Genomic DNA, 443,689 nt, shown 5'->3' on the forward strand with positions numbered 1-443,689 from the left:
GGAAATAGGTCTTCATTTAATTTACCAAAAAACAGACTAAATGAACAACTAAAACAAAAATGCCACGAAAAATTCGTGGCATATACTTGACGAAGTCTTTTTTCAACAGCGTGAAAAAAGACAACTTTTGAAAGTTGTCTTTTTTCTTATTTATTTATTTCGAATTCATATTTCGCAATTTTTTTTTGAATTTTTGTTAAGTTATCTTCAGTTTCTTTAATTTGCTCTTTAACATTTTCTTCTTGCTGTTTCATAAGCTCTAAACGTTGATTCAAGGTTTCTTCACCACACATAGTCCAGTCGACAAATTGCTTTATTTTTTTGATTGGCATACCTGTGTTTTTTAAGCATAAGATCATTTCGATAAATTTAAGTGAATCTTCATCGAAAATTCTGTCGCCACTTTCAGTTCTTTTTAAAAAGGGTAGCAATCCTTGTTTGTCATAATATCTTAATTGAGAAATTGTTAAACTATTCAACTTTGCTACTTGTCCAATTGTATATTCCATATATCCTCATCCTTACCAAGGCATAATTCCTTTTGCATTTAGAATTTTACCATTGTAGTTTAAATCACTTATTGCATAGTCTGTAATAATTTTAGCACCTTCTGCAGTTGTTTTACCTCCAGGTGAATTTCCATTTAGATCAGTCGTTGTAAAACCTGGTGTAACACCAAAAATTTCAGGTCCATTACTTCCGAATTCTTTCCCAAATGTGAGTGTTAGTGAATTATTAGCAGTTTTTGAAGAATTATAACCAAGTATATTGATTGATGCAGTTTCTCCACAATCAAATAATGTTTGTGATGCCATATCTGTCGTAACGTTAATAATTTTTCCACGTTCAGACTTTTTAACCAGTGGTAAAAAAGTTTGAATCATTTGGAACGTTCCAAAGAAATTCACTTCAAATGCTTGTCGTAAAGTTTCAAGTTTGATTTCACTTGGCAAAATATGAAAATCTGGGGCAATTCCAGCATTATTGATTAATAGATCTAAATGATTAGTCACTTCCGAAATTTTATTTAAAGCATCCTGAATAGATTTTGTGCTAGAAACATCCACCTGAATAAATGTAACATTTGATAAACCTAAAGCCTGCATAGCTTTAGTCCCGAGATCTTCATTTCGAGCACCTAAAAATACATGGTAATTTTCTTCCGCCAACTGACGAACTACTTCTAATCCAATCCCTTTATTAGCACCTGTTACAAAAGCAAATTTTGTCATTTTTAAAACCCTCCGATTTATTATTTTGTTGCTTACAAGTCAGAGATTACAGCCTAAACCTTAGTTTAGGTCAAGGGTTTTAATATTAATTTTTTAAATTATGGTGACATTAGTCTTAAAGATTTAAATAAAAAAGCATGAAACTAAATGATTTCATGCTAAAAATATAATAAAACCATCATTTTAAACTTTGATCAGCTACTACTAAAACATCTAAATGTCGCAACTCCCTTAACAGTTTTTGAACAATCGAACCCGTTTTGATTTCTTCCCATCTAGTACGAGCTGACTGGCCCATAATAACATGAGTTGTTTTTTTTTCCCGAATGTTTTTTACTAATTCGATAAAAACATGCCGGCGATCAGTTGTCTCATATAATTCAAATGAACCACCTAATCGTTTTGTTAACTCTTTTATTTTTTTTAATGATTGCTCTTCATCTTCAGAAAATTTACCATGTTCTTTAACATAAGCTACATACAATTTAGCTTTTAATCGATAAGCAATTCGAAAACCTCTCCGTATAAGTCTTTCACTATTAGGTTTTAAATTTATACAAACAAAAATGACTTCCTCTTGTCTCCAAGGTCCTCTAAGTGTTAAATCTCTTTCCCATGCTTCAAGGCGTTCATCTACATCATCAGCTACTTCTCTGAGTGCTAATTCCCTTAAAGCAATTAAATTACCCGTTTTAAAAAAATTGTTTAGTGATTGTTCTATCTTTATTGGAGCGTAAATTCTTCCTTCTCTCATTCTTTCCCTTAGTGCTTTTGGAGAAATATCAATTAATTCAATTTCATTTGCATCTCTAAGAATATTGTCTGGTACTGTTTCTCTAACTCTAACCCCAGTTATTTGTTCGACACTATCATTTAGAGTTTCAACATGTTGTATATTCATTGTAGAAATGACTGAAATTCCAGCTTCTAAGATTGCCTCAACATCCATATATCTCTTATTAAATTTACTACCAGGTATATTCGTATGTGCTAATTCATCAATTAACACTACCTCTGGGTTTCTTTGAATAATTGCCTCAGTATCCATTTCTTCTAGTGTGGTTTCTTTGTAAGGAATGACTTTTCTCGGAATAATGTCTAAGTCTCCTACTTTTTCCAATGTTTCTTTTCGTCCGTGAGTTTCAAGTAACCCAATTACAATATCAATACCTTTTTTCTTTAACTCATTCCCCTCTCTTAACATCGTATATGTTTTTCCAACACCAGGAGCAGCTCCAATATAAACTTTTAAAGTACCACGTTTTATTTTATTAATTTCCTGGGCAAGCTCTTGCGGACTTAAACGACGGTATGGGTCTACTACTTCTTTATTTACTTGCATTGTAGGAATGACTCTTTCTCCATGTATTTCAGCTCGATCTGCAACAATAAATACATCTATGTTTTTCGTTTTTCTTAAAATTTTATTAACGATCGAACCATTGACAATCTCTTCCCAACGTGTTCTCTTTGATTGACCTAATACAATACTTGTTATATTATTCCGAATTGAATATTCAACAATTTCACTTGCAATTGAATTGCTCGTAAGTGGTAATTCTTCAAAATTCCCTCCAACTTTTTCAACAAGTTTTATAATGGAGCGTTTAAATGTTAATTCATCACTAGTAAATTTTTTATTAGGTGGTTGGAAACATACTACATGTAAATCTCCACCCAATCTTTTGGAAATTTGTTGTCCTCTTCTAACTAAAATAGAACCATTCCAATGATATTGCACTGTGACTAAAATTTTCTCTGATGCTCCAGAAGCTCCAACGATACCGTGCTTTTCACGATATTCGTCAAGTTCGTAATTTACTTCACCTGCTATAAAACGCAACGCAAGTTCACGAAGTACTGCTAAATTGCTCTTATGTAATAATTGATATCGTTTTTTGTTTTCTTCATTATTAGATTCTTCTTTTGATCTTTGTAAAATGACTTCTGGTGTAACATCTAATAACTTTACATCATCAGCCAAAGCTAAAGTATCTTCTGGAACAAATAAATTGCCCTTAACTTTACCACCAGTCAATTTATCTGCTTCATCATAAACTTCTTTTATCTCATAAATATTCATAGTTGTAATAACGCTTATATTTTTTGATATTAAATAGTTGATATCTTCTAACCGAGTAGGAAACGTAGCATCATGTCTATTTTGATGAGCTAAAGAATCAACAAGTACTACCTCTGGATTTCTAGCTATGATGGCATCTAAATCAATATCCTGTTTTAAAGAGCCACTTTCTTCCCAAGTAATTGAAGGAATTTTCTCTAAAGTACCAATTTGTTCAATCGTTTTCTGACGATTTGTTTCACTGATTAGCCCAATTACAACATCAATACCACGTTCTTTTAAAACATTACCTTCTTGGAGCATATGATACGTTTTTCCAGCACCACTTGCAGCACCGATAATAATTTTTAATCTGCCTTTTTTGATTTTCTGAATGGATTCTAATAATTCCTCAGGTGTTTTCCTACGAAACTGTGTGTCGCTCAAGATTTTCCCTCCATTCTCTATACATAAGGAAAAAGGAGAGACCATCCTCCCCTTTTATCTTAACTTCTGTAATTCTAGGTTTAATTCTAATATATTCACACGTGACTCCCCAAATATTCCTAATTGACGACCTGTTGTATGTCGATCAATTAACGATACTAATTTATCCTCTGATATACCTGTTGCCTTAGCTACCCTAGGTACCTGAGCTTTCACTGCTTCCGGTGATAAATCTGGGTCAAATCCAGATCCAGATGTCGTTACTAAATCTGCAGGTATTTTCTTACCTAGTTTACTATTTTCATTTTTAAATTCATTTATTTTCTCTTTCGTTGCTTTAACATATTCTTTTGACGCTACTGCCGCGTTCGTTGCAGCTGAAGCAGTAGGATTGTAGCTAGCAGCAGATGCTCTAGAATGAAACCATTCAGGCCCTTTAAATTCTTGAGCTAGTAATTTAGAACCCATAACTTTTCCATTCGTTTCAATTAAACTACCATCTGCTTGTTTCGGGAAAATAACCTGTGCAACCCCTGTTGTAGCTAATGGATATCCCAATCCGCAAATTAATAACAATACAATAGATGCTCTTATTGCAATCATAACTGATTTCACATTAAATCCTCCATTTCCAATCTATTAAACAAAATGCAATGTGGAAACAACCATATCGATAATTTTAATTCCAATGAACGGTGCAATTACTCCACCAAGTCCGTAGATTAATAAGTTTTTAGATAATAGTTTATTTGCATCCATAGGCTTATACTTCGCACCCTTCATCGCAACAGGAATGAGGAGAGGTATAATGATTGCATTAAAAATTAATGCAGATAGGATTGCAGACTTCGGTGAATTCAATCCCATAATATTAAGATAATCTAATTGCGGAATTGCCATAATAAATAAAGCTGGAATAATCGCGAAATATTTCGCAATATCGTTTGCGATTGAAAATGTTGTTAATGAACCACGAGTGATTAATAACTGTTTACCAATTGAAATGACAGATAGTAGTTTAGTAGGATCGGAATCTAGGTCAATCATGTTTGCTGCCTCTTTTGCAGCCATTGTTCCTGAGTTCATTGCTAAACCAACATCAGCTTGAGCTAGTGCAGGAGCATCATTTGTTCCATCGCCTGTCATCGCAACTAGCTTACCTTCATTTTGTTCTTTTTTAATTGCAGCAATTTTGTCTTCAGGCTTAGCTTCTGCAATAAATTCATCAACACCAGCTTCCCTTGCGATTGTTGCAGCTGTTAGAGGATTATCTCCTGTACACATTACCGTTTTGATCCCCATCGCTCTTAATTCATCAAATCGCTCTTTTAATCCTGGTTTAACTGTATCTTTTAAATAAATAACACCGTAAATTTGATTATTAATTGCAACAGCAAGTGGTGTTCCTCCTGCCTTTGCAACTATATTTGCTTTTTCATCAAGTTCGTTCGGGATCATTCCACCTTTAGTAGCTACATATTTTTTAACTGCATCTACCGCCCCTTTTCGAATTTCGGTTCCATCTTTTAAATTTAAACCTGACATTCTAGTTTCAGCAGTAAATTCGATAATTTCAGCATCCTTATATTCATTTTCATCCCAGCTTAGACCATTTTTATGTGCCAGTTCAACTACTGAACGTCCTTCTGGTGTTTCATCCTTTACGGAGGATTTTAAGGAAGCTAAAATTACTTCTTTTTCTGTTACACTACCAACTGGGATAAATTCACTAGCCATTCGGTTACCGAACGTAATTGTTCCAGTCTTATCTAAAATCATCGTATCAATATCTCCAGCAGCTTCAACAGCCTTACCAGACATCGCTAAAACATTAAATTGTGTTACACGATTCATCCCCGCAATTCCGATTGCAGAAAGTAATCCCCCAATTGTAGTCGGGATCAAACAAACGAGTAAAGCAATCAATGTTGCAACGTCAATTGAGACATTTAAATAATTCGCAATTGGAACAAGTGTCATTATAACGATTAAAAAAACTAAAGTTAACACTGCTAGTAAAGTAGTTAACGCAACTTCATTCGGTGTCTTTTGACGAGCTGCTCCTTCAACTAATGAAATCATTCGATCAATAAATGATTCACCAGGATCAGTCAAAATTTTCACAATAATATAATCTGAAACAACAGTAGTTCCTCCTGTAACAGATGAAAAATCTCCTCCTGCTTCTTTTATAACAGGTGCTGATTCACCAGTAATAGCTGATTCATCAATCGATGCAAGACCTTCAATAATTTCTCCATCTGAAGGAATAATTTCTCCTGTATCAACTCGAACGATATCTCCTTTTCTTAATGAAGTTGACGGTACTTCTATATAAGAACCATCTTTTTGTCTTAACTTCGCATTTGTTTCTGACTTCGTTTTTCTTAATGTATCGGCTTGCGCTTTTCCTCGTCCTTCTGCAAGTGCTTCTGCAAAGTTTGCGAAAAGTACTGTAAATAAAAGAATTAAAAATACCGCAATATTGTAAGGTCTTCCAACTGTGCTAATTCCAAAAACATCTGGTTTAATCGAAAGTACTAATGTAATAAAAGTACCTACTTCTACGATAAACATGACTGGATTTTTTATCATTACTAGTGGGTTCAATTTTTTAAACGAATCGATTACTGCTTGAGTTTTTATTTCTTTTGAAATAGGCTTATTTTCTTTAGCCATATGATCAATCTCCTCTTTCCTTATTATTGCTACTATTTAAACATTCCTAAGTGTTCTGCGATTGGTCCTAGTGCAAGTACCGGGAAAAATGTTAATGCACAAACGATTAAGATAATCGCAATTAAAATAACTGTAAATAATGGTGTATCTGTTCGGAATGTTCCAGACGTTGCTGCAACTATTTTCTTAGTAGAAAACGATCCAGCAATTGCTAACATAGCAATAATTGAAATATATCGACCAAATAACATTACTAATCCAATTACAATATTATAAAAATCAGTATTTGCTGTTAATCCTCCAAATGCTGATCCATTATTAGCAGCACCAGAAGTAATTCCATACAGTACTTCTGATAAACCATGGAACCCAGGATTTAAAATAGAAGAAATTGGCCCTTTTAATGCTAATGCTAATGCAGTTGGAACTAAGATAATTAAAGGGTGAGTTAAAATAGCAATAGAAGCTAGTTTAATTTCTTTTGCTTCAATTTTCTTTCCTAAAAATTCTGGTGTTCTTCCTACCATTAGCCCACATATAAAGACAGTTAAGATTACATATAATAAACCGTTTAATAAACCTACGCCCTTTCCTCCGAAAACATTGTTTAACATCATTTCAGCAAGAGGAATCATACCACCTATTGGCGTTAATGAATCATGCATGTTGTTAACTGAACCTGTTGTAGCAGCTGTCGTAACAGCTGTGAATAGAGCCGATTCAGATATGCCGAATCGAACTTCTTTACCTTCCATATTTCCATGTATACCAAGTGCTTGTAATGCTGGAGTACCATTATACTCTGCAACAAATACTGCAGTAAGAAGCGCTATAAACAATACACCCATTGCAGCAAATACTGCCCAACCTTGCCTTTTGTTTTTAACCATTACACCAAATGCATAAACTAATGAAGTTGGTAAAAGCATCATACATACTATGTGAACTAAGTTTGATAAAGGCGTAGGATTTTCAAATGGATGTGCAGCATTTGTACCAAAAAATCCTCCACCATTTGTACCAATATGTTTAATTGATTCCAGTGCAGCCACAGGTCCTCTAGTAATAACCTGTTTAACTCCTTCAATTGTTGTCGCATCTACAGCACCTTTTAACGTTTGTGGCACACCTTGGAATACTAAAAATAAAGCAACAATAAATGATAAAGGTAAAAATACACGAGTGATTGAACGAACTAAATCGACATAAAAGTTCCCTAAATTATCTTTACGTCCTACTAATCCCCTAATGAATGCAATAGCAACTGCAAAGCCGGTAGCAGCCGAAGTAAACATTGGAAATGTAATAGCCATCATTTGAGAGAAATACGATAGTGAATTTTCACCACTATACGCTTGCCAATTTGTATTTGTTATAAATGAAGCTGCCGTATTGAATGCCAAAGCTGATGGCATATTACCTATATGATCAGGGTTAAAAGGCAAATATTTTTGAAATCTAAAAATTGCGTATAAAATGATCAACATCACAAAATTACTTAGCAACATTGCTAAAACATATTTTTTCCAACCCATTTTCTCGTCTTCGCGTACACCTATTAAGCGATAGATTAATCGTTCAAAAGGTCCAAAAAAGCGATCTAGCCCTGTTTTTTCATTGTCATATACTTTAACAAGGTAGCTACCTACTGGCTTTACTAATAGAATAATAATTAGCAATGTAACGACTACCTGTAATATTCCCATGGACATTTAAAAATTCCTCCCAATTGTTTAACTAAATTACTAAAATTTCTCTGGTTTAATCAGAACAAAAACTAAATATAGAATAAGAACAATTCCAATAATTGCTGGAATAAGCATCTATATATCCCCCTTACGCTTTTTCACAAAAAATTGTAAACCCCCAAAAGACAACAAAAACGGTAACAAGTAGACCAATCATCGTTAAGTCATTAATCATTCAAATACTCCCCTCTCAATTGATCGATCCTTTTTGACACAAATTTCAACCTGTTTCTGAACAATAAAAAAGACCAATGGACACTAATCTTCCAGCAATTTCACTAAATTTAGTAGATATAAACATAGTTTTTAAATTAAATATGTCTACATCTACTAACGATTTAATTAATTGAAATTTGGAAGAAAAGTATTCATTGGTCTACCTAACACCCAGCTAGCGTATTGCTCTCTTTGTGTTCTGTCTCCCTGATCTTTTCTATATATAATCCAGAATTTTCCATATAAAAACAAAATAAAAAGACCCTCACAATGATTTGCTCAGGTAAATTATTGCAAAAAGGCAATAAAAAACCCGCTCAAATTAGGCGGTCTACTGACCTCCCTCGCTTTAGCCTACGAAGTTAGCTGTCGGGTAGGATGGCGAAAGAGTATCTCATCCCTTCTACATTCATGTAAAATTAACCCCAAAAAATTGGTTCCTCCGCTTACGAATGATTCGTAATTAAGCCGATATTTATTTTGCTGATTTGATTATACGGCGATGCTTTTTACATGTAAAGAGTTTTTTTTCAACAAAAATTTTTAGTTAAATTTTACCCCTTTACAATTTTATTTAACTCTGTATTATAAACATATCAACAAAATATATTTGCTGTAATCGCTAAATCGTAAATACCGAGCGGGGGAACCATTTGTGCATTGCACATGGGGTGAATCCATTGTGGTAGGGCTACTTTTCAAGCCCGAATCCGTCAGCTAACCTCGCCAGCGTTTGAAGAGAGCAAAACTTAGCGTGTTATTAATATTTCAATATACTTTCCATTGAAATGTAAATAGCTACGAGAAGATTGCTCTTCTTGTGGCTATTTTTTTGTTTTAATTAACAGTATGGGAGAGATATTAATGATATCATCGAAAAAAAAGCTTGAAATCGAATTAAGTGAGGCTTTTATAAAATTCCAAAGAGAACTAATTGGTAGAGGTCCTCAAGAAGCAAAAACTTATATAGTTGAAGATATGATCATCCTTCGATTTAAAGGCGTGTTGACAACTGAAGAGAAACATTTAGTTTCCCATAGCACAGGAAAAAGTCTTGTAAAAAAAATGCGCCAAGTTCTTAGAGAAATGTACAGTAAAGAATATGAAGAAATAGTTGAAAAACATACTGGATGTAAGGTTCTATCTAGTCATAGTGATACAAGTACAAATACTGGTGAACGAATTGAAGTTTTTATAATGGATCAAAATATTAATAAGTTAATAGAAGCTAAAAATTAAAAAATTCAGTATTAATATTAACTCAAAATAAGGAGAATGAAAAATGAATATCGCGTTTTTCTTCACCCCCAAAAATGACCTAGTTTATATGAATAATAATTCCACAATGCGTCAGGCGCTTGAAAAAATGGAACATCATCGCTATACGGCTATACCTTTAGTTGACGATAATGGCAAATATGTTGGCACAATTACTGAAGGTGATTTATTATGGAAATTAAAAAACACTACGAGCTTATCATTTACTAATACTGAAGAGATTAGTTTAAAAGAAATCTCTCTGCACAATGTATATGAGCCTGTTTCTATAAATGCACAAATAGAAGATTTATTTACAAGAGCAATAGATCAGAATTTCATTCCAGTTATTGATGATAATGAGGTTTTTATTGGAATGGTTAAGAGAAAAGAAATAATTGAGTATTGTAGAAGGCAATTATTAAATGATAAAAATAGAGCAACTACATAGAATTTGTAGTTCTCTTTTAAATTTTTATGGCGCTCTTCATTGTTGCTATTAATAGTTGATTAAGATTACTCTAAAAATAAGAATTGAAACGTAAGGTGCTCGAGACCCCTGTGGCAGATGCGGGAACTGAGATCCCATGGATAGGAAGCATCCTAGAGTGGAAATCAACAATAGTTTATAGCAGCAAAGATTAAATAACAGTGCCTTATTAACTTATATAAAAATCCTCATTAGACGGCATGAACCTTTGTATGACTGTCTCAATGTTTGGATTGGGTTTAAATGATCTATAAAAATTAAGTAATTTACCAAAGTGCAAAAGCTTATTGAATACGATTATTAAATTGAAAAGAGCTATAAACCGCAAATACTGGCGGCTTATAGCTCTTTTTCCATCCGAATTGTCACTCAATAATTTAATCTTCAAGGATTTTGTTATCAAGTTAAATTACTCCATCAATAAACAATTCACATTTAAAATAACTAACTTTATAACTAATCTAACAATTTGTCTAATCGTAATAGGATAATATGGTCTATTCAGTAATATTAATTAGTAAAGATATAAAATTGAGATTTCAATAAAACTAGACTATTGAAAGTTGGTGACAATAAAGTGAATGATAAAACTGCAAATGTAACTCATTCTACTTCTCTTTCAAAGGAAGAGCTTCTTGAATTAGACCAAAAATATGTATGGCATCATATGTCGCCTCACAATCCAAATCCAATGGTTTTAGTATCTGGAAAAAATAGTACAGTCACTGATATTGATGGTAAAAATTATTTAGACGGTATGTCTGGTTTATGGTGTGTGAACGTAGGTTACGGTCGGGAGGAAATCGGTAAAGCTGCCTCTGAACAAATGCAAGCAATTCCCTATGTTCCAATGTCTCAAGGCAATGTACCTTCCATTCTGTTAGCTGAAAAGTTAAATGAATGGTTAGGTGGAGACTATCATATTTTTTATTCTAATTCTGGATCTGATGCTAATGAAGTAGCTTTTAAGATTGCTAGGCAATACCATCAACAAAATGGTGAACCTTTGCGTTATAAATTTATCTCAAGATATCGCGCATATCATGGTAATTCGATGGGTGCTTTAAGTGCTACTGGTCAAGCTAACCGAAAAGTTAAATATGAACCTCTTAGTTCAGGTTTCCAGCATGTAGCACCGCCTTATTGCTATCGATGCCCTTTTGGTAAAACGTATGGAGATTGCGGTATCCAATGTGCAACTGCAATTGAAGATGTTATTAATTACGAAGGTGCTGAAACGATTGCGGGGATTATAATGGAGCCTGTTATTACAGGTGGAGGAGTTATTGTACCACCTACCGAATACTTATCAAAAGTTCGAAAAATTTGTGATAAATTTGGTATTTTGTTAATTGTTGATGAAGTAATTTGTGGTTTTGGCCGCTCTGGAAAACAGTTTGGACATCAAAACTTCGGTATAAAACCAGATATCGTCACAATGGCTAAAGGTATGACAAGCGCTTATTCTCCTCTTTCAGCAACTGCAGTAAGTAGCGATCTATATGAAGTATTTAAACAATCAGGGCCAGATAATCATTTTCGTCATGTTAATACGTTCGGAGGAAATCCAGCTTCATGTGCAGTTGCACTTAAAAACTTGGAAATTATTGAAAGAGAAAATTTAATAGAACGTGCTGCTTATTTAGGTAAAGAGCTCCGTAAAAAATTAGATAGTTTACTAGCTTATAAAAATGTTGGAGACATCCGAAGTTTTGGTTTTATTGCAGGAATTGAGCTTGTTGAAGATAAAAAAAGTAAAAAACCTGCAAGTCCAGAATTAGTTTTAAAAATAATAACAGAATGTAAGGCGCAAGGATTAATAATCGGTCGAAATGGGGATACGGTTCCAGGCTATAATAATATCCTTACACTTTCTCCTCCATTTACAACAACTGATGAAGAGCTAGATTTTATTGTAAATACTTTAAACAAAGCATTCTCAAAACTATAATCGTACGGGGTGATATTCTTGTCTACACAAACTAATATAAAGGTTTTAAAGAATTTTATTAATGGTGAATGGATTAAAGCTTCATCAAATGCCAGGACAATTCCCGTTCCAAATCCTGCTACTGAAGAAATATTAGCATTTGTACCTCTCTCAACTAAATCAGATTTAGAAACCGCTGTGAAAGCAGCTAAAAAAGCTTTTATTACATGGAGTAAAACACCTGTTCCAAAAAGAGCAAGAATATTATTTTCATATCAACAATTACTAATAAAGCATTGGGAAGAACTTGCTAATTTAATAACGATTGAGAATGGTAAAAGCTATAATGAGGCATACGGAGAAGTTCAACGTGGAATTGAATGTGTAGAATTTGCTGCCGGTGCACCAACATTAATGATGGGTAAACAATTACCTGATATTGCGACAAATATTGAATCGGCGATGTATCGATACCCTGTTGGAGTTGTTGGGGGAATAACGCCTTTTAATTTCCCAATGATGGTACCTTGTTGGATGTTCCCATTAGCTATTGCGTGTGGAAACACGTTTATCTTAAAGCCATCAGAACGTACTCCACTTCTTGCAAATCGTTTAGCAGAACTCTTTACCGAAGCAGGTCTTCCAAAAGGTGTATTCAATATTGTTCATGGAGCACATGAAATTGTAAACGAATTACTTCAAAACAATGATGTTCCTGCCATTTCATTTGTAGGCTCTCAACCAGTGGCAGAATATGTTTATAAAACTGCCTCCGCAAATGGTAAGCGCGTTCAAGCTCTAGCTGGTGCTAAAAATCATAGTATCGTTTTACAAGATGCAAACTTAGATGAATCGGTCAAGCAAATCATTACAGCAGCATACGGTTCAGCAGGTGAACGATGTATGGCATGCTCAGTAGTCGTAGCAGTTGGCGATATTGCCGATCCTTTAATCGAAAAATTAAAAATAGAAGCGGGTAGCATTACGATTGGAAATGGTTTAGATGAAAATGTATTCCTAGGCCCTGTCATTCGCAAGGAACATCGTGAACGGACGGAACAATATATTGAATGTGGAATACAAGAAGGTGCGACCTTATTACGAGATGGACGAAATGATTTAATTAAAAAAGAAAAAGGCTACTTTATTGGACCCACAATCTTTGATAACGTGAACCCATCTATGAAAATTTGGAAAGAAGAAATTTTCGCACCAGTTCTATCAATCGTTAGAGTCGAAACATTAGAAGAAGCGATTGAGCTAACGAACAAGTCAGATTTTGGTAATGGAGCCTGTATCTTTACAGACAGTGCATCAAGTATTCGATATTTTAGGGAGAACATTGAAGTCGGAATGCTTGGAGTAAATATTGGCGTGCCAGCACCAATGGCTTTCTTCCCATTCTCTGGTTGGAAAAACTCTTTCTATGGTGACCTACATGCAAATGGTGCAGATGGTGTCGAGTTCTATACAAGGAAAAAAATGATTACGAGTAGATTTGAGTAAATATAATTGGGCTTTTCCATTAGTTTAGGTTACTGAACAATGGGAAGCCTTATTAAATAGAAAAAATCGCATATTCCGTTAGTAAATACGGATTAGATGCGATTTTTCATTCATTCATTACTGGTTTGCCAGTATATCATCATTTAATATGGGACGTTCTGTTTTGCTCGTTCATTGCAAATTCGTTTAAAACCGAAGCAAGATTGCATCATTTTTATTTGCGATTCGGTCAATTTATTTGCAATTCGACCAATTTAACTGCGAATCACTGATCTTCACAATTAAATCCCAAACTGCTTAATAATCAACGATCCAAAATACTTCCGTGTATCAGCATTCATTATATGAAGAGTGATAAACTTCTCCTCTTCATCTGGATTTTCAAAGTCAACATAAGCACCGTCAAGCGTTTCTCTAACATTTTTAATCTTGTAGCCTTTCTTCATAAGGGAATCTATTTGATTTCTCTCGATTAGAAACTCCTTGTATGTTGACATTAGCTACTCATTCCCTTCTTACTAATCTTCTATTAAACTAGATTCACCATACTTCTTCCTCTTTAAGTACTGTCCACTACCTGCATTACCAACAAATTGCTTATCTTTTATGACAAACTCTCCACGAACTAGGACACTCACTGCCTCTCCGGATACTTCCATCCCTTCAAAAGCGTTATAGTCGACTGCCATATGGTGCGTTTCGGAGGAGATTGTTCGTTTACAATTCGGATCAAAAATAACTAAATCCGCATCTGATCCAACTGCAATTGTTCCTTTTTGAGGGTACAATCCAAATAGCTTAGCACTTCTTGTAGAAGCAATGTCAACAAATTGATTTAATGATATTCTGCCTTTTTTTACACCTTCTGAGAACAATATACTTACTCGATCTTCAATCATAGGTCCACCGTTTGGAATTTTTGAAAAATCGTCACGGCCTAGATCCTTTTGTCCCTTAAAGTCAAAAGAACATTGATCGGATCCTAATGTTTGCAGATTTCCATTTTTTAGTGCATTCCATAACACATCTTGGTTCCATTTTTCGCGAAGTGGTGGAGACCAAACATATTTTGCTCCTTCAAAGTCAGGTTTGTCTAGCATAGACTGATCAAGTACTAAGTATTGTGGACATGTTTCACCCCATATATCAATTCCATTATTTCGAGCTTCCGTTATCTTTTCAACTGCCTCGGCACAAGTAACATGAACGACATATAATTGTGAATTTGCTAAACCAGTTAATGTAGCAGCTCTTCCTGTCGCTTCACCCTCTACTTCTGGAGGTCGTGTTAATGCATGGTAAATAGGTTCTACTTTTCCTTCAGCTAAAGCTTGATTGATTAAATAATCTACTACATCTCCATTTTCCGCATGCACCATTACTAATGCCCCATATTCTTTTGCTGCTAATAGCGTACGGTACAATGTCGCATCATCAGCTTGAAATACATTTTTATATGCCATAAATACTTTAAATGAAGTAATTCCCTCTTTTTCTATTACTTTAGGTAACTCTTTTAATACATCATCATTTATTTCACCAATCATAAGGTGAAAACTATAATCGATCACTGCTTTATTTTTCGACTTTTCATGCCATGTATCGATTGCTTTTTGAAGTGGTTCACCTTTATTCGTTAAACAAAAGTCAATAATTGTTGTTGTCCCACCAAAAGCAGCAGCAATTGTTCCTGATTCAAAATCATCTTTTGTGACAGTTCCACCAAATGGCATATCTAAATGCGTATGCGGATCTACTCCACCTGGAAATATATAATGGCCTGACGCATCAATCACTTCGACATTTTTACAAACTAAATTTAGCCCAATTGCAGTAATTTTATTTTCCTCTATTAAAATATCAGCCTTATACGTGTCCGTTGCAGTAACAATCGTTCCATTTCGAATAATTTTCTTCATTTTCTTTTCCTTCCCCTGTTTAAAATTGAATATTGATTAGATCGAGCTAATACTTTTAAAGCTTGTTGACGTTCATTCCAAGTCATCGAAGGCTCATTACTTGGAACCCCTACCATACTAATGGCACTATCGACTGGACATACAATTTTGCATAAATTGCATCCTACGCAATCTTCCTCCCGAACCTTTAAATATGACTTTCCATTTTCATCTATTGCCATATCGATACATTGGTGAGATGTATCTTCACAAGCAATATGACATTTGTTGCAGTTAATGCACTCTTCAGTATCAATCCTGGCAACTACTTGATAATTTAAATCTAAATTTCCCCAATCTGAATATTTATGAACCGCTTTACCAACTAGCTCCGTAACTGAGGAAAGACCTTTTTCGTCTAAATAATTATTTAAACCATCAATCATGTCTTCAACAATACGGAAACCATGATGCATTGCTGCTGTACAAATTTGAACTCCGGTCGCTCCCATTAATAAAAACTCTACTGCATTTTGCCAATTCGATATACCACCAATACCGGAAATTGGTACTGATATTCGCGGGTTACGCGCACATTCTGCCACCATATTTAATGCAATTGGTTTTACTGCTGGTCCACAATATCCACCATGTGCTCCTTTCCCTGCAACATGTGGAACCGTATTCCAAGAATCTAAATCAACACCCATTAAACTATTGATCGTGTTAATCATACTGACTGCGTTCGCCCCACCTCGAACTGCCGCTTCCGCCGTTACCGTAATATCTGTAATGTTTGGAGTTAGTTTTACAATGACAGGTGTTTTGGCTACTTCTTTTACCCAAAAAGTTTGTTGCTCTACCAACGCAGGAACTTGACCGGATGCAGATCCCATTCCTCTTTCTGCCATTCCATGTGGACATCCAAAGTTAAGTTCTAAACCATCAACCCCAACATCCTCTACTCTTTTTACTATTTCATGCCATTTATATTGTTGCGGTTCAACCATAAGTGATGCGATAATCGCTCGGTCTGGAAATCTTTTTTTCGTTTCATAAATTTCTTTTAAATTTACTTCAAGAGGTCGATCAGATATCAGTTCAATATTATTAAATCCTGCAACTCTTTGTCCGTTAAAGTTAATAGCTGCAAATCGTGAGGAGGTATTAATAATTGGTTCCCCTAACGTTTTCCAAACAGCCCCACCCCAACCAGCTTCAAACGCACGTTGGACCTGATAACCCGAATTTGTTGGAGGAGCAGAAGCAAGCCAAAATGGGTTAGGTGACTGTATGCCCGCAAGATTGATACGTAGATCTGCCATGAAAGAAAACCTCCTTTTAAGTGTTTAACTGTTTATGAATCGCATAAGCTACTTCTTTTCCTTGTTGTGCTGCAGTCACTACCATCGCTTCACCTTGCCCTTTACCAAAAATGACATCACCGCAAGCATATACTTTAGGATTAGACGTCTGAAAAGTTTCTTGATTGATTTTTACAACTCCTTTTGTGTGTTCTAATCCAAATTGTTCGATTAACTCTATATAGCGAGTTTGCCCAATCGCTTTTATGACCCCGTTAACTGGAATCGTGAAATTAGAATTAGGTATAAGTACAGGACGGCGGCGACCGTCTTTTCCAACTTCACCTAATTCCAAACGAACACACTCCAATGCGATTACTTTTCCGTTTTCACCAATTATCCGTATTGGTAAAGTTAGCCATCGGAATTCCACACCATCTTGCTTAGCAAAATCATATTCAAATTGATAAGCGCTCATCTCTGATTGCGTCCTACGATATAAAATTTTGACATTGCCTGCGCCTAAACGAACAGAACATGTCGCAGCATCAATTGCGGTATTGCCGGCACCTATTACAGCAATGTTTTTACCTATAAAACGATTTGATAACTCGCCTGATTTTGTCTCTTTTACAAAATCAATTGCATCGTAAACTCCGTCCAAATCCTCTCCCTCAATATCTAGCATCGGAACTTTCCCCATACCTATAGCCAGTACGACCATGTCATAGTTTGCTAATAATTCACCGGAAGAAATATCCGAACCGACTCTAGTATTCGTTTGAATTTTGACATCCAACTTTTCAATTTGTTGAACTTCCCAGCTTGATATACTCTTTGGTAACCTGAACGAAACGATTCCATAACGATTTAATCCACCAGCATGATTTTCCGCTTCAAAAATCGTTACTTCGTAGCCTAATAGGGCAAGTTCACGGGCTGCTGCTAATCCGGATGGACCACTACCAACTATTGCAACTGTTTTTCCGTTCTTCTTACCAGCCTTGAATAATACTTGATTATTTTTTATCGCCCAATCAGTTGAATAACGTTGTAAATTACCAATCATGATCGGTTTTGTAGAGTGGTTGAGTACGCATGCACCTTCACACAGTTCTTCTGTAGGACAAACTCTAGCACAGCTTGCTCCAACAGGATTAGATGTCATGATTGTTTTGGCTGATCCCTTTAAATTGCCTGAACCAATTTTTTTTATAAACGAAGGAATGTCAATCCCAGTTGGACATGCTTTAATACATGGGGCATCATAGCAATAAAGACATCGATGTGCTTCTTCAAATGCTTCTCGGTCCGATAACCCAGGATGTACTTCTTCAAAGTTCTTCGATAAATTCTCTAACGAAACTCTATTCACTAACAACACCCTCCCGTTAGGCTACAAAATTACTTTTTAAGAAAGCAGACTATACGATTGTTTCAATGATTTTCTTCTGATTCATTAGAAAAGCCGGTTTCAAGTAAGAACAATTACTTACTTTCTTTCTTAAAAAGGTAAAGCTTTTTCTAAAATTGAGGTATTTCAATATATGTTTTAATACATAAATTTAGACATGTTTATGTAAGGGGTTGTCAGAGCTAATTAATAAATATTAAAGCTTTCGATTTAGAAGTTGTAGAAAGCTCTTCTTTTTGAATAGAATTCAATTTTAGGTTGTTGTATTAGAAAAAAATAAAAGCTCAAACCCTTATAGACTTAGGTTTGAGCTTCTTTAAATTATGATTTTGTTATTTTTCTTAAAATTTATTCTTCACGAAAACATTAAATCGTTTTCTATAAAAGTAAATTAGTAAAGCAATAATTAACAGTCCTAAAATGATTTTACCGAATAAAGTGAATTCTAGCACTTGATTGACAGAATACGATTCAAATAAAACCACGGGAAACTTCCCAATAATACTTGCTAAAATAAAGCTTGACCAAGTAATCTTTCCAAATGCAGCAATTAAAGTAATCAAACTAGATGGAATAAAAGGAATAAAACGTATAAATATCAAGCTATAAAAAGCTTCTCTTCCTTCCAGGTTTATAAGTCTATTAACTAGCTTAAATTTACTTGAATTACTAATAAATCTTTTTTGTAGACCCTTCCTATACAAAAAGAATGAGATTAACGTACCGATTAACTCACCGATGAAAGAGACCATAAATCCACCGGTAAAACCAAATAATTTGATATTCATTGCAGTTAAGAACCAACTTGGTATAAAACCAACGATACTAACTAGTATATTTATTAAAATACTAAGGATAGCCGCATAATCTTTATATGTATTTAAAAAGTGCTCTACTACAGAAAGTGTCATAATTTTCCCCCATCTTTTAACCACTTAATTGTACAACATTTAATATGATAAAAAAGCTAAGCATCCAAAAATACATAAATCTTCCAAATTTAATACCTATTTACTATTTTAGACATTGAAAATTTAATCATACTAACTAATTTAAATTTAATTTTTCAAACAAAAAAAAGATGACTTCGAATACAATTCGAAATCATCTTTATGGAAATTTTTATTCTTCTTCAGTTTGTCCTTGGAAAAATATAAATAAATATTTTACTAATTCTAAAACTGAAATTAAAGTTGCTGCTAAATACGTAAGGGCAGCAGCTCCTAATACTTTATTTACACCTTTTCTGTCAGTGTCATGGATTATGCCTTCTGCTAACATTAATGTTTTCGCACGTGAACTAGCATTATATTCAACTGGTAAAGTGATTAATTGAAATGCTACTGCTACTGAAAAAAGTAAAATCCCTACTCCAATTAAAGAAAATGCTTGAAGTAAAAATCCAGCTAGTAGTAATAAGGGTGCTGCACCCGATGCAATGTTAACAACTGGAAAGATTCGATGACGAAGTGTTAAAAAACCATATGAAGTATCATGCTGAATAGCATGACCTACTTCGTGTGCTGCAACTGAAACTGACGCAATCGATCTTCCAAAGTATACTTCTTCAGATAAACGAACTGTTCTTGCCATAGGATCATAATGATCTGATAAACGGCCAGATACCACTTCTACAGGTACGTTCGATAAATTATTTTTATTTAAAATATGTCTTGCCACTTCAGCTCCGGTTAACCCTCCTGATGCAGGCACTTCAGCCCAGTGATTAAAACTAGATTTCACTTTAAATTGAGCCCAAATCGATAATCCAAAGGCAATAATAATTAGGAAATCCATAGGGTGAAAAAACATTTAAATTCTCTCCTTTTAAAGAATAAATGACAATAATGTCTGAATTAATTCTGATGTTTGTGACGTTAATTGACGGATAATATTTAGCTTTTGTTCTTCATTTAGGTTTTCTAGTAAATATTTTAATTGTGACAATTCTGTCTTCAGTTGACTCATATGAATTGTTACTTCTTCAGTTAACGGCACGATACTATCGTCTTCAACCAAAGTTTTTTTCTTATCTAAAATCTCTTTTATTTCTTGGAGTGGTAAGTGCATGGATTTACATTGTTCAATAAATTTTAAAGTTTCTAAAGAAGCTTCATCATAAAAACGATGTCCTGATTCCGAACGCTGTGGCTCAAGTAATCCTAAGTTTGTATAATAATCAATTGTGCGCTTAGACACTCCGACTTCTTTTGCTAGTTCTCCAATTTTATAAACAATCCCAATGTTCTCACCTTCCTTATATTTATATTATATGTTAATTCAATAAAAACGTACAGTGAAACGTTCTATTGTTCGAATTTAAAACTAAAAAAAACAGAAGATATCTACGTTTTAAAAAACAGAATAGTAACAAAAACAATGGGGAAAATAGGGTAAAATTACCAACTGCAGAAAAGAGGAGAATTAAATGATAGCTGACCGAAATTTGGATAAAAATGAAAAATCGCTTCGGGAATTGCTATTTAACAGTTCTGACTTTAAATCAAGTGATTTCGGGAGTAATGACCGACGTTACCGCTTATTTTATTTGGATACTATGATCGATGATAAATCGGTGCAAGAATATATCATTCGTCCTTTGCTTAACAATACAAATATCAGTATACGTGAAGCTGTTTCCATTCTCGATTACAGTGAAACTGAACTTCTTTCTGCTGCTTCGAATGCGCTCATTGAAGGAAAAACAATCGTCCAGATTGATGGCGAATCAAAACTTTATTTACTTCAAACCGAGCTAGTTAAAGAACGCTCAGTAAACATTCCAATAAATGAACGTGTTTTACGCGGATCACACACAGCGTTCAATGAAAGTCTGAATACGAATCTAAATATTATACGAAGCCTTGTTGCTACTCCAGATCTTGTCGTTAAGTATTTTCAAGTTGGGCGTAGGTCAAACACAAAGGTTGCTATACTTTATTTGCAATCACTTGCAAATGATGTAGTTTTACAGGAATTTGAACGTAGAATTTCAAATATTGATACAGATTACATTGAAGCGCCAGGATTTTTACAAGAACTAATACAAGATAAAAAATTCTCTCTATTTCCAAAAATGCTCGTATCGGAAAGACCTGACCGAGTAAAATCTTACTTGATGGATGGAAAAATTGGTTTTTTAACCGATGGTGCTCCAGAATGTGCATTCGTTCCAATTTCGTTTTGGGCATTTTTTCAAAGTCCAGATGATTACCAAGTGAGTTGGTTATTTGGAAGCGTATTAAGATTTCTCCGTATTCTCTGTTTTATTTTGGCAATTAGTTTGCCTGGAATTTATGTTGCACTTGTTACATTCGATCCTAGAGTTCTCCCATTAGAAATTGCACTAACCTTGCAAAGCTCTATGCAATATGTCTCTATGCCACCTGTATTAGAAGCAATCACAATGCTAGCCATACTCGAGGTATTAAAAGAGGCAACTGTTCGTTTACCTAATCCAATTGGTCAGACGATAGGTGTCGTCGGTGGAATTGTAATTGGAACCGTCGTTGTTCAATCCAATCTAATTTCAAATATGATGGTAATCATCACAGCACTTACCGGTATTGCTTCATTTATTATACCTACTTATGAAATGAGTAATACTGCTCGCTTATTAGCTTATCCTTTTATCGTCATAGCTGCAGTTTTTGGGCTAATCGGATTGGAAATTTCATATTTGTTGGTTTTAACACATCTATCCCGGATGAATACATTTGGCATTCCATACTTTTACAATTGGTTTAATGGCGATACGATTAAAGATACTATTTTCAGAGCACCATTTAGGAGCTTGAAAAAACGTCCAATAGAAAGCTTGGCTAAAGACAAGATCAGAATGGAAGATCCTAGGAGTGAAACTGAATGATTCAATTAAAAAAAATTTCCATTAATCAACTTATTTGTCTTGTCGTTTTGAACCAAGTGGGAGTGAGCGTTTTATCAATTCCTTATAAAATGTCTCAAATATCAGGCTATGATTCCTGGATGTCTCTAATTATTGGGGGGATTATAGCTCAAATTGGAATATTTGTTGTCTATCAACTTGGAAAAACTTATCCTGATCGACCGATACAACAGTATATTACTTCAATTACAGGAAAAACATTAGGATTGATTATAAACTTGCTTTTTGCGGTATATTGTGCTGAATCTTGTTTAATGCTCGTGGTTTCTTATACAGATGTCATTAATCGATGGTTGTTATTTGAAACACCTTGGTTCGTCCTAATTGGGCTCTTAATTTTAGTCATAGGGTATATTGCTTCATCGACACTTCGTTCGATATCGACAATTACACAGTCTATCATGTTCATCTTCCTAGTATGTTTTGGAATCATTTTAATCAGTGGTTTTGGAAACGGGGACATACGTCATTTTCTACCTATAGGTACTCATGGAATTGCTTCCATCTTAAAAGGTGCTATCCCTTCATTTTGGGCATATGCTGGATATGAACTTCTTCTGTACGTATTTCCATATGTAAAATGTAAAAAAAAGAAAAATATTTTAGTTGCTATGTCTGTAGCTAATGGGATAACGACATTTTTCTACGTTTTTATAGCTTTTATAGTGACTTACAACTTTAGTGAAAAACAATTAAATCATATCCCGGAGCCAATGATTTTTATTCTTCGTAAATTCAGATGGCCAGTAGTACAAAGTCTAGATATATTCTTTATAACAATCTGGCTATCGGTAACTTTGGTTACAGCTTATATTTACTTATTTTTGTCTGCTCGTTATTTAGCTTTTCTTGGTAAAAAAGAAAATCAAAAACATTCACTGTTAGTGTGGGTTATAGCAATCTTTTGTTTTGTGGCAGGAATATTGTTTACTGAAAGACAGCTGTTGCCCAAATTTTCTAAGTTTCATAACATTTCAACAGCAATCATTATAATGGGAGTGCCTACAATACTACTACTAATATCTTTTGTTAAAGAAAAGGTGGCGAGTAAATGAAAAAATCCATAATTTTATTACTTCTATTGCCTCTATTGACAGGATGTTGGGATCGACTTTACTTAAAAAAGCTGCAATTGGTTGATGTAAATGGTTTTGACTTAAATGAAAAAACTGGTGAAGTAGGGGCTTTTTTTCTCATTACGAAGCTTAAAAGCACAGGACAGGGTACCGGGGAGTCTATTTCAGTATTGAATGAACTGAAAGGACCGTCATTAGCAGAGGCAATTGGCCAATGGGAATTTACTAATCAGTCTCCTTTCATAGGAATTAGTACGAGAGTTTATTTAATAAGTAAAAGTTTCGCTTCAGTTGATCCTGTTTCAGAACTTGATTTTTTACTCGGGGCACCCTATTCATCTATTAACACCCCCTTAGTTGTAGTTGACGGGAATTTTTCGAAAGTATTTGAAACTGCTACAGATCCCAAAAAAGAGTTTTCGAAAGATTTAAATGAGTTTGTTGCCTCAATGGAGAAGAACAGAACGATTCCAACTGTTTCGATGATGAATTTTATACAATCCCGTGATGATCCGTTATGTGATATAGCATTACCTATGCTAAGTCAAATAAATTCAGACTTGGAACTAAATGGTGCGTTATTATACCATAATGGTAAACCTACTGGGAAAACACTTGATCGAGATCAAGTAAAACTGATGATGTTAATGGAAGGTGGAAATACAGGAAGGCAAAGATTTACGGGGAATTTTAAAAGGGATACTGAAAATAAATCTGGCAAAAATGGTGAAAAATCTTATTCTGAAACTGCGAATAAAAATAATTTCGGATTTACGGTCAAAAGAAACTTTTCAAAAATTATCGTTTCCAATAGGTCAAATAAATTACCAAAAATTGAGGTAAAAGTAAAGTTGCAAGTTAGTGCTTTTGAACTTGGTAAAGAAGGACATAAGTTAAAGCCTGATTATGTTCAAATGGAAAAAGCTCTAAGCAGGCACTTTGAAGAAATGGCATTGGCAACAATAAAGACAATGCAATCAGCAAATTCAGACGTTCTCGGTATTGGTATAGAATTAAAAGCATTCCACCCTAATGTTTGGAAGTCTTTAGATTGGAGAAAAGATTATCCAAAAATGACGATTGAGCCGAACATTGAGATTGATATACTTAATACTTAAATAGAGTGTTAAACTAATTTCACTACAAGATTAAACTTCCCCTCAACTTTTGCGGGGGCTTTTTTCTGATTAGACAATAGTGATTTGCCCAAATCTTATTTTAATTTGTTGTTATTTTTTTATGTAATGCAGCAGCCTATTTGGGTCGCTGCTTTATTTAAATTTTAGATAATCTTACTTTCTATTTAACGACAATTTAATTATGGTTTTTTACTACTTTTCCTTTATACCTAACTTGTCTTCTATCCGATTAATACGATCATGTAAAAGCTTGCCTTTTACACTTGAATTAAAATATGGATCGTCCTGCCACCAATTTAACCCGATCTCCATCGCCTTATCAATTGAAGCTACAACAAGTCGAATCTTAATTGTAAGTAATTCTACATCTGCCAAGGCGATTTTAATATCTCCTGCGATGACAATCCCTTTATCCAAAATTTTCTCTAAAATATCTAAAATATTAGTAGATTGTGCTGAATGTTGCATGTTTTCTCCTTTCTTACATTAAGTTTCCTAAAGGTCCTAAATCAATGTTTAAGTCTTTTCCTTCTAGTCCAAAAACAATCAATAATTCTTCCATTTTTTCTTCTAAATTCAATAAGGCTGTACCTAGTTTTTCAATTTGCTCATCCGTAAGTGTACCGCCCTCTACCCTTTTAATAGCTTGACGCTCGACAAGTTTCCTTAGCAATTCCAATATTGTAAGCACTAGTTGTGCTAATCCGTGTTCAACATCTTCTGGATTCAAATTAATTCTCTCAGCGGCTATTCCCCGATTCGCTGACATTCTTTATCCCCCTTTCATGGAATGATTCTACTGCTGTCACTAGTAAGCAAATATTTACATATACCAAATCAATATCTGCAATTGAAAGGATGAGATCACCTGTAATAACTACTCCTTTATCTAGGACACCATCTAAAATATCTAATAATGTGATGTTATCATTTTTACTGTTCATGTAATTCTAGAATCCAAACTAGCAAAATGATAGAATGGCCAAGGTCCAGAAATCTCAACAATAATTCCTTTATCCTCATACTTTTGTATAAATTCTTTTATTAGCAGTTCAAGTTTCTTTCTGCTATCTTTTGGAATTAGAGAAGTACTGTTGTAGATCATATCAACATTTCTTCCAGTAGCATTTCGGCTCCAATTTTCTCTTATTTTATTGGCAAAAGTTGAGTTTATAAGCATGTTTTCCAAGCTTTGAGATATTAAACGCAGTTCAGTTTGCGCTTCATTTTCGAGTAGTTGTCCTTGCTTTTTCTTCATGAAGAATTGTTTTCCAGGGGATAATACTTTCAATTCATCATGCATATTTTGAATTACTTTACTATGTCGTTCTAAATGTTTAAATAATTTTGATCTATCATAGTACATCTTTACATTCCATTCCTCTTTTTCCTTTAATTCGTTAAAAAGAGAAACGATTTTATCTTGCTCCTGCAATATTTCCTCCCTTAATTTTTCTATACTTGAATAGACCGTACAAAACTTTGAAGGAAGAAATAAATAGTTTTTAAAATAAGTCACAATTGTTTCATGATGATGGACTGCATGCTTGTGTACCCATTTTGGATTGTCCATCTTCTCTTTTAAAACAGATTCGCCAAATTCTTCTTCTCTTAAATAACAGAAAACTGCGGTTACTTTTTCAACAATTTCAAAACAAGTTTGATCATGGTCAATCCCCTTCACAGAATAAAAAGGTGAATCTGTTAGTTGGATTGTCGGTAGCAAACCATATAAATAAATGCTCAACTGCCTGCCTCCCGTTCTTTCAATTTTGCGACTTGATATCGTAAAAGTAGTTCCTCTTCTTGTTGTTCATAAATGTCCTGCGAGATTTCTCCTAATTCATACATCATTTGTAGACGGATCAATTGTTGTTCAATCGTTTTTGAGTCAAATAAAACGCGGTCAGCTTCCTCTTTTATTTTTTCACCTAATAGAATGATTGATTTAAGTGGAAAGGCTAAGGCTCTAAATATCATGATTTATCTCCTGCCGTTATGGTTAACTGAATAAAGTTATAAGCAGGCCATGGTCCAGAGTATTTGAATTCTACTTTATCCTTCCATAATTCATAGAGCTCATTAACTTTTTCATCAAAGATTTCTTCATGCCCGCGATCAATTAAAAAAGCAGCATTAAGAAGCATGGTTTCGTATATAGGAGGGTTTGATTTAGAGGCACTCGAAAGTGTAGAAAGAGGTGAATAAATCGCTTTGTATAGATTGTGGTGTAGGGCATAAAAAAAATCCTTCGTTTTTTCGCCTAGTTTTATCCTTTCGTAAAACGCTGCTTCTTTCTGCTGATTTACTTTTTCCTTAAGCTTTTGTATGTCAACATTTTGCCGTATTTCTTCTTCTAACCACTCCTTGCGTGCAATTAGTTTTAAACCTACCTCAATTTTATTGTTTATTTTCTGGAAGATTGATTGCAGTTCGTCATACAGTTTTTCTAGTAATAAATGAATCTCTTCTGAAGAGGAAAATATATTATTAAAACTCATTGGAATGACGGTAAACTGTTTCATAACAAAAGAGATTACACTTTGATGGGCGAGTACATTTGCACGAGTTGGAAGGTAGTCTTGATTGGATACATCTGCAACAATCATCATAATTTCTTTATATCGGATTGCATATAGTTTAATTTCCTTTCCTTCCCATTTTGTGAAACCAAAATCGGGATCAATATCCGTTTGGATGATACAAAATGGATAAACATATTCGCTCATTTCAATTTCCCTCCATTTGTAAACTTACGGATTTTACAATGAATTGTTTTGCTTGTGAGTACGTTTGAACTTTATCAGCTTGTTTGAGATGAAACCATAAAATATCTGTACATAAGATCTGAAACCGTTGATCATAAATTGTAATTGGAATATTATTTAGATTTGCGATCGTGGCTAGTTTAATAGTTGTACGAAGACTTTGAGATTCAATTTTTCTACAGTGATGACGGATAATTTGCACTAAATTAACAATATAAAGACTTTCTTTTTCCGATAATCCAGTTATTTGTGATAAGAAGGCACACTCCGTTTTATGATCCATTTTTTCTAACGGAATCGTAATCAATCGGTCAAATAGTGCATCTTGTGCTTCGAATATTCCAACATACTCCTGTGGATTGCTTATAAAAATAACTGAAAAGTTAGGATGCACTGGCAAAAAAGATTCTTTCCTTTTCATCCCATATAGAGGGATCACCCTTTCTTCCAAAATTGATAAAAATAGGGTATTAGTTTCTGGATGTGAACGGGTGAATTCATCATAAATCAATGTATACCCTTTTGTCGCAGCCTCTATTAATGGGCCGTTAACCCATGTTTCTTTAATGGTTTCTTCCTTTTTGTAAACGGAATGAATGTAGTTATCAATCACTTTTTTATTTGAAAATCCGTTAAAACTTCCAAGCAAATCCTTATTAGACATTTCATGATTTCCATGTATAATCAGATACGGTCGGTCTAGTTGTTTTGCAATATGAAGTGCAAGTGAGGTTTTTCCAACACCAGCTGGTCCTGTAAGGTGGACTGAAAATCCAGATTGTAAGTAAGAAAGCACCCGTTCTGTTAAGCTCTGTAAATAATGAGACGATATAAAGCTTTTTTCCATAGTTCTCTTCTCACTCATGAAGAATTGCCCCTCTAGCACGCAATGATTTTCTCTGAAATGATACAATCTCCAATTCTGGACTTAACAACACAGAATAAACTCCTATTAGTTCATCCTTAGCGTGTGCTTTCATATATTCTTTTTCTTCAATTACCTCAACAGATAGTTCCCAGCCCTTGTCAGATTTTAGGACATGAGTAATTTTATGAACTGGTCGAATATACTGCCCAAAAAAATTTTTTACTACTTCTAGTATTTTAATAATTTCCATAGTAGCCCCCCTTTTGGTAAAAAAAGACCAAAGCATAGCCTTGGCCCTACTTACTTAAGCAACTTCCTCTTCTTCTTCGTCTTTCAGCAATCCTACTGCTTCAGCATATCGTAACCAAGTATCAACACTTGCGATGACAACACGAGCTTCAATTGCTAAAAGCTCAATGCCGACAAGTGATACTCTTACAAATGCATCAATAACCACCCCTTTGTCAAGAATACGGTCGATTACTTCAGCTAGGCTGGAAGAATCTACACTTTTTTGAATGGAAGCCAACATATATCCCTCCTTTCTTATTAAAATAAGAAAGAAATGATAGAAAACGAGAAAATAGCTTTTTCTCGATCGAGATCCTATCACTTTCCCTCTATCCTATGGGACAAGCAAGTTGAGAGTGATAGACTTCATTCAAAATGAATCAATATTCCTACAATCCAATTTTTTCCAGTTGGAGCATAACGATAGTTATTAGCAATTAACGGAGAAAAAATCAACATAAATCTAGTATCAAATTTTAGTAGAAGCTTATTTTCATTAAGACTTAAAAAAGTAAAAACCATGAACAAGTACGATTGTTCATGGTTTTCAATATATCTTTATTATTAGAAAACTATCTACTTAATTATTCTTCCCAATAACGACGAGCACCAGAAAATTCCTCAATATAGCCTGGAGTGTTTAACTGAATGATTTCAACACTTCTAGCAGCATTAGGAGCCTGAATCATTAAACCATCACCGATATACATTGCAACGTGATGTACTGATCCTGTTCCGTTGTTACTTGCAAAGAATAGTAGGTCTCCAGGTTGAATTTCATTTTTGTTTACTTCCTTACCACTCATAGATTGAGGGCCTGAATCTCGTGGAATTGTTATACCATATGACTTAAATAAGCTATATGTAAATCCTGAGCAATCAAAACCAAATCCTGATACACCAGCCCATAAGTAGCGTAAACCAAGGAACTTCTTCGCCGTATTAATTAAATTTTCAGGCGTTGCCTTTGGAAACTGATTTTCATTTTGATATAATGCAACATCCTCTTTTTTAATAAATTTATTCCCATCATCTGGTGTTGCAACCATTACAACATCTCCAAAGTCTTTAACTACTGGTAAGCGTGTATTAAAGCTAATTTCCATAAACTTATCATTTAAGGCTTTTCCATCGTACAACCAAGCTGTTTGACTAGATACCATAATAAACGGGGTATCCTTATAATTTTCTAAACGATCATCCGTTGATAATTGTCTTTTTGGCATCCAACCAGGATAGCCTAAAGTATTACGTGGAGTAGGTTGTCCTTCTACGGCAACTTTCACCCAGTCTCCTGATTCCTCTAAAATGGTTACTTTTGTACCGTATACTGCTTGAGTTTCAAGATAACTTGTTAGCCAACGTCGAACTTCAGTATCTTCCATATTAGCTGACCATTGACGCGGATCAACTGGATTACTTAAAGATGGTGCATCAATATCTCTAACTTGGAATCTACCATTTGTTGTCCACTGAGTAGAAACAGACACATCGACGTAGGCTGTCTCACCCGGAGTAAGTTCTTCGTCTGATTTTGCTAAAGATTGGCTTGTCATCGTAGAAAGTAAAGTACCTGCAACACATAAACTCAAAATCAAATTTTTTGTCTTTTTCATCGTAAAACCCCTCTCCCTATATTAACGAAGACTTTTTGATAATCTTCGGTGAAGCCCTAAACCAGGTAAGGATGATAAATGAACTTCATCCCCAATAAACTCAATTCCATCAAAAACTTGATTCTTCAACCAAAGTGGAGCATCCAAATCGATTTTTTGAATATTTGGATGAGCAGTAGCTATATGTGCTGCCGCAAGTACTGAGACCGAAGTTTCCATCATACTACCAATCATGCAAGGAATATTCGCTCTCTCAGCAATATCTGCAATTTGCAGTGCTCTTCTTATTCCCCCTGTCTTCATCAACTTAATATTTAAAAGATCAACTGCATCCTCTTTAATTAGTCGTAATGCGTCTTGCGGAGAAAAAAGACTTTCATCGGCCATGATTGGTATATTGACGTTTTGCTTAACAAATTTTAGTCCATCAATATCACCTGCATGAACGGGTTGCTCAATTAACTCAATTTTAGAATTCAAATGTTCTAATTCTTTAATAATCGAAACGGCTTGTCTTGGAGTCCATCCTTGGTTGGCATCTACTCGGATCGTGATGTCAGTACCGACTTTTTCTCGGATTGCCATGATTCGTTCAATATCCGTCGACCAGTCTTTTCCGACTTTGATTTTCAAAACAGAAAAGCCGTCCTTGATTATTTGCATCGCATCATGGCACATTTCATCCACCGTTCCTACACTAACGGTCATATCGTTTTTTAAATGATTTGTCCTCCCTCCAAGATATTGATAGAGCGGAAGATTAAAATATTGACATAATGCATCATACAGTGCGATTTCCATTGCTGCCTTCGCACTTGTATTTGCCACGCAAGAGCGTTCAATTAATAGAGAGAGTTCATTAATATTTCTAATATCCCTTCCTACTAATACAGGGGTTAGAACAGTCTTTAAGATGGTTTCAATACTTTCTTTTGATTCGCCAGTAATTGCTAAAGTAGGTGCTGCAGCTCCGACTCCAACTATTCCATCCTCCAACTCGACATAAACAAAGGTGTTCTCTATTTCAGTTGCAGTCCTAAGAGCTGTTTTAAAAGGCTTTTTTAAAGGGAATACTTCTGTTTCTACTTTTATAGATTGAATAATCATAGTATCTTTCCTTTCTTTATTTTAGTTTTTATACAACCTGCCACTAGTAAAAATTTTCTAGTAAACTATTAAAAAATGAAAATGTAAAATAAAAAATCCAGCTATTAGAAAGGGGTATGCCCTGCTAATAGCTGGATTTCATCTACGAAAATAGATAAAGCAGCATTAAGATTCAATTATTTGCATGTATTTAATATGTGCATTTTTAAAGGCTACTGTCAGTGCTTTCTGCGATGAACCAAAATAACGTGTATTAATTTCGTGGGTTACCCCATCAACATTCAACATTGATTGCCCGACAAATAAGTGTTTCACAAAGGATGAAGTTAAAGATATTGTAGCTGAACAGTCTGCATCAACAATTAAATGACTTGTCCGATCGACTACCAAACCAATAAAAAATGCATTGTATTTCTGCATAATCGGATTATTGGATGAAGTCTTAGCATCACCAATAATATAAATAGTTTCTTTACTGTACAAATTATTTCCTCCCGCAAAACAGGTATTCCGTACAAAACTCCAACCGGTAAGGAAAGAATTGGCAACGGCATATGTATTCGCTTACAGTTAATATTAATATACAAAACTATTTTTGACAATATATTATGAATATTCAGTTTTATAAAAAGGATATTTAGGAATTGTGAACTATATGAAGTCGCTTACTTTTTTACTAAAGTGAATAAAACATAAAGGATAACCCATATATGTAAAAACACAATTATTAGCTGAAAGTCTTTAAACGAAATTTAAAATGCCATAAAAGGATTTTCTACTAGCTACTATATACAGCATTTCGACTTATGATAATTGGGAAAATGTTAAGTAGATTGAATCTAATTAAAAAAATCTCATTCATAGTAGAATGAGTTTTTTTTGTTAACTTATTTAAATATATGAATATAATTCATCGATTTTTGAATGTTAATTCACTTTTTTAATTCTTCCTTCAACTTCATAATTGAAAGGTTTAGACAGCGACTTAACATAATCTACAGTAGCTTGAAGATCTTCAGGTCCTATTTCTAAATTAGTAGAAAGTTCGCCAATACCGTATTTGATGTTACCATACATATAATTATTGACTACAACTGAGTACTCTTTGTTTGGATCAATTTTATTGCCATTTGGTAAAAAGATGTCTACCACCTTTTTAGTCGTTGAATCCCATGTATACTTAAATCCAGCAATATGGAAGTCTAAGCCTTTTTCTGTAATTTGATTATTTAATACAGTCTCAATGTCTTGGCCACTAAGCATAACTTTATTTAATACATTACCAAATGGTTGAATTGCAAATAAATCACCAAACGTAACTAGTCCAGCATCTAATTGCGCTCTAACTCCACCACCATTCATCATAGCGAAGTCGGCATTCATCGCAGCTTTCATTCCATCTGCAATTAAATTTCCTAGTGCAAAATCACCAATGGTTTCTGAAGAAGGATATCCCTTTGGTAAAGTTTGCATAGAATCACCAACAATTTCTGCTTTAATTGGTGCAATTAAGTCTTCATATTTTTTCATGATTGCAGAAATTGTAGGGTCTGGTGTATAGTCTTTTTGATAAACTGTTACTATTTCTGCTTCTTTATTAACAATTTCACCTGTCACTGCATCTAATTCTAAATCTACATCAGAAAATGCAGAGCCATAAGAATAAGCTTGGACGATTAATTTATTATCAACTACTTTGTCATTAAATACATGATTATGAGCAGCAAAAATAACATCGACTTCATCATCAACTTTTTCTGCAATATCAGATGCATCATATAAATCTGCTTTACCTGTTTGAAGTGTTGGGTTATGTGCTAATACCACGATTGCCTCAATACCTTGTTTTTTAAGGATATCAGTATAATGGTTAATCGCTTCAACCTCATCTCGAATTTCAAGCGTTTCATTTCCTTTTCGAACGATCATTGTAGGTGTTTCTTGCGTTACCACTCCAATGAACCCAATCTTTTTACCACCAACTTCTTTGATTGTATAAGGTTGTGTGATTAATTGCCCTGTTGCAGTATCATATGCATTGGCAGCAATAATTGGAAAGTTCATTCCATCATATCCTTTTGTCCCCTTAGGATGTTCACCACCGTTAATCATTCGCTTTAATTCAGAAATACCTTCATCAAATTCGTGGTTTCCTAGTGTACCAACATCAAAACCCATCGCTTCCATTACTTCAACAGTTGGTTCGTCTTGGAATAAGGCTGAAATTAAAGGACTACCACCAATCATATCACCTGCGTGAACAAGTAATGTATTTGGATTTGTAGCTTCACGTTGTTTCATTGCAGCTGCAGTGTATTCCATGCTTCCAGCAAATACTTCTTGACCATTAAGAGTAACTTTTGTATCTGTATCAAGCTGCCCATGAAGATCATTTAAACCTAATAATTGAACTTTAACGTTCTCTTTTGGTGCAGATCCTAAATCATACTTGAAAATACTGAATCCAGCACTATCAGTACGATTTGTGAACGTGATTTTATTATTTTCTTTTATAAATTCTTCAGCTCTAGGCGAAGTAGTAAATGTAACATTTACATTTCCGTTAATTGGTGCAATCGACCAGTTATTGTCTGCTGTTGGTGTGATTGTTTTTAATTCAGAAATATAATCCATTAAGATTTGACGATTTTCATCAGCTGAATCTACTACAAGTTCACTACCTTTAACACCTGGGAAGTTTCCGCCTCCACCAGCTCGATAGTTATTTGTAACAACGATAAAGTCTTGATTTAAATCTAAAGGTTGTCCGTTATAAGTCAAGTTCATTACACGACTTGATGAACCATTAACTAAATTCCCATTTATATCATATTTAGCCGGCTTTGTTACATCAATTTGATAGTTAACACCGTCAATTACATCAAAATTATAAACTGGGAATGATGGATTTAATAAAGCTTGTTCTTCTGATTTATTTGGATCGATTTGATTAAATTTACCTGCAGACATTTCAATCCATTCTTTTACAGTTGAACCTTTTACTTTAATCGCTTTTAACGTATTGTCATAAAGGTATAAATCTCCTGCACTACGAATAGTTAGGTCACCTTTTATAATTTCAGTATATTCAGCTACTCCATTGCGTCCTGCTTTAAACGGTGCACCTACTGATAAAATAGGTAAGTTTTTATATTCTGGTTTGTTTTCGCTTACATATTTTTCTACGTACCATTTTTGTGCATTCGTTACAACTTGAATTGAAGGATCATCCTTGATTAATGAAAAATAACTATGAATATCATCGGTTGTAGATCCAATTGGTGTATTTACATATTTAACAGTTGCATCATGGTTTGGTGTAACTGCTTTTACTATTTCTGCATCCGGGGCTACTGTACTTTCTGTTTTTGTTTTACCAGTGGAAGGATCTTTCACATCAACCCATACTTCTCTAGTAGAAGACTGAGAGTTTACTACAGACCATTTTCCTTTTTCTTTTTTAAGCGTAAGGTCGATTAAGCCTAATGAGCCACCGCCGTATCCTGCTTGAACTGCTGGAACACCATTGATCGTACCTTTTGCATTATCAACACCTGGTAATGGTTTTTTATCTGCTCCTAAAAATAAAGCATCAAGTGTTGCTTCTGATTTTGCTGGAAACACTTTATGTGTATGAGAAAAAGTAATGGCATCAATACCAGGTACTTCGCTCAACGAATAAATAACATCTTCAGTATTTTCTTTATTTGCATTAAAGCCTGAATGAGTCATCGCAACAATTACGTCTGCTCCATCTTTTCTCATTTCAGGTATGAATTTTTTAGCTGTTTCTACTATATTTTTTGTGATGACTTTTCCATCAAGATTTGCTTTGTCCCACTCATTAATTTGTGGTGGTACAAAACCAACAAAGCCGATATTAATTTGTTGCTTCTTCCCTTGCTCATCAATTACTGTTTTCTTAATAATTTTATAAGGATTAAATTTGTTTTTATCATTATTAGGATTATTATCATGATCATCTGCGTAAACGTTTGCATTAATGTACGGAAAATTAGCATCATTATATGCTTCGTTTAAAAAGTCTAACCCATAATTAAATTCATGATTACCTAAAGTAGCTATATCATAACCCATTAGGTTCATTGCTTTAAATACAGGATGAACTTCTCCTTTTTTTAATGGATTGATTTTAGCTTCATAAGTACCTAATGGAGTACCTTGTATTAAATCCCCATTATCCACTAAAACATTATTTTGAACTTCTTTTCGAGCTTGCTTTACTAATGTAGCAGTCTTAGCTAATCCAACTTTCTCATATGCTGCATCCTTGTAGTAATCATAGTTTAATAAATTTGTATGGATATCTGTCGTTTCCATAATTCGAAAATTTACTAAATCCTTTTCATCTTTTTTCTTAGGTGCAAGCACATTTACAGGTTCAGCCGCTTTTGGCGTAGCATACACCGACGTACTTACAGCTGTCATACTTAGTAAAGATAAAGCTAAAGAAAATGATAACGCTTTCGAATTTATGTGATTCTTTCTCCTCATTTATATTCCCCTTATTTGTTTTATTAGGATTACATTAAAATACATCCCCGAAAATTATTATAAAATTAAAATAGGTTAAAATATATTTAATTATACTTAAACAAAGTTAATGATTTCTTAAGGAGAAAAATTATGAATTTAGATCACATAGCATATATTGTTGATGTTTCGAAAACTAAATCACTATCAATGTCAGCGAAAAACTTACATATTTCTGTTTCAGCAATCTCTCAGGCTATAAATAATTTAGAAGAAGAATTCGGATTTAAAATTTTTACTAGGTTGCGGCAAGGAACTATTCCTACACCTGAAGGCGAGAAATTAATTGAAAAGTCTCTTAATGTATTGGCCCATGCTGAAAAATTAAAGCAGTTAGCAATCAAAAAAAATGAAATACAAAAAGAAATTACAATTGCTTCAGTACCAGGCCTCATGCATTATATCGTCAATCTCATTAAATTCATTAAATCTGAAAGTCCAAACATAAAGATTAAAGTTCACGGAAAAAATTCACTAGATATTTTGAATGATGTAAAAGAAAAAAATTTACGCTTCGGTTTAATATGGATTTATGATGAGTTGTTAAAAACGAATAAAGAAATAGTCTTCGATATATTTCAGGAGGTGAAAATTAGTGTATGCGTGAGTAAAAACCACCCACTTGCTGAATGTAAACAGTTAACAATACAGGATTTAACAAACGAAACGATCGTTGTTCATGATGAGCAATATTTGAAATGGTATTATGAAGAATTTTTAAAAAACAAGACTGAATTGTTATTTACAACAAATAATATCGATAGCCTTAGAAGCGCAGTTAAAGAAAATATTGCAATAACGATTGGTACAGATTTAGTCCTTCAAAATGAACCACTAATTCAATCTGGGGAAGTTATTTCAATCGAACTAATTAATCCGTATCATCGTCCCTTTTATGTTGGATGTGTTCGAAATAAGTATCCTATTCTTTCAGTAACAGATAAAATGTATATAGATGAGCTAAAAAATGAATTTAACCGTAGGAGCAATAGTTAGTAAGCAAAATAAGTAATGAATATTGCCATATAGTAGTTCTTGACTAATTGACAACCTCATTTTTCCACAGTCTAAAAAGAACCTAATCTATTTGAATAGGTTCTTTTTTAATTTGTGATGACTATACATGAACTTGTACTTCAGAAGAAACAATGCCAATTTCAAGAGCCGCTGTTAGTCCTTCATAAGTAGCTTCTTCAATTGTACGAGGTGCTAAACAATCCCCAATTTGTCGAACGATTGGTGCCATACCTTTCACTTTTTCATAAAGCTCAAAATTAGGTACTCGTCCCATTGCAAGTACAATCGTATCCCAGTCGCTAATCATTTCAGTCTCATGAGTAAAAAGATTTCTCAATTTGACCTGATTATGATGAATACCTCCAAAATCAAAATGCGGGCGAACGTCTAACTTTAATTGATAGAATCTTTTTAAATATTCATTTACTAGATACGAATGCAATTCTTTTCCAATATGAACCTTAGCGGAAAACAAGGTAACATCGTGCTGCTTCTCTTTCAAGTATATAGCTGCCTCTATTCCAGGCCAATCACCAATTAAATCAAATACTAAGACACGCTTTCCAATTTGGATAGAGTTGCCGCCAAAAAGGTCATCAACTGTTATGATTCTCGGGTCATCGATGCCCTCTACATGTGGAAAATATGGTCTAGATCCTACTGCACATATAATTACATCGGGTTTTATCTCTGCTATTTTCTCAAGGGTAATTTTCTTTCCAAGTTGGACGTTTATCTTACTTTTAGATAGCTTTCTTATATAATTGTCTAACATCGTTTCAGCTACTTCATGTCGCATTGGAGCCTTTCTCATTTTTCTTAGCAATCCGCCAACCTCATTACTTTGTTCAACTAATATTACTTCATGTCCCTCACCATCGGCAGTTAATGCAGCATGTAATCCAGCAGGGCCTGCACCAATGACAAGCACTTTTTGTTTTACTTTTACACTTTGGACAAGCGGTAATAATTCTTTTTCTTTACCAGCCATCGGATTTTGAACGCATCCAATTGGAAGTCCTCTTGAATAGTGACCAATACAAGCTTGAATACATCCTAAACATGCATCAATTGAATGTAGATCCCCTCTCATTGCTTTATTCGGTAATTCAGGATCAACGATTAGAGCTCGGGTCATACCAACAACATCCGCTTTTCCTGAACCAACGATTCGATCTGCTTCCATTGGGTCTATGATTCGCGAACCAACAAAAACTGGAACTGCACCCGCCATCCTAATTTTAAATGAATGTGGTGCATTATAAGCATGTTTAATTGGAGAAGGTGGTACAATATGAGTCGAACCTGCATATGTACTAGAGTCACCAGATGTTACATTTATAAAATCTACCCTAACATTTTCAACTAAATGCTCGACGATTTTTACCGCGTCTGTTACCTTCGTGCCATCCATTGTCATTTCATCTGCACTCATTCGAATTCCTACGGTAAAATCTTCACCTACTTTTTCCCAGATACGTTGTACTATTTCTACTATAAAACGCATTCGGTTCTCAAAGGTACCACCGTATTCATCTGTTCGATAGTTCGTATGGCTAGACCAAAATTGAGCTGGTAAATAACCATGGGAGCAACAAACTTCTACTCCGTCGAGACCAGCTTTTTTAGCTAAAAGGGCTGAATGAGCATACCCATTTATGACATCTTTAATTTCATCAATGTTCATCGGTTTAGGCATTATACCAAATCGAAAACTTGGCTCTGAAGACGGTGCCCAAGCGGCATTACGGTAATCACTTGATACGACTTCTCTACCTCCATGAAATAGTTGACTAAAAACTTTCGTGCCATATTGATGAAGTTGTTTTGCAATTTCTGCATATGCAGGGACCACTTTTTCATCAAATCCTGCAATTGTATGTGAAGTTAGCATACCAGATGAGTGAACTGCAGCTGCTTCAAGAATAATAAGTCCAGCCCCACCCTTCGCACGTGCAATATGATAGGCAGTCATTTCAGGAGTAGGAATGCCATTTTCTACATAATTCGTTTGATGTGCTGTCGATAAAATTCTATTTTTAAGTTCAGTATTTCCAATCGTCACTTTTGAGAATAGGTGTTTAAATTCAGTCATAATTTAAGCACTTCCTTTCTCCAAAAATAAATAATTCGTTTTTACACCTTTATACATTCTCTCGAAAATTTGTAAGCATCCGATCGTTCTTTTCTACTATAAATTTAGGTTTTCTTGTAACTCTACTTACTACTAGCGTTACAGCAAAATTAATAACCATTACAACTAAACCAACGTCAATATCTTGTACGACATGAGGAAATGATGGAAACAGAGTTGCTAACGTTGTACCAGTTGTTGTGGAATAAGTAACAGCTGCAACACCAATGATGATTCCAGCAGCCGCTCCTTGAACTGTTACTGGATTCTTTTTCCAAAGACTAAAATACAATGCTGGGAACAATTGCGCCATAAAGCTGTATGCCATAATATACAGTGTCATAATTGTTTCGCCACCATTTAAGGTGAAATAAAGTGTCACTAATGCAATTATTGGAACTAGAACCCGAGTTAATTTTATAAGTTGATCATCAGTTGTATTTGGCTTCATAACCTTGTAAACATTCTTAGTTAAGATTGTAGTTGCAGATGTTAAAACCAATGAACTTGGTATAAGTGCAGCTAAAGCACCCGAGGCACCAATTACTCCTACAAACCAAGGATCAAATGAAATCTTTGCTAGTTTAAATAAAGCTAGATCCACATCTCCACCTTTTAAAGTTGGAGCTTTTAAAATAGCAGCAAATCCAACAAATAAAGAAAAGACAATAATCATTTGATAGATTGGCATAAATGCAGCATTAACGCGAAGAGCTTTTGCACTCTTTGAAGAGAAAACCCCCATAAGCATATGAGGAAACATATAGAAGGATAGTGCTAACATGATACTAGTTGTAATAAACCAAGAAACACTTAAACCTTTATCTGGAAATATCAACAAATCAGGTTTAGCAGTTTGGATTGCCTCAAACATCGGCTGAAAACCACCGTAATAATGTACAGGAAAATAAATTCCTAAGAAGATCACAACAAATAAAATTAGAAAGTCTTTAATAACAGCCGTCCAAGCTGAACCATGAATGCCCGAAACTGTTACATAAATTGTTATCGTAAGTACAGCAATCGTAATTGCAATACTCTGAGGGATTTTTCCATAAGAAGCTTCAGAAACAATAATCCCTAACCCTTTTAACTGCATCGTTAAATATGGAATGATTGAAATGATGCTAATTACTGAAACAAGAACCCCTAGTGCTGAACTATTATACTTTTTCGTATAAAAATCAGACTGTGATACAACATTATTTTCTTTTGCATACTTCCAAACAGGAGGTAACAGCCAATAAGCGATAATAAAGTAAAAGGCATTAAAAGCATATACTGCAGGCATTCCAAAAGAATAGGCACTTCCCGATGCCCCCATAAAAGTAAATGTCGTAAACATTTCTCCTGCAAGCAATAAAAAAACGAAAAGAGAACCAAAACCTCGTCCACCAATTGACCACTGTTCAAAAGTCATCTCTTTACCTTTACGTGCTTGTAAGCCTAACCAAATTGATAAAGCTAAAAAACCAAGAATGACAATTAAAGCTGAATTCACTATTGATCGCCCCCTTTATTAGCGGGATCAAGTTTATTCACAATTAATAAAAATATAGCTGTAAGAAAAACCCATAATATCGTCCAAAATAGTACAAATGGCATTCCAAGAACAAATGGCTCAACCTTATTAATAACTGAGAGTGAACCAATAGCTGGTATCGCACTTAATACATACAGTAATTTTTTCATTTGATACCCTCCCCTTTTTTGTACGACTAGATTAATAAAACAAATTAAAACGTTTTCAAAAAAAAAAATTAAAAAGAAAAGCTAAGTATATTTCATCTTTTTTTTCATTATGAATTCGAATACTTAGCTCTTTAAATCACATGCCTCGTTTTACCATTCTCAACTAACTGATTATAAGTCGATCGCTTCTTTAATCATTTCATGGAAGTGTTGCATTGCGTTCTCAGTTGGAGAAAAAATTCCATTTTCAAATGCTTGAGAATGTAAACCAGATTGCAATAATTCCACTAAATCAAAATCCTCTTCTCGCACTTGATCAACAAATTTAATCATTTCCTCTTCTTCTTTCGAAATTTCTTCATTCATAAAGAAATAACGATATACTGCCAGCGTTTGGTTGGCATCAATTGGAATCAGTTGTGTTGTCGTCATATTTCCACTTCCAGGAAATACACTTAACATCATATTTGGCCAGATCCAGTAAAAACGTGTTAAGCTATCATCTTGGTCCTTAACATTTGAACACTGGTAAGAGAATTTATCACAAGGAACAATGCTGTAATTCGATAGATCAAATGTTTTAGAGAATGATGGATGTGCGACCGGACAATGATCGCACTCTAGGAAATTATCAACTACAGCTTTCCAATTTGCTTTAATCAGACGGCGGTTTTCTTTTACTAATTGTAATGAATTCATAAAAGGGTAACGATTTAGTTCATTTATTAACTCTCCGTATTCAACAGAAAACGCTGGGGCTTTTCTACTTAAGTTTACAAAAATCATAGAGTTCTGTACTTCTAGTTGAATTGACTTCAAACAGTTATATTCTCCTAAATCAATATTTTTAAAGTTTGGAGCTCGATTGACATGTCCATCCAACTTAAAAGTCCAGCCATGATAAATACATTGTAGGATTTTTTTATTTCCTGATTCACTTTGCTCCACCCTTGTACCACGATGTGGGCAAATATTATAAAAAGCGCGTATTTTACCGTCATTAGCATGCGTGACTAAAATCGATTCACCAGCAACCTCAAAAGTGAAAAAATCACCGACGTTTTTAACTTGACTCATATGACCTATGAAGATCCAATTTTTACTAAAAATCTCTTTTCTTTCTGTATCGAATATCTCTTGGCTGACATAAGTTTTATACGGCAATGAAGTTTGTAAAGTTTGTGCTGTTTCCTTTGTAGACATAATAATGATTCCTCCTTTTTTTGGATTTCATTTGAGACGAAAATTCCATCCTTTATTTATTAACCTAGCAAGAATTATGCCAATTTTAGATTCCTCTATACAATAAGGAGATAACACTATTTATCTATTTCCAAACTAAAGTAATTAACTTATAATTTACTCAATTCAGTCAATTTTAACTCAACATACTATTTTGCGAGATTAAGAATGTTTTTAGAGGAGGTTACGTTTTGCCAAATACAACAAATGACAAACTAAAAATTGAGTTCAGTAATGAGATACTACAAAAAATATTGGACAATTCTCCTAATGAATTTTATGTACTTGATAAAGATGCCCGTATCGTGTATATAAACAAGGCTTGTGAAAGACATTATGGGATCAAACTCAAAGACGTAGTAGGAAAATCAAACGATGAATTAATTTCAAAAGAATATTGGAAACCTCTTATTCTCCCACGTTTATTTAAAGAAAAGAAAACGGTCATTATGAAACAAATAAGTTATGTTGGAAAGGAAATCATCACAACAGCCATTCCTTTACTAAATGATCAGCAGGAAATTGAGCTGATTATCACAACTTCACAAGATGCAAGCTATAAAGACTTATACATACCAGATGAGCAAGAAATAAATGAAGCGGATCAAGCTGCAATTTATAAAAATAATATCATTACGAATAACAAGGAAATGAGTAATATCGTTAAGATTTGTGAAAAAGTTGCTAAAGTAGATGCAACAGTATTAATTCAAGGAGAGTCTGGCACAGGAAAAGGAGTAATTGCAAAATATATACATCAGAAGAGCAACCGAAATAAAGCTCCTTTTTTATCTTTAAACTGTGCAACGATTCCGGAAGAGCTACTTGAATCAGAACTTTTCGGATACAAAGATGGTGCGTTTACTGGAGCAACAAAAGGTGGCAAACAAGGACTTTTAGAACTTGCAGACGGTGGAACCGTATTTTTGGATGAGATTGGAGATATCTCACCTAAGGTTCAAGCAAAGCTTCTAAAAGTCATTCAAGAGTTTGAATTTATGCCTGTTGGAGGCAAGCAATCAAAAAAAGTTAATATCCGTATCCTTTCTGCAACTAATCGAAATTTATATGAAATGGTACAAAATAAGGAATTTAGAGAAGACTTATATTATCGCCTTCATGTAGTGAATTTAAAAATACCACCACTACGAGAAAGAAAAGAAGATATCATTCCATTAACCTACCATTTTCTTTCTGAGTTTAATAGAAAACACCAAATGAATACCATCATTTGTGAAGAAGCTTTGAATACGTTTTACAACTATTCATGGCCTGGGAATATTCGACAGTTAGAAAATATGCTTGAAAGCCTTGTCGTAACAAGTGATGGCATTATAAAAGTACAGGACTTGACTGATTTATTAATTGAAAACAAAAAAGAGAGTCCGGTCAATGAAGAAATAAGTGACTGCTCGCTTCTAGCTTCTCTAGAAGAAGTTGAGAGAAACATAGTGATTAATTCCTATACAAAATATAGGAATACAAGAAAAGTAGCAGATGATTTAGACATTAGCCAGTCAAAAGCAGCTAGATTAGTTCGTAAGTACTGTAATGAATTAGACTTCTACAAATAAACGTTAAACAAAAAATAAAATACCCGGTAAATAGCCGGGTATTTTACTAAATGAGCTGATTACATTTGATCCATATATACTGTTTTGACTTGTGTATAAAAGTCGATTGCTGCCTTTCCTTGTTCGCGGGACCCAGTGCTTGAATTTTTGCAGCCGCCAAAAGGTACTTGTGGCTCTGATCCTGCTGTTTCATTGTTTACATGCACTAGACCAACTTCAATGTCTTCAACAAACCGCTGTGCAATTGTAAAATTGTTTGTACAAATTGCTGCGCTTAAACCATATTCAGTATCATTAGCCATCCCTACTGCTTCTTCATAGTTTTTCGCTTTAAAGAGCGCAATTACAGGTCCGAATATTTCTTCTCGAGCAATACGAGCATCTGAAGAGACATTTTCAAAAATTGTAGGCTGTACATAAAAACCATTTTTAAGTTCTTCATCAGCAGGAACTTCTCCACCGTATAATAGGGTTGCCTCATCCTTTCCAGCTTCAATCATAGCAAGCACACCGTCAAGTTGTGATTGAGATACAGTTGGACCGACAAATGTGTCATCATGAAGTGGATTTCCTACTTTTAATGTTTTTGTCCTTTCTACAAGTCGGTCACAGAATGCTTTATAAATTGCTTCTTCCACAATTACCCTACTCGTTGCTGTACACTTTTGACCAGTCGATCTGAAAGCACCACTCACGGCAATTTCAACTGCTTTTTCTATATTTGCATCAGCAAGTACGATAAGTGGATTTTTCCCACCTAATTCCATCTGTACTTTCTTTCCTTTGGCTGTAGCCTTCTGCTGAATCTGACTTCCAACCTTATTAGATCCTGTAAATGAAATAGCTTTAATATAAGGATGTTCTACTAATTCTGTTCCAACGACAGATCCTCTACCAAATACACAGTTTACAACCCCCGGTGGAATACCAGCTTCATCAAGTGCTTTTATAACATGATATACTGATTTTGGTGTCAAATCAGCTGGTTTAATCACTACCGTATTTCCGTAAACAAGTGCAGGAGCCATTTTCCATACAGGAATGGCAATTGGAAAATTCCAAGGCGTAATCAATCCAATTGGTCCGATTGGCGTTCGAGTCGTATATAAGAATGTGTTTGTGTTACCAGATGGAATCACTTCTCCAACTGGCTGTCTTGCTTCTCCTGCAAAATATTCAAGGATGTTAATCGCTCGCTGTGTTTCTCCAATACCTTCAGCAAGTGTTTTCCCTTCTTCTAGTGTTAAATCCCTTCCTACTTCATGGACTTTTGCTTTTAATATATCTGCTGCTTTTTGAAGGTATGAAGCTCGTTGTTGGTATGAAAGCTTCTTCCATGATAAAAAGGCTGTTTTGGCTGCAAGAATGGCTTGTCGTGCATCCTCTTCTGTACTCGAAGGAAATTCGCCTAATGACTCTCCATTATGCGGACTGTGGTTTTCCCGATATTCACCTAAAGTAGGTTGTTTCCATTGTCCATTAATATAGTTTGCAAAACGCATATCTTCTCCCCCAATTAGATTATTTTTATACTAATTAACTAATAGAGTCTATTACTACCAATCTATATTATTTGCTAAAAAGTACATTCATCTTAGACTTATCTTGACCAACCGATAATATCTTCGGATTTGTTACAACTTCGATCACAGCTGGGCGCCCTGATGATAATGCCCGCTTAAGTGCTGGTGCAAAATCAGTATTATTTTCGACCTTCTGACCGTATGCACCAAATAAACTTGCAAGCTCAGCAAAGTTTGGATTAGATAATTCTGTCCCAATTACTCGATCTGGAAAATGCTTTTCTTGATGTGTTCGAATTGTTCCATACAGATTGTTGTTCACCACAATCGAAATGACAGGAATGTTATAACGTACGGCTGTTTCGATTTCTTGAAGCGTCATCATAAAGCCCCCATCACCCGAAAAGGAAACAACTGTCTTATGCGGCTGTGCGAGCTTTGCTCCAATAGCAGCTGGTAGCCCATACCCCATCGCTCCAGATGTTGGTCCGACATATGTATTTTCATGCTCAAAGCGATAATATCGAGAAAGCCAGCCAAAAAAGTTCCCTGCATCGTTCGTAATAATCGTATCTTTTGGAAGATGAGAGACGATATCATACATAAAACCATCCAAATCTACATATTCATCCGTGTAATCTTCCTTTACCTTTGAAAAATTCATGTACTCGTTATGTAGCTTTTCTACACGCATTTCATCTGAATTTAATGGCGTAGATAAAGCAATTGTTAATGCTTCCACTAAAAAAGCTTTCGCATCAGCCGTAACTGCCAAAGAAGGAGCATAAACTTTACCGAATACTTCATCTGAAATGTCAATGTGAATTAGTTTACCTTTTCCTGAAAGCAATGAATAATCTTGCGTTCCTACTTGGGAAAATCTTGTACCTAATGCGATCACTAAGTCTGCATTGTCTATCGCTTCAAGTAAATATTTTGGTGTTCCAAATCCTAGCCAACCTGCATAACAAGGATGTGAATTTGGAAAAGCATCGAAACGACGGAATGCAGTAACGACAGGTATTTGTACTGTTTCAGCAAATTTAACTAATAAAGGAACAGCTTGTGAACGAATCACTCCCCCACCAGCTATGAGAATCGGGCGTTTGGCATTTTGAAGCATTTCTACTACTTGCTGAACGCTCTCTTTATGTGGACGAGCCGGTTGAGACTGATAGACTGGGATTTCTACCATTTCAGCTGTATCTTCTAACATGTCATGAGGTAATGCAACTAGCACAGGACCAGGACGACCTGACCGAGCAATATGAAATGCACGATGTAATAGCTCTGGAATTCGTTCTACTCGGTCAATCTCCACTGTCCATTTACACAAATGACTAAACATTCCTACAAGATTGACCTCTTGAAATGCTTCCTTATCTTTAAAAGGACGCTCTACTTGTCCAATAAGCGCAACTAGTGGGGTGGAATCTTGGCTGGCAGTATGGATCCCAATTGCCAAATTTGAAGCTCCAACACCACGAGTTGCCATACAAACACCTACTTCACCTGATGCTTTTGCGTACCCTTCCGCCATAAATGAAGCTCCACCTTCATGTCTAGCTGAAATCAAGCTAATTTCTGGATGTTCATATAACGCATCCATAACGCCTAGATAACTCTCACCAGGTACACAAAAAACTTTATTTACCCCTTCCTTTGCCATCACATTGACTACTGCTTTTCCACCGCTAATTTTCATAACAAAACACTCCCTTCTCCTATGCAATTACAATATTTTCCTTTTAAACTAGCGATCTATTTTCTACTCAAATTTTTTAAGATTTAACAGTTTCTACGTTAACCTCTTCGAATGGCCAAGCTGGAAGCATTTTTCTTAAAACTTTATCTTCTCTATAACCTAGATCATATTCAGCTTGCATAATTGTATGAACCTCTCTTGTTCCTTCATAAATGACTGGTGCTTTAGAGTTTCTTAAATAACGCTCAACTGGGAACTCATTTGAAAATCCATAAGCACCGTGTATTTGTACAGCGTCATTAGCTGCCTCGTTTGCTGCATTACAAGAAATCCATTTTGCTAGTGATGTTTCTCTAGTATTACGTTTTCCACTATTTTTTAACCAGCCAGCTTTATAGACTAGTAGACGAGAGATTTCAAGATTTGAAGACATTTTAGCGATCATTTGTTGTACTAATTGATGTTTTCCGATTTCTTTACCAAAGGTTTTTCGCTCATGACAATATTTTACGCTTGCTTCAAGTGATGCCTGAATCAATCCACAAGCACCAGCTGCAACTGTAAACCTTCCATTATCAAGCGCAGACATTGCAATTTTAAACCCTTCACCTTCGAATCCTAATAAGTTTTCAGCTGGTACTCTTACATCATCTAAAAATACCTCACCAGTATTTCCAGCTCTAATTCCCATCTTCCCCTTAATTGCTTTTGTAGAAACTCCTTCAAAAGTACGTTCTACGATAAAGCATGAAATTCCGTGGTGTTTTAAGTCATGATTAGTTTTTGCAAAAATCAAGAAATGATCAGCTACATCGCATAGAGAAATCCATGTTTTTGATCCGTTTAAAATATAACTATCTCCATCTTTTACAGCCGTTGTCGCCATTGCTACCACATCAGATCCTGCATTTGGCTCTGTTAACCCAAATGCACCAATTTTCTTACCTTGCGCTTGAGGAACAAGGTACTTTTTCTTTTGTTCTTCAGTTCCCCATTGAAGTAATGTCATACTGTTTAATCCCGTATGTACTGAAACAGCCGTACGGAAAGCTGTATCTCCACGCTCTAACTCCTCGCATATGATTGCTAAAGTATTATAGTCCATTCCAACTCCACCATATTGTTCTGGAATACATACACCCATTAGTTCTAACTCAGAAAGTCGTTTTAGAATATTTACTTCAAAATGTCCTTTTTCATCCCATTCCTTAATAAATGGTATGATTTCACGATCTACAAACGATCTAACTACCTTCCTTACACTTTTTTGCTCTTCAGTTAATGAAAAATTCATTTTAATTTCCTCCTCAAATTGTTTTATTTAATCTCATCTCATCTATTTCTAATTGTGAATAGCCTAATTTACTCATCACTTCTTCAGTGTGCTCTCCATGCAATGGTGGATGTCTTAAAACTTCGATTGGTGTTTTTGATAGTTTTAACGGTGATCCAACTAACTTGAGATCATTTATGAATGGATGATTTACTTCTATCACCATATCCCTTGATTTAGCTTGTTCAGACTGCAGGGCTTCACTTACGTTATAAATCGGTCCATTTGGAATACCATTTTTATCTAAGAGGACTTTCCACTCATTTTTACTTTTTGTTTTTATTTTATTTGAAATTATTCCCTCAATTTGTTTTCTATACTGCAAACGACCAGCGTTTGTCCTATATAATTCATCTAATAAAACCGGTTCTTCAATAAGTAACGCAAATCGATTAAACTGTTGATCATTACCGACTGCGATTACCATCTCACCATCACTTGCTGAAAAAACTTGATATGGAACAATATTAGGGTGGTAATTTCCTAATCGCTCAGGAATAGCACCACTACATAAATAATTACTAGCAACATTTACTAAAGCGGCTAACTGGGAGTCAAATAAAGAAATATCAACCTCTTGACCTTCGCCTGTACGATTTCGATGTTGTAATGCTGCCAAAATTCCTATACAAGTGAACATCCCCGTTAATACGTCGGAAATGGCTACCCCTACTTTTGTGGGCTCAGCATTTTTTTCTCCAGTTATGCTCATTAATCCAGACATCGCCTGAATAATATAATCATAACCAGGTAGTGATGAGTTAGGACCATGGCTACCAAATCCGCTAATTGATGCTAGAATAATATCCTCTTTTATCTCTTTCATTTCCTCATAAGAGAAACCTAGTTTTGCTAATGTACCAGGTTTAAAGTTTTGGACGACAACATTTGCTTCGGAAATAAGATTTTTTAAAACTTCTTTTCCCTTATCACTTTTCAAATTTAAAGTAATACCTTGCTTATTTCGATTAGCACATAAATAATATGCACTTTCTCCTTCAAGAAAAGGAGGTCCCCATCCTCTTGTTTCATCCCCACCGCTAATACTTTCAATTTTAATTACCTCAGCCCCAAGATCCCCAAGGATCATCGTACAAAAGGGACCGGCTAGCACCCTAGTTAAATCAATAATTTTGATACCATGTAATGCCCCCTGCAATTTGATCACCTCTTCGTCGATTTCTTTTGCTAATTTACTAATTTTCATTGGGCAATTTAAATGGTTACCAATGTGTATTTTTGTTGTTGCATGTATTTAGAAAATTCAAGGTATATTAGCCCTCCATTTTCGTTATACTTTTTATAATGCAAAACCCATGCCAAACTCAAAATTCTTATTATTATTAAATATAGGTTGTATTTATGGATCTAATCAGTCAAAAATAATATTAAAATTCACTCAAAACCGTCATTTTTAACTCATTAAAAAATTTGCTACTAGAGAATCTATTTATCTAATTCATAAATAAAAAATTCTTTCGAAATAGCCTATAAATGTAAAAAACCCACGAAGAAATTTGTATTCTTCGTGGATTTATAAGTATTATTGAACTATTTTAACACTCTATCAAATCTCTAACTGTTGGCTCAAATAGTTCGCAAGCAATATCTCTTTGATATCGATTTTGCTTTTTAGCTTCTGTAAATAAGTTAAATGTATTCTTTCTGCTTAATCTTTCAATATCATCTATAACTGCCTGAGGTTCAGGTTTCACTAATCCAAAAATAACAGCGTCATAAAATCTAATTGCTCCTAAGTTCGCTACAAAATCATTTACCACGTCAATACCTCTTTGTTTGATAATCTTATCACCTTCAGCAGAGATTGGAATATTTGCAGCCTCTACAATTAAACTCGCCTTTACTTTATTTGCATTTGATACATTAATGACATCCTCTAAAGCTGCCGGAATCAAGATGTCACAATCTACATCAAGCCATTGTGTGTTGCTTCTTACTACATAGTTCGGATCAAAAAACTCTCGATTCATTTCTCCATGTGCATTTTTATGGTCAATTAATTTCTGAACATCTAATCCCTCTTCACACGTAACTAGTAGATTTGCATCAGAAATGCCGACGATTTTATAGCCTAGCTGTGATAATTTCAATGCACAACTTGCTCCTACACAACCAAATCCTTGAATAACTACTTTCGCTACTTTATTTTCACCTTTAAACTTCCATGCTTCATCTGCGCAAAATGCAACGCCGTAGCCTGTTACAGCATCGTTCAGAAGAAAACAATCTATTTTAGTAGCTAGCAGATTATTAAAATCTTTTATTCCATTTTGAACACTTACATCTTCCTTCATCGATTTTGTTAAAGGTATTCCTATTTTGAATTCATCAAATACTCTTAGTACGTCCTCATACTTTGTACCTAAATCACTTCCTAAAGATACTCCTGCTTCTACATATGGCTTCATTGCAATCAAAAACCTTCTTAGTACGTCATAAGCATCTCGGGCTTTATAATCATAAGCAATTCCTGCTTTACATCCACCTGTTGTGACACTTTCTGAAGCCATATATTTATAAGCCATTGCCTCTGCCAAACGTTCTACTTCTTCCCTTGTCACTGTTGGATGCATTCTTGTCCCACCACCAGCATACCCTTTGACAAAGTTATGTACCACCAACCACCCCTTTGCATCTGTTTCACTATCATTCCACTCTACAACTAGGTAAGGTTTTTTCATACCAAGTAGCCTCCTTTTTAGATTGTATCTTGAAATAGATTATTTGTGTAAGAATCTAAAAGCTGTATGTAAATTGATCATATACTCTGCTGAGTTGGTATTTCTTCTTGTTCTTTCTTATTTCCAATCTTGCCTCTATTTTTTCCATGACGTAAAAAGTAATAAAGATAGCTTACACCCATGAAGCCTAAACCACCTATTAAGGAAGAACGTTGTGTAGGATCAAAAGCCATAAATACGATGGAAATTCCACATAAAACTAGACATAGAATAGGTATTAATGGGAATAGTGGAACTTTGTACTTTAATTCCTTAACATTTCCACCATTTTTAATAAATTGCCTTCGATAATTGTATTGCGATAAGGCAATTGCCATCCAACTGAATGTACCGGCTAGTCCAGTTACAGAAAGCAGAACTACAAACACTGTTTGTGCAGATACTACACTTGTAAGTAATGATACTAGTGCAAAAATAAGACTAAATAATACTGCATTAAACGGGACACCTCGGGAATTTACTTTACCTAAAAATGATGGTGCCATATCACTTTTGGAAAGTGACCAAAGCATTCTAGAACATACATATAATCCCGAATTACCTACAGATAACAAGGCAGTTAATATAACTAGATTCATAATATCAGCTGCATATGGTATACCTACACTATCAAATACTGCAACAAATGGACTTTCTACTACTCCTGCATGCCTCCATGGAATCAAAGCAGCTAATACTAAAATTGCTAACACATAAAAAATCAGGACACGAAAAATGATACTACGAATTGCTTTTGGTAGAGTCTTTTCTGGTGTTTCGCTTTCACCAGCTGCAATTCCGACTACTTCTGCCCCTTGAAATGCAAATACAACTGCCATCATAGTTGAAAATATAGCAGAAAACCCATGTGGGAAAAGCCCACCATCTTTTGTAAAATTAGTAAACAAAGGTGCCGAATTACCTTTATGGCCAAACCCAAATATAGTTGCTGCTCCAATTAGTATAAAAGCTATAACTGCTAATACTTTAATGCCTGCAAACCAAAATTCTGCCTCAGCATAGCCCTTTACACTAAGAATATTTAAAGCTAACAAAAGGGCTATAAACACAAGACACCAGATCCAAACAGGAACATGTGGAAACCACCTTTGCATCAATATTCCGGCTGCAGTGAATTCTAATCCAACCGTAGTTGCCCAACTTAGCCAATACATCCAGCCAATCGTAAAACCGGTACCAGGACCAATGTACTTTGTGGCATAAGTCTTAAATGAACCTGTAACTGGCATTGAAATTGATAATTCACCTAAACAAACCATTACAAGGTACATCACCAATCCACCGAACAAATAAGCAACAACGGCACCACCTGGACCAGCTTGATTAATCGTAAGGCCTGAACCTAAAAATAAACCTGTACCGATTACTCCTCCGAGTGAAATCATAAACAAATGCCGACTTTTCATGGAACGTTGTAACTGACCTTTTTCATTATTAGAATCCATAAATGTACCACCCTTATTTTAGAATATTCAGAAAAAATAAAACAAAAAAAAAGAAAAATAGTTCTACTAAATTAACATAAACCCTTGTAAACCTTTACATTTTCTAATAATCCTAAAAAAATCACTGCAGAAATTAAACAAAGTAACAATTGTGCCTCCTTAACATACTCCCTTACTTCACCTCCACTTCCTACTAATCATTAAGCAAAATTCATGCCAACAAGAAAACAAGATAAAACCAACCATTAAGCCATTCCTTAAATCTAAAACCAACTAATATATTTTAAAATCTACTCAATTCATTTATTTTAGACTCAATTACTTTTTTTAAAAAGAGGCTTTCCTCATTTAGATCATTTTATTTGCTTAAATTATAGTTCAAATGAAGAATCAAGGAATTTCGAACAATTGTCAAATTGGTTTGGGGGCTTTTCAGTAAGTATCAATATATTTTAATCAATATAAAAAAATTGTACACAAGTAAACTTCGTTGAATATTTCTTCATATGCAAAAGGAAAGCTTTTGCATAAAAATAGACTCAATTTCTACACTACTAGTCATTACAGGCATAGTGTCACAATTAGAATTTATTTCTGATACACAAGAAATTTGTAGATATTTCCCGGGAATTTGTAAAAATTTGAAATTAAATAAAATCTAATATTCAGAAGCATTCTTTAAAGCACTTATTTTTATATAAAATACTAAGACATGGGATTTAATTACAAGTTGTATCGGCCAGCTATACAAATCAAAAAAGTCGATACATCTTTACAAATGTATCGACCTTAAAGTGCTTATTAAAGTAAGCATTTTCAAAAGTTCTTAATTGAATTTTTACAAGATTAGCATAAAAAGACTTTACTAGGTTCCTATTTTCTAAATAATGAGAAAAGCCATCCCCATTTTTCTTTAGGTTTTTGTACCACAACTTCTAAACGTTTATTAAAATCATTTTGTGAACGCCATTCTTTTTTCTGTTCTTCTCGCATATTTTGTATTTCTTCTTGAAAAAAATTAATTTTTTGTTTTTCTTGTTCCAATAATGTTTCATATTGGATCTTTTGTTGTTCCGCTAATTTTTCAATTTTGACGTATGTTTTTTGGGATGAATTTCCGATATTTGCACTTATATCATGATGATCTTGTTGGAGCCTGGAAACTGCAGTTTTAAGTTCTGACATATCATTTTTTAATTGAACATTCATTTCACGTGCAGCTGCGAGTTCACTGACTAAAAACCTTAAAAATTCTTTTAATTGATTTGGGTCATGTGGTAAATTTTCATATGTATCGGATATCGCAATCTGTGTTTGATCGAAACCTTCTAATCTTTCTTTTTGTTGAAATACGAGGTCTTTTGCAGTATCTTCCAGGGACTTATCTGTATCGCGTAACGCTATAAGCACTCTAATGTCGGATTGAACAAATATACGCCGATCGCCATCTTTTAAGAACTCATATCCATTGCGCTCTAAGATTTGGCCATACTTTCGAACAGTAGGTGCTGCAATACCCAGTTCTTCTGCTACTTCCTTGGAAGAAAAAGCTCGTTCATTCGGTTGTATATCACTTCGCATAACGGACCCCCTTTTTAACAAATATGAAGGATTTTTCGGTACTTTGCAACATATATCACATTGCGATATAAATAAAACTAGTCAACTCGTCTTTTAGTTAAGGTAATTTTTAAAGAAAAATCATATTTTAGTGATTTTATCTTTAGTTATTAAAAGTGGCTCCCAATTTTTAAAAGATAGGAGCCAAGAATGAGTTCTATATCGTTTTAAAAGCTTGTTTGTAACCTTCAATTCCACCAAAATCAATAAGACCTAAATTACCGCAATTTAAACATTTAAACGGGATCGTTCCACCAAGTCCCATTGTCTGTGATAAATAAGGTTTATCTCTTACCGCTTCATATGATTTAATATTATCCGCTAATTCGCCGACACCATTTGGATAATACTTACCATAAGACTGACTGGCTCCTTTATTTCCACAAACGAGACAAATTACATTCTCCTTGATCGTGTATAATTCAATAGACTTTTTCAATTCAGTCTCTCCTTTTGTATAAGGTGGTCTAATTAATTTTAACCGAATCAACTCTTTTTCTATATAGACTATTAAAAATATATACCATTTAATCTATAATATTATAGATCTATTAAATTGATTGTGAAATTTATTTTCGTAATATACAAAAGCATCCCTTCTTCTAGGGATGCCCATTATTCAAAATTATTATGAGTTTTTTCAGATCATCATGTGTTTTAAAAATAAATAAAATTTCTCACTTCAATGCTAGTATGTAACCTAGTATTCTAAAAAGTACTAAATAGGATAAAACTCCTAATCTAAACTATACTTGCACTACATCACTTACATTATGATTAATAATTTCAACCAGTTTAAATTCCCTGTTCTCATATTCAAACTTCAAAATGCAACAATTCCCAATTCGATCTTGTTGCCCAATTGAACTTGTATGTTCCCAATACCTCATGAAATTTCTCAATGCTGCTCCGTGAGATACAGCTAATACCACGTCATTATCTTCTTCCATTATTTTTTGACATGTAGTAGCAATTCTTTGTTGCAATTCTTTTTGGTCTTCTCCTCCAAATTTAACAAAAAAGTCACCATAAGGCAGCGGTGGATTTAAATCTTCACTTTCACCTTCAAACGTTCCGAAATTCCATTCTTTTAATCCTTTTAATCTTGTATAAGGTAAATCCGTCACGATCTCTAACGTATCGCTCGCTCTTTCTGATGTGGAACAATAGGCATGGTCGAAAATAATGTTTTGTTCTTTAAAGTATTTCGCAGCAGCCTCTGCCTGTTTAATTCCTAATTCTGTTAAAGGTGAATCACACCAACCTTGAATCTTCCTTCTTTTATTAAATAATGTTTGTCCATGTCTCATTAAATAAAAAGCCTTTTTCATTTGTATCCCCCTTTTTGAATCTTAAAAGCACATTTTAAAAATCAAATCGTACGAATTCATTAGACCTTTTTTAGCCTCAAGATTTAATAGCAACTTACATTCTAATATTATCAATATATTATTTTTAATCGTTAGCATATTCCTCTTAAATAATTGCCTATTACTCTTAATTTCTCGTAAAAATTAAAATAGTGTTTAAATAAAAAAGCCCAAACCATTGATTAGGTTTGAGCAATTTCATTATAAGATAATTTCAATGTGATCTTCTTAAGATGCAGTTTTAGTGTATTTTTCTTCCAAAGTCTTCTTTAAAAGTGAAGCTAACTCGAGCATTCCGAATTTTCCAGCTTTTTCTTCGGCATCCGAGTTATAGTTTGTATTTGTATTGATATCGTAAGTAAAAATTGTCCCTTCAGCGTTTCTAATAAATTCGATACCGGCAACTTGAACACTGTTTTTAGCTAGGACTTCTTTATATTTATTTATAATTTCGTCATCAAAGCCTTCAATGATTTGGAACTTAGGCTTCTCTTCTACTTCTTCTCCTACTGGGCAGAATAAATCGCCAATTTGGCAAGCATCCGCTGGGCATAGTTCAAATCCTTCCGAAGTATCTACTTTAACAGCATACACAAAGTTCCCGCCTACAAACTCACAACGAGTGATGTAGCTTTCAGTTGATTGGATGTATTCTTGAATAAGTGTAATACCATCAACTGGTTCTTCAAAAGTCGGTCCTTCGACATAAGCTTTTAAAGCTTCGATACTATGGAATAGTTGAACACCTAAGCCTTTACCTGCTCGATTATGCTTCGTAATAAATGACTGTCCAGCAAAGCTATTAGCTGCCTTAATAATGTTTTGTTTTCCAACAGCTGCAATTGTTTTTGGAGTCTTCACTCCATACTTATTTAGCTCTAAGTATTGTAAAACCTTACTAACTTCTAGCTTCAGCGCATTCGTTCCATTTAATACCGTACGACCATGTGCTTCAAGCCAAGCTAATACTTGCCCAGTAAATTCAGCTGCAAAACGATGATCACGTGTATGAGAAGAAGCACTCATTCGGCTATAAAAGATCCCTTCTGGTGGTTCGATTGATAAATCTAACGTACCTTCGTCTAAATGCCATTCCTCATAAGGAACACCAAGCTCCTCTAACCTTTTTGTTAAATGGATTGTCCACTCACTGTTTTCATGGATTACATATACCTTACTCATTTTAATATCCCCCTTCTAGCTATTTATTAAACTACGTTTTTGTTCTACTAATGGCATAACCTGTTTTGAAAAGCGTTCCATTTCCTCTAATTGAGGTGAAAATTGTAATAATAATAAGTCTAAGCCAGCTTCTTCATATTGTAAAATTCGGTCTGCAATATGCTCAGGAGTTCCAACTAAGTTTGGTCGTAGGCCTCGATTCGAAACAGAGTAATCTTGTAATTGGATTTGTTGCTCTAATTGTGATTTTGTAGTGAAGTCTTTAAAACCAGCATAACCGCTTGAATCTTTCACAGTCGTAATTTTTTCTAGCTCAGCAAAAGCCTCTTCTTCTGTATCTCTACAAATAACATAAGCGGCCATACCAAAAGAACTTAATGGTGCATTGCCAGTTTGCTCACGGCGTACCTTCATATCTGTTACTTTCTGATTAATTTCTTCAACTGTTCCACCGTGCATCACATATGCGTCACATTTTTCAACGATCGTTTGCTTCCCTTTTTCACTTTCACCTCCTGCATACAGAATTGGGTTTGGTCTTTGAACAGGCTTTGGAGCAAGCTTCGTATCCTTTAAATCGTAAAATTTACCAGAATAATTGAACGTTTCTTCTGTCCATAAGCCCTTTAAGACATCAATAAACTCTTCTGTACGAGCATAGCGCTCATCATGCTCTGTAAAAATACCGCCATATTGACTCGCTTCTTCTGCCCACCAAGCAGAAACAACGTTTAACGTAAAACGGCCGTTACTGATTTGATCGATATTTGCGGCCATTTTTGCTGTTACTGCAGGATTATGAAAACCTGGACGAATCGCGGTCATAATTTCGATTTTTTCCGTCACCGCAGCAAGCGCCGCTGCTGTTGACCAAGCTTCAAGTGAATCATGCTCAGGTCCTTTAATATCATTTAAATATAATTCAGCTATTAAGGTAGTCGAGTATCCCCATTTTTCAGCTGATTGAATAACCTCTTTAGCATATTCAAATGTTGGTGGCATGCTTTCGTCTTCCACATTTCGTAACCAGCCTCCAAAAATCGGTAACCAAAAACCATATTTCATTTCTATTCTCTCCTTTATTTTTCAAATTGTCTAGTTTTCATATTGGTTAAGTTGGGTTTTTGTTCAAAAAATTCCTCTCTAAACCGAAGTACTTCGGTACTTTCGACTCATGTTTTAACCTCATATGCAAATTAAATAAAAAATAAAAAGCCTCTTTCATTCAGAAAGAGGCATCGAAACAATTGTTTTCGACTTATCTATCAGAATGATTTCATTCTGCAGGAAGTGGCACCGTTCCTAAAGTAAGGAGGTTGCCGGACGTCATAGGGCCTGATCCCTCAGTCACTCTCGATAAGTTTGTGTTATGTAATTTCATTAACAAAATCATAATTCCTAGTAAACAGATTGTCAATGTGGGAGTTTGAACATTTTCATTAAGATAGCGCTTTCATTGTTGTATTTATTAGAAAAAATAAAATTTTATAATTATTTGTAAAAAAAGGAATAAAATCATATCTAAGTATTCAAATTCTTGCCTTTGTATTTACTCTTGAACCCTTAATGAGTTAGCAAATTTCAGATGCTTGCCTTTTTACTTACACATGAACCCCTTATGAGTTACTAAATTTCGTATTCTCGCTTTTTTACTTACTCATAGAAGCTTTATGAGTTACTAAATATCTTATTCTCACTTTTTTACTTACTCATGAACCCCCTATGAGTTACTAAATATCTTATTCCCGCTTTTTTACATACTCATCCACCCTTTATGAGTTACTAAATATCGTATTCTCGCTTTTTTACTTACTCATGAACCCCTATGAGTTACTAAATATCTTATTCCCGCTTTTTTACTTACTTATGGATCTTTCATAAAAATCTAACTATCATATCTTCAGCTTATTAATTATACAAAAAAACCAACGAGTCGTTGGGTTACATTACTTATAAATTATTAATTTCATTAGCAGTTCGAATTCCTGATTCTATAGCCCCTTGGATCCACCCAGGATCAGAGGATGCATGTGCTCCACCAAAATGAATCCTTCCTTCAGGTGAACTAATGTATGAACCGAGTTCTTTTTGTTGATTTGGTTTATACATAACAAATGCTCCACCTGAGAATGAAAATTGCGTCCAGCTTTGCGAATAGCCTACTAAAAACTCTTTATAAACCACATCACCAAAAACGATTGAAAGATTAGCCAATGCTTTATCAATGCGCGTATTATTCTTCATATTATCCCAAATTGCAGCGTCGTCCCCCCAAGTATAACTTGCTATAATTACCCCCGTTTCTTTCCCATAATCATGACTAGGGAAATAGGCAGCCTTAATAGGTAAATCAGTTACTAATTTCCCCCCAAAAATACCAAACTTTTCCCAAAATCTCGTTCTGAACTGAATAGCAATCTTGGTTGATTCCGCGTAATGTAGTTCTCTTATAACTTTCCATTTATTATAAGAAATAGACTCATATGGAAGAATTTCTACAAAGTTTAATAAAGAAAAAGGGATTGTTGAAATAACATAATCACATTCATGTTGACCTTGCCTATTAAATACTTCATTTTCTGTATAAATGATTACCCTTGTATCTTCTTGTATAATTTTAATTACTCTTTCATTAAGCATTATATTGTCCTTTAATTGAGGTAAAAACGCTCTAACAAGGAAGTCCGTTCCACCTGTAACTTCATATAATTTTAAGTTTGGTGTTAAAAGTACGAGTACCTCTCTTAGTATTGCAGTAAATGATAATTCTGGAAAACCTTCTATACCGATCATTGAGTTAATCATATCAATTGCCCCTGAAGATAGAGAATTCCCAACAGGATTAAATCTTAAGAAGTTTTCCATAGAGTAGTGATCAAACTTATCAATAACAATTTCCCAGTTTTTTGTTGGATCCTGCCTTATAAACTCTACTATAGGACCAATTGCAGACTCGAGTAATTGTATAGCATTTTTTCCTTTTTCATTTGGAGCGACAGGATAGTTTAGTATATCCGGATTCATTTCGTAACTTTTTTCATTTGTTAATACATTATTGACGTAAATTAAATCATTTGGAGTGCTATTAATAAATTCATTTACTTTCAAATTAAATTTATTTATTAAAGCAAATGTTAAATGGTGGATTGAAGGGATACGCATAGCACCAAGTTCTGTATACTGGTAGTCAAGAAATGGCTCTCTTTTTGTATAAATCCGTCCACCAATTCTGCGATTTGCCTCGATAATCGTAACTTGGTGCCCTGCTTCTTTCAAAAGTGATGCACTAACTAATCCAGATATACCTCCACCAATAATAGTTACTCGCTTTGGTGAATCTGTTTTAGTTAATCCATTTTGAAGTAAATAAATCATTTCCTCCATTGAAAGAGCTTCTTGAGCCAAAGCATACCACCTCATCTCGAAAAAAAAAATAAACTTTCTTATAAACACTATTCGATTTCAAGAGAATGTAGAATTTAAACATATATTTTATATATAGTTTAAAATTACTGAAATTCTCTTAACTGCCAACTAACCCCAAAATTGAATTTCCCAATTCTGTCAGTTTAACTGTTTAAACTTAAAATCACAGCTTGAGCTCTTTAATGCAAGCTATCAACTCATTGAAATAAAGTGTATAAAATCCTCAAATGGTTCAATAATAATTTTTGTACCTACTTCTTTCTAAGGAGATTAGTATGAATTTATTTGAGAAAGGAAGTAAATTTATAATGGGAGTATTAAGTGGAAATCCACAAAATGAGCCTTTACATTATGGAGAAGTTTACGGTCTATGGAGTCACCTAGCGGCTACTAAAGCAGGTGTAGATACTTACCAAGTTTATATTAACCATACTGGTGATGAAGAGTTAAAAGCATTTTTAAAACAAGTAATTGAAAATTCAATGAAACCTGCAATTAAAGAAATTGAAGAAGTACTATTACATAATGATATTGCAGTCCCTCCTACTCCATCAGAACGACCAGAAGCTGATTTAGAACAAATTCCAGCTGGTGCTAGATTACAAGATGTTCAAATCGCTTACATTGTTGCGGCTGGAATTGCAGCTGGAGTATCAGCTGATGCTACTTTAATGAGCCAATCAATTCGTGAAGATGTTGGTACTATGTTTGCTAGCTTTGGTGCAAAAAAAGCAAAAGATGGTGCGGCATTGCTACAAATGATGAAAACAAAAGGTTGGTTAATTCCACCACCTCTTCACCTTGAATCAAAACAACAACAGCATTAAAAAATTGTCCACCTATAAACAGGTGGACTTTTTTTAGTTTAAGAAAAATCAGTAGCAAAACGGTTTTGGACATAAAAATTTAGTGTTGCCTTAGTGCAATTTAATGTTAGTTACCAATTTATTTGTTCGCCATTTCTAAAAAAGCCCCCGGTAGGTCCATCAGATCCAATTGTTGCTAACCAAATAATAGACTCAGCAGCTTGTTTGGGAGATGTTGGAGCAGATGGTCCCCCCATATCAGTACTTACCCATCCTGGATCGACTGCATTTATTTTGATATCACCTTTTATTTCTGCAGCTAACAATCTTGTCAGTCCATTTAGAGCAAGTTTAGATAACTTATAAGCTCCTACTTGTTGATATGCCATTTCACTCATCGCCCCATATTCTGAAGAAACATTGATAATTCTTCCATAACCTTGTTGTTCCATAATAGTAATAAAAGTACGAATCACATGATAAGCCCCGAAAAAGTTGGTTGTCATCGTTTTTTCTAGAATTGCAGGTTCCATTTTTAATAAATTTTCATCTTCATGAAAAATCACGCCAGCATTATTAATTAATACATCTAATCTTCCATATTTCTTTTGAACTGTATTGGCAGCATTGTTGATGCTTACTTGATTATTTACATCCATCTCTAAAAAGGAAACGTCTAGATTAAAATGATTCAATTTCTGAGTTACTTTATCCCCCTTTTCTTGATCTCGACTTGTTAAAATCACCTTAAAACCATTCAAAGCCAATTGTTTGACCAACTCATATCCAATACCTCGATTCCCGCCAGTTACAAGTGCGATTCTTTTTTCATGTAACATATAGCTCCTCCTTTTATTGTTATTCAATTAATTGCCATTAAAAAAGGTAATATCCTTTATAAGGAGAGTTGTTTAGTAGAGTGATATAAATAATTTGTAAATAGAATACTTACCAAACTTAGTATCAATGATAAAATTCCCACTAATATAACATATCGTGTACCCATCTCAGATATAAATACCCCACCTACTGCTGCACCAATTGTTGTTCCTATGTTACAAGCGGACAAAAATAAACCATTAGCAAAATCAGGAGCCTCGGGTGCTGATGATGAGATCCAATATTGATTGATATTACCTCCAATGCCTGCTAATATCCCCCATACTAATGTGGTAAACAAAACAGGTACGGTAAAACCACCTGTAAAGAATAAAATGATATAAACGATCCCTAATATAAATGGATAGACGACTACAGTTTTGTTCGCATTTTTCGTAAGTAATTTCCCTGCGACTATGTTACCTATAATATTTGCACTACCAAATATGAAAAGTATTAAACTGATAAATTTTGGCGACATGTTGGTAACAGTTTTTAAATACTCAACAAAAAAACTATACACTCCAAATACTGCTGAATTTAATAAAATAACCGCCACAATTGATAGCAAAGTAATCGATTTTTTTAAAATGCTTAATTGCTTGCCATAAGAAAGTCTTTCCTTTACAGGCATTGGTGGTACAAAGATTAATGTAGCAATGAATACAATTGTATTAATAATAGCAAAGAACGCCATTGCTAATTGCAAAGTAGCTGCACATGCAATAAAACTTACGATTGGTACACCAACCACCAGCCCTGCAGAAACTCCTATAAATACTTTAGAGACAGCCTTTGTAGCTTCATCTTTATTTACTGATGCAGCAGCTACTGAAAAAGCTAAAGAACAATATATGGGATGAAAAAATGCTGGAATTATACGAGCTAGTAATAAAACGTTAAAACTATTTGTAAAGATTGAAACTATATTCCCCACTAAGAAAATAATAAGAACAAGCAACATAACCTTCTTGCGAGCGATCCCCGAAAATAATAACGGCATCGTTGGACCAGCTAATGCAACTGCAAGCGCAAATAGACTCACTAACAATCCAGCTTGTGAAACACTAACATCATATTGTTCTGCAATGTCAGGCAATATCCCAATAACCCCCATTTCAGTGTTTAATATACCGAAAACACCAAATGATAGTATAAATATAAGTAAGTACTGATTACTTCTCACTCAAATCCCCCTTCAATAAAGAAACTTGTTCATAAAACTAATCACACTTGTTTAGTTAGGCGATGCCATTATTTCTTACTTTTTTTACTCTTTGTAATCAATTTTAACGTACACCTTTTATATAGCAATTACTTATATCTTATAAATAGATATGCTTGATAGGCATAGTTAGTTTATATATACTTGTATCAATATTAAGGAGGAGTGAGTGATGGAACTAAGAGTATTACGATATTTTCTTACTGTAGCAAGAGAAGGAAGTATTACGGGTGCTGCTGATTTTTTGCATATTACACAGCCTACCTTGTCAAGACAGATTAAAGATCTTGAACAAGGGTTAGGAAAAAAACTATTTATTCGTAGTAGTCACAGTATCATTCTTACAGAAGAAGGAATGATTCTACGAAAAAGAGCAGAAGAAATCGTTGACATGGTTAATAAATTAGAGGCGGAATTTAGCTCAATGGAAGAAACAATTAGTGGGGATGTTTACATCGGTGGTGGAGAAACAGAAGCCATGAAACAGATTGCGCGAGTAGTAAAAAATCTACAGTTAAGTTATCCAAGTATACGGTATCACCTTTACAGTGGTAACGAAGACGATGTGACAGAACGGCTAGACAAAGGGTTACTTGATTTTGGGATTCTAATTCAACCCGCTGATTTATCAAAATACAATTATATAAAAATCCCTGCCAAGGATGTTTGGGGCGTTGTTATGAGAAAAGACAGCCCTCTTGCCTTAAAAGATACTATTCAAGCAGGGGATTTATTAAATGTTCCCTTAATTTGTTCAAGACAAGCAATAAAAAAAACATTTTCTAAAAATGAATTTTCGGATTGGTTTAGTGAAGATTTTGATAAACTAAACGTCGTGACTACATATAACCTAGCTTATAATGCTGCGATTATGGTTGAAGAGGGCATTGGTTGTGCTATAGTACTTGATAAAATCGTGAATACATCTAGTGATAGTAACCTTTGTTTTCGACCACTAGAGCCAAAGCTTGAATCTGGTTTAAATATCGTTTGGAAAAAACATCAAGTTTTTTCGGCTGCTGCTGATCTTTTTTTAAGAGAAATTCAGGAGGAATTTTCCAATTTCACAGATAACCAACAAAATTGATTCCCCCAATAAACATATCGGGGGCTTCTGTTACTTAGTAATGAAAGTCCCTATTTTATTGCTTTTAAACATATTTTTAAGTTCCTGCTTCCAAAGCAGTCTTGTAATATGAACATTTATGCTCTATGAGTTCCATGGTTTTTTTTAATTCTTCCATCTGTGCTTCTACACTAGCTTTTCTTTCCATAAACATGTCATATCTTTGTTGTAATGTAGAGTCCCCTTCAGAACACCATTCAATGAAATTTTTAATTTCCTTAATAGGCATCCCAGTCGATTTCAGACATTCAATTACTTTTAAAGCTTCTATATCCGATTCTTTAAACACTCGAATTCCACTGGTTGTCCGTTCTACAAAAGGCATTAGGCCTTCTTTGTCATAGTATCGTAAAGCATATACGGTAAGATTCAATTCTTTTGCTACTTCGCCGATTGAATATGTCTTCAATATTTATCTTCCTTTCTTTTAGCTTTAGACCTCGAGTTAACTCTATTATGAAAAGGATTTTATCATGTTATTTTTTTGATGTCACATTTAAAGAATGCAAAAAAATATAATTTAATCACTTGACCTAGAGTTAACTAGAGGGAATATCATGATGGTGCAAGAGAAAAAAATTTATTGAATTTTCAATCCTAGTGTTTAATTTGTTCTCTTGAAAAATATTTTTTGGAGGTTTTAAAAATGATAACTGCAAAAGCACGAGCTGTAGATGGTCCTGACAAATCCTTTCGAGTTGCTGAAATCAAACGACGCGATCTTGACTTAAATGATGTTTTAATTGAAATTAAATATGCCGGAATATGCCATTCTGACATTCACACTGCACATGGAGAATGGGGTCATGTGCACTACCCACTTGTACCGGGACATGAGATTGCCGGAATAGTCACTGATGTAGGAGCAGAAGTCACAAAATACAAGGTTGGTGACAGAGTAGGAGTAGGATGCATGGTAGACTCATGTGGCGATTGTGAAAACTGTCTTAAAGGAGAAGAGCAATACTGTCTTAAAGGAAATACCCCTACCTATGCTGGTGTTGACAAATACGGCGAGCCAACTCAGGGTGGCTACTCATCACACATTGTTGTAACTGAAGATTTCGTAGTTAAAATACCAAATAACATTGAACTTGATGTTGCAGCACCATTACTTTGTGCAGGTATTACTACATATTCTCCATTAAACCATTGGGGAGCAGGACCAGGTAAAAAGGTAGCTGTTATTGGTATGGGCGGACTTGGTCATATGGCGGTCAAAATTGCAAATGCACTAGGTGCAGAGGTAACTGTTCTGTCACAAACATTGAACAAAAAAGACGATGGTTTACAATTTGGAGCTAGCCACTACTATGCTACAAACGACCAAGAAACATTTGAAAAACTTGCGGGAACTTTCGACCTCATTATTAACACAGTAAGTGCAAAGATTAATTTGGATACCTATTTAAGGTTACTTACACTGGATGGTACGCTAGTAAATGTCGGTGCTCCAGCAGAGCCGTTATCATTAAGTGTTTTTTCCCTTATAGGTCATCGTCGCTCATTTGCAGGTTCAATGATTGGAGGAATTCGTGAGACTCAAGATATGTTAGACTTCTGTGGAAAACATAACATTGTACCTAATATTGAAGTAATATCAGCCGATCAAATTGACGAAGCATATAAGCGAGTTTTAGCTTCAGATGTGAAGTATCGATTCGTCATCGACACTAGTACAATGTGAGGCGTACGTTTAATTATACTTTTTCTGAGATGTCCTAAAAGCATTGCTTTTGTGGGCATCTTTTTAATATGTTCTATCCCGTAACTATGTGGGCTTTTATAAGTAAAACTGTCTAAGCTTTCTCTTTTTTTATTTAATATCATTACAAATGTAAACCCCAAAAAGTACAGACTGAAAGGATTCCCCAACCTGTACTTCGACATATTATTTCATTCGTTTTTTATATACCTTCATCGAAATTACATAAAACAAAATCCCAATTCCCACTAACCATAAAACTGCTGTTACAATCGCACCATAGTCTGGCTGCCCAGCTAAAAGGGAACGCACACTTTCGGCAATTGGTGTCATTGGCTGATTTTCCGCAAAAGCTCGAAGCTTGCTACCCATATTATTTGTTGGTACAAAGGCAGAACTTACAAACATTAATCCCATAAGCAAATATGAGAACACGCTCGCACCTTCATACGATTTTGACATTAGCCCGCATGCTACTGCAATCCAAGTGAAAGAAAAAACGGTAAGCAGGATCATACCCACAGCTAATAACCATTCCACAAAATCAGCGTGAGGACGGAATCCCATGATAAAAGAAATGAGAATCACCGCTGCAACTGAAAATAAGTTTAATAGTAAAGTTGAGATAACATGCCCACCCAATATAGATGATTTGGCGATTGGCATAGAATGGAATCGATCGAATATTCCTCTAGTCATGTCAGTATTCACTCGAACTGCAGTATAAGAAATCCCCATTCCAATACACATAAGCAACACACCAGGAACAATAAAATTCACATAATCTATTTTATCCATTGTCATGGCACTACCGAAAATATAGACAAATGCAAGCATAAGCATAATCGGCATGAGAATTGTTGTGATAATTGTATCAATACTTCGAAGTGAATGCTTCATCACCCGACTGCTCATTGTAATTGTATCGCTGAAAAAATGGTTTCCACTCATTATTATTCCCCTTTCTTTCCGGTAACAGCGAGGAATATTTCCTCAAGGTTCGGCTGTTTTTCCACATATTCAATTTTTTTAGGTGGAAGAATTGCTTTTAATTCATCCATTGTTCCTTGAACGAGAATTTTCCCTTCATGTAAAATCGCAATGCGGTCTGCTAGTTGTTCGGCTTCTTCTAAATATTGGGTAGTGAGAAAAACGGTAATACCAGCTTTCACCATATCACGAATCACTTCCCACAAAGCTAAACGTGCTTCAGGGTCAAGTCCAACAGAAGGCTCATCAAGAAAAACAAGTTCAGGTGACCCAAGTATTGTCATCGCTAAATCTAAGCGTCGTTTCATACCACCTGAATAAGTTGCAAGAGCTCGATCACCAGCTTCGATTAAATCAAAGCGACGTAGACTCTCTTCCACAACTTCTTTCCGATTTGGCAAGTGGCGAAGTTTAGCTACTAGGTCAAGATTTTCACGCCCTGTCAAAATATCATCTACTGCAACGTTTTGTCCGGTTAGGCTGATTTTCTCACGTACTAGTTGTGGATTTGTCTGAAGGTTAACACTACAAACCTCAATTTCTCCCTCATCTGCTTTGAGTAATGTAGTTAAAATTTTAATAATAGTTGTTTTGCCAGCACCATTTGATCCTAGTAAAGCGAAAACACTACCTTTTAGAACTTCAAAATCTACACCTTTTAGAACTTCATAATCTTTGAAGGACTTTTTCAGCCCTTTCACTGAAATTGCTGTATTGCCCATTATCATTTCCCTCCCATATATGAAGTTGTAGGCGCGTGCTCACAGTGTAGTAGCGCCTGCAACTGGTTTTGTCTATATTGACTGACAATTCATCAGTTATACTTCTTACTTGTTCAAACTATAACTAAATAGCGGGTATTGGGGGTTCAACGTTTATTTTTTCTTACCCACATGATCTATAATGCTTTTGTTCAAATTATTGCGTAACTTATCATCCCATCTTTTCGCTTGATCAGTGAGTCCATTAGCAAATGCTGTCAAGTCTTCACCTGTCACTTCCAAAACGTCTTTGCCATCTGCCGCACCAGCTTCAAACAAATCAATGAGATCATATTGGATTCTCAGCATATCCATGCCACTTCCAGAAGCGAAACTCCACATATAATTACAGATTGCTTTATAGGCTTCTGAGTAGTTTTTTGGCAAAGCTTCCACACGAGCCATCATTTCTTTGTATTCTTTTTTGTCATCAAGTATTTTTTTGATAAAATTTATCATGATATTTATCCCCCTACCTTATTTTTTATTCGTCCATATTTTTACTTGCTGTTCAACTCTACTCTCAATTTCTTTTTTCAAATCTACTTGCTTTCCTAATATACTTGCAGATTCTCCATCTAGTTTTGCAAGAGCCATCAATTCGTCAGCAAATGCCGCCACGTCTTCACCGGTAACATCTAGTACATGCTTGCCTTCAGCCGAACTAGCTTCAAACAGTTCATACAAATTGATGATTTCTTCACCAAATCCATATCCAAAATTCCACATGTACTTTTGAATCTTTTTAAATACAAAAGCATAATCTTTCGGTAGGGCATTTACTTTTTTCATAAATGCTTTATATTCCTTCTTGCTTTCTAAATCGCCAATTATTAGCTCTATAAACTTTTTCACATTACCTCTCCCCTTTTAAGCTATTTATTTTTGATGAAACAAAATCCCATTTTTTCCAAAATTGCTGTAATTCCTCATGCCCAGCTTCGGTTAATGAATAAAACTTTCTAGGTGGACCCATTTCAGAACGTTTTTTCTCAATATTTACTAATTCTTTCTTTTCCAGCCTAATCAAAATCGTGTAAACTGTACCTTCTACAACCTCTGTAAAACCCAAATCATTAAGGAGACGAGTAATCTCATAGCCGTAAGTATCACCTCGACTAATGATTTCCAGTACACAACCTTCCAACGAACCTTTAAGCATTTCTGTTAAATTTTCCATAGCAAACACCTCCTTTATTAGGTGGTTAAATTAATTTTTTGGTCTATTAGTAAAGGTAAACTGTAACGTTCAGTAGCGGAAGACACAAATATTGAATAGATAAAACCACCTTTCAAGCTATTTAGTAATACAGATATTCAGTATTACTTAGTACTGGATAAAAAATTATCTAAAAAGCATATGTGATATGTTAGTTTTTACATAAACTCTTTTAAGCTATTTAGTACGACTGATATTCAGTGTTACTTAGTAATAGTATATTGTATTACTAAGTAGAGAAAGTGTGAACCATTTTATAAAAAAATTTATAATCATTTTATTGTTACAGATATTCAGTATTACTTAGTACTGAATAAAAAAAATATCTAAATAGCCTATGTGATATGTTAGTTTTTACATAAACTCTTTTCAGCTATCTAGCACGACTGATATTCAGTGTTACTTAGTAATAGTATATTGTATTACTAAGTAGAGAAAATGTGAACCTTTTTATTAAAAAAATTTTATAAACATTTTCAAATATATATTATTACAGATATTTAGTATTACTTAGTACTGGTACAGTGTATCACTTAGTAGTTATGTTGTAAAGTAGCTAAGCAAGAAATTTTTGGTTGTGAAAGACGATCAGCAACCACTTTTTTGCGAAATTTCTGTGCAGTAAGTTTCCATTAAATAATATTCATTTCTTAAATGAAAAAACCCAAACCTTTGTTACACTTAGATTTGAGCGTGCAGTAATTTAAGTGAAAAAGTGAGGTAGTACAGATTCACGTATTTCTCTTCATAAGATTATTCGTGTACACCTTTTAGCCTTATTTTTCCCCCTTATTATCATGCGGATATTTGTGTGGACTATTAATTAGTTTACGTAAATCTCCCCTATAAAAAACATCTTTTAATTCTTTAAAATTAAAAGGAATGAGTGGTGCTAGATATGGAACACCTACGGAGCGTAAACGAGACATATGTATGATTAATATTAATAATCCAATAACCAAACCAGTGAATCCGAAAAAATTTCCTATAAAAAATAAAAGAATAGCGAATAGGTTGAAGGGCACTCTGTAATGTTCCAACAGTAATCATAGTGGCTGTAAGGTAAGCTATCCCAGCAACGATAAGGCTTAGTGGGTGAACTAGCTTTGCATCTACCGCTGTTGTACCTATTGTAATTGTAGAGACTAAAGAAACAACTAGTATCATTTCCCTTGAGATTTTATATGAACCAATTCCTAATAATGCACCTATATTGTCTCCATTTGCTTCTAATTGAATCTGCCTTACAAAAAGTTCGGGTGATTCGTGTAATCCTTTTTGTATCAATTTTATATTTTTATTCAGGCCCTTAGTGAAAACTTGTAATTCGCTATTCATAAATCACCTCGAATCATTTTTAAACCAATCTTTTATAGTATCTAAATTTACTTAATTAATATTCAATTTCTCTTATTTCTTTTTTGACTTTACTACTGATAGCTAGATTGTTTAAAACATTACTTGTAAAGATAAACTAATAAACTTAAATCCAAAAAGCCCAAACTTTTTTTACAAAAGAGTTGAGCTTTTTTCATTCTTGTGTTCATTAATTGATTTGATTCGGCGAACCTTAACAAGTCTAGATTATTTACATAGCCTGATCTGTAAGGAATAATTTGATTTTCGTAGAATCCTACATATAAATCCCTCCATTTACTTGTAAAACGGCTCCATTCACATAATTTGACATTGGAGAAGAAAGATAATAGATGGATTCTGCAGCTTCTTCAATTGTCCCTGATCTCTTCTGGGGAATCATTGCTGTTAATTGTTCACGCACTTTTTTAGGGATGCCAAGTGGAATGTCGCTGATGAATTCCCCTTCTTCTTTTGATTGGGTCAACCTAGTATTCATAACCCCAAAAGCGATTGCATTGCAATTGATGTTAAACTGTCCCCATTCTTTTGCTACTGTCTTAGTTAAGCCAAAAAGACCTGCCTTAGCTGATGCATAATTTGCTTGTCCAACATTTCCTGTCAATCCAGCTATAGAAGATACATTAATGATTTTTCTGTAATGGACAATGCCTTGTTCCATCTCTTTTTTTGCTTCATTTCTCATATAAGGTGCTGCTTCTCTTATAAGTCGGAAAGGTGCAACTAAAAGAACTTCCATTATTTTTCGAAATTGTTCATCCGTCATCTTGTGTACAAGCCCGTCCCATGTAAATCCTGCATTATTGACCAAAATATCTAAACGTCCAAAAGAATTCATAGTCTTTGCTACGATCTTAGAAGGGAACTCGTTTTCCGTTATATCTCCTGAAATGCCAATGGCTTCTCCCCCTGATTCAACAATTTTAGCTCTTACCGTTTCTGCAAGACCTTCATCTAAATCAGATAAAACAACTTTTACGCCTTTTTTTGCTAATTTTTCTGCTGTCGCTCTACCAATTCCTCTTCCTGCCCCTGTAATAATGGCTACATTTCCTTCCAATTCGATCGTCCTCCTTCAATTATTTGATAAATCGACCTCAATTTGTCTCTTTATTAAAGTAGTATTTTATATTTTTCATTCATTATTAATCATTCCATGTTTGCCTTGCCCTTGTACGAAACGCTTAGCACCTTTCATGGATTCACCACTTTGTACAACAGTCATTCCTAAGGTGAACTCTAACTGCATTGCCTTCTCAAAATCTAGGTCAAATCCTTCATAAACTGCTTTTCGGTCATTTCTCATACATAATTGAGGATATTCAGCAATTTGAGCAGCAAGTTTTTCAGCTTCTTCCTTCACAGTGCCGACTTCTACGATTCGATTAGCAAGCCCCATAGAGAGTGATTCCTCTGCTCCAACTGGTCGACCAGTTAAAATCAGATCGAGAGCACGGCTCATACCGATTAAGCGAGGTAATCGTTGTGTTCCACCATCTATCAGTGGTACACCAAAACGACGACAAAAAACTCCGAATATTGCGTCTTTTTCAACCACTCTAAGATCGCACCAAATTGCTAACTCTAACTCTCCAGCGACGGCATGACCCGATACTGCAGCAATTACAGGTTTTGATAAGTTCATTCGACTTGGACCCATAGGACCATCTTTCGACATATCTATCTCCAAACTATTGCCATCTTCTAATGAGAAAGCTTTAAGATCGGCACCTGCACAAAACGTTCCTCCCTTTCCATACAATACAGCTACATGTAGATTTTCATCATTTTCAAAAGCACGAAATGCTTCGGCAAGTTGTCGTGCTGTCTCACTGTCAACTGCATTCCTAACATTAGGTCGATTAATTTGAATCGTACAAACTTTATCTTTTTTTTCTACTAATACCTTCATTAACAATTACCTCACCAATCTATATTTAAATACTTACATTTAAGTCATTTATCATCTGATCCATTCTCTCTTTAATACTCCGAATCTAAAAAATGATCCCCTAATTGAAGATCATTTTTTTGCAAATTCTTAATAATAAGGATTTAGAAGCTTAAAATAATCCCCAAACATCTAAATAATAAACACCGAAAATAAGAAAAATAAGTATTGAAGCTACTGATAAATAGACAACCAATATCCTTGAAAATTTAAACGTTTGATGATTAATATCATTTCCCTTGATAAAATAACTGATCGTTGAAATGATTAAAGCAAAAATTCCAACTATAATCGATGATAATCCAATGATCTTCGATAATACGCCTCCTATATTTGCATTAGAAGCCAGAGTTGAAAAATGAAGATTGGTGATTAAAAAGCCAACCCCCATAATGGTTATACTTGTTCTTACCCAAGCAAGATAAGTTCTTTCATTTGCTAAATGCTGTTGTATATATTTAGAATCAATTGTTTCTTTTTGCTTTTCTAATACATTATTCATATTCATACCTCTGTTTCTCTATCTTTCTGCAAAATCAGCTATAAAATAATTTAATCGGAATATCTATATGAATCTCATTAAAGATTCACTAGCTTATTATCCTTTCTTGTTGAAACTTGTTGATTTCGGTTTCCGAAAAGGAATACTAATAGCGCTACAATTACCAAAGCAATTGACATTCCATAAATTGCGATACTATATCCACCTGCTGCATTTGCACCAGAATTTTGAATAAGTTTTCCAAAAATAATCGGAGTAATAATTCCCGATGAAGTCATTATTCCAAAATACGTTCCTGTCATAACTCCTCTTCGCTGTGGGAGTATACTAACTACAATAGTTGGGCTAAGTGTGTTTATAGTAATGACAAGTGTATTTACTAAAGAAAATACGATAATAATTGAAGCAGATGCATTCATAAGTGGATACAATGAGTACAAAATTCCTGCTAGCAAAACAATAATAGCAGAAAATAAAATGCGCGATTTCCATAAACTTTTTGTTTTTTTGTATAAACGGTCTGAAATGATAGATAGTACCATTGCTAAAACAGCTCCTATTAATCCAGAAATAGCAATAACTGATGCTGACTGTTGTTCAGATAACCCTTTTACTTTTATTAAATATGAAGGATTAAACGTAAGTCCAAAGACAATGAATGTGTAAGCAATAAATGCAATTAAAGTTGTAAAGATAAAAATAGGAGATCTTAAAGCTTTCCAAACATCTTTTCTATTACTCTCTTTTATGTTTCTGATTGTACTAACTTCTTCTTCCAAAGTAACAGTTGGTTTCATTCTTCCTAACCAAAGCCAACAAATGAACCAGACAAAGCTAAAAATACCAGAAATAAAAAATGCCTGTCTCCAACCATAATTTGATATTAAAGAAACGATAATAGGAGCTGTAACAGCTATCCCAACAACATTTCCAAAATTAATAATGGATATGGCGAACCCACGTGATTCTGGCTTAAACCATTTACTTATATGACTAATTGCAGTTGCCAGAAATGCTCCTTCTCCTGCACCTAATAATATTCTACTGATAATTAGAACTGGTAAACTTGATGCAAACAAAGCCAAAGATTGTGCGATTGTCCAAACAATTGCCATAATAGCAATTGATTTACCAGTACCAATACGATCTGATAATGCACCACCTACTATACCAAATATTGAAAATAACCAATAAAAGCTACTACCTAAAATACCAAACTCTGTAGAGGTTAAATTCAAATCTTTCGTAATATGAATTCCAGCTAAACCTAATATTGATTTGTCAGCAAAATTAATAATAGCCATAATAAAAAGTGAAAATAAAATGATCCATTTCGCCCAACTTTTCATCCAAACTCCTGCCTCTCAACAAATCTATCCTTTTTCTATAATCCTTAATAAACATTCTTTTAGAAAAACACCTGCTCAATCTATTTTTTCGAATATGATTGAGCAGATGCTTATTGTAAAAATTGAGCCATTTATTATTTTTTTTGTTAATTAAGGAGTTACGATATTTATATAGCGGTCGAACTCATCTAAAAGTGATAAAAATTCATTCAATTTTGTATGGTCACCTGAAATGATTAATTTTCCTGCTCCAACTGCTTTTTCCGGAGAAAGAAGACCAAGTAAAGTTCCATAAAATGCAAATTGGTCACTTGTTAAAGAAACATCTGCATTGTCATCTAACTTATTAGCTTTGGAAAATAAAACAGAATTTTCTAAATATAAACTATATAGCTGGTTAGAGTCTGATAATGTTACATTTATCGTTATTTTTCTACCCTCTGCTTTTGGACCGTTTAATTTAACGGCTATAAATTTTAAGAACTCGTTGACTGGCATATTCTTAATAACACCTGAGACATCTAATGGGGCATTATCTTTGTTAATTCCATATCTTAGTTCAGATGCTCCAACAAGATAAATATTACGCCAATTAGCTGATTCAGCTTGATACCCTAATTGTTCAAATGAATCTGCTAATAAATTTTTAGCTTCTGAATTTTCTGGGTCGGCCATTACAACATTTTTTAATACTTGGGCAACCCAACGATATTCACCTTTTTCAAAATCAGCTTTTGCTTGTCTCAAAATATTTGCTGCTCCACCCATGTATTCTACATATTTTCGGCCGGTTTCCACTTGTGGTAATGGATCTAGATCGGAAGGATGAGCACTATAATAACCTAAATAATAATTGTAAACACCCTTTGAATTATGTTTTAAAGTTCCATAATACCCACGATTTCCCCAGTAAGTATCCAATTCTTTTGGAAGTTTAATTATTTCAGCTATCTCATCCATCGTATAACCATGATTGGCTAAGCGCACCGTCTGATCGTGCATATATTTATATAAGTCGCGTTGCAGTTTTAAATGTTTGATTGCATTATCTTTCTCCCATACAGGCCATGCATGGATCATTAGTAATGCATCGATCTCTTCATTTTCAAATAATTCGATTGTTTTATCGAGTGAATTAGCCCAATGTAATGCATCTCGCGTTTTTGCTCCTCTTACTGTATAAATTTGATGCATTAATTTATTGGCATTCTCTGATACAAATAATGCTTTGTAATCTTCTATATAAAAGTGCATTTCAGCTGGTGCTTCTGTATTTGGCGTTAATAAAAACTTAAATGTTACACCATCAACTTCCATCGATTGGATTTCATTTTCTATTTCAACATTTGGTAACTGAAAACTCATAGTACCTGATCCCATTGTTGGTCCAATACCTACTGATACAGAGCCTTTTGTACCGTCCGGTAAATCTTTCCCAAACTGATACTCTGCACGACGCGCCATAATCGTACCCAAAAGTGCATTCTCACTTAACGCTTCTTCTGTAAAATATTGAGGAACTATAATCGGAATAGTAGGATTTTCAGCATATTTAAGCACAGCTTGAATACCGCCAAAATGATCAGCATGACTTTGACTGATTATTATGGCTGTTACTGGCTTTTGTGGTCGATGCTTATAATATAATTCCATAGCGGCTTTAGCTGTTTCATTACTTCCTAAAGCATCAACTACAATAACTCCCTGTTCTCCTTCAATAAAAAAGTTAGTTACATAAGATTGTCCACGAACTTGATATACTCCTTCTACAACTTCAAACAAACCAGATATAGCCTGTAATTGTGCATTTCTCCATAAACTAGGGTTCACTGTCTCAGGAGCAGTGTCATTTAAATAGTTTAACTGTTCAATATCCCAAATGACTTGCCCAGAATCATCTTTAATAATCTTTGCTTCTAGTGGTGCAATAAATCCTCTGTTTGCATCCAAGAAGTCTTGCCTATCATCAAAATTTAAAGAATCATATACTGCCAAATTTGCCTTTTTTGTAAAAGAAGTAGCGGACATTGATTGAGTTAAAATGTTATTTGTCATAAGAACCTCCATGAAATGATATAAATTCGTTTTTATTAGAAAAATAATCTATTAAACTAATTAACTTTTACTTGTTCTACATTTAAAGCTCTTTTTAAAATCTTACCTGTACTATTCTTAGGTAATTCTTTCTTAAATTCTATTTGTTTAGGTAGCTTGTACTTTGCAAGCTTGTCCTTGCAGAAATGTAGGATGTCGTTCTCCGTTATACTTTCATCATTCGATACAACGAAAGCCTTTACGATTTCTCCGTAATCTTTATCAGTTATTCCTAATACAGCTACTTCAACTATCGCTGGATGTTGATAAATAACTTCCTCTACTTCTCTAGGATATACATTGTATCCGTTTACAATAATCATGTCCTTTATTCGATCAACAATGTAGATATATCCATCATTATCCATTTTTGCTAAGTCACCAGTATAAAACCAATCATTTTTAATGGCATTAGCTGTTGCCACAGGCATTCCAAGATAGCCAATCATGACATTTGGACCTTTTACTATTAATTCACCTATTTCACCTCTTGGAACTTCATTTCCAAATTTATCGACAACCTTATTTATTACACCTGGGATATCTACTCCGACAGACCCAATTTTTCTTATTCCTTTTATAGGATTAAATGCCGTTACAGGAGCTGTTTCTGAAAGTCCGAATCCTTCAGCAATAATCGTCTTATATTTTTCTTCAAAACGTTGAAGTAATTCAACTGGCATCGATGCTCCACCTGAAAAACATACACGCAAAGATGTGAAATGCTCAGCTGAATAGTCTTTTAATTGTAATAAAAAGTTAAACATCGTTGGAACGCCTGCAAATAATGTCACTTTCTCATTAAAAATTGTTTCAATGACTTCAATAGGATTAAATTTTTGAACAATTACGATATTAGCTCCACTCAAAATTGGTGTATTTATACAAACTGTCATGCTAAATACATGGAACATTGGAAGGGCAGCTAACATGCGATCGTATTCTTTGAACTCGACTAGCTTAGCAACTGACTCTGCATTTGATGCCATATTTCTGTGACTTAACATAGCTCCTTTTGGTCTTCCTGTTGTTCCAGACGTATATAAAATAACAGCAAGATCTTCTTCCATCACTAACGGAATTTCATTGTTTTTTGAGTTATTTACAGTCAACTGCTCCCAATTGAATTCAGCTTTTTTAGCTCCGACATAGTAAAGCAATCCTATCTGTTTTAATTCTAATTTTATAGAATCAATGATTGGTTCCATTGTAAAATTTGCGATGACAGCTTTTGCTTGGCTATTCGATAAAATATATGAAATTTCGTCTTTCGTAAAGATTGGGTTAATCGGTACTACTACACCCCCTGCACGAAGAATTCCATAATAAGCGATGACAAATTCCGGACAATTCCCTAGTGCCAAGGCTACTTTATCACCTTTTTTGATTCCATCTTGTACTAAACTCGATGCAACACATTCAACTTGTGAATATAATTCACTATACGTTATATTTTTATGTTCAAATGTAATTGCATTACGATTTGGATATTTTTCTGCACTTTTTCTTAAACTTTCATTTAAATTCCAATTCATTAAAATTTTCTCCTCCTGATGATACATACCATTGGTAGACTACACTGTAGTGATTTACTAAATTAGTGAGATTAAATGAATTTGTAATACTAATAATTAAATTCTTCCATCTATATACACAAAATTTGAATATAATTGAGGCACCATCAAAAATTTTGAAGGTGCCCAGTAACTATAAATAAAAATTATGAAATTACTAAGCCAGAACCTGCAACTTCATTTGAAACTTTTGCTATTACTTCAGGTGGAATTTTGAAGAATATTCCGCAAGGATCACTATGAACCATCGCTACTATGTATGCCATATTATCAATATTCACCTCAAAATCAGCAAATGTACTAGGAAGACCAACTTTTTCACGCAAATTACGGATGAATAAAACGACTTCTGCAAGGCACTCTTCTGGTTTTTCTGGCAAATCTTTTAGTCCTAGCGCCTGTGCAAAACCATGAATTCGTTTCAAATAATATGGTGCAAGTGATTCCATTACATTTGGTAATAACACTGCATTTGCAAGTCCATGAGGAATTCCAAATTTTGCTCCAAATACATGCGCTATATTATGAACAGGAATTGCATTAACTGAAAGACTAAAAGCAGAAATTGCCATCGAACTAGCCATTAACATATTTGATCGTGATGCAAGGTTATGGCCTTCATGAACAGCAGTAGGTAAATTGTCTACAATCATACGAATTGCTTGAAGAGCATATGCATCCGTCATTGGATTCGACTGTGGTGAGAAATAAGCCTCAATCGCATGAGTTAATGCGTCAAATCCTGTAAATGCTGTAATTTTTGGTGGTAAACCAACTGTAAGCTCAGGGTCTAAAATCGCCATATCAGGGCTAATAAATGTATTTAGGATATTCGTTTTAATTCCTACCTTTTCATTTAATACTACAGCGATTGGAGACACTTCCGCACCAGTTCCAGCTGTTGTTGCGATTGCAACGTGTGGAATTGGAATAAACTGAGCTTCTGGCCAAAATTCCATAACATTACCTACAAGAAGTGCATCACGAATATCATGAACTTTATTATGAAGCATCCATTTAATAGCTTTAACTGTGTCTAATACACTTCCGCCTCCAACCGCAATTAATGAATCTCCATTACATTCTTTAAAGAACTTAGCTCCGCGGTTTATAATTTCACCTTTTGCATCCTGTTCAATGTCCTCAAAAACTCCTACTAGCTGTACTGCACTAGGAATATCTTCAAATAGTTCCTTAATTTTGTCTGTAATTCCCGCCTGAGTAATTCCTTTATCAACATAAAGAACTGCTCTTTTACCGCCAAGTCCTTTTATCATTTCTGGTAACATTGAACGAGCTCCAGCCCCACTGTTTACAACAGTACGAACCGAAAACTGAAAAAATGATGTTATCATGGGATCACCTTCTCTTTTCTATTATTTTTTTATTATCGTAATTTTTAAATCTAGTTTTTTTATAATAAGATACCGTACCAAGGTTTTTGGCTTAATTCCGGAGTAAGTGAACAATGAACATGCTTTACTTGCGTGTACTCATCTAAAGCATAGCGGCCCAGTTCACGCCCAAAACCACTTTGTTTATATCCACCAAATGGTGCATCACTTCTTAACATGTGCCAATCATTAATCCAAACTGTTCCTGCTTTTAATTCACGAGAAATTTTTAGTGCTTTATTAACATCTTTTGACCAAATACCCGCTGCTAACCCGTAAATTGTGTCATTCGCAATTTCAACTGCTTCTTCAACCGTAGAGTAGCGAATCACACAAAGTACAGGTCCGAAAATCTCTTCTTGAGCAATTTTCATTTTATTGTCTACATCTGCGAAAATAGTAGGTTCTATGAAATAGCCATGATCATAGCCTTCACCCGTTAATCGTTTACCTCCGCAAACTAAACGAGCACCTTCTTTAATTCCAGTCTCAACATAGGATAAAACTGTATCAAGTTGTTGCAAAGAAGCCATTGGCCCCATACCGTTTGCCATATCAAGCTGGTTCCCAATTGTAATTGAAGATGCTAAATTTGCTAAGCGCTCAACAACTTCATCATAAATCGAATCATGTACTAAAAGGCGAGTGCCAGATTCGCAAAGTTGTCCAGAATGTAGACAGAATCCAAATAAGCTACCTGGAATTGTAATATCTAAATCAGCGTCTGGTAAAACGATCGAAGGTGACTTTCCACCTAATTCAAGTGTAACTCGTTTGACTGTTCCAGAAGCTAATTGCATAATGCGTCGTCCAACTTCCGTTGAACCAGTAAAAGCGATTTTATCAACATCTGGATGAGTAGCTAGCACTTCGCCAACAGTAGCTCCAGGTCCAGAAACCACATTGAAAACTCCAGCCGGAATTCCAGCTTCAGTAGCTAATTCAGCTAATTTCAAAGTAGAAAGAGGTGTATTTGAAGCTGGTTTAATAACGATCGAATTCCCCATTGCTAGGGCAGGTGCAATTTTCCACATTGCTAAAAGCATTGGAAGATTCCAAGGTGTAATCGCAGCTACAACACCAATCCCTTCACGCCATACTTGATTATTGCTAGGTCCTGGAAAAGGCAGTACTGACAGAGACTCAACAAATGGATACTCAACAGTAAATTTGGCTGTCTGCTGAAGTAAATCTACTAAATATAAAATATCTAAATTTGAAATTCGTCTTACAGTTGCTCCTGAGCTAATAGCTTCTAAGAATGCAAGTTCCTCAGAATGTTCGACAATCTTATTCCCAAAATTAACTAAGATCTGAGCTCTTTCTTGAGGTGATTTTTTAGACCATATTCCTGAATCAAAGGCTTTACGAGCAGAATCAATTGCGGCTTCAGTATCTTCCTTTCCTGCTTTAGCGACAAGAGCTATTACTTCTCCGGATGCAGGATTTTTCACACTAAACGTTTCACCACTTTTTGCTGGTGTCCATCTACCATCAATATAAAGCGGAAATTCTAATACTTTTACAGTCGTTTGCATTTAAAAACCTCCTAAAAATAGTTTTATAAATATTAGATAAATAGCATATATAGTAACACCTTTTCCTTCGAATTGGCCTTACCTCTTATTTAGAAAAAATAGAAACTGTTTTCAATAAAGAAAACGCTTGCAAATACACATGAAAATTTTTAGAATATAAAATTAGATGAAAGTTTTTTTAGAATTTTAATACAGTTTAAAAATTAAGAATTATCTGAATTAATTGTATAACGTCGCAATTACTTAGTAAAATTAAGGTTTGTAATACCTGGTTCACAATTACTTATATCTAAAATTAACAGATTCCATTAATCTCAAAACGAATTTCCAATATAGTAATTTATATAATAAGGTGGTCATCATCCTATGCACATACAAAAACTAAAGATTCTTTCTGAAGTTGCTAAAACGGGCTCTTTTTCTATAGCTGGTAAGAATCTTCATATAAGTCAATCTGGTATTAGTCAGGATATCAAAAAAATAGAAGATGAATTAGGTATAAAAATTTTCGATCGAACTCGTTATGGGGTTGTTCAATCATATGAAGGAACGATAATTGTAAAAAAAGCAAATGAAGTGTTGTTAAAATATGAAGAAATGATTGAAGAGGCTAGAAAAATTTTAGATATACATTCTGGAATTCTAAGAGTGTCTACAATACCTGCTTTTATTTCTTATTTAATGAAACCATTAATGGAATTTAAGAATTTATATTCAAATTTAACGATCGAAATTTTAGAAAATATAACTGAACTAACAGTTGAATCAGTTCAACAAAATAGAGCTGAAATCGGGCTTATTTGTATCTATGAAGATATTTTAAAAAATATTGAGCATTTAAAATTTGAAAGTATTGCTGAGGGAACATTAAAGGTTTATGTAAGTAGTGATTCTCCTTTCGCTAAAAAGAAAAAAATAACACCAGAGGAAATCATTCAGCAGACTGTAGTCCTATATAATGGAGATTATATTAAATGGTTTATTAATAATTTTCAAAGTACTTTTGGAAAATTGAATATTTTATTGACATCAAATCAAACGGAAGAATTATCACGTTTAATCTCAAATGGGATAGCAATTTGTTTTGCCCCAGATTTTGCTACTAAAAGTAACCCTTATGTTATGGAAGGTAAAATCGTTGAAATTGATATTATCAATTATGAACCCATTAATGTATCGCTTGGCATTATTCAATCGAAGAATAGAACTCTTACAAAAATTGAGGAACACTTAACTCGGTTTATTAAGTCTGAATTACAATATTATATAAATTAAGATTCGACCTAATATTCTTACTATAAATAGTTAATTCACAACCATATTGCAAATAAAATGAAAAGATGTCTCAAATGAAACTAATCATTTTAGACATCTTCTTTTTAATTACTTTGAACTACTTTACTTAACTTTTATTGTTCGTTTTACAGAATGACTCTTATTTCCGGCTTGATCCATTGCGTATAGAGTAATAGTTTTTGTACCTTTACTTTGCTTTGGTAATTTCATTTCAAAAATACCTTTACTTGATACTTTTGCTTTTGCAACAGTTTTATTCCCTATTGTTACAACAATTGTTGAATATGCCTCTGCTTTACCTTTAATTTTCCCACTATATTTGGAACTTACACTCAAGCTTAAAATCACTGGTGTATTTGGAGCAGTACGGTCTAACACCTTTGTTTTAGATGCAGCGCTCTGATTTCCTGCACGATCTTTGGCATAAACTGTTAGTATTGTGCCTGCTTTTTGTTTACTTACCTTAATACGGTATGCTCCCTTTGCATCTGCTTTTCCAGATGCAATTATCTTGTTTTGATTTTTAACAATAATAGATGCGTTTGCTTCGCTCGTACCAGATATTGATGTATCGTTGTTATCAATCTGATTAATCCTTGGAGCATTAGGTGCTGTTCGGTCTAATACCGTCACTTTTGACGTAGCACTTTTATTTCCCGCTTGATCTTTTGCAAATACGGTTAATACTGTACCAGCTTTTTGTTTACTTATTTTAATTCGATATGCCCCTTTTGAATCTGCTTTTCCTGTTGCTAGTACTTTATTTTGTACGCAAATCGTAATCGATGCGTTCGCTTCGGTACTACCTGATATTGAGGTATCATTGTCATCAACTCGATAGATCTTTGGTGCATTTGGGGCAGTACGATCTAGTACGATTACTGATTTACTTTGTAAACCTTGGACATATATTGTTAAAACTGTTCCTGCTTTTTGTGGGCTAATCTTTATGGCAAATTTACCATCAGCATTTGTTTTTCCAGTTCCTACTACAAGCTCTTTATTTTTCACCATAATATTTGCATTGGCTAGCGTAGTTCCTGAAATACTTGTGTCATTGTCATCAATTGTATTGATTGTTGATACAGGTGGTTCTTCATAATTTTGCCTTAATACTGTCAGATAAAATTCTCTCGTCGTGCTCGCATTTCCTTTCATAATAGTTGCAGTTAACGTAACAGGACGATTACCAAGCTCAAATTTAGGTCTTGTTACTGTTCCATCATTTTTAATAATCGAAGGATTACTTGAAGACCAACTAATTGTTGTGTCATTTGTCCCTTTTGTTGGTAAATTCAAGTTAAATGTTACAGCATTTTGGTCCATGTTATTTTGCTTAATCAAATTCCAAACAACCGATGATTTCGCTGCCAAAACAGCTGGTTCATCAGAAGTATCTTTACTTCGAACAAAGAAATAATATTCTTTTGCTAGACGAGCATTACCTAATTTGAAATAAGCTACTACTCTTATATACTGATTTAGCTCAGGTCTAGTCACTTTTCCATCATTCGCAATTATTTCTGGATTATCAGATTCCCAATTGATGCCTACTCCATTGTTTCCAAAGCTTGTAGGGAATGACAAGTCTTTTGTGACGTCTAGGTCTGATTTGTTTTCACCAAGCAGTGACTCGATAGTAAGAGACTGATAAGCTCGTAGAACAATTGTTTTTTCTTTATTTTCACTATCTTTTAATATTGTTAAATTAAACGTTTTATAGAGTGTTTTACTATTTCTAGTGATTTTTGCTACCAACTCTACATGGGCATCCGCTTCATCAAAAAGTGGTGTATAGACTCTACCTTGATTGGTAAGATGCTTTTGATCGTCAGAAGTCCAAGTTATTAGTGACCCATTTGTTCCTCTTGTTGGTAAAGATAAAGTTTGTGTTACATCACTTTGAGTAGTATTTCCTGACCTAATTGCATTCCAAGTTATAGATGATGAATCTTCAGCAACGGCTAATGAGTCATCTGGATTTTTAGCTTTTACTGTTACTGTAAACGTCTTAACAGCAGTAGCACCGCCTACAGTTGCTGTAGCTGTAAGTGTGATATTAGTATTTTTATCTGCTCGATATACCTTCCCATCGTTTGTGATGATGTTTGGATCACTGCTTTCCCAGCTAATTTCTGCTTGATTAGTTTTATCAAAGAAAGGTAGCACTAAATTAGACAACACATTCGTTTGCTCTACGTTATTACCTTTTATCTTGTCCCAATTCAACTGTTCCGCTGCTTTTGTTGCTAGAGGTTGATCAGCGGCTTCTGCAGCACCAAGGCGATAGACTACCACATTGAAAACTAATGGATGGTTCCCTGCAAATGGGTGACTAGGGTTCTTACCAATTGTACTTCCACCATCTATTTCAAAAAAATTTGCTCCTAGTTTTAACTCACCCGTTGGCATACTAAATGATTTTACACCAGGCTCATTGTTATATCCTTCTGGAATATTTCCTCCAGTTTCTTCGTTAAAGCCATCGTCATATGGAACACTTCTCCATTTTGAGGTTGGGTCGAATAAATTTTTATAGAAGTTATCTTCTCCCGCTACTCTTCGATTCCAATCAACCCATTCAGCGTAAAAATTCATTCCAACCGCAGTTATCGATCCTTTTACGTCATAAGTTGAATCATAAGTAAAGAATGTTGCAGTACCTGTTGAATCAATAATCGCGTTATCAAATTTCACTTTTGGTATATACGAGTTTTTAATGATAGGTACTTTGATTGTCGTCTCGTGACCTAAATAATCAATCATCGTTACCGGGAACGTACTTTCACCTTCTGGTATACTACCTGGATCATCATATCCAACAGGATTATTGAAGGCATATACATCACCTAATGGCAAATCCCACTCTGGTATAGCATTAGGGTAATAAGATGTTGCTGCTTTTCTTTGTTGATTTCCTACTAATAAAATTGGCGCTAAATCTGGATCCGCTGACCATGTTTTATTGTTACCATAAGGTGTTACAAGATAACCTTCGACCCATGGATCGTAACTTTCTACATGGTAAGTCTTATTGTATTGAAGTTTTATTTCTGAATTTCTACTTGCATCTTTGTATGGTACTACATTAATTGGTAGCTCAGTGTTTGTACCATCGTTATTAATGATTACTTTATCTGCTGTAACACTTACATTAAATGTAGTTTTACTTGCATTTCCCATATAATCGGTAGTGGTCAATTCGATGGAGTGATCACCTTTTGCTAACACAACTGGATATCGGAACGTTTGTTCAGATCTATCTAAAGTTGTTATACTTCCCATTGATTTTTTAATTCCACCATCAACGTCAACTTCTACTTTATAGCCTCTTGAATTTGCTATTTCATCTTTCACTGTCGTATTTAACATTAGAGAAACAGGATCTCCGCTCTTTTCTACAAAAGCTTTCATTTTATCCGCATTCACTGAAATAGTTGGTGCCACAGTATCTACGTATGTCTCAATGCCAATTGCTGGAATTTCTGCATCATTCCATTTTTCTCCCTCAGCTAAACATACATACTTCACAACATACTCTCCTGCAGGTAAATCTTTTGGAACGGTATATTGTCCTCTAATCGAATACTCACTGTATTCTCCATATGCTGGTTTTTCCGTCATCACTTGATTTAGATCAAGATCGATAGGCTCTCCAACAATCGTATTATTATCGTAATAATCTTTTAAAAGGACCGCCTGGATTTTTTTCACAGCACCTGTACGTCCAACTGCTTTAAAATTCAAACTAAAATTGTCACTAGGCTTTACGTTAGCAGTCCAGTACATACTTGGAACGTTATCCCCTAAAGTAGCTGAATACATATCAATCCAAACATGATTACTCGTTTTATTAACGATAACGGTATGATATTCACCAAAATTTCCAACCTTATCAATAGGCGCAATAGTGATAATATTTAGTCCTTCATTTAATCCAGGTACTTTTAATTCATATGTGCCATCTGCATTATATTTAACATCTGATTTATAAGTAGTAAATGGCTCGCTTCCATTAACGGCTAAATATACACTACCATCAACATCACCAGCATCTCCATCATCCATCGTCCAGCGCACAGTATAACTATCTGTATTCGTCACTTCCGGATGTGTTTTTTCATCATAATCAGCTGATCTTAATAAATTTAATTTCGGTGCTGAAGTATCCTTATACATAGGAATATAAACTGTCGGTTGCGGTTTTGCATTAGGTGCATCCGCTGTTGCTGTAACCGCAAAATAATACTGTCCATCAGGAACAGGTAGTCCTTGATTATATGCATACCAAACCCAGTTTTGTGAAATCTGAGAAGGTAAACCTCCTGAATATGGATCATTTTTGACATTCCAATCTTCATCTGCCAAATGAGTCACAAGATTATGCTCTTTATCGACAACATCAATTTTCAAGTTACGTGCACTTCGGAGTAAAGCAAGCGCTGGTACTGGGAAGAATTCAGGACCAAAAGCATAAAACTTGTCACCTAGAGCGATTTGAGCTGGTGTAGTTGGTTTACCGAATAACTGTTCATATCCAAAATAGAAAGGACCTGTTTGAACTGCTAATTGTGTACCAAATCCTGACTGTGTCCATACATCTGTTGTATCTGATGTATCGATGACTTTTGGTTCATCCCATTTCCCATAAAAACCATTATATGGAACGTTTAATGTCGGGTTATTTGAATCTGTCGGCGTTAAATAAATATAGCCCTCAACAAATGTGTTTTTTACTGTAGCATCTGTTAAAGATAAATTAACATTTACTCGCTTAGTTGAATTTGCTGGAATTGTTATTTCCTTTATATCAAATGATAAGTTTGCATCTTCTAAATATCGGCTACGAATGTTATCCGAATTTGTCTTAAGTTTGTCTTTTAAAACATCCGTCATGACATTTCCATTTAATTTGTAAGTTACAGGTTTATTTGAAAGATTTGAAGCAGTTAGTGTAAATGTTGTATCTTTACCTATTTCTTTCAAACTAATACTGCCTGTACCAGTTGGACCCGTAACAACCACAGGAGTTTTCACAGCAAGATCTGGGCGAATCATTCCTGCACCTTGTCTTCTAGGTTGATATTCAGTCATATAGTCACTACGGTCAATTGGATTATTACCATTGACATAATCTCTTTTTGCTGGAATCGATGTATTCATAATTACATTCTTCGTTAATCCCGCAAAAGCTCTTGTACCCGGTTTAAATCCTTTATCAATTAAAGCTTGCATGACATCAGCAACTGCACCTGCTACATATGGAGCCGCCATAGAAGTTCCATCTTCGCTTTCATAAGCATTGTGTTTATTCGTATCAGCAGTTCTAACTGATGATACAATTGCATGACCGGGAGCCATTACTTCTGGTTTTAATAATAAATCACTAGCTGTCCCCCAAGATGTGAAATCCGTTGGTTGTCCAGGGTTCGATTCAGCGAATGCAGAGCTTACTTTCTCATCATTTATTTTAAACTTGATTGACTTCTGAGTTGTTGCATCTAGTGGTCCGATAACTGGTCCACCTCCACATGTGCTAAGTGGACCAATAACAGGTCCATCACCGCCACCACATGAAAGTATATCGTCTAATGCCTTTCCATCTTCATAACTAATAAATGAAAATGGAATTGATCCAAATCCTTGAGGATCTGGAGCTGGTTGATTAGAACTTCCGTTATAAACGATTACTCCAACAGCACCTTTTTGTTTCGCATTTGCTACCTTCTCTGCAAAACTCAGTGTTCCACGCTTAATCAATACGACCTTACCAGTCACATCTAAACCATCGTAATCTGAAGGTAAACCAACACGTTCATTTCCACTACTGTCTTTTCCTAGCGAAACTAAAGAATACTCTTTGTTTTTGTCTGCTGGCCAATTCCAGTCATCAAGACCTTCCCCAGAAATATCATGATCAACTTCGTCAGTATGAAATTTATACGTATGTTTCGATACAATATTATTTGCAGCTGCAACTGTAAATGAATCTGGATAAACACCTGGATTTCCAATTTTATTTAAATCAGGAGTTTGTCCTACTTTTATTGTTTCACCTAGACCACCAGATCGATCTGAATATGCATTAGATGCATTTCCAGCTGCAACAACGACAACATGTCCCTCATCTGTTGCATTTCGAATCGCAATTCCTAATGGATCGTTAGGGTCTCTTGTATCGAAAGAAGAAGATGAGCCTAAACTCATATTAATTACATCTGCTCCTAATGCAGAAGCATGGTCGATCCCTTTTATAATATCTTCTGTTAATGCACCAGCTTGATGGTCAGAGAACACTTTTTCAGCAATAATTTGTGCTTCTGGCGCAACACCTTGAATAACAGGGCCAGATCCAGCTGCAATTCCTGCCACGTGTACACCATGTGAGCTTGTTGCATTATTTGGATTTTCCACTCGTGGGATGATATCATCATTTTGATCAGCCCAATTGTAGCCGTCTACTACTTTTAGAGAAGTTGTACCATCTGGACGTTTATATTTCCCCTTTTTAATTCTTGCTTTACTCATATCTTTCGGATTTGGGAATGCTTCATGCGTATAGTCAACACCTGTATCCACTACTGCGATGATCATCCCTTCTCCTTTATAACCAATCGGTTTTCCTAAAGAAGAACCATTCCAAAGATTTTTAATTCCTGTCAAATCATGCTGTTGATTTACAGCTGGTGTAAATGTTTGTTGTAATGTAACAGATTTTACATCTGGTAATGATTTAATGTAATCAATATCTTCAAATTTTATATTATCAATACTAAAACCTTTAAATATATTTTCAAATTCGTGCTTAAACTCTAGTTTATTACTACTCTTCATTTTACTATTAGATAATTCGCTCATGATTTTGTTTTTTGTCGTTTTAATGTCTTCTTGAACACTAATTGCAGCATTGCTCACAGACATTTTATTAACTCCAACATTCTCTGCTGCTGTCAACTCCGAAACGGTTTGACCTTTAAGCTGGACAATGACCGAAACCTTCTCATCTGGCTTATGAGCTTCCATATTCGACAATTTCGCCATATCTGCTAGTTTCTTTTTCTTATCCCTTTCAATAGCAGCCTCAATGCTTTTTTTCCCCTTCTCATTCAAGGCATCTAGATCTTTTTGAGACAAATTAGCTGAATTTAAGCTCCCTTTACCATTCGTCACAAATATTCCTGATTTCGGTTCAGATTCTTTTGCTGTGAATGGATTTTTATGGCTGTTTTCTTCAGCAAATACAAAATTCATGTTTGACATGACAAGCCCAAAGACCGCCATATACGACATTTTTTTCAACAACTTTTTTCTATACTTCATATTTCCTCCCCCGTTGAATGAACAATCTATTAGTGAAGTTCACTTGCTCATTCGAAAACAAAGTCACAAGTCTTATTATTAAGAATTTTCAAATAATTTAACTTGTCGTTTTCATTGTACTTAGGCCAATATTTACTGTAAATTGGGGTTAATTTTTGATTGATTAAGTAGATTATTATAAGAGGAGTCCCACAAACATACTTTTCCTCATTCAGATTTTGTAGTAAATTGTGGAAAATCAAAAGAAAATGCAGAATCATCGAAGTAAATAGAACATGAATTAAAAAATTTCTATTTTAAACTTGGGGGAATTCGCTAAATAAGATAGTCCAAAATCATATGTCAATTTACGATCATAATAAACTATTTTAGAATAGATTCGAATTTTGGAGTTTATATAGATCAGATATGTAAAAATGGCAGTATAACCTGTCCCAAATAAATCTCCAGCGATAATAAATACAAAATAATTGTGAAACTGTAATTGTTTCATTTAAGAAATGTGCGGAGAACACAAGACCAAAAAACGGAACAATGTTATTAAATATAGCTATTTGTATCGCTTCTACCGAATCTGAAATTTATGGGAATAATAAACTCTATCATCAATTGAAAAAAGAACTTAGAATTAAAAAAAACATAGGAAGATTTTAGTCTTCCTATGTTTTCGTTCATATTATTTATCTGTTTTTTTTTGCTTCTGTTTCAAATACTCCGCACGCATTTTTTCAAGTTGCTGCTTTTTATCAAATTTGGCAGGCGTTTGTTTTTCATGAAACTTTGTCACAGCTTTCTGACCTTTCGTATCCAATTGATATTTTCCCACTTTGTTCACCTACTTTTCTGTCCTTAAAAAGAATCTATTCAATAAATATAATATACCTTATTTACTGAAGTAAACCTTATTACTTTATATGTGTACTGCTAACTTTGCATATATCCAGTTTAAACAGAAAAGCTAGTTGCAGACTAGATTGCTGAAAAATTAAACTTGATGCTGTATATGCTGAACTTTTACCTCACCAGTAAAGTTCCATTTGATCATATCATAGAAGACATAAAGATTTTGCAAAAGTAACAATCCAAAAACTTTGAATAACGATGTGTTCAAAGGGCATTCTAACTATTGTTGCAATTTCAAATCACAATAATTAGGAGGATTTTACTTATGACACAACATCAACATTCCCATAGATCTGGTGAAACAGTAATGGAAACAGGTCACTATATTGACGCAGACGGAGAACATATTGAATTAACAGCTGGGCAAAAGTTTCCTAACTGCCCTTCTTCAGGTCAACCCACTAATTGGAAGCACGAGCAGTAATAAATGTATAAATGAAAGGCGGCTTACAATGATGTAAAGCTGTCTTTAAAGATAGACAGAAATACTTCGAAATATAAATAGGCAATAATAAAGCCCAAATAGATATGTTTTCATACAAAACACTCTACTAAAAAGTAAATATGATAATCTCTCATGTATTACTAAACATTCAATTCAAATATTTAACTAGGTATTCTGCATCTTTGCCTACACCGTAAAGAAGTCCTGACCCTCTAGTATACTGCCATGGTAATCCTAAAAAGAATAACCCTTTAACTGGGGTAACCCCTCTTTCATGAATAGGAATACATTTTTCATTCATGACATCATCTATTTCGAGCCAACTATAATTAGTTTACATTTATTGGAGTTGAGTCGAATAATGGGAGTACATGACAATGATAAATTTGTTAGCCATATTGTTTTGCTTCAAATTCATTAGTAAATGATTGTCCAGGCATAACTGGTATTAGACCATCCATACTAGGCGGATGCATACAATGAAAATGAATAGAATGTGGATGACTTCCCTTATTTGTAAAGTGGAAACGTAACAGATCACCTTGGTCCAGGAATCGTCCCATTGAACGTCCAACCTGGAAATTTAATTCCTTTTGCAATTTCAATTTCTTTATCAATTGCAACAACAGTATCACTATTCATTAAGCCCTTTTACATTGTAATAACAAAAGATAGCGCAAAAAGTATTGGTAATAAAACACTTATCTTTTTTAGAAAACTTAAAAGCAAAAACACAAGGAATATTAGAGACATTCCCATCAACATAATAACTTCATCGGTTACATCTGTAATTTGTTTATATTCATAGTTTGGTGGCGTTCATCGAAAAATCTCCTTTCCTTAGTGTCATAATACAGGCAGTAATGTTGTCCACATACTTGAGATTTTCCAAATACAAAATGGAATTCCGAAAAATAATATTATCAAATCTTCGAAAGAACTGATCATACAAGAAGATATATACATGTTCCAAAAACAAGGGAAGGAATAAAAAATCAGTGATATGAATTAGGAAAATGTCTGTGATTAGCTTATATTAATCAACTATGGAGACGACCAATACATTTTGGAACTAATTTGAAGGGAAAACAGTTTTATTTTGTTATGACCAAAAGAACTTGCATAGGAAGTATGTGCAATCCACTTAGTAATAGGTGATTTTTTGTATTTAAAAGGGCTTCCCAAAAGTCAGTTCTCCTAACTTAAGGGAAAGCCCAATTTTTATTTATGCAGCTTTATTTGTGGTGCTTCTATACTGTCACACTGATTTAATTTACTGTTTTTATAACCGTAAGTAGCGTAAATTACTAAACCTATTACTAACCAAACTACGAATCCCTTCCAAGTAAATGCTGAAAGTTGGAACATTAAATATCCACAGAATAAAATTGCTAATACTGGAACAACAGGAACCCAAGGAGTTTTAAATCCACGTTTTAAGTTTGGATGAGTTTTTCTTAAGACTAAAATACCAAGTGATACAGCTGAGAAGGCAAATAATGTACCAATATTTGTTAATTCGGCTAGTTTATTCAATGGAATTAAACCAGCAAATGCAGCAACTAATCCACCAGTTACCCATGTACTTACAACCGGTACTTGAGTTTTACCATTAACTTTTGATAATTTTTTCGGAAGTAAACCATCTCTACTGATTGAGTAGAATAAACGTGTTTGTCCAAACATCATTACGATTAAAACTGTAGTAATACCAATTATTGCACCTAGTGAAATGAAACCAGCTGCCCAATCTTGGTGGATAAATGATAAAGCAAAAGCAACAGGATCTTTAACACCAAGTTGATCGAACGGCACGATACCCGTAAGAATTAAGGAAACAACGATATATAAGATTGTGCAAATTGTTAATGCAGAAATAATACCGATTGGTAAGTTACGTTGAGGATTTTTTACTTCCTCAGCAGCAGTAGATACTGCATCAAAACCAAAGTAAGCAAAAACAACCACTGCAGCTCCAGCTGTTACACCAGAGAATCCCATTGGCATAAACGGTGTCCAGTTTCCTGGCTCAACATACCAAACACCTATAGCGATGAAAAGAATTACTACTGCTAATTTAACAATTACCATTACAGTGTTTAGTTTTGCAGATTCTTTTACACCTCTAGTAAGAACGAATGTAACTAATAATACGATAAGAACTGCTGGTAAATCTATAAAAGTTCCTTTAGAAGGATCAAATGCACTTGTTAATGCTGTTGGGAAATGAATTCCAAAACCTGATAATAAACTTTGGAAGTAACCAGACCATCCACTAGCTACAGCTGATGAAGCCAGTCCATATTCAAGTACCATATCCCAACCTAATATCCATGCCACAATTTCACCGAATGCGACATAACTATACGTATATGCGCTACCTGCCTCAGGAATCATTGATGCAAATTCAGAGTAACATAATGCAGCAAATGTACAGGCTAAACCTGCAATTATAAATGAAAGTATAAGTGCTGGACCAGCATAATCTGCTGCTGCTACACCAGTTAGAACGAAAATCCCAGTACCAATAATTGCACCTATTCCTAGCATTGTTAAGTCAAATGCACCTAAAACTTTATTAAGTGAACTGTTAGATAATCCACTCGTTACTGATTTTTTTCGAAATAAATTCATAAAAACCTCCTCTAAATTCTTGAGCTACTTTTCCAATTTTAATTATTTAGTACTTTCATAGTTGTTTGTAAAAAATAGAAAATTCGGACAACTAAAACCATAAAAATTTAATTGTTTGAATTAAACGCGATTTTTATCTTATCATACGATTTGTAACTATACAAAGCATATTTCAACAAAATAAAATATTCAGAAAATGTGTAGAAAGACTATATTCAGATCCTTTTCTAAAATTAAATAAACAAAGACAGCATTGGCTTATTATCCGTACCCTTGTTACAACTTGACTACAACACTTTTACTCTCCATGCAATTTGAAGAAACAAATTTATTGGCTAATCCACCAACTGCTTTGATTCTAAATAGAGCGATTGAATGAATTTTTTCATATTGATACGGCTTTGATTAGTGCTTTTTTCACTTTTACCTTCAAGCTCTAACATTTTCTTTCGGACTTCCGAGAAATCGAAAAATGTGGATGAATACGCTTCGAATTTTGGATTCGTGTAATCTGTTAATCCTAATGAGGCAATATGGATGAGCACATGGTAAATAGCTCTGCGAACCCGTTGTTCGGAGGCTTTCGATTCTTTTTGTATTTCCGCCTCGGTAGCCTGTTCCCCAAGCGTTTTTTTTGCATACCCATAAAATATGTCTTTTAGAGACGGAAAGATGTAGAAGGATCCAAACTTTTGTTTTTGGTCCTGCAGGAATTCTAAAATATTCATCAAGTCTTCACTACCGCTTTCTCCGATAATCCCTAAATCAGAAATCAATGAACGGCCGGCTTCGATTATGTTTTTTGTATGAGAAGAGCCGAATGGTGGCGACTGATGACCTTTTAATAAAGTTAACGATTCTTGTATGCCTCGAATTGATTTTTCCAGAATCACCCGTTCGTTAACCTTTTTTAACACTACTGAGATTTCAATGCGGTTTAACGGCTTAGTGATGTAGTATTCTGCTCCTAAACTATATACTTCCCCTATGAGCTCCTTTGCCTCTACTTGCGAAATCATCACGAATTTCCCCTTGAATTCAGAAGAAAGAACACGAATTGTTTCAATTCCATCCCTCTTTGGCATCAGTAAATCAATAAGTACTACGTCTACTTTTTTGAGCGCAAGCAAGTCATTGTCTACCAATGATCCGTCTTCTGCTTCACCCATCACTTTGCCTAAATCCTCATCCTCAATCAAGTCTATCAGCATCGCTCTAATAGCTGGATCATCGTCTATTATAAAATAATTCATTTGATTTATCCTTTCTGTATCATCGCATTAATTGGAAGCTCGATAACAAATACTGTTTCTTTATGACTTTCTTTTAGCTTAATATGTCCGCCAAGCTTGTCCACGGTTAGTTTCACATATGAAAGTCCAATTCCTGTAGAAGGATTGCCGGAAGCATCATACTTAGATGTAAACCCCTCTTTAAAAATGACTTCTTTCAACTTCGGTGCAATGCCTGGTCCATTATCACAGACATGAAATTCTACAATCCAGTCTCTTCGAATGACATACAACGATACATGTCCCTCTTGCTCAATGGCTTCCACCGCATTTGCGATCAAGTTATTTATCAAAGATAATACCCTATATACATGATATGGCGGATGTTCCCCTTCGACGTGCATAGAAAACGAAATGTGTTTATTCAATAACTCGGCATACCGTCTATTGGAAACAAGGATAATGTTACACAGTAACTCAATGCCCATGTAGTCCTCTAGCTTTTCTGTAGAAATCAACTGTGATAGTCCAGCATAAATTCGCTGATTATCTTTTTTTACTTCATGCACGAGACTTGCAATTTGCAGTGCGGTTTGGGAAAAATGCACATGAGAAACTTCCGATTTCAACCTACGATAAAAATCATAACTTATGCGGGTGATTTCTTCCGCATTTTGCATTGTTTTCTTAAGCTGTACCGATTCCTCATACAAATTCGAGATGAACAACAGCATTTGCTCGTTTTGTCTACGCTGCTCTTCCACTGCCAATTTTGATTCTCTCAGTTTAAAAATGTTAAAAAAGCCAAGTACGAAAAAACTTCGAATAAACGCGATAAAGATAATCTGTTCGATTGAGTGAAATGCAATCATTTTATCCGCTATAGAGTATCGAATCACCATTTCAACTAAACTTGCACCAATTTCTATGACCATTCCTAGTAATCCTATCATAAATGGCTTGTTATGCTGCTCATTCATCTTAGTAAAATGAAAGATGAAAGCGAACACCACGTAATAAAAGAGTACCGGAAAATGACTGTAAAATGCCTCATCAACCGGTATGTTACTGATTAGGGCCGCCAAAAAAAACCGAAATACAAACACACTTGTCCCAGTCAAAATTCCTGCAATATTCGGGTGAATGCCCCTTCCCAATAACAAAAATAAGAAAAATGCCGGTGTCCCCAGGCTAACACGGAAAGCATCATTGAACGGATAGAATTTAAACTCTCCAGCGAGCGGAACGGTTATCATCAAAAATACAACTGCTAAAATTCGTTCCTTCAGTTCGACACCTCCAAACATTAAACATTTTACTCAAACCTTTGGAAAATTGAAATAGTTGTGAGAAAATTATTTATTTTTTATTTTTTATTTGTAGGTTTTTGTATGATTCGGTATGATTTCGAGTGGAATCGCTTACATTCATATTCTTAATAACCTTGAAGGGGTGTATGGGATGAAAAAACTAAAACTCGGGTTAGCTTGGCAGATTGTAATTGGTCTCATTTTAGGTATCGCAGTTGGAGCTGCCTTTTATGGAAATCCAAGTATTGAAGGATTCCTAAAGCCGATTGGAGATATTTTTATTCGTTTAATCAAAATGATTGTTATTCCTATTGTTGTCTCAAGCTTAATTGTCGGTGTTGCCGGTGTTGGGAATATGAAAAAGCTTGGTAAACTCGGTGGTAAAACAATTTTATATTTTGAAATCATTACAACTATTGCCATTCTTGTTGGATTGCTAGCGGCAAATATCTTTCAACCCGGTAGCGGCGTTGATATGTCATCATTACAGAAAACAGATATCGGAAGCTATATACAAACAACCGAAACGACGAAAAGCCACGGTTTTGCTGAAACTTTCGTCAATATCGTTCCGCCAAATATCATTTCAGCAATGACAGAAGGAAACATGTTAGCCATTATTTTCTTTTCTGTTTTATTCGGACTAGGTGTGGCAGCGATTGGTGAAAAAGGAAAACCAGTCTTAAAGTTTTTCGAGGGTACAGCTGAAGCAATGTTCTATGTGACAAATCTAATTATGAAGTTTGCTCCATTTGGTGTATTTGCATTAATTGGTGTAACTGTATCAAAATTCGGTGTCCAATCACTGATCCCATTAAGTAAGTTAACGATTCTTGTTTATTCAACGATGATTTTCTTTGTGTTAGTTGTTTTAGGACTTGTTGCAAGATGGGCAGGCATTAACATTATTCATTTTATTAAGTTATTAAAAGATGAACTGATCCTTGCTTATTCAACGGCTAGTTCTGAGACTGTTTTACCTCGTATTATGAATAAAATGGAGAAATTTGGATGCCCTAAAGGAATCACATCGTTCGTTATCCCAACAGGATATTCTTTCAACTTAGATGGCTCTACGTTATATCAAGCATTAGCGGCCATTTTTATTGCACAAATGTATGGTATTGATTTATCGATTAGCGACCAAATCTCATTAGTACTTGTATTGATAGTAACATCTAAAGGAATTGCAGGGGTTCCGGGAGTTTCGTTTGTTGTATTGTTGGCAACGCTCGGTACAGTTGGAATTCCGGTAGAAGGATTAGCGTTTATCGCAGGTATTGACCGTCTTTTAGATATGGCGAGAACAGCAGTTAACGTCGTAGGTAACTCGCTTGCGGCAGTTGTTATTTCTAAATCAGAAGGTCAATTCGATAAACAAAAAGCGCAAGCTTATATTAAATCACTTGATTCCGGTAAGCAAACAAATGTAGCATAATCTTTCTTAACATGATAATTGAGTAGACCTAGATTCACTGACTACTAAATTGCAGGCATTGACTTCATTTCTTATGCCTTCGCTTTTTTAAAATGAGATCAAGCTCTACTTCTTGTAATCAACTAATATATATAACAATTAATCGTTGAAATTAAAAGCCTGTATCTTCAAATACCCAGTAATTTTCGATACAGGCTCTTTCTATCTATTAACATTGTTATGTTTAGACTGACAAAAAAGAGAAACTCGCAGGATAAAGAGTTTCCCTAAAAAATAGGTGATATTGGTAAAAAAGAAAAATGTAACTGTACTTTATTATATAATAATTATTATGTATTGTATTAGTTATTCGCCTTTCTTGTTGGAAGTATTTTCCACCGTTATATAACTAAAGCAATACATTAGTTACACAAGAAAAGCCTTAGTTAACCCTGAATAGGCAATTTCATATTCTGATTTCTCGTTCCAAAACCTAATGCAATCGCGGCGCCAATACAGCAAAAAAAGCAACCAGCAATCAAATACACTGATGGATCAGACTCACCGATTAAAACAGAGGCCACTCCACCAATTGCGGGGAAAAGGGCGACCATATAGCCACTTTGAGCTCCTCCAATTTTTTCTACTAGCTTCAAATAGAATAACCATGCAGCAAAAGAAGCAACCAGCGTTAAATATAGCAACGCAGATAAGTACGTAAAAGAAGTTGAAATAATAATTTCTTTCCCTTGAAACCATATTATTGCTCCCATAAATAAACTGCCCACTGTAAATCCAATTGCATTTGCATAAATGGGATCAACCTTGCGATTTGCATTTCTTGCAGAGCAGGCGTCACCAACCGCTGTTAGGAGAGTACCTAGGAAAGCGAAAATAATTCCTTTTATGTCATGGAACCCTTGAAAATTTTCCAGTGAAGGATAAATTAGAATACACACTCCCAATACACCAAGAATACCTCCAATTAGAACTCGCGAATGTAATTTTTCTTTTAAAAAAATCCGGAGAGCAATCGGAGTTAAAATCACTTTTAAAGAAAATACCAGTGTTACGATTGCTGCAGAACTCAAAATTGTAGCGTAATAAAGACACAGATAGCTTAATGCAAAGTTACATATTCCAAATGCCATTACAAACGGGATATCTTTTCTTGTTGGTCTCCCCTTTGGGCGAATGAACAAAACAAGAACTAAAAATAAAAAGGCTGTCATAACTAGTCGAAAAGTTAAGGATAATTCCAAGCTTACTGGAGTTCCTTGAATTTTTACAGCAATAAAATTTAGTCCCCATACAATCAAGCAAAACATATACATAAATTTTATCATTAATATTACCTCTTCCTACTGTTCCTCCAGTAATTGTAACAAATCAAACTAAAGTAGTTCAAAAGATTCTCGATTCAATTCTTTCAATAATTTGCTTTTTAGTTCAATTAAAAAGCGACCTTCTATTGAAGAATCGCATTGTTTTAGTTGAACAAGTACTCACATTTCCGTTAATTTATTTGCCTTCGTGCCAAGCTTTTAAGACATAATACAAAAAAATCTCCTATTATAGAGTTGTCATTCACAGACTTAGAAAATCTAATTTTTAAATTCTAGGTTGGTAGTCTTAATTTAAGTCTGTCTAAAAAATGAAAAATCCCTAAATTAAAACCTTTTTGGTTTGGTGGTTTGACAGTTTCGTTCATATCAGTTGCATAGAACGTTTAAGCATTGACTAATAACTGTCCCCATCCTTACAGGAAATTAAAAAGACCGTGCAAGACGGAATCCAAGGTCGTCTATGCAAAATGACGGATGGCTACGACGACGACATGAAGCGCCACAACCTCTTGCTACCTCTGCCCAGCTACCACCTCGAAAAATTCGGTAGGACCCATAGACCTGTTCATCATATAAATCCCAACACCACTCCCAAACATTTCCTAACATATCATATAGACCCCATGCATTCGCTTCCTTTCTTCCAACTTCATGTATTTTATCTCCAGAATTTTCATTATACCAGGCAATTTTATCAAGTTCACCGTATCTATAACCCGTCGTCCCTGCTTTACACGCATATTGCCACTCTGCTTCTGTAGGAAGTCTATAACCATCTGATTCCCAATCACAAAATATGTTTTCACCATCATTACTTATTGAATAACACTCTTTCAGTCCTGCTTTCTGTGAAAGTAGATTACAAAAAGAAATTGCATCATTCCAAGAAATATTCACAACTGGTTTTAGATCTATGACAAAAGTATTAAGTGATGTATTTGTTATAGTATTGTATATACCCATAGTTACAGGATACTGGGCAAAAAGGAATGGTTTTATTTCAGTTTTCCATTTACTTTTTATTCTATCGTCTCTTAATTCTATATTTCCCCCTGGAATTTTTACCATTTGATAGTCAATGTAACTCTTAATTTCATTTGACACTCTGTCTTCCTCCTAATGCTCATGATTTAATAAAAATCACCTCGTTAAGAACTATAAGATCAATTCAAAAAAATACGTTGGTATTTTGTAGATAAAAATCCATTAGTAAAATAAAAACGTCTGCAAATCAGCATATTCGTTATACAATAAACGCATGCGTTAGTTCAATAAGATATTTATTATCTATGTGTTATAAAGTTAATAATGCTTACCAAGTTGGGGGCTCTAATCGTTTATTACGTCATGCACCAACATAATGGATCAGTTCCACCACAATGAGGGCAACACCCTCCTGTATAAGTAATTCTAATTTGATCTGAATGAAGTACATAATAATCAGTAATAGGTTCAACGCCAGGGATCACTATCCCACCTGGAATCTCCGGTAACTTGACCTCCCGCACTGTCATGTCAGACCACTTGCCGATCCAGGAACAAATACTGCACTTTAATATCTCTTCCGAACAAATCGGAGCAATTTGGATGACAATAATACATTCTCTACTATTTGTATTACCATTAGGACAATCGTGTACTTTCACGAATCTCCACCTCTCATCAAATTTAAAACTTTTCAAGTACCTTCTTTTTATTATTCTTTTTAACAGTCAATTAGTCCTTTTTAATAAAATAGAGGATAATCAAATGATTACCCTCTAAATGTTGTAAAACCAACGCATGCGTTAGCCATCCATGAATCCTCAGATTCACAACAGTGAATGGAAGCTTATTTCGTACTCCCATGGTAGTTGAATAACTTTCAGCAATATGAACTATTTTTTGAATAACTAAATTAACCTCTTCGTTAACTTTAATTACGAATAAATAGTCCGTTTCACCTTCAATTGGTTCAATACTCGGAAGAACGCCACTTGTTCGATATCTCCTCAATGTGATAAGGTGTCGTTCTGCAGCATCCACCTATTAAACGTGCACCTGCTTGGTACCATTCTTCAGATTGAATATCCAACACGTTACATTGTTCATGACCATGCCATGTTTTTGTTTCTGGATTATAAGTTTCACCAGAGTTTGGATAAACAATAATCGGTTTTTTAGTGTTTGCCCTCAACTCTTGTATTGCACCAGTCACAACGGTTACTGGCGCACAATTGATGCCTATCGCTACAATTTGTTCACTTTTCTCAAAAACTCGTGCACACTCTACGAGTTTCATACCTTCACTTATCTCTTTCTCATTTTTTAACGAAAAAGAAAGCCACGCATATGTTTCTGGATACTCACGTAATAATGTATCTAATACTCTTGCTTCTTGCAAGGAAGGGATCGTTTCAAATGCCAATAGATCTGCACCTGCTTCAATTAACGCTGACATTCTCGAACGGTGAAAGTCTGCTAATGTTTTATCTGTCACACCATAGTTGCCTACATACTCTGAACCATCTGCAAGGTAAGCCCCGTACGGCCCAACCGATGCAACAACCAATGGTTTAGGCCTATTCGTTTGCTTATTTTCCTTCCAAAAATCATCTCTTGCCCTTCTTGCAAGTAACACCGTTTTCTTAATTAATTCCAAAGCTTCCTGTTCTTGTATTCCACGCGCGGAAAAACCACTAATAGTAGCTTGATAGCTTGCTGTTATGGCACAGTCCGCACCAGCACGAAAATAGTCCGAATGAACCTGATAAATAAGTTCCGGATTTTCTAGTAACACACGTGCCGACCAAAGGGGATCGTCCAAATTACATCCATGCGCCTCCAATTCTGTAGCTAATGCTCCGTCAAGAAGCATAATGGAATGTTGGGATAAAATAGCATCAATTGGATTGACTTTGTTCGACATAATCTACGCCCCTCTTTTTTAAATTTTTTGTTAGATAATAACTTCCATAGCAAAACAAAATAAACGGTATGCCGCAATATAAGGCAATTCTCTGTGTTGGATCGAATGCAATTCCAATACACGATGCCAGACAAAGGATAAAAGAAGCAATTGGTACTAATGGATATAGTGGTGTGCGATAAATCAAGTCCTTTTCAGAATTTCCTTCTTTCAAAAATTGTCTGCGAAATAGGAACTGGGAAGCACTAATACTCATCCAAACTACAACTACTGCTAGACCGGAAATGGAAACAAGTACGATATAGATAGTATCTGGTGCCACAATACTTGAGAGCAAAGCCAAAGCTCCACCCACCATGCTGAAAATGACGGCGTTGATTGGAACACCTTGCTTCGTCATTTTTCCAAAAATCGGAGATATCGTATTCTTATTAGCAAGCGACCAAAGCATTCTAGAAGAGGCATAAAGGCCTGAGTTTGCCGCAGATAAAATAGCTGTTAAGATAACGAAATTCATTATGTCAGCTGAATATGGCACCCCAATTCGTTCTAGAACTGCAACAAAAGGGCTCTCTAATACACCAGCATCGGAAATAGGCAATAACGCAGATAAAACAAAAATCGTTCCTACAAAAAAGATGATCAATCTCCACAGAGTAGTTCGAATGGCCTTCGGTATCATTTTTTCCGGGTTCGCGGTTTCTCCAGCTGCAATGCCTATTAATTCTGTTCCCGAAAAAGCAAAATTAACCGCAAGCATGGTCATTATAATGCCCGTAGCACCATGAGGAAATAAACCTCCACTTGTAAAATTAGAAAATAATGGTGCTGCTTTTGAATGACTCATCGGAAGCAACCCTAGCATTGCCGCTGCTCCTAAAACAATAAAAATCACAATAGCTATAACCTTTATCGATGAAAACCAAAATTCGGATTCGGCGAAAAATTTAACAGTCATGACATTTAATACAAAGATCAAAATGGCAAAAATAGCACTCCATATCCAAACATTAATCGATGGAAACCAACGCTTCATAAGTAATCCTGCGGCTGTAAATTCAGAACCTAAAGCAACAGTCCAAGTTAACCAATACAACCAGGCTACTGTATACCCTGTACCCGGTCCAATGTATTTAACTGCATAACTGTGAAATGAGCCCGTTTCAGGCATATGTACGGAAAGCTCTCCTAAACATAGCATGACTAGATAAACCACTAGCGCACCAATCAGATAGGATAGTATTGTTCCAAACGGGCCAGCTTGTTGAATAGTGTAGCCCGAGCTTAAGAATAAGCCAGTTCCAATCACCCCACCAAGTGATAGCATGACTAAATGACGTGCTTGCATGTTCCTTTGAAATTCTTGCCCATTTTTGTTCCCCATTTCTACTCTCCTTTAGTTACTATCCAGAAAAAACAAAAAACGCACTCTAAAAAAGAGTGCGCTACTGACAAATAAAAACGGAAGCTCTCATCTATCAGGTTATCACCCGCTGGAATTAGCACAGTGTCTACATAAGCAGACCTGTTGCTGAGGCTTCAAAGGGCCAGTCCCTCCACCTCTCTGGATAAGAAATATTTTTTTATAACCATATCAATCCATTCGATAATTGTCAAGATAATTTGATTTTTTTTAAAAATTATCAATTATTGATTTACTATTTTATCATTTCTTATGCAACTAAACTGCCAAATACCTAAATAATAAAGTAGGGAAATCTCTCACCACACGGGGGCATCGCATTTTCCTTCAAGACATACCCTGCACCATCACGTTATAAGCCACATTTCCTCGTTCTGACTTCTAAAGAAAATGCCATTTTAGTGGGCTTCCTCACTCTTCGAAAAGTCGCCAACTTACTCCGCCGCCGTGCTTCACACTTCTTGCATTAGGGTCTATCTTTTCGTCTACGGGTCTCTCGATTTACCGCATCTCCTTCAGACAATACCTCGCGATAATGCCCTAGATTAGACTTCTCGAGCTAGGTCAGTCTCCTCGAGTATGGATTTTCACCATCTGGAATTCATAATTTTATCCTTCATCCAGTCGTTACACCGAAGTGTCGTCTCTGTCTAAATAAAATAATTGAAGGGCGCTGACTAATCAGCACCCTATGCGACTGCCCATCGCACAAAAAGCAGCCAATGGCTGCTCTTGATCTTCAACTATCGCATTACGTTAGTTGATTAAGAACTACAAAAACAGACTGGCCATTGAATTAAAGATATAAATATTTATCCAGAGCATGGATTAAATAAAGACCAATTCTATGAATATACAAGACAAGCAATCTTTTCAATCGCTGAGTCACTCAACATTGTTTGAGTGCTTTTATTTGTAGGTAAAAGTTAAAATGATTCTATTAAGTCAGAATTAGAGAACGATAAATATTTAACAACTCATAAAGAGGTGAAAGACTTTAAAAGACTCGAAATAGCTTACGCTAATTCTTCTTTAAATGTCGATTAATATTAATTCTTTATAGATAAATTATCTCTAGCTCGGAAAGATCAAAAAGTTACAACGTTTAATGAAGAGCTAATCAAAAAAACTTATAGAAGTAAGAAAGAAAATGAAAAAAAAGGTCAATTCGATTCAAAATAAATATTATAGTGATGAGCAAAAAAAATCGCAGTAGATAAAGAAGATAATGAAAATACGATTATTACTTACATTGTTAATGCAGTTAAAGATTTTAATCGCCAGCAAAGAGCAGTCGAACGTACGATACTGTAAAGGTTTTAGACGCTTTTGCAGGTGATATAACTGTTGAATAGGTGTATGTTAAGTCGGGAAAACGTTGTTATATCAACGTCTTTATTAAAACCGGAAATTACTCGAAATGGATTTTACAACCGATTTTAAAAACGTACTAATTTCGGAATGAACACTGATTTTACAACTGAATAGTAAGTAAATCTTGATAATAGCATTAAAACTTTTTAATTTATGTAAACTTCACATGAATAGAATATGCATAATTTTTATTCTTTTTTGGAAATGTAAAATTGTACCGTTTATTAAGAAGAAATGTGGAAAAATGAGAAGTAATGAGCCTTCAGAAAGTAGTAATCCTGAATTGTGAATAAGGAAGTGACCTGCGATGATTACTAGCCCCAAAGACCGTATTACAACAATTCAAGTAGTTGTTATCATTATCAATTATATACTTGGAACGGGAATTCTAACCTTGCCACGAGCAGCTACAGAGAAAGTGAAAACACCAGATACCTGGTTAACTGTAATTTTAGGCGGGCTGATTGCGATGGTGGCAGGAGTTATTATGGTCAAATTAGGACAACGGTTTCCCGGAAAAACCTTTTATCAATACAGTCAAGAAATTGTAGGGAAATGGATGGGTAAGTTACTAAGTCTAATCCTTGTATGTTATTTTGTAATGATGGGTGGATTTCATATCTGTGCATTAGTAGAAGTAACAAGTTTATTTTTGTTGGAAGGTACCCCAACTTGGGCCATCGCGATGCCATTTATGTGGATAGGTCTCTATTTAATTATGGGCGGCATAAATCCGATTGCCCGTCTGTTTGAAATTATTCTCCCTATTACGGTCGGCATTTTTTTGGTGGTTTCTTTTATGAGTTTTAAAATATTTGAAGTGGATAATCTGCGCCCGGTACTGGGGTTGGGGATCATGCCCGTACTAAAAGGAATCAAAACAACGGCTCTCTCATATATAGGTTTTGAAAGCCTGTTGATTATAATGGCGTTTATGAAACAGCCAAACCAAGCAGTAAAAGCTGTTTTAGTTGGAATTTTCATCCCACTGATCTTTTACTTGATAACTATCGTAATGGTCATCGGTGGACTATCCGTCGATGGTGTGGTAACCAAAACTTGGCCAACGATTGATCTCATGCGAAGTTTTGAAATGCCTGGTTTGCTATTTGAACGGTTTGAGTCCTTGTTACTTGTAATATGGATTATGCAAATGTTTACTTGCTTTAACGTTAGTCATTATGCTGCTTCTTTGGGGCTTGCCCAACTCTTTAAAAAAAACATTCATCCATTTATGTTTGGCTTGCTTCCGGTTATTTATATCATTTCCATGACCCCGAAAAATACGAATGACCTATTTAAACTTGGGGATACGATGGGCAATGTTGCGTTTTTTTTATTTGGTATACAACTGCCACTACTTCTGCTTGTCTTAAAATTGAAAAAGAGGAAGTATAAAGCAAAATCATAACAAAGTATGGTTTCTTTTAGTCTTACTGTTAGTTCTTTTGCTTCTGTCTCTTATTAGGTGTTAGAACAACAACGAAATTGTTGTATTAAACTTAAGGCGAAAAGTTTTAAAGTACAATGGAATGAATTTACAGAAGATGCCTGGTACGTTTGATCGCTATTCAACTACCATGGGAGAGCGATATAATCTTCCATTCACTGTTGTGAATCACTGATTCATGGGTGGCTAACGCAATGCTTTAGTTGAATAACAGATTAGGAACTGATTGATCAGTTCCTATTTTCTTATTTAATAGGATAATTAAAGGAACAATCTAATATATTTTATAAATCTATTATTAGGAGAAAGTAATGCCAATTATTAAACATGACCAATTTATAAAAGCACCTATTGATATATGTTTCAATCTTGCAAGAATTGTTAGTGTTCACACGCAAACTACTTATAGAACAAAAGAAAAAGCTGTTGGTGGTGTGACAGAGGGATTATTAGAACAAGGGGATTTTGTTACCTGGGAGGCAATTCATTTTGGTATAAAACAAAAATTAACCGCTAAAGTGATTTTAATGGAAAAACCCAAGAAGTTTGAAAATGTTATGATCAAAGTTTCCCTCCAAGTGGAATTTTTAATAGATTCTACTTTAGAGGGAAAATTTTATTCATCCATTTTCTACCAAACTATTCTTCTTCAAATTCATCAACGTCTATATCTTCAAATTCAATTTGTTCATAGAAATGCTCATTTTTTTCACCATTAAAAACTACAATTATAGTTTTTGTATCAAATAGATTGATTCCAGTACTTAGATTATGTTTCATTGTTCTAATCCACTTAATTTTAGATATAGAACTTGTAAAAAAGTTTTATATTGTTTAATAGTGGATTCTGAAATTTGATATTTTTCACCGTTTGTTATTAAAAATTCCAATAGCTGCTCAATCGTAATAGGAAGTTCAAATTTGTTTTTCAATAAAATCACCTCTAGAATGTATTTTTCGAAATTTATTCCGCGCAATACAATCGCATTTATTTTTTAAAATTCCTTCTTAGAAAATAAATTTTTTTATGGGTAATAAAATTGAAATAATCGATTTTAGTGTAAGTAATCAATTATCCTTCGTAGAAACACTGGTTAAACTCACTAACTATGAAATAGACGTAAGAGAGAAAAACATGTTTCATTCGATGGTTAAAGTGGGAGCATTTCCCCACTTAAAAGAAGTGAGTGATTTTAGTTTTGAATTCCAACCAACAGTTAATAAACAACAAATCCTTGATTTTTTGACCTTACGTTTTATCGAAGAAAAAGAAAATATTGTATTTTTAGGTCCTAGTGGAGTTGGAAAAACACATTTAGCTACCGCAATCGGAATCGCAGCAGCTAAAAAGAGAACAAGTACGTACTTTATAAAATGTCAGGAATTACTTCAGCAATTAAAAAGAGCTAGGATTGAAAATCGATTAGAATCACGGTTAAAGCATTATACAAAATATAAACTACTTAATATTCATGAAATAGGCTATTTGCCGATTGACGCGGAAGATGCGAAGTTATTCTTTCAATTGATAGACCTACGATATGAAAAGCGAAGTACGATCCTAACAACGAATATTAATTTCAAATCGTGGGATGAAATCTTTCAAGATACCAAACTAGCCAACGCCATTTTAGATCGGGTACTACATCACGCAACAGTAGTAACAATTGTTGGTGAATCATACCGAATTAAGCAACATATTTCGAAAGAGAATGAGTGATTTTGTGCATACTTAAATAATCAAAAATGTACATGTTTAGGTTGACATTTATAGGGCATTATTACCTTTAAAAATTTGTACATTTATTGCAATTCACATCAAAAAACTGCATTTAAGCAGCTTTAATCTTCAACTAAAGCGCCAGTTAATTCAATAAGAAATTTTAAATTAAGTGGTTTAACCCTAATTTTCAATCTTAAATTCGGTACTCTGAACACCGCCATAACCTGATGCGGAACTAATTTTAATTTCATAATTTCCTTTTGGAATTTTACTTATCATTAATCGATAATCAACTTTCTGATTAGGTTCTAACACCAATAGTCTACCGTCTTTGTTATTTTCGTTTAAATCTAAGTGTTCCATTATTATTTTTCCAGAAGGTATTTCCTTGTTACCTAAATTATTAATGCCCACATTGTATTCTAACCAATTTCCAAATTCCAATGTAGCTTTCTCCTTACCCACATTAGTAATACTAAAAAGAAACTTCCTTTTCCCATCAACTTTACCTTTATCCTCTAATTGAGAAAGTATTTTTGGTTCCTCTTGATTCTTGCTACCATTTAAGTAAAAAAATAATAATCCGATAATAATAAGCAATCCAAATAATACTAATAAAAGCTTCTTCAAATTTTTCCCCCGATCAATAAGCTATTTGATATTATAATGCACTGCTCAATTCTTAATTCATATTCATTTTTTAAGAAAGTAGTTCTTGATTTTGTTTCCATACCACAACCAGCTAATAAAAATAATAGAATAGACAGGAATACTTATGTCTACATTTTCAATAAATTTTCTCTATTTTGATTCAACTATCCTTCTATTTAATCAAATAAAAAAAGCTGCATTTACGACTCGTGATCTTATGCAACTAAAGCGCCAGTTAGTTGTATTAAATAGTTTTGTACTTGTTTTTAAACGAATTTAAAAGTAAAGTTATTCGAATGGATTTTTGCTTTGATGATTGTTGTACTTAACAACCTTCAGAACATAACAAGTCAAATGTCCTTGGTAAACTTTGATATGATTATATAAAGATGAACGAAAAGTGATTGAACAGTGTACATCTGATCAACCACTTTTTTCTATTTGGTAGTTCTTTGAATAAGTGGGAGCTTATAATTCCCATCCAGCATTTTTTCCAGCATTTCCGGTTTAGCGCTATACAACCGCAAAATCAATATAAAGCCATCTGCGGGTGCTGGAAGCCAGTTTGATTCCCTGTCAAGCGGCCTTGCATGTTGAATGTACAGTTCCAGTGATCCGTCTTCATTATATTTCAGACCCTCCGTCCGGTCCGAGATCGAATAACGATTAATTTCGTTCTCGACAAGGTAGGAATCCGTACCATACATCGTAAGGGACCAAAAGCCATTCACTGCCGGTGTCTGGCCTCTCTCGAAATGGATAACATAGTCATTCGAACCGTGCAACGGTTTGCTTTCGTTGTCCAAAAAGGCAATTGGAAACAAAGACTCTTCCGAGAAATTTGACGCTAATCCAATAAGAGCGACGATGGAACGCATAAGGTAATTTCTTCCATATGCACCCAAATCATAATTTATGTTCCATCCATTAACACCCGTTCCTGTTGCTTGTACAGAGGAACTTAAGAGTATTTCTTGTGCATCTTTAACGGCGCGATTCAACCCAGCAATTATTTCTGCTTTCAATTGATCCTGTTGGAATCCTTTCTCCATATCGATTCCGATATGCTTAAATTGCTCGACCAATCCAAGTTCTTCGGTAGCCGGAGGATTCAATTTCATCGCTTGTGTCATAATGTCAAAGTATAACAGCGGATCTTTCAAGTGGGTGTCGGTGATTACTGGCAAAGAAGCATCCACTAGCGCTTGGTTCGATTCCAATGACGTGAGCTTATATTCACTTTGCAGAGCAATGACATTAGATATGTCACGCTCTCCGTGCAAAAGCGTTCGGCCAATAATCCAAACGGTGTTCGTGCGGGAATGGATCGTTATATCGACGTCAGGCACATCCGCCTTCCAATCTGGTCCAACAATCGCACATTCACCCTTTTCTGTCCCTATCGTTCTGGTGTCTATATTGGCGAACGTGTCCGCACAATTGTCCAATATCTGGAACTTGTAATATCTTCCTTGCATTTCAGGCACGCTCAGTACGATGGGTCCCACAAATCAAGCCATGCATTCGAATACAGCGTATCGTTATTTGGGAAAGGTACATCTTTGAAACCAGGCCCGATCAGCTTCTGAAAATGGAAAAATTGATTGATAGGAGCGCTGATCGAATAATTCAGATTCGTATGTAGTTGTTTAAGTTTTTCCATAACAACAAGTGGGTAACCGTAAATATAACCTTGTACTCCAATACTATAAGCAAGGTTCTCAAGGTATTGGTTTGCTTTTAAAACTACTTCCTCTGTTTGAGTATTCTCCATAAAGATGATTCCCTCCATAGCTTTTAGTGTGTTACTAAATTGAATTTACTTTAAATTTAAGTGTATTCCTTTTTTATTTGAATAGTTTTCGAATAATTGTTAGTGCGCCTTTTGAAGTATGGTACCTTACACTTAAATCGAATTTTGTTGTTTGAGTTAGGACACTTTTTTCATGAGTAAAACATTTAAATGAATGAATTCCATGGTATGATCCGTGTCCGCTTTGTCCAACTCCTCCAAAAGGTAAATGAGGCGTTGTAATGTGAAATATCGTATCATTTACACAACCTCCACCATAGGGAACATCTCCTATAATTCGTTCTTTAATAGATTTATCTTCGGTGAAAAGATAAAGAGCCAATGGTTTTGGATTTTTGTTAATTTCATTTATTACAAAATCGATCGATTTAAAAGGTAATACTGGTAAAATTGGTCCAAAAACTTCTTCTTGCATTACTGCGTGATTTAATGACACATTAGTAAGAATAGTTGGTTCAATAGCTAACGTATTTTCGTCTGTTTTTCCACCATGAAATACTTTTGGGCCTTCTAACATTTTTTTTAACCTTACGAAATTACGATTATTAACAATATGTGTATAGTCACTATAAGTTAGTGGATTTTTTGTATATAATCGCTCAATCTCTTCTTTTATAGCTCCAAGAAACTTTTCTTCAATTGATTCGTGTACATAAACATAATCTGGAGCAATACATGTTTGACCAGCATTAAAAAATTTTCCCCAAGCGATCCTACGAGCAGCAAGTTTTAAATTTGCACTTGAATCAACAATTGTTGGACTCTTCCCACCAAGTTCTAGGGTAACAGGGGTTAAATGTTCACTTGCAGATTGCATAACAATTTTTCCAACTTGAACACTTCCTGTGAAGAAGATGTGGTCAAATTTTTCATTTAATAGCGCAACACTCTCTTCAACTCCACCTTCAACACAAGCAATAAACTCGCGTGGAAAGGTTTCTTTAATAATTCTTGAAATAAGAGCAGAAGAATTTGAAGTAAGCTCTGACGGCTTTATTATTGCTGTGTTACCTCCTGAAATCGCACCAATAAGGGGTATAAATGTTAATTGAAATGGATAATTCCAAGGTGAAATAATTAAGTTTACTCCAAATGGTTCACGATAAGTTTTACAACTACTTCCAAAGTGAGTTATTGGAGTCCGTACATTTGAAGGTTTCATCCATTTTCTTAAGTGTTTTTTCACATATGAGATTTCATTTAGAATTAAAGCTATATCTCCAAAAAAACCTTCAAATACACTCTTATTCAAGTCCTTATGAACTGCTTCTAAAATAAGCTTTTCATTTTCTGAGATTACTTTATACAATTTATCTAACTGTTTCATTCTAAATTCATATGATCGTGTTTTTCCAGATCGAAAAAAGGCTTGCTGATAAGAAATTAATGAAGCGTATTGTGACGATTTGGTTAATGGATTATCTACTAATTGATGCATATTAATCTCCTTTTTATGGTTTTAATTACCTTTGTTATTTTTGTAATATTCTGACTTATGTAGACATAACAATTAATTGGCTAAAATATATAATAGATTATAGAGACATGTTAAATAATAGATTTGTTCTTCCTTTGTCAGAATATACTTTAAATTATTCACACTTTAAATTTCTTTTGTTTTCGTATAATTGATGCGATTAGTTTGATTTTTAAATGGTAAATCAGGTTTTGCAAAGATAGCAAATAATGTCCCACCTACAAATAAGATCGCAGCTGTGCATAGTATTGTATAGTTAAATCCTTTCAAAGTGGTATTTCCCCCTAGTTCAATAATGTAACCGCAGACTAACGGCCCAAAGATACCAGCCAAATTTTGAAAAGAAGTCCCAATGCTAACCATTAGTCCACGTCTCTCAGGTAATAAACTCATAATGATAATAGGACCAACACTCAATATATTGGTAGATAACCCTACTGATACACCTAATAATCCAATCACAAGCCCTGGTGATTGTACAAATGTTGTAGTAAATAGTAATCCTGCACTGATTATCTGTAAAAACGATGAAAATAATACTCGAGATGAACGTAAATTCTTCGATTTCTTAAACAGCTTATCAGACCATATAGAAGCAAAGATTGATACGACCAAGTTAATAAGCCCAATTGTTAATACTGTAAATCCCATCTTCGTTTCGGATAAGTGAATAGCTTTTACTAAATAAACAGGTAGCCATACTGAAACCCATACCACTAGCCAATAACATGCGAATAGATTGATTAGAGTAAAGATTAAAGTAGGAGAGAATAAAACTTTTCTAAACTCTGACCATTTAAGTTTCTTCTTTACATAACTTATTTCCGAATTTTCATTTGTTTTCTTCGAATTATCTTTTACAAATCTCCATACAAGAACCCAAATTAGACTCAATATCCCTAAAGATACGAAAGAAATACGCCAGCCATAAATTTTATTTACATGTACTAAAATGGGGGTCAATATCATTGCACCTATCATTCCACCTGCATTACCAATCGAAATAGCCGTCCCTCGCGACTCTTCTGGGAATACTTTACTAATATGACTAATCGCGACCGGTCCAAATGGCCCCTCAAATATTCCAAGAAGTACTCTGTAAATAAGTATAAAAGCGAAACTCTTTATAAAAAAGGTGCTAAATTGTAATAACGACCAGGCAATTAAGAGAATACCTAATAATTTTTTTGTACCAATTTTATCAGACAAAGCACCCCCGATTACACCAAATACGCTAAAGAACCAGAAAAAAACGCTGCCAAGTAAACCGTATTGAACATAGGATAGGTTAAAATCTTTAATGATATATACAGATGCGACACTTGTGGAAGTTTTATCTGCAAAGTTTATTAGGGTTGCGAGTAATAACATAATGATAATTACCAAGCGATTCAAGTAATAGTCTCTCCCTTCCAATTTTGTATTATTTCCTTGCAATTTCCTGTTCTTCTCAATAAATAATGAATTTTTGACTAGCATTACTTTTTTGATCTAATCATTTTGCAAAATAAACTCGACCTTTTGAATATTTCCGGTAAACGCAAAGTCTCCGAATTCAGCATAGCTCTTACTCACAGGTAAATATGCGTCTCGTCCAATATCAATCCCCTCGATTGAGATTAAAAGCGGTAAGGTTTTTAACAAATCAACTTCTCCAACTTGGCGGTCATCTATGAATAACAACCCTTTCCCTTGTAACAAACCCGTTTTTGAAAATTCATATCGTATATTTGATTTTCCTACTGGGACCACTAATTTAGATTCAATTTTATAGACATTTCCTACATAATTATACTCATAGTATAATTTGTTATTTTGAATATAGATTGTATATCCGCTATATTGATTTCCGTGAGCAACTAATACTCCTTCACTCCTCATACTTGGACGGTCAATTGGTATAGTAATCGTGTATGATCGATTAAAAATAGGTGGTGAAGAAAGATTATGGCTCATTTTTGGATAGTAAGTAAATTCTGTACGAGATCTTATCTTATCATCCGGTGAGACATAAACAAATAATTCAATCGTTTTATCGATCATCGGAAACGCATTATATTTCTTGGCTTCTTTCAACCAGACATCTTGTAATTCTTTGAGTTTTTCAGGGAATGCTGTTGCCAAATCATGATTTTGAGAAAAATCCCCATTAATTTTATATATGCTCCATTTATCTTCTTCATATGGAGTTCCTTTTGTATGGAAGGAGATTGCTTTCCAGCCGTCATGCCAAATTGCACGTTGTGCTCCCATTAGGAAGTATTGAGTTTCCCGACTTGTATGAGCATTGGGATTTTCAAATGTATACTGCATACTTTCACCGTGTAGCTCCATTTGCTTAACACCTTTGATTTCTGTAGGTGCACTTATACCAAGCAAGTCTAGAACAGTTGGAGTTATATCAATAACATGGTGGAACTGGTTACGAACTGATCCAATATCTTTGATTCGATTTGGAAAATGATAAATTAAAGGAACATGAATTCCTCCATCAAAAGTTGTTTGTTTATAGTACTTAAAAGGTGTATTGCTTGCTTGTGCCCACCCACGAGGATAGTTTGGATGTGTATCCGGACCACCAATTTCATCTATTCGATCTAGAAAACTTTCTGTATTCGTCGGAATTCCATTAAAATATGAACCTTGTTCTAGAATCCCATCAAATTCCCCCTCTTGACTTGCTCCATTATCAGATAGAAACACAATCAAAGTATTATCCAATTGTCCGATAGTTTCTAGAAAGTCAACGAATCTACCAATTTGTTCATCTGTGTGAGTAAGGAATCCAGCGTATGTTTCCTGGAATCTTTCGAATAATCGCTTTTCATCTGGTGTAAGAGTGCTCCATTCCTTCACACCAGAGTTCCGTTCGGCAAGCTCAGTGTTATGAGGGACAATCCCTAATGATTTTTGACGTTCAAGTCTTTCTTCCCTAATTCGATCCCAACCTTTGTTATATGTTCCTTTATACATATCGATATACTTCTGGGAGACTTGGTGTGGTGAATGCTGTGCACCAAACGCAAGATACATAAAGAACGGTTTCTCTGGGAAAATGGAAGCATGATCAGAAATAAACTTTATCCCATGATCGACAAGATCCTCAGAAAGATGGTAATCAGGTGTTTTTGGAGGCTCGACACTATGATTATCGTAAACTAAACTAGGATTGTATTGATCAGTCATCCCCTCTAAAAATCCGTAATAACGATCGAAACCTTTTCCTAATGGCCAATTTTGATATGGACCTGCTGGTGTTTCTTCATAAGTTGGTGTTAAATGCCACTTCCCTACTGCAAAAGTACTATAATCCTTTTCCTTTAAAATTTCTGCTATTGTTCCAGCTGAAGGACTAATTTTACCTCGTGTACTAGGCACATCAGGACCCAAATCAAAATTTGAAAGGAGTCCCATCCCCACAGAATGGTGATTTCTTCCAGTCAATAAACTTGCTCTAGTTGGGGAACAAAGAGGTGTAACATGAAAGTTATTATAACTCAAACCATTTTGTGCTAAACGATCGATATTAGGCGTTTTAATTTCTGAACCGTAGCAACCTAAATCGGAAAAACCCATGTCATCAAGTACAATGTATACAATATTGTTTTTCATTTTCAATGTCTCCTTTAATTATGCATAGATTCAATTTTCTACTTATGTTTACTTAACATCTTTAGCACACCGAAATCCCATATTTCCAGTAGAACTATCAGGTGTATTAGAACTACGAGCAGCTACTCGATAACGATTACAGTAAGATTCATTACATAGATAGGATCCTCCTCGAATTACTTTTGAAGTACCGTATGGTATACCTTTAGGATTATCTCTAGTGTCATTAATATGATAAGTTGCACTGAACCAATCAGAACACCATTCCCATACATTCCCTGAAACATTATATAAACCATAATTATTAGGAGGAAACGATTTAGCTGGAGCTGTACCTTTATAGCCGTCTAATACTTGATTATTATTTGGGAATTCACCTTGCCATATATTTGCAAAATGATGATTATTAGGAAGTAATTCATCTCCCCAAGCATATTTCTTTTGTTCTAAACCTCCCCGAGCAGCATACTCCCACTCTGCTTCAGTCGGTAGCCTTTTTCCTGCCCAGTTGCAATATGCTGAGGCATCGTTCCATGATACATGAACTACAGGATGATCATATCTATTATCAATTGTTGAATCCGGTCCTTCAGGGTGTTTCCAGTTCGCCCCATCCACAACCAACCACCACGGAGTCTGTTGGACAAGTTGTTTAACTTTTAATCTTGTTTCACTAGACAAAAGCAAATGAAACACAAAGGACCATCCATAAATTTCTGCCTCAGTTTTGTAACCTGTATCAGATATAAATTCTTCAAACTGAGAATTAGTTATGGCACATGCATCTATGTAGAACGGATTCACCTTTATTTTACGTATTGGTCCTTCACCATCAGCTTTGTAACCTTCCGGATCATCAGTCCCCATTAAAAATTCTCCGCCTGGAATGTAGATACTATTTTCATCAGAAATTTTATGATCGCTTTTAACAACGCTTTGTCTAGAATATTGAGAAAAGCTTGATTTTTGATTACTTGGAGAACAGCATCCAAATTTTTTTTGTAGTTCCATTCAAATCACTCTCTTTAAGAAGTATTTAGTTGCAAGTAGGTTTCCTACGTCGTCTATTTCGCGAATAATAAAAAAGAAAGATACATAAGAATCATGAAGATTAATAGAGAAAATAGAATAGAAACAAAAACTATCGATTTATTTGAAGGTATATAAATACCTTTCTCAATTTCTTTTCTCTTCTTTGAATATTGAATCGTTGATAAAATCCCTGTTATAAAACCAACTACACATGCGTAAATGCCAAGAAATATTACTAATAAATTAATATACTTATTTGAACTAATCGTAATCGTAAAATGCAATGATGTTGTTAGGAACCCCACGCCAGTGATAGATATCGCAGTCCTTATCCAGGCTAAAAATGTTCTTTCGTTAGCTAGATGTTGTTGCGCATACTTCACATTTTGTCCATTTAATCCTTGCATCTTTGTTAGAGCTTCCATAGTATTCTCCTACTCATAACGATTTAGTTGATAATCATATTCTCTTTTCTCTAACTATCCAGGCTATCATGTCGAACTACAATGGCTAGCCAGTTCAAAAATCAAACTACTTTTGTTAGTAACCAAATCCGTTAAAACTCAGTTTAGTATTTGTTGGATATTTATATTTGCCAAGAAAAGCGTGAAGATTCAACAAATAAAGTTTACAAAACCCTTATGTGCTTCCTACAAATGTACGTAAAGCTCTTCTTAAAATTTTCCCAGTGCTATTCTTAGGGAGTTCCGTCAAAATCTCAATTTCTCTAGGATGCTTATACTTCGCTAATCTTTCTTTTGCAAACTCATTAATCTCTTCAACTGATACATTTACATCGTTACAAACGATAAACGCCTTGATACTTTCTCCATATTGATCATCTGGAATTCCAATTACAGCTGCTTCAACTACTCTAGGATGCTGATACAGTACCTCTTCAACCTCTCTAGGATAAACATTATAGCCACCAACTATAATCAAATCTTTTATTCTATCAAGGATATAAAAATAGCCATCTTCGTCCATTTTTGCTAAGTCCCCAGTGTAAAACCAACCATCTTTTAAAGAAGTAGATGTCGCCTCTGGCATTTCTAAATAGCCAAGCATTACATTCGGTCCTTGAACAACTAATTCTCCAATTTCACCGTTAGGAACTTCTTTACCATTCGCATCAACCACTTTATTAATTACATTAGGTATATTTAAGCCTATGGAACCTGGTTTTCTAATACCATTTAAAGGATTAAACGCAGTTATAGGAGAAGTTTCTGATAGACCATATCCTTCTAATATTTCGACTTCATATTTCTCTTGGAAGCGATTAAGTAATTCAATAGGCAATGAAGCACCACCTGAAATGCATGCCCGAATTGATGAAAAATCTTTTGCTGTAGCATCCTGTAATTGAGACATAAAACTGTACATTGTAGGAACACCTGCAAACAAAGTAGCTTTTGCTTTTACTATCGTATCTACTACTTCAGTAGGATTAAATTTAGGAACAATTATAATGTGTGCTCCACTTTTAATTGGAGTATTGATACAAACTGTCATACAAAACACATGAAACATTGGTAATGTCGCGATAATACGATCATATTCAGTGAACTTCACAAGTTCAGCAAATGATTCAGCATTTGAAACCAAATTATGATGAGAAAGCATTGCCCCTTTTGGTTGCCCTGTTGTACCTGAAGTATACAGAATAACAGCTAGATCATTTTCATATATAGGCGGTGCAACAAATACGTTATTAGAATTTTGTATAAGCTTTTCCCAGCTATTGTCAGATTCAAGTTCTTGCGTGTAAAAAATCATTTCCAAACTATCTAATTGATTAACTACAGACGATAAGGTAGATTTTATGGCACTACTAGCGATTACTGCCTTAGCTTTACTGTTTGAAATAATGTATGAAATTTCATTAGTAGTAAAGATTGGATTAATTGGTACTACTGAGGCACCAGTACGAAGAATCCCATAATACGCAGTGATAAATTCAGGACTGTTCCCAAGTAGCAATGCAATTCGATCACCTTTTCGGATACCTTTTGTATATAATCCTGATGCAACTTTATCAACCATTGAATCTAGTTCTTTATACGTTACACTCTGATTTAAAAATGTATATGCATATCGATAAGGATACTTTTCGGCACTATTTATCAAATTATTATTTAAATTACAACTCATAACCATCGTCTCCTTCTTAGAACTAACTATCAATAGTTTTAAACTCCATCAGGAAATTCCGATTCAACAAAAGTCGCAGCTTCTACCATGTATTTTGATGCATTCGTATACTTTGCAAGCTTCATAATATTCCCTCGTTCTAATTTTGTTTTACGAGTCATTAGTGCAGTAGTGGAATCCAATTTTTTGTCTAAAATTTTCTTCCAAACTTGTACATCTCCACTAACGATGTAAGGTACTGACTCAATATCTGCTGGTTCTGCAACACGTGCTTCACGACATTCACCATGCCATAAGTCTACATAAACTAATCGATCTTCATTTAGTCCAACCGAAGGATCGGCGTTCATTTTCATGATTAATGGCCACTCCCATTTTGCACCATATTTCCTGAACATTTCACTTTTATTAAGCTCATCTTTCCACTGCTCTGCCCAATCTTGAGTAAATACTTGTAATCCCATTTTCTACTCCTCCTAATTAAAAGATTCTATTGCTAACCCTCCCTTTAATTAAGGAGGGCTTTATTATTTTTCTTATGAATAAATTAATATTTCGATAGATCCTTAAATTCTAATCCATGTACATCACAATGTTCTTTATACATTTCTAAAGCGGATACCCAGTTTAATTGAAAAAGTGGGTTACCATCAGTATCTTGGAATTCTAGTAAGCCATCTAGAATATTAAGTGCGATAACATCTTCCTTACTATGCATTACAGGTTGATGAAGTGATCCTGCTGGTTCAAAAATGACATCTCCAGCTTTGGCAATCCATTCTTCCCCTTCATAATTCCATGCGCCTTGAATTGTATAAACAATGACTGTCCCATGGTGATAATGTGGAGGTAGTACTGCGCCTTCTGAAGCTTTTATTAAAGCGAAAAATTGACCACTTATTGGATTTACTTTTAATATTTTGATTTCAGCATTTTCAACCCATGGAATCCATGGTAATTCTTCAGGATTCATGTAAACTGTTTCTAATAATGGATATGACATAAAAAATCCCTCTTTCATTTGTTAGTTTTATATTATTTTAACTTTATTTTTGTAATTTTCTGATAATAAGAAATACGATATAACCTTACTTTTATTGACGAAACGCATTCTATTAATTTTAGAGACCTATAATTAATTAGTTACACCTCCCTATTATTCATTGCCTTATAACAAATCGACTATTTTATATTTTGAACACTCGGCATCGTATATAATCCATCTAATAGAATTTGTTTAGGTTCATACAATCTCATTACAAGGACAAAGTTGCCTGTAGGTGCAGGAAGCCAATTTGATTCATGCCCTTCCGGTATTGAGTTCTGGATATATAAATCTAGTGAACCATCATTATTGTATTTAAGTCCTTCTGTACGATCACCAATTGAATAACGATTAATTGGATTGTCTACAAAGAGTTGATCTGGTCCATATAAAGATAACGACCAAAAGCCATTTACTGGTAGCATTTGTTTTTTATCGATATGAATAACATATTGGTGATCTCCACTTAGTGGTTTTCCATCACTATCAAATGTAGTACGTGAATATATCGCTTCGATTGGAAGATGAGAACCTAATCCAAATGCTGCAATTGACGCTCTATTGAGGTAGTTCGTACCGTACGTACCAATATTTTTATTAAAGACGGTCCAATGATTGCTCTCTGTACCTACATTTGATAGAGATTTCAGCATAATTTCTCTTGCATCTTTCAGTGCACGTGTTAAACCGGCCATAGTTGCAGAATCGTTACTTCCTTGAAATCCTTTATTAGGATCGATTCCAATCAGTTTAAATTGAGATAACATAGACTCATCTCTTGATGGACCTGGAAATAATTTCATCGATCGAGTCATGATATCAAAGTAGCGTGCTGGATCATTGAAGTCACTTTCTGAAATAGTCGTTTTTAAATCGATTAATGGTTTTGCTTGTTTTTTATTTAAAGGTGCCAATGTATATTTGTTTTGAATAGCATATACATTTGCTAAATCCTTTTCTTCCTTGACTAATGTACGTCCAAGCAGCCAAACCATATTAGTAGGAGATTGAATAACTTTCGTACCCTTTGCAAATTTCCCTTTCCAATTCGGTCCTACAATAACATATTTAGCTGCATTTGTATCTTTCAAACGTGTACCAATGTAACGAAATGTGTTTGTATAAGCGTCCAAAAACTGGAATGAAAAATATCTACCTGGCTCTGCTTTTGGAATACTAAAAACTACTGGTCCTTTCGATAAATCCAACCAAGCTTGTGAATACAATGTATCGTTATTCGGAGCAACAATGTCTCTATCACTTGGATCTGCTAATCTTCTCATATGAGAAAATGTGTTCAAAGGAGTTTTTTGCATAGCTATTTGCATTGTTTTAACCATGTCTACGAGAGGAAATCCATATAGATATGCCTGGATTCCAATGCTATACGCTAAATTCTCACGATACTGATCTTGAGGTGCCACGACAGGATCAATAGTTTGTGTTGCTGTTGAAGGTGTGCCGGCAAATACGCTCCCTGTAAAAATAGACAAGGTGGCTAGCACTCCTACTACATTAATTAATAGTTTTTTTCTTTTCATGAAATATAACCCCTTTCCTTAAACGTTCTTATTTTTCCATAAGATGGATAGGATCTACGTAACCATTTTCTCTCTCAATATCTAATAAAAACAATCACCCCCCTTTATGTTTGAATAATCAGATTATTCGAGTTAATGTTACTACAGCTTTAGTTAATTTAATATATAATTATAGTATCGTTAAAGACTATCTAAGTATGGTTAGAAAATATTAAACAATCAAAAAAATAGTTTGCATTTTTCAAAGTATAAACCTCAAAACAAATTCTATTACCGTAAAAAAAACAAAAAGCTCAATCATAAGACTGAGCTTCACTAATTTGAATTCATTGGCTTAATTGGACTTTTAGAATTCATACAGGGAAGAAAAAAAGAAGTATTTTGAGCATCAATATGAGGAGAATCAAGTGGAACTAGTCCATATTGAGGAGGTCCATAAGCGAAGTTTGATTCAGTTGAAATAGAAAGAGTTTACTTTAAAGTGCAGGAATAATACCAAAAAAACGTTATCCTGATATATTTTTCCTCATAAAAAACTTTATCGGTATAATCCACCTGATTAATAGATTTAATTCTCTTGCATTCCTAGTTTTAGTTTTTAGGATCTCACATGGAGTCAAAAAGTGAGCCTTGCTGCGAATCGAGCAAGGCACTTCTGTTTTTATAAATTCAACTCAAAAATTTAGACTAATACAAAATTTCGGATTAATCCTAATCCTTTTTTAAACTATTAAAATTCTTCTTGTAAATGCCTTAAAAATTTTTCGGAAGTAATGGAATATGGGGTATTACGAGAATAAATATACCAAAAAGGATTTGGATAGTATTTTTCGATTTTCAGTGGAATAGCAATTATGTCTCCTTTCAAAACAAATGGACTATATTTGGCAAGATCGGATGATAACGTTATAGCTAGTCCTTCTTTAACTGTCCTAGAAATAATATCAATATTTTTAGATAAAAAAGAGACATTTGCATGTTTAAAAAATAAATCAAAAGGGGTTTTTATATGATCAGATTCGTAAAGAATAAAATTTTCATTCTTTAGTAATTCTGGCGTTAGTACACTATAATTTGCAAGTGGAGAATCTTGACTAACAAGAACACAAAGACTTCCATCATATAATTTCTCATATACTAAGTCCTGTTCATTTTTTAATTTCTCATCAGAAATAGTTAGAAAGCCTATATCATATTTACCAGATTTAATATCAACTAAAACATCATCGGGATTATTTTCATGAATGTTAATACTGATATTTGGAAACTTTTTTTTGAAACTTAACAATTTGTCAAAAATTAAATAAGAAATACTTGGAACACAAGATATATATAATTTCGCATTGAGTTTACTTGTACGATCACTTACAATGGTTTTTAACTCTTTATATTTTACGACTATTTCTGAGGCTTTTATGAATACCTCTTTGCCTTCCTCCGTTAAAATCGTCCCCGTCTTGTGGCGTTTAAATAATTTTATTCCCCATTCTTTTTCTAATTGTGTAATTGTTTGACTAATTACAGAAGTAGAAATATGAAGATTTTTTGCAGCCTTTGTAATTGATTTTTCTTTTACAACTTCTACAAGATAGTTTAGTTTTTCAATATACATTTTTATTTTCCTTTAAAATTATGACATATTGTATTTATAATCCATTATACTAAATTCTGTCTTTGTTTGAGCTTTTTGTTTTAACTATTAATTTCGCCTTAAAAATCAAGATAATGTATATTTGAGTAGTATATACTTGGAAGAAATGTGATTAAAGTTAAGCTATGTCCAAAAGAAAAAAGCCCTGCCTTATTAGTGAAACAATATATTCAGCGACAAAGCCAATATGATAAAAATATTCTATTAACATTCGAAAAGGATCTCAAAATATAGAGATCCTTTTAATATTTAACACTTATTCATCATCATGAGGATACTTGTGTGGACTATTAGTCAATTTCTTTAAATCTCCACGATAAAATACATCTTTGAATTCTTGTGGTCGAAACGGTATGATAGGAGCTAAAAAAGGAACACCGACAGATCGTAAGCTGGCCATGTATATAAATAACAAGACGAGTCCGATTCCCATCGCAGTTAATCCTAAGAAACTACCGATGATTAAAAATAGAAATCTTAATGTGAATATAGAGTTAAATATTCCTCCAGTGGTAAATAGTAAACTCAATAGAAATGTAGCCCCTACAATAATCAAACTAAGAGAATGGATTAGGTCTGCATCTACGGCTGTCGTGCTTATAACCATTGTTCCAATCAACGAAGCTAAAATAATTAAATCGCTTTGAATTCGAAATGATGCTATACCTAATATGTATAAAACAAGTATTAGTAGGAAAACTTCGAAAAAAAATGGAAGAATTGTACTTGATTGAGTAAAATACTTTTTGGTAAATTCTGCTGAAAACCAATTCTCATGAAAATTAGAGATAGCAACATATATTCCCGGTAAACAGATAGTTAGAAAGTAACAAAAGAATAAGATCAATCTGTTAGTGAGACTACCGTTTTTTGTGTAATATTCATTCGGAAGAGCCATATACTGAACAAATAATGCAGGCACAACTACTGCTTGTGGAGTTCCATTCACCAGAACTGCAATTCGTCCTTCATATTGGTCATCGAATTTAGCTTATACCATTCATGAGAGCGATTAGCTAAATTTGAAATGTTCAACTGATAAATCGAATCATTTAAAACGGGAAATTTAGGTACTCTCTTCATAAAATAAATACCAAATAAACTTTCTAAAAAGATACCTGATCTTAAAGTAAAAGACACATCATCAGCCTCTTTCCAGTTATCATAAATTTTAACAACATACGAAAAGTCCGTATTTCTTTTAGCAAATGTGTCTCCTCTCTTTTTAAACCCATTCGAAATGAATTGCGGTCCTATTATTTCATTAATAATTTTTCTATAAGTCTTCTCCAATTGTTTCACCCCCACATCATCTTGTTTTATTTCATTACACCAAATTAGTCAGCATCCTTTTTTAAATAAATAAAAAATAATCATGTAACTAATTTAGTTAGTGACCAGCTAAGATTCCAAGTAAAACCGAAATGTTTTAATCTTAATTTAGTAAGCAATGGACAAGCACAAATTTTTATTATTCTTTGTCGATTATGATGAGTTACAGATATTTGAATATGTAAATTGAAAAAAGTGAATCTTAATAATTACACCCTACCTCCAAAAATTATTGGAGGTGCAATTATGTCACTAAAAAAGTAGGTAATTCTTGGGCTTTCCGAATCGATGCTGGTACTGATCAAAAAACTGGTAAACGTAAACAAGTTTATCGTAGTGGTTTTAACACGCGTCGTGAAGCACAAGAAGAAATGATCAAGCTTAAAAATGAAATTGCAGAAGGAAATTTCATTGAACCTACGAAAGAACTATTTAAAGACTTCATTACAAACTGGGTCAATTCGACCTACAAAAGTGAGGTTCAAATAACCAGTTTTGAAAAGGCTCAAACAATACTTCGTGTCCATATAGTTCCTTATTTTCAATCAACACCTTTAGCAAAAATCACTACTTATGACATTGATCAGTTTTATGCTGCAAAATTAAATGAAGCTTTATCAAATGCCTATGTAAAAATTATGCACAATATTTTATCTAAAGCGTTTCAGAAGGCATTGCAGTGGGAATTGATAAAAACAAATCCGGTAAAAGAATCTACACCTCCAAGAATTTCTAAGACAAAAAAACAAACTTGGACTGTTGATGAAGCAAAACTTTTTTTAGAAGTTTGCGCACGTGATAATTATTTAATCCCATTTCAATTAGCCATTTTTACTGGAATGCGTCGTGGTGAAATTTTAGCTCTTAGATGGCGTAACGTTGATCTAGTAAAAGGTGTTATTTACGTTGAAGAAAACTTAGTACGATCTAAAAATAAAGGTCTTCTTGTAAAAGAGCTAAAAACAGACCATTCACTTCGAGAAATCTTTATATCCGATAGCGTCATTAAATCATTACAAGAGCATAAAACCTCCCAGAATCAAATGAAGTCAAAAGTAAAAACCTTTAAAGATCTTGATTTAGTTGTTTGTGCAAAGAATGGAAATTACCTAGAGCCTAGAAATTTAATTCGTAAATTTAAACAACTCACTCGAGAAGCGAATATTCCTGTTATTCCTTTTCATAATTTGCGCCACACTCACGCCACAATTTTAATGAGAATGGGCGAGAATCCTAAAATTGTTAGCGAAAGATTAGGTCATTCAAGAGTTGAAACAACACTTGGTATTTACTCACATTCCAATGAAGAAATGCAGAAGAATACAGCTGATCGATTTGATAAGAAATTTGGTTTAAATTAATGTGCTCGTGAAGTTTATGTGCAGTCTTTGTGCAATGAATAATATTCATTACAATAAATGGAATTAAATGAATATATAGAAAAAGCCCAAACCCTTGTTATACTTAGGTTTGAGCTTCCTTAATTGTATGATCCCAACTGGACTTGAACCAGCGACCCCTACCCTGTCAAGGTAGTGCTCTCCCAGCTGAGCTATGGAATCGTATTATATTTGAGAGACAATTCTCTCTAATTAATTCTATTATACTGTTTTGTCTAACACTCTTCAACCAATATTTAACAAAAAATTTTGAATATAAGTCCACTAGAATGTAGTTTTCAATCTTGAAAAATGCTCATCTATTCGACTTTGCTTCTATTTCGTTAATTGTATGCATTAAATCTTTCCATCTTAAATCTTTGTCTCTTGGTATATTACTTAAAAGAATACTACCAACCACAATTGTTAAGAACAAAAGTAAAACACCCACACCAAACACAAATGTCTGAACTTTATAGTTTTTAACGATTTTAATCATTTTACTTTTCATAGGCAGATCTCCCCTATAGTTAAATATTAATATTCCTTAACCAATCATAGTGAAGGAAACACTCTCTTTACTATTAATATTTTCCTGTTTGCCTATTATGTAATCAAAAATTAGAAAAATTGTTTACTATTGAGCATTTTAATGACTTTGTAAATGTGCAAGCACTAATGATTTATCTCTACTTATTCTTTTCTATTAAAATATTCCACAAGATTATTTTAAAGAACCATAAAGGACATGCTTTTTTCTCCACTCTATGTATCTAGAACTAACATCCACACTATATCTTATTTTTGTTAGCTCTTTTTCTTTATCTCTGTATATTCTGAGCTTTTGTTTTTCTTTTGATTTGATTCGATCTCCGCCGATTTCCGTTTATTTCTTCTTTTTGAGTTTTTGTTCTCTTTTAGTGGTTTATTCCCTTTCTCCTTTTGTTCATCATTCGTACTAAATAATTCTTTTTGTTCAGAGTATAAAGATATGATTGAACCGCCAGCTTGAATCCAACTTCCACTATATTTTAGAAGTAATGCTAATTCTTCGTATTCCTTAATTAATGGGTTTGTTTCAGTTTCTTCTGCAAATTGTTGAAGTACATCAAAAATGACTCCGTCTGATAGATCACTAGGCCCGCCTTGCTCGCTAGAAATTGATTCCTCCTGTTGACTTGGAATCGTTTCATCTGGTTCTTCAATTGGTTCGTAATCTGGTAATCTACCAAAAAGCTTCTCTATTTCATTCAATATTTCTTCATTTGATACTACCGCTTCTTTGTAATCAACTCCATTAGATATTAATTCTTCACTATCATGATTTTCTGGCAATCTACCTGTATATTCTTGTACTTCATCAAATATGATTCCGTCTGAAAGTTCACTAGCCTCGGCCTCTGGAACACTGCCAGGATATTCTTGAAGTACATCAAATATGATTCCATCCGATAAATCACTTGGTTGTTCTACTTGCTCAGTTTCTTTTAAATAGTCTTTTAAATCCTCTATTTCTAGCTCTACGAAACCAGCTAATACTTGTAATGTATTACCAATCGCTTGTAAAAAATTACCCATGAAACCAGAAACATCAAATTCCTCATCACTAAATTCCTCTAAGGCTGCCAATAGTCCACCAAAAGCTTGTTGTGCATTACCAGTCATATTTAATTTTATTGCTCGGTCTGCATCTTTTTCTTCTTCTACTTTTTCTTCCTCTGCTTCTGCCTCTAATAAACTAAATAATACAGTGACATTACCTGAAGCTTGAATAATTTCACCTGCATCTTCTAAGACACTAGGTTCTCCTAAAAAAGCTTCTATTATATTACCGATCGCTTGAAAGGAATTCCCACCAAAATCTAGATGAAAACTTATATCCTCCCATCTTTTTCGGTTTTCTCCCTTTAATCCTCTCATAGGTGTACTACTAATTGCCGAACTGATTGTTCCGATCGCATTCACCCATGCCCCAATAACCTCCATTACTTGGCTCATTATAAAACACCAATCCTTGATTAGTCATTTAGGATTAGTATATTCATCTATTACGTTTAAACGTTCCAAATAGGGAAATGTAATTGAGCCCTAAATAAATTTATCCAACTTTCTTCTTAAACAATTCAATTTTTGATTTTTCTCCTACAATAAAAATTAAATCATCACTTTGAAAAACTACGTCTCCAATTTGGGATACCATTGGCTCACCCTCGCGGATGATCAGGACAACTGTTATGCCATATTTCATCGAAAAATTCATTTCTCTTAATGTTTTGCCAATCAATTTCTCAGGAATAACTGTTTCAACTCCAGCAACATTTTTTGTAATTTCGATGTATTCGATTATTCCACTCATCGCTTCCATACGTGCTGCTTTATGTCCAGCTTCCTCTTCTGGATAGATTACTAAATCCGCTCCAATACTTTCTAAAATCCCACCAACTTCACGATTATTTGCTTTACAAATAATTCTTTTTACATTTCTCTCTTTCAATCTTCTCGTTATTAAAATGGAGGCTAACGAGTCACTTCCGATCGCGACAAATACTGCATCAAATTGACTCACATTTAAGTCTTCAAGAATAGACTCCTCACGTAAATCACCAATTACAGCATATTCTGTGTACTCTTCCAATTGCTCTAATGTCATCTTTTCTTTATCGCAAACAACAACTTCGTGACCTAATCGATCAAACTCTTTTACAATTCCTCGACCAAATCTTCCAGCACCTATTACTAAGTATTGCTTTGGCATATAAAAATCTCCTCCTTACCCAACTGCTAAGTCTTTTTCAACATATTTTAATTTTTGATTATCAACTCTAAATACGAAATATATTAGCGTAAAGATCCCAATTCTTCCAATAAACATTAATAAAATTAATATTATTTTTGACAAACTATGGATATTTGTTGTAATCCCTAATGATAATCCGGTATTTGTAATTGCCGAAATAACCTCTAGTAAAATTAAATCTAATTGAAACGGTTCAAAAACTGAAATAAAGATTGTTGCAAATGTAATTAAAATAATAAAACTCATCGCAATCACAAATGCACGGTCAACTACCTCTTTCTTTACACTCGTTCTAAAAATAATTGTATCGTCTTGTGACTTAATAACTGAAAACATTTTTGCAGCTAAAACCGAGACTGTTGTTAATCGTATACCTCCTGCTGCACTCGAGGAAGCTCCACCGATATACATAAGCACTAGAATTATTAATATTGCAGGCAATGTTAGTTCTGCAATGTCAAGAGGTGCATACCCTCCATTTCGACTAGTGACCGATAAAAAAAGTGAATTTGTTAGTTGATCAAAAAAATTTAAATGTTTAAACGCATGGCCTCTTTCAAAAAGCCAAAAAACAATTGTTCCAAGAATCATAAACGAAAAATGCAGTCGCATATTAATCCTTGTAAATAAGGATTTTTTCTTGTGGTATTTATAGATGTACTCCATTATAGTCGGATATCCTAATCCTCCTATAAAGATTAACGCTGCAGTTACAATTAGGACTAAATTATTTTTTTGAAACGAAATTAAACTATTTCCAAATAAATCAAAACCTGTATTTGTAAAGCTTGCAATAGAATGGAATGCAGTAACTAGTAAAGTTTCTTTTACTGAGTCGTATTTCTCCCTAAATTGACTGTAAAAAAATAAGCCACCTATAAATTGAAAAAATAATGATGTATATAATACTGACAAACTCAATCTTCTAATTGACTTAATGCTACTTTGATTTTGGTCCTTGGATACGACTAGTAAATTTGAAATCGTCATCCGTATTCCGAGCATCATAAAACCGTAACTAATAAAAACAACGATTCCAATCGCACCAATTTCCATTTGAATCATTAATAATATTTTTCCCCACACATTAAATGTCTCAACTAAGTTTACTGTTGTTAATCCAGTTACACTAATCGCACTTGTTGAAACAAATAAACTGTCAATATAACGTATATTCGAAATTCGTGTAAATGGAAGATAGTAAAAGAATGAAAATAAAAATGTAATGATTATATAAGAAATAAATATGTAATGAAGAGGATTTTTTACTTTTTTCTTCTTTCTTTTCATAAGTAGCTCTTTTTCTCCTTTAATTTGCTGGATAAAAGTTTATGGAATAATTTTCTAATAGCTATTATCTATTCTACCTATTTTAAGTTAAAAAACAAAAAACTTTCAAATCATAAAAAAGATTTGAAAGTCGTTTTAAGAACTGTACTAAGGAAAAGCTTATTCCAGCCTCGTTCCTCATTCTCTATGCTGAAGATGAATTATCCGATTTTACTTGGATTGATGCAACTTCTTTTTGTTGTTGATATAAATACAAGAACACACTTACAATTACAATTGTCCCTCCAACTAGCTGAAATGATGATAACATTTCGTTAAGTAGGAAAACTGCTAAAATAGAAGCACCTACTGGTTCCCCGAGTATACTCATTGATATTGTCGTAGCATTTACGTAATTTAATAAATAGTTATTTATAATATGTGCTAATGAAGGAATAATGGCAGATGCAATAAATATAATCCAATCTTTTGATTGGTAGTCAAAGAAATTATCCATTGTTACGATATTATAGATTGTTAAAAATGCAGCTGAAAATGCAAATACCCAAAAACTATACACCCAATGAGATGTATTTTTTACGGTTGTTTGTCCAACCATTAAATAGAGTACTGCAGCAATTACACTCAAAAATGAAAGAATATCACCTTTAAACGCTGACATACTTAAGCCGATATCACCGAATCCTATTAGACATACACCAATAATAGCGATAATCATACATATTTTAGATTGCATAGACGTTCGCTCTTTAAATACAAAGAATCCAAGAATCATTGCAACTAATGGCTGAAGAGCCAATATTATTGTTGAGCTCGCAACAGAAGTGAAAACTAATGAACCATACCATAAAATAAAATGGACAGCTAACATTAATCCACCTAAAGCGAATGATTTATAATGCGATTTTTTTAAAGCTTTTAACTCATTCTTTCGCTTCAATACAAATGGTAGCATCCAAATACATGTAAACCAGAGGCGATACATGCTTAAAACAGATGGAGAAGCATTCGTCCATTTAGCTAATATAGCTGAAGTTGAAATCGCAATAATGGATAAAATTAATAATGACATCATTGCATTAGGTTGTTTTTTACTCATGTTTCACCTCTTTTAGTCTTATTTTGTAAGCGTTTAATACATTTTACTTTTCTAAATTTTTTGTATGAAGTAACATCTAATTATATCATCCTAGGGAAAAGAAGAGGAGACATTTTATGATTCAAACAAATGGTACTAGAGAAGAACATACATTATATAGTGAACACATCAAAAAAGAAATTACATTTACTATATACTATTCAAGCATGTACACTCCGTTAATAAAACATCACTTATTAATTGCCCAAGATGGCCAAGACTATTTTTGTTTAGGAAAAGTTCATCGAGTAATTGAAAAATTAACAAAAGAAGGATCAATTCAACCTACAATTATTGTGGGAATTCCATATTCGTCACCAGAGGAGCGTTTTAAACTATACCACCCTTCTCAAGTGGGTCAAAAAAATTATATTCGTTTTTTAGCTGAAGAATTACTTCCATATTTAGATGATCATTTACCTTTACTTGGATTAGCTCATAGCAGAACATTAATCGGCGATTCATTAGGTGGTACTGTTTCATTACAAGCCGCATTTACATATCCTAATACGTTTGGTCAAGTCATTATGCAATCTCCATTTGTGAACGATGACGTAATCGAATTTTTAAAGAAAACAAAATTAAATTCAATCCTTTCTATTGTTCAAACTGTTGGAAAACAAGAAGAAAATGTTTTCACTCCAAGTAAGCAATGGGTTAATTTTGTCGAAGGTGGTTTACAGTTAAAAGATTATTTAGCAAACTTCCCTGTAGAATTACATTATGCAGAATATGAAGGGGACCATACTTGGACAAACTGGGAAAAGCAACTTGAAGACGTATTAAAAATTAGTTTAGTAAAATAATTCGTGAAACTTAGCGATTTTCAAAAAATTTGGTATAATTAAAAATAGGTATTTTTCTTTCGTTAATTTTTTCAAATTAAAATATATAGTATCGAAAACAGGAGGTAATTTTAATGAAATGTGGCGTTGTTTTTTTCCCATCTAATTTCGTTCAAGAGAAAGCTAATGAGTATAGAAAACGTTTTGATCCAGCTTATACGTTAATCTCTCCTCATGTTACATTAAGAAGTGGATTTGAATTAAGCGAAGATCAACTTCCAAATATTATTTCACAATTAAATGAAATTGCGAGTCAAATTGAACCATTTGAAATGGAAATTAATAAAGTAAGTTCTTTTGCACCAGTTAATAATGTCATCTATTTAAAAGTTACACCTGTTGAAGCATTAAAAGAGCTTCATGAAAAAATGCACACTGGAGAATTTCCTGTAACAAAAGATTATGCATTCGTACCGCATATTACGATTGGTCAGCAATTACAAGATGCTGAATTTGCTGATATTCTTGGCCAGTTACGTATGATTCAATTTAGTTACAATGAAGTTGTAGATAACTTTAAATTAGTTTACCAATTAGAAAACGGTGCTTGGGAAGTTTATGAAACATTTAAATTAGGTGCAAAAAAATGAGCATTCGCACAATAGTAGCAGCAACAGATGAAAGTATACAAGACGCTCTTAAAGTACGAGTAGAAGTTTTTGTAGAGGAACAACAAATTTCAAAAGAATTGGAGTTTGATGGCCTTGACGAAGAATGTATACATTTTGTTTCATACGATGGAGAACAACCGATTGCTGCAGGTCGACTTAGATTAATCGAATCGACTGGAAAAGTTCAGCGAATCTGTGTTCTAAATAGCTATCGAGGAAAAAAAATAGGAAATGAAATCATGTACTTAATTCATAAAACAGCAAAGGAAAAAGACTTAAATCAATTAGTCCTACATGCACAAGAATCTGCAATTCCTTTTTATGAAAAATTAGGTTATAAAATCTCTTCCGAAATATTTTTTGAAGCTGGAATTCCTCATGCTGAAATGAAACTAAAATTGAATTAAACACATTTAAAACTATGATTCAATTGAATCATAGTTTTTTAATGGGGCTTAAAAAAACTATACATGAGGCTATGTGACGAACAACGCTCTTACGAATGAATTTACTTCTATACATATGAAAAGATACTTTTTTCCCATTAAAATTCACTTTTCGTACACAAATCTTTTTGGTAACATAGATGAGTCTGCTTTAATTTTAAGGGGGAAAATAATGAAAATTGCAAACTATCAAAATCAATCAATCTATTTACCAGAATTCCCTCGATCAAGATATGAGGAAATATATCAAGCCAGTATTCGCGGGGAAGTTAAATGTGTTAATTGCCATCAGAATTTAAGCTTCACATTAACTATTTATGATATTCCTCATTTTTATCATATAAACAAAGAACAAAATCTAGCATGTATGAATCATAACGTAGAGTTGGAGCAAGAAATTGTTGCTAGATTTGAAAATAAAAATGCTACTAACGAAAATACTAACGATCGTATTATTAAACTACCTACTAAGCGTTCAATCTCAAATACAGCTACAATCGAAAAAACAGATGAAAATCAATTTATTAACAGACTACCTTTTTACAATATTCCACCATATAAAAAAAATGAACAAAACACGGATGAATATGTGATCAATCAAATTTCATTAGATTCACAACAATGGAACGCTGTTACACATATCGGTTCACCATTACTTGTACTTGCTGGTGCTGGAAGCGGTAAAACACGAGTCATTACTACTCGAGCAATGCACTTAATGAATAGCGGAGTACTCCCGCATGAAATGATGCTCGTCACATTCACGTCAAAAGCATCTGCAGAAATGAAAGAACGCATGAAAGGTCTTGGATACCCTATTCAACAAATGGAAATTGGTACATTTCATAGTATTTTCTATAAAATGCTTTTACGATTTGATCGTGTAAAATGGGATTCAAGTCGATTAATTAAATCAGATTTTCAAAAGGAGATCATGTTAAAGCAAATTGGTCGACGTCTTGAAATTGATGAAAAGTCATTTGCATACGACCAAGCTATTCAACAAATCGGTTTATGGAAGAACTCTTGTATTTATCCACATGAGATTCGATCAAAAGATGCTTGGGAAGAACAAGTCGCTTCTCTTTATGAAGGCTATGAATCATTAAAAAAGCAAAATGGGCAATTTGATTTTGATGATATGTTACTCGGTTGCTTTGAAATGTTAAATGAAAATAATGAAATACTTTTACATTATCAAAATCGATTTAAATGTTTATTAGTGGATGAGTTTCAAGATATTAATAAAATCCAATTTAATATTCTAAAGATCCTTTTTCAACATACAGAAAATATTACGGCTGTTGGTGATGATGACCAGTCAATTTATGCGTTTAGAGGAAGTGACCCCAGGTTTATCTTAGACTTTAAAGAGCATTTCCAAGGATCTAAAATTTATCATTTAAGTGAAAATTATCGTTCCACTCATGGGATTGTTTCATTGGCGAACGAAGTCATTAAGCCTAATAAAAACCGTTTTGTAAAATCAATGCATGCTCAATATGACTACGATCAAGTCCCCTCTTTCTTCTTTCCATACGATGAAGAAGAAGAAGCAACGATGATTATTAATGATATAAAAGAAAAAATTAATAAAGGTGCAAATCCAGGACAATTTGCAATTTTATATCGCACTAATACTGCATCAAGGGCTGTTTTTGAGCGATTAATTGGAACAAGCTTACCATTTACAATCGATCAAGATGGTGACTCGTTTTATGATCGACCTATTATTCGAAAAATGATCTCTTTCCTACTATTAATTGGAGATGAGGACCATCAATCAGCATTAAAAGAAATATTACCGGTCTTTTTCCTAAAACAACAAGCATTTCAAGATGCAAAAATGAATAGTGTATTGCAAAATCTTTCTTTCTTAGAAGCATTCACTACCATTAAAAGTGCAGCACCATTTCAAATTAAAAAAATTGAAAACTTGATAAAAATATTACGTTATTTAAAACACGCTTCTCCATTAGAAGCAATTGAGCGAATTGAAGAAAGTCCAGCATTTATGGACTATATTAAAAAGCGTGGAAATGAGTCTAATAAAATCGAGCGACCTTCTGATGACTTAAGAGATTTAAAGGTTGTAAGCAAAAATTTCAAATCAATTAGAGAGTTTGTAGAACACGCATTTCATATTTCTGCTAAATTTAAAGAATATAAGCAGAAAAAAAATCAGTCATCGCAAGGTAATATTTCGCTTTTAACAGCTCACCGTTCAAAAGGATTAGAGTATGATTATGTCTATATTCTAGGTGTTGTAGATGGAGGATTTCCTCATGATTATGCTTTAGAATCTTTAAAAAATGGTAATTTAGATCAACTAGAAGAAGAACGCCGCCTTCTATATGTCGCTTGTACAAGAGCTAGAAAACTATTATACTTATCGATTCTTCAAAAAAGACGAGGGAAAAAAGCAAATTCTTCAAGATTAATTAGACGATTTATTAATAAGAAATAAGATTGATCAACTATTAAAATCAAATTTTGGACAAAATATTAAGGTGAGCAAAAATATGCTCACCTTTTTATATTTTTATGGATTAACGTCTTCTAGTTGTTCTACCGCTGCAGCCACAACCTGATTGTTTCACATAGCCGGCCGGAGCGCCTTGGTAATATGGGTTATAGTTCGCTTGATTAACTTGTTGTTGCATTTGTTGTTGTTGCATTTGGTACTGCTGTTGTTGTTGCATTTGCTGCCATTGATAAGGTGTATATTGACCTTGACCTTGATTATACATATCTTCCCTCCTAAATAAGTCTATTCATTTTAGTATATGAAAGGAATTTTTAATCGTTCTACCTAAAATTACGAATTCAGCCTATTAACAATCGTTTCTATTACGCCAGCTGCCCCTGCAATAGCTAATAAAATGATAATGAACTCTCCCACATGTGGAAAGAACACATATAGTAATAGTAAAAACGCTGTACACCATATCCCACTACACCATGTACAACTTAATAACTCACCAATAAAGTATTGGATTCCACTTCCTTTAATCTTTGTATAAGTAACTGGCATCCCATTCTCTTCAAGCGTTATTTCATCAATAAAAGGTCTTCTAAGAAAAGCTGTAATCTTATCGTAAACAACTAAACGAGTCAATCGAAAGCTTGCCAAGATTAAGATGAATAGCAACAACCAACTTATATCCATGTTAAGTACGCAGGCAAGGGATATGGATGCAATGGGTAAATCTCACTTCGTTACCCTTTATTTATGCTTCTCTAATCCCTTCCAACCCTTCTCCTCCCTTATTCATTTATATTCTCCCTATTCCCTATTTCAGATCTAAGCTCTTCTAAGCCCATTTATCTAAAAAAGCAATAATCTTCAGTAACCGTTTTTCGCCTGCTTAATATCATAGTAATGTAATATCCATCTAAAGTGATAAGGAGTGAAAAAGATGAGTTGCAAAGACCACGACAAAAAAAGAAACCACTGTGTTTGTGACGTTGTAAAATTCATAAATGATCTACAAGATTGCGCAACTAACACTTGCCCAACAGGTTGTGACGTTCCATTTTTAGGTGCTAACCCTAATGTACCACTTGCAAATACTCGCCCTTTCCTATTGTATTTAGCAAACGGTGAATTATTTAGAGTACCAGCATTTAATAATAATATGATGTCAATCATGGCACAACGTGATCGTGATGGCGGCGATCAAAACCAAAATAATAATAACAGAAACGCTCAAATCAACAATTGCCAAGATACAGTTGTTTTCCGTGTTGAAAGTGTAGATGATGATTGCTGTGCAGTGTTAAGAGCATTAGTGCCTGTTAAAACTGGTGACGGCAAAGACAACAACAAAAATAACAACAACCAAAACACTTTCTGTGAACTAGTAGACGGCGACATGTTTGTTGCTTCAAACACTTGTGTAACTGTTGACTTAGATTGCTTCTGTGCAATCCAATGCTTACGTGACGTACACGTTTCAAATCTGTAAGTTTAATGTAAACTAAAAAACTATGGGTGGTAGATCATGATCTACCACCTTTTTAACGCCCTAAATTCCAACCATTTGAATACTTACAATGCTTTGAATATCCAATTCAATGTCATTAATTTTTGAAGAAACTTTAATTGAAACCTTTCCATCGTTGTAACCCATAATATAGCCAATATATAAATCCTTATCTGTTCGAATTCGGCACTCAACCTTTGGAATATAATGGGGTTTATTTATCATAAATAACACTTTTTCTTCATTCGTCATAGCTTTAAATGGTTTTTTCATCCAAGCATTGTCTGCTTCGACTTGTTCTTCCTCTAGTTCTTCTTGTTGTTCTTCTTGTTGCTCTTCTAGTTCATCTAAATTCACAACATCTTCTAATTCTTCTTGTTCTTCTAGATCTTGTACTTCCAGTTCTTCTAGTTCTTCCACTTCGTATTTAGAAGCTACATATTCTTTATCCTTTTGTTTTTGATCATAATTATTTACTTTGACCACATAAGAGTGTTGTATATTCAACTTGGCTTCTTGAAAATCTGGCTGCGCAATATATAGTAATGGCTTTACTCCCTCTTTAGACTCTTTTCTTGCCATTGTTGTTCCTCCCTCGTAAGTGTGCTCTCATAAATTATATGAACAGACAATATTTATCATGTTACTTTTTTCTCAATCAAGTAACCTATAAGTTTGAAGTAAATAATAAATAATTGCCTATCAACACTTGACCAATTTTGTACATATTCATATAAATTGGACAAATATCCTAGTACAAACAATTGACAGGGCACATATAAATACATTGTAACCGCACAGAAAAAACAAGGAGCGATGAAAAAGTGAATAAAGAGTTATTCTCAGTATTCGTAGGTAAAGGAGTTAGAATTGGTCGAGGAGGTCATGAATCTAAAGAAGGTTTATTACTTGGTGCATATGAAACACATATTGCTCTTTTTACAGAGGCTGAAGGTGTAATTTATTACCCATATTCTCATTTAAAAAGTGTAACTTCATTTGCAAAAGGTAGATTAGCTTATGATGAAATGTACAATACGATTGAGTTATTACCAAACGAGAGTTTTGTAGATTTATTAAATTCTCAAGTTAGACAATGGGTAAAAATTAATCGCGGTGGCCACGACAAAGTTGAAGGTATTCTTCTTGATGCTAATCATGATTATGTAGAAATTTCTTTTAACGATGAACTAGTTTATATTGCTACTTATCATATCAAGAGTGTAAGTTTCGGAGAAAAATTTGAAGTTTACGAAAGAAGTAATACGACAAGCCAAACATTAAGAAGAAGAAAATAATGTTTAGAAAGGTCGTTTTATTCAAATAAAACGACCCTTTTTTTATAAAACTTTGACCCTCGATGCCATTCTAATTATGTAAAACCATTATAAAGTAATTTAAAACTATACTTAATTTTGAGTGGTAATCTATAAATAAATGGAAGTATGCTGTTATGAAATAACTGATTCAACTATAAAATTTTCAAACTTAATAATCTTTTTTCATTCATATTAGACAGGCACTATCTAGCTTGCCAATTTTTAAATGAAATGATGAATTTTATTTAGACAAACTATCATTCTATTTGATATGCCCATATTAATAAAATTGAAAATCCTTTTTCAGAAATGAACATGTCTGAATAATAATGATTTATCTTTTTAAGAAAGGAGAAAATCATGGCAAGTTTCAAAAATTTTCTCAACAAACAAGTTACAATTGAAATATCTGGTAACAGTAATGTTGATGGAATCTTAATTGAAGTTGGAAATGATTTATTAGTTGTTTTCAATGGTGAAAATTTCCTTTATATTCCACTACTTCATATTCATAATCTTAGTGAAAGTACACTCGAAGAATTCTTTGGTGTTGTTCCTTCCCTCCAAGAATTAGAACACGAAAAAGATGAGTTATCTTTACGTAAAGTATTAACTGCTGCCAAAGGGATTTTTGTAGAAATTAGTCTATCAAATAATCGTTCTTTTCATGGCTTTATTACAACGATCATGAATAATTACTTTGTGTTCTATTCACCGATCTATAAGATCATGTATATTTCCCTCCAGCATTTAAAATGGTTAACCCCGTATCTCACTGAAAAAACCCCTTATATGTTAAGTAATAATTTATTACCTGTTAATCCTTCTAATATCCCCCTAGCACGCACGTTAGACGTTCAATTAAATAAGTTGATTGGTGAATTAGTCGTAATGAACAGTGGAGAGAAATACGAATATATAGGCAAGTTGAGTTCCATTGACTCAAATTTCATAGAGTTGACCACATCTAGAGGAGAAAGCAAATTAGTAGGTCTTCGTCACTTAAAATCAATTTTTATTCCGTAAGTATTTATAAATTAAAATGCCACATTTACAATAAAAAGTGCCTATTTTATCATCTTGAGTAGGCACTTTTTTTATTTTACAGGATTAAGATATTTAAGAACAACAATAGGAGTATTATTTTGAAATTCTGAAGCTTGTTGTTCTAGCGTGGAAGGGGTATCTTAGCGGTACCTTTCATTCGTAGTTGACATTATCGCTCTTTTTTATTGATAATTTGCCGATTTTTATCAATTTATTATCCGACTAAGAAAGAATAGAGCAAATCTACAGGATCTCTATTTGAAAGTATCTACTATGGCCTTCTTATTTGCGATTCTCTGATTTTAATCGCACTCCTGTCTTTAACACCTTTGCAATCCCCTTCATTTTCCTAAAAAAAATAGAAGCTCTTATATAAGCTTCTATTTTTCCAATGCACTTCTTATCCCATTATATGGTATCCTGAATCAACATGAATGTTTTCTCCAGTAATACCTCTTGCTAAGTCACTAAATAAGAATAAAGCAGAATCTCCTACTTCTTCTTGTGTTACGTTTCTACGTAATGGAGCTTTTTCTTCGATTTCTTTTAAGATTGTATTAAAGTCGCCTACTCCTTTAGCAGAAAGCGTACGGATTGGTCCTGCAGAAATTGAGTTTACGCGAATATTATATTTCCCTAAATCGTTCGCTAAATAGCGTACAGAAGCTTCTAGAGCTGCTTTAGATACACCCATTAGGTTATAGTTTTGCATTACACGCTCTCCACCTAAGTAAGTTAACGTAACAATGCTTCCACCTTCAACCATTAATGGTTTTGCTTCACGAGCTACACCTACTAAAGAGTAAGCACTAATGTTTTGTGATAATAAGTACCCATCACGGCTTGTGTCTACAAACTCACCTTTTAAATCTTCTTTATTAGCAAAAGCGATACAGTGTGCTACACCATGAATTGCACCTACTTGCTCTTTAATTGCTGCAAAGCATTTTGCCAAATCTTCATCACTAGTTACATCACATTGTACTAGAAGATTGTTTGGATTTTCTAGTGAGTCAGATAATTCTCGAACACCTTTTTCTAATCTTTCATTTGCGTATGTAAAAATTAAATTTGCTCCAGCGCTATGTAATGATTGTGCAATTCCCCAAGCGATACTACGGAAGTTTGCAACACCCATAACAACAAAAGTTTTGCCTTGTAATGAAATCATATCATCCGTCTCCTTTATTATTAGTTATTAGTACTAGATACTAAAATAGTAGCACAAATACGATGAATTGAAAATAGTAAAGTTATATATAGCTTTATCCACAAAAAATATAAATATAATAGTTTATTTAAAAAGAGTTTATAGATTTGAATTCCTTTAAAGGCAAAAATAAATTATAATGATGATTGTCGTACATTAAAAGTCCCGATTTAAAAGCATACTAATAAAACACATTATAGAGAGGTGAGGACATGAAGGAAGACCGTACATCTCCCTTTCAAATTGATTTTAAATTACTATTTATCCTTTTTTGTATAGCCACTGTAAGTTATCTAGCAATTACTAGTGCAATGCCAAGCCTTCCTGCAAATCTAAGAAGCATCAATTTCGCTGGACAGCAAATTAAATGGTATATCATTGGTCTTGTTGGTATTGCCGTTATTATGATTATTGATTTTGATCGATATAAAAATGTTATTTGGTATATGTATGGTTTTGGACTAATCCTACTACTTGGATTAGAACTGCACGTCCCAGGTGCTAAAACGATTAAAGGTGCAACAGCATGGTACACCTTACCTGGAATCGGTAACTTCCAACCATCCGAATTAATGAAAATTTTTATGATCATCATTTTAGGAACGATCATTTCAAGACACAATGAAATGTACGCTGTTCGTGGAAAGAGAGAAGATATTTTACTTTTAGGTAAGATATTCGGTATTTCGTTACCGCCTTTACTACTGATTGCAAAAGAACCTGACTTAGGAAATACAATGGTTATGTGCGCAATTATCGCAACAATGATTTTAATTTCTGGAATACGTTGGCGCTATATTCTTGGACTAGTTTTATTAACGGTAGCCCTTGGTACTTTCATGGTTTATCTATACTTTTATCATTTTGAATTTTTCACATCGCATGTGCTTGAGGAATACCAGTTAAATCGTTTTTACGGTTGGCTAGCACCGTACGAATACCCTTCTCAAGGCTATCAGCTTACTCAGGCATTAATGGCAGCTGGTTCTGGTATGCTTACGGGTAAAGGGTTCCATAACGGTGAAGCATACTTCCCTGAACCACATACAGATTTTATTTTCACAGTAATTTGCGAGCAATACGGCTTTATAGGAGCAAGTGTAGTCATTTCATTATTCTTCTTATTAATTTATCGAATGATTCATATTGCTTTAGAAAGTAACGACAAATTTGGTAGCTATCTTTGTGCTGGTGTAGTAGGAATGTTCACTTTCCAGATTTTCCAAAATATTGGTATGACAATCGGTCTACTACCGATTACAGGGATTACTCTACCATTCGTAAGCTACGGAGGAAGTTCTCTTGCCACTAACCTTCTAGCAATTGGATTCATCCTTAATGTAAGATCTAGAACAAATAAGTATATGTTTGACTGATAGAGTAGGCATACAAAAAGATAGGGGTAAAGATCTAATAAAGATCCTTACCCCTCTTTTTATAGCATTACCGAATCTTGGAAATTTCTTTTACTCTGCTTTTTTGGGGCATACTACAATTATTACTTCTTGAAATAACAGACTAAAAGGATTGATAGAATGAAATACGATATTATAGGAGATATTCATGGCTGCTACGATGAATTTGTTGAATTAACTAAAAAACTTGGTTATTCGTGGAAGAATAATATTCCAGTTCACCCTGAAAATCGAAAGTTAGTTTTTGTTGGAGACTTAACGGATCGGGGACCTAATTCTCTGGCAGTTATCAAAGTAGTATATGAGCTTGTAATGAAGCATAAAAAAGCATATTATTCACCGGGGAATCATTGTAATAAACTTTATCGCTATTTTCTTGGCCGCAATGTAAAAATTCAACATGGACTTGAAACAACAGTTGCAGAATTAGAATCCTTAAGTGGTAAGGAGCGAAGCCATTATCAAGAATCGTTTAAAAAACTATATGAAGGCTCTCCACTCTATAATGTTTTAGACAATGGAAAATTAGTCGTTTGTCATGCTGGTATACGTGAGGATATGATTGGTAAGCATTCAAATAATGTTAAAACATTCGTTTTGTATGGAGATATTAATGGCGAAGTGCTTCCAAACGGAATGCCAGTAAGAAAGGATTGGGCAAAAGAATACAAAGGCAGAGCATTAATTGTTTATGGTCATACTCCTATTAAGGAACCACGCGAATTAAATAATACAATTAATATTGATACCGGTGCTGTTTTTGGTGGTAAACTAACAGCATTTTCGTATCCAGAACGTAAGTATACTCAAGTTCAATCTTCTATGCCTTATATTGAGGAAAAATTTAGCTTTTATGAAGAAGAACAAGAAAACAGAGTTTAGGAAAGTCAAAGTCATGATTATGGAATTTTAAAGGAAGAACAAAAAAAGTAGGTTTCTGTTTAGGAACCTACTTTTTTGCTGATAATGTAAGCGCTCACTTATCAGCTTAATATATTAGTCTCTTCCATCCCCATGGAGAAACACTACATACTAAAAATAATCTATTATTCATATATTGTCAATAAATTATACAAAATTTAGACAAATTTATCACTTGACATTCACAATTCCAATAAACCCTTTAAATCAGCAGGTAAAGCGATTTCAAAGTTTTTTTCCGTATGATCAATTGGATGAATAAATGACAATTTATAACTATGCAACGCCTGTCTTTGTAAAAAATCAGTATTACCTCCATATAAGTCATCCCCGATTAACGGATGTCCGATTGAAGACATATGAACCCGGATTTGATGTGTTCGACCAGTTTCTAATTCTAATTCAACAACTAAGTAGTCTCTATTTGCTAAAAGGACTTGATAATGTGTAATTGCTTCTTGTCCCTCTTCAGAAACAATTCTCTCAATAATACTATCACTTTTCCTAGCAATCTTTGCTCGAATTACCCCTTTTGTATCATTCATTTGTCCATGTACAATTGCTAAATATTTTCTTTGAACATCTTTTAATTCATTTTTAGAAAACAAATAATGAATATAACGATTTTTGGCAACTAACATTAATCCCGAAGTATCTTTGTCTAATCGAGTTACAATATGAATGGTAGACTGAAGCCCAATTGATTGATAATAAAATAATAACCCATTTGCAAGAGTGCCACTAGGATGCTCTCTAGAGGGAATGCTTGGTATTCCAGATGGTTTATTTATGACTAATACAGCCTCATCTTCATAAACAATTTCAAAAGGAATATCTTCTGCTATAAGATCCTCACTTGGTTTTTCGATTGGAAAATAGATTTGTACAACATCTAATTCTTTTAAAATTGTACGGACAGTTTTTTCCTCACCATTTACTGTAATTTTTCCACCTTGAAATTTTATATCAGTGAGAGCACGTTTAGAGAGCTCCTTTAATTTAAGAAACTCTCTCAGTAAAATTCCATTATGCTCTTTTTTTACTTCCCATGATAAACTAAATTGCTTCATATTCTTCACCATTTTTATTTAACAAAAGAATCAACGACACGCTTCCAAAATGGAAAAGGTCTAAAACGTGCAAAACGTACTTTTTCATGAGCTACTCGACATTGAATCGATTTAACGTCTTGATGCACTATTGTTTTATGATCTAATGTAATTTGAAAATTTGCGTTTCTTACTGGTTTAAGTAAGCAAGTATGATGTTTAGGTAAAACAAGAGGTGAACCAATTGTACGAAAAACTCGATTATTAATCGAAGCCATCTCAGCAATTTGAATCGCTTCAATTGATGGATGAATAATTGCTCCACCAAGTGCTTTATTATAAGCTGTACTACCTGAAGGTGTAGAAATACAAAGACCGTCACCTCTAAATGTCTCAAAATGCTGACCTTTTATTTCAACATCAATCACTAAAGTACCTTCAAGACCCTTAATCGTACATTCATTTAATGCTAATGTTTGCATTTCTTTTTTTCCATCCTTATAACGGATGATTACTTCCAATAAAGGATATTCAACTACTTGAAATGGAGTCTTCGCAATCGCAATAACAAGCTTTTCTACCTCACTTGGTACCCAATCAGCGTAAAACCCTAAATGCCCAGTATGAACCCCTACGAAAGATACTTTATCGAGAAGATGAGTGTAATTATGAAAAGCATGAAGTAAGGTCCCATCACCACCTACTGATATGGCGATTTCAGGCTCCTCTTCATCAAATTTAAAATTAAAACTCTCTAAATAATCTCTCATTCGTTTCGTCAGTTCATTGGACTCTTGATCGCCCTTAGACATAATTACGAATTTCATTTTCTCGCCCTTTCCTTATTGGTCGTTTTTTTTCGAAAATTCTGCTTGCGCTTCTTGAATCTCTCCTCTAATTAGAGACATTTCTTCATCTAAGAGAAACGCTGCTTCAGCTGCTCTTTGTAATCGTTCGTGAATATTTTCAGGATATTTTCCCTTGTACTTATAATTTAAAGAATGCTCTATTGTTGCCCAAAAATTCATCGCAAGTGTTCTTATTTGAATTTCAACTAAAACTTTTCGTTCACCTTCAATTGTTTGAACTGGATATTCAACAACTACATGATAAGAACGATATCCGCTATTCTTTTTATTTGTAATATAATCGCGCTCTTCTACAATTGTAAAATCTTTACGTTTGCGTAAAAGCTCCACTACATTTTTAATATCTTCTACAAATTGACACATCATTCTAAGACCGGCAATATCCTGTAATTCTGTTTCTAAATTCGCTAATGGAATTCCTTTTCTTATTGTCTTATTAACAATGCTGTGAATAGGCTTAACTCTCCCAGTTACAAACTCAATTGGGGAATGCTGATTCGTTTCCTCAAACTGTTTTCTAATCCCTTTTAACTTTACTTTTAATTCGCTTACTGCTTGTTCATAAGGTGCTAAAAAACTTTCCCATTGACCATTCATGAAAATCACCACCAACTTACTTCTCTTCTAAAAATGCGCTTTGAACTTGCTTAACAAATTCTTCTCCATAGTTAAAATTACCTTCAACGTTTTGGATTAAATATGTTAACTCCTCATTCCAATTATTTAGTGAGAGACTCTTTTCACCGACCTTTAAAAATACGCTTAAATTTTGATCATTTGCTTTTTTTAAGTCCGACCAAAACTCATAAGGAACTGTAACATATACAAATTCTTCATTTTCTTCTAATATATACAATAGTGAACTTTTGTCTGAGTCTGCTATCATTGTTCCTACCTCATGACACTGTTCCAAACTCATTTTTGTATCATCGATTATTAGATATAAACCATCTTCATTTATATTTATTCCATTTATTTCAAGCATTTTTCTCATCGTAAAACCTCAACCTTTTTAATGTATGTATTTTATTTAATTTTGACCATTTCTATTGTAACATATCAAATAGAAAATAGACGACGACTAGCACATTCAATAACAAAAATAACAATAATTAAGGAGTTAACTATGGCTAAAGAAATTGAAATTGAATTTAAGAATTTATTAACGAAAGAGGAATTTGAAAAACTTAAATCCTATTTTCAAATTAACGAATCTCAGTTCCATTCACAAACTAATTATTATTTTGAGACACCTGATTTTACAATTAAAGAACATGGTGGAGCATTAAGAATCCGCAAAAAGTCCCTAAATTCATTTACTTTAACTTTAAAAATAAAACAAGCTGTCGGACATTTAGAAATTAATCAAAAAATAAGTGAAACTGAAGCAGCAAATATGCTAAAAACATTCATTCTTCCAAATGGTGAAGTAAAAGAATATATTGAAGAAGTAAATTTAAACTTAAATGCTCTAGTATTAATAGGTGACTTAACAACAAATAGAGTAGAATTTCCTTATGAAAATGGACTCTTAGTTTTAGACCACAGTACATATTTAAATCACGAGGATTATGAGTTAGAATTCGAAGTTACGGATGAAAACATTGGTAAACAACAGTTTATCAATCTGTTAGAGAATCTTCAAATCCCACAGCGTAAAACATTAAATAAAATTAGACGCTTTTTTAATGTTAAACAAGGGAATCAGGCTAACTGAACACCATTTTTATTATAAATAAACTAATTTAATTGTTGAAATAGCACACTGCAGACAGTAACTTATAAATGCCGTAGATACCTAGAGGGTATATTTCGGCGTTTTTTTAATATAGTCGATTTTAACAATCTTTTTATAGAAAAATGGCAGATTTCTCTCAACTTTCAACAGATTAAACTAATATTACAGCCATTTTGCTAGTTTGCCATTTGAAAATATCTTTTTTTATCAAATTTTACATCATAATACTATAACCGGTATGGGTAATTATTTCTCTTATTTGCTATTCTTGAGGTTTTATTTGCGATTCCTTAATTTTATTTGCAGTTCTGACTTTTTCATTTGCGATTTCAGAATTTTATTTGCTATTCGTACTTTATTTGCAACTTATCCTTTTTTAATTGCCACACATAAACTCCTCATTTGCGGTTCTCTCATCCTTACTTGTATGGCAGACTTCATTCTCTGTTTTTAAATCAGTTTCACAACTATTTTTTGCGATCGTTTAGACTTTTGGGACAGTAATTTTTTACTATAATACTTAATAGAATTAAGAAAATATAATAGATTAATGAAAAATAGTGCATCATATTTGAAATATTAACAATCCGTTGCTACAATACGAATAGAGAACAAACGTGTTATATCTTACAAATTAATTTTCACGTCTGTTATAGTACGGACGTATGAATTGCATTAAGGGTGAAATATATGAATGACAAACAATATAAAAATGAATCAATCACGCTTCCCGAGCAGAATTGTACAAAAAAATCGATTGAATTGTATGTATTCATAGATCCACTTTGTCGAAATTGTTGGGATTTTAGTACAATTTTAAAAAAGTTTCACTTAGAATATGGTCAATATTTTTCATCTACTTATATTCCAGTTAATCGATATTACACAACTAAAAAACTATTAGAAAAACGACCTTCTCAGCTTGCATTCGTATGGGAGAAGACAGCTAGCAGATCAGATATCCTTTGCGACGATCACTTATGGATTGATAATAAAGAACTTTACCCATACTACTCTGCAATTGCATTAAAAGCAGCTGAGCTTCAAGGTAGAGTAGCTGGCGTTAACTACTTAAAAAAGTTACAAGAATATTATTTCTTGATGGATTTAGACATTACAGATCAAGATGTTCTTATCGAATGTGCTAAAGATATAAATATTGATGTAAAAGAGTTTATTGAAGATTTAAGCAGTACACACTCTATTAAAGCCTTACAATGTGATATTAAAGTTACAAAAGAAATGCATGTAACTGAAATTCCAAGTGTTGTATTTTTTAATGAAAATATTGAAGAAGAAGGTTTGAAAGTATCGGGCTTTGAAAGCTATCAGACCTATGTAAAGATATTAGAACTAATGACTAATACAAAGCTAGAAAAACGTGAACTTCCTGATTTAGCTGAATTTATTAAATTTCAACCATTTGTTACTATTAAAGAACTATGTATGATTTATGAGCAATCAACTCAAAGCATGGAGTTAGAATTAAAAAAATTAATCCTACGTAGAAAAGTTAAGAAAATTGTTCAAAAAGATCAAATTTATTATCAGTATGTTGTTTAAGCAACAAAAAAAGACCTAGCTTTCGCTAGGTCTCTTTTTTGATGTAATATTTTACATCAAGGGGATGGGAGAAATTTTCACGTTCAACAAAGGGGTATTTGTGTTTGTGAAGTAATTCACACCCTTATAATACAATTAATTTTAAAGTTTGGCAACCATTTGAGAAATATTTCACATTTTAGACACAAAATAGTAGGTCTAAAGGTATAGAAAAAGTTAAGAAAAATAAAAAACAAACACATATAGGAATAATGCTACATGTGTTTGTTAAGGTAAGTTTATTCGTTAAATAAAAGTTCTTCCATTTCATTTAACATTTCTTCAAATACTTTTAGTGCTTCTACAATTGGTTGTGAAGATGTCATATCTACTCCAGCTTTTTTCAATACTTCAATCGGATAATCCGAGCTTCCTGCCTTTAAGAAGCCCAAGTATCTTTCAACTGCTGGTTCGCCTTCTTCTAGAATTTGTTTTGAAAGTGCTGTTGCTGCACTGAATCCTGTTGCATATTGGTATACATAGTAGTTGTAGTAGAAATGCGGAATTCTACTCCATTCTAAACCAATTAGCTCATCGATTACGATCTCATCACCAAAATATTTTTGGTTAAGCTCGTAATATGTTTTTGTTAATAAATCTGGCGTTAACGCCTCACCATTTTGAGCTAATTCGTGAATCTTATGTTCAAACTCTGCAAACATCGTTTGACGGAATACAGTTCCTCTAAAAGTCTCTAAATAGTGATTTAGTAAATAAAGTCTTTGTTTAGGATCTTCAGTATTTTTTAGTAAATAATCATTTAAAATCGCTTCATTACATGTAGAAGCAACTTCAGCTACGAAAATTGAGTAATCTCCGTAAACATAAGGTTGATTTTTACGAGTGTGATAACTATGAACTGAATGACCAAATTCATGTGCTAATGTAAATAAATTATTTACATTGTCCTGCCAGTTCATTAGGATATATGGGTTAGTACCATACGCACCAGAAGAGTATGCTCCGCTTCGTTTTCCTTTGTTTTCGACAACATCTACCCAACGGCTTTCATATGCCTCTTTTAGAATTTCAACGTATTCATCACCTAATGGTTTTAATGCCTTTAATAAAATTTCTTTCGCTTCTTCATACTTAATTTCCATTTTTACTTCTTCTACTAATGGAGTAAATAAGTCATACATATGAATTTCATCAAGCTTTAACGCTTTTTTACGAATAGCGATATAACGATGTAATAAATTTAAATGCTCATTTACAGTAGAAACTAATTGATCATAAACAACTTCAGGAATTTCGTTATTACTTAATGCTGCATGACGCGCATTATTATATTTTCTAACTTTCGCTTTAAAATTATCTTTTTTTACAGCACCACTTAAAGTACTTGCAAAAGTGTTTTTATACGCATCATACGTATTATAAACCGCTTCAAAAGCATCTTTTCGAACACGTCGATCAGCACTTTCTAAAAAATGAATATAACGACCATGTGTGATTTCTACTTCTTCACCATTCTCATCTTCAATCGTCGGAAATTTTAAATCTGCATTATTTAACATTCCGAACGTGTTACTAGAAGAAGATAATACTTCAGAAGCTTGTGCCATAATTTCCTCTTCAGCTGCTGAAAGAACATGTGGTTTTTGCTTTAAAATTTCTTCTAAAGAGTGCTCGTACAATTTCAGTTCATCATTTTCTTCAATAAATTTTTTCAATGTATCTTCTGATATTGTTAATAATTCTGGCACGAAGTATGACATTGCACTCCCAGCCTTAGTGTATAGATTTTTCGCACGATCATCTAATGCTTGATATGTTGAATTTGTTGTATCTTGATCGTAACGCATATGAGAGTATGTATACAATTTACCTAATAAAAATGAAATTTCATCCTGTTTTTTTAATGCATTTAAAAGTGTTTGAGACGACTCACCTAATTTACCTTTAAACTCTGAAAACGACGGGATTAATTCAAGTACTTTTTTATACTCTGCTTCCCATTTTGCATCTGTTTCATAAATATCTTCCAACTTCCAAGTTAATTCTTCTTGAACTTCACTTCTAGTTGGTAACTTTTTAACAGCTTTTTGTTCTAGCATGTCTGATCCCCCTAAAATTATTATTAGTATTAATAACATTCCAGTCTGATATTAATAATCATTTGAATCAGTTCTTGCATTAAATAACAAATCAAATGCTGTATTAGCGCTCAGACGGTCTTCATCCAATGCTTGTTGGAATGATGATGGAATAATAGCATTAGCTATCTTCATTATTTTACCATTTTTAATACGTTTTAAGATTCTAATTTTCACTAAAAAGTCAATATACTTTTCTACACATTTCTCCAAATTCACTATTTCATTATTTTGAAATTGATTAACCCTCCATTTACCATTCTGTACTTCTATTTTTACAGACTGATTTATTTTATCTATAAAGATAAGTTGCCCAATTTCCGCTTCATGAAAAAAATTAAAATAAATATCCCCTTGCCAAAAGATACAATGTTCTTTAATTATGCAGTTACTTTCTAATGGAACCCCAATTACTGCTGGAAAATAATTAATATTTGCATTGTATAAATAGTGCTTAAAAACTTTTAAATTACCTTTAGTATGCAAATGTTGATATAGTCTAAAATCTTTTTTTAAACGGTTCCATTTAGATACAAATACATTTTTATCAATTTTATTTTGTAATGAAAATTCCTTTAGACTGAAATTATTTATTGGAAATACATTCTTTTGGCCAACATATTGGACTGGAGAAAACGCTATCAATGAGGAAAGTACTGTAAATGATTGTAATGTAGGATTATAGAAGAGAAGTGAAAAAACGTTAATTTTAACAAATGAATAAATAGATAATGAATTAATATAGAAAGAAGACCATCTTTTTTGATTTAAAAGTTTGTCATTTAAGATCCACAAAACTTTCATTCCACTGTGTTTAAAAGAATTAGTCCTCTTTTTCATTATTTCTAAAGGAATAACAGAACATTGATATTCAACACACATTTGAATCGTATTTAATTTTATAAATAAATCAGGTCTTTGATTTAATTCAGGTATAAATTTTTCAACCTCGACTTTCAAATTAAATTTTTTAAAAAATTGATATAAAGCAAACTTCCCTTTACGATGCTCAATACTCTCCTTCTTTCCATTTTCACATTCCGTCAAATCTATATGTGCAAAATGTGTTACCTTCTTTGTTCCAATTTTAAGTCTCACTTGCTTTTTACAAATCGGACAAAAGTATGGACCATTTTGCTTTAATCTTAATAATTCTTCTGTCGTTTTAACTTCAAATAAATTAATAGTATGCCTTTCTGAATTTAATGCAACAATCATCTTTACCACTACCTCCTTTCCACAATACTTCACTATCCTTTTCATTTTTTCCTCCCAAAAATTTAAAAACGATTTTTCAAATAAAAAACCTACCAAATATAGAATTTTCCATTTGGTAGGCTAATTTATGACTAAATGAAATATTATAAAATGTTCTATCAGAAAAGTAGTTCCTTACAATAGTGGTGCCATCAATCTTGATAATGATTCAAATATCCTTTTGTATATAGGTCTCTTTTTAAAATCAGTAAAAATAATTGCTTCAGAATCACGGATATCATTATTAAAATCATTAACTAAGTGATTAATACTTTCTTCTAAATATAAAAATGCGGTAACTTCGAAGTTTAAACGAAAACTTCTCATATCCATATTTGCCGTACCAACAGATGCGATTTCATCATCTACAATCAATATTTTACTGTGTAGGAATCCTTGTCTATATTCATAGATCTCAACTCCAGCTTCTAATAACTCTGGAAAATATGAACGTGAGGCATAAAATACGATCTTCTTATCAGGACGATCAGGCATTAGAATTTTTACTTTTACCCCACCATTTGCTGCAACTTTAAGAGCAGTTAAAATATCTTCATCAGGAACAAAATATGGTGAAGCAATGTAAATACTTTTTCTTGCACTTGTAATCATCGCAAAAAATAATTCTTTTATCACTTCATGCTTACGGTCTGGTCCACCAGAAACAAGTTGAATTGCTCCTTTGGAAGAATAGTTACTAACATTAATGTCAAAGTACTCTTTGTCATCAATTAACTCATTCGTCATATAATACCAGTCTTGCAAGAATATAAATTGTAGTGTTCGTACACCTTCTCCATTAAGGTATAGATGTGTGTCTCGCCACTTTCCAAAATAATGATCCTTACCTAAATACTCATCTCCAATATTTAATCCGCCAACAAATCCTACATTCGAATCTATGACGATAATTTTTCGATGGTTTCGGTAATTTATCGTATCGTTTAAAACTGGAATTTTTACTGGAGAAAATGGTAGTATTTCTACACCAGCTTTTCGTAAGTCTTTTACAAAATTTCTTGATAATTTCCAGCTACCTACAGCGTCATAGAGAAAGCGAACCTTTACACCATTCTGCGCTTTTTCAATTAAAATATCTTTTAGTTGATTACCAATCTCGTCATTTCTTACTATATAGAATTCGATATGAATATGGTGCTTTGCTTTTTTTAGTTCCTCAATTATTTTTGGGAAGGTTTCACTTCCATTTGTAAGAACTTTTGTAAAAGTATTCATCGTGACTGGTGTATTACTCTGTTTAGCTGCGATATTTATTAGATACTCTAATCTTTGATTTTGTGCTATAAATTCTTTCACTTCTACATCTTCTGATTCACTAATTAAACCATTTGCATTTTGATCATTAATTGCCTTTTTTCGATAGACCATTTTCTTTTTGTAATTTTGTCCAAAAATTAAATAAAAAACAAAACCAAATAACGGGAAAATGGCTAAAAGAATGATCCATGTTAAAGTTCTAGCAGGATTTCTATTTTCAAGAAAAATAATAATCGATACACCTATAGCCGTTATCGAGAACATAATACTTATTAATCTAAAAATAGTAGATTTCTCAAAAAAAGCAAAATTCATTAACCAAATGAATTTAATAGTTGGAGAAGCAAAATATAAAATGCATACTACAATTGATAAAAATATTAAAATCTTTAATCGAAATTGCATTAATATTCTCCTTTATAAAGAAAAGAAACCGATCCCTAAGGCATCGGCTATTACAATAATGGAAAAATTGATTTAAAATGAGGTAAAGCTGTTTTTTCATAAATCAATTTTCCGTATTCCTCTAAAACATGTATAGTTACTTTTGAACGATGACCATATTCAAGTAACATTGATGATAAGTAATCGACTTGAATTTCGTCAAGCAATTCTTCTTCAAATTTAACATAAAGATAGTAATAATCTTGGAAGGAATAAAGTGTACTTTCAAATGATTCTTGATTAACAGAATGAGATAAAGAAATAATGTCTTCAAGATTTTTAAAGGAAAGAATAAGTTCAGCTTCCTCTTCATCCATCGATTCAAAAATATCTTCTTCATCATCTTCATCTGAATCATCGTCATCATCTACAGAGATAAATGGAATTTCTAAATTCTTTTCTCCTTCACCTAAATTCACTTCTACTTTTTTGCCGTCTTTAGAAATCACAGCTTTTGTTACAACAACTTCTAAACCTTTGTCTAGTGCCTGTACCTGAATCCATAGGGGGCCACCAGCAATGAATTCCTCAGTCAAATGCGCTTCATCAATTAATTCCCAGAAAAGCTCTTCACTTCTTTCTCGATCTAACCATACTTCATCTTTAGAGAAACCTCTCTCCTCGATGTCTAAGTAGGATATGGAGAACTTAAACGTATTTTCATTAATTCTTTCTATTTCCATTTGTTTTCCCCCTCCTTTAATGAACAACAAGTAATTGCGTTAGACGAAATAGAATAAATAAAGTAAAAGAAATTTATGTTAAATATAAAATTCTGAAATAGTAAATTAGAAAAATACTCTTAAAAATTTAGCTTTATAAGTAAATTTTTATCTATCTTACCATGAAAATTTATTAAATGCGAATAGTAACTACAATTATATTTTATGATACTATTTAAAATTTTGGAAATAAAATTCACCTATTTTTTAAAAATCATCATATACCTATTAATATTAGGACAATCATTTAAAGCTTTTAATAAGAGAGGTGAATTCATGATAGATCTTCATTATATATGGTCCTTTTTAATGATTGTTATTATAGACATTGTTTTAGGTGGAGATAATGCTATTGTCATTGCATTAGCATGTAGAAAATTACCATATAAGCAACGTAACATAGCGATAATTTTCGGTAGTATTACCGCAATTGTTTTACGAATTATATTAACAATATGTGCAATTTTTGTCCTAAAAGTCCCATTCTTACATTTAATTGGCGGAATATTACTTTTGTACATAGCTTGCAAATTAATTATTCAGGAGGATGACAACCCTTCTATAAAGGAGAACTACACAGTTTTCCATGCAATTCGTACAATTGTATTTGCTGATTTAGTTATGGGGATTGATAATGTATTAGCAATAGCTGGGGCATCAAACGGAAAGCCATCATTAGTCATTTTAGGTCTTTCCATTTCAATTCCAATTATAATTTGGGGAAGTAAAATCGTTTTATGGTTCTTGGAAAGATATCCAATACTGAGTTTTGTAGGGGCTTCTGTTCTTTCTATAACAGCTAGCAAAATGTTAATAGACGAACCATTTATCAGTCAATATATAAATGGGCGGAACGATATTGAACTAATACTCGGTTCATCTTGTATAATCTTCACCATTGTTATAGGTTATTATTTCAATAATATTCGTTACCGAAAGCGAACATCCTAATTGTTTAAAAAAAGCTGTAAAAAGTATGCAATTAACTTTTTACAGCTTTTTATATAATATGAATAAGTATTTGTTCAATATGATTGAGAATCTTAATCATGAATTGTAATTTTTTTCACAATTCACAGCAAAGATTTACTCATTAACTAAACGTTGCGCTTCACGTAATTGATATGTGCGAACTGAACGCGGTAAAAATCTTCTAATTTCATCTTCATTATAACCAACTTGTAAACGTTTCTCATCAATAATAATCGGTCTTCTTAGTAAACCAGGATATTTCTGGATGATTTCATATAAGTCTTGTAATGGAAGACTTTCTAAGTCTACGTTTAATTCTTGGAAAATTTTCGATCTTGTTGATATAATTTCATCAGTACCACTTTCGGTCATACGTAAAATTTGTTTAATCTCATTAATTGATAATGGTTCTGAAAAAATATTTCTTTCTTTATAAGGAATATTATTATCTTCTAGCCACATTTTTGCTTTACGACAAGACGTACAACTTGGTGAATTATACAAAATTACCATTTTGCTCTCCCCCTAACTACTCTTTTTAAAAAAAGTAATATAGTTATGTGTATTAATTTATAAGAATTTGTTAATTATAATTAGTTTAATCTACCACTATATGTTCACATTATACAGTATTCTGGAAAATAAATATATACAAATTTGTAAAAAAATTTAAAAAAACCTATACAAAAGGTGTACAATTTTCAGAAATTTAGAAACTAAAATATAGGCTAATTTCTTTCGTGGATTTTACGGATGTGAAAGCTGATTTCCACCCCAAAACCACGCAATCCTTAGGTGGGACCTGCTTCCTTTTTTTATCCACTCTTTCAGTCTCTAACCTTCCCGTAACATTTCCTAATGTAGTCATGTACCCGTTTCGTTCCATACAACTTTAGTCCAAAAAAGTTACAATACCAAAAGCCTGATTGCTATATAAAAAGCACAAAAATATTTATTAGGAAAAAGCTTAATTATTCTTTCTATTTCAGCAAATTTTTAATACAATAATAGTAACGCTTACATTAATAGGAGGCTAATCTAATGGCAGCTTACATAACTGATCTATTGATTGTTGCAGTGTTAGTAATCGGAATTACTGCACTTAATGGTGTGTTTACAAACGCGATCGGCGAAAAAATATTTGGTAGAAGTAAAAAAAGTCAATTTGTTGATATGTCTGACCGAATGTCAGCAAACTTCAAACAGGTTGGTGGACAAGGCAAGTTCCGTAAAAAAACTTATTAATAGCAGTAAAAACAAAAAGGGCAAAGGCCCTTTCTTTTTTTGCCTTGATAAGGTTTAGTGTATAACGAATGTAGAAGTGATTACGGACACTAGTTCGTCCGCCAGTACATTACTTTGGAATATTAGATTCAGGGGCTTTGAATTAAAATTTGGTTATCATTGTACATTCTAGATTCAATTTCTTCTAAGCTTGTCCTACCGTTCTTACACCTAGCCTTATCTACATTTCTAATCATAAATCCTCCACCTTAATTTTCCCTTAACTTGCATGAATCCTTTATGAGTAACCTAATTCTTCTTTTTGCTTTTTTACATTCTCATGAACCCTTTATGAGTAACTAAATTTCGTCTTTTAGTTTTTATACTTACTCATGAACACCTCATGAGTAACCAGCTCTCTTCTTTTTGGTTTTATACTTACTCATGAACACCTCATGAGTAACCAGTTTTCTTCTTTTTACTTTTTTACTTGCTCATGAACCCTTTATGAGTTACTAAATTTCATCTTTTAGTTTTTATACCTACTCATGAACACCTCATGAGTAACTAAATTTCATCTTTTAGTTTTTATACTTACTCATGAACCCTTTATGAGTTACTAAATTTCATCTTTTGGTTTTTATACTTACTCATGGACACCTCATGAGTAACCAGCTCACGTCTTTTAGCTTTTTTACTTACTCATAAACACCTTATGAGTAACCAGTTCTCTTCTTTTTGCTTTTTACTTCCTCATGAATACCTTATGGGTGACCTATTTTCAGCTTCTTGCCTTTTTATTACCCATTTCTTATGAGCTAGCAAATTCTTCAACTCCTTGACTCAAAAAAAAAATCCTAGTGATAAGCTCACTAGGATTAATTTCTTATTTATACATTTGTTGATAATTTTTGAATTCTGCTTCAGAGCAAAGTACGAAATGTCCAGGACGAACTTCGCGTAATTGTGGTTGTTCATTTGAATAATCGTGTTGTTTTGGATCATAAACGATACGTTTACGATTGCGCTCATAAACAGGATCTGGAAGCGGAATTGCTGATAATAATGATTTTGTGTAAGGATGCATTGGGTAATCATATAATTCATTACTATCTGCAAGCTCAACAATTTTACCGTGGTACATTACACCGATACGATCACTAATGTACTTAACCATTGATAAATCATGGGCGATAAATAAATATGTTAAACCTTTTTCCTTTTGAAGCTTTCTCATTAAGTTTACAACCTGAGCTTGAATTGACACGTCAAGAGCTGAGATTGGCTCATCGGCGATAATAAAGTCTGGTTGTACAGCAAGTGCTCTTGCAATACCGATACGTTGACGTTGTCCACCTGAGAATTCATGTGGGAAACGGTTAGCGTGTTCTTTATTTAAACCTACTGTTTCAAGTAAGTCATAAACCATTTTCATTCGCTCTTCTCTGTTACGAGCTAAGCCATGAATATCAATACCTTCTGCAATGATATCTGCAACTTTCATACGCGGGTTTAATGAAGCGTATGGATCTTGGAAAATCATTTGCATACGACGGTTAAACTGCTTTAACTCTTTACGACTTTTCTTACCATGTACATCTACACCATCGAAAATTACTTGTCCATCAGTCGCATCGTATAATCGAATGATGGCACGTCCAGTTGTAGATTTACCAGAACCTGACTCACCTACTAAACCGAAAGTTTCTCCACGGAAAATGTCAAATGTGACATCATCGATTGCTTTAACAGTTGTTTTACCTGTATTAAAGTATTGTTTTAAATTTTTAACTTCAACTAATTTTTCTGCAGCTTTATTTGACATTTACTTCACCTTCCTTCATACGTTGAATACGCTTCTTAACGGCTTCAGGTGGTTCAACTTTTGGAGCATCCTCATGTAATAGCCATGTTGCAGCGTAGTGTGTTTCAGACACTTTAAACATTGGAGGTTCCATTTCATAGTCAATTTTTAAAGCATTTGGATTACGTGGTGCAAACGCATCACCTTTTGGAGGATTTAATAGATCCGGTGGTGTACCAGGAATTGCTACTAATTCTGCTCCTTGTTCATTATCTAAGTCTGGCATTGAAGCTAAAAGTCCCCAAGTGTAAGGATGTTTTGGATTGTAGAAAATATCGTCTACAGTTCCCATTTCAACTACTCTACCTGCATACATAACTGCAACTTTATCTGCAACATTCGCAACTACACCTAAATCATGTGTAATAAAGATAATTGCTGAATCAGTTTTTCTTTGAATTTCTTTCATTAACTCAAGGATTTGAGCTTGAATTGTAACATCAAGAGCTGTAGTTGGCTCGTCAGCGATTAATAATTTTGGATTACATGCTAATGCCATTGCAATAACAACACGTTGTCTCATACCGCCTGAGAATTGGTGTGGATATTGTTTAAAACGCGCTTCAGCATTTGGAATACCTACTAGATTGATTAATTCTAAAGCAATTTTCTTTGCTTCAGTTTTGCTCATTTTTTGGTGCTTTATTAGACCTTCTGTTATTTGATATCCAATCGTTAATACTGGATTTAAAGAAGTCATAGGATCTTGGAAAATCATTGAAATTTCTTTTCCACGAATATTTTGCATTTCTTTATCGCTTAATTTAGCTAAATCTTTTCCATCAAATAAGATTTCACCGCTTTTAATTTTACCAGGAGGGTTTGGAATTAACCCCATTAATGCTTTAGATGTTACTGATTTACCTGAACCAGATTCACCTACAATTGCTAATGTCTCACCTTTTTTAAGATCAAATGAAACTCCGCGTACTGCTTGAACTTCACCAGCATGAGTATAAAAGGAGACACACAGATCTTTTACTTCTAATAATTTACTCATTGTTCATTCTCCTTTCAAAATTACTTACTCATTTTTGGATCTAAAGCGTCGCGTAATCCGTCAGCAATTAAGTTGAAACTTAAGATTAATAAGCTGATTACAACCGCTGGAATAATCATCATATGAGGGAAAGTTTGTAATGATTTGAAACCATCACTTACTAAAGAACCTAATGATGCTTTTGGTGGTGCAATACCTAAACCGATGAAGCTTAAGAACGCTTCAGCAAAGATTGCACTTGGAATTGTGAACATCATCATTACAATGATTGGACCCATAATATTTGGAATTAAGTGTTTTGCAATTAATTGAGTATTTGTAGCACCTAATGTTCTTGAAGCTAAAACGAACTCTTGATTTTTTAATTTTAACATTTGACCACGAACGATTCGGGACATACCTACCCAACCAGTAATTACCATCGCTAAAGCGATTGAAAGAATACCTGGGTTTTTAAATATTAAGATGAATAGGATTACTACGATTAGATATGGAACACCCATTAAAACTTCAGCAATACGTTGCATTATAGTATCTACACGGCCACCGAAGAATCCTGAAATACCACCGAATGTTACACCGATTACCATATCAATTACAGCTGCTAATAAACCGATTAAAATTGATACTCGAGCACCAGCCCAAGTTCTTGTGAAAATATCACGACCTAAATCGTCAGTACCAAACCAATAGTTTTCTTTAATATTTTTATTTTTATAAACGTCATTCCCATATTGATCAATTCCATCAAATGGTAAGAATTTTACATTTTCTAACACACCAATTTTAGGTGGTAATTTTGATCTTTTTAAATCTTGATCTTTATAAGAGTGTCCACTCATCATTGGACCAAATAATGTGAAGATTAATAAGATGCCAAGGATAAAAAATCCTAACATTGCACCTTTGTTTTTCATAAAACGTCTTCTTGCATCTTTCCAGAAAGAATCCGAAGGTCTTGAAATTTTGTCTGCATTATTCAAATCTACGTTTGCAGGTTGGAATAAATCAGATGAAATTTTTTGAGCTGTGTTGTTGTTCATTATTTATTTACCTCCTGCTAAACGGATACGTGGATCAATTACACCGTATAAAATATCTACTACGAAAATTACGATTAATAATAATGCACTATAGAAAATAGTTGTACCCATAATTAATGAATAGTCATTTGTTTGGATTGAGTTAACGAATTGAGAACCTAGTCCAGGTACAGCAAACATATTTTCAATAACTAATGTACCAGTCATTAAGTTTACCGCCATTGGGCCTAAAATTGTAATTACTGGGATTAATGCATTTCGCAGGGCATGTTTAATAATTACGCCTACTTGAGAAATACCTTTTGCTTTTGCTGTTACGATATATTCTGAGTTCATAACTTCGATTAACTCTGTTCTTGAGAATCGAGCTACAGTTGCTGTAACGAATACTGACAATGCAATTGTCGGTAGAATCGTGTATTTAAAGCTTTCCCAATATGCTACTGGGAACCAATGTAATTTTACTGCTAAGTAATATTGTAATATTGCCCCGAATACGAAGGACGGTATCGATATACCTAAAACTGCTAGAACAGTAGAACCATAGTCATATATTGTATTATTTTTTAATGCTGCTACAATACCGAAGATTAATCCGATAAATGTTCCTAATAATAGTGCTTGTGCACCTAATTGAGCTGATGGACCAATACGAGTTTTAATCATATCAGTTACTTTACGATTATCGTATCTATATGAAACTCCTAAATCTCCTTTAGCTAAATTCTCCATGTATTTTGCATATTGTACAGGAACTGGTTTATCTAACCCAAATTTAGCGAAGATAATTTGTTTTTGATCTGGTGTTAATTTCTCTGGGTTTTTTAATGGAGAACCTGGTAACAACTTCATTAAGAAAAATGTAACAGTACAAATTAAAAATAGTGTGACAAACATGTAAATAAATCTCTGTAGCACGTAACGTCCCACAACTGCACCCCCTTATTAATTTAAAAAATATTTTATTTTTTTTATTTTTTGATAATTCTTTTGTAAAAATGAGAGCATTTGGATCTTTCCACATACTCTTTAGTACGAAATATAAGACTGTAATTTTTTCGATCGATTTTACTTCTTGTCCATATTATTCTCAAATATGGGCTAATTCATTTAATCCATTTTTTTCATTGGATGTAAAATGGTGTAAATTTTTGCTTAAGCTTTTTTTCCCAATAATGTAAGCGTATTCGTAATGACGCTTTTGGTCAATATTTTTTTACTGGAAAATTCTAAATTATTATTCTAAACTGATTATTTCTAACAATTTCTCCCTTTATAAATTGAATTGGGATCCTTATAAAAAATAGCTTATTTAGATATTTATTCATAAATTCAGTAAAAAAATGAATGCATATTTCGAATTATAAATTGCATTTTTAGTATAACAAATTTATTTATCGTAACATATCTCACAATCCATGATGTATACCCCCTAGGATGCTAATGCAATGTAGGTAAAATGCAGAAAGTTAATATACAATTCTGACTTTTTATAGTAGAATTTTCGATAAGTATCGATTATTTTCTACAAATTTTATTATACATTTTTATAAGAGTTTTACAACAATTTTGACAAATAAAATTAAATAATTTGTTTAAATAAAGAGAATTCTCTTAAAAATGTTTACAATTTAATATAAATTTTGTAAAGATTAGTTGAAAGTGATTACATTGTTATTATAGTATAGCATTATTAAGTCTACAATATATAATTCTTTCCAATAGGAGGATCACTAATCAAATGTCGAAACACTATATTATTAGCTTATTATCAGCAATCGTACTAGCAGCAATCTTTTCTATTACCCAAGGAACTTTGAACTTTTTTCTTCACTTCACGAACGCTATATTCTATATTGGTCTAACATTATTTGTTTTTGGTGCGTTCTTATTAATCGTGCAAAGTGGATTTTTTAATATCACTCGGTTTGGAATGCGTAAAGTATTCGGTACGAAAGACAAACAGATGGCAGAAATGACTGGTGATGAATCACTTACTGTTAAAAAGGATATGATCTACAGAAGATATAATTTTTCAGTTACAAAACCATTACTTATGGCTTCAATCACATTAGTTATCCTATCTTTTTTATTTAGTTTTATCATTATTTATTAAATGATGTATCAACATCTTGAAAGTTGAATATAATTAAGATATTATCTATAGAAAGTATATATAAGCTATGATGAAGAGTAGTACACAGATTTAGCATGTGAAGAGAGCTTGTGGATGGTGAAAACAAGTCATGCTCCCTGTCGAATGGACTTCTGAGCTTCGAACCGAACATTTAGTATAAGTAGGCTTCGACGTAACTCAAACGATAGATGAGGGCATGATTTCATGCATGAGTGATTCCTTATTTGGAATAACTAGAGTGGTACCGCGGTTTAATCGTCTCTATGTAATAGAGAGATTATGCCGCTTTTTTTATTTTATTTTTAGCTTTAATTAGGAGGACTTTAAGATGCAAACTATTTTTAGTGGAATTCAACCAACATCATCTGGAGGTATTACTTTAGGTAACTATTTAGGTGCCGTTAAACAATTTATTGAATTACAAAATGATTATAACTGTTATTTCTGTATTGTTGATCAACATGCAATTACAGTACCGCAAGACAGATTGGCATTACGTAAAAACATTCAAAGTCTATCTGCAATCTATGTTGCCGCTGGATTAGATCCAGAAAAATCAACTATTTTTATCCAATCAGAAGTTCCTGCACACGCACAAGCAGGATGGATGATGCAATGTGTATCATATATAGGTGAATTAGAGCGTATGACACAGTTTAAAGACAAATCTTCTGGTAAAGATGGTGTATCCGCTGCTTTATTAACGTATCCACCTTTAATGGCTGCAGATATACTTTTATACGGTACTCATTTAGTTCCAGTTGGTGATGACCAAAAGCAACATTTAGAGCTTACTCGTGACTTAGCAGAGCGTTTTAATAAGAAATATAATGATATCTTTACGATTCCTGAAGTGAGAATTAGTAAAGACGCAGCTAGAATTATGAGTTTAGCTGATCCAACTAAAAAAATGAGTAAATCTGATGAAAATCAAAAAGCTACAATTTTTGTTTTAGATGAACCTAAAGTAATCGAAAAGAAAATTAAAAGTGCTGTAACTGATTCTGAAGGCATTGTTAAGTATGATAAAGAAAATAAGCCTGGTATCTCAAATTTATTAAGCATTTACTCAGCATTTACTGGTGAAACAATTCAAGAATTAGAAAATAAATATGCTGGTAAAAATTATGGAGAATTCAAACAAGATGTTGCAGATGTAGTAGTAAACGGCTTACGTCCATTACAGGAACGATATAAAGAAATAATTACATCGACTGAATTAGATGATATTTTAGATGCCGGAGCTGCAAAAGCAAATGCCGTTGCAAATAAAATGATTAAAAAAATGGAAAATGCTATGGGATTAGGTCGCAAGAGAAAAAAATAATACTGGTTTTAAAAATTAAACTAATTAAATGGTGTCTTATAAGTTAAAGAACTTTAGCACAAAAAAACCCACAAGGAACTTTTTCTCCTTGTGGGTCTTCTTCGTTTTGAGACCCTTTAAAATAGGCCTCTTTTAATTTACTTTTTGTTCGTGTTCCATTTCCCAAAGTTTTTCAAAGAAAGGTTGACCTTTAACGATTCTTCCACATAATTGCTCATGTCGCTCTGACCAACCACTCTTTATTTCGTCATATAATTGGGACCAAATATCCTCAAATGACAAATCCTGAATTTGTTGATACGATCTTGGATTCCACTCAGTGTACCAATACCTGATCTCCGAAGGATTTTTTGATGAATGGAGCTGATCTAACGCCATAAATAATAACTGCTTTAGTTGTCTTTCTTTTCTTGTTAGTCCGCTCATAATAATTGGCGACGGTGACAGTATATGATGTTCTTTTGTTTCATCATTTACTAAATTTTGAAGATTATAGTGACTTTCTTCAATCTCGGCTGTCATATCATACACCATTTGTTCTTGTCTTGGTATTAGACGACTTTTTCGAATTGGAATATTATACCCAATTGTGTCAACCGCAATAATACCATTACCGTCAGTTACTACAAAGCAATAATCTAGTTGAATACGCTCATGATTCTTTCTTACATAAGACTTTTGGAAAACTTCAGTTAATAGACCGGAAGGAAGCTCTAATAGTTCATTTTCAATATACTGATATAACTCTGGAGTAACTTTAATGACTGGAACTTGGTCTAATAATTCAACACTATCATCTTTTCTCCATTCAAAAAAATGACAGACATTGTAACCATTTTCTTCACCTTCAAACCAATTGACCCATACATCATGTAAATACAACATTTACTACCCCTCACTTCACAACTGTATGTAACTTTCAGTATGGTCAGTGATTCACTAATTTATTCCATTTTCCACTGAATTACAAAAAGTGTTTAATAAACTGAAAGAAAAATCATCAATAAATCATTAAAATCTCATAAATTAAAGCTTAAATTGAAATATAATTTATTGCATTCTCCTTAATCTTTTTACTTGGCGTTCGTAAAAGGACATCAGTTGACCATTCTGTCTGCTCTGTACAACTTTTAACAATGTCATATCCAACACTGTAACCTAATAATTTTGGAATTCCGTTCCCACCATACAAGTATTTTGAAAAATTATCATCATTACTTGTTATTTCAAGTTTATCAGTTAAATATTTTTTATAAAATAATTCACATTGCTTGGAAGAATACTGATTTGTCCATGGCGCCTGAACTGCTTCTCCATACTTTTCTAAAACTGCAGTTTCGGCTAACCCTTCTAAAATCATTGCATCTAGTAATGTGACTTTTTTGTTTTTATATAACTTAGTCAATCTTACAATATGATGATACTCATGTAATAATACTGCTTTATGTTGTAAAATTCCTTCTAAAGGGGACAAAAATAAACAAATACAATTTTTATGTGCGATTCCACCCCTTTGGTAAGTCGTGTTTTTAAACATACTTCTCGTTCTATGACAAGGTAAAATAAATATAGGAAGGTCAGGTCCATTAAATTCTTTTTTTAGCTTCTCAAACTCATCAGAAAGACTTTTCCATATATTTTTTTTAACTAGTTGCTTCAGATCATCTTTACTATCAATTGACAGCCTTGATAAACCGTGGGAAAGAAGATATTTATATAAACTCACTTCATTATATTTCGGAAAATATGGTAAAAGTTTTTTTATTACCACTTGATTATCTTCAATAAAATCAACCCATTTATAAGTTGGCATTATCCCAAGTTAATCACCTCAATTTATATAAAGTATGAAAATTAACTTGTGAAAGTTACTTTTTTTCTAATAAAAAAAAGCTTAGGTAAAGACCTAAGCTCTTGTGTCCAAAATTTGTATAATTGAATTTAAACTTATTTAGAAAATTCTTTAAATGCTAAAGTTACATTATGTCCGCCAAATCCTAATGAATTAGAAATTGCTGCTTTTACATTAAATGGTCTAGCAACATTTGGTACATAATCTAAATCGCATTCGCTATCTGTTTCTTGGTGATTAATCGTTGGAGCAATTACTTTATTATGGATTGTTAATGCAGTAATAATCGCTTCAATACCACCTGCTGCTCCTAGCATATGACCAGTCATAGATTTTGTTGAACTAATTGGTACATTATATGCATGTTCTCCAAATACTTCTTTAATTGCCATTGTCTCAAATTTATCGTTTAACTCAGTACTTGTCCCATGCGCATTAATGTAATGGATATCTTCAACTGATAAACCAGCATCATCAAGTGCCATTCTCATTGCACGTGCGCCACCTTCTCCACCTGGAGCTGGAGCTGTAATATGGTGTGCATCACCAGTTGTTCCATATCCAACGATTTCAGCATAAATCTTCGCTCCACGAGCTAATGCGTGATCTAATTCCTCAAGGAACACGATACCAGCACCTTCACCAATGATAAAGCCATCACGAGCATTGTCAAATGGACGACATGCTTTCTCTGGGTCTGGATTTAATGATAAAGCTCTAGCAGCACAGAAACCAGCAAGACCCATATCAGTAATCGGTGCTTCTGCACCACCAGTAATCATAGCAACTGCATCGCCACGTTGAATAATTTTGAAAGCATCACCAATCGAACTTGCACCAGAAGCACAAGCTGTAACTGTACAACCATTTGGACCTTTAGCACCCGTTAGAATAGATACTTGTCCAGATGCCATATCAGGGATTAGCATTGGAATAAAGAATGGGCTTACTCGACGTGCACCTTTTGTTTGGAAAGTATTAAACTGTTCTTCATATGTTTCCATACCACCGATACCAGAACCGATCCAAACACCAACTTTTGGAGCATTTTCTTCATTGATTGTAAAGTTTGCATCTTCTAGAGCCATTTTTGAAGCTGCGATTGCATAGTGAGTAAAACGGTCCATGCGTTTTACTTCTTTTTTATCAATATATTTTTCAGGATCAAAGTCTTTTACTTCTCCCGCAACTTTAACAGGGAAATTATCAGGATTTTTTCGAGTTAGAACACCAATCCCACTCTTTCCATTCATTAAACTTTCCCATACTGTATTAATATCATTACCAATAGGTGATACTGCACCTAATCCTGTGATAACAACTCGTTTTTTCATTTCAAAAAATCTCCCTTCAATTAGATTATCTTCCGAATCGAAGTGCAATTGCACCCCAAGTTAATCCGCCGCCAAATCCAACTAATACTAATACATCGTCTTCCTTAATATTACCTTTTTTATACTCTTCAACTAATGCAATCGGAATTGAAGATGAAGAAGTATTGCCATGACGATCTATAATTACACTCATTTTTTCCTTAGGAAGCTGTAATCTTTCTCTTGCTGCTTCCATAATACGAGTATTCGCTTGGTGTGGAATTAAGAAATCCACTTCTTCTTTTGTTAATCCAGCTAATTTTAATACACTTTCACAAGAATCTCCCATTTGACGAACTGCAAATTTAAAGACTTCTCGGCCATTCATTACTAAGTGGTCTCCACCTTTATATAGATGTTTTCCACCTGTACCGTCCGCGCCTAGTTCATAAGAAAGAATACCTCTTCCTTCACTTACTGGACCGATAACTGCAGCACCTGCACCATCACCAAATAAAACTGCCGTATTTCGATCTTCCCAGTTAACAATTTTCGTTAACTTTTCAGCTCCAATTACTAGTATTTTACTGTAAGTACCAGTATTAACAAATTGAGTTGCTGTAACAACTCCATAAATAAATCCAGCACAAGCAGCACTAATATCCATTGCAGCAGCATTTTTAGCTCCAAGTCTTTCTTGAATTACACATGCAACTGATGGAAATGACATATCTGGTGTAACAGTTCCAACTAAAATTAAGTCAAGTTCTTCTGCTTTTACATTTGCATCTTTTAAAGCTTCTACCGCAGCTTCATATGCTAAATGAGAAGTGTCTTGTTCGTCACTAGCAATTCTTCTTTCCTTAATTCCAGTACGACTAACAATCCACTCATCTGAAGTATCCATCATTTGTTCTAAATCATAATTGGTTAATTTTTTTTCGGGTACGTATGAGCCAATACCTAAAATTCCAGCATTCATTAATATCCCCGCCTTACTTTTAAATTTTAATTTTTATATCTTCTTATTATTACCTGGTACTAATTTTATGAAATAATAAGTACTTTGTCTACATTTTTATCTTTTAATATCTAGACTATAAAAAAGATTATACATTTCTTAAAAGAATACCACTCAATTGAACAAACTTCAAAACCAAAGCAAATTTTCAAACGTATTGTATTCTACTACAAAAAAGGGAATAGTTCAAAACGAACTATTCCCTTTCACGCTGTTGTACTAAATAATTAAAATTCATCTCCTAAATTAAAAATTAATTAGTCTTAATTAAGAAGAAGCCGCTCATCTTATGACTGATTTATTTTTCAACATAAAAAAGGAAATAATTCAAAACGAACAATTTCCTTTTATCTTTTTCTTACTCATGTACCTTATATTAGTAAAGATGAAAATGCTGTTGAATTTGCAGTTTTTGCTTTTGTATACCGTCCTCAATTGAAGTTGTATTAATAATAACAAAAGGAGTTGCATCTATAAAATTTCTATTTTGTGCAAACTTTATTCCTTCGATCATATTTTGTAATCCAGTGAAATTCCCATGCTCTGGTAAGTACATACATTGTTTAGCCGTAATGATATATTTATGTTCTTTTAATTCCTTCTCTGAAATTATTCTAATCGCTTTACCTACATCTTCTACAAATAGAATTTCATTAGAACCATATACATTTTTAATGGATACATTTCTCTTTCCTAAGTCTTGAACAATCAATTCATGTACTAAGCCTGCGGATGGCTCCCAAGGTCCATATAAAGATGGAATTTCAATATAAGTAATATTGCAATCTATATTTTTACTTAATTCATTAACAGTTCTTTCTAAATCTGCTAATTCTTTTTTTGTAGATAATAAAAAGATAATATCCTTACTTTTAGCAATGATCTTGTTAAATAGTTTTTCTGTAAATTCAATATTATTAATTGTGCCTTTTAACTTTAGTTCGTCGTAAAAATGACAAATAAAAATAGTATCATATTGCTCATTCTCTAATAAAAATTGCTCTTCATCCAAAAAGATGACCCTTGCATTTCTTCCAATTGAGAAGATTTTTTCTTCACTAATTAAATCACTTTCATTTCCTTTTTCCATTACAACCGCTGAGACATCATTATATTCCATTAGTTGACAGACTAACTCATATCCTATAAATCCACTGGATCCTAGAACCGCACACTTTTTCATTATTAACCTCCTTCTTCTAAGGAATTAATTCAAAAAAAATATAGAGACTATAAAACATCTTGATATTTTTTTAAAAACCTTATTAAGTTTTTTCCACAATCAAATTTTTTCTCTTCTAAGGAGATCAAAATCGAAATCGGTAAATTATTTTTATGTCGCTCTTCTTCTAAAAGTCTAATATCGCTTTTCCATTTATAATGATTTCTTGTTGTTGTGTAAATTTTAATTGGTGAAATTGTTTCATAGAAAAAACATTCTCTATCTATAACCATATATATATCCGACGCTTTATATGCCTTCAAAATTTCATGAACGGTTCTCTTATAGAACAGTTTATTTTCTCTTTCTAAATCTAATTCATTTTTTATATTTAACGAAGGATTTAATAATGAAATACTTCTGACTTTTCCCTTTAAGAGGCCAAGTAATTTACAAACGACTAATGCACCAGTACCTTCCCCAATTATATGAATTGATGGATTCAAAATTTCTTTTCTCATAACTGAATGATATAAGCTTTCTGCTAAATCGACAGCGTCATCTGAACCCCAGTTTTTTCCATATAAATTTGAAGTGAATACTGTGTACCCTTCATCTGTTAAAGTCGATAATAGTTTTCTTTTATCAAAATGCTGCAATAAGCAACTATGATCATTATCTACGTAATGCGTATTCCCACCGACATAGAGTACTCCGAAGCCATTCGGTCTAATAGGTAGATGAATAACTGCATATTGATCCTCTTGTTTAAAAAATCTCTCAGTTACAGGCATTCTTATCACCTTATTATTAATGTAGTATTTTTGGGAATTATAAAATAGGTATAAAAAATTCTTAAGTTACTTTTTTTAATTAAAACTTTTTAATTATAACTTCAATTATCAAATTTCTAGGTATATAATATGATAAGAACTAACTAGATAGGAGTGATTAGAGTGCGTTTTATTATGACATTGTTCTGGAGCTTTGTTTTATGCCAAATGGGAGCTTACGTTTTAAGTTCAATGACTGGCGGAGAATATAATTTCACAACTGCTTCAATAATGGCTGTAGTATTATCTTTAGCTATTTCAGTTCTTAGCGAATCAATAATTCCTAATGAACCTGTTGCAAAACACCACTAAAATCTATATATAACATATGTTGTAGCACCCAAAAACGTTCAACTTGGTACATACATATGTCAGCAATTATGGATTTAGATAATTTATAAAATACTAAAATTTTGATTAATACATTCAATATTTTGTAGATTGTAAACGCATAAAAAAGCGCCCTCGATCAAATAATCGAAAGCGCTTTTTTTATATTTTTAGGATATTTCTTCTATGAACCCATTCTTCATGAGTTCATTATACTTTCTAAGTTTCCAATCAATTATTTAAATTTGGATTTATATGTCCATTTTCTGTTATGGTTTTGTGTATCTGGAAAAACTTCTCCAGCCTGAAGTTTAATTTGTTTTGGGCGAGTTACGTTGCTTCCTGTTTCGCCGATTTCCACATATACCCCATTATTTGGTGCTTTGTCGCCTGGTCGAAATTGATGTGCTTGACCCATAATCCATTCCTCCTTCTATTTAGGTTCTTATTGTTCCTCTAAAATTAAAGTTTTTTCTTTTAAAAAGATGGTATCATTAGTAATTATTGGCTTTTTACCCAATAATAATTTTTCTTAAAAAGATTAACATTAAAAAATAAAAGGTGATGAATATGAAAACAAAACACTTAATTGCACTAGATTTAGACGGCACCTTATTAACGGATGAAAAAACAATATCCGAACGTACTTTAAAAGTGATCTATGAGTTAAAGAACCAAGGTCACGAAGTATGCATTTCAACCGGTAGACCTTTTAGAGCTAGTAAAATGTATTATGATCAATTAAAACTTACAACTCCAATTGTAAACTTTAATGGTGCTTATGTTCATCACCCCCTAGATGATTCATGGGGAGTTTATCACGAATCATTACCTTTAGAAGTAGCAAAAGAGGTAATTAGTTCCTGTAGAGAGTATGAATTGAAAAATATGTATGCTGAAATAATGGACGATGTATATGCGGATAAACACCAAGAAGAGATAATCCCACTTTTCCACTACTTAAAAGAAGATATAATCCATGGAGATTTAGTTAAAAATCTTACTCAAGCTCCAACATGTCTTCTAATTGATAGTGAAGAGTCTCATGTTGCCAGTATTCGTGAGCACCTATCAAATGTTCACGCTGAAGTAATTGATCACCGTCGCTGGGCAGCACCTCATCATATAATCGAAATTGTTAAAGCAGGTATGAATAAGGCAATTGGACTACAAAAAGTAGCCTCTTTCTATAATATTCCTCGAAAAAACATTATAGCTTTTGGGGACGAGGACAATGATTTGGAAATGATTGAATATGCGGGTCATGGTGTAGCAATGGAAAATGCAATTCATCAATTAAAGAATATTGCTAACCATACAACATTATCTAATCAAGAAGATGGAATCGCGATTTTCTTGGAAGATTTTTTCAACTTAAAATTATAACGAATGCACAATTTCTTTGTCATTAATTTCAAACAAAACTAATAATAACCACTTATAACAATTTGCAATTTGTGCATTCTATTAAGGACTTCACCAAAAGGATTATCCACTTTTTGATATTGATCAATTATTATTGGAAATACTTAAGAAGTCAAAAAAAGCTTTCCTATTTAGGAGGGAATCATAATGGGCAAAGGTAATAAGTCTAAGCGCTTTATTCAACAAAGTTCTGATTCTGTTACAAAGTACTCTGAAAAATTCCCTTATCACTTTACATTAGCTGAAGCAGAAGAGCGAAAAGCTAATAATAGACAAAGCTTTAATGCTTAATAAAAGCATTAAAAACAAAAACAACCATCGGAGTAATCCTTTGGTTGTTTTTTATTTACGAACAATCAGTTTATACGTTAGTTCACTGAAGGAGATTCTAGTAAGAGAATGTTTGGGTAACCGGTTTAATTTCTCCATTAAGATCCTTCTCATTAACCTTTGATGCAACGATATTTGCAGTTACTTCATAATTCCCATGTGGAAGACTCTTATCAACAAAATTAACTTGCTCTTCCCAAACTTGTGCTTTGCCTTCAGGAATCGTAACATTTGTAATGACTTGTGCATATGCCATCTCTCTAGATGATTGATAAACTACTTGTCCACTCTCATCTTTAATTATAAAATCAACTGTTTGTGATGAAGAAAATGTAAAATTTGCAGGGATTTTATTATCATTGCGTAATGAATATTTCATCGTTACAACCCCATTGGCTGCTGTAACATCAAGGTTTGGTGTAAGCTTCTCAACGTCTATATCATTGCTTTGCACTACAGTTTGTTTTGTATTTTTAGTCGGCTTTATTTCCTTTTCACTATTTGCACCACAACCAGAGAGAAGTAGTGAACAAGCTAGCAAGAGAATTGATCTCTTTTTCAAAGTATCCCCACCTTTATCGTATGCTTTACTAAATTATACCAAATAACTAGAAAATTACTTTAATAATTCAGTGAAATATTAGTGATGGTAGTAGCTCACATAAATGAAGTTCATTAGAAATAAATGTATAATCTAAAAATTATAAGAAAAATTAATTAAGTATTTATATAATCATTAAAATTGAATAATAAATCTTATCAAAATACATATAAGAAAGGAGAATTACGATGACGCACACCATTTTCCATTCGTTCTTACTTATTTTAAGTGGCATTTTACTGTTAAGAATAGCAGGAAGAAAATCTATTTCGCAAATGACATTACCACAAACGATTGTTATGATTTCGATTGGTACGATTATCGTTACGCCAATTATTGAAAAAGGTTTAAGTAAAACATTAATTGCAGCTTCAGTTTTTGTGTTAACCCTAATTGTATTAGAATATTTGCAGATGAAATCGAATACTCTTGAAAAATTTTTTACGGGAAAATCAAAAATTGTAGTAGAAAATGGGAAGTTGAATATTAAAAATTTAAAAAAGTTACGATTAACTGTTGATCAATTGGAAATGCGTATTCGAAATGAAGGAATTAATAAATTTGATGACATTAAGTTTGCAACAATTGAACCAAATGGCTTATTAGGATTCGAATTAGTCGAAGATGCAAAACCATTAACGATCAGAGAGTTTAAAACACTAATGGAATCGTACGGTTTTAAACTTAATAATAATTTAAGCGAGAATACTCGAAGTTCAATTTTTAATGAATTGAAAGGAAAACAAAAACCCGAAGATCATAATTTGAAATAGTTCTTTCCAATCCATTTCTTCTTTTTTATAACCCATTACCTTCCTTAAAAAACAAGCAAATAATAAAAAAAGACTAGCAATTTTAACTTTTTGCTAGTCATTATCTATTTAAATCTTTCTAAATTCCCCTAATACATCAACGGTTTGTACTACATTCGTAAAAGCTTTCGGATCTACTCTTTTTATAATTCTTTCTAAATCGTATAATTCATAACGAGATAATACGATCATTAGGATATCTTTATCTTGCTTAGTAAATGCTCCAGTTGCATTCATTTGCGTAATTCCTCGTACAAGTTTCGCGTGAATTTCTTCTCTAAGCTCTTCACCCTTTGTAGTGACAATCATTGCCGTTAGTTTAACATGACTCGTATGAACACTATCGATAACTCGAGTAGTAACATATAAATTGATTAGAGTATAAAGAGCTTTTTCCATTCCATAAAGCTGGCCAGCTGTAATGATAATAATAGCATTAAACAAAAAGAAATATGTTCCAACCGGTTTGCCTTTTGATTTTGAAAGAACTAAGGCGATTATATCTAATCCACCTGTAGATCCACCAAATTTTAATGTCATTCCAATACCGATCGCAGCAATTAAACCACCAAAAACTGCATTAAGAAGAATATCATCAGAAAAAATTGGTTTTACAGGTAAGATTTCCAAAAATAATGTCATTATCCCTACACTAAAAAAACTAAAATACGTAAAGGAACGACCCACTTTTTTCCATGCTAAGACGATAACAGGAATATTTAATAACGCTAATAGAATTCCCGTCGTTGCTGTAAACGGCGTGTAGTCAGTAATAATATTTGAAAGCAATTGCGCTAGACCTGCAAAACCACTTGAATAAACATTAGCAGGGATTAAAAAACAATTCATTGCAAACGCATTTAAGAAACCACCGATCATTACTACAACCAGCTTAAATAAAAGCTCTTTATTTCTTTCCACCAACTTTGCTTCCTCCTCAAAAAAAATAAAACTTCTCTCTATATTAAAAAGTTGTCTCTGTAAAGAACATCATATTTGAAAACGAACACTCATACATAATTAAGTTGATATAGGTAAACCTAACATTATCATTTCTTATAAAGGAGCTTATATATGCCTACTAGTGATAATGACAAAAAAGCAAAAGATAATAACGCTATAAGAGAAAAGAAAAATGCACAAGAAACAAAAAATGCACAAGCTGGTAAGAAATCTTTTTCTAAAAGTGTCGATCATCTTTAATATTTTTCAACGTTTTAATCTACTCAAAAACATAAGAATTTCTTCATCTAATAGTTTAAGTATATTTAAATCTTTCTGAAAGACAATAAGAACTTTCTAAACTTGAAAAAGCCTTATTATTATTAAGATTCAAAAAATAAAACTGTTCAACTTTTCCATTTATTTTGGTAAAAGATGAACAGTTTTTTATGTATTTTTTACAATATATAGATTAAGACTTAATTTCCTATTTGTTTAATTCCCCTTTCTTAATTCCACTCTTAAAACTTCCTAAATTCACCAAACACGTCAATTGTTTGAACGATATTAGTAAATGCCTTTTCATCAACTGATTTAATGACTTTCGATAGATGATATAGCTCATAACGTGATAGCACCATCATTAAAATCTGCTTATCTTGATTCGTAAAAGCACCTTTTGCATTGATTGCAGTTATTCCTCGCACAAGTTTTGAATGGATTTCTTTACGCAATTCATCGCCTTTTGTCGTTACAATAAAGGCAGTTACTTTAATATGACTAGTATGAATTGCATCAATGAATCTAGAAGTAACATATAGGTTAATTAATGTATAAAGGGCTTTTTCCATTCCATAAATATAGCCTGCTGTTAATATAATTAACGCATTAAAAAGGAAGAAGTATGTGCCAACTGGTTTTCCTTTCGAACGTGATAATACTAGAGCTACTATATCTAACCCACCTGTCGAAGCACCAAACTTCAATGTATATCCAATCCCAACTGCAACAATTAATCCACCAAAGACTGCGTTAAGTAAAATATCTTTTGAGAATAGAGGCGTTACTGGAATTATTTCTAAAAATATCGTCGTGATTCCAACGCTTAAAATCGTAAAATACGTAAAGGATGGACCTATTTTTTTCCATGCTAAAATGATTACTGGGATATTTAATATTGCAAGTAAAATACCAGTAGAAGCTGAAAAAGGTGTAAAATCATTTAATAAATTAGTAAGTAACTGAGCTAAACCAGAAAAACCACTTGAATAAACACTGACAGGAATTAAAAAACAATTCATAGCAAATGCATTCATCAATGCACCAAATATTACGACAAGAACTTTTAATAACAATTCTTTTTTGTCACTCACCTACAAGCCTCCTAAACATTCATATGTTTAGTATGCCTGTAAATTGTAAAAAAATAGCAAAAAAACCATTTCAATATGAAATGGTTTCAAACTCTAATTATTGCTCTTTCTTCTCAAACAATTCTTTTGCGTATGTCCAACCGTCTTCTTGATAGATTTTGTTTTCCTTTAATAATCTACCCATCGCTCGTTTAAATGAAGCTTTACTAATATTAAATCTTACTTTAATATCCTCTGCATCACTTTTATCCCAGTAAGGCATTGCGCCACCACGGCTCATCATATATTCATAAATTTCATTTGCTTCTTGATCTAATCCTTCATGCACTCTTGGTAAAAGTGACACGTTAATACTTCCATCATCTTTTACATCAATAATGCGTCCACTTACTCTTTCACCAATTCGAGGTTCAGTTTTTCTCTGTGATTCATGGATAAAGCCTATGAATCGTTCATCAGTTAAAATATAAGAACCAACTCTTAAAGTACGATAAATAATCCCTGATACATTTTTATTAAGCATATTAGATTCAGCCGGTACAGAAAACTCTCTCATGACTGGTTCAGTAGCAATTTTAATTAATAATCTACCTTTGTTTGTTTGCTTTAACGTACAAAAAATTTCATCACCTTCTTCAGGCCAAACTTCTTGAAGAGGTGGAAGGTCACCTTTTTCTAAAAGAATATCTTTTGAAATACCGATGTTTACAAAAACACCCACTCCATCAAGTTTATCTACTACTTTTGCAAATCCATAACCTTCTGTTGTAATGAATGGCATTTCCATCGTAGCAGATAGTCTACCTTTAGAATCATGATATAAAAATACAGTTACTTCTTGATCTATTTCAATTTCACCTGATGCCTCATTTTTATGTAAAAATACTTCTTCTTGATCTTGGACAAGCATATACCCAATATCCGTTTCTCGACTGCAAACTAAAGTTACAATCTCTCCTGCTTGTAAACTCATTTTTTGTTACATCCTCTCTTAACTTTCAAACTAAAAATTATTATATCATGCTAACCTGAAAGTTTGTTACTTCGTCTATCATACACTATAATACAAGTATTAACGAATTGGAGGGATTCTATCTATGTCAAAAGAAAGTTCATTTGATATTGTATCAAAAGTAGACTTACCAGAAGTCTCTAATGCGATTCAACTTGCTACAAAAGAAATCGCAACTCGCTATGATTTTAAAGGAAGCAAAAGCTCAATTTCATTAGAAAAAGAAGAACTAGTTTTAGTTTCTGATGACGATTTTAAATTAGAGCAATTAAAAGACGTATTAATTAGTAAATTAATTAAACGTAATGTTCCTATTAAAAACCTAGACTACAGTAAGGTTGAAGGTGCATCAGGTGGTACTGTAAGACAAAGAGCTAAATTAGTCCAAGGTATTGATAAAGATAATGCAAAAAAAATCAATACAATCATTAAAAATAGCGGATTAAAAGTAAAATCACAAATTCAAGATGATCAAATCCGTGTAACTGCAAAAAGTAGAGATGATTTACAAGCAATTATCGCTGCTGTAAAAGGTGCAGATTTATCAATCGACGTTCAATTTATGAATTACCGATAAATACATACATACAAAAAGAGGATGAAATTAATCATCCTCTTTTTTTAACTTTAAAATATAATTAACCACTTACTAACGTTAATCTCTCATTCTTTACACATGTACCACGAACTACTATTTTATATGGTACGATGATGCTTTTCTCAGTACCATCTGGTTCTTCAATTTTTGAAATAATATTTTTCGCCGCTTCATTACCTAATTGATAAATATTAATATCTACAGATGTTAGTGGTGGATTTGATAATTCTGCAAAAATGGCATTATTAAAACTAATAATTGAAATATTATTCGGAACTGAAATGTTATGTTCACTTAAAACACTTATAATACCTAATGCTAGTACATCATCAGTTACAACAATTGCAGTTGGAAGCTCATTTAATTCGAGCAATTGATTCACTGCTTTCCTTCCACCGTCTCTCGTAAATGATGTAAATATAATTTCTTCTTCATTTACTGAAAGTCCGTTTAATTGCATTGAATCTTGGTAGCCACGTAAACGGTTTTGGGTTACAAGAAGACTACTTTCTCCCCCAACAAACGCAATTTGTCGATGTCCATGATCAATTAAATAATCCGTCACATCTCTAGCAGCTGCATAATTATCGTTATCAATATATGTTATATCGTCAATTGAATGATATGGCTTCCCTACTAATACAAAAGGAAAATTATTTTCGTTCAAATAATCAATAATCTTATCATTTTCCTTAGAGTAAAGTAGAATAATTCCGTCGACTCTTCTACCCCTGATTGTTTTAATTACAGTTTGCTCAATTTCATCTTCGTTGTTCCCTGTAATAAAATAAAGAGAGTAATCCTTTTGATTTGAATATGCTGTCACACCTCTAATTACTTCTGCAAAAAATGGATTATGAAATGATGTATCTAATGCTGGTGGCAAAACTAATCCAATTGATTTCGTAGATCGATTAGCCAATGACCTTGCATTTAAATTTGGATGATAATTTAGTTCATCCATTACTTTTCTAACTTTTCTTTTTGTTTTTTCACTTATTCTTGGGTTGTTTGAGATAACTCGAGACACCGTTGAAGGCGCTACATTCGCTTTCTTCGCAACATCCTTAATTGTAATAGTCATTTTTATTCCCCTTATTTACGAATGAATGTAAACGTTATCATTATTTCTTTAGATGCAGACTCTATTAAAAAGATTGCTGATTCTTGATAAAATCCACATCTTCCTTCACAAGTCGATGTCCCGTTTATTTATACTGGAATCTAGTGGATTTAATCTTATTCTAATTAACACTGCTTGATGCTTGCTTAGAATACTAAAAAGACCTTAATCAATCATTTCAAGTATTCTAAGCTCAACAAACTAGTATTTATTTTCCCTTATTACTACGTCTTCTTGCAAGCCATAAAAAGATGATAAACGCAACAAAAATAGCTGGAATAGCAATAATCACTCCAATGTTTAAGGTAGTTTTTGGCGCAACTGCATAAACATTTGAGGATTCTCTTTTAAGGACAATATCAAATCCTTTTTTATTTGGACGAACCAAATCATCATTTAATAGCCCTCTTAATTCATTAGATTTTTTAACGACATCAAAATCTAAATGAACCTTCTGATCAAGAGAAGTATTATTTATTGCAACTATAGTAGTTTCATCATTATAATGTCTCTTAATTAAAGTCATACCTTTTGAATCATTATAAAGCACATCAAAATCCCCATCAGAAAGAGAAGGTAAAGTTCTTCTTAATTCAGTCAGTTTTTTGATATATTTTGTAAAATCTTCATCAGTACGGAAATCCATTCCTTTTCGATTATCAGGTATGTTTCCGCCATTTAACGCAATTTCTGTCCCATAATAAGTCAATGGGATTCCTGGTGTTGTAAATAAATATGCAAGTGCTAACTTTAATCTTGAAGGTGGGTACTCACCTTTTGATTCAGCAATTGATACAAAGCGCTTAGTCATTTCATCGTCTAAATAGTTAATCATTAATGTCGAGCCTAGTTGCTTACTTAAACTTTCTTGAAGCTTCATTATGTCAGTTAAAGATTGATTTTGCGAAGAAAAAGTATTTGCCAAATTAGCTACTGAATCTACATTATAAATTCCATTAAAACCTAAATTTTTATATTTATTTAGATCTATTTCACTTGAAGCATTTAAATCAGCAAATAATTTGAAATTTGGATTTTTCTTTTTTATTTCTTTGTTAAATGATTCCCAAAAAGAAACAGGTACATTATTTACTTCTTGTAAATTATATCCGTCAAAATTAGCTTGATCCATCCAATACTTAGCAGTTTCGATTAAATAATTTGCTACATCATTGTTTTCTTGGTTAAAGTCAGGTAGCCCATTTGTCCATTTCTTTTCTGAACTTGTACTATTTTCGGGATTAAACCAATCTGCTTTTTTAGAAAGTTCACTATTTGGCGAAGCATTATTTGAAACAAAATCAATATAAACTTTGATATTACGTTTATGCGCTTCTTTTACTAACTTCTTAAGTTCTTCATTTGTTCCAAATCTTGGATCAATCTTTCTAAAATTAACGATTGAGAATCCATCATATGAATTTTCATCATTCTCAAAAATTGGTGAAATTGAAATAGCATTATATCCAAAATCCTTAAGATAATCTAATTTTTGAGTAATACCATTTAAATCTCCACCCTGAGACTTATTTAAATCTTTCGGTTCTACATTTTTATCATTCTTTAGATTACCATCAAAAAAACGATCAACTAAAATTCGATAAATCATTTCTTTTTTTAGATCTGTTGTATTTTTTTCTGCAAAACTAATACTTGGTAACGTACTCAAAAATAGTACAGACACTAGTATTAAAAAACCAAATCGCCTCATTTTTTCTCCCCCTGCAAGACACTCGCATGTACATAATTTTCACTCTCTACATTATTTTGCAAAATATTACAATGAAATTCAAATGTTATATTTAATTTTATAAAAATGGAAGCGATTGCACATACTATTTAATTATACTGTTACCAAATTAGATAGCAAGTTAATTCCTTCTAAACAATAATAATAAAATTTACTGATATAAAGGGTGGGATCATGCAAATTGAATCAATATATCATCAGCCATATGATCAATATGCTTTTTCAATAGATGATAAAACCTATCGTTTAAGAATTCGAACAAAAAAAAGTGATTGTACAGAAATTATTTTTTATTACGGTGATCCATTCAAATTTAATGATTCAGGTTGGCAAATTGAATCAGCACTCTCAATGTATCTTGCATTTTCCACAGAACTATTTGACTACTGGGAAGTAAATGTTAATCCTCCAAACAAACGAATGAAATATCAATTTCTTTTAAAAAATGAGCAAGATTCTCTATTTTATGGTGAAGGAGGATTTTCCAACAATTTTAACCCTAATGATCAGTCGAACTGTTTTACATTACCATTTCTTCATAGGAATAATTTAATATCGCCACCGAGTTGGATCAATGATACGATTTGGTATCAAATTTTCCCCGATCGATTCGCTAGTGGAAATAACAAAAATAATCCAACAAATTCGACTCCGTGGGGCTCTATTTTACCAACGAGTTCAAGCTATTTTGGTGGTGATTTAGAAGGTGTTATTCAAAAAATTGATTATCTAAAAAATTTAGGAATATCCGGAATTTATTTAACTCCTATTTTTGAAGCAAATTCAAATCATAAATATAATACAATCAATTATTTTAGAATAGATCCTACTTTTGGAGATGAGAAAGTCTTAAAAACATTAATCGAAAAATGCCATGAAAATAATATTCGAGTAATGCTTGACGCAGTATTTAACCATACAAGTGCATCCTTTCCCCCATTTCAGGATGCATTGCAAAACGGAAAGGAATCCGCTTTTTTTGAATGGTTTCACTTTTTTAAAGATGAACAAAATAATGCGGCATATGAAACTTTTTCTTTTGTAAAGGAAATGCCAAAACTAAATACAGAAAATAAAGAAGTACAGAACTTTTTAATCGAAATAGGTTCTTATTGGATAAAAGAATTTAATATAGATGGTTGGCGTTTAGATGTAGCTAACGAAATCGATCATTATTTTTGGAAACTATTTAATAAAAAAATGAAAGAACTAAAAAATGATTTATTTATTCTAGGTGAGATTTGGCACCATGCAATGCCATGGCTAAGAGGTGACGAATTCGATTCTGTTATGAATTATCCTCTAATGAAATCACTTTTTGCTTATTTCGGTTATCAATCTATTTCAAAGATACAATTTCAATATTCGATTAACGATTTAATAGCTAGGTATCCTTTACCTGTTATCAAAGTACTATTCAATGTATTAGGTTCACATGATACACCAAGAATACTGACACAATGTAATCAAAATGAAAAAAGAGTGATTCTATTATATGTGTTTTTATTTACTTTCTTTGGAACTCCATGTATTTACTACGGAGATGAAATTGGACTACAAGGTGGAAATGACCCTGAATGCAGAAGTTGTATGGTTTGGGACCAATCACAATATAATTTAAACATCTTTGACTCAATAAAAAAATTAATTTCTCTAAGAAAAAATTACTCTGCTTTAGAAAATGACGGTGAGTTTAATTGGGTACAAACTGACCAACATGACATTCTTATGTATGAAAGGAAGAATACTCAATTTCACTTTTTAATCATAGTAAATAACTCCAGCGAAAAACAGTCAGTTAAAGTACCAATAAATTTAAGTAGAAAAAGAATTACAAATGTATGGAATGGCGAACAGTTTGCAACAGAATCTGATTCAATTGGTGTCGATCTATTAGAAACCGATTTTTTAATTTTACAAATAGAAGATATAGACTCATTTACTTGAGTCTGTCAAACTTTCAAATACAGACTCATTTACGTGGGTCTGTATTTTTATTCATTTATTTACGCTATGTTAGGTTTTCTAACAAATTTGGTATTTGTTAGCGTTTTCATTATTTTTTATATATTTTTTTTGGTATTTTCATGAAATTTATATTGAATTTTGCATATATTCTGAATATGATAACTTATATAACATTTAATGTTATAAAAACTAACATTAAAGAAATGGGGAATGAAGATGAACGGTATTCAGGCTGCAGATAGTGTATTTCTTTTTATTTCAACTGTTTTAGTCATGATTATGACACCTGGTTTAGCACTTTTTTACGGCGGTATGGTTAAAAGTAAAAATGTTTTAAGTACTACAATGCATAGCTATTCTGCTATGGCAATAGTATCAATCCAGTGGGTGTTAATTGGTTACTCTTTAGCTTTTGGGCCGGATTTTAATCATTTGATTGGTAACTTTTCTTGGGCAGCATTAAAGGATGTTGGTTTTACTCCAAATGAAAACTACAGCGCAACAGTCCCTCATAATCTTTTCATGATGTTTCAGCTAATGTTTGCAATTTTAACTCCCGCTCTTATATCAGGTGCCTTTGCTGAGCGCATGAAATTTTCAGCTTTTCTATTATTTACTCTTTTATGGACAACATTCGTTTATGATCCATTAGCTCACTGGGTTTGGGGTGTGGATGGTTGGCTTCGTAATCTAGGTGCTTTAGACTTCGCTGGCGGAACAGTTGTCCATATTTCCTCCGGTGTTTCAGGTTTAGTTCTTGCTCTTCTTCTTGGTAAAAGAAGAGATTTCGGATCTACATCACCTCATCATTTGCCACTAACTGTATTAGGCGCAGGACTATTATGGTTTGGGTGGTTCGGATTTAATGTTGGTAGTGCGTTAACATTAAACGATGTGGCATTAACTGCTTTCATTAATACAAATACTGCAGCTGCTGCAGCTTCAGTCGCATGGGTACTTGTGGAATGGTACGTAAATAAAAAACCAACAATTTTAGGTGGCGTTAGTGGTGCCGTAGCTGGATTAGTTGCAATTACTCCTGCTTGTGGTTTCGTCACTCCTCTCTCATCAATCGTGATTGGATTTTTAGGCGGAGTCATATGCTTTTTAGCAGTAACATACTTAAAATACAAATTCGGATATGACGATGCTCTAGACGCATTCGGTTGTCATGGAATCGGTGGAACTTGGGGAGCTATTGCAACCGGATTATTTGCCACAAAATCAGTAAATAGTGCTGGTGCAAATGGCCTTTTTTACGGTGACATATCACTTCTTTGGAAACAACTACTCGCAATCGGAGCAACCTATCTCTTTGCAGGAATTATCACCTTTTTAATTGTGAAAGTTATAGGCTTTTTCATCCGCATTCGCGTCGATCAAGAGGAGGAAAACCTTGGCCTTGACTTAAGCATACATGGAGAAAAAGCATATCACGACGCAAGTATATAAGGAGGGATATAAATGACTGCAAAATTAACGAAAATAGAAATCATTACTCGGCCAGATAAGTTTGATGTTTTAAAAGATGCCCTTTCAAAAGTAGGGATCACAGGAATGACCGTAACAAACGTTTTAGGATGTGGAATGCAATCAGGCTATACAGAAGTGTATCGAGGAAAAAAACGAACTATCAACTTACACGAAAAAATCAAAGTTGAAATAGTCGTATGTGACGTACCAGTTCAAGCTGTAGTCGATGAAGCACAAAGAGTTTTAAAAACAGGAAAACCTGGGGATGGAAAAATATTTATATATCCTATTGAAAACGCGATTAAAATCCGCACCGGAGAAGAAGGAAGAGACGCATTGCAAAATGATTATTAGATTTTTTTAAACCTAGTCTATCTATATGACTAGGTTTTTTATTGTTTGTTTATTTGACACATCTATCTTGAAGAGATTTAAGTTTTTTGTAATCCAATGTAACTTATTTTAAGAAAGGTAACAGTTAAAATTTGTTAAATTACCTTTAATAAAAACTATCTATATCAACCAGACATCACTGTCAATTTCTTTTATATATGATTCAATTTTAAACTTGAGACATCAATCAAATGAATAGCTGTTAAATTTAATAGTGTTCCCGGAGAACAGAACTTCCAAAACGAATTTTAAGACTCATCTTATAAATTTTAATAAATTAAATGGAGGAATTAAAATGAACAAAACAATTACTTTATCAGTTTTAGCTGGTGCTTTATTAATTGGATCACAATGTTCAAAAGTAAGTGCAGCTACTACAAAGAAAGTCAACTATACAAAAGTAAATTATAAAGGACAAGTTACTGCAAAAACATTAAAAGTTCATTCTGGAATTGGAACAAAATATAAAGTTGTCGGTAAACTAACGAAAGGAAAGACAGTAAAAGTAACACGTAAATCGAATCAATGGGTATATATTACATCCGGAAAAACAAAAGGATGGACAAGTGTAAAATATGTAAAAAAAGTTACTATTAAAAAGCCAGTTACAAAGCCATCTACTCCAACATATAAACCTACTACTACTACTACTACAAATCAAACTACTTCAACCTCTACAGCATTATCTGTATTAGAATCAAAAGTTGTTGAATTAACAAACGTTGAACGATCAAAAGCAGGGTTAAAGCCATTCAAAGTAAACAATGAATTATCAAAACTATCACGCATCAAATCACAAGAAATGACTGATAAAAACTATTTTGACCATAATAGCCCGACTTATGGATCACCTTTTGATATGATGAAAAAATTCAATATTGCTTATAAATCTGCTGCAGAAAACATTGCAAAAGGACAAAAGACACCTGAAGAAGTAGTAAAAGCGTGGATGAATAGTGCTGGACACCGTGCAAACATTTTAAATGGCAATTTAGATCAAATTGGCGTTGGTTATGATTCACGTTCAAATGCTTGGACACAAATGTTTATTTCTCAATGAAATGATTAATATAAAACAAAGAAGTTACTATTTAAAGTAACTTCTTTGTTTTTTGTTTTTATAAAGCGATTCATTTTATATTTTTTAAGCTTTCACATTAATATTGAATTTTTTAAACCAAACATGAATTTGATATAAATGAGCTAATAACTGAGGTCCAGACATTAATTGTCCGTACCATGGAACTTGGAATGCTTTACCTTCACTTTCAACTAAACTATTTAATTGCTCTTTATCAAGGAACTCGTAAAGAGCTGAGCTTTTATCTTTTAATGCTTCTTTTAATTTTTGAACAACTAATTTTGTATATACCGGATTATGCGTCTTTGGATACGGGCTTTTTTTGCGGTATAAGATATCATCTGGTAACAGACCTTCCAGTGACTTTCTTAAGATGCCTTTTTCGCGATCTCCATACATTTTAAGCTCCCAAGGGATATTCCATACATATTCAACAAGTCGGTGATCTGCAAAAGGAACACGTACTTCAAGGCTCGCTCCCATACTCATCCGATCTTTTCGATCTAATAATTGAGCCATAAACCATTGACGATTTAAATAAAACAGTTGTCTTCTTTTAGCCTCTAATGGACTTTCACCTTCAAGGATTGGCGTTTCTTTTACCGTCTCGTTGTATCGATCTTGAACGTACTGAGTTAAATTTAGCTTCTTACTCCATTCGTCTTTTAAAAGCTTTTGCCGAAGTTCTGTTGATCTCATCCAAGGAAACGCTGGTCTATTCAAGTCATCTTCTCGATGAAACCAAGGATAACCACCAAAAATTTCATCAGCACATTCTCCTGATAACCCTACTACAAAGTTCTGTTTAATTTTTTGACAAAACCATAATAATGAAGAATCGACATCCGCCATTCCTGGAAGGTCACGACACTCTGTAGCTTCATCTAAATATTGAACCAGTTCTTCGTTTGTAATGACACATCTTTGATGATTCGTATTAAAGGTTGAAGACATTAACTCAATCCAAGGTGCATCCGAATTTGGTTGGAATACACTTGATGTGAAATATTTATCATTTTCCTCATAATCGATTGAATAAGTTGTTAATTGCCCTTTTCCTTCTTTAGCATAATGATTTGCAGCGATTGCAGTAATCGTACTAGAATCCACTCCACCTGATAAAAACGTACATAAAGGCACATCTGAAACTAATTGTCTTACGATTGCATCTTCAACATAAAAACGTACTTTTTCAATCGTTTCATCAACTGAATCCGTGTGTATATCGCTTATAACATCCCAATATTTCCATATTTTAAGCCCATTTCTTGAGAATGTCATAGCGTGACCACCACGTAGTTCTTTAATCCCATCAAAAACACCATTTCCAGGCGTACGAGATGGACCAAGTCCAAATACTTCAGAGAGCCCTTCTTCAGTTAATTCAGCCTTTACTCCAGGGTTTGCTAAAATTGCCTTAACTTCTGAAGCAAATAATAATCTTTTATAGTCTTCTTTATAAAATAGAGGTTTAACACCTAAACGATCTCTTGCAATGAATAAACTTTCCTTTTCTTCATCCCAAATTGCAAAAGCAAATATTCCATTAAATTTGTCTACACATGCTTCCTTCCATTCAATATAGCTTGTAAGTAGAACCTCAGTATCTGAGTGTCCTTGAAACGTATAACCCCTCTTTAAAAGTTCTTTTCGAATATCCTCTGTATTATACAACTCACCATTGTAGCAAAGCGTATACGTGAAGTTACCTTTCGTCTTACGCATCGGCTGTTTTCCGCCTATTGGATCAACTACAACTAATCTTTTGTGACCAAAACTACAATGATTCGACGACCAAATATTCGTATCATCTGGACCACGCTTAGACAATGTTTCAGCCATTTTTTTTGTTACAGAATTTACATTGGATAAATCCTTTTGAAAATCTGCCCACCCAGTTATACCGCACATGTTTTATTTCTCCTTTCTGGGCTATTTCCCTATAAAACTAAAGTTAATTCTATATCGTATTATTGTTTTTAAAAATAGGTGCGTTAATCCGCAAAAAAAGTTGGTAACTTATCATTATTTGTCCATACGTTTTTTTAATTTTTGCATAGTTATAAAATAGTTAAGTTATGTCAATAAATGAAAAAAGTAGCAGCTTTATTAAAATCGAAATAAACGCAGCTATTATGTTCTATAAATCCTAATACCGGTCGGAAAATAGAGTAAAATTTTTAATCCATTTAAAACAATATTCGAGTTTCAAAAAAAGGTTCGAACGAAAAAAAGATTCTATTAGATACTTTATTTTATGATTCAACAAAATGTCCGAATCACTACTTTTCACCTGAACCTATGTAAATAAACAATGAACAGCAGAACGCTTGTAACTGGAGGTTACTTAATGCAATTTAAGCACCGATCACAATTATTTCAAAAGCAACCTCGCGCTTTTACTATTGGAGCAATTGAAGAAATAAATGATGAATGGGTCTTTTTCGATGATGAAACTGATGAGGCGTTTTTACTTGAGGATCTTATCGATGAAGATTTTGAAGTTTCTATTAATGAAGAGTGGATTCCTGCTTCTTTAAAAAATGGTCATTTTCTTATTCAAAATTCCAAAAAGAAAAAATTACAAAATGGCGATATCCTTCGTATTCAACGAAAACTTTTATATAGCTTCGATTCACTCTTGAAAAATTTGAGCGATGAATCCTTTTATACTTTAGCGTACTTACTAAATACACATAGTTTTTCCCTATACGATTGCTTGTACTGTCATAATTTCCTTTCATTTCAACCTGAAGGTCTACCTACAGAAGGAGTGAATTTCATCGTATTTGATAATGGAGAACTTGTTTGTTCAGTATATCACCAATTTAAAATTTCATCTGAAGAACAAAACCATCGATTTGAACTTACGAAAGCAACAGGTAACCGCTACCTATTAACACAACTTTCATAAACAAAAAAACTGCCACAAAGAAAATTTGTGACAGTTTTTTTATTATGCAAAGAAGTGAAAACCTTGTGGTAATCTAAATCCTATATATAATAAAGCTAAAATAAATACTGTAAAAATAGTTGCAGGAACAACCATTTTACGATGTTTCTTAGAAGACACTGTGAAATATTCAAAAACACCTAACATAAGAATACCAAGTGTCATTTTTACGTTATAAAGCATCATCATATCAGACGGCATATTTTCTTTATTAGAAATATGAATAAATAAATACAATCCAGTTCCTAAAATAACGAAGTATAAAAGACGTAAAATCATATGAGCAACTTTAACATTCCAACCATTCTTGTATCCGTGCCCAACAATTAAAGCTAAAATAATAGCGATTACCCACGATGTAATATGTAAGTGAATCATTTCATTTCCTCCCAAATATATATTCTAAATAATCATAACATAAGTGCTTGAATAAGGAAAAATGTAGATGAAATGGAAATAGAAAAGATTTAAAAAAATTCACAAATTGTTCAAAATATAAACTGTGATTTTATACCTATTCGCCGTTATATACAGCATGACATACTATTCATTTTTTTTAATCATAAATTATATTAATCTAGGATTGTAATCTACTGTCGAAAATAAATTCATTATTACCTATAGCTCCTTACAATTCGACACTCCATATAGTTTATCCTACAAAAACCTTTCAATTTCCACTATCCAAAGATTGAATGAAGGTGAATATTGTAGTATTTTGTAAGTTTTACACTTCTTTTAGCGAATGTCTTTTCATATGAAAATGATTTTGTATAATAGCATTACATACATCGTGAGACCTAGACATAATTCCCTATTCTTGAACAAAGTTGGTGACTAAATTGCTGCTTCATGTTATAGAGAAAAAACGGGCCCGAATGGTATATTACGCGGGACGATATGGCTTTACGAACAAGAAAACAGTTTTATGTAGCCAGGAATTGGACAGGCTCATGAATATGATCTCGACCTTTACCTCTTCTAAAAGGAGAGCTTAATAGCTAGCCTGCAATTAGTTTTTCTAATTGCAGCTAGTATTTTTTTTGCTCTCCTTATTTCCCCTTCACTCCTTTTCTTCTATATATATAAAATTAATACTTCTTAACAATACATAGTCTACAATCACGTTTTAGGTTAAATGGCCATATAATACATAATCATAAAAAGAATAAAGGGTGTACAGTCATGCCTGCTTATGTTGGAGTAATTAATATTGTCAGTATCGGTAGTAGTGGTGTAGTAAATGTGGGTGATGCATATAATATCATACCTAAAAGTAGTGCTCAAACGTATGCCGGTGCTGGTTCGTTTAATACAGGTGATAATGTAACAGTTTATAACAATAAAAGTATTTCGAACGTATATGATCAAGATCAAGTTGATCAACCAATGGTCGGCAATATGTAAAGGAGGATGTCGTTTGAATATATATATACACCAAACAATTATTATTAATCAGCTAAAAACTGGTGGGATCGTAAACTCATCTGTTTTTCAAATTGGAACATCAGGAAATATAAATGCAAAAACGATAACAAATAATACTGGAGATTATTCAGAAGCAGCACCACCATTATCTGAACCAGGTCAAATCGTTCAAACTTCCCAAGAGACATAATTTTATTCCTGTAGCAAATTGAAAGCGAGGGAATTGTATGAATCAACTAGAGTTAAGACAGACTCAGATTGAGCAATTACTTTATGAACAGTCCCAAATAATTGAAGAATTAAAAGCTAAAATAGCTCAACTTGAGGTTACTGTTATTGAACTTTCTCAAAGACCTGAGACAAAAATTGATAAAATTGAATACAAATTTGACCAATTAAAAGTAGAAAATTTGAATGGTACGTTAACAATCGGGCTGAATCCTCTTCAAGCCCCAACATTCGATGATTTAACAGTGGAAAACCAACAAATTGATATTAAGCCTGACAATCATATGAAAGCTTTGAAATCATATATAGAAGAAAGAATTCATTTCCATTTAAAAGAAGAAGCACTAGAAACCATTCTCCAATTAGAAACAGAGCTTAGAGTTGTAGTTGATGATTATTACCGTCAAATGATGATCGATGATATTCGAAATCAAATGGATATTAGGATTCCTTACTATATTGATTTATATAAAAATAAACCTAACTTCGCAGATAATCCGCTCAGATATTCTGAAGAAGTCGTTTTACACATGTTAAGAGATATTCGAACTGCCTATAGTGCCTTTTTACAAAACTTACCGCATAATATCGGAAAGGAGAATAAAGGATGAATTTAAATGTAACAAATTGCAATTTACAAGTAGAAGAAATAAAATTTTCAGCGATTTCATCATCTTCATTATTTTTGATTGGAGATGCTCATAATATTTCACTATCCTCTATATTTGACACACCACCAGAATCTTTAATTATCGGACCATTTGTACCTTTATCTGTAAGTTAATGTTTAAAATCGATCCATGTTTTCGTTTAGCCGCTGTAGAAAAATACGATGTAAATACAGTACTATTTTCAAGCATTTTGCAGTTTGGGGATACATTTTCAATCAATGCAGAGTCAAATGCTCTCGCGCTTCAAGAAGAAGGAAATATGTTTGCTGATCCAAACAGAGATGTTTTTGAAATTTATCCACTTTATAAAAGAATTCCAAAACATCTTCCATATGTTCCTAATGTGAATTTACATCGAGTAAATCTTAACCCGACAATCCAAGTTGGTTCAATAAATTATAATGGTATAAGCTCAGCCGGCGTTTCCGTTATTGGCTCAGTTCATAGTGCTACAATGTTATCTCGTGTACATCAAATACGACATTTTCTCTCAGCACCTACAATACACTACCAAACTCCAGGCGTTAGTCATGCTCAACCTACTTTTTCTCAACTAATGCAGCCAATGATGACATCATCAATGCAACCATTTCAATCAGATGTACTTGTTCAACCAACATCACCAGTTTCGCCCGTAGTAACGCCACACACGGTAGTACCAGCTGCTCCGGTAGTTCCAGTACACACAGTAGTACCATCCGTGCCTTCAGTACCTGTAGTAACAGGGCGAAAAGAAGAGACACCAAAAACAAAATTATCCGATTAAGAAAGGAGAATCTTCATGCCAACATTTCTTGGTGCAATCGTTATCTCAAACAATGAAGGAAATATTAATACAGGAGATCTTAATAATATCTCACCAAAAACACAAACAAAATCATATTTCGGCTCAGGCTCAGGTAATACTGGGTTTCTTCCAGCAACAATAAGCGGTGCAAGTGCTACTAATACTTTAGATGCTGATTTAGTAGATCAAAATGAAGTAGCCACTCTATAATACACAAAAGAAGCGATGCTGATGCATCGCTTCTTTTCTATAACTCTACAATATGACCACCATCGAAAAAGTATAGATACTTAGCTTTAACCAATTTATCCATACCCGCTTCAATTGCCTTTGAATAAAGATCGAGTTGAACACCATATCTTCTATTTGCTTCTTGCTTCAAGTCATCGCTTGTTGCAAATGCTCCAGTTCGATCGGTTTTATAATCAATTAGTATAACCTCGTCTCCATCAATTAATAGTAAGTCAATAATCCCTTGGATTAATACAACTTCTTCTTCATCTTCCCACTCTTTATAAATTTCATTTGTTGAAACACCATAACTAAATGGTACTTCACGCAGATTCTGATTTGAGTTTTTCACTAATTGACCAAGCTCTGACTGACAAAATTCAAAAATTTCCAAGCTATTAACAGCTTCCCCTTGCTCTTGTGTAATTAATTCTTTTAAAACCATACTATTTATTTGATCTACGATTTCTTCATGAGATGAAACAAATTGATAATCTAAATTTTGCATAACAGCATGGGTAGCAGTGCCTTTTTCAGCTGAGTTCATTTTTTGTTCAGACATAAATTTTGGTCTTTCAAGTGGAAAATCTTTTGTTTTAGTCGCTGTAAAACTTTGACTATATGGATCTTCCTCTTGCATTTTTCTTTTTAATTCTGTAACAGATTGTTTTGGTCGATAAAGAGTTGATTGTTTATGATTATATTGCCAGTTTAATTGATTCTCTATTTTTTCATGAAGCTCATCATTATTTATTTTGATTGGTTCCTTTGACTGGAAAGCTTGAAATACTTCGGCTTTATTATTTTCTTCTTCCTCAACTTCTAATGATTGAATTGTAGAAGCGTCCACAATTGAATAATTCCAACGACATGGGTAAAACTGAATTTCATTTTTTGTATGCCACAAATCATCTTCAAACCTAATTGCATTACTAGAATCATGACGAATGATAGAAGGTCCAATCCAATCAAGATAACTTTTAGCACCACTAATAACATTTAATGGCAGAAGCCACTCTTTATGGTTTTCAACTTCCTTCCAACTTTCGATCATTTTTTGTGCATCATTTACTTTACCTACTAAAATAAGCTTTTCTCTTGCACGAGTTAATGCAACATAAAGAATACGTAGCTCCTCTGAAATTAACTCTTCCTGTTCCTTGCGCTTGATTGTTTCCTTCAAAAGAGTTGAATTAGTTGTACGATAAGCGGGATGTACATAATTCATACCTAGACCTAATTCCTTTTGTAAAATGAATTTTGCCCTTAAATCCTGCATATTAAATTGCTTAGATGTATTTACGACAAACACAACAGGAAACTCTAATCCTTTACTTTTATGAATTGTCATCATTTGAACGACATTTTCTTGATCACTTAAAATACGAACCTCATCTAGCTTTTCATCTCTTTCTTGCATACGATCTAAAAATCTTAAAAACTGAAATAGACTTCTATAATTTGATTCTTCTAATACTTTAGCACGATCAAAAATCGTAATTAAATTTGCTTGCCTTTGTTTACCTCCTGGTAAGCCTCCGACAAAGTCATAGTAAGTAGACTCTTTTAATACCTTCCAAATAAAGATTGAAAGTGTCTCCCTTTTAACGAGTCGTTTCCATTCCTTTATTTGTGTAAAGAAATGTACTAATTTAATTGAAAGTTGCTTATGACGGTTTTCATAATTATTTAGATAATCTTGACATGCATCGTAAAAAGAACCTTTTTTATGATTAAGTCTAATCGTCGTTAATTCCGGTTCCGTAAGTCCTACAATTGGAGAACGTAGGACAGATGCAAGTGGAATATCTTGAATCGTATTATCAATTAGCTTTAATAAATTTAAAAAGACGGCCACTTCAATTGTTTGAAATAAGTCCTTTGATTTCTCAGCATATAGCGGTATACCTAGCGCTTTGCATTCTTCAATATACAAATCTGCATTCGATAATGAACGTCCTAAAATAGCAATATCATTGTATTTTACTGGTCTCATATCTCCAGTCTTATCGGTTACTAAATATTCACTTTCAACTAAATCCTTTATTCTTCTCGCTACATACCTTGCCTCTATTTGTTCAAGTTTTTCTTCAACAAGATCATCTTCTTCTTGGTCGCTGAATTCAGGTTCATTTTCTTCTTCATCCGAATTCGTTAGTAAGATTAATTCAGCAGAGCAATCTGAGTATTCAGGATAACTCGCACCTAGCTTTAACATCGCATCTTCATCATACTCAATTCCACCAATTTCTCTTCCCATAATTTGTTGAAAAATAAAATTGGTTGCATCTAATACTTCCGCTCTACTTCTAAAGTTTTTAGATAAATCGATTCTCAAGCCAGTTCTTTCATTTTTCTCTTTTTCATATAAATTGTATTTATTTATAAATAGCTGCGGTTCTGCTAATCGAAAGCGATAAATAGATTGCTTAACGTCTCCAACCATAAAAAGATTACCAGAAGCACCGGTGCCTTTTGTGATTAATCTTAAAATCGATTCTTGAACATAGTTCGTATCTTGGTATTCATCAACTAACACTTCGCTAAACTTTTCTTGGTAAACTCTTGCAACCGATGAAGGTACTAATAAATCTTCTTCGTCCTTTTCCTTTAAAATTTCAAGTGCATAGTGTTCTAAATCATTGAAATCTAAAATGCCATTTTCTAATTTTGCTTGTTTAAATAACACGATAAAACGATTAACAAGTTCAATTAACTTTTCGACTAGAGGTTTCAATTCACTTATTTGTTTTAATTGAATGTCAATACTTCGACTAAAATACTTATCTCTTATATCATCAATCTTCTTCTTAACATCTTTACGGAAATTCGCTACTAATTCCTTTTTCTGTTGATCTCCTTCTGTCTTTTTAATAGTTGGCAATCGATTAAATACGATTTTTTGTAGACCAATATTAATTTCTTCCCATGATTTTTCTGAAGCATGGAATAAACATTCTAAATTACCATACTCCTCTTTAAACAAGTCAGCATACTTTATTGGCCCATCAGGACTTTCAATTAAATCTAATGCTTGTTTATAAGCGTTTATACAAGCATTCATATCATCTTGAATAAATTTCTTAAGCTCTTGAATAAAAGGGATTTCATCAACTGATTTATCCACTACATTATATTGATTAATGAATGCATTTAAAAACTCACTTGGGTTTGGATTAGAAATTGCATGACGATATAGCTTTAAAATTAATTTTGGTAAATCATTATCATCTCGATCACTAGTATAACGATCAACTAAATCAAAGAAGACCAAATTAGATTCATCACTGTATTCTGACTCCATCAACTCTTCCAACACTTCATCCATTAGTAATTGAATCTCAATTTCTTCTGCAGTACGGAAGTTCGGATCTAATTCAACCATATAATAATTTGATCGTATGACTTCAGTACAAAAAGAGTGAATAGTTGAGATTGAAGCTTTATTTAACAAAGAAGCTTGTTTCCTTAAATGATCAGATTCAGGATTATTTACAAGTTGTTTCTCTAGTGCAATCCCTATCCTTTCTTTCATTTCCTGGGCACTTGCTTTTGTAAAAGTAACAACAAGTAATTCATCAACATTTATTGGATTTTCATCGCGAATAATCTTTTGAATAATTCGTTCAACAAGAACAGCCGTCTTTCCAGAACCAGCGGCAGCGGCTACAAGAATATCTGAACCCTCGAAATCGATTGCTTTTTGCTGGTCGGCTGTCCATGTTGTTTTACTTGCGTTAATTTCTTCTTTACTCATCTTTATTCACCACCTCTATCATTTTTTGTAATGCTTCGCTATCTTCTAAAGGAGGTAGAATACGATATTCATTTCCTTTTACATTCGCATCAAATTGACACACTGATTGGTACGAACAATATGTGCATGGTATTTTATCCTTTTGCTGATATGGATTTGCTTCTACAAAACCGTTGTATATTTGCTGACCAGCTTCAGAAAATTTTTGCTTTATATAATTTGTCATCATTGGGTATTGTTCAGGCTTTACAGTTTTTGAATATTTCGCCATGTACTCTCCAGTTTTTTTAAGCCTGATCGGCACAATTTTTGAAGAGCTTCCGTCCTGAATTAATGCTTCATCCATTAACGTATTACTTTCACGATCTTCTAAAAGTAATCCATTCATTTTAAACTTTTTAAAGATTTCATCCTGAATTTCATCGAGTTCAATATTATTTTTAACTTTAACAATCGGATTTTGCACATGGAAATAAAGAATACCAGCCGGGTCTGCGTGTTTTCCAAGTAAGTTAGTTGAATTTGCTACAGCTATATCTAAATAAGTTAGTAATTGTAAAGCAAGTCCATAGTAAACATCTGATAATTTTAATTCCTTTTTCGTTGATTTATAATCCAAAATTCGTAAGTAATCGCCTTTTTCACTTGTAGCTTTATCAATACGGTCAATTCGGCCATTTAATACCATTCTTCTCTTCCCATCAATCGGAAGTTCATAAGAATTTAACTGTTTATCTTTACCAAACGGTACTTCTAAAGCAACAGGGACGAACTTACCAGCATGTTCTTGTTGACTTAAAATTGAGGATACTTTCGCAATAACATCCTTCATTTTTTTCTTTAAAAACATATATCGATTTGTGCTTAACAAAATCTCACGTTGAAACTTCGGAGAGATTTCATCTACTACTTTTGCTGCTAATTCATCACATTCTGAATTCGTTAAACTACTCCAGCTTTTCCCGGCATGTAAGAGATTCTCTCCAATAATTGTTAATGCACTATGGAATAATTGACCCATATCAAATGATTCAAACTTATAGACTTCACGTTCTTGTAGCTTAAGTCCATAACGTGCAAAATGTGCATATGCGCATTGATGGAAAAGCTCGATTCGTGATACTGATCCACTCAATTCTTCCCCATATAATTCTGTACTTAAATCTTCTCCAAGATCTTTTGCAACATTGTTATACATTACACTACTTATTACTTTATACAGCTTTTCTTTTGAATCTGAATTCTCTCGTAAGACATTATAAAGCGTCCACCATAAATCCATATTCGCTTCAGTCTCCCTAGTCGACCAAACTTGAAGCTGAGAAACTAAATTCGTTAACGCTGTACCATAATTTGTAATAGATATTAGCTGTTCATCTACGGAACTAAATGTTAAGTCTCCACTTTCAAATCGTTGTTGTATATTTGGAAAAATCGATTTTATCCTTTGAATAAGACTTGAAGGGGCAAGACTTTTTCCGTCATCACTTGCTAACGGATAACTAATTATTAACTCATGACTAGCCCGATTAATTCCAGTATAAATGTTAAAATTTTCTACAAATAATTGGTACTTACTTGTTGGTGCTACTTCCACACCAAATGATTGTAAAAACTCTCGAGCAGTATCGCCTAATAATCCGTCTTCATTAGCCTTCCTTGGAATAACACCTTCATTTACACCAATGATATAAGCACACTTTACATTTTGTAATCTTGAATGATCAAAATCAGCTATATTTACTTGATCTAATGATGCAGGAACATTCGCAAATTGCAGTGATTGAAAACCAGTTTGAAGTATTTCAAAAAATGTTTTACGTGACAGCTTTTCCGCTCCGATTAATTCAACGCATTCATCTAAAAGTTGAATAAACCCTTTCCAAACTTGCTCGTGATCTTTGCTTTCAATTAAATTGGATCGATTTTCAGCATCATCCCTTAAATGTTGAAGCTTCTTTGAAATATCTAGTGATTCAACAAATTCATACAATGCTACACACATTTCTCTCGCATTTTTAGCTTGCTTCAGATTGCTTTGAAATGAAAGAATTGGCTTTACTAATAAATCTCTTACTGAATTGATTAATGCTTCGAATTCTAACTCTTCATTTGTTATCCCTTTATCAATTCCATCAGTTGAGCGATACTTTCGATACTTCCACGGCTCTTCAATCGTCCACTTTTTCCCTTGCTTTCCGTACGCTATGCAATAATTTTCAAATAACTCGAGCTGTTCACGATTCTTATCACGGTTACTTTCAAATGGATAAACTAATTCCGTTTTATATGCATTGAAAACTGATTCATATCTCCAATTTTTTTGAATGATATCGAAAGTAGCTTGTAAAAACGTAAATAATGGATGTGTTAGCATTGAGCGCTTTTCTTCTATGAAAATCGGTATTTGGTAAGCGTGAAAAATAGTTGAAATCAAATGTGAATATGACTCTCCATTTCTTAAGAAAATCGCCATATCTCGATAGCGGTATCCTTGATCACGCACCTTATTAATAATATCTTTCGCAATCCCATTTATCTCAGCTCGACGATTAGTTGCTGACATAATCTTAATTCCATCTGATTCTAACGAAGGCTTTACCGGCCTATTATCAAAATTCGTTTCAAAATACTTCAAATCATTCGATTGATTTCTAAAGTTATGATGACAAATAACAGGCTGCTCTATTGTTTGCTTTATATTTAAAGCAATCTCTTTAATTTGTTGATATAAAAGTGCTGGTTTATAAAATAAATTTAATTCATGTGGTAAAAAATCATCATATGCTTGGTCGATTGTTAGAGAGAAATTTACCTCACTACAATATTTCATTAGCTCCTCTACTACATTTCGCTCTTGAGGAGCCAAGTCATAATATCCATCAATATAAATAATACTGTCTCTTATATAATCACTTTTAGGTAATTCTTGAATCAACAAATTTAAATAGTCTTCTGAATCAAGATACTTATCTTTCATATATGTATTGAAAGCATCAAACACTATTTGAATATCATTTATCTTTTGTTGGATAAAAATATGATCCTTTGATGAATTTTGCTCCATTTGTAAAAGAACAGAAGATAATTCATCTGAAGAAACTTGAAAACCTTTAAACTCAGAAATTAGACCTGTTAGTTCCTTATAAAATCCTTGTCGATCGGCAACGTGATGAAATACTTTCAATTCTTCTTTCTTTTCCTCAATAATCTTTCGAAGAATCATAGAAATCCCAATTTCACCAATATGTATCCGACTGATTCCACCTGTTTCTTGTAAAACCTTCCAAGCTAATCGAGTAAAACTAAAAACTTGGGAATTAATAATTGCTTTCTTTTCCTGCCTTCTAACTAATTCATATTCCATCTGAAACGTCATTTGATCAGGTACAATAAAGATGATATTTTTTGTTTCATTCTTTAATCTATTTGTAATTTCATTTAAAATATAATGAGTTTTTCCACTTCCAGCACGTCCTAATATAAATTGAAACGACATCAAATCTATCCTCCTTAATGTATTAGAATAATGGTTGTTGTTTAGTAAAAAAGTATTTGATTGATTTTCACTCTAGGGACTCGTTTCCCTTAATCTACAGTGTCCTCTGGCAAAATCTCCTTAATAACACTTTCTAATTGTTTAAATGTGTATTTAATAAGAAAAGCCCCCATAAGGAGCTTATTTGTTAAAATTCGTATTCAAACTTGAAAGTGGCCAATAAAGTAGGTCGACCTTCCCTACAATTTTATCAATTTTTACAAATCCAAACAAACGACTGTCATAACTTTTTGGTCGATTGTCCCCTTCAACAAAAACATATCCTGGTGGAACTTTCGTTTTACCTGTAACTTCGTTTAAATTAAAATCACCTGTAAAAGGTGTTCCTTTTATCGAACTCTTGTAATCATTTAAATAAGGTTCATTCCATTTTTTATTGTTAACATAAAGCTGATCATCTTTGTATTCAATTGAATCTCCAGATAAACCAATCACACGTTTAACATAATCTTCTTGCTTATTTGCATGAAATACAATTACGTCAAATCTTTTAATATCACCAATTTCATATCCAAATTTATTTATAACTAGTAAGTTTCCATCCTTTAAAGTTGGCATCATAGATTCTCCATCAACTACATATGTAGAAAATAAGAACGTTCTTACAATAAATGCAATTGCGATCCCAATAATGATTGCTTTTCCCCAGTCAAAGACTTCTTTTCTTAGCATAAAGTAGCTCTCTCCCTCCCTGAGTCATAATGCTTTATTGCTCATCAGATGATTGAGGCGTACCTTTGTTCTCTGTTGTTTTTTCTTTGATGTCCATACGTTTCTCAATCACTTTTCCAACAATCCATAATACGAAGATAAAAATTCCTATGTACAATGCTTTAATTGGGTTTTGAAACACTGAAGTTAAATCTTTCCCTAAATAACTAATCATCGCAATCATAGTAAACTTTCCAAGTACGATTGCAATTAGAAATTGCGATATTTTGATGCGTGACAAACCAGCTACTATATTTATTAAAAAAGATGGTGAAAATGGAAATGCAAACATAAGAAAAATTGGACCAAATCCCCTTTTTTCAATCCATTCAATCGATGATTCTACCTTTTTATGCTTACTTACAAATGAAAAAAATCGTTTCTGACCAAATTTTCTAACAACATAGAATAGTAATATGGAACCTAAGCAAGAACCGATCCATGAATATAAAAATCCTAATAAAGGACCAAATGCCGCTGCATTAGCAAATACAAAAACGACCAAAGGTAAAATTGGACAAATCGCTTCAATAAAAGGGATTGATATTCCAACTAATGGACCATAATCTTTGTACTGTTGAATAAGATGTAAAAAATGTTCTTCTGTAAAAAAAGCCTTTATGTCAAAAAAGTTCATTTAAATATGAATCTCTCCTTAAGCCATATTTCTAAATAGATATCCTTACTGTTAACATTATCACATATAACTATTTATTCAATAATAATAAATGATTCTAACTAGTATTTTTTGTAATAATTTGACTGATCTTCTTATAAATATTTGTTTACTAATTTGTTCCTAATGATGCTTAATGCAATTCTAATAAACTATTAAGTACTACGTCGATTGGAACGAAAGGATGCTCCCTTTCCGTGGGGAGAGAGGTGAGCCTTCTCGGCGCGCCTGCTAAGGTCTCACCCTTCCTTCTTTTCCCACAGGAGTCTCGCACCTTACGTTCCATTACCAAATAATTACTGCGGAGTCTAATATTAAAACCTATACCAGCAATCTCTAAACCATTTTAAATACTTTTGACATATATCAAACACATTAAGTCTTTCAACTCTTGATCTAATTAAATCATCAAATAGCTGAAGTTACATGATGTTAATGAATTTCCAAGAACACCAAACTATTTCAATTTATTTGACTTGTAAATTTAGTTCCCTGAGAATAAACTTCCATGTAATATCGGTCAATCATTAATTTTTCATTTATTATAGAAAATTTATCTCTGAATTACCCAATAATCTTTTCTTCTACAGATTTATTCGAATAATCCACATAAAAAAACTACTTCACTAAATGTTAAGTAGTCTAAAGTTAATCTTTCACTTTTATTTTTCGTGCACTGTTATTCCTTTTATATATGAAGTAATTTCGTTATCAGGGATTAATTTATAAGATTTCTGTTGGGTATTTTCAGGATTGAGCCGATCTTCATAAATAGCCCTTAAATGTGCAGTTCGGTATAGTTGATTTTCAAATGAACCACGAGATATTTCTAATGGAAGTTCAACACCATTAAAAAATTCAACAACTGATCGATTATATTTACCGCCTCTGAAATTAGCAACATGATTGTAGGAGATCCAAGAACATTCTACTTTTAAAGAAGATGAAGTGGGGAAAAAGAAAATTTGATTCATTGAGCTGATCGCTATTGGTGGTTTATGGGTGATGGAAATCATTTGTTTAGTTCCTTCACGCCTACCCCGGTAACTACTTCCGAAATAAGCACAGCTTCTTTCAATAATTTCAATCGGTTTCATTAACACATAAAAATTATCATCTGTTTCATACACCTTTGAAATCACAACTAAATCGACCGTAAATTCTGGTATGATTGCCATTGTCGACTTATTGATCTCATACTCATTTAATACTTTAACTTGTCCTTTCACATGATTCATGCTTACAACTCCTTCTGTTATTAGGATGATGTACTGTTAAAGCTTGTTGGCTTCAAAAAGGCTCTCTCAATAAAGACCAACACTTAAGTTTAACAATATCAATTAAAAAATTTTTTAACATGAAGTAAAGTAGCAACATTGATGTTAGAAAAATAATAACACAAATCATTATTTGTAAAATCATTTTTTAAAGAGTTTAACAAAAGTGTCATTGTTTACTAAATTTTAGGATAAAAACTATTAGAAAAACCACTTTCTTCATAATTGAGAAAAGTGGTTTTTTACTAATTAATTAGACGAAAATTGTTCTTCTTCGGTAGAACCTTTAAGAGCTGTTGTTGAAGAAGTTCCTCCAGTTATAATTTGAGCTACTTGATCAAAATATCCTGTTCCAACTTCGCGTTGGTGTCTTGTTGCAGTATAACCATATTGTTCGCTTGCAAATTCAGCTTGTTGAAGTTCTGAATATGCTCCCATTCCACGATCTTTATAGTTTCTAGCTAATTCAAACATGCCAAAGTTTAATGCATGGAAACCAGCAAGTGTAACAAATTGGAATTTGTATCCCATTGCAGCAATTTGTTGTTGGAATGTCTCGATTGTTTCGTCATCTAATTTCTTCTTCCAGTTAAATGAAGGCGAGCAGTTATAAGCTAGTAATTTACCTGGGAATTTTGCATGAATAGCATCTGCAAAACGTTTTGCATCTTCTAAGTTTGGCTCTGACGTCTCACACCAAACTAAATCTGCATACGGTGCATAAGCAAGGCCACGAGCAATTGCTTGATCTAACCCCGCTCTCGTACGATAGAAGCCTTCAGGTGTTCTTTCCCCAGTAATAAATTGTTGGTCAACTGGGTCAATATCACTCGTAATTAAATCTGCTGCGTCAGCATCAGTTCGTGCAACAATAAGCGTAGGAACTCCCATTACATCCGCTGCTAAACGAGCAGAGATTAAGTTACGAACCGCCGTTTGTGTTGGTAATAATACTTTCCCACCTAAATGGCCACATTTTTTCTCCGAAGACAATTGATCTTCAAAATGTACTCCTGCCGCTCCTGCTTCAATCATACTTTTCATTAATTCAAACACATTTAATTGTCCACCGAAGCCAGCCTCTGCATCTGCCATAATCGGTGCGAAGTAGTCAATTTCTTCTCCACCTTCAACAAATTGAATTTGATCTGCACGTTGGAAAGCCTGGTTAATTCGTTTTACAACTGCTGGCACAGAATTCGCAGGATATAAGCTTTGATCTGGATACATTTGACCAGAAAGATTCGCATCAGCAGCTACTTGCCAACCACTTAAATAAATAGCCTTCAAACCTGCTTTTACTTGTTGAATTGCTTGATTTCCAGTTAATGCTCCTAGTGCATTAACATAGCTTTCTTCATTTAAAAGCTTCCATAATTTTTCCGCACCTCGTTTAGCCAATGTTTGTTCAATATCGATTGATCCTCTTAATTTAATAACATCTTCAGCAGTGTATGTTCTTGTAATACCATTCCATCTAGAATCAAGTTCCCAGCTTTCTTGTAATTCAGCAATACGCTTTTCACGATTTTTCGTCATATTCATTTCCTCCTAATTTTATAAAAAGTCATATCCTTTTAAAGTTAGAAAATCAGCAAAGTCATCGTTTGTAATTAACTCATCAAATAATGCAATTGCATCCTTAAATCTTTTTGATTCAAATTGTTCTTTCCCTATTTCAAGTTGAAGCTTCATCATTTCTTCATTTTTTAATGAATCCACTAATTGTAAAGTAATGTTTGTACCATCCTCTAAAACACCTTTTTCATGACGAACCCATTGCCAAATTTGCGCACGTGAAATTTCAGCAGTCGCAGCGTCCTCCATTAAGTTGTATAGCGGTACTGCACCTCGACCACTTATCCATGCTTCAATATATTGAATCGCAACTGTTATATTTGTTCTGATACCTTGTTCCGTAATGACACCACTAGGAATCTCTAAAAGATCCGTCTCAGTTACATTCACATCCTCACGTTTTCTATGAATCTGGTTTGGTGTAGGCATAAATCGATTAAACTGTTCAAGTGCTACAGCTACTAAACCAGGGTGAGCTACCCAAGTACCATCATGTCCATCCTTTGCTTCACGCTCTTTATCTTTTCTTACCTTTTCAAACGCAACTTCATTTCGCTCTTTATCATCTTTAATCGGAATTTGAGCAGCCATTCCTCCAATTGCCGGTGCATTTCGACGATGACAAGTTTGAATAACTTTTTGAGAATATGAACGCATAAATGGTACTTCCATTGTCACAACAGATCGATCAGGTAAAATGATCGTTTTATCGTAACGCATCATTTTTATAAAACTAAATATATAATCCCATCTACCGCAATTAAATCCTGCTGAATGGTCCTTTAATTCATAAAGTATTTCATCCATTTCAAAGGAAGCAGCAATTGTTTCGATTAATACAGTTGCTTTAATTGTCCCAAGAGGTATATTCAATTCAGTTTGAGCGAATAAAAAAACATCATTCCATAATCTTGCTTCCAAATAACTTTCCATTTTTGGTAAATAAAAATAAGGTCCTGAGCCGTTTTTAATTGCTTGTTTCGCATTATGAAAGAAATAAAGTCCAAAATCTACTAAGCTACCAGACATATTTTCACCATTTACAGTGATATGTTTTTCTTCTAAATGCCAGCCTCTTGGTCGAACTAATAGTACAGCTGGTTTCTCTTTTAACTTATATGTTTTTTCATTTGAATGAAGTGAAATCGTTCGATTCACAGCATCTCTTAAATTAACCTGACCCGAAATAATATTTTCCCAAGTTGGAGAAGTAGCATCCTCAAAATCAGCCATGAAAACAAATGCATCTGAATTCAATGCATTAATAATCATTTTTCGATCAACTGGTCCTGTTATCTCTACTCTACGATCTTGTAAATCCTCTGGAATAGGTGCGATTGTCCATTCACTTTCACGAATGTGTTTTGTTTCCTCTAAAAATTGAAGCTTACCCCCATTTTGTAAAAAACACATTCTTTCTTTTCTGTTTAATAACAGCTGTTGTCTACGTTGATCAAATTTCAGATGTAATTGCTCTAAAAAACTTAATGCTTCGGTCGTAAGAATGTCAGATGAACCCTCTACATGATTACCTAGAACTTTAATTTTTGAAAGGTCAGTTGTCATATGATTCCTCCATTCAGTTATATAACAGATATTGTTTACTTATGTTATTATATAACAGAGTATTCAAAATGGATATTAAATTCTGAAAATATTTCCGAAAGAATTTTCGACAAATCTAATTAAATAACTCCCTATAAAAATCCTGAAAAAAATAAAAAGCACCCTATTTCGGATGCTTTTAGCGTGTAGATATTAGATCAAAGTACTAAGACTCAGTCGGAAATCTATTTCTCTGCTGCCTCTAAATACTTCATTCTCTCTAACATAGTCGGATGATCATATCTAAATAACTTAACAAGAAATGGAGGATTTACTTGGGAAAGACTGTTTCTTGATAACTTTTGAAAAGCTATAATTCCTGATTCCGGATCATGCGTTAACTTAACTGCATATAAATCCGCTCTTTTTTCAGCACTTCTTGAAAATGCATTTGAAATCGGATCAGAAATAAAGCCTACAATTCCACTAATGATTAAAAATAACGTTAAGATGACCGCCATTTTTTCAGCTGAATTACTGCTCCTACTCTTTGATAGTACATACTTCATTAATAAATGAATGATATACAGACCGACTAAACTACCTGCCAGCATACCAAACATTGATTTATATATATCTTTGTGTACGTAATGTGACATTTCATGAGCCATGATGAACATGATTTCATCTTCAGTTAACCCTTTAAGGGTTGTATCCCATAATACAATTCTAGCGTTTTTACCTATACCAGTGACATATGCATTGTAAGTAGTTGTCTTGGTCGACATATTTACTTCATATACCCGATGTGCAGGAATATTTGCTTCTTTCGCCAGAGTAATAATTTTCTTTTCTAAATTTTTATCTTTTAAAGGATAAAAATCATTATATAAGGGATCGATGACTACAGGCTGAATAAATGTTAAGAAAATCGTAAAGGGAATACTTAATAGCCATGCAGTTAGCCACCATTTCTTCGGTTGTTTTTTGATTAACAAATATACAACATACATTACAAAAAACATCATTCCAAAATTTATCCAAAAACTAATCATTTCATCTTTCATCCACGCATTAAATGTTTGAACAGACAATCCGTATTTCGTTGATAACTTAAATCGATAGAAATCAATTGGAAATGTAACGATATATGTAGCGACCGAGACAAAAAAGAAATATAAAAAGACTTGTATAAACTTAAATTTAGTCAACTTAGATAATGAGTCACCTAACCTTTCGATCATTCCACTTAATAATAAAAGTGATAATACAATCCAATCAATCGGTAAGGTTATAAAGTAAAGAACATTTTTTAATGTGCTATAACTAGAACTTAAATTAGCTTCCTTATGATTCATGAAAGTATGTGGATCTACAAATGTTCCTTTATATTTTGAAGGTAGGTCAGAAGTCGTAAAAACATAAAAGTATAACAGGACTAAAATGATATAAATGAGATAGCCTAGACAAACGAATTTGGTTAATTTAGATTTAGTTGCTTTTTTCATAAAATCTCCCCCCATTCTATATTATCAACTTTGTCCAATTTTTTAGAACTTCAACCTATTATATTTTTTAAATACTTTAGTTGAAATAGAAATTATTATTACTCCTAACTAGAGGTATAAAAAATAAAACCACGACTTGTATATCGTAGTTTAGGACAATCATTTATCACTTTTGATTTAATTGTTTTTCTCTTATTTTCGCTTATACATGGAGCTTAATAAAATCTAGTACTTTTTGCAAACACATAAATTCTTCATCTTTTTTTCGAGTTTTTGCTAGTTTATCGAATTGATCTTGTCCGATATGTAGGTGGAATGGATCAAACTCTTCTACATCCTCAGGTGCTTCGTCATGATGGTAATGGTTGTGAAATTTCTAATCACACCAGCACTGCTTTCCCAATCATAGAAGCATATTAAACTAATAAAAAAATCACTCTTCGCTTAAGTGTTGTATACTTCTCTTAAATTAAAAAAGTACAACCCTATTTAGGTTGTACCTCTATACTGCATGTTATTGTATAACTGAATCTTTCAATGCTCTTCTAAGTATTTTACCAGTTGCATTTTTTGGTAGCTCAGCAATGAACTCTATTGATCTTGGTACTTTATATTTTGCTAAGTGTGCCTTGCAATATTCTGTTAAGGACTCCACACTTAATGATGGATTTTTTGAAACAACATAAGCTTTTACACTTTCTCCAAAATTATCGTCTGGTAATCCGATAACTGCACATTCCACAACATCTGGATGATTATATATTACCTCTTCGACCTCACGTGGGTATACGTTATATCCGCCAACCAGAATCAATTCTTTTTTACGATCGACAATATAGAAATAACCATCTTCATCTTTTTTTGCTAGGTCACCAGTATATAACCATCCATCTCGTATCGTCATTGCCGTTTCTTCTGGCATATTATAGTAGCCCTTCATAATATTAGGTCCGCGTGCGATTAATTCACCTACTACACCTGCTGGAACTTCTTCACCAAGTTCATTAACAATTTTATTTTCTACATTGCTAATATTTGTCCCGATTGATCCTGCTTTTCTTGGGCGATCTAACGGATTAAATGTAGTAACAGGTGAGGCTTCTGACAATCCATAACCTTCAGAAATAATTACCTTAAATTTTTTCTCAAAATTCTCTAATAATGCAACTGGTAATGATGAACCACCCGAAACGCATAGTCGAATTGACTCAAAGTCTTCAGTCTTTCCTTCAGGGAATTGATATAAGAAATTATACATAGTTGGAACACCTGCGAACACGGTTGCTTTGTATGTACGAATAATATCAAATATTTCTTTCGGGCTAAATTTAGGCACTAAAATAACAGTAGCTCCATACATTAAAGGTGCATTTAAAGCTACAGTTAAACAAAATACATGGAATGCAGGTAAAGTTGCAATTACCTTTTCAGAACTCGAAAAGCTTAAGAAGTGTCCAGCATCCATAGCATTTGAATATAAATTTTTATGCGTTAACATGGCTCCCTTTGGTTTTCCTGTTGTACCAGAAGTATATAAAATGACTGCTAAATCATCATCAAGTAATTCAGGTCCTTTGAAATCTGTATTTCCAAGTCCAACTACATTTGTAAACGATTTCAATTTATTGTTCTTAAATTCATACGGATTTTCTTGCTTTGTTTCACAAATAATGAAGTGATCGATATTAGGAAGAATCGGTGAAGCTTTTTCTACTAGTGGAAGAAATAAGTCTAAGGTGATAACTGCTTTTGCGTCGCCGTTTGTTAATATGTATACTAATTCATCTGGTGCATAAAGAGGATTAACCGGTATTACAGCCGCTCCAACCTTCATAGCACCATATAGCGCTATAATAAAATGAGGAGAATTACCAACAACTAGTGCTACTTTATCTCCCTTTTCAATCCCTAACTTTGAGAGGCCACTCGCAAATTTCGTAATATAAGTCTCTAGTGTTGAGTATGAAAATGTCTGCCCTTCAAAAATAATAGCCGAATGTTCTGGATGCCTCAAAGCTGATTGTGACAGTGTTTCAACTAAATTCAAGAAAAACTACCCCCTTTGAAAATAAAAATTTAAAATATTCTAAATATATTATATTGCTAGAAAACAATTCTGACAAGTGAGAAAACTAGCACTTTTTAGACTTCTATTTATTTAACAAACAAAAAAAAGAGTAGTTCCCTACTCTTTTTTAAAATAATAAACTCATAAATTCTTCTTTCGTTACATTGCCAAAATAATGACTAAAATCAACTTCATCTAGCTTATTTTCAATCTCTTGTTGATCAAATTTATTGCCAATCAGTAGCTGTTCTATATCAGATACATCTCCTACCCCAAAGAAGTCACCATAAATTTTAACATTCTCAATGATTCCTTTGTTTACATCTAATCGAAGATCAATTGAACCAGCCGCAAATCTTTTACTTTGTTGAATATTGCATTTAGGAGATTTGCCAAAATTCCAATCCCAATTACGGTATCTACTCTCAGCAAGTTCTTTAATATTTTTTATATCCTCATCTGTCCATTCGTATCGTTCTATTTTTCCATGTTCTTTAAAAATAGATTGTAAAATTAAATCCTTAAATTCTAAGATTGTTAAATCATCTGTTAAAAATTCCTTAATGTTTGCAACCCTACTTCGGACTGATTTAATTCCTTTAGATTGAATTTTTTCTAGTTTTACATTTAATGCATTTACAACTTCATCTATATCACTATCAAACAACAATGTACCGTGGCTAAACATTCTACCTTTAGTAGAAAATTGTGCGTTACCTGAAATTTTTCTACCTTCTGCTAATATATCATTTCTTCCACTAAGTTCAGCATTTACACCGAGTTCTTTTAATGCCTCGATTACTGGCTCAGTAAACTTTCTAAAATTATGAAAGCTGTCACCATCGTCTTTAGTAATAAAACTAAAGTTAAGATTTCCTAAATCATGATATACCGCTCCACCACCAGATAATCTTCGAACAACATGGATGTTATGATCATTTACATATGAAGCATTAATCTCCTCAGCAGTATTTTGATTTTTACCAATAATGATTGATGGTTCATTAATATAAAATAAAAAATATGTATTTTCAGGATCTAGATTTTTTAGCGCATATTCTTCCATGGCTAAATTTAATGTTGGATCCGTTATTCCCCTATTATCTAAAAATAGCATGTGTATCCTCCTATAATTTTGATTTCCATTCAAACCCTGAATAAGCTAAATGAACAAGTCCATTATAATACTTCCTGGCTTCAAACATTAAATCTTTTGTATTTCCGCTATGAGGAAGGTGTGATAATAGCAATTCTTTTACATTTGCCTTACTTGCAATTGTTGCAGCATCTTTACTACTCATATGCCCTACTTTAGCTCCGTCCTGTTTTTCATACATATTACAGTCAGTTATAAGCAAATCAGCGTTAGATGAGAATGATACAAAGTCTTCAGTATAGCTTGAATCCGCTGTATAAACTACCGAGTGAGTTGCTGTTTCAATCCGCATAGCAAAACAATCTACCGGATGAACTGTCTTAGTAAAGCGAATAGTAAATGGTCCTAGGTTGAGAGGTTCATTTGGGTTATATTTATATCCCTTTGTTGCTTCTTTATATGTTAACGAATTAAATTTTTCATGATCAAAGTTATGTCCATAAATAGGTAAAGCAAACTTATCCTTTCCAGCATTTACAAGTTTGAAGTATTGGAGTACTCCTATATCTGCAATATGATCATGATGATAGTGTGACAGGATTACAGCATTTAAGCTATTAGGATCTATGTAATTTTGTAAAGTAGCTAATGCACCTGAACCACAATCAACCAATAGATTAAAATTTTTAGATTTAAATAAATAACATGAAGTTGCTTCACCTTTACCTGGATAGCCGCCCCAATAACCAATAACGGTTACTTTCATATAACAAACACACTCCTTTGTACTTATTATTTCTATGAAAATTTAAATTTATAAGCCTGTCCTTACTGTTTCCCTAAAATAGGCATTTAGATTATTTTTTAAAAATTGTACTAATACAGATTGACACAAAATATGTTGTAGTAATACAATAACTAATAAGTTAACAAAAGGAGAGGGTATCATGCTTGTAAAAATGTCTGAGTTTTTAAAACTTTTACCAAAGAAATTATGTAAACACTGTAATTCGACGATTGAGGAACAACATGATTGCTACAGTAACACTTGTTCAAACTGCTTAAAAGATAGTTTTTAAGTAAAAGTCTTTTAGGACATCAATTTGCTTAACGAAATTATTTAACATATTATTAGTACAGAGGCATAATAAAAAAAGAGCAACCTAAAAGTATCGATATACTTTTTTGGTTGCTCTATTCTTTACTAGATCGTATTTAAATGCCTTAATAATTTGGAACAGCTTGTTTTTCAGGTGAGAACAAGTATTCAATTGTATCTGAAACTGCTTTTTCGCCTTGATCAATGCAGTCTGGTAATCCGGACCCATAAAATGAGCAACCGATCACCGATACACCGGGCATTTCCTTTTGTAAATATTGTTCCATATTTTTCGTACGCTCTTTATGATTAATCGTATATTGGGGCATAGCATCTTTCCATCTTGAAACAATATAAAACTCTGGTTTTTCAGTAATATCCATTGTTTTTCTTAAATCTTCTAAAACAATTTCAACAAGTTCTTCATCCGTTTTATCGACTATTTCCTTATTGTAAGGGCGTCCAACGTAACAACGTAATAGGACTTTACCTTTTGGACAAGCATGTGCCCATTTTTTATGAGTCCATGTACACGCTGTTATATTATAATCATTGTTACGTGAAACAACAAAGCCTGTACCATTTATATCCTTCTTAATTGCATGCTCTGGAAATGCAAGAGCAACATTCGCAACTGATGTAGAAGGAACTTTTTTGAAAGGCTCAAATACAGGTATATTGTTAAATAGTTGTGGAATGAAACGATGAGGTACAGTAACGATAACTGAATCTGATTCGATCTTTTCATTATTACTAAGTACAATCTCATATTTACTTCCAATTTTATTTATATTTACTACTTGTACACCTTTTAAAACTTCCTGTTGATCTAACTCTTCTTCTATTCGTTCAACGATTGTTTGAAGACCTGTACTTACAGTCTGGAAAATTCCTTTTCTCGGACCTTTTGATTTCTTCACAGGCATCTCTTTTTTCATACCTAAAACAATACTTTGATGTTTTTGTTCAATTTGGAAGAACTGAGGAAATGTTGCCATTAAACTCATTTGGTCAATGTCGCCTGAATAAATACCCGATAAAAGGGGTTCAATTAGATTCTCTACTACTTCATTACCAAGTCTTCTCCTAAAAAATTTACCTAATGACATATCCCCTTGGACATGTGTTTTTGGTAAAAGAAAATCTAAACCTGCACGAATTTTTCCTGCTGGCGAAAATAGACCTGAAAAAATAAAAGGTTTAATTTGTGTAGGAATTCCCATGTTTGAACCTTCTGGCATACCATGTAATTTATTATGGGCTAATACATAGGATTTTCCAGCAGAGTTAAAAACGACTTGATCTTGAATACCCAAGTTTTCAGCTAATCGATATGCACTCTTTTTCCTTGCCAAAAATGAGTCTGGTCCACGCTCAATAACAAATCCATCTTTTCTAATCGTTTGGATTTTTCCTCCAAGCCTTGAAGATCCTTCAATTAATTGAATATCTATTGGAAGATTATTTTTTATTTTTTCTTGTTTTAAATAGTAGGCAGCTGTCAATCCAGTAATACCGCCACCAATAATGACAACCTTCTTATTCACATCTTTACCTCCTATTTCAAAACCATATTATTGTTCGTTTAATTTTCTTAATACAACCGTACTTAGTCCACTAATAAATAATGGATCCGTATTAGGCATCGGTGGACGAACATATGCTTTTTGAATTTCATCCGTTACTTGTTTACATTCTATATCATTATCATACAGTACTTCTAAATGCTCACTTACAAATCCTAATGGTAAATAGACGTAAGTTTCAAAATCATAATTCTCATCCAGCTCACGTGTTAAATCTTGTACATCAGGTCCTAGCCAAGGTTCTGGTGTATTACCTGCACTTTGCCAACCTAGAAAATAATGACGAATATCAGATTGCTGTACAACTAACTCGGCAGTCTGCTTAAGCTGCTCAGGGTATGGATCTCCAAAGTTAAGAATTTTTTCAGGTAGACTATGCGCTGAAAAAATAAATGCCGTCTTCACACGTTGTTCTTCATTCATTGGTTCAAGAATCGCTTCCACTTCACGAACCCAATATTGAATAAATCTCTCTTCTTTATACCAATCATCTACATGTATAATTTTTGGCCCGTCAATTTTTTCAGAATGATTTGTAGCACGTTCGTTATACGATTTTACACTAAACGTGGAATAATGTGGTGCAAGTACGATACTTACCGCCTTCGTTATTCCATCTTTCTTCATTTCGTCTACTGCATCTTCAATAAATGGTTCAATATGCTTCAGTCCAATATACATTTTGAATTCTACTTTGTCTTGGATCTTATTTAGATCCTCTTCTAAAGCTTTTGCTTGTTCAATTGTTATTTTTGCTAAAGGAGAGATTCCTCCAATTGCACGATATCGTTCTGTCAGTTCTTCAAGCGCCTCTTGAGAAGGCTTTCTACCTCTACGAATATCTGTATAATAACGCTCAATATCTGATTCTTTATATGGCGTGCCGTAAGCCATAACTAATAAACCGATTTTTTCTTTCATGTCATCACCATAGTCCTTTTATATTAAGCTTTAACCCTTGATGAATACTCATGTACAAAACTTGTTAATCGTTTAAGAGTATCAGGATTTACTTCAGGGAATACCCCATGACCTAAGTTGAAAATATGACCTGGATTTGCCATACCTTCATCTAATATTTCCTTTGCACGTTTCTCAATTACTTCCCATGGTGCTAATAAAAACGCAGGATCTAAATTACCCTGAAGTGTTTTCGTTATCCCTAAAGAGCGAGCTTCAGTAATAGAAGTTCTCCAATCTAGACCAATTACATCTACAGGTAGTTCATTCCATTCATGAATTAAGTGGCTTGCTCCAATACCAAACATAGTAGTTGGAATATGATCTTCTCTAAGTGCTGTAAAAATCTTTTCCATGCATGGTTTAATATAAATGCGATAATCATTAGCATTCAGAGCACCAACCCATGAATCAAATAATTGAATTGCACTTGCTCCTGCTTTAACTTGTGCTTTTACGTATTTAATAGTCATGTCAGCTAAATGATCCATTAAAGCAAACCATGCTTCTGGCTCAGCATACATAAATGATTTTGTTTTATTATAGTTTCTAGATGGTCTACCCTCGATCATATAGCTAGCAACTGTAAAAGGTGCACCTGCAAATCCAATTAATGGAACAGAAAGTACCTCTGTTGTTAATAATTTAATCGTCTCATAGATATAAGGTAGTTGCTCTTCTGGATGAATATCAGTTAACTTTTTTACATCTGCTAAAGAACGAATTGGATTGCTTATTACCGGTCCTACTCCTGATTGAATTTCTACGTCTACTCCAATTGCAGGAAGTGGAGACATAATATCTTTATATAAAATAGCTGCATCAACATTATATTGGTCAACTGGAAGCGCTGTTACGTAAGCGCATAATTCAGGTTGATGAGTAATTTCAAATAAAGAATATTTTTCTTTTATTTTTCGGTATTCTGGCTGAGAACGCCCTGCTTGTCTCATATACCAAACTGGTGTATGCGTTACTTCTTCTCCTCTAATCGCTTTAAGAAATGTATCGTTAAAATCTTTTTTCATCCTTCAAAGTCTCCCTTTCACTATTCCAAACTCTACTATTAAATATACTGATTGAACTATTAATTGTATAGAAAACTCGAATTTTGACACATAATGTTCACTGATTTTACAATTTTTCTCAATTAATAGGTCTATTTCACTACCAGACTTTTCCCATTAAAAATTATATCAAAATATGTCTAAAATATCGAATTAATAATCTTTGTTTAATAATACTTTTTATAAAGTAAAGTAGTTTACTAATCCATTTTACAGATATAGTTTTTACGATCATTGTTTCCTAAAAGTAAAAGAAAATAAAAAACTCCCCTTCAAATCATTTGATAAGAAGGAGAGCCTTAAAATGTCTATTCCTTATTTCTTATGTTGGGTTTGACAAGTTTAGACCTCTCACCTTCTTCTTTTGTTTGAGGATTGTACGGTACTACATAATAAGAAGGTACATTAAATACATTCACAAAGGAATCTTTGTACTCATCTAAACCTGTAACAGTATCTACTAATTTCTCTTTGCCATTTTTCACTCGATAGATTCGATATTGCTGTCTGTGGTCAGTTGGTGCATTCCAATTAATAACGACGGTGAGTAATCCAAATGGTGAGAATGATACTTTTGATTGAACATTTGAAATAGGCTCTAAATTTATTGGTGATTCTAAATCATCTATATTTTTTGGCTTTTTAAATGTTGTAGATGGTTCTCTTCCTGCTTCTCTTAAAATCTTTTTAAATAAAATGGTTGGATATGTACTTCCGTTTCTTAAAAAATGTTCTGAATCTGTTTTATCATATCCCATCCAAATTGCACCAACAACGTCTGGTGTATAGCCTACAAACCAAGCATCTTTGTTTCCATTAGTTTGGCCAGGTATATTCGTTGATCCCGTTTTACCAGCTAAATCGCCAGAAAAACTTCCTCTACTAGCCGTACCTTCATTTACAACACCTTTTAGCATTTTTGTCATATACCAAGAGGTTTGAGATGAAAACACTTTATATTCCTTAATTTTTACTTCGGCTACTAATTCATTGTTACGATCATAAATTGCATTAATAACAAAAGGCTCTAATGCATCTCCATCATGATCAAAGGAACTATATGCTTTTACTAGCTCTAATGGTGTTAACCCGATCTTAAGTCCTCCAAGTGCCATACTTAATCCTTTATCAGGAATATTCAAATCCATTTTTTCTAGATATTGTTTTGCATTATCTATTCCTATATCATTTAATAACCAAACAGCTGGCACATTTGCTGATTGAATTAATGCGTTAAACATCGAAATTGTTTTCGTATAAACTCCATTATAATTTTTTGGTTTATATTCTCCTAACGCACTCTGTTCATTTGGTAATAAAGAATACGGATTGTAGTTTCCTGTTTCAAGTGCTGGTGAATATACAAGTAAAGGCTTCATTGTTGAACCAGGCTGCCTTTTCACGTTAATTCGATTCAAGCCTTGAAAATAGTAATTCCTACCACCAATTGCCGCCTCTACACCGCCTGTTTCGGAGTTTATTAATACGAAGGCCCCTTCAGCATTTTGATCTGTTCCTGGAAAATAGTTTCCATTTTTAAAATACTTATAGGCAGTTAATTGTGTTTTTTTATGGATTGGTACGACAACTTTGTATCCACCATTTAAAAGTTGGTCATAAGAAATCCCATATTTCTCTTTTGCTTCCTTTATCACCATATCAATATATGTAGCATATCCGTTTTCAAATTTTTGTTCCGTAATATGTAATACACTTGGTTTGTTTTTAGCTTTCTGATACTCAGATTCAGTAATATAATGAGTATCTAGCATCTTATAAAGAACAAGATTCCTACGTTCTAATGATCGCTCTGGTTGTGAGACTGGATCATAATGTGATGGAGCCTTTAATAAAGCTGCTAAAGAAGCACTTTCTTCTATAGTCAAATTTTTAACATCTTTCCCAAAATAATATTTTGCAGCTCCGCCAATGCCGTATACCCCGTGACCAAAATAAACCTGATTTAAATACATTTCTAGTATTTGATCTTTTGTATACTTTCTTTCTAGATTAATTGCTATGATTACTTCCTTTGTTTTTCTCATAAATGTTTTTTCGTGCGTCAAAAACACATTCTTTGCAAGCTGTTGAGTAAGTGTACTTGCGCCTTGTACTTTACTAAATGCTTTTAAATCATTTACGATAGCCCGAAAGATTGATTGTGTATCGATTCCATGATGTTTATAGAACCGTTCATCTTCAATTGAAACTACTGCTTGTTTAGTATAATCAGGTATATCACTAATTGAAACGATTTGATGGTTTTCATTATATAGCTTTGATACAAAATTCCCCTCTAAATCTACCATTTCTGAAGATGAATGGACGACTAACTTATCTTCATCTATAACATAATTACCTAAGAAAACAATTAGTAAAAATCCTACAAAGCTAATTAATAAGACACTTAATAGTCCTATTGTTAAATAACCCCATTTTTTCAATTATTTCACCTTCATTTCTCTTACCATATAACAAATAGTATATCCATATATTCCCACGAATAAGTCATTATTTCCTATTTTTCGATGAATATTTCCTTGGAAATACATTTTTCGTCATTCCTTATTGAAGATAATTTTGAAGGATATCAATTACATTTCTTGAATAGGTTATATAGATAGTAAGTAGGAGGGTGAAATAATGTCAGATTTATTTTCTTTATTAGATTCATATTATCCGGAAATGGTATCTACTCGTAGATACCTACATGAAAATCCTGAGCTTTCGTTTAAAGAATACGAGACAGCAAAATTCATTCAAAACTTTTATAAACAATTAAATATTCCTTTCAAATCAAATGTCGGTGGAAACGGTGTTGTTGCTACAATTACTGGAAGAAACCCTGGAAAAACGATCGCTTTACGAGCAGATTTTGACGCACTACCTATTCAAGATGAGAAAAATGTTTCTTATTCCTCAAAAGTACCTGGCGTTATGCACGCATGTGGTCATGATGGTCACACTGCTACACTTCTATATTTAGCAAAAGCACTTCATGAGCAAAAAGATTCTTGGGACGGTAAAGTTGTCTTCCTTCACCAACATGCAGAAGAATATGCACCTGGTGGGGCTATTTCTATGATTGCTGATGGATGCTTAGATGGTGTTGATGAGGTTTATGGAACCCATTTGTGGGCAATTGAAGAATTAGGAACAGTTGGTTATCGAAAAGGACCAATCATGGCAGCAGCTGATCGTTTTTCAATCACAATCCAAGGTCAAGGCGGTCATGGTGCGGAACCCCATCGAACAAAAGACAGTATTGTAATTGCTAGTCAACTTGTTATGGCACTTCAACAAGTTGTTAGTCGAGAAACAAATCCAATTGACACTGTTGTCTTATCGATTGGAAGTTTCGAAGCAAAAAATGCTTTTAATGTGATCGCCGATCGAGCAACTTTAATAGGGACAGTTCGTACGTTCAAAAAGGAAACACAGGAAAAAGTAAAAGAACAAATAGCTAGAATTATTAAAGGAATTTGTCTAGCAAATGATGTTACATACGAATATAAGTACGATGATGGATATCCTCCAGTAGTAAATCATGATAAAGAAACTGATTTATTAGTTAAAGTAGCCGAATCAATTGATGAAATTAGTCAATTAAAAGAAATGGACCCTAAAATGGGTGGAGAAGATTTCGCATACTATTTACAAAAAGTACCAGGAACTTTCTTCTTCACAGGAGCTAAACCTCCTCACGTTACAGAAGCTTACCCTCATCACCATCCAAAATTTGATTTTGACGAAAAAGCTATGTTAATTGCAGCAAAAACACTAGGGTCTGTGACATTAGCTTCATTAAAACAATCACAAAAATTAGTTGAGCAAAAATAAGAAAAAGGAGAACTTTTTAGTTCTCCTTTTTGTAGTAGACAAATTAACTGTCTAGATAAGATCTTCTTTCTTCTTCATATACCTTAATCTATAAGCATTTTTAGCAGTTTCTCCTAATTGTTCAAGAAGTTGATAATTTACATAAGCTCCAACCGGTGCTCCAATAATAGGTACTAATTGTAGAAGTTTTGCTAAATCGATATGATCTCGATATTCTAGTTGTAATTGTTCCCAATTGACTTGGGGATTTTCATCTACTTTATCTTCCCATTTTTCGATAACTTGAAATACTTTTTTTCGATGGCTATCACTTGAAAAAGCAAGTTGAAAAATATACAGCATGAATTGTCGTTCAAGTTCATCTTTAGGAGAGAAACCATAAATTTTTGCTGCTTCAACTAAAAACCTAATTTTTATTCCTAGTAACAACGGAAAATCTGCAAGACCGAGTAATATTCCCCCCGCTCCTGTACCAGCACCTTCTACAGCTGAAATCTTTTTGTACTCGTTTAACTTTTTATCTAAGATTAAATCTCTTTCTCTAAGTGTCAATGCTTCATACTCTTCACCACTGCCATTAAAAATAGTAGACCCTCCCATAAATAAAACCATCATATTTCTAACAGTTTTTGTAAGTAGATCTTGTATTTGTTCTGGCAGTAATGATTGAAGCTTTAACTGAACTTTTTTTGCAGATGTTTGAAAAATATTTGAATCGGACATTACTTTTTGCTTCCATCTTGATAGTTCGTACTGAATACGAAGTTCATAAGAATCCATTTTGTCCACCCTTTACAATTTTTGTGGCTGACCTAACCTTTTATGCACATAAAATTTAATTAACCACATTGAAAATAAAGTATACACAACGATTGCAATAATAAAGTTTATAATCGACAAGCCCTTTATTAAACCAATGATACTAAAAACTAAACTACATATTATCAGTAGTATATACAAAAGTGTCGAAATAGATTTTTTATTTTCTTCATTTGTATAAGGATAAATTTTCCACAATAAATGATAGTTATACTGTTTTAAAATTGACATATTCTGTAGGGAAATTACGTAAAGAAATAAAATGCCAATCAATACTTTTCCAATTAAAGTTGGCACCAAGTAAACTACAAACCCTCCTACGAAAAGTTGTCTTAAAAACATACTTAAATAGTTACCATTTCGAATAAATGTACGAACTAGTAAATAATTCGCTGCATTTTTCATTGGAAATTTATTAATTATTGGATCTGCCCATTTTCTTCGCTTAACTTGTTGCTGAATAGATGGCACATCAGTAAACATATTCGCAAATCGATAAAAAGTCGCTAATCTTGAAGTATCAAGTTTAACATTTCGTTCCCATTGTACTCTTTTATTTTTACTACCTATTTGAATTGATAATGCATAAACAGCTAAAATTACGATCATTATTGAAAGGAAAAAACTACTCCATTTACTTAATAACCCATATATAAATAAGAAAGTACCAAGCAACCTTATACAATAATCAAATGCTCGGTTTAATACACCATTATTTGTAAGATGTAAGAATGAAACAAAAAGATTGTATCCTTTTAATAAGAAAATTATTACCATAAATACGATAAAGCTTGTAGTTTGTCCTAGTAAAAATTTCTTATAAATTGGATAAATCACTCCTAACATCATTAACATCAAATAAACTTGAACGATGTACGTAATTAAAAAAGAGCGGACAAAGTAATTTTTCATCTTTTTTTCTAAAGGTAGTAAATAATGTAAATCAGGTCCTTTAAAAAAAGTAGTTACTTGACCTGTTACAACAAGAAAACTGAAAAGAATAGAGATTAATAAAATAACCGGAAAGTCTGGAGAAATTGTTTTTAACATTTGTTGGTAATAATATGCTCCTCCTCCAAAGCCAAAAACAATCACAAATTTTATATGATCATTAAAAATATAACGACCATATCTACTCATTTCTTTAATGAAGCTCCTAAACCGTGCTAACCATAATTCTTTTATCGTACTCATATTTCTTTTTCCTTCGTTGCAAAAATATAAATTTCATCCAATGAAGCATTTGGCATATTATATTGAGTTTGTAATTCGTTTAACGTACCTTTTGCAATGATTACTCCTTCATGCAAAATAATGAATGAATCACAATAAATCTGAGCAGTCGATAAAATATGAGTAGACATTAAAATGCCTGCTCCTTTTTCTTTTTCATTGTTCAAAATTTCTAGTAAATCATTTATCGCGATTGGATCTAATCCTAAAAAAGGTTCATCTATTATGTATAACTGTGGTTGGACAATAAGGGCACAAATGATCATTACTTTTTGTTTCATCCCTTTAGAGAATGTCGAAGGAAAATATTTTCTTTTTTCATATAATCTAAATGTTTTTAATAACTCTTCACTACGTTTTTTAAAATCCTTTTCAGGAATATTATATGCCAAGGCCGTAATTTCAAGATGTTCCTGTAAAGTTAATTCATCATAAATCATTGGTGTTTCAGGAACATACGATAAGCTAGCACGATATGCAGTTGGATCTTTATCAAATGATTCACTATTAATTAATATTTCACCTTTAGATGGCTTCAAAAGTCCCAAAATATGTTTTATTGTCGTACTCTTACCGGCACCATTTAACCCGATTAACCCAACAAGCTCATTCTTATTAATCGTAAATGAGACATCTTTAATGACAGGTTGTCTAGTATATCCACCTGAGACATCTTTTACATGCAATAAAGTCATTCTTTACAAATCCTTTCAAATGTACTTTTCCTATATATTTTATTGTATCAAATAATAATCTTAACTTCCTCAATATCATATTTATGGAATACTAAAAAAAATCCTTCTTTTTTTGAATACTATTTTAGGTTAAGGGTATTATAATTCTTGAAGGGAAAGCAACACACTTTCTTAGTTCAAAATTTGAAATGAGGTGTGTGTTAAAGGAAATTTAATTTGCGTTCAAACCTAAGTCAGATAATTGTTTAAGTGAAATGAGGTATCTCCAAAGATTAACATCGTTGTCATATACAGCAATGCTAAATTTAAGGAGATGGTGCGCTTGAACATATTCTATAAAAACAAAGGTCATTAGTATACCAATTTGTAAATGAGGTGTCTCGAGCAGAACATATAATTTATTTATAGGTGTACCAATTTATTGAACATTAAAGCAAATGAGGTGTCTGTTAAAGACAATTTAACTTAATAACCTAAAATTTTTTCTAAAGATTCTTTCCCCTTCATCAAGGAGCAACTATTGGTTGCTCCTTGTTTATGTTATTGAAAAAAAATTTATCAATTAAATTGTTGGATTGAACATTGATAAGTAAGTTGTGTGATATTGATTTCCACTACAGTAACTCGCTTCCAATGAGAAGAGATTTTAACTTATTACTTCTATTATTTATATACTCAGTTTACCGAAACTTTCTTCCACTTAAATTTCCATTGAAATCCCTTCTGTTTTTCATGCCATTTAAAGTTTTTCTAGTATTAATGTGCTCTCCCCAATATTTTTTTTAAGTTTTAAGCATACTTTCTTTCATACAGGGCATCATAATTCTTGAAGGGAAAGCAACACACTTTCCAGTTCAAAATTTGAAATGAGGTGTGTGTTAAAGGTAATTTAATTTGCGTTCAAACCTATGCAAGGGTAGCTGTTGAAGTGAAATGTCTCCCAAGATAAAACATCGTTGTATAAACAGCAGTGAAAACATCAAAGGAGATGGTTAGCTTGAACATTATTACTTATAAACAAAGGTTTTAGTATACCAATTTGTAAATGAGGTGTCTCGACCAGAGCATATAAATTTATTATAAGGTGTACCAATTTATTGAACATATAAGCAAATGAGGTGTCTATCAAAGACAATTTATAATTACTCCATATTCTTTCCCCTTCATCAAGAAGCAACGTAGGTTGCTTCTTGTTTATTTTTCTCCTTAACCCTATTTCCCCTTAAACTTACGTCTATGTTAAAATAAGGAAAAAAAGTGAAAGGAAGTAGAAGAAATGACACATGACGCTAATTGTATTTTTTGCAAAATTATTGAAGGTAGCATTCCAGCTTCAAAAGTATACGAGGATGATGATGTTTTAGCTTTTTTAGATTTAAGTCAAGTTACAAAAGGACACACATTAGTCATTCCAAAGGATCATGTTGAAAACATATTCGAAATGAGTGAAGAGACAGCTAGTACATACTTCCGAAAAGTACCTCAAATTGCTAATGCAATTAAAGATACTTTTAATGTCCAAGGTATAAATATTTTAAATAATAGTGGTGAAGTTTCAGGTCAAACTGTATTTCATTATCATATGCATATTTTACCACGATACGGAAAAAATGATGGCTTTGATGTAAAATGGCAATCAAATCAAAATCAATACACAAATGAAACGCTTCAAGAGATTGCAAAATCTATCGAAAATAACATTATCAAAAAATAATAATATAAGATCATTTACAAACAAAAACAGGAGTGTGATTACCTCCTGTTTTTGTTTTTTTTATGTAAATTCCATCTTAATTCTGCATTTTATACTATATTTTTAAAGATTTATATTATATATTTACTATATTACCAATAATATTTTATCGACAATTACTCTATAGTTCAGCTAAAATTATTATATAAACATACCTTTTTCAACCCATAACACTTAATTATAATATAAAAATGTAGAATTTTATCAACGACTTTGTGAAAATTTTTAAAAATTCTAACTAAAAGTTCTTTATTTCTTCACATATTATTGGCATAATAATAAATAGATAGTTAAATAGAAAAGAAGGTGAATTGATGAAAACTGAACAAAAGTTATATACAATGAAAGAAGCTTTGATTTTTAGTCAAAGAATTGCCCAAATTTCTAAAGCATTATGGAAGTCAGTTGAAAAAGACTGGCAACAATGGATTAAACCCTATGATTTAAATATCAATGAACATCATATTTTAATGATCGCCTTCCACTTAAAGGGTGCGTCTATTTCTGAAATTGCGAAATTTGGTGTAATGCACGTATCGACCGCTTTTAACTTCTCTAAAAAGCTTGAAGAACGTGGTTTATTAGTGTTTTCTAAAAAAGTAGAAGATAAACGTAATACTTATATTGAATTAACAGAAAAAGGTAAAAATATGCTATTAGAGATTCTAGGAGAATTTGATCCTGAGACAAATTCAGTTTTCCAAGGTACTTTACCATTAAAAGAATTTTATGGTAAGTTTCCAGAAAATATGGAAATTATGGCTATTTTACGTAATATTTATGGAAAAGATTTTATGGATATATTTGAAACAACGTTAGGAAACATAGATAAAGAATTTATCGAAGAAGATAATCGTTTAATTAAGAAACCTTAATATCTTCTTTAAAGTTACAATTTTAAGTTGATTTGTCCTTGAAATTGTACAATCAAATAGAAGCGGGGTAAGATTAATTAAATCCTTCCGCTTTTTATTTCGGCCACTTTTGTTCAAAATTTCACATATATCCCTCTTTTAAACCTTCAACTCATTTCCTTTTCTTTTCAATTTCTAATTCTATACAAAGAATATGTACATCATAAACTACTTATAATTCTGGAATAAAAACTCAACCGGAGGTACAATACCTCCGGTCGAATATTTGTCTTATTTACAAATTAGATGCAAGCTGCTCCTACGATAATTAATAAGATGAACAATACAACGATTAACGCAAATCCTCCACCATGGAATCCTACGCCCATCATTCACACCTCCTTTAGCTACATATCTTATCTTATGCGTGTAGTAAAAAATGGTCTGGGCAAATGTATAAATAACCTTCATTTTCGAAGATTCATACTAACTTATAAACATGAACACCCAATAATGATTAGCAAAATAAACAGGATCACGATTAATACAAATTCACGCGATGCTTTCCCCTCCATTTTTCCACCCTCCTAAAAGTAATTCATAATAATATATAGACGAATGCCTTAATTGATTGGGCGAATGTCACGATTGACTAGCTATTATTTATTAGATTAACCTACTTTGTTGGAGTAGCTGGAAAACAAAATTAAATTTAATTAACTCCTCCTCTCTTTAACGATTAGACTCATAAATGCCTATTTTTTAATTAAAACTAGTTCAAGATTCCTTAAAATGAATTAACTTTTAATTAAAAACCATTCCAAATTATTCTTTTTTTGGATAAACTTTGTCACTTTGTAGAAAAATATGTTATATTAAGTGAAGTAATTTCCAGTAAAAGGTATGTCTAAATAAAGGAAAAATTAAGATTTAAGCTCTATACTTTAATAAGCAAAATTTTTTTTTAGGAGATGTTTAAATGAAAAAGTTAATCGTATCTGCAGTTTTAGCTACCTCAGTATTCGGACTAGCAGCATGTGGATCTGCTGGTATTAGTAACGATGTAGTTGCTACATCTAATGCAGGAGATATCACATCTAAAGATTTATATGACAAGATGAAAGATACAGCAGGCCTAGCTATGCTTAAGCAAATGGCTATCGAAGATTATTTAAAGAAGAACTACAAAGTTAGCGATAAAGATGTTGACGCTAAGTTCAATGAGTATAAAACACAAAATGGTGACCAATTTAAAGCTTTCTTAGCTCAGTACGGATTTAAAGATGAAGCAGCATTTAAAGATCGTGTTAAAATTGATTTATTAACTGAAAAAGCTGCTGAAGCTTCAGTAACGAAAGCTGAAATTGCAAAATATAAACCAGAAATTAAAGCTAGTCATATTTTAGTAAAAGATGAGGCTACAGCTAAAAAAGTTAAACAAGAATTAGATAAAGGTGCAGATTTTGCAGCAGAAGCAAAAAAATATTCTACTGACACTGGTTCAAAAGATAAAGGTGGAGATTTAGGCTATTTCGGAGAAGGTGCTATGGTACCTGAATTCGAAGCAGCTGCTTATAAATTAAAAGTTGGAGAAATTAGCCAACCAGTTAAATCTCAATTTGGATATCATATTATTAAAGTAACTGGTAAAAAGACAGTTAACGAAAAAGATGCTCGTAAAAAAATTGCTGAGTCTAAGCTAAGCCAAGAAAACTTCTCAGCGTTCTCAGATGAACTTCTTAAGAAAGCTAAATTTAAAGTAAAAGATAAAGACTTAGAAAGCCAAGAGAAAAAATCATAAAAAAGAACCTGCCTAATTGGCAGGTTTTTTAATTCGATGAAATCTCAGAGTTGATCAGTAATTGCTCTCTTCGTTCTCTTTCTTCTTTAATTCTTTGTAAGTATATTTCTCCCTCTTTTTCGATGAAAGCTTCATCTGCATCTCTTTCCTGCTTCGAGGTATAAAGCACCATAAATCCACTCACAAAAATTCCTAAGATCACGATATACATCCAAAATGGTAATAATGGCATTGATTTTCCTCCTTAGTAGACAAGCATTTGCTTCATTATATGGCTAATAAGGAGGAAGTATGATTAATTTAAAATTTTGGTTTGTAAAAACTACGATTTTCTAATGGGAAAATACGCTCTGTATATTCTCCCGGTTCAACTCTTTCAAGTGCGCGGTCTAACATATTCATTTTTGCATCAATATTATCAATATAATGTAATATTTCCGCTTCTTTAATTAAAGGTAGTTTTGGACTACCGTACTCATACTTACCATGGTGACTTAAAATAAGATGCTGTAATACAGTAACCTCTTCTCCCTCAATACCTAGTTCGATTGAGGCATTTCCAATTTCAATTGCCATAAGTGAGATATGACCTAATAAATTACCTTCGACAGTATACTTTGTTGAAACTGGACCAGATAATTCTCTTACTTTTCCTAAATCATGTAGTATGATTCCAGCATATAGTAAATCCTTATTTATTGAAGGATATAAATTCGCAATTGATTCACCTAATTTCAACATACAGAAAACATGGTATGCTAAACCAGAAACAAATTCATGGTGATTCTTAGTTGCTGCTGGAAAATCAAGAAAATCCTCTTGATTTTTTAATACTAAATACTCAGTAAGCTTTTTAAGTTTTTCATTTGTCATATTATTGATATATGAAGTAATTTTCTCATATAATTCTTCTTTAGAAACTGGTGCTCTCGCGAAAAAATCTTCTGGATTTACTTCGTCTGTATCTTTAGTTGGACGAATTTGGCGTAATTTAAGCTGAAGTTTCCCTCTATAATCGTGTAGCTCCCCTTCAACTTTTACAACTGTTCCTTCTACATACGCTTCTTCTTGCTCTGAAGAAATATCCCAAAGCTTGGCCTCAATATCTCCACTTTGATCTTGTAAAGTTAAAGATAAAAATGATTTTTGATTACTTGCTACACCTTTAGTCACAGCTTTAACAAATAAAAATGTAACAAAACGTTCGCCAACTTCATGATCATATACTTTTTTATCCATAAGTACCTCCACCTTTGTATATGCTTCCTTAGCTATACTTAAGTAAATAGCTTAAAATATTTCGGAAAATCAATTTCACAAAATAAAAAAAGGAAAATCAAATTATGTATTAGTCGTTTTACTTATCCTATTATACGTTAAAATAGTTACTTAGCCCAACAATGATCATACAAAAATTAAGACATAATCTAACAATTCTTAAAATCTGTTAAATCTTCCAAATGTCAAAATTTTAAATTATAACAGAATTTTTTTATAATTCGAATTATTACTTTACACAGCTTTTCAATCTATGTCAAAATAATAATATCGCAACTACTTTAGGAGGACTATAACATGACAACATATCGAATTACTGCTTTTGAAAAAAGTGGCCAATCAATTGTCGATGAACAATTTGAAGCTAATTCTGACTTAGAAGCAAAAAAAATTGGTACTGAAAAACTTTCTGCAATTGATGCACTTGATAAAACCCACCGTTGCATTAGTCAAACTGGTAAACTACTTTTATTTCATCCATAATTAAAAAGAAGCTGCGAAGATTGATCGCAGCTTTTTTATTTTTTATCTAAAATAGTTTAAAGTACTAATCCAAGTGTCAACGCTCCTAATCTTCTGCTTGGAGTGGAAGCACCTTTCAATGAGAATAATAGTGAAAATAAAAGAAACATTTATCCAGACAAGCGTTCAAAAAGTACAGTGATGGAACATGATTCATGTTTTAAAAATAGACTGTCGAGAATTTCTCGACAGTCTAAAGGATTCCCATTAAGTGCATCCTATTTTACATTTTATGAAGCAGGTTCAACTTTTGTAGCTTTATATCCAGACCCATCCCATATGAGATATACTTTATATTTTTGCGAGCCTTTTGTCTTTGCTGATACAGTCCCGACTGAGCCGCCTGGGTTGCTTTTGTCACTGCCTAAAAACCATACAGTCATATTGCTTGGATCTGTTCCAGTAGCAGAAGCGATTGTCTGTAGCATTGCTTGCCAGTCTTGAGAATTTCTATCATAGCTTGTAACATGCTTCGCACCAGCTTGAACGCCAGTTTGTTCGGGTGTTTCCGGTGCCGAACCATCTGACGGATCGTCATCATCAATTGTTTGAACAGTTGTTGATGTCTCTTTTACACCATTATCATCATTCTTTTTGTTGTCTTTGGCTGAAGCATAAGCACTCTTATTAGTTCCTGCCTTATTATCATTCGGCGAAAATATGGAATACGAAACAAATGCTATAAGTATCAGTACGATTCCAATTGATCCAAATAAAATGAACTTTGTTTTTTTTCTTTTCGCTCTTGACGTTGTACGTGAATTGCTTTGAATCTTTTTCAATCTAACCACTCTCCAAAACTGAGAATGTCAACATTCTACCATGTATCAGGAAAAACATATAGTCTTGTATTTTAAAATTAACCATTTCGTAAAACAACTGTTAAGTTTATTTCATTGTCAGTTACGATATAATTAACAAAGACTATTACATAATAGAAAAATAGACAATTTAATTTTATAATAATTTATCCTTAATTCTATAGAAAACATAAGATTACATAAAGAAATTAGTAGTGTGATAAAGAAATTAGTAGTGTGATAAAGAATTGCCATTCAAATATTGAATTAAATGTAATGTTATTTCTATTTCAGGCTTTTTAAATGCAGTTTTGGTTTTTTTAATTAGCTGTTTTCACTATACACTTTTGCCAATTTTATTTGCACATCTTTTTTCCTTTAGATCTATACCAAAAAAATCGACCGAGTCCAGTCGATTTCTCTATCCTTATTTACCAGTAAAAACTGGCAGTCTTTTTTGTAAAAAAGCTTGTACACCTTCCTGATGATCTGCAGTTCTTCGCATTGCACTTTGTCCTTCTTTTTCAAATACAAGTACATTTTTTAAAGATTCTAAGTTTCCGTTACTGTATATTTGTTTTGTTTGAATCATCGCACTTACTGGCTTTTGAAGTATTGACTTAACGCGTTCATTAATTTCTTTTTCAAAGTCTCCACTGATTACTTCATCAATTAATCCGATTTCTAATGCTTGTGCTGCATTTAGTTTTTTACCTTCCCAGATCAGTTGTTTAGCTTTTGCTTCACTTAGCCTTTTTTCTAAAAAGTAGTGTGCACCACCATCAGGAATTAAGCCAATTCCAATAAAGTTCATTGCCAATACTCCTGATTCGTGAGCAAGAACGAAGTCACTAGCAAGAGCAAAACTTAGTCCTATACCAGCAGCTGGTCCATGAATTGCACTAATAACGATTTTAGGTAGAGTATATAATTTAACTACTACTTCTGTAATTAAATCCATCACTGGACCAAAAGCAGACTCATCTGTATTACTCAACATTGATTTTAAATCTCCACCTGAAGAGAAACCTTTGCCATTTCCACATAGAACGACTACATCAACGTCTGAACTAGCGATTTCATCCAGCACATCTCGAAATTGTCTGAATGTATCTTCATTCATTGCATTCAATACTTCAGGTCGGTTAAATACTACAGTTGCAACTCGACCCTCTTTTCTAAATATAACATGTTCTGCCGTGTTCGAAATAGACATAAAAAAAATCCCCCTTAAATTTCATGTTTAATTTAAACATTAAACATCGAAAGGGGAATTTCCTTTATTTTTCATTAATTTGATTGATTACTTTTCGAAAATAGCTCATCTAAAATTTTGATTTTTGCATTTGTATAATGTTCATAACCATCATTATATGATTTAGGATCTTTTGCATTAGCAAAACGTGTTATTTGACGAGTTTCTGGATTTACAAACTTACTAGAAGCACCACAACCTAAACCAATGATTGTTTGCTCTTCTTCCATAATTAATATATTATACAAGCTCTCTTGTCCATCAACAGAGTATCCAATATTCTCAAGATTACCTAAAATATTTTTTTGACGATATAAATAGTATGGATGATAGTTATGATTTTTTGTCCATAACGTTGCTTCATTCATCATTTGCTGCACTTCATCTCGATTGGCAACTTTATATTTTTGTTTGTTTTGCGTCATTTCTGAAGCTCTTTTAAATGAAAGTGTATGAACAGTCAATGATTCTGGCATTAACTTTTCAGTTTCATCTAATGTATATTGGAATTCTTTTAAACCTTCACCAGGTAAACCAATAATCAAATCCATATTAATATTATTCATCCCCATTTCACGGGCTAAATGGAACTTAGTTATTGTTTCATCTACAGTGTGATGTCTTCCAATCGCTTTTAAAGTTTCTTGAATATAAGATTGTGGATTAATACTAATTCGATCAATATTCCATTTATTTAAAACATCTAATTTTTCAGGTGTAATTGTATCAGGTCTACCAGCCTCTACCGTAATTTCACGAACATGCTTCATATTTGGAAATGATTCATGCATCTTAGCATACAGTAAGTCCATTTCTTCTGCTGTAATACTTGTAGGTGTACCACCGCCATAATAAATCGTAGTAATATTGATCCCACGTTCCTTTAGAAATTCACCGACTTTTTCCATTTCATAATGTAATCCATATAAGAATGAATCGACTGCACCTTGCTTACCTTGAATAGCATAAGCAGGGAATGTGCAATAAGCACATTTAGTAGGACAATAAGGGATGCCTATATAAATACTAACTTCATTTTGCAAGTTATATAAATCTGGTATCACCTTTAATTGACGATCGACGATTGATTGCATTAATTCTATTTTTTCGTCATGAATTAAATAGTCATTTCGTAGCTCTTCGTGTGCCAATTCTTTTGACACTCCAGCTTTAAGTTTGGAATGAAGGAGCTTCGTTGGTCTAATACCAGTTAAAATTCCCCACTTTTGCAAAATTCCAGTATGCTCTTGTAGTAATGATAAAAAGACAAAGTTAACTGCTTTCTTTTTAAATTTAAATGATTCACGATCATCTTTACCATCTACATAGCTTGTATTTGCTTGGAAATGCGTACCTAGCTTACCCGCTACTTGTTTATTAACTTCATCTAGCTCAAAACTTACTTCTATATCTGCATCTATTTTTTCTAACGATACATCGCAGTCTTCAAAAAATAGTTGAGCTAATAGCTCTAACGGTCTTTGAAAACGACTATCCTCTAAGCCTTTAATATATATTTTCATTTTTAATCACCTTTTTAAGTTATCACTTAAGTATAAAATTAAAGAGTTACAAGGTCAATTATTTAAAATACACTAAGGAAAACTCAGCGTTTGGCAAGCCTTTTAGGTGAAATAGAGGCGTAGTTGCCCCGTCATCAAAAAGTACAAAAAAGCCTGGTTTTCGAAGAGGATTCTCTTGAAAGCCAGGCTTTTATTTATTTTTCGATTTTTAAATGTGTTTTTAAGAATGGTAGTGGGAATTGTTTCCTGAAATGCTCCTTAATCATATAAGGAACACCATTTTGATCATTTGATCTTGTAATCCAGTCTGCAACTTTTTTAATCTCTACAGGTGCATTTGACATAGCAACCCCTAAACCTGCATGCTCGATTAATGGTAAATCACTATAGTTATCTCCGATTACAACCATTTCGTGATATGAAATTCCTAAATGTTCACCTAATCGTTTTAAGCCTGAATATTTTGAAATTCCTTTTCGAACGATTTCAATTTTCCGATCTTCCTCACATAGGCAATCAAGATGTGGATACTTTGCATTCAATTCTTTTTTTACTTTATTTTTCTCTAACTCATCAGAGAAATAACATTCGATTTTTAAAGGAGATATTGAATTTTCCAGAATGCTATCTGAAAGTGATTCAACAAATTGGATTGGATAAAAGACTGGATCAGCATTTGATAAAACTGCTTTTGCTACTAAGTTAGATTGTAATTTTTTTCGATTTCCAATTGAAAAATGTTCATGTGACAAACGAATATTACAATCATATTTTTCTAGTTTTTTAACGATGTCATAAGCTTCTTCCTCTTCAATTCTCTTCTCATATAATGGCTTATCAAGCTTTGAAGAGATAAAGGCACCTGAGTGCGAAACCAAAAGATTATTAACCTTAAGAGCTTTTGCGATTTTTTTTGTAGCTTGGAAATTTCTACTTGTATATAAAGTTACATAAATCCCTTTATCTTGAACGTATTCAACAGCTTCTTTCGATTCTTTTGAGAGTTTTCCGTTGGATTGCAATAAAGTACCATCTATATTAATTGCAAGTAACTTATAAATCACTTAATCTCCCCCATTTCGCGAAGAAATACCTTACTAGAATATATGACATGCTTCATTTAATTAGAACAATGTAGGCTGTTATTATATCCATTCTTATACAAAAAAAGACTCCAATTCAATGAAGTCTCTCTTATGTTTAGAGTTGGATATTATTAAAGTTCAAGTAAAGATTTATAAAATTCTTCTAATGGACTCATGACAATTTTATTTACATCTTGGATAACTAAATTTAGTCTTTGTTCCACTTGCATTAAGTTTGCAATTAAAGGATTTTGAGACACTCTTGCAACAATTTCTTGTCCTTTTGCATTTTCTTCAGGTGTAACTGCTTCACCTTGATACATTTTTTGTTGCATCGCCTTTTGGAAATTTTGAAATTCCATAAATAATGGTTTCGCATTTGGATCAGCTAATACTTGTGAGTAAAGTGATTGTAAGTTTTTAAATTCTGGTTGCTCCTTAAAAGCATTTTGTAGTGAGTATGCAATATCATAAATATTTACTGCCATGTTACTACCTCCTATAAACTTTTGTATCTCCACTATAGCAAACATTCTATTATATGTCAGTCTTTCTAAAACAAATCAAACTTTCTTCCTTAAAAATTTCCAAAAGTCATTCACCAACTAGGCGAATATCACATAGTATACAACGACATTATTTTGGAAAGGAGGAGAATCATTGCAATCTTTTCCTAAAAATCAAGAAACCCAATCTTTTGCTGTAGTAACTGATTCGATCAATGAGGACTCATTAAATCCGCTCGGTTCAATAACGACACTTTGTGAGGAATTATCAGAGTTATGCGGAGACTCTGAAATTGATTTCTATGTAACTACATTTAAAAAACTACTAACGAATGAATTAAAAGGATATAAGCGTTCAGAAAATGGCTGGACTTTAATGAATGTACCTGCCCCTTCAATCATTCATAATCGAATTCATTCGAGAAGACTTGAACGAACGAAAGAGTTTAAATTACTTAATTCTTCGCTAACAAGTCAACAAATACCTTTTTTTAATGCTCGCTTCTTAAATAAGCTTGAAGTTTTTAAAGCCCTGATTGATTCTGCCTATATAAAGCCATACGTTCCGTACACCGAGGAATGCTGCTCAGTCGAACAATTAGAGAATTTTCTCCAAAAATATGAAACGGTTTTTATTAAACCAATTCATGGTAGTCAAGGAAGAAACATTTTTAAGGTTACTAAAGATAACGATTTGTATCGTTTAAAAAATAGTCAAAATTCTGAAGTAGAAGTTGAATATAAATCAATTTCTCAACTATTTCATCCAATTAAACAGCAATTAAGTAAGCGGACTTTTATCATCCAAGAAGGTTTACCTTTAATTAGTAAGGATGATCGACTTGTTGATTTTAGATTTTTATGTCATAAAAATAAATTTAATAAATGGGAAGTAACTTCAACAGTAGCAAGGATTGGTCATCCTACACAGTTTGTAAGCAATTTGGCCCGCGGGGGAGACCTACAAAAAATTGATGACTTTTTAGGTCAATATTTACCAAAGAAAGAGCGAATTCACTTTAAAAAATTATTGATCGAGTTAGCCATCGAATGCTGTATATGTATAGACTCCTCCTTTGATGGATTATTCGCTGAGTTTGGTGTGGATCTCGCTATAGACAATCAATTTAACCCTTGGGTTATCGAAATAAATTCAAAGCCATCTAAGGATTTGCAAGTTTCAGACCCAATTCAAAAAATTAGACCTTCAACAAAAGCTATTTTTTCTCTTGTTCAATCATATTTATAAGTACAAGGAGTGAAAAGAATGAGAATAGGTTATTTATCTCTTAAAGAAAGACAAGAAGGTGAATACGTTCAGCATATGGCGAAAGAAGCAAGTAAACTTGGTTACGAATTCGTTCAATTTACCCCTTTTAATATTCAACCAGCTACTGAAGAAATTATGGGTTGGAAGTATATAGCAGAAACGGAACAATGGGAGAAAACAACATTTGAAATACCGAATTATATTTATGATCGATGCTTCTATTCCCCAAGCATTAAAAGTAAGCAGGCAAAGCCAATTGTTGACTGGCTAAAAAAACGTAAAGACATCACTTTTCTAGGATATGGACTACCAGGAAAATGGGAAACTTATCAAGCTCTAGCAACTGATGAAAGTTTGAATCCATATATCCCGAAAACAAAAAAACTATTACACTTAGCTGTATTTTTTGAAGAACTTAGAAAAACGCGCAAGCTCGTCATTAAACCTATCCATGGTTCAAGAGGAATCAATATTTATTTTATTACGTTAAGTGCATATTCAATTAGTGTTTCAACACAAAAACAAAAGGAAGTAATTGAAACTGTTTACGAAACAAGAGATGAATTTTTTGAATGGCTACAACCGATTGTTGAATCAAAAGGATATGTATATCAAAATTATTTAGACCTTCAAACAAAATCACGTGAAGCATTTGATTTAAGGATCCTTTTACAAAAAAATAAGAATGGTGAGTGGCAAGCAGTTGGGAAAGGTGTTCGAATCGGTCAGCCTAATTCAATTGTTGCAAATTTAAGTGCAGGAAGTAATGCAGTAGCATTTGAGGAATGGATCACTCAATTTAATCAAAGAACTGCTTTAATATTGCAACAAGATATTGAGACTATTTGTAAACAACTACCAATCACACTTGAAAAGAATTTTCTTCCTTTATTTGAAATAGGTTTAGATTTAGGCATCGATTCAAATCAAGCCATCTGGATTTTAGATGTTAATTCAAAGCCTGGTAGAAAAGTTCTACTTCAAACTGACCCTTCTATCCAACAAAAGCTTTACTCAGCACCAATTCAGTATTGTCTACATTTACAATCTAAATCTAAAAGTGAAAGAAGTGAAATTAAATAATGAATGAAGTTTATAAAATCGTTACTCATCGACAGAGTAAGAATCTAGTATGTATACCTGAAGAGCTTACTACAACTAGAAATATTGAATATATTGCTTTCGGTCAAAAAAAACACCCTTGTCAACTAGTTACGATGAATACACTTCACAATATTATTTCGATATCAGAGCATTTAGTCGAAATGCTCTGTATACCTTTTGAAGGTTCTATTGAGCCGATCATTATCGGAAATACTTTACAGCTTGGACCACTAGTCGGAATTTTTACCGCTGGCTTTACTGAATCACTACTCCGCCCTATCGGTGATCGTAGCTTTATGTTTGCAAACTTAATAGCTGAAAATAATCAAAAAAATAGCTTTATATTTGTATTTGGTACTCACGGAATCGATTGGGAAACTGAAACAATTCAAGGTTATTTCTTTACAAATAAAAGATGGACCAAAGAGGTCGTTCCTTTTCCGACAGTTATTTATAATAGGTTACCAAATCGAAAAGTTGAAGTTCATAAATCAATTAAACGTGTACGTCAAAAACTAGAAAATGAATACAAAATTCCATGGTTTAATCCTGGATTCTTCAATAAATGGGATTTATATTTAAAATTAAAAAATGAGGAATCCGTCGCTCATTATCTCCCGAAAACAGTAAAATTTCATAACTTTGACACGATTGAAGAATTATTATCGCAATATCAATTTGTATATGTTAAACCTGAAAATGGTAGCCTCGGATCAAAAGTCATTTTAATTCGTTACCATCGAGAAGAAGGAATTTATTACTGTAGATATCGTGATTTTGAAACAAATAAGCTTCAAAAATTTTCATCACTCCAATCTTTAATTAATCATGTTTTTCGTAGCATGAAGCTACACGACTTCATTGTACAACAAGGTATTTCACTAATTCGTTACGAGCATCAGCCTGTCGATTTTCGAGTTCATACAAACAAGGACGCTTTAGGAAATTGGCATGTAACGGTTATTGCCGCAAAAGTAGCAGGAAAAGGTAGCACAACTACTCACATAAATAACGGTGGCCGAGTTAAAACTCTTGAGGAAATATTTGATCAGGAAAAAGCGGAAAGAATACATGAAAAATTATCTACAGCAGCATTAAAAATAAGTGAATCTTTAGATCGTCAAGTAGATGGTCATATTGGAGAAATTGGATTTGATATAGGTGTTGATAAGGATGAAAAAATTTGGCTTTTCGAAGCGAACTCGAAGCCTGGAAGATCAATCTTTTCAAATCCTAGTTTCCAAGAAAATGACAAACAAATCAAAAAACTTTTTTTGGAATATGCTACTCATCTTTCCAAAAAGGGTAATGAACTCGAGGTTTCAATGAAATGATCTCTGTTTTTTATCATCTTGATAAAAATACTTGGTCACATGGCCATAGTGAATCAAGATGTTCCATAGGTCATAATCGGCTTCCTATATTACCATTCCAAGACGATCGTTCAAATTCCATTCAATTTCAGGTAAAAAAAAACGGAACACATTTAGGCCCCATTATCGGTATATTAACAAACGAAGATCGGCTACCTTTTAGTGGAAATATTAAGACCTTTAAAAGAATTTGTAAGAAAGTATTAACTGAAGGCGGTATACCCATCATATTAACCCCTACCGCCCTTTCTGGTAATTCGGTTAAATGTTTTACGTATTGTTTTAAAACAAAAAAATGGCTTGAACTATTTTCCCCTTTACCAGATGTAATTTATAATCGCATCCCATCGGTACAGTACGAATATAACGATGATTATAAATATTTTCGTGAAAAAATCTCAGAACTTAATATTCCTTTTTTTAATGAATCTTATCTCTCAAAAATCCAAACAACGTCAATTTTATCTTCAAACGACTTTTTAAAAAGTTATATTCCAAAGACAATCGAATTAACTAGTGAAATAGATTTAGTTTACTATTTAAAAAAATGGAAATTTCTATATGTAAAGAAGCATAATTCTTCAAGGGGATTTGGCGTGTTTAAGCTCTCCTTGAAAAATGACAAAGAAGTCATAATCCGTAATGCATTTCATGTAGAATTAGTGAAATCAATTAGTGATTGTTGGAAATTTCTTAGTTCATTAAGCGAAGATTTTATTTGCCAACAAGGTATAGTAAGCGAATTACCAGATGGTAGAAAGTTTGATCTACGAATTCTTGCACATAAAAATGAAAATAATTATATTCTTTCTGGTATTGGTGTCAGAGTAGGTACATTTAATGGTATTACAACTCATGTACCTAGAGGTGGCAGCATTATTTCGATTGAAGAACTACCGATTGAATTAAATTATTCATTATTACAAGAAATAGTCAGACACACAGGAATAGCATTAAATATGGACGATGCACATTTTTTTGAATTCTCAATGGATATCGGAATTCAAAATAATCACTACTATATTTTTGAAATTAACTCTAAACCCATGGTCTTTGACGAAATTGCAATAAAAGAACAAGGACTTGAAAACTTAATTCGACTATTTTATGAACTTTCGAACTTTTAACAGTAGTTACTCAGCTACTGTTCTTTTTTATTTTAAATAACAATGATAAACTAATATGAAATAAAGCTTCGGAAGGTAAAGATTATGATTGATAAAATTAAGACATTATTTGGGAGTGAGTCTGTTACAGTCACCCCTGATCCGAGTACATATATGGATTATTCTTGGTTTTTAACTGAGAATCAAGAGATTTTCGGAATTATAAAATCTTCAATATCAGATGAGCAAAATAACCTACTGGAATGTCTTTTTACAAAATTAGAATCAGATGGAATTATGATGCCATCTGCACAAAGCGATTGGTTTCAATATTTATTTTTAAATAAAGGACCGAATCCTTTTTCTTTTGAAAATGAAGTTAATCTCCCTACTTCTATTCGTTTTATTCATTTTAATAGCGGCCAGTTATTCTCTATTAAAAATGAGTTTGAAGAAGCAATCAATGCGTTTTTTCATAAAGAAGTAATAGTGGTTTGGAATTCTGCAAAGGACGGCGTCATTATTGAAAAAATAATCGATCAACCATTTAACAAAGAATTTTTAGAGCATATGCAAGAAATCATTGCAGCTGACTTGTACCATGATGTTACCTTTTTTGTAGGAAAACGCTATTTACCATTAGCAAATTTAAGCCTTTATTTTGATATTGAACATCAATGTTTTAAAAAAGCTTTATCTGTAAAAAAGCAAAAAAATATACTTTGGTTTTCAAAAGAAATGCTATATTACATCCTTTCTTTTTTACCTGATGATTTACAAAAGGAATTACCTAATCTATTTTTGAATGATATGAAAATTGATGATCCAATTCTTTCAACAGTAAAAATCTTCCTTCAACAAAATTTAAACGTAACTGCTACTTCAAAAAAAGCTTTTTTACATCGAAATACTGTTCAATACCGTCTAGATAAATTTTCAGAACAAACAGGCATTGATTTAAAGCATTTTGAAGATGGGTTAGTTATATTTTTAGCAATTCATCTACTTGAGATCGGGAATGAAAATTAATAAAAGCCTTTTTGTGCAACTTGTACAAAGTAGGCTATTTTTTTTGTGAACCTTTGCCATTGTTTGAAAACGTTTAAATGTTTACAATTTAGTTAATGAAACCGATTACAAATTATTGGAGGTAATATCAATGGCAGAATTAAAATTAGATCACATTTATAAAATTTATGACAATAACGTAACAGCAGTAAAGGATTTTAATCTTCATATTGAAGACAAAGAATTTATCGTATTCGTTGGTCCTTCTGGTTGTGGTAAATCAACAACACTTCGTATGATCGCTGGTTTAGAAGATATTTCAAAAGGTGATTTCCTTATTGATGGAAAGCGTGTAAATGATGTTCAACCAAAAGATCGTGACATCGCAATGGTATTCCAAAACTACGCGCTTTACCCACATATGACTGTATATGATAACATGGCTTTCGGATTAAAATTACGTAAGTTTGACAAAGCAGAAATTGATCGTCGTGTAAAAGATGCTGCACGTATTTTAGGTCTTGAGGAATATTTAAATCGTAAACCAAAAGCTTTATCTGGTGGACAACGTCAACGTGTTGCTCTTGGTCGTGCAATTGTACGTGATGCAAAGGTATTCTTAATGGATGAGCCATTATCAAACTTAGACGCTAAATTACGTGTTGCAATGCGTTCTGAGATTTCAAAATTACATCAGCGTCTTCAAACGACAACTATTTATGTAACACACGATCAAACAGAAGCAATGACAATGGCTACACGTTTAGTTGTAATGAAAGATGGCATTATTCAACAAGTAGGTACGCCAAAGGAAGTTTATGATCGCCCAGAAAACGTATTCGTTGGTGGATTTATTGGTTCACCTGCAATGAACTTTGTTACTGGTAAAGTTGAAGATGGTCACTTTAACTTAGGAAGCAAAAAAATTTCTATACCTGAAGGAAAAATGAAAACATTACGCGATAATGGATATGTTGGAAAAGAAGTTATTTTAGGTGTACGTCCTGAAGATTTACATGACGAACCAGTATTTATCGAAGCATCTCAAGGTACAGTTCTTGATTTAAAAATTGAAGTAGCTGAGCTTTTAGGAGCAGAATCAATGCTTTATACTAACTTTGAAGGAAATACATTAGTAGCGAGATTAGATGCACGTTCAACATTTACACATGGTCAAGTAATTAAATTAGCAGTAGATATGAACAAAGTTCATTTCTTTGATAAAGAAACTGAATCTCGTATTCGATAATTCCATATTGAAAACTAAAATAACGCAGTACCATTTTAATTGGTACTGCGTTATTTTAGTTTTTCAATAATTTTAAGAAAACCTTCATTACAATCTGGACAATTAAACATATGAGTACAATACTGATTAGAATTATGTTCAGTTAATCCATCAGCTTTTGCTGAAATGTCATAATCTAAATATGGACTATATTTATCTTCGTAATCAACAGCTCTGCCTTTATCTTCACAATGATTTTCACAAATAGGACATTTTATTTTATAATGCTCAATTCCATTGCATAGTGGACAAATACCATCCATAAAAAGCTCACTCCAATTTAATTTAATTCATTAAGAAAGGATGGAGATTAATCTCCATCCCTTATTAGCCATAGTTATTATTTTGTATAACCACCTAAGCTTTGTTCAGCCATTTGAACTAAACGTTTAGTGATCTCACCACCTACAGAACCGTTAGCACGAGCTGTAGAATCAGGACCTAAAGTTACTCCAAACTCAGAAGCGATTTCATACTTCATAGAATCTAATGCTTGTTGTGCACCATTTACTACTAAGCTGTTGTTGTTTGCCATGTTGTCTCACCTCCTTATGTAAGTGTAATGATAGTATGACTCTAATCGATTAACATATGTATGTTTAGCTAATGTAAATTTTGGAAAAAATAATTTAAATTGTTTTTCAGCATTTTTCACATAAAAAAAGCACTAGATCAACATCTAGTACTAGTTTTCTACACTACTTTGTAAAATATTTTATTTTAAAGCTACTGTATTAATTGTAAAAATTGTTTTGTTCTTGCATGTTTAGGGTGCTCTAAAACATCTCTAGGATGACCTTGTTCAACAATATAACCACCGTCCATAAAAATGACTTCATCTGCTACATCTCGAGCAAATTTCATTTCATGTGTAACGACAATCATTGTCATTCCCTCTTCTGCTAACTCCTTCATTACCTTAAGAACTTCTTGTACAAGCTCTGGATCTAATGCTGAAGTTGGTTCATCAAATAAAATAACTGTTGGTTCTAAGGCTAACGCTCTAGCAATCCCCACACGCTGTTGCTGACCACCTGAAAGTTGATGTGGTAATAAATTAATTTTCTCTTCTAATCCTACTTTAGTAAGTAGGTCAATTGCTTTCTTTTTTGCAACATCTTTTTTTATTTTTTGTACAGTTACTAAGCCTTCCATTACATTTTCTAACGCTGTTAAGTGAGGAAATAAATGATGTTGTTGAAAAACCATACCTGTTTTACTTCTTAAAGAAATAATTTCTTTTTTAGTAACCTTATTAGAAAAATCTAATGTCTGTTCATCAATTGTTATTTTTCCATCAGTCGGATGCTCTAAAACATTAATACATCTTAAAAATGTAGTTTTCCCAGAACCAGAAGGGCCAATAATAGCAGTAACAGTACCTTTTTCTACATTTAAGCTAACATCTTTTAATACTTCTAATTCACCAAAACTTTTTTTAATATTTTCTAGTTTTATCATAAGTTCTTCCTCCATTACTTAGCAACATAGCGTTCAACTCGAGCTTCTAATCGACCTTGAATGACTGAAAGGAAGAAGCAAATTATCCAATAGATGAATGCAGCTTCTATATAGACAACTAAAAATTTATAGTTCGTTGCAGCTATTTCCTGGGCTGTTCTAAACATTTCAGTTACTAATATTAATGAAGCCAAAGAAGTGTCTTTTACTAAACTTATAAAAGTATTTGATAATGGCGGTAATGAAACTCTCGCCGCTTGAGGAATAATAATTCGTTTTAATGTTTGATTATATGTCATGCCGATCGAATAAGCAGCTTCCCATTGTCCCTTATCAATTGACTGGATAGATCCTCTAATAATTTCTGATGCGTATGCACCAACACTTAAAGAAAAACCAATAATAGCAGAAATATAAGGTGATATTGTTACATGTATTGAAGGTAATCCATAAAAAATAATAAATAATTGAACTAATAGAGGTGTCCCTCTAATGATTGAAACATAAAATTTGGCTAAACCATTTAAGAATTTATTACCTGACAGACGGAAAAGTGCCGTAATAAATGCTAAAACAAGACCTACAACAAATGTAATAATTGTTAATGGAATAGTACCTATTAAAGCAGTTTTAACCATTGGAAGGAAAGAATCCTTCGCAATGGTTAAATTGTCAATCCACTCTGGACTGAGTATATTATTTAAGTCCATCTTTACCGAACCATTTTTGTACTATTTCATCATACTTCCCGTCTTTTTTCATATCTTCAAGAGCTTTGTTCACTGCTTTTACTAATGAATCATCATCTTTACGGAACATAAATCCACTGTTAGATGCATCGTTTTCTAAAGCTGCGATTTTAACTTTTTTGTCGCCTGTTTCTTTTAAATAATTTTGAATTGATAATTTATCGTTAATTGTAGCATCAGCACGACCAGATTCAATTAATTGAATTGCTTGGCTAAATCCTTCTACACCAACTAATTTAGCTCCATATTTTTTAGCTAAATCACCATAGTTACTTGTTAAAGATTGAGCAGCATTTAAACCTTTAATTCCATCAAAGGAATTAATTTTTGAATCTGATTTTACAACTAATGCACCTGATGAAGTGATATATGGGTCAGAGAAATAATACTTTTTCTCACGATCTGGTCTAATACCAACTTCATTTGCTATGATGTCAAAGCGTTTTGCATCTAAACCTGCAAACATTGCATCCCATTGAGTTTCAAAATATTTTGGTTTTACACCTAAACGTTTTGCAACCTCATTTGATAAATCAACATCAAAACCTGTTAATTTACCAGATTTATCATGGAACGTGAAAGGTGCATATGTACCTTCAGTACCAATTTTTAACTCTCCGCTATCCTTTACTTGAGTTAATAGATCTTTTCCTTTTGTTGTTTCTTCTTTTTTATTTGTATTGCAGCCTGCCATAACACCTGCTGCTAAAAATAACGAACCTAATGTTAAACCAATTTTCTTAATATTCATTCTTTAATCTCCCTTAACCTTATCGGAATTGTTTGTTTTGAAATGTGTGTCTTAAATATATTGCATGTATTAAAAAATTACAACAAAAAAATCTTATATTTTTATTATTTTTCTTTTTGTCTTTTTAATTCCCTTTTTATAAATGAAAAACTTAGTTCCTAATAATTCATGTTGTTTTAAATAATCAATTAGACCACTGATTTTTTGTTTTTTAATTAATATCGATTGCAAAAAAAATTACTCCTACAGGATCAATAATTAAGGACACAAAAATAAGAAAACCCGGCTCCTAAGAACCGAGTTTACTTTGCAAATTTTGGTGATTTATTTTTACAATAACACTTTGTATTCTTCTATTTTGAACTTCTTTAATGATGAAGGTTAAATTTTTATATTGAAGAAATTCTCCATTTTTGGGAATATGTTTAAAACTTTCAAATAACCATCCACCTAATGTTAAATATCTACTATTAGGCTTTTTTATGTTAAACCGATTAAAAAAACTCGATAAGTCAATTGAGGCTTGGAATTGGTATTCACTCTCATTTATTTGGAAAAAATCATCCTCTAATTCGTCAAATTCATCTCTAATTTCTCCAACGAGTTCTTCTATAATGTCTTCAAGCGTAACGATTCCGGAAGTTCCTCCAAATTCATCCATTACAATAGCTAAATGTGCATTTTGTTTTTGAAGAATTTTTAGTACTGTAGAAATTTTCATTGTTTCTATTACAAAAATCGGCTCTCTGATCAATTCATGAATATTAACAGTTTGGTTTTGTATTAGTTGAGTTAAAAATTCTCTTTCAGAAATTACACCGATTATATGATCTATATCCTGCTCATAAACTGGAATTCTTGAGTAGCGTTCTTGTAAAAATAATTTACATATAAAATCCACAGATTCATTAATATCGATTGCCACGACATTTGTTCGAGGTGTCAAAATGTCATTTACTTTTTTTTCTTTAAAAGTGATTGTTCTTAAAAATAATTCATCTTCGTACAATTTGGATTGATCTTCATCGTCAACTTCAAATATATCATTCTGAATTAAGAGATGTTTCTCTTTTGAATCTACATTATATTGATCCTTTGATTTTCTAAAAAAAAGTCGGTTAATAAAGTTAAAAAAAATTTTTCTATTTCCCGAGGGAGCATCTGACAAGCACTTCACACCCTTATAACAAATTTTTTAATTATTAACTATCGACAATCCTTTACAAATATTTAATTTATATGTATTCAATGAAGGAAAAATTATGCAAAAAAAAAGCCTCTTACTTTAGATAAGTAGAGGGGGGAAAAATGAGGTATTGTACGAAACGATTAAAAATAAGCTGATTGAAATGGTTATATAATATAACTAGTAGAAGATATAGAACTTCTGCTCAAATCAACCTTACAACCTTATTTTATAACAAAAGGAATTGAATAGGAGTTGTAAGTTGTTAACTTTTTGTGAATTATTGTACAAAGTATTATACTCAAAAGTCTTTGGATTAATTTGTTTAAGAAACAAAAAAGAAGGTATAAAGAAATGCCTTTATCCTTCTTTTTCATCTTTTATTTATGATTTTACTGCTTCAATAAACTCATTTTTTTTTATTTCAACCAGTTTAACTTGGTGTGAATCTAATTCAACAACTTTGAATTCAAAGTCCTCAAATATGACAGATTCACCTTGTTGAATGTCGTGATTTTGAGTTAAAATCCACCCACCAATTGTGTCAACATCATCTTCCTCGACATATAGTCCGAATAAGTCATTAATTTCTGTAATTAATACTTTTCCGTCAACAATCTTATGGGATTCTGAAATATGTTGAACAGCTGGTTTTTCATCATCATCATATTCGTCGCGTATTTCCCCAACAATCTCTTCAAGAATATCTTCCATTGTTAATAATCCCGCAGTTCCACCATACTCATCATACAGTATTGCTAATGGAATACGTTTCTTTTGCATTAACAATAATAAATCATGGATTGCGATTGTTTCAATAACTTGAATAACTGGGCGAGTATAGTTAGCGAAATCGTATGATTTTTCAACTTTTCCATCAAGATATCGGATAAAAAAATCTTTAACATTTACCATACCTATAATATCATCTTTATCTTCACCAAAAACTGGATAACGTGTATATTTTTCATTTTTAATTATTTCAATTTGTTCTTCAATTGGGTCTTCTGCATATAAACCGATAATTTCAGTACGAGGGACCATAATTTCTTTTGCAAGTCGGTTATCGAACTCAAAAATATTATTTAAATATTTATATTCAGCCTGATTAATTTCTCCGCTTTCAAAGCTTTCTGATAAAATAATTCGCAATTCCTCTTCAGTATGAACTTCTTCTGATTCAGAAGCTGGCTTAACTCCAAATAATCCTGTAAAAAATCTTGCAGAACTATTTAATGCCCAAATAAATGGATAAGCTATTTTATAGAAAACAATAAGTGGAGTAGAAAGTATTAGTGTGATCGATTCAGCTTTTTGAATGGCAACCGTTTTAGGTGCTAGCTCACCAATTACAACGTGAATAAATGTCATAAATGAAAAAGCTAGAATAAACGAAATAGTTGTAGCAATAGTTCCGTTTAATCCAAGAAATTCTACGACTGGGTGTATAAGATGCTCAAACGTTGGCTCTCCTAAATAACCTAATCCTAAAGCTGTAACCGTAATACCTAATTGACAAGCTGATAAATATTCATCCAAACTCGTCGTAACCTTTTTAGCAGCTACTGCACCGCGCTTTTTTTCGGCTACTAGTTGATCAATTCTACTTGATCTAACTTTCACTATCGCAAATTCTGCTGCTACGAAAAAAGCTGTAAGTGCGATTAAAACTGCAATCATAAACAAGTTAACTATGTCCAATGACGAACTCGAGTATATTACTCGAGTATTCACCTCCTGAGAATTTCAATCTACAAAAATATAAAATTATTATTTTACTTACTTAATAGATTACCATAATTTAGTAAAACATACATATTTTATAGCTTTAATAAATTGTTAAGTTTTAAAATTAATTTAGTCATTATTTTACAAAATGCTTCAATGTTTCAAATAACGGAAATGTATGATGTGACAATGAATCTACTAAAGCATTTTTTTCACAATCATTCATATCTGATATTACTGGTACTAATTGAGCTAATTTAGCTTCAAGCTCAATAATTTGATTTGATATTTGTTGAATTTGTTCAAAAAAACAATTTTTTTTATTATAGTTAGTTTGCAGTAAATCTTTTATCTCTTCTAAGGATATTCTCATTTTTTTACAATGTTCAATAAATCTGAGAGTCTCAATTGCCTCTGTGGAATAATATCGATAGTTTGATTCTGATCGTTTTGCTTCTAGTAACCCCAATTTTGTATAATAATCAATTGTTCTTTTTGAAACTTGAGCTATTTCAGCTAACTCACCAATACGATACTCGATCCCAAGTGACAACCCTCCCCATTTTAATTAATAGTACTATTATATAATTTAGAAACTATACAGTCAAACGTTACAGTTTTACTAAATAAAGTCATGAATAAAGTATTGAAATACATATAACTGTAGGATTTTGAGTAATCTTTGTTGTTTTTAAAGAAGTGGTGCATTGATCCTCTCCAGGATGCTCGCTATTTAGAAAAGGGTTCGAACGATATTAGATGAACATAAAAATTTTAATCAAATAGTACCAATTTGGTATAACAAAAAGAGTAGCTTATTTAAATAAGGTTACTCTCTTTTTGTTGGTTTAGGGGATATTTTTTCATATGTAGATTTTAAGATCAATGTTTTTTATTGATATTTAGCAAATTTTTATCAATTTTTAATTCGATTTAGTAAGAATAAGGGGCAATTTTGCTAATTCCATTTGAAAGTATCTTCTAATGGGCAGATTTCTAAGTCATAATACCTTAACTGGTATGGGTAATATCTTATTTTAATTGCGATTCTATTAGATTTAATTGCACTTTTGCTAATTTTAATTGTGATTATCAGATTTTAATTGCAGTCCCCGGTTAATTTGTAACTTTTCATCATTCATTTGCACATTTGATCTCCTTATTTGCGATTCTATAAGACTTATTTGCGTCTCAGACTTCATCCGTGCGTCTTTCTTTAAATCGTTTTTCTAAACTTAATTGCTAAACTAAGGGTCCCCATTAAAGTTATACTGTTGGTACACCCTCTATTTTTTTTGAATTATTTCAATCTCTGAATCAAATAGGCTAAGGAAAACCTCCGTAATCTTAGGATCAAATTGAATTCCTTTATTTCTTTTTATTTCATTTAAGCAGTCTTCTAAAGACATCCCCTTACGATATAATCGGTTTGATATCATCGCATCATAGCTATCTGCTATTGCTACAATTCTAGCGGTTAAAGGAATCTGATCACCCTTTAGACCTTCTGGATAGCCTTTTCCATCGTATCGTTCATGATGGTATAAAACTATATCCAAGATGCCATTTTCATTAAAAATTGCAATATGCTTAATTATGTCATATCCAATCACAGGATGTTTTTTAATCGTATTGTATTCATCATCAGTTAATTTCTCATCCTTCAGTAAAATATGTTCTGGAATACCAATTTTACCAATGTCATGTAATAGTCCTCCTTGATGGATGACATCACAAAGACTTTTAGATAATTTCATTTTCCTTGCAATTTTATAAGCAATATTGGCAACACATTCCGAGTGATGTGCTGTGTAATTATCTCTGGAATCTAACGCCTTTGAAAGAGCTAATATTAACTCAATCGATCCAGTTTTAACTTTCTGATATTGTTTCATTAAACCGACTGATATGTACGCGATTAAGTAATATGTAATTATGTAGCTAATGATATGCCCTGCCTGGGGAACTAAATAGTATCTAGAAAGCACTATTATTGTAGAAACGAAAATGATAAACCAATTAGGACGATTATAAAAACCAAGACCAAATATTACTGTATTAAGCATGTACAAAAAGTAAAGACTATCACTTTTTTCAGAACAAATTAGATTAAATAATACACTAACCGCAAAAGAAATATAAAAAGCATAACGAAAATAAACTGGACTGTTAAACCATTTAGAAAACATTTAAACTCCCTTAAATACAATATAACCATTAAATTTTCCATTCTCTTTTGAAACTATACATATTTTCATCCCCCCTCCATCAGCAATTATTAATATACTTCAATCAATACATTCTCTTTTAATAATTAGAAAATAAATTTTTTTGTGAAATTTTTATTATTTTATTTCATCTTTTATTGACCAACGTATATCGGTGGTTTAAAGTAAGAATATTAAAAAAATATCAAGTGAGGATGATTATTATGGAACGCGTCTTTAATTTCTCCGCTGGTCCATCTGTGTTGCCTGTTCCAGTATTGGAAAAAGTACAAAAAGAACTTGTTTCTTACGGTACTTCTGGTATGTCAGTTATGGAAATGAGTCATCGTTCGGCTGAATTTGAAGGAATTATTAAGAAATGTGAAAGCTTATTACGTGAACTTTTAGAAATTCCATCAAATTATAAAGTGTTATTTTTACAAGGTGGAGCATCAACTCAGTTTTCAATGATTCCACTCAACTTATTAAGTAAGTATAAAAAATCTGCTTATATTAATACAGGAACTTGGTCAAAAAAAGCAATCTCTGAGGCAAAAAAATTTGGAGAAGTTGATGTTATTGCTTCTTCTGAGGATGAGAATTTTTCATATATTCCTAATTTAGAAGATTTAGCCTTTTTTGAACCATACGATTATTTACATATTACAACGAATAACACAATTGAAGGGACAAAATACTCGACTTACCCTAAAACAAATTCTCCTTTAGTTGCAGACTTTTCTTCAAATATTCTTTCTGAACCAATTGATGTCTCAAAATTCGGTTTAATTTATGCTGGCGCTCAAAAAAACATTGGTCCAGCAGGATTAACAATTGTCATTATTAGAGATGATCTCATTGGAAGTGTTGATAAACAATGCGCAACAATGCTCGACTACAAAACTCATGTAGAAGCTTCTTCACTTTATAATACACCTCCTACATTCAGCATTTATGTAGCGATGCTAGTTTTAGAATGGATTAAAGATTCAGGTGGTTTAAATAGTGTTTATCAAACTAATCTTTTAAAAGCTCAATTATTATATGATTTTATCGATCAATCTGACTTGTTCTCTTCACCAGTTAAGAAAGAGAACCGATCACTTATGAATATTCCATTTACATCAACTTCTGATGAATTAAATAAGCAGTTTCTTGCACAGGCAAAATCAGCTGGCTTGGTGAATCTTGAGGGTCATCGATCAGTTGGGGGAATGCGAGCTAGTATTTATAATGCAATGCCATTAGAAGGTGTTGAGAAATTAGTTCAGTTTATGAGTCAATTTGAAAAGAAAATATTAGAGGAGATTGTAAGATGATAAAAATCCAAACATTGAATAATATTTCTGAGCACGGAATTAAAGAGTTTCCTTTGGAAAACTTTTGCGTTAACAATCAATTAAATGAACCGGATGGAATTCTTTTAAGAAGCCATAGTATGCATGAAATGAACATACCAAGTAGCGTTAAAGCAATCGCAAGGGCTGGCGCTGGTGTAAATAATATTCCAATTGATGAATGTACTTCAAGAGGAATTGTTGTATTTAATACTCCAGGTGCGAATGCAAATGCAGTTAAAGAGCTAGTTCTGACAAGTTTATTCCTTTCTTCACGCCGAATTGTTGAAGGAATTGAGTGGACTCGTTCGTTATTTGGTGAAAAAAATGTTTCCAAAATTGTAGAAGCTGGAAAAAAAGAATTTGCAGGGGCAGAGATCGCAGGAAAGAAATTAGGTATTATTGGTTTAGGCGCAATTGGTGCACTTGTAGCAAATGATGCTCTTGCGTTAGATATGGAAGTATATGGTTATGATCCTTATATTTCAGTTGAAACTGCATGGCGATTATCTAGAAATGTGCAACGAATCGATAATTTGGAGCAGATTTTTTCGACGTGCGACTATATAACAATCCATGTGCCTTTAACACCTGAAACTAAAGGATTTGTGAATGAAAAGCTTTTATCAGGAATGAAAAAAGGATCAAGATTACTTAATTTTTCACGCTCTGAATTAGTAGATGATGCTGCGTTAGAATATGCACTGAATAACGGGACTGTGGGAGTTTATGTGACAGATTTCCCGAACGAAAAAGTAATTGGAATGAAAAACGTTATTCCAATTCCACATTTAGGAGCATCAACATCTGAATCAGAAGAAAACTGTGCTCGTATGGCTGCAAAACAATTAAAAAATTATTTGGAAACAGGCAATATAAAGAATTCTGTTAATTTTCCAAATGTAGAATTACCTTATATAGGGAAAAAACGAATTACGATTGCACATAAAAACATTCCGAATATGGTCGGTCAAATTACAGGTTTACTAGCAAAATATCATGTAAATATTGCTGATATGCTTAACCGAAGTAAAGGTGCTTTTGCTTATACAATGATTGATCTTGATGAAACGATCAATGGACCAGTTGAACAGTTGTTAAAAGATATTGAAGGTGTTATTTCGGTAAGAATCATCTAATCATCAGACAGCCCGCCAAACGCTCGCTTTCAATCAGTCCGATAATAAATTTTTTGAATTTTGTCTACACAATGAAACGGTAGGATAATTAGAGTCCTACCGCTTTTTTCTAATTAATTATTCAAAACAATTTTCAATAATTGTCGCAACACCTTCTCCGCCACCAATACATAGTGTTGCAAGACCGTATTGTGTCTCTCTTCTCTTCATTTCATGAATCAATGTAACTAGTATTCTAGTACCACTCGCACCAATTGGATGTCCGAGCGCAATTGAACCTCCATTCACATTGACAATATTTTCATCAAAGCCGCATTCCTTCATTACAGAAAGCGATTGCACAGCAAATGCTTCGTTTGCTTCAATCAAGCCAATTTCACTTAATTCAATCGATGATTTTTCAATTGCTTTTTTAGCTGCAAAGGCTGCTCCAATTCCCATTATACTTGGATCAACGCCTGCACTACTATTTGCATTAATTTTTACTAATGGTGTAATACCCAGTTCTCTTGCTTTACTTTCACTCATTACAACAACTGCTGCTGCGCCATCATTTATACCAGAAGCATTTGCTGCCGTAACCGTTCCATTTTTTTCGAATGCTGGTCTTAATGATGATATCTTCTCTACTGTAGCACCAAATTTTGGATACTCATCCTCTTTAAAGATGATTGGATCCTTCTTTCGCAGTGGAATTTCAATCGCAACAATTTCATCTTCAAATTTACCGGCCTTCATTGCATTCTCAGCTTTTTGTTGGCTATTTACTGAAAATTCATCTTGTTTTTCTCTAGAAATTTCATAACGAACCGCTAAGTTTTCAGCTGTGTTTCCCATGTGATAGTCATTAAACGCACACCATAGTCCGTCTGCAATCATACTATCAACAATCTTTTGATTGCCCATTCTATATCCATCTCTTGCACCTTTAAGTAAATACGGAGCTTGACTCATATTTTCCATACCGCCAGCAACTATAATTTCAGCATCTCCTGCTATAATTGCTTGAGTCGCCAAATGGACTGATTTTAATCCAGAACCACATACCTTATTTATTGTCATGGCAGAGACAGAATTTGGAAGTCCTGCCTTTAATGCTGATTGTCTAGCTGGATTTTGACCTAAACCAGCTTGTAGTACATTTCCCATTATTACTTCATCAACCTGACTTACTTGAATACCTGCTCTATTAATCGCTTCTTTAATAACTGTAGCACCTAATTCTACTGCACTTACATCTTTCAATGTACCACTAAAATTTCCGATCGCAGTTCTGACAGCACTTACAATTACAACGTTCTCACTCATTTTATTTCCCCCTTTTTATTTCTTCCTTATTACCGAACCACATGAAATCTGTTAACTTTTTATGTTATAAGCTTTACATTTTTCATAAAATGTTGACTTGCTTATTTCTAATATTTTTGCAGCTTCAATCTTATTACCTTGAGATTCAATTAGAGCTCTCCTAATTGCTTCTTTTTCAGTCTCCTCAATCATTTCTTTTAATGATTTTAAAGAATCTTGATTATTTAATTGAGAAGCATTTTTTTCGAATTCAAATGAATTTTTTTGATTGGTTGGATTTTCATATAAATAAAGAGGTAATTGCTTAGTTGTAATCACTTTACCATTTAGGACATTTATGCATCTCTCAAGTACATTTTCTAGTTCTCGAATATTTCCTGGCCAATGATGAGACTTAAGAATTTGAAAAACTTCATTTGAAATTTGAATTCCGTTTCTATGAAATTTCCTTTCGAGTTTTTTTATTAATGAATTTGCTATGAGAGGTAAATCATTTATCCTTGTTCTAAGTGGAGGAATTTCTATTTTAATTACATTTAAGCGGTAATACAAATCCTGGCGGAATTCTTTTAATACTACCATCTTTTCAAGGTTTCGATGCGTAGCGGCTATGACTCTTACATCAATGGAAATAGGAGAACTTCCACCGATTCTTTCAATCTCTCTTTCTTGAAGTACTCGCAGTAATTTACTTTGCATATGCAAAGACATATCACCAATCTCGTCTAAGAAAATTGTTCCCCGGTTCGCAATCTCAAATTTCCCTTTTTTCCCGCCTCTTTTTGCACCTGTAAAAGCACCTTCTTCATAACCAAAAAGCTCTGATTCTAGTAAATGCTCTGGAATCGAAGCACAATTTACTCGTACAAACGGAAAGTTTCTTCTTGGACTAGCATCGTGAATTGCATGTGCAAACAATTCCTTACCTGTACCGGATTCCCCAAAAAGTAAGATTGCAGAAGAACTTGCAGATACTTGCTCTGCCAAATTTTTTGAAGCGTTAAAAACTGGAGTATCACCAATTATTTGATTAAAGCTATATTTACTACTTAATTCTTTCTCAAATTTTCTTTTATAATAGTTTAATTCTTCTACTAAAGGCTCTACTTTTTTAGAATATTCAATCCATTCTTGAGCATTTCGAAACATTACAGTTCCGACAGCACCTACTAATTCATCACCTACATACAACGGATACCGATTTGCTACCATTTCCGTATTTTTTATAGGGTGGATCTCTGCTACCTCTGCCTGACCAGTTTTAGCGACTATATGCATTCTTGAATTTTCAATAACATCTTCTACAGCCATGCCAATTACTTCATCAGCAGAACGCCCAACAAATTCACAATATGATTCATTCATATACAAAATTTTACCATCACGATTTACTACAACAATCCACTCAGTTGCAAGATTAATAATCTCCTGAATCCATTCAAAAGGAAGTCTTTCTATCATACTGTTCATACCATACCTCACTCAAAGTAGTAGGGAGCTAGAAAGGAAAAGAGCAGGAACTTCCCCCTGCTCAAGGCACCCTTTCACTCTTATCCTGCCCTACTGTACTGTATATCCTGCATCTATTACATTCGCTTGACCTGTAACCCCGCCAGTATATTCACTAGCAAGAAAGACTGTATAATTTGCAATTTCTTTTACTGTTAGTAATCTTTTTTGAGGTACTAATGGATAAATTACTTCTTCAATTACATTTTCAATTGGTACATTTCTTGATTTTGCTAAGTCAGCTAACTGGTTTTGAACTAAAGGTGTATCAACATAGCCAGGACAGATTGCATTGACTGTAATCCCATCGCATGCACCTTCTAATGCAGCAACTTTTGTTAAACCAATTACGCCATGCTTCGCAGAATTATAAGCTGCTTTGCCAGCGAAGCCTATTAACCCATTAATCGAAGCCATATTAATAATCCGGCCATACTTTTGCTTTTTCATAATAGGAAAAACATGTTTAATACTGATAAAAGGTGCAGTTAACATGACCTTAACAAGTAATTCAAATTTTTCAGTAGGAAAATCTTCAATTGATGAAACGTATTGTAATCCAGCATTGTTTATTAAAATATGTAATTCCCCAAAATGATCGGTTACTTTACGAAGCGTTTCAACTACTTGTTCTTCATTTGTTACATCACATGCATAACCTATAGCATTAAACCCTAGCTCTTGTAATGAAGAAGCTGACTTTTGAACATTTTCCTCATTTAAGTCGGTTAAGACAACTGTTGCTCCTTGCTCTGCAAAGGTTTTAGCAATTTCAAAACCAATTCCACTACCTGCACCAGTTATCAGTGCCACCTTCTCAGAAAGCATTTGCTGCATTTGTTTGCCTCCTTTTAAAGATTAGTTCACGTTATTTAATAACTTCGGACTAATTGTAAATGTAGCCTCTGTTTTTTCAGTAATTTCTTGAATCGTTGCTCCACCAACGCATTCTACTAAAACCATTCCATTTTCTGTAAAATCAAAAACTGCTAATTCAGTAATTAGTCTATGAACTACGCTTTTTCCAGTTAAAGGTAAAGTACATGCTTTTTTAACTTTACTTTCACCGTATTTATTTGCATGTTCCATCACTACGACGATTTTCTTAGCACCATTTACTAAGTCCATCGCACCGCCCATACCTTTTACCATTTTCCCTGGAATCATCCAGTTAGCAAGATCACCAGTTTCAGAGACTTCCATGCCACCTAAAATAGCTAAATCGATATGGCCTCCTCTAATCATTGCAAAAGATTCAGCACTATCAAAATAAGAAGCTCCTTTAGCCGCAGTTACTGTTTCTTTACCTGCGTTGATTAAGTCAGCATCTAGTTCAGTTTCTGTCGGGTATGGTCCAATCCCTAGTAAACCATTTTCAGATTGCAGCATTACTTCAATGCCTTCTGGAAGATAGTTTGCTAATAAAGTAGGTAGACCAATTCCAAGGTTTACATACATACCATCTTGAATTTCTTTAACCGCAGTTTGAATAATTAATTGACGAATATCTTTCATGTTATTAGCCTCCTATACTCCTGTAGTCATTCTACGTTCAATTCGTTTTTCGTATGTTTCACCGTGGAATACGTGTTGTACATAAATGCTTGGCGTATGAATTGCATCAGCATCAAGTTCTCCGACTTCTACTACTTCTTCAACTTCTGCAATAGTGATTTTTCCAGCCATAGCTGCAAGTGGGTTAAAGTTACGAGCAGTTTTTCTAAAAATTAGATTCCCTTGCTTATCAGCTTTCCACGCTTTAACAAATGCAAAGTCTCCTACGATACCTTCTTCTAATAAATAAGTTCTTCCATTAAATACTTTATGTTCTTTTCCTTCTGCGATTGGTGTACCTACACCTGTTGCTGTATAGAATCCTGGGATTCCAGCACCGCCTGCACGAATACGTTCAGCTAAAGTCCCTTGAGGAACTAACTCTACTTCAAGTTCTCCACTTAAGAACTGCTTTTCAAAAATTTTATTTTCTCCAACATATGAAGAAACCATTTTTTTAATTTGTTTGTTTGCTAATAAAAGACCAAGACCCCAATCGTCTACTCCACAGTTATTACTTACGATTGTTAAATCCTTTGTCCCTTTATCTCGTAATGCTAAAATCATTTTTTCAGGAATACCGCAAAGACCAAAGCCACCGACAATAATCGTAGCTCCATCATGAATTTGTGAAACAACCTCTTCAACTGAAGTAATTACCTTATTCTTGCCCATTATTTTGCTCCCTTCAAAAGTAAGATTAGTAGTTTAACATTCTTAAACAAGTCCTGTAAGTTTAAATACTGCAATGATTAAGAATACTGCAACTGTTTTAATGATTGTTATTGCAAAAATATCTTTATATGACTGGCGATGTGTTAAACCAGTTACAGCTAATAATGTGATAACTGCACCATTATGAGGCAAAGTATCCATACCACCCGATGCCATCGAAATTACACGATGCATTACTTCCGGCGGAATATTATATTTATTAATCGCCTCGATATATTTATCAGACATTGCGCTGAGCGCAATACCCATACCACCTGATGCAGAACCTGTAATACCTGCTAGAGTTGTAGTCGTCACAGCTCCATTTACTAATGGATCCGTAAATGTATGGGAGATTCCTTTACTTACCATTCCAAATCCAGGTAAAGCAGAGATAACGCCACCAAAACCATACTCAGCACCAGTATTCATAGACGCAAGTAGTGCTCCACCAATGCTTGCATTAATACCTGTCTTTAGATTAGTACGCATATTCTTATAGCCATAAATCATTGCTGAAAGAATCCCAATAACTAATGCACATTCAACCGACCAAATACCAACAACTGCAGGAATTTGAACAACCCCAAAAGCTTCTAATCCGATTGATTTAAAGTCAAATCCATTTGGATACCATTTTGGGAATGAAACTACAAAAAATTTATTTGAAAATCCAACTAATAATAGTGGAACAAATGCTAAAATCTGTTTTAAAACCGGTGTAGGAGTATTGGTAGTTAGTGAAGGAACTTCTGTTTGAGTTTCATTAGCAGCAGCTAATTCCCCATTAAATCCTAAATAACCTTCTCCCGCTTTTTCTGCTTTTTTACGTCTTGATTCTAAATACCAAAGACCAACTGCAAGTACAAAAACAGCAGCTAAAATACCTAAAAATGGTGCTGCATAAATATCTGTTTTAAAAAATGTAGTTGGAATAACATTTTGAATTTGCGGTGTACCTGGCAATGCATCCATCGTAAATGTAAACGCACCAAGTGCGATTGTTCCTGGAATTAATCGTTTTGGAATATTACCTTCACGGAATAGGTTCGCAGCAAATGGATAAATAGCAAATACAACAACGAACAAGCTCACTCCACTGTATGTTAAAATGGCTCCCATTAATACAATCGCTAAAATAGCTCTTTTTGCTCCAACTAATTGAATAATCGTTTTTGCGATCGATTCAGCAATTCCAGACATTTCAACGACTTTACCAAAAATTGCCCCAAGTAAAAATACAGGAAAATATAGCTTAATGAAACCAACCATTTTTTCCATAAAAATATTACTAAAGAATGGAAGAATATAACTTGGTTCAGTTAAAAGTACTGCAAATAAAGCACAAATTGGTGCAAATAAAATAACAGAAAACCCACGATAAGCAACAAACATTAAAAGTCCTAATGCTAATAAAATAATTAAGATTTCCATAATAACCTCCTTGTTATCTTTACGTATTGGCACTTTTTGACAACGCTTTCATTCAAATTAAGTACTAGTCTAAATTCCACTATTTACTGTATTTCGCTCCTTTCAACAGAATGTTCTTCTGCTTTTATACAAGCAAATAGTGTGCCAAGTTATTAACGGAATAGATCCTGATTGAATTGACTTTTTTAGGACCGTGTGTTTACACAGAATATTTATTTTATAATTCTAATAATATTAAGTTAATTTATAATTTTCAATTATTTATTATCAAAATTTTTCCGAAATTTCGGAATTTCACTTCAATAAAATTCCGAAAACCTGGAAATTCCAGAAATTCGGAATTTTATTTTTTGAACATTTTATGAACTTTTTATGAACTTTTTATAATGAACAATAATGATGAATTAATTTTTTCATCCAATCATGTACTTCTAAAAATTGAAACCCTTCTTTTTTAGCTTTCTCATTACTCAGTGATTGATCGCTAAATGTATCAAATGGCGATTGATTTTCGACTGCACCATGTGAGTTAATAATAGCCTTTTTACCAGTTTCCTTTTCACAAATATCTATGATTTCTTTAAACGTAATTACTCCATTAGAGCAAGCATTAAAAGGACCACTTTTAATCGATTCATTTTCGCCTAGCCACAGTAAAAACTCAGCGGTTTCATCAGAATCGATAAATGTCATCTCTTTGTTTACATCAGAAATAATCATTTCTTCATTATTATCAATTTTATTAACATGGAAGAGCAATCGCTTAGTATAATCATCTGGCCCTAATACAATTGGGAATCTAGCTGCAAACACTGGAAAGTCTGCATCTTGAAATAAAACAGCTTCACTAAGGCGTTTCCCTTCAGCATATGAATATTTATCATCTTTGTTATACTCAATAGGATAATTGAAAGGATCAAAGTCACTTTCTACATGGTTTAATCCAGTATCATACACCGCTAAAGATGAAGTGAAAATATATTTTCTAACGTGATTAGTTAATAGTTTAATAATTTCTTTCGCTTCATTCGGCGTGTAACAAATATTATCATAGACTATGTCCCAATTATGATTACTTAACTTGGTCATGGTTTCTGGATTCCAACGGTCAATTATCAAACGACTAACTCGATCTCCGAAGTTATCTTCTGTAAGTCCCCTTGTCGCGATCGTAACATCATAACCTTTTTCTACTAATTTATGAACGAGTCGTTTTCCGAAAAATCTTGTCCCACCTAATACTAAAACCTTTTTCATTTTGAACCCTCCATAGAAAAATACCCATAATAATAATTCGCTATAAAACTACAAAATACCTTTTTATATAGGAAACTTCTTTTACCCAATTGTTTTTCGAGATGGCTTTTCGCGATTTTGACATTATTAGTCAAAAAGAGAGCCCCTTTATCAGTGGCTCTCCTTTTTATTATCTAAACTGAAATACCCATTTTTATTTACTTGTACTACACTTATTTCATTATTGATTCCAAGTCACCTACATTTAATATACTTTTAACTTTTAAAAATAGTGAAGGCGATTTCAATTTTACCGAGGAAGCCCTCACTATTTTTTATGCTGTTGTTTTGATTCTACCCTAAAATAAAGTAAACATAGCCTTGGATCAAAAAGGGAGATTATTCATTTCAAAATTTAAACACCCTTTTTGAATGGTCTTACTTTACAGTAATCTGACGTGATACTGTACCGCTCTTATTTCCAGCTTTATCGACTGCGTAAATAGTAATCGTTAGTTTACCTGCTTTTTGTTTAGGTAATTTCGCAGCAAATGTACCATTACTTGATGCATTTACATTCGCTACTACTTTAGTGCCGATAGAGATTACGATTTTAGCATTCGCTTCTGCTTTACCATTAACTTGAATCCCTGTTTTAGAACTTACAGATACACTTGTAATCACTGGTTTGTTCGGAGCTGTACGGTCTAATACTGTTGTTCTAGCTGAACCACTTTCATTTCCTGCTTGATCTTTCGCAGTTACTGAAAGAATTGTTCCTGCTTTTAGCTTACCTATTTGAATTTTGTAAGAACCGTTTGAATCTGCTTTTCCTGTACCAATCACATTCGTACCAATTTTCACAGTGATCGTTGCATTAACTTCTGTTTTACCAGTTAATGCCACATCTTTATCACTAATTGAATTTATCACAGGTACTGCAGGTGCAGTTTTGTCCAAGACAACTACATGGAAAACATTACTTTCATTTCCTGCTTGATCTTTTACAGTTACAGATAGAATTGTTCCTGCTTTTTGTTTACCTACTTGAACTAGATAATACCCGTTTGAATATGCTTTACCTGTTCCAATTACTTTATTATCATTTTTTACTATAACTGTTACCCCAGCTTCTGTACTACCTGTTATTTCTGTTTCATTATCACTAATTGAATGAATGACAATAGTAGGAGCTGTTTTGTCTAATACTGTTGTATTTGAAGCTGCACTCACATTTCCAGCTAAATCTTTTGCAGTTACAGTTAGAATTGTTCCTGCTTTTTGTTTGCCTACTTGAATTTCAAATAATCCGTTTGAATCTGCTTTTCCAGATCCGATTTCGTTATTACCATTTTTTACTGTAATTGTTGCATTTGTCTCTGTTTTACCCGTTAGTACTGTTACATTATCACCAATAGGATTAATTACAATAATAGTTGGTGCTGTTTTGTCTAATACTGTTGTATTAGAAGTTGCACTTTCATTTCCTGCTAAATCTTTAGCCGTTACAGTAAGAATTGTTCCTGCTTTTTGCTTACCTATTTGAATTTTATACATACCTTTTGAATCTGCTTTTCCAGTTCCAATTTCCGTATTACCATTTTTTACTGTAACTGTTGCGTTTGTTTCTGTTTTACCTGTTAATACTGCCTCGTTATCACCAATTGGTATAATAGTTGGTGCATTTGGAGCTGTTTTGTCTAAAACTTTAACAGTTGTTGGCGCACTCACGTTTCCTGACGCGTCAGACACCGTTACCGTTAATTCAGTGCCTCCAACAAGTGGCTTAGTTTCAATATAGAACTTGCCTGCTTTGTTCGCATCCTCTGTACCGATTACCTTTCCATCTGCTTTCACAGTAACCGTACCGTAGCCCTCTACAGTTCCAGAAATAAGCGTATCATGGTCTGTAACAGCATTCACAATCGGTACAAGAGGCGCTGTCATGTCAGTAACTAAAACCGTTATTTCCTTGCTCACATTTCCTGATGTGTCTGTTGAACTTACATAAAGAGTTGTACCTGCTTTTTGCGGAGTAATCGTAACTGAATAGTTTCCTTTTCCATCCGCTTTTGCACTTCCAAGTATACCTTCATTATTTCGAACAACTACATTTGAACCTGCTTCTGTCTTACCTGTAACAGTCTTACTGTTATCGCCCACTTTGTCAGCTACTGGTGCATCTGGTGACACGTTGTCACTCACTGTAATTGTTGTAACTGGGCTGACTTTGTTGTCATCATTCTTTGCTGTAATACTTAATACTGTTCCAACTGCTTGCTTATCAATGTTCAAGCTGAAATCGCCAGCCTCATTTGTTTTACCAGTTGCAACGACGTTTTCACCGTTCTTCACTGTGATTGTGACGTTTGGATCTGCTTTTCCTGTGATTACATTTTCGCCGTTACCTAATCCTTTTAAAACTGGTGCATTAGGTGTCGGCACAACACTAGTTGTAAGAGTTACTGCATTTGACACTCCTTCGTTTAAGCCGCCTGTAATCGATACACGGAACTGATAATTCGTGTTTTCAGCTAAGCCAGTTACCGTTATTTTGCCGTCCGTTACAGACAATGTGCCGTCTGTTGTTGCGGTTTGCCAGCTTGATCCATTATTCGTTGACTGTTGGATTTTGATCGCTGTTGCATCAACGGCTGGGTTCCAAGTAAACGTTGCTTTGTGTGCACTGCTATCTACAGTTTTGAATGTGTTTACGCTTGTTGCAATACCAAGTACGTTAAAGTAATCAGTTGCGTATTTTCCATCTACCATTTCTTTTGGTGTGATTAAGGAATCTGGGTTTGATTTATACAAGTTACTTACTAAGAAATTCATATCTTGCTTATCGACAATACCATCTTGGTTTAGATCTTCGATATTGAATTTTGTTGTATTTTGCACTCCAAATATTTTCGCAACTTGTTTCACGTCTAAGACGTCTATCACGCCGTCGCCGTTCACATCACCAGCTGCTCCGTAAGGTTGGAGGTTTCCGATGTATTTATACTCTGCAATATCGTCACCCCATGGAGATTTTTTACCAAGTGTGATAGATTGTATGCTCTTTAAGTGACCTGGTCCTTCCACAATGAACTTGATTGGATCTTTTGAAAGTGGAATGCCTTTGATATCGATGTAGCCATAACTATCAATTGTACCTTGTATTTTCGTTCCGTCCGTTAGTTGTGCATACCCTTTAGCGCCAATGCTATCCAACTTCACTGTGAAGTTATTTTTAAGCCCTTGAAGTTTCACGTACGATTGTATTTGTGAATGCTTCGGAATGATTTGGAATTGATTTAAACGGCTAAATGCTGGAATCTCTTTTGTTTCATCTGTGCCGTATTGTGTCATACTAAATGTTGTTGTGTCATCATCTGGTGTCAATTTCGATGCCATAATATCCCATGCGTCATTTGTCACTTTGAATGTCACATCTAAAAATGGACTATCGCCGTTGAATCCTTTAAAGTCTGTTCCACCTGTTAAATGTGCTCCAACATTGACGTCAGTTGCGTTATCTGTGTATAACTTATCTGGTGTTTTCACTGGTGTATCCACATTAACCTTCACGCCGTTTTGGTCTGCCCACTTTTGGAATTCTGGGTTGACTGTTACGCCTTGTAACTCAAGATATTTATGGTAGTACATTGAATTAAAAGTGCCTGACATCATATCTTTCACGTTGTTTAAGTTTAACGTCATCGTGATTGTATCGTTTAAGGAAACTTTTTGTTTGTCATAAGTTGGCACCATATACGGTGATCCTTTTTTGATAAACGCGTACTCATGGAAATCATTGATAAGCTCCACGTTATGTGCTGCATCACTTGGCATTAACGTAATTGTTGCTGGACCATTTTCGATATCGGATTTTTCAATACCGAATTTTGCATCGCCATTTGCATCAACTGGGAAATCACCATCTGGGTACCCAATACTATTGTGATAGTACCATAAAATATTCGCTGACTGCGTTATTCCAAGTGGAGCAAGTTTCGCTGTCCCTTCATCCCATAGATTTGTGTGTACCCAGAATGCATTGTATGTGTTACCATTTTGTATTTCATCAGTAAAATCTTTATCTTCTAACTCGTACACGCCAGGTTTATGGTCCTTATAGGTTAACGTCGGCAGCGTGTTATCAACTACAAACAGTTGTGATTTTTCATACGTTTTTGCAAACATGTTAGTCGTATCAGTTGCACGTATTTTTAACGTATATTGCCCTTCTGGTAATGCTGCTTTTGTGAACATATTTGCTCTTTCCAGTTTTGGATCTCCAATAAACGGATAGTATGTGCTTGGGTCAATGCTTGCAATAAGATCAGTATCGGTTGGAGCACTACTCACATTTAATGGGGAATCCGTTGCTGCACCGATTGGATTGCCGTCTTTGTCATAAATAACGATCCAGAAATACTTCATTGGACTGTTAAAACGGAACTTTAGTTGGCGACCTGAAAAGCCGTTGAAGTCCGAATAGATTACCGGTTGTCGGGTTGGGGCTGCCGGATTATCCATTTGTATATTGCTAATACCTTTTTCTACCTTGCGAATAGCCAATGGCATGCGATACGTCTCACTTGGAACATCATGGTTCACGATGTTCACATACCCTTCGTAACGACCAAATGCTGCCGTGTCTGGTACGTTGACCGTTGCTGTGAAATTCGTTGTTTCGCCAGCTTTTACCGTCACAGTTGATGAACTTGCGGAGAACGTCACGCCGTTTTCACCTGCATCATTCACCGCTGCACTTGGTTTCATGAACTCTGCTGAGATATCAAACGTTTTGTCTTTGTTGCCACGATTTGTAACTTTGACTGTACGATTGCCCGTGTTGACCTCACCGTCTTTTTTGTACACCGCACCAAATGTCAACGAACCTTTTTCATAATCTATCGTCTCACTACCACCTGAAGCATTAATCTGTACAGTTTTATCTTGTGCTTTAAACGATACATCGTTTTTCACAGCTTTTGCCACGTCAACAAGACCTGCTCCTTGCTCGTACACAGAGTAGTTGCCATTTAATTTGCCTGCACTATTTGTAATCGCTGCTTTTACATCAGCTGGTGTATAATTTGGGTGCGCTTGTAAAATCAGTGCTGCAACCCCAGCGATGTGTGGTGATGCCATCGACGTACCCGAAATACGTGCATACGCGTTACTGTAATCGACTTTTCCTGGTGAATGCACAAAGTATGGGTATGTTGAGTAAACTGACACCCCTGGTGCCACGATATCTGGTTTGATATCGTACGTAGCCGCAACTGGACCTCTTGAGCTAAAGCTTGCTAAGCGGTTTCCGTCTACAACTACTGAACCCGTACTCGTAAATGTAATCGAGTGACTTCCTGTCGCACGTAGGCGTTCACCGTCTGCTTTTGTAAAGCGGAAAGTTGGGATAAAGCCCACGTCACTTGCTAAGTAATTGTCGATGTCCCCGTCAATGTTGTTTGTGATGATTGCTGCGACTGCGCCAGCTTTTGCGGCATTTACGATTTTTTCGTTTAAGCCGATCGTCCCACGTGTAATGAGCGCTACTTTTCCGCTTAAATCAATCGGATTCCCGTTTGCATCTTTGAAATTGTCCGCTTGTCCTAAGCCAACATCAACAAATTCATACGTTTTGTTTGCTAAGTCTTCAATATGATCATTGTAACCTTTTCCAAGTAACTTGAAGTTCGTAAATGTTTCATTATCTACTTTTGCAGATGCCGTTGGAATGCTCATCGCGAAATCACTTGCCCCAACCGTAATCGCAAATGCGGATGCACCTGGCGTGCCTAAAGTTCCTTCTTTTGGACCAGAGTTACCAGCTGAAATAACGCATGTTACACCTGCAAGAGTTGCGTTGTTGATTGCTATAGCTTCTGCCGATAATGGATCGTTACTTGGTGCCCCTAGCGATAAGTTAATGACTTTCATGCCATCAGCCACCGCTTTGTCAATCCCACCTATAATTGCATCCGTGTACCCTGAACCATATGGACCAAGTACGCGATAATCGTATAAGTTCACGCCTGGCGCTACCCCTTGAGCTGGGAATTCTACGTTCGCTTTACTTTGTGCGGCAATCGTTCCGGAAACGTGTGTACCGTGGTACGTGATGTAGTGTTCGTAGGTACCGTCTGGTTCGCCTGCTTTTTTCCAATCGTCAATTGTTGTTTCCATTGGATCGGCATCGTTATCTACAAAGTCCCATCCTTTGACACTCGTTGGGTCTACTTTACTTGCATCTTCTCCTTGTTTTGCACGGTAGCCTTTATAAACCGTTGTTAAATCAGGGTGGTCGTAATCAACCCCTGTATCAATAACTCCAACGTTAATACCTTGACCCGTTGTGCCATTTTTGTGTAAGTCTTCAATTCCTGGAAGTGGAATGTAGTTTTCTTTTAAGTCACTTCCACTCACTTCGTTCGCCGAAAGTTTAGCTTCAGCTGGGTCGATTTTGACGATATCATCGTGTAACACACGATTCACGACACCTGAATCAAGTAGTCGTTCGACTAAATTTCCTGGTAATGTCATCGCCACCCCGTTTAACGCGTGAGTATATTCGCGCGTAATTTTAATAGATACATCCGATGAAGCATTTTCCTCTGAAGGCGTCATGCTTAACGCTGATACACCATTTGGTTTTGCACTCGTTTTTAACCCTTTTACAAATGTTTTAAACTCTTCATGCGATTCCTTCACAGCGCTCGTTTCAGTGCTTAGTGTTGTTTTTTCACCTTCCACTGATTTTTGCAGCACACTGATTTTTGCGGGTGCTTGTTTAAATTCAACGATGACACGCACTGGTTGAGTTGTTTTGATGTCAATTTTCGGTGAAATCTTTACGTCACTATTCGGTGACACTTTGTTTAACGCTTCGATTTGCTCAGCTGTTAAGTCTGGTGTGCTTGTGTTTTGTGCAATTGAACCCATAACTGTTTTGTCTGAGCTCGATTTTGATGTAGCTGCTAGTACGTTAAATGGAATCAACGAGCTAACTACCAGCGCACTGATCGTTGTTTTAGCTAAATTTACCTTGAAGCTTTTTTTACTCACACTTTTCTCCCCCATTTTTATAATTTTTTGACAATTTTCTTTCTTTTTTTTATTTTAACGTTAACAATCGGCGTCGTAAATTGGGGGAATTTCACCAAATTAACTATTAAAAAATCAGATAATAAATCCTATTTATAGCACTATTTACTTTAAAGCTTTTTAAAACTTTATTTTCTGTTATTTTTTATTTGGGGGAATTTTCACTTTTTTATAACAGAATTCTAGTTATCTATTAATAATTATTACAATTTTTCAACAATATTTTTACATACATTTTTTGTTTAAGTTTTAATCAAAAAAAAAAAAACAAATATAAAAGTCTTTAAAATAAAAAAAGAGATACGAATGTATCTCCTTTTCTAATGACTTTATATACTCTTAATCTCAATATAATGACTTTCAGGTCTCGCATTTAATCTAAGTGGTAAAGTCGTCGTTCCATATCCATTACTTATTATTTGAGTTATCCCCTCATACACATGCGTTTTACCTTCCTCATAAGGACCATAACCAAAAATCCTTATTTGCCCTCCATGAGTATGACCACTTAAAACAAGTGATACTCCTTGTTCCTTCTTAAGTAACTTCAAAATTCTTGGATTATGACTAACTAACAGCTTAAATGTATTTTGATTAACTCCTTGAAAGGCAAGATCGATATCCACTTTCCCAGTTTTCAAATCATCTACTCCAATTAATGTCCATTCTCTTTCGAAATGATTAATCGTAACAGATGAATTTTTCAATACAACTACATTCCATTTTTTAAATATATCCTCTAAATCCTTCTTTTCAATTTCGATATCATTATTTCCCCAAACAAAATAGACTTTCCCAAGACTACTTAGTTTTTGAATATTTTGTTCAATTCTTTTTAGTGGCACTCCTTTTTCTAAAAGATCACCACCAATTATGACAAGATCAACTTGATTAGACATTCGCTTTATAATAGAAGAATGTATTTTTCTTCTATGAATATCTGAAATAAAAAATAGTCTAATTGGCTTTTCAAGAGGAGAATTTGAAAAAGAAAATTCATGTTTTCTTACTATATTTAAATGAGCCTCTCTAAACATATAAACTAACAACAGAAACCCTAGTAATATACAAATGAAAAAATAAATCATACAGCCTCCATTTCCGGTATTAAAAGAGATACCTACTCGCTTAAGCTTTTCTAAAAAGGACTTTTGCTTCTATTATTTAATGTCCTTGATAATTCTTGCTGGATTACCTCCGTCAAACGTCGAGCATTTACTCTCTCCTCAACCAATTGATCATCCCACGCTAAATACATCTCACCATTTATCATTTTTTCCTTCTCACTAATATTAACCTCTCATTTAAAATCTATCTTTTCCTGATTTTCCCTGTCTTTTTTATGTTAAAGTATATTATAAAAATCAAGCAAAAATTGATAGGAGGTATTTCATTGGATTTAACGATTTACTTGTCATTTATAGGTGTGTCCTTATTATTAATTATAGCACCTGGACCGGATAATATTTTTGTTATGGCACAAAGCATTTCATACGGAAAAAAAGAAGGAATTGCAACGGCATTTGGCCTTTGTTATGGGGTTACAATCCATACACTTGCTGCTTCAATTGGATTATCCGCGATTTTGTATAAATCAGATGTTGCTTTTTCCATTTTAAAATACTTAGGTGCTTTTTATTTACTGTACTTAGCTTACCATGCATTCCGTTCAAGTAATGAAGTAGGCTCATTCACGAAACCCAAAAGACAAACTTTACCAGCTTTATATCGTCGAGGATTTTTAATGAATGTACTAAATCCAAAGGTTTCTCTATTCTTCCTTGCGTTTTTACCTCAATTTATAGACAAAAACGGTATGGCAGTTCCTCTACAAATGATCGTTTTAGGTTTAACTTTTATGGTACTAACTCTCATTGTATTTTCTATTATAGCTATATTTGCAGGAAGCTTAGGAGAAAAACTATTACGAAATCAGAAATCATCTAAAATTATCAATCTAGCACAAGGTACTATTTTTACAGGAATCGGATTGAAGTTATTTTTTATGGATCGATAAAAGTATAATTTAATAAATAAAAACAGAAAAATGAGTACTGACAATAGTACTCATTTTTCTATTTTTATAATATTTTCAACTCTCCTGGTTTAATCATATTTGCTTGTTTTAAGAATATGTACACAATATACGAAACGATTCCCGGTACTAATACGTATGTAACAATCATAGGAATCATGACCGTACTTCCATATGTAGCTAATAAATTCATTGGTGCAACAAGTGCACATAATCCTAAACCTGCGATTTCTTTTGGTGCTTCAATATGAAATAAAAATGCAGAAACCGGTCCAGCGACAGCACTTGCTACAGTTGTCGGTATAAGTATTTTAATATTTCTAGTTACATTTGGTAGCTGTAATTTCGGCGTTATGATTAATAAACCAAGAATACTTCCTGGATTGTTTTCTTTTGCAGAGATAACAGCTAAACCAACAAATTGTGCTGCACAACCTGCTAATGCAGCTCCGCCAGCAATTCCATCTAAATTTAATGCTATTGCTAAAGCTGCAGAGGAAGCAGGCGAAACAATTAATATTCCCCAAACTACAGCTAATACTATCGAAGCAATAATTGGCGAACCTTCAGTTGAACCTTTAATAAAATTCCCAACTGCTATTAAGATCGGAGAAATCCATTTTGATAAATATAATCCAACTAAACCTGAAATTAAGATGGCAAATAAAGGTACAACCATTAAATCTAATTTCGTTTTACCTTGAACAGCTTTTCCAATCAGAATGGCAACTAAAGCTGATAATAATGCTCCGACTGGTTCACCCATTTTTATGGTCATTGCCGTATCTACCATTACTAATGCTCCAGAACCAATAATTGCAGCAGCCATAGCGGAAAAAATGATTAACGTACTTGAACCTAATAAAACGGCTATACCTGCACCAATAGCTGGTGCCATTAATAACTTAGTTGAAAATCCAATCGTCATTAAAGCTTCAAAATGAAAAATTTTTCCAATACTCTCAAGTAAAGAGCCGATACCGATCATTACAAAAACAGCATGTGCTATACCTTCTGATGCTCTAAATACCTTACTTTTTTCTTGCTTACTCATATAATACCTACCTTTTTTTAGTAACTACTTCTAGTATTTGCATAATGAATAGAAAATTATTATAAATAGAAGCACAAAAAAGCGTCCAAAGAAATTGGACGCTTTCAATTTGAAAATTATACCATATTTGTTGTAAAGCTTAAACACTCTTCTGCTTTCATTATTTGTTTCCAAACTTCATTTGTAGAAGTTCCACCTTCACTAATTCTTGCCTCCATAACCGTTTTTGGATTTAATGTATGGTAAATATCTTCTTCAAACACATTATTAATCATCTTAAATTCCTCAAGTTTTAATTCCCCAAGAAATTTATGATTCTCGATTGCATAGAGAACAGTTTTTCCAACGATTTCATGAGCTTGACGGAATGGAATATTTTTTCGAACTAAGTAATCAGCAAGGTCAGTAGCGTTTGAATAATCATTTTTAACTGCTTCATACATACGTTTTTCGTTTACTTTCATTGTTTCGATAATTCCCGAAAGTAATTGTAGTGCTCCTACAACTGTATAAACAGTATCAAACATACCTTCTTTATCTTCTTGCATGTCCTTGTTATAAGCTAAAGGTAGTCCTTTTAAAACTGTCAATAATCCGATTAAGCTACCATAAACTCTCCCTGTTTTACCTCGAAGTAATTCTGGTACATCTGGGTTTTTTTTCTGCGGCATAATACTAGAGCCGGTACAAAAAGCATCGTCTAATTCAATAAACTGAAATTCTTGACTAGACCAAATGACAAACTCCTCTGATAGTCTAGAAATATGTGTCATAAGTAATGACGAATTAGCAAGAAACTCGACGATAAAATCACGATCACTTACTGCATCTAAACTATTATGATAGATATCACTAAAACCAAGTAATTCAGCGGTACGATGACGGTTAATTGGAAATGTAGTTCCAGCTAATGCACCTGCACCTAATGGTGAAATATCTACTCGTTTTAAACTATCTTTGAATCGGCTTTTATCACGCTCAAGCATCCAAAAATACGCCAGTAAATGATGTGCAAATGAAACAGGCTGTGCTCTTTGTAAGTGCGTATACCCAGGCATAATTGTATTTACATGCTTTTTTGCTTGCGTAACGATTTTATTTTGTACTTCTTCAATTAAAGTAATAACGGAGGACGTATTATTTTTTAAAAAAAGGTGCATATCCGTTGCTACTTGATCATTTCGACTACGACCTGTATGTAGTTTTCCACCTACAGGACCGATCTCTTCAATTAGCAAGCTTTCGATATTCATATGAATATCTTCATTTTCAGTACTAAATTCAACCTCATTTTTCTCAACTTTTTTTAATATATTATTTAGACCTTCTATTATTAATTCAGCTTCATTGATTTCAATTATGCCACATTCCCCAAGCATCGTTGCATGTGCAATACTGCCAGCTATATCTTCTTTAGCCATTATTTGATCAAATTCAATTGATGCCGTAAATTCTTCTACTAATTGGTTTGTCTCCTTCGTAAAACGTCCGCCCCAAAGTTTTGACATAACTGCCTCCTTAATCCACCCTATATTTTATTTACTTAAAACTGTATTTTTCTGTGTAACTTCACTATATACCTTAGTTGGTAATCCCCATAGTTTAATAAAGCCTACCGCTGCATTATGATCAAATAAATCACCCTTTGAATAGGTTGCAAGTTCTTCATTATATAGACTAGTGTCCGATTTTCTACCCACTACTGTATGAGTGCCTTTGAATAATTTCACACGAACAATACCACTTACTGTTTCTTGTGTTGTATTTACAAATGCATCTAAAGCACCCATTAAAGGTGAATACCACAATCCATCGTAAAGCATTTTTGAAAATTGTTGTTCAATATTTACTTTAAAATTTGTCACTTCACGAGGTAATGTAAGGAACTCTAATTCTTTATGAGCATTGATTAAAATTAGTGCTGCCGGATTTTCATAAACTTCACGTGATTTTATACCTACTAATCTATTTTCAATATGGTCGATTCTTCCAACACCGTGCTTTCCACCAATAACATTTAATTGTTCAATTAGTTGAACTAGGTCAATAGGCTGACCGTTCAAGCTAACAGGTACACCTTTTGAAAATTCAATTTCAATATATTCAGGAACATCTGGAGTATTTTCAATTGCATTTGTCCAATCAAAAGCTTCTTCCGGTGCTTCATTCCATGGATTCTCTAATACACCTGCTTCACAAGCTCTTCCCCAAATATTTGCATCAATTGAGAATGGATTATCTAGATCGACCGGAATGGGTACACCATTTTCATGTGCATATTGTATTTCCTCATCACGAGTCATACCCCATTCACGAACTGGCGCAACTACTTTTAAATTCGGATTCAAAGCCATAACTGAAACTTCGAAACGAACTTGATCATTTCCTTTTCCTGTACAACCATGTGCTACCGCAACTGCCCCTTCTTGCTGAGCTACATCGACTAATAATTTTGCAATTAAAGGTCTTGATAGAGCAGATGATAGTGGATATTTTCCTTCATATAACGCATTCGCTTTTAGAGCGGGGACAATATATTCATTTGCAAATAAGTCCTTAACATTGATCATATATGATTTAATTGCCCCTAAATTTAACGCCTTTTGACGAACAGCTTCAACATCTTTGCCTTCACCTAGATCAAGACAAAGTGCGATCACATCGTAGTTATATTTCTCCTGTAACCATTTAATACAAACTGATGTATCTAAACCACCTGAATATGCTAAAACTATTTTTTCATTTCCCATGTTATTACCCCCGATTAGATTTTTTAAATTTAATAGACTATAAGAATGAATTATAAATTACCCATTAATGCAACTAAGATTGCTTTTTGAGCGTGAAGTCGATTTTCAGCTTCATCAAATACTACCGAATGCTTACCATCAATTACCGAAGCCGTTACTTCTTCTCCTCTATGTGCAGGTAAGCAGTGCATGAATAAATAATCATCTTTTGCGTTTTCTAATAAGTGATCATTTACTTGATACGGGCTAAAATCTTTTAAGCGAATTTCAGTTTCTTCCTCTTGCCCCATACTGGTCCAAACATCCGTTATTACAACATCAGCTCTACTTACACCATCTACAGGATTATTCACTACTTCAATAACACTGCCAGTCGTTTTTGAAACATGCTTCATCGATTGAAGTACAACTTTATTTGGTTCATATCCTTTTGGACAAGCAATCGTTAAATAAACACCAAGCTTAGCCGCTCCCTCAATTAACGAATGACAGATGTTATTATTTCCATCTCCTACATAAGCAATCTTCAAACCTTTTAATCTACCTTTATGTTCAAGAATCGTTAAGAAATCAGCCATGATTTGAGCGGGGTGATGAAGATTTGTTAATCCATTAATAACTGGAATTGATGAGTGCTCAGTAAACTCGGTCAACATTTCATGTGAATTTGCTCGAATCATTACGCCATCTACATAACGAGAAAATACTTTAGACGTATCATGAACAGTTTCTCCTCTACCAAGCTGTAAATCTTTACTGCTCATAAAGATTGCATGACCACCTAATTGCATCATGGCGATTTCAAATGATAGTCTCGTTCTCGTAGAATTTTTTTCAAAAATCATCCCTAGCACTTTATTTTTTAAATAAGGATGTGCCTCTTTCGCCTTTTGCATATTTTTCATCTCTAATGATTTTTCAAGTAAGAATAATAATTCACTTGATGAAAACTCACTTATTGAAAGAAAATTTTTCCCTTTAAAATCCGACCATTTTACAGAGCTAAAATTTCCTTTTGTAACATTCCCTTTTGTCTTTTGAATATAACCATTTTTCTTTACATGGTTTTCTTTTAATACTTTACTCATAAATCCATCCCCTTTTTTTAAAAGCTCAGATTCTTATATAATGAATGATTATACACAAATATAAATAATTATACAATTGGTTTTTTAGATTTTTTTAGTAAATTTTTATTAATAATTTTAAAACGTCATCAAAACCATTTAAAACTCTTATTTAACACTATAAAACAAGCTGACGAAATCGGTTGAAATAAAAAAAGATGAATTAACCAATCATATTTCATAATTGGTTAATTCACCCATTTAAATATTTATTCATTTACCAAGAAAAGATTTTAACATCCAAAGCATCTTTTCTATTTCAGCAATCTTACCTAGGAATAAATCAGCTGTTTCTTGATCATTACTTTCTTCTGCAATAGAGATCACATCACGCGATTCTTGTACAACTTTTTCATAGTCTTTAATCAGGTCTGCTACCATTTCTTCTGCAGAAAACGTATGATTACCTTCTTTAATTGTAGCCGTTTCTAAGTATTCACGAAGTGTTGCAATTGGTTTTGCACCAATTGTTAAAATCCGCTCTCCTAAATCATCTACCATTACTTTTGCATCATCATAATACAATTCAAATTTTTCATGTAGAGTAAAGAAATTCTGTCCTTTTACATACCAATGATAGTTATGTAATTTTACATATAACACATTCCAGTTTGCAAGTTGTTGATTTAATAAACTTTCTAAATTTGCCAACTTCATTCACACTCCAATTTCTTTGATAAAATACAAAGAAATTTTTCCCAAAAAGTGTGTAATCTATTCTATTTTTCCCATGAATGTTCAATTGTAGATCGAAATAGTTCGTTTAAATCCTGCATATTAACCTTGTTTGATTCAGTAATTCCCTTAGCATACTCTTCAAAAAACTGAATTTTATTTTCAATAAAATCGTTTAGTGATTTTTTTCTAGGCTCTAAATCTAATTCTTCACCTTGTTTTTTTCGAATTAATAACTTATCTACCTCTTCTAAAAATTCCTGTTCTAACCCTTCCATCTCTAGAAGATCATCAAACAAAATTGGAGGAATTTCATTGTATTTTTGGATCCACATACAAGCTAAAATGGGTCTTAATACATAAAAATACTTTTTAATCTTAACCTCTTCTCCTTGCAAATAATCACGGTAATTCCCTTTGGCCATATGGAGATAATGGTAAATACACGCCTTTTTAGAAAGAATTTCATTACCAATTTCCCTTAATATTACTGAAATCGTTAAATCATCATGATAGACAATTGGAGACCTTAACCATTCTAATAAGGCCGGGTTGGACTTCGCAAAAAGATTGAGGGCCTTTTTTAAGTCCCAGCCACTAAAGTCAAGTAGATCATTAATAGGATATTCAATTACGTCACGTTTTTGGTCAATGCTTAAGTACCAATCTTGACGATGAACATAGACAAAACGTACATCATAATCGCTGTCTTTAGATGGAAATCCCCACGCTCTACTACCGGACTCAACTGCAAATAGTATTTTCACATCATGTTCGGATTCTATTTGTTTTAGTTTTTCTGATATTATTTCCCTCATATTGATCTCCTCACACCCTGTCATTAAATGCTATAGTATAATTAGTATATACGATAGGATGTGTGTTAAGTGGAAAACTTTATTTATGTTTTAAAACCAGTTCGATCAACTTTTTTACATGATTCAACGGAAGAAGAACGAAACATTGTATCAGATCATTTTCATTATCTAGAAATCTTAAATAAAGAAAAGACAGTATCATTAGCAGGAAGAACCGAACAAGCTGAATTTGGTATTGTCATCTTAACAACAGAAAGCTTACAGCATGCTGAGGAAATCATGCAAAATGATCCAGCTGTTAAAAAGAATGTAATGACTGCTAAGTTATATCCATTTTTAATTGCATTAAATTAAATACAAAAAGTGCATCGAAATTGACTAATTCAAGCCATTCTCGATGCACTTTATATTGTTATTTACTTAAAATTAAAGAATATATTTTCTAATTCTTTTAACGTAATAGTTTTCTTAGCTACTTCTGACTTTTCTTGATAGAAACTAATATTACTAAAACGATGTAGTAATAAATAAGTCATTAATTCTTTTTGTAAGCCTTCGTTTAATTCGTTATTCGAATAACCATAGCTCTCTAGAAAAATTTTATTTAATCCTTCAAATGGGTAAAACATAAACGCAATTGGTCCAAGTAAATCATATTTTGAGTTTCCTACAAAGCAATCAGCAAAATCAATTAATCCAGTAAATCTCCACATACCATCTACATTATTCATAATTAAATTAAATGGCGTGTATTCTCCGGTTAATAGCACAATCTGCTCATTTCCTTGAAATGTTTTATCATCTACATAGCTTGTTAATTGGTTAACAAATTCCTCATTCATTCCGTTATTTTTATGATGATTTTCTACTTGCTCTAATTGATTCGTCATAAATTGATTCCAATGATGATAATCTTCTTGTTTTGTTGAAATCGTAGCGTCATGGATTTCTCTTATTATTTTTCCTAAATCAAACGCAATTTGCTTTTTCTCATCAAGCGACAGTTCATCAAAAATATCAATTAAAAGTGTCCCTTTTAGTTCACTCATTATTAAATAATTCCAACCTTCAAATTGCCCAGTTGAGATTAATTTTGGAATATCTAAAGATAATGATTGGCTATTTAAAAATTTAAGAACTTGCTTCTCCTTTATGAACTCGTCATTCACATAAGAAGGATATAATTTAATCACAATTTGACCATCTACACTAAAAACAATATTTCCACCGTACGAAAATCGAGTAAGCTTCTCATAATCGATCTTTTCTAACTCACAAATTTTACGAACCTTACCTTCCCAAAAACAATTTTTCTCGCGCATTATTTTATATTTATCTTTTGTTATTTTATAAAGATAGGTCATACATTCTACCTCAATTATTAAAATATTTTTATTAACTTTCCTCTACGCAGAAAGATCTTGATTTAACACCGCTCTTTTTTTAATATTAAGTACAAATAAAGTTGCGACTAAACAAAAGATTCCTGCTGCAATAAAGATTGATTGATAAGCATTTAACCAGGAATAAACTAAACCTCCACCATATGCTGCCGCTCCAGCACCTAATTGATGGGCAGTATAAATCCATCCATAGATTACCCCTACCTTCTCTTTACCAAAATGATCCGTCGCTAGTTTAATAGTTGGAGGAACCGTAGCAATCCAATCCATTCCATAGAAAATGGCAAAAGCACTTAAATAAATGATTGAATTGGTAGATAAAGCGAAAGGAAGAATTAGTAATGATAATCCTCTTAAACCATAATACCAAAATAATAACCAACGATTATCAAAGCGATCGGAAATGTATCCGGATAAAGTCGTTCCAATAATATTAAATATTCCCATGAACGCTAAAATACTAGCAGCTGTAACCTCTTTATATCCATAATCGATACAAAGAGAAATAAAGTGCGTACCGATCAACCCACTAGTTGAAAAGCCACAAACAAAAAAACTTCCCGCTAATAACCAAAAAACTTTCGATTTTGCGCCTAATTTTAACCCATCAAAAGCTGCCTTCACTGGATTAACATTGTTCGCTTGTTTCTTATTACTTTTCTCAGCCCCTAAAGGTAAAATCCCAACATCTGATGGATCGTTTTTCATAAAAATCCAAAGTAAAACATAAATGAATACACCAAAAGAGAATATAGTTAAAACGGCATTTCTCCAAGAATAATTTTCAACGATATATGCCAAAAGCGGTAAGAAAACAAGCTGACCGGCTGCTGAACTAGAAGTTAAAAGACCTAGCGCTAAACCACGCTTTTTTTCAAACCATGTTGTTGCAACATACGCATTTAATACAGTCAAAAATGTTCCTGCACTTAATCCTATAATAATTCCCCAAATGATAAATAAATGCCATATTTGCGACATAATTGTTGTTAGCAAAATAGCAGTTAATAATGTTCCCATACCTACTAGCAATACTTTTCTAACACTAAACTTTTGATATAACCCCGCTATGAATGGACCAGAGAATCCAACAAGAGTAATACAAATCGCAAACGCACCTGAAATCGATGCTCTACTCCAACCGAATTCCTTTTCGAAAGGAATCATCATTACTCCAGACATCGTATTTGTTACAGCAGCAATAATGACGGATAAGAAAGTAACAATTAAAATAATCCAAGCATAATGTATTTTTCCATTCTTCAATCAAACTCCTCCTTCTTTATTTGGCCATCATTATCTTACTATCATTTAATAACATTCTTTTCAGCTGATCTACATTATTAACAATTGCATTTGCTCCTGCATTAGTTAATTCCAATTCACTTCCATAACCGTAAGTTACTCCAATTGCATCAATATTAGCGATTTTGGCACCAATTATATCGTGAAGTCGATCCCCAACCATTACCGAATCTTTCTTTGAAAGATCATTATTCATTTCAAAAATATACTCAATTATCTCGCCTTTATCGATTCTTGTGCCATCTAGTTCACTTCCAACAATTTCAATAAAGAAATGTTCGAGTTGGAAGTGGCTCAATATTTTCTTTGCGAAAATCGTTGGTTTTGAAGTCGCTACATATAATCTTTTTTTCTCTTTTTGCAAATCGCTTAAAAGTTCACGAATCCCGCCATATACATTATTTTCAATCATACCACTCTGCGAAAAATATTCGCGATAAAAACGAACTGCATTTAACATTTCCTTTTCATTAAATTGAAAAATTTCAGAAAAAGATCGCTGAATAGGTGGTCCTATAAATTTTAAAAGCTCTGATTCTAATGGAATAGGTTGATTCATTTTCTGCAATGCATGTTTTACCGAGTTCAAAATCCCTACCTTTGGATCTGTCAATGTACCATCTAAATCGAACAAGATTGTATTATAAGTCATTTTTTTCTTCCTCCAATTCTATTACACCACAAAAAAGCGTTAGCACTTTTTGCTAACGCAAATTTATTAATTTACTTTTTCCATTCATTTTTCAACATACTATAGACAGCTATATCATAATACTTATCTCTAATTTGTTGAGCTTCTCTTTGAATACCTTCTTGTTTAAAATTTAAACGTTCAGGAATTGCTCTGCTCTTCTCATTTTCAACGGCTGCTCTAATAACAACTCGATTAAGATTAAGCTCATCGTAACAATATGAAACTAATCCTTCAACAGCACGAGTCATTATTCCTTTACCTTGTACTTGTTCACATAACCAATAGCCTATTTCAGTTGTTTGATTCGACCAATCTATATAATGTAATCCCAACATACCTACTAGTTCATTTTTATAAAAAATTCCTGTTTCAAAACCATTATTATCTGCAAATTTTTGTAGCCACATAGGTATAATTGATTTTTGATAATCCTCTATCAATGGAATATTTTCAGCCCAAACCAACCATTCTTTTAATGTGTTTTGATTTTCCTTTAGCGCCTCTACTAATGTCGCTGCATATTTTGGTGTTAATAAATTGATTGATAAATCCTCACTTAATTGAACCTTAAACATGTCCATCCTCCTTTTTTACAAAGCCATTATTCCTAGATAGCTAATTACTTTTCTTCAGATTTAGGAGAAGTATTGTAACCAAATCTAATTTCTGCTTTTATATTAATCTACTTTATTTCTCTATTAACTGATCTAAATCCTCTGACTTTTAAAAATAAATTCAGTTTCATTAAATTTGTCTGTTAATTTTGCCTTCTATAATGCTATTTCAAAATGAACAACAGGTGCAAAGTCTACATAAGTAGTTTTACAATTACTTGCTTAAATCACTAGTTACATAGTATATTTTTTCACAAGGAATATTAAAAATTTCTAATTAAGTCTTAAAAATACTAATCAAACTTGAGGTAAGTTTATGCAAAACTGGATTATTGAAACAATGGATACATTTGGCTATTTAGGTATTTTTTTATTAATTGCATTAGAAAACATATTTCCTCCAATTCCTTCCGAAGTAATATTAACGTTTGGTGGGTTCATGACTACACAATCTTCACTATCTAAAATAGGTGTGATTTTCTTTTCAACTTTAGGGTCAGTAATTGGAGCAGTCATACTTTTTTGGATTGGTACTTTACTTGACGTAAAAAAGTTAGAAAAAATCGTAGATCGCTGGGGGCATTTTTTACGTTTAACTAAAAAGGATGTCCATAAAGCGGACGAATGGTTTTCAAAATACGGGGTTTGGACAGTCTTTTTCTGTAGACTAATTCCATTAATACGTAGTTTAATTTCAATACCAGCTGGAATGGCTCGAATGAATTTTTGGATCTTTTTGTTATTTACAACTTTAGGCTCATTAATATGGAATACAATTTTAGTTTTAGTTGGGGCATCAGTAGGTGCTTCTTGGGAGAATATTGTTGAGTATATGGATGTGTATTCAAGTATTATTTATGGAATTTTAGCGATTGGATTGGTAATATTTATCTTCCTTTTTATCAAAAAAAGAAAACACTCTGCTCAAGTAAGAAGAAAAAACTCAGACTAATTTCGTTAGTCTGAGTTTTTTAGCTTTATTTAAGTCTTAATACTCTCATCGAATTTAATACCGCTAATACAGTAACACCAACGTCTGAAATGACCGCTTCCCACATTGTAGCTATTCCGATTACACCTAGTAATAAGAAAAAACCTTTCACTGCTAAAGCAAAAAAGATGTTCTGCCACACAATTTGTCTTGTACGCTTAGCGATTTTAATTGCATCTACTATTTTTGAAGGTTCATCCGACATTAATACAACATCAGCAGCTTCTATTGCTGCATCTGAACCAATACCACCCATTGCAATACCGATGTCTGCTCGAGCTAGAACTGGTGCATCATTAATACCGTCCCCAACAAATGCAATTTTTTCTTTCGTCGTTTTCATTTTTTCTATTTGTTCAAGCTTTTCTACTTTTTGATGTGGAAGAAGTTCAGAATAGATACCATCTATTGCTAATTCTTTACCAATACTTTTCGCAACTGATTTAGAATCACCTGTTAACATTACAGTCTTTTTAATTCCAACTTTTTTAAGCTCAAGTATAGCTCTTTTCGCATCATCTTTAAGTTGATCTGCAATGACAATTGCTCCTATATATTGATTATTTTTAGCTAAATAAACTGTTGTTCCTACTTCTCTCGTTGGTTCATATAAAATTGAATGACTTTCCATTAGTCTTGAATTTCCTACTAAAAGTTCATCCCCATTAATGATTACACTAATTCCATGTCCTGCAATTTCAGTATAGTTAGATAGCTTTGCATCAACAATTTCTTTACCATATTTTTGACGAATTGATAAAGCAATTGGGTGATTGGAATAAAACTCACCATAAGCAGCTAATTCTAGTAGATCCTCTTTTGAATGACCACGTGTAGGGATAATCGAGCTTACTTGGAATTGCCCTTTAGTCAACGTTCCAGTTTTATCAAACACAATATATTTTAAATCATTTAATGCTTCTAAATAATTACTTCCCTTTACTAATACTCCGGATTTTGAAGCTGCTCCGATTCCCCCAAAAAATCCTAAAGGAATTGAAACAACTAAAGCACATGGACATGAAATAACTAGGAAAATTAATGCTCGATATACCCAATCATATAATGTTTCGCCAGGTATAATAATTGGTGGGATGATGGCAATAATAGCTGCTGTAATAACAACTATAGGTGTATAAACCTTCGCAAATTTAGTGATAAAATTTTCAGTAGGTGCCTTTTTATTTGTTGCATTTTGAACAAGTTCTAATATTTTCGATACTGTCGATTCATTAAATTCCTTCGTCACTTCAATTTCGAGTAAACCTTGAACATTTATAAATCCACTTAATACTTCATCGCCTTCAAATATTTCTCTTGGTAATGACTCTCCTGTTAATGCGGATGTATCGACACTTGAAATTCCACTTTTTACAATACCATCTAGTGGAACTCTTTCCCCAGGTTTAACGATTATAGTATCACCTATTTGAATCGTTTCAGGAGATACTTGTTCAGTTTTATCACCGTTTTTTAAATTAGCATAATCAGGACGTATATCCATTAATTTCGAAATCGAATTCCGTGATCGATTCACTGCAATGCTCTGGAATAATTCACCTAGCTGATAAAATAGCATTACAGCAACAGCTTCAGGATACTCGCCAATTATAAATGCACCAATAGTAGCTACTCCCATTAAAAAATTCTCATCAAATACTTGACCTCTAAAAATATTTCGAATAGCTTTTAAAACAACGTCAGCACCCGCTATTAAATAGGCAGCTATAAAAATAATCATTTGATAAAGTATTGGTACATTAAGTAATTGAGCCAAAATTAATAAAGCAGTACCAATCCCTAATTTAACAATTAGTTTTTTTGTTTCAGCATTCATTCTCTGTTGCTTCTCTTGCCCAAGTTTTGAATCCATTTTTGAAACAGGGTTAATATGCGGTTCTAATACACGAATCTTATTTTTGGCACTCTTTATAACTGATTCTTTTTGTTCCTCACCCGTTGTAATTGTCATTGTTAATGTTGCAAAATTAACTGAACATGCATCAACGCCTTCAAGTGTAGAAACTCCTTTTTCGATCTTCATTGCACAATTAGCGCAATCAAGTCCTTCTAATTTTAATTCACTATTTACTTGCCTTTGCCCCCTACTCATCAAACTCAACTCCTCTCTGGTAGAAACACCTAAATTAATCCTCTAAAATATGTTCTAGTGCTTGATTGAAAATTTGCGTAACATGATCATCTGCTAACGAATAATAAACTACTTTACCTTCTTTACGATTTTTTACTAAATGCGCTTGTTTTAATACTCTTAACTGATGTGATATAGATGATTGAGTCATTTCTAATAAATGAGCTAGGTCACAAACACACATCTCAGATTGACTCAGTGCATGTAATATTCTCGTTCTCGTTTTATCTCCAAGAACTTTAAAAAGTTCTGCAACTCCTGTCAGTGTTTCAATATTTAACATGCTTTCTTTTACTGAAAGAATTATATCCTCGTGCATAATCGTTTGTTGACAAGCTTCTTCACAAACTTCGTTAACTTTCTTCTTTTCTTCTATCATAAACTGTCCTCCTATGAATACATGAACAATCATTCATATGTTTACTATATATAAATATTATATGAGTGATTGTTCATATGTGTCAAAGAATTATTTGTAAAATTTAAAGGAATATTACATAAGATAAAGAAATGATTAGTAATGAATACAAAAGGAGAAAATTTAATGACTCTAATCGAATATCTTTTTTGGGGAATTTGCTTAGTAGCCGTAATATTTACCTTTTTAATCGAAAAAAAATTAGGTACAACTCCTCCTTATAAAACAGAGCATCAGGCATTATTTGAAGATATTACGAAGATTGATCGAGCTTTAGTACAGGAATAAGCGCATAGATAAAAAGTCAGACAGTTACTGGAATTTCTCAGTAACTGTCTGACTTTTTACTTCTTTATTTTAGACTTTTCATGCTAATAACTAACCCTGCTCTTGAGGCATTGGAGTATTTGTTGGTTTGGCATATCCTTCTTTATATTTATTATCAATGTAATTTCGAATTTCTAACGGCGTTTTTCCTTCTTGCTGTAATTTTGCTGATTCCACTGCAATCTCCATACAGTTGATGCATGAAGTTGCATGGCTATCCCACACAATTGATCCATCTTCTTTTACTTCATGAATAAAACAATCTAAGTTGCTCTTATGACCTACACTTTCACCACAACCACAATAACATGGAATATTTTTAAGTAAATTTGTATGTTGTGCTGCCACCATATAGATTTGTTGAATCTGTTGTTCTTTTTCGCCTAAAAAGTTCGGTAAAGTTTCTTTATTAATTGTTTGTTCTCTAATATCACTTGTTTGATTATGATCGACATGATTTTCATGGTTCTTCGTATTATTCGTTTCAGCTTGTTGGTTACTGCATCCTGTTAATAAAATAGAAATCGTTAAAGCTGAAAGTACATTATGAATTGTTTTTCGTTTCATCCTTTTCCTCCAGTTAATGCACATTAATCTTATTTTAATAATTATTGGAGTGAAAAACAATTGCTTGAACATCAACTACTAATAAATAACTGAATCAATCAACATTTGCAAAAAACTTGTAAATAAAAAGAAAAATCTAATCAAAAAACCAGCCCATGCAAAACGTCTATATTTTTCCCATCGTTCCTGATGTTCATTACGTTTACAGATCCACATTAAAATCCAATATCCAAGCGGTAAAATTGGTATTTCAATACGGTATTGTTCAATATTTAAATTAATACAAAAGACAAATAAACCTATAATTAATGAAATAATAGCCTTCCATACTTCTGGCTTCAATTCATTTGTTCGATAGATCCAAATAAATAAAATTCCAAGAGTTATATAATTTACTATCATAATAATGATCGTAGAAGCAAAGTGATATTCATCAAAATGGATAGTAAAGTCCATTAGATTCTCCTTTTAACTAATTTGATGATTTCTAATAATTATGACGGTCTTTACGATAATATTTAGTTAATTCACCATTTTCATCATCAATTGATTCTAAAATTAAATTAAATCCTATTTTCTCAAGGATTTTTACTGAATATATATTTTTTGCTTCAACGGTAGCTACTATAAAATTTAACTTTCTGATTCCAAAACAATAATCTTCTATTAAACTAGCAATCTCAGAGCCATAACCATTTCCCCACTCTTCTTCGGCTAATCGGTATCCTATTTCAAACTCATCCGCTTCATTTTTAATGACCGCACTCGTTCCAATCAATTCATTAGTCTCATTTTTACAAACTGCCATCACTTCAAAATTAGTGTTTTTCTCCTTATACATTTGAAGAATCTTATTTAATTCCTTTTCAGTCTCTTCCATTGATTTTGGACGATTCGTTATGTATTTCATTACGTTTGCATTAGACTGAAGTTTGTGTAAATGATCTAGGTCATCATTTTTAAGCGCTCTTAAATATAGTCTATTTGATTTAATAATCATGGTTATCTCCCATTTCTTTCTAAAAAAAGTCACCTATCAAATTAGGTGACTCAAACTACCTGCCAAACGCACGCTTTCTGTTGCTTCGCTTGCCTGAAACTCAAGTTTTTTGTAATTTGTCTACACATAGAGTCACTTATCAAATTAACAAATACATGTTTTTTTCTTAACTCCAAGCTTTCCTTTCGCTTCGACCTTTTCAATATAGTCGGTTGCTAAAGGTACTTTACAAGCCGTATCTCCTACGTCCACGTGGACTTTCCCAATCTTTTGAGCAACCATCATTGCTTCAACTGTAAGACTTGGTACAAAACTTCCTACTGCAATTACAAACCCATTCATCGTATAACGAACTCTGTTTTTTGAAGTATGTATATTATTTTCAATATAATTAAGTAATTTACGAACTTCTTCTTTATCAATCTCTTCATCTAGTGCAATTGATAGATAATGACTATAAGTACTCCATCCACAATTTTCAATTAATTCATCATCTGACTTCAACCATTCTCTAGCTAATTCAATTGCATACTGACTTTCTGCTGCAACAGCACCTACAATACTTTCGGTAATCATATACCAGTGAGCTTCTTTAGCCCAATTTTGAAGCTGTTCTTTTGTCATTATTTTTGGATTAATTGATAAACCAGCTAAATACATCGCATCAGAATTTCCTGTATGAAAAAGTGATAATGCTAATTCCTGATCCTTTTTAACATATTTTACAAGCTTTTTCATATCACCAATTTTAACTCCGAAAAAAGGTTCCTTGGCACCATGACGCAAAAAAGTTTTTTTCGTTTGCTCAGTTCCCATTTCCTCTAATGATCTCATAACTTCTTCTAATGTCATCTTATCTTCTCTCCCTTATTAAAGGTTTGTCCCGTAACATCGTTGTCTAAAATGTATCCTATCATACATCCCAAGGAAGGAAAGGTTATTATGAACTATTTTTTTCTATTCGTCATACTATTCAGTCTTACACTCTCAGCCTGTTCAAATAGTAAGATCGTACAAGAAGTTCATCTAAATAAATCATCAGTTTCAGCTGCAGGGAACAAAGAATGGTCTTACACAGGAAAAACCGGACCTAATTATTGGAGTTCAATCAATAAAGAATATGCACTATGTTCCAATGGTAAACAACAATCTCCAGTTAATATTGATCAAACTATAAAAAAATCATTACCTTTAGGAATAAACTATCATTATGATCTTTTTAAAATAGAAAGGTCGCATTACACGGTAAAATTCATTCCGGTTAATCACTCCAACTCAATTAATTTAAATGGAACAATCTATATATTACAACAATTTCATTTCCATACTCCAAGTGAACATACAATAAACGGAAAACAAAGTGATTTAGAAATTCATTTTATAAATCAAAATAAAAAAAAATCTATTATAACAATAGGAGTTCTTGTTAATAGCGGTAGATTGAATAAAGAATTCCAAAAAATCCTTAATGTAAAGCCTATTGATGAGGAGCTTGGGGGAAAAGTTGTAAAACTAAATTTGCAATCGTTTATTCCGTATACTAGTAAAAAAGTATCCTACACTGGCTCTTTTACAACTCCTCCTTGTACTGAAGGGATTAAATGGATTGTCTTTTACAAACCTATACAATTTTCAGAAGAACAAATCCATTCTTACCAAAATTACTTCGATCCAAATAGCCGTCCCGTCCAGCCATTAAATGGTAGAGATTTATTTGAATCTTGGTAATTAAACTCATCAAAAGATTCGTGGGTATGTAGGGAAGCAAGAAGTTGAAAATACCTTACTCATAACGAGTTCATGCGTAAGTATAAACACATGATGATGAAAACAACTTACTCATAACGGGTTCTCATGAGTAAGTAAAACGCATGATGTTGAAAACAACTTACTCATAACGAGTTCATGCGTAAGTATAAACACATGATGATGAAACTAACTTACTCATAACGGGTTCATGAGTAAGTATAAACACATGATGTTTGAAAACAACTTACTCATAACGGGTTCATGCGTAACTAAAAATGCTTGATGACAAAAATAACTTACTCATAACGAGTTCATGAGTTACTTAAAATGCTTGATGACAAAAATAACTTACTCATAACGAGTTCATGAGTTACTTAAAATGCTTGATGACAAAAATAACTTACTCATAACGAGTTCATGAGTTACTTAAAATGCAAGAAAATAAAAATAACAAACTCAAAACACGTAGTGGAAATCAACATGAAATTTCTTATTTACTTGAAAACTTTTTTTCAACAGCCTAAAAAAAGTTATCCTACTTAAAGGATAACTTTTTTGTATAAATCGTTATTCAACAGTTTTTTCGTCTCGATTAACTACTTCTAACTTCCCTGTATGTGGATCAATTACTAAACCATGAATTTCAACTTCTTTTGGTACAAGTGGATGGTTTTTAATAATAGAAACACTGTGGTTAACACTGTCGTATACATTCGTAAAACCAGTTAACCATTTGTCTAAATCTAGACCTGAGAAGCCTAAAATTTCTAGGTTTTCTTCTTTAATTCCTTGTTCAACCATTTTTTCTTTCATTCTTTTAGGGTTTGTATTCCCCATTCCACATTCATGGTGACCGATTACTAATACTTCTTTTGCACCAAGTTCATAAATAGAAACTAGAATACTTCTCATAACTGAACCAAACGGATGCGCAATAACTGCACCAGCCGTTTTAATCATTTTTACGTCACCGTTTCTAATATCAAGAGCCTTTGGTAAAAGCTCAACTAGACGTGTATCCATACAAGTAACAACTACAACTTCTTTGTTAGGAAATTTTGAAGCTATGTATTGCTCATATTCCTTATTCTCAACAAACTTTTTATTAAATTCTAAAATCTGATCTAACATAAAAAAATTCCCTCCAAACAAATATTAAGAGCTTTTTTCTATACCTATAATGAAGGAAAAGCTCATAATATACAACCATTTTGCACTCATTTATAGTATTATTCTAAAATTATGTTTTCATTTATACCGTTTAATTTTTATTTTTTAGTATGGTAAATATACCGTCAGACGATTAATTAATCGAAATGCTTATTTTTAAATTCCCATTAATTTCTATCAAATTTTTTTTATTTTTAAAGTTTATATTGTACACTAGATTTAGTCTTTGATGAGGAGTGAATTAAAATGAAGTTTGAACATTCTATTGCATTACATAATGGAGTTAAAATGCCTCAATTAGGTTTAGGTGTGTGGCGTGTGTCACCAGAAGATGGTGTTGATGCAGTCCGAACTGCTATCGAAGTAGGTTATCGTCATATTGATACTGCAGCTGTCTATCAAAACGAAGAACAAGTAGGTGAAGCAATCCGTCAATCTGGTGTTGCTCGAGATGAACTTTTTATTACAACAAAAGTTTGGAATGCGGATCAAGGTTATGATTCAACTTTAAAAGCTCATGAAGAAAGTCTTAAAAAATTAGGCTTGGACTATGTTGATCTTTATTTAATTCACTGGCCAGTAAAAGAAAAATATTTAGATACATATAAGGCATTAGAAAGACTTTACGATGAAAAGCTTGTGCCAGCAATTGGTGTTTCAAATTTTCATGTCCATCACTTAGAAGATATTGCAGCTCATCGCAATATTAAACCAATGGTCGATCAAGTCGAATTGCATCCAATGTTTCAACAAAACGAATTACATGAATATTGTCATAAAAACGGAATTGCATTAGAAGCATGGAGCCCATTAATGCAAGGTGGCGAAGCTTTGACAAATCCTGTAATAAAAGAGATTGCAGATCAATACGGTAAATCAACTGCCCAAGTTATCATCCGTTGGCACTTACAACGTAATGTAATCGTAATTCCTAAATCAATAACACCTTCACGAATTCAAGAAAACTTTGAAGTATTCAACTTTGAGCTTTCTGCAAATGATATGCAACAAATTGCTACACTTGATGCAAATAAGCGTGTTGGTCCAGACCCTGATAATTTTGATTTCTAAGAGGCAAGATTAACAATATAGGAATCCTTACGATTAAAAAATGGCTACCTCATTGAAAGGTAGCCATTTCCTTTTATTTAAATTCCAAGTTGTGCTTTTATTGAATCTAGTGTTTGCGTTTTGTATTTCTTTTTGGGAATAGGTGCATTTTGGTTTGATGGATTTTGTTTTAAGTAATTTTTTTCTATGAATTGGAAATCTGTCACGTTTACAGCTCCATCATTATTAATATCCGCACTTCGTTTATTTGTTCCCCAATATGTTTGTATATATAGTGCGTCATAAACATCGATTACGTCATCTCCATTAACGTCTCCTGCTGTTGCTTTGTCGCTAAAATATTGTAATGTCTGTCCCCAAATCGTACCATTCTTATCTAATCCGATTGGGATTTCACGCTTCACGGTAAAATGGCCTGGTACTTTTAATTCCCAAATAAACGGTTTAGTCGTCAATGGTAGATTAGAAATTTTGTAATCTCCATAACTTAAAAGAGAAGACGCGCCATCATATACTTTACCATTTACATCAATCACTCGAACTGTCGCACCAGAAGTCGTCCAGTTCCAATTTCGATTGTAAATGGAAGCCTCTGCACCTAATGTACCAAATACTTCAGAGAATGTTGGTTGGATCAACCATTCCATCCCAGCAGAAGTAAGGGTAATTCGATTACCTTGATCATTTGTATAAGCAATTATTGGATTTACAGGTGCACTCACTGCAAATGTTGTATTCTTCACCTTTAATTTCAGGTTAATCGCAGGAATTTTTCCACTAACAGTTTTCTCTCCATCTAAAGCAAGTTTTACTTTTGAATTATTCCCATTCGTTTCAACCGTTACTGTTGCACCAAAATCCTTCAATGCTTCATTTGCCTTTGCCTCTATAATATCGTAGTTTTGGCCAATATTATTAAGCGTCCATTCCGCTGATTTCAAATTTTGAACATTGTTTAAAACAAATGTAGCGTTAACCGTTTCTCCCATTTTCACATTTACATTATCTGTCTTTACATATCCGTAAGGTGTCCCTGCTTTGACAAAGTAGTAATTTTTCTTTTGTGTCGTGTTATTTGCTCCATCTAATCCATTTAAAGTATAAGTTAAGAGCGTACTTGATTCGTTCATTGGTACACTTAAATCGATTTTCCCATCTACTCCTACAGGAAGAACAGGATTGAAGTTACCATTAACTGAATAATTAACTTTATTAACGGATTGATCTACATTCATTCCATATTCATTCATTTTTGCAACTTCATCATCAGTCACTTTGACTTGGACAGGGATTATTTTCTGCCCAGGCTGATATTCTATTACAGGTGATTCATTACCATCAAAAGATGTTGACATTGTCGGAAGATTATTGTCTATATATAAATCATTGTAGTTAATAAATACTTTATCTCTTGCACTAGTTCCAATAATTTTAATTTTGTACGGTCCAGGTTTTATATAACTCAATGTAGGTGAAATTGGCTGAGAAGTATTACCTGTATAAGCGTGATAAGTCCCATTAAAGAAAGCACTTAGTAAATAATTTGTCCCATCGTATGATGAGCTTAAATCAATTGTTCCAATAACGCCTAAATCATTACCTGTTTTTCCATCCTGTAAAACGATATCCATTCGTTTCATCGGTGATTTAAAATTAAAAATCAAATCAATAAATTGATTCGCACTATAGCTACGCTTCACATGTAAAAACGAAGGTGACATAGATTTGTAAGACAATGTAGTTGAATTAAATCCTTCTCCAGTAGTTCGTACACTAAATGGAATTCGATATTGTTCATTCTTGTCATCATTATTTGTCACAATAATATACCCTTCATAAATACCTGCTTTAGCACTTGCTGGAACTGAAATAGAAACTGGTATTTTCTTAGCATCTAACGATTGAACTTTAATTTCTGAAGGAATACTTACACTAACACCGTTTTCGCTAGCATTTAGCGAGCCATTCACATTCGTTTGGAAGTTAACATCTACATTAAACTTCTTCAGTTTAGTTTCTAAATTTGTAAAGTTTACTTTCTTTTCTACTAAAACATCTTCATTTGCATAATGACTACCAAAGCTGAGTCCACCTGTTAGTTCCTTTACTTTAACGTTCTCACCATTTAATGGGAAAGATGTTTCATCTTGAACTTGTATTTTCATACCCGTATGGACGGCTCGATAAGGATCTACACGACCTGCACCTACATCAAACACACTATAGCTATCTGTTAAAGGCTTTGCTGTATTCATTAATATCGTTTTTATGTCGCCAGGTTCAAGTGCTGGATTTGCTTGAAGTAATAAAGCAGAAATACCAGTGACATGTGGTGCCGCCATAGACGTACCTGACATACGAGAATATGCGTATTTATAATTAGTTTGGTCGTTCTTATAAATTGAGTAAGCAGGTACGCTTGATAGAACACTGACGCCAGGAGCCGTAATTTCCGGTTTCATTTCGTAATTACTTCTAGAAGGTCCACGCGAACTAAAGCTAGCAAGTTTGTCCGCATCAGTATTAACTTCTTTCAAATCTTTAAAAGTTAGTTTAGTCTGGCCTGCTGCTAATTGTGCTTTAAAATCTAATCCTTGTTCATAGCTCATTGAAAATGCAGGAATAAAGTTTTGCTCCTCTTTTACGAATTGCGAAGGTCCTGCATTTGGAATATTACTGTAGGCAATGATTGCACGTGCTCCATGATTTTTTGCATATACGGTTTTGGACTGTGTGCCAATTACTCCTGTACTTACAAATACAACTTTTCCAGCTACGTCTTTATTTAAATAATCAGAGTCATTTCCAACCCCTAAGTCTACTACATCTAATGTTTGATTATTAAATACTTTTAAATCTGAAACAAAATCATTATAGAGAGTACTTAATTGAAAAAATGTATCTATTCCATCCAAAACACCTGAATATTTAGTAACTGGAATAGGTGCACTACTTGCTCCTACTGTTAGCGCAAGTGAAGCTGCCCCTGGTGAACCTAACGTATAAGAGTTCGGCCCACTATTTCCCGCTGAAACTGATGCCGTTACACCGTTAAGTACAGCATAATTTACTGCTGTGCTAGTTGGATACATTGGATCGTTTATGTTTGCTCCTAGAGAAAGGTTAATTACATCCATTTTATCTTCAACAGCTTTTTCAATACCAGCTAGAATATCGTCCAATTCTCCAGTTCCATAAGGTCCTAAAACACGATAAACATAAAGTTCAGCATCGGGTGCAATTCCTTTAACGGCTACACCACCAGTATTTTTGGCTCTACCTGCAATCGTTCCTGAGACATGCGTGCCATGATTTGTATAGTAAGTTGATAGATTTTGATCAGTCTCAGGACGACCAGATTTTTTCCAATCATCATATGTAGTTTCCATCGGGTCTGGGTCATTATCTACTAAGTCATATCCGCCTTTAAATGCATCCTTCAAATCAGGGTGATTATAATCAACTCCTGTATCAATTACACCGACTTTTACACCTTTGCCTGTAATACCTTCTTCATGAAGCTTATCTACACCTAAAAATGGTATACTCTCTATTCTTTTAATTGAATCTTGTTCTTCTTGCGAATCCGTTGCAGCTGGTGGATCTATTGAAAATTCAACACTTTTATAAACAGCTTGAACTGAATCTGATTTTAATAGAGATTCAACTTCATTTGCTGGTAGTTTCATTGAAACTCCATTATAAGCAGTATCAAATGAACGAGTGATCTTATATTTTGCACCGCTGCTTTTCTCTTTAGAAGCAGATAAAATTTTCGTTAGATCTTCTTCAAAACTAGTGTGATCATGTTTAACTCTACTCTTTGCTTCAGTAGAAGTTAAAGATTTTCCTTCTAATGCAGATTCGAGAATAGCAACCTTTTCAGGCTTGGATTTGAATTCGACAATAACAGATATGTCAGAACTACTCTTTAAGTCATTTTTATCAAAACCTTGTAATCCATGACTCTCCATCGTCTTTAGCCTCGTTAAAGCATCCCTTTGTTCTTGAGTCAACGAAGCTAATATTTGCTCGGATGATTTGCCATGTACAGCTGTTGCCGATGCATAGTCTTGTTGGATTGTTGGAAATAACATTCCCAATAATATTGCCGCCGCCGCGGAGCCCTTTAATACTCTACTAAACTTTTCATTTTTTGTTTTCCTCACATAATCCCTCTTTTCTAATGAATACCGATTAATCTCGTTCCCTCCTAAAACTATCAAAATACATTCAACTGACTCATTAAATTTAATTATAAAATCTTCCAATTTTCAGTCAATTGGGACATTTTTGTCTATATTTATCAAGGGCTCAGACGTTTTTAGCTTATTTTCGACATATTACTACTTAAAAATTGTGCTAATTTGTTAAGATTCTAGATTTTATAAAAAACTACACAAAAAAGACGATTCTAAAAGTCATTTCACTAACCTTTAGGACCGTCTTTTTTATTCCAAATACTATATTTAGATAATCATATTAAATATATTTCAATCCGCTCTTTCCCTCCCCCTATATTGTTTCGTTTTAACTTTATTCCTTTAATTTCTCCTGTTCGCTTAATATGTGTCCCACCGCATGAAACTTTACCAAATCCTTTGATTTCCCAATATCTTCTTTGATTTTTGAGGTCATCAAACTCACTACTTATTTCCAAATCTGCATCAATGAGTTCCTTTGCTTTTGTCTCTAAAAGTGGGAATGTGTCCGAGATTTTTCCATCCCAATAAAAATCAATTCTAGCTTTATCACTAGTAATATTTGCACCAATTTTTTCAGGATTATTATAATTTTGATACATTAGCTCCAAGATGATTTCTGCAGCAAAATGTAACTTCATAATTCGATATCGTTTCTCCCAATCAATCTCAATCACTACTTCCTGTCCTTCTTGAAGATCATGATTTTCTGGTAAATTGTATATAATATCTAACCCATCCTTCTTAGCTTCAATCACTTCATAATTCCCAATTTTCCCAGAGTCTGATTGTTGCCCTCCCGAAAAAGCATAAATAATTGTTTCGTTTAACGTGACCTCCCTGCCATCTACTTTCGTAACGATTGCAGAAGCTTTTGTAAGATAAGGATCTTCCCAAAAAAGTTTTTTTACCCCCATCGTTTTACTCCTTTTTAATTTTTGATTTTGAATTCAATTTACTATTGTTTTCCTTTCATAAAACGATTTCCCTTTTTATTTTTATAAACTACGTATTATACTAAATAAGCTCTTACTTAATTTATTTAATATGAAAGGAGTCTAAATGTTTCTTTCAATTGATTATTTAAAAAACGGTAGTCTTAAACAACAACTTGCATATGGAACATTATTTCGATTAAATATTCTGAATGAACTAAAGGATTTTAATCCTATACTGTGTGGAACGATTCCAATTGAAATTGACATAGAAGGATCTGATTTAGATATTATTACAGAGGTACATGACTTAAACTCATTTGAAAAACTATTGAAAAATAGTTATGAAAAGCAAAAACAATTTCAAATTTCACAATCACTTGTAAGAGGCATCCCAACTATTACTGCAAATTTTACTTATGAGGGATTTGAAATAGAAATTTTTGGACAACCGGTCCCACCTATTAAACAAAATGCTTATCTTCATCTAATAATTGAGCAGTTTATTTTGATACAAAATCCAACTATCAAAGATAAGATTATTAAACTAAAAAAAGAAGGCTATAAAACAGAACCAGCATTTTGTAAAATTTTAGGTTTAGATGGTGAACCATATGATGAACTAATTAAATATGGGATTAGACAAGGAGCACTATTAGTGTAAGTATAGGATGTAATAATTGAGTAAAGAAAAAGGAACAATTTCTAAATTGCCCCTCTACTGATAATTCCTTTATCTTACTTTGTTACAACTTCACTACTTTTAACTAATTCAATACGCACTTTTTTAAGCCCGTCATTTTCATCTACATATGTACTTAATTTCCAATTTGCTGCAAGAGTATGTTTAATTAGATTAATTGCTTCTTCAGATAAATGAATTCCTTGAATTGCAGTTCCCATATCTTCATAATCTTTTTCAACTACAATTCCAAATTTATATCTTAATAAAGTCATTAATGATCCTTTTGTTAGAAATTTGATTTGATAGCCTTCATTAACGATTTTATTAAAATTCTCTTCATTGTTTTTGTACAAATTTATTAATGTTTCCCAGTCAGGAAAACCATTACCATATTGATTTAAAAACTCGAAATTCTCTTCCTTCACAGCGTTTATTAACTGAATGTTCTCTACACCAGCACTACGTAGACTTTCAATCATAATTGCATTATTTATCGCGATACTAACATAGCTCATCTTTGTTCTCCCTCCAAATTACAAGAATTTTCTTTTTATTCAACTTTATCATAAATTATGGTTCTAAACTATTAAATTGATGAGGTTTAAACTAAGATGAATAGGAGAGCGAACGCTTATAATCGCAATAAATCACTAAATACGTAAAAACCACAAGATACGATTAAATATCTTGTGGTTTTACCTTCTTTTTGGGGATTATTAGATGCCCCTCTTATCTAAATTGTGTTTAATGTGATTAAGGCAGTTGTACCTTCTCCATTTTCACTCGTAATTTGTAGAGTTCCACCATAATTTTCAATTAGGTCTTTTGCAATGGATAATCCTAAACCATTACCGCCGTTAGCACGACTTCTTGCTTTATCAGCTCGATAAAATCGGTCAAATATATGATTGATATCTTCTTCTTTAATACCAATTCCGTTGTCTTTTACTTTGATTTCGATTTTGTTTACAACTTGATCAGTATTTATGTCGATAATCGTGTGTTCCTTACTGTATTTAACTGCATTATCAAACAAAATAATTAATATTTGCATTAAATGTTCCCTTGCAATATTTGCTTTATCAACAATTTGATCAGGAGTATGGAAGTGAATTTCCAAATCTTCATGTAACAGTTGATAATTATTAATGATCTCATTTAAAACTTCATTAATATTTGTTGGAGCATACTGTTCGATCTTTTCACTATTTTTCTCTAGCTTCGTCAACTGTAGAAGCTCATTCGTTAAAATAATCATTCTGTTCGTTTCATTAATACATGTATTTAATGAGTTTTCTAAAACAGTTTCGTCTTTTTTCCCCCAGCGATTAACTAATGATAAGTGACCATGAATAATTGCTAAAGGTGTTCTTAATTCATGAGAAGCATCTTCAACAAATCGCTTTTGTCTTGTAATTGATGCCTCTAACTCATCCATCATTTTGTTAAAAAGTAGACCGAGTTCGGATAACTCATCTTTTGTTTCTCCTACAAAAACTCGCTCTTTTAATTGATTATTTTTTATTTTGATCATTGTTTGGTTTAAATTTTTAATAGGATTTAATATTTTTTTAGATAAGAAATAACCGCTTAAAATACTTAAAATTAAGGAAATGGTTGTTCCTAAAATGAGAATCATGAAAGATTCTTTAATTAATTTCGAAAAGATTTCTACATTCATCGCAACTTCTAACACGCCGTCGAAATTCTTATAATGTAATGACTTACTCGTAATTAAAATTTCTTGATTGTGTAATCTATATTTTTGAATTTCCCCGAAGGCATTTTTATTAATATGAATTTTAGGCATTTTTCTAGAAACTGTAAAAATTACTTTTCCATTTTTATCTAATAGTCGGATCATTTCATTATTTTGTATAATTTTTTCAAAATACACTTTATTTTCAACTAAAGAGCTAGCATTTGGTCTCTTCGTTTTATACTCTTCATCTAAATAAGCTGACGTTTCACTTAATCTTTTTTCAATTCGATGTTGTTGCTGATTCATTACAGACATTTGAATCAAAGCAGATTGAATAAGATTACATAATGTAAATATGAAAAACATAAGTACAGCGATTGTAATTGTTATTTTCCATCTAATCGAAAGCTTATTTAACAAGGTAAGATTCACCTCTACATCCTCATTACATACCCAGTACCCCTTACAGTGTGAATATAGGTATTGTTTTTATCATCTAGTTTTGTTCTTAAGTAGCTAATATAAACATCCACTACGTTTGTTTCAATTGTAGAGCCATAGCCCCATACAGTTTCTAATAAAATTTCTCTAGTTAATACACGATTTACATTGCTCATTAATAAGTACAATAAATCGAATTCTTTTTTAGTTAAATCAATGATCGCTTCGTCTTTTTTAACAACACGAGCTGCAGAATCTAGTGACAAATCTTTAAACTTTAAGCAGTGTAAATTTGTTGAACGATCGATTCGTCTAAAGATTGCTCGCATATGAGCTAATAGTTCTTCAATAACAAATGGTTTTGAAATATAATCATCTGCACCACTATCTAAACCTGAAATTCGATCAAAAACACTATCTCTTGCTGTAATCATAATAATTGGAGTGTCTTTATGCGCTCTAATTCTTCTACAAACTTCAATTCCACTTAAATTAGGTAGCATTAAATCAAGTAAAATTAAGTCAAATTCTTGGTCGATCGCTAAATTTAAACCATCTCTACCATCATTTGAAATATGAACTTCATTTCCTTCATACTCTAATTCTAATCGTATAAAATTTGCTAATTCTTTCTCATCTTCTATAATTAATATTTTTTTCATTTATTTTATCCCTCATTTTTTTTATAATAACATCTATAAAATTATTATTTGTATTGTATAAGGATATCTGTTTAAGATGAAAATGGCTTTATGAATATTTTAAAATTCAATTAGAGTTTTATTAGAAATTTTTAATATTTCAACTTAATTATCTTGATATTACTACCTATTGTGTACATTTTCTAATAATTCCACTTAAAAACGATTAAAATTTATTTAAGAATATATTCAAAGCTCTCCAAAAAATAAGGTAATACCTTTTTTATTTCCACTTATTTTATGTAAATTTGAGTTGTTCAATAATAAAAAAAATGACTTTAGCATTTGCTAAGGTCATTTTCATGCTGTTGAAAAATAATCTTGTCAATTAACTAGTAAATTTTCGTCAATGAAGTAAGCCTTATCAAGTTAATTTCCACTTATAGATCATCATTGTATATCCGTTTTATAAAACTTCCTGCCTTATTTATAATTAGGAAACTGAATCGGAATATTTAATATATTTTCAGGCTGGCCGTCTTTTGCACTTGCAACATATAGTGTCAGTACTCCATTTGGACTTGTTGGCTGAGTATAATTAATCACTAATTTAAAGTTCCCCCATTCTGGAGCGCCCATATCAGCCATTGTGTTTCCTTCTGCTAATACATTATGTCCATCTTCTATTCGATATAGGAATGTTGCTTCAAAAACTCTAGCTTTTCCTTCAACAATTAACACATTTTTACCTGTTGAGTCATTTACGACTGTAGTAACTTTAAATGCATCGTTTTCAACTGGTGTAAATACTTTTTCTGGTGGCTTAGTTTCATCCTTTTTTGGCGGGTTATTATTTTCTTTATCTGGTGTATTTCCATTATCCGTATTTTTGTCTTTATCTGGTGTATTTCCATTATCAGGGGTTTTCCCTTTATCAACTTGTGTTGACTGATCGTCTTTTTTGCCATAACCGTAGTCATTTGACTGACAGCTTGTTAAACAGAATATGCTTAAAATTATAAGTCCAATAAATAATAATCTTTTCATTCTATTAATCCCCCCTAAATTAATTTATAGCTTCAAATTAAATATTGTTCTGAATCAAAATATTTATTTTTAATAAAAGATGTAATGCTTTTTTCCGAGGTGGACTTTTAGGAAATAGGAATGAATTTTATCACATTAAAAAAATGTACTAGCAAGTTGAATTACAATCGGTAATGTTAGACTGCTTAATATTGTAGAGGTTATAACAGTTTGTGCTGCAAAACTTGCGTGTGGACCCTTAAATGATAGTAATGCACTGTTTCTTGAACTTGGAAATGCACTACCTATAAAAAGGGCTTTTGCAACCACGCCTTCAAAACCGAATATTTTTATAAGGGCAAATGCAATAATCGGACCACCAATTAATCTTAAAAAATTACTAATCGCTAAATTGTTCCAGCTAATTTCTTTCCCTGATTCAGCTAATTGAGCTCCAAGAGTAATTAGTGCAAATGGGGCGAATGACTCAGTAATAGGATTTAAAATGGTAACCAATTCATGATTTAATTTCACATGAGATATTTGAAGGATAAAGCCAAGTGCTACACTATATATGATTGGTAGCTTAAGCATTTTCCAAATTGCTTCTTTCATCTGGACTGATGCCTCAGCATTATATACCCCGACAGTAAATGTCATTATATTTTGAAACAAAACGATTAAAACTCCGATACTCAATGCAAAAGGATCATTTTTAAAAACTAACGCATTTACTGGTAATCCAAGATTTCCTGAATTATTTAATGCGATACTATTAGCAAATGTCCCACGCATAGATTTATCAATGCTTCTCCATCTGCAGATTAATGTTGAAAGTAGTGACATGAAGACAAATTGAATAACCAAATAAAATAAAACACCGCCTGCAACTTTACCTGATAGCGGACTATCATAAATTTTCATAAATACTGCTACTGGAAGAAATAAATAAACTAAGAGGGTTGTTAAAGTACGTAAGTGAAGTTTAAAAAGACGATTAAACAAATAACCTAATATAACATAAAAAAATAGCGGTAGCATAACTTCTAGTAGTAATTTTATTACCATTGCATTTCCTTCTTTCAGATGATTAAGCACTTTTTATTTTTCTACATATCTCGGTTGAAAATTTTTTCCTTATGTTTCTGAAATTCAATTTCTGTGATCACCCCGTCATTTTTTAATTTATTTAATTTACGAAGTTTCACTTCAAAGTCCTCTTTCTCTCTTGTAAAATACTCTTCAACATTTACTTCATAATTTGAAATACCATGATCACTAAAAACGTTATATCCATTGATAATCGTAATCATTAGAGCAATCCCAATCCATAATAATCCGAACAAACCAGCTTTTGGTATGACAATTGTAAATCCGAGGACGATAAAAATAATGCCAATCATTAAACCAAACAACGCCTGCCCTTTACTTGGCTTAACTCGAATCTTTCTCAAATTACCACCTCTTTTCATTTTAAAATTAATTTCTGAATGAAATAGAAGCTTTGACGGTTAAATTTGATAAAATATTATTTGCTTTCGAAATACTATATTCGACAAATTATGTTTAAATACCTATTGCAAAAATAAAAAACCACCTATTTAGGTGAATTTTTCAATTTTTTTTATAAACAATTTACACTTTTTTATATTCAAAATGACAATTTTATAAAAACGATTTCTCACCGTTTTTTCAAACTAATATCAAAATAGTTATTTTGAATATTTGTCTTTCCATTCACTTAAATAAAGAACTTCATTTGTTTTTATAGATTCGCCATCAAGTAATGAAATAAATTCTAAACTATTTCCATCAGGATCTCGGAAATAAACACTTGCTGCTGGCATCCAAGTATGTACAACAGGCTCAATCGGATTTAATCCAAAAAAGTTTTCAGTCACTTGAATCCCTCTCTCTTTAAGCCATTCAATACTATTCTCTAGTTCATGTAGACTTACCCCAAAAGCGAAGTGACCTTTGTGAAATTCCTTACCTTTCTCTACTTCCCACAGTCCGAGCATTTGTTTGTCATCACCAATAAAAAAGAAAGCTACTCTTCTTTCTTCAATTTTATAAGCAAGCCTAATACCTAGTTTTTCGTAAAACATAATGGATTCTTCTAAGTTTCTTACATCCAAGTGAGTTTCATATATACTTTTAATCATCGTTTTTTCCCCCTTTCATCAAATTTTGAATTACTTTATCCTATTAATCTTAATTTCTCCTCGATCACTGACGTTAATTATCATTTCATTATCAACTGTAATAATTACTGGAAAAATTTCAGCATACTTACTTGAAAATAGCCATTTTCTATTCGGTGGTCCTAAAAGGATAAAACAACCTTTTGCCCCCATAAAATTTAAACTATTTACTAATTCATTATTATTTCTTACTAAAATGCCATTAGTGATTAATTGCTTACCTACTTGAAATACATCGGGTGTAGTTAGGTTTATTTCACTTATATTTATGATTGATTGAATAGAGAATGGCTTAGCACTTTTTGGTGAAATAGAATGCCTAGAAATAAACTCAACAATATTACCAGAAGGATCTTCAAAATAAAATGAATGGGCATCTAAAAATTTAAAGTAAATCTCATCAAGTCCATCTTCTATTGTTAATTTTACAAATGATTGTGCCCATTTCTTTGCTTCTTGAAAGTGATTTGATGAAATATTGAAAGCGAAGTGATAGAAGGGATTTGTGTCTTCTATTGTTTCTACAAACTCTAATAAACTTTCTCCTACTTCAATTGTGAAACTATTACTTTTCACGCTTACGCAGTTGAATTTTAATTGATTAATATAAAATTCTTTAGTTTTATTTAGTTGGCTAGTTTGCAAAACTACTTTATTGATTAACATACCTTTCTCACCTACTTATTCATTTAAGTATTCTTATTTTAGCACTAAGTTCTTTAATTTTTAAAAATTATGAAATTAAAACTCCTTGAGAATATCTCCAAGATGATATGATTTAATTAACTTTAATTAAATTTAAGGAGGTTTATCCGTGATTTTCAAAAAAAATAAGCTTATTATTCGTCCATTAAAGGAAAGTGATGTTCCGCTCCTTTCAAAATGGCTTTCGAATCCTAAAGTTCTTCAATATTATGAAGGTCGAGATAATCCGTTCAATGATGAAAAAGTTAAAAATATTTTTTTTAACAAGGAACCCTCTATTCAAATGTGTATTGTTGTTTATGAAAATATAGAAATAGGTTATATACAATTTTATAAATTAGACGATAAATCGAAAATTGAATATGGATATGAAAATACAAATGAAGTTATTTACGGAATGGATCAATTTATCGGCGAAATTGATTTTTGGAATCGTGGCATTGGAAGTTTACTCGTCTCATCAATGGTGAATTTCTTAGTTAATAATCAAAACGCAAAAAAAGTAGTAGTAGATCCACAAACATGGAATGTACGCGCGATTAATTGTTATGAAAAATGTGGATTTAAAAAAATTCGATTACTTCCGAAACATGAACTACATGAAGGCAAATATAGAGATTGTTATATAATGGAATATGAAGATAGGTAAAAAGGCTGCCTAATTATTATTAGACAGCCTCTATTTTATTTATTTAAAAGATGCATACCCTTCGTCTGCCATTACAACACTACCGTTAATGGCACTTGCTTCTTCTAAAGAAAGTAAGTAAACCGTGTCAGCAATTTGTTCTGGTTTAGTTAATTTATTCCCCATTACTTTTGCTTTCATCATATCAATAATTCCTTTGTCTTTATATCCTTGGATAATTGGTGTATCAACTGCGCCAGGTGCAACCGCAACAACTCGTATACCATATTCAGCTAATTCAAGAGCTGCTGATTTTGTCATCATAATGACAGCCCCTTTCGTTGCATGGTATGCAAAAGTACCATGTGAAGCTAAAAATCCAAATACAGATGCTGTGTTTATAATAACACCTTTAATCCCCAACTCTTTCATTTTTCGTGAAGCAGCCATAATACCATATGTAACACCGTGTTGATTAACGGCAATTGTTTTGTTATAAACATCTAAGTTCATGTCAATTAATGGTGAATTCGCACCAATCCCTGCATTATTAAACATCACATCGATACGGCCAAATATTTCAACAGTTTTTTCAATTAAGCTCTCAACTTCCTCAAATTTAGAAACATCCGTTTTTACGAATATTGCTTCTCCACCTTCAGATTTAATGTAGTCAATAACTTCATTTCCTAGTTTTTCATTGAAGTCAGCAACGACAACGCGATCACCTTTTCTTGCAAACTTTAGAGCGGTTTCTTTTCCAATACCACTAGCCCCACCTGTGATTACTGCTACTCTTTTTGTTATCATCATTTTTTCCCCCTTAAGATAAAACTAATAATTTTTTATGTGTTGAACTTTATTACAACTTAATTGTATCAACGTTTTATATTAAATAAAATTTAGTTATACTTACTACTAATTAACTTAAACTAAATATAGGAGAAAAACATGAATCTTGAACAACTACAATATATAATTGAGGTTTCAAAATCGGGATCACTAACTTTAGCAGCCCAAAAATCACATATCACTTTATCGGCAATTAGCCAATCAATCTCATTGTTGGAAAATGAACTAGGAGTATCTCTTTTCTCGCGCTCTAGAGGTCAAAGTGCTATACCTACTCGAGAAGGAAAAGTAATTATAGAGAAAGCAACTGAAATCTTAATGAAAGTAAATGAGTTAAAAGAAGAAGCAAATGATTTAAAAAATACTTTATCAGGTGAACTTAGAATTGCAACGATTCCTGGTCCAACTCACCTACTAGTTAATACTGTTTCTCGTTTTAAAGAAGATTTTCCGAATGTAAAAATTGAAATTTTTGAAAGAGGACCAAATGAAATAATTGAAAATTTACAGTCCCACAAAATCGACATTGGGTTAATTGTATCCGAGGATTTAATTCCTAAAAACAGTGGATTAATATATGAAAGATTGCTCGAAGGAAAAATGGTCGTAGGTATTAGTTCTAGTTCTCCTTTATCTTCTTTAAAATCGCTCTCTCCTGAAAAACTACAACAAGAAACTCTCATTCTTTATGATGATCCAATTATCAAAAATTTTGTAGAAGAATACATTTCTACATTTGGGAAGACAAACATTTTATTTACGACGAATAATACTGTCGCTATTGAAAATGCGGTAATGAGCGGTTTAGGCGTAACTATCGGTTTAGACTTTTCATTTTTGAAAAATAAAGGCCTTGTACCAATTGAAATTAAATTACCTAATCATTTACCTGTTCATTATGGTTGGGTTCGACACGATGGAAAATTTTCTTCACAAATTGCTAAAACATTTTTGAACAGATTATCTTTGGAGATTTAAAAAATATGGTTGCTGCACGCTCCAATATAACAGTTACCATGGACTCTTCTGTATTTTTAATAAGTTTCTGTTAAATATAAAATGTTCATTTTTGAACAAAAAAAGCTTATTTAAATCTTATTCAACTAAAATAGAGGATAATCAAATGATTACCCTCTAAAAGATGTCCAACGAATGCATGTGATTGTTGTACAAGAAAACTGTTAATTTGGTTGATTGCATAATCTTAATATCTAGTTGGTTTTACCCAAGGTATATTCTTTAAGACCTTTTTTGCTAAAACCTCTTTTAACTGTTCATATTCAAATACATCGTATGGAATATTACGTAGAAAATTTCGAAATGCCAGACAATCTCCAAAAGCAAAGATAAACGTGTTATTATACACACTTGTTTCTATTTATAATTATTTCTCGATTAAATTCTTCCTCCAACTCACTTAAGGTTAAAAGATATAAATGTGTTGACCCTTTTTTGTATACACCTGCCTTTAATAGCTTTTTAATCAAATAATTTTTTCTTGTTTCAACCGCTTTTCTTAATAAATTTTCCAATTAAATTCCTCTCTTTTAGTTACTAGGTTACAATTTATTCTTTTGTTTACGATTCCTCCTCTATTTATTTCAGTTAAAGTAGGAGGATCTTCATTTAATTACTCAGATACTTTTTTTGCAAATCGGAAGTTCGGATTATTTAGTGGATCAAATCGAATTCCTTTAATATTTTTCTTCACTAATGAATTTTGAGCTAAGAAGTAAACAGGTATAATTGGTACTTCCTTGCATTACTACATCTTCTGCCTGATGTAGTAATTCATAACGTTTTGCTTCATTTTGTTCTGTTAAGGATTTCCTAGCCTTTTAAAAATAAACTTCATCTTGACCATTCTCCTCCTTTTAAATTTTTTGTATTTTAGTAAATGATGGCTAGCCCATTTAATCACAATTATTAATACAAACTTTTCTCATCAGAAAACTAAGAATTAACTATAAAACTTTCTCCTATAACTAAAAATAAAAACTAAAAACCTCTCAACAAGATAAGTTGAGAGGTTTTGGCTCTGTACTTATCTTTCGGGTTCCCCCGTGGAATTGGCACGGTATTCAAAGAACCCGTTGCCGAGGTTTCATAGGGCCAGTCCCTCCACCTCTCTGGATAAGAAATAATATTATTTGGTTTCTATAAGTTTAGTTAATAATGAAGAAACCTCTTCAAAGAAAGAAGAGGATTAGCTTTAAAATCAACTCTTCTTATCTCTCAAGGCTTTACCTCGATGGAATTAGCACAGTGTTCAACTAGAACCCGCTGCTGAGGCTTCAAAGGGCCAAATCCCTCCACCTCTCTAAATAAGATTTATCGTTTATGTAATATCGAAATTGAATTACCAAAGATTAACCTATATAAGAATAAACGTCAACCTATTTGGTAAATGTTAAATTTTTCTGTTTTTTACAAAAATTAACTATAAATTTTTTCAAAATAATTTAAATCACTATTAAATTATATTTATAAATACCAAACTAATGAACTCCATATTTTATCAAACTATACATAATTAATTATCAAAATACTAAACACGGATGTAATCGCTTAATACACCCATAAAAATATTGGTTTAAATTGAACCCTAAAAAACCATTCTTTTAATTATATTAAGAAAATTAATTTACAGATGAATTTGCACAATTTCTAATTAAAATCATCATTAAATTATTACCAAGGTTGTAGATACGATTATTAAGTAGTAATAGAAAATTGCGGATATTAAGAAGTAGTGACAAAGAAAAATGTTCAACTGAAAATTTAAAAATGTGTTTACACCAATTGGGATAACTTAGGTTGAATATGTAAAGTGTCTGCATTAGAAATAATTGATAAAAATGAAAAAAAGTATTGACTGATAATATTCCCCCTGCTAATCTTATTTTTAATACTTAAGTGAAGAAAATCTATGACGAGAAGAGTAGCCCAAGAACCTAGTTCTACAGAGAATCAACGTTTGGTGAGAGTTGATGTGCGAGACTTGTGTGAAAATCATCTCTGAGATGCAAAGCTGAATGACTAGTAAGCTTTGCCGGATTGTCCGCCGTTACCATGGAACACGTATGTTTGTACGTTGATCGAGAGCCGCAGTACGCTTTTTCCTGCGGAAGTAGGGTGGTATCGCGAGTAAGCTCGTCCCTAACCATAGGGACGGGCTTTTTTTATTTTTCAAATTTGGAAGGAGAGGTTTTTATGAAAAAGAAAGAGACTGTATTTATCGGACTAATGTTATTTTCAATGTATTTTGGAGCCGGCAATTTAATTTTCCCGCCGTTTCTCGGCATGGAAGCTGGAACCTCATTTTGGCTTGCAATTAGTGGTTTTATCGTGACAGGTGTAGGTTTACCGTTTGTGGTTTTAGCAGCGATGTCTCTTGTAAAGGGTGGAGCGCAAGCGTTAGGAGGACGTGTACATCCGCTTTTCGGTTCTGTGTTTACTGTAATTGTCTATTTATCAATCGGACCGTTCCTCGCGATCCCTCGTAATGCGAACGTTGCGTATGAAATGGGAGTGAAGTCTTTTGTGGGAGGCAGTTCCTTAAATAATTCTATACTACTATTGTTGTTTAGTTTTGTGTTTTTCGCTCTTGTTTATGCGGTGAGCCTAAACTCGTCTAAGCTGGTTGATTACATGGGCCGCTGGATTACACCGGCTTTACTTTTGGCAATTGTTGTTTTATGCGTAACAGCTTTTATTCATTTGGACGCCCCTTTGCATGCACCAGATGAAAACTATCAATCCAGTGCATTTTTCAAAGGATTTATTGAAGGATATTCCACAATGGATGCTCTTGCCTCCCTCGCTTTCGGCATTGTCATTCTAAATACTTTCCGTCAAAAAGGTGTAAAGGATGATCGGCAATTAATGAAGTCCACATTGAAAGCTGGATTTGTAGCTGGATTGGCATTGGCCTTCGTATATGTGGCAATTGGTTTAGTTGGTGCAAAAATGGCTTCGCAAGGTACATTTGAAAATGGTACAGCAATTTTGTCAGCAACTGCGAGTTCTTTTTTAGGTTACGGGGGAAAACTTTTGTTGGGTCTTATTTTTACACTTGCTTGCTTTACGACTTGCGTAGGTTTAACAACAGCATGCGGACAGTTCTTTGCACAGTTTTCTTCCAAATTCAGCTATAAATTTTTCGTAACTGCGGTTACTATTGTAAGTTTCGCTCTCGCAAACCTAGGATTGAATGAAATTATCACTGTATCCGTGCCATTCCTTGTAATGGCCTATCCATTAACCATTGTCTTAATAACACTTTCCTTCTTCACAAAGGCACAAAAGGTATACGGAAGCGCCATGCTGTTAACAGGATTGGTTGCTTTGTGTGATGGTCTGAAAGCATTCGGTCTCCAATTGAAGCAAATGCAGAGCTTGATGGATATGCTTCCGTTTTCATCGTTTGGACTTGGATGGGTTATGCCTGCTATAGTTGGGATCTTGATGGGATTTATTTGGGATAAATTTAGCCCCAAAGCGATTTCAGCAGCTTACGAGAAAAAAGCTTCCTAATAACTTATTTCGACTTTTGGAATTTGCACAACGTTCCAAAAAAGTTTAATAAGCTGTATCACTTTAACTACTTAAGTTATGGATTGAAACATACTTCTACATTGAAAACGTATGACAGAATTGACAAAAAATGAATTAGTCTTATCGTATTGGAAAGTATCTGTTAATGAAATTCAAATGGTAGGTCATGATGATAAATTATTGAAAATATTACGAACTGTTCTCTCTGAAATCGATCAATCTGATAGTGTGTAAGGAATTCCTAAATTCGAAAGGTATTTAAAAGCATTAATTGAACTAGGTATTATTAATTTAAATAATATTAGGTAAAAATGTCGTAGCTTAAAAAAGTTCTTTACGGCTTGTAATATTTAACACAAAAAAGATCCTTTTTGCGAAGGGATCTTTTTTTATGTTTTTATTTAATGAAACAGCAAAAAGTGTTTTCGGAAAATTACGCCTTTTTAAGTTATTGAACAAAAACTTGTTTTAACGGTTGATCAGCTGGACCTTCTAATACCTCACCATAAATTGAAAATCTTGAGCCATGGCATGGGCAATCCCATGATTTTTCACCATTATTCCACTCGACCTCACAGCCTAAATGAGTACAAGTTGTGTCTACGCAATGAACTTTACCATTTACGTCTTTATATGCTCCAACCCTTTTTCCATCAAGTGTTACGACCGAGCCTTCATCATTGTATAACTCTTCTATTTTTCTAGAAACAGGTTCTAATTTTCCTTCAATTAAATGTTTAGCTACATCTAAGTTTTGCATTAAGAAATGCTTGATACTAGGATCTGCTTGAAATCTCGAAGGAGTGAACACATCAGCATCAACCGCTTCTTTATCTAAAATTAAATTACTAATTAACTGGGCAGAGACTGTTCCACTTGTCATACCCCATTTACGGAAACCTGTTGCAACGTAAATGTTATGATGTTTTGATGATAATCTACCAATATAAGGCATTTTATCTAAAGTAATTAAATCTTGGGTAGACCATCTGTATTTTACATCTTCAATTCCAAAGGTTTCTTCGCCAAAAAGCTTTAAATTTTCATAAAAACTCATAGTACGAGTTTCTACACCTGTTTTATGACTTTCCCCACCTATTAGTACTAATTCTTCATTATTGTATTTAAATGATCTTAGAGATCTTTTCGGATTTTCCGCACTTATGTACATGCCTCCTGGATATGCTGTTTTTACTTTTGCAGCTAGGGCATATGAACGGTCAGCATGTAATTTCGTAAAAAACATTTGATTACCATCGTAAAAAGGAAAATGGGATGCACTAACAACATGCTTACATTTAATTTTTCTTCCACTTTGAGTGACTACGACTGGATTGTTACCTGTTTCAACATTAATGACTACAGTTTCTTCATAAACCTTTAATCCGTTTTCAATTGAGGCTTTTAATAAATGAATCAAGTATTTTAATGGATGAAACTGCGCCTGATCTCTCATTGTAATCGAATATTTTGTATCAAAAGGTAATAAAGTTTTTACTGCTCCAAAAGAGTCAATACCTAACTTTTCATAAGCTTTCAATTCATTTTCTAGATTTGTTACATAATCATCTGAAGTCGTATAGATTGTTGCATCTTGGCTCTCATAATTACATTCTATTTGGTTATCATTCGTATATTTTCTAATAAAATCCATTGCATTTTTAGTAGAATGATAAAAGATTTTTGTCTTTTCTAATCCAAAATGTTGAATTAGCTCATCATATATTAAATCATGCTGAGCCGTTACTTTTGCAGTCGTATGGCCAGTTGTTCCATTAATAATTTTATTCGCTTCAAGTAAAGCAACCTTCATTCCCGCTTGCGTTAAAAAATATGCCGTTGATATTCCTGTAATTCCAGCACCGACGATGACGGCATCAAACTCTTCATCATCGTTATATGGTTCAAAAGTAGGGATATTTAATCCACTTCTCCATATTGGCTTTGAATGCTTCGGCAAGCCATTGTAATCAATCTTTTCATTCATCTATGAATACCTCCAATTTTGTTATGTGGTTATTATTACCAAATTGAAGGATGTTCATTAAATTAACTTTTCAATTCTACAAATTAGTAAATATTGTTAAAATGGAGATAATGATGAATGCTCATCTAACAAAGTAAAAAAGTAGTTAATAATTAGTAAAGAGGGTAATTTACATGGCTTATAGAATTAAAGACACTTTAATTTCTGAAACTGATTTAAAAAATAGAGTAAAAGCACTTGCTGAACAAATTGAACATGACTTTAATAACGAACCTCTAATCCTTGTAGTTGTTTTAAAAGGATCATTTGTATTTGCAGCTGATTTAGTTCGTGAAATGAAGAGTAATATTAATGTAGACTTTATTTCTGTTTCCAGCTATAGTAACCAAACTGAGTCTACTGGAAAAGTCAGACTATTAAAAGATTTAGATGAAAATATCACAGATAAAAACGTGGTGGTAATTGAAGATATCATTGATAGTGGTCTAACATTGCACTTTTTACGTGACCATCTTCAAATGCATAAGCCTAAATCGATTAAGATTTGTACTTTATTAGATAAACCTGAAAGAAGAAAAATCGACCTACCAGTTGATTATGTAGGCTTTGTCATTCCAGATGAGTTTATCGTTGGTTACGGAATTGATTATGCACAGCAGTATCGAAATCTACCTTATATCGCAACTGTAGAAGAATATTAATTTTACATAAACATGCCGTTTGATTCTTTATCAGACGGCTTTTTGGTTTATTCCTTGTTAATTTTTTTATTGATCAAGTCGATTATTAATTTTCGATCCTCTGGAAAACTAAGCTCTAATTCAAGAATTTCCTCTGCTGATTTCCAAGCAATTTCATGTATTAATTGATCAGGGTCTTGGATTCTAGCATATCCACCAATAATTCTAACCTCATAAAAATGTACTTTTACTTGAAAACCATACGAGATACCTTCTTTAATAAACAATTCCTTAATTACTTCAACTTCATAACCTGTTTCTTCGAGTACCTCTCTTTTACAACACTCATCGATTGATTCATTATCTTCTAAACCACCTGCTGGAACTGCCCATAGTTTTTTTTCATCTGGCTTGCCTTGAAGAACCATTAAAATCTGCCTTTCACGATTAATACAAATTCCAGCTGCCCCGATCCATTTTTCCATGAAAGCCACCTCTTTTAGTTACTTTATATACTTAGCTATTCGATTATTTAATGTTTTATCCTGTTTATTGCCCTTTTGATATTTATATAATTTCTTGGGAAAAATAAAGCAAAATTTGTAAACGGGGTGAATTTATGAACCGCAAATTACTACTCATGTTCTTAACAGTTGTTTGTTTAATTTTTCCGAGCTTTAGTTACGCCGAAACTACTGATAACTCATTAAAAATTGCGTTTATTCGAGATGGATTCGTTTGGATAAAAATAAATAATAAAGAAGAAAAAATAACAAAATCAAAAGGGGTTTATTCGAATCAGCCTCAGTGGTCATTTGATGGAAATTATTTAATGTACCAAAAAGAAATACCTACTGGCCCTACAGCATCTTATCCAACTCGCTCAGAAATATGGATTTATAATATGAAAACAAAAAAAGAACAAAGGATAATTTTCGATGGTGAAAATCCAAAATGGTCCCCTACTAAAAATATTATTGCTTTTCTAGATAGCGGTGTGTTAAATGTTTCTGATTTTAATAATTTTTACAATATTGCATTAGGTGTAGATGATTATAATTGGATTCCAAACGGTAAGGGTTTTATAGCTTCATCAGCCGCTGCTCTAAATCCAGATGGCTGGACAAATCCAATTTTATATAAAATCACCTTACCAAATGATTTAAAAAATATTACTAGCGTAACAAACAATGTAAAACAATTTTTTGTTGTCCCTAAAACCTTAACAAAAGGCAATACTTCCATTCCTTCCATAAACGCGACAACATTTCAATTTTCGCCTGATCATAAATGGATTTCTTTTATTGTTAGTCCAACAGCATCTTGGTCTATGGATAGTGACATGCTTTGTATCATTTCTTCAGATGGAATGGTTTTTGAAGTACAAGATGAAATTATTTTACATTTAGATACTCCTAGATGGGCTCAAACTAAAAATATATTAGGATACATTGCAGGTGGAGGCAGATTAGTTTTCGGATACAAAAATAAAAAGATGAATATTTCTGAAATGCCAGCATTTACATCTACAAATTTAACACCACCACATTATGCTGAATTAGGCTTTACATGGTGTGATGATACATCGATTGTTGTTTCAAGAGTAAAAGAAAGCGAGTGGTCTAATGATGAAAAGAAACGGCCAAAACCATCATTAAATGTGATCAATCTTTCTACTCATAAACAATTAAAAATAACGAACCCACCTACTGGAAAGGGAGATTACAACCCAGTCTACTCTAAGTCTTCCAATAAAATAACATGGACCAGAAAAGGAGAATTAGATGTAGTCGGAAATGTATGGATCTCCAATTTGGATGGTAGTAAACCTAAAATATTATTAAAAAATGTTAGTTCATACTCTATTTTTGAGCGTTAAAAAAGGATGAATTTTATTTCATCCTTTTTCTAATTCTAGTCCATTAACAAAACAATTATTTTTTAAAACTGGGACTACTTTAAAACAGTTCAATTGGCTACAATGCTTAACATCATCTTCAAAACCCTTCATTCTTAGCTCTCTTCCACTTCCACATTCCCAAATCAAATCTTTAATTTTATGTTTCGAGTGAAGAAACGCACCAATACAAACTTCCGCCTCAGGTGATTTTGTTCCTTCTAACTCGGCTAAAATTGCTCCTGCTCCTAAATAATCTTCAATGGAAGGTCTTAGTGCATCCTCATTTTCATGTAAATCATTCCAAACCTCACCGCACGGAATGACTGTTATATTAACATTTTTTTTGTTTTTTAAGCGATTAGCCAACCTTGCAACCGAAGAAGCATTAAGTAAAGAACCAATCAATAACGCGGGCACCTTTGAAGCAATCCATGAACAAAATGCCCCATTTAGAGAACATAAAACAAATTTATTATTGGTATGACGTTCATTAAATGAGACAGGCGAAAGTGTTGCCTTCCCTAAAACTGCCGCTTCATTTCTTCCTAAAATATACTCCGCTCCAATCTTTTTAGCATAAGTTTTCCCATCTAAATTTGGTGGATACGGATAAATGATTGCGTTTTGAAATATTGCTGAAACAACAGTCGATGAAAAACTAAGAACATCAACAATGATTGTAATATCCCCACGTTCCGCTGCTTCCCTAGCTCCCCTTTTCCCCCATTCTACTCGGCATTCATAATCAGATTGATCGAACATTTTTTCGTCCCCCTAAACTTAAATTAATTTAAGAAAAACCTAAAATAAAGAAACAATATGCCTGATACTCATGCAGGGAAGGGAATGCATTTTCTAAATGATCAACACTTTATTAATCTATTTCAAAGTATTTAATAATAGTTCTTTGACGATTTACTCTAAAATATTTTCATCAATTGATGAACTTATCTCTTCTAAATTTAATGAATACGAAAGAAATTCTTTGTCCACTTGATAGCCATTTTTTTCATACAACGCTTGTGCCGATTTATTATCAATCGCAGTTTGTAAATCTAATGCCTTTGCTTTCGATTCAATCGCAAATTTCTTTGCTGCATTTAAGAGCAATTGGGCTACTCCTTTTTGTCTAGCAGTTTTGGTTACATATAAGTCATTTAAAATCCATAACTTTTTCATCGATACAGATGAAAATGAAGGATATAACTGAGTAAATCCTAAAGACCTATCTTCTTCTTTTACAAGAAAAATAACAGAATCATTGTTATTGATTCTTTCTGTTATAAAATCAATTGCTCCGTTTAAATTACTATCTTGTTTATAAAACATTCTGTACTGATCAAATAAATTCGCTACTTCTGAAATATCCTCTGATTTTGCACGAATTACTTCCATCATGTCACCTCTTCTAACTTGTAAATTAATCTATTAGTAAGTTCGGTACATTTCATTAAATTCCTCTAATAGCTACATAGGTTACAAAACCTACGGCAAATAGTAATTTTTAATTGTAAAGTTAATACTATAAAAATGATCTTTCCAAAATTTAGGTTTTCATATGAATTAACTTGTAATAATATTGAAGATGAACACTAATTAAATTTTTTCTAACATGTGAAAAATTTAACATTCTTATTACTTGGGGTGACTATTATATGGATAAAAAAGCGCTCATTATTATTGATTATACGAATGACTTTGTAGCAGATGCAGGTTCTTTAACTTGTGGAAAACCAGCGCAGGAAATTGAGCAAAGTATTCTACAAATAACTAAAAATTTCATTGAAAGTCAAGATTATGTTGTATTTGCAGTTGACGTCCATGATGAAAATGATCCGTTTCATCCCGAAACAAAATTATTTCCACCTCATAATATTAGACATACTAAAGGAAGAGATTTATATGGTGGATTAATGGACTTATACAATTCATCAAAAGGAAATTCAACTATTAAATGGATGGATAAAACTCGTTACTCAGCTTTTTCAGGAACAGACCTTGAGATAAAACTAAATGAAAGACAAATTAACGAACTTCATTTAATAGGAGTTTGTACTGATATTTGTGTATTACATACAGCGGTCGATGCTTATAATAAGGGTTATAAAATAGTCGTTCACCAGCAGGCTGTTGCAAGCTTTAATGCAGCTGGGCATGAATGGGCATTAAGTCATTTTAAAAATACTTTAGGGGCGGAAATAAGATGAATTACAACTTTCAAGATGATAGCCTTGCACTTCATACAGACCTTTATCAAATTAATATGGCGGAAACTTACTGGGGAGACAATATCCACAATAAAAATGCTGTTTTTGAACTTTATTTTCGTAAACTCCCATTTGGAAATGGATATGCAATCTTTGCAGGTTTAGAAAAAATAATTAGTTATCTGCAGAACTTTAAATTTAGCAGTTCAGATCTTGACTATTTAAAAGAAGAACTAGGATATAAAGATGAATTTATTCAATTTTTATCAGGTGTAAAATTCACAGGATCAATTAGAGCAATTCAAGAAGGCGAATTAGTATTTGGGAATGAGCCAATTTTAAGGATTGAGGCCCCACTATTAGAGGCGCAATTAATTGAAACAGCCCTTTTAAACATCGTAAATTATCAAACATTAATTGCTACTAAAGCTTCACGAATTAAACATATCGTTGGTAATGATACGCTAATGGAATTTGGAACAAGACGCGCTCAAGAATTTGATGCTGCAATTTGGGGAGCAAGAGCTGCTTATATTGGTGGATTTCATGCGACTAGTAATGTTCGTGCTGGTAAATTATTTAACATTCCTGTTTCAGGTACACATGCTCATGCGCTAGTGCAAGCATATCGAGATGAATACATAGCTTTCAAAAAATATGCAGATCGTCATTACAACTGTACATTCCTGGTTGATACATACGATACACTAAAAAGTGGAGTACCTAATGCGATTAAAGTCGCAAAAGAACTAGGTGATAAAATTAACTTTGCAGCAATCCGACTAGATAGTGGTGACTTAGCCTATTTATCGAAAGAAGCTAGAAAAATGCTCGATGAAGCTGGTTTCGTAAATACAAAAATAGTTGCTTCGAATGATTTAGATGAATACACAATTTTAAATTTAAAATCACAAGGAGCCAAAATTGATTCTTGGGGAATCGGAACAAAGCTGATTACAGCATATGATCAACCGGCTCTTGGAGCTGTTTATAAATTAGTAAGTATTGAAGATGAAAATGGGAAAATGATTGATACAATCAAAATTTCTCAAAACCCTGAAAAAGTAACAACTCCTGGACTAAAGAAATTGTATCGAATTATTAATACAGTTAACCATCATGCTGAGGCTGATTATATTGCTCTTGAAGATGAAGAGCCGGGGTCTGAGGAAAAAATAAAGTTATTCCATCCGATTCATCCATATATCAGTAAGTTTGTAACTAATTTTGAAGCTAGAGAACTTCATCACCAAATCTTTACTAAAGGTGAATTAGTCTACAAAGTGCCTGCGATAAAAGACATTCAGGATTTTGCTGAAAAGAATTTGAGTGTGCTTTGGGAAGAATACAAACGTGCATTAAACCCTGAAGAATATCCTGTAGACTTAAGTCAAAAATGTTGGGATAACAAAATGGAAAAAATAGCAGAAGCTAGAAAGAAAACAGAGGAAATGAAAAATGGCTAAAATTGGGATTTATGGCAGTTCGTTTGATCCAATTACAAATGTTCATTTATGGACTGCGAGTACGATTGCTCATCGTTGTCAATTAGACAAAGTTATCTTTTTACCATGCTCTTCAAAAAGAAGAGATAAACAATTACATAATACTGATGAACATCGTTGGAATATGTTAAAATTGGCAATTCAAAACAACTCAAAGTTTATTGCAGACGATTATGAAATGAGTAAAGAGGCATGGGAAGTATTCACTTACTATACAATGAACCATTTTAAAGCGAAGTATAGTGAAGATGAAGTTTATTTCATAATGGGTGCTGATCTCCTAGAAGATATTGCAGAAGGAAAATGGAAATACGGGGATCAATTAGTTTCCGAAAATAAATTCATTGTAATGGCCCGTGATGGAATTGATATGCTAAAGACCATCTCACGTTCTCCCTTATTAAGAAATAATGATAATGGTTCAAGATTTCATCTAATTGATAAAGGATTAGCGATGGAAATTAGTTCAACATATATCCGAGAAGAGTTTGCTAAAGGCGGCGAGCCAAGATATTTATTGCCTGAGGATTGCTACGCTTATATTAAAAAATACAATCTGTATCAAAAGGAGAATGAAGATTGAACAATTTACAAAAAGAAATCGTCGAAGAAATGAAAGTAAAACCAGTTATCGATCCTAAAGAAGAAATAAGAATCAGTATTGATTTCCTAAAAAGCTATCTTAAAAAACATCCTTTTTTAAATGGTTTTGTATTAGGTATTTCAGGTGGTCAAGATTCTACGTTAACTGGTAAACTTGCACAAATGGCAATAGATGAATTAAATAGTGAGCAATCAGAAAAAAATTATCTATTTATCGCAATTCGATTACCATATGGCGTTCAAATGGACGAAGAAGACTGCCAAGAAGCCTTAAAGTTTATCCAACCAACAAAGACCTACACAGTGAATATTAAAGCAGCTGTAGATGCTAGTGTTAAAACATTAAAAGATATTGGCATTGACCTTACTGATTTTGCAAAAGGTAATGAAAAAGCTCGTGAAAGAATGAAAGCTCAATATAGTATCGCTGCTATGAATGGTTGTGTTGTCTTAGGTACTGATCATTCAGCTGAAGCTATTACTGGTTTTTACACTAAATATGGTGATGGTGGTTCAGACCTTTGTCCGATTTTCCGTTTAAATAAACGTCAAGGAAAGATGTTGCTAAAAGAATTAAATTGCCCACCTAAACTATATAAAAAAGTTCCGACAGCTGACCTTGAAGAAGATCGCCCACAATTAGCAGATGAAGTCGCTCTTGGTGTTACATACGATGACATTGATGACTACTTAGAAGGTAAAGAAATTAATAGTGACTCTCAAGCTAAAATCGAATCATGGTTTAATAAATCTAGACATAAGAGACAGATGCCTTACACTGTATTTGATAAATTTTAAGACACTTGTCAACAGTCTGAAAGCTACCTATTTTGGTAGCTTTTTTACTTTTATATTTAATAAATGGATATGAAAGTTAAAATTGGACATGGTAATAATACAGTCATTAAGAAAGGAATGTTCATATTATGTGGATTTTATTTTTTATTCTTTTAATCTTATGGGTATTAGGTTATTTTACTTTCCATATTGCAGGTGGACTAATTCATATACTATTAATTATCGCAATTATCGTATTTATCGTTAACCTATTTAGACGTAAAAAGTAGCAAATTTTTAGTGACTTTTTCTACAAACTAAAAGAGCTTGTTTTTTCAAGCTCTTTTTCTTTTGCCTATTCAATTTCTAAATCCTTTCTTTAAACTCTTCTATATTCCTCTATTTTTGAATAAACTTCTATGAATGTCATAAATAATAGAGGAGCGAAATTATGACAGTGAGTATGGAGCCTCCTATATCAATGGAACAAATGCTTCAAACAATTCGAACAGGACTACCAAAAACACTTGAACCTAAACATATAATCATTGTTGGTGCTGGTATATCTGGTTTAGTAGCTGCTTCACTTTTAAAAGGAGCAGGACATGAAGTAACGATTCTCGAAGGAAATAATCGTATTGGTGGTCGTATTTTTACTAATCGTAATTTTTATGCAGGACAGTATATGGAAAATGGTGCTATGAGAATACCATCTATTCACTTACTTGTATTAGAATATATTAAGAAATTTAACCTACCTTTAGAAGAATTTATTAATAGCACTCCAGAAGATATTATATTCGTAAACGATGTAAGAACCCTTCAGAAGATTTATGAAGAAAATCCCGACATTCTTAACTTTCCTACTTCACCATCTGAAAAAGGTAAAACAGCTGAATATTTGGCTCAATACGCCATGCAACCTGTAACTGACTTCATAAAAAAGAATCCAAAAAAGAATTGGGAAATCGTTATTAAATTACTTGATCGTTATTCGATGGAATATTATTTGAAATATAATCCATATGGTAGAACATTATCGGTTGGAGCAATTGATATGATCAAGGTTATGCTTGGGATGGAAGGCTTTCCTGAGCTTTCATTCACTGCCTTACTTCGAGAAGTAATGATTCTATTTACTCCTGGACTAAAGTTTTATGAAATTAAAGGTGGAAATGATCACTTACCGTATTCATTCCTACCTGAATTACATGAAAATATTTTTTATCATCAAAAAATGAGAAAAATTGAACAACACGACTCTTCTGTAACTATTCATACAGAGGATACACAAACCTCGCAGGCATATACGGTCACTGGAGACTTAGCCATCATTACCATACCTTTTTCATTACTAAACTTCGTTGAAATCATTCCACGCAATTTATTTTCTTATAACAAATATAAAGCGATCCGACAATTACATTATGTTCCTTCGACTAAAATTGGATTACAATTTAAAACGAGATTTTGGGAGAAAGCAGGTTTTATTGGAGGAAAAATGATTTCTGATTTACCTGTTCGTTATTCCTATTTCCCGAGCCAATCCGTTGGCTCAGAAGGTCCAGGTGTCATATTAGCAAGCTATACATGGGAAGATAACGCATCAATTTGGGATAGCTTAACTGAAAAAGAAAAAATAGAAAATGCGCTAGAAAATTTAGCCAAAATTTACGGAAAAGAAATATATAGTGAGTTTATTACTGGTAATTCATTTAGTTGGTCAGAAAATCCTTTTTCAGGTGGAGCTTTTGCTATTTACAAACCTGACCAGCAAACAGAGATTGCCCCATTTATTTCCACTCCAGAAGGACTGATCCATTTTGCAGGTGATCACACTTCTACAGCTCCAGGTTGGATTCAAGGTGCAATCGAATCAGGAATAAGGGTGGCATATGAGGTTAACGATTTACCTAAATCAATGGCAAATGTGAATATTGAAACTCACGATCAAGGGTAAACAGTTCAAGAAAAACATAAACCCCACAAGGAACCTTACACCTTGTGGGGCTACATCATGATTTTATCCAATTTTTAAATAACCTACAGAAGGAACAAAAGAGTATCCTTGATTTATAACCATATCTGTTATTTCTGTCGTTTCAGTATCTCTTACTTGATGAAACAATTTATATTTTATTGATTTTACTTTCCTTCCTCTTAAGACATTATTTAAATAAATTAATTCAATTTCTAAAAAAGGTATTCTGTACTTTAAATTATTCGTAATTCTATTTGTGATTAGTTCATTAAACTCAATATCAGCATTATTAACTGCATTATTTTTCAGTACATCTACTAGTTTATTCTGTTTTTCAGTAAACTCACTAATAATATATTCGATTTCCACTTTTGATAGGGAACGAGTTTCTTTTAATGGCAATGTAACTTGATTTGTTTTTTCTTTACTAAATAGTCGTTTAAAAAATTTAATCATAGTCCCGTCCTCTTCAATTTTTCTTATTTATATTTTGTCATTATTAAACAAGATTGTAATAATAATTTTTTAGGCACTAATACTATTCGATTATTAAACCGAAATTCCTTTGTAGAGTTGCTTCTCTTTTAAAATATTTAGAGATTAACTTCATAATTCCAAAAGTCAGGAGTTCAATTAGAAAATAAAGACCTAATGATTAATAAAAAACACCTAGTATTAGGTGTTTTTATTCCCTTTCACATGCATAATTATCATGATCACGATCCATTTGTTCTTGATATACTTTATTCCCTTTAGATACTCCATTTGGATAAACTTTTCTTAAGTCAGTGCAATTTTTAAAATACTATTTCTTACTGTTAGACGAATTTTTTGTTGTTGTTTGATTCGCTTTATTTTTGCTCCATAAACCAACACCCTGCTGCCTGGCAGTTGCTTGTAAACTTCTTAGCTCTGATTCATAGGAATAATTACCATAATCATAAAATTTTTCAACATAGCCTTTTTTTATGATTTCTTTTTGAATTAGACTACCATCAATCCAAACCCATGCCAGTGTTCGATTATATTTATCCTTTTTAGGTCCATCATACTCAAGCTGAATTGTTTTTGCATTTTTTAATAGATTACATGTATATGCTGAAGCTTCTTTTCCATATGGCTCAATCGTTCTTGTACTTTCTGGCGTATCAATATATAAGAATCTCGTTGTTCCAACTTCTGTAAATTTGGCAGTATCGCCATCAATACATTTTATAAGCTCAACTGTAATTTTTGAATCAGATTCAGTATTAACTGATGCTGTTGGCTGTGAACACCCACTAAGTCCAATCATAGCCATTACAATTAATAAAATAAGTCCTTTCATGTTGATCCCCCAATTATTCTTGTTACTTCACATTATTTTAACAATAAAAACCAATTATGTATCGAAAAATAGAGGGATTTTTCATTTTTAGTGGACTTTGCTTTGTATTACTTATCTAGGAATATAATGATCTCCATAAATAAAACGTTACATAAGCTTCCCAGCCCTTCCATTTTGTAGCCATTTTTTTAATTTCTTCAATTGAAGGTTTTTTCGCTAATGATAGTTGATTTTTTAATGCATTATGTATTCCTACATCGGCAATTGGAAACGCAGATTTTTCATGTAAACATTTCATTAAAACGTAATCAGCAGTCCAGTTTCCAACACCTCGAATTTCTAATAGCTTAGTTAACTTTTTCTCGTATGAATCTAAACGATTTAAAGATTCTTTTGAAATGAATCCTTCTGTCATTAATTTTGCGATCCCAATCACGTATTCAGCTTTTCGTGTCGTAAATTTCAGACTAGTTAAATCGGAAACTTCAAGTTTAGAGATTACATCCGGAGTTGGAAATAACCAAAAAATTTCATCCTTCCATCTAAAGCTTTCTCCATATTTTTCAACAAAACTTCTTTTTAAAGAAAATGCAAATGTTAAATTGATTTGTTGGCCCATAATTGCCCATGTAAATGCTTCAAATAAATCCGGAATTCCAATTACGCGAAGTCCAAAATGCTGTTCAATTAACAACTGTAGCATTTGATTATCATTACTTAATTGATAGAACTTGGTTAGGTCTCTGTTTAAATCAAATAAATCCCAAATAAATGCTGCTGCATCTACTTTTATTTCATCATTCGGATTTTGGTCAGGAAATTCGATTAATAATTGGTTATGATTACTACTTACTTTTAGTAAGATTAGTTTATTTTCTATTTTAATAAGCTTAAAAAAATACTCCCCTTTAACTTGATGGAGTACTTCATTCTTCGACTGTGCTAAAAATACTAAACATTCTTTAAAACTAAAATCTTTTGGTGTTAAGATGGATATTGAATTCTTATTTTTATCTATTACATGTGATTCAGTGAATTCTTTATTCATATTAATCACCTCTCCCTGCTAATTAGTTATTCATAAAGTACATACTATCAATTTTTATTACATCTATGTTCCCTAAAAACTTGAATCAAAATATATTTAATAATTTTTCTACAATCTCACTCCAATACCCTTTTTATAAGTTAACAGTTTCCTTATCCTGCTGTACAGACTTTCCCCTCTGCGATAGATAGCTATGTAAGATCATGCCGATCATAATAATAATCATACCAATCCAAGAAATAATTGATGGAGATGCTGATGATAAGATGATCATTTCACCAATTACTGTGAATAATACTTCCATGGATTGGGTTGCTTCTACAGCTCCTAATTTTTGCATATTTCCCCTTACTAAATCAGTAGCTTGAAAAAATAATACAGTAGCAATCACGCCTGATGAGATCGCTACAATTAATGATTGTGAAATTTGGTTTTGACTTGGTAGTCCTTCAGTATATAAACCATAGATTGATAGGATGATCCAAAACGGTAAACTTGCTAATGTCATTCCTAAAACGCGTTGATATACATCCAGCTTTCCATCACATATTTCCATCATTTTTCGATTGCCAAGTGGGTATGCAAATGAGGCAATAATAACTGGTAAAATCCCCGTTATAACTGTTGAAATAGCTATTTTTGTAGCTAGCTCAACCTGCATTAATAAAATACCAAATATGATTAGTAAAGACATTCCTAATCCTTTAAAAGGAATTTTTCCACGTACCTTTCGGGCTCCATTTGATGTTTGAATTGAAATCAAGAAAAATGGTGCTAATAGTGACCCAGATAAAATTGTGATCTGCCACGAACTAGCTATGAGCCATCCTGGAGAGTAAACTGATGAAAGACAAATTGGTGCATAAAACAAACCGAATCCAATTGTTGACCATAAAATCCAACTTTTTAATTTCCCTTTCATTTCTTTCAATAGTTCATATAAATTTCTTCTAGAGATAACAATGATTAATAAAAAAGGTACCATAAAAAAGTATCTTAAGGATGCGCTCCAAATCCAACTTCCACCGGATAATTCCATTGAGCGATTTAAAATAAATGTGATTGAAAAGAAAAATGCTGCTAATACTCCTAATAATATCGGGCGCATATTACCACCTCTATAATGATTTCAATTATCTTTTACGATAAAATGATTTTTGGTTGGAACTTCCTTTAATTTTGTTCACAAAAATTCTGGGTATAATTCGATTTCTTCAAGATTCTCTAAACTTACCCATTTAAAAATTAGTCGATTTCCTTCAATACCATAAAATGGTTCATTCATTGACCTAGTAGGCTTGTACTCAGATTCTATTTTATAGTAATGACCTACTTCGTGAATATCATTTCCTTTATAAGTAAAGAAATTTTCTACTGTCCACATCATCTGATCAATCTCAACTTCTATTCCTAATTCTTAAGGTGAACTCCCTTCTTAAGCTTATAATTGATTCTTCATTGAATTTTATTCTACCACTAGGTAAAGACCAAACTGTTTCACTTTCCAGTGATGAACTAGGACATGCCCATTTTCAATCCAAATACCTGCTACCCTTAAATTAAAAACTTTGTTCTTTGATTTAAATACAACATCCATTATTATTAAATGACCTTAAATGTTATTTTTAAATGCTTTTTCAACTAAATGAACCCCTCCAACCCACCAGTCTATTCCAATTAAATTCATTCGATTTGCTTTCCCCGTTAGTACGTCTAATCCCCATCTAGTTATTTCAATTTTTGCTTTTGGGTTATGTTGTTTATAACTTGGTAAATTACTGTCACTACTTATTAAAGGGTGATCACCTTTCATTAATTCATTTAAAATTGCTGCGAAATATAAATCACTTAATCCATCATTTGTTCTTTGTCTTACGAGTTTATTAAATAGTTCTCCAAATGAGTTAATACCATCATGTATCATTGATAATGCTAAAAACTCAACTTCATTTAATCCATTCTGTTGAGAAGGAAAATATGTCTTATGGCTTAATAAAGCTTGTTTTAAAAACGGTAGCGCATGACATTTTTGAATAAACTCATTAAGTTCATCTTTTTTATCTGAACAATAAGCTTTCCATCCTGCACAAGCTTCTTCTATTTGTTCGTTTGTAATTTCCTGTTTAGTTGGAAGTAATTCGATTAATTGTTCTGATGATAATTGACCTAATCCATGAAAAGGTACAATTCCCTCATATTCATTTATACTAACCATCGAAATTTTTTGAAAACCAAGTGCCGATAATTCCGATAATAAATAAAGTATTGTCACCTGATCGTATCGATCATGTTCGAACCATAGTACAACTTCCTCAGAACGGGATAATTCGTTTAATAATTCATATTGTTTTCGGCAATTTTCAATAAAAAAACTCAAAGGAATTTGTAGCTTTTGTTCAAAAAACTCTGCTCTTCTTTTATATGTTTCATCTAAAGTCCACTCATTACTAAGAGGCCCAAAATCATACATTTCTCTCCATACAATCATATTACCATTTAAAGACTTTATTTTTCCTCCAACCACATCACCATTTACAATATGATTCATCTGTTCATTCATCTACTTTCTCAATTAGTTTAAATAAAAAGAAAATACATTACTCCATAATTGATGTAATGTATTATAACAAGATTATTTAATTAAGTTCTTAATTCTTCTTAACAATCGTAGATTCCTCTTACATATATTAATATTTTTATCATAATCAAAAGCCACCTATATAAAATAGGTGGCGAAACTTGTCTTATAAAATAGGGTATTTCAGTCTTTAGTTAATCTCTTTTTTGTTTTTTTCTACTTGAAGACATTTCAACACCAGTTTCAGATGTAGTAGTCCCTTGACCTTGTACATTTGGTGACCCTAAGCCCACTCTAGATGGATCTTTTTTAGTTTTTCCCATATTAAACACCTCCATCTTTACTTTTTCTAAACTTAAACTTCTTTATTCAAAGAATATTTTTCCTGTAAATTGCAAATCTTATATTTCTGAGGAGGTGTTTTTCATGGCTAGAATCGGAGTAGAACAATCTTTAACAAATGTTCAAGAAGCATTACGTTCAGCGGGACACGATGTTGTTGAATTAAAACAAGAATCTGATGCAAATGGTTGCGATTGCTGCGTAGTAACAGGACTTGATTCAAATGTAATGGGAATGCAAAATGTGGCTACACAAGGATCAGTAATCGAGGCAAGTGGCTTAACGGCTGATCAAGTTTGTCAACAAGTTGAAAGTAGATTACAATAACAAATTAAAAGCGCTGCAAATTTATACTTTCTTAATGTGCAAAAAAGGGTAAGCAAATTCAATGAAATTTGCTTACCCTTTTTTCTAATTATAAATTTAATCCACCGTACAATAAAGCTCCCATTACAATAAAAGCTGGGTGTAGCTTTACTTTCTCCATTAATATGTAACTAATTAATCCTAAAAATAAAAATTGTCCAATACCAATTTGAAAATATGAATCATGAAATGAATTATAAGCCATCACGCCAAGTAAAACTGCGATTGTTGGCTTGACATAAAGAGTCATTCGCTTAACTTGGATCGAATGACGATATTTATACAAAATTCCCATTAAAGTCAGCATGAGGATTAATGACGGTGCAACTGTAGCGAATACAGCCAAAACTGAACCTAGTATACCACCTTCATGAAATCCGATATACCCTGCCATTTTCGTAGCAATCGGTCCTGGCAGTGAGTTCCCCATAGCAAGAGTCTCATTAAATTCTTGATGCGTAAGCCATCCTCTGCTGACGACTTCTTTTTGAATAAGAGGAATAGTTGCAGGGCCTCCTCCATACCCTAAAATATTAGCAACAAAAAACGCCCAGAAAATGTTCCAATATACCATTATGCAGACAGTCCTTTTGATTTTTTACCTTCAATTGATTTGGTTGGCTTAACTACCGCAAATAACAGAAGCCCACCAATAATAAATCCAGGATGTATATGAAAATATTGCATTAAAACAATTCCTACCAAAATATGTCCGATTGTAAAGGGCCATTTTAGCCCCTTGACGGAAGCTTCTACAAATTGCCAAGTTAACACAGCAAGCATGACTCCAACTACCGGAACGATCGCTTTAGTCATCCCTTGTACCCATTTTAGATCTTTAAATGTCACTAGAGTTGTCAATAAGATGACCATTAAAATAATCGTCGGTAGAATCGTTGCAACAATTGCATTAATCATTCCAATTTTACCGCCAACTTTGAACCCAATATATCCTGCCATTTTTGTATTAATCGGTCCTGGCAGTGTGTTTCCAATAGCGAGCACATCTCCGAATTCTTCGTCATTCATCCATTTAAAACGTTCAACCACTTCTTTATGTACTAAAGGAATGGTCGATGGTCCACCTCCGTATCCAAGCATACTGCTTCTGAAAAAGGCGATAAAGATGTTTAACTGTTTCATAAAATCCATCCCTTTAGTTTATCTTTCTTTTAGTTTGCAATAAGGCAAGAGCATTTCACACATTTGCCACATGGTTTTTTCTTAACTCGATTAGGTTGATTGACCATATTCATTAAAAGCGATGTCTCCTCATTACAAAAAGAGCATGTCTCATTAGTTTGAGCTATTTGAATTTGAGGCATTTCTACTAACTTTAAGGCTTCTTTCATATGTTTGTCGCATACTAACAACATATCATTCACTCCCGCTCTTAAAATTGGATTTTATGGTGTTGATGTCACTTTCTTTTTCGGATGATCTAATTTTCGTTTTTTCACTTGATCTGTTACATCTTCATTCCATGAAATCGTTACATCTTCGTCGGTAATGAAAGCTTGGCATCCTAAACGAAATCCTTTGCTTAACCATTCTTCACCAAGTTTTCGACGCTCCTGCACTTTTATATGATCAACAGTACCCTCTTCAATTTTACAAACGCAGGATCCACAAACGCCTCCACCACATCGATTTGGTAGTTCTCCATCAAATCGAAGAGACATTCGTAAAATATTGGAGTTTTCCGGTACTTCTAATACTTTTCCACTAGTAGCAAAATTTAGTTTCGGCATAATTTAAATCCTCCTCTTTATCTCTTTGGTATACAATATACCATATTTACAATTTTCTGACAATATAATAATTACATATATAAAGCTATTTTTCTAAATTTATATTACTCTATTTGTTTTTATATACCGGTCTGATATAATATTTTGTATACCAAATACGTCTTAATTTTCAAAATATGGGGTGATGAATGTGCTTACTATCGGATTAATCGGATATGGAGCGATTGGACAGGATATTGTCAAATATATAAACGAAGGCAAGGCCGGGGATGTATTATTAAAGGCGATTCTAGTACGAAGAAAAGATCAATACGAATCGCATATAAGCGATTTATTTTACGAAAATGAAGAGGCTTTTTTCGGATTGGGATTGGATATTATTATCGAAGCTGCAGGTCATGAAGCTGTCTACAAGTATGGGAAAAAGACACTATCTTCTAATTGTGATTTTGTCATCGCTTCTGTAGGTGCACTTGCAGATGATGCATTATTAGCAGAACTAGAAACTGCTGCAAAGCTTACTAACAGCAAGATCATCATTCCTTCTGCAGCAATTGCTGGATTGGATCGTGTTGCTGCTTCAATGTTACAAAGCGTTGATGAAGTGAAACTTGTAACTAGAAAACCTCCGAGTGCTTGGCGAGGAACAATTGCAGAGGAAAAGGTAGATTTAGACAACGTTAAAGAGCCATTTTGCATTTATAGTGGTGTTGCTAGAGAATCTTCTAAGCTTTTTCCGGAAAGCACGAATGTTTCAGCAATCTTGAGTCTTGCTGGAATCGGATTTGATAAAACAAAAGTTCAAGTATATGTGGATCCAAGCATAACCAGTAATACACACCAAATTTTTGTAAAAGGATTTTTTGGTGAAATGGAAGTAAAGGTGCAAAATATTCCTTCTGCTACTAATCCAAAGACGGGGTATATTGTAGCAATGAGTATTTGTAATACTTTAAAAAATAGAACGTCCTCTATCGTAATTGGGATCTAGAATTTCCGCTTATACTATTTGTGAAATACGAAACTTACTTTCTTCGCTAAAAATAAAAAGCCCCTTTAGTCTAGACAATCTAACAGTCAAACTAAATGAGGCTTTTTATATTAAAAGGGATTAAAATATGTCCAGACTATGTTTACGTTGTTTTTTCTTTTCTTTTTTCTATGTAGTTCATGTACGCACGTCTAGAATTTTCGATATGAATTTTCGTTAAATACTCTGACATTTCTATTTCTTTATTTCGTACTGCTTTCATGATCTCAATATGTTCCCTCAAAGATTCCTTACGTCTTCCAGGCGTTTCGTACCCCATATTAGCAGACATATGGATATAATCTGTTAAGCCAGATAAAATTTCAAATAACTTTGGACTTCTTGCTGCCTTATATAATAGGAGATTCATTTCGATATGTTCGTTCTCGAAGGTTTCGTCTGAATGTTCTTCAATATAAAGAAGCTCTTCGATTTTCTGATCAAACTCTTTTTGAATTTCATCCGTCATTTTTTTTGCAGCTAATTTTGCTGCTAACACTTCTAGTGAAGATAAAATCGTAAACACTTCCATAATGTCTTCATCAGAAATATTCGAAACGATAACACCTTTACGCGGAACCGTTTTCACAAACCCTTGCGATTCTAAGCGGAATAAAGCTTCTCTAATAGGTGTTCGGCTAATATTTAGCTTTATAGCAAGCTCCCGTTCAATTAAGCGATCACCTGGCTTATAATGCCCCTCTAAAATCAATTCTTTTAAATATCTATACGCATGTTCGCGGATTGAAAGAAAATTAGTTTCTATATCCATTCCATTCACCTGCCGTTGCCAAAAACTTATAAAAATCAATACATAACGTATTTTTATAGATTTCGTTTATTTCCCTTTTCCACGTGTCCGATTTTGCCTAGTTAGGCTACTTTCGTTTGGTATAATACTCCAAGGGCGTAAATTCGGATACAACAAATCCTACATATCAGTAATAACATTCTAAGTGTCAGATTACTAATATATATCGTGACAAGTTAATCGCTGCGTTTAAATCTCGAACGATTTCATGACCGCATTCACATCTGAAATATCGGTTTGATAGTCTTAAATCATTTTTTTATTTCCACAACTATAACACGTTTTAGAAGATGGGTACCATTTATCAGCTTCAACAAATTCAATGCCATATTTTTCACATTTATATTGAATTTGGCGTTTGAATTTACATAAACACTGCTTCGCGATCGCTTTTGAAAGGTGCTTATTCTTCATCATTCCCTTGAAATTTATATTTTCCATTACAATGCGATAAGGTTTGGTTTTCACGATCTCGCTCGTGGATTGATGAAGATGGTTTAGCCTGATATTTGACAACCTTCTATAGAATTGTTGTATCTTCTTTTCGATTTTTATAATATTGCATGTTTTGACGAAACGGTGTCCCTCCTTATTCATTTCATATTTACGAGAAACTTGACGATGCAACCTACGTAGGCGTTTCTCTACTCTTCTCACAGTGCTTGTTTTGTTAATATTTTTCTTCTTGGTTCCATCTGAACATACGGCTAAATCTTTTATCCCCACATCAATACCAAGTGAGACATTTGTCAGTTCCACTATTGGTTTTGATTTTTCAACCCCAACAGATATATACCAGTATTTCCCATCATAGCTAATTCTGGGATTATAGTATTTTTTATCTTATATACATTCAGAAACTATAACCCAACCGACTTTGTCAATCAACACTTTCTTTCCTTTTACTTTCAACTTCACATTATCGTTATAAAAGGATGGTTTTGATTTTCTTTTACTTTTGAACCGTGGTTTTTCTGCTAACCCTCTAAAAAACTTTTCATACGCATTACAAAGATCTTTTATCGCTTGTTTTGTAATATTATTCGATACTTCATATATCCAAGAGAATTCATCAATTTGTTTTAAACCAGTCAATTCTTTACTTAACAGGTCATCAGAAATAAACTTCCCACTGTTTTTATAACTTTCTTCTTGCTTAGCCAATGCCCAGTTATAAGCCCATCTGGCAGTTCCCACTGATTTCCATAATTGTGTTTCTTGTTCTTTAGTTGGTCTTAATCTTACTTTTTTCGCAAGTATCAATGTTTTATTCACATTATTAAGAGTTTGTTCAGTTCCACTTATCGAATCAGTTTTCAAATTACTCACCTCATGTATATATATACACAATTAGTAATTTGCATTTAGAACAAATTGTGAAATTTTTATAAATTTAAATTAACTGTTGTTAACCTCCTAATTCTTGCCTATTTTAAAATAGTGTAACACCATTTTTTCAAAAGTAAATTAATATTTCTATTATATTATCTTTTATTAGACTAATCGAGCATAAGTAATGAAATACCTATCTTTCATCCTTACACAAGGAACTTTGCTATGTAAATTATTAATAGTCCTTTGATCTCTATTATCTTTCTTTTATAAGTAAATCTTCTTATAGCTAACTACTTTTATTGCCTTTAAATAAAAACTTTAATCCCAGTTAGTTTACTATTCAAATGTTTGTAAACCAAAAAAGGCGATGTAGGAACAACACCTAACCGCCTCCAAAATATTATTTTTTAATGTCTGCATCAGTCACAACTTCATAACCGTCATTTGAAAGGAACTCTTGCAATGCTTGTAAAGCAGCTGTTCCAACCGCTGTATCCTGCTCTCCATTTCCACCGCTGATCCCCACGCCACCAATGACTTCCCCATTTACTACAATTGGAAAACCGCCAACAAAAATTGCAAATTTTCCATTTAGCATATGTTGTATTCCAAATGCTTCATTTCCAGGTAGGGCTGGTCCATTTGGTTCTGTATTAAATAAATGAGTCGAGCGTTTATGCCCAGCTGCCGTATATGCTTTAGCAATTGCAATTTCAGGCCCAGTAATACGAGCACCATTCATTCGTTCAAGTGCAATGACATATCCTCCGTCATCTACTATTGCAATCGTCTCCGGAACGTTGATATCTTCTGATTTTTTCTTAGCAGCTTCAATCATTACTTTTGCTTCATCTAGTTCTAATTTTAATATTTTTTTCATTTAAAATCCTCCTTTAGTAACCGATATAGACTGTTTTTATTTGTGTAAAGAATTCAAGTCCAACTCTGCCTGATTCGCGGAATGTAGATGTACTAGAGCGTTTTACTCCACCAAACGGAGCATTCATCAAATTACCTGTCGTTGTACGATTTACTTTAACTGTCCCTGCTTGAACATCTTTTGTAAATTGATGAGCGAGTTTCAAATTATTAGTAATAATCGATGCAGATAAACCATATTCAACATCGTTAGCAATTAAAACGGCTTCTTCATAACTTTCAACTTCAATCACAGCAACTACTGGGCCGAAAATCTCTTCTTTAGCAATGCGCATATCTGACTTTACATTCGTAAAGATAGCCGGTTCAATATAGTAGCCGTTTTCGTATTTTCCATACGCAAGCTGCCTGCCTCCATATTCAAGAGTAGCCCCTTCTTCTTTACCAATTTCTATATACTTCAGCACGTTTTTTAACTGCTTTTCGTTTGCTAGAGGTCCAATAATAACACCTTCGTCAAAGCCGTCGCCAATTTTTAAAGCACTTGTTTTTTCCACTAATTTCTGAACAAATTGTTCCCTTACTTCCTTCATTACAATTACACGACTAGTGCCTGTACATGCTTGACCAGTAAGGTGAAAGCCCCCATTCACGGTTAGATTAACTGCCAAATCAACATCTGCGTCATCCATTACAATTAAAGGATTTTTTCCACCAAGCTCCATTTGTGTTCTTGTAGTAAAGGATGTGTTTTTATGAATATGTTCCCCTGCACTAGTAGATCCAGTAAAAGTAACTCCTCGTATAGCAGGATGTTTAACTAAAATATCCCCGATATCGGACGAACTTCCTGTTACAAAGTTGATAACTCCTTTTGGTATACCAGCTTCATGAAGCGCCTCAACAAGTCGAAATGCAATTAAAGGTGTATCAGATGAAGGTTTGAAAACAACTGTATTTCCAGTAATTAATGCTGGAGCAATCTTTCTTGATGGTATAGATAATGGAAAATTCCATGGTGTAATGACTGAAATAACACCAAGAGGCTCCCTTTCTGTTGTGACTCTCATATTTGGATCATCGTTCGGGAAAGTTTCCCCCGTAAAGCTTTGTCCCTCTATTGCATAAAAACGAAGCGTTTCCGCTGAGCGAAGCACTTCCTGTTTGGCCGCGCTTATCACTTTTCCTTCTTCTCGTGTTAATTCTTCAGCTAGTTGTTCCACTCTCTGTTCAAGTATTGCTGCCGCATTATTTAAAATAGCTGCACGTTTAGATGGTGGAGTTTGTGCCCAGGCAGGAAAAGCCTCGCTTGCTGCATCAATTGCTTGAATCACGTCTTGTTCTGTAGATGCCTGAAATGTACCGACAATATCTTCCTTATTAGAAGGGTTTACGCTTTGGAACGTTTTATTATCTACTGACTCGACCCAACTTCCAGATATGTAATTTTTATAAGTTTCTAGTTTAGTAGTTAGCAAATTTATCATCCTTTCTGAACAAGATGGCAGTTCCCTAGTCGGAAACTGCCATTTTATTTTCTAATTATTATGCTTGTACTAGAGCACCTAAATCCTTTTCAAGATATTCTCTCCATAAGCCATCCATATACATTCGACGCATTTTTGCACCAGTACGAACTACTTCTAAGCAACGTTGTTGTAACTCTGGAGTATCAGCATGATCAAGTACAATTTTGTATCCACGCTCTCCGTGAATTTCATCTGATACGATGTGTAAGTCGAAGAATTCAATCTCCTCATCTGTAAAGTTGTACTTCTCACGTAATGCTGGAGTTTGCTTACGATAAATGTCTGGAACTTGAGATTCAAGTCCTACAACTAATGCTGCAGTTGCCACTACGAAGTTTTCACGTGCTGCTACCGCAAAACACCAGCTTTGTAATCCAAGCGTTGTAGGTGCCATATTGTTAGGATCTAATACACGCTCACGAGTTGTTCCGCAAGCTTCTGCAAATCGAATTAATAAGTCTGTATGGCGATCTCCAGCGATTTCTTCTTCGTACATATTTTGTAATGTGAAATCTTTTGCATCTTCATATTTTGGTAAGTTTGGAGTGTTGTGGTAGATATAAGCTAAGTAATCTGCAAAAGGTCCAACATAATGGTAATGATTTTCAGCCCAGCGAGCGAAGTGACTACGCTCTAATTTTCCTTCAGCCCATGCTACAGTAAAAGGCGCTTTTTGGCTATGGTTCCCTTTAATCGCTTCTTCTAACTCCTTACGAAACTCATCTTTAGATAATAATCTAGTCATCCTAACTCCTCCTCCAATATGTTTATGTAGTTTAATAGTTTAGTTGAAAAATCGAAGTATACCAAATCACTTAAAACACCTATAAAAACTACTAAATAAGAGTGATTATTTGTATTTTGTATTTGGTATACCAACTAACCTTATAGTAACCCATTGATTTTTGTTTGTAAATACTTTTTATTAAATTTTCTAATTTTTCTAAATTCTAAAAAAGTGCTCTACCATATAACGAGAGCGACAATGGTAGAGACTATTAGACCTGTAACAACAGGAAATAAGTTTTTCCTAGCTAACTCTAAAACATTCACACCACAAAAACTAGCAACCGCTACCAATGACGACCACGCAATTAACGTTCCACCACCTGTCCACACAGATCCCATTTGTCCGATTGCTCCTAGCGTTCCAGGTTCCATACCAACTCCAGGTGCCAATGCTCCTGATAAAGCGCCAACTAGCGGTAATCCAGAAAATCCTGAACCTTCTAACCCAGTAATCGCTCCAGTAATTAATAGACCAAACGCCGTTAAAACCGAATTATGTGGAATGATCGATTGACCAGCCTGAACTAAATCAACTAAGAACGCTGGCTTTGCTACATTTTCTCCTAAGGAAAAAATAGTACCGCTAAAGTCCGAGCTGCCTAAGAAGAAGAATGCTGCAATCGGAATAACTGGTCCCATTGCACGAAATGCAAATACAAATCCTTCTGTAATATGCTCACTAATTTTATCAAGTGCTTGTAAACGACGGAACGCTACACATGTTACGACCAACAACATAGTCGCAACACCACCGATAAATGCTGCACCGTCTCCTCCTTCAAAACCACTCATTTTGCCATTACCGATTTTCGTTGAAAACATAAATATGATAACTGCTAGTAATGATAGTGGGACTAATACAGCAAATATTTTCCCCCATTTTTCACGCTCTCTATCATCTACTGTAACTTCTGTTGCAGCAGCTATTTCATTTGCGGAAGCATTTTTGTTTATAAGAGACTGTAAATGTTGCAATGAAGCTTCACTTTCTGATTTACCGATCGATTTTCGTTCAGTAAAGTACGTAATCGCGATTGCAACTCCTCCTGTAATTAAAGAAAGAATCAAGACTTTACCTGACACAGCTGACGTTTGAATACCAGCAGCTTTTGCAGTAAGCATTGGGGCAATCTGCATAATATAGTCTGAAGATAATGCCATACCTTGCCCTGCAATTGAGACAACCATGGCACATGCAATTGGCGACAAACCAGCACGAATAGCCGCAGGTACTAATAACGTACAAATAAGCGGAACGGCAGGAGTAGGCCAGAAGAATAAAGAAATGACGTATGTGACAACTAATAGAACCGCAAAAGCAATATGCCCGTTTTTCATCACCTTTTGCATCGGAGCAATCATTCTTTCATCTGCTCCAGTATCTTTTAACGAATGTAATAAAGCTACCATAAAAGTGATGATTAAAAAGATGGTAAATAGCTCCTTTGCTGCTACAAGGTTTGCGTTGAACAAAGCTTGAAATCCACCAACAACTGAACCTTTATAAGCAACAGAAACAAGAAAGGTTCCAATAATAGTAGGCAATACAACCCCTTTTCGAAACAACATAGTCACAATTACAACAAGTGTCATGATACCATAAAGCCAGTGAGCAACAGTTAAATCCATAAACCCCACCCTCTCATTTATAGGTACTTACAACTTACATTCTTCTTCTAGATGTAATAGCATTTGGAGTTCGTTTGAAAGGTTTTCGAGTGCTTCACCTACAATCTTTTCCCCTATTTCGAAACTTGCTTTCGTTGCATCTCCAATGCAACCATTAGTCGTCATTTCTTCGTATCGATAAAACCCTTGAATAGCTTTACCAGGTCGTAGCTGCTTCCATCTACCTTCGTTTTGGATGCTTCCTTTAGTAATTTTATTTTGTCTAATTAAGTGAGGAGCCAAGTAAAGTGCTTCTGACACTTCTCGTTCACAGCTGTGACCGAACAATGGCGAGTGAATAGATTCTGAGATTGATAGTTTAGCAGAAGCTGTCGTTTTGGCATAATAAATCTCTGCATCTAGCTCTTCTGACAACATAGTACTGGCAACATTTAAAGTTGACTGATTACCACCGTGAGAGTTTAAAAATAAAAATTTTTGAATACCATGATGTTTAAGAGATACGATCATATCTTTTAAAATTGCTATAAGCGTAGTCGGTTGCAATGAAATGGTTCCTGGAAAGTTCAAATGATGCTGCGAGACTCCCATATTGACAGTAGGCGTTACGATTACATGAGGATACATTTTTTCAGCTAATTTCTCAGCCATTTTCTCAGCTAGTACAGCATCACAGCTTTCAACCATGTGAGGGCCATGCTGTTCATGTGCACCGATTGGAATTATTGCTAGTTTTACAGTATGTAATGCATCCTTTACTTCTTCCCAAGTCATCTCAGTTAACAAATATGATTTCATATTTTCACCCCCTTTCATAGTTGTATCCGCTTACAAAAGATTCTGATTTTGATATGAATTCAACGATTAAATTAGAGAGGTATTTTGTATACCTAGATGTTACAAAAAAATTACTGTGCATTTACTGGCTTTGCAACTTTAGTTATTGGAACGTTTATATTTTCTTGTGATATGACAATATCTTCTTTGATCGTTAACTGACAGCATAATCGAATGCCTTCTTCAACCTTTTCACCTAGCATTTTCTGCTCTTTCCAGTTTGGCGGATCAAGCTTTTCTGCCCCTTCTAGCACTCTACATGCACATTTTGTACATTTTCCCATCCCGCACCCATATTTCAGTTTTGGGAATTGACGGATGCCTGCCAACACTACTAAATTTGCGTTATCACGGACTTCCTGCTCAATAATTTCTCCTTCTACATGCAAGCGTACTTTTGGCATATGTATACCTCCAATGTAATTTTCTTAAAATTAAAAAAATTTACTCTGATTATAATTCGAATTTTTTAGAAAGTAAACACTATTATTCATTTGGAAATCTTTAACATAAAATACTTTGTCTATTCATACAAACTTTTTCTTACAAACGTTCATTGTTTTTATTAAAAATTCAGAAAATTATATTGATTAATATTTTTTTCTGTATTACACTATGAATAGAAATTTGGTATACAAAATACCTTATGCTCAAAACTACATATTTAGATGAGGAGTGTGCAAAGATGGGTAAGTATATTGTATTGACGAATAAAGACACGTTTCAAACTATTGTAGATAACGAGGGATTAAAGGCAATCGAAACATACCACTTTTATTTTTTTAACGAACTGAAAGCTAAATACACAATTGCCGAAGTGTTAGATGACAATATTAAAATTAAACTTTACGAAAAGTATGAAGGAAAAGAATATGTGAATGATATTCGCGTAAAGTTCTTTGAGACATTTGAAACGATTGAAGCAGCACAAGAAGAATTATATGAAATAGTAAAAGCTCAAGGAAACAGCGAAGACTCCCAGCATTCAAAATTAGTAAAGTCGGACGTACTAACTGTATAGATTACATAGAAATAGCACTGATCCAGTGCTATTTCTTAATTTTATAAATAAAAAAGCCACTCTAAACCAAACAAATAAAGCATAACAATGAGTAAATAACTAATTGTATATGGAATATTCCAATTCGATACTTTAAAGGAGTTCTCTTTAACGATACTCGACATTAATCCGATTGTCGCATTGTATGGCCCTACTAGAAATGCAGAAATGGCTCCGGCAAGTAATGACACGGTTAAAATATACGGTGAAATACCTAAGCTTTGAGGATCAAGCGCTTCTGCCATTAACGTCAAAGTTACTGCGGGATGAAGTCCTGTAAACGCAAATATTAATGGAATTAATGGTAATAAAATTAAAAATATCTCTGGTCCTACAATATCTTTAAAATGAGTGACTGCTATATTTACAGTTTCGTTTATATTCGTACCTTTTACTACGGAAATAAAAAAGCCAGCTGACAAAAAGATAAAAAATTGGTCTTTCATTTTAAAGGAATAGGAATGAAAATATTCTTTTAAATTATGTAAAAATGCTTTTTGTTGTTTAATGAGTATAGACCAACAAAGTGCAAATGGGATCACTAAAATTGATACAATAATAACAAAAGAATACGAAAAAAGATGTTCTGCAAATGAAATGATGAGATTGAATAGAAGTATAGCTATGAAAATATGAAAAACTCTCCCTTGTGTACCCACTTCTTCTAGTGAAGCAGCAGTTTCATCTTCTACTAAATCATTTCTATGTCCTTTCGTAACATTTTTACGTGAATTCCTTGACGCCAATGCCCAGTCTAATACAATCCCTAATATACTCAACGGTAATACATAGGGCAAAATAGATACCCATCTTACCCCAGTTACGCCAATTACAATACCTACGATTGGTGTAATAGGAGCCCATAGAAGTGGCATCGCAAATCCATGGGTAATGGCTCGACTCATAAATCGATCTTCTTTTTTTATAGAAAAAAGACTTAAGGATGGTTGAATAGAATAGTATGTCATCGGTAAGGTTGCCAAATTCATAAACATACTTAAAAAGTAAGATATTCCCGATGTCATTATGTACAACTGACCGGATGTTTTTACTTTCTTCTGTATAATCTTTTGAATGCCTTTTGCATAGCCACCTAGTTTAACCGGAAAACCTAATATTGGTATTAAAGCAAACAAAGTAAGCAAATCCAGCATTGGACCGAATGAAAGGATATACTCTTTTATACTGGCATTGCTTCTCCAAAGAAGAATGAATCCTATTAGTAAAAAAATACTTCCTATTGTTCGAACGAGCGATTTAACAGTAAACATCGTATAAAGAACAATAAAGACACATAAAGAAGAAATAAAAAATTGTAAATCCCAATGAAACAAAGAGGATAATAAATATAAAAAGATTACTAATCCAAACACATACTTCAACATCGTATCACCATCCTCCTCTTAACTTTGGTATACCAAAGTATACTAATTAGTATGATTTACAAGAAATTATACCATAAATACTTAGTTTTGGTATACAATTTTACCTTTTTCCATTTTCCACTTGGAAAGTTAGGCATAAATTATAGGTGAAAACATGTTGAGCTTTTCTTTTAATTTATTTTAAACTTTATGAAATTAAATTTGTTTAAAAGGATGAGCACCAATCTAAATACGGTTTTAAAAGTTATTATATTCAAATTCCAATGTGTTTAACCAATTTTGGAGTGCACAATTCTAAAAAACCTTACCAGATTTCGATAAGGTTTTTAACAGTTTCTCTCTTGAATTAATTAACATTTAAAAAAGAGATTATGTATGTATCAATCCCTTTATTAATGTTAATGATAAAATTAAGGGAGGTGTCTTATAATGGCAAAAGATGTACTTTGCGAAGTTGATAACTGTAAATATTGGGCTTCTGGAAACAAATGTAGTGCTGATTCCATTTATGTTGTGAGCCATAAAGGGAAACAAGCTAAAAACAATGCTGAAACAGATTGTAAAACATTTGAAGCAGGAATGTAACGATCTTAAGGGTAACCTACTTAGAAGGTTGCCCTTTCTTATTTATAGTATTGATAATAACTATCATTTTCATTCAAATTTATTCCAATTATTTTATATTTTTTACATCTAAACCACCTAAAGTATTAAATCTAGAATCAAATTCAATCATAATCTTTGTATGTTCTTTGACTACATTTCAAAAAAATTATCTCTTTCAACTTTACACACTCTTAATGCAAATGAATCATACCATTCTTTTTTTCCACGTTCTTGAGCAACTTTGTGCGCTGCGTGCTCTTTCCATGTCTTAATAGCATCCAATGATTCCCAATAAGAAACCGTTATCCCCATTTCCTGATCACGAGCGCTTTCCACTCCTAAGAATCCTTGTTGACTCGAAGCTAATTCAACCATTTTTTCAGACATCTTACTATAACCATTATCCCCATCTGTTCTTGTAGAACAAAATATTACTGCATAATATGGAGGCTTTGGCGTTTTTGCAAAAGAACTCATTTTTATCCCTCCTTTTTCTATTCATCATATTTGATTAAAGCGTTAAATAACATAGACAATTTCAAAAAATACAAATAAAAAAGCGATACTAAAATGTATCGCTTTCACATCTTACTCAAAAATATAAGGATTTCCGCTTATGTTAATTCTCATTTCTTCTGTTACTTGAAAATCCTCTTGTTGAAAATTTTGTTCAAATGTTTCTTCATTAATTCCGCTGCCATCATAATGTGTTAGTTTATTTTCCATAAAAATCACCTTCTAATTAATATAAGTTTTATGCCGTAAAACTTTATTATTAGTATGTCCATTTCTGAAAAATAAATTATAAAAAACGATGCAACTCCAATCGCATCGTTTTCTTTTTTGTATATTAATTTGTACTTGCTTTCACTTTATTTGTTTGAACAAAAGAGTAAATTGCAGAAAATAAAGCAAAAATAACAATAATTCCTCCTACTAATGCGTTCATTGTTACTGAATACTGAGTAATTAGAATCCCACCTATACTAGAACCTAAAGCAATGCCCGTATGAGAAAAGGAGTTGTTTAATCCGACTTGAATATCAGCCGAATCTTTTGCCACTTTTGCTAGACTATCTTGAACTGCTGGACTAATTGACCAAGACACAGTACCCCAAAGAACAACTATAATAAATAGGCTAATGATTGAACTAGGAGCGAATGTTAAAGTTAAAATAGAAATAGCTAATAACCCTAAATTAAACACGATTGTTTTGCTTCCACCAAATTTATCAGTAGACCAACCACCTAACCATCCACCTAAAATTCCTGCCATACCAAATACTAATAAAGCAATACTGATCATATTTGTAGATATTCCCATCGTTTTCATTAAGTATGGTGTAAAGTAAGTATAAATTGTAAAATGTCCTGTTAATTGTAAAAAAGAAATTAGTTGAATTGATAAAATACTTTTATTTTTAAGTGTTGCTACTTGTTTAAGCAAAGGAATTGTAGGCTGACCTTTAACTTTCGGTAAGAATTTATAAATCCCTAACATAGCTAATAAGCTTAATAAACCGACTAAAACAAATGTCATTCTCCAGCCGAAATTTTCTCCAATTACCGTACCTAACGGGACACCAAAAACTAGAGACGAACTGATACCCATAAAAATAACTCCAATTGCTCTACCTCTAATTTCAGTAGAAACGATGTTTGCTGCAGTCGTTATTGAAACAACAATTACAATTGAGCAACTTGCCGCAAGTATAATTCGAGCGATTAATAATACAGTGAAATTCGGACTAATAATAGAAAGAATATTTCCAAAGAAAAATACTGTTAATGCAATTAATAGTAATTTTTTACGTTCCATTTTTGAAGTGATCGCAATAAAAATAGGAGCTCCAAATGCAAATACTACTGAAAAAATTGAAACTAGTTGACCAACCGCACCAACTGTAACATGTAAATCACCTGCAATCATTGACAGTAAACCGGTAATAATAAACTCAACGGTTCCTGCGACAAATGTTGCAATAGCTAAAATATATATACCTTTATGCATTGCTTAACCCCTCAAGTATGATCCTATTTATTCATAATAATTTTTTGCCACATTAGTTTATTATATAGATATAATTAAAAATGTCTATGCAAAAAAAAACGAACCTTCTTAAGATTCGTTTTGAATTACTCTTCATTATTGGCTTTATTTGATTTAACTAGTTTTATACTTTGGTCTTCATTATTTTCAACGAGATGCTGTAAGATGGACAATTTATTTGCCCAAAATTGCTCGTAATATGATAACCATTGTTTAATCTCTAAAAATGCTTCTGGTTGTAGTCTGTATCTTCTTTCTCTGCCAACTTTTCTTCCGCTAATTAATTCAGCTTCAGAAAGTATATGGAGATGTTTTGCAATTGCTGTTCGACTCATCGGAAAATTACTTGAAATCTCTGAAATTGGCAATTCATTATTAGCTAATAATTTAAGTACTTCTCTTCTAGTAGGATCGGCAATCGCTTGAAATACGTCATATTTTTGTGCAGAGCTTGACACTAGTTTTCAACAACCTTTTTAAGTTTTTGAACAATACCAGCCCAACCACCATTCATATTGTCGCGGACAATACCACTTTTTTGGTTTGGTTTTGGAAGAATTTCGTCAGCTGTTTTCCAACCACTATGAATTAACGTAAATTCAGTTTGATCTCCTAAATCTTTTAAATTAAAAGAAACTACCCATCCATCAACATCCCATGTAAACGATACTCGATTTGGTTCGTCAATTTCTAAAACTTTACAAGGTGATGGACCAAATGGACCTTGCAAATGAAACTCGTGACCTACGACTGGTTTAAAGTCATTTGGCATGAACCATGCAGAAATACCTTCCGATGTTGATACGACATCCCAGACCTTTTGAATTGGTGCATTGTATATTAGAGTTTGTTTAATATCTTCAACTTGGTTTTGTACGCCCATTTTTACCCTTCTTTCAAGTTAATATAAAACCTTTTGGTTCTATTTAAAATTATATACAACCTTTTGGTTTTATGTCAATCTAATTATGCGTACTTATTTTTTCCTTAAGTTATTAAATTATGATTAAAGCTTATCTTTACTTTTCGTGCTTAAAAATACTTATGTAATAATCATTTTCAGGGAAATCACCTAATTGCTTTAAGCCATAATTTTGATAAAATTGCTTTAGTTTATCATTTCCAGCCCAACAATCTAAATAAATTGATACCCGCTCAGTATAAAACTCGTTTTCCACTATAAATCCAAAATTTTCATACAGACGAATCGCTCTTTTATTAAACTTAGCAACTGTTAATCTAAATGTGGAAAGATTAGTCGTCTTATGTATTTCTTCAAGAATGAACTTAAAAAATTCACTCCCAATACCTTTCCCGGTTAAATCTGGTCTAACTCCTAATCCAATATCGGCCATCCTTTTTTCATAAACACCAAACTCATTCCCTTTTGGTACTTGAGCTGAATGACCAATACAATAAAAGCCAATTAAGTTCTCATCTTGGTTAATAACTGCTAAATGCTGATTATTTAATAATTCATCTATTCCTTCTTTGTTTAATTCATTATTATAAAAATCGTAAGGGGGCGCATAACTCCATTTAAGAATTTCAGTAGCATATGACTCTGTCATTTTTCTAATGTATAATTTCATAAATTCTCCTCATTTATCTAATTTTTAAAACTGAAAAATAAAAAGCATTACCCATTTTAATAGAGTAATGCTAAATTTACATTTCGGTCTATCTAAATTAAATAGGCTGAACAAGCTAATAAATTTACGAAGCTACTCTATTCCTAACAAAAAAGAATACTCCGATATTAATTAAAAATATTCCTAAAAATGCTGTTAATAATAACTGAACACCTGTAATCACACTTGCGTTATCACTAGCATTAAGGATCCACCAAATACTCGCAATGCCTAAGATGAATAGGTTAATATTAAATGCAATTGACATTGTAGCTAATACATTGTTTGTTTTATTTTGCATTTTAACTTCTAACCAAACAGATAAAATCAAGGATACGAAAATAATACTAAGGAATGCAATAAACTGTAGATTCATTCTTATTCCTCCTAAATTTTATTTGGCAATCAACTTACTATTAGGTTATTCTTTTGATTCGTTATAAAAGAAGAAATTCCTTCCAAAAAATAGCATTATCATTTCAAATAAGGACTTGTACCTATAAATTTCGGTCTGAAAATTCACCATTTATAAAAAAAGAGCAGCCGTCTAAGGTTGCTCTCTTTTCTATTTATTTTTCATATTGAGTCCAACTAGATCCATGTATCTTATTTGAAACATTAATTATTTTCTTCTTAATTCTTACAGCTTCTGGTCCTTTTAAAAATAATGGCTGATAATTATTTCGGCTAGATACTGAAGAAATTGAAAATGGAACAATTCTTATTTCTTTTTGATTTGTGAGTACTCCATTAGTCAGATGAAAAGTTTGTTGGAAGACAAATGTATCTTTATCTTTTGGATTTTTATTTCCTCCAAACATAAAATTCCCTAAACTATATACAATAAATTTCCCTTTATATTCTTCGATTCCTTGTACAACATGAGGGTGATGACCAACTATTAAATCCGCTCCATGGTCGATTGCATAATGCGCTAAATTCTTTTGAGTACTATTCGGTACATAGTCTCGCTCGATTCCCCAATGGAAATGGATTAAAATAATTTTTACACCATTTTTTCTTAAATTTTGTATATCATTATTGATTTTAATCCTTAAGTCAGGAGAATCATTCCATCCTTCATAACCAAGTGCAGCAACTTTAACACCTTTAATTGTTGTTACGTATTTGTCGTTATAGCCAAAATAACCTATTTTCTCCTTTTTCAAATTGTTAATTGTATCTACAAAGCCTTTTTGCAAGTAATCATGACTATGGTTGTTTGCTAAATTGACCGCTTCTATTCCACTTAAAGTTAATATTTTTGCATAAGAAGGATTCCCTTTAAAGCGGAATGTTTTAGTTGCTCTTATTTTTGCATTCGTTAACGTCGTTTCTAAATTAACAGTTGATAAATCATCTTGTTGAAAGATATTATTTAACCCTTTTGTAAAATAAGCTAATCCATTTTTATTTGCTTCTGCTGGAAAAGAATTAATATATTGGAAATCCTCATCTGATCCAAGTGTAAAATCGCCAGCTGCACTAATTTTAATAGTCGTTTCGATGTTTTCTGGTTTTGCAGTATTGTTATTTTCTGGCTTTTGAACTGGCGACTCTGTGGCTGGCTCTTTAATCGGTTTTGGTTTTTCTATTATTTTATTTTTAGTCTCGTTTTTTACTAAATTGCTTTCTTCATAAACTTTCTTATAAACAAAATAACTAAATCCCGATATACAACCAAATAGAGCTAAAATCATAATCCATATAAATACTTTTTTACTATTTCTTTTTTCAGTATTTTTATCCTTCCGACTCCTCATATGTTTTTATTTCTCCTTTTAATATCTTTGCTAGAAATATATTTTCGATTATTGGTTAAATAAAAAAATTCTATTTCTTTTAGTACGGATACCTGAGCCTCCCCTTACTACATTTAGACAAAGATTTTACATAAAATCGCTCAAAATATTGATAAAGAAAACTCTTCGGCTGACGGACCTCTTAGACGAAGACAGAAGCGTAGTTGCACTTATACTTTATTCCTAAAAATAGCTACAACGCCTTATTACGACTTCTCGGTGCTAATTTATAATCTCCTAAAGTGAAAAAAGAGAAAGTGAGCTATTCTCTCACTTTCTATAGAAGAAACTCTTTCGTTTTAATTTTTCAACGTTAATACATATGTCACAAATTCATTTAGATTTTCTTTTATCATCACTTTAGACACCAATATTTTTTTACCGGATGGACTCCAAGTAATTGGCCCAGCAATCTCGTCTAAATCAGTCGATAATTGTGTTATCTTTCTAGATTTGACATCGATCACGAATAATCCTCTTTCTCCCTTATCTTCCGAAATTACGGAAAAAGCTAATGTTTTGGAATTTGGCGACCAACCTGCACCGAAAATTTGAGTTCCAGTAGCTAGAGAGACAGTTTTTCTTCCCTTTTCATCTGTAATTAACAACTCTCTTTTGGTTGGCGCAATTTTTCTAACAATAACAAATTGCTTTTGATCTGGAGATGGAATAACCCATTCCACTTTTTGCTCGTTATATTTTTTTCTTATTAAATTAACTTTATCAGAGTTAGCATCAATGTTTTTTACTTGTCCATTTAGATCGGCTGAATACATCTTGTGAAATAATGTTGAATAGATGATTGTATGATTGTCGATCCATCGTCCTTCTGTTGCGAATGCATAAATAGTATCCGGCTCTGACACTTTAACCTTCCCAGTACCTTCAGAATTTATTAGATAACCTGTACCAGTATTTCCATCCTCTGTTTGCTTATAGAAAATATGCTTTTTATCAGGTGAAATAACGGCCCCTACTTGATCATGCTCCTCACTTGCTAGTACTTTCGATTTGTTCGTATTTAGATCATATGAGAATAAATTAATGTGATAAGTGTAGTCACCATTATCTGTCATAACAGATTTTGGTAAACTCGTATTTTTTTGTTCGGTTAAAATCGTATGATCATTCAACCAATCTGTCCCACGAATACCTTCATAGCGATCTATTTTCTCAAGGGCTAATTCGTTAGTTACAACCTCTTCATTTCCAGTTAATACGGTTATTTTTTTATGTTTTTTTTCAATTACTATATCTTCATTTTGACTTTGACATCCAGATATTAATAGAAATGTACTAACTAGAAAAAATACTTTAATCACACTCTTCCTAAACATCACATCACTCTCCTATTTTCGTACAAATTTTATGATACGTTTAGGATGTTTCAATTTTTAACATATCATGTTTCCAATTTGTAAACTTTTACTTCACTAAAGGAAATGTAATGATAAAATTTGATCCGCTACCTTCAACTGATTCAACGTGAATCGTACCATTTTGCTTTTCAATTAAATCTTTTGTTAATGCTAGCCCTAAACCCGATCCCCCAGATTGACGAGAACGATCCTTATTTACAGTAAAAAATGGTTCAAATATTTTATCCACTAATTCCGAAGAAATACCTATTCCCGTATCTGATATATTGATAATTAAACTATTATTTTCAATCTTATTAGAAACGCTTATCTCACCATTTGGTTTATTATATTTAATGGCATTATCTAATAAATTCATAATGATTAATGTAAAACTTTCTTTATCAATAAGAATAGTTGCATGTTCAAAACTTGTTTGGATTGATAAGTCAAACTTGGTCATTTTCCCTTTCATTCTTAAACATATATCTTCTAAAAGAGAATATACATCTACTTTTTCTTTTACAATTTCAAAATCATATTTCTCAAGTTCTGCTAGCTTTAATATTTTTTCAACCATATCGTAAAGTCGAAGTGATTCTTTCCCAATATTACTAATTGCCTCTTCTAATAATTTTGGATCATCTGAGTACATATCTAATAAATCAATATAAGCCCTAATTACTGTCAGAGGGGTTTTAAATTCATGAGTAATCGATCCAATAAATTGCTTTTGTTGTTTTTCTAAAATTTTAAGCTTTTCAACAGCTAATTGAAGATTTTCTTTCTCTTGTTGAATGCCTTTTATGTTATTTTGAATTTCATTACTCATGTAGTAGATTGCTTGGCTTAAATAACCTAACTCATCTTTTCGACTTAAAATAGAGCGTTCTGGATAGTTTCCTAATTTAATTTCTTCCGTTACTTTTCTAAGTTTTAAAATACTCATAACAAGTGAATTAAAAAAGAAATAGCCAATAATAAAACTAAGAATTGTAGTCACTAAACCAATTTTAATAAACAGATTAATTGTATTATCATAAAACTTCTGATTATTAATTAATGAATAATCGAACTGAACAACCCCAATTTGTTTATTAGCATTATAAATTGGTGCAAAATAAGATAATGTTTCACGGCTCTCCTGATATGCAATTTTACCTTTTAACGCATAACTTAAGGTATCTCCTACATCTCTTGTAGATTCTAAAGGAAGAGAATCTCCTACAACTTTTCCAGACATATTAAAAATTGTGACGTGAAGACTAGTAATGATTCCAATCTGTCTAGCGATTTCCCGACCATATAGTTTAAAAAAATCTTGAGGATTTTCGGATGTTTGACTTAAATAAACTTGCTTTACATATACATTTGCTAATTTACTTTGCCTAGCAAGTGTTTCTTCAGTTTGTTTTTGCTGATTTTGTTTAATCCCCTGCAAGACTAATATACTTAATACAATGACAGTTCCGATTAATAACACGGCTAAAAATAAGCTCGACTTAACTTTAATACTCAGTTTCATTTATTTTCACTAGATATCTTATATCCGACTCCAAAAACAGTTTGAATTAAATGTTGATAAGAATTACCTAACTTTTTACGTAAACGTTGTATATGAATATCGACAGTTCTCGTTCCACCGATATACTCCATCCCCCACACTAAATCTAATAATTCATCTCTGCTAAAAATTCGGTCCATATTTGAAATTAATAAAACAAGGAGATCGAATTCTTTAGGGGTTAATTCTATATTTGATCCATCAACTGTAACTTTCCTTTGAGCAGGGATTACTTGTAGCTTATTAATTAAATAGATTTTTTTATCATCAGGTGTTGATTGTTTTTTTAATCTTCGGAGCAAAGATCTTGTTCTAGCAAGTAATTCCCTAATATCAAACGGTTTTGTTATATAGTCGTCAGCTCCAAACTCTAATCCTAAAACTCGATCAATAATATCATCCTTAGCTGTAAGTAATATAATGCCAAGTCCTTCTTTATTTCCTATTTGCTTACATAAGTCCAAACCGTTCATTACAGGCATCATAATATCCGAGATTAGAATATCTGGATTAAAATCTGGAATCTTATCTAATGCCTCTCTTCCGTTAAATGCGCTTTCTACGATAAACCCTTCTCTACGAAATGCGTAAGTTAATGGGTCTACAATACTTTTTTCATCATCTACAATTAATACTTTCCCTTGCAATTACCTCACCTAAATTCACATGTTTTATTTTTATTTAACTGAAACTTTATTTTTAAATATTAATATTTTCCTTAGGAAAAATTATAGATGGCTCTTTACTGAATTACTAAACGTTTTTTATATAAATGCAAAAAATTTACATCTTTGAAACATCTTGTTCTTTTTTTATTCTTTGTTCTATTAAATAGTTTGGACAATATTCTAGTACTTTATCTGAAATCATACATTAAGTAATGAGTACAAATGGGAGGGATTCCATGGATCATTACCATATTCGCAATATGCAAGATACATGTAAAAAATATAAGTACTGCCATGTAGTGTTTCAAACTTCTGAAAGAGCTTTATTAGAAGGGATTTTATTAGATAACAACTCGAGTAGCGCGGACTTACTTGTCCCAGAAGACCTTGCCGCACCTGAATCGCGTTTTTTTGAAGTAAGACAAAATGGGGGAGAGACTTTTAGTCCTAGATACCGAATATATAAAAAAGTCACTGTCCCACTTGCTTCAGTTGTAACAATATACTTGTATCCATATTACTACCCAAGTTATCCATATATTTATCAAAGAAATTATCATCCGCAATAGTAAAAAAAGCATCTAGTAAAATAGATGCTTTTTGATTTTGGTTATCAAATTTTATTCCGCTACAAATGCAAATATCGATAAAGGTTTGATTTCATTAGAGGTAATTGACTCTTCTAGGATTTTTACTTCTGATTGTATCAGTCCATTTAATTTACTTGGCATATTATCAATGTTATTGAGTTCCAAATTGATATCTATCAAAGTCTTATTAACTTCCCATTTACCGTCCTGTAATTTTGGAGAGAATATAGATGTTTCATTCATTATGTTCCATCCTGAAGCTTCACAAATATTTTTAATATCATTTGGAGTAAGAAGTGTGCGAATGTTTGATTCACTATTTTGTTTAAATGACTCATACTGAGCCTGAATTAAAATAGATAATAAATGTGGGTACTGTTCAATTGAGCTAATTCTTGTATCCCATTCCGCAAAGCATAATTTTTTGCCCCATTTTTTAATCTTTTTTAAAACAGCAATAAATTCTTCATGTGATTTTAAGTACCAAGAACAATGAGACATAACAATAAAATCAAACTCATTTTCATGAAATTCAACAGTTGGTGATAATATGTCAAATTCAAACTCCATTTTTAATTGTTTACCTAATTTTGATTGCAATAAGAAGTCTGCTGAATCTCCTAATGAAATTGGACTTCCGTATGTTGGTGGGCCAATATCGATTCCATGAACTAATCCATTTTCCCCGACAATATATGCTAAAACGGCAGTCGTATCTCCTTGCCCACAGCCAATTTCTAATACTTTACTTCCTTTTTCTATATTCCAAAACTCAACTAATTTAAAACGATGTTCAGTTTGAATTCTTTGTATACCTGACAAATCATTACCTGATGCCATACAATCAATAACAGATTCAACTGCATTTTTTAGCATTGAATTCCTCCTTAGACGATAAAGTCTTATTAAACTATTTTTCTATTACTTGTTTCTATTACTTGTTCAAATTGATTTATATTAATCTAATTTAAAGTTTACCTCTCCTACACCTATATCCATATTTATTGTTAATTTTACATCGGCGTTTTCGTATGCCTCATTAACATAAACACCGTTACCTTTCGAAATTAAATCGATTACATTTGCTTTGCCAATCCCCTTATCTAAATTTACCTTTACTCCTACATCTGAAGGTAATACGATAGTCGTTTTCCCGACCCCTGTATCAATATTTGCTTCAAAGCTTTTATTCCAGCTTCCACCTAAATTAACATTAAGCTCTCCGACTCCAGCCTCGATCTCTACTTCATTTAAATTCAATCCACGTAAATCAAGATTTGTTTTTGACGCGCCTGTATTAACATCTAAATTAATCGGAACTTTATTCGAAAGCTTCAAATTCCACTCATTCTTTAATTTACCAATTTTCACGTTTGGAAAATGCTTTTTAGATTGATCTATTCTAACTTCTCCTGTGGAATCTTTAAGTTTATATGATACATCTGGATTAAAATATTTATTGTTATATTCGATTGATCCTTCTACCCATTTTTTTGTACCTTTTGAAACGTTCATTACTCCGGCACCTAAATCTAAACTAACATCCAATTTTTTAGCTTTATCTTGATGAATAGAAACCGTTTCTTCTTTTACCTTTCCATTGTTAAAAACTCCGCAACCAGTAAGAACGAATACTGAGCTAATAATTAATAATGCTGAAATAAATAATTTTTTCATTTTTTAACCTCCAATTAAGAACTTCTAATAATCTCATTTTATGGAAATTAAAAAATCTAGATAACATCCTGTAGTATCAATCCGTCTAAGACCAAAGTATGAAAGGAAATAGACGAGTTACCCATTAATAACTATTAGATTATTTGACAGAATTCTCCTTTAATTGTTTTAAAAAAACTCCTTAAACTGACTATTCCTTCAAATTCAAATCAATTACATACGTTTTCATGAATGCGAATAAAATGTAATGAATGAATTATAAAGGAGGAGAATCTATGATAAGTTCTCCACTAACAACTGATCAAATGGTTACAATTATTCATAACGGCCTTAGAAAAACTGAATTCTCCAAAAAAGTAGTTATTGTAGGCGCAGGAATGGCTGGATTGACTGCAGCTTCATTATTAAAAGATGCAGGGCATCATGTTACAATTATCGAAGCAAATGATCGAATTGGGGGTCGTGCTTATACTTTGCGTGCTCCGTTTAGTGATGGTCTATATTTAAATGCTGGTCCATTACGAATCCCAAATGTCCATCATTTGACTTTAGAATATATTAGGAAATTCAATTTGCCAGTAAATGAGTTTATTAATGAAACGCAAAACGATATCATATTTGCCAATGGAATAAAAACTAATCAAATTAATTATAAAAGCAATCCCGACTTATTAAACTATCCAGTAGCACCAAACGAAAAAGGAAAAACGTCTGATGTGTTATTGGATCAAACATTACGGCCATTTATCAATTTTATTAATCAAAATCCATTAACTAATTGGGAAATAGTCGAAAAAAATTATGGTAATATTTCATTTGGTTCTTTTTTAAATTCGTACTTTTCAGTTGGTGCAGTCGATATGATTGGTGTGCTCCTTGATTTCGAAGCATTTATGGGGATGTCTTTTTTAGAAGTATTAAGAGAACAGATCGCTTTTAAATCAGCAACAAAATTTTATGAAATAACAGGTGGAATGGATCTATTACCAAAGGCATTCCTTCCTCAATTAAAGGATAATCTAATATTAAATCAAAAACTGACGAAAATTATTCAAAATGGTAATACTTTAACAATCCAAACAACTGACAATAAAACCTCTGACTATTACACAATGAACGCAGAAATTGCCATCATAGCTATACCATTTTCACTCTTAAGATTTGTGGAAATTGAACCATTCCATTCAATTTCCTATTCCAAACGTAAAGCCATTCGAGAAATTAACTACCTATCCGCAACTAAAATTGGAATTGAGTTTAAAAGTAGATTTTGGGAGAGATACGGTCAATTCGGTGGAATGTCTACTACCGATTTGCCAACTAGACTTTCAATCTACCCTAGTGTTGGAATTGGTAAACCTGGTCCCGCTGTTGTGAATGCAAGCTATACGTGGGCAGATGAGGCGCTAACCTTGAGTAGTTTAACTGAGGAAGAGCGTATTCAATATGCTTTACGGGATTTGTCTAAGATTTGGGGGAACCAAGTCTATTCTGAATATGTAACCGGAACGTCCTTTAGCTGGAGTCAAAATCCGTTTTCTGTTGGGGCCTTTACATTTTTTGAACCTGGGCAAGAAGAAGAACTAAATTCATCTATTTCCAGCCCTGAAGGTAGGCTGCACTTTGCAGGGGAGCATACTTCTCGTTCTCATGCTTGGATACAGGGTGCTATTGAATCTGGAATACGGGCTGCAAATGAGGTTAATAGTATATACTAAACTACTAAAAATTAAGAAAAACCGGGTATTCACTGCCCGGTCCAATTTTAATCTAACGAATATGAATTAGTGTACACCATATTTTATTTTAAGGTCTGTTCAATCTGGCCAAACGAAATCTAATTTCGGCAATTACTATCTATTATTATTGAATCGGACCACCTGGCCTAAATCGACACATCATAATTTCATCAACAAATCGGCCATTTGCTTTTATATTCCCTCTTTTAACTCCCTCAACTCTAAACCCAAACTTTTCATATAACGCTTGTGCCTTAGGATTTGTCTCTAATACTCCTAGCTCTACTCTTTCTAACATTAGCCAATGATCTGCCAAATCTAATACTTTCGTAAGCAACGCTTTTCCAATTCCTTTATTATGGTGATTTCCATCAGTAGCGATAAATAAATCTCCTACATGAGATCTACGACCCGTTCTTTGCACTAAACCAACTAACCCTACCACATCTCCATTACATTCTGCGACATATTCAAATTCGTTTGCTTGTAAGTTTCTAATTCTATTTTCCATCATATCTATTCGCATACTAGGTAAAAATATCATATAAGGAAAAACATTTTCTTGGGTGCATATACGATGAAGTGCTTTAGCATCATTTATTTCTACTGGTCTAATCAATACTTCCATCAATGCTCACTCCTACAACTTTTTATATTAAATCTTCAAGCCATTTATGATTAGGATGATGTATCGAGATTGCTTTATGTAACCATGTTTTTTGGTCAAAGGTTAAATAATCTTTCACGTTTTTAAAGTCCTGGTTGTCCTTTTCTCTTGTATTTCTAACCTTATATAAAAGCACTATTTCTGGATTCAAGTACGGAATACCTTCATTTGAAACACTATAAAGTGATTTATATTTACAATTAATTGATTCATCTCTTCTAAACTTCCAATCACTTAACTCAATTTCATTTAATAAAACTTCTAATTCATCATTTGTCTTATCATTTTTGCCATGTATTTCATGAATAGGTAGTTCTAAATATTCATTCTCCCAAATTGATAATTCCCCTTTAACGACTTTATTAAACGTCCAATTCAGTAAATATTCTTTAAGACAAAGTTGATCCTTACGCGCAATGGCGATTTCAATATCATGATGATTTCTCGTTTGTTTTTGTAAGAAAAGGTCAATCGCCCATCCGCCAGCTATATACCAGCCTTTATTAAAATCCTTCATTAGATTATTTATTTTATAACATTGTTCAAAAGACATAGATTACTTACCTCCTAATTAAAAAAGTACCACACTAAATGTATGATACTTAATTTTAAAATTACCGAGTTCTTATAAATAATAATTTCTCTACCTTAGGATGAATTGGTTCATCAACATATGAACGATTTGATCGATCAAATGGTTGAAATCCTTCATCTGTAGATACACTTGGGTCAACATCGTCCGAAAAAAGTTGTGTTCCTGAGTCATTTGAAACAATTGAAGTCTCCGAACCATCAGAAACTAAATTTGGACTATAATTAATAGATAGTACAGTCAACAAACACACTATTGTTATAATGTTGGATAGTCTTTTCAGCATGTTATTTCCTGCTTTCGATTATTTTTAATAGAGTGCTATTGTATTCTTTATATAACTTGTTTTGTTTTTCTAACGATTCGTGCTTTTCATAGTAATCTGCAACAATATCATAATATTTAATTAATTTTTCATGGTCATTGGTTTGAACCCATAATGGCAATCCAACTTCACGTAAATATGTCACTAAATTTGCTTCATCCTTTTTTGCTTCTAGTAATAAAACCTTCATTCGAATATAGGATGGACTATTTTTATCTTTTATTTTACTTAGATTCTTACATAACAACTCAGTAGCAGTCTCATAGTCATTTATAATCAACATATTATTCGCTATATTTGAAATGACTAAAAAATACTCTTCAGTATCCTCTTGTATATTAGATAAATATTCTTGATAATACTTTATTGCTTTTTTATGTTGATTAGAATGATAGTATAAATAGCCTAAATTATGTAAAGCACTCATATGAATTGTTTTATCACTTAATATGACAGAGGAATCTAGAATTTCAATTAGAAATTGCTCAGCTCGGTCTAAAAATTTGCTCTTTATTAATTGAAGTGAAAGTAACATTTTGGCATCGAGAATCCGTTTAATATTATTATTTTGTAGAAAAATAGGAATTGCCTTATTACAAAAATACATTGATAAGGAAGTCTGATTTATAAAGCTATATACTAAAGCTCTATAGAAGCAATATTCCTGAAAATCTATTTCAAGGTTTGGTGTAATTTCTTGAACTTCATCCATTACGAGAAGTGAGTCATTATATCTTTTTACTTTTATGAAATATATTGATAGTGTAAACAAATATTTTATCGTTTCATATTGGGAAAATTTCTTCATTTTTGCCTCAAGTTGTTTCCATTTTTTCTTTGACATTTTAAGATCTTCGATAAAAATATAATATCTCCAAATTGTAATACAAAAATCATTTGATATATTAGTATAATTTACACTTTCCTCTTTACCAATCAATTCTTCAAACAGCATTTTACTAGAATCATAGTCAGCTCGTTCTATCGAATTCCATAATCGTTTAAGTTGACCAGTCACTTCATCTATAATATCATTTTCATCTATTTCAACTCGCATCTTTTTTAAGAGCAATTCAATCGTTTCTATACCAGCCTCTTTTGTACCGTTTTCAATTTTACTTAAATGCGAAACAGAACATATTCCTTCACATAATTTCTCCTGGGTCCATCCTAATTTCTTTCGATGATGAAAGATCATCATGCCATAATCCATAATAAAATCTCCTGTTCACCATTATTTAAAATAGATATATTTATATGACTAGTAACTAATAATTTCCTATATTAATATTTTTAATTTTCTCTTAATAATTAAATTTTATTAGATTTTACGACACATTAATATACTTTTTCGATATTTTTCAGACAAATTATATTCAAAAAATTTTCCCAATACAAAAAAGTCAAACAGAATGGTATGATTTTAATACAAGCAATTAAACGATACTAACGATCAATAACTTCATTAGTATTTTTTAAATGCACCCCCATTTAATAACCAGTTTTAAAGCAAGATGTAATCATTACATCTTGCGATTTTTTTGATTACAGCCATTTTTTTCTATAAATAATTTAAATATAGTTTTAAGTTTTCAAGTCACCAAGTGATTTAACCAAATCAAGCTAGTTATCTTCCAAATTAATTTATACTTTTAGAGGTCCCATATGGCTAAAAAACTACTTACTTTATATTTGGTAATTTTTGGAATAATTGTCATTATTATATTAACATTAAATCTATCTATTGAAAAAGAAAAACAGAAGAGATTGGACGATGAAGCGTCTACAGAACTAATAATTGAACAAAATGTTCAAAACTCTGTAAGAAACTACATTACAGCATTAAAGTGGAAAGATATTGAGATTTATAACTCTGTTGTAGTAGATTCTTTAAAAATCAGCAATCACTCTTACTACTTTACTAAGATAATGTCTAACGTAATTGATGCAAAATTCATCGGTGATAATTTATCTGTTATCCATTTAAAAAAGAAAGATCATAAAGCTACGGTACATATAAAATATGAAATAACATTTGTTGACGGGATAAAACCTGAAGGTAATTATAAAAACGGTAGGAATTTATGTAATGTAAAATTAGATCTTGTTAAACGAAAAAATAAATGGGTCATTTCAAGTATTTATGATTTAAAAGTTATCTAAAAATTAACGTTCTCAATAAAGACCGTGATAAATGTAGAAAGTCCACTAAGTAATCATTTTCCTTGTGGTTTTTTTATGTATTTAATCTTTTCGTCCTTCTTATTCTTAATCTCCACATTATGTTCGCTTAGCAAAAAATTAATACAAAAAAGGGGTCTCAAAAGTACTCTGACTTTGAGACCTCCTTTTTAAGTCGTCTGTAATTTCTTCTCAAATCAATTAGTCTAATTACTATAACAAATAGTAATTAAATTGTTTCTAAATCTTTCAGCAACAAATCTCTACTTTCTTCAAACTTTACATCTTTTACATATTCATACGCTTTAGTTTTAGCAGCTAAGCTTTCCGGAGACTGATTTAGTTTTGCATACGCTCTTGATAAAGCCTCATATGCATATGCTATGTAGAACGGCTCTACTTCGGCTTCTATACTAATCTTGACACATTTTTTTGCATAATCTAAAGCTGTTTCTCCATGCCCTATAACAGCATACACTCGTGATAATTGCCAATATCCAATCGATATGTTTCTTGGTGTATGATTCTCTACTTTTGTCCAATGCCAAAAAGAGCTATGACATAAATGAACCATCTCTTCTGTTTCACTTTGTGATCTGTTTTCTAATTCAAGTAAATCCCACACTTTATTAAAACACGAAGCAGCAAGCTCCTTATGTGTAAAGCTATTTTGTTTAATCGTCTCTTCCATAATTTACTCCTCCATAAATAAAATCAAGAATATGTATTACCTCAAATCTAGGAATGTACAATCATTTTACTCACATTCCGAGTTTGATTCAGCATCACAGGTAGCTAGGGACTCATTGCCTGTTGAGCTATTTTTAATTTGGATAACTGCATTTCTTCGTTGCTCTTCTAACTTCAATCCTTTTTCGCCAACGGATTGTTCATAATAGTTTATCTCTTGATTTTGTCGCTCATCAGCACTAGCGTTAAAGCTCATTAAAATACCTACTGGAGTTGCTAAAACTAACAAAAATACACCAATTCTTAGAGCCGCGTACTTAAATGCTTTGTACCCGTTTTTTAATAATTTCTCCATATGTATAGATCTCCTCAAATTGAATATAATATTCGATAATTTCTAAGCAAATCTTGATTAACAATACTATTCTCTGTAATATTCATATTTTCCTGTCTTCCACTTATGGATCATAAAAATTCTATGAGCAATCATGATCAAGTCCTTCTTATAGAAAATAAAAAACGCCTCCATACAGATGAAAATTAATTCACCTATACGAACGCGCTTATCTTAATTTATTATGTTTTTTTGCTTTTTAAATTAATTATTCACCTAAGTCTACATTGTGGTAAACTCGTTGAACATCTTCTAAGTCTTCAAGAACATCTAGCATTTTTTCAAATTTAGCTAGTCCGTCTTCTGGAAGTGTTACATCACTTTGTGCTAACATTGTTAGTTCAGCTACAGTAAATTCTGTAATACCTGCGTTTTTAAATGCTTCTTGCATTGCATAGAACTGATCTTGATCAGCGTAAACAATTACAGCTTCATCTTCTTCTAAAATATCGCGAACATCAACTTCTGCTTCCATTAAAATTTCTAGCACTTCATCAGATGTTTTACCTTCAAGTCCAATTACCGCCGTTGCATCGAACATATATGATACTGAACCCGTTACCCCAAGATTACCGCCATTTTTGCTAAATGCAGCACGAACCTCTGCAGCTGTTCGATTTACATTATTAGTAAGTGCGTCAACAATTACCATTGATCCATTTGGTCCGAAACCTTCGTAACGAAGTTCATCAAAGCTTTCTTCAGAACCACCTTTTGCTTTTTCAATCGCACGATCAACAATATGCTTTGGTACACTATACGTTTTCGCACGCTCAAGTACAACTTTTAAAGCTTGGTTTGATTCTGGATCTGGCTCGCCTTGCTTCGCTGCTACATATATTTCACGTCCAAACTTTGCATAAATACGACTAGTATTTGCATCTTTTGAAGCTTTCTTCTCTTTAATATTATTCCATTTACGACCCATCTTGTTCCACTCTCTTTCAACTTTGAATCTACGATTAATTTACTATGTATTTGACCTTCTCTTCAATAACTAAAAAGTTCCATATTACTAAAGAATAGCCAAACTTTCACCATTTAACATTATACCTCATTTACACTTTTTTTCGAAATTAATCGTTACTAAAATTAGTGGAAATAAAAAACATTATTTTTATACAACCTTTACTTTTATCAAATAAGTAAAATAATTATTACCCTTCCAAATACCTTTTACTTCATATATTCTTTCCCCTTTTTTCGATCCAAGTTGAAAAGAGTAATTTCCGTAATTATCTATATTTTGGTCATAAATATATGATTTTTTAGTCCCAGTGTGCTCTAATATTTCAACGTTTTCGGGTTGTTCCGAAAAATAAATCTTTAAAAGCTCCCCTTCGAAAGCTTGAATAGCTACTTCTTTTTTTATATTTTTATATGTGCAATTTGTTGATTTATCTTTATCTAATAATTTTCCCCAAGAATAATTTGCTATTTTATAAGGAATTGTTTTATCTGCTAGCTCAAATTTAACTTCTGGTTTTTCATCTTTAGATAAAATAGTTTGGTTAACAATGAGCGAAATCGTAAAAATCGCCACTAAATATAATATTCCTTTTTTAAACATCGAACTTCCGCTCCATATTTTTTCATTTAATAAGTTTAATTTAATCTATTTCAATTAAATTGTATATCGGGAAAATTCTGTACTTTTTTTAAACATCTTATTAAATATTTTAGAATATTCTATTCAATTAAAAAAGATATTTCCCAATATATTTTTCATAAAAATTAACAAAAATTAAGGTAACATGGGATGAGTAGTAATGGGCAATTTATTAATAGAAAGGATTGATAAAATGTTTAAAAGGATTGATAAAATGTTTAACAATAATCCAGAATATTGGATTTCTAAACTTGGACTAGAAGCACATCCAGAGGGGGGATATTACAAATCTACCTATCAATCAAAGGAGCAAATTTCTGATCGTGAATTAACCGTAAATTATGATGATCATAGATTGCTTTATACTAGTATTTATTTTTTGCTACAATCACATGATATTTCACATTTTCACAGATTAAAGTCTGATGAATTATGGTATTTCCATGCAGGTAGTTCATTAACGATTCATGTTATCCATGAGAAAGGTCAATATGAAGAAATAAAATTAGGCCTTAATTTAGAAAATGGAGAAGTTCCTCAATATTTAGTACCGAAAAATTCAATTTTCGGTTCATCAGTTATGGAAGAAAATACTTTTTCATTAGTTGGATGTATGGTTTCACCCGGATTTGATTTTAAAGATTTCGAATTATTTACACAAGACCAATTACATAATAAATACCCTGAACATAAAGAGATTATTAATAAGTTAGCTTATAAGGTACTTCCTAATTAAAAAAAGTGAACTTTTTTAGCTCACTTTTTTTTGGGGGAATATGGTAATGAAACAACTAATTCAGGGTTAAGGTAATCTTTTTTTGATTCTTGCTATTTACCTGCTTTGCTGCAGATCTGACTTTATTTACACTTTATCTGTTTAAAAATTAAAGTTCTGATTCTTTTTTTCTACTATACGAAAGTGAGCTAAAAGCTCACTTCCTCTTTTTTTACTTCATATTTAAATAACTAGTACTAGCAAATCCTTTTTTACCATTGTAAGAAACGATTGCCCAATTATAATCAATTTGAGTTTTCCCTTCAGTCTGATAGCCAAGGAAACTAACTTTTGCACCTTTAGGAATTACCGTAAGGATTTTGTTTTTAGTACTAGGACCGCTACGTAAATTTAAATTAGCTTTTGTTGTAACAGTAGTTGGTACTTTTTGTAAGTATTTAGTACTTACATAAGCTATACCATTTTTAGTAGTTGTTGTTTTAATTTGTGCCCAGCTAGCATTATAGAATTTTACAATCTCAATTTGATCTTTCTTTCTTAATGTATCTACTACTTTTGAGCTTGTATTTGGAGCACTTCGTACGTTTAATACACTTGCAGTTACCTCATATACACTAATCGGAGCATTTAAAACCGCTGCACTAGCATGTGTTGGCACCGTTGCTACACCATTTGAAAATAATAATGCGCTAGATAAGGCCATAGTTGATACAAAAGCTTTTAATAACTTTTTCTTCAATTTAAATTCCTCCTCTCATTTTACATCTCAATAATATTGAATCAATGTTTCAAAATTAGTCATGAGATGTATCCAAATTGTAAACTTTTAAAATGGATTGATTCGATACAACTTACAGGAAAAATTTGCATATCGTTCCAAATTTATGGACATTCTAAATTTTGAATTTGTATGAATGGGGGAAAATTATGGATAATCAAGGAAACAATGAAGAAATATTGACGAATCGGCAAGGCCATCCTGTAACTGATAATCAAAATGTAAGAACCGTTGGTAATCGGGGACCAACAACTTTAGAAAACTATGACTTTCTTGAAAAAATCTCTCATTTTGACCGTGAACGAATTCCAGAACGTGTTGTGCATGCTCGTGGAGCTGGAGCACAAGGATATTTTGAGGCATATGGAAAAGTAGGCGATCACGCAATTTCTAAATATACTAGAGCAAAATTATTTCAAGAGAAGGGGAAAAAAACACCTGTGTATGTTCGATTTTCCACAGTTGTAGGTGGTGGACATTCTCCTGAAACTTTACGTGATCCACGTGGTTTTGCTACAAAGTTTTATACTGAAGATGGAAACTGGGATTTAGTAGGTAATAATTTAAAAATCTTTTTTATTCGTGATCCTTTGAAATTTCCAGATATGGTTCACTCTTTTAAACCGGATCCAGTAACGAACCTTCCTGATCCTGAAAGAATGTTTGACTTTCTTCATCTAACACCAGAATCCACTCATATGGTTACATTTATCTTTTCACCATGGGGAATTCCAGCAAACTATCGACAAATGCAAGGATCTGGTGTTAACACATATAAGTGGGTAAACAAAGATGGCGAGGCAGTTCTTATTAAATACCACTGGGAACCGCTAAAACAAGGAATAAAAAATCTATCACAACAAGAAGCAAATGAAATCCAATCTACTAATTATAATCATGCAACTCAAGATCTTTACGAGGCTATTGAGAAAGGCGACTATCCAGAATGGGAATTATGTGTACAAATCATGAGTGATGATGAGCATCCAGAGCTTGATTTTGATCCACTTGATCCTACAAAACTATGGGATCCAGAAAAGTTTCCTTTTTTACCAGTTGGAAAAATGGTATTAAACAAAAATCCAGAAAACTATTTTGCAGAAGTGGAACAAATTGCATTTGGGACAGGTGTATTAGTTGACGGACTCGATTTTTCAGATGATAAATTACTTCAAGGCCGTACTTTTTCGTATTCAGATACACAACGATATCGAGTTGGGACAAATTACTTACAATTACCAGTTAATTCACCCAAAAATCATGTAGCGACAAATCAACGTGATGGGCAAATGGAATATAAAGTTGACGCGGCGCCAGGTCAAAACCCACATGTGAACTATGAACCTTCATCACTAGGTGGATTAAAAGCAGCACCAAAGAATGGAAAAGATCATGAACCTACGTACAATAATAAGTTAGTACGCCAAAAAATAGATCGACCTAATGACTTTATCCAAGCTGGTAATACTTACCGTGCTTTCGACGAAACTGAAAAAAGCGAATTAATTTCAAATTTAGTAGATGCACTAAAAGTATGTAAGCCACATATTCAAGAAACGATGGTTGGTTATTTTACAAAAGCTGATGAAGAATACGGACGCAGAGTGCGCGAAGGTTTAGAAAAAGCCAAGAGTAATCGAACTGAACACACTAGTACAGAAGCAGCTGATGTCGCGTCTGACAAAGCCAAAAATATGGGCCATGAATCAGACCGATATTAAATGTATGAATTGGGATAGGCAGACGCCTATCCTTTTTTAGGTTATTATCAAAAATACGGACAAATAGTTAATTTATTGATAAAGTTTTAAACTTTGTTTATATCATTATCTGAATATTAAGACTAAATATTCACAATTAAAAGATAAAAGTTTAAAATAAGTTAGTAAGGACAAAGATGATACATATTAAATTAATTGAAAGTGGGCTGATATTTAAATGAATAATGTAACTAAATTTAATATTTTCAAACCAGCAAAAGACATATTCGAGGCATTTGTTGATCCAACTAAAATAGGTAACTTTTGGTTTTCTTCTAGCTCTGAACGATGGGAAGAAGGAAAAGTCATTACTTTAAAATACGATCTTTACAATGCAGAAGGTAAAATAAATATTATCGAGGTTGAGGAAAATAAGAAGATTGTATTTGCTTGGGGACCTACAGTAGAAGGAAATATCGTAACAATTACATTAAATGAACAAGATCAAAATAACACAATTATTGAAGTCGTGGAAGAAGGCTTTAATGAAAGCGACCCACAATATGTTCATCATTTAATCGATAATAAAGAAGGCTGGGTATTTATGCTTAGCTGCTTAAAATGTTATTTAGAATTTGGCGTAACTAAGCTAAGAGGCGGTTTAGTGAAATAATTCTAAAAGTAATGCGGTAGACTGTGGGGTGTCTCATAAGTTAGGTTAACTGACTCATGAGTGCTCCCTATTTTATTTGCAATTCTTAAGACTTTATATGTCGCTACTCATTGTTCCATCATAAAAAAGTGTAGCTAAACTCATACGTTGAATATTAGCTACACTTTTTTAAATTAACTAAATCTTTTCAACCCTTCTTCAAGAAGGGCCACAGCAAACTCTAACTCGTTTTTTATAACAATTAAAGGTGGATGCCATGTTATGCAATTGCCTCCCGAAAGCTTAAAAGAAAGCCCATTATTTAAACAAAAATATAGAATTTTTTCGGCTAATAAATCATTCTTTTCCTTAGTTTCACGAGACTTAACTAACTCAATAGAAATCAATAATCCAGCAACTCGAATATCGCCAATCTTCTCATACTGTTCGTAAAGTTCAACTAGCTTTGTTTTTACGAATTCAGATTGTACTCGGCAATTCTCTTCCAAGTTGTAATCATCAATATAATCAATTGTTGAACAAATCGCTGCACAGCCTAATGCCGGTTTCTCATGTGTATAATGACCTAGTGATATTTCTTTGGCAACATCGTATTTTGTACGAGTTAGTACAGCCGCTTGAGGTATTAGCGCTCCACCTAGACCTTTTCCAAGAACTAAAATATCAGGCTCGATCTCAAAGTTTTGATGAACATAAAATGTTCCACTTCTCATTAAAGCTGTCGGAACTTCGTCAAATATTAATAGAATTTCATGTCGATCACATATTTCTCTTAGTCTCTTAAAATAAGATTTTGGTGGAATATGTGTATCAGTTGCCCGAATTGGTTCTAATAAAATAGCGCCAATTTCTCCTTCATGCTCAATCATATATTCAATATGGTCTAAGCAAAAATTCGCAATTTCTTCATGAGAGTCACTTTTTAATAGATTACGATATCCATTAAAAGGAATTGCTTTTAAAGTACCGGGCATAAGAGGGCCCATATCCTTTTTAAAAACATATTCTCCGCCTACTGAAATCGCATCTAATCCAGCTCCATGGAATGATTCCCACATCGAAATGACTTTATGACGTCCAGTCACTTTTCGCGCAATTTTAAGTGCTAAACCAACAGCTGCACTACCAGATGGAGTAAATAAGACTTTGTAATCTTTTGAAGTTGTTTTATTTACTAGTTTATTAGCTGCCTTAATGATAATCTCAGCTGTAAACCTTCTTGGAATAAATGGAAGTTCATCAACTTGTTGTTTGATTGCTTCAATTACATATGGATTTTTATATCCAACTTGATGTGAACTATTTCCATGAAAATCTAAATATTTATTCCCATTCACATCAATTAGATAACTTCCACTAGCATCGACTATTCCATTAAGACAAGGCGTAGACATTGATTGTCTTACAAAGACCCGCTCATCCTCTTGAATGACTTCTTTACTAATTTGATTTAATTGATCCATCCATTCCATGCGAAGAGGACTTGAGTTAATGTCACCTTCTCTTTTCAAATGATTTTTTAGCATTTTACTTTCTTACCTTCTAAAATTAGATCATTTATTTTTTCAATTAACATAGGTAATTCACTCATCGTTTTAATCGTGAAGTCTGCACCATTTTGTCTAAATGATTGTTGAGTTTTTGAAATGATTGCTTCTTTCTCACTATCTGTTAAACTATTAAACTCTTCTAAACTTAGTCCCATTTCTGAACTTCCGATAATGACACCGACAGACCAAACACCTGCATTAATTCCTTCTTTAATATCCGAAATTGTATCGCCTACTTTCACTACTTTCCATGGAACTGTTAACTTTAATGCTTCCATGTTACGGTAAATCATATATGGATACGGTCTACCAAATGAATTTGTATCGTCAGGTGTAATATAGAAGTCTGGATAATAGCCTTTTGTCTCAGCATTTGGAACGACTACATCCATCATTTTATTTGTGTATCCTGTTGTTGAACCTATTTTAAGACCTTGATTTCTTAATTCCTGCACTACTTCGATGACTCCTGGAATCGGATCTGCATAGTCAGATAGCGAAGACATTAGAGCTGGCTCAAAGTTTGCATAAAGTATATTCACATCTTGCTCATTGAATGGTCTCTCATATTTTTCAATCCAAAGGTTAGAAATTCTTGGCATTGAAAGCATTTCACGGATATGATCGATTTTTAGCATTCCCATTGGTGCTCGAGCTTCTTCCATTGTTACTTCAATTCCGGCATTTTTAAAAATATCGATAAACACATTTACTGGCGCAAAACATCCGAAGTCAACTGTTGTACCTGCCCAATCTAAAATAATCCCTTCAACTTTATTCATTTTGTCACCACTCCCATATATTCTTCGATAATATTACATAAACTTTGAATATCTTCTTCATAAATTTCTCCAATATTTCCTACACGGAATGTATCAGCATCAGTTAGCTTGCCAGGATAAATGACATATCCTTTTTCCTTTACGAAGTAATAGAAGTTTTCAAAGCTAAACTGTTCACTTGGAAATAAGAACGTTGTAATAATTGGCGATTGATTTTCCTCAGTAATATAAGCATGAATTCCAACTTCTTTCAGTCTCATTCTTAACAAGCGGTTATTATTTAGATAACGATCAAATCTAGCTGAAATGCCACCTTCTTCAATCAATTCATCTATCGCTTTTGAAAATGCTGCAACAACATGTGTCGGAGAAGTAAATCTCCATTTACCATCTTTGTCCATTTCTTTCCATTGATCAAATAAATCTAAAGATAAACTTCGAGCAATTCCCTCACATTGAACAAGCTTTTCTAGTTTTGCGATAACAAACCCAAATCCTGGTACACCTTGAATACATTTATTAGCACTACTAATTAAGTAATCAATTTCCAGTTTTTGTACATCAATTTCGATACCACCAAAGCTACTCATTGCATCAATAATTAGCGTTTTATTAAACTCTTTTGAAAGTTCGGCTACCGTTTCAATAGGATTTAAAATACCAGTTGTTGTTTCGCAATGAACCATTACGATGTGAGTAATAGCTTGATCTTTTTCAATAATGTCTCTTAACTCTTCTTCTTTAGGCAACTCATCATATGCAATGCTATATTGAACGAAATTAAGCCCAATATACTTAGCCATTTTTACAATACGTTCACCATAAGCTCCATTCGTTACAATCAATACTTTGTCATTTTTTGAGATTGTTGAACTAATAACTGATTCAACTGCAAATGTACCACTACCTTGCATTAAAACAACTGTATAATCTTCTTCTGATGCGTTTGCCAACTCTAAAAGTTGCGCTCTAATTTTTTGTGTTATTTTTTTGTAATCATTTTCCCAAGTACATCGGTCAAAGAGCATTTCTTCTTTGACCGTACTTGTTGTTGTTAATGGACCTGGTGTTAGTAATTTATAATTTTTCATGACTCTTCATCCCCTTAGTAATTATTTTGCAGCATTAAAGAACTGTTGGTGCTCTTCTAATAATTTAACTGTTAATGGTTGACTAAATTTCATAGAATGAGCTGGTTTATGCTCGTCACTTACAGTTTCTCCTTTGTATAAAGCAACTGGGAAATTTTTGATTAAATCTTTACGAGCATCTTTAATAATTACTTCTGCCATTTTCATAGCTAATTCATTTGATTTCTTATCTTTTTTAACAACTGCAACTGACTCAGTTAGTGAGAAGTTTCCTTCTGTTGGATCTACATAGTCAATTGGTAAACCTGAACTTTTATCTAATACTGCTTGGTGTCGTAACCCAATACCCGCTGCAACCTCGCCAGCTTCTACTTTCTTAATTGGACCTGAACCTGAGCTCTCTAAATGTGGACCACAGTTTGCGATTAAATCATGTAAAATTGTTTTACCTTCTACGTCCCCATACTGAGTAATAATTGCTTGAATTAATAACCATCCAGTTGAAGAATCCATGATATTTGGAATTGATACTAAACCTTTAAATTCTGGTTTAGCTAAATCTTTGATTGAAGTTGGCATTGGTAAGCCTTTTTCTTTTATTACTTTTGTATTTACAAAGATTGATCCTGTGTTAGCTAAAATTGGTGTATAGAATGCAGGATATTTTTCTAGTGAATTTGTTTTAAACGTTAAGTCTTCAAACATATTTTGTTTTTCTTGAGCACTATCTAAGAAATATGAACTCATTGTTACTAAATTCGCTTCGATTTTGTCACCTTCTGCCATAAGTTTTCCACCTAATTCAGAAGTACCAAATGTTTGGAACACATATTTCCCTTCATAACCTGATTTCTTTAATGCTTTTTCCATTGATGTAATAGCTTCTTCATCGCCATTCGTATAAATAACAACTTTTCCTGAGGCATTTGTTTTTGAACTATTACATGCAGTTAATGAACAAACTAAACATAGTGCGAATAATGACAACATGATTCCTTTAAATTTCTTAAACATAAAGTAACCTCACTTATTTTTATTTTTTATAAATGATTGATTATCCCTGCAAAACACTTTTTCTCTGGAAATAGTCGCAGATGAATTTGACGATTAAATTCGTGAAAAAGATTAATAGAGATAATACAAATATTTCATCGTATTTTTGGAAATGCTGAAGTTCTTTAATTTTGCTTGCAACCAATGAAGTTTCAGCTGTTATTAAGAAAATGATCCCACTTACCGTTACCATTGAGTTGATAAAATAGTAACTAATCATTTCAAAAACTGTTGACTTAGAGTTGGGTAAAACAACTCTATAAATTGTTTTAAACCATGAATCCCCCATTAATTCTCCAGTAGTCTCCCAACCAGGATTCATTTTGGATAAGGAGTTTTTCGCTAATAAATATGGTGTAGTAAAGAAGTGAACGATGTTGCAAAGAATGATAATTGCAAATGTTCCTTTTAAACTACTATTATTGAAAAATAGTAAATACGATAAACCTAAGACCATTCCTGGAACAGTGTTTGTTAACATTGAAATTAAGTCGATCACTAGCTTAGATTTATTTTTTATATTTGTTCGCACATTTAATAGTGCCGAGCTATATGCAACAATCGATCCTAGTATTGCTGTTACAACTGAAACATATAACGAGTTTTTATAAACTCCTATTAGATCGCTTGATTGAAAAGCATCTACGAAATGTTGTAGCGTAAAAGTTAATTTAAATGGATAACTAATAAAAAATGGAATGATGAACATTACTGCAAATACTGATAGGATTCCAACTAAAATGATTGTAGAAATTATCCCAAACCAAATATCTCGTACTTTGTTGGAAATCATTTCAACGTTTGTAAACTTGTCATAATGAAAATTGAATTTTTCGAGATAGTTTAGTAATAAAACGCCAAATACAGCTGGAACTAACATTAATACTGCAATGACTGCACCATTATTAAAATTTGGAATTGATCCAAGCATAACTTGATATAACTGGGTAGCTACAACGTAATATGTACCACCCACCGAAGCCGGAATACCGTAATCCGTAAAGCTTAAAATGAAGGAAAGAACAAAAGCTCCACCAAGGGTACCAAGTAATGGGCGAATAATTGTATTTTTGAAGCTTCTAAATCGTCCATCACCCATCAATTCAGAAACAACCATAAACTTTTTATCAATATATTTAAAAGAATTATTAATTAATAGGAATGCAGCTGGTAATGTATAAATTACGTATCCAATTATCAATCCATTAAACCCATAAATTTCAAATAAGTTTTTACCTAGTAGTTTTGTAATTAAACCTTGTTGACCAAAGGAATAAATAATCGCAAATCCATATGTGATCGTTGGAAGCAACATTGGTATGACAATAACTATTTTCATAAATCCTTTAAAAGGTTGAATCAATTTCGTACAGTTAATTGAATATGCCAGAATAAAAGCTAATATTGTGCTGACACAAGCAGTAATTGTAGAAACCTTTATACTATTTCCAACTGCTTGTACTAGGGTTTTATCTGACAGTATTGTTATATAATTATAAATTCCAAAACCATGATCCGTTTCAAGTGAGCGATAAAATAATATGATTAATGGTAATAATAGAAATGAGACAAATAGTAGTAATATTGCTAAGTAAATAACTCGCATTTCAGGTTTAACTTTATGCATATTTCTCACCAAATAAGTTGTAAATATTATGTCTCTTAATTTGAAGCTGCTTTAATATAAACTCTTCAACGAATCGATTATTTGGTTGGTTGATGATTTCACTTGGCGTACCAAATTGTGAAATTTTACCTTCATTAATAATTAAAATTTTATCTGATAAAGTTAAAGCTTCTTCTGGATCATGTGTAACGATAATCGTAGTTAGTTTAAATTCTCTTGCGATTGATTTAATTCGTTCTTTAATTGATTCTTTTATAACGCCATCTAGTGCACTTAAAGGTTCATCTAATAGTAAAATTTTTGGTTTCGTTACTAATGTTCTAGCAAGTGCAACTCTTTGTTTCTGACCCCCAGATAGCTCTCCTATTTTCTTATTTAAATGAGGCTTTAATTCTAAGAAATCAATATATTCCTGTAATTCTTGATCCGATACAAGGCCTTTCTTATTTCTTAATCCGTAAACAATGTTTTCATAAGAATTCAAGTTAGGAAAAAGTGCATAATCTTGGAAAACGATATTGAATCCTCTATCTTTCATTGGCGTTTTAGTAATATCTACATCATTGAATATGATTTGACCTTGATCCATTTGCGTTAGACCAAGAATTAGATTTAATAAAGTCGTTTTTCCACTTCCACTTGGACCTAGTAATGAGACGATTTCTCCGGTTTTAATTTCAAGATTTATATCTGTTAATACGACTTTTTTATCAAACTGTTTGCTAACGTTTTGTAGTTTCAGCAAACTGTCACCCCCTTAAGTACAACCTTAGTATAAAATTCATATGTAAATTCAATTAGCTTTTTAAGTAAATAATATGTAAATTATAAGTAACTCTTGCATAACTTATGCGCATATTTACAATTACTTAATGAAACATTTGCATTACTTCTATTGAAAATCTACATTCTTTTCATTAAACTGTAAGCAAATATTATTAAATACTGAATGGGTGAGGTTATGTTTCCACTTGAAAGACAACAAAAAATAATTGATTTATTAAAAATAAATAATGTCTTAAAAATAACTGAGTTAACAAATGCTCTAAATATATCTACTGATACTTTACGAAGAGATTTAAATCTACTTGAAAAACAAGGCAAAATAGAGAAAATATATGGTGGTGCGAAAATAGCTGAATCGAAGTTTTTTGAATCATCTATGGAAGAAAGAATGGTAAGCCACTTGGAGGAAAAAGAAAAAATCGCTCAGAAATGTGCTGAACATATAGAAGATGGTGATTGCGTTTACTTAGATAGTGGTTCTACTACATTACAAATTGCGAAATTTATTAAAGACAAAAAGAATCTAACAGTCGTTACAAACTCTATTCCAATCATTAATGAATTAATGAATAGCTCAATTGAATTGATCATTATCGGTGGGAAAATCAGAAGAAATGAACAATCAGTGGTTACGTACGATTACTTATTTAATTTTAGCGAATTAAATATATTAAAGACGTTTATTTGCGCAAGCGGAATTACAATTGAAAAAGGAATTTCTGATTATAATTTAGAAGAAGCGATTACAAGGAAAAAAATAATTGAGTTATCCAACCTTAATTATGTAGCGGCTGACAGCACAAAGTTCGGTAAAAACGTCACTGTTCACATAGCTCCGCTTGAAAAAATTGATTATATCATTACAGATTCTCATATTAATAAAAATTTTATTTCTAAATTTAATAAGACAAATACAAATTTGGTAATTGCAGATTAGATAAAAGCAGGAGGGTCCCTTTAGGGGAACCCTCCTATTTATATCTCAAATTGAATTGGCTATACTTCATTAAAAAATGAGTAATGGCAAATAAAATCTGAGTTGCAAGTTAGTCGTAGAAAAGCGCAAATAAAGGTTCTTCCTTTGCAAATTAATGAGGAAATGTTGCAAATGAACAGCTGGGTGCAATTAGATTCCAAGTATTGAATGTAAAAAGGGGCCCCATTTGTCAGCCTCTTTGACGAATGGAGCCACATGTTTTTATGTTTTTTTTCCCCATCTCAACACACTCTTTTAGAATCTTTCTCAAAAAATCTAGTTTCATATTGTCCTGCGACGATATAATTTTCATTTTCATTACAGATTCTCCAGCCATGACCTTTTACGTAATCGCACGGTACAATTAATTGATTTTCTAAATAAACTCTTGAAACGGTGCTATAGCCTGAATCATTTTGACTGGAGGTTGTATACACGATTCCATTATGTGCACTAACATCTAAATAACTTCCATTACTTATTGTACTATAGCATTGATTCCAACGACCATTCTCTTCGTTAAGACTTTTGATTGGTAAATATTCTACAACTCCATCTCTTCCTCTACATGAACCACTAACTGTAACGAAAAGTCCATTATTTACTATCATTGATGAAATCATTTTATCAGACTCAACTTTTACTCTTATGAATTTATATGTGCGTAAGTCTAACATCCAAATTCCACCATCAGTTGGATGAATTTTTGTACCAATAAATAACATACTGCCATGTAAGCATAAAGAGCGTATGGAAGGTGGTTTACTGACTTTAAATGGAGAAATGATTTTCCAAGTTTCACCAAAGTTCGTTGATATGTAAATTACTTTATCTCCATGTGCTACGACTAGCCCGTTTGAATTACAGCAAACACTCCATACACTTGCTTTTGTAGGAAACTGCTTGATGATCCATTCTTTACCTTCATTTAGGCTCTTAATAAATAGCCCGTTATCTCCAACACCATATACAATTTTTCCAACACATTTCAAATCACGAATTTGATTTTTTATTAATGGAAAGCTGAAAGTCCTGTTTCCATCATAATCAATGATAATTCCATTATTTACGGTAGCTATAATCGTACTACCATTTTCAGTTCTTGTTACTGCTGTAGAACTGAACATGTTATTCATACAGTTCCCTCAAATTGATCTTCAAATTGGCTAATAAAGTTAATGGCAAACGTAACACAACGTTCAATGTCTTCTTCCGTTTCCGGTGCTAATTCTACTTTTAATCCTTCCTCTATTATTTCGGCCCCGCATTCTTTTAATCTATCTTCTAATAGACCTACAGCAGCACAAAACTTAGGATAAGCATGATCACCTGATCCAAATACAGCAGCTTTTTTACCAGTTAAATTTAAGTTTTCAATGTCATCGTAAAAATCTTCTACTTCATATGGAAGCTCGCCGTCCCCCCATGTATAAGCTCCTAATAGGATGCCATCAAATTCTAATAATTTCTGTGTATTGATATTTTCAATTTCTTTCATTTCTATATCATGGCCCATCGTATCTATACTAGATTTAATTAACTCAGCTATTTCCTCTGTGTTACCTGACATACTTGCAAAAGCGATTAAAATTTTAGCCATTCTTCTCTCTCCTCAATCATGCGTTTTTATTTATGAAAACTATTTAAACAACATCTTTATTTGTGAAAAATTTGTTCTTTAATTCTTTTAAACTACGTAATTCATTTGCAATTGTAAGAAATGACTCTCGATCATTCACATCAAGTGCTTCATTAATTTTAAAATTTAAATGATTTATTTTAAGATCTATATCCCATATGGAACAAAGTACACCACTTTCGTATAAGCTTTCGATGTCTTCAACATGCAAATAAAACTCAAAGTCATTATTGTTATCAATTAAATAATGCCATCCTAAGCAATCAACATATTTTCTCTCACTTGTCATCGTCCATAAATCACCTTCACTAAATTCAATTACGTGTTGATGCTTTTGACCTGGACAACAACATGTTACTTGCTGATGAAATGGCTCTAAAATAATGAAATGTTTATCCATCAACGGCCTCCTTAATGGTTTTTTCTTACCCATCCTGAGCATTTATTTAAAGAAGAGAATCAACCAATATTTGATATTGATAATCATTTTCAATTGTAATTTTATATGATAATGATTATCAGTGTCAATTATATTTTTAATTCTTTTTCTTTATGCTTAATTTCAAAACTTGTATTTACAAGAAAAAACGAGGGGTCCCAAAATGTATTTATGGGACACTCTCGTTTTTAAAAAAGCAAGAAGATCAATACCTTACTCAGTTAGTAAAGTATCGAAATTTGTAATTTACAATTGTTCTTCAATATCTAACCAAAAAAAAGAACCCTAAAACAATGGGTTCATAAAGGCTTTTATCTCCGCTGATTCGAACCACTTACATAAAGGATAATAATCGCAAAGATAATCATTCCACAAACAATAAAAGGCATTAAGCCTGAACTGTAAACCATATATACTCGAATATGACGTATTGCATTTACAACAATAAAAATCACCATGAATAACCATAAGATTGCAATAAGAGCCGCATTTTTATTTCTTCGCATAAACATCAGCCCCTTCCAAAAAAGCAACTACAAAAAAAAAACCGTTTATTTTATTATATAGTCGAATTACCTAATCAATGACCATACGTTTTTTGTGTATATGAAAAGTTTAAAAATATTAAATGGATAGTCAGTTTATAATAACTTGGACTATCCTATGTTTTTTAGCTTTTATAAAAAAAATATGGAAAATGGGTTTCATCTTTCATTATCACTTTCTCTAAAATCTCTATTTTGTGTTCAGAACTAAAATATATTAAGATATTTTTAAGAGATTAATCTTTACTATAATAAATATTCTATTCAATTTAAGGAGTTTTCAAAATATGAGTATGCCATTTGAATTTAATTGGTTAATTGTAACGAACGAGCACGCCGTTAGACAAGAAAACAATCTATTCTCGTTAAAACAAAACGGATACCATTTATACCCTATTGACACACCAATCAATGTCTCCCGAAAGAATGATGAAAAACCTTTTGGAATAGCTGTTATTCAGAAAGTAGAATGGAGAAATAATAATACATATTTGCTTTATGAACTTAAAGCAATTGATACAGTTAATTAAAAAGATACCAGGATTTTTCTTAGAACCCTATGCCTAAAGTTTTCTTTCCCAAAATTAAAAACGGATAGCTTAACTTTGCTATCCGTTCAAGTTTTTAGTACTCCATCATAAATTTACAATCGTTTGATATGCCTGGTTTGCTAAAGCACTATGACCAAGTTCATTTGGATGTACTCCATCAGTACCTTCAAAAAACTTTGAGTTTAGATTCTGATATTGTTGAAATGGAATTCGAAAATCAACAAGTTGAAATTGATTCACTTTTACCATTTGCCCGATTCGATTTGCTAACTCCTGTGCCTTCAACACGAATGTATCATAACCAGAAATCGGTTCCCACACTTCTTGATGATTGATATGTTCTATGTGAATTGGCGGATGGATTGCTACAATAGGCTGAATACCATTGTGAATTGCTTGCTTTACCATCGAATAAATATTTGAAAGTATATAGTTTATTTCAACATCCCACCATAAATCATTTGCACCTGCACAAATAATAACATGTGATGGATTATTTAATACGACATCATGGTAGAATCGTGACAGCATTCCAGTACTTGTATCACCTGATATCCCTTTATTAATAATCTCGACTGATAATACGTTTTGAAGAATAGTCGGCCATGCGTCAACTTTTGATATTCCTAAACCTTCTGTAAGACTATCACCAATACATACAATCTTCATCTTTCTCACCATTGTTCCTTAATCGTTTCTTGCCTTACCCTTGGTCTTATTTTTACTAAATAAGTAATTCCACTAACTCCAAACATAAAGACAATATTAATCGTGAATGCAATAAATCCTGAATCAAAATCTTTTAAAAATTGAGGAGCATGAGGGAATATTGTTCCAAAAGTTGTATTTTTTATTGTTACGTATGCTACTGTAACTAGTCCAGATAGTATTCCTGCTACTGCTCCAATTTTTGTAACTGGATTACGCTTTAAGAACGTAACAATCAATGCAGGGAACAATTGTAAGACAAAGCTATATGCCATTAATAAAAGAGAAAGCATTGTCTTTCCACCATAAAATGTAAAAAATAATGCGATTAAAGCTATGATTGGAACTAAGATTCTTGTAAGTCCTGCTAACTTAGCATCGCTTGTTTCCGGTTTTATTGCTTTGTAAATATTTTTGGAAAGTAAGGTTGAGGCCGTTAATAATAACAACGAACTAGGTACTAAAGCTGCTAGTAGACCAGCTGACCCAATGACACCAATAAACCAAGGCGGAAGTGTCGCTATTTTTTCCCCTATGTCCTTTACTTTGCAATAACCATGCCAGAATTAAAGAACCCCAATAAATCAACATTTATTTGAGTCTAAACGACTCAAATTAATAAAATAAGTGAACTGAATACAACTCGATTGAGTTATTTTCAATTCACTTTTTGAAATGGAGATTTATTTCATTTCGGTAGGATGAGAGCAATTAATAAATTCAATTACTTACAATGTGCATTATCTTGATTTAATACTTGAATTTTATTAACAAGATTCTTTAAAAATAAAAAACTCGCAATGATTTACGAGTTTTTTAACTTAATTTATCGAATTTAAATACTTTGAATAAATTATTGGTGCATTATTTTTATTAATCATTTCGATAATAGCAACCCTTTGTAAGTTCCCAACTAATATGTCATTTCGATTTAAACAATAGTGATATGCTTCAACTAGCTTATCCGGTGACAATCGATTAGCTAATGTACAATGCGGTACCCACTTACCAGGCAAATACATAGAATTTGGATTATCATTAAATTGTTTAAAATAAATATGATAATCTTCATGAAAATCAACTAAATCTCTTGAAACAATTGGCGAAAAAAACAACGTCCCAGTATTTAGAAACGAACCAATTGAATTAAGCGTAATATTTATCTTTGGCTTATTCTCATAAAAATTATCAAATTGATCAAAAAAGCTTTTTTTATCTAAATTATGATAACTTGCTAAAGTAATATGAGGTATACGATCTACTACTTCATCAGCATAGAAAGAAATCGATTTTTCGCTTAACTCTGTCCAAATATCTTTAATGATTTGTTCGGTTTTTTCATCAAATAAAGCTATAACTCCGTACATCGTATCTTCCTTCTTTCTAAACTTATACAAGATTCATATGCATAATAAAGAGCTCACCTTTTCTCCCCATTACTCTAATTCCTTTATCAATAAAACCGCTTTTTAAATAAACATGATGTGCAGCAATATTTTTATGATTTACTCCTAAAATAATTTCATCTCGCTCAGGGAAATTCGCTTTTACAAATGAAGGCAACAATTTTAAAGATTGACTCGCAATCCCTTTTCCTTGAAAATTTGTATCAACTGAATAAGCCCTTAAGAGAATTGCATTTTTATTATCACTATATTGTCTAACTCCATCCCAACCATGCAAAACAAAAAATCCTGCAACATCGTTATTACTCAATATCAAAATCGCATGACGATCTGCCTCTAATTTACATGTCTCAATATTATCAATAGGTAGACCAGTAAATTTAAGATGCTCATCAGCTAGAAAATAGTTTTTTAATTGCTCATTATATGTATCATTATAAAATTGTAAAGAAATTGTATTTGTTGGTAATAAAGAATTAGACATAAAAATATCCCCCAATAAAACTAGAATTATAAGAATAGTACAACAATAATCATCGTATTTCCACATTGTTTTTTTAATTAGATCATTACAATTCTGAATCAACTATTTTTAATTCATGGAGGGTGAAATACTATAAACAAAAAACCACCTCTTTAGTGGTTTTTCCTGGACAGTTTTCTTTAAATAATATACTTATATTTGCTCAAATGGTTCTGGATATTTTTGTTGAAAATAAGATAATAAATCGCTTTTCTTAAGAAGAAGATCCAAGCAAATTTGCTGGCTTATTGCTGATTTAAATACAAGTTTATTGCAAAACTGACATTTTTCCTTTTCAATAAATGCATGTTTAATAGACAAAGGGAAAATCGTTTTTTGCTTTCCTGCTAATAATATGTAGCTTTGATGATTTACGGAAAAGCTTATTTTATAACCTTCGTATCCCCCAAGCTTACTAATTACCACATTTTGAATGTCTAAATTTTTAATAACCATGTGAAATAACACCTCCGTTTTCAACAAAATATATGATGAAATGCTATTTTTATGTCTCATTATCGTTAAATATTTTCATAAAAAAATAAAAACTACCCAAAAAGTAGTTTTTCATCATGAATTCTTATTAAATTTATTATTTTACTTTGGTCGATGATTGTCAAAAGCCATTTTATAACTGATTAAAATTGCTCAGAATAATGTTCTTGGAAGTAAGCTAATAATTCTTTTCTTCTATTAAATAATGTTGGACAGACTTGTTGACTAATATTTGAGGGAAAAACTAGTTTATTGCAAAGCTGACATGTTCCTTTTTCATTAAAAGTGTGAATGAGAGATAAAGGAAATAATATATTTGTTTTACCGACCAAAAGTACATAATGCTGTTGATGAATCGAAAATCTAATTTTATAGCCTTTATAATCCGTATGTTTTGTAATGAGTGTGTTTTGAATATCAAATTCAAGCTTTGTCACTTTGGCTAGCACCTCCAATTAAGGGTAAGATTAAGATTTTAGTAGACTTTTTTACACCATAAATTTCTAGACACCTTGTATTCTATAGTATTAGTTTAATTAACAAAACTTTCATAAAGATATAAACTTATAGATCTTTACTGAAATAAAAAAACTATTACAGTTTTTTCATATTGTAGAATAATGGAAATGTCAAGTTTCTTCTTTGTTTTTTTTATTAAAATTTGATTTAAATTTACTTTTCCGGAAAAATTTGACACTAAATAAGTGAAGACACAGATGTTATTATGTTAGAATTTAAATTAATGTGATCTCACATTCTATAATTAAAATACCAAATTCATGTATATCTAAGATTTGCCCTTACTATCAAAAGAGGTAAGGGATTTTTTCTTTGTTATTTCAGTTATTGGTTAGAGGGAAGGTTAGTAATGAAATCGAAATCAGCAAGTACCTTAATTAAGTTACATTTGAAAGGAGACAGAAATAAAAAGAGAGCATTAAACTCAATGGCGTTAGTTGGACTTGCTTCAACATTAACAATTCAAATTCCATATAATACTACTGCAGCTGCAGCCTCTATAGACTCTAAGAAAACTCTGCAATCTAGTAATCTTTATTCAAATAATATAATAAGTACATATAAATCAACCGGCAATGGTGTCCGCGTAAGATCTGGAGCTGGGACCTCTTATCAGATTTTAGGTAGTGTTAATAAAAATCAAAAACTAGATGTAATTTCATTGTCTAACGGTTGGTATAAGATAAAATTTAATGGGAAAACAGGGTATATTAGTGCATCATATGTTGGAAAAGTAACTGAATCGAATAATAGTAATAATAATCAAGTGGTCAGTTCGGGAAACTACATTTCTACTGGTAATGGTGTCCGCATCAGATCTGGGGCTGGAACTTCTTATCAGATTTTAGGTAGTGTTAATAAAAATCAAAAACTAGATGTACTCTCATTGTCTAATGGCTGGTATAAAGTAAAATTTAATGGGAAAACAGGGTATATTAGTGCATCTTATATCGGAAAAGTAACTGAATCGAATAATAGTAATAATAATCAAGTGGTCAGTTCGGGAAACTACATTTCTACTGGTAGTGGTGTCCGCATCAGATCTGGGGCTGGAACTTCTTATCAGATTTTAGGTAGTGTTAATAAAAACCAAAGACTAGAAGTAATCTCATTATCTAATGGTTGGTATAAAGTAAAATATAATGGGAAAACAGGGTATATTAGTGCATCATATGTTGGAAAAGAAACAGATTCAAATAAGACAGATACAAATAAGACGGATTCAAATAAACCAGATTCAAATAAGGTAGTTTCAAATAACTCTCAGTCATTTGATGTACAAACTTTAATCACCGTATCAAAAAAGTATTCAGGTGTACCTTATGTTTGGGGTGGAGAAACTCCATCTGGATTTGACTGTAGTGGGTTTATTTCTTATGTTTTCAAAGAATCTGGCATGTCACTTCCTAGAACAAACGTTGCAGGTTATTGGTATAATAATTCAAATTTAAAATCCGTAGACGACTTTCAAGCTGGAGATTTAATCTTTTTCGAAAATACTTATACTTATGGACCGTCTCATATGGGTATTGTTATTAATAGTAATGAGTTTATCCATGCAAGTAGCAGTTCAGGAGTAACGATTTCTAAAATAAACAATTCATATTGGAACCAACATTTTTTAGGTTTTAAAAGATTTAAATAAGATTTTCAAACATCATACTAAAAAAAACACCTTTCACAGGTGTTTTTTTTAGTAATTACTCTCAATAATCTCTTTTAATTCAGACCAGCATGTAATACGTGGGATGTCTAATCCTCGATTATATGAAGTGTCTTTCACGTAGACTTTTAAAGTTAATTCTGAGAGTGTATTCAATATTTCTGGTTTATCATCAAAATAGTAATCTAAACCTAATTCTTTTATAATATGAATTTTTTCAGAATCTTTCATTCCACAATAAAAGCGATTTTGATGAACTGGAAACCCATTTTTTTTTAACCATTCTTTTGTTCGTTCACCATATTCTTTATTTCTAGCTGTCACATAATAAATTTCGTGTCCTTGCTTTTCTAATTCTTGTAATGTTTCAACTGCATATGGAAATGGAGGACAAGTAGTAAAGTATGTTTCTTCTAGGTTACTCTTCCACATTTTGCTTCCTTCCTCTGCCGTTAAGCCAAAAGGTTCATGAATTTCAACTGTTTTTAATTCATTGTAAGCTTCTATAGGAATATTTTTATTTAGCTTTTTATTATAAATGTGAAAAGCATGCTGTCTTAAATCAATTAAAGTATCATCAATATCGAATCCGAATTTCATTCTAAAAGTCCTTCCTCATGAAGTAATATATTTTGGGTAGCCTATGAATTTATAATCAGGACCAATTTTCGTTAATTCAATATCTTCGAGTTCAATCGCTTGTCCCATTTTATCAATCCCAGTACCTTCTAAAAATGTAGGTGCATTTTTTCCACCTATTAATTTAGGAGCTAAATAGACAATTACTTTATCAACTAATTTTTGTGCCATAAAGGAAGAATTCACTTCTCCGCCACCTTCTACTAATAAAGAAGAGATTGAATGTTCACCTAGAATTTTTAGCATTTCGTTTAAATCAACTCTACTTAAATCGTTCGTAACAAATACTTTTACACCTAAGTCTTCCAATTCTATTTTTTTCTGTTCAGAGTGCTTTTGACTCGTGAATACCCATGTTTCTGCTTGATGATCAGTTACTACTCTTGAATCTAAAGGAATTTTTAGAGTCGAATCTAGAATCACTCTTACTGGATTACGTCCGTATGGAATTCTAGTTGTTAACTCTGGATTATCTTTTAACACAGTGTTCACTCCAACTAATATCGCACCAATTTCATTTCTTAATTGATGCACATCATTTCGAGCTTCCGCTGAAGTTATCCATTTACTATCGGAAGAATGAGTAGCAATCTTCCCATCCAATGTAGATGCTGATTTCATAACGACAAAAGGAATATTTTCAACAATATATTTGTTAAATACTTCATTCATTTTTATCGACTGCTCTTCACAAACTCCAGTTATTACCTCAATTCCAGCATCTTGAAGAATTTTTATTCCTCTTCCTGCAACTAGTGGATTCGGATCAAGTGTTGCGACGACAACTTTTTTCAAGCCTGCTCGTACAATAGCCTCCGCACACGGACCAGTTCGTCCATGATGAGAGCACGGCTCAAGCGTTACATAAATTGTGCCACCCTCAGCTTTATCTCCTGCCATTCTAAGTGCATTAATTTCAGCATGAGGCTCACCTGCTTTTAAGTGAGCACCAATTCCAACAATTCGGTTATCATTTACAATCACAGATCCTACCAATGGGTTTGGATCGGTTTGCCCTTTAGTAGCTATGGCATTTTGAATAGCTAAATTCATATAAAATTCATGATTACTCACTTGTACGTCCTCCTTTAAAATGACCAGAACGAACAATTTTAGTCTCTAAATACTTTTCGTTATACTTTGATTTGTCTCCCCATAATTGAATTCTTCCAGATACATTCGCCCCCGATTTTTGAAGAGCATCCAATTTTCTTGGATTGTTTGTAATTAAAGTAACTGGTTTTGAACGAAGTGTTTTTAATACTCGAATAGCATCATCGTAGTTTCGTGCATCATCTACAAAACCTAGCTCCTCATTAGCTTCCACAGTATCAAATCCTTGCTCTTGAAGAACATATGCCATTGCTTTACTAAATAAACCGATTCCTCTTCCTTCATGGTTTGCTAAATAAAATAATGCACCCGATTCATTTGAAGAAATCATTTTCATTGCTTCTTTTAATTGGAATCCACAATCACAACGTTTACTTCCAAAAATATCGCCCGTATGACAAATACTATGCATTCGAATAAGAGCATCCTCTGAATTTTCAAAGTCACCATAAACTAAAACACTTGATTGTTGCATTTCAGCTAAATTTGAAGAAGCTAATTTACTAATAATTTTTTCAGTCTTGTACGATCCATCGCTACAAAAATCTCCTTCGATATCCTCACAGCGAAGCCAACAATACCATTGAAAAATGACTGTTTCTCCATCTAAATTTACTGGTAGTTTAATTGGTCCAACTAAATAAATTGATTTATCGTTATTTTTTATTACATTAATTTTTTCTTTTAATAAAGAAACTACTTTTTCGTTGATCATAAGGCTTCCTCCTGTTTTCTTACACTATTTCTTATTGATAATATACTTCTTAATTTTTACTTGTCCATTTTTATACTTAAAAATTAGTTAACAGTAATCTTTATAAAGTCACATCAAAGTGATTTTTGAAAGTACTTTCCTGTGTTAGTTGTTGCTTTTGTAAGCTTTCAACTTCTCCTCGTCTAGCATATTCAAATTTCTTTAACATAATTGTACTAGTATTTTTATTATGAATAGCATCTTGGAGGATTTCTGCTAAAATATCTGCATCTTTCATCGCTATATTTACACCAAGCGCTGCAGTAGGACTCATCGTGTGTGCCGCGTCACCCATTATAATTAAACCGTCCTTTACCCATGTATCGCTACGGCTGCTTTGAACATTTAATAATACAAAATCATTCCAAGATTTTATCTTTTCTTGAACAGTTTCAGTCAGTTCTGGAAATGCTTCGATTAACTGATTTACAAAAGGCCTGAACGATTTACTTCTTAAGTTAGGAAAAGAACCTTCATCTATGTTCCATCCAATTTGAATAAACCCTCCTGCTTGAGTAAACAAAGCCAATTGTTGTCTATTAATTAATGTTAATCTAACTGTTGGATCCCAATTTGCTGGTCTTGGTACTTTAGCCCAAAGTAAATCGTATCCATGTTTTATAATATCCGTTGGTATATTTGCTAATTTACGGATCGTTGAAAATCGACCGTCAGCACCAATAATAATCGAACTATTAATTGTTATTTCAGTACCATTCCTTATTGCTTTAACACCAACATAGCGACCATTTTGATCTTCAATTAATTTAAACACACGTGTGCCCATTAAAAACTTAAAGTTATCATATTTATTTGCTTCTTTTAAAATAACATTTAATAAATGATTTTGTGGAACATGAATACCAACATGTTTTGAACCTTGAGATGGAAAAATACTTTTTATTATTTTATTACCATTCCAATATTCAACGCGATCCATTAGTAGTAGCCCGTATTCTTGAACTTTGTCATAAAGATGATGCTTTTTTAATATTTGTTCACCATCAGAATTTAGATGTTCTCCTCTAAATTCTTTATCAATTCCATTATGTCGTTCCACAAGAACTGTTGAAATATTATTTTTTGCAAGCAAATATGCTAAAAGTGCACCACCTGGACCAGCACCTACAATACATACTTCTGTATTCATTTTCATGTTGTTTTGCCACCTATTAATAAACATTTATTATTTTTCTAAAAAAATTATTTAGTTACTTTATGTAAGTAAGTTTAATTTAGTAATAAACTTACGTCAAGTAATAAATTTATGTATGGTAATCTTGTTATTAATACAAATTTAGTTATAATATGGATATAGGTGAGGTGGTGTTAAATGAATTTTTCTTTATTATGCCCTCGGTTTGAAAAAAGCGTAGAGTTAATTAGTAAACGCTGGGCAATTCTTATAATTTTTCAACTTCTTTCTGGATCTCAACGATTTTGTACGATCGAATCAACTTTGCCAATTAGCGGGCGCGTCCTTTCAGAAAGACTAAAAGATTTAGAACAAGCAGGTATTGTAAAACGAGATGTTTACCCAGAAACTCCGGTTCGAATCGAATATTCTTTGACTGAAAAAGGACTAGCTTTAGAACCAGTTATTAAGGAATTAATGAAATGGTCTCAAGATTGGACAACGATCGATTAATTACGGTATTGTTTCTTTGCTTCACCTTTTAATTATTTTTTGAATTAAATTACAAATAAAAGGGATGTCTCATAAGTCAGAATTCTAACTTATGGACATCCCTTTTTTAATTAGGCTCTATTAAATTTAAATGTTGATTTTATTGAATACCTAACTCACTCTTAATCACATCAATTGTCTTACCTTTTGATTTCTTCACTGGTTTTGGAGCATTGTCTACTGCTGGATTTTGCATTAAGAAATTCTTTTCTACATAAGAAAAATCTTTTGCGTCAACTGTTCCGTCAAAGTTAATATCAGCTGAGCGTTTATTTGTTCCCCAATAAGTTTCAATTGCTAGAGCGTCATTAACATCAATTACATTGTCCTTATTGATATCTCCAGCAGTAGCAACAGCAACGCTTTCTGTACCGATTCGATCACTGATACCATACATGAAACCATCCATAATACTGTATGCATTTTCAAACGTACCAGATGTTGTAAAGTGACCTGGAATATCAGTGATTACAGTAAATTCATCGGTAGTAACAGGTAATCCAGATACATAAAATTGTCCTCTAGTATCCATTATTGCATTATATGATTTACCTTTACTATCTACAATCGTTACATTTGCTCCAATTTTCGTAAAATCTATTGGAAGAAGTGTACCATCTGCTCTTTGGAAGCTTTCTGGGTGAATATAACTAATTACACTCGAGATATTTGGTAAAATGGCGATTGGTGCTAAATAAGTAAATGGTTTTGTCACTGTATTATCTACACTTGTGAATGCCGAAGTAACATTGTTAAAGCTAGAGATAGGTATCGGATCTGCCAGTTCTGGAATTTTAATCGTTACATCAACCATTGGTAGATCTCCCGATACCTCTTTTGAACCATCAAATGTAATGTTGATATCTGATTTAACAGTTGTACTTGTTGGATTTGTCGTTGTAACGTTCATTTGTCCACCAAGCTTTTGTGCCTCAGGATTTAATGCAATATTTACGATATTTGTATCAGTAGTTTTCGTTGTAAAGCTAAATCCTGCTTGCTTTAATTTGTTCACATTATTAGCATTTAGTGTAATCGTATTTGTATCGCCAGGGTGTGTAATTAATCGATTATTTCTTGTTTTTGCTTGTGGTTGACCATAAACATATTGAGTTCCCTCTTTAACAAAAAGATATTGCTTATCACCATAAGTATTCGTTGCTTGGTCTCCACCGATGAATCGGAATGATAGCATTGATAAGCTTGGATCCATTGCAATTTCATCTTGAGCATTTCCATTTTCATCTAATGTAAGTTTTCCGGATAACCAAGGACTATTATAAAAATATCCAATTGTATTTTGCGACTGATCTGCTTTCATACCTGCTGCCTTCATTAACTCAATTGACTTGTCATTAATCGAAGCAGTAAACGGAACAGACTTTTGGTCTGCCTTATATTCGATAAATGGATTTCCTTCTTTTTCTCCATCCACTTTTACATCAAATTTATTTGGCATTGTATTATCGACTAAAAGATCTTGTGAAATTGTATATGCTTTACCTGCATCATCATACCCAATTAGTTTTATTTTGTATAATCCTTCTTTTGCTAAAACAGGTTTTGAACTAACTGGATTACTTGGGTCACCTGTAAATGGATAATAGGCTCCAATAGATGCTGCAATTGTGTATTCTACACCCTCATCATAAGCCACACCATCGAATGTATTTGTAATACCTAAATCCTGGCCTGTCACCGCATCGGTAAATACTACATCAATGTTTCTCATATGAGACTTTAACGTGAATTTAGCCGTTAAATATGGATAAAATAATGGGCTAGCTAAAGAATTTCTGTCAGTAGACATTGACTGACGAGTAAGGTTCAACGAATTGAATCCTTTTTCTACATAATGTACACCAAAGGGAATACGATAACTTTCAGATGAATTATCTTTGTTTATATAAGTTACATAACCTTCATAAATTCCCTTGTCCGCTGTCTTTGGAATATTTAAAGTAATATTTGTTTTCTTTTGACTAACTCCTTTTAAAGTCACTGATGAAGGAGCTTGTACTGTAACACCGTTTGCTACTGCATCCTTTGAGCCTCGAAGCCCTGTTTGGAAACTTACTTTCACATCAAATGTTTTCGTTTTTTCTCCCCTATTCATCAGCGTAACAGAGCGTGAATCAGAATAATCTTTGTTATCGAATGATACGTTTCCGAAGCTAAGTGCCCCAGTTTCTTCATTGATTTGTTTTTCTCTTCCGTTAACAATCATTGGTGTTTTTTCTTGGACTTTAATTTCGATTGTTGAGTGAATTGCATTGTATGGATCAATTCGTCCTGCACCTTGCTCAAACACGCTGTATGGTTTACTTAATGAATCAGCTGTATTCATCAAAATCGCTTTTATATCTTCTGGTTGTAAATTATGGTTAGCTTGTTTTAATAATGTCGCAACTCCAGTTGTAAACGGCGTAGCCATAGATGTACCTGACATACGTTGATATGCATTTTTATAATCTGACGGGTTATCTGGGTTGTTTATATAGCCCGGTACTGTTGATAATACACTCACACCTGGAGCCGTAATTTCTGGCTTAATATCATATGTTAATCTTGCAGGTCCTCTTGAACTGAAATCAGCTAACGTATCACCTTGCGTTTTTACTTCACCAATGTCAGAGAACGTAAAGTTATCCGAACCTGATTGAAGTTTTTGTTTTAAAGCTAAGCCTTCTGCATTTGATAATGTGAATGATGGAATGAAGTTAGCTCCTTCTCCAAAGTAGGTTGGGATTAATCCTTCCGCTGGATTATCATTGTACATTAGGACTGCAGCCGCACCTTGCGATTTTGCTACTGCAATTTTAGAATCCATCGTATAAGTTCCACGACTCATAAGGACAATCTTGCCCTTTACATCTTTACCAGTATAAGCTTCTCCTAGATTCACATCTACGACTGGTAACGTTTGTCCTTTAAATTTAGAAATATCATCTCCGTACCCTCTTGCCATTAAGCGTAAATTAGCTAAAGCATTGTCAATCGAACCTTTCGCTGACACTGTCGTAATTGGAACATCACTTGCTCCAACTGTTAATGCTAAAGCTGCAGTACCAGGTGAGCCTAGTGTATACATTTTATTTCCTGCATTACCAGCTGCTACTACAGCTGTTACACCATTTAGTACTGCGTTATTAATTGCAATACTTTCAGCAATTAATGGGTCATTATAGTTAGCCCCTAATGATAGATTCATAACCTCCATTCCGTCAGCAACTGCTTGATCAATACCAGCGATGATGTTAGCAGTCGTTCCACTTCCACCAGGTCCTAATACACGATACACATAAAGGTCAGCATCAGGTGCGATACCTGTTGTCGCAAATTCGCTTTCATTTTTCCCTTGTCCAACAATCGTTCCAGATACATGAGTACCATGTTCTGTCACATAGTTCCCTGCTCCTGAAGCTCCGCCTGGTTTCCCAGCCTTTACCCAATCAGCATATGTTGTTTCCATCGGATCATTGTCATTATTTACAAAATCATATCCACCCTTAAAGGCACCTTTTATGTCAGGGTGATTGTAATCTACTCCTGTGTCAAGAACAGCAACCTTGACTCCTCTTCCTGTGTAACCTTCTTGATGTAATTTATCGATTTGAAGATAAGTACGCTCGTCTGCCATTCCTTTACCTGCAGAGTTGGAAGTAGTCTCTGTTCCTTCTACCGGCAGTTCTGATTTTACAGATACGTCACTATAAATAGCTTGTACAGCAGTTGACTTCATTAGGTCTTTTAATTTATTTGCAGGTACTTCTATAGCAACCCCATTAAACGCATGCTTATATTCACGAATTATTTTATAAGATCCGTCTGCTTTTGTTTTAAATAAAGAGCTTAAATCTCCTTTGAATTTCGTATGATCCTCATTTGCATTACTTTTTGCTTCCGCTTCAGATAAAGCTTGTCCTTTTAAAGCTGCTTCTAATACGGCGATTTTTTGCGGCTTTTGCTTAAACGAAACGATAACTGAAACAGGCTCTTCACTTTTTAAATTAACATCCGAATCTAGAAATAGGCCAGTTTGATCAGTTTCTGTAAGCTTTTGTAATGCTTGTCTTTGTTGTGAAGTCAAATTAGCTAAAATTGATTCTGCATTAGAAGCATTCTCAGCTTTCGTTACATTGGATACATGCCCTAATGATCCTAAAATAAAACTAGATGATAAGGCTGCAACAGAAAGGCTTTTAACAAGTTTACTCTTACCCGTTCTTTTCATCTTACTCTTTCCCCCATTTTTAGTATATTTCTCAAGTTGAAGTATGTAATTGTAGAGGAATTTTGAATCTAAAATACTAGTAGTCTTTATATTCCTTCATCACTCTTCATTAGCACTCCCTTAATCTAATTATTGAAAATATTCTAAAAATACTCAATCGGGTTATATATAGTGGATTATTTCTACTTTTCCACTCTCGCTTTACATATTTCGACAATATTCGTAAAAGAAGTTTATAAACTTTCTTATATATTTATAAGTTTTTCTCATATTCTTTAGATTTTTCCCCTCACGAATTTAATAACTTTTGATTCTTGGTACTTTATTCAATCTTTAAACACCATGAATAATAGAAAAAGAGAAGCAAAAATTCAGCTTCTCTTTTTACATTGTTTATTTTAAACCTAATTGAGTTAATACATCATCCAACGTAACGCCCTTATAAGTAGTTTTCGCTTTTGGTGCATTAGATACTGTCGGATTCTTTAATCCAAAGTTTTTAACAATGTAATCCATATCCTTTTTATCTACTACTTTATCAAAATTAAAATCTACAGTAGCTTTATTTGTACCCCAATATGTTTGTACAGCTAGTGCGTCAAGAATATCGATGACATTATCTTTGTTTACGTCCCCTGCTGCTGCAACTGATAAGTTCCAAAGTAATCTCTTCCCTACATTTCCACCACGCACTTCATCTGCTAATACAAGTTGTTTGTTCATAGTAAAATGACCAGGTACATCAACCGTAACTATGTATGGTTTTACATCCGCTTTTAGGCCGTCTGCATAATACTGACCATATTTACTAGTGATTGTAGCATTTATATTTGTTTTTCCATCATAAGAAGCAACCGATACTTTTGCACCAATTTTACTTAGATCCACTATATAATTAGGCTGACCTGTAGCATCTTTTGCTCCTTCTACTTGTACAGATCCCTCTACTCTTGAATAATCTGATTTAATTTTTATACTTTCCATATATGAATAGACATTCTTCGTCTCAACATTTGACTGATCAATTGTAGATGCAGTCATAGAATACCAATCATAAGGAACACCATATAATCCATTATTATAAATATTTTTAGGCGTTTTCAAATCGAAATCAAATAACTTTAAATCTTCAGGTAATGTCTTATCCCCTAAATAATTAAATGTAATTGTATAGTTTGTATAATAAGCGCCTGTTTGAACAGCTGATACAGAAACTTGTGCATCGCCATACTTTTTTACTGCATCATTTACAACTACATTTTCAATTGAAGCATAATCCTTAGAAACTGGTATTGTTATTTTAGTCGTTTTTAAATTTTTAACATTATTTGCTCGAACGCTAAAGTTTACTGTATCTCCTTGTGTAATACTTTGCTTATTAGCCCTTAAATAGTAATAAGGTGTATTTTGATCGACAAAAACAATTCTTAACATATTAAATGCATTTCCAATGAAGTTCCTTGCATAATCCATTCCGTAAAACTGAACTTGTAATGGTTCAGATTGTTTTTTTACTAGAATTTGATCTGTGTAATTTCCATTTTTATCAGTATTAATCGGATTAGCAGGAAATGGATTATTATAGAACGATACAACGGCATTCCCAGATTGATCAACAGGAAGTCCTAAACGACTTGCTTCCTCAGTTTCAGGATCATTTAAGTTAATGTTAAAGTCGTATAAAAATTCTCCCTTTGAATCAAATTGACTATCTTTATATTCGATAACTTTTTGGTCTAATGAATCAAAGCTAGATGTCATTTTTGGTGCGCCAAGCTCATAAATAAAGTCAGATGTCTTTGTAAACGATTTGCCTTGTTCATTAGTTCCTACCATTTTCAACTTATAATGCCCTGTTTTTGCGAATACTGGATCACTGCTAATCGGTTTCTTTGAATCACCTGTAAATGGGTAGTAAAGACCAGTAAATCCTCTTGAAACATAATATGTTTGATTTTCATTCAATAAAATCGGAGACATTGATCCTAATAATCCTAGGTCTTCACCTGTAGTAGGGTCTTGTAAAATGACATCTAATGTTTTCATATGTGATTTTAATGAAAATGAAAATGATTCGAAAGGCCATGCATTTGCCGGCCAAGCTGTATCAGTTGAAAACAATGGTTCGGCGTTTAAAGCGTCAATACCCTCAGTTACAACTCGTCCACCAAACGGAATTTGATATGTTTCAGTTGGATCCCCTGTATTTGTAAAAGTAATATATCCTTCATAAGTGCCTTTTTCAGCTGTTTTCGGAATACTTAAGTTAAACTTGATTGATTTTTGACTAATACCGTTTAATTTAACTGATGTTGGGCCAGTTAAAGTTACATTGTTCTGAACTGCGTCCTTCGATCCTTGTAATCCATTTTGGAATTTCACATCTACATTAAATGTTTTTGCTTTCTCACTACGGTTCTTCAACGTGACAGTGCGTGAATCAGCGATATCTTTATCATCAAATCCAAATGAACCGAAGCTCATTCCGCCAGTTAATTCTTGGATTGATTTTTGTTTTCCATCAATAATCGTAGGTGTTTTATCAACTACTTCTAATTCCACATTAGAGTGGATTGCTTCATAAGCATCTACTCGTCCGCTACCTTCTTCAAATACACTATAAGCCTTTGAAAGTGGATCTGCTGTATTCATTAAAATTGATTTCACATCTTCTGGTTTTAAGTCTTTATTTGATTGTAATAACAATGCTGATACTCCCGCTACATAAGGCGTTGCCATTGATGTACCAGATAAGCGCTCATAAGCGTATTTATAATCTTCTGGTTTTGATCCATCAACAGTTTTATCGTTTACATAGAATGGTACAGTTGAAAGAATTGATACTCCCGGTGCAATTACTTCTGGTTTAATATCGTAGTTTACACGTGTAGGACCTCTTGAACTAAACGATGCTAATTCATCAGAAGCAGTTTTTAACTTCGTATAATCTCCAAAAGTGAAATCTGTTTTACCAGCTTTAATTGCAGCTAAAATAGCATTACCTTCATCATTTGAAACTGAGAATGCAGGGATTGCATCAACTGATTCACCTAGGAATGCTTGGATTGCACCTTCTGCTTTATTCGTTTCATCGTTATACATTAATACACCGATTGCACCATTTGCTTTCGCATTTTTGATTTTATCAATTAATGCAATTGATCCACGCTTAATAAATGCTATCTTTCCATTTAGATCTTTTCCATTAAAGTCCCATGGATTAGCTAACCCAACATCAACAAGCTGATAAGTTTTTCCTTTTAATGATGTTAAATCATCTTTATAATTTCTTGCTAACTGTCTTAAAGTATAATTTTTGCCATCTTGTACACCTGCAAATTGATAAATATCAAGGGCAATAGATGACGCTCCTACAGTTAAAGCTAACGCTGCAGCACCTGGCGCACCTACAGTATACATTTGATCACCGCTATTTCCTGCCGCAATGACTGTAGTAACTCCACTTAATACTGCGTTGTTTACCGCAATTGAAGTCGCAAATAGTGGATCATTTAAAGTTGCACCTAAAGACATGTTAATTACATTCATACCTTCTTTTACAGCACGATCGATTCCAGCAATAATTGCATCAGCTGTTCCGCTACCGTATGGACCGAGCACACGATATGAATAAATATCTGATTCAGGTGCCGCACCAACGGTTTTATATTCACTATTCGCTTTACCGCGACCACCGATGATTCCCGCTACGTGTGTACCATGCTCAGTATAATATGCACTACCACTAATGAACTCTGGTTGGTCTGATTTTTTCCAATCTGCATACGTTGTTTCCATCGGATCATTATCATTATCGACGAAATCATATCCACCTTTATATGCATCTTTCAAATCTGGGTGGTTATAGTCAATACCCGTGTCTAAAATCCCTACTTTAATCCCTTTTCCAGTAAAGCCTTCTGCATGTAAACGATCTAAAGCATCATAAGGTGTATAGTTTCCAACATTTGCTTCATCTGCTTTTAGTTGATCGTTTTCCTTTGGAGGATCAATTGTAAATGTTTTGTTACTCCAAACGGATATAACAGCCTTTGATTTTAATAGATTTTTAATTTGGTTTGCTGGTAGACTCATTGAAACACCATTAAAGGCATTTTTATATGAACGATTAATCTTATAATCTACTTTTTTCGTTTTACCACTTTCTAATACCTGACCAACATCTTCAGCAAATGTCTCGTGATCTTGATCTACTAACTTTGCTGCTTCTGATGTAGTTAATGATTTACCTTCTACACTCGCTTCAATTTGCGCGACTTTAGCAGGTTTATTTGCAAACTCAACAATGACACTTGTTTGTTCTGAAGAATTTAAATTAATATCTGAAGAAATTTGCAGACCTGTTTGTTCATTAGTCGAAAGCTGCTCAAGAGCTGCTCTTTGCTCAGAAGATAAATTTACTAAAATATCTTCTGCTTTACTTGGACTTGCTGCTTTCGTACTGGATGTTACTTGTCCAAGCGAGCCTAGAATAAAGCTCGATGTTAAAGCTAAAACGGTAAAGCTTTTTAAAAACTTTTTCTCTGTCTTTTTCCCCATTTCTCTTCCTCCTAGTAAATTTACGACAAGGTAGATTTCTACATTGAAGTACAAAATTAGACTTTCTTTGATAAAACTCTGAACTATTTCCAAAAAAAATAAACAAACAATTTGTCTATTTATTTAACTTCATTATTGTGAATTTTCATTTCTTTATCAATCGGGTTATAGCGCGCCCTTATCACTAGGTTTATAGAACAATCTTAGCGAGTTTCGACAAACTTCTTGTCTAATGTTTATAAACATTGAGAGCAAAATTTAATATTTATGATAAATTTCAATTTCTTAGATAATAAAAAAGACTTTAGACAACGAAATCTCGTTATCTAAAGTCTTTTAATTTAACACCTGAATCATCAATTTAAAACTTTGGTCTATTTCAATCGCTTTTTCATATTCCTTTTGCTCGACATAGTGATTATATAAGATCTTCCCATATTGCTCAAAAAATGAAGTATTATTAGTTGCAATAAGCTGTGGAACGACTACTTCAGCTAAAAATTGATAAAATTGACTTTGATTTTTTTTACACTTCAATGCTAATAGTTTATAAAGATTGAAATAAATTGGGCATTGTTTTTTTGCTAATTTCGTACCTGTTTCTATTTTTTCTAAAATACTTTCCTTATTCAATAACTTTCCATCTAAACATGCTTCAGTAAAATGATATAAACGTCTTAAATATTTTACTGATGATTTATCAGTTAGTAAAAAAGCTTGTTCAAAATAACTAACTGCTTGTTCATATTTTCCTCTTTTATAAAACTCTTCTCCTAGATTATATAAAATATTTATTTTACTTTCTTGGGCACCTAATATCGAACAATTATGTATTAAATTCTTATAGTTTTCAACTAGGTCTAAAAAATCAATATCTCTTTTACTATCGAATTGCATCAGCATTAAGATTTGAGCATTCATAGCACTCACATGATTATATGTTCGATTAAAAAATTGAAGAGCTTTTTCACCATATGTAAAAGCAGAAACTTTTGCCTTTGCATGATGGTAAGCTAGAGCTAAGTGGTAGTAATATTCTTCATTATTATACTCTGCTATATTAATTTGTTTTAATAGATTCACAGAAGTTTGACAATCTTCACCTTGGGCAGTTCTAAATGTACTGATACAGTATATTCCTTTAATGTGTAGAAAAAGATTTTTTTCATAATTAGATAACGTTCGAAACTCTTTTTCTACGTACTCAATTATATGTTTTGCTTCTTTGAACATATTTTTGTGAAGATAATATCTCCCAGTTAATAGCATATAGTTTGCCGCATGTTTAGAAACCATAATAAACGGATTTTGATCTAACTCTATTTTAATTCCTTCAATTTGTGCTGTTCTTTGCATAATGATTGCCTGATTCCAATCATTTAAGTGCTTTTCAATAAGATATAAAGATTCAATTTCTTTATTTATATCAATTTCTAACTTATTAGATAATTTGTATATAATATCAGGTGATAATGTAACTTTTCCACTTTCAAACCTACTAATATACGCTTTACCACAAATTCCTTCACCTAATGTAGATTGACTAATTCCTTTTTTCTCTCGATAAAATTTGATGATTTCCCCTACTAGCATGTTAAGCCTCCCCTATATTAGGCAACGTTCAAATTGAACAAAAATGTATCATTTAATGTAAATTTTTCTAATTTTAAGAAAGCGCTTGAAAAATCGAATGTTTTGCCTCAACATTAGAACGTATTATTTTTCAATTAAATAGTCACGGGTTGAAAAATAAGAATAATACTATTAGTTAATCCCAATTCTATAATTGCAAAATGGTTAAGTAAATTTACATTTTTTAAATATAACTTCACGATTTGTAATATAAAACTTGAAATAAAAAAACTATATTAAAAAAGTTTTATTTCTTGTATGAAAGTATAAAGGTGGTCAATTTAATGCATTTAGAAAAACTAGAGATTTTAGTAGAAGTCGCTAAAACAGGTTCGATTTCGATTGCTGCAGAAAATCTTCATATAAGTCAATCCGGTATAAGTCAAGCGATCACTAAAATAGAAGAAGAGCTAGGAATAAAAATCTTCACTCGCTCTAGATTAGGCGCTAGCTTAACAGTAGACGGGATAAAAATAGTAGAAAAATCACAAGAAATCCTCTTAAAATATACAGAAATAAAAGAAATAGCACAGAAAAGTAAAGATACCCAGATCAGTGAACTTAGCGTTTCAATGGTACCTGCATTTGTTAATTACTTATTAACACCGTTAGTGGAATTTAAAAGTCAACATTCAAATTTGCATATAGACATTTTAGAAAACACTACCGAGCGTACAATTGAAATCGTTAAAAAAAATCAAATAGATATAGGAGTCATCTGTCTTTATGAAGGCATTAAGAAAGAATTAGAAGAGTTTCATTACGAAGAATTAGTAGATGGAAAGATGAAAGTATATGCAAAAAAAGATTCTCCTTTTGCTATTTCGAAAAAAATAACACCTGAAGAAATACTTCAGCAAAAATTCGTCCTATATAATGGTGACTATATAAAATGGTTTACAAATAACTTCCAACATAACATAGGAAAATTAGATATTTTATTTTCTTCCAACCATCTTGAAGAGTTATTACGAGCAATTTTAAATGGCAGTGCTATAACTTGGGGACCAAATTTTTCTATAAAAAATCATCCATTTTTATTGAATGGCGAAATCGTTGAAATTGATATCGTAAATTACGAACCTATAGACTCAAAACTTGGAGTCATCACTTCAAAAAAGAAAATTTTATCAAAGGTTGAAAAACAATTTATCAATTTCTTGAGAACTGAAATCACTTCATATTAATAAAAAAGGCAGCATTTCACAATGAAGAAATGAGCCTTTTTTGTTTTACCAATATACTATTTACTTAAAGATTAATATCTTTAGGCAACCGATTAATAATATACAATCTTTCAAAATCATTCAATATTATTCGAAGGTGTCTTTTCCTTCTTTCGTTTTTTGAAGAAAATTAAACCAATGATTCCTACTAAAAGTAATAATCCACCTCCGATATAAATCCAATAATGATTGTTCTTTATTTCAACTGCTTTAGTATTCAATTCTTTTGCTTCTTTTCCAATCGTAAACACTTCATCCCATTCCCAGACTTGAGTTCCGATGATCGCTTTCATTTTTAATCGGTAAGTTCCAGGTTCGATTGGATTATTATTTAAATCGATTGCGTAATCAAAATTTGAATTAGGTGCCATGCTCATCTCAGTTTTTTTCGAACTATATAAAACTTTATTGGAACCTTTTTTAAAGATTTGCGCATCTATACTCATATCCTTCGCAATTGAGGATTCCTTATTTTGGATTGTCGCGGCAATTGCAGTACGATAATTTACTAATTTAGGCTTAATGTCTAGTAAATGTAGATCCGGCTCGACTTCCTTAGTGTTTTCCGATAATTTTATTCCAACCACATATGCGTATTCATTTTTGATATTAATGCTCTCATTTTTAGTACTTTTTTCAGTTTCATCGATTTTTTTCTTAAAGTGGGCTGCTCCTAAAATAACCCCATTATATTCAACTTTCGGCATTGTAATCGAAAAAGATACTACCTTTGATTTACCTGCTGGAATAACAACTTCTTTTTGAGGTTCTTTTACTAAGCTAGTTAATGGATACTTTAAAGATTTATCTGCATCTTTACTATTCGTTTCAGAGTAATCAATCAGTCCATTATCATTAGTCGTTGCAAAAGTAATATTCCCTTGGATTGTTTCTTCTTTTTTACTATTATTAAAGATCTCAATTTTAAGGTCCTGTTTTTGTCCTGGAGACATTTTTAAATCAAAATAAGATTTCAGATGATCAATTTGATTTGTTGGAATGATTGCTTTTACAGAAAAATCGATATTATTCTCTGCTTTTACAGATAGAGGGACGAACGATAGAGTTAACAGAATAGCAGAAAAAATTAGCAATAATTTTTGACGTTTAAGATCCATTTTTATATTCCCCCTTCATAATAGAGTCTTTATAGCATCTTCACTATAAGTCATTTAGTAAACTTTCAACTTATTCGGTTCAAAATAATATAAAGTCCTATCTATTAATTGTTATTTTTTAAATTAACTACTATAAACCCGGAGCATCCGTTAATGTCCACGTAATAGTTGCCTCATGATTACCAATCGTTGCTGAACCTGCCGGAATAGTTAATGTAACATTATCGTTAAGAGCCCCATCATTTACTTCTGGATTTGGTCCAAGCCATCGAGTTACCCATGTACCAAAACCTTTACCTTGTGATGCGGAAACAACTGGTGATGCTGTACTTCCGTCTGTATTTAAAGCGATTGTTTCAGTTGCTACCGGAGAGCCACTAGCGGTTAAAGATATAACAGAACCATTTTTAAATGTAATGATTGCACCAGGAAGTGAATCCACCAATCCATTTGTAAATTTACTTGCTTTAGCAGTTACAGACCACCCTTCCCCAGTACCACGGCGATCCGAGACTTGAATAAATGGCTTTTTAGATTTAGCTGAATAGACTTCTGTTTTATTTGAAATCTCATTTACTCCGAAATCAACGGATGAAACATAATCTAATGTTAATGAACCAGCATTTCCAGTTGGTGGATCTGTTGGATCAGTAGGACCTGATGGTTCTAATGGTTCAATTGGATTTGTAGGATCAACAGGTGTAACTGGACCTGTTCCAGCGACAAATGTTATAGATGATTTTGAATTCCCTACAGAAGATATTTCCGCAAAAGTTGAGTTAGCAGCTCCAACTAATGATGACATCCCGATTAAACTAACAAGTGCGACTTTTGTAAATTTCATTTCACTTTACTCCTTATAAATTATTTTTTGTTTCAACGATGTCATTATATCTTTGTAGTAAAGTGATTCCCATGATGTTTTTTACCTTTGATTTAGGTAAAAATACTACACTGTCTTCAAAAAATATTCACATTTATCACAAAAAGTCGCATTAAATAGTGCTTTTAAAAATAAGAAATTAACTTTTACTGAATTAAGCCGGAACATTAGAAGAAATAATAGTAATAAAATGGACAAAACTTATGGAGATTTTGAATGGATAAATCAACTAAGCGGAAATTACAAATAATAGATATTTTAAGTAAACAAGATAAGTGGTTTAAAACAGAAGAATTAGCAAGTGAGTTATTATGTACTGAAAAAACAATTCGAAATGATTTGCAGGCCATTAATACACACCTACCTAAAGGATGGCAAATTGAAACAATCAAAGGAAAAGGAATTTATATTAATAAACCAATTTCTTCATCTATAAATCAAATTCGTTCACTGTACGTAAAAAATTCATTGAAATTTCAAGCTATTATGCTGATACAATTTAAACAAATTAAAAGTATATCAGAATTAGCAAACGCGCTTTTTACACAACAACCTGCTGTCTATTCAATTCTTGATCGAGTTGAGGAATTATTGGTGGCCTACCATTTAACTTTAAAACGTGGCCCGCTCGAAATCGTAGGAAGAGAATTTGAAATTCGCCTATTGTGTGGTGATATCCTAGATGCTTTGTGCGCTTATTCAGATGATCAAGAATGGCCACTTGAAGCATTCTCATTTCGAGATATTAAAAAAATTGTACTAGACACCACTGAAAAGTTTAAATTATTCCTATATCCTTCTACAACCAATAAGTACGTCTATTTACTTGGAACGATGTTATATAGAATCGATAAAAAAATGCAACTTGAATTAACTGAGCAATCGATAAAAAAAATTGTAGAATCAAAATATTATAAAATTGCTAATGAAATTTGTAATCAATTAGAACATCAATATAAACATCATATTTCTATGAATGAACGAATTGCGTTTTCATTATTAATATCAACACTTCCATATTATAGTTTTGACAACATGGAAAAAAACGAATTTCTTTATTTATATAAAAATCAAAAAACAAGGTATTTTAAGGAACTCTTTCACTTAGTTAAACTATTGAAGGAAAAAACAGATATATCGTTAGATGAAGACGAGGAGTTTCTTTACACATTACATGACCAATTCCAAAGATACTCTTTCATTTTATACTCAATCGATAAAAAAGAGCCATCCTATTCAATGGATCGCTATGTTAAAAACGAGTATTCAGACCTATATAAAAAGGTATCAAAAGCCTTACAAACCTGGACAAAAAAATATTCATATCCTGAAATTACTAGAGATAAAATTGCAAAAGTTGCATTAAATGTTCAAGCTTCTAAAATTAATTTCTCATCTTCAAAGAAAAGAGTCTTATTATTAACAAGCAATGGTCCAGGAGTTCATCGTTATATTGAAACGAAATTGATTACTGCTTTTGGTCATAAAATTGAATTTATTCTTCCTAAATTAGGTGACTTTGAATCAACAATTATAAATGAACTAAACATTGAATTTATTATTTCTGATTTCTTGCTTGAAGGGGAAATCATTCATCCAGTTATTACAATTGACCCTGTTCTTACGCAAAGAGATATTGATCAAATTTCAAATTTCTTAAGTAACACGACATAAAAAAGTAAGGCAAAATAAGCCTTACTTTTTGTATTTTGACTATCTATTTTCCAAATGTTGTTTAATAAACTGTGCGATCTCAGCGTTCGCTTGCTTACTAATACTCGAAGCCTTGTCCATTAGAAAGGTGTACGGCGAAAACCCGTACACCCTTCTTGTTAAAAAGTAGGTAAATTACTTAAATTATTCGTAGGATCACCGTCAGGATATGAGCGAAGTGTTTTATGTGGATTATCTCCACGAGTTAGACCTGTGTTAACATCTTCAATTTGTTCAAGTTCTGCCATTGCAATAGCTTGCTCAATCCCAACTATTTCACCATTTTGAAATTTTACATCTGTAATATCACCATCGCCATTCTTTCGTACTGCGACGATATGTAATTTATTTGGATCATCATGATGTTCAGGATTTCCTATACCACGATTTTGAAACGACATACCAACATACCTCCATTTATTTGACACAAAAATAGTATGGCGGGATGAAAATATGTTTATTCTTCCAAATTCTTACAAGACTAATCTTAATAACATTGCTAAATGTTTCACAAATTATACACAGACAAATTTACACAAAAATTATACGATAGTTATGTAAATTTTATGTAATCATTAATCCAAACACTTTCGAAAGAAGGATATAATTTTTTACCCCTTTAAATAAATGCTGACATAACTCATACTTAAAGGGGTATTGTTTTAAAGAGGTAACTATGTTTTTTGATACATTCTTTAGTGAATCATTTATTTATACAAATGGCATAATAGAATTTATAACGCTTAATATAGACGCCATTTATTCGCCTACTAAGCCATCACCATCTCGATCATCCATATATGCTGAAAGTTAGTTGAATAAGAAGATCAACAATCTACTTTAACAGAGCCTAAAAAAACGATTTCTCATAATGAAGATAACGTTCTAGACCGATTTCAACTTTTTTCATTTAAAACTTGTGCCAACCCGGTAAAAAACTTTAATGATTCTGGATTAGCCATCGAACCTTGGTTGACTACTTTTTCTGGTGAAAAACCTAATAATATTTTACGTATTGGAACTTCTAATTTTTTTCCGCTCAATGTTTTTGGAATTTGGCCAACTTCATAAATTTCATTAGGAACAAACCGTGGTGAAACCTTCTGCTTAATTTCTGCTTTTATTTTTTCTTTTAATCCATTCGTCAGTACAATCCCATGTTTGAGTACAACAAATAATGGCATAAATGACTGACGGCCAAGGAGTTCTAAATCAATCACTAAACCCTCCATTACTTCATCAAGTGATTCAACAACTCGATAGATTTCACTTGTTCCTAGACGGACCCCATGTCGATTAATTGTTGAATCTGAACGTCCATAAATAACACAGCTACCTTTTTCATCAATTTTAATCCAATCTCCATGTCTCCAAATACCTGGATAAACTTCAAAATAACTTTCAAGATATCGTTCATTGGTCGTATCTCCCCAGAAATAAAGTGGCATTGATGGCATAGGAGAAGTAATCACTAGTTCCCCCACCTCATTAATTACTGAATTTCCCTCATCATCAAATGATTGTACATGAGCTCCTAATGAACGAGCTTGAATCTCTCCAGCATAAACAGGAAGAATCGGTGAACCTCCAACAAATGCTGTACAAACATCAGTTCCTCCACTAGTTGAAACAAGCCAGATGTCATCTCTTATATTTTCATATACCCAAGAAAATCCTTCCACTGATAGTGGGGATCCAGTTGAACAAATGGACTTTAATTTAGAAAAACTATGTCTATTTTTTAGCTTTATTGCGTGCTTCTCACACACGCTTAAGAATCCTGCACTTGTACCAAAGAATGTTACACCTACTTCTTCTGCAAGGTCCCATAATACGTGTAAACTAGGATAAGAAGGGCTTCCATCAAACAATAATATCGTACTGCCAGATAACAAGCCTCCAACTAATTGATTCCACATCATCCAGCCAGTAGTAGTAAACCAAAAAATTACATCATCCTGATTTATTCCTTGTTCAACTACTAATGTCTTAAGTTGTTCAACTAAAATCCCACCTTGACTTTGTACAATTGGTTTAGGCAAACCTGTTGTCCCCGAAGAAAATAAGATCCAGAGTGGATGATCAAAAGGAACACTTTCAAAAGTAAGTTCACTGCTTCCCACTAATAATTCATTCCAAAAAATTGTTTCGTTTTCCATTTTGTATTCATCAAAATTCACATATGGCACTAAAATTGTCTTCTTTAATGTAGGTAATTCAGACTGTAGCTCTTCAACGCTTGATAACCTATTTTGAACTTTTCCATTATAAGAATAACCATCCACCGCAAATAAAATAGTCGGTTCGATTTGTTTAAATCGGTCTATTACACTACTCGTTCCAAAATCTGGTGAACAGCTTGACCAAATTGCTCCGATGCTTGCACATGCTAAGAAGGCAATGATCGTTTCAGGGATATTAGGCATATATGCTACAACTCGATCCCCAGGTTGAACACCTAATTCTCTTAAAGAATTTGCGACCAAGCCTGTCTTTTCCTTAAGCTCTTTCCAGCTTATTTCTGTTTTTGGAGTAATTTCTGATTGAAAAATTATTGCAGATTGTTCTCCATTATCATTTCGAAATACATGTTCTGCATAATTAATTTTAGAGCCGGTAAACCATTTTGCGCCTGGCATTTTTCGTTCTTCAAGAACTTGATCGTATGGTGCATGTGAAATTACATTACAATATTTCCAAACGCTTTCCCAAAAGGACTCTAATTCAGTGACAGACCATTCCCATAACTCACTTTGTGTATTGAAAATTAGATTTTTTTCATTTTCAAGCCAGTTCATAAAATGGCTAACTCCAGCATTTTCAATTTGCTGCCTAGTTGGTTCCCATAATAAAGCACCTTCAGTAACCGCTTTCATTATTACTCCTCCTAAATTAGCAATCTATTTATTTTAACTAAATAGTAAATGTAAATAGATCAAACTTTTTGATGAAAACTACTATAATCTTTCCATTATGTATTGGTTTATCTTTTTTTCTAAAAATAATTAATATTTAAAAATTATCTATTATACTATTACACACTAAATTTACTGTCAATATTGAAAATGAATCATCACTGTTCAACTAAAAGTTCAATTTTAACTAGAGCTTTCATTCTATCACTCTAGTTAAATTAACCCAAAAAAACTTCATACTTTATCCTCATAGAGACACGGTTGATATTTAATTTGATTAAATGTAATATATTAATTGATAATCCTGCAGGTTATTATTTCCAATTTTACCATTTTTTACCATAAACATACTATAGCTCGTATATACCCAAAAATATGGTCTGGGTGTCTCTACCTAATTCCCGATAAGAATTAGACTACGAGGTAAATTTTACTTTATTAGTATAAGAAGCTGATTTTAATGAAGGATCACTGTGTGCCTTTGAACATATAATTTACTTTTAAATATTCTATTTATTTTAGATTATTTAAATGTAAGTTTTTCATAGTCCATTTAAAAGACAATAAATGTCTGCCTTTAAAAACTTCAACTTTTTTTGCGAACCAAGATAAAGTAGGACTTATCTCTTAGTAGAGAATACGTCCTACTTTATCTTGGTTTTTTATGTCACTTAAATGTTTTCTTAAATTAAAGTTTATAGAAGGGGTTTATTGATATGTATAAGGCCATGTATCATACTTTTGACCACCTAAGATTAACTGACAATCAAACGCAAGAAGGTAATATTGCGTTCTTACATGACTTTAATGCAGTTTTAGAATCTCCCCACTTAAAAAAATTAGCAAAAAAAACACAGTTAATTCCCAACTCAGAAATATGCCATAATCGTTTATCACATACTGTTGATGTTTGCCATGTTTCAAGTTTAATCGTGGAACATCTTAATAATTGTTTTCGAGAGAATAACATTGCACCTATAAATAAAGATTTAGTAAAGGCTATTAGTCTTGCTCATGATATTGGTCATCCACCATTTGGACATACCGGTGAACGAGCGCTAGATCAATTGATGAAAAAAATGGGTGGATTTGAATCAAATGCACAGAGCGTTAAAATTTTAGTAAACAGTTCGAATGATTATAAATATAGAACCCTCGCAGCTTTAATGAAATACAAAACGAAAATTCCTTTAGTAAGAGAAAAATATAACGGTTTAATCAAAGGGTATTATGGATATATGTCTAATCATTTAGAGCCTATATTATTGAAATACCAAGAAGATGTCATTGAGCAATCTATCGTAGATATAGCAGATACATTATCTTATGCTCTATCAGATCTTAAAGATTTATTACTATTTTATGGAGAAAATAGATTTGCTCAATTACTTAACAGATATTTTACTGAAAATGCAATGCTTGAGGAAACTATGCTTTTCTTCCCTGAAATTAGTAAATCGAAATTACTTTATTTCATTCCAAAAATTATGGAAGAAATTAAAAATAATATACTTGGGGAAATTTTACAAAATTACGGTAAGTTAGTATCGGAACCACTACAATCTATTATTCACGGATTTATAGATACATTAGTGATCAAGATAAACTATGCACAGCCAATGTATAGTACATTGAACCTTTCAATAGAAAATGAATTAAAACTTTTTCTATTAAATCAAATTACGAAGAAATGTTTCTTAGAAAGAAAAGTTAATAGAGAAATAGATAAAAAGATTACTCATAATATACAACTCACCTACGATTATCTTTTTAACTTAAATAGTGAGGATTCTTTGCTAAATGTAGATAAAGAAGTTTTACAAAAATTAATCAATATCTCTAACCATATTGAGCGTTCACGTTTTGTTTGTGACGTAATGTGTCACTTATGCGATATGGAGATTGTGAATTTCGTAAGTAATTACAATAAAAAAATAATTGTAGTTTAACAGGAGGAAATCAAATGAGTATAAATGTAAAACAATCTGTCGAGCAGTTCAGTTTAAATAGTAAAGAGTATTATGAAAACAGATACGAATTATATGAAAGATTAAGAAATGATGCACCTGTTTTTTGGCATGAAGAAATGAATTCCTGGTTTATCACTAGGTATGAGGATGTGTCCAAGAATTTACTTGGAGATAAATTTATTTCAAGTAATGTAATTCCGAATAAAATGAGTAATCTTGCTGAAGGAGAAGATCAACATTTTAAGGATATAATCGATATCATTAAGACTTGGATGGTCTACAATGATCGCCCAGTCCATTCACAATTAAAAGGTTATATGAACAGAGCCTTTTTAGTTAATGAAATCGAACTTATTGCTCCTGAAATTCAGAAAATTGTTTCTACAATTGTAGATAAAGTCCTTGAAAAAAACACTAGTTCATTTGATTTTGTAAAAGAAATCGCACACCCTATTCCTGCGATGGTTCTTTGTAAAATGCTAGGAATTCCTGGTGAAGAAGTTGACAGATTCATTAAGTGGTCTGATGATATCGCATTATTTATGCAGGATTTCGTTGTGTCCCATGTTCCTAGTAAAGAAATTAGTGAACAAGTTAGAGGAAGTGTAAGAGAAATTTGGACATATCTTTCAGATGCGATTGCGGAAAGACGAAAAGAAAAGAAGAATGATTTATTAAGTAGGTTAATCTCTGAGACTCCTGGTGAAGATGGTGAACTTACTGATGATCAATTAATTGCTCAAACAATGCACTTAATATTCGGTGGGCATAAAATTCCTCAATTTGTGTTAAGTAATACATTACATCTTCTATTTAAGAATCAAGATGTTCTAGAAATGCTTAAAAAAGATATGTCCCTTCTTCCAAAAGTATTAGATGAAACAATGAGACTAGAAGGACCAATCCAATATATTGTTAGACATGCTTCAAATGATATTGAATTACATGGACAGCAAATCAAGAAAAATGATTCTGTTTATTTCTTTTTAGCTTCTGCTGGCCGAGATGAGCGAGTATTTCCAAATCCAGACAAAATGGATATAAGTAGAACAGGTTTCCGCCATGTAGCTTTCGGTGGAGGTTATCATACTTGTATAGCTGCAGCTTTTGCTCGTGTAGAGATCATGGAAATTCTTAAAGAAGTAATAACTCGTTTTCCAACGATTGAGTCATTATATGATTTAGAAAATCCAGAGTGGACTACAAACCCTACTTTCACTGGAATGATCCAGATGCAAGTAAAAATCTAATATTAAACGATATTTAGGGTTAAAAGATAGGGATAGAAAATTCTATTCCTATTTTTTCTAAGTTAGAGGTGATTAAAAATTGAATAACTGCGAATTTCATAATACCACCATTTTAGTTGTTCACGAAATTTATGGAATTAACAGTCATATAAAAGATATTTGTAACGATTTAAAAAAGTTAGGTTTTACTGTTGTATGTCCAACTTTATTAGGTAATATAGAGAACTATTGCTATAAAGATGAAAACAAGGCTTATAAGCATTTTGTTCATGAGATTGGGTTCGAGTTAGCTACTGACAAAGTAATAACACTTGCAAAAGAACTTCGAACTAAGTGTGCTAATTTGTATATTTTGGGGTTTAGTGTAGGTGCAACGGTTGCGTGGTTATGCAGTAAATATGACGGGTTATTTGATGGAGTAATTGGATTTTATGGTTCGAGAATTAGGGACTACTTAGAGGTTAGTCCAAAATGTGAGACCTTATTAATTTTCCCAACGAAAGAAAAATCATTTGATCCTGAAAGTGTCGTAATTAAATTGAAAACAAAAGATAGGATTCAAATCATTAAAGTAGAAGGAAGTCATGGTTTTACCGATCAATCAACTTCTTATTATGATCGGTATGCTACTGAGTATTGTTTTCAAAAAATGCTAGATTTTATTATGAAACAACATCATCAAAAATATAATTTTTCCGAAACGGGAGGAATCAAATGACCGATCAAAGATGGATGTCTTTACAGTTTTTTGGGTTTTTCTTCACTTTCGGAATTTTCGTGCCTTATTGGTCTGCTTGGCTAACAACAAGTAAAGGTTTTACAGCTGATGAAGCTGGACTAATCATTGCTTTAGGATTAATTACAAGGTCAATAACTACCTTTTTTATTTTTCCATTTATAAGTAGATACCTAAATTTAGCAAGATTAAATCAAATAGTTTCCTTAATTTCTATTACGCTATTAATCATATTAATACCGTTTAATAGTTTAATTGCTGTAGCTTTCATTACAGTTTTATTAAGCCTAGCTTATCCAATGCCTTTAGCTATGTATGAGGCTATGGCATCTATTCTTATTAGGGAAAGCAAAATAGAGTATGGAAAGAGTAGATCATATGGTTCTATTGGCTATATTATTTCTCTATTATTAACTGGAATACTCATATCTTTAAAAAGTGAAAACGTAGTTATTTACTTTTTGATTATTGGATGTGTTCTACTTTCTTTTATTACATCCATTAACGCTCCTTTACCTTTAAAAATAAAAATAACATCAAAGAAAGTACCATTGTTTAAATTGTTTAAATCAAAAGGATTTTTATTAGTATTAACAATCTGCATCACGCTTCAAGCTGCACATGCAGCATATTATAGTTATGCTGTGCTTTTTTTGAAAAATATTGGGGTAAAAACTAGTTTTACAGGCTTCATCTTAATCATTGCAGTAATATCAGAAATTGCTTTCTTCTATATATCAGACTCTCTATTTAAAAGACGGTCTGTTCCAGTTTTATTAATATTTAGTGTAAGTGCTTCCATATTAAGATGGGTATTGATTTTTTCTTTTAACAACATTTCAGTTTTTGTATTGTCTCAATTTTTACATTCTATTACTTTTGGGCTTACTCAATATGCCTTTGTGAAATATTTAGATGAAAATATTGAAAATAAGTATTTCCCCTTTGCTCATGGAATTTATGCAGCTCTAGGCTTAAGTTTAGGTAGTGGTATTTTAACATTAGTAAGTGGTTACCTCTACTCTATATCTCCATCTTTTGCTTTTTTAGGTATGGCATTAGTCTGTATCCCCTGTTTAGGATTGTGTTACTTTTTGAAATTAACATTAGGGGACAAAAATAACTTAATAGGAGAGATAAGTGAAAATGTTACTAGTAAACGAAAAAGTGTATAGTACAATCAAGTCTGTAAAATCTGATGAAACAATCCGTACAGATGTATTTCAAATGAATGAAGAAAAAGTGATTAAGTTGAAATTTTTGAGTTCAAGTTCTCCTAGAAATCAAGGTATCTGTTTTATATCAGAAAATGGAATAACGATGAACGATGCTGCAAAACAAAAAACAATCATTATATGGAAAAGTGAGATTCTATCAGATCTTATCTTAAAATGCTCTAGTGGCTTTTTAAATGTTTTTAATGTGTGGGAAGAAGAACGAATGGTGGGATTCCATGATTTTCAGTCTGGTATGAGAATCAAAAAAGAAAATGATGAATTGATTTACAGTTGTAATGATGCTTTTGCAAATGGTGATTTTACCTCTTTAGTATTCTCTCTTCAAATAGTATAAAGCTAATTATTTTTCAAAAATTCAATAGATAAAACAAAAAGCAGAGTTGAATTTTTTTAACTCTGCTACTTTTTACTAAAAAATCTTATAATATATTTCCCCTTATCCAATCCTTTCCTCGTGTCTATTTTTGGAAAGAATAGGAAAAACTATATTTAGATTCGATATAGTAAACTTTTGTTCAAACTAGAAAGCAGGTATAAAACATGACTGAAGATTTTTTTGCTGATTATGAAAAGTTTGTTGTTCCACCTATATATCAATATAAAGTTGAAAAACAAAATTTTAATCCTAAAGACTACGCTTCGTATTACATCTTAACAGTCTCATTATATGACTCTCTTATATCAAATTGGAACGATGCTGCTAAATATAAAATTGACGTCCTTAGCTGTATAGATTACGTATTAAATGATTTTAATGAAAAAAAAGAGGGGAAATATCATCTTCAATTACTTGAATTCGAGAGTGATAAATCATATTTTGTCATAGCCTTGTCTATAAAAAATAAAATTGAAAAAGAAAAAATCAATGGAATTATATCAAAGTATATTGAACAACTAGTATCAAACTCCTTTTACATTGGACAGAGCTGGTACTGGCTAATTGGTCAAAAAGGGAAAAGAGACCGAAAACTCTTCAATATATCAATAAAGGAATACACGCACTAGACTTATAATGATTCGGCATATATTTTTCTCTTTCTTATACATGGATCTTAATTGTTCCTTGCCAATAAGAAATTCCCTCCTTTCTAAAATTTCTCCTTCAATCACTTACAACAAATCTACGAAATTGTTCTTTATTTAGAACAGATGAATCTCTATATTTTTTAATGTTTAATATTTTATAATCTTCTGTAGCTAATACTTAACAAAATGGAGCCGATTAAATAATCGGCTCCATTTCATGCTGTTGAAAAAGAACTTTGTCAATTAGGGTGGAATTTTATCACTGATAAATAAGTTGTGATCTTGATTTCCACTACAGTGTGCTCGCTTTCCATGGGGCGAGACCTGAGCCTCCTCGGCATTCGCCTGTGGGGTCTCAGCCTTCCCGCTAATCCCATAGGAGTCGAGCACCCTTTCGTTCCAATCATCTTCTTAATATAAAAGAGTAATCTTAAAAACAATAGAATAGTCTATTAAACGAAAAAATTTCTAATTATTAATCCAATTATGAGTGTTAGATAATCTAAGACTTATCAATCATTATAAATATTGAGCCTCAAAAAAGATATTTGTCATAATAATAACGTTAATTATGTTGAATTTTTGCAAGTTAGTTAAATAAATATTAAATCAATTGTCTTTCAATAAAAGACAATTAAAAGATCATATTTAAAAATATTCAAATTTCATTGATTATCATTAAGTACTCGTATTTTTTATATTGACTACAATATATTCCATGGGGCGAGATTCTTTAGCCTCCTCGGCATGCACCTGGGGGGTCTTTAGCCTTCCCGCTAATCCCATAGGAACCTGGCACCCTTTCGTTCCAATCAACTTCTTAATAAAAAAGAATAATCTAAATGAATTTCGCTTTATTAATCTAATTGTAAGAGATAGATAATCAACGTCTTACACATCATTATAAATATTGAGCCTTAAAAAAGAGCTTTTTCATAATAATAACGGTTAATTATGTTGAATTTTAGCAAGCTTTTTTTAAAAATATATATTATCAATCAATTATCTCTCAATAAGAGACGATTAAAAGATTTTATTTACAAATATTGCAAATTTCATTAAATGTTCGTATTTTTTATATTGACTACAATATATTTCAACACTCTGAAATGGAGCAGATTAAATAATCGGCTCCATTTTGATTTTTAATACTCTAAAAAATATATAAAACATAAGTCAGTTATTTAAAATTAATTTAGTCCCTTAAACCCATACTTCTCTAATATCTTCATTGACTCATCATTTTGAAGATATTCATAGAATTGTTTAGCTTCTTTAGGTTGCTTGCTATTCTTTATCACGCCTAACGGATAAAGAATAGGTTCATGTGTATTTTCAGCTGCTGTTGCTACAATCTTAACTTTTGTAGATGCTAGTGCATCTGTTTTATAAACAATGCCTGCGTCCACATTATTTGTCTCTACATAAGAAAGTACTTGTCTTACATCCTTACCATATACTACTTTTCCTTCAATAGCCTTCCAAACATTTAAATTTTCCAATGTTTCTTTACCATATTGTCCTGCTGGTACCGCTTCTGGTGTACCGATTGAAATTTTATCTGCGTTCTTAAGATCTTCAAAAGATTTAATTTCTTTTTTTGTATCTTTTGGTACAACTAATACCAGTTCATTCCCAACTACATCTTTACCTTGGCTCTTATCAATTAGACCATCTTGTACTAAATTATTAAATTTGTCCACTGCAGCCGAGAAGAAAAGATCGACCGGTGCTCCTTGAGAAATTTGTTGTTGTAATGCTCCCGATGCTCCAAAATTATATTTTATCTTCACATTAGGATTAGCCTTTTCAAAGTTTGCTTTAATATCATTTAGTGCATCCTGTAAACTAGCTGCTGCTGAGATCGTCAATTCCATATTCTTTTGAGAAGCTTCTTGTTTCTGTCCTGCTGGCTTTGTAGCTTGTTCATTTGTTGAACAACCAGATACAGCTAGTCCTAATAACATCATCATCGATAAAAATAAAGAATAAAGTTTTTTCATTACTCATCTGCCTTCCTTTTTAAAATATAACTAATTATATCTAATTATATTTAGTTATAACTAAATAAGAAATAACACTTTAAAATTTTCGTTAAATTTATTAGGAATATACTTTTAAAAGGCACCTGCGTTAAAATATAAAATGGAGGGATTTTAAATGACGATGGAACTTTCCTATACAATCGAAGAAGTGTCACAGTTTTTAAAAGTATCGAAATTAACCATTTATGATCTAGTAAAAAAAGGTGAATTACCTGTATTCCGAGTAGGAAGACAAATGAGAATAGCTGCAAATGACTTAGATAATTACATAAACAATCATAAAACGAATCAGAATACTATATTGCCTGTCTCTGTATTAAATCCCCACAGAAGTGAACCAAAAGAATCTAATCATGTTGTTATTAGTGGACAGGATTTAGTTTTAGATATGCTCGGAAAACAGATTGAGAAAAATTCTTCTTTTAAATCATTAAGATCTTTTACTGGGAGCTTAAACAGCCTTATTTCTATGTATAATGGAGAATGTGATATCGTTAGCCTACATCTATTTGATGGAGATACAGGTGAGTACAATCTACCATATTTAAAAAAAATTTTAGTAGGCCATCCTTTTATTTTAGTCAATCTTCTATCTAGGAAAGCAGGTTTATATGTAAAAAAAGGTAATCCTTTAAATATTACCTCTTGGAAAGATTTAAATCGTGAAGATATTAAGATTGTAAATAGAGAGAAAGGATCGGGTGCACGGATTCTTCTTGATGAACAACTTCGCATTAACGAAATTTCTTCTAAAAAGATTACCGGTTATGAGCATGAAAAGAGCAATCATTTAAGCGTGGCCTCCGCTGTCTCTACCGGGGTAGCAGATGCTGGAGTCGGAATTGAAAAAGCTGCTAAAATTGTAGGAATTGACTTCATTCCACTAATAACAGAACAATATGACCTTGTTATCCTAAAAAAACCTGAAAACGAGTATCTTATAAGTATTGTAAAAAAAATTTTATCGTCGAATCAGTTTCAGTCAGAGATTGATTCTTTAGGAGATTATGATACTTCTCGAACGGGAAAAATTATATATGAGACAATTTAAAAGAAGGCTACTAAATTTGTAGCCTTCTCTTTTTCCATTTTAAAGACATAGTAAGGATCAAACTAAAAGACCAAATCAATTATGATTTGGTCCCATATTTTAAAATACTTTTCTATAAAGAGTTAGAACATGCTCACATCATACATTGTATTTACAGAAGAATTTTTATGTAATGATTTAATTTCTTCCTCAATTTCCCGACATTTCATTACGATTTCCTTAACAAGTGAAATAATTTGTAAACATTCAAACGAAGGCACCACTTTAGATTCGTCGTCACACTCAATTAGCTTTATGCCAAATTCAATTTCTAAACTGTTGATTGATTCTTTCATGCCAGATTCTGTAACTAAAAGCTTCTGTGCTGCAACCGTAAAGGAACCACCTTCTATAACTTCACAAAGATGACTTAATTGTTCAATATTCATAAAGCGCCCCTCCCATACTCTACGATGTTCCCATTCCTGTTTTAGTTTTATTATATTGAGTGTTGATGTGATTTTAATTTTGAAAAAAAGTATCAACATTGGTTTTTCTGATTATGTTTTGATTTTTCACTGATTAAATCGTTTATAGTTGCGTATGTTATCTCCTTCCTAAAACCAACTGAACAAATTCAAATGATTCCAACTCCAATAAAAAAACATTCTACAATTAAAACTGATTTCCCTTTGATTTAAACTTGGGTTATTTTTGCCTTGATTTTATTGGATTTCTTGGTCGGTGAGGATAATTTCAGAGAAAATATATGTTAAATAAGCCCAATTTTATGTTTATCGATTGTACAAATAATACTTAATTAGAAAAAACCACCAATAATTGGTGGTTTTAAATAGTTTTGATGAAGATTCTACTTTTCTTAACTTAATAACAGACACTTATTCTCATCTCTAAGTGGACCCCTTAGCTCCCTTAACTGATAAAACTATTGAAAACAGAGGTAACCTTATGAGTAGGTGAGTCACCTAGCAGTACAAGTTGTAGGTTTAGGATCTCTAAGTTATAAAGTCTGGTACAATTAAATGTTAAATTTCTTATATCCTAGCAAAATCATTTCTACTTTTTTTTATCTTATTTTTTGGTTATCAATTTTTAAAAGGTTCAATAACCCTCCTAAAACTTCTGTATTGGTTAATCTTTGGCATATACTTTACATGTCTAATTAATTTAACTTTTTCCAAAAGTTTTGACGAGTTCAGTGATAGGGTACTAACTTCATAGATTCATAAATATGTTTACACAAAAAATAGTCATTTATAAACTATAAACGTTAATATGATTATTTAATATGATACCTGATTACTCTGTAAGTCCAAATAGAGGCTGCCCCTTAAAAGTTTTACCTTTGGGACAACTATTATGTTTTTTCTATTCATATCGAAGAGCTTGTATTGGATCAAGCTTAGATGCTTTATTCGCTGGAAAAACACCGAATATTACGCCAACTAATAAAGAGAATACGAATGATAAAAGCATAACCGGAATGGAATATGCAATTGCAGTTCCTGTTGTTATAGTGAATATTTGAGCACTTATTAAGCCAATTACAACGCCTATAATTCCCCCAAGCGAACTTAATACCATTGATTCAATGAGGAATTGAAGTAGAATACTTCCACGCTTTGCTCCAATTGCTTTTCTTATACCGATTTCCTTTGTACGCTCTGAAACCGATACAAGCATAATATTCATAATACCGATACCGCCAACAATAAGTGAGATTGCAGCACTTCCGCCTAGCATTAATGTCATCGTTTCATTAACAGATGAAGCGGTTTTCATTAAATCTTCTGGACTAGAAACACTATAACTATCTTGATCACCAATAATCGTAAACATCTTTTGTTCGATCCTACGTAATGTAAAGTTAACCATATTTTCATTTTCAACTTTTACATAAACTGACCCCACAGTGGTAGTAGAGGCTAAGCGTTGTGCTGTGCTAAGTGGAACAATGATTGTACTGTCCCCACTTGAGCCTAACGAACTACCGACTGATTCAAGTACCCCAACAACTCTAAATGACGTTCCATTCACTTGAACAGATTGACCAACTGGATTTCCAAAGCCGAATAATGTTTGTGCAGTGCTTGAACCAAGTACCGCAATTTTTGAGTGATTATCATTATCCAAGTCTGCGATAAATCGTCCTGATTGCAGTTCCAAATCACGAACTTTTAAATAAGAAGATGTTGTTCCTGTCACTGACACTTGTGCATTTGTTTGTCCATTTTTTACAGTCACTCTTCCAGAAACAGTCGGAGCAATTACATCTACTCCTTCAACATCTTTAAGTTGATTAGCATCAGCTTCTTTAAATGTAACATCTGAACCAGTAACACTCACAGTTAATACATTTGTACCTAGACTTCCAATCTGATCTTGCACTTCTTTCGTTGATCCTTGACCGATCGCAACCATAACAATAACGGAGGATACACCGATAATAATACCTAGCATCGTCAGGAACGCTCTTACTTTATTTCCTTTAATGCTCTTAAGCGCCATTCTCAGTGTCTGCAAACCATTCACCTCCATCCTCGTATAACTGACCATCGTGAATTCGTACGATACGATTTGCATTTTTAGCTACTTCTAAATCATGTGTAATTAGAATAATCGTATGCCCTTGCTCATTTAACAAATTCATAATCTCCAAAATTTCCTTACTTGTTTTACTATCGAGAGCACCAGTCGGTTCATCTGCAAGTAGAATTGGTGGGCTTCCAGCGAGGGCACGTGCAATCGCGACACGTTGTTGCTGACCCCCTGATAATTGAGTTGGTAAATGATTCGCTCGATCTACCAATCCTACTTTTTTTAACGCCGAAAGAGCAATTTCTCTTCGTTCACCTGTTTTCATTCCTCTATAAATGAGTGGAAGCTCTACGTTTTCTACCGCAGTTAGCTTAGGTATAAGATTAAAGTTTTGAAAAATAAACCCAATTTTTTCATTTCGTATAGTCGCTAATTGTGAACTCTTCATTTCCCCTACATCTTCACTATCAATCAAATATCTCCCAGAGTCAGGTCGATCTAAGCATCCAATCATATTCATAAATGTTGATTTTCCAGAACCTGACGGACCTATGATTGAAATAAAATCACCCTTTTGGATATCGAGAGATACACTTTGAAGAGCCATTACCGTTTCTCCACCAAGCTCATACATTTTCGTCATGTTTTTTATTTGAATAATCGGCTCAAAGTTAGTCATTATTTCCCTCCTAGTCCGCCACCTGATTGAGTTCTACCACCGAAGTTTCCTCCACTACGGTTAAATCCTCCACCTTGGAATTCTCCACCTGGGAATCCACCACTTTGCATCATAAATCCACCAGAATTACTTCTAGATTTAACGCTCGGTATTTCAATAGACTCTCCTTCACTTAATCCACTTGTAATTTCTACACTCGTATCATTTGAGATACCAGTTTGTACTGTAACTTTCTTAGTTGATTCTAAAGAACCATCTGTAGATGTAGGAACTAGTACATATTTTTCATTTCCATTTTTATATACTGCTTCTACTGGAACATAAAGCGCGTCTGCTTTACTTTGTATTAAAATACTTGCTTCTGTTGACATACCAATTTTCAGACTTTTTGGATCATTAATTTTTACGGTTACATCAAATGTTGAAACGCCATTTGTCGATGTACCTTCATTTGATACTTTTGTTACTTTCCCATCAAATGATTGACCTTCAAAGGCACTTGCTGATATTTTTACTGACTGTCCAACCTTTACTTTTGGAATATCTAATTCATCAACACTGATTGTTGTTTCCAAAGAACTGTAATTTGTTATATGAGCAACAGTCGCTGAGCTTTGCACAGAATCTCCACTTTCAACAGAAAGAGTTGTAATTGTCCCAGATACTGGTGCCTGTAAAATACTACCATCTGTAAACTTTACAAGTGTTGCACCTGCTTTTACAACAGAACCTTCCTTAACATATACAGTATCTGCTATTAAACTGCTACCTCCTGTATTTCCACTAACTGAACTATCTGAGGAGCTGCCTGTATCTTCTCTTGTAATAGGTGATGTTACTCCATCTTCATCTTCTATACGAAGTAGTACTTTCCCTTGTGAAGCTCCGCTACCGCTTGTCACCTTAACCGATGTGATTTCTCCATCAAATGGAGCTTTAACAACATCACCATTCTCAAATGTTACAAGCGTGTCACCTTTATCTACTGATTCACCAGATGAAACACTTACACTATCCACAACAAGAATTGTATTTGCCGCAGTAACATCTTCGTCAGTATTTGCTGTTACCGAACCCGATCCGCTAACAGCTACTTCTAACTTTCCTTTTTGTGCCGTAATTGTTTGTGCTGTAGCCATCACATTCTGGGCTTGATTTGCTTGACTCTTACTATATATAAACCAACCACTTCCTCCACCTACAGCAACAACAATAACTGAAATAATAACCCACTTTTTCAATTTTCTTTTCTCCTCTCCATTATCTTGATTCACATGGTATTTGCTGAAATGAATAATATCCTTAAAGCCACTGATAGTATCCTAATAATCTCATTTCTGAAAAATCAATGCCTGTCCTTCGTTTATACACAAACTCACTCTAATAATGATCGTTTTTAAGTAAATTGTATTAGAGCTTGTTTTATTTTTTTTACGCCTCCTAATTTCTTTTGATAAGGTCATTTTGAATTGTATACCTTAAATTTTCCTTAATATAAATCCAAGATTTTTAATAAGAAGAGAACTTATGTCAATATTGGTAGCATTTAAAACTCTTAACATTTGAACGTAAAAAAATAATCCCCTTCTAAATTTCTAGAAGGGGATTTTCTTTACTTATCACTAATAAAATAGGTGTTCTATGGATCTTTGTTACAAAGTATTTCTTATTTAAGCTACAATTTCTTTTTTGCTTTGAACCGCTATATTTTTAGTAAGTAAGCTTACAACGACTAAAAATACAAGATTTACAACTAAGCCAATAACACCGATATTCAAATCTTTAATATATTGAGGTAGTGCTGGGAATAATGATCCGATTGTTGTATTACTTATAGTTACATAAGTAACTGTAGCAACTCCAGTAAAAATACCAGCGAACGCACCTTGTTTCGTTACAAAGTTCTTTTTCATTAAACTAAAGACAAGAGTTGGGAACAATTGAGTAACTAGACTGTATCCCATTAAAAGAAGAGTTACTAATGTAGTTCCGCCATTAAACGTGAAATAAACTGCGAATAAAGCCACCACAGGAACAAGGTATTTAGCTAAAGTAGCAACTTGCTTTTCTGTAGCAGAAGGTACAAATACTTTATAAATATTTTTTGATATTAACGTAGCAGATGCCATTAGAATCATCGAGCCTGGTACGATTGCCGTTAATACCCCTGCTCCACCAATAATTCCAACAAACCACGGGTTAAAAGATTGTTTACTTAATTTTAATAAAGACAAATCGGCATCCGGACCTTGTAGTCCAGGAACTTGAAGAATTGCTGCAAATCCAACGAAAAACACAAAAAGCAACACAAGTTGGTATAAAGGCATGATAATCGCATTTTTACGAAATACATTTTCACTTTTAGCTGAATAAATAGAGCCAAACGTATGCGGCCACATATAAAAACCTAAGGCAGTTAAAAGAACAGTAGAATTAAACCAAGATACACTTAACCCCTCTTTTGGAAGACTTAGAAAACCTGGCTTTGCTTTATCAACAGCTTCAAACATTTCCTGGAATCCACCATAATAATGAAAAGGAAGATAGATTCCTAGAAAAAGAACAACACCAAGAATCATAATATCCTTTAATGCTGCAGTCCATGCAGATCCATGGATACCAGATATCATTACATAAATAGTCACTGAAATTGCACCTATCCAAATAGCAAATGTTGGTGAAATCATTCCATAAGAAGCCTCCGAAACAATGCTTCCCAATCCTTTTAATTGTAGAACTAAGTAAGGAATTACAGCAGATACACCAACAAGTGAAACTAAAACACCAAGGGCTTTACTTTTGTATTTACTTGCAAAAAAGTCCGGTTGGGACATTAAATTATTTTCTTTAGCATATTTCCAAATCTTTGGAAGTAACCAATAAGACATAATATAAGCAAGTGCACCGTAAGCAGTGATATAGTATGTTGGTCCTCCTTTTCCATAAGCCCAACCACTTCCACCTAGAAAAGTAAAAGTAGTATAGATTTCACCAGCCATTAAAAGAAAGACAAAAATAGTACCAAATCCTCTTCCTCCAACACTCCATTGCTCAAGATTCATGTCTTTTCCTTTTCTAGCTTGTACACCTAAAAAAATCGATATTGCAAGAAAGAGAAAAATAATAATTAATGCACTATTCATTTTATCTGTCCCCCTTATTCGCCGAATCTAATTTGAAGATAATCCACATAATTGGTGTTGAAAAAACGGTCCATAGCACTACCCAAAAAAGGAGAAAAGGCATTCCTAATACAAATGGTTCCACGTGGTTTGCCCAAGATGAAAAGCCTAGAATAGCAATAAACGGAATAAGTGCTAATAAATGATAGATTTTCAAAAATTGTTCCCCACTTTCAATTTAATTTACATAAGTTTAAATATTCAGAAAATATAAGTTTAGATTAAGTAGATCCTTGAAAAATAAGGGTCTACTTAACCATTAGTCTATTAATCTAAAAGCTTAAATGCGGCATGAACAAACAAGTTTACACCAATTTCCAAAGCGTCCTCATCTATTGTAAAACGAGCATGATGATGCGGATAAGTAATATCCTTTTCTTTATTTCCTGCTCCCACATAGAAGAAAGTGCCTGGTGCCTTTTGTTGGAAAGCCGAGAAATCTTCACCGCCCATGTTTGGTTTCATAAGGTCGAGAGTCTTTTCATCAAACACTTCTAGAATGGTTTCTTCAATAGCCTTCGTAATATGCTCATCGTTGATAACAGGGCGATACCCAAACTCATAATTAAATTTGTACCTTGCACCATGAGCCTCAGTTATTCCTTTTATAACTCGTTCCATAAGTTCAGGAACCGATTTCCTAAGGTTTGCGTTGAAACTACGAACGGTTCCACAAATTTCAACTGAACCTGGAATTACGTTATGAGTTGTACCTCCAATAAACTTGGTAACAGAAACTACTAGATTATCAAGCGGATCAGTATTTCTAGAAACGATATGTTGAAGATTCGTTACAACTTGGGAAGCGATAGCAATCGAATCGATCGTGTCATGAGGAAGTGCTGCATGTCCACCCCTACCTTCAACAGTAATATAGAAAGTATCTGGAGCAGCCATCATCGGTCCATAAACTACACCTACTGTACCTAGTTTCATAGGAGCCCAAAGATGAGCACCAATTACCATGTCTACTCCATCCATTACTCCTGCTTGTACCATTTCTTCTGCACCACCAGGATACAACTCTTCGGCGTGTTGAAACAAAAAGCGTACTTCACCTTTGATCTTATCTTTTAAACTAGTTAGAATTTTTGCTGTGCCTAGAAGCATTGCTGTATGACCATCGTGCCCACAAGCATGCATCACACCTGGATTTGTAGAAGCAAATTCAAAAGTGTTTTCTTCTTCGATCGGTAATGCGTCCATATCCGCACGAAATGCTAGTACCTTGCCGGGCTCGGAACCAATCAGACGAGCCATAACACTCGTCTTTGTTGGACGAGATATCTCTAAATTCCCGAAAGATTGAAGTGTATCATAAACATATTGAGCTGTTTTTTCTTCATGAAAAGATAACTCCGGATACTGATGGAAATGCCTTCTCCACTTAATTACTTCTTCTTTTGTTTGTTCTACTAAACTACTTAATGATAATGTTTGCATTATTGTATCCCCCTCTTTTCATTATTAGCTAACTGAAATACAGTTTGATAAAGTACATTAGCACCGTCTTTACAATCTTCCTTTGAACTCCATTCGGCTGGATTATGGCTTATTCCATCTTTTGAACGGATAAAAAGCATCCCTATTGGACATAGACTTGTAAGCTGCATGCAATCATGCCCAGCTCCACTTGGAAGAAAAAATGGTTCCACACCAATCGTTTCACAAGCTAATTTTGCAATATCTTGAATTTGATTAGAGCATAATGAAGGTGCAATACGTTGCAACACTTCAACTTGCAATCTTACACCACGTTGTTCACATAAAATTTTAGACCCTTCCAAAATTCGGTTTTCCACTTCATCACGAATTGCTTCATTTACATCGCGAAGATCCAAGGTAAATTCAACCTTCCCAGGAATTATATTGATTCCTCCAGGAAACAGCTGCAATTGACCAACTGTTCCAACTGTTGAACCAGTCTTTGCTGATTCAGTTTCAATTAGTTGAACAATCTGGGAAGCAGCAACTAAAGCATCGTTACGATCGTTCATTGGAGTTGTCCCCGCATGCCCTGCATTACCTTCAATTATGAATTTAAGCCATAATGGGCCAGCTATTCCTGTAACAACACCAACTGATAAATTATTGTTCTCAAGCACCTTACCTTGTTCAATATGTAATTCTACATAGGCTTTTACTGATCCAATTTGTCTGACTGATTGATCAATTGATAATGGATCATACCCTGCCTCGCTCATCGCCTCCGCTACAGTAATCCCTTGTTGATCCTTATTTTGAAGTTCTTCCAAGTTGAGTGTTCCAGCAATTCCCCGACTCCCAATCATTCCGAAGCTAAATCTTGCTCCTTCTTCATCTGTAAATACAATAACTTCAATTGGATGCACTGTTGAGATTCCCTGTTCATTCATCGTCTGTAGGATTTCAATTCCAGAGAGAACGCCAAGTGGACCGTCAAAATTTCCTCCGTTATATACAGAATCAATGTGTGAGCCTACAAGTACAACTGGTGCATTTTGTTTAGTCCCTTCTTTACGTCCAACTAGATTTCCAACTGTATCTTCGTAAACTTTTAATCCTGCTTCAATCATATAGGAAGTAACTAGTTCTTTAGCTTTTCTCTCATTTTCAGTAAAAGACAAACGAGTAATTCCTCCAGACTCTTGTTTACCTATCGACCCTAATTCCATTAGGCGATTCCACAATCTATCCTGATTAATCATGTTTCCTCCCAATATTAAATTTTATTTTAGGTTCATTTATGGCTATGACCATAACTATAGCACTAATTATTTATTTTGTTAAGTAATAATATTCAGAATATTAAATTTCAAAAGAAAAACGATAAGTTTATACTTATCGTCACAGGGTAATTTTATAAATATTTCTAGGTCTTCCACGTGAAAATGGTGTTTCCTCACCTATAACCTGAGCAATTCCTTGTTCTTCTAATTCTTTTAAAATTCTACGTGCGCTTCTTGGCATGATTTGCATATACTGTGCCAGCTCGTGAGCTCCAATTTCACTTTTTCCTATTTTTTTAAGAATAGACTCCAGCTTACTAAGCGTAGAAATACTAAGAGAAGTTTGTTCGCTTATTTTTTGTAGTTCCTTTGAGACATAAGAATATGTAATTTGTTCTTCTCTTCCCAACGGACCTGCTATCGTTTGATTATCGAGAGCAACCATCCAACTTCCTTTTCCATACTCTCTAGCATGAAATAAAGCTCTTCCGGCGTGAATTTCTGCTTCGTAAGCCGTTTTACCGATTCCAATACCACAAGTAATTACTTCTTTTTTTAATTCTTCAAGATCTTCCAAATTCGGAATAATAGAAAATTCATTCGTTATATCCTGTAATAGTCCTCGGGTTGTAAAAATGACATATCTACCGGGACCAGCAGATTTAAGTGAACCTTGAACTTTATTGGCGTAAACAAGAAGCTTCTCTGCCATTTTAATTTCTATTTTATAGATTTCATCAGTCGAAAAAGTATCCTTCGCCAATCCAAAATAAGAGTCAATCTCAATCATTTGAACTGCAATTTGACTTTCTTTAAAATGTAACATCTCATAAGTTCGAAGTGCTAAATTTAGTACGGACTCAATAGCAGACTTAGCAGGAAGTACACGATAAACGGGGACACCCATTTTTTCAAGTTCGATATGTGCCGATCGAAGACATGTAACTGCTGCTTTTGTTTTACCACTTTTCCATAACTCATAGTGGTATCCTGCAAGTACCTTTGCGTCAACTTCTCCATCATAATATTTCAAAAATAAATCATTAGCTTTAATCTCTGCTTCGTCTAAAATACTTTTGAGTTCATCATAATGGAAGTTATCAAAGCTGATCTGCTCCATTGCTATTTGGTTATGATAGAATATTTGTAACAAAGTTTTATAGAGACTCGGCCCAGTGTGAGGCGTAAAAAACATAGGTTTTGTAATTTCACCCCAGCTTTTTGCTATTGCATAAGGGACCTTACCTGAAAAGAGCCAAATATCAAAATTATTAGCAATTGGTTTTAGAAGATCAATAATTTCCTCTTCTCTCCAATAGACAATAGGGGTACATTCAAATTCAGGGTATTCCATTATTACAGATTGAATAACGTCAATCGAATCATCAGATCCAAGAAGACCTAAACGGATTTTTTTCATCATTTCCTCCACTACTCTAAAATAAATAAAATTCCTAAAATCGTAATGCAGCAAGCTATTAACTTGGCCGCTGTAATTTTTTCTTTATAATAAATTCTTGCTAAAAACAATGCAAATATTGGTGAGGTATAGGCTAACGCTACAACTAGAGTCCCATTGGCAATCTTTAAGGCTGCAAACAATGCGATCCATTGAGCAATCGCAAGTACCCCACGAATCGAAAGGTGCATATTCAGTTTAGGATACCAAATTTTAGGACGATGGATTAAATAGATTATTAGGGCAATCCCACTTGCTCTGAAAAAATAAAGTGTAGGGGCGTTTATCCATTGATGAACGAGCAATTGTTGAGTAGGAACCATGCTGAGTCCAGCAGAAACTGCTGCTGCAACACCTAATAAATTCCCAGGCTTTTTAATTTCTACTAATGGAGATAACATATTTCTACCTTTAACATTTAGAAAATATACACCAAGCACAATAAGCAGGACTGGAATTAATATATGTATATCAAATCCATGCAAAAAACTATTTGGAATAAATGTGAATAATGGCGTCAGCGCAGTATACACAGCTAGTTGTGATACTTCTATTCGTCCTAGCGCTAAGAAAAACGACACATTAGACAATGCATCTAAAATAATCACAATAATTAACAAACCTGTTGTAATAGGAGTAACCGTAAAGGAATAAAACCATGGCATAACGCAGCCTAACAGAATGGTCACCACTAGAAAGGATGTTACGATAAAGCTATTATTATCCTTCATTTCCAGTGTAATTTTTTTTGCATACAACGCATTTACTGCATTCAAGAAGGAACTGATTAATGCAAGAATAAACATACTCTTTTCTCCTCTCTTTCTTGTTAATATTCAGCTAAATGTGCAAGTAAATTTCCATAAACTTCAACTGCAAACGCAATTGTTTTTTCGTTAAAGTCGAATGCACAATTATGATGGCCAGCTGCTAATTCAGTTCCAAACAATAGATAAGTAGCCATTCCGCCATTCTTTTGAACCTTCTGCATCATACATGTTACATCTTCAGAAGCAAGAAAAGGCTGAGATATAATAATCTCACTGGTTTGTTTAACTTTTGATCCTATACGGTATACAAGATTTGCAAGATCCCAATCACATACTGCAGTAATCGAACGTCCGACTACCTCGGTATGTTCCTTAATCCCATACATCTGAGCAACTGATTTTATGATACGAAGTGACTCATCCTTCATATATTGATCAACCTCATTGGTCGTTCCTCTTGTTTCAAATTTCAACTTAGCATGACCTGGAATAATGTTTCGACCTTCTCCACCTTTTAAAACGCCAACATTTATTCTTGAATCCCCTAAACCATGCCGTGAAATTGCATACAATTGCAATGTAATCGTAGATGCTGCAAGTAATGCATTTCTACCTTCATGTGGTGCTAATGCCGCATGTGCTTGCACACCTTCTAGTTCTAAATCAATCTTAGTTGACGCGAAAAAATCTGTTACGCCACAGACAAGTTGGTTCTGTTTTGTTGCAGTTACACCGATATGACCACTAAAGAAATAATTAACATCTTTTAAGACACCCGCATCAACCATAGCTCTAGCTCCACGTGCACCTTCTTCAGCAGGTTGAAATATTAATTTAATTTTTCCTGAAAGCTTCTCTTTCATTTCTGAAATCAATTGTGCCATTCCCAACCCAATAGCGATGTGGCCATCATGCCCACAAGCATGCATGTAGCCTTCAACTTTCGAATGAAAATTCTGATTCCATGGCACATGATTTGATTCTCTATCTTCAGAGATTTCCAATGCATCGATATCAAAACGGAATGCAAGTGTTGGACCATTCCGCCCTGTATCCCAAACGCCTACTACACCAGTTAACCCTTCCTCCATTTTCTCAACCCAATAAGAATTTGCCCCAAATGACAATGCCCGCTCCTTAGCTTCTTGTATCGTTTTTTCATCAGGGACTCCCATTCTCGATTCAGGTACAATTATATCTCTTCCTACTTTTACCTCGTATCCCAAGTCTGATAAGAAATCCGCTATGAGTGATGAGGTTCGGAATTCCGTCCATCCAATCTCTGGAAAAGAGTGGATATCACGCCTAATTTTTATCAAACTTTCTTTCATGTTATCAACCAACTGTGAGATTAATTCTTCCACTACACTTACCTCCTTATTAATTGGACTGAATTTAAATGATCAAAACAAAGAAGTACTTAGCCTTCTAATATTAATTACGGTTGAATTCAGGTTACGACCACAATTATAGACTATTCTGACATTTTTGAATAGAAACCTAAAATACTATTTTATTAGACCACCAGCTTAATAAAGTTTGAAAGGTTACGTGTATTTTAAGACATCACCTTCTTGTAAGATAAGTTCTTTCTTTTTCACAACATTCTCTGGATATTACAGCAATAAATAAAAACCACCTAACAAGGTGGTCAATAATATACTTCCGATGAATAAAACCTTTGTCATTCACTCTTTAAGGCAAATCGCGTTGAAACAATAATTTTATGAATTGTCAAATTAATTATCAACAGTTCAGTTATATTAAAACTTGTGATATTGTTATCCATACACGCTCTTTAATAATTAGGTATTTTGACTGAACTCCCCAAACTAGTTATAAGGAGTTTTTTCACGTTAAAAAAGGGATTATTTCTAAATGTTTCCACTTGATAAAATTATTATTAAAATGATATTATTTTACGCTAATTAAAGGAAGCGGTAGAATGCTTGTAAGTACAGAAAAGAGGCTTCAAAAATGAATAAAGAAAGACAACCATTTTATTTAAAAACATGGTTTCTTATACTCATGTTTATGATTCCACCAGTATTTTTAATACTTATATGGAAAAGGACGCGTTCAAATAAGCTTCAGGTAGGACTGAACGTTTTCTATGTTTGTGTTTTTATTACAGCACTCATATTTAACAATCACGAAAGTAGAAATAATGGTTCCGCCGTTATTACTTCAAGTAATAGTGAAAATAATGATTCTACTGTTTTTGTTTCAAAAGAAGAGCAAGAAGAGCAAGAAGAGCAAATAATTATATCAGCAACAGAATCTTCAAAAGAACAAGCGACATCCATATTAAGCATCCTCCGTAATGCAGGAGTAAAATCAATTTTAAGTGTGAAGCATGATGACATGTTAGATGATGTTGGCACAAAAGGATATAGAGTAGAATCTTCAGAGTTAACAAATGTTATCCTATATTTAAATGAACAAAAGCAGGTTTATTCTATTAGATATGCTGGAAATTATCTATATTCTATTAATACAAATGATTTAAAAACACATGTAATTAATGTAAAAGAACCACCCTACAATCTAAAAGGTGATGGAACAGATGAGACAAAATCCATCCAAGCATTATTAGACCTTGCCAAGTCGAAAGGTTCAGTTAGCTTATATTTTCCAAAAGGTGTATATGGCATGAGTGGATATTTACGTATGTACAAGAACACGAATATTCAAATGAGCAAAGATACTGTTATAAAACGGCTAGGGAAAGGTAATAACGTTTTTGTTAATGGGGAGTTCGGGAATAAAACATATGCAACAGGATACAACGGGGAAGGAAATATTCATTTTAATGGCGGAACAATCGATCTTAATTCTAAAGATGCTCCAATAAGGATTGATAAAAATATTAGTGCATTTGATATAGGACATGGGAATAACATCTCATTTTCAAATATGACGATTAAAAACGGTCAAAATGGTCATTATTTCCAAATCTCATCAAGCGCTAACATTCGTTTTAAAAATTGTATATTCAAAGATGTTTACCATAATTCTTCAATAAATAATATGAATTATGAGTTGATTCAAATTGAAACTGCAAATAAAAGAAGCTTTCCAACATTTGGGGGATATGATTTAACTATATCGAAAAATATAACCATTGATAATTGTATATTTAAAAATGTTATCCGTGCTATCGGAACTCATGGTGATGGAAAATATGGAACAGAAGATGTTATTTATTCTAAAAATATTAGAATACAAAATTGTAAGTTTAAAAACTCTATTGATAATATGTTAAACCTTACTGCCTATGATAATGTAGTGTTGAAAAATAACAAAATCGAAAATGCAGGCGGACATGGTATATATGCCCTCCATGTAAAAAACAGTGTAATTTCTGGAAATACAATTATAAACACACAAAAAAGCAGCATTCTCGAAAGAAATTCAACCATAACGATTCAAGATCTTCAAAGCGTTACCGTAAATAAAAATCGGTGAAAGTCGACTTTCACCAATTATTTAGGTCAAACCCATCTCTTATTTTAAAATAAAAAAATCGTCTTTTCATGTAAAATGTAAGTAACTAACCCAACCTTTTACGAAAAGACGATTTTTTATGATTAATTAAAAGAAAAGTTTACTACCACAAATTATAACATGGTATTAGAACTGAACCTTCTAACTTATATATTTTTTAATACTTTACTTTTCTTAATTCCTTCATATACTCTTTTACTATTATTATTATCTATATACTTAAAATACTCTCCTCTTTGTGATGCAAATTCCTCTTTTTCACGAAAATCATTGTTTATATATTCCTGTATTTTTTCGATTAAAATATTAGAATCAAAAACTCTATCACCAAACAGGCCCTCTTCCATGTCTATATAGCTACCTGTCAATTCTTTATAATCTTTATAATCAAACTGATAAAAAATAACAGGTTTAGACATATAATACATTTCCCATGCAACACTAGAATAATCTGTAATAAGTAAAGAAGCATTCATTAGAAGTTCATTAACTTTTTCTTCTCCAAACTCAATTAACCTTATTCTCGAAGACATTGATGTAAAATTATTGATATACTGTTTAAATTTTGGATGTAAGAAGAAATTTAATTGAATATCATTAGTTTCCAGAATATCGTTAAGTTTCTTTGAATTGAGTACTTCCATATAATATTTATAATAATCAGTTGCAATAAATTTTTCTTCACTTACTTCATCAAGCCAACCTCTCCATGTTGGCATCATAAATATTTCTTTTTTATCTATTTTATAAGATTTATCTTCCAATACATCCCATCTTGGGAATCCAGAAACGATAATATCATCACTATAATAACCTAGTCCATTCATTATTACCCTTTTTTCAAACTCTGAGGATGTGACATACATTGTTGCTGCACTTGGTGATTTTTTGCTTAATATACTGTCATTTAATTTTAAAGCTGTAACACCATGTTGTAAAAATACAAATTTTTTCTTATTTAAAATATCTTTGATTCTTCCTTTTTGTTGTCTCCAAGTATACAGGTGTCCTCTTGTTTCTGAAGCTACTAATAACTTTGCAGACAATGTGTATAATAGATGCTTAATAGACATAAAGTACAGAACTTTGTCTTCCATGCCCTTTAAATATATATTATCTGGATAATTTCTCTTTATAACATAGTAAATATTCTTTTCTGGATGATTTTCATAACAATATTTAAAGAAATAATAAGAATTGTCTTGTGCAGTTTCAGAATTTTTCTCATACACTAGCCAAATATTCTTCTTTTCGAAAAATTTTCTAAACAATTTATATATTGGGAATGCAATAAGTTCTTTGAGTTTATCACTTCTTTTTTCATCTGCAGACATCTGTCTATAAGCTAAAAACAATACTCCTTTTGGAGTTATATAAGGATACACTACTGCATTTTTGTCATCGTACCAATTATAGCTTACAATACTCTTATTTATCTTGTTCATCAATTCTTTATTACAATTTTCTAAACGAGCAAAAATTTGATCCCCATTAATATCCACAACAATAAAAAAATCATAATAGAATTGATTCATATCTATTTGTGATAAATCGATTAAAAACTTGGCACGCTGATATTTTGAGGACTTTTCAAGAATATTTACATTGAAATTATACTCCTCTTTTGATATTTTTGAGCGTAATTTCATATTTACACCAACAAGAGAAAAATCTATATTGTTTTTGACACTAAACTTGAACTGACATGAAAAAATATTTTTTTTCATTTTAATGTCAATTATTTCTGTAGAATACTCATATTTTTCCTTATATACAAATTTTTTATCTCTTATTACTATAGATAAAGCACTATACTTGTCAAAATAAGGAATCATTACATTATCGGATTGTAAATAATTATCTGTGTTAAGCTCAATTGTATTTAAGTACCTTTTCGCTTTAATTTCTATAGCATGTTTGAAAATTCCTATAGCTCCACTTTCAATAAAGTCCACATGATTTACTTCTGCAATAACATCCCATCTTGATGTTTCGGTACCAAAAACTTTTATTAAACTTTCTAAATCTATTTGGAAAGTATTTACTCCTATTTCTTGATTAGCTAATAAAATTCTTTCTTTTGTCTTTCTCTTTACAGCATAAAACATTATTCTTTCATTTAATATTAGATTTGAAATTATTGAAAATTTAATTATATATTTATCTTGAACCAAATTATATATATCAAATTTTGAACTAATAATTTCATTTGTTAGTTCATAATAATTTTCTTCAGTATCAAAAATTAATTTAATAGGCTTTGTATTATTTAGGTCTAAGTATGCTACGAAACCATTATCTAAATGGGGGACGACAATTGGGTACTGTTCCTTCTTACTTCCCTTCCAGTTAGAGAGAGAGATCAGTCTAATCACTTTAACTATATCTTCTAAACCATCAACTAAAGGCAACTCATTATTATTTTCATCCACTCCATATGAACGGATATAGAAATTTAATTCTTTCTTTTCTTTACTCAAAGGACTAAGTTTATCGTATAAATCACGGATATTTAATATTATTTTGTGATCTCTAATGATCCAATCAGTAAATTTATAATCAGTATTACAACTAATCCAGATTTCCTTATTATTAAAAATAGATAAGTAATCAATAGTATTTTTATCAATTACAAAGATTAGATTATCGCCTTCGATTTGATAAGTTTCAACGTATCCTTCTATGTTATCTACACGACTAAAAGATTCATTTGATAAATTTAGTGCGTTATTACAATGAATTGATACGCCTCCATTTATCGTTATATATGGCCTAATAAAAGTAGATTCTTTCAACTCAATTATATCGTGTAATATACTTTTATCCCTATAATCTACCAAATTATTTTTCATACCTAGTCGATATTCTGAAACAACTCTTCCGTACTTTTTAACCAATTTCAAATCATATCTCTGTCCCAATTCAAAAGAGTTATCTAAATCTAATTCAAATATTAACTGTTCTTCCGTAGAATATACTCTTTTTATGTCTAATTGAAGAAAGTTTTTACTTTTTCTCATATCCGCTATGAAATAAATATCATCTGTACTTTCAATATCCTTTATATTAAAACATAATTTAATAATCCTATCCTGAACAATCATATTACTTACAGTAAGGTTTTTCTTTATGATTTTAAAACATTCTTTCCATATTAACACTGGATTCCCATACATAATAGAACAAAATCCATCTTTCGTTAAATATGGAGTAGCTTCTCTATCTTTTGATATTTTACAGGAAACACTATAGTGCCTAATAGATTGTTCTACTTCATTATCCTTTAATAATCTTGCTCTATATTTATCAAATCCATCATAAATAAATATATCAACCATACCTCTTTGTACATCTGCAAATGTAATTTTATCAAAACTTACTATTCCTTCTAATAAATCTTCCTGTATAGTTATTGTTGGTTTATATATACTTTCTTTACCTGATTTTCTATCAATTAAGCAAAAATCTATTCCATTTTTTCCTTTTAAAGTGTTATTAAATTTTAGTATTAGTTTGTTATTTTCAATAAGATACTCTTTTATATCAATTGATTTCAAAACACTGCCTCCAATATTTCTATAAATTAAATCTACTTGTATATAGTAACTTCTAAATGAGCCACTATGACCATTAAAAACTAAGCCACTTCTGATTGAAAATACCCCCTAGTTGAGTAAATTAGGAGGAGAATCAAAAGTGATCGATTTGAGAGATAAACAACTATTCCTTTTTATACTATTAATCAGTATACTTTTCCTAAAAATGCTTTGGTATCTTACTGTCTGATAACATTATTGGTTGGTTCTTATAATATAAAGTCCCAGTGTATTCATAGCTGTTTCTCTAAATAAAGTGATATAATTGTGCAGTATAAGGTATTTTCTATTATCACATCTAATAATTAAATTTTTTTATCTCCATGTTTAAAGAGAACTCATTACTATTAATTTCGTTACACTGCGAATCAACAAAAAATAAATTTATTATGAAGTATAAAAGTAGAAAATACGAGTAGTTTCTCTTCTATTTTACTCATTCAAAAATCTACCCAACTTAAAAATAGGATTCCGAGAAAGGTTGTACCTTCATACCTTTTATTTTTATTTTTCAACACTTACATATCCATTCGGATGTGAGCGATGCCAGTTCCAAGCTGTTTGAATCATTTCTTCAAGTGAGTACTTAGCTTCCCAACCCAACTGTTCAAAAATTCTCTGCGATGAAGCAACAAGCTTTGCAGGATCTCCAGCACGGCGTTCAGCAAGAACAATATTTGCTTTCTTGCCTGTAACCATTTCGCAGGTTTCAATTACCTCTTTTACAGAAAATCCTTTACCGTTCCCAAGATTAAATACTTCATTAGACTTTGTACCATTTTGAAGACTAAGTAATGCAAGAATATGGGCTTGCGCAAGGTCTGTAATATGAATATAATCACGGATACATGTTCCATCGGGCGTGTCATAATCAGTACCAAATATAGAAATCGTTTCTCTTATTCCTAACAAATTTTGTAGCACTAGCGGAATTAAGTGTGTTTCTGGATTATGATCTTCTCCAATTTCACCTGAAATATGAGCCCCAGCAGCATTAAAGTATCTAAGTACTACATATTTCAAACCATAGGCATTGTAAAAGTCATGAAGAATTTGTTCAATCATCAGTTTTGAACGGCCATAAGGGTTAATGGGACTGGTAAGTGTAGTTTCTGTAATAATGTCTGTTTCTGGAATTCCATAAGTTGCCGCAGTAGACGAGAAAATAAATTTATCTATTTTGTATTGGATCATTTTCTCAAGCAATGTAAGTGTTGCAGCTACATTATTTTGATAGTACTTGAAAGGATTTGCAACAGACTCTCCAACAAGACTATTTGCAGCAAAATGCATAACTGCTTCAATTGAATACTTCGTAAATAGACGTTCTATGTCCTCATTGTTACTTATATCGCCTTTCTCAAATATTGCTCGACGATCTATACTTTCTAAATGCCCTGTAGATAAGTTGTCAAACACTACGACCTCATGGCCTTGATCTAACAATTCTTTTACTGTATGGCTACCAATGTATCCGGCACCGCCTACGACTACTATCATTTATTTCATTCCTTCCTTTACTTTAGTAATTATTTAACAAGGTAATAATAGCTGTTATTGTCTTTAAAAATAAATTTTAAAATTGAACAAGATGATTTCTCAATTCCAGTTCGCAACGCAATATTGTTGTTTGAATAAACCTCTAATTCCTCTCCTACATCTTATCGTTTTCCTTCAAAGTCAAGTCATAAGCAAATATTCGTTGGATTTCATTTAACTTTTGAATAGAATCTTTAATAATTTCATTTTTCTTAGTAATACTATTCCTTATCCATAAAAGCTTTATGTAAATGCCTGTGAACTACTATATAAAATTCTAATGATCATAGTTTTTCAAACTTGTAAAATTAACATAAAATGCAGAAATTTGTATTTCTTTTAAAACAACATTAATAATTGTAACATAATATTCATAGTCCATGAATAAAGAATATGACGAAATAAATAACTGTTACACTTTATGACCTACTATTACTTATCTACTCATCTTTCACACTATAAAAATCAATCTTTGTGTAAGTCTATTAAAGCTTTAAGATCAATAACTCGTTACTTGAAAGTAGAAATATTAAATCAGAATATGGCTTGGTCAAACTATCCAAGTAGCATGTGAAAAAAAACAGTTAGATACGCAGTTCTTTCTATCTATAAAAAAGACTACCTTTACAATATTTGCAAAGGTAGTCTTGGATAATTTTAATAATTTTTGAATATATTTATAATTTCTACTCTTATAATGATACGGTCCTGGGCTGACCAGGTGATCTTGATTATTATAATATTTGAACGCTAACAGAGATGTTCAATCCTCTAAAAGTATAATCATCTACCCTAGTTCTAAGGTGAAGTTAAAATTTTAAACAAGCTACATGCAACTTCTCACTTTAGAACACTTAAGATACTTGTGCTAATCCGTCTAACAAGTGGATTTTGATTATATCTTCTATAAATGGATTTTAGAAGATAGCTTCTTTTTAATAATTTATGAACTCCTCCCCATTTAACAAGGGATTTTTCCCGTTCACTGATATACTTAAAAATTCTAGCGCTGTTATCTTGATCAACATGTTTAAAATAATAATTTCTATTTAAACTAAATTCATCTTTTTCTTTAAACCCATTGTTTATATAAACGCTTAACTTATCAACTAATTCTGAAGAGGCATATGCAACTTCTCCAAAAACATCATTTCTTAGATCCATATAGCTACCTTGAATGTCTAAATATTTATCCAAGTCAAAATGAAAGAATAGTACCGGCTTCTTTTGATAATATGTCTCCCAAGCTACACTAGAGTAATCTGTAATCAATAAACTCGAACGCATAATTAATTCATTAATATTTGCTTCTCCAAATTGGATAACATTTATATGCTCATTAGAACTAGTAAAGTTTTCAACGTATGGCATAAATTTAGGATGGACATAAAAGTTCAATGTAATATCATTGTCCTTTAACAATTGGGAGAGCTTTTCTGATTGTATTAGACCGTTATACACATGATAATAATCAGATAAAATAAATTTATCATCCTCTACCTCTTCAAGCCAATTTCTCCAAGTAGGCATTAAGAAAATTTCTTTTTTTGTGTTTTGATGCGATTTATCCTTTAATACATCCCATCTTGATAGGCCTGTGACAATGACGTTTTCTTCTTTATAACCAAATTCTCTTTTTACGATTTCTTTTTCAAAATCAGAAGATACTACAAATAGGTCTGCACCGTTAGAAGATTTTGCTTTAAATGAATTTCCAACTTTTTTCAAACCTAGTACACCATGTTGTAAAAATACATACTTCTTTTCGTATAAAAAATCACGGATAACTCCTTGTGAAACCCTCCATGCAAACCCATGACCTTTTGTCTCTGAGGATACAATTAACTTTGATGCAAGTAATAGAAAGAGATGTTTAAAACTCATAAAGTAAACGACACGCTTTTTATAAGGGGCCAAGTTTTTCTCATCAGGCGATCCTTTTTTAATCACGTAGTAAACCTTTTTATTATATTGATTTTCATAACAATATTTAAAGAAATAGAAGCTATTATCTTGAGCCGTTTCTGAGTATTTCTCATGAATAAGCCAAATTGGCTTCCTTGTAAAGTACCAGAACAATAAACTATATAAAATAAAGGCCATATACTCATTAATCTTATACTGAAGAGATTCGAATTCACCTTTTTGTCGATATGTTAAAGCTAGATAATCATTCGCAGTAATATAAGGATAAATCATATAGTTATCTGAAGTATTTACAGTATATTTAAGCATACCATGTTTCAATTTTTTACTAATTAAATAATTATCATTGCGAAGACGTGCATGATGTACATCGCCATTATCTATAGTAATTGAAATATAAATATCCCAATAAAATTGCTCTAGTTCTAACTGGCTAATATTTAATTCTGCTTTAACCGTTCTACTATTCTTGTCACGTGACATCTCTTCAGTACAAGGGATCTGAATTACATGGCTCTTATCTTGTCGTAACCTAAGTGTGATATGATTTACTACAAAATCATGTGATTCATTAAGATTAATTGAGGCAGTAAGCTTTAGTACCCCTTGTTTATTTATAGATAATTTATGGATTTTTGTTTTTACAGGATACTTTGTATTCATATACTGTTCTGGAGTACAAAAATGGAATGAGAACTCATTATTTAAAGCCAGATATGGCGCTATACCAAACGTTTCATTTAGCATTAAATAGCCTACACGCTTATCTTTCTCTGACAAAGGCTTAACATTGAAGTTTCCGATTCGTTTGTTTACTTTCACGTTATCACGGTATAATTCCATAGACAAATCCCAGCGGCTGTTTTCAGTAATTTTACCTTGAAACTGAGAAATCGGAATGATGATGTGTTCTTTATTGCCGGATACGGACCTTTTTACTTCCAGTGTAATAATTTTAGAATCATTTCTTTTCTTAATATAGAACTCAACATTATTTGCATGCTTCAATTCTTTAGAGCATATATCAAATGTTATATATACATCCTCAACCCTTAGATTTTCTGCATTTGCTTGCCCATTAAATGCCAGCTCTTTTTCTTTATGAGGCATGTTATTCCCCCTATAGCTCTGTATTTTCTAAGTCGTCTAGCAGAATAACTGCATTTCTCTATACTTAGCTTTGAAAATATTTTATTCTTTATTTTTTTAGTGAGTTATACACTAATTTTCCCATCTGCCGTTCTTCTGGTTAATTTCTTACTGAACTCCTAGAGGATAAGTGTCCTTACATATTCAGACATACAGACACTTAACTGTTCAGCACCTTTCTCCAGCATTTTCTTTATAGACGGTTCTAGTTTAATACACAATTTATATTTCTCCTCTGCAAAGCGTGACATAAAATATTCACCCTTATTAGTGGACACGATTGTTTAATACATATGGTATTAAAACCTATAAACAAGATTAATTATAAATCATATTAGGCATAGAGTCACGACTTACCGTTTGGTAAATGTTCTCTGACAGGATTATATGAATTATGTCATCTAAAAATGCAAACCTGATTTTTCACTTTCTTAATATAGATAAATTCATTGATGAATTTAGAGTATTAGTGTTTTTTCTCTAAGAAGTGTGAATAATAAATTGACCCACCTTATTTAAAACATCATTCATAGAATAACAAAGGTATTAACACACGTTTGTGATACAAATCACATCATTGATATTAATTCGACAAAAGTGCAGAAAAAAGAATTTACCTATTAGTATTGGCAAAAATTTTTTTTACAAAAAATTAAGAAATAATATCTAGTTACCATTTAAATAGAAGAAACATTTTGGTTTATTACTTTAATCATTGAGACTAAGATTGTTTATCTATAAATACTCCATCACATATATTTGCAATAAAAGCTAAAAATTTGAAAATTAGATAGTTGAATATAATTTAAAAATGAAAAAGGTAGTGATATTGTTTACTGATTCATAAAAAAAACGCCTTTACAAGGCGTTCCAGTATGTAGACAAAGTACTAAAAACTTGATTTTCAGACTGATTGCAAGCGCTTGTCTTTCGAGGCGCGAAGCCTGGTGAGGAGCGGAGTTACCCTAGACGGTAATGAGCACCGCAGACAGGCGAAGCAACGAAGAAAGCGAGCGTTTGTCAACAGTCTGAAACGCCTTTACAAGGCGTTCTCAAAGAAACTTCTGATGAATATAAGGAATTACTTTTTTCACATCTAATTCCAAATTTTCATAGTAATCCTTCAAATAAATTTCACCATCTATTTCAATTATTACTAATTTCACTTCTACTAGTTTTTGTTAAGGTCTTTTTGTTAAGGCCAATTTGCCATAGATACGTTAAGGTAATAAAAATGTAGATGCAAAGTGTAATAATCGTTACGATGATTGGAGTTGTGAAAATGATTCCGATCAGAATCATAAGTAAAGCGACGATTACAGCCCAAGTCGTATACGGAAACCATTTAACTGAATAGGCACTTGTTTCCACAGGTGATTGTTTACGTGATTTCACATGGGCGAAGGCAATGATCAACCAGATGAATAATACCGTATATCCTAGCGACCCCATTAGGAAATCAAAAGTCTTACTTCCAGCAAATAAAGAAATAAGTACACCACCGAATAAAGTGGAAGTACACATTAAAATTGCGTAAACAGGAACTTTTTTCTTTGATAAACTCGAAAAGATTTTCGGAATGCGACCGTCCACGGCTTGCGTATACAGAACGCGGGATGAACCATATAATCCAGAGTTCATTGATGAAATAATTGCTATAAGAACAACGGCGTTCATAATATGGTCAGCACCTGGAATTCCTATCATTTTAAAGACCATCACAAACGGACTTTCTGGCACCCCGTTTACTTTGTTCCAAGGAATTAAACTAACAATGATAAAAAATGGAATAATATAGAAAGAAATGATTCTAATCAATGTACTGCGAACAGCTTTTGGAACAACTTTTTCGGGATTTTTTGTTTCTGCCAATGTGACCCCGATAATTTCTGTACCTCCATATGAATAAATTACAACCAGCATCGCTGAGATTAAACCTGTTGGTCCATTCGGAAAGAAACCGCCATGGTCAGTCAGGTTAGAGAAACCGACTGCTTTATGATCACCAAAATTAACAAGTAGCAGTATTAATCCAGCCAAAATGAACACAATGATGACTGTAATTTTAATTAAAGCAAGCCAGTACTCTGTTTCAGCAAAAACCTTTACTGATAGCAAGTTAATTACTGTAACTAACACTGAAACAGCTAATGCCAGTATCCAGATTGGATATTCAGGCAGCCAATATTGAATGAAAATCGCTGCAACAATTGATTCAGCCGTGATGTTCAATACCCACATTTTCCAATAGATCCAATCAAGGAAATAGGCAGGATACTTTCCTAAAATAGATTGGACAAGGTCCCTGAATGTTCTTGCATCGCTATTTTTGACCGCCATTTCAGCTAAACCTTGCAGTATGAATAATAAGATGATGCCCCCTATCAAGTAAGGAATAATTATGGAGGGGCCTGCCATATCAATCGCTGAACTACTTCCTTTAAATAAACCTGCCCCAATTGCACCTCCTAATGCCATCATCGTAATATGTCTTGAAGTCATCGTCCTTTGTAATTTCCGTTTGTCCATTTTCATATCCTAACCTCCCAAAAAATCAAAAAAGGCATATCATCACTTCCTCCATAATCAAATGAAGAAAGAGACGATATGCCTTAAGCTTACCGCGGTACCACTCTTATTGGCTCTTTTTTGAACCCTACTTTAAAAACCTTGTAACGAAGGTCAATCGTTAAAACAAAAGAATAGATTAAAGCTAATCTTCCGCTTTACCACTCCCAGGCAAGTTCAAAGTATCATTGGACTGCGTTCCACCAACCCGCAGCTCTCTTTACCGAATAATTATCTTTTACTACTCCTGATCTTTGCGTTTTGAAAAAATAAACAAATATCTGAATATTTTTTATAATAACTAATACTATACGGATGAGAATTAGATATGTCAACAACTTTTTCGGGATAATAATTTTCTTTTTTAAAGGGGAAAGTTAAACTGATGAATGGAAATTCTCCGTTTACGCTGCTCTTTTTGGGCCTGATGAGCGAGAAATTAGCGACCTTCGCACATATTTTATCAGTTATTAAGGTGAACCGAACCATAACAATAAAATACATAGGAAGAAGCAGATATATGTTTGCTTCTTTTTTATATACCGAATATTCTTGATTGTTAATTTGATTATGTATAAATACTGGATAATCTGCATAACTTTGGAAATCTTAATTATAAATGTATATTAGAAAGGAATTATTGCTAGGGGGATTAATATTGAATTTAACAAATGTTTTAGTTATAACTGGATTCATTTTTTCTGCCTTAATATTTTTAGTTTTAATAATAAGTGCATTATATTTGTTTTTTATAGACCGTAAACAAAAGCAGCACCCAATACTCCGAAATTACCCAGTGATAGGGCGAGCTAGGTACTTCTTAGAAACTATTGGCCCTGAACTGCGTCAATACTTATTCAACAATGACTCAGAAGGTAAACCCTTTTCCCGAAGTGAATATCAGCATATTGTCAAAAAAGCAAAATATAAACGGGATGTCCTTGGTTTTGGGTCTACTAGAGATTTTGAAGAAGAAGGGTATTATATTAGTAATACAATGTTCCCTAAACTATCAGAAGAATTAAAAATGGATCAGCAAATAAAAGTAACTACAAATCGATACTTATTAATAAAAGAGCCTTTATTTACACAGAAGCATGAACGGTTAGAGAAGAATGAATCACTTGCATATTTGTTGGATGATAGTGATGTAATTGTGATAGGTAGAAACACCAGGAACCCTTTTATTGTAAAAGGTCAGATTGGTATGTCTGCCATGAGCTATGGCTCACTGGGTGATAGAGCTATTACTGCACTCTCAGAGGGATTAGCTATTGCTAAGGGGACATGGATGAATACAGGTGAAGGCGGTTTGTCTGAATACCATTTAAAGGGTGGCGTAGATATTATCATGCAAATAGGCCCAGGTCTATTTGGAGTTAGAGATAAGGATGGTAATTTTAGTTGGGATGCCTTAAAAGAAAAAAGTAAAATTCCAGAAGTGAAAGCTTTTGAACTTAAATTAGCTCAAGGTGCTAAAACACGTGGTGGACATATTGATGGTGAAAAGGTGACAGAGGAAATTGCAAGAATAAGAATGGTAGAACCGTATAAATCAATTGATAGTCCAAATCGTTTTCAAGAGTTTCAGGACTTTCCTTCGTTGTTTGATTTTATGGAACGTATTCGAGAACTTACAGGTAAGCCTGTAGGAATGAAAGTGGTTATTGGTAGTAAGCATGAAGCTGATGAATTAGCAAAACATATAAAAAATACTGGGAAAGGCCCTGACTTTATTACTGTAGATGGTGGTGAAGGCGGGACAGGTGCCACATACCAGGAACTGGCTGACAGTGTGGGCTTGCCTATTAAATCTGCATTACCATTATTGGATTATGCTTTAAAAAAATATGGCGTACGAGATCAAGTCAAAATTATAGCCTCAGGAAAATTATTTTCACCTGATCGAGTAGCCATTGCACTAGCAATGGGGGCTGATCTTGTTAATATTGCAAGAGGTTTTATGATAACGGTTGGTTGTATTCAAGCATTAAAATGCCACTCCAATGCATGTCCAGTCGGTGTCGCCACAACAGATCCTGATTTACAAAAAGCCCTTGTCATTGATGAAAAAAAATACCGTACGGCGAATTATCTAATCTCAATGCGTGAAGGTTTATTTCGGTTAGCCGCAGCAGCCGGTTTGGATTCCCCTATTCACTTTAAAAGTGAACATGTAGTTTATAAGGATGAAAAAGGAAAAGTATGGTCACTGGAGGAAATTTATCAATCATTGGTTGAACAAGTAGAATAAAAATAGAACCTCCACTTAACGCATGTGATAGTTGAAAATTCTGAGCAGCCATTAGCTGCTCTTTTTTGTTATAGTGATAGAATTGTTGAATAGGTATTTAACACAATTGTAGGAAGAATTGCAGGTGCTTATATTTATATACTCCTTTTTAAAGAGGAAAGGGATTTTTAGTTGCATAAGGATTTTATATCCACTTCGCAAACCAAGCAACATAGTATGCAGCAGGAATAAATAAAAATTGAGACAAGATTGTACCAAAAAATTTAGAACTAATCATTGTTATCGAATAACTTTTTAAGTAAATATAATCACTTTGTTTTTTCATTACTCTATCTGCTAAAACAGAAGCTTTAGGATCAATAAATAATGTTAGTAACATTGTAGATATACCATTAACTATTCCAGATGACTAAAACTTTACCTTGAACCTTGGAACCGGTTGAATACTCTTTAGGAACCAATCCAGCATAGGACATTAGTTGTCTTGGATTAGAGAATCGAGAAAATTGACTAATTTCCGCAACGAGAGTCACAGCTATTACTTCAGCAATTCCTCTTAATGTTTGTAGGGCTTGAATTACTGGTGCGTGTTCACTTTCAATTGTTTCTTCATGAATTTGAGCTCAATGCGTTTCAACCTTTCTTCAACTTCATAAATTGAATGAAAGTACTCTTGAAATACGATTAGTAAAGTTGTTTTTTCAAATGTAAGTGAATTCAACCAAGTACGATGTTTTACAGTCCAATTACGAACACCTTGAGGTGGACGTATTTCATGACGAAGTAAGAAGTGCACCAGTCTTTGACGAACTCGTTGTATATCTTCTCGAACATCATGACGAGCCCGAATTAAATCCCTTAATGATTCATGTGTTTCATCGGGTACCCAAACGGAAGTTAGCTCTCCAGCTCGAAGAAGCTGAGCTAATCTCAAGGAATCACGACGATCTGTTTAACTCTATCTCCAGTTCTTTTTGGAATAAGTGATGGTGCAACAACAATACATTCAATCCCCATTGATAAAAGCTGACGATAAATACTATAACCACAAGAACCTGCTTCTTAACACACAAGGAATTTCTCTGGCTCACCCAACTTCTTAAAAAGCTTACGAATACTTTCGGGTGTATTTTGGATACTTCCATGAAATCTCGGTTCCCCTCGTCCTTCTTCAGCAATACCTACGGAAATAATCTCTTTTGAAACGTCTAAACCAACAAATATTTGACTATCCTTCATAATATAAACGGCTCCTTTTGTTTGTAGCTCTACATTTGGTTTTGGTAGGCTTATTGATTACTACCATTCTTGCCAAGTGCAACCTACGATAAGCAAAATGGAGCCGTTTCGTTCATTATGACTAACCTGCCTTTTAGTATAATAAATCGACTGCCGAAGCAGTCGATCGTTGTACAACAAAACCATGCTTTAGTTACATAACAAAAGGCTTTTCTACCTTTTACTCTCTAAAACCTTTGCCAATAACTCTAATTGAATGTATTTTGTACTAAATGCAACAACATAAACTTCTTTTCCATCGATCGTTAGTTAGATGTACAATTTCCTTGGTAACCACTCCTCTTTCCACTACACCAACGTCTGGTTTGCCATTTACTAATTCTGCTTTTTCTCTATCAATTAATGTATGATAAACGATTGCTTCCATCGAATGGAAAGATTTTTGTTCGTTATGGTCATTATTTCACCCAGACAAAATAATTGCTGTTAATACACCAGGCATAAGAGATTGAACCCTGAGCTTCATTCTAATATTGAAAGCAGCACACAAATTCATCTGCATTAATTACTAAGTACGCTTGTCCCTCAAACTGGTTCTTGACACTTTTCTCAAACCATAGCCAAGTACATAATGAAGTTTAACATTAGCTAGGACAGGAGATATTACACCATTTTGCGGAGTACCAGTTCCATCTTTTTATTTTAAATTGAAGAGAATCAGTATTAATATCCATTGAATATAATTAATGAGCTGTCCTTTTATCTTATCTGTGATGATATTCGCTGAAATTTGTGATACCTATTGGATATTCATCTTACACCCTCCATTTTCGGGCATAATAAAAAGCACTCTAACTGGAGTGCTTGCATCTTACTTTTTTGCTATTTCATGTTTTAAAACATGCCTCGTTATTGTATTAAACAAGTCGTTATAATACTCTTTTGTCATATGATATGGGTGATTACCAAAAGGATGATTTGGATCGCCAAAATATGTTTTTTGATTCATATCAATAATATCTATATCTGGAAAATCCTTCCTAATGGATTCATATATTTCAAGATATCTAGTATTATTTTCTTTAACCTTTTGCTGCGTACCAATATCATATCGCACAGGATATTTTTCGTCTCCTATGTATCCAAAGGCCTCAAAGAAACCATTAATTATTAGTTTTGTTTCCGGGAGCTGTTCTTTAATAATTTGATAAAACTTGCCAAAACCCTTATAGAAGAATTCAAGGAATCTCGCATTCTTATGTATATCGTATGTTTTTCCACATTTTTTCGTTTTATAAAATTTAGTTTTCCTAAATCCATTCGGATTGTTCGATAAAAAATGATCCTCTGATTGATCTAATTTAACATATCCGTAATTAACGTCAGCAAAGAAATCGATTATAATGTATTCCGGCATAGATTCAAGAATCTCTTTAAGGGGTTCTTTACTTAAATCCCTTAAAAGTGTATTCCATCTGTGGTCCCTTAATCTGCCTCCTGTATCCAAATCCTCTGTCGACAGCTCAACCGGTTTTGCGACCAAACTCGTAAAGGAGGTCTGCCACGCAGTTGAAACTACTTCAAATAATTCCTTATGATAGGGTATAAATTTCGAATTAAAAATATCTCTAGAAACACAACTTCCTATAACAGCGATTTTTATTGTCATGCTTAAATTTCCTCCTGATTAAATCATTCTTCCGTGCTAAAAACGATTGGCTCGATATATTTTTGATTAAGCTCTAATTTAGAATCAAATATTTTGTATTGGCAAGTTATCATCAGAAAGATCTTTTCTTTCAATTCCTACAATAACTGATATCCATATCTTTCAATTATGAAGTAATCATCATTTTTATTAATTAATCTCCCCTTTAATAAACAAATTATACCAAAGGGTATCCGAACTGTATATCAGTTAATTAGTTATAAATTTTATCAATAGTAATCTCATAAACATAAATGATTTTAGTTACAGCCATTGTTTAGTATCATTACTTTCAAAAACCTACATGTATATTCACTTATGTATTAGTTGCATAAGTTACATTTATCGAAGAAGAATTTCATACTTTCTAATCCATTAAAAAACCACCTAAAAAGGTGGCACTAAATATACTTCCGATGAATATTCTTCCCATCATAACTAAATAACACAGACTTATTCTCAATATTCGTCTCTAAATGAACCCCTCTACCCCACAACTGATGAATATACGGCATAACCTTCTCAACATACTTCACATCAAGTTCCATATGTTCATAAGAATGCTTCAAATAAAGCTCCCCGTTTTTTAAGTAATCGCCTTCTTGAACAACAATATAAGGGAATCCACCATTTACTCGACTAACTACAAGCTGATCCCGTACATTTTCCCATGCCTTATCAGTGACTTTATATTCCTTACCTTGGCGCTGGGATAAATACATATCTTCACTCATGACAAGGTCTTTCGTTAAGTAGTTTCGTATAAATGAACTATCAGACTCTAACTCTCGTACTTCAAACATTTTTTCTCGACCGCTACCAGGTTTTACACCTAATTCTCTCATTTCTTTTGTTGGATTATTATATCGCTCTTCTATATCTTCAAACATTCTTAATCCTAAATAATACGGGTTAATGCTTGTTTTTGATGGCTGAACTACTTCTGCATTAAGCTTTGCGTACTCAATTGCTTCATTAGAATCAAGGTTTAATTCACGCATAATTCTTATATGCCAGTAACTTGCCCAGCCTTCCGTCTTTTAAAGTTCTTCTTTTTGACCAAGAATTTCAATTCCTTATTCAACATAATGGCAGTTTAGTTGAACAAGGATTTAAAAAAATAGCATAGAAATATATATATATTAAAATGATGTTAAAAAGTGGGTAATAACACTTCATCAAATAGCATTAAAATTAGATAAGGGGGAATGTGGTTTGGAGAAAAAGACATGGTTAGTGTCTATATTGATGATTGTCTTGTTATTTGGTTGTAAAAATATTAATAATGACACTTTAGATACATCTAATTTAAAAAAAGTAGAACCAAAGGGAAATCTTACGGAGGAACAATTAAAAACCATACCAGTAAGCTATGAGGCTTCCTCGTTAGACGAGGCGTTAGATGCACTTCCGTTTAAGGTGAAAATGCCGAATGATATTCCGTTTGATGCTACACCTTTTCGAATTTCTACAATTGATGATGTTAAACATGATGGGAAAAATTTGAGAGTTAGTTTTACATCATTTTCAAAGGATAAAAATGATGAGATTATCTTATTGATAACAGTTCATAATTTTAAAGTGGAGTATAGTGGTTCTAGTAAGAAGGTTAAGTTGTCTGACGGAGTGAACGGTCAATATAATGGAAATACGCTCACATTCGAAAAGAATGGGATTTATTACGAAATAGGATACAATAACAAGAATATTTCGTCTGAACAGCGCAAGAAAGATATTATCAAAATCGCAAATCAAATGTTATAAATAGTTTTTAAATAGTAAAAGTAAGAACAATATTGTATAACAAGTTGTTGAACTAACTGATGCTTTAGTTCAATAAGACACAGACTGCTTATTCAGTTTTTTTTATCTCAAACATAATAAGAATGTGATGATCCCTTAGTATAAATGTAATGGTTTGTTGGATACTTATTCTAATAGTTATTTGATTATTAGAAGGTGATGAAATGAAAATTAGAATTTATACCGCATTTCTTGTGATTGGAATTTTGATTGGAAATCAATCTACTTGTAATGCGGCAAACAGAACATATCAAGAGGATTCTAAAGAGCTACAATTTCAGGATTTATTAATGGTTTATTTAAATGAACAAATCGAACGTGATGTAAATAATTATTATGTGAAAAATTTTAATAGACGCGTTGATGTTTATCCATATGATGTTGATTTTATTAATATAGAACGTTTGAATGGGTTTAGAGGGTTTGATTTCAGGGTTACTGTTGAGACAAATCCTAGTGTAGGTGCGCATAACTCTGTTGGCAAAGATAGACTCACGTATGAAATAGCATTTTCGATTAACCAAAAAGCAAAATTATTAAAACATGAACATTTGAAAACTTATTTAGAATCATTTAATTTATAAAATTGAAATCTCTCTTCAACTAACGCACTGCGTTAGTTGCATAAGATATCAATTTTTTAATTCATTAATTACTGATAATGCCGTAGTGTTTATAGGATCATTCTCCAGAATTGAATTTGCCACTTCAATAGCTTCTTCGTTACTTAATAACCTTTCAGGGAGCTTATTAAAATAAAGGATATACTCTTTGTAACTATTATCTTCTGGCGATAGTTCCATTGCTTTTTTCGCATGATGAAACGATGCTTGATATGCTCCCTCCAAGTAGTTTAAAGCCATACTCAGAATAAATGAAATCATATAATGATTTTCGGATGATTCTTCCTCTAGGAGTTGAAAGTTTGCAAAAGCATAAGGTGCAATGCTTTCTTCTTCATAGGCTATTAGAAAAAGCTCTTCTAACAAAGATTCTCCATCCATATTAGAAGAAAGTTCTCTCGCTTTAATAAAATCACCACTAAGTATTGCATCCTTAAAATACATTTTATTTACGCTCCTTGAGTAAAAACTTAAAAATAAATATAGGAAATTAAACTAACTAAAGCATGCTTTTGTTGAACAACATGATCGGCTGTTTAGTCGATTTTTTTTATTCAACAAAATGGCAGATTAGTTGCATAAGAAATGATAAAATTATGAGTGTTATAAGTTGATGGGGGTGAATCAAATGGGGTTAGATATATATTATTATGATAAAAAGAAGGAAGAACATTTTCTTGCAGAAATAAGTGAAGGTTTACATAACCAACTATTTTTCGGAAACATACATCCAGATGAGTGGGGTATTCTTAGTAAAATAAGAGAATATTATGGTGCTGATTCAGTAGTTACCTTAAACAGAAGTCAAATTGATGAATTAATAAAAAAATTTTTATCTATTAAGGAGTTTATACCAAATAAATATAAAAATGAAATAGATGAATTAGTAATAATTTTAAGAAATAAGGAATTTGATAATATAACTATTGCAGGTGATTAAAAAGATTTTTGAGACAATGACATTATTGAACTAACGCATGCGTTCGTATTATAAGGTCAACCAGTTAAATTTTCTGGTTGACCATTTTTTATTTGGTCTTATGATTAAAGTAGTCGGGGCAGAACGAAGCTTGCGTGGGGCTTAGACCCCGTCAACTAAACAGTTCACCCCCTACTTATAGAAACATGCTTTGGGCTGGTTGGGACAAGGATCCCGAATAACAAGTGAACCTATGACACTATAAGGGAGTATTAGGGGAACCGATAAATTTAGTTTTAGGAGGAGATATTATGAATCCAGTAGTTGGTCTGGATGTCGCAAAAGGTGAGAGTCAGGTTCAAGGTTTTTTAGATAAAAAGACTCCTTTCAAAAGAAGTTTTAAGATTTTACATACGGTTGAAGGCTTTGAGCAGCTACTTCAATTCTTACAGAAAATCGAAGAAACAACGAATACAAAACCAGTATTAATAATGGAATCCACAGGGCATTACCATTCACCTGTTATGCAGTTCTTAGATAACTTAAATTATATTTATATCGTTATTAATCCATTAATCTCTTATCGAGCTAAAAGTTCGAGTTTAAGAAAGGTAAAGACTGATGTCATCGATGCGTACCACCTCTGCGAGCTGTATTACAAAGAAGAGTTAGAGCCATATAAAAAACGTGGTGCACAATTACTAAACCTGCGAAATTTAACAAGACAGCACGATCATTTAACGGGTATTAGTTCTCAGGCAAAACTACATTTTCTAGCGATTCTAGATCAAGTGTTTCCTGAATATCGAGGAGTTTTTGGCGACTTGTATTCTAATGTTTCGCTCTTAACTTTACTAGAGTTTCCTTCATCTGAAACTGTGTTACAAGCAGGTGAAGACCAGCTAGCTAGACGAATCGCATCTTTATGTACTAGTCGATCTAAACAATGGGCAAAGGAAAAATCAAAGCTTTTAATTACTGCGGCTGAAAAAATCCGTTTCAAGTTAATCTTTATAAAAGTCTTATTATTTCGCTTGAAATGCATATCAAAATGGTTCTTCAATACAAAGAACATCTATCCAATTTGAAAGCAGAGATAGATGTCCTCGTAAAAGAAATTGAAGAATATACTATCATCCAATCAATACCTGGTATCGGAAAAAAAATCGCGGCAACGATTATCTCTGAAATTGGTGAAATTGATCGGTTTGATAATCCTAAAAAACTTGTGGCTTTCACTGGAGTTGATCCGAGTGTCTTTGAATCTGGTAAATTCACAGCCAGTAGAAACCGTATTACAAAACGTGGTTCTAGTCGATTGCGACATGCGTTATTCATGGCAGTTCGGTGTGCAATTCGTGATAATCGTAAGAGTAAGACAACAGACGAAATCAGCCCACGAAATAAACGAATGCGACAATTTTATGATAAAAAGCGCGAAGAAGGAAAACCATTTAGAGTAACAGTTATTGCTTGTGTAAACAAACTATTACATTGGATTTATGCCCTGTTAAAAAGCAAAACGACGTTCCAAGATCTAGCTTAAAATCTGAATAAACTTAAATTACCACAATCTTCCAATTTCATTTATATGGAAGATTATTTGGCATGTCAAAAATAGTATAACATGAGTCACAAAATTTTTTTATTGAAAATTATTGACAAACTATTAGCTGGTTTAGTTCAACAAGTATTATACTTTACTTCATTTTTGACTTGTAAAAAAACCAACCACCCCAACCTCCAGCTAATACAAGAAGCAATAAAACAAAACTATTTATTGGGTACTTAGAATTGACTAACTGAAACCTATAAATAAAAGATAAAACAATAATAATCGAAAATGTAACAAGTCCAAAAATCAATCTTATAAAATAATCTTTCATAAAGATAAACTTCTACAACTGTCGTATAACATTACGGGGATCCTTTTTTACTATGATGTTACTAAACTAACGCATACGTTCCTATAAGGGTAATTCTTAACAATCTTATTAGTAATACGAAAAAAGGATTGCCCCGCAATCCCTAATTTGTTAATTTTCTGCAATAGCTGATTTAATTTTATTCATAATTGTTGCGTAATTAGTTGTAAATAATAAATAGTTATTTGTTTTTGTCTGGATTGCAATCCTATCAGTAGTACCATAAGGAGAACCAATTCTTATTGCATCTTTCTCTTTTCCCGCATATGTATCATCAGATGTAACATTAACAATTTCATTAATAGGAATTTCTACTTTGGTTAACTGATGCTTAATTATTAATTCATTACCTATTTTTTCTACTTTAATTCCCAACATTGTGTTTCCTCCACCCTAATTATTCAGATTTGTCACTATATTTTACCTTATTTTTCCATTTTCTGCATCGTAATTTAAACTTTCTTGTTCAACTATCATGCCATTTTGTTGAATAAGAAAAAGCGATCTTCTATTGAAGTATCGCATGCGTTAGTTCAATAATTTTCAAGTTCAGTTTCCAAATCTCTGAGTAATAATTCATATTCTACTACTGCCATTTTATCATCTACTGGAAAAATTGCAGGTTTGATTTCATCTTTTTCCATTCTAGGTAGCCACTTATTTATAAAATCATCTAACTCAATAGTGATTGGTTTACAATTAGCCCACTCAAGTTTTGCATAGTTTTGGGCAAATTCTTTTTTAGGAAAGAAAGGGATAACTTTATTACCATTTTCATCAATAGCAGTAACAAATCCATCATCATATAACGCCCAAACTTCTTCATAATCAGCAACTTTTTTTATGAAATATTCATATCTGATATTTGCTGGTAATTTAATAATCGCTTCGAATTCTTTATTATTCATTTCTTCGTACCTCAAGTAATTAATTGTTTAATTTCATTTTATCACTAATTTCCTTATGCATATCCTGCCATGTAGTCGAATAAAAAAAGCCACCTGAATTGGCAGCTTCTATTCAACTCATGCATGCTTTAGTTGAATAAATATTGCTATTTAAAAGAATTTATTTACCCCAATATTCAATTGTTACATCTGAATATTCATCTTCGCTAAAAACAAAACCGAAATTTAATTCCTCTGATACAACAACTAAATCATCGTGCATTTCTAACATTAATTTCATAATAATATTTTTGCATTCTAATAACGGTAATGTAAGGGCAATTGGATATTCGAGATAAAGTTGATTACTACTTCTAGAGTAAAAACCAAATGTAGAAGGATAAAACAGAACAATTTCCTTTACATAATCCTTATAGTAATTAAAAATAAAATCAATCTTTGAAATTATTGTATCTTCGTCATAAGGGAATTTAAGAGTTTTTATTTTACCAGTTTTTATTCTGTCATAAATTTTATTATGAGCTTCTTCAGATAATTGGTATTCAGCAAACGCTTTATTGGAAATATCTATTTCGTGGTAATTCTTTAAATCGTCCACAAGTTGGATCTTTGCTTGTTTTATTTTATTTTTTTTCAGTAATTTCTCTAACTGAGTTTTTCTATCATTTGTCATATTATCACCTAACTACAATCTATACGTTTTAACTAAAATTATAACATTCCTTATTCATACAGATAGGTAAGGGTTTGAAGTTATCGCTCCCTTTTCCCCCTGTTCACACCGCACGTGCGACTTTCACCGCATACGGCGTTCCAACTACTCCAATTTATTCTTTTCT

Annotated in this window: 404 protein-coding genes, 1 tRNA gene, 10 pseudogenes, 7 riboswitches and 3 other annotated features; of the genes and pseudogenes, 115 read left to right on the forward strand and 300 right to left on the reverse strand. The window is 32.9% G+C overall.

The annotated features are described in order from the left end of the window. Positions 1 to 146: 146 nt before the first annotated feature. From B6K90_RS06540 to B6K90_RS24515, 7 genes are all read right to left on the reverse strand, one after another. Positions 147 to 509, reverse strand: a complete 363-nt coding sequence (locus tag B6K90_RS06540) for a MerR family transcriptional regulator (protein ID WP_088011947.1) — start codon at positions 507 to 509, stop codon at positions 147 to 149. A gap of 12 nt (positions 510 to 521) precedes the next feature. Further along, positions 522 to 1,232, reverse strand: a complete 711-nt coding sequence (locus B6K90_RS06545; RefSeq protein ID WP_088011948.1) for an SDR family NAD(P)-dependent oxidoreductase — start codon at positions 1,230 to 1,232, stop codon at positions 522 to 524. Positions 1,233 to 1,410: 178 nt separating this feature from the next. Further along, entirely contained in the window at positions 1,411 to 3,741 is a 2,331-nt protein-coding gene (locus B6K90_RS24420; RefSeq protein WP_328588102.1) for a universal stress protein, read from the reverse strand. A gap of 54 nt (positions 3,742 to 3,795) precedes the next feature. Beyond that, positions 3,796 to 4,356 carry a potassium-transporting ATPase subunit KdpC gene (gene kdpC, locus B6K90_RS06555; RefSeq protein WP_088011950.1) on the reverse strand — a complete coding sequence of 187 codons (561 nt, stop codon included), beginning with the start codon at positions 4,354 to 4,356 and terminating at the stop codon, positions 3,796 to 3,798. A 24-nt stretch (positions 4,357 to 4,380) separates the two neighbouring features. Further along, positions 4,381 to 6,420 (reverse strand): potassium-transporting ATPase subunit KdpB, encoded by a 2,040-nt coding sequence (gene kdpB, locus B6K90_RS06560; protein ID WP_088011951.1) that lies wholly within the window; start codon positions 6,418 to 6,420, stop codon positions 4,381 to 4,383. A 32-nt stretch (positions 6,421 to 6,452) separates the two neighbouring features. Further along, positions 6,453 to 8,126 carry a potassium-transporting ATPase subunit KdpA gene (kdpA, locus tag B6K90_RS06565; RefSeq protein ID WP_088012317.1) on the reverse strand — a complete coding sequence of 558 codons (1,674 nt, stop codon included), beginning with the start codon at positions 8,124 to 8,126 and terminating at the stop codon, positions 6,453 to 6,455. Between the two features lie 39 nt (positions 8,127 to 8,165). Then, complete coding sequence (locus B6K90_RS24515; protein WP_088012318.1) at positions 8,166 to 8,243, reverse strand: potassium-transporting ATPase subunit F; 78 nt, start codon at positions 8,241 to 8,243, stop codon at positions 8,166 to 8,168. Positions 8,244 to 8,720: 477 nt separating this feature from the next. Then, positions 8,721 to 8,864, reverse strand: a riboswitch (cyclic di-AMP (ydaO/yuaA leader). A 130-nt stretch (positions 8,865 to 8,994) separates the two neighbouring features. Continuing rightward, positions 8,995 to 9,132, forward strand: a riboswitch (cyclic di-AMP (ydaO/yuaA leader). 116 nt (positions 9,133 to 9,248) lie between these two features. On the opposite strand from B6K90_RS24515, the gene B6K90_RS06575 reads away from it, so the two are divergent. The 4 genes from B6K90_RS06575 to B6K90_RS06590 all read left to right on the forward strand — a co-directional run bounded on the left by B6K90_RS06575 (position 9,249) and on the right by B6K90_RS06590 (position 13,567). Further along, entirely contained in the window at positions 9,249 to 9,623 is a 375-nt protein-coding gene (locus B6K90_RS06575) for a DUF2294 domain-containing protein (RefSeq protein ID WP_088011952.1), read from the forward strand. Positions 9,624 to 9,666: 43 nt separating this feature from the next. Next, positions 9,667 to 10,092 (forward strand): CBS domain-containing protein, encoded by a 426-nt coding sequence (locus B6K90_RS06580; RefSeq protein ID WP_088011953.1) that lies wholly within the window; start codon positions 9,667 to 9,669, stop codon positions 10,090 to 10,092. A gap of 616 nt (positions 10,093 to 10,708) precedes the next feature. Then, positions 10,709 to 12,082 carry an aspartate aminotransferase family protein gene (locus B6K90_RS06585; RefSeq protein ID WP_088011954.1) on the forward strand — a complete coding sequence of 458 codons (1,374 nt, stop codon included), beginning with the start codon at positions 10,709 to 10,711 and terminating at the stop codon, positions 12,080 to 12,082. Positions 12,083 to 12,100: 18 nt separating this feature from the next. Next, positions 12,101 to 13,567, forward strand: a complete 1,467-nt coding sequence (locus tag B6K90_RS06590) for a CoA-acylating methylmalonate-semialdehyde dehydrogenase (protein ID WP_088011955.1) — start codon at positions 12,101 to 12,103, stop codon at positions 13,565 to 13,567. A 281-nt stretch (positions 13,568 to 13,848) separates the two neighbouring features. Here B6K90_RS06590 and B6K90_RS06595 read toward each other — a convergent pair whose 3' ends face one another. The 7 genes from B6K90_RS06595 to B6K90_RS06625 form a co-directional block, all read right to left on the reverse strand. After that, a complete protein-coding gene (locus B6K90_RS06595; protein WP_088011956.1) occupies positions 13,849 to 14,064 on the reverse strand; it encodes a hypothetical protein in 216 nt (71 codons plus the stop codon). Between the two features lie 21 nt (positions 14,065 to 14,085). Continuing rightward, positions 14,086 to 15,486 carry a dihydropyrimidinase gene (hydA, locus tag B6K90_RS06600; protein ID WP_088011957.1) on the reverse strand — a complete coding sequence of 467 codons (1,401 nt, stop codon included), beginning with the start codon at positions 15,484 to 15,486 and terminating at the stop codon, positions 14,086 to 14,088. Beyond that, complete coding sequence (gene preA / locus B6K90_RS06605; protein ID WP_088011958.1) at positions 15,483 to 16,790, reverse strand: NAD-dependent dihydropyrimidine dehydrogenase subunit PreA; 1,308 nt, start codon at positions 16,788 to 16,790, stop codon at positions 15,483 to 15,485. The genes hydA and preA overlap by 4 nt, the downstream gene beginning before the upstream one ends. Before the next feature lie 16 nt (positions 16,791 to 16,806). Further along, entirely contained in the window at positions 16,807 to 18,144 is a 1,338-nt protein-coding gene (locus tag B6K90_RS06610; RefSeq protein WP_407920502.1) for an NAD(P)-dependent oxidoreductase, read from the reverse strand. 380 nt (positions 18,145 to 18,524) lie between these two features. After that, positions 18,525 to 19,094, reverse strand: coding sequence for a TVP38/TMEM64 family protein (locus B6K90_RS06615; RefSeq protein ID WP_088011960.1), 570 nt, complete (start codon positions 19,092 to 19,094; stop codon positions 18,525 to 18,527). 211 nt (positions 19,095 to 19,305) lie between these two features. Continuing rightward, positions 19,306 to 19,995, reverse strand: a complete 690-nt coding sequence (locus tag B6K90_RS06620) for a zinc metallopeptidase (protein ID WP_088011961.1) — start codon at positions 19,993 to 19,995, stop codon at positions 19,306 to 19,308. Between the two features lie 15 nt (positions 19,996 to 20,010). Continuing rightward, positions 20,011 to 20,421 carry a MerR family transcriptional regulator gene (locus B6K90_RS06625; protein ID WP_088011962.1) on the reverse strand — a complete coding sequence of 137 codons (411 nt, stop codon included), beginning with the start codon at positions 20,419 to 20,421 and terminating at the stop codon, positions 20,011 to 20,013. A gap of 190 nt (positions 20,422 to 20,611) precedes the next feature. On the opposite strand from B6K90_RS06625, the gene B6K90_RS06630 reads away from it, so the two are divergent. The 3 genes from B6K90_RS06630 to B6K90_RS06640 are packed head-to-tail and all read left to right on the forward strand — an operon-like array spanning position 20,612 to position 24,284. Continuing rightward, positions 20,612 to 22,051: a spore germination protein gene (locus B6K90_RS06630; protein ID WP_088011963.1), complete on the forward strand. Its 1,440-nt coding sequence runs from the start codon at positions 20,612 to 20,614 to the stop codon at positions 22,049 to 22,051. Further along, entirely contained in the window at positions 22,048 to 23,145 is a 1,098-nt protein-coding gene (locus B6K90_RS06635; RefSeq protein WP_088011964.1) for a GerAB/ArcD/ProY family transporter, read from the forward strand. Before B6K90_RS06630 ends, B6K90_RS06635 begins: the two co-directional genes overlap by 4 nt. After that, positions 23,142 to 24,284, forward strand: coding sequence for a Ger(x)C family spore germination protein (locus B6K90_RS06640; protein WP_088011965.1), 1,143 nt, complete (start codon positions 23,142 to 23,144; stop codon positions 24,282 to 24,284). The genes B6K90_RS06635 and B6K90_RS06640 overlap by 4 nt, the downstream gene beginning before the upstream one ends. A 213-nt stretch (positions 24,285 to 24,497) precedes the next feature. Here B6K90_RS06640 and B6K90_RS06645 read toward each other — a convergent pair whose 3' ends face one another. The 13 genes from B6K90_RS06645 to B6K90_RS06705 all read right to left on the reverse strand — a co-directional run bounded on the left by B6K90_RS06645 (position 24,498) and on the right by B6K90_RS06705 (position 35,470). Next, positions 24,498 to 24,773 carry a gas vesicle protein gene (locus tag B6K90_RS06645; protein ID WP_088011966.1) on the reverse strand — a complete coding sequence of 92 codons (276 nt, stop codon included), beginning with the start codon at positions 24,771 to 24,773 and terminating at the stop codon, positions 24,498 to 24,500. Between the two features lie 13 nt (positions 24,774 to 24,786). Further along, positions 24,787 to 25,074: a gas vesicle protein K gene (locus B6K90_RS06650; protein ID WP_088011967.1), complete on the reverse strand. Its 288-nt coding sequence runs from the start codon at positions 25,072 to 25,074 to the stop codon at positions 24,787 to 24,789. Then, the gene (locus B6K90_RS06655) at positions 25,046 to 25,249 is read right to left on the reverse strand and encodes a gas vesicle protein (RefSeq protein ID WP_088011968.1); all 204 of its coding nucleotides are present in this window, start codon (positions 25,247 to 25,249) and stop codon (positions 25,046 to 25,048) included. The genes B6K90_RS06650 and B6K90_RS06655 overlap by 29 nt, the downstream gene beginning before the upstream one ends. Then, positions 25,246 to 26,052 carry a GvpL/GvpF family gas vesicle protein gene (locus B6K90_RS06660; RefSeq protein ID WP_167555296.1) on the reverse strand — a complete coding sequence of 269 codons (807 nt, stop codon included), beginning with the start codon at positions 26,050 to 26,052 and terminating at the stop codon, positions 25,246 to 25,248. The genes B6K90_RS06655 and B6K90_RS06660 overlap by 4 nt, the downstream gene beginning before the upstream one ends. Beyond that, entirely contained in the window at positions 26,049 to 26,285 is a 237-nt protein-coding gene (locus B6K90_RS06665; protein WP_088011970.1) for a gas vesicle protein GvpG, read from the reverse strand. The genes B6K90_RS06660 and B6K90_RS06665 overlap by 4 nt, the downstream gene beginning before the upstream one ends. Continuing rightward, positions 26,282 to 27,034, reverse strand: a complete 753-nt coding sequence (locus B6K90_RS06670; protein WP_088011971.1) for a GvpL/GvpF family gas vesicle protein — start codon at positions 27,032 to 27,034, stop codon at positions 26,282 to 26,284. The genes B6K90_RS06665 and B6K90_RS06670 overlap by 4 nt, the downstream gene beginning before the upstream one ends. Position 27,035: 1 nt before the next feature. Then, positions 27,036 to 27,938: a gas vesicle protein GvpN gene (gene gvpN, locus B6K90_RS06675; RefSeq protein ID WP_088011972.1), complete on the reverse strand. Its 903-nt coding sequence runs from the start codon at positions 27,936 to 27,938 to the stop codon at positions 27,036 to 27,038. Next, entirely contained in the window at positions 27,931 to 28,191 is a 261-nt protein-coding gene (gene gvpO, locus B6K90_RS06680; protein ID WP_088011973.1) for a gas vesicle protein GvpO, read from the reverse strand. Before gvpO ends, gvpN begins: the two co-directional genes overlap by 8 nt. Before the next feature lie 54 nt (positions 28,192 to 28,245). After that, positions 28,246 to 28,473 carry a gas vesicle protein GvpJ gene (gene gvpJ / locus B6K90_RS06685; RefSeq protein ID WP_088011974.1) on the reverse strand — a complete coding sequence of 76 codons (228 nt, stop codon included), beginning with the start codon at positions 28,471 to 28,473 and terminating at the stop codon, positions 28,246 to 28,248. 343 nt (positions 28,474 to 28,816) lie between these two features. Further along, a complete protein-coding gene (locus B6K90_RS06690) occupies positions 28,817 to 29,848 on the reverse strand; it encodes a C40 family peptidase (protein WP_088011975.1) in 1,032 nt (343 codons plus the stop codon). A 21-nt stretch (positions 29,849 to 29,869) separates the two neighbouring features. Continuing rightward, entirely contained in the window at positions 29,870 to 30,955 is a 1,086-nt protein-coding gene (locus B6K90_RS06695) for a dipeptide epimerase (RefSeq protein ID WP_088011976.1), read from the reverse strand. 165 nt (positions 30,956 to 31,120) lie between these two features. Further along, positions 31,121 to 31,438: a DUF3870 domain-containing protein gene (locus B6K90_RS06700; protein WP_088011977.1), complete on the reverse strand. Its 318-nt coding sequence runs from the start codon at positions 31,436 to 31,438 to the stop codon at positions 31,121 to 31,123. Between the two features lie 444 nt (positions 31,439 to 31,882). Next, a complete protein-coding gene (locus B6K90_RS06705) occupies positions 31,883 to 35,470 on the reverse strand; it encodes a bifunctional 2',3'-cyclic-nucleotide 2'-phosphodiesterase/3'-nucleotidase (protein WP_088011978.1) in 3,588 nt (1,195 codons plus the stop codon). A gap of 132 nt (positions 35,471 to 35,602) precedes the next feature. On the opposite strand from B6K90_RS06705, the gene B6K90_RS06710 reads away from it, so the two are divergent. Then, on the forward strand, positions 35,603 to 36,505 hold the full coding sequence (locus tag B6K90_RS06710; RefSeq protein ID WP_088011979.1) for a LysR family transcriptional regulator: 903 nt from the start codon (positions 35,603 to 35,605) through the stop codon (positions 36,503 to 36,505). Positions 36,506 to 36,626: 121 nt separating this feature from the next. Here the strand turns inward: B6K90_RS06710 and B6K90_RS06715 are convergent, their stop codons facing one another. The 4 genes from B6K90_RS06715 to B6K90_RS06730 all read right to left on the reverse strand — a co-directional run bounded on the left by B6K90_RS06715 (position 36,627) and on the right by B6K90_RS06730 (position 41,555). After that, the gene (locus B6K90_RS06715) at positions 36,627 to 38,621 is read right to left on the reverse strand and encodes an oxidoreductase (RefSeq protein ID WP_088011980.1); all 1,995 of its coding nucleotides are present in this window, start codon (positions 38,619 to 38,621) and stop codon (positions 36,627 to 36,629) included. 49 nt (positions 38,622 to 38,670) lie between these two features. Next, positions 38,671 to 40,161, reverse strand: coding sequence for a sodium:solute symporter family protein (locus tag B6K90_RS06720; protein ID WP_088011981.1), 1,491 nt, complete (start codon positions 40,159 to 40,161; stop codon positions 38,671 to 38,673). Next, complete coding sequence (locus B6K90_RS06725) at positions 40,161 to 40,352, reverse strand: DUF3311 domain-containing protein (protein ID WP_088011982.1); 192 nt, start codon at positions 40,350 to 40,352, stop codon at positions 40,161 to 40,163. The genes B6K90_RS06720 and B6K90_RS06725 overlap by 1 nt, the downstream gene beginning before the upstream one ends. Before the next feature lie 171 nt (positions 40,353 to 40,523). After that, positions 40,524 to 41,555 carry an aromatic ring-hydroxylating oxygenase subunit alpha gene (locus tag B6K90_RS06730; protein WP_088011983.1) on the reverse strand — a complete coding sequence of 344 codons (1,032 nt, stop codon included), beginning with the start codon at positions 41,553 to 41,555 and terminating at the stop codon, positions 40,524 to 40,526. A 230-nt stretch (positions 41,556 to 41,785) separates the two neighbouring features. Between B6K90_RS06730 and B6K90_RS06735 the strand changes: the two genes are divergently transcribed. Next, positions 41,786 to 43,168, forward strand: a complete 1,383-nt coding sequence (locus tag B6K90_RS06735; protein WP_088011984.1) for a sigma-54 interaction domain-containing protein — start codon at positions 41,786 to 41,788, stop codon at positions 43,166 to 43,168. A 59-nt stretch (positions 43,169 to 43,227) separates the two neighbouring features. On the opposite strand, the gene B6K90_RS06740 is transcribed toward B6K90_RS06735, so the two are convergent. The 12 genes from B6K90_RS06740 to B6K90_RS06795 form a co-directional block, all read right to left on the reverse strand. Next, positions 43,228 to 44,670, reverse strand: a complete 1,443-nt coding sequence (locus B6K90_RS06740) for an aldehyde dehydrogenase family protein (protein ID WP_088011985.1) — start codon at positions 44,668 to 44,670, stop codon at positions 43,228 to 43,230. Positions 44,671 to 44,737: 67 nt separating this feature from the next. Beyond that, positions 44,738 to 46,396, reverse strand: a complete 1,659-nt coding sequence (locus tag B6K90_RS06745) for a thiamine pyrophosphate-dependent enzyme (RefSeq protein ID WP_088011986.1) — start codon at positions 46,394 to 46,396, stop codon at positions 44,738 to 44,740. A 76-nt stretch (positions 46,397 to 46,472) separates the two neighbouring features. Beyond that, entirely contained in the window at positions 46,473 to 47,690 is a 1,218-nt protein-coding gene (locus B6K90_RS06750) for an acyl-CoA dehydrogenase family protein (RefSeq protein WP_088011987.1), read from the reverse strand. A gap of 13 nt (positions 47,691 to 47,703) precedes the next feature. Continuing rightward, positions 47,704 to 48,888, reverse strand: coding sequence for a CaiB/BaiF CoA transferase family protein (locus B6K90_RS06755; RefSeq protein ID WP_088011988.1), 1,185 nt, complete (start codon positions 48,886 to 48,888; stop codon positions 47,704 to 47,706). A 397-nt stretch (positions 48,889 to 49,285) separates the two neighbouring features. After that, positions 49,286 to 50,431: a Glu/Leu/Phe/Val family dehydrogenase gene (locus tag B6K90_RS06760; RefSeq protein WP_088011989.1), complete on the reverse strand. Its 1,146-nt coding sequence runs from the start codon at positions 50,429 to 50,431 to the stop codon at positions 49,286 to 49,288. A 77-nt stretch (positions 50,432 to 50,508) separates the two neighbouring features. Next, positions 50,509 to 51,936: an amino acid permease gene (locus B6K90_RS06765; RefSeq protein WP_088011990.1), complete on the reverse strand. Its 1,428-nt coding sequence runs from the start codon at positions 51,934 to 51,936 to the stop codon at positions 50,509 to 50,511. Between the two features lie 873 nt (positions 51,937 to 52,809). Beyond that, positions 52,810 to 53,517: a hypothetical protein gene (locus tag B6K90_RS06770; protein WP_088011991.1), complete on the reverse strand. Its 708-nt coding sequence runs from the start codon at positions 53,515 to 53,517 to the stop codon at positions 52,810 to 52,812. Between the two features lie 196 nt (positions 53,518 to 53,713). Further along, positions 53,714 to 53,995: a hypothetical protein gene (locus B6K90_RS06775; RefSeq protein ID WP_088011992.1), complete on the reverse strand. Its 282-nt coding sequence runs from the start codon at positions 53,993 to 53,995 to the stop codon at positions 53,714 to 53,716. Positions 53,996 to 54,302: 307 nt separating this feature from the next. Beyond that, the gene (locus B6K90_RS06780; protein ID WP_088011993.1) at positions 54,303 to 54,887 is read right to left on the reverse strand and encodes a histidine phosphatase family protein; all 585 of its coding nucleotides are present in this window, start codon (positions 54,885 to 54,887) and stop codon (positions 54,303 to 54,305) included. A gap of 267 nt (positions 54,888 to 55,154) precedes the next feature. Continuing rightward, positions 55,155 to 56,108, reverse strand: a complete 954-nt coding sequence (locus tag B6K90_RS06785; protein ID WP_088011994.1) for an ATP-grasp domain-containing protein — start codon at positions 56,106 to 56,108, stop codon at positions 55,155 to 55,157. Positions 56,109 to 56,123: 15 nt separating this feature from the next. Then, a complete protein-coding gene (locus B6K90_RS06790; protein ID WP_088011995.1) occupies positions 56,124 to 57,173 on the reverse strand; it encodes an LLM class flavin-dependent oxidoreductase in 1,050 nt (349 codons plus the stop codon). Positions 57,174 to 57,363: 190 nt separating this feature from the next. Continuing rightward, positions 57,364 to 57,471: riboswitch (SAM riboswitch) on the reverse strand. Between the two features lie 587 nt (positions 57,472 to 58,058). Then, on the reverse strand, positions 58,059 to 59,492 hold the full coding sequence (locus tag B6K90_RS06795) for a flavin monoamine oxidase family protein (protein ID WP_407920503.1): 1,434 nt from the start codon (positions 59,490 to 59,492) through the stop codon (positions 58,059 to 58,061). A 317-nt stretch (positions 59,493 to 59,809) separates the two neighbouring features. On the opposite strand from B6K90_RS06795, the gene B6K90_RS06800 reads away from it, so the two are divergent. Continuing rightward, positions 59,810 to 60,361: a DUF3231 family protein gene (locus B6K90_RS06800; RefSeq protein ID WP_235821739.1), complete on the forward strand. Its 552-nt coding sequence runs from the start codon at positions 59,810 to 59,812 to the stop codon at positions 60,359 to 60,361. Between the two features lie 110 nt (positions 60,362 to 60,471). Here B6K90_RS06800 and B6K90_RS06805 read toward each other — a convergent pair whose 3' ends face one another. Both B6K90_RS06805 and B6K90_RS06810 read right to left on the reverse strand, forming a co-directional pair. Continuing rightward, complete coding sequence (locus B6K90_RS06805; protein WP_088011997.1) at positions 60,472 to 61,179, reverse strand: SDR family NAD(P)-dependent oxidoreductase; 708 nt, start codon at positions 61,177 to 61,179, stop codon at positions 60,472 to 60,474. Positions 61,180 to 61,235: 56 nt separating this feature from the next. Beyond that, positions 61,236 to 62,405, reverse strand: a complete 1,170-nt coding sequence (locus tag B6K90_RS06810) for an MFS transporter (protein WP_235821740.1) — start codon at positions 62,403 to 62,405, stop codon at positions 61,236 to 61,238. Positions 62,406 to 62,616: 211 nt separating this feature from the next. Here B6K90_RS06810 and B6K90_RS06815 point away from each other — a divergent pair, with 211 nt between their 5' ends. After that, positions 62,617 to 63,531 carry a LysR family transcriptional regulator gene (locus B6K90_RS06815; protein WP_088011998.1) on the forward strand — a complete coding sequence of 305 codons (915 nt, stop codon included), beginning with the start codon at positions 62,617 to 62,619 and terminating at the stop codon, positions 63,529 to 63,531. A 30-nt stretch (positions 63,532 to 63,561) separates the two neighbouring features. Here the strand turns inward: B6K90_RS06815 and B6K90_RS06820 are convergent. Beyond that, positions 63,562 to 63,979: pseudogene (locus tag B6K90_RS06820) on the reverse strand (MerR family transcriptional regulator). A gap of 237 nt (positions 63,980 to 64,216) precedes the next feature. Here B6K90_RS06820 and B6K90_RS06825 point away from each other — a divergent pair. Further along, entirely contained in the window at positions 64,217 to 65,257 is a 1,041-nt protein-coding gene (locus B6K90_RS06825) for an NAD(P)-dependent alcohol dehydrogenase (RefSeq protein ID WP_088012000.1), read from the forward strand. Positions 65,258 to 65,461: 204 nt separating this feature from the next. Here B6K90_RS06825 and B6K90_RS06830 read toward each other — a convergent pair whose 3' ends face one another. The 14 genes and pseudogenes from B6K90_RS06830 to B6K90_RS06900 form a co-directional block, all read right to left on the reverse strand. Then, positions 65,462 to 66,226, reverse strand: a complete 765-nt coding sequence (locus tag B6K90_RS06830) for an ABC transporter permease (RefSeq protein ID WP_088012001.1) — start codon at positions 66,224 to 66,226, stop codon at positions 65,462 to 65,464. A gap of 2 nt (positions 66,227 to 66,228) precedes the next feature. After that, positions 66,229 to 66,987: an ABC transporter ATP-binding protein gene (locus B6K90_RS06835; protein WP_088012002.1), complete on the reverse strand. Its 759-nt coding sequence runs from the start codon at positions 66,985 to 66,987 to the stop codon at positions 66,229 to 66,231. 153 nt (positions 66,988 to 67,140) lie between these two features. Then, positions 67,141 to 67,485, reverse strand: a complete 345-nt coding sequence (locus B6K90_RS06840) for a DUF1048 domain-containing protein (RefSeq protein ID WP_088012003.1) — start codon at positions 67,483 to 67,485, stop codon at positions 67,141 to 67,143. A gap of 18 nt (positions 67,486 to 67,503) precedes the next feature. Next, positions 67,504 to 67,881, reverse strand: coding sequence for a DUF1048 domain-containing protein (locus tag B6K90_RS06845; protein ID WP_088012004.1), 378 nt, complete (start codon positions 67,879 to 67,881; stop codon positions 67,504 to 67,506). Position 67,882: 1 nt separating this feature from the next. Further along, complete coding sequence (locus tag B6K90_RS06850) at positions 67,883 to 68,206, reverse strand: PadR family transcriptional regulator (RefSeq protein ID WP_088012005.1); 324 nt, start codon at positions 68,204 to 68,206, stop codon at positions 67,883 to 67,885. An 815-nt stretch (positions 68,207 to 69,021) separates the two neighbouring features. Next, a pseudogene (locus B6K90_RS24425) lies at positions 69,022 to 69,583 on the reverse strand (spore germination protein). Positions 69,584 to 69,878: 295 nt separating this feature from the next. Further along, positions 69,879 to 70,682: an SDR family NAD(P)-dependent oxidoreductase gene (locus tag B6K90_RS06860; protein WP_235821741.1), complete on the reverse strand. Its 804-nt coding sequence runs from the start codon at positions 70,680 to 70,682 to the stop codon at positions 69,879 to 69,881. Between the two features lie 75 nt (positions 70,683 to 70,757). Next, entirely contained in the window at positions 70,758 to 71,534 is a 777-nt protein-coding gene (locus B6K90_RS06865; RefSeq protein ID WP_088012008.1) for a crotonase/enoyl-CoA hydratase family protein, read from the reverse strand. A 151-nt stretch (positions 71,535 to 71,685) separates the two neighbouring features. Then, positions 71,686 to 72,075 (reverse strand): YidH family protein, encoded by a 390-nt coding sequence (locus B6K90_RS06870; protein WP_088012009.1) that lies wholly within the window; start codon positions 72,073 to 72,075, stop codon positions 71,686 to 71,688. Between the two features lie 77 nt (positions 72,076 to 72,152). Beyond that, the gene (locus B6K90_RS06875; RefSeq protein WP_088012010.1) at positions 72,153 to 73,424 is read right to left on the reverse strand and encodes an MFS transporter; all 1,272 of its coding nucleotides are present in this window, start codon (positions 73,422 to 73,424) and stop codon (positions 72,153 to 72,155) included. A gap of 150 nt (positions 73,425 to 73,574) precedes the next feature. Then, entirely contained in the window at positions 73,575 to 75,479 is a 1,905-nt protein-coding gene (locus B6K90_RS06885; protein WP_167555297.1) for an alkyl/aryl-sulfatase, read from the reverse strand. A gap of 56 nt (positions 75,480 to 75,535) precedes the next feature. Next, positions 75,536 to 77,053: a long-chain-fatty-acid--CoA ligase gene (locus B6K90_RS06890; protein ID WP_088012013.1), complete on the reverse strand. Its 1,518-nt coding sequence runs from the start codon at positions 77,051 to 77,053 to the stop codon at positions 75,536 to 75,538. A 185-nt stretch (positions 77,054 to 77,238) separates the two neighbouring features. Further along, a complete protein-coding gene (locus B6K90_RS06895; protein ID WP_088012014.1) occupies positions 77,239 to 78,447 on the reverse strand; it encodes an iron-containing alcohol dehydrogenase in 1,209 nt (402 codons plus the stop codon). Positions 78,448 to 78,506: 59 nt separating this feature from the next. Continuing rightward, positions 78,507 to 80,024: an aldehyde dehydrogenase family protein gene (locus B6K90_RS06900; RefSeq protein WP_088012015.1), complete on the reverse strand. Its 1,518-nt coding sequence runs from the start codon at positions 80,022 to 80,024 to the stop codon at positions 78,507 to 78,509. A gap of 366 nt (positions 80,025 to 80,390) precedes the next feature. Here B6K90_RS06900 and B6K90_RS06905 point away from each other — a divergent pair, with 366 nt between their 5' ends. Then, complete coding sequence (locus tag B6K90_RS06905) at positions 80,391 to 81,299, forward strand: LysR family transcriptional regulator (RefSeq protein ID WP_088012016.1); 909 nt, start codon at positions 80,391 to 80,393, stop codon at positions 81,297 to 81,299. A gap of 123 nt (positions 81,300 to 81,422) precedes the next feature. On the opposite strand, the gene B6K90_RS06910 is transcribed toward B6K90_RS06905, so the two are convergent. Further along, positions 81,423 to 88,640: an immunoglobulin-like domain-containing protein gene (locus B6K90_RS06910; RefSeq protein WP_088012017.1), complete on the reverse strand. Its 7,218-nt coding sequence runs from the start codon at positions 88,638 to 88,640 to the stop codon at positions 81,423 to 81,425. A gap of 676 nt (positions 88,641 to 89,316) precedes the next feature. After that, complete coding sequence (locus B6K90_RS23635) at positions 89,317 to 89,466, reverse strand: hypothetical protein (protein WP_088012018.1); 150 nt, start codon at positions 89,464 to 89,466, stop codon at positions 89,317 to 89,319. Positions 89,467 to 89,808: 342 nt separating this feature from the next. Between B6K90_RS23635 and B6K90_RS23640 the strand changes: the two genes are divergently transcribed. Next, positions 89,809 to 89,967, forward strand: coding sequence for a hypothetical protein (locus tag B6K90_RS23640; RefSeq protein WP_167555295.1), 159 nt, complete (start codon positions 89,809 to 89,811; stop codon positions 89,965 to 89,967). A gap of 169 nt (positions 89,968 to 90,136) precedes the next feature. On the opposite strand, the pseudogene B6K90_RS23365 reads toward B6K90_RS23640, so the two are convergent. From B6K90_RS23365 to B6K90_RS06935, 5 genes and pseudogenes are all read right to left on the reverse strand, one after another. After that, positions 90,137 to 90,322, reverse strand: a pseudogene (locus B6K90_RS23365) (NAD(P)/FAD-dependent oxidoreductase); the annotation flags it as partial. Positions 90,323 to 90,377: 55 nt separating this feature from the next. Continuing rightward, positions 90,378 to 90,551: a multicopper oxidase domain-containing protein gene (locus tag B6K90_RS06920; protein WP_235821742.1), complete on the reverse strand. Its 174-nt coding sequence runs from the start codon at positions 90,549 to 90,551 to the stop codon at positions 90,378 to 90,380. Positions 90,552 to 91,209: 658 nt separating this feature from the next. Then, on the reverse strand, positions 91,210 to 92,622 hold the full coding sequence (locus B6K90_RS06925) for an amino acid permease (protein WP_088012019.1): 1,413 nt from the start codon (positions 92,620 to 92,622) through the stop codon (positions 91,210 to 91,212). 335 nt (positions 92,623 to 92,957) lie between these two features. After that, positions 92,958 to 93,875: a response regulator gene (locus tag B6K90_RS06930; RefSeq protein WP_088012020.1), complete on the reverse strand. Its 918-nt coding sequence runs from the start codon at positions 93,873 to 93,875 to the stop codon at positions 92,958 to 92,960. 5 nt (positions 93,876 to 93,880) lie between these two features. Next, a complete protein-coding gene (locus B6K90_RS06935) occupies positions 93,881 to 95,161 on the reverse strand; it encodes a sensor histidine kinase (RefSeq protein WP_235821743.1) in 1,281 nt (426 codons plus the stop codon). Positions 95,162 to 95,315: 154 nt separating this feature from the next. Here B6K90_RS06935 and gltP point away from each other — a divergent pair, with 154 nt between their 5' ends. Beyond that, a complete protein-coding gene (gltP, locus tag B6K90_RS06940; protein WP_088012021.1) occupies positions 95,316 to 96,602 on the forward strand; it encodes a glutamate/aspartate:proton symporter GltP in 1,287 nt (428 codons plus the stop codon). A 425-nt stretch (positions 96,603 to 97,027) separates the two neighbouring features. On the opposite strand, the gene B6K90_RS06945 is transcribed toward gltP, so the two are convergent. The 6 genes from B6K90_RS06945 to mmuP all read right to left on the reverse strand — a co-directional run bounded on the left by B6K90_RS06945 (position 97,028) and on the right by mmuP (position 102,219). Beyond that, complete coding sequence (locus tag B6K90_RS06945; protein WP_088012022.1) at positions 97,028 to 97,927, reverse strand: DMT family transporter; 900 nt, start codon at positions 97,925 to 97,927, stop codon at positions 97,028 to 97,030. A gap of 423 nt (positions 97,928 to 98,350) precedes the next feature. Then, positions 98,351 to 98,995, reverse strand: a complete 645-nt coding sequence (locus B6K90_RS06950; RefSeq protein ID WP_170927410.1) for a formylglycine-generating enzyme family protein — start codon at positions 98,993 to 98,995, stop codon at positions 98,351 to 98,353. 272 nt (positions 98,996 to 99,267) lie between these two features. Continuing rightward, on the reverse strand, positions 99,268 to 99,573 hold the full coding sequence (locus B6K90_RS06955; RefSeq protein ID WP_088012024.1) for a hypothetical protein: 306 nt from the start codon (positions 99,571 to 99,573) through the stop codon (positions 99,268 to 99,270). 70 nt (positions 99,574 to 99,643) lie between these two features. After that, entirely contained in the window at positions 99,644 to 99,922 is a 279-nt protein-coding gene (locus B6K90_RS06960) for a hypothetical protein (RefSeq protein ID WP_088012025.1), read from the reverse strand. Next, positions 99,882 to 100,835 (reverse strand): homocysteine S-methyltransferase, encoded by a 954-nt coding sequence (gene mmuM / locus B6K90_RS06965; protein WP_088012026.1) that lies wholly within the window; start codon positions 100,833 to 100,835, stop codon positions 99,882 to 99,884. Before mmuM ends, B6K90_RS06960 begins: the two co-directional genes overlap by 41 nt. Next, positions 100,810 to 102,219, reverse strand: a complete 1,410-nt coding sequence (gene mmuP, locus B6K90_RS06970; RefSeq protein ID WP_088012027.1) for an S-methylmethionine permease — start codon at positions 102,217 to 102,219, stop codon at positions 100,810 to 100,812. The genes mmuM and mmuP overlap by 26 nt, the downstream gene beginning before the upstream one ends. A gap of 84 nt (positions 102,220 to 102,303) precedes the next feature. Next, a riboswitch (SAM riboswitch) is annotated at positions 102,304 to 102,410 on the reverse strand. A gap of 1,529 nt (positions 102,411 to 103,939) precedes the next feature. On the opposite strand from mmuP, the gene B6K90_RS06975 reads away from it, so the two are divergent. The 3 genes from B6K90_RS06975 to istB all read left to right on the forward strand — a co-directional run bounded on the left by B6K90_RS06975 (position 103,940) and on the right by istB (position 106,802). Next, a complete protein-coding gene (locus tag B6K90_RS06975) occupies positions 103,940 to 105,043 on the forward strand; it encodes a spore germination protein (RefSeq protein ID WP_088012028.1) in 1,104 nt (367 codons plus the stop codon). A 350-nt stretch (positions 105,044 to 105,393) separates the two neighbouring features. Continuing rightward, positions 105,394 to 105,801 carry an SRPBCC family protein gene (locus tag B6K90_RS24090; protein WP_235821744.1) on the forward strand — a complete coding sequence of 136 codons (408 nt, stop codon included), beginning with the start codon at positions 105,394 to 105,396 and terminating at the stop codon, positions 105,799 to 105,801. A 308-nt stretch (positions 105,802 to 106,109) separates the two neighbouring features. Beyond that, positions 106,110 to 106,802, forward strand: a complete 693-nt coding sequence (gene istB / locus B6K90_RS06985) for an IS21-like element helper ATPase IstB (protein WP_088012029.1) — start codon at positions 106,110 to 106,112, stop codon at positions 106,800 to 106,802. A gap of 183 nt (positions 106,803 to 106,985) precedes the next feature. Here istB and B6K90_RS06990 read toward each other — a convergent pair whose 3' ends face one another. From B6K90_RS06990 to B6K90_RS07060, 15 genes are all read right to left on the reverse strand, one after another. Next, positions 106,986 to 107,435: a hypothetical protein gene (locus B6K90_RS06990; RefSeq protein WP_088012030.1), complete on the reverse strand. Its 450-nt coding sequence runs from the start codon at positions 107,433 to 107,435 to the stop codon at positions 106,986 to 106,988. Positions 107,436 to 107,893: 458 nt separating this feature from the next. Next, entirely contained in the window at positions 107,894 to 108,934 is a 1,041-nt protein-coding gene (locus tag B6K90_RS24330) for a DUF1254 domain-containing protein (RefSeq protein WP_140381402.1), read from the reverse strand. Positions 108,935 to 108,945: 11 nt separating this feature from the next. Next, on the reverse strand, positions 108,946 to 109,230 hold the full coding sequence (locus tag B6K90_RS24335) for a DUF1254 domain-containing protein (RefSeq protein WP_167555298.1): 285 nt from the start codon (positions 109,228 to 109,230) through the stop codon (positions 108,946 to 108,948). A gap of 73 nt (positions 109,231 to 109,303) precedes the next feature. Continuing rightward, positions 109,304 to 110,707 carry an aldehyde dehydrogenase gene (locus B6K90_RS07005; RefSeq protein WP_088012033.1) on the reverse strand — a complete coding sequence of 468 codons (1,404 nt, stop codon included), beginning with the start codon at positions 110,705 to 110,707 and terminating at the stop codon, positions 109,304 to 109,306. A 165-nt stretch (positions 110,708 to 110,872) separates the two neighbouring features. Next, positions 110,873 to 112,141, reverse strand: a complete 1,269-nt coding sequence (locus tag B6K90_RS07010; protein WP_167555299.1) for an MFS transporter — start codon at positions 112,139 to 112,141, stop codon at positions 110,873 to 110,875. Positions 112,142 to 112,237: 96 nt separating this feature from the next. Next, positions 112,238 to 114,358, reverse strand: coding sequence for an arylsulfatase (locus B6K90_RS07015; RefSeq protein WP_088012035.1), 2,121 nt, complete (start codon positions 114,356 to 114,358; stop codon positions 112,238 to 112,240). A 48-nt stretch (positions 114,359 to 114,406) separates the two neighbouring features. Then, positions 114,407 to 115,369: a formylglycine-generating enzyme family protein gene (locus B6K90_RS07020; RefSeq protein WP_088012036.1), complete on the reverse strand. Its 963-nt coding sequence runs from the start codon at positions 115,367 to 115,369 to the stop codon at positions 114,407 to 114,409. Positions 115,370 to 115,422: 53 nt separating this feature from the next. Next, positions 115,423 to 115,815, reverse strand: a complete 393-nt coding sequence (locus B6K90_RS07025; RefSeq protein WP_088012037.1) for a YidH family protein — start codon at positions 115,813 to 115,815, stop codon at positions 115,423 to 115,425. A gap of 214 nt (positions 115,816 to 116,029) precedes the next feature. Continuing rightward, on the reverse strand, positions 116,030 to 117,544 hold the full coding sequence (locus B6K90_RS07030; protein ID WP_088012038.1) for a long-chain-fatty-acid--CoA ligase: 1,515 nt from the start codon (positions 117,542 to 117,544) through the stop codon (positions 116,030 to 116,032). A gap of 38 nt (positions 117,545 to 117,582) precedes the next feature. Further along, positions 117,583 to 118,008 carry an SCP2 sterol-binding domain-containing protein gene (locus tag B6K90_RS07035; protein ID WP_088012039.1) on the reverse strand — a complete coding sequence of 142 codons (426 nt, stop codon included), beginning with the start codon at positions 118,006 to 118,008 and terminating at the stop codon, positions 117,583 to 117,585. An 83-nt stretch (positions 118,009 to 118,091) separates the two neighbouring features. Next, entirely contained in the window at positions 118,092 to 118,547 is a 456-nt protein-coding gene (locus tag B6K90_RS07040; RefSeq protein ID WP_167555300.1) for a 2,4'-dihydroxyacetophenone dioxygenase family protein, read from the reverse strand. A 179-nt stretch (positions 118,548 to 118,726) separates the two neighbouring features. Then, positions 118,727 to 120,130: a DUF1254 domain-containing protein gene (locus tag B6K90_RS07045; RefSeq protein WP_088012041.1), complete on the reverse strand. Its 1,404-nt coding sequence runs from the start codon at positions 120,128 to 120,130 to the stop codon at positions 118,727 to 118,729. A gap of 730 nt (positions 120,131 to 120,860) precedes the next feature. Beyond that, a complete protein-coding gene (locus tag B6K90_RS07050; protein ID WP_088012042.1) occupies positions 120,861 to 121,742 on the reverse strand; it encodes a LysR family transcriptional regulator in 882 nt (293 codons plus the stop codon). Between the two features lie 295 nt (positions 121,743 to 122,037). After that, entirely contained in the window at positions 122,038 to 122,730 is a 693-nt protein-coding gene (locus B6K90_RS07055; RefSeq protein ID WP_167555301.1) for a spore germination protein, read from the reverse strand. After that, positions 122,727 to 123,074 carry a DUF4304 domain-containing protein gene (locus B6K90_RS07060; protein ID WP_167555302.1) on the reverse strand — a complete coding sequence of 116 codons (348 nt, stop codon included), beginning with the start codon at positions 123,072 to 123,074 and terminating at the stop codon, positions 122,727 to 122,729. The genes B6K90_RS07055 and B6K90_RS07060 overlap by 4 nt, the downstream gene beginning before the upstream one ends. Positions 123,075 to 123,394: 320 nt before the next feature. Between B6K90_RS07060 and B6K90_RS24520 the strand changes: the two are divergent. Together B6K90_RS24520 and B6K90_RS23970 are read left to right on the forward strand one after the other, a co-directional pair. Next, positions 123,395 to 123,508: pseudogene (locus B6K90_RS24520) on the forward strand (Arm DNA-binding domain-containing protein); the annotation flags it as partial. Continuing rightward, the gene (locus B6K90_RS23970; RefSeq protein WP_088012045.1) at positions 123,485 to 124,474 is read left to right on the forward strand and encodes a tyrosine-type recombinase/integrase; all 990 of its coding nucleotides are present in this window, start codon (positions 123,485 to 123,487) and stop codon (positions 124,472 to 124,474) included. The pseudogene B6K90_RS24520 and the gene B6K90_RS23970, both read left to right, overlap by 24 nt. Positions 124,475 to 124,602: 128 nt before the next feature. Here B6K90_RS23970 and B6K90_RS07070 read toward each other — a convergent pair. The 6 genes from B6K90_RS07070 to B6K90_RS07095 all read right to left on the reverse strand — a co-directional run bounded on the left by B6K90_RS07070 (position 124,603) and on the right by B6K90_RS07095 (position 129,678). Beyond that, positions 124,603 to 124,675, reverse strand: a tRNA-Val gene (locus B6K90_RS07070). A 133-nt stretch (positions 124,676 to 124,808) separates the two neighbouring features. Then, positions 124,809 to 125,003 carry a hypothetical protein gene (locus B6K90_RS07075; protein ID WP_088012046.1) on the reverse strand — a complete coding sequence of 65 codons (195 nt, stop codon included), beginning with the start codon at positions 125,001 to 125,003 and terminating at the stop codon, positions 124,809 to 124,811. A gap of 296 nt (positions 125,004 to 125,299) precedes the next feature. Continuing rightward, positions 125,300 to 126,490: a DUF6944 family repetitive protein gene (locus B6K90_RS07080; RefSeq protein ID WP_088012047.1), complete on the reverse strand. Its 1,191-nt coding sequence runs from the start codon at positions 126,488 to 126,490 to the stop codon at positions 125,300 to 125,302. Between the two features lie 100 nt (positions 126,491 to 126,590). Further along, complete coding sequence (locus B6K90_RS07085; protein ID WP_088012048.1) at positions 126,591 to 127,247, reverse strand: potassium channel family protein; 657 nt, start codon at positions 127,245 to 127,247, stop codon at positions 126,591 to 126,593. A gap of 15 nt (positions 127,248 to 127,262) precedes the next feature. Further along, positions 127,263 to 128,612: a TrkH family potassium uptake protein gene (locus B6K90_RS07090; protein WP_328588125.1), complete on the reverse strand. Its 1,350-nt coding sequence runs from the start codon at positions 128,610 to 128,612 to the stop codon at positions 127,263 to 127,265. Between the two features lie 151 nt (positions 128,613 to 128,763). After that, positions 128,764 to 129,678, reverse strand: coding sequence for a DMT family transporter (locus B6K90_RS07095; protein WP_088012050.1), 915 nt, complete (start codon positions 129,676 to 129,678; stop codon positions 128,764 to 128,766). A 116-nt stretch (positions 129,679 to 129,794) separates the two neighbouring features. Here B6K90_RS07095 and B6K90_RS07100 point away from each other — a divergent pair, with 116 nt between their 5' ends. From B6K90_RS07100 to B6K90_RS07115, 4 genes are all read left to right on the forward strand, one after another. Then, positions 129,795 to 130,523, forward strand: coding sequence for an alpha/beta hydrolase (locus B6K90_RS07100; RefSeq protein WP_088012051.1), 729 nt, complete (start codon positions 129,795 to 129,797; stop codon positions 130,521 to 130,523). Positions 130,524 to 130,636: 113 nt separating this feature from the next. Continuing rightward, positions 130,637 to 131,152 carry a YjcG family protein gene (locus B6K90_RS07105; RefSeq protein WP_088012052.1) on the forward strand — a complete coding sequence of 172 codons (516 nt, stop codon included), beginning with the start codon at positions 130,637 to 130,639 and terminating at the stop codon, positions 131,150 to 131,152. After that, positions 131,149 to 131,580, forward strand: a complete 432-nt coding sequence (locus tag B6K90_RS07110; protein ID WP_088012053.1) for a GNAT family N-acetyltransferase — start codon at positions 131,149 to 131,151, stop codon at positions 131,578 to 131,580. Before B6K90_RS07105 ends, B6K90_RS07110 begins: the two co-directional genes overlap by 4 nt. Positions 131,581 to 131,791: 211 nt before the next feature. Then, entirely contained in the window at positions 131,792 to 134,086 is a 2,295-nt protein-coding gene (locus B6K90_RS07115; protein ID WP_167555303.1) for an ATP-dependent helicase, read from the forward strand. A gap of 82 nt (positions 134,087 to 134,168) precedes the next feature. Here B6K90_RS07115 and B6K90_RS07120 read toward each other — a convergent pair whose 3' ends face one another. Beyond that, positions 134,169 to 134,369, reverse strand: coding sequence for a hypothetical protein (locus B6K90_RS07120; protein WP_088012055.1), 201 nt, complete (start codon positions 134,367 to 134,369; stop codon positions 134,169 to 134,171). Between the two features lie 68 nt (positions 134,370 to 134,437). After that, complete coding sequence (locus B6K90_RS07125; protein WP_088012056.1) at positions 134,438 to 134,788, reverse strand: DUF1360 domain-containing protein; 351 nt, start codon at positions 134,786 to 134,788, stop codon at positions 134,438 to 134,440. A gap of 250 nt (positions 134,789 to 135,038) precedes the next feature. Here B6K90_RS07125 and B6K90_RS07130 point away from each other — a divergent pair, with 250 nt between their 5' ends. Next, positions 135,039 to 135,587: a CotY/CotZ family spore coat protein gene (locus B6K90_RS07130; protein ID WP_088012057.1), complete on the forward strand. Its 549-nt coding sequence runs from the start codon at positions 135,039 to 135,041 to the stop codon at positions 135,585 to 135,587. 60 nt (positions 135,588 to 135,647) lie between these two features. On the opposite strand, the gene B6K90_RS07135 is transcribed toward B6K90_RS07130, so the two are convergent. After that, complete coding sequence (locus tag B6K90_RS07135) at positions 135,648 to 136,187, reverse strand: CotO family spore coat protein (protein WP_088012058.1); 540 nt, start codon at positions 136,185 to 136,187, stop codon at positions 135,648 to 135,650. A gap of 242 nt (positions 136,188 to 136,429) precedes the next feature. Here B6K90_RS07135 and B6K90_RS07140 point away from each other — a divergent pair, with 242 nt between their 5' ends. Both B6K90_RS07140 and B6K90_RS07145 read left to right on the forward strand, forming a co-directional pair. Beyond that, positions 136,430 to 136,903, forward strand: a complete 474-nt coding sequence (locus tag B6K90_RS07140) for a DUF2642 domain-containing protein (protein ID WP_088012059.1) — start codon at positions 136,430 to 136,432, stop codon at positions 136,901 to 136,903. A 381-nt stretch (positions 136,904 to 137,284) separates the two neighbouring features. Beyond that, entirely contained in the window at positions 137,285 to 137,950 is a 666-nt protein-coding gene (locus B6K90_RS07145; protein ID WP_088012060.1) for a DUF2642 domain-containing protein, read from the forward strand. A 421-nt stretch (positions 137,951 to 138,371) separates the two neighbouring features. On the opposite strand, the gene fabI is transcribed toward B6K90_RS07145, so the two are convergent. After that, a complete protein-coding gene (gene fabI / locus B6K90_RS07150; RefSeq protein ID WP_088012061.1) occupies positions 138,372 to 139,142 on the reverse strand; it encodes an enoyl-ACP reductase FabI in 771 nt (256 codons plus the stop codon). Positions 139,143 to 139,393: 251 nt separating this feature from the next. On the opposite strand from fabI, the gene B6K90_RS07155 reads away from it, so the two are divergent. Both B6K90_RS07155 and prpE read left to right on the forward strand, forming a co-directional pair. Further along, the gene (locus B6K90_RS07155) at positions 139,394 to 140,557 is read left to right on the forward strand and encodes an FtsW/RodA/SpoVE family cell cycle protein (RefSeq protein ID WP_088012062.1); all 1,164 of its coding nucleotides are present in this window, start codon (positions 139,394 to 139,396) and stop codon (positions 140,555 to 140,557) included. Positions 140,558 to 140,716: 159 nt separating this feature from the next. Continuing rightward, on the forward strand, positions 140,717 to 141,478 hold the full coding sequence (gene prpE, locus B6K90_RS07160; protein WP_088012063.1) for a bis(5'-nucleosyl)-tetraphosphatase PrpE: 762 nt from the start codon (positions 140,717 to 140,719) through the stop codon (positions 141,476 to 141,478). A gap of 221 nt (positions 141,479 to 141,699) precedes the next feature. Here prpE and B6K90_RS07165 read toward each other — a convergent pair whose 3' ends face one another. The 4 genes from B6K90_RS07165 to B6K90_RS07180 are packed head-to-tail and all read right to left on the reverse strand — an operon-like array spanning position 141,700 to position 144,429. After that, complete coding sequence (locus tag B6K90_RS07165; RefSeq protein WP_088012064.1) at positions 141,700 to 142,587, reverse strand: RluA family pseudouridine synthase; 888 nt, start codon at positions 142,585 to 142,587, stop codon at positions 141,700 to 141,702. A gap of 14 nt (positions 142,588 to 142,601) precedes the next feature. Next, positions 142,602 to 143,393 (reverse strand): NAD kinase, encoded by a 792-nt coding sequence (locus B6K90_RS07170; RefSeq protein ID WP_088012065.1) that lies wholly within the window; start codon positions 143,391 to 143,393, stop codon positions 142,602 to 142,604. A 15-nt stretch (positions 143,394 to 143,408) separates the two neighbouring features. After that, entirely contained in the window at positions 143,409 to 144,032 is a 624-nt protein-coding gene (locus tag B6K90_RS07175; RefSeq protein WP_069032993.1) for a GTP pyrophosphokinase, read from the reverse strand. A gap of 16 nt (positions 144,033 to 144,048) precedes the next feature. Then, entirely contained in the window at positions 144,049 to 144,429 is a 381-nt protein-coding gene (locus B6K90_RS07180; protein WP_088012066.1) for a UPF0738 family protein, read from the reverse strand. Positions 144,430 to 144,561: 132 nt separating this feature from the next. On the opposite strand from B6K90_RS07180, the gene B6K90_RS07185 reads away from it, so the two are divergent. Both B6K90_RS07185 and B6K90_RS07190 read left to right on the forward strand, forming a co-directional pair. Next, positions 144,562 to 145,152: a CYTH domain-containing protein gene (locus B6K90_RS07185; protein ID WP_088012067.1), complete on the forward strand. Its 591-nt coding sequence runs from the start codon at positions 144,562 to 144,564 to the stop codon at positions 145,150 to 145,152. Positions 145,153 to 145,863: 711 nt separating this feature from the next. Then, a complete protein-coding gene (locus tag B6K90_RS07190) occupies positions 145,864 to 146,736 on the forward strand; it encodes a DsbA family protein (RefSeq protein ID WP_088012068.1) in 873 nt (290 codons plus the stop codon). A 278-nt stretch (positions 146,737 to 147,014) separates the two neighbouring features. Here the strand turns inward: B6K90_RS07190 and pepF are convergent, their stop codons facing one another. The 4 genes from pepF to mecA form a co-directional block, all read right to left on the reverse strand. Then, entirely contained in the window at positions 147,015 to 148,835 is a 1,821-nt protein-coding gene (pepF, locus tag B6K90_RS07195; RefSeq protein ID WP_088012069.1) for an oligoendopeptidase F, read from the reverse strand. 51 nt (positions 148,836 to 148,886) lie between these two features. After that, the gene (locus B6K90_RS07200; RefSeq protein WP_088012070.1) at positions 148,887 to 150,137 is read right to left on the reverse strand and encodes a competence protein CoiA; all 1,251 of its coding nucleotides are present in this window, start codon (positions 150,135 to 150,137) and stop codon (positions 148,887 to 148,889) included. Between the two features lie 129 nt (positions 150,138 to 150,266). Continuing rightward, positions 150,267 to 151,814 (reverse strand): cardiolipin synthase, encoded by a 1,548-nt coding sequence (cls, locus tag B6K90_RS07205; RefSeq protein WP_088012071.1) that lies wholly within the window; start codon positions 151,812 to 151,814, stop codon positions 150,267 to 150,269. Positions 151,815 to 151,864: 50 nt separating this feature from the next. Continuing rightward, positions 151,865 to 152,536 carry an adaptor protein MecA gene (gene mecA, locus B6K90_RS07210; protein ID WP_088012072.1) on the reverse strand — a complete coding sequence of 224 codons (672 nt, stop codon included), beginning with the start codon at positions 152,534 to 152,536 and terminating at the stop codon, positions 151,865 to 151,867. Between the two features lie 318 nt (positions 152,537 to 152,854). Between mecA and B6K90_RS07215 the strand changes: the two genes are divergently transcribed. Continuing rightward, the gene (locus B6K90_RS07215; RefSeq protein WP_088012322.1) at positions 152,855 to 153,526 is read left to right on the forward strand and encodes a TerC family protein; all 672 of its coding nucleotides are present in this window, start codon (positions 152,855 to 152,857) and stop codon (positions 153,524 to 153,526) included. A 135-nt stretch (positions 153,527 to 153,661) separates the two neighbouring features. Here the strand turns inward: B6K90_RS07215 and spxA are convergent, their stop codons facing one another. Then, entirely contained in the window at positions 153,662 to 154,060 is a 399-nt protein-coding gene (gene spxA, locus B6K90_RS07220; RefSeq protein ID WP_056473638.1) for a transcriptional regulator SpxA, read from the reverse strand. A 528-nt stretch (positions 154,061 to 154,588) separates the two neighbouring features. Here spxA and B6K90_RS07225 point away from each other — a divergent pair. Then, a complete protein-coding gene (locus tag B6K90_RS07225; protein ID WP_069032985.1) occupies positions 154,589 to 154,792 on the forward strand; it encodes a hypothetical protein in 204 nt (67 codons plus the stop codon). Positions 154,793 to 155,657: 865 nt separating this feature from the next. Here B6K90_RS07225 and B6K90_RS07230 read toward each other — a convergent pair. From B6K90_RS07230 to opp3b, 4 genes are read right to left on the reverse strand one after another with little or no spacing between them, the layout of a single operon-like run. Next, positions 155,658 to 156,596, reverse strand: coding sequence for an ABC transporter ATP-binding protein (locus B6K90_RS07230; protein ID WP_088012073.1), 939 nt, complete (start codon positions 156,594 to 156,596; stop codon positions 155,658 to 155,660). After that, on the reverse strand, positions 156,586 to 157,635 hold the full coding sequence (locus B6K90_RS07235; protein WP_088012074.1) for an ABC transporter ATP-binding protein: 1,050 nt from the start codon (positions 157,633 to 157,635) through the stop codon (positions 156,586 to 156,588). Before B6K90_RS07235 ends, B6K90_RS07230 begins: the two co-directional genes overlap by 11 nt. A gap of 20 nt (positions 157,636 to 157,655) precedes the next feature. Next, positions 157,656 to 158,678: an oligopeptide ABC transporter permease gene (opp3C, locus tag B6K90_RS07240; protein WP_088012075.1), complete on the reverse strand. Its 1,023-nt coding sequence runs from the start codon at positions 158,676 to 158,678 to the stop codon at positions 157,656 to 157,658. Between the two features lie 3 nt (positions 158,679 to 158,681). Then, positions 158,682 to 159,608, reverse strand: a complete 927-nt coding sequence (gene opp3b / locus B6K90_RS07245; protein WP_139840697.1) for an oligopeptide ABC transporter permease — start codon at positions 159,606 to 159,608, stop codon at positions 158,682 to 158,684. 811 nt (positions 159,609 to 160,419) lie between these two features. Here opp3b and B6K90_RS07250 point away from each other — a divergent pair. Then, positions 160,420 to 160,794, forward strand: a complete 375-nt coding sequence (locus B6K90_RS07250) for a DUF3899 domain-containing protein (protein WP_088012076.1) — start codon at positions 160,420 to 160,422, stop codon at positions 160,792 to 160,794. A gap of 58 nt (positions 160,795 to 160,852) precedes the next feature. Continuing rightward, positions 160,853 to 161,081: a binding site (T-box leader), on the forward strand. Between the two features lie 62 nt (positions 161,082 to 161,143). Then, positions 161,144 to 162,142: a tryptophan--tRNA ligase gene (gene trpS, locus B6K90_RS07255; RefSeq protein ID WP_088012077.1), complete on the forward strand. Its 999-nt coding sequence runs from the start codon at positions 161,144 to 161,146 to the stop codon at positions 162,140 to 162,142. Between the two features lie 132 nt (positions 162,143 to 162,274). Here the strand turns inward: trpS and B6K90_RS07260 are convergent, their stop codons facing one another. From B6K90_RS07260 to B6K90_RS07285, 6 genes are all read right to left on the reverse strand, one after another. After that, positions 162,275 to 163,027: a YjbA family protein gene (locus B6K90_RS07260; RefSeq protein WP_088012078.1), complete on the reverse strand. Its 753-nt coding sequence runs from the start codon at positions 163,025 to 163,027 to the stop codon at positions 162,275 to 162,277. A 148-nt stretch (positions 163,028 to 163,175) separates the two neighbouring features. Then, positions 163,176 to 163,955, reverse strand: coding sequence for a DUF2268 domain-containing protein (locus B6K90_RS07265; RefSeq protein WP_088012079.1), 780 nt, complete (start codon positions 163,953 to 163,955; stop codon positions 163,176 to 163,178). Positions 163,956 to 164,089: 134 nt separating this feature from the next. Next, positions 164,090 to 165,328 carry a beta-ketoacyl-ACP synthase II gene (fabF, locus tag B6K90_RS07270; protein WP_088012080.1) on the reverse strand — a complete coding sequence of 413 codons (1,239 nt, stop codon included), beginning with the start codon at positions 165,326 to 165,328 and terminating at the stop codon, positions 164,090 to 164,092. A 25-nt stretch (positions 165,329 to 165,353) separates the two neighbouring features. Further along, positions 165,354 to 166,289, reverse strand: a complete 936-nt coding sequence (locus B6K90_RS07275) for a beta-ketoacyl-ACP synthase III (protein WP_088012081.1) — start codon at positions 166,287 to 166,289, stop codon at positions 165,354 to 165,356. A 415-nt stretch (positions 166,290 to 166,704) separates the two neighbouring features. Beyond that, entirely contained in the window at positions 166,705 to 167,511 is an 807-nt protein-coding gene (locus B6K90_RS07280) for a hypothetical protein (protein WP_088012082.1), read from the reverse strand. Between the two features lie 47 nt (positions 167,512 to 167,558). Continuing rightward, positions 167,559 to 168,284 (reverse strand): alpha/beta fold hydrolase, encoded by a 726-nt coding sequence (locus tag B6K90_RS07285; protein WP_088012083.1) that lies wholly within the window; start codon positions 168,282 to 168,284, stop codon positions 167,559 to 167,561. A 162-nt stretch (positions 168,285 to 168,446) separates the two neighbouring features. Here B6K90_RS07285 and B6K90_RS07290 point away from each other — a divergent pair, with 162 nt between their 5' ends. Next, entirely contained in the window at positions 168,447 to 168,635 is a 189-nt protein-coding gene (locus B6K90_RS07290) for a YjzD family protein (RefSeq protein WP_088012084.1), read from the forward strand. A 253-nt stretch (positions 168,636 to 168,888) separates the two neighbouring features. Here the strand turns inward: B6K90_RS07290 and B6K90_RS07295 are convergent, their stop codons facing one another. Next, positions 168,889 to 169,071 carry a YjzC family protein gene (locus tag B6K90_RS07295; RefSeq protein ID WP_056473610.1) on the reverse strand — a complete coding sequence of 61 codons (183 nt, stop codon included), beginning with the start codon at positions 169,069 to 169,071 and terminating at the stop codon, positions 168,889 to 168,891. A 152-nt stretch (positions 169,072 to 169,223) separates the two neighbouring features. Here B6K90_RS07295 and B6K90_RS07300 point away from each other — a divergent pair, with 152 nt between their 5' ends. Beyond that, a complete protein-coding gene (locus B6K90_RS07300) occupies positions 169,224 to 170,039 on the forward strand; it encodes a Cof-type HAD-IIB family hydrolase (protein ID WP_088012085.1) in 816 nt (271 codons plus the stop codon). Between the two features lie 186 nt (positions 170,040 to 170,225). Beyond that, the gene (locus B6K90_RS23645; protein ID WP_165347023.1) at positions 170,226 to 170,369 is read left to right on the forward strand and encodes a hypothetical protein; all 144 of its coding nucleotides are present in this window, start codon (positions 170,226 to 170,228) and stop codon (positions 170,367 to 170,369) included. Positions 170,370 to 170,466: 97 nt separating this feature from the next. On the opposite strand, the gene B6K90_RS07305 is transcribed toward B6K90_RS23645, so the two are convergent. After that, positions 170,467 to 170,970 carry a BsuPI-related putative proteinase inhibitor gene (locus tag B6K90_RS07305; protein ID WP_088012086.1) on the reverse strand — a complete coding sequence of 168 codons (504 nt, stop codon included), beginning with the start codon at positions 170,968 to 170,970 and terminating at the stop codon, positions 170,467 to 170,469. A 227-nt stretch (positions 170,971 to 171,197) separates the two neighbouring features. On the opposite strand from B6K90_RS07305, the gene B6K90_RS07310 reads away from it, so the two are divergent. Beyond that, positions 171,198 to 171,782, forward strand: coding sequence for a DUF421 domain-containing protein (locus B6K90_RS07310; RefSeq protein WP_088012087.1), 585 nt, complete (start codon positions 171,198 to 171,200; stop codon positions 171,780 to 171,782). 108 nt (positions 171,783 to 171,890) lie between these two features. Here B6K90_RS07310 and B6K90_RS07315 read toward each other — a convergent pair whose 3' ends face one another. Next, on the reverse strand, positions 171,891 to 172,700 hold the full coding sequence (locus tag B6K90_RS07315; RefSeq protein ID WP_088012324.1) for a YitT family protein: 810 nt from the start codon (positions 172,698 to 172,700) through the stop codon (positions 171,891 to 171,893). Positions 172,701 to 172,895: 195 nt separating this feature from the next. Here B6K90_RS07315 and B6K90_RS07320 point away from each other — a divergent pair, with 195 nt between their 5' ends. Beyond that, positions 172,896 to 173,024 carry a DUF3941 domain-containing protein gene (locus B6K90_RS07320; protein ID WP_088012088.1) on the forward strand — a complete coding sequence of 43 codons (129 nt, stop codon included), beginning with the start codon at positions 172,896 to 172,898 and terminating at the stop codon, positions 173,022 to 173,024. Positions 173,025 to 173,284: 260 nt separating this feature from the next. Here B6K90_RS07320 and B6K90_RS07325 read toward each other — a convergent pair whose 3' ends face one another. Both B6K90_RS07325 and B6K90_RS07330 read right to left on the reverse strand, forming a co-directional pair. Continuing rightward, positions 173,285 to 174,136: a YitT family protein gene (locus B6K90_RS07325; RefSeq protein WP_268875901.1), complete on the reverse strand. Its 852-nt coding sequence runs from the start codon at positions 174,134 to 174,136 to the stop codon at positions 173,285 to 173,287. A gap of 97 nt (positions 174,137 to 174,233) precedes the next feature. After that, positions 174,234 to 175,109 (reverse strand): CvfB family protein, encoded by an 876-nt coding sequence (locus B6K90_RS07330; protein ID WP_088012089.1) that lies wholly within the window; start codon positions 175,107 to 175,109, stop codon positions 174,234 to 174,236. Positions 175,110 to 175,233: 124 nt separating this feature from the next. Between B6K90_RS07330 and B6K90_RS07335 the strand changes: the two genes are divergently transcribed. Further along, on the forward strand, positions 175,234 to 175,725 hold the full coding sequence (locus tag B6K90_RS07335; protein WP_088012090.1) for a YajQ family cyclic di-GMP-binding protein: 492 nt from the start codon (positions 175,234 to 175,236) through the stop codon (positions 175,723 to 175,725). A gap of 61 nt (positions 175,726 to 175,786) precedes the next feature. Here the strand turns inward: B6K90_RS07335 and B6K90_RS07340 are convergent, their stop codons facing one another. Together B6K90_RS07340 and B6K90_RS07345 are read right to left on the reverse strand one after the other, a co-directional pair. After that, positions 175,787 to 176,830 carry a LacI family DNA-binding transcriptional regulator gene (locus B6K90_RS07340; RefSeq protein ID WP_088012091.1) on the reverse strand — a complete coding sequence of 348 codons (1,044 nt, stop codon included), beginning with the start codon at positions 176,828 to 176,830 and terminating at the stop codon, positions 175,787 to 175,789. 247 nt (positions 176,831 to 177,077) lie between these two features. After that, entirely contained in the window at positions 177,078 to 178,580 is a 1,503-nt protein-coding gene (locus B6K90_RS07345; protein ID WP_088012092.1) for an alpha-amylase family glycosyl hydrolase, read from the reverse strand. 213 nt (positions 178,581 to 178,793) lie between these two features. On the opposite strand from B6K90_RS07345, the gene B6K90_RS07350 reads away from it, so the two are divergent. From B6K90_RS07350 to B6K90_RS07365, 4 genes are all read left to right on the forward strand, one after another. Then, positions 178,794 to 180,566, forward strand: coding sequence for a glycoside hydrolase family 13 protein (locus tag B6K90_RS07350; RefSeq protein ID WP_088012093.1), 1,773 nt, complete (start codon positions 178,794 to 178,796; stop codon positions 180,564 to 180,566). A gap of 246 nt (positions 180,567 to 180,812) precedes the next feature. Beyond that, positions 180,813 to 182,039: an ammonium transporter gene (locus tag B6K90_RS07355; RefSeq protein ID WP_088012326.1), complete on the forward strand. Its 1,227-nt coding sequence runs from the start codon at positions 180,813 to 180,815 to the stop codon at positions 182,037 to 182,039. A gap of 12 nt (positions 182,040 to 182,051) precedes the next feature. Then, positions 182,052 to 182,414 (forward strand): P-II family nitrogen regulator, encoded by a 363-nt coding sequence (locus B6K90_RS07360; RefSeq protein ID WP_088012094.1) that lies wholly within the window; start codon positions 182,052 to 182,054, stop codon positions 182,412 to 182,414. A 334-nt stretch (positions 182,415 to 182,748) separates the two neighbouring features. Then, positions 182,749 to 183,513, forward strand: coding sequence for a CAP domain-containing protein (locus B6K90_RS07365; RefSeq protein WP_088012095.1), 765 nt, complete (start codon positions 182,749 to 182,751; stop codon positions 183,511 to 183,513). Positions 183,514 to 183,597: 84 nt separating this feature from the next. Here the strand turns inward: B6K90_RS07365 and asnB are convergent, their stop codons facing one another. Beyond that, a complete protein-coding gene (asnB, locus tag B6K90_RS07370; RefSeq protein WP_088012096.1) occupies positions 183,598 to 185,445 on the reverse strand; it encodes an asparagine synthase (glutamine-hydrolyzing) in 1,848 nt (615 codons plus the stop codon). A 439-nt stretch (positions 185,446 to 185,884) separates the two neighbouring features. Between asnB and B6K90_RS07375 the strand changes: the two genes are divergently transcribed. Next, the gene (locus B6K90_RS07375) at positions 185,885 to 186,448 is read left to right on the forward strand and encodes a DUF2777 family protein (protein WP_167555304.1); all 564 of its coding nucleotides are present in this window, start codon (positions 185,885 to 185,887) and stop codon (positions 186,446 to 186,448) included. A 42-nt stretch (positions 186,449 to 186,490) separates the two neighbouring features. Here B6K90_RS07375 and B6K90_RS07380 read toward each other — a convergent pair whose 3' ends face one another. Beyond that, a complete protein-coding gene (locus tag B6K90_RS07380; RefSeq protein WP_088012098.1) occupies positions 186,491 to 186,865 on the reverse strand; it encodes a DUF1516 family protein in 375 nt (124 codons plus the stop codon). A 464-nt stretch (positions 186,866 to 187,329) separates the two neighbouring features. Here B6K90_RS07380 and B6K90_RS07385 point away from each other — a divergent pair, with 464 nt between their 5' ends. The 7 genes from B6K90_RS07385 to B6K90_RS07415 all read left to right on the forward strand — a co-directional run bounded on the left by B6K90_RS07385 (position 187,330) and on the right by B6K90_RS07415 (position 189,811). After that, positions 187,330 to 187,485, forward strand: a complete 156-nt coding sequence (locus tag B6K90_RS07385; protein WP_088012099.1) for an aspartyl-phosphate phosphatase Spo0E family protein — start codon at positions 187,330 to 187,332, stop codon at positions 187,483 to 187,485. Between the two features lie 187 nt (positions 187,486 to 187,672). Further along, the gene (locus B6K90_RS07390) at positions 187,673 to 187,894 is read left to right on the forward strand and encodes a spore germination protein (protein WP_088012100.1); all 222 of its coding nucleotides are present in this window, start codon (positions 187,673 to 187,675) and stop codon (positions 187,892 to 187,894) included. Between the two features lie 13 nt (positions 187,895 to 187,907). Next, positions 187,908 to 188,105, forward strand: a complete 198-nt coding sequence (locus B6K90_RS07395; RefSeq protein WP_088012101.1) for a spore germination protein GerPB — start codon at positions 187,908 to 187,910, stop codon at positions 188,103 to 188,105. A 37-nt stretch (positions 188,106 to 188,142) separates the two neighbouring features. After that, positions 188,143 to 188,754, forward strand: coding sequence for a spore germination protein GerPC (gerPC, locus tag B6K90_RS07400; protein ID WP_088012102.1), 612 nt, complete (start codon positions 188,143 to 188,145; stop codon positions 188,752 to 188,754). Next, complete coding sequence (locus B6K90_RS07405; RefSeq protein ID WP_088012103.1) at positions 188,751 to 188,927, forward strand: spore gernimation protein GerPD; 177 nt, start codon at positions 188,751 to 188,753, stop codon at positions 188,925 to 188,927. The genes gerPC and B6K90_RS07405 overlap by 4 nt, the downstream gene beginning before the upstream one ends. Next, positions 188,927 to 189,580: a spore germination protein GerPE gene (locus tag B6K90_RS07410; RefSeq protein ID WP_088012104.1), complete on the forward strand. Its 654-nt coding sequence runs from the start codon at positions 188,927 to 188,929 to the stop codon at positions 189,578 to 189,580. The genes B6K90_RS07405 and B6K90_RS07410 overlap by 1 nt, the downstream gene beginning before the upstream one ends. A gap of 15 nt (positions 189,581 to 189,595) precedes the next feature. Continuing rightward, on the forward strand, positions 189,596 to 189,811 hold the full coding sequence (locus B6K90_RS07415) for a spore germination protein (protein WP_088012105.1): 216 nt from the start codon (positions 189,596 to 189,598) through the stop codon (positions 189,809 to 189,811). 37 nt (positions 189,812 to 189,848) lie between these two features. On the opposite strand, the gene addA is transcribed toward B6K90_RS07415, so the two are convergent. The 11 genes from addA to B6K90_RS07470 all read right to left on the reverse strand — a co-directional run bounded on the left by addA (position 189,849) and on the right by B6K90_RS07470 (position 208,373). Continuing rightward, positions 189,849 to 193,589, reverse strand: coding sequence for a helicase-exonuclease AddAB subunit AddA (gene addA / locus B6K90_RS07420; protein WP_088012106.1), 3,741 nt, complete (start codon positions 193,587 to 193,589; stop codon positions 189,849 to 189,851). Further along, positions 193,582 to 197,088, reverse strand: a complete 3,507-nt coding sequence (addB, locus tag B6K90_RS07425) for a helicase-exonuclease AddAB subunit AddB (RefSeq protein WP_088012107.1) — start codon at positions 197,086 to 197,088, stop codon at positions 193,582 to 193,584. The genes addA and addB overlap by 8 nt, the downstream gene beginning before the upstream one ends. 180 nt (positions 197,089 to 197,268) lie before the next feature. Beyond that, positions 197,269 to 197,820 carry a signal peptidase I gene (gene lepB / locus B6K90_RS07430; RefSeq protein WP_088012108.1) on the reverse strand — a complete coding sequence of 184 codons (552 nt, stop codon included), beginning with the start codon at positions 197,818 to 197,820 and terminating at the stop codon, positions 197,269 to 197,271. A gap of 34 nt (positions 197,821 to 197,854) precedes the next feature. Next, positions 197,855 to 198,496 carry a TVP38/TMEM64 family protein gene (locus B6K90_RS07435; protein WP_088012109.1) on the reverse strand — a complete coding sequence of 214 codons (642 nt, stop codon included), beginning with the start codon at positions 198,494 to 198,496 and terminating at the stop codon, positions 197,855 to 197,857. A gap of 701 nt (positions 198,497 to 199,197) precedes the next feature. After that, positions 199,198 to 199,773 carry a competence protein ComK gene (locus B6K90_RS07440; protein WP_088012110.1) on the reverse strand — a complete coding sequence of 192 codons (576 nt, stop codon included), beginning with the start codon at positions 199,771 to 199,773 and terminating at the stop codon, positions 199,198 to 199,200. 288 nt (positions 199,774 to 200,061) lie between these two features. Then, positions 200,062 to 201,351, reverse strand: a complete 1,290-nt coding sequence (aceA, locus tag B6K90_RS07445) for an isocitrate lyase (protein ID WP_088012111.1) — start codon at positions 201,349 to 201,351, stop codon at positions 200,062 to 200,064. 18 nt (positions 201,352 to 201,369) lie between these two features. Continuing rightward, complete coding sequence (aceB, locus tag B6K90_RS07450) at positions 201,370 to 202,956, reverse strand: malate synthase A (RefSeq protein ID WP_088012112.1); 1,587 nt, start codon at positions 202,954 to 202,956, stop codon at positions 201,370 to 201,372. 224 nt (positions 202,957 to 203,180) lie between these two features. Further along, positions 203,181 to 204,443, reverse strand: a complete 1,263-nt coding sequence (locus tag B6K90_RS07455) for a M48 family metallopeptidase (RefSeq protein ID WP_088012113.1) — start codon at positions 204,441 to 204,443, stop codon at positions 203,181 to 203,183. 514 nt (positions 204,444 to 204,957) lie between these two features. Continuing rightward, positions 204,958 to 206,490, reverse strand: a complete 1,533-nt coding sequence (locus B6K90_RS07460) for a fatty acid--CoA ligase family protein (protein WP_088012114.1) — start codon at positions 206,488 to 206,490, stop codon at positions 204,958 to 204,960. A 148-nt stretch (positions 206,491 to 206,638) separates the two neighbouring features. Further along, positions 206,639 to 207,628, reverse strand: a complete 990-nt coding sequence (locus B6K90_RS07465; protein WP_088012115.1) for a lipoate--protein ligase — start codon at positions 207,626 to 207,628, stop codon at positions 206,639 to 206,641. A gap of 10 nt (positions 207,629 to 207,638) precedes the next feature. Beyond that, complete coding sequence (locus B6K90_RS07470; protein WP_088012116.1) at positions 207,639 to 208,373, reverse strand: MBL fold metallo-hydrolase; 735 nt, start codon at positions 208,371 to 208,373, stop codon at positions 207,639 to 207,641. Positions 208,374 to 208,566: 193 nt separating this feature from the next. Here B6K90_RS07470 and yhfH point away from each other — a divergent pair, with 193 nt between their 5' ends. Then, positions 208,567 to 208,686, forward strand: a complete 120-nt coding sequence (yhfH, locus tag B6K90_RS07475) for a protein YhfH (protein ID WP_407920504.1) — start codon at positions 208,567 to 208,569, stop codon at positions 208,684 to 208,686. Positions 208,687 to 208,831: 145 nt separating this feature from the next. Here the strand turns inward: yhfH and hemY are convergent, their stop codons facing one another. From hemY to B6K90_RS07495, 4 genes are all read right to left on the reverse strand, one after another. Continuing rightward, entirely contained in the window at positions 208,832 to 210,253 is a 1,422-nt protein-coding gene (gene hemY / locus B6K90_RS07480; RefSeq protein ID WP_088012117.1) for a protoporphyrinogen oxidase, read from the reverse strand. A gap of 27 nt (positions 210,254 to 210,280) precedes the next feature. Further along, positions 210,281 to 211,213: a ferrochelatase gene (gene hemH, locus B6K90_RS07485; protein ID WP_088012118.1), complete on the reverse strand. Its 933-nt coding sequence runs from the start codon at positions 211,211 to 211,213 to the stop codon at positions 210,281 to 210,283. 23 nt (positions 211,214 to 211,236) lie between these two features. Further along, positions 211,237 to 212,280 (reverse strand): uroporphyrinogen decarboxylase, encoded by a 1,044-nt coding sequence (gene hemE / locus B6K90_RS07490; protein ID WP_088012119.1) that lies wholly within the window; start codon positions 212,278 to 212,280, stop codon positions 211,237 to 211,239. 347 nt (positions 212,281 to 212,627) lie between these two features. Then, complete coding sequence (locus B6K90_RS07495; protein WP_088012120.1) at positions 212,628 to 214,763, reverse strand: transglycosylase domain-containing protein; 2,136 nt, start codon at positions 214,761 to 214,763, stop codon at positions 212,628 to 212,630. Positions 214,764 to 214,959: 196 nt separating this feature from the next. On the opposite strand from B6K90_RS07495, the gene B6K90_RS07500 reads away from it, so the two are divergent. Further along, positions 214,960 to 216,159 carry a M20 family metallopeptidase gene (locus tag B6K90_RS07500; protein ID WP_328588113.1) on the forward strand — a complete coding sequence of 400 codons (1,200 nt, stop codon included), beginning with the start codon at positions 214,960 to 214,962 and terminating at the stop codon, positions 216,157 to 216,159. Positions 216,160 to 216,210: 51 nt separating this feature from the next. Here B6K90_RS07500 and B6K90_RS07505 read toward each other — a convergent pair whose 3' ends face one another. From B6K90_RS07505 to B6K90_RS07515, 3 genes are read right to left on the reverse strand one after another with little or no spacing between them, the layout of a single operon-like run. After that, positions 216,211 to 216,939 (reverse strand): EcsC family protein, encoded by a 729-nt coding sequence (locus tag B6K90_RS07505; RefSeq protein WP_088012122.1) that lies wholly within the window; start codon positions 216,937 to 216,939, stop codon positions 216,211 to 216,213. A gap of 12 nt (positions 216,940 to 216,951) precedes the next feature. Then, positions 216,952 to 218,172 carry an ABC transporter permease gene (locus tag B6K90_RS07510; protein WP_088012123.1) on the reverse strand — a complete coding sequence of 407 codons (1,221 nt, stop codon included), beginning with the start codon at positions 218,170 to 218,172 and terminating at the stop codon, positions 216,952 to 216,954. Further along, entirely contained in the window at positions 218,169 to 218,906 is a 738-nt protein-coding gene (locus B6K90_RS07515; RefSeq protein ID WP_088012124.1) for an ABC transporter ATP-binding protein, read from the reverse strand. Before B6K90_RS07515 ends, B6K90_RS07510 begins: the two co-directional genes overlap by 4 nt. A gap of 1,276 nt (positions 218,907 to 220,182) precedes the next feature. On the opposite strand from B6K90_RS07515, the gene B6K90_RS07525 reads away from it, so the two are divergent. After that, complete coding sequence (locus tag B6K90_RS07525) at positions 220,183 to 220,620, forward strand: HIT family protein (protein ID WP_088012126.1); 438 nt, start codon at positions 220,183 to 220,185, stop codon at positions 220,618 to 220,620. Positions 220,621 to 220,973: 353 nt separating this feature from the next. Then, complete coding sequence (locus B6K90_RS07530; RefSeq protein WP_056472088.1) at positions 220,974 to 221,534, forward strand: HTH-type transcriptional regulator Hpr; 561 nt, start codon at positions 220,974 to 220,976, stop codon at positions 221,532 to 221,534. 281 nt (positions 221,535 to 221,815) lie between these two features. Here B6K90_RS07530 and B6K90_RS07535 read toward each other — a convergent pair whose 3' ends face one another. After that, positions 221,816 to 221,905: a YjcZ family sporulation protein gene (locus tag B6K90_RS07535; RefSeq protein WP_097973758.1), complete on the reverse strand. Its 90-nt coding sequence runs from the start codon at positions 221,903 to 221,905 to the stop codon at positions 221,816 to 221,818. A 99-nt stretch (positions 221,906 to 222,004) separates the two neighbouring features. Next, positions 222,005 to 222,088, reverse strand: coding sequence for a YjcZ family sporulation protein (locus tag B6K90_RS07540; protein ID WP_088012127.1), 84 nt, complete (start codon positions 222,086 to 222,088; stop codon positions 222,005 to 222,007). A gap of 404 nt (positions 222,089 to 222,492) precedes the next feature. Between B6K90_RS07540 and B6K90_RS07545 the strand changes: the two genes are divergently transcribed. Continuing rightward, positions 222,493 to 223,314, forward strand: a complete 822-nt coding sequence (locus B6K90_RS07545; RefSeq protein WP_088012128.1) for a peptidylprolyl isomerase — start codon at positions 222,493 to 222,495, stop codon at positions 223,312 to 223,314. Positions 223,315 to 223,342: 28 nt separating this feature from the next. Here the strand turns inward: B6K90_RS07545 and B6K90_RS07550 are convergent, their stop codons facing one another. Both B6K90_RS07550 and yhaM read right to left on the reverse strand, forming a co-directional pair. Beyond that, positions 223,343 to 223,546: a sporulation YhaL family protein gene (locus tag B6K90_RS07550; protein ID WP_088012129.1), complete on the reverse strand. Its 204-nt coding sequence runs from the start codon at positions 223,544 to 223,546 to the stop codon at positions 223,343 to 223,345. A gap of 68 nt (positions 223,547 to 223,614) precedes the next feature. After that, positions 223,615 to 224,553, reverse strand: coding sequence for a 3'-5' exoribonuclease YhaM (gene yhaM, locus B6K90_RS07555; protein ID WP_088012130.1), 939 nt, complete (start codon positions 224,551 to 224,553; stop codon positions 223,615 to 223,617). Between the two features lie 336 nt (positions 224,554 to 224,889). Between yhaM and B6K90_RS07560 the strand changes: the two genes are divergently transcribed. Then, a complete protein-coding gene (locus B6K90_RS07560; protein WP_088012131.1) occupies positions 224,890 to 225,075 on the forward strand; it encodes a YhzD family protein in 186 nt (61 codons plus the stop codon). Positions 225,076 to 225,344: 269 nt separating this feature from the next. Here B6K90_RS07560 and B6K90_RS07565 read toward each other — a convergent pair whose 3' ends face one another. The 5 genes from B6K90_RS07565 to B6K90_RS07585 form a co-directional block, all read right to left on the reverse strand. Further along, positions 225,345 to 225,896, reverse strand: coding sequence for a YrrS family protein (locus B6K90_RS07565; RefSeq protein WP_167555305.1), 552 nt, complete (start codon positions 225,894 to 225,896; stop codon positions 225,345 to 225,347). A gap of 445 nt (positions 225,897 to 226,341) precedes the next feature. Beyond that, positions 226,342 to 227,130: an enoyl-CoA hydratase gene (locus B6K90_RS07570; protein WP_088012133.1), complete on the reverse strand. Its 789-nt coding sequence runs from the start codon at positions 227,128 to 227,130 to the stop codon at positions 226,342 to 226,344. Positions 227,131 to 227,204: 74 nt separating this feature from the next. Next, positions 227,205 to 228,692 carry a coproporphyrinogen III oxidase gene (locus B6K90_RS07575; RefSeq protein WP_088012134.1) on the reverse strand — a complete coding sequence of 496 codons (1,488 nt, stop codon included), beginning with the start codon at positions 228,690 to 228,692 and terminating at the stop codon, positions 227,205 to 227,207. Between the two features lie 194 nt (positions 228,693 to 228,886). After that, positions 228,887 to 229,756, reverse strand: a complete 870-nt coding sequence (locus B6K90_RS07580; protein ID WP_088012135.1) for a Cof-type HAD-IIB family hydrolase — start codon at positions 229,754 to 229,756, stop codon at positions 228,887 to 228,889. Positions 229,757 to 229,908: 152 nt separating this feature from the next. Next, positions 229,909 to 230,265, reverse strand: coding sequence for a YlbF family regulator (locus tag B6K90_RS07585; protein ID WP_069033854.1), 357 nt, complete (start codon positions 230,263 to 230,265; stop codon positions 229,909 to 229,911). A 172-nt stretch (positions 230,266 to 230,437) separates the two neighbouring features. On the opposite strand from B6K90_RS07585, the gene B6K90_RS07590 reads away from it, so the two are divergent. The 6 genes from B6K90_RS07590 to B6K90_RS07615 all read left to right on the forward strand — a co-directional run bounded on the left by B6K90_RS07590 (position 230,438) and on the right by B6K90_RS07615 (position 237,393). After that, positions 230,438 to 231,532 carry a YheC/YheD family endospore coat-associated protein gene (locus tag B6K90_RS07590; RefSeq protein ID WP_088012136.1) on the forward strand — a complete coding sequence of 365 codons (1,095 nt, stop codon included), beginning with the start codon at positions 230,438 to 230,440 and terminating at the stop codon, positions 231,530 to 231,532. An 18-nt stretch (positions 231,533 to 231,550) separates the two neighbouring features. Further along, positions 231,551 to 232,636: a YheC/YheD family endospore coat-associated protein gene (locus B6K90_RS07595; protein WP_088012137.1), complete on the forward strand. Its 1,086-nt coding sequence runs from the start codon at positions 231,551 to 231,553 to the stop codon at positions 232,634 to 232,636. Continuing rightward, positions 232,636 to 233,991, forward strand: coding sequence for a YheC/YheD family endospore coat-associated protein (locus tag B6K90_RS07600; RefSeq protein WP_235821745.1), 1,356 nt, complete (start codon positions 232,636 to 232,638; stop codon positions 233,989 to 233,991). Before B6K90_RS07595 ends, B6K90_RS07600 begins: the two co-directional genes overlap by 1 nt. Further along, positions 233,988 to 235,157 carry a YheC/YheD family endospore coat-associated protein gene (locus tag B6K90_RS07605; RefSeq protein WP_088012138.1) on the forward strand — a complete coding sequence of 390 codons (1,170 nt, stop codon included), beginning with the start codon at positions 233,988 to 233,990 and terminating at the stop codon, positions 235,155 to 235,157. Before B6K90_RS07600 ends, B6K90_RS07605 begins: the two co-directional genes overlap by 4 nt. Before the next feature lie 84 nt (positions 235,158 to 235,241). Next, the gene (locus B6K90_RS07610; protein ID WP_088012139.1) at positions 235,242 to 236,165 is read left to right on the forward strand and encodes a PucR family transcriptional regulator; all 924 of its coding nucleotides are present in this window, start codon (positions 235,242 to 235,244) and stop codon (positions 236,163 to 236,165) included. 130 nt (positions 236,166 to 236,295) lie between these two features. Then, entirely contained in the window at positions 236,296 to 237,393 is a 1,098-nt protein-coding gene (locus B6K90_RS07615) for an ABC transporter ATP-binding protein (protein WP_088012140.1), read from the forward strand. A gap of 50 nt (positions 237,394 to 237,443) precedes the next feature. Here B6K90_RS07615 and B6K90_RS07620 read toward each other — a convergent pair whose 3' ends face one another. From B6K90_RS07620 to B6K90_RS07660, 9 genes are all read right to left on the reverse strand, one after another. Continuing rightward, on the reverse strand, positions 237,444 to 237,695 hold the full coding sequence (locus tag B6K90_RS07620) for a hypothetical protein (RefSeq protein WP_088012141.1): 252 nt from the start codon (positions 237,693 to 237,695) through the stop codon (positions 237,444 to 237,446). Positions 237,696 to 237,772: 77 nt separating this feature from the next. Beyond that, positions 237,773 to 237,967, reverse strand: a complete 195-nt coding sequence (locus B6K90_RS07625; RefSeq protein WP_088012142.1) for an alpha/beta-type small acid-soluble spore protein — start codon at positions 237,965 to 237,967, stop codon at positions 237,773 to 237,775. Between the two features lie 191 nt (positions 237,968 to 238,158). Then, entirely contained in the window at positions 238,159 to 238,893 is a 735-nt protein-coding gene (locus B6K90_RS07630) for an amino acid ABC transporter ATP-binding protein (protein WP_025672149.1), read from the reverse strand. 14 nt (positions 238,894 to 238,907) lie between these two features. Further along, complete coding sequence (locus B6K90_RS07635) at positions 238,908 to 239,603, reverse strand: amino acid ABC transporter permease (RefSeq protein ID WP_088012143.1); 696 nt, start codon at positions 239,601 to 239,603, stop codon at positions 238,908 to 238,910. Continuing rightward, positions 239,590 to 240,387 (reverse strand): amino acid ABC transporter substrate-binding protein, encoded by a 798-nt coding sequence (locus B6K90_RS07640; protein WP_407920505.1) that lies wholly within the window; start codon positions 240,385 to 240,387, stop codon positions 239,590 to 239,592. The genes B6K90_RS07635 and B6K90_RS07640 overlap by 14 nt, the downstream gene beginning before the upstream one ends. Before the next feature lie 295 nt (positions 240,388 to 240,682). Further along, positions 240,683 to 241,561: a hemolysin family protein gene (locus tag B6K90_RS07645; RefSeq protein ID WP_139840698.1), complete on the reverse strand. Its 879-nt coding sequence runs from the start codon at positions 241,559 to 241,561 to the stop codon at positions 240,683 to 240,685. 402 nt (positions 241,562 to 241,963) lie between these two features. Continuing rightward, positions 241,964 to 243,280, reverse strand: a complete 1,317-nt coding sequence (locus tag B6K90_RS07650; protein WP_088012146.1) for a hemolysin family protein — start codon at positions 243,278 to 243,280, stop codon at positions 241,964 to 241,966. A 163-nt stretch (positions 243,281 to 243,443) separates the two neighbouring features. Then, entirely contained in the window at positions 243,444 to 243,860 is a 417-nt protein-coding gene (locus B6K90_RS07655) for a MerR family transcriptional regulator (protein WP_235821746.1), read from the reverse strand. Between the two features lie 733 nt (positions 243,861 to 244,593). Further along, entirely contained in the window at positions 244,594 to 245,496 is a 903-nt protein-coding gene (locus B6K90_RS07660; protein WP_088012147.1) for an HD-GYP domain-containing protein, read from the reverse strand. 242 nt (positions 245,497 to 245,738) lie between these two features. On the opposite strand from B6K90_RS07660, the gene serC reads away from it, so the two are divergent. Further along, positions 245,739 to 246,833 carry a 3-phosphoserine/phosphohydroxythreonine transaminase gene (gene serC, locus B6K90_RS07665; protein ID WP_088012148.1) on the forward strand — a complete coding sequence of 365 codons (1,095 nt, stop codon included), beginning with the start codon at positions 245,739 to 245,741 and terminating at the stop codon, positions 246,831 to 246,833. Continuing rightward, positions 246,830 to 247,990: a phosphoglycerate dehydrogenase gene (locus B6K90_RS07670; protein ID WP_088012149.1), complete on the forward strand. Its 1,161-nt coding sequence runs from the start codon at positions 246,830 to 246,832 to the stop codon at positions 247,988 to 247,990. Before serC ends, B6K90_RS07670 begins: the two co-directional genes overlap by 4 nt. A gap of 117 nt (positions 247,991 to 248,107) precedes the next feature. Here the strand turns inward: B6K90_RS07670 and B6K90_RS07675 are convergent, their stop codons facing one another. The 10 genes from B6K90_RS07675 to B6K90_RS24430 all read right to left on the reverse strand — a co-directional run bounded on the left by B6K90_RS07675 (position 248,108) and on the right by B6K90_RS24430 (position 264,116). Then, positions 248,108 to 249,298, reverse strand: a complete 1,191-nt coding sequence (locus tag B6K90_RS07675) for an acetyl-CoA C-acetyltransferase (RefSeq protein ID WP_088012150.1) — start codon at positions 249,296 to 249,298, stop codon at positions 248,108 to 248,110. Positions 249,299 to 249,349: 51 nt separating this feature from the next. Then, positions 249,350 to 250,768, reverse strand: coding sequence for a sigma-54 interaction domain-containing protein (locus B6K90_RS07680; protein WP_088012151.1), 1,419 nt, complete (start codon positions 250,766 to 250,768; stop codon positions 249,350 to 249,352). A gap of 90 nt (positions 250,769 to 250,858) precedes the next feature. Further along, positions 250,859 to 251,635, reverse strand: coding sequence for a 3-hydroxybutyrate dehydrogenase (locus tag B6K90_RS07685; protein WP_088012329.1), 777 nt, complete (start codon positions 251,633 to 251,635; stop codon positions 250,859 to 250,861). Positions 251,636 to 251,665: 30 nt separating this feature from the next. Continuing rightward, a complete protein-coding gene (locus tag B6K90_RS07690; RefSeq protein ID WP_088012152.1) occupies positions 251,666 to 252,322 on the reverse strand; it encodes a 3-oxoacid CoA-transferase subunit B in 657 nt (218 codons plus the stop codon). A gap of 12 nt (positions 252,323 to 252,334) precedes the next feature. Then, positions 252,335 to 253,036, reverse strand: coding sequence for a CoA transferase subunit A (locus B6K90_RS07695; protein ID WP_025568519.1), 702 nt, complete (start codon positions 253,034 to 253,036; stop codon positions 252,335 to 252,337). A gap of 42 nt (positions 253,037 to 253,078) precedes the next feature. After that, positions 253,079 to 254,509, reverse strand: coding sequence for a GntP family permease (locus B6K90_RS07700; RefSeq protein WP_088012153.1), 1,431 nt, complete (start codon positions 254,507 to 254,509; stop codon positions 253,079 to 253,081). A gap of 381 nt (positions 254,510 to 254,890) precedes the next feature. Further along, positions 254,891 to 255,766: an NAD-dependent epimerase/dehydratase family protein gene (locus B6K90_RS07705; RefSeq protein WP_088012154.1), complete on the reverse strand. Its 876-nt coding sequence runs from the start codon at positions 255,764 to 255,766 to the stop codon at positions 254,891 to 254,893. Positions 255,767 to 256,183: 417 nt separating this feature from the next. Next, the gene (locus B6K90_RS07710) at positions 256,184 to 262,804 is read right to left on the reverse strand and encodes an Ig-like domain-containing protein (RefSeq protein WP_167555306.1); all 6,621 of its coding nucleotides are present in this window, start codon (positions 262,802 to 262,804) and stop codon (positions 256,184 to 256,186) included. Between the two features lie 368 nt (positions 262,805 to 263,172). Then, positions 263,173 to 263,931, reverse strand: a complete 759-nt coding sequence (locus B6K90_RS07715) for a metallophosphoesterase (RefSeq protein WP_235821747.1) — start codon at positions 263,929 to 263,931, stop codon at positions 263,173 to 263,175. Positions 263,932 to 263,981: 50 nt separating this feature from the next. Then, positions 263,982 to 264,116 (reverse strand): maltose acetyltransferase domain-containing protein, encoded by a 135-nt coding sequence (locus tag B6K90_RS24430; RefSeq protein ID WP_088012156.1) that lies wholly within the window; start codon positions 264,114 to 264,116, stop codon positions 263,982 to 263,984. Between the two features lie 120 nt (positions 264,117 to 264,236). On the opposite strand from B6K90_RS24430, the gene B6K90_RS07725 reads away from it, so the two are divergent. Then, a complete protein-coding gene (locus B6K90_RS07725) occupies positions 264,237 to 264,860 on the forward strand; it encodes a LysE family translocator (protein WP_088012157.1) in 624 nt (207 codons plus the stop codon). A gap of 64 nt (positions 264,861 to 264,924) precedes the next feature. Here B6K90_RS07725 and B6K90_RS07730 read toward each other — a convergent pair whose 3' ends face one another. The 6 genes from B6K90_RS07730 to B6K90_RS07755 all read right to left on the reverse strand — a co-directional run bounded on the left by B6K90_RS07730 (position 264,925) and on the right by B6K90_RS07755 (position 271,302). Continuing rightward, entirely contained in the window at positions 264,925 to 265,932 is a 1,008-nt protein-coding gene (locus tag B6K90_RS07730; RefSeq protein WP_088012158.1) for a PTS transporter subunit IIC, read from the reverse strand. A gap of 116 nt (positions 265,933 to 266,048) precedes the next feature. Continuing rightward, positions 266,049 to 267,440: an argininosuccinate lyase gene (gene argH, locus B6K90_RS07735; RefSeq protein ID WP_088012159.1), complete on the reverse strand. Its 1,392-nt coding sequence runs from the start codon at positions 267,438 to 267,440 to the stop codon at positions 266,049 to 266,051. Between the two features lie 27 nt (positions 267,441 to 267,467). Next, the gene (locus B6K90_RS07740) at positions 267,468 to 268,682 is read right to left on the reverse strand and encodes an argininosuccinate synthase (RefSeq protein ID WP_088012160.1); all 1,215 of its coding nucleotides are present in this window, start codon (positions 268,680 to 268,682) and stop codon (positions 267,468 to 267,470) included. 50 nt (positions 268,683 to 268,732) lie between these two features. Beyond that, entirely contained in the window at positions 268,733 to 269,770 is a 1,038-nt protein-coding gene (gene argF / locus B6K90_RS07745) for an ornithine carbamoyltransferase (RefSeq protein WP_088012161.1), read from the reverse strand. 252 nt (positions 269,771 to 270,022) lie between these two features. After that, on the reverse strand, positions 270,023 to 270,466 hold the full coding sequence (locus tag B6K90_RS07750) for a Dps family protein (protein ID WP_088012162.1): 444 nt from the start codon (positions 270,464 to 270,466) through the stop codon (positions 270,023 to 270,025). Between the two features lie 62 nt (positions 270,467 to 270,528). Beyond that, positions 270,529 to 271,302: a nucleotidyltransferase domain-containing protein gene (locus B6K90_RS07755; protein ID WP_088012163.1), complete on the reverse strand. Its 774-nt coding sequence runs from the start codon at positions 271,300 to 271,302 to the stop codon at positions 270,529 to 270,531. 69 nt (positions 271,303 to 271,371) lie between these two features. Here B6K90_RS07755 and B6K90_RS07760 point away from each other — a divergent pair, with 69 nt between their 5' ends. After that, positions 271,372 to 271,656: a YciI family protein gene (locus B6K90_RS07760; RefSeq protein WP_088012164.1), complete on the forward strand. Its 285-nt coding sequence runs from the start codon at positions 271,372 to 271,374 to the stop codon at positions 271,654 to 271,656. Between the two features lie 62 nt (positions 271,657 to 271,718). Here the strand turns inward: B6K90_RS07760 and B6K90_RS07765 are convergent, their stop codons facing one another. From B6K90_RS07765 to B6K90_RS07780, 4 genes are all read right to left on the reverse strand, one after another. Further along, positions 271,719 to 272,666, reverse strand: a complete 948-nt coding sequence (locus B6K90_RS07765; protein ID WP_088012165.1) for an aminoglycoside phosphotransferase family protein — start codon at positions 272,664 to 272,666, stop codon at positions 271,719 to 271,721. Positions 272,667 to 272,708: 42 nt separating this feature from the next. Then, positions 272,709 to 273,971 (reverse strand): MFS transporter, encoded by a 1,263-nt coding sequence (locus B6K90_RS07770; RefSeq protein ID WP_088012166.1) that lies wholly within the window; start codon positions 273,969 to 273,971, stop codon positions 272,709 to 272,711. Between the two features lie 16 nt (positions 273,972 to 273,987). After that, positions 273,988 to 274,662: an HAD family hydrolase gene (locus tag B6K90_RS07775; protein ID WP_088012167.1), complete on the reverse strand. Its 675-nt coding sequence runs from the start codon at positions 274,660 to 274,662 to the stop codon at positions 273,988 to 273,990. A 71-nt stretch (positions 274,663 to 274,733) separates the two neighbouring features. Next, a complete protein-coding gene (locus B6K90_RS07780; protein WP_088012168.1) occupies positions 274,734 to 275,279 on the reverse strand; it encodes a GNAT family N-acetyltransferase in 546 nt (181 codons plus the stop codon). A 355-nt stretch (positions 275,280 to 275,634) separates the two neighbouring features. Here B6K90_RS07780 and B6K90_RS07785 point away from each other — a divergent pair, with 355 nt between their 5' ends. Next, positions 275,635 to 276,270 (forward strand): DedA family protein, encoded by a 636-nt coding sequence (locus B6K90_RS07785; protein ID WP_088012169.1) that lies wholly within the window; start codon positions 275,635 to 275,637, stop codon positions 276,268 to 276,270. 25 nt (positions 276,271 to 276,295) lie between these two features. Here the strand turns inward: B6K90_RS07785 and B6K90_RS07790 are convergent, their stop codons facing one another. Next, positions 276,296 to 278,422, reverse strand: a complete 2,127-nt coding sequence (locus B6K90_RS07790) for a heavy metal translocating P-type ATPase (protein ID WP_088012170.1) — start codon at positions 278,420 to 278,422, stop codon at positions 276,296 to 276,298. A gap of 34 nt (positions 278,423 to 278,456) precedes the next feature. Further along, positions 278,457 to 278,840 (reverse strand): ArsR/SmtB family transcription factor, encoded by a 384-nt coding sequence (locus B6K90_RS07795; protein WP_088012171.1) that lies wholly within the window; start codon positions 278,838 to 278,840, stop codon positions 278,457 to 278,459. 165 nt (positions 278,841 to 279,005) lie between these two features. Here B6K90_RS07795 and B6K90_RS23650 point away from each other — a divergent pair, with 165 nt between their 5' ends. Beyond that, positions 279,006 to 279,167, forward strand: a complete 162-nt coding sequence (locus B6K90_RS23650) for a hypothetical protein (protein WP_167555307.1) — start codon at positions 279,006 to 279,008, stop codon at positions 279,165 to 279,167. Positions 279,168 to 279,257: 90 nt separating this feature from the next. Here the strand turns inward: B6K90_RS23650 and B6K90_RS07800 are convergent, their stop codons facing one another. The 4 genes from B6K90_RS07800 to B6K90_RS07815 form a co-directional block, all read right to left on the reverse strand. Further along, complete coding sequence (locus tag B6K90_RS07800) at positions 279,258 to 279,773, reverse strand: PCYCGC domain-containing protein (RefSeq protein WP_235821748.1); 516 nt, start codon at positions 279,771 to 279,773, stop codon at positions 279,258 to 279,260. A 78-nt stretch (positions 279,774 to 279,851) separates the two neighbouring features. Then, positions 279,852 to 280,229 (reverse strand): hypothetical protein, encoded by a 378-nt coding sequence (locus B6K90_RS07805; protein WP_088012172.1) that lies wholly within the window; start codon positions 280,227 to 280,229, stop codon positions 279,852 to 279,854. 31 nt (positions 280,230 to 280,260) lie between these two features. Next, positions 280,261 to 280,773, reverse strand: a complete 513-nt coding sequence (locus tag B6K90_RS07810) for a GNAT family N-acetyltransferase (protein WP_088012173.1) — start codon at positions 280,771 to 280,773, stop codon at positions 280,261 to 280,263. 144 nt (positions 280,774 to 280,917) lie between these two features. Continuing rightward, on the reverse strand, positions 280,918 to 281,625 hold the full coding sequence (locus B6K90_RS07815; RefSeq protein WP_088012174.1) for a DNA alkylation repair protein: 708 nt from the start codon (positions 281,623 to 281,625) through the stop codon (positions 280,918 to 280,920). A gap of 90 nt (positions 281,626 to 281,715) precedes the next feature. Between B6K90_RS07815 and B6K90_RS07820 the strand changes: the two genes are divergently transcribed. Further along, entirely contained in the window at positions 281,716 to 282,501 is a 786-nt protein-coding gene (locus B6K90_RS07820; RefSeq protein WP_167555308.1) for a carbonic anhydrase, read from the forward strand. A gap of 588 nt (positions 282,502 to 283,089) precedes the next feature. Here B6K90_RS07820 and B6K90_RS07825 read toward each other — a convergent pair. Continuing rightward, positions 283,090 to 283,653: a beta-class carbonic anhydrase gene (locus tag B6K90_RS07825; protein ID WP_088012176.1), complete on the reverse strand. Its 564-nt coding sequence runs from the start codon at positions 283,651 to 283,653 to the stop codon at positions 283,090 to 283,092. 285 nt (positions 283,654 to 283,938) lie between these two features. Here B6K90_RS07825 and B6K90_RS07830 point away from each other — a divergent pair, with 285 nt between their 5' ends. Beyond that, positions 283,939 to 284,763, forward strand: coding sequence for an aldo/keto reductase (locus tag B6K90_RS07830; RefSeq protein ID WP_088012177.1), 825 nt, complete (start codon positions 283,939 to 283,941; stop codon positions 284,761 to 284,763). A gap of 77 nt (positions 284,764 to 284,840) precedes the next feature. Here the strand turns inward: B6K90_RS07830 and B6K90_RS07835 are convergent, their stop codons facing one another. After that, positions 284,841 to 288,932 carry a S8 family serine peptidase gene (locus tag B6K90_RS07835; protein WP_088012178.1) on the reverse strand — a complete coding sequence of 1,364 codons (4,092 nt, stop codon included), beginning with the start codon at positions 288,930 to 288,932 and terminating at the stop codon, positions 284,841 to 284,843. A gap of 308 nt (positions 288,933 to 289,240) precedes the next feature. Then, entirely contained in the window at positions 289,241 to 289,882 is a 642-nt protein-coding gene (locus B6K90_RS07840) for an alanyl-tRNA editing protein (RefSeq protein WP_088012179.1), read from the reverse strand. 145 nt (positions 289,883 to 290,027) lie between these two features. Here B6K90_RS07840 and B6K90_RS07845 point away from each other — a divergent pair, with 145 nt between their 5' ends. Beyond that, positions 290,028 to 290,564: a DUF4269 domain-containing protein gene (locus tag B6K90_RS07845; RefSeq protein WP_088012180.1), complete on the forward strand. Its 537-nt coding sequence runs from the start codon at positions 290,028 to 290,030 to the stop codon at positions 290,562 to 290,564. Positions 290,565 to 290,638: 74 nt separating this feature from the next. Here B6K90_RS07845 and B6K90_RS07850 read toward each other — a convergent pair whose 3' ends face one another. The 8 genes from B6K90_RS07850 to B6K90_RS07885 form a co-directional block, all read right to left on the reverse strand. Continuing rightward, entirely contained in the window at positions 290,639 to 291,100 is a 462-nt protein-coding gene (locus tag B6K90_RS07850; protein ID WP_088012181.1) for a hypothetical protein, read from the reverse strand. Positions 291,101 to 291,318: 218 nt separating this feature from the next. After that, a complete protein-coding gene (locus B6K90_RS07855) occupies positions 291,319 to 292,707 on the reverse strand; it encodes a HAMP domain-containing sensor histidine kinase (RefSeq protein WP_088012182.1) in 1,389 nt (462 codons plus the stop codon). A 14-nt stretch (positions 292,708 to 292,721) separates the two neighbouring features. After that, a complete protein-coding gene (locus B6K90_RS07860) occupies positions 292,722 to 293,390 on the reverse strand; it encodes a response regulator transcription factor (RefSeq protein ID WP_056471929.1) in 669 nt (222 codons plus the stop codon). Between the two features lie 462 nt (positions 293,391 to 293,852). Continuing rightward, entirely contained in the window at positions 293,853 to 294,416 is a 564-nt protein-coding gene (locus tag B6K90_RS07865; protein ID WP_088012183.1) for a Gmad2 immunoglobulin-like domain-containing protein, read from the reverse strand. A gap of 135 nt (positions 294,417 to 294,551) precedes the next feature. Then, the gene (locus B6K90_RS07870) at positions 294,552 to 295,463 is read right to left on the reverse strand and encodes an AEC family transporter (protein ID WP_088012184.1); all 912 of its coding nucleotides are present in this window, start codon (positions 295,461 to 295,463) and stop codon (positions 294,552 to 294,554) included. A gap of 41 nt (positions 295,464 to 295,504) precedes the next feature. Further along, positions 295,505 to 295,849, reverse strand: a complete 345-nt coding sequence (locus B6K90_RS07875; protein WP_088012185.1) for an SHOCT domain-containing protein — start codon at positions 295,847 to 295,849, stop codon at positions 295,505 to 295,507. A gap of 258 nt (positions 295,850 to 296,107) precedes the next feature. Next, the gene (locus B6K90_RS07880; protein WP_088012186.1) at positions 296,108 to 296,560 is read right to left on the reverse strand and encodes a VOC family protein; all 453 of its coding nucleotides are present in this window, start codon (positions 296,558 to 296,560) and stop codon (positions 296,108 to 296,110) included. A gap of 30 nt (positions 296,561 to 296,590) precedes the next feature. Beyond that, entirely contained in the window at positions 296,591 to 297,265 is a 675-nt protein-coding gene (locus tag B6K90_RS07885; RefSeq protein ID WP_088012187.1) for a VOC family protein, read from the reverse strand. A 148-nt stretch (positions 297,266 to 297,413) separates the two neighbouring features. Between B6K90_RS07885 and B6K90_RS07890 the strand changes: the two genes are divergently transcribed. Then, a complete protein-coding gene (locus B6K90_RS07890) occupies positions 297,414 to 297,953 on the forward strand; it encodes a GNAT family N-acetyltransferase (protein ID WP_088012188.1) in 540 nt (179 codons plus the stop codon). Positions 297,954 to 297,992: 39 nt separating this feature from the next. On the opposite strand, the gene B6K90_RS07895 is transcribed toward B6K90_RS07890, so the two are convergent. Continuing rightward, positions 297,993 to 298,742, reverse strand: a complete 750-nt coding sequence (locus B6K90_RS07895) for an SDR family NAD(P)-dependent oxidoreductase (protein ID WP_088012189.1) — start codon at positions 298,740 to 298,742, stop codon at positions 297,993 to 297,995. 141 nt (positions 298,743 to 298,883) lie between these two features. On the opposite strand from B6K90_RS07895, the gene B6K90_RS07900 reads away from it, so the two are divergent. Continuing rightward, on the forward strand, positions 298,884 to 299,762 hold the full coding sequence (locus B6K90_RS07900; protein WP_088012190.1) for a LysR family transcriptional regulator: 879 nt from the start codon (positions 298,884 to 298,886) through the stop codon (positions 299,760 to 299,762). 380 nt (positions 299,763 to 300,142) lie between these two features. Here the strand turns inward: B6K90_RS07900 and fbpA are convergent, their stop codons facing one another. Then, positions 300,143 to 300,316: a Fur-regulated basic protein FbpA gene (gene fbpA / locus B6K90_RS07905; RefSeq protein ID WP_088012191.1), complete on the reverse strand. Its 174-nt coding sequence runs from the start codon at positions 300,314 to 300,316 to the stop codon at positions 300,143 to 300,145. 509 nt (positions 300,317 to 300,825) lie between these two features. Then, positions 300,826 to 300,924, reverse strand: a riboswitch (SAM riboswitch). 85 nt (positions 300,925 to 301,009) lie between these two features. Then, positions 301,010 to 301,115, reverse strand: a riboswitch (SAM riboswitch). A 589-nt stretch (positions 301,116 to 301,704) separates the two neighbouring features. Then, positions 301,705 to 301,948 (forward strand) — a binding site (T-box leader). A 49-nt stretch (positions 301,949 to 301,997) separates the two neighbouring features. Here fbpA and brnQ point away from each other — a divergent pair. Then, on the forward strand, positions 301,998 to 303,320 hold the full coding sequence (gene brnQ, locus B6K90_RS07910; RefSeq protein ID WP_088012192.1) for a branched-chain amino acid transport system II carrier protein: 1,323 nt from the start codon (positions 301,998 to 302,000) through the stop codon (positions 303,318 to 303,320). Between the two features lie 111 nt (positions 303,321 to 303,431). Beyond that, positions 303,432 to 303,575, forward strand: a complete 144-nt coding sequence (locus B6K90_RS23655) for a hypothetical protein (RefSeq protein WP_167555309.1) — start codon at positions 303,432 to 303,434, stop codon at positions 303,573 to 303,575. A gap of 214 nt (positions 303,576 to 303,789) precedes the next feature. Here the strand turns inward: B6K90_RS23655 and B6K90_RS07915 are convergent, their stop codons facing one another. Continuing rightward, entirely contained in the window at positions 303,790 to 305,328 is a 1,539-nt protein-coding gene (locus B6K90_RS07915) for an FAD-dependent oxidoreductase (RefSeq protein ID WP_088012193.1), read from the reverse strand. A 173-nt stretch (positions 305,329 to 305,501) separates the two neighbouring features. Between B6K90_RS07915 and hpt the strand changes: the two genes are divergently transcribed. Beyond that, entirely contained in the window at positions 305,502 to 306,029 is a 528-nt protein-coding gene (gene hpt, locus B6K90_RS07920; RefSeq protein ID WP_069033270.1) for a hypoxanthine phosphoribosyltransferase, read from the forward strand. Between the two features lie 47 nt (positions 306,030 to 306,076). Here the strand turns inward: hpt and B6K90_RS07925 are convergent, their stop codons facing one another. Beyond that, positions 306,077 to 306,493 carry an NUDIX hydrolase gene (locus B6K90_RS07925; protein ID WP_088012194.1) on the reverse strand — a complete coding sequence of 139 codons (417 nt, stop codon included), beginning with the start codon at positions 306,491 to 306,493 and terminating at the stop codon, positions 306,077 to 306,079. A gap of 134 nt (positions 306,494 to 306,627) precedes the next feature. On the opposite strand from B6K90_RS07925, the gene B6K90_RS07930 reads away from it, so the two are divergent. Further along, on the forward strand, positions 306,628 to 307,887 hold the full coding sequence (locus tag B6K90_RS07930; RefSeq protein WP_088012195.1) for a TolB family protein: 1,260 nt from the start codon (positions 306,628 to 306,630) through the stop codon (positions 307,885 to 307,887). A gap of 18 nt (positions 307,888 to 307,905) precedes the next feature. Here the strand turns inward: B6K90_RS07930 and B6K90_RS07935 are convergent, their stop codons facing one another. After that, the gene (locus B6K90_RS07935; RefSeq protein WP_088012196.1) at positions 307,906 to 308,670 is read right to left on the reverse strand and encodes a 2-phosphosulfolactate phosphatase; all 765 of its coding nucleotides are present in this window, start codon (positions 308,668 to 308,670) and stop codon (positions 307,906 to 307,908) included. A 153-nt stretch (positions 308,671 to 308,823) separates the two neighbouring features. Then, positions 308,824 to 309,303, reverse strand: a complete 480-nt coding sequence (locus tag B6K90_RS07940; RefSeq protein WP_088012197.1) for a GNAT family N-acetyltransferase — start codon at positions 309,301 to 309,303, stop codon at positions 308,824 to 308,826. Positions 309,304 to 309,563: 260 nt separating this feature from the next. Here B6K90_RS07940 and B6K90_RS07945 point away from each other — a divergent pair, with 260 nt between their 5' ends. The 6 genes from B6K90_RS07945 to B6K90_RS07965 all read left to right on the forward strand — a co-directional run bounded on the left by B6K90_RS07945 (position 309,564) and on the right by B6K90_RS07965 (position 314,960). Next, the gene (locus tag B6K90_RS07945) at positions 309,564 to 310,115 is read left to right on the forward strand and encodes a cysteine hydrolase family protein (RefSeq protein ID WP_088012198.1); all 552 of its coding nucleotides are present in this window, start codon (positions 309,564 to 309,566) and stop codon (positions 310,113 to 310,115) included. Continuing rightward, positions 310,112 to 311,581, forward strand: a complete 1,470-nt coding sequence (locus tag B6K90_RS07950; RefSeq protein ID WP_088012199.1) for a nicotinate phosphoribosyltransferase — start codon at positions 310,112 to 310,114, stop codon at positions 311,579 to 311,581. The genes B6K90_RS07945 and B6K90_RS07950 overlap by 4 nt, the downstream gene beginning before the upstream one ends. Then, positions 311,574 to 312,203: a nicotinate (nicotinamide) nucleotide adenylyltransferase gene (gene nadD / locus B6K90_RS07955; protein WP_056471873.1), complete on the forward strand. Its 630-nt coding sequence runs from the start codon at positions 311,574 to 311,576 to the stop codon at positions 312,201 to 312,203. Before B6K90_RS07950 ends, nadD begins: the two co-directional genes overlap by 8 nt. Next, positions 312,200 to 313,021, forward strand: coding sequence for an ammonia-dependent NAD(+) synthetase (gene nadE / locus B6K90_RS07960; protein WP_088012200.1), 822 nt, complete (start codon positions 312,200 to 312,202; stop codon positions 313,019 to 313,021). The genes nadD and nadE overlap by 4 nt, the downstream gene beginning before the upstream one ends. A 128-nt stretch (positions 313,022 to 313,149) precedes the next feature. Further along, positions 313,150 to 313,290, forward strand: coding sequence for a lmo0937 family membrane protein (locus B6K90_RS23370; protein WP_170927396.1), 141 nt, complete (start codon positions 313,150 to 313,152; stop codon positions 313,288 to 313,290). Positions 313,291 to 313,451: 161 nt separating this feature from the next. Next, positions 313,452 to 314,960 (forward strand): flavin monoamine oxidase family protein, encoded by a 1,509-nt coding sequence (locus B6K90_RS07965; RefSeq protein WP_088012201.1) that lies wholly within the window; start codon positions 313,452 to 313,454, stop codon positions 314,958 to 314,960. A gap of 63 nt (positions 314,961 to 315,023) precedes the next feature. Here the strand turns inward: B6K90_RS07965 and B6K90_RS07970 are convergent, their stop codons facing one another. The 8 genes and pseudogenes from B6K90_RS07970 to B6K90_RS08005 all read right to left on the reverse strand — a co-directional run bounded on the left by B6K90_RS07970 (position 315,024) and on the right by B6K90_RS08005 (position 320,257). Continuing rightward, positions 315,024 to 315,437 (reverse strand): hypothetical protein, encoded by a 414-nt coding sequence (locus tag B6K90_RS07970; RefSeq protein WP_088012202.1) that lies wholly within the window; start codon positions 315,435 to 315,437, stop codon positions 315,024 to 315,026. Positions 315,438 to 315,666: 229 nt separating this feature from the next. Further along, positions 315,667 to 315,771, reverse strand: a pseudogene (locus B6K90_RS24525) (excalibur calcium-binding domain-containing protein); the annotation flags it as partial. Between the two features lie 15 nt (positions 315,772 to 315,786). Next, positions 315,787 to 316,308, reverse strand: coding sequence for a thermonuclease family protein (locus B6K90_RS07980; RefSeq protein WP_088012203.1), 522 nt, complete (start codon positions 316,306 to 316,308; stop codon positions 315,787 to 315,789). A gap of 115 nt (positions 316,309 to 316,423) precedes the next feature. Next, positions 316,424 to 317,356, reverse strand: a complete 933-nt coding sequence (locus B6K90_RS07985) for a DNA-3-methyladenine glycosylase family protein (RefSeq protein WP_088012204.1) — start codon at positions 317,354 to 317,356, stop codon at positions 316,424 to 316,426. Between the two features lie 133 nt (positions 317,357 to 317,489). After that, entirely contained in the window at positions 317,490 to 318,464 is a 975-nt protein-coding gene (locus B6K90_RS07990; protein ID WP_088012205.1) for a DMT family transporter, read from the reverse strand. 75 nt (positions 318,465 to 318,539) lie between these two features. Continuing rightward, complete coding sequence (locus tag B6K90_RS07995) at positions 318,540 to 318,743, reverse strand: NUDIX hydrolase (protein ID WP_088012206.1); 204 nt, start codon at positions 318,741 to 318,743, stop codon at positions 318,540 to 318,542. A 225-nt stretch (positions 318,744 to 318,968) separates the two neighbouring features. Beyond that, a complete protein-coding gene (locus tag B6K90_RS08000) occupies positions 318,969 to 319,916 on the reverse strand; it encodes a DUF1835 domain-containing protein (protein ID WP_088012207.1) in 948 nt (315 codons plus the stop codon). A gap of 212 nt (positions 319,917 to 320,128) precedes the next feature. After that, positions 320,129 to 320,257 carry a YuzL family protein gene (locus B6K90_RS08005; protein WP_088012208.1) on the reverse strand — a complete coding sequence of 43 codons (129 nt, stop codon included), beginning with the start codon at positions 320,255 to 320,257 and terminating at the stop codon, positions 320,129 to 320,131. Between the two features lie 103 nt (positions 320,258 to 320,360). Here B6K90_RS08005 and B6K90_RS08010 point away from each other — a divergent pair, with 103 nt between their 5' ends. After that, positions 320,361 to 320,603, forward strand: coding sequence for a YkuS family protein (locus B6K90_RS08010; protein WP_088012209.1), 243 nt, complete (start codon positions 320,361 to 320,363; stop codon positions 320,601 to 320,603). 88 nt (positions 320,604 to 320,691) lie between these two features. Here B6K90_RS08010 and B6K90_RS08015 read toward each other — a convergent pair whose 3' ends face one another. The 3 genes from B6K90_RS08015 to B6K90_RS08030 form a co-directional block, all read right to left on the reverse strand. After that, positions 320,692 to 321,216 carry a chromate transporter gene (locus B6K90_RS08015; protein ID WP_088012210.1) on the reverse strand — a complete coding sequence of 175 codons (525 nt, stop codon included), beginning with the start codon at positions 321,214 to 321,216 and terminating at the stop codon, positions 320,692 to 320,694. Next, complete coding sequence (locus B6K90_RS08020) at positions 321,216 to 321,785, reverse strand: chromate transporter (RefSeq protein WP_088012211.1); 570 nt, start codon at positions 321,783 to 321,785, stop codon at positions 321,216 to 321,218. Before B6K90_RS08020 ends, B6K90_RS08015 begins: the two co-directional genes overlap by 1 nt. A gap of 263 nt (positions 321,786 to 322,048) precedes the next feature. Beyond that, a complete protein-coding gene (locus B6K90_RS08030) occupies positions 322,049 to 322,393 on the reverse strand; it encodes a 2Fe-2S iron-sulfur cluster-binding protein (protein WP_088012213.1) in 345 nt (114 codons plus the stop codon). Positions 322,394 to 322,577: 184 nt separating this feature from the next. On the opposite strand from B6K90_RS08030, the gene B6K90_RS08035 reads away from it, so the two are divergent. Then, entirely contained in the window at positions 322,578 to 323,384 is an 807-nt protein-coding gene (locus tag B6K90_RS08035) for an aspartate dehydrogenase (RefSeq protein WP_235821749.1), read from the forward strand. Between the two features lie 142 nt (positions 323,385 to 323,526). On the opposite strand, the gene B6K90_RS08040 is transcribed toward B6K90_RS08035, so the two are convergent. The 8 genes and pseudogenes from B6K90_RS08040 to B6K90_RS08075 form a co-directional block, all read right to left on the reverse strand. Then, positions 323,527 to 324,195, reverse strand: a complete 669-nt coding sequence (locus B6K90_RS08040) for a GntR family transcriptional regulator (protein ID WP_088012215.1) — start codon at positions 324,193 to 324,195, stop codon at positions 323,527 to 323,529. Positions 324,196 to 324,382: 187 nt separating this feature from the next. After that, positions 324,383 to 325,497: pseudogene (locus B6K90_RS24120) on the reverse strand (RNA-guided endonuclease InsQ/TnpB family protein). Positions 325,498 to 325,969: 472 nt separating this feature from the next. Further along, complete coding sequence (locus tag B6K90_RS08050) at positions 325,970 to 326,449, reverse strand: GlcG/HbpS family heme-binding protein (RefSeq protein WP_088012216.1); 480 nt, start codon at positions 326,447 to 326,449, stop codon at positions 325,970 to 325,972. 13 nt (positions 326,450 to 326,462) lie between these two features. Then, on the reverse strand, positions 326,463 to 327,935 hold the full coding sequence (locus tag B6K90_RS08055; RefSeq protein WP_088012217.1) for an aldehyde dehydrogenase family protein: 1,473 nt from the start codon (positions 327,933 to 327,935) through the stop codon (positions 326,463 to 326,465). Positions 327,936 to 327,993: 58 nt separating this feature from the next. Continuing rightward, entirely contained in the window at positions 327,994 to 328,722 is a 729-nt protein-coding gene (locus B6K90_RS08060) for a TenA family transcriptional regulator (protein WP_056471818.1), read from the reverse strand. 218 nt (positions 328,723 to 328,940) lie between these two features. Then, on the reverse strand, positions 328,941 to 330,395 hold the full coding sequence (locus B6K90_RS08065) for a hypothetical protein (protein WP_088012218.1): 1,455 nt from the start codon (positions 330,393 to 330,395) through the stop codon (positions 328,941 to 328,943). Positions 330,396 to 330,422: 27 nt separating this feature from the next. After that, positions 330,423 to 331,193, reverse strand: a complete 771-nt coding sequence (locus B6K90_RS08070) for a creatininase family protein (protein ID WP_088012219.1) — start codon at positions 331,191 to 331,193, stop codon at positions 330,423 to 330,425. 110 nt (positions 331,194 to 331,303) lie between these two features. After that, positions 331,304 to 331,636 (reverse strand): 2Fe-2S iron-sulfur cluster-binding protein, encoded by a 333-nt coding sequence (locus B6K90_RS08075; RefSeq protein WP_088012220.1) that lies wholly within the window; start codon positions 331,634 to 331,636, stop codon positions 331,304 to 331,306. Between the two features lie 281 nt (positions 331,637 to 331,917). Here B6K90_RS08075 and B6K90_RS08080 point away from each other — a divergent pair, with 281 nt between their 5' ends. Then, a complete protein-coding gene (locus B6K90_RS08080) occupies positions 331,918 to 332,253 on the forward strand; it encodes a hypothetical protein (RefSeq protein WP_088012221.1) in 336 nt (111 codons plus the stop codon). A gap of 41 nt (positions 332,254 to 332,294) precedes the next feature. Here B6K90_RS08080 and B6K90_RS08085 read toward each other — a convergent pair whose 3' ends face one another. After that, the gene (locus tag B6K90_RS08085) at positions 332,295 to 333,677 is read right to left on the reverse strand and encodes a hypothetical protein (RefSeq protein WP_088012222.1); all 1,383 of its coding nucleotides are present in this window, start codon (positions 333,675 to 333,677) and stop codon (positions 332,295 to 332,297) included. Positions 333,678 to 334,106: 429 nt separating this feature from the next. On the opposite strand from B6K90_RS08085, the gene B6K90_RS08090 reads away from it, so the two are divergent. Beyond that, positions 334,107 to 334,262, forward strand: a complete 156-nt coding sequence (locus B6K90_RS08090; protein ID WP_088012223.1) for a DUF1540 domain-containing protein — start codon at positions 334,107 to 334,109, stop codon at positions 334,260 to 334,262. 171 nt (positions 334,263 to 334,433) lie between these two features. Here B6K90_RS08090 and B6K90_RS08095 read toward each other — a convergent pair whose 3' ends face one another. The 11 genes from B6K90_RS08095 to B6K90_RS08140 all read right to left on the reverse strand — a co-directional run bounded on the left by B6K90_RS08095 (position 334,434) and on the right by B6K90_RS08140 (position 343,335). Beyond that, a complete protein-coding gene (locus B6K90_RS08095; protein WP_088012224.1) occupies positions 334,434 to 334,760 on the reverse strand; it encodes an antibiotic biosynthesis monooxygenase family protein in 327 nt (108 codons plus the stop codon). A 111-nt stretch (positions 334,761 to 334,871) separates the two neighbouring features. Continuing rightward, positions 334,872 to 335,009, reverse strand: coding sequence for a hypothetical protein (locus tag B6K90_RS23675; protein ID WP_167555311.1), 138 nt, complete (start codon positions 335,007 to 335,009; stop codon positions 334,872 to 334,874). Positions 335,010 to 335,133: 124 nt separating this feature from the next. Then, complete coding sequence (locus B6K90_RS08100) at positions 335,134 to 336,294, reverse strand: MFS transporter (RefSeq protein ID WP_088012225.1); 1,161 nt, start codon at positions 336,292 to 336,294, stop codon at positions 335,134 to 335,136. A 125-nt stretch (positions 336,295 to 336,419) separates the two neighbouring features. After that, positions 336,420 to 336,791 carry an ArsR/SmtB family transcription factor gene (locus tag B6K90_RS08105; protein ID WP_088012226.1) on the reverse strand — a complete coding sequence of 124 codons (372 nt, stop codon included), beginning with the start codon at positions 336,789 to 336,791 and terminating at the stop codon, positions 336,420 to 336,422. Continuing rightward, positions 336,791 to 337,216 carry an SRPBCC family protein gene (locus B6K90_RS08110; protein ID WP_088012227.1) on the reverse strand — a complete coding sequence of 142 codons (426 nt, stop codon included), beginning with the start codon at positions 337,214 to 337,216 and terminating at the stop codon, positions 336,791 to 336,793. The genes B6K90_RS08105 and B6K90_RS08110 overlap by 1 nt, the downstream gene beginning before the upstream one ends. A gap of 136 nt (positions 337,217 to 337,352) precedes the next feature. Beyond that, complete coding sequence (locus B6K90_RS08115; RefSeq protein WP_088012228.1) at positions 337,353 to 337,925, reverse strand: GNAT family N-acetyltransferase; 573 nt, start codon at positions 337,923 to 337,925, stop codon at positions 337,353 to 337,355. Positions 337,926 to 338,049: 124 nt separating this feature from the next. Continuing rightward, positions 338,050 to 338,340, reverse strand: a complete 291-nt coding sequence (locus tag B6K90_RS08120; protein WP_088012229.1) for a hypothetical protein — start codon at positions 338,338 to 338,340, stop codon at positions 338,050 to 338,052. A 193-nt stretch (positions 338,341 to 338,533) separates the two neighbouring features. Further along, positions 338,534 to 339,727: a CapA family protein gene (locus tag B6K90_RS08125; protein ID WP_088012230.1), complete on the reverse strand. Its 1,194-nt coding sequence runs from the start codon at positions 339,725 to 339,727 to the stop codon at positions 338,534 to 338,536. A gap of 338 nt (positions 339,728 to 340,065) precedes the next feature. Further along, positions 340,066 to 341,103 (reverse strand): hypothetical protein, encoded by a 1,038-nt coding sequence (locus B6K90_RS08130; RefSeq protein WP_088012231.1) that lies wholly within the window; start codon positions 341,101 to 341,103, stop codon positions 340,066 to 340,068. Positions 341,104 to 341,191: 88 nt separating this feature from the next. Continuing rightward, positions 341,192 to 342,649 (reverse strand): sensor histidine kinase, encoded by a 1,458-nt coding sequence (locus B6K90_RS08135; protein ID WP_088012232.1) that lies wholly within the window; start codon positions 342,647 to 342,649, stop codon positions 341,192 to 341,194. Beyond that, complete coding sequence (locus B6K90_RS08140) at positions 342,646 to 343,335, reverse strand: response regulator transcription factor (protein ID WP_088012233.1); 690 nt, start codon at positions 343,333 to 343,335, stop codon at positions 342,646 to 342,648. The genes B6K90_RS08135 and B6K90_RS08140 overlap by 4 nt, the downstream gene beginning before the upstream one ends. A 257-nt stretch (positions 343,336 to 343,592) precedes the next feature. On the opposite strand from B6K90_RS08140, the gene B6K90_RS08145 reads away from it, so the two are divergent. Then, complete coding sequence (locus tag B6K90_RS08145; protein ID WP_088012234.1) at positions 343,593 to 343,925, forward strand: hypothetical protein; 333 nt, start codon at positions 343,593 to 343,595, stop codon at positions 343,923 to 343,925. A gap of 51 nt (positions 343,926 to 343,976) precedes the next feature. Here B6K90_RS08145 and B6K90_RS08150 read toward each other — a convergent pair whose 3' ends face one another. Both B6K90_RS08150 and B6K90_RS08155 read right to left on the reverse strand, forming a co-directional pair. After that, positions 343,977 to 344,822, reverse strand: coding sequence for a class I SAM-dependent methyltransferase (locus B6K90_RS08150; RefSeq protein ID WP_088012235.1), 846 nt, complete (start codon positions 344,820 to 344,822; stop codon positions 343,977 to 343,979). Between the two features lie 81 nt (positions 344,823 to 344,903). Further along, positions 344,904 to 345,623 (reverse strand): toast rack family protein, encoded by a 720-nt coding sequence (locus B6K90_RS08155; protein ID WP_088012236.1) that lies wholly within the window; start codon positions 345,621 to 345,623, stop codon positions 344,904 to 344,906. 275 nt (positions 345,624 to 345,898) lie between these two features. On the opposite strand from B6K90_RS08155, the gene B6K90_RS08160 reads away from it, so the two are divergent. Beyond that, entirely contained in the window at positions 345,899 to 347,341 is a 1,443-nt protein-coding gene (locus tag B6K90_RS08160) for a flavin monoamine oxidase family protein (RefSeq protein WP_088012237.1), read from the forward strand. Between the two features lie 145 nt (positions 347,342 to 347,486). Here the strand turns inward: B6K90_RS08160 and B6K90_RS08165 are convergent, their stop codons facing one another. From B6K90_RS08165 to B6K90_RS08180, 4 genes are all read right to left on the reverse strand, one after another. Continuing rightward, complete coding sequence (locus B6K90_RS08165) at positions 347,487 to 347,990, reverse strand: GNAT family N-acetyltransferase (protein ID WP_088012238.1); 504 nt, start codon at positions 347,988 to 347,990, stop codon at positions 347,487 to 347,489. A gap of 22 nt (positions 347,991 to 348,012) precedes the next feature. Beyond that, positions 348,013 to 348,582 (reverse strand): nucleotidyltransferase domain-containing protein, encoded by a 570-nt coding sequence (locus B6K90_RS08170; RefSeq protein ID WP_088012239.1) that lies wholly within the window; start codon positions 348,580 to 348,582, stop codon positions 348,013 to 348,015. A gap of 61 nt (positions 348,583 to 348,643) precedes the next feature. Beyond that, positions 348,644 to 348,907: a hypothetical protein gene (locus tag B6K90_RS08175; RefSeq protein ID WP_088037623.1), complete on the reverse strand. Its 264-nt coding sequence runs from the start codon at positions 348,905 to 348,907 to the stop codon at positions 348,644 to 348,646. A 1-nt stretch (position 348,908) separates the two neighbouring features. Continuing rightward, positions 348,909 to 350,159, reverse strand: a complete 1,251-nt coding sequence (locus B6K90_RS08180) for a helix-turn-helix domain-containing protein (protein WP_088012241.1) — start codon at positions 350,157 to 350,159, stop codon at positions 348,909 to 348,911. 452 nt (positions 350,160 to 350,611) lie between these two features. Here B6K90_RS08180 and B6K90_RS08185 point away from each other — a divergent pair, with 452 nt between their 5' ends. Continuing rightward, a complete protein-coding gene (locus tag B6K90_RS08185; RefSeq protein WP_088012242.1) occupies positions 350,612 to 351,109 on the forward strand; it encodes a hypothetical protein in 498 nt (165 codons plus the stop codon). 247 nt (positions 351,110 to 351,356) lie between these two features. Here B6K90_RS08185 and B6K90_RS08190 read toward each other — a convergent pair whose 3' ends face one another. The 4 genes from B6K90_RS08190 to B6K90_RS08205 form a co-directional block, all read right to left on the reverse strand. After that, positions 351,357 to 351,818, reverse strand: a complete 462-nt coding sequence (locus B6K90_RS08190; protein WP_088012243.1) for a hypothetical protein — start codon at positions 351,816 to 351,818, stop codon at positions 351,357 to 351,359. Between the two features lie 66 nt (positions 351,819 to 351,884). Further along, complete coding sequence (locus B6K90_RS08195; RefSeq protein WP_088012244.1) at positions 351,885 to 352,172, reverse strand: hypothetical protein; 288 nt, start codon at positions 352,170 to 352,172, stop codon at positions 351,885 to 351,887. A gap of 247 nt (positions 352,173 to 352,419) precedes the next feature. After that, positions 352,420 to 353,139, reverse strand: a complete 720-nt coding sequence (locus tag B6K90_RS08200) for a YebC/PmpR family DNA-binding transcriptional regulator (protein WP_088012245.1) — start codon at positions 353,137 to 353,139, stop codon at positions 352,420 to 352,422. 189 nt (positions 353,140 to 353,328) lie between these two features. Continuing rightward, positions 353,329 to 353,781 (reverse strand): hypothetical protein, encoded by a 453-nt coding sequence (locus B6K90_RS08205; protein WP_088012246.1) that lies wholly within the window; start codon positions 353,779 to 353,781, stop codon positions 353,329 to 353,331. A 253-nt stretch (positions 353,782 to 354,034) separates the two neighbouring features. Between B6K90_RS08205 and B6K90_RS08210 the strand changes: the two genes are divergently transcribed. Beyond that, on the forward strand, positions 354,035 to 354,556 hold the full coding sequence (locus B6K90_RS08210) for a cupin domain-containing protein (RefSeq protein WP_088012332.1): 522 nt from the start codon (positions 354,035 to 354,037) through the stop codon (positions 354,554 to 354,556). Positions 354,557 to 354,767: 211 nt separating this feature from the next. Here the strand turns inward: B6K90_RS08210 and B6K90_RS08215 are convergent, their stop codons facing one another. After that, positions 354,768 to 355,295, reverse strand: a complete 528-nt coding sequence (locus tag B6K90_RS08215; protein ID WP_235821750.1) for an SH3 domain-containing protein — start codon at positions 355,293 to 355,295, stop codon at positions 354,768 to 354,770. Positions 355,296 to 355,492: 197 nt separating this feature from the next. Between B6K90_RS08215 and B6K90_RS08220 the strand changes: the two are divergent. Both B6K90_RS08220 and B6K90_RS08225 read left to right on the forward strand, forming a co-directional pair. Beyond that, a pseudogene (locus B6K90_RS08220) lies at positions 355,493 to 357,055 on the forward strand (catalase); the annotation flags it as partial. 217 nt (positions 357,056 to 357,272) lie between these two features. Beyond that, positions 357,273 to 357,707 (forward strand): SRPBCC domain-containing protein, encoded by a 435-nt coding sequence (locus B6K90_RS08225; RefSeq protein WP_088012248.1) that lies wholly within the window; start codon positions 357,273 to 357,275, stop codon positions 357,705 to 357,707. Between the two features lie 173 nt (positions 357,708 to 357,880). On the opposite strand, the gene pbfA is transcribed toward B6K90_RS08225, so the two are convergent. The 6 genes from pbfA to B6K90_RS08255 are packed head-to-tail and all read right to left on the reverse strand — an operon-like array spanning position 357,881 to position 364,555. After that, a complete protein-coding gene (pbfA, locus tag B6K90_RS08230; protein ID WP_088012249.1) occupies positions 357,881 to 359,233 on the reverse strand; it encodes a (R)-1-hydroxy-2-aminoethylphosphonate ammonia-lyase in 1,353 nt (450 codons plus the stop codon). Further along, positions 359,227 to 360,039: a phosphonoacetaldehyde hydrolase gene (phnX, locus tag B6K90_RS08235; RefSeq protein ID WP_088012250.1), complete on the reverse strand. Its 813-nt coding sequence runs from the start codon at positions 360,037 to 360,039 to the stop codon at positions 359,227 to 359,229. Before phnX ends, pbfA begins: the two co-directional genes overlap by 7 nt. After that, on the reverse strand, positions 360,036 to 361,130 hold the full coding sequence (gene phnW, locus B6K90_RS08240; protein WP_088012251.1) for a 2-aminoethylphosphonate--pyruvate transaminase: 1,095 nt from the start codon (positions 361,128 to 361,130) through the stop codon (positions 360,036 to 360,038). The genes phnX and phnW overlap by 4 nt, the downstream gene beginning before the upstream one ends. A gap of 21 nt (positions 361,131 to 361,151) precedes the next feature. Next, positions 361,152 to 362,144 (reverse strand): ABC transporter substrate-binding protein, encoded by a 993-nt coding sequence (locus B6K90_RS08245; RefSeq protein ID WP_088012252.1) that lies wholly within the window; start codon positions 362,142 to 362,144, stop codon positions 361,152 to 361,154. Between the two features lie 40 nt (positions 362,145 to 362,184). Next, positions 362,185 to 363,810 carry an ABC transporter permease subunit gene (locus B6K90_RS08250; protein WP_088012253.1) on the reverse strand — a complete coding sequence of 542 codons (1,626 nt, stop codon included), beginning with the start codon at positions 363,808 to 363,810 and terminating at the stop codon, positions 362,185 to 362,187. After that, complete coding sequence (locus B6K90_RS08255) at positions 363,803 to 364,555, reverse strand: ABC transporter ATP-binding protein (protein WP_088012254.1); 753 nt, start codon at positions 364,553 to 364,555, stop codon at positions 363,803 to 363,805. The genes B6K90_RS08250 and B6K90_RS08255 overlap by 8 nt, the downstream gene beginning before the upstream one ends. A 216-nt stretch (positions 364,556 to 364,771) precedes the next feature. Here B6K90_RS08255 and B6K90_RS08260 point away from each other — a divergent pair, with 216 nt between their 5' ends. Continuing rightward, positions 364,772 to 365,533 (forward strand): DeoR/GlpR family DNA-binding transcription regulator, encoded by a 762-nt coding sequence (locus tag B6K90_RS08260; RefSeq protein ID WP_088012255.1) that lies wholly within the window; start codon positions 364,772 to 364,774, stop codon positions 365,531 to 365,533. Between the two features lie 281 nt (positions 365,534 to 365,814). On the opposite strand, the gene B6K90_RS08265 is transcribed toward B6K90_RS08260, so the two are convergent. The 4 genes from B6K90_RS08265 to B6K90_RS08280 form a co-directional block, all read right to left on the reverse strand. Further along, the gene (locus tag B6K90_RS08265) at positions 365,815 to 366,708 is read right to left on the reverse strand and encodes a WD40/YVTN/BNR-like repeat-containing protein (protein ID WP_088012256.1); all 894 of its coding nucleotides are present in this window, start codon (positions 366,706 to 366,708) and stop codon (positions 365,815 to 365,817) included. Beyond that, positions 366,705 to 367,172, reverse strand: coding sequence for a flavodoxin (locus B6K90_RS08270; RefSeq protein WP_088012257.1), 468 nt, complete (start codon positions 367,170 to 367,172; stop codon positions 366,705 to 366,707). The genes B6K90_RS08265 and B6K90_RS08270 overlap by 4 nt, the downstream gene beginning before the upstream one ends. 43 nt (positions 367,173 to 367,215) lie before the next feature. Then, entirely contained in the window at positions 367,216 to 367,611 is a 396-nt protein-coding gene (locus B6K90_RS08275; RefSeq protein WP_088012258.1) for a hypothetical protein, read from the reverse strand. Between the two features lie 350 nt (positions 367,612 to 367,961). Beyond that, a complete protein-coding gene (locus tag B6K90_RS08280) occupies positions 367,962 to 368,156 on the reverse strand; it encodes a hypothetical protein (protein WP_088012259.1) in 195 nt (64 codons plus the stop codon). Positions 368,157 to 368,482: 326 nt separating this feature from the next. On the opposite strand from B6K90_RS08280, the gene B6K90_RS08285 reads away from it, so the two are divergent. Next, a complete protein-coding gene (locus tag B6K90_RS08285; protein WP_088012260.1) occupies positions 368,483 to 368,725 on the forward strand; it encodes a DUF2584 family protein in 243 nt (80 codons plus the stop codon). 105 nt (positions 368,726 to 368,830) lie between these two features. Here B6K90_RS08285 and B6K90_RS08290 read toward each other — a convergent pair whose 3' ends face one another. The 6 genes from B6K90_RS08290 to B6K90_RS08315 all read right to left on the reverse strand — a co-directional run bounded on the left by B6K90_RS08290 (position 368,831) and on the right by B6K90_RS08315 (position 372,315). Further along, entirely contained in the window at positions 368,831 to 369,415 is a 585-nt protein-coding gene (locus tag B6K90_RS08290; RefSeq protein WP_167555312.1) for a GDSL-type esterase/lipase family protein, read from the reverse strand. A gap of 5 nt (positions 369,416 to 369,420) precedes the next feature. Then, the gene (locus B6K90_RS08295; protein ID WP_139840700.1) at positions 369,421 to 369,990 is read right to left on the reverse strand and encodes a sodium:solute symporter family transporter; all 570 of its coding nucleotides are present in this window, start codon (positions 369,988 to 369,990) and stop codon (positions 369,421 to 369,423) included. Positions 369,991 to 370,275: 285 nt separating this feature from the next. Further along, positions 370,276 to 370,821: a 2'-5' RNA ligase family protein gene (locus tag B6K90_RS08300; RefSeq protein WP_088012263.1), complete on the reverse strand. Its 546-nt coding sequence runs from the start codon at positions 370,819 to 370,821 to the stop codon at positions 370,276 to 370,278. A 22-nt stretch (positions 370,822 to 370,843) separates the two neighbouring features. Continuing rightward, positions 370,844 to 371,344 (reverse strand): GNAT family N-acetyltransferase, encoded by a 501-nt coding sequence (locus B6K90_RS08305; RefSeq protein WP_088012264.1) that lies wholly within the window; start codon positions 371,342 to 371,344, stop codon positions 370,844 to 370,846. Positions 371,345 to 371,536: 192 nt separating this feature from the next. Further along, entirely contained in the window at positions 371,537 to 371,839 is a 303-nt protein-coding gene (locus tag B6K90_RS08310; RefSeq protein WP_088012265.1) for a hypothetical protein, read from the reverse strand. 182 nt (positions 371,840 to 372,021) lie between these two features. After that, on the reverse strand, positions 372,022 to 372,315 hold the full coding sequence (locus tag B6K90_RS08315) for a hypothetical protein (protein WP_088012266.1): 294 nt from the start codon (positions 372,313 to 372,315) through the stop codon (positions 372,022 to 372,024). A 431-nt stretch (positions 372,316 to 372,746) separates the two neighbouring features. Here B6K90_RS08315 and B6K90_RS08320 point away from each other — a divergent pair, with 431 nt between their 5' ends. Further along, positions 372,747 to 374,042, forward strand: coding sequence for a C40 family peptidase (locus tag B6K90_RS08320; RefSeq protein ID WP_088012267.1), 1,296 nt, complete (start codon positions 372,747 to 372,749; stop codon positions 374,040 to 374,042). Between the two features lie 48 nt (positions 374,043 to 374,090). Here B6K90_RS08320 and B6K90_RS08325 read toward each other — a convergent pair whose 3' ends face one another. From B6K90_RS08325 to B6K90_RS08340, 4 genes are all read right to left on the reverse strand, one after another. After that, positions 374,091 to 374,660, reverse strand: a complete 570-nt coding sequence (locus B6K90_RS08325; RefSeq protein WP_088012268.1) for a 5' nucleotidase, NT5C type — start codon at positions 374,658 to 374,660, stop codon at positions 374,091 to 374,093. A 15-nt stretch (positions 374,661 to 374,675) separates the two neighbouring features. Then, complete coding sequence (gene ribD, locus B6K90_RS08330; RefSeq protein ID WP_088012269.1) at positions 374,676 to 375,773, reverse strand: bifunctional diaminohydroxyphosphoribosylaminopyrimidine deaminase/5-amino-6-(5-phosphoribosylamino)uracil reductase RibD; 1,098 nt, start codon at positions 375,771 to 375,773, stop codon at positions 374,676 to 374,678. Continuing rightward, positions 375,766 to 376,527 (reverse strand): GTP cyclohydrolase II, encoded by a 762-nt coding sequence (locus B6K90_RS08335; protein WP_088012270.1) that lies wholly within the window; start codon positions 376,525 to 376,527, stop codon positions 375,766 to 375,768. The genes ribD and B6K90_RS08335 overlap by 8 nt, the downstream gene beginning before the upstream one ends. A gap of 100 nt (positions 376,528 to 376,627) precedes the next feature. Next, positions 376,628 to 377,722 carry an FAD-dependent monooxygenase gene (locus B6K90_RS08340; protein WP_088012271.1) on the reverse strand — a complete coding sequence of 365 codons (1,095 nt, stop codon included), beginning with the start codon at positions 377,720 to 377,722 and terminating at the stop codon, positions 376,628 to 376,630. A gap of 177 nt (positions 377,723 to 377,899) precedes the next feature. Here B6K90_RS08340 and B6K90_RS08345 point away from each other — a divergent pair, with 177 nt between their 5' ends. Beyond that, a complete protein-coding gene (locus B6K90_RS08345; RefSeq protein ID WP_088012272.1) occupies positions 377,900 to 378,214 on the forward strand; it encodes a winged helix-turn-helix transcriptional regulator in 315 nt (104 codons plus the stop codon). Positions 378,215 to 378,353: 139 nt separating this feature from the next. Here the strand turns inward: B6K90_RS08345 and B6K90_RS08350 are convergent, their stop codons facing one another. From B6K90_RS08350 to B6K90_RS08360, 3 genes are all read right to left on the reverse strand, one after another. Continuing rightward, positions 378,354 to 382,487, reverse strand: coding sequence for a S8 family serine peptidase (locus B6K90_RS08350; RefSeq protein ID WP_088012273.1), 4,134 nt, complete (start codon positions 382,485 to 382,487; stop codon positions 378,354 to 378,356). A 393-nt stretch (positions 382,488 to 382,880) separates the two neighbouring features. Then, positions 382,881 to 387,047 (reverse strand): S8 family serine peptidase, encoded by a 4,167-nt coding sequence (locus B6K90_RS08355; RefSeq protein WP_088012274.1) that lies wholly within the window; start codon positions 387,045 to 387,047, stop codon positions 382,881 to 382,883. 336 nt (positions 387,048 to 387,383) lie between these two features. Then, entirely contained in the window at positions 387,384 to 388,640 is a 1,257-nt protein-coding gene (locus B6K90_RS08360; protein ID WP_088012275.1) for a helix-turn-helix domain-containing protein, read from the reverse strand. A 323-nt stretch (positions 388,641 to 388,963) separates the two neighbouring features. Between B6K90_RS08360 and B6K90_RS08365 the strand changes: the two genes are divergently transcribed. Then, complete coding sequence (locus tag B6K90_RS08365; RefSeq protein WP_088012276.1) at positions 388,964 to 389,866, forward strand: LysR family transcriptional regulator; 903 nt, start codon at positions 388,964 to 388,966, stop codon at positions 389,864 to 389,866. Between the two features lie 116 nt (positions 389,867 to 389,982). On the opposite strand, the gene B6K90_RS08370 is transcribed toward B6K90_RS08365, so the two are convergent. Together B6K90_RS08370 and B6K90_RS08375 are read right to left on the reverse strand one after the other, a co-directional pair. Next, positions 389,983 to 391,023, reverse strand: coding sequence for a DUF916 and DUF3324 domain-containing protein (locus B6K90_RS08370; protein ID WP_088012277.1), 1,041 nt, complete (start codon positions 391,021 to 391,023; stop codon positions 389,983 to 389,985). Positions 391,024 to 391,153: 130 nt separating this feature from the next. Then, positions 391,154 to 391,867, reverse strand: coding sequence for a WxL domain-containing protein (locus B6K90_RS08375; RefSeq protein ID WP_088012278.1), 714 nt, complete (start codon positions 391,865 to 391,867; stop codon positions 391,154 to 391,156). A 255-nt stretch (positions 391,868 to 392,122) separates the two neighbouring features. Here B6K90_RS08375 and B6K90_RS08380 point away from each other — a divergent pair, with 255 nt between their 5' ends. Beyond that, complete coding sequence (locus B6K90_RS08380; protein ID WP_088012279.1) at positions 392,123 to 393,580, forward strand: BglG family transcription antiterminator; 1,458 nt, start codon at positions 392,123 to 392,125, stop codon at positions 393,578 to 393,580. Positions 393,581 to 393,738: 158 nt separating this feature from the next. Here the strand turns inward: B6K90_RS08380 and B6K90_RS08385 are convergent, their stop codons facing one another. Both B6K90_RS08385 and B6K90_RS08390 read right to left on the reverse strand, forming a co-directional pair. After that, positions 393,739 to 394,020: a DUF3892 domain-containing protein gene (locus B6K90_RS08385; protein ID WP_088012280.1), complete on the reverse strand. Its 282-nt coding sequence runs from the start codon at positions 394,018 to 394,020 to the stop codon at positions 393,739 to 393,741. Positions 394,021 to 394,515: 495 nt separating this feature from the next. Then, positions 394,516 to 396,495, reverse strand: a complete 1,980-nt coding sequence (locus tag B6K90_RS08390) for an acetoacetate--CoA ligase (RefSeq protein WP_088012281.1) — start codon at positions 396,493 to 396,495, stop codon at positions 394,516 to 394,518. Between the two features lie 376 nt (positions 396,496 to 396,871). Then, positions 396,872 to 396,973: riboswitch (purine riboswitch) on the forward strand. Positions 396,974 to 397,250: 277 nt separating this feature from the next. Here B6K90_RS08390 and B6K90_RS08395 point away from each other — a divergent pair. From B6K90_RS08395 to B6K90_RS08420, 6 genes are all read left to right on the forward strand, one after another. Then, entirely contained in the window at positions 397,251 to 398,483 is a 1,233-nt protein-coding gene (locus B6K90_RS08395) for an HD domain-containing protein (protein ID WP_088012282.1), read from the forward strand. A gap of 14 nt (positions 398,484 to 398,497) precedes the next feature. Then, positions 398,498 to 399,754, forward strand: coding sequence for a cytochrome P450 (locus B6K90_RS08400; RefSeq protein ID WP_088012283.1), 1,257 nt, complete (start codon positions 398,498 to 398,500; stop codon positions 399,752 to 399,754). Positions 399,755 to 399,833: 79 nt separating this feature from the next. Next, positions 399,834 to 400,472 carry a dienelactone hydrolase family protein gene (locus tag B6K90_RS08405; RefSeq protein WP_235821752.1) on the forward strand — a complete coding sequence of 213 codons (639 nt, stop codon included), beginning with the start codon at positions 399,834 to 399,836 and terminating at the stop codon, positions 400,470 to 400,472. After that, on the forward strand, positions 400,469 to 401,665 hold the full coding sequence (locus tag B6K90_RS08410; protein WP_088012284.1) for an MFS transporter: 1,197 nt from the start codon (positions 400,469 to 400,471) through the stop codon (positions 401,663 to 401,665). Before B6K90_RS08405 ends, B6K90_RS08410 begins: the two co-directional genes overlap by 4 nt. After that, positions 401,631 to 402,062: a hypothetical protein gene (locus B6K90_RS08415; RefSeq protein WP_139840701.1), complete on the forward strand. Its 432-nt coding sequence runs from the start codon at positions 401,631 to 401,633 to the stop codon at positions 402,060 to 402,062. Before B6K90_RS08410 ends, B6K90_RS08415 begins: the two co-directional genes overlap by 35 nt. Positions 402,063 to 402,268: 206 nt before the next feature. Next, positions 402,269 to 402,733, forward strand: a complete 465-nt coding sequence (locus B6K90_RS08420) for a hypothetical protein (protein WP_088012286.1) — start codon at positions 402,269 to 402,271, stop codon at positions 402,731 to 402,733. A 1,211-nt stretch (positions 402,734 to 403,944) separates the two neighbouring features. Here B6K90_RS08420 and modA read toward each other — a convergent pair. Next, the gene (modA, locus tag B6K90_RS08425; RefSeq protein ID WP_088012287.1) at positions 403,945 to 404,757 is read right to left on the reverse strand and encodes a molybdate ABC transporter substrate-binding protein; all 813 of its coding nucleotides are present in this window, start codon (positions 404,755 to 404,757) and stop codon (positions 403,945 to 403,947) included. Positions 404,758 to 404,914: 157 nt separating this feature from the next. Between modA and B6K90_RS08430 the strand changes: the two genes are divergently transcribed. Beyond that, positions 404,915 to 405,850, forward strand: coding sequence for a substrate-binding domain-containing protein (locus B6K90_RS08430; protein ID WP_088012288.1), 936 nt, complete (start codon positions 404,915 to 404,917; stop codon positions 405,848 to 405,850). Positions 405,851 to 405,972: 122 nt separating this feature from the next. Here B6K90_RS08430 and B6K90_RS08435 read toward each other — a convergent pair whose 3' ends face one another. The 11 genes from B6K90_RS08435 to B6K90_RS08485 all read right to left on the reverse strand — a co-directional run bounded on the left by B6K90_RS08435 (position 405,973) and on the right by B6K90_RS08485 (position 418,550). Beyond that, positions 405,973 to 406,278 (reverse strand): LysR family transcriptional regulator, encoded by a 306-nt coding sequence (locus tag B6K90_RS08435; protein ID WP_167555313.1) that lies wholly within the window; start codon positions 406,276 to 406,278, stop codon positions 405,973 to 405,975. A 940-nt stretch (positions 406,279 to 407,218) separates the two neighbouring features. Further along, on the reverse strand, positions 407,219 to 408,382 hold the full coding sequence (locus B6K90_RS08440) for an ABC transporter permease (protein WP_328588133.1): 1,164 nt from the start codon (positions 408,380 to 408,382) through the stop codon (positions 407,219 to 407,221). Beyond that, positions 408,348 to 409,067 (reverse strand): ABC transporter ATP-binding protein, encoded by a 720-nt coding sequence (locus tag B6K90_RS08445; protein ID WP_088012291.1) that lies wholly within the window; start codon positions 409,065 to 409,067, stop codon positions 408,348 to 408,350. Before B6K90_RS08445 ends, B6K90_RS08440 begins: the two co-directional genes overlap by 35 nt. After that, the gene (locus tag B6K90_RS08450; RefSeq protein ID WP_088012292.1) at positions 409,067 to 410,308 is read right to left on the reverse strand and encodes an efflux RND transporter periplasmic adaptor subunit; all 1,242 of its coding nucleotides are present in this window, start codon (positions 410,306 to 410,308) and stop codon (positions 409,067 to 409,069) included. Before B6K90_RS08450 ends, B6K90_RS08445 begins: the two co-directional genes overlap by 1 nt. A gap of 429 nt (positions 410,309 to 410,737) precedes the next feature. Beyond that, positions 410,738 to 412,210 carry a sodium:solute symporter family protein gene (locus B6K90_RS08455; protein ID WP_088012293.1) on the reverse strand — a complete coding sequence of 491 codons (1,473 nt, stop codon included), beginning with the start codon at positions 412,208 to 412,210 and terminating at the stop codon, positions 410,738 to 410,740. A 1-nt stretch (position 412,211) separates the two neighbouring features. Then, positions 412,212 to 412,406: a DUF3311 domain-containing protein gene (locus B6K90_RS08460; protein WP_088012294.1), complete on the reverse strand. Its 195-nt coding sequence runs from the start codon at positions 412,404 to 412,406 to the stop codon at positions 412,212 to 412,214. Between the two features lie 110 nt (positions 412,407 to 412,516). Then, positions 412,517 to 413,692 carry a M20 family metallopeptidase gene (locus tag B6K90_RS08465; RefSeq protein ID WP_088012295.1) on the reverse strand — a complete coding sequence of 392 codons (1,176 nt, stop codon included), beginning with the start codon at positions 413,690 to 413,692 and terminating at the stop codon, positions 412,517 to 412,519. After that, on the reverse strand, positions 413,692 to 414,936 hold the full coding sequence (locus B6K90_RS08470; RefSeq protein ID WP_088012296.1) for a Zn-dependent hydrolase: 1,245 nt from the start codon (positions 414,934 to 414,936) through the stop codon (positions 413,692 to 413,694). Before B6K90_RS08470 ends, B6K90_RS08465 begins: the two co-directional genes overlap by 1 nt. Positions 414,937 to 415,075: 139 nt before the next feature. Continuing rightward, positions 415,076 to 416,377 (reverse strand): helix-turn-helix domain-containing protein, encoded by a 1,302-nt coding sequence (locus tag B6K90_RS08475; RefSeq protein ID WP_088012297.1) that lies wholly within the window; start codon positions 416,375 to 416,377, stop codon positions 415,076 to 415,078. An 11-nt stretch (positions 416,378 to 416,388) separates the two neighbouring features. Next, a complete protein-coding gene (locus B6K90_RS08480; protein WP_088012298.1) occupies positions 416,389 to 417,222 on the reverse strand; it encodes a DMT family transporter in 834 nt (277 codons plus the stop codon). Between the two features lie 23 nt (positions 417,223 to 417,245). Further along, entirely contained in the window at positions 417,246 to 418,550 is a 1,305-nt protein-coding gene (locus B6K90_RS08485) for an amidohydrolase (RefSeq protein WP_212667556.1), read from the reverse strand. A gap of 613 nt (positions 418,551 to 419,163) precedes the next feature. On the opposite strand from B6K90_RS08485, the gene B6K90_RS08490 reads away from it, so the two are divergent. After that, a complete protein-coding gene (locus B6K90_RS08490; RefSeq protein ID WP_088012299.1) occupies positions 419,164 to 420,654 on the forward strand; it encodes a right-handed parallel beta-helix repeat-containing protein in 1,491 nt (496 codons plus the stop codon). A 185-nt stretch (positions 420,655 to 420,839) separates the two neighbouring features. On the opposite strand, the gene B6K90_RS08495 is transcribed toward B6K90_RS08490, so the two are convergent. The 4 genes from B6K90_RS08495 to B6K90_RS08510 form a co-directional block, all read right to left on the reverse strand. Then, the gene (locus B6K90_RS08495) at positions 420,840 to 424,250 is read right to left on the reverse strand and encodes a CDP-glycerol glycerophosphotransferase family protein (protein ID WP_088012300.1); all 3,411 of its coding nucleotides are present in this window, start codon (positions 424,248 to 424,250) and stop codon (positions 420,840 to 420,842) included. A 543-nt stretch (positions 424,251 to 424,793) separates the two neighbouring features. After that, the gene (gene galE / locus B6K90_RS08500; protein ID WP_088012301.1) at positions 424,794 to 425,789 is read right to left on the reverse strand and encodes a UDP-glucose 4-epimerase GalE; all 996 of its coding nucleotides are present in this window, start codon (positions 425,787 to 425,789) and stop codon (positions 424,794 to 424,796) included. Between the two features lie 879 nt (positions 425,790 to 426,668). Then, positions 426,669 to 428,864, reverse strand: coding sequence for a CDP-glycerol glycerophosphotransferase family protein (locus B6K90_RS08505; RefSeq protein WP_088012302.1), 2,196 nt, complete (start codon positions 428,862 to 428,864; stop codon positions 426,669 to 426,671). Between the two features lie 1,185 nt (positions 428,865 to 430,049). Continuing rightward, positions 430,050 to 431,438 (reverse strand): amino acid permease, encoded by a 1,389-nt coding sequence (locus tag B6K90_RS08510; protein WP_088012303.1) that lies wholly within the window; start codon positions 431,436 to 431,438, stop codon positions 430,050 to 430,052. Between the two features lie 60 nt (positions 431,439 to 431,498). Next, positions 431,499 to 431,735 (reverse strand) — a binding site (T-box leader). A gap of 394 nt (positions 431,736 to 432,129) precedes the next feature. Here B6K90_RS08510 and B6K90_RS08515 point away from each other — a divergent pair. Beyond that, the gene (locus B6K90_RS08515; protein WP_088012304.1) at positions 432,130 to 433,725 is read left to right on the forward strand and encodes an FMN-binding glutamate synthase family protein; all 1,596 of its coding nucleotides are present in this window, start codon (positions 432,130 to 432,132) and stop codon (positions 433,723 to 433,725) included. Positions 433,726 to 433,909: 184 nt separating this feature from the next. On the opposite strand, the gene B6K90_RS08520 is transcribed toward B6K90_RS08515, so the two are convergent. The 6 genes and pseudogenes from B6K90_RS08520 to B6K90_RS08540 all read right to left on the reverse strand — a co-directional run. Beyond that, complete coding sequence (locus B6K90_RS08520; protein WP_268875918.1) at positions 433,910 to 434,125, reverse strand: lipid II flippase family protein; 216 nt, start codon at positions 434,123 to 434,125, stop codon at positions 433,910 to 433,912. Next, positions 434,118 to 434,342, reverse strand: a complete 225-nt coding sequence (locus B6K90_RS24530) for a transposase (protein WP_088012305.1) — start codon at positions 434,340 to 434,342, stop codon at positions 434,118 to 434,120. The genes B6K90_RS08520 and B6K90_RS24530 overlap by 8 nt, the downstream gene beginning before the upstream one ends. Continuing rightward, positions 434,303 to 434,665, reverse strand: a pseudogene (locus B6K90_RS08530) (IS110 family transposase); the annotation flags it as partial. The gene B6K90_RS24530 and the pseudogene B6K90_RS08530, both read right to left, overlap by 40 nt. Before the next feature lie 122 nt (positions 434,666 to 434,787). Beyond that, positions 434,788 to 434,964, reverse strand: coding sequence for an IS110 family transposase (locus B6K90_RS23375; protein ID WP_139840702.1), 177 nt, complete (start codon positions 434,962 to 434,964; stop codon positions 434,788 to 434,790). Between the two features lie 871 nt (positions 434,965 to 435,835). Then, positions 435,836 to 436,633: a DUF6270 domain-containing protein gene (locus B6K90_RS08535; protein WP_088012307.1), complete on the reverse strand. Its 798-nt coding sequence runs from the start codon at positions 436,631 to 436,633 to the stop codon at positions 435,836 to 435,838. 440 nt (positions 436,634 to 437,073) lie between these two features. Next, positions 437,074 to 437,706, reverse strand: a pseudogene (locus tag B6K90_RS08540) (SpoVR family protein); the annotation flags it as partial. Positions 437,707 to 437,887: 181 nt separating this feature from the next. Between B6K90_RS08540 and B6K90_RS08545 the strand changes: the two are divergent. Both B6K90_RS08545 and B6K90_RS08550 read left to right on the forward strand, forming a co-directional pair. Further along, positions 437,888 to 438,436, forward strand: coding sequence for a hypothetical protein (locus tag B6K90_RS08545; protein ID WP_088012309.1), 549 nt, complete (start codon positions 437,888 to 437,890; stop codon positions 438,434 to 438,436). A gap of 203 nt (positions 438,437 to 438,639) precedes the next feature. Then, on the forward strand, positions 438,640 to 439,059 hold the full coding sequence (locus B6K90_RS08550; RefSeq protein WP_088012310.1) for a DUF3888 domain-containing protein: 420 nt from the start codon (positions 438,640 to 438,642) through the stop codon (positions 439,057 to 439,059). Between the two features lie 48 nt (positions 439,060 to 439,107). On the opposite strand, the gene B6K90_RS08555 is transcribed toward B6K90_RS08550, so the two are convergent. Next, positions 439,108 to 439,542, reverse strand: coding sequence for a hypothetical protein (locus tag B6K90_RS08555; protein ID WP_088012311.1), 435 nt, complete (start codon positions 439,540 to 439,542; stop codon positions 439,108 to 439,110). A 184-nt stretch (positions 439,543 to 439,726) separates the two neighbouring features. Here B6K90_RS08555 and B6K90_RS08560 point away from each other — a divergent pair, with 184 nt between their 5' ends. After that, complete coding sequence (locus tag B6K90_RS08560; RefSeq protein ID WP_088012312.1) at positions 439,727 to 440,038, forward strand: hypothetical protein; 312 nt, start codon at positions 439,727 to 439,729, stop codon at positions 440,036 to 440,038. A gap of 290 nt (positions 440,039 to 440,328) precedes the next feature. Beyond that, a pseudogene (locus B6K90_RS08565) lies at positions 440,329 to 441,563 on the forward strand (IS110 family RNA-guided transposase). Positions 441,564 to 442,053: 490 nt separating this feature from the next. Here B6K90_RS08565 and B6K90_RS08575 read toward each other — a convergent pair. The 3 genes from B6K90_RS08575 to B6K90_RS08585 all read right to left on the reverse strand — a co-directional run bounded on the left by B6K90_RS08575 (position 442,054) and on the right by B6K90_RS08585 (position 443,523). Beyond that, complete coding sequence (locus tag B6K90_RS08575) at positions 442,054 to 442,320, reverse strand: SunI/YnzG family protein (RefSeq protein WP_088012314.1); 267 nt, start codon at positions 442,318 to 442,320, stop codon at positions 442,054 to 442,056. 155 nt (positions 442,321 to 442,475) lie between these two features. Beyond that, a complete protein-coding gene (locus B6K90_RS08580) occupies positions 442,476 to 442,850 on the reverse strand; it encodes a DUF2750 domain-containing protein (RefSeq protein ID WP_088012315.1) in 375 nt (124 codons plus the stop codon). A gap of 160 nt (positions 442,851 to 443,010) precedes the next feature. After that, positions 443,011 to 443,523 carry a hypothetical protein gene (locus tag B6K90_RS08585; protein WP_088012316.1) on the reverse strand — a complete coding sequence of 171 codons (513 nt, stop codon included), beginning with the start codon at positions 443,521 to 443,523 and terminating at the stop codon, positions 443,011 to 443,013. Between the last annotated feature and the right edge of the window lie 166 nt (positions 443,524 to 443,689).

Origin of the sequence: Gottfriedia acidiceleris (genome assembly GCF_002128425.1) — a bacterium.
GTDB lineage: Bacteria > Bacillota > Bacilli > Bacillales > Bacillaceae_G > Gottfriedia > Gottfriedia acidiceleris.

What these genes read in the sequence shown, in the direction of transcription:
- B6K90_RS07570 (WP_088012133.1), bottom strand. Translation starts at nt 227,130, where the DNA reads ATGTCTATTTCGAACACGGCAGAACATGTTATATTTAGAAAAGAGGGT.
- B6K90_RS24330 (WP_140381402.1), bottom strand. Translation starts at nt 108,934, where the DNA reads ATGCAAGGAAGATATTACAAGTTCCAGATATTGGACAATTGTGCGGAC.
- B6K90_RS08100 (WP_088012225.1), bottom strand. Translation starts at nt 336,294, where the DNA reads ATGCATAAAGGTATATATATTTTAGCTATTGCAACATTTGTCGCAGGA.
- B6K90_RS23650 (WP_167555307.1), top strand. Translation starts at nt 279,006, where the DNA reads ATGACTCTAATCGAATATCTTTTTTGGGGAATTTGCTTAGTAGCCGTA.
- B6K90_RS07765 (WP_088012165.1), bottom strand. Translation starts at nt 272,666, where the DNA reads ATGACCTATCTTTATAAAATAACAAAAGATAAATATAAAATAATGCGC.
- B6K90_RS08035 (WP_235821749.1), top strand. Translation starts at nt 322,578, where the DNA reads ATGAATGTGCTTACTATCGGATTAATCGGATATGGAGCGATTGGACAG.
- phnX (WP_088012250.1), bottom strand. Translation starts at nt 360,039, where the DNA reads ATGAATAAAGTTGAAGGGATTATTTTAGATTGGGCAGGTACAACAGTT.
- B6K90_RS07945 (WP_088012198.1), top strand. Translation starts at nt 309,564, where the DNA reads ATGGATAAAAAAGCGCTCATTATTATTGATTATACGAATGACTTTGTA.
- B6K90_RS07015 (WP_088012035.1), bottom strand. Translation starts at nt 114,358, where the DNA reads ATGAAAAACAATATTGTATACATTGTACTTGATGACATGGGTTTTTCC.
- B6K90_RS08170 (WP_088012239.1), bottom strand. Translation starts at nt 348,582, where the DNA reads ATGTCTTTTGAACAATGTTATAAAATAAATAATCTAATGAAGGATTTT.
- B6K90_RS07840 (WP_088012179.1), bottom strand. Translation starts at nt 289,882, where the DNA reads ATGGGGGTAAAAAAACTTTTTTGGGAAGATCCTTATCTTACAAAAGCT.
- B6K90_RS06705 (WP_088011978.1), bottom strand. Translation starts at nt 35,470, where the DNA reads ATGAGGAGAAAGAATCACATAAATTCGAAAGCGTTATCATTTTCTTTA.
- B6K90_RS07035 (WP_088012039.1), bottom strand. Translation starts at nt 118,008, where the DNA reads ATGGGATTACAAGTATTTACTCAAGATTGGGCAGAGCAGTGGAAAGAT.
- B6K90_RS06925 (WP_088012019.1), bottom strand. Translation starts at nt 92,622, where the DNA reads ATGAATTTATTTCGAAAAAAATCAGTAACGAGTGGATTATCTAACAGT.
- B6K90_RS08015 (WP_088012210.1), bottom strand. Translation starts at nt 321,216, where the DNA reads ATGGTATATTGGAACATTTTCTGGGCGTTTTTTGTTGCTAATATTTTA.
- B6K90_RS08435 (WP_167555313.1), bottom strand. Translation starts at nt 406,278, where the DNA reads ATGAATATTGAACAATTAAGTCATCTTTGTGAAGTTATAGAAGGTGGT.
- B6K90_RS08225 (WP_088012248.1), top strand. Translation starts at nt 357,273, where the DNA reads ATGAATAATGTAACTAAATTTAATATTTTCAAACCAGCAAAAGACATA.
- B6K90_RS07285 (WP_088012083.1), bottom strand. Translation starts at nt 168,284, where the DNA reads ATGCCTGTAACTGAGAGATTTTTTAAACAAGAGGATCAATATGCAGTT.
- gltP (WP_088012021.1), top strand. Translation starts at nt 95,316, where the DNA reads ATGAAAAAACTAAAACTCGGGTTAGCTTGGCAGATTGTAATTGGTCTC.
- B6K90_RS07125 (WP_088012056.1), bottom strand. Translation starts at nt 134,788, where the DNA reads ATGGATATAAGTTGGTTGTTGCTATTCATCTTAATCTTGGCAAGCTTT.
- B6K90_RS07530 (WP_056472088.1), top strand. Translation starts at nt 220,974, where the DNA reads ATGAAAACTGAACAAAAGTTATATACAATGAAAGAAGCTTTGATTTTT.
- fabI (WP_088012061.1), bottom strand. Translation starts at nt 139,142, where the DNA reads ATGATTTCATTACAAGGCAAAACTTTTGTTGTTATGGGTGTTGCAAAC.
- B6K90_RS06760 (WP_088011989.1), bottom strand. Translation starts at nt 50,431, where the DNA reads ATGAAAAAACCTTACCTAGTTGTAGAGTGGAATGATAGTGAAACAGAT.
- B6K90_RS07935 (WP_088012196.1), bottom strand. Translation starts at nt 308,670, where the DNA reads ATGTTCGATCAATCTGATTATGAATGCCGAGTAGAATGGGGGAAAAGG.
- B6K90_RS08000 (WP_088012207.1), bottom strand. Translation starts at nt 319,916, where the DNA reads ATGAATGAACAGATGAATCATATTGTAAATGGTGATGTGGTTGGAGGA.
- modA (WP_088012287.1), bottom strand. Translation starts at nt 404,757, where the DNA reads ATGAAAAAACTTTATTCTTTATTTTTATCGATGATGATGTTATTAGGA.
- B6K90_RS07345 (WP_088012092.1), bottom strand. Translation starts at nt 178,580, where the DNA reads ATGAGGCGATTTGGTTTTTTAATACTAGTGTCTGTACTATTTTTGAGT.
- B6K90_RS07145 (WP_088012060.1), top strand. Translation starts at nt 137,285, where the DNA reads ATGGCAAGTTTCAAAAATTTTCTCAACAAACAAGTTACAATTGAAATA.
- B6K90_RS06635 (WP_088011964.1), top strand. Translation starts at nt 22,048, where the DNA reads ATGATTCAATTAAAAAAAATTTCCATTAATCAACTTATTTGTCTTGTC.
- B6K90_RS07870 (WP_088012184.1), bottom strand. Translation starts at nt 295,463, where the DNA reads ATGGTAATAAAATTACTACTAGAAGTTATGCTACCGCTATTTTTTTAT.
- B6K90_RS07080 (WP_088012047.1), bottom strand. Translation starts at nt 126,490, where the DNA reads ATGAGCCAAGTAATGGAGGTTATTGGGGCATGGGTGAATGCGATCGGA.
- pepF (WP_088012069.1), bottom strand. Translation starts at nt 148,835, where the DNA reads ATGCTAGAACAAAAAGCTGTTAAAAAGTTACCAACTAGAAGTGAAGTT.
- B6K90_RS07170 (WP_088012065.1), bottom strand. Translation starts at nt 143,393, where the DNA reads ATGAAATTCGTAATTATGTCTAAGGGCGATCAAGAGTCCAATGAACTG.
- B6K90_RS08055 (WP_088012217.1), bottom strand. Translation starts at nt 327,935, where the DNA reads ATGATAAATTTGCTAACTACTAAACTAGAAACTTATAAAAATTACATA.
- B6K90_RS07925 (WP_088012194.1), bottom strand. Translation starts at nt 306,493, where the DNA reads ATGGAAAAATGGATCGGGGCAGCTGGAATTTGTATTAATCGTGAAAGG.
- aceA (WP_088012111.1), bottom strand. Translation starts at nt 201,351, where the DNA reads ATGACGAAAAATCGTGAAAAGCGTATTGCTGAATTACAAGAAAGCTGG.
- B6K90_RS06830 (WP_088012001.1), bottom strand. Translation starts at nt 66,226, where the DNA reads ATGAGTGGAAACCATTTTTTCAGCGATACAATTACAATGAGCAGTCGG.
- B6K90_RS08115 (WP_088012228.1), bottom strand. Translation starts at nt 337,925, where the DNA reads ATGAAATTATACATTAGAAAAATGACAGAGTCATATGCTACTGAAATT.
- B6K90_RS06710 (WP_088011979.1), top strand. Translation starts at nt 35,603, where the DNA reads ATGAATTTAGATCACATAGCATATATTGTTGATGTTTCGAAAACTAAA.
- B6K90_RS23370 (WP_170927396.1), top strand. Translation starts at nt 313,150, where the DNA reads ATGTGGATTTTATTTTTTATTCTTTTAATCTTATGGGTATTAGGTTAT.
- B6K90_RS06945 (WP_088012022.1), bottom strand. Translation starts at nt 97,927, where the DNA reads ATGATAAAATTTATGTATATGTTTTGCTTGATTGTATGGGGACTAAAT.
- hemH (WP_088012118.1), bottom strand. Translation starts at nt 211,213, where the DNA reads ATGAAAGAAAAAATCGGTTTATTAGTTATGGCTTACGGCACGCCATAT.
- B6K90_RS07180 (WP_088012066.1), bottom strand. Translation starts at nt 144,429, where the DNA reads ATGAGAAAAATGCTTGAAATAAATGGAATAAATATAAATGAAGATGGT.
- B6K90_RS06665 (WP_088011970.1), bottom strand. Translation starts at nt 26,285, where the DNA reads ATGATATTTAGAGCCTTAGCCTTTCCACTTAAATCAATCATTCTATTA.
- B6K90_RS07075 (WP_088012046.1), bottom strand. Translation starts at nt 125,003, where the DNA reads ATGAAAAGTAAAATGATTAAAATCGTTAAAAACTATAAAGTTCAGACA.
- B6K90_RS07265 (WP_088012079.1), bottom strand. Translation starts at nt 163,955, where the DNA reads ATGCCAACTTATAAATGGGTTGATTTTATTGAAGATAATCAAGTGGTA.
- B6K90_RS07175 (WP_069032993.1), bottom strand. Translation starts at nt 144,032, where the DNA reads ATGAATGGTCAATGGGAAAGTTTTTTAGCACCTTATGAACAAGCAGTA.
- B6K90_RS07340 (WP_088012091.1), bottom strand. Translation starts at nt 176,830, where the DNA reads ATGACTATTACAATTAAGGATGTTGCGAAGAAAGCGAATGTAGCGCCT.
- B6K90_RS07085 (WP_088012048.1), bottom strand. Translation starts at nt 127,247, where the DNA reads ATGCCAAAGCAATACTTAGTAATAGGTGCTGGAAGATTTGGTCGAGGA.
- B6K90_RS07540 (WP_088012127.1), bottom strand. Translation starts at nt 222,088, where the DNA reads ATGGAGGGGAAAGCATCGCGTGAATTTGTATTAATCGTGATCCTGTTT.
- B6K90_RS07040 (WP_167555300.1), bottom strand. Translation starts at nt 118,547, where the DNA reads ATGTCATATCCATTATTAGAAACAGTTTACATGAATCCTGAAGAATTA.
- gvpO (WP_088011973.1), bottom strand. Translation starts at nt 28,191, where the DNA reads ATGGAAATTATTAAAATACTAGAAGTAGTAAAAAATTTTTTTGGGCAG.
- B6K90_RS08320 (WP_088012267.1), top strand. Translation starts at nt 372,747, where the DNA reads ATGAAATCGAAATCAGCAAGTACCTTAATTAAGTTACATTTGAAAGGA.
- B6K90_RS07795 (WP_088012171.1), bottom strand. Translation starts at nt 278,840, where the DNA reads ATGATAGAAGAAAAGAAGAAAGTTAACGAAGTTTGTGAAGAAGCTTGT.
- spxA (WP_056473638.1), bottom strand. Translation starts at nt 154,060, where the DNA reads ATGGTAATTTTGTATAATTCACCAAGTTGTACGTCTTGTCGTAAAGCA.
- B6K90_RS23675 (WP_167555311.1), bottom strand. Translation starts at nt 335,009, where the DNA reads ATGGAAAATAAACTAACACATTATGATGGCAGCGGAATTAATGAAGAA.
- B6K90_RS06580 (WP_088011953.1), top strand. Translation starts at nt 9,667, where the DNA reads ATGAATATCGCGTTTTTCTTCACCCCCAAAAATGACCTAGTTTATATG.
- B6K90_RS07315 (WP_088012324.1), bottom strand. Translation starts at nt 172,700, where the DNA reads ATGATCGGTGGTTTCTTAAATGCGTTTGCAATGAATTGTTTTTTAATC.
- B6K90_RS08090 (WP_088012223.1), top strand. Translation starts at nt 334,107, where the DNA reads ATGGCAAAAGATGTACTTTGCGAAGTTGATAACTGTAAATATTGGGCT.
- B6K90_RS07030 (WP_088012038.1), bottom strand. Translation starts at nt 117,544, where the DNA reads ATGAGTTGTAATTTAAATAATAATTTGATAAATAGTGCCGAAAAGTAT.
- B6K90_RS08375 (WP_088012278.1), bottom strand. Translation starts at nt 391,867, where the DNA reads ATGAAATTTACAAAAGTCGCACTTGTTAGTTTAATCGGGATGTCATCA.
- B6K90_RS07310 (WP_088012087.1), top strand. Translation starts at nt 171,198, where the DNA reads ATGACGCACACCATTTTCCATTCGTTCTTACTTATTTTAAGTGGCATT.
- B6K90_RS06630 (WP_088011963.1), top strand. Translation starts at nt 20,612, where the DNA reads ATGATAGCTGACCGAAATTTGGATAAAAATGAAAAATCGCTTCGGGAA.
- B6K90_RS06575 (WP_088011952.1), top strand. Translation starts at nt 9,249, where the DNA reads ATGATATCATCGAAAAAAAAGCTTGAAATCGAATTAAGTGAGGCTTTT.
- B6K90_RS08310 (WP_088012265.1), bottom strand. Translation starts at nt 371,839, where the DNA reads ATGGTTATTAAAAATTTAGACATTCAAAATGTGGTAATTAGTAAGCTT.
- B6K90_RS08340 (WP_088012271.1), bottom strand. Translation starts at nt 377,722, where the DNA reads ATGAAAATGAATACAGAAGTATGTATTGTAGGTGCTGGTCCAGGTGGT.
- B6K90_RS08350 (WP_088012273.1), bottom strand. Translation starts at nt 382,487, where the DNA reads ATGAAAAGAACGGGTAAGAGTAAACTTGTTAAAAGCCTTTCTGTTGCA.
- B6K90_RS07830 (WP_088012177.1), top strand. Translation starts at nt 283,939, where the DNA reads ATGAAGTTTGAACATTCTATTGCATTACATAATGGAGTTAAAATGCCT.
- B6K90_RS06670 (WP_088011971.1), bottom strand. Translation starts at nt 27,034, where the DNA reads ATGAGCGAATATGTTTATCCATTTTGTATCATCCAAACGGATATTGAT.
- B6K90_RS08585 (WP_088012316.1), bottom strand. Translation starts at nt 443,523, where the DNA reads ATGACAAATGATAGAAAAACTCAGTTAGAGAAATTACTGAAAAAAAAT.
- preA (WP_088011958.1), bottom strand. Translation starts at nt 16,790, where the DNA reads ATGGCAGATCTACGTATCAATCTTGCGGGCATACAGTCACCTAACCCA.
- B6K90_RS08130 (WP_088012231.1), bottom strand. Translation starts at nt 341,103, where the DNA reads ATGTTTAGGAAGAGTGTGATTAAAGTATTTTTTCTAGTTAGTACATTT.
- B6K90_RS07815 (WP_088012174.1), bottom strand. Translation starts at nt 281,625, where the DNA reads ATGACATTAGAAGAAGTTATGAGATCATTAGAGGAAATGGGAACTGAG.
- B6K90_RS08280 (WP_088012259.1), bottom strand. Translation starts at nt 368,156, where the DNA reads ATGCGAAGAAATAAAAATGCGGCTCTTATTGCAATCTTATGGTTATTC.
- B6K90_RS08040 (WP_088012215.1), bottom strand. Translation starts at nt 324,195, where the DNA reads ATGGATATAGAAACTAATTTTCTTTCAATCCGCGAACATGCGTATAGA.
- B6K90_RS06900 (WP_088012015.1), bottom strand. Translation starts at nt 80,024, where the DNA reads ATGCAAACGACTGTAAAAGTATTAGAATTTCCGCTTTATATTGATGGT.
- aceB (WP_088012112.1), bottom strand. Translation starts at nt 202,956, where the DNA reads ATGACAACTGACCTTTCAAAAATTAAAGTTCTAGGTAATCATGTAGAG.
- B6K90_RS08210 (WP_088012332.1), top strand. Translation starts at nt 354,035, where the DNA reads ATGTTTAACAATAATCCAGAATATTGGATTTCTAAACTTGGACTAGAA.
- B6K90_RS07410 (WP_088012104.1), top strand. Translation starts at nt 188,927, where the DNA reads ATGTTTAAAATCGATCCATGTTTTCGTTTAGCCGCTGTAGAAAAATAC.
- B6K90_RS06840 (WP_088012003.1), bottom strand. Translation starts at nt 67,485, where the DNA reads ATGATAAATTTTATCAAAAAAATACTTGATGACAAAAAAGAATACAAA.
- B6K90_RS07685 (WP_088012329.1), bottom strand. Translation starts at nt 251,635, where the DNA reads ATGCTTTCTGAGAAGGTGGCACTGATAACTGGTGCAGGTAGTGGAATT.
- B6K90_RS07330 (WP_088012089.1), bottom strand. Translation starts at nt 175,109, where the DNA reads ATGAGTTTACAAGCAGGAGAGATTGTAACTTTAGTTTGCAGTCGAGAA.
- B6K90_RS07120 (WP_088012055.1), bottom strand. Translation starts at nt 134,369, where the DNA reads ATGTATAATCAAGGTCAAGGTCAATATACACCTTATCAATGGCAGCAA.
- B6K90_RS07465 (WP_088012115.1), bottom strand. Translation starts at nt 207,628, where the DNA reads ATGCTATTTTTAGATAATAGGGGAATAACGGATCCAACATTAAATTTA.
- B6K90_RS07985 (WP_088012204.1), bottom strand. Translation starts at nt 317,356, where the DNA reads ATGAATAAAGAATTCACTGAATCACATGTAATAGATAAAAATAAGAAT.
- B6K90_RS07980 (WP_088012203.1), bottom strand. Translation starts at nt 316,308, where the DNA reads ATGAAAGGACTTATTTTATTAATTGTAATGGCTATGATTGGACTTAGT.
- B6K90_RS07990 (WP_088012205.1), bottom strand. Translation starts at nt 318,464, where the DNA reads ATGCGCCCGATATTATTAGGAGTATTAGCAGCATTTTTCTTTTCAATC.
- B6K90_RS06730 (WP_088011983.1), bottom strand. Translation starts at nt 41,555, where the DNA reads ATGTCTACAAAGGAAACAGCACAAACTTTACAAACTTCATTGCCGTAT.
- B6K90_RS08560 (WP_088012312.1), top strand. Translation starts at nt 439,727, where the DNA reads ATGGGGTTAGATATATATTATTATGATAAAAAGAAGGAAGAACATTTT.
- B6K90_RS08275 (WP_088012258.1), bottom strand. Translation starts at nt 367,611, where the DNA reads ATGGATAAACATTTCATTATTTTAGAGCCATTTCATCAGCAAGTAACA.
- B6K90_RS08390 (WP_088012281.1), bottom strand. Translation starts at nt 396,495, where the DNA reads ATGAAAGCGGTTACTGAAGGTGCTTTATTATGGGAACCAACTAGGCAG.
- B6K90_RS08505 (WP_088012302.1), bottom strand. Translation starts at nt 428,864, where the DNA reads ATGCCTCATAAAGAAAAAGAGCTGGCATTTAATGGGCAAGCAAATGCA.
- B6K90_RS07275 (WP_088012081.1), bottom strand. Translation starts at nt 166,289, where the DNA reads ATGAATGCTGGAATTTTAGGTATTGGCTCATACGTACCCGAAAAAAAA.
- B6K90_RS08020 (WP_088012211.1), bottom strand. Translation starts at nt 321,785, where the DNA reads ATGAAACAGTTAAACATCTTTATCGCCTTTTTCAGAAGCAGTATGCTT.
- B6K90_RS06875 (WP_088012010.1), bottom strand. Translation starts at nt 73,424, where the DNA reads ATGAAAAGTTGGGCGAAATGGATCATTTTATTTTCACTTTTTATTATG.
- B6K90_RS08080 (WP_088012221.1), top strand. Translation starts at nt 331,918, where the DNA reads ATGGGTAAGTATATTGTATTGACGAATAAAGACACGTTTCAAACTATT.
- B6K90_RS07165 (WP_088012064.1), bottom strand. Translation starts at nt 142,587, where the DNA reads ATGAAGCAATTTAGTTTATCATGGGAAGTAAAAAAAGAGCATAATGGA.
- B6K90_RS08165 (WP_088012238.1), bottom strand. Translation starts at nt 347,990, where the DNA reads ATGGAAGTATTGATTAGACCAGTAGAAATAAATGATGCTAAAGCACTT.
- B6K90_RS08445 (WP_088012291.1), bottom strand. Translation starts at nt 409,067, where the DNA reads ATGACTAACTTTGAGCCGATTATTCAAATAAAAAACATGACGAAAATG.
- B6K90_RS07860 (WP_056471929.1), bottom strand. Translation starts at nt 293,390, where the DNA reads ATGAAAAAAATATTAATTATAGAAGATGAGAAAGAATTAGCAAATTTT.
- B6K90_RS07405 (WP_088012103.1), top strand. Translation starts at nt 188,751, where the DNA reads ATGAATTTAAATGTAACAAATTGCAATTTACAAGTAGAAGAAATAAAA.
- gerPC (WP_088012102.1), top strand. Translation starts at nt 188,143, where the DNA reads ATGAATCAACTAGAGTTAAGACAGACTCAGATTGAGCAATTACTTTAT.
- yhaM (WP_088012130.1), bottom strand. Translation starts at nt 224,553, where the DNA reads ATGGATAAAAAAGTATATGATCATGAAGTTGGCGAACGTTTTGTTACA.
- B6K90_RS08580 (WP_088012315.1), bottom strand. Translation starts at nt 442,850, where the DNA reads ATGAATAATAAAGAATTCGAAGCGATTATTAAATTACCAGCAAATATC.
- B6K90_RS07790 (WP_088012170.1), bottom strand. Translation starts at nt 278,422, where the DNA reads ATGAGTAGGGGGCAAAGGCAAGTAAATAGTGAATTAAAATTAGAAGGA.
- kdpA (WP_088012317.1), bottom strand. Translation starts at nt 8,126, where the DNA reads ATGGGAATATTACAGGTAGTCGTTACATTGCTAATTATTATTCTATTA.
- B6K90_RS07300 (WP_088012085.1), top strand. Translation starts at nt 169,224, where the DNA reads ATGAAAACAAAACACTTAATTGCACTAGATTTAGACGGCACCTTATTA.
- B6K90_RS08030 (WP_088012213.1), bottom strand. Translation starts at nt 322,393, where the DNA reads ATGCCGAAACTAAATTTTGCTACTAGTGGAAAAGTATTAGAAGTACCG.
- B6K90_RS06765 (WP_088011990.1), bottom strand. Translation starts at nt 51,936, where the DNA reads ATGGATTCTAATAATGAAAAAGGTCAGTTACAACGTTCCATGAAAAGT.
- B6K90_RS06815 (WP_088011998.1), top strand. Translation starts at nt 62,617, where the DNA reads ATGGAACTAAGAGTATTACGATATTTTCTTACTGTAGCAAGAGAAGGA.
- cls (WP_088012071.1), bottom strand. Translation starts at nt 151,814, where the DNA reads ATGCAATTTCGATTAAAGATTTTAATATTTTTATCAATTGTAGTATGC.
- B6K90_RS07675 (WP_088012150.1), bottom strand. Translation starts at nt 249,298, where the DNA reads ATGAGTGAGAACGTTGTAATTGTAAGTGCTGTCAGAACTGCGATCGGA.
- B6K90_RS08550 (WP_088012310.1), top strand. Translation starts at nt 438,640, where the DNA reads ATGAAAATTAGAATTTATACCGCATTTCTTGTGATTGGAATTTTGATT.
- B6K90_RS06650 (WP_088011967.1), bottom strand. Translation starts at nt 25,074, where the DNA reads ATGTCAGCGAATCGGGGAATAGCCGCTGAGAGAATTAATTTGAATCCA.
- B6K90_RS08060 (WP_056471818.1), bottom strand. Translation starts at nt 328,722, where the DNA reads ATGACTAGATTATTATCTAAAGATGAGTTTCGTAAGGAGTTAGAAGAA.
- B6K90_RS07610 (WP_088012139.1), top strand. Translation starts at nt 235,242, where the DNA reads ATGATTGATAAAATTAAGACATTATTTGGGAGTGAGTCTGTTACAGTC.
- B6K90_RS06935 (WP_235821743.1), bottom strand. Translation starts at nt 95,161, where the DNA reads ATGTTTGGAGGTGTCGAACTGAAGGAACGAATTTTAGCAGTTGTATTT.
- B6K90_RS07965 (WP_088012201.1), top strand. Translation starts at nt 313,452, where the DNA reads ATGACAGTGAGTATGGAGCCTCCTATATCAATGGAACAAATGCTTCAA.
- B6K90_RS07700 (WP_088012153.1), bottom strand. Translation starts at nt 254,509, where the DNA reads ATGGAAATCTTAATTATTTTATTAGCATTAGGACTTTTAATGTTTGTT.
- B6K90_RS08070 (WP_088012219.1), bottom strand. Translation starts at nt 331,193, where the DNA reads ATGAAATCATATTTGTTAACTGAGATGACTTGGGAAGAAGTAAAGGAT.
- fabF (WP_088012080.1), bottom strand. Translation starts at nt 165,328, where the DNA reads ATGAAAAAACGAGTTGTTATCACAGGATTAGGTGCAGTATCACCTATT.
- B6K90_RS08365 (WP_088012276.1), top strand. Translation starts at nt 388,964, where the DNA reads ATGCATTTAGAAAAACTAGAGATTTTAGTAGAAGTCGCTAAAACAGGT.
- B6K90_RS07005 (WP_088012033.1), bottom strand. Translation starts at nt 110,707, where the DNA reads ATGCATCAATTAGTAGATAATCCATTAACCAAATCGTCACAATACGCT.
- B6K90_RS07805 (WP_088012172.1), bottom strand. Translation starts at nt 280,229, where the DNA reads ATGGACTTTACTATCCATTTTGATGAATATCACTTTGCTTCTACGATC.
- B6K90_RS07260 (WP_088012078.1), bottom strand. Translation starts at nt 163,027, where the DNA reads ATGTTGTATTTACATGATGTATGGGTCAATTGGTTTGAAGGTGAAGAA.
- B6K90_RS07250 (WP_088012076.1), top strand. Translation starts at nt 160,420, where the DNA reads ATGTCGAAACACTATATTATTAGCTTATTATCAGCAATCGTACTAGCA.
- B6K90_RS06745 (WP_088011986.1), bottom strand. Translation starts at nt 46,396, where the DNA reads ATGAAAATTAGCGGTGGAAAAGCAGTAGTCAATGTGATGGCAAAGGAA.
- brnQ (WP_088012192.1), top strand. Translation starts at nt 301,998, where the DNA reads ATGAAAAAGAAAGAGACTGTATTTATCGGACTAATGTTATTTTCAATG.
- B6K90_RS07785 (WP_088012169.1), top strand. Translation starts at nt 275,635, where the DNA reads ATGCAAAACTGGATTATTGAAACAATGGATACATTTGGCTATTTAGGT.
- B6K90_RS07365 (WP_088012095.1), top strand. Translation starts at nt 182,749, where the DNA reads ATGAACAAAACAATTACTTTATCAGTTTTAGCTGGTGCTTTATTAATT.
- B6K90_RS08125 (WP_088012230.1), bottom strand. Translation starts at nt 339,727, where the DNA reads ATGAGGAGTCGGAAGGATAAAAATACTGAAAAAAGAAATAGTAAAAAA.
- B6K90_RS06790 (WP_088011995.1), bottom strand. Translation starts at nt 57,173, where the DNA reads ATGAAATATGGTTTTTGGTTACCGATTTTTGGAGGCTGGTTACGAAAT.
- addB (WP_088012107.1), bottom strand. Translation starts at nt 197,088, where the DNA reads ATGTCGTTTCAATTTATATTAGGACGTGCTGGAAGTGGAAAAACTCAT.
- B6K90_RS06910 (WP_088012017.1), bottom strand. Translation starts at nt 88,640, where the DNA reads ATGAAGTATAGAAAAAAGTTGTTGAAAAAAATGTCGTATATGGCGGTC.
- B6K90_RS06975 (WP_088012028.1), top strand. Translation starts at nt 103,940, where the DNA reads ATGATTACTAGCCCCAAAGACCGTATTACAACAATTCAAGTAGTTGTT.
- B6K90_RS07810 (WP_088012173.1), bottom strand. Translation starts at nt 280,773, where the DNA reads ATGATTATTAAATCAAATAGACTATATTTAAGAGCGCTTAAAAATGAT.
- B6K90_RS08005 (WP_088012208.1), bottom strand. Translation starts at nt 320,257, where the DNA reads ATGGGAAAAACTAAAAAAGATCCATCTAGAGTGGGCTTAGGGTCACCA.
- yhfH (WP_407920504.1), top strand. Translation starts at nt 208,567, where the DNA reads ATGTCTGAGTTTTTAAAACTTTTACCAAAGAAATTATGTAAACACTGT.
- B6K90_RS06950 (WP_170927410.1), bottom strand. Translation starts at nt 98,995, where the DNA reads ATGGTAAAAATTCCAGGGGGAAATATAGAATTAAGAGACGATAGAATA.
- hpt (WP_069033270.1), top strand. Translation starts at nt 305,502, where the DNA reads ATGGCTTATAGAATTAAAGACACTTTAATTTCTGAAACTGATTTAAAA.
- B6K90_RS08345 (WP_088012272.1), top strand. Translation starts at nt 377,900, where the DNA reads ATGAATTTTTCTTTATTATGCCCTCGGTTTGAAAAAAGCGTAGAGTTA.
- B6K90_RS23655 (WP_167555309.1), top strand. Translation starts at nt 303,432, where the DNA reads ATGACAGAATTGACAAAAAATGAATTAGTCTTATCGTATTGGAAAGTA.
- B6K90_RS08470 (WP_088012296.1), bottom strand. Translation starts at nt 414,936, where the DNA reads ATGATTAATCAGGATAGATTGTGGAATCGCCTAATGGAATTAGGGTCG.
- B6K90_RS06905 (WP_088012016.1), top strand. Translation starts at nt 80,391, where the DNA reads ATGCACATACAAAAACTAAAGATTCTTTCTGAAGTTGCTAAAACGGGC.
- B6K90_RS06865 (WP_088012008.1), bottom strand. Translation starts at nt 71,534, where the DNA reads ATGAAGGTATTAGTAGAAAAAAAAGATAAAGTTTGTACGATTCAAATT.
- B6K90_RS07515 (WP_088012124.1), bottom strand. Translation starts at nt 218,906, where the DNA reads ATGACTTTATTGCATGTAAAAGATGTCTCAGGTGGATATACTAGACAA.
- B6K90_RS08155 (WP_088012236.1), bottom strand. Translation starts at nt 345,623, where the DNA reads ATGAAAAAATTATTTATTTCAGCATTATTAATTATTAGCTCAGTATTC.
- B6K90_RS07895 (WP_088012189.1), bottom strand. Translation starts at nt 298,742, where the DNA reads ATGATAACAAAAAGAGTAGCAGTAATCACAGGTGGGGCTAGTGGTATT.
- B6K90_RS24515 (WP_088012318.1), bottom strand. Translation starts at nt 8,243, where the DNA reads ATGCTTATTCCAGCAATTATTGGAATTGTTCTTATTCTATATTTAGTT.
- B6K90_RS08410 (WP_088012284.1), top strand. Translation starts at nt 400,469, where the DNA reads ATGACCGATCAAAGATGGATGTCTTTACAGTTTTTTGGGTTTTTCTTC.
- B6K90_RS08380 (WP_088012279.1), top strand. Translation starts at nt 392,123, where the DNA reads ATGGATAAATCAACTAAGCGGAAATTACAAATAATAGATATTTTAAGT.
- B6K90_RS08120 (WP_088012229.1), bottom strand. Translation starts at nt 338,340, where the DNA reads ATGAATCTACAGTTTATTGCATTCCTTAGTATTATTTTCGTATCCTTG.
- B6K90_RS06750 (WP_088011987.1), bottom strand. Translation starts at nt 47,690, where the DNA reads ATGAATTTTTCATTAACTGAAGAGCAAAAAAGTGTAAGGAAGGTAGTT.
- B6K90_RS07995 (WP_088012206.1), bottom strand. Translation starts at nt 318,743, where the DNA reads ATGATGTGGACAGTAGAAAATTTCTTTACTTATAAAGGAAATGATATT.
- B6K90_RS07110 (WP_088012053.1), top strand. Translation starts at nt 131,149, where the DNA reads ATGAGCATTCGCACAATAGTAGCAGCAACAGATGAAAGTATACAAGAC.
- B6K90_RS08430 (WP_088012288.1), top strand. Translation starts at nt 404,915, where the DNA reads ATGACGATGGAACTTTCCTATACAATCGAAGAAGTGTCACAGTTTTTA.
- argF (WP_088012161.1), bottom strand. Translation starts at nt 269,770, where the DNA reads ATGAGTAAAGTATTAAAAGAAAACCATGTAAAGAAAAATGGTTATATT.
- B6K90_RS06695 (WP_088011976.1), bottom strand. Translation starts at nt 30,955, where the DNA reads ATGATTATTCAATCTATAAAAGTAGAAACAGAAGTATTCCCTTTAAAA.
- argH (WP_088012159.1), bottom strand. Translation starts at nt 267,440, where the DNA reads ATGTCAAAACTTTGGGGCGGACGTTTTACGAAGGAGACAAACCAATTA.
- kdpB (WP_088011951.1), bottom strand. Translation starts at nt 6,420, where the DNA reads ATGGCTAAAGAAAATAAGCCTATTTCAAAAGAAATAAAAACTCAAGCA.
- B6K90_RS07115 (WP_167555303.1), top strand. Translation starts at nt 131,792, where the DNA reads ATGAAAATTGCAAACTATCAAAATCAATCAATCTATTTACCAGAATTC.
- B6K90_RS23645 (WP_165347023.1), top strand. Translation starts at nt 170,226, where the DNA reads ATGGGCAAAGGTAATAAGTCTAAGCGCTTTATTCAACAAAGTTCTGAT.
- B6K90_RS08490 (WP_088012299.1), top strand. Translation starts at nt 419,164, where the DNA reads ATGAATAAAGAAAGACAACCATTTTATTTAAAAACATGGTTTCTTATA.
- B6K90_RS07940 (WP_088012197.1), bottom strand. Translation starts at nt 309,303, where the DNA reads ATGGAAGTAATTCGTGCAAAATCAGAGGATATTTCAGAAGTAGCGAAT.
- B6K90_RS07050 (WP_088012042.1), bottom strand. Translation starts at nt 121,742, where the DNA reads ATGTATATTGAAAAACTAAACTATCTTGTAGAAGTTGTAAAAGAAAAA.
- B6K90_RS07440 (WP_088012110.1), bottom strand. Translation starts at nt 199,773, where the DNA reads ATGAATCATGTGAAAGGACAAGTTAAAGTATTAAATGAGTATGAGATC.
- B6K90_RS07595 (WP_088012137.1), top strand. Translation starts at nt 231,551, where the DNA reads ATGAGAATAGGTTATTTATCTCTTAAAGAAAGACAAGAAGGTGAATAC.
- B6K90_RS06895 (WP_088012014.1), bottom strand. Translation starts at nt 78,447, where the DNA reads ATGATAACATCATTTTTTCAGTTTTCGGTTCGTACTGTTGTAAACAGT.
- B6K90_RS07525 (WP_088012126.1), top strand. Translation starts at nt 220,183, where the DNA reads ATGACACATGACGCTAATTGTATTTTTTGCAAAATTATTGAAGGTAGC.
- B6K90_RS24090 (WP_235821744.1), top strand. Translation starts at nt 105,394, where the DNA reads ATGCCAATTATTAAACATGACCAATTTATAAAAGCACCTATTGATATA.
- B6K90_RS07545 (WP_088012128.1), top strand. Translation starts at nt 222,493, where the DNA reads ATGAAAAAGTTAATCGTATCTGCAGTTTTAGCTACCTCAGTATTCGGA.
- B6K90_RS08245 (WP_088012252.1), bottom strand. Translation starts at nt 362,144, where the DNA reads ATGTTTAAGAAATTTAAAGGAATCATGTTGTCATTATTCGCACTATGT.
- mmuM (WP_088012026.1), bottom strand. Translation starts at nt 100,835, where the DNA reads ATGTCGAACAAAGTCAATCCAATTGATGCTATTTTATCCCAACATTCC.
- B6K90_RS07435 (WP_088012109.1), bottom strand. Translation starts at nt 198,496, where the DNA reads ATGAACTTTTTTGACATAAAGGCTTTTTTTACAGAAGAACATTTTTTA.
- addA (WP_088012106.1), bottom strand. Translation starts at nt 193,589, where the DNA reads ATGAGTAAAGAAGAAATTAACGCAAGTAAAACAACATGGACAGCCGAC.
- B6K90_RS07865 (WP_088012183.1), bottom strand. Translation starts at nt 294,416, where the DNA reads ATGAAAAGATTATTATTTATTGGACTTATAATTTTAAGCATATTCTGT.
- B6K90_RS06785 (WP_088011994.1), bottom strand. Translation starts at nt 56,108, where the DNA reads ATGAGTAAGGTATATGTAATCCATGAAAACAGTGAGTGGACAATCCAT.
- B6K90_RS08250 (WP_088012253.1), bottom strand. Translation starts at nt 363,810, where the DNA reads ATGCATAAAGTTAAACCTGAAATGCGAGTTATTTACTTAGCAATATTA.
- B6K90_RS08555 (WP_088012311.1), bottom strand. Translation starts at nt 439,542, where the DNA reads ATGTATTTTAAGGATGCAATACTTAGTGGTGATTTTATTAAAGCGAGA.
- B6K90_RS07670 (WP_088012149.1), top strand. Translation starts at nt 246,830, where the DNA reads ATGATAAAAATCCAAACATTGAATAATATTTCTGAGCACGGAATTAAA.
- B6K90_RS06545 (WP_088011948.1), bottom strand. Translation starts at nt 1,232, where the DNA reads ATGACAAAATTTGCTTTTGTAACAGGTGCTAATAAAGGGATTGGATTA.
- B6K90_RS08465 (WP_088012295.1), bottom strand. Translation starts at nt 413,692, where the DNA reads ATGCAAACATTATCATTAAGTAGTTTAGTAGAACAAACAAAAGAAGAA.
- B6K90_RS07620 (WP_088012141.1), bottom strand. Translation starts at nt 237,695, where the DNA reads ATGGATGGTATTTGTCCACTATGCAATGGAATTGAGCATTATAAAATA.
- B6K90_RS06850 (WP_088012005.1), bottom strand. Translation starts at nt 68,206, where the DNA reads ATGGAAAATTTAACAGAAATGCTTAAAGGTTCGTTGGAAGGTTGTGTA.
- B6K90_RS07455 (WP_088012113.1), bottom strand. Translation starts at nt 204,443, where the DNA reads ATGAAAAAAGCAACTAAATCTAAATTAACCAAATTCGTTTGTCTAGGC.
- B6K90_RS06645 (WP_088011966.1), bottom strand. Translation starts at nt 24,773, where the DNA reads ATGCAACATTCAGCACAATCTACTAATATTTTAGATATTTTAGAGAAA.
- B6K90_RS08575 (WP_088012314.1), bottom strand. Translation starts at nt 442,320, where the DNA reads ATGTTGGGAATTAAAGTAGAAAAAATAGGTAATGAATTAATAATTAAG.
- B6K90_RS06640 (WP_088011965.1), top strand. Translation starts at nt 23,142, where the DNA reads ATGAAAAAATCCATAATTTTATTACTTCTATTGCCTCTATTGACAGGA.
- B6K90_RS07800 (WP_235821748.1), bottom strand. Translation starts at nt 279,773, where the DNA reads ATGAAACGAAAAACAATTCATAATGTACTTTCAGCTTTAACGATTTCT.
- B6K90_RS07970 (WP_088012202.1), bottom strand. Translation starts at nt 315,437, where the DNA reads ATGATTAAATTTTTTAAACGACTATTTAGTAAAGAAAAAACAAATCAA.
- B6K90_RS07535 (WP_097973758.1), bottom strand. Translation starts at nt 221,905, where the DNA reads ATGATGGGCGTAGGATTCCATGGTGGAGGATTTGCGTTAATCGTTGTA.
- B6K90_RS07575 (WP_088012134.1), bottom strand. Translation starts at nt 228,692, where the DNA reads ATGAAAATATATATTAAAGGCTTAGAGGATAGTCGTTTTCAAAGACCG.
- B6K90_RS08285 (WP_088012260.1), top strand. Translation starts at nt 368,483, where the DNA reads ATGAGTATGCCATTTGAATTTAATTGGTTAATTGTAACGAACGAGCAC.
- serC (WP_088012148.1), top strand. Translation starts at nt 245,739, where the DNA reads ATGGAACGCGTCTTTAATTTCTCCGCTGGTCCATCTGTGTTGCCTGTT.
- B6K90_RS07505 (WP_088012122.1), bottom strand. Translation starts at nt 216,939, where the DNA reads ATGGATTCTTATGAACTTCGTATTCAGTACGAACTATCAAGATGGAAG.
- B6K90_RS08205 (WP_088012246.1), bottom strand. Translation starts at nt 353,781, where the DNA reads ATGTTTAAAAAAGGAATATTATATTTAGTGGCGATTTTTACGATTTCG.
- B6K90_RS06885 (WP_167555297.1), bottom strand. Translation starts at nt 75,479, where the DNA reads ATGACAAATAACATTTTAACTCAATCAATGTCCGCTACTTCTTTTACA.
- B6K90_RS07635 (WP_088012143.1), bottom strand. Translation starts at nt 239,603, where the DNA reads ATGGACTTAAATAATATACTCAGTCCAGAGTGGATTGACAATTTAACC.
- B6K90_RS08270 (WP_088012257.1), bottom strand. Translation starts at nt 367,172, where the DNA reads ATGGCTAAAATTTTAATCGCTTTTGCAAGTATGTCAGGTAACACAGAG.
- B6K90_RS07320 (WP_088012088.1), top strand. Translation starts at nt 172,896, where the DNA reads ATGCCTACTAGTGATAATGACAAAAAAGCAAAAGATAATAACGCTATA.
- B6K90_RS08300 (WP_088012263.1), bottom strand. Translation starts at nt 370,821, where the DNA reads ATGTACGGAGTTATAGCTTTATTTGATGAAAAAACCGAACAAATCATT.
- B6K90_RS08360 (WP_088012275.1), bottom strand. Translation starts at nt 388,640, where the DNA reads ATGCTAGTAGGGGAAATCATCAAATTTTATCGAGAGAAAAAAGGAATT.
- B6K90_RS08395 (WP_088012282.1), top strand. Translation starts at nt 397,251, where the DNA reads ATGTATAAGGCCATGTATCATACTTTTGACCACCTAAGATTAACTGAC.
- B6K90_RS08065 (WP_088012218.1), bottom strand. Translation starts at nt 330,395, where the DNA reads ATGGATTTAACTGTTGCTCACTGGCTTTATGGTATCATGACACTTGTT.
- B6K90_RS07900 (WP_088012190.1), top strand. Translation starts at nt 298,884, where the DNA reads ATGAATCTTGAACAACTACAATATATAATTGAGGTTTCAAAATCGGGA.
- B6K90_RS08335 (WP_088012270.1), bottom strand. Translation starts at nt 376,527, where the DNA reads ATGATCAACGAAAAAGTAGTTTCTTTATTAAAAGAAAAAATTAATGTA.
- opp3C (WP_088012075.1), bottom strand. Translation starts at nt 158,678, where the DNA reads ATGAACAACAACACAGCTCAAAAAATTTCATCTGATTTATTCCAACCT.
- B6K90_RS08160 (WP_088012237.1), top strand. Translation starts at nt 345,899, where the DNA reads ATGATAAGTTCTCCACTAACAACTGATCAAATGGTTACAATTATTCAT.
- B6K90_RS06715 (WP_088011980.1), bottom strand. Translation starts at nt 38,621, where the DNA reads ATGACTGAATTTAAACACCTATTCTCAAAAGTGACGATTGGAAATACT.
- B6K90_RS06620 (WP_088011961.1), bottom strand. Translation starts at nt 19,995, where the DNA reads ATGTTTTTTCACCCTATGGATTTCCTAATTATTATTGCCTTTGGATTA.
- B6K90_RS07510 (WP_088012123.1), bottom strand. Translation starts at nt 218,172, where the DNA reads ATGAGTACGATAAAAGAATTATGGTTAGCACGGTTTAGGAGCTTCATT.
- B6K90_RS07390 (WP_088012100.1), top strand. Translation starts at nt 187,673, where the DNA reads ATGCCTGCTTATGTTGGAGTAATTAATATTGTCAGTATCGGTAGTAGT.
- B6K90_RS08455 (WP_088012293.1), bottom strand. Translation starts at nt 412,210, where the DNA reads ATGAATAGTGCATTAATTATTATTTTTCTCTTTCTTGCAATATCGATT.
- B6K90_RS07335 (WP_088012090.1), top strand. Translation starts at nt 175,234, where the DNA reads ATGTCAAAAGAAAGTTCATTTGATATTGTATCAAAAGTAGACTTACCA.
- B6K90_RS06655 (WP_088011968.1), bottom strand. Translation starts at nt 25,249, where the DNA reads ATGAACAGTAAAAATGATAACATCACATTATTAGATATTTTAGATGGT.
- B6K90_RS08190 (WP_088012243.1), bottom strand. Translation starts at nt 351,818, where the DNA reads ATGGAAGAGACGATTAAACAAAATAGCTTTACACATAAGGAGCTTGCT.
- B6K90_RS08095 (WP_088012224.1), bottom strand. Translation starts at nt 334,760, where the DNA reads ATGAGTTCTTTTGCAAAAACGCCAAAGCCTCCATATTATGCAGTAATA.
- B6K90_RS07025 (WP_088012037.1), bottom strand. Translation starts at nt 115,815, where the DNA reads ATGGAAGCTCTAACAAAGATGCAAGGATTAAATGGACAAAATGTGAAG.
- B6K90_RS06795 (WP_407920503.1), bottom strand. Translation starts at nt 59,492, where the DNA reads ATGGAGGAAATGATTTATTTACTTCAAAATGGATTAACTAAAACAGAT.
- B6K90_RS07045 (WP_088012041.1), bottom strand. Translation starts at nt 120,130, where the DNA reads ATGAAAAGAAAAAAACTATTAATTAATGTAGTAGGAGTGCTAGCCACC.
- B6K90_RS08175 (WP_088037623.1), bottom strand. Translation starts at nt 348,907, where the DNA reads ATGCTGAAAAGACTATCCAACATTATAACAATAGTGTGTTTGTTGACT.
- pbfA (WP_088012249.1), bottom strand. Translation starts at nt 359,233, where the DNA reads ATGCTAAAAAATCATTTGAAAAGAGAAGGTGACATTAACTCAAGTCCT.
- B6K90_RS06615 (WP_088011960.1), bottom strand. Translation starts at nt 19,094, where the DNA reads ATGACACTTTCTGTAGTAGAGCACTTTTTAAATACATATAAAGATTAT.
- B6K90_RS06540 (WP_088011947.1), bottom strand. Translation starts at nt 509, where the DNA reads ATGGAATATACAATTGGACAAGTAGCAAAGTTGAATAGTTTAACAATT.
- B6K90_RS06835 (WP_088012002.1), bottom strand. Translation starts at nt 66,987, where the DNA reads ATGGGCAATACAGCAATTTCAGTGAAAGGGCTGAAAAAGTCCTTCAAA.
- B6K90_RS07780 (WP_088012168.1), bottom strand. Translation starts at nt 275,279, where the DNA reads ATGTTTAAGGTTCAATTAAGTGAGGATTTATCAATCAATTTATTAACA.
- hemE (WP_088012119.1), bottom strand. Translation starts at nt 212,280, where the DNA reads ATGAAAAAAGATTTTAACGATACATTTCTTAAAGCGATTAGAGGAGAA.
- B6K90_RS06740 (WP_088011985.1), bottom strand. Translation starts at nt 44,670, where the DNA reads ATGCGTTTTGCAAACTATATTAATGGACAATGGAAACAACCTACTTTA.
- B6K90_RS07755 (WP_088012163.1), bottom strand. Translation starts at nt 271,302, where the DNA reads ATGAGGGAAATAATATCAGAAAAACTAAAACAAATAGAATCCGAACAT.
- B6K90_RS06770 (WP_088011991.1), bottom strand. Translation starts at nt 53,517, where the DNA reads ATGCGAAGTGATATACAACCGAATGAACGAGCTTTTTCTTCCAAGGAA.
- B6K90_RS07775 (WP_088012167.1), bottom strand. Translation starts at nt 274,662, where the DNA reads ATGACTTATAATACAATCTTGTTCGATTTAGATGGTACATTGACAGAT.
- mmuP (WP_088012027.1), bottom strand. Translation starts at nt 102,219, where the DNA reads ATGGGGAACAAAAATGGGCAAGAATTTCAAAGGAACATGCAAGCACGT.
- trpS (WP_088012077.1), top strand. Translation starts at nt 161,144, where the DNA reads ATGCAAACTATTTTTAGTGGAATTCAACCAACATCATCTGGAGGTATT.
- B6K90_RS07730 (WP_088012158.1), bottom strand. Translation starts at nt 265,932, where the DNA reads ATGAGTAAGCAAGAAAAAAGTAAGGTATTTAGAGCATCAGAAGGTATA.
- B6K90_RS07560 (WP_088012131.1), top strand. Translation starts at nt 224,890, where the DNA reads ATGACAACATATCGAATTACTGCTTTTGAAAAAAGTGGCCAATCAATT.
- B6K90_RS06825 (WP_088012000.1), top strand. Translation starts at nt 64,217, where the DNA reads ATGATAACTGCAAAAGCACGAGCTGTAGATGGTCCTGACAAATCCTTT.
- B6K90_RS08185 (WP_088012242.1), top strand. Translation starts at nt 350,612, where the DNA reads ATGGCTAAAAAACTACTTACTTTATATTTGGTAATTTTTGGAATAATT.
- B6K90_RS07550 (WP_088012129.1), bottom strand. Translation starts at nt 223,546, where the DNA reads ATGCCATTATTACCATTTTGGATGTATATCGTGATCTTAGGAATTTTT.
- B6K90_RS07380 (WP_088012098.1), bottom strand. Translation starts at nt 186,865, where the DNA reads ATGATTCACTTACATATTACATCGTGGGTAATCGCTATTATTTTAGCT.
- galE (WP_088012301.1), bottom strand. Translation starts at nt 425,789, where the DNA reads ATGATAGTAGTCGTAGGCGGTGCCGGATACATTGGTAGCCATACAGTA.
- B6K90_RS08290 (WP_167555312.1), bottom strand. Translation starts at nt 369,415, where the DNA reads ATGAAGATTGTATGTATTGGTGATAGTCTTACAGAAGGTTTAGGAATA.
- istB (WP_088012029.1), top strand. Translation starts at nt 106,110, where the DNA reads ATGGGTAATAAAATTGAAATAATCGATTTTAGTGTAAGTAATCAATTA.
- B6K90_RS07605 (WP_088012138.1), top strand. Translation starts at nt 233,988, where the DNA reads ATGATCTCTGTTTTTTATCATCTTGATAAAAATACTTGGTCACATGGC.
- B6K90_RS08420 (WP_088012286.1), top strand. Translation starts at nt 402,269, where the DNA reads ATGACTGAAGATTTTTTTGCTGATTATGAAAAGTTTGTTGTTCCACCT.
- B6K90_RS07020 (WP_088012036.1), bottom strand. Translation starts at nt 115,369, where the DNA reads ATGGAACTACAAAAAAAATTTGGATGCTGTTCTCCAAGTAATCAAAAA.
- B6K90_RS08180 (WP_088012241.1), bottom strand. Translation starts at nt 350,159, where the DNA reads ATGGATTATGGCATGATGATCTTTCATCATCGAAAGAAATTAGGATGG.
- gvpJ (WP_088011974.1), bottom strand. Translation starts at nt 28,473, where the DNA reads ATGTTGGCTTCCATTCAAAAAAGTGTAGATTCTTCCAGCCTAGCTGAA.
- gvpN (WP_088011972.1), bottom strand. Translation starts at nt 27,938, where the DNA reads ATGAGTGAGAAGAGAACTATGGAAAAAAGCTTTATATCGTCTCATTAT.
- B6K90_RS07190 (WP_088012068.1), top strand. Translation starts at nt 145,864, where the DNA reads ATGAATGACAAACAATATAAAAATGAATCAATCACGCTTCCCGAGCAG.
- hydA (WP_088011957.1), bottom strand. Translation starts at nt 15,486, where the DNA reads ATGAAGAAAATTATTCGAAATGGAACGATTGTTACTGCAACGGACACG.
- B6K90_RS07235 (WP_088012074.1), bottom strand. Translation starts at nt 157,635, where the DNA reads ATGAGTAAATTATTAGAAGTAAAAGATCTGTGTGTCTCCTTTTATACT.
- B6K90_RS08325 (WP_088012268.1), bottom strand. Translation starts at nt 374,660, where the DNA reads ATGAAATTCGGATTCGATATTGATGATACTTTAATTGATTTAAGACAG.
- B6K90_RS08475 (WP_088012297.1), bottom strand. Translation starts at nt 416,377, where the DNA reads ATGAAAAAAATCCGTTTAGGTCTTCTTGGATCTGATGATTCGATTGAC.
- B6K90_RS07850 (WP_088012181.1), bottom strand. Translation starts at nt 291,100, where the DNA reads ATGAGCTATGTTAGTATCGCGATAAATAATGCAATTATGATTGAAAGT.
- B6K90_RS07200 (WP_088012070.1), bottom strand. Translation starts at nt 150,137, where the DNA reads ATGAAAAGGATAGTGAAGTATTGTGGAAAGGAGGTAGTGGTAAAGATG.
- B6K90_RS07705 (WP_088012154.1), bottom strand. Translation starts at nt 255,766, where the DNA reads ATGAAAAAGGTTTTAGTATTAGGTGGGACAAGATTTTTCGGAAAACGA.
- B6K90_RS24335 (WP_167555298.1), bottom strand. Translation starts at nt 109,230, where the DNA reads ATGGAGAATACTCAAACAGAGGAAGTAGTTTTAAAAGCAAACCAATAC.
- nadD (WP_056471873.1), top strand. Translation starts at nt 311,574, where the DNA reads ATGGCTAAAATTGGGATTTATGGCAGTTCGTTTGATCCAATTACAAAT.
- B6K90_RS08085 (WP_088012222.1), bottom strand. Translation starts at nt 333,677, where the DNA reads ATGTTGAAGTATGTGTTTGGATTAGTAATCTTTTTATATTTATTATCC.
- B6K90_RS07930 (WP_088012195.1), top strand. Translation starts at nt 306,628, where the DNA reads ATGAACCGCAAATTACTACTCATGTTCTTAACAGTTGTTTGTTTAATT.
- B6K90_RS07600 (WP_235821745.1), top strand. Translation starts at nt 232,636, where the DNA reads ATGAATGAAGTTTATAAAATCGTTACTCATCGACAGAGTAAGAATCTA.
- B6K90_RS23640 (WP_167555295.1), top strand. Translation starts at nt 89,809, where the DNA reads ATGACACAACATCAACATTCCCATAGATCTGGTGAAACAGTAATGGAA.
- B6K90_RS07225 (WP_069032985.1), top strand. Translation starts at nt 154,589, where the DNA reads ATGGCAGCTTACATAACTGATCTATTGATTGTTGCAGTGTTAGTAATC.
- mecA (WP_088012072.1), bottom strand. Translation starts at nt 152,536, where the DNA reads ATGGAAATAGAAAGAATTAATGAAAATACGTTTAAGTTCTCCATATCC.
- B6K90_RS07375 (WP_167555304.1), top strand. Translation starts at nt 185,885, where the DNA reads ATGCAATTTAAGCACCGATCACAATTATTTCAAAAGCAACCTCGCGCT.
- B6K90_RS07615 (WP_088012140.1), top strand. Translation starts at nt 236,296, where the DNA reads ATGGCAGAATTAAAATTAGATCACATTTATAAAATTTATGACAATAAC.
- B6K90_RS07680 (WP_088012151.1), bottom strand. Translation starts at nt 250,768, where the DNA reads ATGAACAGTATGATAGAAAGACTTCCTTTTGAATGGATTCAGGAGATT.
- B6K90_RS08150 (WP_088012235.1), bottom strand. Translation starts at nt 344,822, where the DNA reads ATGCTAAAAAATGCAGTTGAATCTGTTATTGATTGTATGGCATCAGGT.
- B6K90_RS08050 (WP_088012216.1), bottom strand. Translation starts at nt 326,449, where the DNA reads ATGAAAAAAATATTAAAATTAGAACTAGATGAAGCAAAAGTAATGATT.
- B6K90_RS07625 (WP_088012142.1), bottom strand. Translation starts at nt 237,967, where the DNA reads ATGGCAAACAACAACAGCTTAGTAGTAAATGGTGCACAACAAGCATTA.
- asnB (WP_088012096.1), bottom strand. Translation starts at nt 185,445, where the DNA reads ATGTGCGGTATAACTGGGTGGGCAGATTTTCAAAAGGATTTATCCAAT.
- B6K90_RS07695 (WP_025568519.1), bottom strand. Translation starts at nt 253,036, where the DNA reads ATGGGCAAGAATAAGGTAATTACTTCAGTTGAAGAGGTTGTTTCACAA.
- B6K90_RS07885 (WP_088012187.1), bottom strand. Translation starts at nt 297,265, where the DNA reads ATGTTAATCAATAAAGTAGTTTTGCAAACTAGCCAACTAAATAAAACT.
- B6K90_RS08355 (WP_088012274.1), bottom strand. Translation starts at nt 387,047, where the DNA reads ATGGGGAAAAAGACAGAGAAAAAGTTTTTAAAAAGCTTTACCGTTTTA.
- B6K90_RS08010 (WP_088012209.1), top strand. Translation starts at nt 320,361, where the DNA reads ATGGCTAGAATCGGAGTAGAACAATCTTTAACAAATGTTCAAGAAGCA.
- B6K90_RS07880 (WP_088012186.1), bottom strand. Translation starts at nt 296,560, where the DNA reads ATGATTAAAAGTATATATGAAACTCACTTGGATGTAAGAAACTTAGAA.
- B6K90_RS08370 (WP_088012277.1), bottom strand. Translation starts at nt 391,023, where the DNA reads ATGGATCTTAAACGTCAAAAATTATTGCTAATTTTTTCTGCTATTCTG.
- B6K90_RS07130 (WP_088012057.1), top strand. Translation starts at nt 135,039, where the DNA reads ATGAGTTGCAAAGACCACGACAAAAAAAGAAACCACTGTGTTTGTGAC.
- B6K90_RS06890 (WP_088012013.1), bottom strand. Translation starts at nt 77,053, where the DNA reads ATGAATTGGAATTTAAATGAAAGTTTAAGAAAAAGTGCAGAAAAATAT.
- lepB (WP_088012108.1), bottom strand. Translation starts at nt 197,820, where the DNA reads ATGCTAAGAAAAGAAGTCTTTGACTGGGGAAAAGCAATCATTATTGGG.
- B6K90_RS07230 (WP_088012073.1), bottom strand. Translation starts at nt 156,596, where the DNA reads ATGTCAAATAAAGCTGCAGAAAAATTAGTTGAAGTTAAAAATTTAAAA.
- prpE (WP_088012063.1), top strand. Translation starts at nt 140,717, where the DNA reads ATGAAATACGATATTATAGGAGATATTCATGGCTGCTACGATGAATTT.
- B6K90_RS08200 (WP_088012245.1), bottom strand. Translation starts at nt 353,139, where the DNA reads ATGGGTCGTAAATGGAATAATATTAAAGAGAAGAAAGCTTCAAAAGAT.
- B6K90_RS08135 (WP_088012232.1), bottom strand. Translation starts at nt 342,649, where the DNA reads ATGAAACTGAGTATTAAAGTTAAGTCGAGCTTATTTTTAGCCGTGTTA.
- B6K90_RS07820 (WP_167555308.1), top strand. Translation starts at nt 281,716, where the DNA reads ATGAACTATTTTTTTCTATTCGTCATACTATTCAGTCTTACACTCTCA.
- B6K90_RS07750 (WP_088012162.1), bottom strand. Translation starts at nt 270,466, where the DNA reads ATGAAGTTGGCAAATTTAGAAAGTTTATTAAATCAACAACTTGCAAAC.
- phnW (WP_088012251.1), bottom strand. Translation starts at nt 361,130, where the DNA reads ATGAAAAATTATAAATTACTAACACCAGGTCCATTAACAACAACAAGT.
- B6K90_RS06800 (WP_235821739.1), top strand. Translation starts at nt 59,810, where the DNA reads ATGAATTTATTTGAGAAAGGAAGTAAATTTATAATGGGAGTATTAAGT.
- B6K90_RS06870 (WP_088012009.1), bottom strand. Translation starts at nt 72,075, where the DNA reads ATGAATAATGTATTAGAAAAGCAAAAAGAAACAATTGATTCTAAATAT.
- B6K90_RS07350 (WP_088012093.1), top strand. Translation starts at nt 178,794, where the DNA reads ATGCAAATTGAATCAATATATCATCAGCCATATGATCAATATGCTTTT.
- B6K90_RS07585 (WP_069033854.1), bottom strand. Translation starts at nt 230,265, where the DNA reads ATGGCAGTAAATATTTATGATATTGCATACTCACTACAAAATGCTTTT.
- B6K90_RS07155 (WP_088012062.1), top strand. Translation starts at nt 139,394, where the DNA reads ATGAAGGAAGACCGTACATCTCCCTTTCAAATTGATTTTAAATTACTA.
- B6K90_RS23375 (WP_139840702.1), bottom strand. Translation starts at nt 434,964, where the DNA reads ATGAAGGATAGTCAAATATTTGTTGGTTTAGACGTTTCAAAAGAGATT.
- B6K90_RS24430 (WP_088012156.1), bottom strand. Translation starts at nt 264,116, where the DNA reads ATGATAAATGGTGAGATGTATTTAGCGTGGGATGATCAATTGGTTGAG.
- B6K90_RS08385 (WP_088012280.1), bottom strand. Translation starts at nt 394,020, where the DNA reads ATGTCGTTTCAAAATCGTGGTATAGGAAATCCTGAACATCATGATGAT.
- B6K90_RS08305 (WP_088012264.1), bottom strand. Translation starts at nt 371,344, where the DNA reads ATGTCTAATTCTTTATTACCAACAAATACAATTTCTTTACAATTTTAT.
- B6K90_RS07135 (WP_088012058.1), bottom strand. Translation starts at nt 136,187, where the DNA reads ATGGCAAGAAAAGAGTCTAAAGAGGGAGTAAAGCCATTACTATATATT.
- B6K90_RS07470 (WP_088012116.1), bottom strand. Translation starts at nt 208,373, where the DNA reads ATGAAAGTAACCGTTATTGGTTATTGGGGCGGCTATCCAGGTAAAGGT.
- B6K90_RS07360 (WP_088012094.1), top strand. Translation starts at nt 182,052, where the DNA reads ATGACTGCAAAATTAACGAAAATAGAAATCATTACTCGGCCAGATAAG.
- B6K90_RS06595 (WP_088011956.1), bottom strand. Translation starts at nt 14,064, where the DNA reads ATGTCAACATACAAGGAGTTTCTAATCGAGAGAAATCAAATAGATTCC.
- B6K90_RS06780 (WP_088011993.1), bottom strand. Translation starts at nt 54,887, where the DNA reads ATGAAAAAGGCTTTTTATTTAATGAGACATGGACAAACATTATTTAAT.
- B6K90_RS06930 (WP_088012020.1), bottom strand. Translation starts at nt 93,875, where the DNA reads ATGAATTATTTTATAATAGACGATGATCCAGCTATTAGAGCGATGCTG.
- B6K90_RS07915 (WP_088012193.1), bottom strand. Translation starts at nt 305,328, where the DNA reads ATGAATGAAAAGATTGATTACAATGGCTTGCCGAAGCATTCAAAGCCA.
- B6K90_RS08110 (WP_088012227.1), bottom strand. Translation starts at nt 337,216, where the DNA reads ATGGGCGTACAAAACCAAGTTGAAGATATTAAACAAACTCTAATATAC.
- B6K90_RS07740 (WP_088012160.1), bottom strand. Translation starts at nt 268,682, where the DNA reads ATGGGAAATGAAAAAATAGTTTTAGCATATTCAGGTGGTTTAGATACA.
- B6K90_RS08480 (WP_088012298.1), bottom strand. Translation starts at nt 417,222, where the DNA reads ATGTTTATTCTTGCATTAATCAGTTCCTTCTTGAATGCAGTAAATGCG.
- B6K90_RS08535 (WP_088012307.1), bottom strand. Translation starts at nt 436,633, where the DNA reads ATGACAATAAAAATCGCTGTTATAGGAAGTTGTGTTTCTAGAGATATT.
- B6K90_RS08400 (WP_088012283.1), top strand. Translation starts at nt 398,498, where the DNA reads ATGAGTATAAATGTAAAACAATCTGTCGAGCAGTTCAGTTTAAATAGT.
- B6K90_RS07295 (WP_056473610.1), bottom strand. Translation starts at nt 169,071, where the DNA reads ATGGGTCAAGCACATCAATTTCGACCAGGCGACAAAGCACCAAATAAT.
- B6K90_RS07660 (WP_088012147.1), bottom strand. Translation starts at nt 245,496, where the DNA reads ATGTTTTCTAAATGGTTTAACAGTCCAGTTTATTTTCGTTATGCTTTT.
- B6K90_RS07690 (WP_088012152.1), bottom strand. Translation starts at nt 252,322, where the DNA reads ATGAAAGATATTCGTCAATTAATTATTCAAACTGCGGTTAAAGAAATT.
- B6K90_RS07715 (WP_235821747.1), bottom strand. Translation starts at nt 263,931, where the DNA reads ATGATTTATTTTTTCATTTGTATATTACTAGGGTTTCTGTTGTTAGTT.
- B6K90_RS07280 (WP_088012082.1), bottom strand. Translation starts at nt 167,511, where the DNA reads ATGAAAAAGTGTGCGGTTCTAGGATCCAGTGGATTTATAGGATATGAG.
- B6K90_RS07105 (WP_088012052.1), top strand. Translation starts at nt 130,637, where the DNA reads ATGAAATGTGGCGTTGTTTTTTTCCCATCTAATTTCGTTCAAGAGAAA.
- B6K90_RS06805 (WP_088011997.1), bottom strand. Translation starts at nt 61,179, where the DNA reads ATGTTACATGAAAAAAGAATCGCACTTGTAACTGGCGGGAATCGAGGT.
- B6K90_RS07630 (WP_025672149.1), bottom strand. Translation starts at nt 238,893, where the DNA reads ATGATAAAACTAGAAAATATTAAAAAAAGTTTTGGTGAATTAGAAGTA.
- B6K90_RS23970 (WP_088012045.1), top strand. Translation starts at nt 123,485, where the DNA reads ATGATCAAGCTTAAAAATGAAATTGCAGAAGGAAATTTCATTGAACCT.
- B6K90_RS07185 (WP_088012067.1), top strand. Translation starts at nt 144,562, where the DNA reads ATGGCTAAAGAAATTGAAATTGAATTTAAGAATTTATTAACGAAAGAG.
- B6K90_RS07095 (WP_088012050.1), bottom strand. Translation starts at nt 129,678, where the DNA reads ATGAGTAAAAAACAACCTAATGCAATGATGTCATTATTAATTTTATCC.
- B6K90_RS08195 (WP_088012244.1), bottom strand. Translation starts at nt 352,172, where the DNA reads ATGGAGAAATTATTAAAAAACGGGTACAAAGCATTTAAGTACGCGGCT.
- B6K90_RS08075 (WP_088012220.1), bottom strand. Translation starts at nt 331,636, where the DNA reads ATGCCAAAAGTACGCTTGCATGTAGAAGGAGAAATTATTGAGCAGGAA.
- B6K90_RS08265 (WP_088012256.1), bottom strand. Translation starts at nt 366,708, where the DNA reads ATGAATAACATGTTCAGTTCTACAGCAGTAACAAGAACTGAAAATGGT.
- B6K90_RS06690 (WP_088011975.1), bottom strand. Translation starts at nt 29,848, where the DNA reads ATGAAAAAGACAAAAAATTTGATTTTGAGTTTATGTGTTGCAGGTACT.
- B6K90_RS07845 (WP_088012180.1), top strand. Translation starts at nt 290,028, where the DNA reads ATGTTTCTTTCAATTGATTATTTAAAAAACGGTAGTCTTAAACAACAA.
- B6K90_RS07825 (WP_088012176.1), bottom strand. Translation starts at nt 283,653, where the DNA reads ATGTTAGATCAGATTTTAGAATTTAATAAAAAGTTTGTTGAGAATAAG.
- B6K90_RS07100 (WP_088012051.1), top strand. Translation starts at nt 129,795, where the DNA reads ATGATTCAAACAAATGGTACTAGAGAAGAACATACATTATATAGTGAA.
- B6K90_RS06725 (WP_088011982.1), bottom strand. Translation starts at nt 40,352, where the DNA reads ATGAAAAAATTACTGTATGTATTAAGTGCGATACCAGCTATTGGTTCA.
- B6K90_RS08510 (WP_088012303.1), bottom strand. Translation starts at nt 431,438, where the DNA reads ATGAAAATGGACAAACGGAAATTACAAAGGACGATGACTTCAAGACAT.
- B6K90_RS06920 (WP_235821742.1), bottom strand. Translation starts at nt 90,551, where the DNA reads ATGGGACGATTCCTGGACCAAGGTGATCTGTTACGTTTCCACTTTACA.
- B6K90_RS07415 (WP_088012105.1), top strand. Translation starts at nt 189,596, where the DNA reads ATGCCAACATTTCTTGGTGCAATCGTTATCTCAAACAATGAAGGAAAT.
- B6K90_RS08260 (WP_088012255.1), top strand. Translation starts at nt 364,772, where the DNA reads ATGTTTCCACTTGAAAGACAACAAAAAATAATTGATTTATTAAAAATA.
- B6K90_RS08145 (WP_088012234.1), top strand. Translation starts at nt 343,593, where the DNA reads ATGGATCATTACCATATTCGCAATATGCAAGATACATGTAAAAAATAT.
- B6K90_RS07950 (WP_088012199.1), top strand. Translation starts at nt 310,112, where the DNA reads ATGAATTACAACTTTCAAGATGATAGCCTTGCACTTCATACAGACCTT.